We start from the raw sequence: 461,373 nt of genomic DNA, 5'->3' as shown, positions 1-461,373 counted from the left end.
TGAAATGCGCACGCTGAAAAAGCTGGCTATCACCACCTTCCAGGGCACGACGCTGATTTTCTCTGAAGATGAAATCGACATTGACGAGACGGTGAAACTGCTTAAGGTCTGAAGCCCATTCAGAGTGAATGAATGCCGAAACACTGCTCTTTTCAGAGCGGGTTTCGGTTTAGTATTGTGTGAATGGGTTGAAATAAGAATAGCTTTCTTTGACAACCCTAATCACACTTGCAGCAGCATAAGAATGCTTTTGATTATATTGAATTGTTTTGTAAGCATTCCAGATGATACAGTTATCCCGAAAGTGACTAAACCGAGGTCTGATGCTTACCTCATTATGAGGACATAAATGTCTGTCGGAATTGATCACTTCGTAATGAGTTTATATGAATTTTTCGGGCGAAAGATGAAAATATATAAAATAGTGATCATTATAGCGGGTTTGTTTGTTTTGCAGGGTTGTGATAGTCAGGAAACGAAAGTTAAAAAATTACTAAAGTGTGGTTTGGCAGTTAATGAGATAGGTAATTCCCTGGCACAAGAAAATTACGAAAAAAACGGTGTCACGGCCATATTTGGCCGCTCACCACCGCATATTAGCTCTTATGACATGATGAGAATAGGTCAGGATGCCAGAGATGAGTTATGGATGAATGGCCGAAACCGTAGAGGAGAGGCCCAAAGAATAATTGAAGAGTATGAAGAGAGCTACTGTGTTGACATACACCAGGTTCCGGATGATGAAAATATTAAAAAATTAAAATTGATGTTGCGATTATGAAAAGCAGAAGGAGAGACTATTGACGCCACTCTTTATTGATATGGCCCTGGCCTCTTTACAAGAGACCAGGTTCAGCATCTGGCTACTTAAGCTTGCCTCGTAATCCTTCATAGACATCCAGTGCTTTCTGCACATTTGCCTCGTCCATCGATATCTCTGAGAAGTCGATAAACCAGGTACCGGAGCTATGTTTATTAATGACAAAGAGCTTTTTGCTCTGAACAACACGATACTCAACATCGTATTCTTTGTTAAACGTTGAGCCTGTATCAGGAATGGTGAACGTTGTTGTTACACCTGAATCATTTGGATCCCATTTTAAGAAGCCAGAATAAAGTGTGATCCAGTTTTCAAGATTGCTTTTCGTGACATAGCCGAATTGGGTAACCACATTACCGCCGTTATAAATAACGATCATTGCATAATCGCCATCGTCGTCGAGGCGTAAAGTCCCATGGAAAGCATCATTATATTTAGGATCTTTTGGCAGCTGAATATCGATGCCCGTTTTGTACTGTGTCCAGGGGTAGTAAAAGGCTGGTTTGCCTGGTGTGGAGCATCCTGTTAAAAACATAATTAATAGTAAACCAAGTACTTTCTTCATTACCTATCCTATTTCTTAATTATGATGTGACCGTTGGATTTACCACGCCATCCATCAATATGTAACGTGCTTCCTGTCGTGTGTATTGATCAATTAACGGTACAAGTCGTCGGAAATGCTCACTGGCACAATGTTCATCGAGAGCCGCGTGGTTTGGCCATTCTTCGATAAAAATAAAATGACCCGGATCTTTTTCATCAATATAGAGGTCGTAAGCAATACAATGCGGTTCTTTCTTCGTTGCCGATATTAGCTCACGATACAACGGGAGAACGGTTTCAATAAACTCAGGTTTGATGAAATCTTCGGCAATGACCTTTAACACGCAGCCTCCTGGCAAATAAACAATGCACACTATGTAATGTAGATATCATTTGGGCAAGACACCACAATGTTATATCGGCAGGTGAGTGAGTCATCCCAGCTATCAATCAGATGATCCGCATAACTGTGATCCATCTCACCTCCCGGCCACCAAAATCTCCTGCGACTCGACGCCGTCCTCTATCTGTTTCGCCACCTTTTGTAAGGCCGGAAGATGCTTTTCCGCGGCCTGTTCGATGGTCATGGCGCTGGCCATATACACCAGATTCAGGCAGCCGATCACCCGCTGTTCGCTACGGATGGGGACAGCGATAGAAGCGATTTTCTCCTCCTGATCCCAGCCGCGAAAGTTCTGGCCAAAACCGTCTTTTCGCGCCCGGGTTAAAATGGCATTGAGCTTCAGCGGTTCGCGCGCAAGCTGGAACTCTTCTCCTGGTCGGGAGGCCAGCATTTCAATCAGTTCCTGACGTTCATTCTCAGGACAGAATGCCAGCCAGGTCAGGCCGGATGCGGTTTTCAGCAATGGCAAACGACGCCCGACCATCGCCCGGTGAAACGACAGGCGGCTGAAGCGGTGGGTTGTTTCACGTACCACCATCGCGTCCACATCCAGCGTGGAAACGTCGGTCGGCCAGATGACCTCGCGCAGCAAATCCCCCAGCAGCGGGGCGGCGAGTGCGGAAATCCACTGCTCGTCACGAAATCCCTCGCTGAGCTGGCGGACTTTAATGGTTAAGCGAAAGCTGTCATCGGACAGGCTGCGCCGAACATAACCCTCATCCTGCAGGGTTTCCAGCAGCCGTCTGACCGTGGTGCGATGCAGGCCGCTTAACTCAGCAAGTAAGCCAACACTGGCCCCACCATCGAGCCGGTTTAACATATTTAATAACATTAATCCGCGCGTTAATCCGCGTACGGTTTTGTACTCAGTGCTCTCGTCATTTTTCATATTCATTGACAAATCTACAGGTAAAACAACGTTGTGCACTTAGTGCACATCCAGGCATGTTTTGATTGTAGCGCAAAAACTCACTCCTATACTGACCGCACAACAAAAAATTATTCACATATTTTTAACAAAACAAATTGCGCCTCACCAGGGTCCGCAATTGCGTTTTGTCCGAGTCGTGAGGTTCTGAAATGACAACAAAAAACCCGGATATCCAACCCGCTGTGCAGCACACCGTTCAGGTCGCGATTGCTGGTGCCGGCCCGGTGGGGCTAATGATGGCCAACTATCTTGGCCAGATGGGCATTGACGTGCTGGTGGTGGAGAAGCTCGACACGCTGATCGACTATCCCCGAGCCATCGGCATTGACGATGAAGCGTTGCGCACCATGCAGTCTGTGGGGCTGGTCGAGCGCGTTTTGCCGCACACCACGCCGTGGCACGCGATGCGCTTTCTCACGCCGAAAGGCCGCTGCTTTGCTGATATCCAGCCGATGACCGACGAATTTGGCTGGTCGCGCCGCAATGCGTTTATTCAACCACAGGTGGATGCGGTGATGTTGGAAGGGCTGTCGCGTTTTCCCAACGTGCGCTGCCTGTTCTCCCGCGAACTGGAAGCCTTTAGCCAACAGAACGGTGAAGTAACGCTGAATCTGAAAGCTCCGGACGGCCAGCGCGAAACGGTGAAGGCCCAGTGGCTGGTGGCATGCGACGGCGGCGGCAGCAACGTCAGACGCTCGCTGAATGTGCCGTTTGAAGGCAAAACCGCGCCGAATCAGTGGATTGTGGTGGATATTGCCAACGATCCGCTCAGCACACCGCATGTGTATCTGTGCTGCGATCCGGTGCGCCCGTATGTCTCCGCTGCGCTGCCGCATGCAGTGCGCCGTTTCGAATTTATGGTGATGCCGGGGGAAACCGAAGCGCAGCTCAGTGAACCGCAGAATATGCGTCAGCTCTTGAGCAAAGTGCTGCCGAACCCGGACAACGTCGAGCTGATCCGCCAGCGCGTGTATACCCATAACGCCCGTCTGGCCGAACGTTTTCGCATTGACCGCGTGCTGCTGGCGGGCGATGCGGCGCACATTATGCCGGTCTGGCAGGGGCAGGGTTACAACAGCGGCATGCGCGATGCTTTCAATCTGGCGTGGAAACTGGCGCTGGTCATTAAGGGCAAAGCCGGTGATGAGCTGCTGGATACCTACCAGCAGGAACGCCGCGACCACGCCAAAGCGATGATCGATCTCTCCGTGACCGCTGGCAACGTGCTGGCGCCGCCAAAACGCTGGCACGGCGCGGTGCGCGACGGGGTTTCCTGGCTGCTGAATTATTTTCCGCCGGTCAAACGCTACTTCCTCGAAATGCGCTTTAAGCCGATGCCGCAATACCATGTTGGAGCACTGGTGCGTGAGGGTGACGCGAGAACGTCTCCGGTCGGCAAGATGTTTATCCAGCCGAAGGTGACGCTGGAATCGGGCGAAGTGACGCTGCTCGACAACGTTATTGGACCGAATTTCGCGGTGATTGGCTGGGGCTGTAACCCGCTATGGGGCATGAGCGAGTCGCAGATCCAACAGTGGCAGGCGCTGGGGACGCGTTTTATCCAGGTCGTGCCGGATACGCAGATACATACCGATCAGGATAACCACGACGGCGTTACCCGCATTGGTGATACGCAAAACCGCCTGCGCGCGTGGTTTGCCCAGCACAACGCCGCGCTGGTGGTAATGCGCCCGGACCGCTTCGTGGCCGCCATCGCCATTCCGCAAACCCTGGGCAGCACCCTGAATAAACTGGCGTCGGTGATGACACTTACCCGCGCTACTGCCGATATTCCTGTTGAAAAGGTTGCCTGATATGCACGCTTATCTTCACTGTCTTTCCCACTCGCCGCTGGTGGGCTATGTCGACCCGGCTCAGGCTGTGCTTGACGAGGTTAACGGCGTGATCGCCAGCGCCCGGGCGCGTATTGCGGCGTTCGACCCGGAACTTGTAGTGCTGTTTGCCCCCGATCACTACAACGGTTTTTTTTACGATGTGATGCCGCCGTTCTGTTTAGGCGTGGGAGCCACGGCGATCGGCGATTTCGGCAGCGCGGCGGGGGAACTGCCGGTGCCGACAGATCTCGCTGAAGCCTGCGCCCACGCGGTGATGAAAAGCGGCATCGATCTTGCCGTGTCCTACAACATGCAGGTCGATCACGGCTTCGCGCAGCCGCTGGAGTTTTTGCTCGGCGGTCTGGATAAGGTGCCGGTGTTGCCGGTGTTTATTAACGGCGTCGCCACGCCGCTGCCGGGCTTTCAGCGTACCCGCATGCTCGGTGAAGCGATTGGCCGTTTCGCCAGCTCGCTGAATAAGCGCGTGCTGTTTTTAGGCTCCGGTGGTCTATCGCATCAACCGCCGGTCCCGGAGCTGGCGAAGGCTGATGCCCATATGCGTGACCGCCTGCTCGGCAGCGGCAAACAGTTACCTGAAAACGAACGCGAGCTGCGCCAGCAGCGGGTGATCAGCGCCGCCGAGAAGTTCGTGGCCGATCAAAACACGCTGCATCCGCTGAACCCTGTCTGGGATAACCGCTTTATGAGCCTGCTTGAGCAGGGGCGTTTGCAGGAGTTGGACGCGGTCAGTAACGAAGAGCTGTCCGTGATGGCGGGCAAATCAACGCACGAAGTTAAAACCTGGGTTGCCGCCTTTGCCGCCATTTCTGCCTTTGGTAGCTGGCGTAGTGAAGGCCGTTATTACCGCCCGATCCCGGAGTGGATCGCCGGATTCGGCTCCCTGAGCGCTACCACACAGAACTGAAACAGAACTGAATATGCAGGAGAACATCATGACTTACCAACCGCAAACCGAAGCCGCTACCAGTCGTTTTCTGGAGGTGCAGGAAGCAGGCGAAACACTACGCGTGCATTTCAATGACTGTGGACAGGGCGAAGAGACCGTCGTGCTGCTGCACGGCTCCGGTCCTGGCGCGACGGGCTGGGCAAACTTCAGCCGCAATATTGATCCGCTGGTACAGGCCGGATACCGGGTGATCCTGCTGGATTGTCCTGGCTGGGGCAAAAGCGATGGGATCGTTAACCGCGGTTCGCGATCTGATCTCAACGCTCGCATCCTGAAAAGCGTGGTCGATCAATTGGATATTCAAACAGTCCACCTGCTGGGTAACTCGATGGGCGGTCACAGTGCTGTGGCGTTTACCCTGAGCTGGCCGGAGCGCGTGGGCAAACTGGTGCTAATGGGCGGCGGAACGGGCGGCATGAGTCTGTTTACCCCGATGCCGACCGAAGGTATCAAGCGCCTGAATCAGCTATACCGCGAGCCGACCATCGAGAACCTGAAGCTGATGATGGAGATCTTTGTCTTCGACACCAGCGACCTGACCGAGGCGTTGTTTGAGGCACGCCTGAATAACATGCTGTCGCGTCGCGATCACCTGGAAAACTTTGTCCAGAGTCTGGAGGCCAACCCGAAACAGTTCCCGGATTTCAGCCCGCGTCTGGGTGAAATCAAAGCCCAGACCCTGATTGTCTGGGGACGCAATGACCGCTTTGTGCCGATGGATGCCGGTCTGCGCCTGCTCTCCGGAATTGCCGGTTCTGAGCTGCATATCTACCGCGACTGCGGGCACTGGGCGCAGTGGGAGCATGCGGATGCCTTTAACCAGTTGGTGCTGAACTTCCTCGCACGCCCTTAAGGAACGGACATGACGAATCATAATCTTGAGCAGCTGGCCGCCGATTTACGTCAGGCTGAAGAAAAAGGGGAAGCTATCGCCCCACTGCGTGAATTGATTGGTGTGGACAACGGCGAAGCGGCCTACGCCATTCAACGCATCAACGTGCAGTATGAAGTGGCGCGCGGGCGTCGCGTGGTCGGGCGCAAAGTAGGGCTGACACACCCGAAAGTGCAGCAGCAGCTTGGCGTCGATCAGCCGGACTTCGGTACGCTGTTTGCCGACATGTGCTACGGCGATAACGACACCATTGCGTTTGAGCGCGTGCTGCAACCGCGTATTGAAGCGGAAATCGCGCTGGTGCTGAACCGCGATCTGCCCAATGCCGACACTACTTTTGACGAGCTGTATAACGCCATCGAGTGGGTGCTGCCCGCGCTGGAAGTGGTCGGCAGCCGTATCCGTGACTGGTCAATCAAGTTTGTTGATACCGTGGCGGATAACGCCTCCTGCGGTGTGTATGTGGTCGGCGGCCCGGCACAGCGTCCGGCAGGATTAGATCTGAAAAACTGCGCGATGAAAATGACGCGCAACAACGAAGAGGTTTCCAGCGGACGCGGCAGCGAATGCCTGGGACATCCGATCAACGCCGCCGTCTGGCTGGCGCGCAAAATGGCCAGCCTCGGCGAGCCGCTACGTGCCGGAGATATCATTCTCACCGGCGCGTTAGGCCCGATGGTGGCGGTGAATGCGGGCGATCGTTTCGAGGCCCATATCGACGGTATTGGTTCAGTTGCCGCCACCTTTTCTGCGGCGATTACAAAAGGAAGTCAGTCATGAGTAAGCGTAAAGTCGCCATTATCGGCTCCGGCAACATCGGTACCGATTTGATGATAAAAATTCTGCGTCACGGGAAGCATCTGGAAATGGCGGTGATGGTCGGTATCGATCCAGATTCTGATGGTCTGGCGCGTGCCCGACGCATGGGCGTTGCCACCACCCATGAAGGGGTGACAGGGCTTATCGCCATGCCGGAATTCGCCGACATCGACATTGTTTTTGATGCCACCAGCGCAGGCGCGCATGTGAAGAACGACGCCGCGCTGCGCGCCGTTAAACCAGCGATCCGCCTGATCGACCTGACGCCCGCGGCAATCGGCCCGTACTGCGTGCCTGTGGTGAATCTGGAGGCCAACGTTGATCAGCAGAACGTTAATATGGTGACCTGCGGCGGGCAGGCGACTATCCCGATGGTGGCGGCAGTTTCTCGCGTGGCAAAAGTCCATTACGCCGAAATTATCGCCTCGATCGCCAGTAAATCTGCGGGTCCTGGCACGCGCGCTAATATCGATGAGTTTACCGAAACCACCTCGAAGGCGATTGAAGTGGTTGGCGGCGCGGCAAAAGGTAAAGCGATTATCGTCCTTAACCCGGCCGAGCCGCCGCTGATGATGCGCGACACGGTGTATGTGCTGAGCGAAGCGGCCTCTGAGGTTGAAGTTGAAGCATCGATTAATGAGATGGCGGCGGCGGTGCAGGCTTACGTGCCGGGCTATCGTCTGAAACAGCGTGTCCAGTTTGAAGTCATCCCGCAGGATAAACCGGTCAATCTGCCGGGCATCGGTCAGTTCTCCGGGCTGAAAACCGCGGTGTATCTGGAAGTGGAAGGCGCGGCGCACTATTTACCTGCCTATGCGGGCAACCTCGACATTATGACCTCCAGCGCGCTGGCGACCGCTGAGAAAATGGCGCAGTCACTCACTCGTCAGGCAGGAGAAGCAGCATGAACGGTAAAAAACTCTATATCTCTGACGTGACCCTGCGCGACGGCATGCACGCCATTCGTCATCAATATTCGCTGGAAAACGTGCGCCAGATTGCCAAAGCGCTGGACGACGCGAGGGTGGATTCCATTGAAGTGGCGCACGGCGACGGTCTGCAGGGTTCCAGTTTTAACTATGGCTTTGGCGCGCACAGCGACCTGGAGTGGATTGAAGCGGCGGCGGACGTGGTCAAGCACGCCAAGATCGCCACGCTGCTGTTGCCGGGCATCGGCACGATTCATGACCTGAAAAATGCGTATCAGGCTGGGGCGCGCGTCGTACGCGTGGCGACCCACTGCACCGAAGCGGACGTGTCGGCCCAGCATATTCAGTATGCGCGTGAACTGGGCATGGACACCGTCGGCTTTCTGATGATGAGTCATATGACCACGCCGGAAAACCTCGCACAGCAGGCGAAACTGATGGAAAACTACGGTGCGACCTGTATCTATGTGGTCGATTCAGGCGGGGCGATGAACATGTCTGATATCCGTGACCGCTTCCGCGCCCTGAAAGCGGTGCTGAAGCCGGAAACAGAAACCGGGATGCACGCCCACCACAACCTGAGCCTTGGCGTGGCGAACTCGATTGCTGCGGTAGAAGAGGGTTGTGATCGTATCGATGCCAGCCTGGCCGGTATGGGCGCAGGCGCAGGCAACGCGCCGCTGGAGGTGTTTATCGCCGCGGCGGATAAGCTTGGCTGGCAGCACGGCACCGATCTGTATGCGCTGATGGACGCCGCCGACGATCTGGTGCGTCCGCTGCAGGACCGCCCGGTGCGGGTGGACCGCGAAACGCTGGCGCTGGGCTATGCCGGCGTGTACTCCAGCTTCCTGCGCCACTGCGAAGTGGCGGCGGCGCGTTATGGCCTGAGCGCGGTAGATATTCTGGTGGAACTGGGCAAACGCCGGATGGTGGGCGGCCAGGAAGATATGATCGTCGACGTGGCGCTGGATCTGCGTAACAGAAAATAAAAATGATTACGCGGCTGGCAACGTATCAGCCGCGATTCACCTGCATCGTGACCTCAGAGGTACATCTTATGACTACCCGTACCCCCGCATCCTCATCCCGCCTGACGTTGACCGTCGGGCTGTGTTTTTTAGTCGCCCTGATGGAAGGGCTGGATTTACAGGCCGCCGGGATCGCTGCCGTCGGTATCGCCCATGCGTTTGCATTGGATAAAATGCAGATGGGCTGGATCTTCAGCGCGGGCATTCTTGGGCTGCTGCCCGGCGCGCTGGTGGGCGGCATGCTGGCCGATCGCTATGGCCGCAAACGCATTCTTATTGCCTCCGTGGCGCTGTTCGGCCTGTTCTCACTGGCAACAGCGATATCCTGGGATTTCTCATCGCTGGTGTTTGCTCGCCTGATGACCGGTGTTGGGTTGGGTGCGGCGTTGCCGAATCTGATCGCGCTGACTTCTGAGGCGGCGGGCCCGCGTTTTCGTGGTACGGCGGTGAGCCTGATGTACTGCGGTGTGCCGATTGGCGCGGCGCTGGCGGCAGCGCTCGGGTTTAGCGGTCTGGCCTCTGCCTGGCAAACCGTGTTCTGGGTCGGCGGGGTGATCCCGCTGCTGCTGGTTCCGCTGTTAATGCGCTGGCTGCCGGAATCACAGGTTTATACCCAACAAACGCAGGTGGCTGCCGCGCCGCTGCGCGCTCTGTTTGCGCCAACCACCGCGACAGCCACGCTGCTGCTGTGGCTGTGCTATTTCTTCACCCTGCTGGTGGTGTATATGCTGATCAACTGGCTGCCGATGCTGCTGGTCGAGCAGGGCTTTCAGCCCTCGCAGGCAGCAGGCGTGATGTTTGCTCTGCAAATCGGCGCGGCCAGCGGGACGTTAATTCTCGGGGCGTTGATGGACAAACTGCGTCCGGTGGTGATGTCGCTGCTGATCTACACCGGGATGCTGGCATCACTGCTGGCGCTGGGCACGGTATCGTCATTGAGCGGCATGTTGATGGCTGGATTTGTGGCGGGGATGTTTGCCACCGGTGGGCAAAGCGTGTTGTATGCGCTGGCACCGTTGTTTTACAGCACGCAGATCCGCGCCACCGGCGTTGGTACCGCTGTCGCCGTCGGGCGTCTGGGCGCGATGAGTGGTCCGTTGCTGGCAGGAAAAATGTTAGCGCTCGGCACCGGAACGGTAGGGGTGATGGCGGCTTCTGCGCCGGGGATATTGCTGGCAGGGCTGGCGGTATTTATTCTGATGAGTCGCAAATCGCAGATGCCGATCCCTGCCAGCGGTGCTTAAACGCTCATTCGGTAGTATGAGCAGGGAGATACGGTTCCCACTTCCGGGTGAACGCCAGCCGGTGAGGACGTTGCCAGAGTTTACATAAAGCCTGGCAACGGAGGCGTTATGAGCTGGCGGCCCTTTTTGTATTTGATTATTAATCCCCATCCGATATTAAGCGCCCGGCGCGGGCATTTGCGCCTGGTGCAGGGTTGACTTTGCATTCTGTTAACAAACGCGGTATAACAAACCTTCTTTGGATGTTTAGATGTCCATACGTTTAGAAGGTTATATGCAAACAACACAACAAAATGCGCCACTGAAGCGCACAATGAAAACGCGTCACCTGATAATGCTCTCCTTAGGCGGCGTGATTGGCACAGGGTTATTCTTCAATACCGGGTACATCATCTCCACTACCGGGGCGGCGGGAACGCTGCTGGCTTATCTGATTGGCGCGCTGGTGGTCTGGCTGGTTATGCAGTGTCTGGGCGAGCTTTCGGTCGCGATGCCGGAGACTGGGGCGTTTCACGTCTATGCTGCGCGTTATCTCGGCCCCGCAACGGGATATACCGTAGCCTGGCTCTACTGGCTGACCTGGACTGTGGCGCTGGGGTCGAGCTTTACCGCCGCCGGATTCTGTATGCAGTACTGGTTTCCACAGGTGCCGGTTTGGGTCTGGTGTGTGGTGTTCTGCGCGATTATTTTTGGTCTGAACGTCATCTCCACGCGCTTTTTTGCCGAAGGGGAGTTCTGGTTCTCGCTGGTAAAAGTGGTCACTATCATCGCCTTTATCATCCTCGGCGGGGCGGCGATTTTTGGTTTTATCCCGATGCAGGATGGCTCACCCGCGCCTGGACTGAGTAATATCACGGCGGAAGGCTGGTTCCCACACGGTGGCTTACCGATCCTGATGACGATGGTGGCGGTGAATTTTGCTTTTTCGGGAACCGAGCTTATCGGCATTGCCGCCGGAGAAACAGAAAACCCGCGCAAGGTCATTCCGGTAGCGATTCGTACCACTATCGCGCGACTGATTATTTTCTTTATCGGCACCGTGTTTGTGCTGGCGGCGCTGATCCCGATGCAGCAGGCGGGCGTGGAGAAAAGCCCGTTTGTGCTGGTGTTTGAGAAGGTGGGTATTCCTTACGCCGCCGATATTTTTAACTTCGTGATCCTGACGGCTATTCTATCCGCGGCGAACTCCGGGCTGTATGCCTCCGGGCGCATGCTGTGGTCGCTGTCGAATGAACGTACGCTACCGGCCTGTTTTGCGCGAGTAACGAAAAACGGCGTGCCGCTGACGGCGCTGTCGGTCAGTATGCTCGGTGGTGTACTGGCGCTGTTTTCCAGCGTGGTGGCCCCGGATACGGTATTTGTCGCGCTGTCGGCAATCTCCGGGTTTGCGGTGGTGGCGGTGTGGCTGAGCATTTGCGCTTCACACTTCGTCTTTCGCCGCCGTCATCTGCAGCAGGGTAAGGCATTGAGTGAATTGCATTATCGCGCGCCGTGGTATCCGCTGGTGCCGGTACTGGGATTTGTGCTGTGCCTGGTGGCTTGTGTCGGGCTGGCATTCGATCCAGCGCAGAGAATTGCGCTGTGGTGCGGGTTACCGTTTGTGGCAGTGTGTTATGGTGCTTATTTCCTTACTCAACCGCGTAAAACCAAACAGGAGCCCGAACATGTCGCAGAATAATCCGTTAAGCGCCATCCTCGATAAACAGGATTTCCTGCTGCTCGATGGTGCGATGGCGACGGAGCTGGAAGCGCGTGGCTGTAACTTAGCCGATAGTCTGTGGTCAGCCAAAGTGCTGGTCGAAAATCCGGAGCTTATCCGCGAAGTCCATCTCGATTACTACCGGGCGGGGGCGCAATGTGCGATCACCGCCAGCTATCAGGCGACGCCGGCGGGCTTTGCCGCGCGAGATCTGGATGAAGCGCAGTCGAAAGTGCTGATTGGCAAAAGCGTGGAGCTGGCGCGTAAAGCCCGCGAAGCGTATCTGGCAGAGAACCCGCAGGCGGGCACGCTGCTGGTAGCAGGATCGGTCGGGCCTTACGGTGCGTATCTGGCGGATGGTTCTGAATACCGTGGTGATTACCAACGTAGCGCTGAAGAGTTTCAGGCGTTTCACCGCCCGCGCGTGGAAGCCTTGCTGGATGCCGGGGCCGATCTTCTGGCCTGTGAAACCCTGCCAAATTTTGCCGAAATTAGCGCGCTGGCTGAGTTATTGACTGCATATCCGCGTGCGCGGGCGTGGTTCTCATTTACCCTGCGCGACAGCGAGCACCTGAGCGACGGTACGCCGCTGCGTGACGTGGTTGCGTTGCTGGCGGATTATCCGCAGGTGGTGGCGCTAGGTATTAACTGCATTGCGCTGGAAAACACCACCGCTGCGTTGCAGCATTTACACGGTTTAACGGCGCTGCCGCTGGTGGTGTATCCGAACTCGGGCGAGCAGTATGATGCCGTGAGCAAAACCTGGCATCATCACGGTGAGCATTGTGCGCATCTGGCGGATTATCTGCCGCAGTGGCAGGCCGCTGGCGCACGGTTGATTGGCGGGTGCTGTCGCACCACGCCGAAAGATATTGCCGCGCTAAAAGCGCGAAGCTGAGAGTTTATCGGGCCTACATCGTTCACTGTAGGCCTGATAAGCGCAGCGCATCAGGCATTGCCGGATGGTGGCATAAGCGCCTTATCCGGCCTACAAAGCCACAAAACGTTATGCCGCATCCGCCAGAACAAACATGCCGTACGGATGGATTTCGAGATAATACTGCTCGCCGACGTCCGGCTGTAAACGCGTAGCGTTGACCTGCAATAAGATCTCCTGCCCGTGCCATTCCACCGTGACTTCATACTGGGGGCCCATATAGGCCACGTGGCGGATCACGCAGCGCTGACTCTCTTCGCCGCGATCGCTAAGCGTGATCGCTTCCGGGCGCACGCCGACCATGCCTTCGCCTTGCGTATCAAAGTGCAGCGGGCGCGGCAGGTGGTAGCCGTAGATATCAACGTATTGGTCACCGAAGGTGGCCGGGAACAGGTTGGCGTCACCCATAAAACTTGCCATAAAGCGCGAGGCGGGCTGGCGGTAAAGATCCTGCGGTGAACCGATCTGCATGATGTGTCCCTTGTTCATCACCAGCACGGTATCGGAAACCGCAAAGGCTTCGCTTTGATCGTGGGTGACGTACAGCGAGGTGATATCAAACTGCTTTTGCAGTTCGCGGATCTTGTCGCGCATGCTGCGACGCAGGTTGGCGTCGAGGTTACTCAACGGCTCATCAAACAGCAGCACTTTCGGCTTGAGGATCAACGCGCGGGCCAGCGCTACGCGCTGCTGCTGACCGCCGGAGATCTGATCAACATAGCGCTCTTCGAATCCTTCCAGATCGACCATCGCCAGTGCTTCTTTGACACGGGCTTTCACTTCAGCGCGGGACACGCCGAGCATCTTCAGGCCGTAACCAACGTTCTCTCCCAGCGACATATGCGGGAACAGGGCATAGGACTGAAACACCATACAGATATCACGCTGCTGAATTGAGCGATGGGTGACGTCTTCGCCATCAATGAAAATCTGCCCTTCGCTCGGTTTTTCCAGCCCGGCGACCAGGCGCAAAATGGTGGTTTTACCGCAACCGGACGGGCCGAGCAGCGTCACCATTTGCCCCTGCGGGATGGTGAGGTTGATATTGTCGATTACCGTATTACTGCCAAATCGTTTGGTGACGTTGCGCAGTTCAACGAAATTTTTCTGAGTCATAGTGCGCTCCATTACGCCTGGTTTTTGGCTTTTGAACGGGAGGTACGTGATTCACCGATCAGCCAGTCAAAGATGAAAATAATCGCCAGCATCACCACGATCAGAATGGAACCGTAGGCAATCGCCACACCGTATTCGCCGTCTTCCACGCGGTTAAGGATGTAGGCCGTGGCCACGCGGGTATCCGGCGTGACGAGGAACACAATGGCGCTGACGGTGGTAATGGCGCGCACAAAGCTGTAAATCAGCGCCGAAAGGATCGCCGGGCGTAGCAGCGGCAGCAGGATATGCGTAATGGTACGCAGCGAACCGGCGCGCAGGCTGAGCGAGGCTTCATCCAGTGATTTATCGATCTGGCCTAAGCCCGCGATACCCGCGCGAATGCCGACCGGGACGTTACGCATTACCATCGAGATAATGACAATCGCCGCCGTACCAGTGAGGTACACCGGGGCGCTGTTAAAGGCCAGAATGTACGATACGCCCGCGACGGTGCCTGGAACGGCAAAGCACAGCATGGTGGTGAACTCGATGGTCTTCTTGCCCTTAAACTGTTGGCGCACGACTACCCAGGCGATCAGCAGACCGAAGATGGCGGTGATCGGCGCGGCAATACCGGCGTAGAGCAGGGTGTCGAGCAGTGAAGGCCATGCGCCGTCGCTCATCCCCTGACCGAACAGTTTGGTAAAGTTCGCTAACGTCAGGGTGTAGTCCACGCCCCAGTTAACGGTGAAACTGCCGTAGAAAATGCTGCCGTACAACAGGGCGTTAAAGGCAATCCACACCGCCAGCAGCGCGACCACGCTCCATACCAACGTCACAGGTAACGGTTGCACGTCGCCCCGGTAGGATTTACCGGAAACGGTGACGTATGAGCGTTTACCAATCCACATATATTGCACGCAGAACACCAGCAGTGAGAACAGCAGCAGGAAGGCACCCAGCGTACTGGCGGCCTGGTAGTCGAGCTGCGAACCGGTGATGTAGAAGTAGATTTGCGTTGCCAGCACGTCGAAGTTACCGCCGAGCACCAGCGGGTTACTAAAGTCAGCCAGCGACTGCACAACCACAATCAAAAAGGCGTTCGCCAGCGCTGGTTTCAGCAGCGGGACAAACACGCCGTTAAAGGTCTGCCAGCGGCTGGCACGCAGGGTGTATGACGCTTCTTCCAGCGACGGATGAATGGTTTTAATTGCTCCGTCGAGGATCATAAACGCCATCGGAGTGAAGGCCAGCACCTGCGCCAGCCAGATGCCGGTAAAACCGTACAGCCAGTTGGTGTTGGTTAAGCCAAACCATTCGACCATAAATTCGGTGATGTAGCCGGAGCGTCCCATCATCAGCGTGACGCCTAAACCCACGACAAACGGCGGGGTGACGATCGGCAAAATCGAGAAGATACGTCCGATTATGGCGCTGCGTCTGGCGATACGGGTAGTATAGATAGCCAGTACCAGACCAAAGAAGGTACAGCCGACGCCGACGGCAATCGACAGCATAATCGAGTTGAGGATCACCTGAATGATATGTGCCTGCGACAGCACATTCATAAACGCCAGCGGGGCAAATTCCCCGGCGTCGTTGGTGAACATCGGAATAAAAATAGCGATACTCGGCCAGACGATAAAAATACCGATTAGCGCGACAATCGCGGTGAGCGAACCGATGACGAAACGGTCGCCGCCCAGCCATTCCAGACGGGTGAGCGCCAGGGTCATGATCGCGCCAAGTGCCACAAACAACACTATGGTGGCATAGCCTAAGCCGCGCCCCTCAAGAGTCGCGCTGGCGACGATAAACGCCATACAGAAAAAAGCCCAGCCCGCATCAAGATAATGGCGGCCGCGCTGTTCGCGCCTGGCCTCATGGAACGGACGCACCAGTAGCAGGCTCGGCAGCAGATACCATAACCAACTGATATTGAATTGTGACCAGCCGTAGGCAGCGAGTATTTCCTCTCCTGTCGACTCCAGCAGACCGTAGTCCAGGCTCCAGCTTGGCAACAGGGCAAACGCCAGCCAGCCAAGCAAAACCCAAAGAAATATCGCATCCCGTTTTTTCACGGGATGGAGTGCAAGTGTGTGTGACATAGCGGTTCCGGTATTCCAGGCCGGATGCGGTATTTACGCCGCACCCGGCAAATGATCGCCGATGTAGGCTTATTTACCCATCTTCACTTCGCTGACCCACTTATTGATCAACGCTTTACGCACGTCGGTCGAGCCGTACTTATCCATGTCGTAATTGATAAGTTTCAGGTCGTCGAGCTTCAGCGAGTTAGGAGACGTCTCGGCGGTGGTGTTGGTCAGGATCTGATAGGACTTACCTTTCTTCCACGCCAGTTCCTGGGCATCTTTTGACAGTACCCAGTCAACGAACAGTTTGGCGTTATCGAGGTTGCGCGCGCCTTTCAGAATGCTAACGCCGCCGATCTCATAGCCAGTACCTTCGCACGGTGAAATTAGCTCCAGCGGTGCGCCCTGTTCTTTTTCCAGCGAGTAGTCGTGCAGGAAGCCAATGCCAATCGCCGTTTCGCCACGGGCGGCGTTACGCGCTGGGGCAATGCCTGATTTAGTGTATTGAGAGACGTTGGCGTTGAGCTGTTTCAGGTAGTCAAAGGCCTGATCTTCACCCCACAACTGGGCAAAAGTCGCCAGCGCGGTATAGGCGGTACCGGAGCTTTGCGGGTCAGCAATCTGGATTTCACCTTTGTATTCCGGTTTGGTCAGATCCTTCCAGCATTTTGGCACCGGCAGGTTTTTCTCTTTCAGGCGCTGGGTATTGACGCCAAAGCCCAGAATACCGACGTAAACCGCCGAGGAGAGATTGCCTTTCACCTTCGCGGGATCGCGGAATTTCTCCATGATCTGTTCGAGATTGGGTGATTTATACGGCTGCAGCAGGCCCATTTCCCCGGCCTGGGACTGCGGATCCAGCGTACCGCCGTACCAGACATCCGCCTGCGGATTTTTCTTCTCGGCATCCACTTTCGCCAGCGTACTGCCCGAACCGTTGCGAATGAATGAGGTTTTCACATCATATTTTTCACCGAAGGCTTTGGTTTCGGTTTCGCACATCTCGTTAGTGGCGCTGCAATACACCACCAGACGGCCCTGCGCCTGAGCTGCGTTGCTGAAGGCTGCCAGCGTCAGAGCGGAGGCAATTAGTGTAGAGGTAAGCGTCAGTTTCATTGTTTTATCCTTTGACTGAGAGAAGGGGTAATGCCTGCAATGAGCAGTGGCATCAGCAATAAACCCATAAAGACAGCGGCGACCGAGAGCAAACTGAACATTCCCGACCAGCCGTAGTGTTCTATGACCAGCGACAGCGGCCAACCCGCCAGCGCGGCCCCCAGATAGGCAAACAGCCCGAGAAAACCGGTAATTGAACCTGCTGCCGCTTTGTGTCCGCACTCCACTGCCGCGAGGCCAATTAGCATCTGTGGGCCAAACACAAAAAAGCCCACCGTAAAGAAACACATTGCCAGTAGCGCGTAGTGGTGCACCGGCGCCAGCCACAGCGCGGCGACGGAGACCATCAGCCCCAGCGTGAACAGCAAAATCATCGGCGCACGCTGACCGCTGAACAGCAGATCCGAGCCCCATCCGGCAAACAGCGCCCCCAGCAAACCGCCAACTTCAAACAGCATCACCGTGGCATTGGCGCTGAGCAGATTCACGCCGTGGCTTTCCGTCAGCCAGATGTTGCCCCAGTCGTTGAGCGCAATGCGGATCAAATAGACCAATACATACGACACGCCGAGCAGCCAGATCATCGGGTTTTTCAGCATGGTGGTACGTAACATTTGCCACAGCCCCATCGGCGGACTTTGCTGTTCCTGACGCAGCTCCAGCGGGTCATGCCGCCATTCCCCAACCGTCGGTAATCCCTCTTCCCGGGGCGTGCCTTTCAGTTGCAGAGTGAGCCAAATGCCTAACGCCATGCTGATAATCCCCGGTGCCAGCATCGCTGCCTGCCAGCCCCACCAGTGGGCGGCAAAGGCGCTAATCAGCGGGATAACTGCCCCACCAATGTTGATCGACATATTCCAGCAGCCCCACCAGAATCCGCGTTCGTTGCGCGAGTACCAGTGGGTCAGTAGTCGGGCGCAGGGCGGCCAGCCCCAGCCCTGAAAAAATCCGTTCAGCGTCCAGACCACCAGCAGTAGCGTCAGCGATTCACCAAAGGCGAACAGCACATTCAAAACACCGGTGGCGAAAAGGCCAATGCCCATAAATGCGCGTTGTCCATGGCTGTCGTGCCACAGTCCGGCGGTAAATTTCGACAGGCCATAGGTCAGGTAAAACAGCGACCCCAGCAGGCCGATATCGCCTTTATCCAGACCCAGGTCCGTTTGTAGCGCCGGGAGGACGTAGTTGACACTTTTACGCGTCAGATAAAACGCGGCATAGCCAATGACCATACACATCAGCAGCCGAGGGCGTAGCGCCCGGTATTGTTGATCTGTTTCGCTGGCTGAGCGTGTATGCATGGCAGTCTCCGTTTGTGCTGACTATAGGAAAGTGAAAGCAAAAGGGGATGAGAGAAAGTCCAGAGTGGCTAAGACTTTTTCCTGGTTAGCGGCTGATTTGTTGCAAATTTGTGGGCAGGTTAACAATTACCCGTGTGCCGTTGTTTGATTCGATCGTCAGTTCACCGCCAAGGGCGCTCACCCGCTCACGCATTCCCTGGATACCGAAACCGGGAATTTTTTCCGGCAGAATACCCACGCCATTGTCAGCGACGTCCAGAAACAAGCTATGTTCCTGCTGGCGCAGCGTAATCGACACATCGCTGGCATCGGCATGTTTACAGACGTTATTGAGTAACTCCTGCAACAGGCGATACAGCGTGAAGCGCACCGTTTCGTTTTCTGGCGTATTCTCTAGCTGATAATCAAAGCGACAGCGAATACCCCGTTCAGCAAAAGCAAATTCATTCACCAGATGATGTAGTGCATCTTTAAAAGACAGTTCATCGAGCGCGGGTGGGCGCAGCTGGCGCAACAGCTGGCGGGTGGAGTGGTGAATACGCCGGGCCAGGTCGTTGATCTGATTTGCCGCCTCAAGCGTTTGCTCGCGACCCGGTGCGCGTTTGACCAGTTGTGATTGAATTTGAATGGCGGTGATGTTCTGACCAATCTCGTCGTGCAGTTCCCGCGCCAGGCTTTTGCGCGTGTTTTCTTCGGTGCGGATCAGCTGTTCGGTCAGCGCGCGACGCGCCGCCAGTTCAGTTTCCAGACGCTGGCGATAATGGTGCAGGTTTTGCGCCAGATGCTGCTGGCGGCTGATGGCGATCCCCAGCCCTATGCCGAGCAGCGCTTGGGTGGCGAGGAAAATCTCCAGCTCCAGTAAATTACTGAACCCGACGCCGATTTGCCGGGCGATGGTGATCATCATACTGCCGAGTAATCCGGACAACACGCCGCCCTGCCAGCCAAATTTCCACGCCATCACCACATTCGGTAAGAACACCACGATCAGCAACAGGCGCTCGATCTCCGGCGACAACACCATCTGGGTGCCGATGCCAATAATAAAAAACAGGCTGCACCAGATGATAAGCGAGGTGCGCAGCGGGGGATTGGTGGTATCCAATCCGAGCAAATGATAGCGGTGCTGCTGGCGCAAAAATTCATAGATCAGATAGACAAACGGCGTCAGCAGCACTCCGCCGGTAAACGACGCCAGGCCAATTAACGTTGCCGGACTTTGGATAAACGGTGAAAGCAGGGCGGTATTGAGCAATGAGGTGAGCGTCACCGCGGCCAGCAGCAGCGTTAAGCGCTGCCAGTAAAGGGGGAAGCGGTGCCAGTATGACTGGCCGATGCTCGCCGGAATCAGGCTAATTAACGGCGCAGCCAGCAGGATATAGCCATTCAATAATTGCTCACTGTGCAGCCAGAACAACATCAGCACCGGCGGCAATACCAGCGCGGGCCAGTAACGGCGAGAAAGCAGGATGAGCAGCGCGAGATAGACGCCGTGTGGCAGGAACAGCGCCGCCTGCTGGCCGTTGTGGGTCAGGTAAAACCCCAGCGTCCACAGCATCAACCAGCCCGATCCCCAGGCCAGCAGAATAAACAGAGAAATAACCCAATGCCGAAGGCTACGCGACATTAATGCCCCGTTAATAGCTGGTGGTCGAGGGCAAAATGCACCAGATCGATGGTGCTGTGGCATTGCAGTTTGCCCAGCACGTTCGCCCGATGAACGTGCACCGTCTTGTGGCTGAGGTCGAGCTTGAAGGCGATCTCTTTTACGCTGTCGCCTTTGACCAACAGCTCAAACACTTCGCGCTCGCGTGGGGTCAGTACTTCCAGTACCTGCGCGGGCTGTTCGCCGCCGCGTAGCGCCCGCAGCGCATCGGCGCACAGGTAATGCCCGCCCATACCGACCGATCGTACCGCCTGCACCAGCTCCTCTGGTCCGCAGCGTTTGGTCAGGTAGCCACTGGCGCCGGCATCCAGCGCACTTTGCACAAACGTGGGTGAGTCATAGATGCTGAGAATGATGGCGCGAAAACCGGGCTTCTGTGCCCGCAGTCGTTTTAACAGGCTCAGACCATTTTCATCCGGCATGGCGATATCCATCACCGCAACGTTGACGTCATCATGCAGAAGTGCAGGCCAGGCCTCCGCTGCGCTGCTGTACTGACCGGTAACGTTGAGATCGTCTTCGAGACTGAGTAATTGCGCAAAGCCGGAACGCACCACCACATGGTCATCCACCAGCACAACATGAATCATGATTTTATTCTCTTGCCTGATAATGGCGTCTATGATGCCGGTCAGCGCCGCGCTGGCAATCATCCAGGTGTAGTTATGTAACGAATGTAACAAAATCGCAATAATTTGCCGGGTGTTGTAGGCCTGATGGCGGCGCAAGCGCCTTATCAGGCCTACGAATTCCATCTGTAATGAGCAAAATCGCTAACTATTGCCGCTTTTTTTCTAAAAACGCTTTGTTCTTAGCCAGAATTTTTAATTCCTTTATCAAATTGTGCCGCAACGAAATACTGCCTCCATAACAAGACAGGGGAGCAGACAATCATGGCTATTTCATCGCGTAACGCACTTCTCGGTGCTCTGGCATTCATCGCATTTCAGGCGCAGGCGGTGAACGTCACCGTCGCTTATCAGACCTCCGCCGAACCCGCCAAAGTGGCGCAGGCGGATAATACTTTTGCCAAAGAGAGCGGCGCTACCGTTGACTGGCGCAAATTCGACAGCGGCGCGAGCATCGTCCGGGCGCTGGCCTCCGGCGACGTGCAGATCGGTAATCTTGGCTCCAGCCCGCTGGCGGTCGCCGCCAGTCAGCAAGTACCCATTGAAGTTTTTCTGCTGGCGTCAAAGCTTGGTAACTCCGAGGCACTAGTGGTGAAGAAAAACATCAGTAAACCGCAAGATTTGATTGGCAAACGCATTGCGGTGCCGTTTATCTCCACCACCCATTACAGCCTGCTGGCGGCGTTGAAACACTGGGGGATTAAACCCGGTCAGGTGGAGATTGTGAACCTGCAACCACCTGCGATTATTGCCGCATGGCAGCGCGGGGATATTGACGGCGCGTACGTCTGGGCTCCTGCGGTCAATGCGCTGGAAAAAGACGGCAAGGTGTTAACCGACTCATCGCAGGTTGGTGAGTGGGGCGCACCGACGCTGGACGTGTGGGTGGTACGCAAAGATTTTGCAGAGAAGCATCCTGAGGTGGTGAAAGCCTTTGCCAAAAGCGCTATCGATGCGCAGCAACCTTATATCGCTAATCCCGATGAGTGGCTGAAGCAGCCGGAGAATATCAGCAAATTGTCGCGTTTAAGCGGCGTGCCGGAAGCGGATGTGCCGGGACTGGTGAAAGGTAACACTTACCTGACGCCGCAACAGCAGACTGCCGAACTGACCGGACCGGTGAACAAAGCCATTATCGACACCGCGCAGTTCCTCAAAGAGCAGGGCAAAGTCCCCGCTGTTGCGACGGATTACAGCCAGTATGTGACCGATCGCTTCGTGCAATAAATAAGGAGGCGCTGATGCTGCAAATCTCTCATCTTGCCGCCAGCTACGGTGGAAAACCGGCGCTGGAGGATATCAACCTGACGCTCGATAGCGGTGAGCTGCTGGTGGTACTCGGACCTTCCGGTTGCGGGAAAACCACATTGTTAAATCTGATTGCCGGATTTGTGCCGTATCAGCATGGCAGCATCACGCTGGCGGGTAACAGGGTTGATGGTCCGGGGGCAGATCGCGGGGTCGTGTTCCAGAATGAAGGTCTGCTGCCCTGGCGTAACGTGCAGGACAACGTGGCTTTTGGTCTGCAGCTGGCGGGGGTGGATAAACCACAGCGTCAGCGTATTGCCCTGGAGATGTTGCAGAAAGTCGGGCTGGAGGACGCGGGCAAACGCTTTATCTGGCAGCTTTCCGGTGGACAGCGGCAGCGCGTCGGCATTGCGCGGGCGCTGGCGGCCAATCCACAGTTGTTGTTGCTGGATGAACCTTTTGGCGCGCTCGACGCCTTTACTCGTGAGCAGATGCAAACTCTGCTGCTGAAGCTGTGGCATGAGACTGGCAAACAGGTGCTGTTGATTACGCACGATATTGAAGAAGCGGTGTTTATGGCGACAGAGCTGGTATTGCTGTCGCCAGGCCCTGGCCGGGTACTGGAGCGTCTGCCGCTGAATTTCGCCCGTCGCTTTGTGGCTGGAGAGTCGAGTCGCAGCATTAAGTCCGATCCGCAGTTTATCGCCATGCGCGAGTACGTGTTAGGTCGAGTCTTTGAACAACGGGAGGCATTTTCATGAGCGTGGTGATTAATGATAAACCCCGTCGCCAGCGCGCGCTCAACTGGCGCTGGCCGTTCTCGCGGCAGATTACCTTAAGCCTTGGTACGTTGGCCGTCATTTTGGCGTTGTGGTGGACGGTGGCGGCGCTGCAGTTAGTCAGTCCGCTGTTTTTACCGCCACCGGGACAGGTTTTACAAAAGCTGATCGTTATTGCCGGTCCGCAGGGATTTATGGACGCCACGCTGTGGCAGCATCTGGCGGCGAGTCTGACACGTATTGTTATCGCGCTGCTGGCGGCGGTGCTGCTGGGCGTTCCGGTTGGAATCGTTATGGGGCTGAGTCCGACGATGCGCGGCATTCTCGATCCGATCATTGAGCTGTATCGTCCGGTTCCGCCCCTGGCCTATCTGCCGCTGATGGTCATTTGGTTTGGCATTGGCGAAACGTCCAAGATCTTGCTTATCTATCTGGCGATTTTCGCCCCTGTAGCAATGTCGGCGCTGGCGGGAGTGAAAAGTGCGCAGCAGGTGAGAGTGCGCGCCGCGCAATCGCTGGGAGCCAGCCGTGCGCAGGTGCTGTGGTTTGTTATTTTGCCGGGGGCATTACCTGAGATCCTCACCGGATTACGTATCGGACTTGGGGTGGGCTGGTCGACGCTGGTGGCGGCAGAGCTGATTGCCGCCACGCGAGGCTTAGGATTTATGGTCCAGTCTGCCGGTGAGTTTCTGGCAACGGATGTGGTGCTGGCGGGGATCGCGGTGATTGCCGTTATCGCGTTTATTTTAGAACTGGGTCTGCGCGCGCTTCAGCGCCGCCTGACGCCCTGGCATGGAGAAGTACAATGAGTGAACGTCTGAGCATAACCCCGCTGGGGCCGTATATTGGCGCACAAATTTCCGGTGCGGATTTGGCGCGTCCGCTGAGCGATAATCAGTTTGAACAGCTTTATCACGCGGTATTGCGCCACCAGGTGGTGTTTCTGCGCGAGCAGGTGATTACGCCGCAACAACAGCGGGCGCTGGCGCTGCGTTTTGGCGATCTGCATATTCACCCGGTCTATCCGCATGCCGAAGGAGTAGAAGAAATTATCGTGCTGGATACCCATAACGATAATCCGCCGGATAACGACAACTGGCACACCGATGTCACCTTTATCGACACGCCGCCTGCCGGGGCGATTTTAGCGGCGAAAGAGCTGCCATCAACTGGGGGCGACACCCTGTGGACCAGTGGGATTGCCGCTTATGAAGCATTGTCTGAGCCGTTCCGTCAGTTGCTGAGTGGCCTGCGGGCAGAGCATGATTTCCGTAAATCATTTCAGGAATATAAATATCGCAAGACCCCAGAGGAGCACCTGCGCTGGCTGGAGGCCGTCGCTAAACATCCACCGTTGCTGCATCCAGTGGTACGCACGCATCCGGTGAGCGGGAAGCAGGCGCTGTTCGTGAATGAAGGATTTACCACACGAATTGTCGATGTCACGGAAAAAGAGAGCGAGGCGTTACTGAGCTTTTTGTTCGCGCATATCACCAAACCGGAGTTTCAGGTGCGCTGGCGCTGGCAGCCCAACGATGTGGCGATTTGGGATAATCGCGTGACGCAGCATTATGCGAATGCGGATTATCTGCCGCAGCGGCGCATTATGCATCGGGCAACGATTCTGGGAGATAAGCCATTTTATCGGGCGTGATGATTACCGGAGACGCTTCACTTGCCGGGCCTACGACCTGTAGGCCCGGTTAGGCGTTATTAACGCAGAATTTTTTTCTCAGCCAGATCCAGTGCGAAGTAGCTGAAGATCAGATCCGCGCCAGCGCGTTTGATCGACCCTAAGCTTTCCAGCACCACTTTCTCTTCATCTATAGCCCCCGCCAGCGCCGCGAATTTGATCATCGCGTATTCACCGCTGACCTGATAAGCGCCAATCGGCAGCTCGGTGCGCTCGCGGATATCACGCAGAATATCGAGGTATGCGCCAGCCGGTTTGACCATCAGGCAGTCTGCGCCCTGGGCTTCATCCAGCAGCGATTCGCGAATCGCTTCCCGACGGTTCATCGGGTTCATCTGATAGGTTTTACGATCGCCTTTCAGCGCGGTGCCCGCGGCTTCACGGAATGGGCCGTAAAAAGATGAGGCAAACTTAGTGGAGTAGGACATGATAGCGGTATCGGTGAAGCCCGCGGCGTCCAGCGCCTGGCGAATCGCCTGTACCTGACCATCCATTGCGGCGGAAGGTGCGATGAAGTCCGCACCCGCTGCGGCGGCAACCACCGCCTGCTTGCCAAGGTTGGTAAGGGTTAAATCGTTATCCACGCCGTGATCGCATAACACGCCGCAGTGGCCGTGTGAGGTGTATTCGCAGAAGCAGGTGTCGGACATGACGATCATTTCCGGCACGGTCTGTTTGCAGATACGCGACATGCGCGCCACCAGGCCGTCTTCTTTCCAGGCATCGCTACCGGTGTCATCCGTATGGTGGGAAATGCCGAAAGTCATCACCGAGCGGATGCCAGCATTAGCAATGCGTTCAATTTCGCGCGCCAGGTGCTTCTCTGGAATACGCATCACGCCTGGCATGGCGTCGATAGCTTTGTAATCGTCGAGTTCTTCTTCAACAAAGATCGGCAACACCAGGTCATTTAAGCTGAGTGTTGTCTCTTCAAACATAGCGCGCAGCGCGGGAGATTTGCGCAGGCGGCGAGGGCGTTGGATTAGGTCTGTCATGGTATGCCTGATGTTTGTGGAATCGAAGGCCGTAGTATACCCGAACCTGAGGGCGTGTGGTTTACGAAAGTTGGCGTTATATCTGGATTTCCTGTAACGAAGGGATGAATCATTAGCGCAATTTATTCACAAGCATAGCAATTTATTCATATTCATTATTTTGTTTATTGTTTTTTTATTATTTTAAATATCTATGTGTTTGCTTTTATAGCGTGGTGTATAGATTTTGTTTGTTTATTATCTATATATTTGTTTGCGTTCTGATTCATTAGTGAATTGTATGATTTGAATGTTGGTTAGCTTTTAATTGATTGAAAGTGTTGGTTTTTATATTTCTTAAATGGCGTAACTTGGATTTATTACGTTGTCCGTTTTCGGACAACGGGCAAAGAATAATTGAACCTTTCCTTAATGAAACCGCATAATCGTCCCTGCGAAACATAAAATGTTTTCTTTGCATTGATAATTGATGGATCAACTATATTACGTCCCTGAGGAGGGATGACAAATGCACATTTGGAAAAAGAAACTTGTAGTATCACAATTAGCATTAGCCTGCACTTTGGCAATCACTTCTCAGGCGAATGCTTCTACTTACGATACCTGGACCTACTACGACAATCCCACTACGGCCCTGAACTGGGGCAATATGGATGACGCCGGAACTGTAGATGGTAACTACGTGAATTATAGTGGCTTTGTTTACTATAATAATGCAGCTGGTGATTTTGATCAGTCTTTTAACGGCGATACCGTTAACGGCACGATTTCTACCTACTATCTGAATCATGACTACACTGATGGCGCAGTGAATCAGCTGGATATCAGTAACTCTGTTATTCATGGTTCAATTACATCTATGTTGCCAAGCGGTTACTACGATCGTTTTGATGTTGATGGCAATGGCTTTGGTGGATATGAATTTAACAACACTACCGTTGTTGACGGAAACTGGTATGACGGTGATATTTTTACTCTGAATATTGCTAATTCCACCATTGATGATGATTATGAAGCGTTGTATTTCACCGATTCTTATTTATCTGTTGATGTGACTAAATATACCAATGAAACGTTTGATACCAGCGAAGGTGTTGCGGTTAATCTTGATGTAGAAAGCAATATCAATATTTCCAACAACTCACGTGTTGCTGGCATTGCTCTGTCTCAAGGGAATACTTACAACAACACCTATACGACGGAATCCCATACCTGGGATAACAACATCAACGTCTACAACTCTACTGTAACTTCTGGTTCAGATTCCATTCTGGAATCGAATACTGCCTTCTTTGGTAATTCCAGTGAGCCAAGTGATTACACTGGTCCGGGCGATGTTGCATTGTCTTTCACCGATAGCTCTTCTTCAGACTATGCAATGAAAAACAATGTGTACTTCAGCAATTCAACGCTGATTGGTGATGTTGCATTTACCAGTAACTGGAATGCCAATTTTGACACTATTGGTCATGATTCCAACGGTGACGGTGTGGCGGATACCAACCTTGGTTGGGCTGACGATAGCCTGAATGTCGATGAACTGAACCTGACTCTTGATAATGGTAGTAAGTGGGTTGGCCAGGCTACTTTCGATGCTGAGACTATCTACCCAGCAAATATGTTTGATGTTGCAACCAATAGCCTGACTCCGGGTGGAACCGCTGAAGCCAATGGTTGGGGACGTGTTGTTGATAATAAAGTCTTCCAGAGCGGTGTGTTCAACGTAGCGCTGAACAACGGTTCTGAGTGGGATACCGTTGGGGATTCATTAGTTGATACTCTGACTGTGAACAATGGTTCTCAGGTTAACGTCTCTGATTCAATGCTGACTTCAGATACTATTGATTTAACCAATAGCTCTTCATTGAATATTGGTGAAGGTGGTCAAGTTGATACAGATCATCTGACAATTAACAGCTATAGTACTGTGAATTTGACCGAGTCCACTGGATGGGCGACGGGTTCTAACTTGTATGCCAATACCATCACTGTAACTAATGGTGGTGTGTTGGATGTTAATGTTGATCAATTTGATACTGAAGTATTCAACACCGATAAACTGGAACTGACCAGCGGCAATTATGCTGATAACAGCAACCATGTTGTTTCTGGTGTATTCAACATCCACAGCAGCGACTATGTTCTGAATGCCGATCTGGTGAACGATCGTACCTGGGATACCACTCAGGCTAACTACGGTTACGGTACTATCGCAATGAACTCTGACGGTCACCTGACCGTTAACGGTAACGGCGATATCAACAATGGCGACGAACTGGATAACAGCTCTGTTGACAACGTTGTTGCGGCATCCGGTAACTACAAAGTGCGTGTCGACAATGCGACCGGCGCTGGCTCCGTTGCTGATTACAAAGGCAAAGAGCTGATCTACGTTAACGATGTGAATACCACTGCCACCTTCTCTGCAGCCAACAAAGCTGACCTCGGTGCTTACACCTATCAGGCACAGCAGCAGGGTAACACCGTTGTTCTGCAGCAGATGGAACTGACAGACTACGCGAACATGGCGCTGAGCATCCCGTCTGCTAACACCAATATCTGGAACCTGGAACAAGACACCGTTGGTACTCGTCTGACTAACGCACGTCATGGTCTGGTTGATAACGGTGGTGCATGGGTAAGCTACTTCGGTGGTAGCTTCGATGCAGATAACGGCACCATTAACTACGATCAGGATGTTAACGGCATCATGGTTGGTGTTGATTCCAAAATTGATGGTAACAACGCTAAGTGGATTGTCGGTGCTGCAGCAGGCTTCGCGAAAGGTGATATGAGCGACCGTACCGGTCAGGTGGATCAGGATAGCCAGACTGCCTACATCTACTCTTCTGCTCGCTTTGACAACAACATCTTTGTTGACGGTAACTTAAGCTACTCCCACTTCAACAACGATCTGTCTGCCAACATGAGCAACGGTCAGTATGTTGATGGCAGCACCTCTTCTGATGCCTGGGGCTTTGGCTTGAAACTGGGTTATGACCTGAAGCTGGGTGACGCAGGCTACGTAACGCCATACGGCAGCGTATCCGGTCTGTTCCAGTCTGGTGATGATTATAAGCTGAGCAACGACATGAAAGTTGACGGTCAGTCTTATGACAGCATGCGCTATGAACTCGGTGTAGATGCAGGTTATACCTTCGCCTACAGTGAAGATCAGGCGCTGACCCCGTACTTCAAACTGGCCTACGTTTACGACGATTCTAACAACGATTCTGACGTAAACGGCGATTCTATCGACAACGGTGTAGAAGGTTCTGCGGTACGTGTTGGACTGGGTACTCAGTTCAGCTTTACCAAAAACTTCAGCGCTTACACCGATGCTAACTACCTCGGTGGTGGTGATGTAGATCAAGACTGGGCTGCAAACGTTGGTGTTAAATATACCTGGTAAGAATTTTCTTTTATAGAAGTATAAGGTGATTTAATCCAGAAAAATGCCCGTCACGGATTTGACGGGCATTTATTGCAAGGAATGCAAAAATGTTATCTACGAATAAACCTCTTTTAGAATTTGGTAGGCTTGATAAATGTTTATCAAAATATGGTAAACATTTCAAATGTGATAACGAAAAGCAAATCATATATTCCAGTGATATAAATGCTGACGATACCTTTATTATTTTAAGCGGCGTAATTTCCCTGCATCGAGGAGAAAATGTGCTGGTCGGTATTGCACAGGCGCCATTTATTATGGGGCTTTCAGATGGTGTGATGAAAACAGATATACAATACAGATTAATCACGGAAAGCGATTGTACGGGATACCATCTACCTGCCTCACAAACAATTAATATAATTGAAGAGTGCCAGCTTTGGCGTGAAGCTTTTTGTTGGTTGGCATGGCAAAATTCCATGCTTGAATTGCGAGATCTGCAGTTGATCGGCAATAACTCCTACGATCAGATTCGCGCGACGCTGATATCCATGATGAAATGGGACGACGTACTGCGTTCGCGTATCGGCGTCATGAACTATATTCACCAACGCACGCGAATTTCCCGCTCGGTTGTCGCTGAGGTTCTCGCGGCTTTGCGTAAAGGTGGTTACATTGAAATGAATAAAGGCAAACTGGTGAGCATTAACCGTTTGCCTTTTGAGTATTAACTCAGGATGCGGGAATAACCTGCGGTTTGTTCCCGCTCAACTCTGCAACCAGATCGTTGATACCGTCACTCATATTGGTAAAACGGGTTAGCGGAGAACGGGTCACCACGATAAACGCCCCGACGTTTTGTTGTGGGATCATCGCCATATAGGTGATGAAACCACCGCCGCCGCCGGTTTTTTGAATAATTCCCGGTCGGCCATTCTTCGGCGCCATGTAGACCCAGCCCAGACCAAGCGCATCGGCTCTGCCTGGAACATCCATTCCCACCACTTTAGTTAACTGCGTACGCTGATAAATCAGCGTCTGCATCCGGTCGGCCTGCTGGCTACGATGATAAAAGTCAGAAGAGAGATACTGCTGCATCCAGCGCATGATATCGCCGGGCGTAGAATAGACACCGCCGCTGCCCATTGCCGCCAGCGTATTGTTACAGGGGCTGGCGCCTTTTTCCGCGACCATCAGGCGTCGGCATTGATCGGGGGACGGGGTAAAGGTGGTGTCTTTCATCCCCAGCGGACGGGTGATTTTTTCTTCAAACAGCTGCGGATAAGGCTTACCAGAGGCCGCTCCCAGCGCATCGGCCAGCAGGTCAAACGCCAGGTTGGAATAAGATGCCTGTGAACCCGGTGCGGCTTTCAACGTGGCAGTAGAGAGATAGCTCCAGCGCTGCTCGCGGGTTGGCCAGACAAACACCGGGCGCTTTGCTGCGCCGCCAGGCTGCTCGCGCGGCAGCGCGCTGGTATGCGTCGCCAGATTCACCAGCGTAATCGGCGTGCCCTGATAAGTCGGCACGCGTGCACCTGGAGGTGCATATTTACTCAATGGATCGTTGAGTTTGACCGTGCCCTGATCGAGCAATTTCACCAGCATTTCGCTGGTCATTAATTTAGTGATTGAGGCAATTCGAATCACGGAATCAAGCTGTGGATGGACGTTGTTACCGGGACGCGTTTCGCCAAAGCTGCGAAATACGCGCTGATTACCATCAATCACCACGAGCGCCATCCCCGTAGCACCACTGCCGTAAAATATATGGTCGGCATAACGATCGACGATATCGGAGGCGAAAACCGGATCGGTTATAGGCTGTGCCGCCTGGACTGATGTCAATGACGCCGCACACAGCGCGGCAGAAAAAAGCAGACTACGTTTCAACGGTGGTGTCCATGAGTTAGATAAAGTGAAAAAGGATGTCGTGCGTATGCGTATTTATACTACTCATCGGCGTATTGCAAAGCGCTTATCAACCAATGATAGTGGGAAAAACGTAACGATGAGTAAACGTAGGAATTTCCTGGATTGCGGATGTTCGCTTTTGTGATCTTACGCTGTGATAATCTGCACATACTGGAACGTTGTCGAGTGTGAAAACCACAGAAACAATTCTTCATAACCGAGGTGCGAACTAAGTGCCTCGGTTTTGGTCACAATTGTCGGTTTCAGCTTGTGTTTTTGGGCGTAAGCCGTCTGGCCTCCGCACTCCACGGTGGCAAATGCACAGCAGTCGTCATAACGATAAGAAGTTAGCAGGAGAGCACTATGTTTAAGTCTTTTTTCCCAAAGCCGGGGCCGTTCTTTATTTCGGCATTTATTTGGGCACTTGTCGCCGTTGTATTCTGGCAAGCAGGTGGGGGAGCCTGGGTTGCACATATTACTGGCGCGTCGGGAGACGTACCTATTAGCGCAGCGCGTTTCTGGTCGTTGGATTATCTGATTTTTTATGCGTACTACATTCTTTGTGTCGGGGTGTTCGCGCTGTTCTGGTTTCTCTACAGCCCACACCGCTGGCAGTACTGGTCTATTCTGGGCACATCGCTGATTATTTTTGTGACCTGGTTTCTGGTTGAAGTCGGCGTCGCTGTCAACGCCTGGTACGCGCCATTTTATGACCTAATTCAAACTGCGCTCAGCACACCACACAAGGTGAAGATTGAGCAGTTCTATCATGAAGTTGGCATTTTTCTCGGCATTGCGCTGATAGCCGTGGTCATTGGCGTGATGAACAACTTCTTCGTCAGCCACTACGTATTCCGCTGGCGTACCGCGATGAACGAACACTATATGGCGCACTGGCAGCATTTGCGTCACATCGAAGGCGCAGCGCAGCGTGTGCAGGAAGACACCATGCGTTTTGCTTCTACGCTGGAAGATATGGGCGTCAGCTTTATCAACGCGATTATGACGCTGATTGCCTTCCTGCCTGTACTGGTTACGCTCTCTGCCCATGTTCCTGACCTGCCGATTGTTGGACATGTGCCTTATGGCCTGGTGATTGCCGCGATTGTCTGGTCGCTGATGGGAACCGGTTTGCTGGCCGTGGTCGGGATAAAACTTCCTGGGCTGGAGTTTAAAAACCAGCGCGTGGAAGCGGCCTATCGTAAAGAACTGGTCTATGGCGAAGATGATGGCAACCGTGCGACGCCACCGACGGTGCGTGAACTGTTTCATGCGGTACGCCAAAATTACTTCCGTCTCTATTTTCACTATATGTACTTCAATATCGCCCGTATTCTTTACCTGCAGGTTGATAACGTTTTCGGTTTGTTCCTGCTGTTTCCATCGATTGTTGCCGGTACGATTACGCTCGGCCTGATGACGCAAATCACCAACGTGTTTGGCCAGGTGCGCGGCTCGTTCCAGTATCTGATTAACTCCTGGACAACGTTAGTGGAACTGATGTCTATTTATAAGCGTCTGCGCAGCTTTGAACGAGAGCTTGATGGTCAGGATATTCAGGAAGTTACCCATACACTGAGTTAATAATAAGGAGATGTTATGTCGACGGTTTCCCGTCTTTACCCCTTGTCTGGTCTGGCAGCACTAGTGCTGGTGGGATGTAGTAGCCAACCCGCGCAGCCGCTAAAAAAGGGGGAGAAAGCCGTCGATGTGGCGAGCGTGGTGCGTCAGAAAATGCCCGCCAGCGTGAAAGACCGGGACGCATGGGCGCAGGATTTGGCAAAGACTTTTGAAAGCCAGAAGCTGGCGCCGACGGTTGAAAACATCTGTTCGGTGCTGGCGGTCGCGCAACAGGAGTCAAATTACCAGGCGGATCCAGCCGTGCCGAACTTAAGTAAAATCGCCTGGAAAGAGATCGATCGTCGTGCCGAGCGTATGCACATCCCGCTATTTGTGGTGCATACCGCGCTGAAGATTAACTCGCCAACGGGGAAAAGCTACAGCGAGCGCCTGGATACGGTGAAAACCGAAAAACAGCTTAGCGCGATCTTTGATGATTTTATCAACATGGTACCGATGGGACAGACGTTATTTGGTTCGCTTAATCCGGTGCATACCGGTGGGCCGATGCAGGTTAGCATCGCCTTTGCTGAGCAGCATGCCAGCGGCTACCCGTGGAAAATGGCGGGAACCGTGCGCCAGGAAGTATTTAGCCGCCGCGGTGGGCTGTGGTTCGGTACGTATCATCTGCTTAACTACCCGGCGAATTACAGTGCGCCAATTTTCCGCTTCGCCGATTTCAATGCCGGGTGGTATGCCAGCCGCAATGCAGCTTTCCAGAATGCGGTCAGTAAAGCCAGCGGCGTGAAGCTGGCGATGGACGGTGATTTAATTCTCTATGGCAGCAGCGAGCCGGGCAAAACGGAGCTGGCGGTACGTAAACTGGCCGGGAAGCTGGACATGAGCGAGAGTGAGATCCGCCGTCAGCTGCAAAAAGGCGACAGCCTGGCCTTTGAAGAGACCGCGCTGTACGAGAAGGTTTATAAGCTGGCGGAAGCGAAGGCCGGGAAAACGCTTCCCCGTGAAATGCTGCCTGGCATTCAACTGGAAAGCCCGAAGATCACACGTAACCTGACTACCGCGTGGTTTGCTAAACGCGTGGACGATCGTCGGGCGAAATGTATGGGTCAGTCATCGTTATGATGACGGCGGCGCCAGCGCGCGAATGCTGCAATGGCGCCAAGAATCAGGCTTCCGGCGAGAAAAGGGACCAGTCCAAAAAGGGTTCCGACGCCCAGGCCGATTTCAACTCGCGGGCGCCCTGTCTCTTGCATTTGCAACTGCATCAACTGCTCATAGATGCCGGGAGCGTGGGCCAACAGATTTAAAATCTGCGCGCCTGCCCAGAAGCAAAACAGCACAAATACGGCATACGCAATGTTGCCGGGCAGGGAGGAGGGATCCCGATGCTTGCCCTTAAACAGGGATTTTGAGAGCGTAAAATCAGCCATAAAGACCTCCGGAAATAACCTGCTTTTTTTGACGTAATGCCTGTAACTGAAAGTGAGTCTGACAGGTGATCGGCAATGTCAATATCAGAATGATGGTAATTTCAGGTAGAGATTATTCCTGGATTTAGTTTTTTTGCTTATCGTCACAATTACGCAATCTTAAGTGAAATTAATTTACATTTCAGAAATTCCGCACAGGCCACAGACGTGTATGAGGAAATGTGCGAGGATGCGTTTTCATGTTGTATATCCACCGGAGCCGTTATGAACCTGCCTGTTAAAATCCGCCGAGACTGGCACTATTATGCCTTCGCTATTGGGCTTATCTTTATTCTCAACGGCGTGGTGGGCTTACTCGGTTTTGAAGCGCAGGGGTGGCAAACCTATGCGGTGGGGCTGGTGACCTGGGTGATTAGCTTTTGGCTGGCCGGATTAATCATCCGTCGCCGCGTTGAAGATGATGAAGTAAAGGATGCCCAATAGCTATATCAGGCATCCTGGCGGGTTTACATACTGGTTTTCAGCGCGCTATCCGCAGCATGGCGTTCCAGCGCCAGTTCGATCAGGCGAGTGATCAAATCGGTATAGCCTAAACCGCTCGCCTGCCACAGCTTCGGATACATACTGATGTTGGTAAAACCTGGCAGCGTGTTGATCTCATTGATCACAACGTCGTTTTCAGCAGTTAAGAAAACGTCCACGCGCGCCATGCCGGCACAGCCCAGTGTCTGGTAGGCCTGAATGGCGTTTTCGCGGATCTTGTCGTTAATCTCTGGTGCAATTGCTGCCGGAACGACAACTGTGGCACCGTTATCGTCAATGTATTTAGTGTCGTAAGCGTAAAAATCGCTGTTCAGCACAATCTCTCCACAAGTACTGGCCTGCGGATGATCGTTGCCCAGTACCGCACATTCGATCTCGCGGCCTTTGATCCCTTGCTCCACCACGACTTTATGATCGAATTCAAATGCCAGCGCGACGGCCTGATCGTATTGGGCTTCGCTGGTTACTTTGCTGACGCCAACGGACGATCCCTGGTTGGCCGGTTTTACAAACAACGGCAGACCCAGGCGGGATTCCACTTCGCTAAAGCTGATGCTGTTGCGATTGGCGCGAGTTAGCGTGATAAATGGCGCGATGTTTAATCCGGCATCACGCAGCAGACGTTTGGTCACGTCTTTATCCATACAGGCCGCAGAACCCAGCACATCAGAACCTACGAACGGTAGGTTTGCCACGCGCAGCATGCCCTGCAGAGAGCCATCTTCACCCAGAGTGCCATGTACGATCGGGAAAATAACATCGACCGTCGGCAGCGGTTGACCGTTTTGTGCATCGATCAACTGGTGCGCTTGTTTACCCGGTACCTGCGCCAGGTTGGTCTCAGAAGGTCGCAATGCAATATGCGCCGGGTCGTCTGAATTGAGCAGATAATTACTGGCATCGCTGACGTGCCATTGCCCTTGTTTATCAATACCTAACAGCACAACGTCAAAGCGAGTCTTGTCGATGGCATCGACAATATTTTTTGCCGATTGCAATGACACTTCATGTTCCGCTGATTTACCACCAAATACGATTCCTACCCGCAACTTTGCCATCTTAAAAACCCATTCCATGAATGCAAAGCACATACATTACCACGACAAAACGCAGGTTTCCTCGGCTTCTGGCAGATTGTTTTGGCTGACGACAGGGGAATAGAACAGAACAAACAAGAGGCCCGCACGCGAAGCATAATCCCCTGCTTATATTATGGGTTTGATGTGAGCTGTATCACAAATATGATGAGCGGGAAGATAAAATACTAAACTGTGATTTATCGCACCTGTGGACCCTTATTCAGCTAAGTAATTTGTTAAGCTGCTCGCAGTTTTCAGCTACTTATCGTTATGAGTCCTTATGGAATCCTGGAGAGTTAACCTTATTTCCGTTTGGTTCGGGTGCTTTTTTACCGGACTGGCGATTAGCCAAATCTTGCCTTTTTTACCACTCTATATCTCCCAACTGGGCGTGACCTCACATGAAGCGCTCTCAATGTGGTCCGGATTAACGTTCAGCGTCACCTTCCTGATTTCAGCTATTGTCTCTCCAATGTGGGGCAGTTTAGCCGACCGCAAAGGACGCAAGCTAATGCTGCTGCGGGCCTCACTGGGTATGGCCATTGCGATTTTGCTACAGGCATTTGCTACTAACGTCTGGCAGCTTTTTCTGCTGCGCGGGGTGATGGGGTTAACCTCCGGTTATATTCCTAATGCGATGGCGCTGGTCGCGTCACAGGTTCCGCGTGAACGCAGCGGCTGGGCGCTGAGTACGCTGTCGACGGCGCAAATTAGCGGTGTCATTGGTGGACCGTTAATGGGGGGCTTTATTGCCGATCACGTTGGCTTACGGGCGGTATTCTGTATTACCGCCGCTTTGCTGGTGGTGAGTTTTCTGGTCACGCTGTTTTTGATCAAAGAGGGCGTTCGTCCGACGATTAAAAAAAGCGAACGTCTGAGTGGGAAGGCCGTATTTGCCTCGCTTTCACATCCGGCGCTGGTGATCAGCCTGTTTTTTACCACCATGGTGATTCAACTGTGTAACGGTTCAATTGGGCCAATTCTGGCGCTGTTTATTAAATCAATGGTCCCAGATAGTTCGAATATTGCCTTTCTCAGCGGGCTGATAGCCTCAGTACCGGGCATTTCTGCTCTGATTTCCGCGCCTCGACTTGGTAAATTAGGCGACCGTATTGGTACTGAGCGGATTTTAATGGCGACGTTAATCTTCGCGGTGGTGCTGTTTTTCGCTATGTCGTGGGTCACCACGCCGTTGCAGTTGGGAGTTCTCCGTTTTCTGCTTGGCTTTGCCGACGGTGCGATGTTGCCGGCGGTGCAGACGCTGTTAGTGAAATACTCCAGCGATCAGATAACCGGGCGCATCTTTGGTTATAACCAGTCATTTATGTATCTCGGCAACGTCGCCGGGCCATTAATGGGGGCGACGGTTTCGGCAATGGCGGGGTTCCGTTGGGTGTTCATTGCTACAGCAAGCATTGTGCTTATCAATATCTGGCAATTGGCTATTGCGTTGCGACGTCGGCGCGGGGGGCGTTGAGCTCCTGATTAACAACGCTGCCTGTCAGCGTTGTTAATCCATAATTGTGTATTGTATATTTGTGTGATTATTAATTTTCTTACCTTTTTATATTGAATCATTCTGCGTCAAGACGCATTTACCCTTATTTTGTGTTGTGATTGTTTTCGCAAATCGTTTTATTACTTATAAAAATACAACTTTCATCCTCTAGGCAGTCGTGAGCCTTAATGATAACGTGACCCATATTTTGTTAAGGGAATAGGCAAATGAAAAACCTCGTCACTGAGTTGTTACTTAAACTCGCGCAAAAAGAAGAAGAGTCGCAAGATCTGGCGGTACAGGTCGAAACGTTAGAGCGGGTAATCATCGAAATGCTGCGCAATATGGCGTGGAACGATCGGCAAATATTTATTCGTCAAATTGAGGGGGCGCTGGCTGATGTAAACCGCATGCCCGCGTTTCTCACGAACATACATAACGCTTGCGAGATCGTACCAAAAGCGTTTTGAACCATCTGTGGCGGGGCACCCACAAATTATCATAAAAGTGTCACATCAAATACTTATAGTCGCTTTGTTTTAATTTTACCGTATTTATACATGGAGAATATAAAGTGAAACAAAGCGCACTCGCTATTGCCCTGTTACCTTTGCTGTTTACCCCGGTTATTAATGCAGAAACATCTACTGTAGCGGTTTTGGATAATCGTGCCGCTCAAGGTGATATCTCCACGCCGGGTGGCGCTCGCCGATTGTCTGCCGACCAAACCGCGGCTCTGCGCGAATCGCTGAACGACAAACCGGCCAAAAATATTATTTTACTGATTGGCGATGGGATGGGTGATTCCGAAATAACGGCAGCGCGAAATTATGCTGAAGGCGCGGGCGGCTTTTTTAAAGGTATTGATGCTTTACCGTTGACCGGACAATACACACATTATGCGTTGGATAAGAAAACCGGCAAGCCCGATTATGTGACAGATTCTGCAGCATCGGCGACGGCGTGGACGACCGGTGTTAAAACTTACAATGGTGCTCTGGGCGTTGATATTCATGAGAAAGATCACGCTACTATTCTGGAAATGGCCAAAGCGGCGGGTCTGGCGACAGGTAACGTTTCCACGGCTGAATTGCAGGATGCCACGCCTGCCGCACTGGTTGCCCATGTCACTTCGCGTAAATGCTATGGCCCGAGCGTGACGGCTGAAAAATGCCCGACGAACGCGCTGGAAAAAGGCGGTAAAGGGTCGATTACCGAACAATTATTAAAGGCCCGTGCGGATGTTACGTTAGGTGGCGGGGCAAAAACTTTTACTGAAACAGCTACGGCAGGTGAGTGGCAGGGTAAAACGCTGCGTGAACAAGCACAGGCCCGTGGTTACCAGATGGTGAGTGATACCGCGACGCTGGCGGCGATTACCGAAGCGAATCAGGATAAACCGCTGTTGGGTCTGTTCTCTGACGGTAATATGCCAGTGCGTTGGGAAGGCCCGAAAGCGTCTTATCACGGAAATCTGGATAAGCCGGTAGTGACCTGCACGCCAAATCCAAAACGTAACGACAGCGTGCCGACTCTGGCACGGATGACGGATAAAGCGATTGAGCTATTAAGCAAAAATGAGAAAGGCTTCTTCCTGCAAGTGGAAGGCGCGTCAATCGACAAACAAGATCACGCCGCTAACCCGTGTGGACAAATTGGTGAAACTGTCGATCTGGATGAAGCGGTGCAGCGTGCGCTTGCTTTTGCGAAGAAAGATGGCAACACCCTGGTCGTGGTAACCGCTGACCACGCGCATGCCAGCCAGATAGTCGCACCGGATACTAAAGCACCCGGTTTAACGCAAGCGCTGAACACCAAAGATGGTGCGGTGATGGTCATTAGCTATGGCAACTCTGAAGAAGAGTCCCAGGAGCACACCGGCAGCCAACTGCGTATTGCAGCCTATGGCCCTCATGCGGCGAATGTGGTTGGCCTGACCGATCAAACCGACCTGTTCTACACCATGAAAGCGGCGTTAGGACTGAAATAACCCGACGCCCGGCGGCAATACTTTTGCCGTCGGGTGGTATTTTTATCGTTAGCAGCCAAACTTACCTGTGTGTCGTCGTTCAGAAAAGGATGGTGCTATGAAAATTACATTATTAATGACGTTGCTTTTTGGTCTTATTTTTTTAACTACCGTCGGTGCTGCCGAGAAGACATTAACCCCGCAACAACAACGTATGACCACCTGCAATCAGCAGGCAACGGCGCAAACCTTAAAAGGGGATGCGCGTAAGACGTATATGAGTGATTGCCTGAAAAACAGTAAATCTGGGCCTGAGGAAAAGAGTCTGACGCCGCAGCAGCAGAAAATGCGTGAATGCAACGTCAAGGCGACGGAGCAGTCTCTGAAAGGCGATGATCGTAATAAGTTTATGAGTGCTTGCCTGAAAAAATCTGCTTAGCACTTCCGGGTGAGCAGATAAAATCGCTCACCCGAAATATCATACTTCCGCCGCCAGACCCCTTCCTATAATTTGGGAAATTTGTTTCAGAATATTCCCAAATACGATGAATGATGAAAATTTTTATCAAAAGAAGGTCGTCTCAAATGAAGCATTTATATTGCTTCATCAAAATGACCACCAACGTTCCGGTCTGCGATTTGCCCGACGAATCAGGCTGCCGCGAGCGGTGGGACTGGGGGGGATGTTTTTCCCTATCGCGTCGGTATTAGTTTCTCAGCCAATAACCGGAGGCTGGTGGCTTTTGCTGGTGGGATGGGCATTTGTCTGGCCACATCTGGCATGGCAATTGGCAAGTAAAGCTGTCGATCCACTGCATAGCGAATATACCAACTTAAAAGCCGATGCCATCCTCGCCGGGATGTGGATGGGGATTATGGGGATAAACTTGCTGCCATCCACGGCGCTGTTGATGATTATCTGTATCAACCTGATGGGCGCAGGAGGTATGCGAGTCTTCATCGCAGGCGCCGTGTTGATGGTGGTTTCCTGCCTGGTGACGTTACAGTTAACGGATATCCCCATGGCTTTTAGCAGTACGCAGCTGAGCGTGCTGCTGTCACTGCCAGTGTTAGTGGTTTACCCGTTGCTGTTTGCCTGGGTGAGTTATAAGACGCTCATCCGGCTGGCAGAACATAAACGTCGCTTACAGGTTATGAGTACGCGAGATGGGATGACCGGGGTGTATAACCGACGTCATTGGGAACTGTTGCTGCGTAATGAATTTGATAATTGCCGCCGCCATCAGCGTGATGCCACGCTTCTTATCATCGATATCGACCATTTTAAGAGTATCAATGATACCTGGGGCCATGACGTAGGGGATCAGGCCATTGTTGCACTGACCCGCCAGTTACAGATGACCTTACGCGGTAGCGATGTGATTGGGCGTTTTGGCGGTGATGAGTTTGCGGTAATCATGTGTGGCACGTCGGCGAGCAGCGCGATTGCAGCGATGTCTCGTGTTCACGAACGGCTTACCCAACTGCGTTTATCTTGCGCGCCGCAGGTTGACCTGCGCATTAGCGTGGGCGTTGCGCCGCTGACATCTGAAACTGAACACTATAGAGAATGGTTAAAATCAGCAGATATGGCGCTCTATAAAGCAAAGAATTCCGGACGTAACCGCACTGAAGCGGCGGCATGACGTCCGGCGGTGTTAACTCAGGAGCGGCTGAGTTTTTCCGATTGCTCCATGCACTTAATCATCGCTTCAATTACTGATGAACGGAAACCGCGTTCTTCCAGGACGCGTACCGCCTCAATGGTGGTTCCACCTGGCGAGCACACCATATCCTTTAATTCGCCAGGATGTTTACCCGTTTCCAGCACCATCTTCGCCGAACCCATTACCGCTTGTGCCGCAAATTTATAAGCCTGCGCGCGGGGCATTCCCCCCTGAACGGCGGCATCTGCCATTGCTTCGATAAACATAAATACATAGGCCGGTGCTGAACCGCTGACACCAACGACCGGATGAATCATTGCCTCCGCAATGACTTCAGCTTCGCCAAAGCAGCGGAAGATATTCAGCACGTCAGCCGTATCTTCCGGCGTGACTAAGGCGTTTGGCGTGACGGAGGTCATTCCGGCGTTCACCAGCGACGGCGTGTTTGGCATCGCGCGAATGATTTTACGGTCGTGACCCAGCGCGCGGGCAAGCTGATCGAGGGTGACGCCTGCGGCAATTGAGACGACCAGGGAGTCTTTGTTCAGGCTGGAGGTAATTTCGCTCAGCACCTTAATCATAATGCCTGGCTTTACAGCCCCAAAAACAATATCAGCGATCTGCGCGACTTCTTGTGCAGACTGCGCCGCATTAATGCCGTACTGGTCGTGTAGCGCGGCGACCTTATCGGGGGAAGGGGTATAGACCCAGATTTGTCCGGGGAGAACCTGACCGCTGGCGATCATGCCGCCAAGAATGGCTTTGCCCATATTACCGCAGCCGATAAAACCAATTTTCTTGTCCATCTTGTCACTCCCTATGGATGATATTCATTGTTTTATACCCTAATTACTTCAAGTAACTTGAATTATTTGGGGTAAATCTGGGAAAGCTAAGCTTAGCGCGGAATGAATATGTTCAGAAGGAGAAACAGCACTTTGCCTGAAAGTAAAAGCACGCGACAATGTGCGGCAGCACAACAGTGGGGAGAAGTTATGACAATATGGGTGGATGCCGATGCGTGTCCGAATGTGATTAAAGACATTTTGTACCGCGCTTCTGAGCGCATGCAAATGCCGCTTGTTTTGGTGGCCAACCAAAGCCTGCGCGTCCCGCCTTCGCGTTTCATCAGCACATTACGTGTGCCTGCGGGCTTTGACGTGGCTGATAACGAGATTGTGCGTCAGTGCAGTGCTGGTGATTTAGTGATAACGGCAGATATTCCGCTGGCGGCTGAAGTGATTGAAAAAGGTGCGGCGGCGCTTAACCCGCGTGGCGAACGTTATACCGAAGCCACGATCCGCGAGCGTCTGATGATGCGTGATTTTATGGATACGCTACGCGCTAGCGGTATTCAGACCGGGGGGCCGGACAGCCTTTCGTCCCGCGACAGACAGCATTTTGCAGCTGAACTGGATAAGTGGTGGCTGGAAGTTCAGCGTAGAAAATAGTGTGTGTAATTTATTATTTACACTTTATTCGTTGTGAATTCTTGTTATAGTAGGGGTTAACTCATCTCGCCATTCTTTATGTAATTTTTTCTTTACGGTTTTGGCTGTGTACTAGTTTGATGATATGATTATATTTTTAACCGCATCAGATCCCGCTTGTTGGCGGCTCTCTGGGGAAATTCTGTGATGACGCAACCTCTTTTTCTTGTTGGCCCCCGGGGGTGTGGTAAGACGACAACCGGTATGGCGCTGGCAAAGGCTATTGATTTCCAGTTCGTTGATACCGATCGCTGGTTGCAATCGCACGTGCAAATGACCGTGGCGGAAATCGTCGAAAGAGAAGGGTGGGAAGGGTTTCGTGCCCAGGAAACGACCGCTCTGCAGGCTGTCACAGCACCAGCAACGGTTGTTGCGACCGGCGGCGGTATTATTCTTACCGAATTTAACCGTCACTACATGCGCAGCCACGGCGTGGTTATCTATTTAAGCGCACCGGTATCGGTACTGGTTGATCGTCTGGAGGCGACGCCTGAAGAAGGATTACGACCGACCTTAACCGGCAAGCCGTTGACTGAAGAAGTGCAGGAAGTGCTCGCCCAGCGAGATGTTTTGTATCGCGAAGCCGCGCACTATATCGTTGATGCCACTAATGCGCCTGCGCAGGTGGTGGAAGACATTCTTGGGATACTGGCGCAGGCAGCGCCACGGTTGCAGGGCGGTGTCTATACTTAATGTTCATCCAGTGAAAAGGAAGAACTATGCCGACACAACCACCTTACCCACGTCAAGCGACCATTGTTACGGTTGAAAAAGGGACGCCAGGCCAGACGGTAACCTGGTATCAACTTCGTGCCGATCACCCTAAACCGAATTCGTTGATCAGTGAGCATCCTTCGGCTCAGGAAGCGATGGATGCTAAAAAACGCTACGAAGACCCCGATAAAACCTGATACGAAGACCGCCCTGGCACGAGTCTTAAAAGTGCCAGTCCGGGCGTGCATCACATTTTTTTAAATTTCGCTGTATACAGTAAAAATTGAAAATTAAACAATAACAATCCAGTACTGGAATGATCTGGAATCTTTACACAATACACCGCCGATCTACTGCTACGCTTTTGAGCATTTGTAGCACAGGTCAGCGCCCGGCACTTATCCGGGATTTCACAGCAAAGTAAGAAGACGGTGGAGCAACAAATGAGTACGTCGTTGGCTATCCTCACGATTGGCGTTGTGCCGATGTGTGAGATGTTACCGCTCCTGACGGAATATATTGATGAACAGCACATTACTCACCACAGTCTGCTGGGGCAGATGCAGCGAGAAGATGTGATGGCTGAGTATGGAGCTTCACCCGGTGATGAGCTGTTATTAACGCTGCTTAGCGATCATCAGCTTGCACATGTCTCGCGCCTGAAGGTAGAACGCTCGCTACAAAGTATCGTGGAGGTGCTGGATAATCAGGGCTTTGACGTGATCCTGCTGATGAGTACCGCTTCAATCACCCGTCTGACCGCCCGCAATAGCATCTTGTTGGAACCCATACGCATTATTCCCCCGTTAGTGGCTTCGATTGTCGAAGGGCATCAGGTTGGGGTCATAGTACCTGTTGCTGAATTGCTCAAAGCCCAGACACAAAAGTGGCAGGTGTTACAAACGCCGCCAGTGTATGCCGTAGCGAATCCAGTAGAAGGTTCTGAACAACAGCTGATTGATGCCGGAAAATATCTCCTTGAGCAAGGCGCTGATGTTCTCATGCTGGACTGCCTGGGTTTTCATCAACGCCATCGTGATTTACTGCAAAAGTCGCTGGATGTCCCGGTTTTGCTGTCCAATGTGTTGATTGCCCGACTAGCTTCGGAATTGCTGGCGTAATTTTGCGTGACAGGTGGAACGTCAGCCCCCTATATTGGTTCCTAACTTAATCACGAGATAGGGCCAGTTGTATGCTTCAAAGTAATGAATACTTTTCCGGCAAAGTAAAATCGATCGGTTTTACCAGCAGCAGTACTGGCCGCGCCAGTGTAGGCGTGATGGCTGAAGGTGAATATACCTTTGGTACTGCGGCGCCTGAAGAAATGACGGTGGTTAGTGGCGCACTGAACGTGCTGCTGCCAGGGGAAACCGAGTGGAAAGTATATGCCGCAGGAGACGTGTTTAACGTACCGGGCAACAGTGAGTTTCATCTGCAGGTAGCAGAGCCAACATCCTATCTTTGCCGCTATTTGTAAGCGTAAAAATGACGAATGGCGATATTGTGTCGCCATTCGCTAAACAGGGCTAACGTTGCGCTTCGCCGCCTAATCCTTCCACCAGACTTTTAATCAGCGCCGCCAGTTCACCTGTCATCAGGATGAAATCGGCATCAAAACGCTGAGCATAATCTTCACGGTCGATATCTTCGTTCTGATCGCGCAGCTCGTCGCTGAACTTCAGACGCTTAATGGAGCCGTCGTCACACATAACGAACTGAATACGCTGCTGCCAGTCGAGGGCCAACTTGGTGACCAGTTTGCCCGCCTCGATATGCACGGCGATTTCGTCGCAGACCAGATCCTGCTTTTTCGCGCGGATCACACCGCCGTCTTCAAGGATCGCTTTCAGTTCAGCTTCATCCAGTAACTGGAATCCTTGTGCTGTTGTGCCGGAGCGAACCCATTCGGTCAGCGTCAGCTCAATAGGATTTTCCATCGTCAGCGGAACGACCGGCAGCGAACCGAGGCTTTTACGCAGCAGCGCCAGCGTATCTTCCGCTTTTTTCGCGCTTGCACAGTCGACCATGATCAGATCGTTGACGGTGTCGATCCACATCATTGTCTGGCTGAAGCGGCTAAAGGCGCGCGGCAGCAATGAGTGCAGAACTTCATCTTTCAGTGAGTCTTTTTCGGTCTTCTTGAGTTTGCGACCTTGCTCAGCTTCCAGTTTGAATATTTTGGCTTCCAGCGCCTGTTTGATAACCGGCGACGGCAGAATTTTTTCTTCTTTGCGGGCGCAGATAATAATTTGGCCATTGGCGGTATGCGTTAATGCATCGCTGTGCGATCCCATCGGCGGAACCCAGCCCATTTTTGCCATATCCTGGCTACCGCAAGGGGTGAACGTCATTGATGCCAGCTGTTTTTCCATCTCTTCGGCACGCAAAGAAACATCGCGGCTAAGACGGTAAACCATTAAATTTTTGAACCACAGCATGATAATTTCCACGGCCTTGTCGTTAAATCCAGCGGGCATGATAGCGAATTGTCGCTATGCTTGCATTGTTAATCGGGAAGAGGAGCAAACAGTGCGTATAGGTATCGATTTGGGCGGTACGAAAACGGAAGTTATTGCACTTGGCGATGCGGGCGAACAGCTTTTTCGCCATCGCCTGCCCACGCCGCGTGATGATTATCGGCAAACGATAGAAACCATCGCCATGCTGGTGGAGATGGCGGAAAACGCCACCGGGCAGACGGGAACCGTTGGAATGGGCATTCCCGGTTCAATCTCGCCCTACACCGGGGTGGTAAAGAATGCCAACTCGACCTGGCTTAACGGGCAACCTTTTGACAAAGACCTGAGTGCGCGTCTGAATCGCGAAGTGCGGTTGGCAAATGATGCCAACTGTCTGGCGGTTTCTGAAGCGGTGGATGGTGCGGCGGCGGGGGCGCAAACCGTGTTTGCGGTGATTATCGGCACCGGATGTGGCGCAGGCGTGGCGCTGAATGGTCGGGCGCACACGGGCGGTAACGGTACCGCAGGGGAGTGGGGGCATAATCCGCTGCCGTGGATGGACGAAGATGAGCTGCGTTATCGGCAGGAAGTCCCCTGTTATTGCGGCAAACAAGGCTGCATTGAAACCTTCATTTCCGGGACCGGTTTTGCCACCGACTACCAGCGCCTGAGCGGTAAGCCGCTCAAAGGCAGTGAAATTATCAGCCTTGTTAATGCGCAGGATACTCTTGCGGAGCAAGCGTTGAGCCGCTATGAGCTTCGTCTGGCGAAATCACTGGCACATGTGGTGAATATTCTCGATCCGGACGTCATTGTGCTGGGTGGCGGAATGAGCAATGTCGACCGACTGTATCAAAACGTTCCGACGTTGATGAAGCAATTTGTTTTTGGCGGCGAGTGTGAAACGCCTCTACGCAAGGCGTTGCACGGTGACTCCAGCGGCGTGCGCGGCGCGGCCTGGCTGTGGCCGCACGTATAAACGGTTGTTATGTCGCGGGTGCAACCTGTTGTTGCACGCCGCGCTTCAGGCGACCATAGAGCAGCAGCGAGGACATCGCAGAAAACGACAGCAGCGCAGCCGGCAGCGTCACGTAGTTGTAGGCAAATCCCAGCGTCAGCATCATGCCACCGCAGTACGCGCCAATCGCGCTGCCGAGATTGAAGGCAATTTGCCCGCCAGCCGCGCCCAGTAGTTCTCCCCCTTTAGCATTTTGCAGCAGCAAAATTTGCAACGGCGCCGACAGAGCAAACAGACCCGCGCAGCAAATGAAAGCGAAGGTCAGCGACGCGGCTTTGATGCCGCCAAAGGCAAAGAGCAGCAGCAGAGCCAGCACAATCACGAAGTCGGTTATTACCGCAATTCGCAGCGGCGTATAACGGCCTGACAGCCTACCGCTTAGCAGATTTCCTAACACCATTCCCAATCCCACCAGCATCATGATGAAGGTCATTAGCGCCTCGGAGAAGCCGGAGATATACATCATGTACGGTTTGACGTAGCTGAACCAGGCGAAAACCCCGGCGTTCCCAAACATGGTGGCGGAAAAAATGAACCACGGGGCGGGGCTTTTCAAAAAGTGAAATTGTTCGCGCAGTTTCCCTTTTACCTCATCGCTAATGTTGGGGACCCAAAAAGCGACCGAGACTATTACGGCGATATTAAAGACGGCTATCAGCAGAAACGTGTAGCGCCAGCTAAATTCCTGGCTCAGCCAGGTGCCGACGGGAATGCCAACCAGATTGGCAACGGTCATCCCCGAAATCATGCCCGCGACGGCGGCGGTGACTTTTCCTGGACGGGCTAGCTTCGACAGGATAATCGCGCCCACGCCGAAAAATGCGCCATGAGGGAAGCCGGAAACCAGCCTGCCCACCGCCAGCATAAAATACGAGGAAGAGAGGGTGAAGATGGCGTTGCCAATCACGCACAGGGTGACCAGAAACAGCAAAATATGTTTGAGCGAAAAGCGATTGGAAAAGAGCGCAATAATGGGCGCGCCAAGCACTACGCCAAAGGCGTAAAACGAAATCATATGGCCGGCGGCAGGAATGGAAATTCCCACGTCCCGCGCCAGCTCAGTGAGGACACCCATGATGCCAAACTCGGCCATGCCCAGCCCAAATGTTCCGAGCGCTAAAGAGAAAATGACTTTTTTCATACCACCTGCCAACAAGAAAGACGCAGGATATGCGTCATAGCGACGAACGTTCGCCGCCAATAGCGATAGCTTGCGGATAAGCGAAGTGGAATGCCATTTCATATCCGTCCCTGAGTATGCAATATTGTGCTACATAGCGTGCCGGATAGCGTTAGCGCTTATCCGGCCTGTGACACCATATCCGCTGGCCGATTACTCCACCGCAAACATTTTGTCGAGTTTGCTGTAGCCCAGACCGTTGATTTTTTTCACCTTGATCTGCACCGGAATGCGTTCTTTCATTGCTTCGACGTGGCTGATCACGCCAATGGTTTTACCGGTAGCGTTGAGCGCATCAAGCGCGTCCAGGGCGGTATCCAACGTTTCACTGTCCAGCGTGCCGAAACCTTCGTCGAGGAACAGGGAGTCAATTCGGGTTTTGTGGCTGACCAGATCGGATAATGCCAGCGCCAGCGCCAGACTCACGAGGAAGCTCTCGCCGCCGGAAAGCGTACGCGTATCACGTACGGCATCGGCCTGCCAGGTATCAACCACTTCCAGCTCTAACGCTTCGCTGGCCTTTCGCTGCAACAAATAGCGACCGTGCAGACGGGTTAACTGGTTGTTGGCAAGCCAGACGAGGTTATCCAGCGTCAGCCCCTGGGCAAATTTGCGGAACTTATCTCCCTCTTTCGAGCCGATCAGTGCATTCAAATACCCCCAGTCTTCGACCTGCTGCGCGACTTTTTCAATCTCCTGCATCAGCGCCTGCTGCTGCTGACGGTTTTCAGCATCTTGTTTGAGCTGCTGGCGAATTTCGCCCTGACGAGTAGTGTTATCGCGTAGCAGTTGGGTGAGCTGCGCCAGCGCGTCGTGCAGATGCTGCGCCGTCAGCGTGAGATCCACTTCTGTTGGTTGCTGCTGTTGATGAGCCGCCAGTACCTGCTGGGCCTGATTAACCAGCGTTTGCGCCTGCTGTCGCTGGCCTTCCAGTGATTGCTTCAACTGCTCCAGGCGATTAAAGGTCTCTTCGTCCAGCAGGGCGGCAATAAAGGCGTCGCGATCGGCAAAGATGCTGGCCTGCAATGCGGCATCAAACTGCGCCTGGATTTCCGCGGCGCGCTGAACGTCCTGTGCCTCCTGCTGTTGCAAGGTTTGCCACTGTCCCTGTAAAGAGAGGCAATCGTCGTGCACCTGCCGCCAGTTTTCCAGCGACAAATCCTCAATGTTTTCAGAAAGCGCCTCGGTTTCAGGCAACGTTTCCAGCAGCGGCGCAAGCTGGGCAATCCGGGCCTGTAACTCGGTCAGTTCATTCTGACGCTGTTGCCACATTTGTGCTTCGTTCGCCCGTTCGCTTAGCCATGAGGCGACGTCATCCTCGGGTGGAAGGGCCAGACCATAGCGGGAAAGCTCGGCGGTTAGCGTCGCCTGGCGCTGGTCAATATGCAGCTGGAGCTGGGTAATCTGCTCGGTATGCGCGGTGATTTGCGCCTGCAGGGTATGACGCAGGCTCAACTGGTGAAGCTGTTGTTCGTGCTCTTCCTGAGCGGCCAGCCACGGGGCAATGTCATCCTGCGGTTGTAGCGTGACGTTGAGGCTGGCGGTGACGGTCAGCCACTCTTGAGTAAGTGCTTGCTCCTCCTGAGAAAGCGTCTGTGCTTCGCGTTCATCCCGCTGAAGTTGCTGGGTTATCGCCTCAAGCTGGCCGCGTAACGTTGAACCCTCATCGGCCAGTGTTTTGACCTCTTTTTCCAGTGCCTCACGCCGCGTCTGATTCACGCTCAGTTCGAGCGTTTGATAGCGTTCAATCGCCGGATGTGCGGTGGAGCCGCATAGCGGGCAAGGCATGCCGGATTGCAACAATGCCCGTTGGCTTTCCAGATCTTTGATGCGGGCTTCTTGCTCGCAAATGACTCTCACATCGGTAAGTTGCTGATTTTTATCTTTATAGCGCTGACGTTTTTCGGCAAGCACCGCGTTGCGCTGGGTCAACTCTTGTTGACGCTGTACAAGCGTGGCGCGTAACTGTGCCAGTTGTTTTTGCTTCGGGGTGATTTGTCCGTGTAAATTGCTCAGCCGCTGGCGTAATGGACGAAGCTGCACATGTTGCGCCAGCGCATCCGTTACCTCCTGCGGCGAAAGGGTCAGCGCGGGAAGCGTTAGTGCATTGAGCTTACGCGTGTCGTTCTCTCGCAGCTGCTGCCATTGGCGTAGCTGGGCGCTGGCGTCGGACTGTTGGGCCAGCAGCGCTTTCCATCCTGCCAGTTCGCTACTCCATAAGCGGAAGCGATCATGCTCATTAAGCCAGTCGGTTAACGTCTGTTGTTCGGCTAGTATCAAGGTCGACTGCATTTGCGCCTGCTGGCGAATACGCCCGCGCAGCGTTAAGCTGCTTTGTAAGCGAGCATTCACTTCCTGAATCTTCTGGCGTGTACGCTCGATAGTAGCCGTTTGTTCCTGAATTCGCTCCCAGTGCGGGCGTAACGCCCTGGCCGGCAGTGCCAGACTCAGTGCCGCCAACTGCGGCTGCGCGTCTTCTTGCGCCTGAAGCGCTGCCTGTAATGCCTGCTGGTGACGGTTTATATCCGTTTGTAGCTCATTTTGCCGAATGAGCCAGTTGAGGTGCTGTTGCTGGGTTTGTTGGCTGGTAAGGTATTGTTTTTCTTCGTCAGTAAGTACCTGCAAACTTTCCGTCAGGGATTGCACCTGCTCTGGTGCTAACAGCGCCACGCCGCTGGCCTGGGCCTGTAGTTTTTCCAGCTCCGTACGCGCTGATTTGTGCTTTTCAAACACCATAGCGGAGATTTGACCGTAAATCTCTGTGCCGGTCAGCTCTTCCAGCAGTTCGGCGCGCTCTTTTGGTTTGGCATTAAGAAATGCGGCAAACTGGCCCTGAGAGAGCAGCATGGAACGGGTAAAACGACCGTAATCCAGCCCGGTAAGCTCGGCGGTCATCTCCAGCTTGTCTTTGACTTTATCGGCGAGGATTTTACCGTCGGCGCAGCGGGCCAGCTCTACGCGCGGGACCTGCAGGTTTCCCTCAGGCTGGTTGCGTGCCCTGTTCTGGCTCCAGAATGCGCGGTAGGCTTCGCCCCGCACCTCAAACTCCACCTCGGCCAGACACTCCGCTGTGTCGCGGGTCATCAGGTCGTTTTGCGACTGTGACACAGTATTCAGGCGCGGCGTTTCGTGGTACAGCGCAAGGCAAATTGCGTCCAGCAGGGTGGTTTTCCCCGCGCCAGTGGGCCCGGTGATGGCGAACAGCCCGTTGCTGGCAAAAGGTTCTGCCGTGAAATCGACTTTCCATTCTCCCTTCAGGGAGTTGAGGTTTTTCAGGCGCAGGCTGAGAATTTTCATGCTTCAGCCTCCCCGGCAAGCGTCTGTACGGTTGCGCTAAACAGCTGATTAAGCCGCTCGCGCTGCGGTTCTTCGAGTTCTTCCAGCGCCAGGCGGCGGTCAAAAACCTCCGCCACGCTCAGCTCGCTTAATGTTTCACGACGTTCATTGGCCATAATACGTTCGCGCTGTTCCCGACTGCGGCGCACCAATAACACCTCAACCGGTAAATCTTCGGTCAAGGCCTGGATTTTACGCTGCATATCATGCAGATAGTCATCGGTGGTAATTTCAATATCCAGCCACACCGGCGGCTCTTGCTGTACGTTGCGCCACTGCTCAAGCTGGGCGGTAATGGCGGCGAGATCGCCTTTCAGTACCGCAAGCGGCTGGGTGACCGGTACGGCGAGATTCTCGACGGCGTTGAGTTTCCCTGCTTTAAAGCTCACCAGATGCACGCATTTGTTTTTGCCGCACTCGTCAAAACTGAGAGCGATCGGCGAGCCGCAGTAGCGAATATGCTCCGTGCCGCCGATAACCTGCGCCCGGTGAATATGGCCCAGCGCGATGTAGTCCGCCGGAGGGAAGTTTTGTGCAGGGAAGGCGTCCAGCGTACCGATATAAATGTCTCGGACGGCGTCACTTTTACTGGCGCCGACGGTGGTCAAATGCCCAGTCGCGATGATGGGCAGATTCTGATCACCACGCAGCGTGCAGGCATCCTGATACTGCTGCTGGTAATAGTCGGTGATGGCTGACAGCAAATGTTGCTGTTTTTCTTGCCCGGTTAGCCCGGCCTGGCTGGTAATGATGTCGCGTGGACGTAAAAAAGGAACCGGGCACAGAATCGCCCCCGGCGTGCCGTCGCGTTGCGGCAGTACCTGCGGCGCATGGCCGGCGCTGGCAACGACCGTGGTGTTGAGAAACGCCAGTATATCGCGGGATTCATTGAGTGTGGCGACGGAGTCGTGGTTGCCTGCCAGCACCACCAGATGACACCCGGTTTGCTGTAAATTAACGACAAAACGGTTATACAGCTCACGAGCGTAGCTTGGCGGTGAGCCGGTATCGAAAATATCACCCGCCACAATAATGGCATCCACCTGGTGGGATTGTGCCGTTTCCAGCAGCCAGTCGAGAAAGGCCTGATGTTCAGCGGCGCGGCTCTTGCTGTAGAAATTTTGGCCCAGATGCCAGTCAGACGTGTGAAGGATGCGCATAAGAGTTCCATGACGATAAAACAGTGGTGGGGATTATAACCTTTCAAGGACGGTAATATCTTGTCTCCGGGCTGTCATAATTCGCCGGGCTGCGTTAAACCTGGGCTATCTTTTCATAAATCTGTCATAAAACTGACGCATAATGGCACCGTATTGATGGCAAACGATTTAATTATAAACAGGGCAAATCATGGCGAGACGTATTCTGGTCGTAGAAGATGAAGCTCCAATTCGTGAAATGGTCTGCTTCGTGCTCGAGCAAAACGGTTTTCAACCCGTAGAAGCCGAAGACTATGACAGTGCTGTGAACCAACTCAATGAACCCTGGCCGGATCTCGTCCTGCTTGACTGGATGCTTCCCGGCGGCTCGGGTCTGCAGTTTATTAAACATCTCAAGCGCGAAGCCATGACGCGGGATATCCCCGTGATGATGCTGACGGCGAGAGGTGAAGAGGAAGACCGCGTCCGGGGTCTGGAAACCGGTGCGGATGATTATATTACCAAGCCGTTTTCTCCCAAGGAGCTGGTGGCGCGTATTAAAGCGGTTCTGCGTCGTATTTCACCGATGGCGGTGGAAGAGGTTATTGAGATGCAGGGGCTAAGCCTTGATCCGACCTCGCATCGCGTGATGACCGGCGAGGATCCGCTGGATATGGGGCCGACCGAATTCAAACTGTTGCACTTCTTTATGACCCACCCTGAGCGCGTCTACAGCCGTGAACAACTCCTCAATCATGTCTGGGGAACCAATGTCTACGTGGAAGACCGGACAGTGGATGTGCATATCCGCCGCTTACGTAAAGCGCTGGAGCACAGCGGACATGATCGAATGGTGCAGACAGTTCGCGGGACGGGATATCGTTTTTCGACCCGCTTCTGACTGACAAGAATCAGGGCCTGATGGATTAGGCCGTTTATGGAGTAAGACGTTTGCTAGAACGATTGTCATGGAAAAGGTTGGTACTGGAGCTGATCCTGTGCTGCATACCGGCATTTATCCTTAGCGCTTTTTTCGGTTACCTGCCCTGGTTTTTACTGGCGTCGGTAACGGGTCTGCTTATCTGGCATTTCTGGAATCTATTACGTTTGTCCTGGTGGCTATGGGTCGACAGAAGCATGACGCCGCCGCCGGGGCGAGGCAGTTGGGAGCCGTTGTTATATGGGCTGCATCAAATGCAGCTGCGCAACAAAAAGCGCCGTCGAGAACTGGGTAACCTGATCAAACGTTTTCGCAGCGGGGCGGAATCACTACCCGACGCGGTGGTGTTGACCACCGAAGAAGGCGGTATCTTCTGGTGTAACGGACTGGCTCAGCAGGTTCTGGGACTGCGCTGGCCGGACGATAGCGGGCAAAATATTCTTAACCTGCTGCGGTACCCGGAATTCACACAATATCTGAAAACGCGCGACTTTAGCCGGCCTATCAATCTGGTGCTCAATACCGGACGGCATCTGGAAATTCGCGTGATGCCCTACACGGATAAGCAACTGCTGATGGTGGCGCGCGACGTTACCCAGATGCACCAACTGGAAGGTTCACGGCGAAACTTTTTCGCCAACGCCAGCCATGAGCTGCGCACACCGCTGACGGTGCTGCAAGGTTATCTGGAAATGATGCAGGAGCATCCGCTGGAAGGGACAACGCGCGAAAAAGCGCTGCATACCATGCGCGAACAAACGTACCGTATGGAAGGCCTGGTGAAGCAGCTGCTGACGCTGTCAAAAATTGAAGCTGCTCCGACGTTGCAACTGAATGAGAAAGTCGATGTGCCCATGATGCTGCGCGTGATCGAGCACGAAGCGCAAACCCTGAGCCAGCATAAACATACGTTTACCTTTGATGTCGATAACAGCCTGAACGTGCGGGGCAACGAGGAGCAGTTGCGTAGCGCTATCTCGAATCTCGTGTACAACGCGGTGAACCACACACCAGCGGGAACGCACATTACCGTACGCTGGCAGCATGTGGTCTCGGGGGCGGAATTTTGTGTGGAAGACAACGGTCCAGGCATTGCCGCCGAGCATATTCCACGTTTGACCGAGCGTTTTTATCGGGTAGATAAGGCGCGATCGCGGCAAACGGGCGGTAGCGGGTTGGGCCTTGCCATCGTGAAACATGCGCTGCATCATCACGACAGCCGTTTGAATATCGAAAGCGAACCAGGCAAAGGGACGCGATTTAGTTTCGTGATCCCGGAACGTTTGATTGCCAAAAGTAACGGTTAAAGCACATTCGTAAGATTATCTTTCCAAAAGCCAGCACAAGCTGGCTTTTTCTATACGGTCAATATATGACTCCTGAATTTTACGACGTTTGATTGTTTTTTGTTCGAACTATTACCCATACCTTTTTCCATGAAATGGTGTTTTGTGCTAACCAAATTTTTCATATCGCTATATTGTTCTGGTTTTTGGATCCCACCTTGCTTTAAAACGTTATAAGCGTTTAAATTGCGCTCCAGGTGCTGTCATACCGACTGCATTTACGCGGTAAATCGAAAAACTATTCTTCGCCGCGCCAGGTCGGGAGTGTTTCCCGCTGGAATTGAGCAAAAATGCCGCTGTATTGTCCCCCAGGGAAAGGCAAAAATTTACTATTTTCAACACCACATCCACAGGCAGTAAGACTTTATGACCCATCAGTTAAAATCGCGCGATATTATCGCTTTGGGATTTATGACATTTGCACTGTTCGTTGGTGCAGGTAACATCATCTTCCCCCCAATGGTTGGTTTGCAGGCAGGTGAACACGTCTGGACTGCGGCTTTTGGCTTTTTGATTACCGCCGTTGGCCTGCCGGTACTTACCGTTGTCGCGCTGGCGAAAGTCGGTGGTGGTGTGGACCGACTGAGCACACCTATCGGTAAAGTTGCTGGTCTGCTACTGGCGACTGTTTGCTATCTGGCCGTTGGGCCGTTATTTGCTACCCCGCGTACCGCGACGGTCTCTTTCGAAGTCGGGATTGCACCGCTGACCGGTGACTCTGCGCTGCCGCTGTTTATCTATAGCGTTATCTATTTCGCGATTGTGATTCTGGTTTCGCTGTATCCGGGCAAACTGCTGGATACGGTGGGTAATTTCCTGGCGCCGCTGAAAATCCTGGCGCTGGTTGTTCTGTCTGTCGCCGCAATCGTCTGGCCAGCAGGCCCGATCAGTAATGCGATGGAAGCCTACCAAACTGCGGCATTTTCTAATGGCTTCGTGAACGGGTATCTGACCATGGATACGCTGGGCGCGATGGTGTTTGGTATTGTTATCGTTAACGCCGCTCGCTCGCGTGGTGTTACTGAAGCGCGTCTGCTGACCCGTTACACCGTTTGGGCGGGTTTAATGGCGGGTGTGGGCTTAACGCTGCTGTATCTCGCGCTGTTCCGTCTGGGTTCTGATAGCGCGATTCTGGTCGATCAGTCTGCTAACGGCGCGGCGATTCTGCATGCGTATGTTCAGCACACCTTTGGCGGTGCAGGAAGCTTCCTGCTGGCGGCGCTGATTTTCATCGCCTGTCTGGTCACCGCGGTTGGCTTGACCTGTGCGTGCGCAGAGTTCTTTGCCCAGTACGTTCCACTGTCTTATCGTACGCTGGTATTTATCCTCGGCGGCTTCTCGATGGTGGTTTCTAACCTGGGTCTGAGCCATCTGATTCAGATCTCTATTCCGGTGCTGACGGCTATCTATCCGCCATGTATCGCACTGGTTGTATTAAGCTTTACCCGCTCATGGTGGCATAATTCTTCCCGCGTCATTGCACCTGCGATGTTTATCAGCCTGATTTTTGGTATCCTTGATGGCATTAAAGCTTCTGCAATTGGCGACGTGTTACCGGCCTGGACCCAGCGTTTACCGCTGGCGGAGCAGGGGCTGGCGTGGTTGATGCCAACAGTCGTGATGGTGGTCCTGGCAGTTATCTGGGATCGCGCCGCGGGTCGACAAGTGACCTCCAGCGCACACTAATATCACTGACAATAAGTTTTAACCACGGGGCTATTAACATGGCCCCGTGGTTTTTTTATTGTGTTAACAGGTTAGGAATCGATGGAAAGTAATAACAAGCTAAAGCGTGGGCTGAGCACCCGGCACATCCGCTTTATGGCATTAGGTTCAGCAATTGGTACCGGGCTGTTCTATGGCTCGGCCGATGCCATCAAAATGGCGGGGCCAAGCGTGTTGCTGGCCTATATTATCGGCGGCGTAGCGGCGTATATTATTATGCGCGCGCTGGGCGAAATGTCTGTTCATAACCCTGCAGCCAGCTCCTTCTCGCGCTATGCGCAGGAAAACCTCGGACCGCTGGCAGGCTATATCACCGGCTGGACCTATTGTTTTGAAATCCTGATTGTCGCCATTGCCGATGTGACTGCCTTTGGTATTTACATGGGCGTCTGGTTCCCGGCCGTACCGCACTGGATTTGGGTACTCAGCGTAGTGCTGATTATCTGCGCCATCAACCTGATGAGCGTGAAGGTGTTTGGCGAGCTGGAGTTCTGGTTCTCGTTCTTCAAAGTCGCCACCATTATCATCATGATTGTCGCTGGTTTCGGTATCATCATTTGGGGGATTGGCAACGGCGGGCAACCGACCGGTATCCATAACTTATGGAGCAACGGTGGCTTCTTCAGCAACGGCTGGCTCGGCATGGTGATGTCGCTGCAAATGGTGATGTTCGCTTACGGCGGGATTGAGATTATCGGGATTACCGCAGGCGAAGCCAAAGACCCGGAAAAATCTATTCCGCGCGCTATCAATTCCGTACCAATGCGTATCCTGGTGTTTTATGTGGGGACGTTGTTCGTCATTATGTCTATCTACCCGTGGAACCAGGTGGGTACCGACGGTAGCCCGTTCGTTATGACGTTCCAGCATATGGGCATTACCTTTGCTGCCGGGATCCTCAACTTTGTGGTTCTGACTGCGTCGCTGTCGGCAATTAACTCTGACGTCTTCGGTGTGGGACGTATGCTACACGGCATGGCGGAGCAGGGCAGTGCCCCAAAAATGTTTGCCAAGACGTCGCGTCGTGGCGTGCCGTGGGTTACGGTGATGGTGATGACCATCGCGCTGCTGTTTGCGGTTTATCTTAACTACATCATGCCGGAAAACGTCTTCCTGGTGATCGCCTCTTTGGCAACGTTCGCCACGGTTTGGGTGTGGATTATGATCCTGCTGTCGCAGATTGCTTTCCGTCGTCGTCTGCCGCCAGAAGAGGTCAAAGCGCTGAAATTTAAAGTACCGGGTGGGGTAACGACGACCATTGTTGGCCTGATTTTCCTGGTCTTTATCATCGCGCTTATCGGCTATCATCCGGATACCCGCATTTCGCTGTACGTTGGCTTTGCGTGGATTGTCCTGCTGCTGGTCGGCTGGGGATTCAAGCGCCGTCGCGAGCGCCAACTGGCTGAAGCACAGTAATATTTTTGCCGGGTAGCTTTGCGTTACCCGGCAATTTTCTCCTCCCCCGAACTCCTCCCCCAATAAACGTTAAGATGATGAGTGATCCTGCACTTCGCTATGGCAAGGTGACGTCATTATCATCAAAGGGGATACGTGATGTTGAACGTCTGGCACCTTCCGGTTGCCCCATTTGTTAAGCAAAACAAAGATCAACTGACGATTACATTATGGCTGGCGGGGGAAAATCCACCCCAGCGGGTGACGCTACGCGCAGAAAACGATAACGAAGAGATTTCGCTGGCTATGCACAAGCAGCGCAGCCAGCCGCAGCCGGGTGTGACCGCGTGGCGAGCGGCGATCGATCTCTCCAGCGGGCAGCCTCGTCGACGCTATAGCTTTAAATTACTTTGGCTCGATCGTCAGTTGTGGTTCACCCCACAGGGATTCAGCCGTTTTCCGCCTGCGCGTCTGGAGCAGTTTGCCGTCGATGTGCCGGATAACGGTCCGCAGTGGGTCGCTGACCAGGTCTTTTACCAAATTTTCCCGGACCGTTTTGCCCGCAGCCAGTCGCGTGAAGCGGGCCAGGATAACGTCTATTATCACCACGCGGCCGGGCACGACATCGTGCGGCGCGAATGGGACGAACCGCTTACGGCTCAGGCCGGTGGCTCCACGTTCTATGGCGGTGATTTGGACGGCATCAGCGAAAAGCTACCGTACCTGAAAACGTTAGGGGTCACGGCGCTGTACCTGAATCCTGTGTTTACCGCGCCGAGCGTGCATAAATACGATACCGAAGATTACCGTCATGTTGATCCGCAATTTGGCGGCGACACGGCGCTGCTACGCCTGCGGCACAACACCCAACAGCAGGGCATGCGCTTGATTCTGGACGGTGTTTTTAACCATAGCGGCGATTCGCACGCCTGGTTTGACCGGCATAGTAGGGGAACGGATGGGGCGTGCCATAACCCAGAATCCCCCTGGCGCGACTGGTATCATTTCTCAGCCGACGGCGTTGCGCTCGACTGGCTGGGGTATTCTAGCCTGCCCAAGCTGGACTTTTCTTCGGAAAGCCTGGTAAATGAAATTTATCGCGGCGAAGACAGTATCGTCCGTCACTGGCTGAAAGCGCCGTGGAGTATGGACGGCTGGCGTCTTGATGTGGTGCACATGCTGGGAGAAGCAGGAGGCGCACGTAACAACCTACAACACGTGGCCGGCATTACGCAGGCGGCTAAAGAAACCCAGCCAGAGGCGTATGTGGTGGGTGAACATTTTGGCGATGCGCGCCAGTGGTTGCAGGCCGACGCGGAAGATGCCGCCATGAACTATCGCGGCTTTACTTTCCCTCTCTGGGGATTCCTCGCCAATACCGATATTTCATACGACCCACAATCCATTGACGCCCAGACCTGTATGGCGTGGATGGATAACTACCGCGCGGGGTTGTCGCATCAACAGCAATTGCGCATGTTTAACCAGCTCGACAGCCACGATACCGCTCGCTTTAAGTCTCTGCTCGGTAAAGACGTCGCACGTTTACCGCTGGCGGTGGTGTGGCTATTTACCTGGCCTGGCGTGCCCTGTATTTACTACGGCGACGAAGTGGGGCTGGATGGCAACAACGATCCGTTTTGCCGCAAACCTTTCCCATGGCAGCCTGAAAAACAGGACGCTAACCTGCTGGCGTTGTACCAGCGGCTGGCAAAATTACGCCACCAGAGCCAGGCGCTACGCCACGGTGGTTGTCAGGTGATTTACGCCGAGGATAACGTGGTGGTGTTTGTACGGGTGCTAAACCGCCAGCGCGTGTTAGTGGCGATTAACCGTGGCCAGGCTTGTGAAGTGGTCCTGCCAGCCTCGCCATTACTGAGCGTGAGTCATTGGCAGCACAAAGAAGGCAAAGGTGTGCTTGCCGACGATATCCTGACGTTGCCGGCGATTTCCGCCTCGGTATGGTCAGGTCATTGATATAAGTGCGCAATCGCCGGGCTTGCCAGCAGCGCGTCTCGCCACCAGCGCTGCGCCAGCCCATCACGGTTATTACGCCATGCCATATAGGCCACGTCTTTTTGGCGAAATGAGATAACCGTTTTTTCCACCAGCTCGCCCGTAGCAAGCCACGGGCTGGCAATATGGCGGGGGAGAAATCCGCAGCCCATGCCGGCTCGCAGTAGCATCACTTTACTGTGGAAGTCATCGACACGGATCTGCGCCTGCTCCTCCATCAGATTGGTTTGTAACGGATGGCAGAAGCGGGCGCTGTCGCTGATAACAATCGCCCGATGCAGGCACAACTGCTCGTTGGTCAGGCCATCAGGTGCTGCGGCCAGCGGATGCTCAGGTGCCACGACAAATACATTGTCCAATGTACCGAGCATTTTGTAGGACCAGGCCGCTGACGTTGGTGGTTCATTAATCGCCCCCAGAATAATATCTGCTCCATTATGGGTCAGCTCCTCCCAGGAACCCGCCAGCGTATGATGGGTAAAACTGAGGCGGGTTTGCTTATTCAGCGCGTGAAATTCATCGATAATGGGTAACAGCGAGGCGAAAGGAAAGGAGTCGTCCAGCGCAATCGCCAGCTCTTTTTCCCAGCCTGAACTCAGCTGTACCGCCTGTTTTTCGAGATCTTTTGCCGCACTTAGCAATAAACGTCCCTTTTCCAGCATCATCTGTCCGGTGTCGGTAAATTTAGCCCGGTGTCCGGAACGGTCAAGCAACTCGATATTCAGGTCGCTTTCCAGCTTTTGAATCATATAGCTGAGTGCCGCAGGCGTTTTAAACAGCGATTCGGCCGCCGCGGCAAATGAACCCTGTTTGTCGAGTGCGTCGAGAATAAGCAAAACATCCAGATTAATGCGCATAAGCAGAAAAGATCCTGAAAATTAAACCCTTCTGTTGTACCGAATGAAGAAAAACAATGCCAGTGAATAAATTAGATGAATCATGCGCATTTTTTTGATGTTGTTTAGGATATATCGCAACACAGAATTAATAGTTTCACAGGATGGTAAGTTTTCTTTAATAACTCGTTAGAAATTTCCCGCTATACTCAACAAGCTTTCTGATTCAGGATCCTGCTGCTGACGGCAGATACAGACCGTTGCCTTTTAACTTATTGATTAAGAAGGTGTGATATGTCTATTCGGGAACTGATTGACCCTCAAAACTCTACGCTTATTTTTATTGATCATCAGCCGCAAATGTCATTTGGTGTAGCGAATATCGATCGCCAGACTTTAAAAAATAATACCGTGGCATTAGCGAAAGCCGGGAAAATATTCAATGTTCCGGTGATTTATACTTCTGTAGAAACGAAAAGTTTTAGCGGATATATCTGGCCAGAACTGTTAGCGGTTCATCCTGATGTAAAACCCATTGAACGCACCTCAATGAACTCCTGGGAAGATGCGGCGTTTGTGAAGGCCGTGGAAGCGACTGGGCGCAAAAAACTGATTATCTCCGCGCTGTGGACCGAAGTCTGCCTGACTTTCCCGGCACTGATGGCGCTGGAAGCGGGTTATGAAGTATATGTGGTGACCGACACTTCCGGCGGCACGTCCGTGGATGCCCATGAGCGTTCTATCGACCGCATGGTACAGGCTGGTGCCGTACCCGTAACCTGGCAACAGGTTCTTCTTGAGTATCAGCGCGACTGGTCTCGCAAAGAAACCTACGACGCCGTCATGGATCTGGTACGCGAGCACAGCGGTGCCTACGGTATGGGCGTGGATTATGCCTATACCATGGTGCATGGCGCGCCAGAACGTAAAGCCTAAATACACGTCATCCTTCATGTTGCATCTTTGTTGGCTTCGCTTGCGTACCCCAGTCACTGACTTATGTAAGCTCCCGGGGATCCACAACCTTGCCGCCTCGATGCACCATGAATGATTTTGTGTATTGCTTTCCTGGCCTAAGCGGCCTGTTTCCTCTCAACAAGGAATCCTTCATGGCGCAGAACAAACATGTGACGTTGGTGATTACCCACACCCTGCTGCCTGAGCAGGCGCAGCGGTATGAGCAATGGCTGGGGAAAATTATGCCGGTGGCGGCCGAGTTTCCCGGTCATCTCGGGGCGAACGTGATTCGCCCTGCGGATGGCGACAACCTGTGGAATATCATTATTCGCTTCGACACGCTTGAGCATCTGTATAACTGGACCCAGTCCGATACGCGCCGTGTGCTGGTGGAAGAGATTGCCCCACTGCTGGCGGAAGGTGATAAAACCGAAATTCGTACCGAAGCGGCATTCTGGTTTACGCCACCAGCGCCCCATGTACGCCAGCCCAAACGCTGGAAACAGTTTCTGATAACCCTGCTGGTGATATTTCCTAGCACCAATCTGGTGCCGTGGTTGACCGGCATTGTGCTGCCTGCAATGAAGGGCTCGTTACTCCTGCATCTCATCAATGATGCCTGTGTGGTTGCGCTGGTGGTCTGGTTCTGGATGCCCATCGTAACCCGTCTGTTTGCCGGATGGCTGAAAAAAGCCTGACCGGTATCTCAGGAGATTGTTATGTCTCAAACTGCCACACTGATTCTGACTCACGGAAAAATTCATACTCTCGATAGGCAACGCCCGCAGGTCGAGGCGGTGGCGATTGCCAACGGAAAGATCCTGGCGACCGGTAGTCACGAGCGGGTAATGAGCTTTGCTGCCGAAGGGACGCAGGTTGTCGATCTGCAAGGACATACGGTGATCCCGGGTCTGAACGATTCGCACCTGCACCTTATTCGTGGTGGACTGAATTACAACCTGGAATTACGTTGGGAAGGCGTGCCGTCGCTGGCGGACGCCCTACGTATGCTCAAAGACCAGGCGGACAGAACGCCGTCGCCGCAATGGGTACGCGTGGTGGGCGGCTGGAGCGAATTCCAGTTTGCCGAACGTCGCATGCCAACCCTGGAAGAACTGAATGAAGCTGCTCCGGATACCCCGGTTTTTGTTCTGCATCTCTACGACCGGGCTTTGCTGAACCGCGCTGCGCTGAAAGCCGTCGGCTACACCAAAGCGACGCCGGATCCGGCGGGCGGTGAGATTGTGCGTGATAGCAACGGCAACCCGACCGGGATGTTGATCGCTAAACCAAACGCCATGATCCTTTATTCGACGCTGGCAAAAGGACCAAAACTGCCGCTGGAAATGCAGGTTAACTCGACCCGCCAGTTTATGCGTGAACTGAACCGTCTGGGGCTGACCAGTGCCATCGATGCGGGCGGCGGCTTCCAGAACTATCCGGAAGATTACGAGATCATTGAGCAGTTACATGCCAACAAGCAGATGACGGTGCGTATTGCCTACAACCTGTTTACCCAGCGTCCGAAACAGGAACTGGAAGACTTTGAACGTTGGACCGATATGCTCAAACCGGGGCAGGGGACCGACTTCTACCGCGCCAATGGGGCCGGGGAAATGTTGGTCTTTTCGGCAGCGGATTTTGAAGATTTTCTCCAGCCGCGCCCGGACCTGCCGGAGGGTATGGAAGATGAGCTGGAGCGCGTGGTGCGACACCTGGTGGAGCACCGCTGGCCGTTCCGCCTGCACGCCACCTACGATGAATCTATCAGCCGCATGTTGGACGTGTTTGAGAAGGTGAATCGTGATATCCCGTTCAATGGCCTGCACTGGTTCTTCGATCATGCCGAAACCATTACTGAACGGAATATCGAGCGCGTTAAAGCGCTGGGCGGCGGGATTGCTGTTCAGCACCGAATGGCGTTCCAGGGCGAATATTTTGTCGATCGTTATGGCAAAGATGCGGTCAAACACACGCCGCCGGTGGCGAAAATGCTGGCGGCTGAAGTTCCGGTAGGGCTGGGGACTGACGCCACCCGTGTGGCTAGCTACAACCCGTGGACCGCGCTCTATTGGCTGGTTTCGGGCCGCACCGTTGGCGGTATGGCGATGTACGATGATAACAACCGCTTGCCGCGCGACGTGGCGCTGGAACTGTGGACCGCTGGCAGCGCCTGGTTCTCCAGCGAGCAGGGTAAGAAAGGGCGAATCGAGAAAGATCAACTGGCCGACCTGGTGGTGCTGTCTAAAGATTACTTCAACGTGGCGGAAGAAGAGATCAAAGGCATTGAGTCAGTGATGACCATTGTCGATGGCAAAGTCGTGTATGCGGCAGGGCATTTCACCCCGCTGGCACCACCAGCCATCCCGGTTGTGCCGGACTGGTCGCCGGTGGTGAAGGTGCCGGGGCACTATCGCTCAGCGCCGCCTGCTGCGGCTAAAATTGGCGCAATGGTGCAGATGCATCAGTGCTGTGGTAGCTGTGGCGTACACGGTCATCAGCATGATATTGCGCGTCAATCAGGCATTTCGGTGTCAGATGACCGGGCTTTCTGGGGGGCGCTTGGCTGTTCCTGTTTCGCGTTTTAATTGTGGTTTGGATAAGCGTATTGTCGCGGGTGATACTTACAGAGAGTGACGCAATCGCCTACCTGACCTACGAACAATAAAAAAGGCCCGCACTAGCGGGCCTTTTGTCGATTCATGCCAATTACAGGCTGGAAACGTTCTCGGTCAGGTATTTTGCTACGCCGTCCGGAGACGCGTTCATACCTTCTTTACCTTTTTCCCACTGTGCCGGGCATACGTCGCCGTGCTCTTCGTGGAACTGCAGCGCGTCAACCATGCGCAGCATTTCGTCGATGTTACGGCCCAGCGGCAGATCGTTAACTACCTGGTGGCGAACAACGCCGTTAGCGTCGATCAGGAAAGAACCACGCAGAGCAACGCCGGCTTCCGGGTGCTCGATGCCGTAGGCTTTCTGGATTTCGCGTTTAATGTCAGCAACCATTGCGTATTTCACTGCACCGATGCCGCCTTTGTCGACAGGGGTGTTACGCCATGCGTTGTGGACAAATTCGGAGTCGAAGGAAACGCCAACAACTTCAACGCCGCGTTTCTGGAATTCTTCGTAACGTTTGTCGAATGCGATCAGTTCAGACGGGCAAACGAAGGTGAAGTCCATCGGCCAGAAGAACAGAACGGTAGTTTTACCGTTGGTATGCTGTTTGAAGTTGAAGTTTTCAACGATCTCACCGCTACCCAGTACCGCAGCTGCTGTGAAATCCGGAGCCTGACGAGTTACCAGTACCATATAATTCTCCTGCAATGTTAAGGGGTTTTTGGAACGCAACGCGGGCCAGTATAGAGAGTGTTCGTGAATAAGACAAAGAGGCGCTGGCAATCAATGAGACAGGTTTTGTCTATCAATCTTTTGCCGGATGACGGCTACGGCTTATCCGGCGGGGAATGCGGGTTGCAATCAAAGGGTTTTACGCCGCGCCTGGTCCATCATTTGCGGATAAAACTGCCAGAATCGTTCTTCTAACGCATCGTAATGCGTATTGAGGTCATACCATGAGTCGCGTAGGGCATCGAGCCGTGGACGGCGGCTGGCCATGCCGTTCAGGACGTTCTGGATAAAATCCATGTCCCGGTAGCGCTCAAGCCATTTCTCTGACCATATATAGTTATTCAGATTGATAAAGCGTGGCGGCGATTCTGGCAAAATAGTGGTTACCTGGGTACGGGCATAGCGCACAAAGTCCGTCAGCGGGAAGTCAGGGGAGATCTCCGACCAGTGGCGCGACAGAAAATGATCCCACATGACATCCAGCGTAATCGGCGCGACGCGGCGCGTTTCGCTACGAAACCATTCTTTGGCTTCACGCACCTGCGGCAGGTTATCTGTCATCACGTCGATACGACGATGCATGAAGATGCCTTCTACCACATCAGGCGAGTAGTGCGTTTCCGGATTACCCCGGACAAAATCGGCCAGCAGATTGCCGGAAAGCGAGCTGTCGGCAAGGTGAGCGAGATGCAAATGTGCAAGAAAATTCATAGTTAAATGTTTATCCAGAGGGGTAAAGGTTGCAGGGAGAACGCCCCGGCACTAGACTACCCGCCTCTTATTTTAGTCTGAGTCAGTGTCATGCGCGTTACCGATTTCACCTTTGAACTACCCGAATCCCTGATTGCCCACTATCCGCAAGCTGAGCGCAGTAGCTGTCGCTTGCTGTCTTTGGACGGGCCGACGGGCGCGCTGACGCACGGTACTTTCACCGATTTGCTCGATAAGCTCAACCCTGGCGATTTGCTGGTCTTTAACAACACCCGCGTCATTCCTGCGCGTCTGTTTGGTCGTAAAGCCAGCGGCGGTAAAATTGAAGTGCTGGTCGAGCGTATGCTGGATGACAAACGTATTCTGGCGCATATTCGTGCCTCGAAAGCGCCGAAACCGGGCGCCGAGCTGCTGCTGGGCGATGACGAAAGCATTAAAGCAACGATGGTGGCGCGTCATGACGCGCTGTTTGAAGTTGAGTTTAACGACGAACGCAGCGTGCTGGATATCCTCAACGCGATTGGCCATATGCCGTTGCCGCCGTATATCGACCGTCCGGATGAAGACGCCGACCGCGAGCTGTACCAGACCGTGTACAGCGAAAAACCGGGTGCCGTCGCTGCGCCGACCGCGGGTCTGCATTTTGACGATCCGCTGCTGGCTAAACTGCGCGATAAAGGCATTGAAATGGCGTTCGTCACCCTGCACGTTGGAGCGGGCACTTTCCAGCCGGTGCGCGTAGACACTATTGAAAACCACATTATGCACTCCGAATATGCGGAAGTGCCGCAGGATGTGGTGGACGCGGTGCTGGCGGCGAAAGCGCGCGGTAACCGCGTGATTGCGGTGGGCACCACCTCCGTACGTTCACTGGAAAGTGCGGCGCAGGCGGCCAAAAACGATCTAATCGAGCCGTTCTTCGGCGATACACAAATCTTTATTTATCCAGGCTATAAATATCAGGTGATTGATGCTCTGGTCACCAACTTCCACCTGCCGGAATCGACACTGATTATGCTGGTTTCCGCATTTGCTGGTTATAAAAACACCATGCACGCCTATCATGAAGCGGTAAAAGCGGAATATCGCTTTTTTAGTTACGGGGATGCGATGTTTATCACGTACAATCCGCAGGCTATTTCTGAGCGTGTCGGGGAATAAGTTTCCGGCATGAGTGTTTAAAACGTCGGACTGTTTTTCTGACGCAGGAGTGAAGATGAAATTTGAACTGGATACCACAGACGGTCGCGCTCGCCGCGGCCGCCTGGTTTTTGATCGTGGCGTAGTAGAAACGCCTGCTTTTATGCCGGTCGGTACTTACGGCACAGTAAAAGGCATGACGCCGGAAGAAGTTGAAGCGACCGGCGCACAGATCATCCTCGGCAACACTTTCCACCTGTGGCTACGCCCGGGGCAGGAAATCATGAAACTGCACGGCGATCTGCACGATTTTATGCAGTGGAAAGGGCCGATACTCACCGATTCCGGCGGCTTCCAGGTGTTCAGCCTGGGCGATATCCGGAAGATAACCGAACAAGGCGTGCATTTCCGTAACCCGATCAACGGCGATCCGATTTTCCTCGATCCCGAGAAGTCGATGGAGATTCAATACGATCTCGGTTCCGATATCGTGATGATCTTCGACGAATGTACACCGTATCCGGCCGACTGGGACTATGCTAAACGCTCGATGGAGATGTCTCTGCGTTGGGCGAAGCGCAGCCGTGACCGTTTTGATAGCCTCGGCAACAAAAATGCGCTTTTTGGCATCATTCAGGGCAGTGTTTACGAAGATTTACGTGATATCTCCGTCAAAGGTCTGGTAGATATCGGCTTTGATGGCTACGCTGTCGGCGGTTTGGCTGTCGGTGAACCGAAGGAAGATATGCACCGCATTCTGGAACATGTTTGCCCGCAGATTCCGGCAGATAAACCGCGTTACCTGATGGGCGTCGGTAAACCAGAAGATCTGGTTGAAGGCGTGCGTCGCGGTATCGATATGTTTGACTGTGTGATGCCAACGCGAAATGCCCGTAATGGTCATTTGTTTGTGACTGACGGCGTGGTAAAAATTCGTAACGCGAAACATAAAAGCGACACCAGTCCGCTCGATGCTGAGTGTGATTGCTACACCTGTCGCAATTATTCGCGCGCTTACTTGCATCATCTCGACCGTTGCAACGAAATATTGGGCGCGCGTCTCAACACGATTCATAACCTTCGCTACTACCAGCGTTTGATGGCGGGTTTACGCAAGGCTATTGAAGAGGGTAAATTAGAGAGCTTCGTGACTGATTTTTACCAACGTCAGGGTAGACCAGTTCCACCTGTGAACGTTGATTAATTTTAATAATGAGGGAATTTGAATGAGCTTTTTTATTTCTGATGCGGTAGCGGCAACAGGTGCTCCGGCGCAGGGCAGCCCGATGTCTCTGATTCTGATGCTGGTGGTGTTTGGTCTGATTTTCTACTTCATGATCCTGCGCCCGCAGCAAAAGCGTACCAAAGAACACAAAAATCTGATGAACTCCATTGCGAAAGGCGATGAAGTGCTGACTAACGGTGGTCTGGTGGGTCGCGTGACCAAAGTAGCAGAATCTGGCTACATCGCTATCGCGCTGAACGACACCACTGAAGTGGTTATTAAACGTGATTTCGTAGCTGCCGTTCTGCCGAAAGGCACCATGAAGGCGCTGTAATTTATTGTTTTCCCAAAGGGAACTGCCGTGTTAAACCGTTATCCTTTGTGGAAGTATGTCATGCTGATCGTCGTTATTGTCGTCGGTCTGCTCTATGCGCTTCCCAACCTGTATGGTGAGGATCCGGCTGTTCAAATCACTGGCGTGCGCGGTGCCGCCGCCAGTGAGCAAACGCTGATCCAGGTCCAGAAAACGTTACAAGAAGATAAAATCACACCTAAGTCTGTGGCTCTGGAAGAGGGTGCTATTCTCGCGCGCTTCGACTCCACTGATACCCAACTGCGCGCACGTGAAGTATTAATGGGCGTACTGGGCGATCAGTACGTCGTGGCGCTTAACCTTGCTCCGGCAACCCCGCGCTGGCTGGCTGCCATTCATGCAGAACCGATGAAACTCGGTCTTGACCTGCGTGGCGGCGTTCACTTCCTGATGGAAGTGGATATGGATACCGCGCTGAGTAAGTTGCAGGAACAAAATATCGATAGCCTGCGCAGCGATCTGCGTGAAAAAGGCATTCCTTATACTACCGTTCGCAAAGAAGATAACTACGGTCTGAGCATCACTTTCCGTGATAGCAGCGCCCGTGATGAAGCTATCTCTTACTTGAGCAAACGTCACCAGGATCTGGTTATTTCCAGCCAGGGCAGCAATGCGCTGCGCGCTGTAATGACCGATGCGCGCCTGAGTGAAGCCCGTGAGTACGCGGTACAGCAGAACATCAACATTCTGCGTAATCGTGTTAACCAACTGGGTGTTGCTGAGCCGGTGGTACAACGTCAAGGTGCTGACCGCATCGTGGTCGAACTGCCGGGTATTCAGGATACCGCGCGTGCGAAAGAAATTCTGGGCGCAACCGCGACGCTGGAGTTCCGTCTGGTAAACACCAACGTTGACCAGTCCGCTGCAGCATCGGGTCGTGTTCCGGGTGATTCGGAAGTGAAACAGTCTCGTGAAGGTCAGCCTGTTGTGCTGTACAAGCGCGTGATCCTGACCGGTGACCATATCACCGACTCCACTTCCAGCCAGGACGAATACAATCAGCCGCAGGTTAACATCTCGCTGGATAGCGCGGGTGGTAACATCATGTCCAACTTCACCAAGGACAACATCGGTAAGCCGATGGCGACCCTGTTCGTGGAGTACAAAGACAGCGGTAAGAAAGATGCTAACGGTCGTGCAGTACTGGTGAAACAGGAAGAGGTGATTAACATTGCCAATATCCAGTCTCGCCTGGGTAACAGCTTCCGTATCACCGGTATCAACAACCCGAACGAAGCGCGTCAGCTTTCTCTGCTGTTACGTGCCGGTGCGTTGATTGCGCCGATTCAGATTGTGGAAGAACGTACCATCGGCCCAACCCTGGGTATGCAGAACATTAAACAGGGTCTGGAAGCGTGTCTGGCCGGTCTGGTGGTGTCTATCCTGTTCATGATCTTCTTCTATAAGAAGTTCGGTCTGATTGCGACCAGTGCGCTGATTGCTAACCTGGTATTGATTGTCGGTATTATGTCGTTGCTGCCGGGCGCTACGCTAAGTATGCCGGGGATTGCGGGGATTGTCTTAACCCTTGCCGTCGCGGTCGATGCGAACGTACTGATCAACGAACGTATCAAAGAAGAGTTGAGTAACGGGCGTTCGGTGCAGCAAGCCATCAACGAAGGTTATGCGGGCGCATTTAGCTCCATCTTTGATGCGAACATTACGACGCTGATCAAGGTCATCATCCTGTACGCAGTTGGCACCGGGGCAATTAAAGGGTTCGCGATTACTACCGGTATTGGTGTGGCGACGTCGATGTTTACCGCGATTGTCGGTACACGTGCCATCGTAAACCTGTTGTATGGCGGCAAGCGCGTCAAAAAGCTGTCAATCTGAGGAGTGCGAAGTGGCACAGGAATATACTGTTGAACAATTAAACCACGGCCGTAAAGTCTGGGACTTTATGCGCTGGGACTACTGGGCTTTCGGCATTTCAGGTTTCCTGCTGATTGCGGCCATCGTGGTGATGGGCGTACGCGGGTTTAACTGGGGTCTCGATTTCACCGGTGGTACGGTTATTGAAATCACGCTGGAAAAACCGGCCGATATGGACGTGATGCGCGATGCGCTGGAGAAAGCGGGCTTCGTTGATCCGCTTCTGCAAAACTTCGGCAGCAGCCACGACATTATGGTACGTATGCCGCCAACTGAAGGTGCGGACGGCGGTCAGGTGCTGGGCAGCAAAGTGTTGAGTGTGATTAACGAATCCACCAACCAAAACGCCGCGGTGAAGCGAATTGAATTCGTGGGTCCGAGCGTGGGGGCTGATCTGGCGCAAACCGGTGCGATGGCGCTGATGGCGGCGCTGATCTCCATCCTGGTGTACGTCGGTTTCCGCTTTGAGTGGCGACTGGCGGCGGGGGTGGTTATCGCTCTGGCGCACGACGTGATTATCACACTTGGGATCCTGTCGTTGTTCCATATCGAGATTGACCTGACTATCGTCGCATCACTGATGTCGGTAATCGGTTACTCGCTGAACGATAGTATCGTTGTATCTGACCGTATTCGTGAAAACTTCCGCAAAATTCGTCGCGGTACGCCTTACGAAATCTTTAACGTGTCACTGACTCAAACGCTGCACCGTACGTTGATTACGTCCGGTACAACGTTGATGGTTATTCTGATGCTGTTCCTGTTCGGTGGTCCGGTACTGGAAGGCTTCTCGCTGACGATGCTGATCGGTGTTTCCATCGGTACCGCATCTTCTATCTACGTGGCATCAGCGCTGGCGCTGAAGCTGGGTATGAAGCGTGAGCACATGCTGCAGCAGAAGGTCGAGAAAGAAGGGGCGGATCAACCGTCGATTCTTCCTTAACCATTAAGAGTGAAGATACTGGAATCCCGATCGTAAGGTCGGGATTTTTTTTGCCTGTGAATTAGCGACAGGCAATTATCTTTTCCTGCCGCCACACTACTGACAGTATGCTGTCAGTAGCCCTGTCTTATAGTCCTTCTGAGATTACCCACACAGGCAGGAGGAAGTATGAGCAACGTAATTAATTGGTTTGAAATCCCTGTAGCACAAATGGATCGCGCCATCGCTTTTTATGAACCAGTGATGCAGGTTTCTTTGCGTCGGGAAAATATGGACTGCGCTGAGCTGGCCGTATTTCCGCATCAGGATCCCGCTTCCGGCGGGGCGCTGGCTAAATTTGACGGTATTACTCCTTCAGCGCAGGGCGCTATTATTTATCTGCATACGGACGATTTGGCTGCAACGCTTGAACGCGTCGCCACTGCTGGCGGTCAGTGTGTGTTTGGCCCACTCGAACTGGGGCAGGACATTGGTACGATTGCGCTATTTACTGACAGCGAAGGCAATCGTGTTGGTTTACATCAACCCGCGTAATATTTTCAGCACTGAGGATTAAAATGAGCAGACGCGCCGACCGCTTGTTTCAGATTGTACAAATCCTGCGTGGCAGGCGAGTGACAACGGCGGCGCTGCTGGCAGAACGTCTTGAAGTTTCTGAACGGACGATTTATCGCGATATCCGCGATCTCTCTTTATCCGGCGTGCCCATTGAAGGCGAAGTGGGCAGTGGATACCGCTTAATGGCGGGGTTTGATTTGCCGCCGTTGATGTTAACCCAGCACGAATCAGAAGCGTTGATGGTAGCGATTCGGTTGCTGAAAACATGGGGCGGGGATTCACTCTCACAGGCGCTGGAATCAGCACAGGAAAAAGTGTTGGCGATATTGCCGCCAGAGAGTCGGCGCAGAGCCGAGCAAACGCGGATTTTCGCGCCAGATTTTGGTAATCAGCCGCATTCACGCAGTGCGTTCGATCTCATACATCGCGCGGTTTCAGCTCAGCAGGTGCTGGCGCTGCATTATCGCGATGAGTCCGGGAACCTCTCGTGGCGCGACGTTCAGCCGCTGGGATTATTTTTCTGGGGCGAGCACTGGCTGCTGGTTGGCTGGTGCGAGAAGCGTGATGATTATCGTTGTTTTCGCGTTGATCGATGTCTGAAGATCACGCCACTCGACAGGCACTTTCGCGAATCTGCGGATCGTTCGCTAAGTGACTTTTTACGTAAAGTACGCTGTGAAGACCAGCCATAAAAAAGCCAGCGGTTAAGCTGGCTTGTTTGCGATAAATTGTCTGGATTAGAAGTTGTAACCTACGACCAGGTAACCACCCCAACCGGTAGATTTCGCGCTGAAGTCGCCTTCGCCCCAGTTCAGAGTATCCCCACCTTTCCACTGACCGCCGTTATGGAAGTAACGTGCTACGACAGAGTAGTGCCAGTGATCGTAGTTCAGCGCCAGGACGTGGCTGGAAGCGATAGAGTTGCTGGTGCGGTTCGGGTCATCACCCAAATCTGAGCCCCAGTCGAAGTTGGTGAAGCCGATGTAGGTCAGCTGGCCGCCCCAAACCTGGGTGATCGGCACAAAGTATTTCACTTTGAAACGGTAGCCATCCCACTCGTTTTCGTTGGATGCGCCATAGTTCTGCCACTGGTATTTAGCATAGACGTTCAGGGACAGACCCATCGGCAGACCGGTATCGATATCGGTACCCAGACCCATATACCAGGTGCTCTGGCGGCTGGCTTTGTTATCACCCATGTCGTAGATGTAGTTGTTGGCGAAATACCATTCTTTGAACGGACCAAAGCTCAGGTCAGCACCGGTCAGTTTATCGATGGAGAAACGCGGTTCGATTTCCATAAACAATGGGGAACCGTCAGACCAGATACCTTTATCGTTGCCGTTACCCCAGTCGAAGGTTTTCGGAATATCGATGTAGCCATAGAAATCAAACCAGTCTTTTTTGGCAAATGCTTCGTATTCCAGATACACGTCGTTGTTCAGTTTCGGAGAGAAACGGGTGTGATAGCTACCCACCACGTTAACGCTCTGGTGCCACCAGTCGGACAGATATTGCGGTTTGTCATTTTCTGCTGCGTTGGCAGTAAAAGACGAGGAGAGCGCCAGGACTGCACCGGCTGCAAGTAATGTTTTTTTCATATGTATGCCACTGTTTGAAATCCCTTTCGGGAGTGAAAAATGCGCAATTTGCGTTTCTAAATATTTCGTAATTCTTCGGAGCCTATTATAAAAATCATTGTTCACAAAAATATGTCTTGTTTCACAGTTCTATCATTTGCGTAATCGATTGCGTTCACGTTTGCGTACTTTAGGCGGCGAATTGTACTGGCTCTCATGAATGTTGCCAAGTTTTACCAGAAATATCGGTTATGTCAGGGGAGTAACAAAATGGAGCGGATTGATGTTGCGGAACGCACAAAACGTTCCGCAAAAAAGTTTATTGGCTAACAGGTTGGATGTCGTGGATGCGAACAAATCCTAACTGATCTGGAGTGAGGCCATTTATCTGCAACGGAATGTCTACGTCGCTGGGAGCAAGAATACTCGCCGGAGCGTTGACCAACTGGTTGTGAACGTTCACTTCCTGATAGTTGTCCGTGGTGCCCTGAATTTGCCCGTATTCGACGGTGGCGCTAAAGGCGGGTAAAGGCGTGTTGGATTCACCCTGAATCCGTAGCGTCAGGCGCGTACCATCCGCGTTCGGTGCAATGTTTACCAGCGACATGCGTAAAGTGCCAATCTGGCTGTCCAGCCGTGCCGGGGTTTTGGAACCCGGTAGCAGATAGACGCCGCTGGTTGATTTTGCATTCAACATATTTTGTTGCGTAATTTTTACTGTTTCCTGATTAAGCTGCGCCATCTCTTTATTCAATGTGCTAACGCTTTGATGCATCTGGCGTACTTCGCTTTGCTGTGCGCAGGCACTAAGACTAAAGAGACTTCCCACCAGGAGAATTCTTAGGTAACGTCTTGTCATTGTGATTACTTCCTTCATTGTCGCGATAGCATAATGGTAGTGTGGACTGAGCACGAAGGCATCGATCCTTTGTCTCAAAAGCGCAGTGCCTTTGTTGTCACGGCAGTTCAGGGTAAAATAGATTCTGTTAACCACTGAGGTACAGGACGCCGTATGCATTGCCCATTCTGTTTCGCCGTAGACACTAAGGTAATTGACTCTCGTCTTGTAGGCGAGGGCTCCTCGGTACGCCGCCGTCGGCAGTGTCTGGTCTGTAACGAACGTTTCACCACTTTTGAAGTGGCTGAACTTGTCATGCCGCGCGTTGTGAAAAGCAACGACGTGCGTGAACCCTTTAATGAAGAAAAGCTGCGTAGCGGCATGCTCAGAGCGCTTGAGAAACGGCCTGTGAGCGCGGATGACGTCGAAATGGCGTTAAACCATATCAAATCACAGCTGCGTGCGACTGGTGAGCGTGAGGTGCCGAGCAAGATGATTGGCAACCTGGTGATGGAGCAGTTGAAAAAGCTCGATAAAGTCGCCTACATCCGCTTTGCCTCTGTCTACCGGAGTTTCGAAGATATCAAAGAATTTGGCGAAGAGATTGCTCGCCTACAGGACTAAGCCATGCAGGATGAATTGTACATGGCGCGTGCGCTGAAGCTTGCTGCGCGCGGACGTTTTACCACTCACCCCAACCCCAACGTAGGCTGCGTGATTGTGAAGGATGGGGAGATCGTCGGTGAAGGATATCATCACCGTGCGGGCGAACCGCATGCCGAAGTTCATGCTCTGCGGATGGCTGGAGAAAAAGCGCAAGGGGCAACGGCCTATGTGACGCTTGAACCCTGTAGTCATCATGGTCGCACGCCGCCGTGTTGCGATGCGCTGATTGCGGCGGGTGTATCGCGAGTGGTTGCGGCGATGCAGGATCCCAATCCGCAGGTCGCAGGACGTGGGCTCTACCGTTTGCAGCAGGCGGGCATCGACGTCAGCCACGGGCTGATGATGAGCGAAGTTGAGCAACTGAATAAAGGCTTTCTCAAGCGCATGCGTACGGGATTCCCGTATCTGCAGCTTAAGCTTGGCGCGTCGCTTGATGGCCGTACGGCGATGGCCAGCGGTGAAAGCCAGTGGATTACCTCACCACAGGCGCGCCGCGATGTGCAACGCTTGCGCGCGCAAAGCCATGCCATTTTAACCAGCAGTGCTACGGTGCTGGCAGACGACCCTCAGCTTACCGTGCGTTGGTCGGAGCTTGGGGAGTCAACTCAGGCGAGTTACCCGCAGGAAGAGCTGCGCCAACCAATCCGCATTGTTCTGGATAGCCAGAATCAGGTCACGCCGGAGCACCGTATTGTGCAACAGCCTGGAGAAACCTGGATTGTCCGGACTGAAGACGACCCCGGTAGCTGGCCGGAGACGGTTCGTAGCCTGAAGGTGCCGGAACATAACGGGCATCTGGATCTGGTGGTGCTGATGATGCAACTGGGCAAACAGCAAATTAACAGTATTTGGGTTGAAGCAGGTCCAACGCTCGCGGGGGCATTATTACAGGCCGGTTTGGTCGATGAGCTAATCGTGTATGTTGCGCCTAAACTGTTAGGCAGCGATGCGCGAGGATTATGTGTGCTTCCAGGCCTTGAGAAACTGGCTGACGCACCCCATTTTAAATTCAATGAGATACGCCAGGTGGGCCCGGACGTTTGCCTGCATTTAACGACTGCGTGAGGCTTTCTGATTTAGAGGAAGCAGCGCACAGAATATTATGATAAAATCCGCCCCCCTTACGGGGCCATAAATCGAACCCGAAGGAAGAATATGAACATTATTGAAGCTAACGTTGCTACCCCGGACGCTCGCGTCGCCATCACCATTGCGCGTTTCAACAACTTTATCAATGACAGCCTGCTGGAAGGGGCTATCGACGCCCTGAAACGTATTGGCCAGGTTAAAGATGAAAACATTACCGTTGTTTGGGTTCCAGGTGCATATGAGCTGCCGCTGGCCGCTGACGCACTGGCAAAAACCGGTAAATACGACGCGGTAATTGCGCTTGGTACGGTGATCCGTGGCGGTACCGCGCACTTCGAATATGTGGCTGGCGGTGCAAGCAATGGCCTGGCGCATGTCGCTCAGGACAGTGGCATTCCGGTAGCCTTCGGTGTTCTGACCACCGAAAGTATTGAACAAGCCATCGAACGTGCTGGCACTAAAGCCGGCAACAAAGGCGCAGAAGCTGCACTGACTGCGCTTGAAATGATTAATGTATTGAAAGCCATTAAGGCCTGATTTTTGTAAGGGGAAATCCGTGAAACCTGCTGCTCGTCGCCGCGCCCGTGAGTGTGCCGTCCAGGCGCTCTACTCCTGGCAGTTGTCCCAGAACGACATCGCTGATGTTGAATACCAGTTCCTGGCGGAACAGGACGTTAAAGATGTCGACGTTCTGTATTTCCGTGAACTGCTGTCCGGGGTGGCGACTAACAGCGCGTACCTGGATGGATTAATGAAGCCTTACCTGTCTCGTCTGTTAGAAGAGCTGGGTCAGGTAGAAAAAGCCGTACTGCGTATTGCGCTGTTTGAACTGTCTAAACGTAGTGATGTGCCGTACAAAGTGGCCATCAACGAAGCGATTGAACTGGCGAAAACCTTCGGCGCTGAAGATAGCCATAAATTCGTGAACGGCGTACTGGATAAAGCAGCACCTGTGATTCGCCCCAACAAAAAGTAATCCCGAGGCCGGCTGGATGGTGGAACCTGTTTCCGCTGTCCCCGGCTTTTTCTTTTTTTTCTGCTGAGGCATAACGTATGGCATGCGGCGAGTTTTCCCTGATTGCCCGTTATTTTGACCGCGTAAGAACGTCTCGTCTTGATGTCGAAACCGGTATTGGTGACGACTGCGCACTCTTGAATATCCCTGAAAAACAGACGCTGGCGATCAGTACCGATACGCTGGTGGCAGGCAATCACTTCCTCCCCGACATTGATCCCACCGATCTCGCCTGGAAAGCACTGGCGGTGAATTTGAGCGATCTGGCGGCGATGGGGGCCGATCCTGCGTGGTTGACGCTGGCACTCACGTTACCTGACGTTGATGAAGCCTGGCTTGAAGCCTTCAGTGATGGCCTGTTTGAACTGCTTAATTACTATGATATGCAGCTGATTGGCGGTGACACCACGCGTGGGCCACTGTCGATGACGTTGGGTATCCATGGCTACGTTCCTGTAGGACGGGCCTTAAAACGCTCTGGTGCGAAGCCGGGGGACTGGATTTATGTTACCGGTACGCCGGGAGACAGCGCGGCGGGGCTGGCGATTTTACAGAATCGGTTGCAGGTTGGAGATGCAAAAGACGCAGACTATCTGCTTAAACGCCATCTGCGTCCCACGCCGCGTATTTTGCAGGGACAAGCCCTGCGCGATCTGGCCAGTGCGGCTATCGATATCTCCGATGGCCTGATTTCTGATCTGGGGCATATCGTTAATGCCAGCGGCTGTGGCGCGCGGGTTAACGTCGATGCGCTGCCTTACTCCACGGCATTCGCCCGGCACGTTGAGCCGGAACAGGCCCTACGCTGGGCGCTCTCGGGCGGTGAAGATTATGAGTTATGCTTTACCGTACCGGAAATTAACCGTGGTGCGCTGGATGTGGCGCTGGGAAATCTCGGCGCAGCGTTTACCTGCATTGGGCAGATGAGCGCAGACGTGGAAGGCATTCACTTTACGCGCGATGGAAAATCCGTCACGTTTGACTGGAAAGGATATGACCATTTTGCCGCGCCTTAAAAAAGATGTCGCCAAAAGCCGCCTGAGTATGCGCAATCCGTGGCACCTGCTAGCCACCGGTTTTGGCAGCGGGTTGAGCCCAATTGTTCCTGGCACGATGGGATCGCTGGCGGCGATCCCTTTTTGGTATTTAATGACCTTTCTACCGTGGCAGCTGTATTCACTGGTGGTGATGTTATCTATCTGTATCGGCGTTTATCTGTGCCATCAAACGGCGAAAGATATGGGTGTGCACGATCACGGTAGCATTGTCTGGGACGAGTTTGTCGGGATGTGGATTACCCTGATGGCGCTGCCGACCAATGACTGGCAGTGGGTTGCCGCCGGATTTGTGATTTTCCGTATTCTGGATATGTGGAAGCCGTGGCCGATTCGTTGGTTCGATCGCAACGTGCATGGCGGGACGGGGATCATGATCGACGATATTGTGGCCGGAATACTCTCTGCCGGAATTTTGTATTTTATCGGTCATCACTGGCCGGTAGGTATCATTTAACCCTTTTGGGGGGCTGTTTTAGGCCCGATAAGCGTCGCGCCATCGGGCAATCAGTGCCGGATGCGCTATGCTTATCCGGCCTACAATTAGCTATCGCCAATACTTATTTAAATCCCACCACCGGATGCTGTTTGTACGGCGTTTCCAGCTCGGCAATCTGCTCCGGCTTCAGCGTTAAATCCACCGCATTGAGCAACTCATCCAGCTGTTCCTCGCGCGATGTGCCGATAATCGGCGCTGCCACACCCGGTTTGCTCAGCAGCCAGGCCAGCGCAACCTGCGCCCGTGTAACACCCAACTCCTCACTGACCCCGGTCAGTCGTGCGGCAATTTGCGCGTCGTTTTCATCGCTCTCGTTGTACAAATTTTTACCGACTTCATCGGAAACCAGACGTGCTGTCGTTTCTCCCCATGGGCGCGTCAGGCGTCCACGTGCCAGTGGACTCCAGGGGATCACTGCCACGCCTTCCTGATAGCACAGTGGCAGCATTTCGCGTTCTTCTTCGCGGTAGATCAGATTGTAGTGATCCTGCATGCTAACGAACTGTGCCCAACCGTGTTGCTTCTGTAAGGCCAGCGCCTGAGCAAACTGCGAAGCGTGCATGGATGAGGCGCCGATATAGCGCGCTTTACCGGCTTTCACGACGTCGTTCAGCGCTTCCAGGGTTTCTTCAATAGGTGTGTTGTAATCCCAGCGGTGAATTTGCAGGATGTCGACATAGTCCATACCCAGACGTCGGAGGCTGTCGTCGATTGAGCGCAGGATTTGTGCGCGGGATAATCCTTCTGCTAAATCATCAACCTGGTGAAAAACCTTGGTAGCGACCACGACATCTTCGCGGCGGGCGAAATCACGCAGCGCGCGACCGACAATCTCTTCGCTACTGCCAGCGGAGTAGCTGTTGGCGGTATCGAAAAAGTTAATGCCGCCCTCAAGGGCGTGTTTGATTATCGGGCGGCTGCTTTCTTCAGGTAGCGTCCAGGCGTGATTGCCGCGATTAGGCTCGCCAAACGTCATGCAGCCCAGGCAAAGGCGGGAGACCCGTAGGTCGGTTTTTCCTAAGATGTTGTATTTCATCAATCCACTCCTGCTTAGCTCGTGATGAATTAAGCATAGCAGGAGCGGGGAGGGGTTTATGCCAGCCAGGCCTTGATTTTGGCCTCAATTCCGACGGCATTCAGACCCAGATCGGCGCGAGCTTCATCCTGAGTTCCCTGCGGGATGAAGAAGTCTGGCAGGCCAATGTTCAGCACCGGGACGGGCTTACGATGGGCCATCAGCACTTCGTTTACACCGCTACCAGCACCACCCATAATGGCGTTCTCTTCAATGGTAACCAGCACCTCGTGTTGGGCAGCCATTTCAAGGATCAACGTTTCATCCAGGGGTTTCACAAAACGCATATCGACCAGCGTGGCGTTCATCGACTCTGCGACCTGAGCGGCTTCCGGCATCAGGGTACCGAAGTTGAGAATTGCCACTTTCTCCCCGTGACGTTTCACTATACCTTTCCCGATAGGCAGTTGTTCCAGCGGGGTCAACTCTACGCCCACCGCGTTACCGCGCGGGTAGCGCACGACCGTTGGACCGTCGTTGTAGTGATAGCCGGTGAACAGCATCTGGCGGCATTCGTTTTCATCACTCGGGGTCATAATGACCATTTCCGGGATGCAGCGCAGGAAGGAAAGATCGAACGCCCCTTGATGGGTTTGTCCATCTGCGCCAACAATTCCTGCCCGGTCAACGGCGAACAGAACTGGCAGTTTCTGGATGGCGACATCATGCAGCACCTGATCGTAGGCGCGCTGCAGGAAGGTCGAGTAAATAGCCACGACCGGCTTATAGCCGCCAATCGCCAGACCGGCAGCAAACGTCACCGCGTGCTGTTCGGCGATCGCCACATCGAAGTAGCGGTCCGGAAACTTACGTGAAAATTCCACCATACCGGAGCCTTCGCGCATCGCCGGGGTGATTGCCATCAGCTTATTGTCTTTCGCCGCGGTTTCGCACAGCCAGTCACCGAAGATTTTTGAATAGCTCGGCAGGCCGCCGCTGCTTTTCGGCAGGCATCCGCTGGATGGATCGAATTTTGGTACCGCGTGGAAGGTGATTGGATCTTTTTCTGCCGGCTCGTAACCACGACCTTTTTTGGTCATGATGTGCAGGAACTGCGGGCCTTTCAGATCGCGCATGTTCTTCAGTGTGGTGATAAGCCCCAGCACGTCGTGACCGTCCACCGGACCGATATAGTTAAATCCCAGTTCTTCAAACAGCGTACCCGGCACAACCATGCCTTTGATGTGTTCTTCGGTACGTTTGAGCAGCTCTTTAATCGGCGGTACGCCGGAGAAGACTTTTTTCCCTCCTTCGCGTAGCGAGGAGTAGAGTTTGCCAGAGAGCAGTTGCGCCAGATGATTGTTCAGCGCGCCAACGTTCTCTGAAATCGACATTTCATTGTCGTTGAGGATAACCAGCATGTCGGGTTTAATATCGCCTGCGTGGTTCATCGCTTCAAACGCCATCCCGGCGGTGATAGCGCCGTCGCCAATCACACATACGGTACGACGTTCTTTGCCTTCTTTCTCAGCGGCAACCGCAATACCGATACCTGCGCTGATGGAGGTTGAAGAGTGCCCAACGCTCAGTACGTCATACTCGCTCTCACCGCGCCACGGGAACGGATGCAAACCGCCTTTCTGACGAATGGTGCCGATTTTATCACGGCGTCCGGTCAGTATTTTGTGCGGGTAAGCCTGATGTCCTACATCCCAGATTAACTGGTCAAACGGGGTATTGTAGACATAGTGCAGCGCGACGGTGAGTTCCACCGTGCCCAGACCAGAGGCGAAGTGCCCGCTGGAACGGCTTACGCTGTCGAGCAAATAGCGGCGCAGTTCGTCGCAAAGCTTTGGCAGGCTCTCTTTTGGCAGCAGACGTAACTCCTGGGTGGAGTCGACCAGCGCCAGGGTCGGGTATTTGGCTATATCAAAACTCATCGCAAGCTCATGGGATATGTTGGTTTATTTATCACGCTGGATTATGTAGTCCGCTAGCGCTTCCAGTGCCGAGGTATCGAGTGACTGTGCGGCCAGCAAACTTAGCGACTGGCGGGCATCCTCGATTAAATCCCGGGCTTTATTCTGGGCTTGCTCAAGACCCAGAAGTGCAGGATAGGTACTTTTGCCAAGCTGCTGGTCAGCACCCTGACGTTTACCCAATGTTGCAGTATCGCCTACCACATCCAGGATGTCATCCTGAACCTGGAAGGCCAGACCGATGCTTTCTGCGTATTTGTCGAGTATTGCCAGGCATTCTCGCCCTTTATCGCCTGCGCTTAATGCTCCCAGACGTACGGCGGCGCGAATCAATGCCCCGGTTTTATGGCGGTGAATACGCTCCAGCGCATCCAGCTCAACCTGATGACCTTCAGCTTCCAGATCCAGTGCCTGACCGCCGCACATACCGGCGATACCGCTGGCCTGAGCCAGTTCAGAGATCATCGCGATGCGGTCACGGTCAGATACTTCCGGCATTGGAGCGTCGCTGATAATGGAGAATGCCAGCGTTTGCAGCGCATCTCCGGCCAGGATCGCGTTTGCCTCACCAAATTTTACGTGGCAAGTCGGCAGACCGCGGCGCAGGTCATCGTCGTCCATCGCGGGTAAATCATCGTGCATCAGCGAATAGGCGTGAATGCATTCGACGGCGGCAGCGGGAGCATCAAGCGTACTCAGGCTGACACCAAACATCTGACCGGTCGCATACACCAGGAACGGGCGCAGGCGTTTACCGCCTAATAATGCGCCATATTGCATGGTTTCGACCACGGGAGTGTTCTGAAAGGGCAGTGGCGCGATAAAACGGCTCAGTGCCTGGTTGGCCTGCTCAACGCAAGCCTGTAGCTGCTGCGTAAAATCCATTTACTCATTATCCGGTGTAAAAGGCGTAAGGGCCGCGTCTTCAGTATCTGACAGCAGGATTTGTACGCGCTGTTCAGCCTGTTGCAATTTGACCTGTCCTTGACGCGCCAACTGTACGCCGCGTTCGAATTCGTTTAACGCTTCTTCTAACGGCAGGTCGCCGCCTTCCAGACGGGTAACAATTTGTTCCAGCTCGCTCAGCGCGGTTTCAAAACTGGCGGGCGCTTCATTTTTCTTCGGCATAATGAATGTCTGACTCTCTGTATTGGCAGCACAAGACTATGGTAACGGACTCGCACTGATAAGCAAATAACGCGCAATGTGCACAGTAGCCGCGTGATGGTGATATACTTGCGCGCCTGGATGCAGTCGCGGGTATGGGCTGCTGTATTTTTTTCCATTACAAGTCATTCAGACTTGCCTAAGAACCATTGCCGCCATGAAGTTTATCATTAAATTGTTCCCAGAAATCACCATCAAAAGCCAATCTGTGCGTTTGCGCTTTATAAAAATTCTGACAGGGAACATTCGTAACGTTTTAAAGCACTATGATGAAGACCTTGCCGTTGTCCGTCACTGGGATCACGTTGAGGTTCGCGCTAAAGATGAAAGCCAGCGCCTGGACATTCGCGACGCGCTGACCCGTATTCCGGGGATCCACCACATTCTCGAAGTAGAAGACGTGCCGTTTACCGATATGCACGATATTTTCGAGAAAGCACTGGTGCAGTATCGCGATCAACTGGAAGGTAAAACCTTCTGCGTACGCGTTAAGCGTCGTGGTAAGCATGAGTTTAGCTCCATTGAGGTGGAACGTTATGTTGGCGGTGGACTGAACCAGCATATTGAATCCGCGCGCGTGAAGCTGACGAAGCCGGACGTGACGGTTAATCTTGAAATCGAAAACGACCGTCTGTTGCTGGTTAAAGGCCGCTATGAAGGTATTGGCGGTTTCCCAATTGGTACGCAGGAAGACGTACTGTCGCTGATCTCCGGTGGTTTCGACTCCGGCGTGTCCAGCTACATGCTGATGCGTCGCGGCTGCCGCGTGCACTACTGCTTCTTCAACCTTGGCGGGGCAGCGCATGAAATCGGTGTTCGCCAGGTGGCGCATTACCTGTGGAATCGCTTCGGTAGTTCGCATCGCGTGCGTTTTGTTGCTATCAACTTTGAACCGGTGGTCGGTGAGATCCTGGAGAAAGTTGATGACGGCCAGATGGGCGTGGTTCTCAAGCGTATGATGGTTCGCGCGGCGTCGAAAGTCGCTGAGCGCTACGGCGTACAGGCGCTGGTAACCGGTGAAGCACTGGGCCAGGTGTCCAGTCAGACGCTGACCAACCTGCGTTTGATCGATAACGTATCAGACACCCTGATCCTGCGCCCGCTTATCTCCCATGATAAAGAGCACATTATCAACCTGGCGCGTGAAATTGGTACCGAGGACTTTGCGCGTACCATGCCGGAATACTGCGGTGTGATTTCAAAAAGCCCGACGGTGAAAGCGATTAAAGCGAAGATTGAGGCCGAAGAAGAAAACTTCGATTTCTCGATCCTCGATAAAGTGGTTGAAGAAGCGAATAATATTGATATTCGCGATATCGCCCAGCAGACGCAGCAGACCGTGGTGGAAGTGGAAACCGTGAGCGGTTTCGGCCCGAACGATGTGATCCTGGATATCCGTTCTGTGGATGAACAGGATGATAAACCTCTGAAGGTTGACGGTGTGGACGTCGTTTCTCTGCCGTTCTACAAGTTGAGCACCAAATTCGGCGATCTGGACCAGAGCAAAACCTGGCTGCTGTGGTGTGAACGCGGGGTGATGAGCCGTCTGCAGGCGCTGTATCTGCGCGAGCAGGGCTTTGAAAACGTGAAGGTGTATCGCCCGTAATTGAGTAAACACCGTGTTGTAGGCCGGATAAGGCGGTTACGCCGCCATCCGGCAATGCAACGATATTATTCAAAACGCACAGGAAGCGTCTTCCCGTTCGACTCCCAGACGCCTTGATAGACACCGTCTTTTAACTCCAGCGTTATCTTCTCTTGCGCTTGTTCAGCAGCAGATGTCTTCAGTTCATAATGTTGATTGTCGGCTGTATCGCATTTGCCGGTTAATTCAATCGGTGCGCCAAATTTCTGGTAAAAGTAAGCCCCTTCAAAAAAATCACCGTATTTGCAGTCCACCTTCAACACAATACGCATGCTTTTTCCCAGCGTGCCGTACATGACTTTGCCGTCAATGCCGGGCGCTGGGGAAACCTGTGTTGTACTCTTTGCTCCAGTCAGATACTGGCCGTACGGCGTGAGCCGATTTTGCAGTTCCGCGGTTGGGATTTTCGTGGTGAAATCACCCAACTCGTCGAGTGCGCGGCTGGCGTGGTTGCTACAGCGTCCGTTCAGGAAGGCCAGATGGTCTTTTTGCAGGGAGAATTTGTCGATGTAGTACAAACCGTCGGTGTAGGTTGCGCACGATGCGTAGAATTCGGCGTAGTTAAAAACTTCACCTTTCTCTTCTTTTATTTGTTCTGGTGTTTGCGATTTATGCGCATCAACAAATGTGTCGATTTGGCCACGGATATCTTTTCTGATGCGAGTATTTAATTCGGCCATCGTAGAACGGGAAAAGAGGTCGTTGAGGGTAATTGCCGCGCCGTTGGCTAAATCGAAGCTGAGCGGTACATTGTACGATTCGCAATACGCTCCGCAGCCTTCGACAAACATATTCATGGTCAGGATTTTTTGGTCGCGAAATTCAACCGTGTAGTTAAGGTTTGCGGTGGGATTCATGGCTGATTTCGCAAACTGGTTTACTGTGGCCTGCGGAGTATTACCCGGTAGCTGATTGATAAAGGTTGCGAAAATATAATCGTTAATACGTTTCGCAACCTTGGGGTTATCCGTCGAGGAAAACCATGGCACGCGATATTGCATTTCAGTGCTTCCGGGATAGCGATACTCAATACTCTTTATGTCGAGTTGCGTCGCTGTGGCATAACCGGAAAGGAGCAGTAAAGCCACTCCACTTAGATATCCTTTCATTATGATTCCTTATAAGGGAGTGGCCTGAAGATTTATTCGTAGTAGTTATAGATTCCCGCTGCCATCACCAGTTGTGATGCAACTTCGTAAGCCTTTTCACGACTGACCAGAAGATCAATGATTTTCAAACCGAAATCGATTGAGGTTCCCGGTCCCTGGCTGGTTAACAGGTTGACGCGCGGATCCCATACGACGCGCTTGTCCTGCCATTGATCAGCGGGGATTTGGTCTTTCAGCGCCGGAAAACCGGTCATGTTACCGATGGGGAAAATATCGTGCGGGACGAGGACGGTGGCAGCCGCGGCACAGATTGCCGCGACAATGCGTCCGGAGCGATGAAACTGCTTCACGGTTTCGACCAGCAGAGGGCTGTCGCGAAAACACTTGGCGCCTTTAATACCGCCCGGCAGTACGATAATGTCGAAATCGCCATCAGCAACTTCGACTAATGGCGCATCCGCCAGCAGTTTCACACCGCGCGAGCACACGATCGTCAGGTTGCCATCGCTGGCGACGCTGGCGGTTGTGACCTTAATTCCGCCGCGAACCAGTAGATCGATAGTAGTAACCGCTTCGGTTTCTTCACTACCAGGGGCGAGACATACCAGTGCTTGAGCGCTCATACTCACTTTCCTTTCTTTTAACCATTTCAAACAGGCGGGCATTTTCCGGAACGGCGATGCCGTGCGCGCGTGCACGTTTTAACAAATAACCGGTAATGTAGTCGATCTCGGTATGACGCATGGCGCGAATGTCCTGAAGCATAGATGAGATATTTTCCGCCGTACTGTCAATCACTTGCTCGACATAATAGCGTAAATCATCCGCTGATGTGTGGTGGCCTTCGCGTTCGATCACCGCTGCTACTTCCTCGCAGATGAGCGCTATTTTTTCCGGATGATGGCGTAACTCACCGTTTGGGCAATCCCATAATGCGGTCAGCGGGTTAATGACGCAGTTGACGGCCAGCTTGCGCCAAAGCTCGGCGCGAATAGTGTTATGCCAGGCGACGTCCGGCAGCACCTCTTGCAGGGTTTCAGCCAGATAGCTGAAATCGCCGTCTTGCTCACGCGCCGGCCCAATACGCGTTGTTCCCTGAGCGACATGAATGATGACGTTCCCGTCACGGCGTGCTGCGTGGGTGGTGGTTCCCATCAGCAAGGGTTGCTTAATGTTATGTAACTCTTCAATCGTCCCCATGCCGTTGTGAATAAGCAGAATGGGCGTGGTTTCAGGCAGAATTGCAGACAGGCCTTTTACCGCATCAGAAACCTGCCAGGCCTTCAGGGTGACTAGCAGCAGGTCACTTTTTGCCAAAAAGTCGGGGTCATTTGCCGTCAGGGATTCATTAAAAACTGAGCCATCCGTGTCGATCAGGTTTACGCTGCAGTAGGGTTGCGGTACGCGCAGCCACCCTTGCACCTCATGTCCATGTTTGCACAGCGCTGTAAGCCATAGCTGTCCTAACGCTCCACATCCCAGTACGGTAATTTTCATTCTTCCTCCTCACCTGCAACAGCACCAGGTGTTAATCCATATCGACCGCACCCTATTATTGTTCGCAGATGTCGCTACCACGTACAATGAAAGGATACAGCCTAGTATAGCGCTGTCTGTTGAGTAACTTTGCAGGTATTATGCTTCGCATCAAAAATGAAGGGAGAGGAAAAGATGCCATCTTTCGATATTGTCTCTGAAGTTGATCTTCAGGAAGCCCGTAACGCGGTGGATAACGCCAGCCGTGAAGTCGAGTCACGCTTTGATTTTCGTGGCGTTGAAGCCACTTTTGAGCTGAATGAGTCAAATAAGACGATTAAGGTGCTGAGCGAGTCTGATTTTCAGGTTAATCAGCTGCTGGATATTTTGCGTGCCAAGCTGCTGAAACGCGGTATTGAAGGCACCTCGCTGGACGTACCAGAGACCTTTGTGCACAGCGGTAAAACCTGGTTTGTTGAAGCTAAGCTGAAGCAGGGCATTGAAAGCGCGGTGCAAAAGAAAATCGTTAAGCTGATCAAAGACAGCAAGCTGAAGGTGCAGGCGCAGATTCAGGGTGAAGAAATTCGTGTGACCGGTAAGGCGCGTGACGATCTGCAATCCGTCATGGCGCTGGTTCGCGGTGGTGATCTCGGCCAGCCGTTCCAGTTTAAAAACTTCCGTGATTAAGTCGTAATGCCTGATCCGGCCTACAGGTCGCACACGCTATTTGTAGGCCGGACGAGACGTTAGTTACCATCCGGTAATCATCACGTCTGGCTGATGGTCTGCTCAACCTCAAATCGATTGGTGACTTTGCTGTCGATTTTCACGTAGGCCGAATGCTCTTTCGCCACAATTAACACTTCGCTTATTCCTTCTTTTGCCAGCAGGCGCTGCTTTAACGTGTCATCTGCGGCAATTTCTGGTGGAATTTCCACACGCAGGCTGCTGACGTACGGTGGCTCTTTCATTGTGTTTGCCACAATCAACCAAACTGCCGCCAGCAGCGCACCGGCCAGAAATACGGCCTGACCATCAAACATTTCAACCACCCAACCGCCGAGCGAACCGCCAATCGCCACGCCAAGAAACTGGCTGGTGGAGTAAACACCCATTGCCGTGCCTTTGTAACCCGCAGGCGATTCTTTGCTGATAAGCGAGGGGAGGAGGGCTTCCATCAGGTTGAAGGCGAGGAAGAAAATCTGCACCCCCGCAATCAGGCCCCAGAAACGCACGTTAGCGCTCCACAATACAATCTCTGCAATAAGGATTAGTAACACGCAGGCGAGGAACACGCGTTTCATCTTGCGCTTCACTTCGGCGTAAATGATGAACGGCACCACGGAAACAAAGGATAGCAGCATCGTCACCAGATAAATTTTCCAGTGTTCTGCGGCGGGGAAACCGGCTTTCGCCAGTTGTCCTGGTAACGCGACGAAAGTGGACATCAGCAAAATGTGCAGGCACATAATGCCGAAATTGAGCTTCAGCAGTTTGGGCTCCGCCAGCACTTTGCTGAAGCTATCTTTTACCATGCCCGATTCACGGTTTAGTACGTGGCTGGTGCTATTGGGAACGACCCAAATGGTCAGCACGATACCCGTGGTAGCAAGGGCGGCAATCATCCAGAACAGCGCGTGGAGCCCCAGCGCATGGGTAACGATTGGCCCCAGCACCATCGCAATGGCAAAGGTGATACCAAAGCTGACGCCGATAAACGCCATCGCTTTGGTGCGGTTTTGCTCGCGGGTTAAGTCGGAAAGCAGCGCCATCACGGCCGCGGCAATTGCTCCGGAACCTTGCAATGCGCGACCAAGAATAATGCCCCAGATTGAATCGGAGAGGGCAGCAATCACGCTGCCGAGAACGAATACCGCCAGTCCGCCGACAATAAGCGGCTTACGACCAATGCGGTCAGAGAGCAGACCAAAGGGGATCTGGAAGACGGCTTGCGCCAGGCCGTAAATGCCGATGGCAAGGCCAATCAACGCTTCGCTGGCGCCCTGTAGCGCCATACCGTACGTGGTCAGAACCGGTAGAACCATAAACATGCCAAGCATGCGCAACGAGAATACGGTCCCTAAACCCCAGGTGGCGCGCAACTCACCGGGCGTCATTTTGTAATCGTTCATTCCCACCTCTGTATTAATTTCGCGCCTAGTGTAAAGCGCTAAGCAGGCTGGGTAAATATGCGCTTTATTAACAAATGTTGGGGTTGTGAGGGGAGTCGGCTGGAAACGAAAATGCCGGATGACGATACTCACGTATCTTATCCGGCCTACAAGCAATGTGCTTTTTTGTAGGCCGGATAAGGCGTCAGCCGCCATCCGGCATAGAAGATGTGACGATTAACTTACCAGACGTAAGTCAGCAGGTTCTGCGAGTTTGGCACCATAAAGTCGACGGACATCATCACGGAAAGCGCGGTAATGGCGATGATGGAGAAACCGAACAGCTTGCGCGCCCAGACTTTGTCATCTTCCACTTTATAACCGCGCAGCGCCATGCCCAACCACCAGACGCTCACCGCCGCAGCAACAATCAGGTATTTATAACCTGCATAGCCGCCCAGGGTTAGCATCAGCGTGGCGATAGCAAATGCGATGATATACAGCGTGATATGGTTTTTCGCGACGGAAATACCTTTCACCACCGGCAGTACCGGGATGTTGGCGGCCTGATAATCCTTAAAGCGGAAAATCGCAATCGCGTAAGAGTGCGGCATCTGCCACAGGCTGAAAATAGCCAGCAGAATCAGCGCACCGCTATCGAACTCACCGGTTACGGCGCAGTAGCCAATCACCGGCGGCGCTGCGCCGGAGAGTGAGCCAATCAGCGTGCCATAAACGGAATGGCGCTTCATGTACAGGCTATAGACGCCCACATAGACCACGAAGCCCATTACCCCCAGCCAACAAGCCAGAGGGTTCGCGCCAAACCACAGCAGCATAAAACCAGCAATACCCAGCAGGGTGGCGTACATCAGTGAGACCGCAGGGGAAATCAGACCTTTAACCAGCACGCGGTTTTTGGTCCTCTCCATCTTCCTGTCGATATCCCTGTCGATGTAGTTGTTAAATACACAACCCGACGCCACAACCAGTGACACCCCAACCAGCGTGTAGATAAACAGGGGATAATCAATGCTGCCTTTCGAGGCCAGTAGGAATCCCCCAATCACCGAGATCAGGTTGCCAAAGATGATGCCTGGTTTCGTTACTTGCAGGTATTGCTTAAACATCATAATTGCCGCTCTTAGTGCATCATCATGTTGTAGTTAAGGTTCCACATAATCCAGATGGAGCCCACAACCAGGATGGCGATGATTAGCACAGTAAAGACAAAGGCCGTCATGTTCCAACCTTCATCAGATTTACTATTCATGTGCAGGAAGCACACCAGGTGCACCAGAATCTGTACCACTGCCATTGCCAGAATAGTTCCCAGAATGACGGCCGGAGAGGCAGAACCTGTCATCACCATCCAGAACGGAATAACCGTCAGGATGATCGACAGGATAAAACCTGTCATGTAGGTTTTTACGCTGCCATGGGATGCGCCGCCGCTCTCGTTAGCATGACTCATTACATCGCCCCCATCAGATAAACAACAGTGAACACACAGATCCATACCACATCCAGGAAGTGCCAGAACAGGCTCAGGCACATGATGCGGGTACGGTTAGTACTGGTCAGGCCGCGACGAGCGACTTGCACCATCAGAACCGCCATCCAGATAAGACCGGAGGTGACGTGCAGACCGTGCGTGCCGACCAGCGCGAAGAACGCAGACAGGAAACCGCTACGATCCGGGCCCATGCCGTTAACAATCAGGTGATGGAATTCATAGAGTTCCATCCCGATGAATCCGGCACCGAACAAGAAGGTCAACGCCAGCCAGGAGATAACCTGGCTCTTGTTGTTCTTGTACATGGCAATCGCTGCCATGCCGTAAGTAATGGAGCTGAATAACAGCAGGAATGTCTCAACCAGAACGAACGGCAGTTCAAAAATGTCCTTACCTGTCGGGCCACCTGCGGTGCCGTTCACCAGAACGGCATAGGTTGCAAACAGAATAGAGAACAGAATGCAGTCGCTCATCAGGTAGATCCAGAATCCGAAGATTTTGGTCTGGCCTGCATCGTGGTGCCCGTGTTCGTGCGCGTGGGCAGTCGCGTGCGTTAAAGTATCAGTTGCCATTTTTCAGCCCTGCCTTAGTAATCTCATCGAAATGCTGGTTTTCCAGTTTTTCGACTTCCGGGACCGGCACGTAGTAATCCACGTCTTCATCAAAGCTTTTCACAATCCAGCTGATGATCATGCCTGCGAAGCTTGCAATCGCCAGCCACCAGATATGCCAGATCATGGCGAAACCAAACAGTGTTGCGAAGGCGGTAATGACGATACCGGCACCGCTGTTCTTCGGCATATGAATTTCTTCATAGTGCGCAGGCTGCTTGTACGCTTCACCTTTTTCTTTCATTTCCCAGAAGGCATCACGCTCGTGAACGTGCGGCACAACGGCAAAGTTATAGAACGGAGGCGGGGAAGATGTTGCCCACTCCAGCGTACGACCACCCCATGGGTCACCGGTCAGGTCACGGTTCTGCTCGCGGTCGCGAATAGAAACGTAGATCTGAATCAGCTGGCACAGGATACCCAATGCAATCAGCGCGGCACCGCAGGCGGCAACGACCAGCATCGGATGGAACTGTGGGTCAATCTGCTGGCTGAGACGACGGGTCATACCCATGAAGCCCAGCACGTACAGCGGCATAAATGCCACGAAGAAGCCGATGATCCAGAACCAGAATGCGCGTTTACCCCAGGTTTCGTTCAGCGTGAAGCCAAACGCTTTTGGCCACCAGTAGGTCATACCTGCGAAGCAGCCAAATACGACGCCGCCGATAATAACGTTATGGAAGTGCGCAATCAGGAACAGACTGTTGTGCAGTACGAAGTCTGCGCCCGGAACCGCCAACAGTACGCCGGTCATGCCGCCGACTGAGAAGGTCACGATAAAGCCAATCGTCCACAGCATCGCTGAGTGGAATACGATACGGCCCTGATACATGGTGAACAGCCAGTTGAAGATCTTCACCCCAGTCGGGATGGCGATAATCATGGTGGTAATACCGAAGAAGGCGTTTACGTTAGCGCCTGCACCCATGGTGAAGAAGTGGTGCAGCCAAACAACGAACGACAGAACGGTGATACACACGGTTGCCCACACCAGCGAGGTGTAACCAAACAGACGTTTACGTGAGAAGGTTGCCGCGATTTCGGAGAACACCCCGAAGACCGGCAGAACCAGGATGTACACTTCCGGATGGCCCCAGGCCCAAATCAGGTTGATGTACATCATCATGTTGCCGCCCATATCGTTGGTAAAGAAATGGGTACCCAGATAGCGATCCAGGGTCAGCAACGCGACGGTAACCGTCAGGATTGGGAAAGAAGCGATAATCAGGATGTTCGCGCACAGAGACGCCCAGCTGAATACCGGCATCTTGAACATGGTCATTCCTGGCGCACGCATCTTAATGATGGTCACAAAGAAGTTGATACCGGTCAGGGTTGTACCAATACCGGACAACTGGACTGCCCATATCCAATAATCGACCCCGACGCTTGGACTGTACTCTATTCCCGAAAGTGGTGGATACGCCAGCCAACCGGTCTGTGCGAATTCACCTACGCCCAGAGACAGGTTAACCAGGATTACGCCGACAACGGTGAACCAGAAGCTCAGGTTGTTCAGGAACGGGAATGCAACGTCACGTGCACCGATCTGCAGTGGAACCACCAGGTTCATCAGACCGATAACAAATGGCATTGCCACGAAGAAGATCATAATCACGCCGTGAGCCGTGAAGATCTGATCATAGTGGTGAGGTGGCAAGAAGCCCGCTTCACCTGCAGAAGCCAGCGCTTGCTGACTACGCATCATGATGGCGTCGGCAAAGCCACGAATCAACATGACGATTGCAACAATGACATACATGATGCCAAGGCGTTTGTGGTCAACCGAAGTCAGCCACTCTTTCCACAGGTAGGTCCACTTACCGAAGTAAGTGATTAGGCCCAGTAAGGCCGCACCACCGATGATAATGGCAGCGATCGTAACCATGACAATGGGTTCATGGAACGGCACTGCATCCAGCGTCAATTTTCCGAACATCGTATTCTTCCTCGGCCCCTTAGTGAGCGGATTCCGCGTGGCTCATGTCCATGCCTTCCATGCCTTCGTGTGCGTTGTGCTCACCTTCGGGTTGGGTCATGTCCATGCTCTTACCGTGAGCCATAAATTTGTTAATAACATCTTTAAACAAATCGGGTTTCACGTTGGAGAAGTATTCCACCTGGTTGTATTCGCTTGGCACAGCCACTTTCTCGAACGCAGCCATGTCGCTCATGGTGTTCGTGGACTGTTTAGCTTTAGCAACCCATTGGTCGAATTCGGCGCGGTCCTTTGTTGCGATAGCCTTGAACTTCATACCGGAGAAGCCTGGTCCGCTATAGCTTGCGGAGATACCATCATAAGTACCGACTTCGTTGGCGATCAGATGCAGTCGAGTCTGCATACCGGCCATGGCATAAATCTGGCTACCCAGACGCGGGATAAAGAAGGAGTTCATCACGGAGTTGGATGTCACTTTGAACTCAACCGGAGTATTCGCCGGGAAGGCGATTTCATTCACGGTAGCGATACCCTGTTCCGGATAGATGAAGAACCATTTCCAGTCCATGGAAACCACTTCGATGGTAATGGGCTTCTCGTCATGCGCCAGCGGTTTGCTTGGCTCAAGAGCGTGAGTGGTTTTCCAGGTCAGAACGGCAAGGAAAATGATGATTAAGATCGGCACCGTCCAGACCACAGCTTCCACTTTATTGGAGTGTGACCAGTTCGGGCTGTACTTCGCATCTTTATTGCTTGCACGATACTTCCAGGCAAAACCAACAGCCATCAAGATGGCAGGAATAACGACAATCAACATCAGGCCAAATGCCGTCAGTATCAGTGAACGTTGTTCCAGTCCAATCTGTCCTTTAGGGTCAAGCAGCGCAGAATTACAGCCACTGAGTAACGCAGTGCCTGCAATTAATGACAACCATCCCAAACTTTTATTGTATTTCCTGAGTCTCATTTAACGACCTCAATTCCACGGGACCGGGTGGCGTTTAAAGTGTGAGGGCATTTTACGGGAAGGTTACATTACTGTAAACATCCTTGGATCTGTGTTACTGGGTTCTGCCGTGCATGTCACATATGTTGCAATATATGTCGCTTTGACTTTAAGAACCTGTTGCAACATCACGTTATAACGAAAGCAGGCAGGTGGGGGACAGGCTGAGGGCAATTGGTATAACCAATACGAAAATAAAACAATTGTTTAACAATTGATTATCAATAAAAAGACAATTTGGGAACAAAAAATAAATCTGTAGTGGCTGAATCGAGTAAGGAAAATAAAATATATAAAAGGCGTCAATAATTTCCAAATTCTTTGGCGCACAAAATAACAAATATTATTTTTATCAATTGTTGTTTATTTAGCCGTTATAATTACGCAAGGTGATTACAACGGCTTATTAATACGGTTTTTTACGCCAGACGGTTTTTGCGCAGAGCCAGATAATCCAACAATCCGCCAAAAATCACCCCGCAGACCGCGACCGCCACCGAGACTTCAAGCAGTTCCGGCAGGAAGGAGAAGTTGGTGTAATCCAGCGCATTCATGGTTAACAGCAGCAGCCAAGCCAGCAGCAGGCAGCAGCCCACTACCAACGTCATTAATGCCAGACTGTACGCTCCACGAAATTCCGTACGCGGAATAAAGCTTTCATTTTGCCAGCTATGTTCCAGGGTCTGGCGACATACCAGCAGCAGTATGAGGCCGGGGATCGCTGCAAACACGGAGAACAGATAAAATGTCGGCCAGCCGTGTGCTTCGACAAACCAACCTGCTACCGGGCCAACATAAACGCGACCAACGGCTGAAAGCGCGGAGAGCAGGGCGAACTGGGTCGCTGAGAAGGACTTATTGCACAGCGTCATTAATAAAGCGACAAACGCCGCCGTGCCCATTCCGCCACACAGGTTTTCAAAGAAGACGGCGGCCGCCATACTGAACATGTGTTTGTCAGTGATGGACAATAGCCAGTAGCCTGCATTTGACGCCCCTTGCAGAATGCCAAATATCAGCAATGCGCGGAACAGCGAAAGGCGCTGCATCAGGATCCCGCCGTACAATGCACCAACGATGGTTGCCAGAAGCCCGAGCGTTTTATTCACCACACCAACCTCACCCGCATCAAATCCAACGCCGCGGATCAAAAAGGTGGTGGTCAGGCTCATGGCGAAGGCATCCCCGAGCTTATACAGCACAATAAGCAGCAGGATAAGCCAGGCGTTGTTACGACCAAAGAAGTCGCGCAGCGGAGCCGCAACCGCCTGTTCCAGCGTTTTAGGTACCGGAATGGTATCAGTCGGTTCAGGTGCTAACAGGGTGGCGATGATACAAGGAATCAACAGCGCTGCCATCAGCCAGTACATCCCTTGCCAGCCCAGCCAGCGATCGGCCATCCACAGGGCCAGTCCGCCTGAAACCAGCATCCCTAATCGATAGCCCAGCACGCTGATAGCAGCGCCGGTGCCGCGCTCTTCTGCGGGCAACACGTCGGTTTTCCAGGCATCAAAGACGATATCCTGCGAGGCCGAGCAAAAAGCGATCACCACTGCGAGTGCGGCCATCCAGCGTAACTGTGTGCCAGGCTCCAGAAAGCCCATCGCGGCGATAGAAATTAACAACAGCACCTGGGTCGCCAGCAGCCAGCCGCGACGTCGACCTAAAAACGGTGGCGTGTAACGGTCCATCAACGGGGACCAGAGAAACTTAAATACGTAGGCCTGACCTACCAGGGAAAAGAAACCGATGGTTTTAAGATCGATATTCTCGACCGTCATCCACGCCTGAAGCGTACCGGAGGTGAGTGCGAGCGGTAAACCGGAGGCGAACCCCAGAATAAGCAGGATAGCTGAGCGTGGTTGCTGAAAAATACGTAAGTAATGACTGGACATGGGCTTCTATAGGCCCGACGAACGCCGGGCCATATGGGCAGAAATTAACGAGCGTTCTGCTTGATGAAATCGTGAACGCTGGTGTCCTGAGACATATCAGCGATGGTGTCGGTCAGCACGCTGTTAACGGCGTCAGCGATATTTTTGTTAGAGGCCTGCAGTGCGCCTTCAACAGAATAGCTTGCGCGGTAGTTTTTGGTCATCTTGTTGCCGTTAGCAGCGGTCGCAATGATGGCGATATCTGCTTTGGTGGCAATGTTATAGCGCACGCTACCCTGAGACACGTCAGCGTACAGCTGGCTAACAATGATTTGCAGGTTTACAGCGCCGTTTGGTCCAATCATATAACCGCGTGCGGTCATCTGTTTTTCCAGTACTTCTTGCAGCAGGAAGCGCAGATCGCGGGACGCAGTCAGCGTAACCAGTTGGTTGTCGCGGGTGACTTTTGCCAGCGCTTGATCCTGACGCTGGTCGGCACCGTTGATGCTAACGGTCACGCCCATCAGGCTTGGGTCCTGCTGTGGCAGGGTAATTTTCGGGGAGACTTCAATAGTGGTCGGCGGCGTTGCGCATCCAGCTAACATGAACATCGCGACTAACGGGAAGAGGATTTTTTTAAACATGCCAGGGCTCTCAGCGAATCTAAATTGTATGGTTGGAGAAAATTCCCGCCATCATAACATCGCCAACGATGAGGGGAAGTGGGTAACGCATGTAAATTCATTGTGTTGTCCGTTTTATGGCTTTGTGGAGACCATAAACGGACTTTTTGCAATAAATCGAAGTGAGGATTCAGTGAACTTCATCCGTTTGGCTGAGAAAATCAGACAAGCGCTAATTTTTTGTTGCTAAGGTGTAATGAAAACGGTAAAAGCGGCTAGTATTTAAAGGGATGGGTGACATCTCAGCGTTGTCGGAGGAAAATTTCATGATGATTCGTGAGCAAATAGAAGAAAAATTAAGGGCAGCGTTCGAACCCGTGTTCCTCGAAGTTGTGGATGAAAGCTATCGTCACAATGTCCCGGCTGGTTCTGAAAGCCACTTTAAGGTTGTGCTGGTTAGCGATCGCTTTACAGGTGAACGTTTTCTTAATCGTCATCGGATGATTTACAGCACGTTAACGGCGGAGCTTTCCACAACCGTTCATGCTCTTGCCCTGCATACCTACACCATTAAGGAGTGGGAAGCGTTGCAGGATACGATTTTTGCATCGCCTCCGTGTCGTGGGGCGGGAAGCATCGCGTAAAACGGATTTGCAACAACCGACGCTTTTCCAGTATGTTGCTACAGATTATGTGAAAACGGCCTGCGGGCCGTTTTGTTTTGTCTGAATTCTGGGGCAGTCGTACAGTATTCAGACAAAAATTAGCCGGGAATTGTGAAAAAAGCCGCAGCAACGCGCGATAACCGTTCTCGACTCATAAAAGTGATGCCGCTATAATGCGCGTCTTATTTTTCGGAATGTCTTCGGGATGATTCTGACGACAGGGAATGTGATTGCTTATGAGAACATCCCAGTTCCGCGAAGCCAACAACCTGTGCTTGCGGAGAAGAGTTGACCGAGCACTGTGATTTTTTGAGGTAACAAGATGCAAGTTTCAGTTGAAACCACTCAAGGCCTTGGCCGCCGTGTAACGATTACTATCGCTGCTGACAGCATCGAGACCGCTGTGAAAAGCGAGCTGGTCAACGTAGCGAAGAAAGTGCGTATTGACGGTTTCCGCAAAGGAAAAGTACCGATGAATGTTGTTGCTCAGCGTTATGGCGCATCTGTTCGCCAGGACGTTCTGGGCGACCTGATGAGCCGCAACTTCGTTGACGCGATCATCAAAGAAAAAATCAATCCGGCTGGCGCACCGAACTACGTTCCGGGCGAATACAAACTGGGTGAAGATTTTACTTACGCGGTAGAGTTCGAAGTTTACCCGGAAGTTGAGCTGACTGGTCTGGAAGCAATCGAAGTTGAAAAACCGGTTGTTGAAGTCACCGACGCTGACGTTGACGTGATGCTGGATACCCTGCGTAAGCAGCAGGCTACCTGGAAAGACAAAGACGGCGCTGCTGATGCAGAAGACCGTGTAACCATCGACTTCACCGGTTCTGTAGACGGCGAAGAGTTCGAAGGCGGCAAAGCGTCTGACTTCGTACTGGCGATGGGTCAGGGTCGTATGATCCCAGGCTTTGAAGAAGGCGTTAAAGGCCACAAAGCTGGCGAAGAGTTCACTATCGACGTGACTTTCCCGGAAGAGTACCACGCTGAAAACCTGAAAGGTAAAGCCGCTAAGTTCGTTATCAACCTGAAGAAAGTTGAAGAACGCGAACTGCCGGAACTGACTGAAGAATTCATCAAACGTTTCGGCGTTGAAGATGGTTCCGTAGCAGGTCTGCGCGCTGAAGTACGCAAAAACATGGAACGCGAGCTGAAAGGCGCTGTGCGTAACCGCGTTAAGTCTCAGGCGATCGAAGGTCTGGTAAAAGCTAACGACATCGACGTTCCGGCTGCGCTGATCGACAGCGAAATCGACGTTCTGCGTCGTCAGGCTGCACAGCGTTTCGGCGGCAACGAGAAACAAGCTCTGGAACTGCCGCGTGAACTGTTCGAAGAACAGGCTAAGCGTCGCGTAGTTGTTGGTCTGCTGCTGGGCGAAGTGATTCGCACCAACGAACTGAAAGCTGACGAAGATCGCGTTAAAGGCCTGATCGAAGAGATGGCTTCTGCTTACGAAGATCCGAAAGAAGTGGTTGAGTTCTACAGCAAAAATAAAGAGCTGATGGACAACATGCGTAACGTCGCTCTGGAAGAGCAGGCTGTTGAAGCCGTTCTGGCGAAAGCGAAAGTGACTGAAAAAGCCACTTCCTTCAACGAGCTGATGAACCAGCAGGCGTAATTCGTCGCTTTTTTAGCTCGAATTTCGTACGCAAGCCCGTCACCTTTTGGTGGCGGGTTTTTTTTTGTCACGCATTTTGCATGGGAAGAGTGCGAAAACAGCGTTTCAGTGTTAGCGTTACAACAAAAGATTGTTATGCTTGAATTATGGCGATGTCGTACCCATTACTGAGGGACTAGCTGATAATCCGTCCATAAGGTTACAATCAGCACAGCAGGTTTTTTCAAATTTTATCCAGGAGACGGAAATGTCATACAGCGGCGAACGAGATAACTTTGCACCCCATATGGCGCTGGTGCCGATGGTCATTGAACAGACCTCACGTGGTGAGCGCTCTTTTGATATCTATTCTCGTCTACTTAAGGAACGCGTCATTTTTCTGACCGGCCAGGTCGAAGACCATATGGCTAACCTGATCGTGGCGCAGATGCTGTTCCTGGAAGCAGAAAACCCAGAAAAAGATATCTACCTGTACATCAACTCCCCTGGTGGAGTGATCACTGCCGGGATGTCTATCTATGACACCATGCAGTTTATTAAGCCGGACGTCAGCACCATTTGTATGGGCCAGGCGGCCTCAATGGGGGCGTTCCTGCTGACCGCCGGGGCGAAAGGCAAACGTTTTTGCCTGCCTAACTCTCGCGTCATGATCCACCAGCCTCTGGGCGGTTACCAGGGCCAGGCAACGGATATTGAAATTCATGCCCGTGAAATCCTGAAGGTAAAAGGGCGCATGAACGAACTTATGGCGCATCATACGGGTCAATCTCTTGAGCAGATTGAACGTGATACCGAGCGCGATCGCTTCCTCTCCGCTTCTGAAGCGGTAGAGTACGGTCTGGTCGACTCGATTTTGACCCATCGTAATTAATGCCCAGTGCGCAGGTGTGCCGCTATAATTACCTGGAGCGGCACAACGCTGACTAGCGTCTTGCGCCTGAGAATGGCATTTGCGTCGTCGTGTGCGGCACAAAGAACAAAGAAGAGGTTTTGACCCATGACAGATAAACGCAAAGATGGCTCGGGCAAATTGTTGTACTGCTCTTTTTGCGGCAAAAGCCAGCATGAAGTGCGTAAGCTGATTGCCGGACCATCCGTGTATATCTGCGACGAATGTGTTGATTTATGTAACGACATCATTCGCGAAGAGATTAAGGAAGTAGCACCGCACCGTGAACGCAGTGCGCTGCCGACGCCACATGAAATTCGCAACCACCTGGACGATTACGTTATCGGTCAGGAGCAGGCGAAGAAAGTGCTGGCGGTCGCGGTATACAACCATTACAAACGTCTGCGCAACGGCGACACCAGCAATGGGGTTGAGTTGGGCAAAAGTAACATCCTGCTGATTGGTCCGACGGGTTCCGGTAAAACGCTGCTGGCTGAAACGCTGGCGCGCCTGCTGGACGTTCCGTTCACTATGGCCGACGCCACCACGCTGACCGAAGCCGGTTATGTGGGTGAAGATGTTGAAAATATTATTCAGAAACTGTTGCAGAAGTGCGATTACGACGTGCAGAAAGCACAGCGTGGGATCGTCTATATCGATGAAATCGACAAGATTTCTCGTAAGTCTGACAACCCGTCCATTACCCGTGACGTTTCCGGCGAAGGCGTACAGCAGGCGCTGTTGAAACTGATCGAAGGTACGGTTGCCGCCGTTCCGCCGCAGGGTGGTCGTAAACATCCTCAGCAGGAATTCCTGCAGGTTGATACCTCCAAGATCCTGTTTATCTGCGGTGGTGCATTTGCCGGTCTGGATAAAGTGATTGCTAACCGTGTTGAAACTGGCTCCGGCATTGGTTTTGGCGCAACGGTAAAAGCGCAGTCTGATAAAGCCAGCGAAGGTGAACTGCTGTCGCAGGTCGAACCGGAAGATCTGATCAAATTTGGTCTGATCCCTGAGTTCATCGGTCGTCTGCCGGTTGTGGCAACCCTGAGCGAACTGAGTGAAGAAGCGCTGATTCAGATCCTCAAAGAGCCGAAAAATGCCCTGACCAAGCAGTACCAGGCGTTGTTCAATCTTGAAGGTGTTGATCTGGAGTTCCGTGAGGAAGCGCTGGATGCGATCGCCAAGAAAGCGATGGCGCGTAAAACCGGTGCCCGTGGTCTGCGTTCTATCGTCGAAGCCGCGCTGCTCGACACCATGTACGATCTGCCTTCTATGGAAGACGTCGAAAAAGTGGTGATCGACGAGTCGGTGATTGGCGGCCAGAGCAAGCCATTGCTGATTTACGGTAAGCCGGAAGCACAACAGGCATCTGGCGAATAATTCATCAATTCATACAGACATTTAATTAAAAAGGGGGGATTTTATCTCCCCTTTTATTTTTCCGTAAACATGGCGTTGAATGTGTGGGAAACATCCCCATATACTGACATACATGTTAAAGGTGGTGTGAAGCACAGTCGTACCACCTGATTACCTGGCGGAAACTAAACTAAGAGAGAGCTCTATGAATCCTGAGCGTTCTGAACGCATTGAAATCCCCGTATTGCCGTTGCGCGATGTGGTGGTTTATCCGCACATGGTCATACCCTTATTTGTAGGGCGGGAAAAATCTATCCGTTGTCTGGAAGCGGCTATGGACCATGATAAAAAAATCATGCTGGTCGCACAGAAAGAAGCGTCAACGGATGAGCCGGGTGTAAACGATCTTTTCACCGTCGGGACCGTGGCCTCTATTCTGCAGATGCTGAAACTGCCTGACGGCACCGTAAAAGTGCTGGTCGAGGGGTTACAGCGCGCGCGTATTTCAGCGCTGTCTGACAACGGCGAGCATTTCTCTGCGAAAGCAGAGTACCTTGACTCGCCTGCTATTGATGAGCGCGAACAGGAAGTGCTGGTGCGTACTGCTATCAGCCAGTTCGAAGGCTACATCAAGCTGAACAAGAAAATCCCACCAGAAGTGCTGACGTCGCTGAACAGCATCGACGATCCTGCACGTCTGGCGGACACCATCGCAGCGCACATGCCGCTGAAGCTGGCTGACAAACAGTCCGTGCTGGAGATGTCCGACGTTAACGAACGTCTGGAATATCTGATGGCGATGATGGAGTCTGAAATCGATCTGCTGCAGGTTGAGAAACGCATTCGCAACCGCGTGAAAAAGCAGATGGAAAAATCCCAGCGTGAGTACTATCTGAACGAGCAGATGAAAGCTATTCAGAAAGAGCTCGGCGAGATGGACGATGCGCCGGACGAAAACGAAGCGCTGAAGCGTAAGATCGACGCGGCGAAAATGCCGAAAGAGGCAAAAGAGAAAGCGGAAGCGGAACTGCAGAAGCTGAAAATGATGTCTCCGATGTCGGCGGAAGCGACCGTAGTGCGTGGCTACATCGACTGGATGGTTCAGGTACCGTGGAATGCGCGTAGCAAGGTCAAAAAAGACCTGCGTCAGGCGCAGGAAATCCTCGATACCGACCATTACGGTCTGGAACGCGTCAAAGATCGTATCCTTGAGTATCTCGCGGTCCAAAGCCGTGTGAATAAAATCAAGGGGCCGATCCTGTGTCTGGTTGGGCCGCCTGGGGTAGGTAAAACTTCTCTGGGGCAGTCCATCGCCAAGGCGACCGGGCGTAAATACATCCGTATGGCGCTGGGCGGCGTGCGTGATGAGGCTGAAATTCGCGGTCACCGCCGGACCTATATCGGTTCTATGCCGGGTAAACTGATCCAGAAAATGGCTAAAGTGGGTGTTAAAAACCCGCTGTTCCTGCTTGATGAGATCGACAAAATGTCTTCCGACATGCGTGGCGATCCGGCTTCCGCACTGCTTGAGGTGCTGGATCCAGAGCAGAACGTGGCGTTCAGCGATCACTACCTGGAAGTGGACTACGATCTCAGCGACGTGATGTTCGTTGCGACCTCTAACTCCATGAATATTCCGGCGCCGTTGCTGGATCGTATGGAAGTGATCCGTCTGTCCGGTTATACCGAAGACGAGAAGCTGAATATTGCAAAACGTCACCTGTTGCCGAAACAGATTGAGCGTAACGCGCTGAAAAAAGGTGAGCTGACGGTCGACGATAGCGCCATTGTAGGCATTATTCGTTACTACACCCGTGAAGCGGGCGTGCGTAGTCTGGAGCGAGAAATCTCCAAACTGTGCCGTAAAGCGGTGAAACAGCTGTTGCTCGACAAGTCGCTGAAACATATCGAGATCAATGGCGATAATCTGCACGACTATCTGGGCGTACAGCGCTTTGATTATGGCCGCGCGGACAACGAAAACCGCGTTGGTCAGGTAACCGGCCTGGCGTGGACGGAAGTGGGCGGCGATCTGTTGACCATCGAAACCGCCTGCGTACCGGGTAAAGGTAAACTGACCTACACCGGTTCTCTGGGTGAAGTCATGCAGGAATCTATTCAGGCTGCACTGACCGTGGTACGTGCGCGTGCGGAAAAACTGGGTATTAATCCGGACTTTTACGAAAAACGCGACATTCACGTTCACGTACCTGAAGGAGCGACGCCGAAAGATGGCCCAAGTGCGGGTATTGCCATGTGTACCGCGCTGGTTTCTTGTCTTACCGGTAACCCGGTTCGCGCCGACGTGGCGATGACCGGCGAGATCACCCTGCGTGGTCAGGTTCTGCCAATCGGTGGTTTGAAAGAAAAACTGCTGGCGGCACACCGTGGCGGTATTAAAACGGTCTTAATTCCTGATGAGAACAAACGTGACCTGGAAGAGATTCCGGATAACGTAATTGCCGATCTGGACATCCATCCGGTGAAACGCATTGAGGAAGTTCTGGCTCTTGCGTTGCAAAATGAACCCTCTGGAATGCAGGTTGTGACGGCAAAATAGTGACCTCGCGCAAAGAGCATTAATAAAAACAGGGCTGGCAGGCCATTTCGGGCTTGCCAGCCTTTTTTTGTATAGCTAATTTAGATGACGGATTAGGCTTGCCATCATTAACGGGTGTTGTAAGGGCATGGCAGGCCTGATATAACTGCTGCGCGGTCGCACTTTGAAGGATTCAGGTGCGATATAAATTATAAAGAGGAAGAGAAGAGTGAATAAATCTCAACTGATCGACAAAATTGCTGCAGGGGCTGATATCTCTAAAGCTGCGGCTGGACGTGCGTTAGATGCAATTATTGCTTCTGTTACCGAATCTCTGAAAGAAGGTGATGACGTAGCGCTGGTAGGTTTTGGTACTTTTGCCGTTAAAGAGCGTGCTGCCCGTACTGGTCGCAACCCGCAAACAGGTAAAGAGATCACCATTGCCGCGGCTAAAGTACCGGGCTTCCGTGCAGGTAAAGCACTGAAAGACGCGGTAAACTAAGTGATTTCCCCTTTGGGGATGTGACGAAGTACAAGGGCGCATCGACTGATGTGCCTTTTTTATTTGTAATTCCGGTACTTTCTACGTGTTGTGGGCTGACAATTACCCCTGTTTCTTGTCACAATAGGCCTTTGTGCGCAGCGTTCAGGAAACGCTATGCTGCGTGAAGCATATATACTCAAAATCCTTGCCGCCGTTGTTGTGTCAACGCGCAGGCGGCTTTAGAGATAACGCGTATAGTCATCTACAGCGGAGTGTGGTTACACCATGATGGACAGCTTACGCACGGCTGCTAACAGTCTCGTGCTCAAGATTATTTTCGGTATCATTATCGTGTCGTTCATTTTGACCGGCGTGAGTGGTTACCTGATTGGCGGGGGCAATAACTTCGCCGCCAAAGTGAATGGCCAGGAGATCAGCCGCGGGCAGTTCGAGAATGCGTTCAACAGCGAACGTAACCGCATGCAGCAACAGCTGGGCGATCAATACTCCGAGCTGGCCGCGAACGAAGGTTACATGAAAACGCTGCGTCAGCAGGTGCTGAATCGTCTTGTTGACGAAGCGCTGCTGGATCAGTATTCCCGCGAGCTTAAGCTCAACATCAGCGACGATCAGATTAAACAGGCTATTTTTGCCACGCCTGCTTTCCAGGTCGACGGTAAATTTGATAACAACCGCTATAACGCAATTGTTAATCAGATGGGCATGACCGCAGACCAGTACGCTCAGGCATTACGTAATCAGCTTACTACCCAGCAGCTGATTAACGGCGTTGCCGGTACGGACTTTATGCTGAAAGGCGAAACGGACGAACTGGCGGCGCTGGTCGCACAGCAGCGGATCGTGCGCGAGGCGACGATTGACGTTAACGCACTGGCCGCGAAGCAGTCTGTTACCGAGCAGGAAGTTGCCAGCTACTACGAGCAGAATAAAAACAACTTTATGACGCCGGAACAGTTCCGCGTGAGCTACATCAAGCTGGATGCTGCTGCTATGCAGGAGACGGCCAGCGATGCTGATATTCAGTCTTACTATGACCAGCATCAGGATCAGTTCACTCAGCCGCAGCGTAACCGCTATAGCATCATTCAGACCAAAACTGAAGATGAAGCCAAAGCGGTACTGGACGAGCTGAATAAAGGCGGTGACTTTGCTGCGCTGGCGAAAGAAAAATCTGCCGATATCATCTCTGCCCGTAAAGGCGGCGATATGGGATGGCTGGAAGATTCAACCACCCCGGATGAGCTGAAAAATGCCGGTCTGAAAGAAAAAGGCCAACTGTCTGGCGTAATTAAGTCTTCCGTTGGTTTCCTCGTTGCGCGTCTTGACGACGTACAGCCTGCACAGGTTAAACCGCTGAGCGAAGCCCGTGACGACATTGCGGCAAAAGTGAAGCAGGAAAAAGCGCTGGATGCCTACTATGCGCTGCAACAGAAAGTCAGCGATGCGGCCAGCAACGATAACGAATCTCTGGCGGGTGCAGAGCAGGCAGCAGGTATGAAAGCGGTTGAAACGGGCTGGTTTAGCCGTGACAGCCTGCCGGAAGAACTGAATTTCAAACCAGTCGCTGACATCATTTTCAATGGTGGTCTGGTTGGCGAGAACGGTACACCTGGCAGTAACTCCGATATCATCACCGTGGATGGCGATCGCGCGTTCGTGCTGCGTATTGCAGAGCACAAAGCTGAAGCCGTGAAGCCACTGGCTGAAGTGAAAGAGCAGGTAACTGCGCTCGTTAAGCACAATAAAGCAGAGCAGCAGGCGAAGCTTGATGCCGATAAACTGCTGGCGGATTTGAAAGCCGGTAAAGGCGATGAAGCGATGAAAGCTGCGGGTCTGAGCTTTGGCGAGGCAAAAACGCTGAGCCGTACGGATCAGGATCCGTTGAGCCAGGCTGCCTTTGGTCTGAGCCTGCCGGCGAAAGACAAGCCGAGCTACGGCGTAGCGAACGACATGCAGGGTAACGTTGTTCTGTTGGCGCTGGACGAGGTGAAAGCCGGTTCTATGCCTGAAGCGCAGAAGAAAGCGATGGTTCAGGGGATCACTCAGAACAACGCGCAGATTGTCTTCGAAGCGCTGATGAGCAACCTGCGTAAAGCCGCAAAAATTAAAATCGGTGATGCACTGGAACAGCAGCAATAACCGAGGCAGTTCGCAAAAAATTGCAAAAAGTTGTATCTACCAAAGGCCGCTTTCGCGGCCTTTTCCATTTCTGATATTTGCCATTTGTCTGCCGTTCTGCACCTCGCTATCGTGATTCCACTGTTAACAAACAAGGAGAAAACAGTATGAAACATGGAATCAAAGCCCTGCTTATCACTCTTTCATTGACCTGCGCTGGTATGGCCCAAACTGCATTGGCGGCTGAGCCTGTCGCCAAAAGCCAGGCGACTCAAACCAAAGCGGAAAACTCAGGGACGGCACAAAGCAAAGCCACACTGCCCGCTAAAGCAAGCGACGATGAAGGCACCAGGGTAAGCATCAACAGCGCTTCTGCGGAGGATTTAGCGCGAGTCATGAATGGCGTAGGTCTGAAGAAAGCGCAGGCGATTGTGAGCTATCGTGAGGAGTACGGACCGTTTAAAACGGTGGAGGACTTAAAGCAGGTGCCGGGTATGGGCAGTTCGCTGGTGGAGCGTAATTTGGCATTTTTAACACTTTAATAACTTGCACAGCGCTGAAAATTTGCCAGACTAGAGAGGTCATACCAGTTATGACCTCTCTACCCTGAATATATTCTTATAAAAACGTAAGGTTCCTGCGCTATGCAAACACAAATCAAAGTCCGTGGTTTTCATCTTGATGTCTATCAGCACGTCAACAACGCCCGCTATCTCGAGTTTTTGGAAGAAGCCCGCTGGGATGGTCTGGAAAACAGCGACAGCTTTCAATGGATGACTGCACACAACATCGCTTTTGTGGTCGTGAATATAAATATTAACTACCGTCGTCCAGCGGTGCTAAGCGACCTGCTGACCATCACTAGTCAGGTGCAACAGCTAAATGGCAAAAGCGGGGTGTTAAACCAGACAATTACCCTGGAGCCGGAAGGGCAGGTAGTGGCCGACGCGTTGATTACCTTCGTCTGTATTGATTTGAAAACGCAAAAAGCGCTGCCGCTGGAAGGGGAGTTACGCGAAAAACTGGAGCAGATGGTGCAGTAGCTCAACGTTGCCTGATGGCGCTTCGCTTATCAGGCCTACGGGCGATATTGTGTACGATGAATGCTGTCGGTAGGCCGGATAAGGCGTTTACGCCGCCATCCGGCACTATTCGCTCAATTATTTCAGGCCGGTTTTCTGCTTCATTGCCGCCATCACTCCCGGTTTATCCGCCAGATAATGGTTCAGGCCGTTGGCACGCAGATTACACGCCGCACAGTGACCGCAACCGTCACCTTTGATGCCGTTATAGCAAGTTAGTGTTTCTTCGCGTACCAGGTCCAGCTTGCCCCAGTAATCAGCCAGCGCCCAGGTTTCGGCTTTATCGATCCACATCAGTGGGGTTTCAAAGCGAATATCTTTCGCCATCCCCAGGCTTACGGCATGGTTCAGGGCTTTGACGAACTCATCGCGACAGTCCGGGTATCCAGAGAAATCCGTTTCACAAACGCCGGTAATGACTGCCTCTGCCTGCACCTGGTACGCGTAAATCGCTGCCAGCGTTAAGAACAGAATATTGCGTCCTGGCACAAAGGTATTGGGAATGCCGTTCGCATCCGGTTCGTAATCGGGTACCGGAATATTATCGCGGGTCAGGCTGCTGACAGCCAGTTCACTGAGCAGCGTGACATCAAGCACTTTGTGCGCGCGTGCGCCAAGTTTTAAGGCCAGGTCACGTGCGACATCAATCTCAGCGCGATGGCGCTGACCATAATCAAAGGTCACGCAGTGCACTTCATCATACTGATGCAGCGCTTGCGCCAGACAAGTCGTGGAGTCCTGACCTCCACTGAATACAACAACGGCACGTTTCATGGCTTTTCCTGACAAAATAACGAAGCCCTTATGGTAGCGCCTGGGCGTGTCGCCGACCAGCTTCTTCACGCTGAAGGAGGTGGCAGCCAGGCTTCGGTAAACTCGAACCAGCCACGAGGATTCAGGCGTACGCCGTTCACCCCTGGTGGCGCGCTGATGCGATAGTGATAATTGAACAGTGGCGTCAGGGTAGCGTCATGCATTAGCGTGGCGAAAACTTGTTGTAAAGCCGCGTGGCGATCGTCCTCATCGGCCTGGATTTGTAGGGCATCCAGGGTCGTTTGCAGATGTGTGTATGCTGGTGCATTCAATACATGTGACCAGAGCTGATCGCAGCGTAACCACTGTTCGAGAGTATATTCAGGTGCTTCACCAATCAGCCTGTCGCCCATCATCAGGTCGGCCTGGGCTAAAGGATGATCGCCATCCCAGTTTTTAGCATTATGAAAAATAAGGGTTAATTCACATCCAAGCAGTGCCAGCGCCTGGCGAAGCTGTTCAGCCATGGCGTGAAGTTCTACTGGCAGATGATAAGCCAGCGTCAGCTTTTCCGGTAATGCTACCTCGTCGAGTTCATCCCAGTGCGGGATACTCCATCCGGGCAGCAGTGCATTGCTTGGCGTGATCAGATTTTCATCCACTTCAAGCGTTTGTAGCAGGGAAGAACGGTGGATAATATCGACCAGTCGACGAGCCTGCTGCGTATTCAGGCGCGCGCTTTTTCTGAGTGTGAGATAGCAAAAACCAAGGCTGATCCCGCTGCTTACCTGGCTTAGCATAGGTAACTCTTCGGGTTTACCAATCGCAATTTGCACCGGATGGCGGCAGCTGGTGCCCAAATCCTGGGAGAAGAGCTGCGGGGTTATCCAGTATTCAATGGCTTTTAGCAGCGGATGACTCAGATGGTAGTGATCGTGACTCTCGATACGCACCAGCTCAGGAGTAAACAGTGTCAACCGGAACGGGCCGGTACCCACAAACGGGTGCTCAGGATGCGCCAGGTGACTGCTGTAGCTCGCCAGACGGTGTGCCAGCCAGAAGTCGGGACGATGCAGAATAAAGGTCAGACACTGGGGATGCGTAACCTCAATGCGCTTTACGCTGATAAATAGCTTATTCAGCGCTGGTAACTCTAACAGCTTCAGCAACTGTTGATGTAGCTGCGTGCTGCTTACCGTATCGCCGTTATGCCAATGCAGGGTGGAACGAATATAGAAATCCCAGCGCAGGCCGTCAGCGGAGATATTCCAGTGGTGGGCTAAGTCTCCACAGGGACGTTGCGTAGTGCTGTCAAATCGGGTCAGGCCAGAGAAAACTTGTCCAGCAAGGTGTTGCTCCGCGCGACCGGGGAGAAATCCAGGGTGCAAAGGGTCAAGCTGGCGATAATAGGGGATACGCAGGGTTGGCGTGTCGTTTTGCCATTGGCCGCCCATAAACGGTTGTAGCAACGTTCTTAATTCTCCCGGTGCTAATTGAGCGAGTTCCAGCACGCTAAGCTGTTCTCCCTTTTGCAGCGCCTGTTCCATCATGGTGTTGCGTAGGGAATCCGGCGTCACCAAAAAGCGTAATTGCCCGCGTTTCCCACGCCCAGACTGGGCGTGCCACTCCAGCCAGCCAGCATCCTGCGCTTGCTTCAGCAGGGTACGCACGTGGCGCTCACTGCAAAAACAGCGTTCGGCCAGTTCCCCGACGGTCACCGACTGCGGTTCGCCGTTCGAAGGCTGCCACAGGCGTTGGTATTGGTTCAGGCGATTCAACAATCTCATATACACTTCATCCTTCAAGCTGCCTCTTTGTTGGCTGCGTTTATTCACCCCAGTCACATACTGAAATGTATGCTCCTGGGCGTTCATTCACTTGCCGCCTTGATGCAACTTGAATGATTTTCTGTAATAAACCCGGAACAATTCATTTTATCTATTCACTATTACTTCCGTATATCTCAGGTGATACTGAATCACAAGTTAACCGCGTCACAGTGTGGAGAAAGAAATGGCTCGTCTGGCTGCATTTGATATGGATGGCACCCTTTTGATGCCGAATCACCATTTAGGTGACGAAACGCTTTCAACGCTGGCGCGCTTGCGTGAACGCGATATCACTCTGACATTTGCCACTGGCCGCCATGTGCTGGAAATGCGCCACATTTTGGGTTCTATCTCACTGGACGCCTTTTTGATCACCGGTAACGGCACGCGCATTCACTCTCTTGAGGGCGATGTGTTGCACCGTCAGGATCTGGATCCGAATGTTGCGGATATCGTGTTACATCAGAAATGGGATACCACCGCCAGCATGCATGTCTTTAATGACAACGGTTGGTTTACCGGACAAGAGATCCCCTCGCTGCTACAGGCGCATGTGTATAGCGGATTTCGCTACCAGATCGTCGATGTGAAACGTATTCCGGCTCATCAGGTAACGAAGATCTGTTTCTGCGGCGATCATGAGTCTCTGATCCAGTTGCGCATTCAACTGAATGAAGCGCTGGGAGAACAGGCGAATCTCTGTTTCTCCGCGGTTGATTGCCTTGAGGTACTACCGCTGGGCTGTAACAAAGGATCCGCGCTGGCGGTATTGAGTGACCACTTAGGATATTCAATGTCCGAGTGTATGGCGTTTGGCGATGCTATGAACGATCGCGAAATGTTAGGCAGCGTTGGGCGCGGCCTGATTATGGGTAACGCAATGCCGCAACTGATGGCTGAACTGCCTCATTTATCGGTGATTGGACATTGCCGTAATCAGGCGGTGTCACACTTTTTGACGCATTGGCTGGATAATCCGCATCTACCTTATTCCCCCGAATGAGAGATCCCTTCCAGCAAGCCAGACTTCGCGTCTGGCTTTTTTTTGTCTGCTTAATGTGTATTCAGCAACTGGGCAAGTTCCACTTTCCACGGCGTTAAATCACCGATGTGCGCGTCAACCCATTGCGGGTTGTAGTAGGTTTCCAGATAGCGTTCACCGCTGTCGCAGAGCAGCGTCACCAGTGAACCGGTTTCTCCGGCGTTGCGCATGCGCGCGGCAAGTTGCAGCGTTCCCCACATGTTGGTGCCGGTTGAGGCACCGACTTTACGACCCAACTGCGTTTCCAGCCAGTGCGCGGTAGCCACGCTGGCGGCATCCGGCACGCGCAGCATTTCATCGACCACATCAGGAATGAAAGAGGGTTCTACGCGTGGACGCCCGATACCTTCAATTTTGCTTCCTACCGGGCTGCGCAATGTCGCATCGCGATCCTGCCAGAAGGGCAGAAATACCGAATTCTCCGGATCTACTACCATCAGGCGAGTATCGTAGCCCTGACAGCGGATATAGCGGCCAATGGTTGCTGAGGTGCCGCCGGTGCCGGCGCTCATCACGATATGGCGGGGAACGGGATTGGGCTCGCACTGCATCTGACGAAAAATGCTGTCGGCAATATTATTATTGCCACGCCAGTCGGTGGCGCGCTCAGCATAAGTGAACTGGTCCATGTAATGGCCGTTCAGTTCACGCGCCAATTGTTCAGAGGCCGCGTAGATTTCGCAGGCGCTTTGCACGAAATGACAGCGACCGCCGTAAAATTCAATCTGTTCAACTTTACGTTTCGCCGTACAGGAAGGCATGACGGCAATAAACGGCAGCCCTAACAGTCGAGCGAAATAAGCCTCAGATACCGCCGTTGAACCGGACGATGATTCAATGATGGTGGTGCCTTCTTTGATCCAGCCATTGCACAATCCGTACAGAAACAGTGAGCGCGCCAGACGATGCTTCAGGCTCCCGGTCGGATGCGTGCTCTCATCTTTTAAATAGATCTGAATGCCCGGAAACGCCGGTAGCGACAGACGAATGAGATGTGTATCTGCAGAACGCTGATAATCCGCGTTGATTTCATTGATGGCGTTTTTAACCCAGGAGCTATTCATCATTAATAAATATCCATTTGTCATTTTGTGCCCAGAATAGCGAAAAGCACGGAAAAAATTGTTGCCATTTAGCCTTTAAAATAGAATGTAAGTAGAAAATTCTTCTCTGTGGAGTGGATATGCTAGACAAAATTGACCGTAAGCTGCTTGGCTTACTGCAACAGGACTGCACCCTTTCTTTGCAGGCGTTAGCAGATGCCGTTAATCTGACTACCACTCCCTGTTGGAAACGCCTCAAACGGCTCGAGGATGACGGTGTTCTGCTGGGCAGAGTCGCCTTGCTGGATCCGGAAAAACTGGGGCTGGGCTTAACCGCGTTTGTGCTGATCAAAACTCAGCATCACAGCAGCGAATGGTATTGCCGCTTTGTCACTGAAGTGACCGGAATGCCCGAGGTTCTGGGGTTCTGGCGTATGGCAGGGGAGTATGATTACCTGATGCGAGTGCAGGTCGCTGATATGAAAAGCTACGATGAATTTTATAAGCGCCTGGTGAACAGCGTACCGGGCCTGTCTGACGTCACCTCCAGCTTTGCCATGGAACAGATTAAATACACAACTGCTCTCCCTATTGAATAATTCTCCCGGCGCTTATTGCCGGAAATTTTGTCAGGACATAACGCGTGCGATTATTTGCTCAATTAAGCTGGTACTTCCGCCGGGAGTGGCGTCGCTACCTCGGGGCGGTGGCCCTGCTTATCATCATCGCTATCCTTCAGCTTATTCCGCCGAAAGTGGTGGGGATCATTGTGGATGGCGTAACGACACAACGCTTCACCACCGAGCGGCTGCTGATGTGGGTGGGAACCATTGCTCTGATCGCCGTGGTAGTTTATTTACTGCGCTATGTCTGGCGCGTGCTGCTGTTTGGCGCATCCTACCAACTGGCAGTTGAGCTGCGGGAAGATTATTACCGTCAGTTGAGTCGTCAGCATCCAGAGTTTTATCTGCGTCACCGCACGGGCGATCTGATGGCGCGTGCAACTAACGATGTTGACCGCGTGGTATTCGCCGCTGGGGAAGGCGTACTGACGCTTGTAGATTCGCTGGTCATGGGATGTGCGGTGCTGATCGTGATGTCAACGCAGATAAGCTGGCAACTTACGTTGATTGCGCTGCTGCCGATGCCGGTGATGGCGATAATGATCAAACGTTACGGTGATCGACTCCATAACCGCTTTAAGCTGGCGCAGGCGGCGTTTTCCAGCCTCAACGATCGTACTCAGGAAAGCCTGACCAGTATTCGTATGATCAAGGCCTTTGGTCTGGAGGATCGGCAGTCGGCATTATTTGCCGCTGATGCTGAAGATACAGGTAAGAAAAACCTGCGCGTGGCGCGCATTGACGCCCGCTTTGATCCCACGATTTATATCGCCATTGGGATGGCTAACCTGCTGGCGATTGCCGGGGGAAGCTGGATGGTGGTTCACGGTTCGCTGACGCTCGGCCAGCTCACCAGCTTTATGATGTATCTCGGTCTGATGATTTGGCCGATGCTGGCGCTGGCATGGATGTTTAACATCGTCGAGCGCGGCAGCGCCGCGTATAGCCGAATTCGCGCCATGCTGGCAGAAGCGCCGGTAGTGGATGACGGTACTGAACTGGTGCCGGAAGGACGCGGCGAGCTGGCGGTAGCGATTCGCGAATTTTGTTACCCGCAAACCACCCACCCGGCGCTGGAAAATGTGAATTTTCAGCTTAAACCAGGGGAGATGCTGGGCATCTGTGGTCCGACCGGCGCGGGGAAAAGTACGGTGCTGTCGCTGATCCAACGTCATTTTGATATCACCCAAGGCGATGTACGCTTTCATGATATCCCACTAACGCGCTTACAGCTGGATAGCTGGCGCAGCCGGCTGGCGGTTGTCAGCCAGACGCCATTCCTGTTTTCCGATACCGTCGGCAATAACATCGCCTTAGGACGCCCGCAGGCCACCCAGGCAGAGATCGAGCATGTGGCGCGCCTTGCCAGCGTTCATGAAGATATTTTACGTCTTCCTCAGGGCTATGACACCGAAGTGGGCGAACGTGGGGTGATGCTGTCTGGTGGACAAAAACAGCGTATTTCTATCGCCCGAGCGCTACTGCTGAATGCTGAAATCCTGATTCTGGATGATGCGTTATCGGCGGTAGATGGTCGTACCGAGCATCAGATCCTGCATAACCTGCGTCAGTGGGGCGAAGGCAGAACCGTGATTATCAGCGCCCACCGTTTATCGGCTCTGACGGAAGCCAACGAGATTATCGTGATGCAGCATGGGCATATTGCCCAGCGCGGTGAGCATGAATCTTTAGTGCAACAGCCCGGCTGGTATCGCGATATGTACCGCTATCAGCAACTGGAAGCGGCGCTGTCTGATGCGCCAGAAATAAACGAGGAGGCGGCTAATGCGTAGTTTTGGGCAACTATGGCCGACCCTGAAAAGATTGCTGGCGTATGGTTCACCATGGCGAAAACAGTTGGCGATTGCGGTGGTCATGCTGTGGGTGGCGGCTGCGGCGGAAGTCAGCGGTCCGCTGTTGATTAGCTATTTTATTGATAACATGGTGGCGAAGAACAATCTGCCGTTGGCGATGGTTGTCGGGCTGGTTGCGGCCTATGTCGGTCTGCAACTGCTGGCGGCAGGTCTGCATTACGCGCAGTCGTTGTTGTTTAACCAGGCGGCGGTTGGCGTCGTACAACAGTTACGCACTGACGTAATGGACGCTGCGCTGCGCCAGCCGCTCAGCGCCTTTGATACTCAGCCCGTCGGGCAGCTTATCTCCCGCGTGACCAATGACACCGAAGTTATTCGCGACCTGTACGTGACGGTGGTCGCGACGGTCCTGCGCAGCGCGGCCTTAATCGGCGCGATGCTGGTGGCGATGTTCAGCCTCGAGTGGCGTATGGCGCTGGTGGCGATGGCCATTTTCCCGGCGGTGATGGTGGTGATGGTGATTTATCAACGCTACAGCACCCCGATTGTGCGTCGGGTGCGCGCTTATCTGGCGGATATTAACGATGGCTTTAACGAAGTCATCAACGGCATGAGCGTTATCCAGCAGTTCCGCCAGCAGGCGCGATTTGGCGAGAGAATGGGGGAGGCCAGCCGCTCGCACTATATGGCGCGTATGCAAACCCTGCGACTGGATGGCTTTTTGCTGCGCCCGCTGCTGAGCCTTTTCTCGGCGCTGATCCTCTGCGGTTTGCTGATGCTGTTCAGCTTTACCTCTGGCAGCTCCATTGAGGTTGGCGTGCTGTACGCGTTTATCAGCTACCTCGGCCGTTTGAACGAGCCGCTGATCGAGCTGACCACCCAGCAATCCATGCTGCAGCAGGCGGTTGTCGCCGGCGAGCGAGTGTTCGAACTGATGGACGGGCCTCGTCAGCGCTATGGTGACGATGATCGACCGCTGAAGAGCGGGGACATTGAGGTGGATAACGTTTCATTTGCCTATCGTGACGACAATCTGGTGCTGCAAAACATCAGTCTGTCCGTGCCTTCGCGCAGCTTTGTAGCCTTGGTCGGACACACCGGTAGCGGCAAAAGTACGCTGGCCAGTCTGCTGATGGGTTACTACCCGTTGACGCAGGGCGAAATCCGCCTTGACGGACGTCCGCTGTCTTCTCTGAGCCACAGTGCGTTACGTCAGGGCATCGCGATGGTGCAGCAGGATCCGGTGGTGATGGCGGATACCTTCCTGGCAAACGTCACGCTGGGTCGTGATATCTCAGAAGAGCGGGTATGGCAGGCTCTGGAGACTGTGCAACTGGCAGCACTGGCGCGGGGGCTGAGCGAGGGGATCCATACCCGGCTGGGCGAGCAGGGCAATAATCTCTCCGTTGGGCAGAAACAGCTGCTGGCGCTGGCGCGGGTATTGGTGGAAACGCCGCAGGTACTGATCCTCGATGAAGCCACGGCCAGTATTGATTCCGGTACTGAACAGGCCATTCAGCACGCGCTGGCGGCGGTACGTGAACACACCACGTTGGTAGTGATTGCACATCGGTTATCGACGATTGTCGATGCGGATACCATTCTGGTGCTGCATCGCGGGCAGGCGGTTGAGCGTGGTACGCACCAGCAACTACTGGCGGCGCAAGGCCGTTACTGGCAGATGTATCAGCTGCAACTGGCGGGTGAAGAGCTGGCGGCCAGCGCACATGAGGATTCGGTTATCGCCTGATGGCGCTGCGCTTATCACGCCTACGGTCAACGCGGTTTTGTAGGCCGGATAAGGCGTTTACGCCGCCATCCGGCAATCAACAATCTGGTGCAAAAATGTAACGCACTATGCACCGTCATAGTGCGTTTTTTCTTTTTCTCCCCCAGCAATACCCTGCAAGCCTGAATTATTCCGCGTTTTTCATTCCTGGCACACCCCTTGCAATATTCCTCTCGTGTATCTGCAGCCACTACTGAATTCTGACTGGAGGGGATCTATGAAGCTGGTTACCGTGGTAATCAAACCGTTCAAACTGGAAGACGTCCGTGAAGCACTGTCGTCTATTGGTATTCAGGGGCTGACCGTCACCGAAGTGAAGGGCTTTGGCCGACAGAAAGGTCATGCTGAGCTGTACCGTGGGGCTGAATATAGCGTCAATTTTCTGCCAAAGGTGAAGATTGATGTGGCGATTGCCGACGACCAACTGGATGGCGTGATTGATGTCATCAGTAAAGCGGCATACACCGGAAAAATTGGCGACGGCAAAATCTTCGTCGCCGAGCTGCAACGTGTGATTCGTATTCGTACCGGCGAAGCCGACGAAGCCGCACTGTAACTTCTGGCACACAGTGATAGGAAACCAAAAAATGAAGATAGCAACGATGAAAACAGGTATTGCTTCACTGGCGCTACTGCCGGGACTGGCAATGGCGGCACCGGCGGTTGCGGATAAAGCAGATAACGCTTTTATGATGATCTGTACCGCGCTGGTGCTGTTTATGACTATCCCTGGCATTGCGTTGTTCTACGGCGGTTTGATTCGCGGTAAGAACGTGCTGTCGATGCTGACTCAGGTGACGGTGACATTCGCTCTGGTTTGTATTCTATGGGTGGTTTATGGCTACTCACTGGCATTTGGCGAAGGGAATAATTTCTTCGGCAACTTCAACTGGGTATTGTTGAAGAACATCGCGCTGACGGCGGTCACGGGGAGCTTCTACCAGTACATTCACGTTGCTTTTCAGGGTTCTTTCGCCTGCATCACCGTTGGGCTGATTGTCGGGGCGCTGGCTGAACGTATTCGCTTCTCTGCGGTGCTGATTTTTGTAGTGGTATGGTTAACGTTGTCGTACATCCCCATTGCCCATATGGTCTGGGGCGGCGGCTTGCTGGCTTCCCACGGTGCGTTGGATTTTGCCGGCGGAACAGTCGTGCATATCAACGCGGCGATTGCCGGTCTGGTTGGTGCGTATCTGATTGGCAAACGCGTCGGTTTTGGCAAAGAAGCCTTTAAACCGCATAACCTGCCGATGGTCTTCACCGGTACCGCTATTCTCTATATTGGTTGGTTTGGCTTTAACGCCGGTTCAGCGGGAACGGCGAATGAGATTGCCGCACTGGCCTTCGTCAATACCGTGGTCGCCACCGCCGCAGCCATCCTCGGATGGATCTTCGGTGAATGGGCGCTGCGTGGCAAACCGTCCCTGCTGGGCGCGTGTTCTGGTGCTATTGCGGGTCTTGTGGGGGTAACACCGGCATGTGGCTATATTGGTGTCGGCGGCGCGCTGATTATTGGTGTCGTTGCGGGACTGGCTGGCCTGTGGGGTGTGACCATCCTGAAGCGTATTCTGCGCGTGGACGATCCGTGTGATGTGTTTGGCGTGCACGGCGTGTGCGGCATTGTCGGCTGCATCCTGACCGGGGTGTTCGCTGCCAGCTCTCTGGGCGGCGTGGGCTTTGCCGAGGGCGTGACCATGGGGCATCAGCTGCTGGTGCAACTGGAAAGCGTGGCGATTACCATCGTCTGGTCCGGTGTGGTGGCTTTCATTGGCTATAAGCTGGCGGATATGACGGTGGGTCTGCGTGTACCGGAAGAGCAGGAACGCGAAGGTCTGGATGTGAACAGCCACGGCGAGAACGCTTACAACGCTTGATGTTTCAATCTGCCGGATGGCAACGCTTTTGCGCCGCCATCCGGTAATTCTCAATTACGATTACGCATTACCCCTTCCTGCACGGTAGAGGCGACCAGCACGCCGTCCTGCGTATAAAACTCCCCGCGTACAAAACCCCGGGCACCGGAGGCCGAAGTACTCTCGACGTTATACAACAACCACTCATTGATATTGAACGGACGATGGAACCACATGGAGTGGTCAATGGTGGCGATCTGAATCCCTTTTTCCAGGAAACCAATTCCGTACGGCTGCAGCGCAACAGGCAGGAAGTTCAGGTCTGAAGCATAACCCAGCAGATATTGATGGACGCGCAGATCGTCCTGCAGCTCGCCGTTTGCGCGGATCCAAACCTGGCGCGCCGGAGGTGCGACGTGACCTTTTAAGGGGTTATGAAATTCAACCGGACGCACTTCCAATGGACGATCGTTGATAAATTTTTCTTTCAACAGCGGCGGCAGCAAATGCGCCACTGAGCGGGCAATTTCTGTTTCTGATTTAAGCTCATCGGGACTCGGCGCATCCGGCATGGTTTTCTGATGTTCAAATCCGTCTTCCGGCGCCTGGAAAGAGGCTGTCATGTAAAAAATAGGTTTACCATTCTGGATTGCGGCAACGCGGCGTGCGCTGAAGCTGTTACCATCACGCAGGACTTCTACATCATAGATGATGGGCTTTTGGCTATCGCCGGGGCGTAAAAAGTAGCTGTGAAAGGAATGGACCAGACGCTCTTCTGGTACGGTTTCCTTTGCGGCATACAGCGCCTGACCGACAACCTGTCCCCCAAAAACCTGACGTAACCCTAAGTCTTCACTTTGGCCCCGAAAGAGTCCTTCTTCAATTTTTTCCAGATTTAACAATGTCAGCAAATTTTTCAGCGCCAGACTCATACGTGCTCTCCAGGTTATATCGTTCTCGCAGCGAGGTAGGCAGAGTATAACGCAATTTTGAAAGTGGTCCGATGGGTGCAATTGTCTGAATTAAAGGCCTATTACAGGCAAAAACAGCTATCTTGTGCCACACTTAGTCACGTTATGTTTTTGTTAACCACTCTTCTGGCGAGGAAAGTTCTCGCTGGTGCATAGATGAAAAGGAGAATTTAATGAAACTCGTGCACATGGTAAGTGGTTTAGCGGTTGCGGTCGCTCTGGCAGCTTGCGCCGATAAAAGCGCGGATATTCAGACACCTGCGCCAAGCCCTAATACGTCAATTGCTGACACACAGTCTAAAATTCAGCAGCCTAATGTCTCCGGTACAGTATGGATCCGCCAGAAAGTGGCCTTGCCACCTGATGCGGTGCTGACCGTAACGCTGTCAGATGCTTCACTGGCCGATGCGCCGTCAAAAGTGCTGTCGCAAAAAGCGGTCCGTACTGAAGGTAAACAAGCGCCATTCAGCTTTGTATTACCGTTTAACCCGGCTGATATTCAACCTAACGCCCGTATTCTGCTAAGTGCGGCAATTACGGTTAATGACAAACTGGTCTTCATTACTGATACCGTGCAGACGGTCATCAATCAGGGGGGGACAAAAGCTGACCTGACGCTGGTCCCTGTACAGCAAACGGCAGTACCGGTTCAGGCGAGCGGTGGGGCTGCCACCACGGTGCCGTCAACGTCACCAACCCAGGTGAATCCGTCTTCTGCCGTCCCTGCTCCCACACAGTACTAAGGCAGTCGTAACCCTCTCCGCCCAGAGAGGGTTAGTACACCCAGCGATAGCGCTGTAAATCGATCTGTCCGCTTCCTGAAACCACTATTCCTTCAGCCAGCAACGCCTGACGCTGCCGTTGCAGATCGGGGCCTGTCAGCGAAATGGCACCATGACGATTAACCACCCGATGCCAGGGCAAAGTGCTGCCTTCGGGGAGACGCTTAAGCACGCCGCCTACCTGGCGCGCAGCACGCGGCGAACCGGCAAGCCTGGCAACATCGCCATAGGTGGTGACGAAACCTTCGGGGATTGACGCGACGATTTGCCAGACGCGTTGGGGGAAAGTGTCTTGTATATCCATCATTTATTCCTGCGCTAATCCTCCAGCATAATGCTGAACGGCGAAGGAGTGAAGCCGCATTGCACAAGAAAACAGCATCCGATGCTGGATGGGTTGCAATTACAGGGTGCAGCAGTGATAATGCGCCTGCGCGTTGGTTAACAACGCTCTCAATGGGGGCTCTGTTGGTTCTCCCGCAACACTACTCTGTTTACCAGGTCAGGTCCGGAAGGAAGCAGCCAAGGCAGATGACGTGTGTGCCGGGATGTAGCTGGCAGGGCCCCCACCCAATTCTGCCGTCCGGCAATTTTCCTTCTGTTTATCTTCTTTTCTTTGTCATCGTATTGTCATTTTAATGTCATCAAATGCTGTCAATGTGTTTCGGGGATGTTATTTGATGCTTTTGCCGCCGCCATCGCACTGTAACGACAGGGTCTTACATTCGGTGTGTTTTGGCTGACCACAAGGATTTTCTACGATGTCGACCGCTGTATTGAATGTCAAAATTGATGAGGCGCTAAAAGAAAAGCTTCGCCATTACGCTGAAGTGCATAGTGAAAATTTAAGTATCGCGACGGAAAAACTACTGCTGATCGCGTTTTCCGCCGTTGAAGAGGCGGGAGTCTCCGCTGAGGATATCGATAGCCAGCATACGGAAGAATCCGTGGTTGAAGCACTGACTCCTAAAGAAATCAAAGCATTGCGAAGACTACTGAAGAAGAAAAAATGAAACAACAACCGCTCTCAACCGCCTGTAATTATGGCGAAGCCTGTGAAATGCTGCGTTCCGGTTATGTGAAACATGTTCGTCTGAGCTGGAACGTCGGCAGCGATGAGTTCTTCCGTATTGCCTCCGACTGGTGTGATGCCGGGGCAAAAATTAAGAAAGACGGTGAGAATTTCGTGATTTCTCTGAAGGGGTTTCCGGTTCCTCCTCAGCGGTAATATTGCCGGGACATCCTCGTCCATCACGGCATTCAAGGACGAGTCCTTTGACTCGTCGTTTAGATTATTTTACGTATTTTCCCGCTGCTGGCCTGCAAACGCAGGTTATCCCAAATGGGTTGCAACACCCGGAAGGCGGCACGCGTTGTGTCATCCGGTAATGTGAAGGGCATACGCAAAAAGCGGTCAAATGCACCATCAAGACCGAAACGCGTACCGGTTCCCAACTGAATGCCTGCGATTTCGGCGCGCGTAGCGAATAGCGTTGCCAGCGTATCGGGCAGTTCAACCCAAAAAGAGAGTCCTCCCTGTGGCTGGGTAAACTGCCACTCCGGGAAATGTGCGTTCATCAGATCCGAGCACAGATCTCGCTGCGATGTGAGTAGCCGTCTTCTGTCAGGAAGAAAGTCGGCGGCATTATCCAGCAGCCAGCTGGTGGCGAGTTGTTCAAGCACCGGGGAGCCTAAATCGAAGGTGTCGCGAGTTTGTACCAGCGCCGCAATGGTTCGCGCCGACGCCCGAATCCAGCCCAGACGCAATCCTCCCCAAAAGCTTTTCCCGGCAGATCCCAGCAGGATGATCGGCGCATTGCGGTTGAATGCGGCAAGCGGCGGTGGTGGCGGGGTGTCATACCACAGGTTCACCATGGTCTCATCAATCACCAGCGTGGTGCGGGTCCTTTCAGCAATATCTGCCACGACCTGGCGAGTTGCAGCGTCCATGCAACGCCCGGTCGGATTGTGAAAGTCCGGCATCAGATAGGCCATTCTCGGTGCGGTTTGCGCGATGGTGGCGACCAGACCTGCCGTATCCCAACCGTGTTCGGGCAGCGACACACCGACGGGACGACATGATGCGCCTTGAATCGCGGCAATCGCCAGCGGATACGTGGGATGATCGACCACCACGCGATCGCCTGGGCCGGTGAGTAAACGCAGGATCAGCGCCAGGCCACTGACCGCGCCGTTCACGACCATAATCTCATCGGGCTGCGTCGGGAGTCCGCGTTCGCAATAATGCCGGGCGATGGATTCACGCAAAACCGCCAGTCCCTGTGGTAGATACCCGGAACTCAGCAAATGCTGCGGCATCGCAAACAGCGCTTGTTGGTAAGCATGGTGAATTTCGGGACCGGCACTCAGCGCCGCCGTGGACAAATCCAGCGCTGTACCGGTACTGGTTCGTGTAGGCACATGACGAATGTGTTCCGGCAGGATCACCCGTGAGCCGCTCCCATGACGGCTTTCCAGATATCCCTCTTCACGCAGTTGCGCCATGGCGCTGGCGACGGTGGTTCGGCTCACTTGCAGAACGGCAGCGAGCTCGCGTTCGCCGGGTAAGCGACTATCCAGCGCCAGTCGACCATCAAGGATCAGCAGACGTAACGCTTCTGCCAGCTGTCGCCAGATTGGCGTTCGTGAGGGGTTTTCCTGCCAGTGTCCGAGCAGGCGCTGCAAAGACTGGCTTCCGTAACGGCGTGATGACATAGCAGTCCACTTTTTGAAAACTGGACATTAATCATAGTGCCAATTGCGGTGATGATGAAAGTTATCTGAGAGTGAGAGGGGAAAAGCATGCTGCGTCGTTTACTTCAGCTGTTCATCGGGCTGACGCTGTACGGTGTGTCGACGGCGATGTTTGTCCGTGCCGATTTAGGGGCCGATCCGTGGAACGTGTTTCACCTGGGCGTGGCCAATTTATTGTCGATGAATATTGGCGTGGTGATCATTGCCGTGGGTGTGTTGGTACTGCTGGCGTGGATACCGCTGCGCCAGCGTCCAGGGTTTGGCACGTTGAGCAACGTGATTATGATCGGGCTGGCGGCAGATGCCGCGCTGCTGGTGATTCCGGGATTTGAATCCCTGCTGGCGCGCAGCGGGCTGTTGGTGTCAGCGGTGATCTTGAATGCGTTAGCAACCAGCCTGTACATTGGTGCCGGTTTTGGCGCCGGTCCGCGTGATGGTCTGATGACCGGTATCCACGCACGTACCGGCTGGCCAGTACGACGAATTCGAACCGCAATTGAAGTGTCGGTGCTGCTTATCGGTTGGTTGCTGGGAGGAACCGTGGGGGTTGGTACGGTGCTGTATGCCTTGGCTATCGGACCACTCATTCAGCTTTGCCTGCCGTGGTTTCGCCATCAGCCGCAGGCACGTATTCGCATCAAGAATACGCCTGGGGCTGATGGCGACTAAACTTAACCTCGACTGACGCGGCCGGAATCGGCTTGCCGCGCAGTACACTTCGGAGGTTTTTCTCATGAAGTATGTTGATGGCTTTGTGGTTGCCGTACCCGCTGAAAACAAGGAGGCGTACATTGCGATGGCGGCAAAAGCAGCTCCGCTTTTCAAGGAGTTCGGTGCATTGCGCGTGGTGGAGTGCTGGGCAGATGATGTCCCTGACGGCAAATTGACCGATTTTCGCATGGCTGTGAAAGCGCAGGATCATGAAGAAGTGGTATTCAGTTGGATTGAATACCCTTCCAAAGAGGTCCGCGACGCGGCGAATCAGAAGATGATGTCCGATCCCCGTATGAAGGAATTCGGTGAATCTATGCCATTTGATGGCAAGCGAATGATCTACGGTGGATTTGCGCCCATTATGGAAGAGTGATGTGACTGGCTGTGCGGCGTGCCGCCAGCCATCTCAACATCAACAGCCATGTTAAAGCCGTTTTTCTGCCCACAGTATAAATTCCGTTTTCGGCAGCGCTTTGCTGTAAAGCCAGCCTTGACCGTACTGCACTCCGTGCTTGCGTAGCCAGGTTTCCTGATTCTCGGTTTCGATACCTTCCGCCACCATCTCAAGTTTCAACGCTTTTGCTATCTCGATGATATGTGGTGTGACGTTGTTGTACTCCAGTGCATCGACGAACGATTTGTCTATCTTCAGAATGTCTACATCCAGATCCTGCAAATAACTCAGGCTGGAATAGCCGGTACCAAAGTCATCAATATAGATTGAATGACCCGCCTGACGGTATTTGGCAATAAACGGCGCGCTGTTTTTTGGGTCAGCAAATTCGCGTTCAGTTAGCTCCAGCGCGATTTGCGCAGGCTTAAGTTGCCAGTGATTCACCTTCTGGCTTAACAGGGCCGGAAGCGTTTCGGAGGACAGATCGGCTGACTCAAGGTTGATGGATATATGCTGCTCAGGATGCTGACGCAGCCATTTGCCTAAATCTTCAAATACGCTTTCAATAATCAACCGGGTGAGGGACTCTGTCAGCCCGGTTTCATGCGCCAGCGCGACGAAAATTTCAGGTGACAGATAACTCCCATCGGCCTGCTGCCAGCGAGCCAGCGCCTCTGCCCCAACCACTTTCCCCGTTTTGAGCGAGATAATTGGTTGATAGTGGACTTTGATGTCCCGATGCTGGATAGCGTCCTGCAACTGGTGATGGGGCGACTGTAAGCGGCGCAAAATACGCAAAATAAAGGCGGCGGTGAGCAAACCGATAAGAATACCTGCCGGGAGCCAGATCAGTGCCTGCCGGTGCCAGGTTTTTTGCAATGGTAGGGTAGACGCCCAGGTTACGATCGTGATGCCCAACTCAGGAAAGGGGCGGGCGTTATAAATGCTGCCATCTTTGTTAAAATGAGTAATCGATCGTTCTTGCTGTATATGCTGCAAAACGTCCGATGGCAGATCGGCGCTACTGGCAACCACGACGTTGCGCATGGTGCCAATGATAGTCACTTCAATCGGCCATGAGCCAAACGGGATGACGTCAATGAAAGAACCCGGATCGACCATCACAATATAATGTTCGCTCCCTAATGCTGCCATAAAGCGCTTGATGCCCAAATCATTTTGCGTGGTAAGCCATGCGCGATATCCATCAGGAGTGACTTTCATTGCGGGTGGAAATGCGTCTGCCTGGCTTCTTTTTTCCAGAGATGAGCATTGCGGAACGTTATCTTTGAGGTACAGCACTTCCTGAATATAGCGATAGCTATATGACAAACGACGCATTTCCAGCAGATGCTCATCACTACAAGGCACCCCCCTGAAATGCTTCAATATGGCGTAATGCTTTTTTCGCCTGCTCGCCTACGCGTTCCGTACGTAATGCGACTCGTGTTGAGAACATGTCGAGTTCATCGATAAATTTCGTTTCGACCTGACGATGTGCAAGCCACAGGCTTAAACCTACAGGCGCGAGGATGGAAAGGAACAGTACCCCAGTCACCAGGCTTATCAGATGTCGTGTTGTCACAGTGATATCCTTATTTACACAGCGTAGGGAAAGTATATCTGAAACCCCGAAAAGCTATTCGATTGACATCATATATTTACGGCCACTTATCATCCCGTTTAACTCCCTGTAGCGTAAATCAGGTTGTGGTTTGTACAAGAGTGGTGTATTTTGTTGGTTATGTTATAACGTAACAAATCGAGGTTGCCATGAAACCGGATATTCATCCTTTTTACCGTACCGTGGTGTTTCACGATACCAGTGCCAATGAATTCTTTAAGGTCGGTTCGACCATTAAGACTGAGCGTGAAATTGAGTTTGAGGGGGAAATGTACCCGTACGTGACCCTCGATATCTCTTCTAAATCGCATCCGTATTATACCGGGAAACAAAAAACCTTTGATAATGAAGGTAGTGCAGCACGTTTCCAAAAACGTTTTGGTCATTTTATTGGCGTTAAGCGGAGTTAAAATGCAGGTACTCAATTCACTTCGCAGCGCAAAACAGCGCCATCCTGACTGCCAGATAGTAAAACGCAAAGGGCGTTTGTACGTTATCTGCAAAACGAATCCGCGCTTTAAAGCAGTACAGGGGCGTAAAAAGAGACGTTAGTTTCTTTGCCAGCATTTCAGGGATTAAAGTGCGTTGCCTGGGCAGGAACGCACTTTTTTTATCTGCGCTGAGATGCCGTTACTGGGTGGTCTGGGCGCGGGTAAGCGTAAAGACATCGTAAAACGAGAGTTCGCCTTTGCGCGATATCATCTTTTGCAGCTGTGCTTTATGTTCGCTATCCACGGACGGTGAGTGCAGGATAGTATCGATGAGCGAGGAGGGGACAAAGCGCGTGTTGTACCATTCTCCGTTATAGCAAACTCTAAAATCCAGAACGTCGATATCTTCAAAGCGGTACCGTGGCGCAACGTCGAAAAAGAAAAAGCCGTTGAGTACAACGAACAGTACCACCAGCAGCCATACTGAATCGACTAACGTTTCTGACTGTAGCATCACCGCCAGCGTGGCAAACCAGGCAACATACATGCCGATAAACAGCCCAGGGTGTTTGCGAATAAAGCTGATGCTAAAGCGCGGTTTGTTGTCACGCTTCTCGCGAATATTTAAGTCGTCGATTGTTTCAGTAAGCAGGCGCTGTATTTCTGTCATCTCTTGCCTTCGTGATATCTGCAAAATTCAGGAGGGATCGCCCTATTTTAAAAGGGGATACCCTTTGAAGAAAGTAACAGATTAACCGTAATTTAGCATAACAGTTACATTTAAGATCACAGCGTTTTGATGATCCTTGCGGGATTGCCCCCAACCACGGTGTTTGCTGGAACGCTTTTAGTGACTACTGCGCCTGATGCCACAACCACGTTATCGCCCAGCGTGACGCCAGGATTGATCACTGCACGGCCACCTATCCAGACATTATTGCCGATAGTCACGGGCTTTCCGAACTCAAGGCCACTGTTGCGCTCGGTAGCATCCAGCGGATGGGTCGCGGTATAGATATGAACGCCAGGTGCCAGCATGCAGTTGTCGCCAATATGAATTGGACAGACGTCGAGCATAACGCAGTCGAAATTAGCGTAAAAGTCTTTACCAAGATAGATGTTATAACCGTAATCACACCGGAAAGAGGGTTCAATATAGGCACCCTCACTCTGACCTAACAGATCATGCAGGATTGCCTGACGCTCATTTTTTTCATCGGGAGCGGTGAGATTGTAGCGATGGATCAACTGACGAGCGCGTAGTCGGTCACTGCGCAGCGTTTCATCTGCCGGGCGATAGTATTCGCCGACGATCATTTTTTGCTTTTCATTACGCATTACGATTTCCCTGTGTACTGAAGGTTATTTCAGCACAGTAAAACGTAATGCAAGCAAGGGGAACGTTCCCGCTTCTTTGCTGTGATCATAGTCACGTGATTTGAATTAAATAACCATTGTATACCTTAAATAATTCGAGTTGCAGGAAGGCGGCGACGCAGCGAATCCCTGGGAGCGTACATTAGTACGTGACTAGGGTGAGCGAGGAAAGCCAACGCACATGCAACTTGAAGTATGACAGGTATAAATACGAAAACGGTCAGCCAGACAAATGTGCCGCTATACCTGACTTAACCTTGAGTGCAATTAGCGAATGAATTTCCAAACAGAAGTTGGAATCTTGTCGTAAAGCTTATTCATGGTCAATTCAGCAAGGCGATGATCTGCTGCTGAGTAAAATACAGCCAGTTCGTTGTCGGACAATTCATATTTATTTTTTTCAATAACGCGCTCTAGCGTATCAATTGTCTGGCAACGTCGCAGGCGCATCAAATAATCTGTTTTAGTTAATGGTTTATCGGACATAACTCTTACCTATGATTGTAATAATTTTTAACAAGACAAACTAACAGGATTAGCCCTGGTGGCATTGACAAAACAGCGAAACAGTCGATTACCTGACTTCCGCCATTTCTGCAGATCCTGCGTATTAATACCATAACTGCTGAACAACATAAAAGTGTCATCCAGGTATTCATCTATCTGCGCGATCAGCTTATTGTCCTCATTGTACTTAATTTTATAATTAAGTGCGAAGGTTGCAATATGCTCTATCAGTTCATTGAGCTGCAAGCTGGTTGCAGAGGTAGGGTCATTAACCCAGCCATGGTTACTTTGTTCAAGGTTTGCAAGACAGTCATGATACAGAGTTTCGCAGAGAAATTTAAGCTGCGCGATATCATGTCTTTTGGGTGAGTATTCATCCATAACGCATCCCCTTCTTAGTGGCTTAAACTAACCGAACACCTTTCGGGATGGATACAACAACTACCTGGAACTTGCCCGTGACTCCTGATGATTTAACTATAATCTACTCTAAAAAAGATTTCATCGTCATATCACGAAAAATTACAATTATGTAAAATTATGATGCTACGTCATTTTTACATTTTAACAGATAAATGCCGCAATTCGAAATGGGACAATTTCTTTATTCTTCGGGCAATCATCGGGTTATCTTGTTTAGGTTTAGCAACGAAAGGCAACAACCGACAATGAAAACCAGTGGATAGGATTAATCTTAATATTTATTAAAGTAAATAAGAACTCTCGCTGTGTTTTTAAGAATAGCCTTTAAGGCTGCAAGGATTATATCGCTTATTTACCCGATAGAAAATAAACGGAATGGCAATAAGTGATTTTTATGATTTTTCCAGAAAAAAGGCCGCTTGCGCGGCCTTATCTTTAGAGATGTATCAATGATGCTCTACTGAGTGGCTATGCTCAATATCTTCATTTTTGCGGCTAAAGCGGCGGCGTACCACCACAAAGAACACCGGAACAAAGAAGATCGCCAACACGGTTGCCGTCACCATCCCACCCATTACGCCAGTACCAACGGCGTTCTGCGCACCGGAGCCTGCGCCGGAGCTGATGACCAGCGGCATTATGCCCAGAATAAAGGCCAGTGACGTCATCAGGATTGGACGTAAACGCATGCGTACTGCGTCCAGCGTCGCCTCTATCAGACCTTTACCCTCTTTATCCATCAAGTCTTTGGCGAATTCGACGATAAGTATCGCGTTCTTCGCCGACAACCCAATGGTTGTAAGCAGGCCTACCTGGAAGTAAACGTCGTTGGTCAGGCCGCGGAACGTTGCTGCCAGCAATGCACCGATAACACCTAGTGGTACAACCAGCATTACGGAGAACGGAATTGACCAGCTCTCGTACAACGCTGCCAGACACAAGAATACGACGATCAGTGAAATGGCATACAGGGCAGGAGCCTGGTTGCCGGACAGTCGTTCCTGGTAGGACATACCGGTCCAGTCATAACCGATACCGGATGGCAGTTTGCTGGCCAGTTGCTCCATCATCGCCATGGCTTCACCGGTACTTTTACCCGGAGCGGCCTGGCCTAAGATTTCCATGGAAGGCAAACCGTTATAGCGTTCCAGACGCGGCGAACCGTATTCCCAACGTGAGGTTGAGAAGGCGGAGAACGGTACCATCTGTCCATCGCTACCGCGGACATACCAGTTGCCAATATCTTCTGGCAACATACGGTATTTCGCTTCAGACATGACGTAAACTTTCTTCACACGACCACGGTCGATGAAGTCATTCACGTAGCTTCCGCCCCATGCTGCACCCAGCGTTGTATTAATATCACTAATGGAAACGCCCAGAGCCTGCGCTTTTTCCTGATCGATATCGATCTTGAACTGCGGCGTATCTTCCAGACCGTTAGGACGAACACCGACCAACAGATCAGGATGCTTCGCGACTTCACCAAACAGTTGGTTACGCGCCTGAGTCAGCTTCTCATGGCCCAGACCCGCCTGGTCAATCAACTGGAAGTCAAAACCGGTTGCGGTCCCTAACTCCACAATCGCTGGCAGGTTAAAGGCAAAGACCATCGCGTCTTTAATCTGCGAGAATGCGCCCATTGCACGCTGAGTAATCGCTTCAACCTTGTTCTCTTCGCCAGGACGTTCACTCCAGTCTTTCAGAGAAACGAACGCGATGCCGGTGTTCTGACCACGACCAGCAAAACCGAAACCGTTAACGGCAAACACCGATTCAACGTTCGCTTTTTCCTTGGTCAGGTAGTAATCCGTCATTTCGTCCAGTACCTTCTGGGTACGCTCTTGCGTCGCACCCGCTGGCAGCTGAGCCATAGACAGGAATACCCCCTGGTCTTCATCTGGCAGGAACGAACTTGGCAGACGAACGAACAGATAGGCCATGCCCACAACGATAATCAGATACAGCGCCAGATAACGACCGGTGCTGCGCAGAATACCGCCCACGCTATCGGTATAATGATGCGTGCTCTTATCGAACATGCGGTTAAACCAGCCGAAGAAGCCTTTTTTGCCTTCTCCGTGATCGCCTTTAGCAATCGGTTTGAGCATGGTCGCACACAGGGCAGGGGTCAGAATCAATGCCACCAGTACAGACAGCGCCATCGCGGAAACAATGGTGATGGAGAACTGACGGTAAATTGCACCGGTCGACCCCCCGAAGAACGCCATTGGGATAAATACCGCTGACAGCACCATCGCGATACCCACCAATGCGCCCTGAATCTGGCCCATCGATTTTCGCGTTGCTTCCTTCGGCGGTAGTCCTTCCTCAGCCATTACACGTTCAACGTTCTCGACCACCACGATGGCGTCATCCACCAGCAGGCCGATGGCGAGCACCATCCCGAACATCGTCAGGGTATTTATTGAGAAGCCGAAAATCGCCAGGACGGCAAATGTACCCAAGAGTACCACCGGCACGGCGATAGTCGGAATCAGCGTCGCGCGGAAGTTCTGCAGGAACAGATACATTACCAGGAACACGAGGATGATTGCTTCTGCCAGCGTTTTCACAACTTCGTGAATAGAAATTTTCACGAACGGCGTGGTGTCATACGGGTAAACGATCTTCAGACCTGACGGGAAGAACGGCTCCATCTTCTTCAGTTCTTCGCGGATAGCGTTTGCGGTGTCCAGGGCGTTAGCACCTGTTGCCAGCTTGATACCCAGACCGGATGCCGGTTTACCGTTGAACTTCGCAATGATGTCGTAGTTCTCACCGCCCAGTTCCACTTTCGCTACGTCACGCAGACGAACCTGGGAACCATCCTGATTCACTTTCAGCAGGATTTTGCCGAACTCATCAGCGGAGGTCAGACGGGTTTGCGCAATGATCGATGCGTTAAGCTGCTGACCTTTCACCGGCGGCGTACCACCTAACTGACCGGCTGCAACCTGGGCGTTCTGCGCTTTGATGGCGCTGATTACATCAACCGGTGTCAGCTGGAAGTTGTTCAGTTTGTTCGGATCCATCCAGATACGCATCGCATACTGAGAACCAAACAGCTGAACGTCGCCCACGCCTGAAGTACGGCTAATGGCATCCTTCATGTTGGCGCCAACGTAGTCGGAAATATCCTCCTGCGTCATGGTGCCGTTGGTGTTGATAACACCGACAACCATCAGGAAGCTGCTGGATGACTTCTCAACGCTAACCCCTTGCTGCTGTACTTCCTGAGGCAGCAACGGCATGGCCAGCTGCAGTTTGTTCTGCACCTGTACCTGTGCGATATCCGCATCAGTACCAGACTGGAAGGTCAGGGTGATCTGCACGGTACCCGTGGAGTCACTGTTTGAGGACATGTACATCAGGTTATCGATACCGTTCATATTCTGTTCGATAACCTGCGTAACAGTATCCTGTACTGTTTTGGCATCAGCGCCAGGATAGGTCGCGGAGATCGTCACTGCTGGCGGTGCAATAGTCGGATATTGCGCTACCGGCAATTTGAGGATCGCGAGCCCCCCTGCCAACATGATGATAATGGCGATCACCCACGCAAATATTGGGCGATCGATAAAGAAATTAGGCATGTCTTAACGGCTCCTGTTTAAGTTAAGACTTGGACTGTTCAGGCTGGCTACCGCTTTGGCCTTGCTGGTTGTTATCAGCGGTGATTTCCTGCGCTTTTACCTGCGCGCCAGGACGTACTTTCTGCAGCCCAGTAACAATCACGCGGTCGCCCGGCTTAAGTCCATCAGTGACTAACCATTTGTCGCCAATCGCTTGTGCGGCGACAATTTGACGAGTTTCAACTTTGTTGTCTGCACCGATAACCAATGCACTGGCATCGCCACGCGGTGTGCGGGTAACGCCTTGCTGTGGAACCAATAATGCAGTTGGGTTAATCCCTTCTTCCAGACGTGCGCGGACGAACATACCCGGCAGTAAGGTATGATCCGGGTTCGGGAAAATTGCGCGTAACGTAATCGACCCAGTGGTTTGATCTACCGTCACATCAGAAAATTCCAGCGTACCGGACTGCGGGTATTTAATGCCGTCATTGGTCACCAGTTCGACTTTCGCTTTACCGTTTTCTTGCTTCAGCGTGCCGTTGGCCAGCTCTTGTTTCAGGCGCAGGAAGTCGTTGCTTGACTGCGTCACGTCTACATAGATGGGATCCAACTGCTGAACGGTCGCCAGTGCGGTCGCCTGACCGTTTTGCACCAGAGCGCCTTCCGTAACGGATGATTTACCAATGCGACCGCTGATCGGTGACGTCACTTTGGTGTAAGCCAGATTGATGCGTGCAGTTTCTACCGCGGCTTTCGCGGCAACAACGGCGGCGTTTGCCTGCTGTGCGTCAGCCAACGCGCTATCGTAGTCCTGTTGGCTGATGTACTTAGTACCCAACAGTTTCTGATAACGTTTCACCGTCAGTTGAGCAATGTTTGCTGCGGCTTGTGCTTTAGCCAGATCGCCTTTTGCACTTTCATAAGCGGCCTGGTAAGTAGCAGGATCAATCTGATAGAGAGATACACCCGCTTCGATGTCACCACCTTCCGTGAAATTACGTTTCAGGATAATCCCGCTAACCTGAGGACGAACTTCAGCAATACGAAACGCACTGGTGCGACCCGGAAGTTCGGTTGTGATCTGTAGAGGTTCAGTTTTGAGCGTAACAACTCCAACCTCTGGCATTTGCTGGCCCCCTTGTTGGGCCTGTTTGTCGTCACATCCTGTTAGCGCTAAGCTGCCTGAGAGCATCAGAACGACTGCCAGAGGCGTTAACCCTCTGTTTTTGTTCATATGTAAACCTCGAGTGTCCGATTTCAAATTGATCAATGGCTTAAAGCCCATAAACCCATTGCTGCGTTTATATTATCGTCGTGCTATGGTACATACATTCACAAATGTATGTAAATCTAACGCCTGTAAATTCACTGACCTATGGCACGAAAAACCAAACAACAAGCACAGGAAACACGACAACACATTCTTGATGTCGCTCTGCGTATGTTTTCGCAACAAGGGGTCTCATCCACCTCGCTGGCTGAGATCGCAAAAGCCGCTGGTGTGACGCGCGGTGCAATCTATTGGCATTTCAAAAACAAATCGGATTTATTCAGTGAAATCTGGGAGCTAGCAAAACCTAACATTGATGAGTTAGAGACTGAGTATCAGGCAAAATTCCCTGACGATCCACTATCAGTATTAAGAGAAATTTTAATTTACGTTCTTGAAACTACCGTGACAGAAGAACGCCGACGTTTATTGATGGAGATTATATTCCACAAATGCGAATTTGTCGGGGAAATAGCATCAGTTCAGTTAGTCGAACGTAGCCTGTGTCTGGAAAACTATGACCGTATAGAAAAAACGTTACGCCACTGTATGGATGTCAACATGTTGCCGGAAAACCTGAACACACGTCGTGTAGCGGTGTTAATGCGTAGCTATATTTCCGGGATCATGGAGAACTGGTTATTTGCTCCCGAATCGTTTGATCTGAAGAATGAGGCTCGTCAGTACGTGGCGGTGCTGCTGGAGATGTGTCTGCTTTGCCCAAGCTTGCGCCTGCAGGCAGGAGAGACAAGCTAGTTTGCCATTCTGCACCAGGAATTCTCCTGGTCGTTTTGCCTGCTGCTATTCTGCCGGTCACAGCCGTGATATTCTTGCCGCTTGACTATTTCCGGTCACTTTCCCGGTTCAGAAACATTCATTCTCATGACTATGTTGCAGCTCTATAAACGTTCACAGCATGTAATTGCTATTAGCATACTTTTCTTCATTCTATTGTTATCCTGCCAGTCATCTGCATTTGCGCGGGCGCAACAGAGTGGTGAACTGCCGACGAAAGCAGATATTCAGAGCCAACTGGACGCACTGAGTAAACAAAAAGATCTCTCCGCGCAGGATAAGCTGGTCCAACAGGATCTCATCGATACTATCGCCACGCTGGATAAAATCGATCGCGTGAAAGATGAGACCGTACAGCTTCGCCAGAAAGTGGCCCAGGCGCCGGAGAAAATGCGCCAGGCGACGGATGCGCTAAATTCGCTCAGCGATGTCGACAATGACGACGAAACGCGAAAAACGCTGAGCACGCTTTCCTTACGACAGCTTGAGTCACGCGTCGCGCAGGTGCTCGATGACCTGCAAAGCTCGCAAAACGATCTGGCCACGTATAACAGCCAGCTGGTGTCGCTCCAGACTCAGCCAGAGCGCGTACAAAATGCGATGTACACCGCGTCGCAGCAGATGCAGCAAATCCGCAACCGACTTGATGGCACTAATGTAGGCGAAGGTGCTTTACGCCCCAGCCAGCAGGTGCTGTTACAGGCGCAGCAGGCGCTGCTGAATGCGCAGATCGACCAACAGCGTAAGAGCCTTGAAGGTAATACGATTTTGCAAGATACCTTGCAAAAACAACGTGATTACGTGACGGCGAACAGTAACCGCCTTGAGCATCAGCTCCAGCTCCTGCAGGAAGCGGTGAACAGCAAGCGACTGACGTTAACCGAAAAAACGGCGCAGGAAGCAGTCACGCCGGATGAAGCCGAGCGTATTCAGTCCAATCCGTTAGTGAAGCAGGAGCTTGATGTTAACCATCAGCTCAGCCAGCGTCTGATTGCCGCGACCGAAAACGGCAACAGCCTGATGCAGCAAAATATCAAAGTCAAAAACTGGCTTGACCGCGCGCTGCAATCCGAACGCAACATTAAAGAACAGATCGCCGTTCTGAAAGGCAGTCTGCTGCTGTCGCGTATTCTGTATCAGCAACAACAAACGCTGCCGTCGGCGGATGAACTTGCCGATATGACCAACCGGATCGCCGACTTGCGTCTGGAGCAGTTCGAGGTCAACCAGCAGCGCGACGCGCTGTTCCAGAATGATGCGTTTGTCGCCAAACTGGAAGAAGGGCACAGCAACGAAGTTAACGGCGAAGTCCATGATGCCTTACTGCAGGTTGTGGATATGCGTCGTGAACTGTTGGATCAGCTCAATAAGCAACTGGGCAACCAGCTGATGATGGCGATTAATCTGCAAATTAACCAGCAGCAGTTAATGAGCGTGTCGAAAAACCTGAAAGGGATCCTCACGCAGCAGATTTTCTGGGTTAACAGTAACCGTCCGATGGACTGGGACTGGATCAAAGCTTTCCCGCAAACGCTTAAAGACCAGTTTAAGTCGATGAAAATCACGGTGAACTGGGAAAAAGCGTGGCCCGCAGTATTTATTGCGTTCCTGGCGGGATTGCCGCTGCTGCTCATTGCCGGGTTAATCCGCTGGCGTCTGAAATGGTTGAAAGAGTATCAGGCGAAATTAGCCGCTGCGGTGGGTAACCTGCGTAATGACAGTCAGCTCAACACGCCAAAAGCGATTCTGATCGATCTCATCAGAGCCTTGCCGGCGTGCCTGATTATCCTTGCGGTAGGTCTGATTCTGCTTACCATGCAGTTGAATATCAGCGACCTACTGTGGGCGTTCAGTAAGAAGATGACAGTCTTCTGGCTGGTGTTTGGTTTGTGCTGGAAGGTGCTGGAAAAAGATGGCGTGGCAATTCGTCATTTTGGTATGCCAGCAAAACAAACTAGCCATTGGCGCCGCCAAATCGTGCGTATTAGCCTGGCGCTGTTGCCGCTTAATTTTTGGTCGGTCATTGCTGAACTGTCACCGCTCAATCTGATGGACGATGTGCTGGGTCAGGTGGTGATTTTCCTCAACCTGCTGCTGATCGCCTTCCTGGTATGGCCAATGTGCCGCGAAAGCTGGCGTGATAAAGAGTCGCATGGTCTGCGTCTGGTGACGATTACCGTGCTGTCTATTATCCCGATAGCATTAATGGTGCTGACGGCGACCGGCTATTTCTACACCACGCTGCGTCTGGCGGGACGCTGGATTGAAACGGTTTATCTGGTCATTCTCTGGAACCTGCTGTACCAGACCGTGTTGCGTGGGTTGAGCGTCGCGGCACGACGTATCGCCTGGCGTCGTGCGCTGGCGCGTCGTCAGAACCTGGTGAAAGAAGGAGCGGAAGGTGCCGAACCGCAGGAAGAACCGACCATCGCGCTTGAGCAGGTTAACCAGCAAACGCTGCGTATAACTATGCTGGTGATGGTTGCCCTGTTTGGTGTCTTGTTCTGGGCCATTTGGTCTGATTTGATCACCGTGTTCAGCTATCTCGACAGCATTACGCTCTGGCATTACAACGGTACCGAAGCGGGTGCGGCAGTGGTGAAAGACGTCACCATGGGTAGCCTGCTGTTTGCGATTATTGCCTCAATGGTCGCGTGGGCGCTGATCCGTAACTTACCCGGCCTGTTGGAAGTGCTGGTGCTCTCGCGACTGAAGATGCGTCAGGGCGCTTCGTATGCGATCACCACGATCCTTAACTACGCGATCATCGCCATCGGCGCGATGACGGTCTTCGGATCGCTCGGTGTTTCGTGGGATAAGCTACAGTGGCTGGCAGCAGCCCTGTCGGTTGGTCTTGGTTTTGGTTTGCAGGAAATCTTCGGTAACTTTGTTTCGGGTCTGATTATTCTGTTTGAACGCCCGGTCCGCATCGGCGATACCGTGACTATCGGTACGTTCTCAGGAACGGTCAGCAAGATCCGTATCCGTGCCACCACCATTACCGACTTCGATCGCAAAGAGGTGATCATCCCGAACAAAGCCTTTGTGACGGAGCGTTTGATCAACTGGTCGCTTTCCGATACCACCACGCGTCTGGTAATCCGCATCGGCGTGGCCTACGGTTCGGATCTGGACAAAGTGAAGAAAGTGCTGCTGCAGGCGGCGATGGAACACCCGAAAGTGATGCACGATCCGGAGCCTGCTGTGTTCTTTACCGCCTTCGGCGCCAGCACGCTGGATCATGAACTGCGTTTATACGTGCGTGAACTGCGCGATCGTAGTCACACGGTTGATGAACTGAACCGTGCGGTCGATCGTTTGTGCCGTGAAAACGACATTGATATCGCCTTTAACCAGCTTGAAGTGCACCTGCACAACGCGAAGGGCGACACCGTGACCGAGGTTAAGCGTGACATCATTAAAGGTGATGATCCGACGCCTTCGGTAGGTTAATAGAAAAACTCATCAGGCCTGCGAGCTTCGATTCATTCGTAGGCCTGGTAAGTGCAACGCTATCAGGCATTTCAGCTATAGCGCGTTTTTTGAAGAAGAGAGCTGTTTCTTTTCGTAATCCCGTTTAACAATCTCCAGCGCCTTCAGTACGGTTTCAGGTGCAACCTGATTTTCCTCAAGTAAAACAATCAAATCGACGGCCAGTTTGACCTCGTCCGGGGCGTTCTCTAATGACATAAATTCTCCGGGGATTAACGGGTTAAACGCGCCAACACGTTTTCTATTCTTGCCAGAGCATGACGGCAGCGCGCCAGTCGCGCCTCGAATGCTTCTACTTCACGATGAAGTTTTTGCTGTTCTGCAAAGCCGGTAGCCTGAGCCAGACGCTCTTTGCGTTCACGCGTCATTTCAACCAGACGGCGTTCAAACTCCTGATGTTGGACCCGCTTGCGCTGCCAGCGCGCCAGACCTGGAGATGCGCTGTCCCACTCGCGTAGCGACCAACTGGCAGTTTCACGTGAAATCGCCTCTAACTGTGAGGCAAGGTGTTCCGCAAGCCAGGTGATTTGTGGTAGTTGTTGCTGCTCAACGGCGCGACGTAGGGCAGTAAGATTATCGTCAGCTTCATCCAGGCAGGCCTGCAGCAATGTGCTGCGCGTGTGAAACAGATGCCTGTCAAAGCGGGCGCTAAGCGTTGTGTGGTGCGCCAGCGGAGCACAACGCTGTCGCAGGCGGTTAAGCTGGTTTTCGAGCGTCTGTAACAGCATGGCGGTTTTCACAACAACACTCCGATGAAAATGAGAACTGTTATGCTAAAGTAGCGATTCTCTGTGCTAAGTACTGATATTATGCAACGCATTATTCTAATCATCATTGGCTGGATAGCGGTAGTGCTAGGTACGCTGGGCGTAGTATTGCCTCTGTTGCCGACGACGCCGTTTATACTGCTGGCCGCCTGGTGTTTTGCCCGCTCATCGCCGCGTTTTCACGACTGGTTGCTTTACCGTTCGTGGTTCGGCGGGTATCTGCGTCACTGGCAAAAACATCGCGCGATGCCGCCGGGAGCAAAACCGCGCGCTATTTTGTTGATTCTGGTGACGTTTGCTATTTCCCTCTGGCTGGTCAATATGATGTGGGTACGCGGCCTGCTGCTGGTTATTCTCGCCTGTTTACTGATTTTTATGTGGCGGATCCCGGTGATTGATGAAAAACAACAAAAGCAGTAAAGCGCAATAATCGCTGTTGCAATTGTCTCTCGCAGCCAGTAAATTCGACCGTTTTCGAGCACAGGCGCAGATGGTCAAAGGTTAACCAAGTGTAACCTTGGCCCTAATATAGACACAAAATCATTCAAGATACGTCGAGGATGAAGTGTATAGTGCGCCGTGAAGTAATACTGTATTAATCAGGCACAAACTTATGACCGCGACTGCACAGCAGCTTGAGTTTCTCAAAAATAGCATCAAAAGCATCCACGACTACCCAAAACCGGGCATTCTTTTCCGTGATGTCACCAGTTTACTGGAAGATCCGAAAGCCTACGCCCTCAGCATTGAATTGCTGGTTGAGCGCTACAAAAATGCGGGGATCACTAAAGTGGTTGGCACCGAAGCGCGTGGCTTCCTGTTTGGCGCGCCGGTAGCGTTGGGGCTGGGCGTCGGCTTTGTTCCGGTACGCAAACCGCGTAAGCTTCCGCGTGAAGTTATTGCTGAGACCTATGAGCTGGAGTACGGCACCGATCAGCTGGAAATCCACGTTGATGCCATCAAACCGGGTGATAAAGTCCTGGTTGTGGACGATCTTCTGGCAACTGGCGGCACGATTGAAGCGACCGTGAAGCTGATCCGCCGCCTGGGTGGCGAAGTGACCGATGCTGCCTTTATCATTAACCTGTTTGATCTGGGCGGCGAGCAGCGTCTGGAAAAGCAGGGGCTGACCTGTTATAGCCTGGTTCCATTCCCGGGCCACTAATTTAGGGCTATCTTTTTTGCCATTTTGGCCCCGGTCAGTGCTCGAAATCCTCACGTACTGCGTGTACGCTCCGGTTTCTGTGCGCTGCCCGAAACCAAACTGACTGCAACGATAACGCCCGAATATAACGTGTCAACCTCGCCGTTGCTGCGAGGTTGTGTTAGCATTACCCTCCTGTGAATCCACCCTCCAGCCTTTCAGAGCCTGCCAATGAGTTATCAGGTCTTAGCCCGAAAATGGCGCCCACAAACCTTTGCTGACGTCGTCGGCCAGGAACATGTGCTGACGGCACTGGCGAACGGCTTGTCGTTAGGGCGTATTCATCATGCTTATTTGTTTTCCGGTACCCGTGGCGTCGGAAAAACCTCTATCGCCCGCTTGCTGGCGAAGGGATTAAACTGTGAAACTGGCATCACCGCTACGCCGTGCGGCGTGTGCGATAACTGCCGGGAAATTGAGCAGGGGCGTTTTGTCGATTTGATTGAAATCGATGCCGCCTCACGCACTAAAGTCGAAGATACTCGCGATCTGCTGGATAACGTTCAGTATGCGCCCGCGCGCGGGCGCTTTAAGGTCTATTTGATCGACGAAGTGCACATGCTGTCGCGCCACAGTTTTAACGCCTTGCTGAAAACGCTCGAAGAGCCGCCCGCGCACGTCAAATTCCTGCTGGCGACCACCGATCCGCAGAAGCTGCCGGTGACCATCCTGTCGCGCTGTCTGCAATTCCATCTTAAAGCGCTGGATGTCGAACAGATTCGCTATCAGCTTGAGCATATTCTCAAAGAAGAGCATATCGCCCATGAACCGCGTGCGCTGCAACTGCTGGCTCGCGCCGCGGACGGCAGCCTGCGCGATGCGCTAAGCCTGACCGATCAGGCGATTGCCAGCGGCGATGGTCAGGTCTCGACCGACGCGGTCAGCACCATGCTCGGCACGCTGGACGACGACCAGGCGCTCTCGCTTGTTGAAGCGGTTGTGGCTGCGGACGGCGAACGCGTGATGACGCTGGTGAACGACGCTGCCGCGCGTGGTATCGAATGGGAAGCGCTGCTGGTTGAGATGTCGGCTTTGCTGCATCGTATTGCCATGGTTCAGCTTTCACCTGCTGCGCTCGGTAGCGATATGGCCGCCATTGAACAGCGTATGCGTGAACTGGCGCGAATTGTACCGCCTACCGATGTGCAGCTTTACTACCAGACCCTGTTAATCGGGCGCAAAGAACTGCCGTATGCGCCGGACAGGCGAATGGGCGTCGAAATGACGCTGCTGCGTGCGCTGGCTTTTCATCCGCGCATGCCACTCCCGGAACCTGAAGTCCCGCGCCAGTCGTTTGCCCCGGTCGCACCCACAGCGGTAATGACCCCGACGCAGGTGCCACAGCAGCAACCTGCGCCAGCGCAACAGCAACAGAATGTGCCGCTTTCCGATGCCACCAGTCAGGTGCTGGCGGCGCGCAGTCAACTGCAACGTGCTCAGGGAGCAACCAAAGCAAAAAAGAGTGAACCGGCAGCCGCTTCCCGCGCGCGGCCGGTGAATAATGCTGCGCTGGAAAGACTGGCTTCGGTGTCGGAACGTGTTCAGGCGCGTCCGGCAGTCTCTGCGCTGGAAAAAGCACCGGCGAAGAAAGAAGCGTATCGCTGGAAAGCGACCAATCCTGTTGCAGAAGTCAAAGAAGTCGTCGCCACGCCGAAAGCGCTGAAAAAAGCGCTTGAGCATGAAAAAACGCCGGAACTGGCGGCAAAGCTTGCGGCTGAAGCCATTGAACGCGACCCGTGGGCTGCCCAGGTGAGCCAGCTCTCGCTGCCTAAACTGGTGGAGCAGGTGGCGCTTAATGCCTGGAAAGAAGAGAATGGCAACGTGGTTTGCCTGCACCTGCGTTCCACGCAGCGACACCTTAATTCCAGCGGCGCGCAGCAAAAACTGGCCGAAGCACTGAGTTCCTTAACGGGGTCAACGGTTGAATTGACCATCGTTGAAGATGATAATCCTGCGGTGCGCACGCCGCTGGAGTGGCGTCAGGCCATTTATGAAGAGAAGCTCGCGCAGGCGCGTGAGTCGATTATTGCGGATAATAACATCCAGACGCTGCGTCGTTTTTTCGATGCGGAGCTGGACGAAGAGAGTATTCGCCCCATTTGATCGTCAGCCTAATGGTTTGACGGTCGTCATCCCTTAACGTGATTGAGAGAGAAGCCTATGTTTGGTAAAGGCGGTCTGGGTAACCTGATGAAACAGGCCCAGCAGATGCAAGAAAAAATGCAGCAGATGCAGGAAGAAGTCGCCAAGCTGGAAGTGACCGGCGAATCTGGCGCGGGTCTGGTAAAAGTGACCATCAACGGCGCGCATAACTGCCGTCGCGTGGAGATCGATCCAAGCCTGCTGGAAGACGACAAAGAGATGCTGGAAGACCTGGTTGCTGCGGCATTCAACGACGCGGCGCGTCGCATTGAAGAGACGCAGAAAGAGAAGATGGCCTCTGTTTCTTCCGGAATGCAGCTGCCGCCTGGCTTTAAGATGCCGTTCTGATGCAAACCAGCCCGCTGTTAACTCAGCTTATGGAAGCACTGCGCTGTCTGCCGGGCGTTGGCCCGAAGTCGGCGCAGCGCATGGCGTTCACGCTGCTTCAGCGCGATCGCAGCGGCGGGATGCGTCTGGCGCAGGCGTTAACGAAGGCGATGTCGGAAATCGGCCACTGTGCCGATTGCCGCACCTTCACAGAGCAGGACGTCTGCAACATCTGTTCGAACCCGCGTCGCCAGGAAAACGGTCAGATTTGCGTGGTGGAGAGTCCGGCGGACATCTACGCCATTGAGCAAACCGGGCAATTTTCCGGACGTTACTTCGTGCTGATGGGACACCTGTCGCCGCTGGACGGTATCGGGCCTGATGATATCGGGCTGGATCGTCTTGAACAGCGACTGGCGTCTGAGCAAATCAACGAACTGATTCTGGCGACCAATCCCACGGTCGAAGGAGAGGCGACCGCCAACTATATTGCTGAGCTTTGCATGCAATATGGCGTTGAAGCCAGCCGTATCGCCCATGGCGTTCCGGTAGGCGGCGAGCTGGAAATGGTCGATGGCACCACGCTGTCGCACTCTCTGGCAGGACGACACAAGATTAAATTCTGAACAAACGGAGGCCGCGACGGCGGCTTCCGCTTGAAATCCTTCCCGCTTGTCCCCATTTCACCCTCAACGTGTTTTTACCATTGAATATGGCATTGTTGAGGTAGATCTACATGAAAGGACAAGAAACTCGTGGTTTTCAGTCAGAAGTAAAACAGCTTCTGCACCTGATGATCCATTCTCTGTATTCCAATAAAGAAATCTTCCTGCGTGAGCTTATCTCTAACGCCTCGGATGCGGCAGACAAGCTGCGTTTCCGCGCACTGTCTAACCCGGACCTGTATGAAGGTGACGGTGAGCTGCGTGTGCGTGTTTCCTTCGATAAAGATAAGCGTACGTTGACCATTGCCGATAACGGCGTGGGGATGAATCGTGATGACGTTATCGATCATCTGGGGACCATTGCGAAATCCGGCACCAAATCTTTCCTCGAATCCATGGGCTCCGATCAGGCGAAAGACAGCCAGTTGATTGGTCAGTTCGGGGTTGGTTTCTACTCTGCCTTCATCGTGGCGGACAAAGTCACCGTGCGTACCCGTGCTGCGGGTGATAAGCCGGAAAACGGCGTTTTCTGGGAGTCCGCGGGCGAGGGTGAGTACACCGTTGCTGATATTACCAAAGAAGACCGTGGTACCGAAATTACTCTGCATCTGCGTGAAGGCGAAGACGAGTTCCTCGATGACTGGCGCGTACGTTCCATCATCAGCAAATATTCCGACCATATTGCGCTGCCGGTAGAGATCGAAAAATCCGAAGAGAAAGACGGCGAGACCGTGGTTTCCTGGGAAAAAATCAACAAGGCACAGGCGCTGTGGACGCGTAACAAGTCGGAAATCAAAGACGACGAGTACAACGAATTCTACAAGCACATCGCCCACGACTTCACTGACCCGCTGACCTGGAGCCACAACCGTGTGGAAGGTAAGCAGGAGTACACCAGCCTGCTGTATATCCCGTCGCAGGCGCCGTGGGATATGTGGAACCGCGATCACAAGCATGGTCTGAAACTGTACGTCCAGCGTGTCTTCATCATGGACGATGCCGAGCAGTTCATGCCGAACTACCTGCGCTTTGTCCGCGGTCTGATAGATTCTAACGATCTGCCGCTGAACGTTTCTCGCGAGATCCTGCAGGACAGCACCGTCACTCGTAACCTGCGCAGCGCGCTGACCAAACGCGTACTGCAGATGCTGGAAAAACTGGCGAAAGACGACGCGGAAAAATACCAGACCTTCTGGAAGCAGTTCGGCCTGGTGCTGAAAGAAGGCCCGGCGGAAGACCACGCCAACCAGGAAACGATCGCTAAACTGATGCGCTTCGCGTCTACGCACACTGACTCCTCCGCGCAAACCGTGTCGCTGGAAGATTACGTGTCGCGAATGAAAGAAGGGCAGGAGAAAATCTACTACATCACTGCAGACAGCTATGCGGCGGCGAAGAGCAGCCCGCACCTGGAACTGCTGCGTAAGAAAGGCATCGAAGTGCTGCTGCTTTCTGACCGCATCGATGAGTGGATGATGAACTACCTGACCGAGTTCGACGGTAAGGCATTCCAGTCCGTTGCTAAAGCTGACGAGTCCATCGACAAGCTGGCGGATGAAGTTGACGAATCGGCAAAAGAAGCGGAAAAAGCGCTGACGCCGTTCGTTGAGCGTGTGAAAACCCTGTTGGGTGACCGCGTGAAAGAAGTGCGTCTGACTCACCGTCTGACCGACACGCCAGCCATCGTTACCACCGATGCGGATGAAATGAGCACCCAGATGGCGAAACTGTTTGCCGCTGCGGGCCAGGCCGTACCGGAAGTGAAATATATCTTTGAACTGAACCCGGACCACGTGCTGGTAAAACGCACGGCGGATACTCAGGACGAAGCACAGTTCAAAGAGTGGGTTGAGCTGCTGCTGGATCAGGCGCTGTTTGCCGAGCGCGGCACGCTGGAAGACCCGAACCAGTTCATTCGTCGTATGAACCAGTTGCTGGTATCCTGATACCTGTAATGTAATGCCGGATGGCGCTAACGCTTATCCGGCCTACAACATCTTTTTGATCGTAGGCCGGATAAGGTGTTTACACCGCCATCCGGCAATTTCTTTCCTTATTTTCAATTTTCCCGCCATTAACCGTTTCAGCGCAGACTACCTTCCTTGAGCCAATTGCGTGATGGTGGTATCGTTTAGCGCTTTTTAAAAAATATCGACAACCTTTAAGGGGATTTTCGTAATGCGTATCATTCTGCTTGGCGCTCCGGGCGCGGGTAAAGGAACTCAGGCTCAGTTCATCATGGAGAAGTATGGTATTCCGCAAATCTCCACCGGTGATATGCTGCGTGCCGCCGTGAAATCTGGCTCCGAGCTGGGCAAACAAGCGAAAGACATCATGGACGCCGGTAAGCTGGTGACTGATGAGCTGGTGATCGCGCTGGTAAAAGAGCGTATTGCTCAGGAAGACTGCCGTAATGGTTTCCTGCTTGATGGCTTCCCGCGTACTATTCCGCAGGCAGACGCCATGAAAGAAGCGGGCATCAACGTGGACTACGTTCTGGAGTTTGACGTACCTGACGAACTGATCGTTGACCGTATCGTCGGTCGCCGCGTACACGCTGCTTCTGGCCGCGTTTACCACATCAAATTCAACCCGCCTAAGGTTGAAGGCAAAGACGACGTGACCGGCGAAGAGCTGACCACCCGTAAAGACGATCAGGAAGAGACCGTACGTAAGCGCCTGGTGGAATACCATCAGATGACCGCACCGCTGATTGGCTACTACTCTAAAGAAGCGCAGGCGGGTAACACCAAATACGCGAAAGTTGATGGCACTCAGGCAGTTGCTGACGTGCGCGCAGCGCTGGAAAAAATCCTCGGCTAATTTTTTCGCGTAATAAACCTCTTATCAGGTCTGCCATTATCTCGTAGGCCTGATAAGCGCATCGCCATCAGGCAAATTCTCGTCTTACCTTTCACAGCAATTAGTTCTTCTTTACCGCTTTTCCGCTACAATTATCAACAATTTGAATCGATAAGAGGCGGTAATGCGTCAGACGAAAACCGGTATCCTGCTGGCAAACCTCGGCACTCCCGATGCCCCAACTCCCGAAGCCGTTAAGCGCTACCTGCGCCAGTTTTTAAGCGATCCACGCGTAGTTGATACGTCCCCTGCACTGTGGTGGCCGCTGCTGCGCGGTGTGATTTTGCCGCTGCGAGCGCCGCGTGTGGCAAAGCTGTACCAGTCAATCTGGATGGAAGACGGTTCCCCGCTGATGGTCTACAGCAAGGCGCAACAGCAGGCGCTGGCACAACGTCTGCCTGATACCCCTGTCGCGCTGGGGATGAGCTACGGTTCGCCATCGCTCGAAAGCGCGGTCGATGAACTGTTGGCAAGCGGAGTGGAACACATGGTGGTGTTACCGCTGTACCCGCAATATTCCTGTTCGACGGTTGCAGCAGTCTGGGACGAGCTAGCGCGCATCTTAGCGCGTAAACGCGGTATTCCCGGCGTCTCTTTTATTCGTGATTACGCCGATGACAGCAGCTACATTGATGCGCTGGCCAAGAGTGCCCGGGATTCATTCGCTCAACATGGCGAACCTGATTTACTGCTGCTCTCCTACCACGGCATTCCGCAGCGCTACGCCGATGAAGGCGATGACTACCCGCAGCGCTGTCGCGATACGACGCGTGAGCTGGTTTCAGCACTTGGTCTGCCGCCGGAAAAAGTCATGATGACCTTCCAGTCTCGCTTTGGCCGCGAACCCTGGCTGACGCCGTATACCGACGAAACGTTAAAAATGCTGGCGGAGAAAGGAACCCGACATATCCAGGTTATGTGTCCGGGCTTCGCGGCTGATTGCCTCGAAACGCTGGAAGAGATAGCGGTGCAAAACCGGGAGATTTTCCTTGAGGCTGGCGGTAAGCAATATGAGTATATTCCGGCGTTGAATGCCACACCGGAACATATCGAAATGATGGTTAAACTGACCGCCGCCTACCGCTAAAGCTGTTGCTTAAAGAAACGCGCGCCGTCCTGCAGAGCTTCATCGGCGGTTTTCATCACCCGCGAATAGTGCAGGAAGGCGTGCAGCGTACCGGGATACATTTTGTACTGGCAGGGCTGCTGATGCGCCTGTAACGTGTGGAATAATAAGCGGCTATCGTCAATCAGTGGATCGAACTCCGCGCCGGCGATAAAACACGGCGGCACGTCACGCGTCAGGTCGTTATTAAACAGGCAATAGTACGGTGACTCGCGATCGTCAGCGCTACGTAGGTACGCGTTTTCATACATCTGCAAGTCCTCGCGGGTTAACCCATCCCACGCTCCGCCCATCAGCCGTCGGCTCAGTGAATCCTGTAGCCCGTAAAGCCCATACCACAACAGCACGCCAGCCACCTTGCCGCAGGCAATGCGTTTATCCCGCAGCCACAGCGCGCTGGCAAGCGCCAGCATGGCTCCGGCGGAATCGCCCGCAAAACCAATCGTATTGATATTGAGGGAATAGTCGCCAGCATGTTGATGATAGTACTGGCAGACGGCGACGATCTCTTCGATGGCTTGTGGGTAGCGGGCCTCCGGCGCCAGCGAATAGTCGATGCCGATCACCGTGCACTGGGTGTAATGCGCAAGTAAACGCATAATACGGTCATGGGTATCCAGATTACCGAGAATAAAACCGCCGCCGTGCAGGTAATACAGCGTGGCCTGGCTTTGGGGCTGCGGAGCGTAGATGCGTGTGGCAACGGGGCCGCACGCGGTAGAAATCACGCATTCTCGGGTATGCATCTGCGGGGCATCGGCATTCCACAGTCGCCGCTCATGAATGTAGTGTTGGCGCTGGGCCACGAAGTCATCGGCAGCGGGCCACGGCGGCAAATCGTCGCGATGAAAATTCACCACGCTTTTCATTTCATCCGAAATTTTGTCGAGTACGGGGATTTTGTTTTCCGGCTTCATAAAACGCTCCTTGTGAAGGTGAGTTATTGTAGAAATTAATCCCGGATAAACTGCGATCTCACCGTCCGATATTGAAACTCAGCGTCGCATCGCATGCGCAGCAGGGAATGTGCTACCATGCATCGCTCAGTTAACCACCCGTAAAATCGACCATGAAATTTCCCGGTAAACGTAAATCCAAACACTATTTTCCCGTCAGCGCGCGCGATCCGTTGTTGCAACAAATTCAGCCAGAAAATGAAACCAGCGCAGCCTGGGTGGTGGGTATCGACCAGACGTTGGTGGATATTGAAGCCAAAGTGGATGATGACTTTGTAAAACGTTATGGATTAAGCGCCGGGCATTCTCTGGTGATTGCCGATGATGTCGCAGAAGCGCTCTATCAGGAACTGGTGCGTGAAAATTTGATCACCCATCAGTTTGCGGGCGGTACGATCGGTAACACGATGCACAACTACTCCGTGCTGGCGGATGACCGCTCGGTGCTGCTGGGCGTGATGTGCAGCAATATCGAGATTGGCAGCTATGCGTACCGCTATTTATGCAATACCTCCAGCCGTACCGATCTGAACTACCTGCAAGGCGTTAATGGACCGATTGGTCGTTGCTTTACGCTGATTGGTGAATCCGGAGAGCGTACCTTCGCAATCAGCCCTGGGCATATGAATAAGCTACGGGCGGATAGCATCCCTGAATCGGTAATTGCCGGAGCGTCCGCGTTGGTGCTGACGTCCTATCTGGTGCGCTGCGAGCCGGGCGAGCCGATGCCGGAAGCGACCATGAAGGCGATTGAATACGCTAAAAAACACAATGTGCCGGTGGTACTGACGCTGGGCACCAAATTCGTCATTGCCGATAACCCGCAATGGTGGCAGGCATTCCTCAAAGAGCATGTCTCTATTCTGGCGATGAATGAAGAAGAGGCTGAAGCGCTGACCGGCGAGAACGATCCGCTGCTGGCGTCTGACAAGGCGCTGGACTGGGTGGATCTGGTGCTGTGCACTGCGGGTCCGGCGGGTCTGTATATGGCGGGCTTTACGGAAGAAGAAGTCAAACGTAAAACCCAGCATCCGCTGCTGCCTGGAGCGATTGCCGAATTCAATCAGTACGAATTCAGCCGCGCCATGCGCCATAAAGACTGTACCAATCCGCTGCGCGTGTATTCGCACATCGCGCCATATATGGGCGGGCCAGAAAAGATAATGAATACCAACGGTGCTGGCGACGGCGCGCTGGCGGCATTGCTGCATGATATTACCGCCAACAGCTATCACCGCAGTAACGTGCCTAACTCCAGCAAGCACAAGTTCACCTGGCTGACCTATTCGTCTCTAGCCCAGGTGTGTAAATATGCTAACCGCGTGAGTTACCAGGTGCTGAACCAGCATTCACCGCGCCTGACGCGCGGTTTGCCGGAACGTGAAGACAGTCTTGAAGAGTCGTACTGGGATCGCTGAGTTCTTGCCCGATGGCGCTACGCTTATCGGGCCTACGCGTAGCAATAGCAGGCCGGATAAGGCGTTTTACGCCGCCATCCGGCACGTAACATTAACTGGCGGTAGCAACTTCACCGGCAGGCGGCGTTTCAATTAGCTCCAGCATGGTACGGGCGATTTCACGCTCGCCCATGACGACCTGATTGGCTCCGCGCTCAGTAATATATTCCACCTCATCGTCATAATGTGCGCGGGCGATAATCTCAATCGACGGGCACTTCTCACGAGCGGAAGCGACAATTTCACCCGCTTCATAGCCATTCGGAATGGTTAGCAACAGCCAGCGTGCGCAATCCAGATGCGCCAGATTCATGATCTCTTCGTTAGCGGCATTTCCCAGCACCGCGCGGATCCCACGCTCGCGCAGTTCATCCACCCGGGTACGTGAGGTTTCGATAACCACCAGCGGGATCCCGGCAGCCATCAATTTCTCACCCAGCAGGCTGCCGACGCGACCAAAGCCAACCAGCAGGGCGTGATTGCAGATATCCACCGGAATTTGCTTCTCTTCTTCGATAGCCTCTTCCAGAGTCTGCTCTTCCAGCGTTTCTGTTTTGGCGAGATATTTTTCTAACACCGCGAACAGCACCGGGTTGAGCATTATGGACAGGATTGCCCCTGCCAGCACCAGATTCTGTCCGGCCTGCGGCAGCAGGTTTAACGCCATTCCCAGACCCGCCAGGATAAAGGCAAATTCACCAATCTGCGCCAGACTGGTGGCAATGGTGAGCGCCGTGCGTTGAGAGTGACCAAACATGCGCACCAGGAAATAGGCGGCAAGGGATTTACCAAAGATGATAATCGCCAGCGTGCCCAGTACTGCCAACGGCTGCTGGATCAGGACTAACGGATCGAACAGCATTCCGACGGAAACGAAGAACAGCACGGCGAACGCATCGCGCAGCGGCAGGGTGTCATGCGCCGCACGGTGGCTCAGCTCAGATTCATTCAGCACCATACCGGCGAAGAACGCGCCCAGTGCAAAGGAGACATCGAACAGCTCTACTGCGCCGAAGGCGATACCTAAGGCGAGGGCGAGGACTGAGAGGGTAAACAGTTCGCGTGAACCGGTTGCGGCGCTGCGGGCCATAATCCACGGTACCAGGCGACGACCCACCAGCATCATAATCGCGATAAACGCCACCACCTTACCGATGGTAATGCCCATATCGACAGCCAGAGAAGCGAAGCCGACATCTTCTTTTTCCAACATTCCGGCGACGGCTGGCAGGAGAACCAGCGTCAGTACCATCATCAGATCTTCGACAATCAGCCAGCCAATGGCAATTTGCCCGCGCTGGCTGTCAATGAGCTGTCGTTCTTCAAGCGCACGCAGTAGCACCACGGTGCTGGCGGTTGAAAGACACAGACCAAACACGATCCCCACCATCAGCGACCAGCCTAATACAGCTGAAAGCGCCATACCCAGCAGCGTTGCCACTGCTATCTGGGCAATCGCGCCGGGAATGGCGATTGACTTTACCGCCATCAAATCCTTCAGGGAAAAGTGCAGCCCGACGCCGAACATCAGCAGAATAACGCCAAGCTCGGCCAGTTCAGGCGCGAGCTTAGTATCAGCAACAAAACCAGGTGTAAATGGACCGGCCAGAACGCCCGCTAACAGATATCCCACCAGAGGAGAAATACGTAGTTTATTGGCAATCATGCCTAATATAAAAGCGAGTACAAGGCCGCCGACAATGGTGGTGATAAGCGGGGTGGCGTGATGCATTCCGTCTCCTTTGGTTGCTGTGATGATCCTAAAAACCCAAACTGCGAGTAATAGTTTATGACAATTTTAATGTTTATGTTTATGAATAATTATTGAATTTTGAAGAAAACAGGATTTTAAAGGAAAAAAAGCACGGATCGGAAAACTACGAGGGGATGTTTGAGGCAAACGCTGATGGTCACTGTAAGTGATGACGACCAAAGTTTACCTTTGGCCGTCAGAAAATCAGGCTTTATGTCGGTTATCAGGTAAGAATATGGTCAGTATCCCCAGAAGTGGCAGGAAAGCACATATTTTGTAGACCAAATCGATACTGGTATGGTCGGCAATCAGCCCTAACACCGCGGCTCCCAAGCCACCCATGCCGAAGGCAAAACCGAAAAATAACCCAGAAACCATGCCGATACGTCCAGGAAGCAACTCCTGTGCGTAAACCAGAATGGCAGAAAACGCCGATGCGAGGATAAAACCAATGATCACGGTTAAAATCCCGGTCCATTCCAGCGTTGCGTAGGGTAAAACGAGGGTAAATGGCGCAACGCCGAGGATAGACCCCCAAATAACATATTTTCTGCCAATTTTATCGCCTAATGGTCCGCCAATCACCGTCCCGGCCGCGACGGCAAACAGGAAGGCAAACAGGTGAAACTGGGCGTTTTGTACCGATAATCCGAATTTTTGCATCAGATAAAAGGTGTAATAGCTGCTGATGCTCGCCATATAGAAGTATTTGGAGAAAATCAGTACCAGCAGGATGCTTACCGCCAGCACCACTTTATTACGCGGCAACGGATTAACGATAGCGACCTTCGGCTTTCCTTTACTCATCCGATGCTGCGCGGCATACCAACGGCTGATTTGTGCCAGGACGACAATCGCTAATAGCGCAGCCAGAACAAACCAGGCCACATTACCCTTACCATATGGCGCGATGATGACAGCCGCCAGCAACGGTCCCAGTGAGCTGCCGAAGTTGCCGCCAACCTGGAAAATCGATTGGGCAAGGCCGTGGCGACCGCCGGAGGCCATACGCGCCACACGGGACGATTCCGGGTGAAATACCGAAGAGCCGGTGCCAACCAGCGCCGCGGCGAGCAGCACCATATGGAAGCTGCCGGCCATGGCCAGCAAAACAAGCCCGCTCAGCGTGAAGCACATTCCTATGGGCAGCGACCACGGCATCGGGTATTTGTCCGTCCAGTAACCCACCACCGGTTGCAGCAGCGAAGAAGCTAACTGGAAGGTTAGGGTGATCATCCCGATCTGCATAAACGTCAGCGAGAACTCTGACTGCAATAGCGGATAAATCGCCAGGATCAGCGACTGAATCATATCGTTTAGCAAATGGGAGAGGCTGATCGCTCCTAAAATGCCAAATGAGGTGCGTGCTTTAGCAACCGACGCTGACGCGCCAGCCACAGGCTGGGTTGGTTCACTTATTGCCATAGAAAGTCACTTCTGTTTGGGTTGCGATTATGAGGGTAATCTAATTTGTTATTATTACCTGACTAACATACCTGCGGAAGGTGTTTGAAGGAAGTCTCATTTCTGAAAACATTTTCGACTATTATTTCATATCATTGTAATTTCAGTCGTTGATTTTGGCTCAGGGAGAGAAATATGAAGTTTTTAAAACGGGGCGTGGCGCTGGCGTTATTAGCCGCATTTACGCTGGCAGGTCAGCCAGCGCAAGCGTACGAAAAAGATAAAACCTACAAAATTACCATTCTGCATACCAACGATCATCACGGTCACTTCTGGCGTAGCGAATATGGGGAATACGGACTGGCGGCGCAAAAAACGCTGGTGGACGGTATTCGTAAAGAGGTGGCTGAGGAAGGGGGCAGCGTACTGCTGCTTTCTGGTGGTGATATTAATACCGGCGTACCGGAGTCCGATCTGCAGGATGCGGAACCTGATTTTCGCGGGATGAACCTGATTGGCTATGATGCGATGGCGGTCGGAAACCACGAGTTTGATAATCCGCTTAGCGTATTGCGCCAGCAGGAAAAATGGTCCAAATTTCCGTTTCTCTCGGCCAACATTTATCAGAAAAGCACCGGCGAGCGTTTATTTAAGCCGTGGGCCATCTTTAAGCGCCAGGATTTAAAAATTGCCGTACTTGGTTTAACCACTGACGATACGGCGAAAATTGGCAACCCTGAGTTCTTTACCGATATCGAATTCCGTAAACCTGCTGATGAAGCCAAACTGGTTATTCAGGAACTGAATATGGGTGAAAAGCCAGACATCATTATCGCGACCACCCATATGGGACATTATGACAACGGCAACCACGGCTCGAACGCCCCTGGCGATGTCGAAATGGCGCGCAGCTTGCCAGCAGGTTCGCTGGCGATGATTGTCGGTGGCCACTCGCAGGATCCGGTGTGTATGGCTGCGGAAAATAAGAAGCAGGTTGATTACGTACCGGGTACGCCGTGTGCGCCAGATAAGCAAAATGGGATCTGGATTGTACAGGCACACGAGTGGGGAAAATACGTGGGCCGGGCGGACTTTGAGTTCCGTAACGGCGAAATGAAAATGGTTAACTACCAGCTCATTCCCGTTAATCTGAAGAAAAAAGTGACCTGGGACAACGGTAAAAGTGAGCGCGTACTCTACACCCCGGAGATTGTTGAAAATCAGCAAATGCTTTCGCTGCTGACGCCGTTCCAGAATAAAGGTAAAGCGCAGCTCGACGTGAAAATCGGTAGCGTCAATGCGCGCCTCGAAGGCGACCGTAGCAAAGTCCGTTTCGTGCAAACCAATATGGGGCACTTGCTGCTGGCTGCGCAAATGGCGCGAACCAGCGCTGATTTTGGCGTGATGAGCGGCGGCGGTATCCGTGACTCCATCGAAGGTGGCGATATCACCTATAAGAGCGTGCTGAAGGTACAGCCGTTTGGCAACATCGTGGTGTATGCCGATATGAGCGGGAAAGAAGTGATTGATTATCTGACCGCGGTGGCGCAAATGAAGCCGGACTCCGGAGCCTACCCGCAGTTTGCCAACGTCAGCTTTGTAGCGAAAGACGGCAAACTTAACGATTTGAAAATCAAAGGCGAACCTGTTGACCCAGCCAAAACCTATCGTATGGCAACGCTGAGCTTCAACGCCACCGGCGGTGATGGCTATCCGCGCATTGATAATAAACCAGGCTATGTGAATACCGGGTTTATTGATGCGGAAGTGCTGAAAGAGTACGTGCAGAAGAACTCACCGCTGGATGCCAGTGCGTATGAGCCGAAGGGTGAGGTGAGCTGGCAGTAACAGAGCGGAGTGCCGGATGGCGGTGCTGGCACCTTATCCGGCCTACAGGTCAGTGCGATTTGTAGGCCTTAAAGCTGCGCGCCATCAGGCATTCATTCTATAACCGCTTAATCCCGGCGGGCGATATCGGCGAATTTCGCATCCAGAATTTTCGCCAGATCGCTCGCTGCCAGTTCGATATCCAGCCCGCGTTTGCCGCCGGAAACATAAATGGTGTCAAACGTTTGAGCAGGCGCATCGATAAGCGTCGGCAATCTTTTTTTCTGCCCCAGCGGGCTAATACCGCCTACCAGATAGCCGGTAGTGCGTTGCGCGACCATGGGATCGGCCATATCGACCTTTTTGGCACCCAATGCTTTGGCAACCTTTTTGAGATCCAGTTGACCTGCTACCGGTGTGACGGCGACCGCCAGATGCTTCATGTCGCCATTCACGGCAACCAGCAGCGTTTTGTAAACCTGGTCCGCGTTCAGACCTAACTTTCGCACCACTTCATCACCAAAGTTCGTCTCGGACGGATCGTGATCGTAGGTGTGGATCTGGAAAGAAATTTTGTTTTTTTCGAGTAATTTAACGGCGGGTGTCATAGCAATTTTCCTGGCCCAGACAAAATACGACTCAAGCATACGCCTGATGTCTGTCTAAAAAATAGTACCATCTTGCGCAATAGTATTGGCAGGATGATGACTTTGAGCGACAATCGAACTACACCGACGCTTTAAGCGCCGGGATCATAATAATGATGAAATTCCTCTTTGACGGGCCAATAGAGATATTGGCCATTTTTTTTACCGTAACATCTCCGGCAAATTTCCTTCTCCGTATAAATGCAGTGCGCCAACGGCCACGACGTAGTGACCAGCAGGCATCGCTCTGAGCCGATCGCGCCAGGCTGTGTTGCGTTGATGCATCAATACGTCATACAACGACTGGCTAAAGGTATTGGGAAGCGTCAGTTCGCTATTGTGCGGTGGCGTTTCAAGCCACCAGCCCATCATCTGCTGGAGCAGTCTGGCATTGGTATGCCAATGCGTCAGAGTATCGTCCAACAGGGCCAGTCCGTTATCAGGCAACTGACATAACAGCTCGATTTGACTGGATGCGCCTTCCAGTTCGATTATCGGTTTATGCGCCTGTTTAGCCGCATTCAACAGTTGATAATCAATCCCGTATTCCGCTCGCAGCCCTAGCTGCTGTGCCTGCGTTGCCTGTAATACCATGGCAATTTGCCACAACGGCTGAGTAGATAACAGGGATGGGGAAATGCCCAGTTCGTTGGTGACTTTACGCAGGTTTTCTAACTGCTCCGGGCTGAGACGTTCTTCGAGTGCAGCATAGGTCGGAAGGTTGGCAAACGGCGCGTCGTCACCGGAAACATCCGCTTCGACAATCAGCGCATCGGCATGCTTGAGCTTTTTGAGTAATTTGGCAGGCAGAGGCGCCATATCGCGGCTGCCCATGTGAATGCTGCCAATCAGATGAAAATGGCGGTTGCCGGGCAAAGAGATGTCGATGGCAGGCCAGGTATAGTGGTTGCCGCGCAGTGCAGACCATAATGCTTTTACCCGGTATAACAAATCCATACGACCTCCCTAAGTGGAGAACCATGCTAGCGCGTGGCCGGAAAAGTCGCAATGTGTGAATTGCCGGATGGCGCAGTTGATAGCGCCATCCGGCAAAGGGTTACTCTTTAGGTTTGAAGCGCAGCAGTCGGTTCGCGTTGCTCACCACGGTAATGGAAGAAAGCGCCATCGCCGCCCCGGCGACTACCGGGTTGAGCAGCGTGCCGGTGAACGGCCACAGGATCCCAGCGGCAACCGGGATGCCGATGCTGTTGTAGATAAACGCGCCGAGCAGGTTCTGTTTCATATTGCGTAGCGTTGCCCGGGAGATAGACAGCGCATCCGCAACGCCCATCAGGCTATGACGCATCAGCGTAATCGCGGCTGTTTCAATCGCCACATCGCTGCCGCCACCCATGGCGATCCCTACATCGGCCTGAGCCAGCGCAGGTGCATCGTTGATACCGTCACCGACCATGGCGACCTGACGCCCCTGGCTCTGCAGACGCTTGATCGCCTCGGCCTTACCGTCCGGCAGAACGCCCGCAATCACCTCGTCAATACCCGCCTCTTTGGCGATGGCGTTGGCGGTCGTTGGGTTGTCGCCGGTCAGCATCACCAGACGATACCCGGCGCGGTGCAGGCGCTGGAGCGCTGCCACGCTGTCGCTACGCAGTGGATCACGAACCGCTAACAGCGCCGCCGCTTTACCATCAATCGCCAACAGGACCGGAGTTGAACCCTGGGAAGCCTGAGCGGTGATTTCAGCTTCCATTTCAGTGGTATCAACCTGCTGTTCATTGAGCAGAGCCTGATTTCCCAGCAGCAACGTATGACCTTCGGTCTCTCCGCTGACGCCTAACCCGCGCAGCGTACGGAAACCGTTGACCTGCGGCAGCGAGACATCGCCTGCTTTGTCCAGAATCGCCCTGGCCAGCGGGTGGCTGGAACCCTGTTCAAGGGCGGCAGCCAGACGAATTGCCCGCGCTTCATCGGTGTTGCCAAACGTTTTGATGGCGACAACCTGCGGTTTGCCTTCAGTCAGCGTCCCGGTCTTATCAAAGACGAGAGTATCGAGCGTGCTGGCGCGCTGCAGCGCATCGGCATCGCGTACCAGTACCCCAAACTCAGCGGCACGCCCCACGCCGGAAATAATCGACATCGGCGTTGCCAGACCCAGCGCACAAGGGCAGGCGATAATCAGAACGGTGGTGGCAATGACCAGCGTATAGACAATCTGCGGTGCTGGTCCAAAGAAATACCAGATAGCCGCACTGACCAGCGCAATGGCGACCACGACCGGAACGAACACCGAGGAGATACGGTCGGCCAGTTTGCCAATTTCCGGTTTGCTGCTTTGCGCTTGACGCACCATACGAATAATGCGTGACAGCGTGGTGTGGCTGCCAACGGCGCTGGCGCGGAACAGCACGCTGCCGTCCTGTACGACCGTACCGGCGTGGACGCTATCGCCTTCACCTTTTTGCTGCGGAATCGGCTCACCGGTCAGCATCGCTTCATCTAGCCAGGCTTCGCCCTGCGTAATTTCTCCATCGACTGGCACGCGGTCGCCGGTGGTCAGGCGCAACAACATTCCCGCCTGAACGTCTGCCAGCGGCACGTTCTTTTCACCTTCGTCAGTAACGACGCGTGCGGTCGGTGGCGTCAAATCAAGCAGTTTTTCCAGCGCTTTGGACGAGCGCTGGCGAGCCCGCGCTTCCAGCATGTGTCCTAGGTTAATCAGACCAATAATCATGGCGCTGGCTTCATAATAGAGGTGTCGCGCTTCCATCGGGAACCATTGCGGCCAGAGGTTGACGCTCATGGAATAGAGCCATGCCACCCCTGTACCCAGCGCGACCAACGTATCCATAGTCGCGGTGCCGTTCATCAGGCTTTTCCACGCATTGCGGTAAAAGTGACCGCCCGCGAAAACCATCACCGCAAGCGTTGCCAGACCAATCGCCAGCCACAGGCTGCGGTTGTCATCGCTCACCATCATGTTGTCGCCAATCATTCCCAATACCATGACAGGGATACCCAGCAGCAGCGCGACGGCTGCCTGCCAGCGAAAACGTTTCATGGTTGCCACGGCGGTTTCTTGCTGACGCTCGCGGCGCTTAGCATCATCTTCAATGGCTTCTGCGCCGTAGCCTGCTTTTTCTACCGCCTGCACTAAATCTGCGGCGGAGGCACTGCCCATTACCAGCGCAGTGCGTTCCGCCAGGTTTACCCGTGCCTGGGTGACACCCGGTACGCTTTGCAATGCATTTTGTACACGGGTCACACAACTGGCGCAGCTCATGCCGTTTAACAGCAACTGTTGGCTGTCATCATCAGCCGTAGCTGCCGGAAGCTCGGAAGGGACCGCTGCCAGTGCTTCCGACGGGATTGATGACTCCGTCAGCGGTTTAGCCTTTGGGTGGCTTAACTCCGCGCCGTAACCGGCTTGTTTGATGGTTTCAATCAGCGCTTCTGCGCTGGCGCTCCCGGTAACATGGGCCTCTGTCACGGTAACATCCGCTTGCTCAACATCCGGACGTTGTTCCAGACTTTCTTTAACGCGTTTTACGCAGTGACCACAGGACAAACCGTCCAGGGTTAGATCGATTGTTTGAGACATAACCAACTCCTTCATTGCAGGTTTAACTGACTGTGATAAAGGTTAAACCTTCCAGCAAGGGGAAGGTCAAGGGTGTTTTTAGAAAAGATGAAAAAAGGGGCGAAGGGGAAAAAACGGGAACGTCACCTCAGAGCGTTCCCGGTCTGTTATTGATTGAGGACGATAAGCGGCGTTCGATGCTCCGGTTCATTTATGACCGTGAGATCGGCACCGTACAGCGCGTTCAGCGCCCGTTGCTTCAGGACATCCTGCGGATACCCGTTATCAACAATCCTGCCGCGTTCCATCAATACCACGCGGTCGGCATAACGCGCTGCGAGGTTGAGATCGTGCAGGACGCAGCAGACGCTAAACTGCCGTTCACGCACCAGGCGACGCAGCAGACGAAAAAGGTGCTGCTGGTGGTGAATATCCAGGGCGGAGGTAGGTTCATCGAGAAATAACCATTTGGGCCGAGGCACGGGCTCCCAAAGCTGAACCAGCAGGCGCGCCAGTTGTACCCGCTGTTGTTCTCCTCCCGACAGATGCCGGTAATCGCGCGCGGCCAGCGCCTGGCAGTCGCACAACGTCATGATGTGTTCCGTTTCATCGCCCGTATTGCGCGTGCGATACGGATGCCTGCCCATGCGAATAACCTCCTGCACGCTAAACGGGAAGGCCATATGACTGTTCTGGCGCATCACCGCACGGGTTTTTGCCAGCTCGGTGATTGACCATTCGTTCAGCGGCTTGCCGAATAAGCTACAGCGCCCACTGTGAGGTTGCAGATAACCCGTGAGCTGGCGTAGCAGCGTTGATTTCCCGGCGCCATTCGGGCCAAGAATCGCGATAATCTCTCCTTCAGGTAGCGTCAGGGAAACATCGTCGGTCAATCGTCTGCCCTGAATGTGGTAAACCAGATTTTCAGCAACGATCATGACACCCTCCGGCTACGCAGGATTAACCACAGAAAATACGGTCCTCCGATCAGGCTGGTTAACAGACCAACGGGCATTTCGGCAGGCTGCACCAGAGTGCGGGCCAGCGTATCGGCAATCAGGAGTAGACAGGCGCCCGCCAGTGTCGAGCAGGGAATCAACCAGCGATGATCGGCGCCGGTAGTCATTCTGATCAGATGTGGGATCACCAGGCCAATAAAACCAATTACGCCGCTGACGGAAACGGCAGCACCAACCAGTAGCGAGCTGAGCAACAGTAACTGCTGGCGCTTACGTTTGACGTTCACGCCGAGGTAATGCGCCTCTTCATCACCCAATTGCAGCAAATTAAGCGTGCCCGCCATACAGACGGTGACAGCAATGGCTGGAAGAACAAAGGTACTGGCAACCAGCAGCGTTGGCCACTGGGCCTGGCCGAGATTGCCCATCATCCACAGCGTAAGTTGACGTAGCTGTTGCTCATCGCCCACATAGCTCAGTACGCCAATAGCCGAACCGCACAAAGCATTGATAGCGATACCGGCTAACAGCAGTTGCATCATTCCGCCGTGGCTATGACGCTGGCTTATCAGGAAAATAATCGTGCAGACCACCATGCTGCCTGCGACGGCAAAAATCATCTGCTCATACAGCACCAGCACCACGGGAAACGAAAAGGGGATAACTATCGCGATACCGACCATCAGCGCGGAGCCGCTACTGACACCAAGCAGGCCAGGATCGGCCATCGGATTGCGAAAAAGCCCCTGCATGATAACCCCTGCCGTTGCCAGCGCTGCGCCTACCAGAACGGCCAGCAACACACGGGGCAAACGGATGTTCAACCAGATGTCACGGTATTCGTCGTTGAGCAGCGCGCTGAAGCTAATGTTCAGCGCCCCCTGGCTGGCTCCGAAGAGCATCAGAGCGACCAACAACAGAGAAAGACCCGTCAGAATGCTGACGGAAGAAAGCGAGTCCTTAAGCACGCAACGCTCCATAACGTCTTTGCGGCGCGAATTTCCCGCGCCGCGAGGGGTTTACGCGGGTTTCAGTCCTGGCTCAACCAAACTGTAAATCTGGTTATTGAGTGACGGGGCTGTAGCCAGTTCGTGAATGTGCCTTGCAACATCTGCACGCATCACAAAACCATGGCACTCCTCGGCCTGTATCCGTTGCGCCTGACCTGTGGCTGCACCGTTCAGCAAACCGCCGGGGCGGAGAATGGCGTAGTCCAGTTGACTGGTTTGTAGCCAGCTTTCAGCCAACGATTTTTCCCGTACAGCCTGACCAAATGCGGCCCTGGCGCGTGGGGACAAAAAGGGCCAACTGTCGCCACAGCCAAGCGAAGTCACCAGAATCATGCGTTTGATCTCCGCTTTTTCTGCTTCATCAATGACGGTTCTGTGCGCCAGATAATCCTGGGCACCGCCCATGGAGGAGATCACCGTGGCATGTTGACCCGCTGCGCGACAGGCACAGGCGGTGACCTGGCTGTCGCAGGCGTCGCCAATGAAGACCTGCACACCTTTTTCCTGCAACCCGGCAGCGACCTGCGCGTTGCGAACGACGGCAATCACCGGACGTTGTTCCGCCAGTGCGAGTGCCAGTGTTTTCGCGCCGACGCCGCTACCACCTGCACCAAAAATGAGCCATGGAGCCATCAGGCATGTTCCTTTAAGGATGAAGACAGCGCGTGAAAGGCGCTGACCTGGTCGGCCAGTAGCTGACGATGCTCATCCCGACCGAGGAAAATTTTGAACATAGCGCTACCCGCCTGGTTAAAGAAGAGAATGGACGCGGTGTCCATGCCCATAAATTTGCGTTCAATCAGGGCGATATGTGTGCAGTTTTCTGCCTTGATATGACCGGTCATGCCTTTTTTGCCGCGCAGGTTGAAGTAACCGTGGCGGTGGAATCCTGAAGGTAATTCACCCGTGAATTCCAGTATGACATCAGCAGTATGGACCAGGGTGGTGACTTTGCCCCATTCGCTGACGGTTTCCCAGACGGTATCAAATTGATCGCCGGAAACCAGCGTCGGGGAGGGGAGGTTTTTCACCACCTCCAGCAGCGTGGTGTTGTACTGGGCTGCGATAGCTTCCAGCGTACCGTCCGGCTCAGTTTTCAAAAAATCCTGTAAAGAGACATGGCTCATACTTCACTCCTTTTATGGTTGCTCTACCGCAATGCGCGGCGCGTTAAGTGCCTGAATCAGTTCATCAAGAGACTGCAAAATATTGCTCGCCCAAAAACGCCCTTCATTGGTCAGGCGTAAACAGGTGCTGGCATCTCGCGTCAGTCCTGCGTGATGCCACTGGGTCAGTAGCGGGGTCAGTTTTTGTGCATGAGGTGTCAGTTCATCCAGCGGGACGCGGGCCGTTTCAATACCGGCCTGGAGGGTGTGTCGCCACTGGAAACCACGCTCGGCGGTGCGCATCATCATCATGAGCGGTTTTTTTCCGGCGGCGATGGATTCATGCCATGTGGTCAGATTGCGCTCGACCATCCAGGAATAGCCATTGACTGATCCTCCTGCGCCAGAGCCGAATGCCAGACAGTCTGCGCCCTGTTTAATCAGCAGGTTGTACAGATTGCGTTCCCGTGTGGTGCGCGCCCAGTGGCTGTTGCTGATGCAGCGCCAGCCCGCGCTGTCCATATAATCGCAGCCCTGAAGATAGAGGTCGCGACGTTCGGCAGGAGAGGGAACCGTTGTGCGCCCGGTTTCAACCGCTTTGCCAAGCGGTGTATTAGGGAGCAGGTTCAGCGCATAAAGATCTACGCCGTCGAGGCCGATGTCGCGGGCGATCGCCAGATCCTCGCTCCACACCTTTGCGTCCTGTCCTGGCAGACCAAACAGCAGATCGCAGACCACGGCGGCTCGATCCCGTTTTACCAACCCCTGCATAAAGGCCATCGCGGTCGGGCCGTCCGAAGTGCGCGCCATTTTCTTGCGGATCCGGCTGTTAAATGACTGAATGCCGATCGAAAATCGATTGGCGCCAGCGTCAAGGCAGGCATCTATTCGCGCATCGTCAAAATTGAGTACCCGCCCCTCAATGGTGATTTCGCAGTCCGGCGCCAGCGGTAGCTTGTCACGTAGTGCGGTGATGATTCTGGCCAGATCCCGTGCCGATAGCGCAGACGGTGTACCGCCGCCAAAATAGACGGCGTGAATTGGGGCCGACTGATGCAATGCGCTATCGGCTTCCATCTCTATTTCGCGTAATAGCGCGTTGGTGTAGCGGGCGCAGTGATCCTCTTCAAAGCGGTTTTGATAAAAACCGCAGAAAGTACAATGTGTTGCACAGAAAGGGATATGCAAGTACACCAACCGTTTCCGCGGTGGGGTTGGCTGGCTGATGACCTCCTGCCAGGTTTGTGACAATAGCTCTTTGGCAACCGGGATCGCCCCACGCCAGGGCATCGTGGCGCGGCGATCCTTAAATGGCTGACTTCCCTCGAGCGCAAAATGCGCAGTGAGATCCAGCGAGTGTTCAGTTTTCATTGTTCTTTATAAATCCAGTTAGTGAGGCCAGAATTGCTGGTGCATGGCTTCAACCGCATCGGCGACGCGCGGCCCCATACCCAGAATCAGCGCCTGGTCAATCGCCACAATGCGCTGGTTTTTCCAGGCCGCAGTGTGGGTAATCCCGGCAATCGCGCTCAGACGAGCCAGACCGCCATCCACCATTTGCGACGTCACCACGATCACCTCTGGGTTGGCGGCGATCAGCGATTCCGCGCTGTAGCTTTTATACTGCGCATGGGTGGCGACATTTTGTGCGCCTGCGAGGGTCATAATGGCATCGGCAACGCTGCCTTTTCCGGCGACCTGTGGCGCGCTTCCGCCAGCGGAGAGAATGAACATGGCTTTGACCGGCGCGTTTTTCGCTGCCACGTTGTGCTGAACGCGATCCAGACGTTGACGTATGCGATCGATCAACGTCTCACCTTGTTCGGGAATGCGCAGGGTTTGAGCCAGTTCCCGAATGTTGGCGTACATCTGTTCGACGGTGGCCGGTACGCGCGGCAACGTCACGACGTTAACTTTTTGCGCCCGCAACTGATCCAACACGATTTGAGGGCCAGCATCCTGCCAGGTGATAAAGCTGTCCGGATGCAGCGATAAAATGCCCTCGCTGCTTAACTGCTTCCAGTAGCCGATATGCGGGAGTGCGGCAGTTTCGGGTGGATACGAGGTGGTTTCATCAACGCCGACCACCCGGTTGCCGATGCCCATGGCGTATATCAGTTCGCTAAGAGAGCCGCCCGCCACCACCAGGCGGTCGGCGGACTGGGCACTGAAAACGCAGGCGAGGCTCAGTAAGCCAATCAAGAGTTTTTTCATCGTCAGAAATTCCACGCAAAGCCAACGGCGGCATTGAAACCAGCGTCTGGAATAGATTCATGCGCGGTTCTGTAACGCTTGTCGGTCAGGTTGTTGAGCGCGAGGTTGACCTGATACTGATCCTGCGGACCGAACTCGGTGTTGAATGCAAGGTTAAGCGTGGCCCAGCCTGGGTAGTTGATTTCCTTGGTGCCGGTATTATCTTTGGCGCTGGACGCCGCGCGGATAAAGACATCGGACGTCAGGTTAGCGGCGTTCATCAACCAGGTATGTTTCAGGCCGACGCGCCCGGTCAGAGTGGGTTCGCCGGTATCCCAGGTTTTAAGGGTATTGCCTTCGTACTGACGGCGAATGAGATTACCGCTCAGGTAAGGTGAAACTGCCCAGCCGTTGTATTCTGCGGTGAGTTCCATGCCCCAGGTTTTGGCCCGATCGATGTTGTCGTAGTAGTAATAGCCGCCCCGTGAAGAGGTGGTATTACCGCTGCATACGGGTTGACCTGAACAGGCCAGGCTGGCGATATAGTCTTTGGCTTCGGAGTAATAAATGGCGCCGTCAATCAGCCACATATTCCCTTTATACCGTGCACCCAGCTCATAGTTATTCGAGTGTTCCGCCTTCAGGTTTGGATTGCCGTAGGTTACGCTGCCGCCTGCGGACGTCTGCATAAACAGCTGAGTCAGCGTGGGGAAGACATAGCCCTGGGCATATGCAGCCCGGAGTTCAAGATCTTTAAAACCGGAATAGCGTAGGCTGGTTGAGGTCACCAGTTCATCATCGTGAACGGAATTTCCTCCGGTGGATTGCCAGGTGCTGCCGCTGCTTTGCAGGGTTTGCGTATCGTTGCGATTGAGCTTCGAAGACAGCCAGTACTGGCGTGCGCCCACGGTCCACGTCCAGTCATCGGCAAAGCGCCAGTCGTTTTGCGCGAACAATGAGGTGTTGCTTTGCTCCGCTTCGTTGTATGACAGGGTACGTGTTTGCGTATCGAAGAAGCCGGTAGCTGCGGTCTGGCGCGTACTGCCGTCCGTGTCCTGTTTTATTTTGTCATGCTGATATTGAGTGCCAATCACCAGCTCGTTGTTAGCAGGCAGGGAGAAGTTGCTCTGTAGCGTTACCCCCTGGGTATACTGTTTGTCGTTGGTATTGGTCTGATTGCTGACCGTCAGCGCTTTAATCATCGGGCTGGGAATAACCTGGGTCGTTTTGACCCGGTTTTCAAATTTGCGCTCTATTGTCTGGCTGTATGCGTCAACATGGATGTTCTTCAGGTAATCCCCATCGGCCGCGTAGTCGTAGAAAAGACCGATTTTCTCGCGTTCCAGCTTAGGTATTTTGACGCTAAAGTCGTCGAACTGGCCCTCTGGATCGTCAAACCAGGTTTGAGTAGACAGTTTGTAACGATCGAGGGAGAGCCCAATTTTGTGGCGATCGAAGTTGTAACCCAGCCATACGCCCTGGCCGTTATTACGGAAGTTGGTGTTGGGCAATCTTCCGTCAGGCGTATCGCGGTCCCCCTGGTCGGAATAGCTGCCATTGATGCGGTAGTCAAAGTTTCCGATGCTCCCCCAGGCCGCTGCCGACTCTTCCCATCCTGCCGTTGCGGAGTTATAAACAGCCTTAACGCTGCCGCCGAGAGGCTTATCACCGCCTTTTTTGGTAATAAAGTTTACGACACCGCCAATCGCCTGCGAACCGTAGAGGACAGAATAGGGGCCTTTGACCACTTCAATCCGTTCCAGCGCGGATTCGTCAATCAGCAAACCGGCTCCGTAGTTTTGTCCGGCACGTTGGTAACTGACGACCTGGCCGTCGATCAAAATCAGCACCCGCGAAGACGCTTCGCCACGGATACGAATTTGTTTCCGCCCTGCGAGGGCGTTATCGGTGACTTCGACGCCGGGAATATCTTGTAAATCATCAGCAATAGAAACGCTGGTGGAGTTTTGCAGCGTCTGGCGATCGATAACCTGGATGGTTGCTGGGCTATCCCAAAGGCTACTTTCTGTGCGGTTAGCCGTGACGATAACCGTGTCTTCGTCAGACGTAGAAGCGTGTGTTGGAGAGGTAGCTGCAAAAGCGGCGCCGGACATGCATAATGTCAGGGCTGAAAGAATAAATGGCCTTTGGTTATTCCGTGGCAACATAAGAGAACCTTTATTGAATGTAAATGATCATCATTATCATTCGCGTTTATATATAAAATTGTTTCCCTTTGTTCAAGATGAAAGATGTAGAACCAATATATCTTTTGATTTGAGTCAATTTCGTGCAGTCATTAAATGCATAAATGTGATCTGAATCGGATATAACAATGTGAATTAAAAGGATTTGTGCATCGCGGTAATGGTGGGAAATGTGCAGGGTTCTCGGGTAAATCATTAGGACAATCTGGGCTATAATGGGGCTCAGTACCAACAAGATCCGCGGGGGAAATGTGAATATTAGCGATGTTGCGAAAAGAACCGGTTTGACCAGCAAAGCGATACGTTTTTATGAAGAAAAAGGCTTAGTGACGCCGCCGCTGCGTAGCGAAAATGGCTATCGCACATACAACCAACAGCATCTGAATGAACTTACTCTGCTGCGCCAGGCACGCCAGGTGGGTTTTAATCTCGAAGAGTGCGGCGAACTGGTGAATCTGTTTAACGATCCGGCGCGTCATAGCGCAGATGTGAAAAAGCGTACCTTAGAAAAGGTCGCGGACATTGAGCGGCATATCAGCGAGCTGCAGGCCATGCGCTTGCATTTGCTGGCACTGGCGGAGAGTTGCCCTGGCGATGACAGCGCCGAATGCCCGATCATTGATAACCTCTCCGGCTGCTGCCACCATAAAGCGAAGGCTTAACGGCGAGGGGGATTAAGCATAAATACCACCGTGCCGCGGTACCACGGGGATTTCTCAAGCTGCGCTTCAGCCTGCGGGTCCCGGCTACCGTTTTGCACCAGCCCCAGCTTAAACGGAATGCGCAGACGACTGAGTGCGGGCAGATACGCCTGATAATTTGTTACCGTATGACGGCCCTGATAGCTCTGGACCACCAGTTCATCGACCGCCAGCGCATTCAGCGTGGCGACGTCGCCCGTTTTTGCCCAATCCAGCAGTCCAGTCACGCCAAGTGCAAACTCGGCCGGTAACTGTTGGCGTAATTGCTGCAGAAAGCGGGCGTAATCGGCAAGCTGATGGGTCGCCGCGTCAAAATCAACCTGCAGGCCGACTACATGATTCCCGGCGGCCTGCCAGCGTTGCATCAATCTTATGATGCGAGCCGGGATCGCCTCCGGTACGTCGAGCGTGGTAAAGCGCACGGTCAGCCAGATCGAGGGAAAAGACAGGCGGCTGACCGGCAGCCCGAGACGCTGGAAAACCACGTTACCCGAACGAACCAGCACCTCACCCTGATGCAGATAGACCGTTTGTGCGTCTTTCAGCTCATCACTGGCCTTCACGCCGGACCACAGCCAGAAGGCCGGATGCTCACGGGCGGCGACGATATCCGCCGCCTGTGCCTGGCCTGTCAGCAGCGCGGTTACCAGTAGTATTTGAGTTTTTGCGCCCACGGACTTCCCGGAAACTGCGTTTTCAGTTGGGTGAACCAGCCTTTACGCTGCAGTTTATCCACTTCCTCACCGCCGCACTCGTTAGAGCCTGACGGCGCATAGCACATGATGGCGCGATACAGCGCGAAGCTCTTGTCTTCAACCTCTGCTTTCGGCGAAGTGATCACCTGCTGATAGTAGCGTTGCCTGTCGAACTGGCCGAACGGCTCCTTGCGCGATATTGCTGATTCAAGTACGTCGTTGCCAGCACTGTTTTTCCACAAATCGACGTGTGTTTGCGTGGTGCGGAAGAATTCGCCTAAGCAGTTCAGCGCGTGGGCATCATCCGCTTTTTTGCTCAATACCGTTACCGTTTCATTGAGGCTGCGACAGGTGTAACCGCGCTCGGCAGCGTCGCCGTTCCAGTCGAAAATACTCAGATTAACGTCATCAAACGCGTCGCCAATAACCGGCGGAGTAATGGCGCTGGCCAGTTTTCTGTCATTCAACCAGTCGCCAAAGCGGTTTTCGGTAAGATCGCGTACCAGCAGCGTATGCAGGGCGATGGTACGCTCTTCATTGTTAGGTCCATGGACGGCCTGCTGGCGCAGCAGTTCAGGCGAGGCCTGAGTTTTCAGTATCTGCGAGCGAAAACGCAGGTTGGTTACTGCGCTTTCTGGGGCAAAAACCGCCGCCACGTCGCCGCTATAAACCAGCGTTGCGGCGAGCTTAGCCTGTACATACTGCTGCTGTTCGTTGTCCTGACTGAGTTTTAGCAACTGCAGCCAGAAATCACGCGCCGCGCTCCAGTTCTTCTGGCCCATCAGCGCTTCGCCGTACAGCACTTGTTCGCTGAAGGCGAGGGTATCGTGAACGGCAAGTTTCTGCGCTGGCGTAACTGCCTGAATAATCGCCGCGTAGTTCTCCGTCGCCAGCCACAGATTCAGTTGCAGATCGCGCCATAGCGGCAATTTTTGGCTCTGCTCAAACACCGGTTTGCTGGCATCGAGCTGCGCCTGGGTCAGCGTGGGTTTACTGTTGTTATCCAGACGCAGCGCGCGCAGTAGTTCGATATAGCTGACAAGCGGCGCATCGGGGAATGCTTCCACCACGGACTGTTCGTAGAACGCCATACCGTAGACATTATCGTATTCGATGACAATTTCACGCAGTTGCCGAGCGTCAGCCGACTGCTGGAGCGTCTGCTCATACAACCCGGCCAGCTGCGGCCACGCCTGTAAATACCAGTTTATGCGACGCAGCATACCGCGCGCGGAGTCGGCATACAGGCCTTGCGGGAAGCGTTGCAGGTAGGCTTGTGCCTGCGTCTGAGCCTGAGTCGCGTCCTCGCGGTTAATTTTTGCAATATCAAAATCGCCGTACTCGCCTACGCTGTTCTGGCTGCTCTTGTTCAACGCCGCACGCATCAGCATGTATTGCGCGGTCTCTGCCAGCCACGGGCGCTCACTTTTGGCAAGCTGAGTGAAATCCCGTTCGGCGCTGGCATAATCACCGGCATAGAAACTGGCAGCTGCGGCCAGATAATTTTTATAGGACTGAGCCGGTGAATCAGCCGGGAGGGTGGCAAGTGAAGACTCAATTTGCTCGCGGGTTGCCCCGGATAGCAGCCCCGTACGCGCCTGGGCTAAGGCCTGGCGCTGTTCCGCTGTTAACGTCGAGTCGGCCAGCAGTGCGGCAAAAAATGCGCTGACGCTCTCGGTGTTATTCGAAACATGACGGTTCTCAAGCTCAGCGTCGTTGACGTTTATTTCGTCTGCGCTAATGTTCAGTTCGGCCATCTGTCGGGAGAGTGGGTTGTCTGCGGCGGATGCCGGAGCAGCGGCTGGCTGTGAGGTTGCCTCATCCCATTGCGGGTGATAGGCAAAATAGAAATCCCGGGAGCGGGTGATATCCGCTGGCATTGATTGCACCGGCAGAGCAAATGATTTTTCCTGGCTCAGCAGCCGCAGCAGGTTGTCGCGGCTGTCGTTTTCAGGGTTAAAGGTTGGCGTGCCTTTCAGCAGGCAGCTGTCGTCGCTCCATTTGCAGTCTTCCATATCGAAAGAGGCGAATGCCTGCGGGGCGGCGGTCAGTAATGTGCAAAGGGCAAAGGCAAGGGGTGTCTTCCTGACCATAGTCTTATTTCCTGTCTTTTTAATGTGATACCGCTTTAATAATCAGGGTTATCCCTTCAACGGCAATGACTTCAACCTGCGTTCCGGCGCTCAAATCGTCGCTGGCGCTAACGGGCCATGAGCTATCGCCGACGCGCATGTGTCCGCGACCATTGACCAGGGCGGTTTCCAGAATAAATCGTCGGCCAACCAGCTGCTGTCCGCGCTGGTTAAGATGGCTGTCGGCGGGTTTCTGCTCCTGAACGCGCCTTGCCAGCCATTTCCACCACAGCCACGCCGCCAGCAGGGTGAGGACGGCGAACATTGCCCCCTGCCACGCCCAGTCTAGCGGAACGAGCCAGACGACCAGACCGGTAATCACCGCTGCCACGCCGCTCCACAGCAGATAGCCGTTGCCGCCCAGCATCTCGGCGGCGAGTAGCAAACCGCCGAGGCTGAGCCAGAAGATGTGCGGGTGCACCAGAATCATCGCTATCATGATTTTTTCCGCTCGCTGGCGCTGTCCTTAACCAGTTCGGCGATCCCGGCAATAGAGCCCATCAGGCTGCTGGCATCCAGCGGCATCATCACCACTTTGCTGTTATTCGACGAGCCGATATGCTGCAGCGCTTCGGTGTATTTCTGTGCCACGAAGTAGTTCACTGCCTGAATATCCCCAGCAGCAATGGCCTCAGACACCATCTGCGTTGCGCGAGCTTCGGCTTCTGCTGAACGTTCACGCGCTTCAGCCTGTAAAAACGCGGACTGGCGTTCACCTTCCGCTTTAAGGATCTTCGACTGTTTCTCACCTTCGGCCTTGACGATTTCTGCCTGACGGATCCCTTCGGCCTCAAGAATGTAGGCGCGCTTGGTACGTTCGGCTTTCATCTGCGCGTTCATCGCGTCGATAAGTTCTGCCGGAGGACGCACGTCGCGGATCTCGATACGGGTGATTTTGATGCCCCAGGGATTCGTGGCTTCATCAACAATATGCAGCAGGCGCGTGTTGATGTTGTCGCGTTGGGAGAGCATTTCATCGAGTTCCATCGAACCGAGAACGGTACGAATGTTGGTCATGGTCAGGTTGATAATCGCCAGTTCCAGGTTGCTGACTTCATAGGCGGCTTTCGGCGCGTCGATCACCTGAATAAAGCACACGGCATCAATTGCGACGTTGGCGTTATCTTTGGAGATGACTTCCTGAGAAGGGATATCAAGCACCTGTTCCATCATGTTGATCTTACGACCAATGCGGTCCATGAACGGCACAACAAGGCTTAAACCCGGTTGCAGGGTTTTGGTGTAACGGCCAAAACGCTCTACCGTCCACTGATATCCCTGCGGGACGATTTTGACGCCAGCGCCGACGATCACCAGCGCGACAAAAATAAGAATAGGAATAAAAATGAGCATTGATGAAACCTCCTGTTGTGCTGTCCTTTACTGCCTCATTAATCAAATTATACCCGATTTATCAAGGTGGGCTCCCTTATAATAAATTACAGGGATAGACTGTCTGCACGAAAGGTGTAAAAAAGGAATGGGTAATGGAAGAAAGCAGTATTTTGCTTCAGTTAAAAAATGTCGCATGGCAGGCAGGGGAGACGCAGGTTCTCAATAACATCAGTTTTGATCTCCGCGCCGGAGAATTTAAGCTGATTACCGGCCAGTCCGGCTGTGGGAAAAGTACGTTACTCAAGATTGTGGCGTCATTAATGAGTCCGACTGCCGGTGAAATTCTCTTTGAAGGCAAGGAGATCAATACCCTCAAGCCGGAAACGTATCGCCAGCAGGTCTCCTATTGTGCGCAAACGCCTGCTTTATTTGGTGACACCGTTTACGACAACCTCATTTTCCCCTGGCAAATCCGTAACAAACGTCCGGAGCCGGATGCGTTTCTGAGCGATCTGGCCCATTTTGATCTCCCCGAGACGATCCTCAAAAAAAGCATCAATGAGCTGTCCGGTGGCGAGAAGCAGCGCGTCTCGCTAATTCGTAATTTGCAGTTTCTGCCCAAAATTCTGCTGCTTGATGAAATCACCAGCGCGCTGGATGAGGCTAATAAACGTAATGTGAACGAATTAATTCACCACTATGTTCGCGATAAGAATATTGCGGTGCTGTGGGTGACGCACGACAAAGATGAAATTACGCATGCGGATAATGTCATAACCCTTCAACCGCACGCCGGAGAAATGCAGGAAGCACGCAATGAACGAGCATAATATTACCAATGAGTCCCTGGCATTAGCGATGATGCTGGTGGTGGTGGCGATCCTGATTAGCCACAAAGAAAAACTGGCGCTGGAGAAAGATATTCTCTGGAGCGTTTGCCGGGCAGTGGTTCAGCTGATTATCGTCGGCTATGTGCTGAAATATATTTTTGGCGTTAACCACAGTATTCTGACCTTACTGATGGTGCTGTTTATCTGCTTTAACGCGGCTTATAACGCACAAAAGCGCAGTAAATATATTGATAAAGCTTTCCTCTCGTCGTTTATCGCTATCACGGTGGGGGCGGGGCTAACGCTGGCGGTGCTGGTTTTGTCTGGCTCTATCGAGTTCACGCCGATGCAGGTCATCCCGATCTCCGGCATGATTGCAGGCAATGCGATGGTGGCAGTGGGGCTGTGTTACAACAATCTGGGACAGCGGTTTAACAGCGAACAGCAGCAAATTCAGGAAAAACTTAGCCTCGGCGCGACGCCGAAAGTGGCCTCTGCGCCGCTGATTCGCGACAGCATTCGCGCCTCGCTGATCCCAACGATCGACTCTGCAAAAACGGTAGGGCTGGTGAGTTTACCGGGGATGATGTCCGGGTTGATCTTCGCGGGTATTGATCCAGTAAAAGCGATTAAGTATCAGATTATGGTGACGTTTATGCTGCTTTCTACCGCCAGCCTGTCGACCATTATTGCCTGCTACCTGACTTATCGGAAGTTCTATAATTCGCGCCACCAATTAGTCGTAACGCATTTGAAGAAGACGTGATGTGATGCCGGAGGGATCGGTATTGGTAGAATTTGTATGCCCGATAAGCGCAAGCGCCATCGGGCAAAATCAAACGGATTAGTACAACAGTGCGTACAGTTGGCGGCGGTATTTTGAGGCCAGCGCATCGCCGGTTCCGAGTGCGGCAAGGATCTCCTGGAAGGTCTTACGTGCCTGACCGTCGGCAGCAGTGAGATCTTTCTTCAGGTGGCTGAACAGCAGTTCCAGTGATTCCTCGTTACGTCCGACCTGATGTAACTGGATGGCTAGTTGAGTTGCCAGCGCCGCATCCTGCGGATTGCTGGCGACTTGCTGCTGCAGCTGTTGGATTTCCGGCGTATCCGCCGCCTGCTTCAGCAGTTCTATCTGCGCCACCAGTCCCTGATAGCGGGTGTCCTGATCCTGCAACGGAATGGTTTTCAGCACCGCTTCGGCATCGTCAGAACGATTGAGGGCGATTTGCGTTTCCGCCAGCAGCAGGCCAATTTCGCTGCTCTGGTTGGAGAGCTGCCAGGCTTCTTTCAGCAGCGGCAGTGCATCCGCGTGATTACCGGCTTCGATGAACTCGATAGCCTGACGCGCTTTCAGCTCTTCTTCGCTCGGCAACACTTTTTCCAGCAGCGCGCGGATAACCTCTTCCGGCTGCGGGCCCTGGAATCCGTCTACTGGCTGACCGTTCTGGAACAGATAAACGGTAGGGATGGCGCGCAGGCCAAACTGAGAAGCGATCATCTGCTCGGCGTCGCAGTCGAGCTTGGCGAGAATAAATTGGCCGTTGTACTGGGCGGCAAGGCTCTCCAGTACCGGCGTCAATTGCAGGCAGTGCTGGCTGCGCTCAGACCAAAAATAGAACAGGACCGGCGTGGTCATCGACTGTTCAAGGGTCTGCTGCAGGTTCGATTCGTTAATGTTAACAATATTCTGTGTGGACATGGAGTTACTCTCTTTTGTCGATTTCTTGTTACATGGGGGCTGACGCGCGTGCTTCAACTCAACCCTGTAAAATTTTGTCCATTATGCGGCCTGGCAACAGGCGTTTAAGTAGCATCACTGCCCAGGTCACCAGCGTAACCGGATAACGTAGCTTCGGTTTATCGCTCTCAAATGCATGACGTACTTTGGCGACAACCGCTTCTGGTCCCAGCGTAAAACGCGCGGCAATGCCGGGGTTCTCGACGGGCTTATCGCTCTGGGTCTGGTTGACGTTTTCGGTAAAGCGGGTACGGATGGGGCCGGGCTCAATCAGGCTGACCTTAATCCCGCTGTGGCGCAGTTCCATACGCAGCGCGTCGGACCAGGCTTCCAGTGCATATTTGCTGGCGGCATAGGCGCCGCGTCCCGGCGTTGAGATCAATCCCATCACCGATGAAGTCATCACGATACGTCCTTCGCCGTGAGGGAGCATAGCGGGCAACAGGCGCATGGTAAGCTGATGTGCGCCAAAGAAGTTGGCGGAAAATTGCTGTTCCATCTGTTCACGGCTGATGGTGGGCAGGGGACCATAGACACCGTATCCGGCGTTGTTAAAGATCCCATATAAACGATTATCGGTCAGGGCGATCACTTCATCGGCGGCACGATCCACGCTTTCGGGTGAATCCAGATCCAGCAATACGCCAGTGAATCCCATACTGTTCATACGCGCGACATCGTCAGGTTTGCGACAGCCTGCCAGAATTTGAAAACCCTGGCGCTTTAGTTCAAGCGCGCTTTCCAGACCGATTCCGCTGGAACATCCTGTTATTAAGACCGATTTTTGCATAACTTTACCTGTCAGGATCTCCGTTGTTTTATGAGTCGTGATTTACTAGAGGAGTGAGATGTTGCGCCATCCAGTCGGCAATAAACGGCTGAGCGTCACGGTTAGGATGAATACCATCATCCTGCATCCACTGGGGTTTCAGATAAACCTCTTCCATAAAAAATGGCAGCAGAGGAATATCAAACTCTTTGGCGAGCTTTGGATAAATCGCGCTAAAGGTTTCATTATAACGGCGGCCATAGTTTGCCGGCAGACGAATTTGCATCAGCAGCGGTTCGGCATTTGCCGCTTTGACATCCTGCAGAATCGTGCGCAGGGTTTGTTCGGTTTGCGCAGGCGCAAAGCCGCGCAGGCCATCGTTACCGCCAAGTTCGACCAGCACCCAGCGCGGCTGGTGCTGCTTGAGTAATGCAGGTAGACGGGCCAGACCTTGCTGCGAGGTGTCGCCGCTAATGCTGGCATTCACCACTGGCGTTTTGGTTTGCCATTTATCATTAAGTAGCGCAGGCCACGCGGCGCTGGCGGACATACGGTATCCGGCGCTCAGGCTGTCACCCAGAATTAATAACGTGTCCGCAGCGGCGGCGCGGAAAGTTAACAGGACCAGGAACAGGAAAGGCCAATGCCAGCGGAAAACATTGTTGAAGTTCATCATCTTAAGAAATCCGTCGGTCAGGGTGATCAAGAGCTATCCATCCTTACCGGAGTTGAACTGGTTGTCAAACGCGCCGAGACCATTGCGTTGATTGGCGAGTCGGGATCGGGGAAATCCACGCTGCTGGCGATCCTCGCCGGGCTGGACGATGGCTCCAGCGGTGAAGTCAGCCTGGTGGGGCAGGCGCTGCACACTATGGACGAAGAAGCTCGGGCGCAGCTGCGGGCGCGGCACGTGGGTTTTGTCTTCCAGTCATTCATGTTAATTCCAACCCTCAACGCGCTGGAAAACGTCGAACTACCCGCGCTGCTACGCGGCGAAAATAGCGGAAAAAGTCGTGACGGGGCAAAAACGCTGCTGGAGCAACTGGGGTTGGGAAAACGTCTTGATCATCTTCCGGCCCAGCTTTCCGGCGGGGAGCAGCAACGCGTAGCGCTGGCACGGGCGTTTAACGGACGCCCTGACGTGCTGTTTGCCGATGAACCAACGGGCAATCTGGACCGCCAGACCGGAGACAAAATCGCCGACCTGCTGTTTTCTCTGAACCGGGAACACGGTACCACCCTGATTCTGGTGACCCATGACCCGCAGCTGGCGGCGTGTTGCGATAGGCGTTTACGCCTGGTGAACGGACAGTTGCAGGAGGAGGCATGATTGCACGCTGGTTCTGGCGCGAATGGCGCTCGCCTTCATTACTGATTGTCTGGCTGGCGTTAAGCCTGGCGGTGGCCTGTGTACTGGCGCTTGGCAATATCAGCGATCGCATGGAAAAAGGGTTGAGCCAGCAAAGTCGTGAGTTTATGGCGGGCGATCGGTCGCTGCAAAGTTCGCGCGCCGTACCGAAAGCGTGGATTGACGAGGCGCGACAGCGTGGTCTGAAGGTGGGTGAACAGCTCACCTTTGCCACCATGACCTTTGCCCGGGATACGCCGCAACTGGCGAACGTCAAAGCAGTGGATGATGTGTATCCGATGTACGGCACGCTGCAAACCAATCCGCCGGGGCTGAAACCGCAGCCGGGCTCAGTGCTGTTGGCCCCGCGTCTGATGGCGCTACTCAACTTAAAAATCGGTGATTCCATCGACGTTGGCGATGCCACCCTGCGCATCGCCGGAGAAGTGGTGCAGGAACCGGATTCCGGTTTTAATCCCTTCCAGATAGCGCCGCGCCTGATGATGAACATGGCGGATGTCGAAAAAACGGCGGCGGTCCAGCCGGGAAGCCGTGTGACCTGGCGCTATAAATTTGGTGGTACGCCACAGCAACTGGAAGCCTATGAAAAATGGCTGCTTCCGCAGTTAAAGCCAGAACAGCGTTGGTATGGGCTGGAGCAGGATGAAGGGGCGTTGGGGAAATCACTGGAGCGTTCGCAACAGTTCCTGCTGCTGTCGGCACTGTTAACGCTACTGCTGGCGGTTGCTGCCGTTGCCGTGGCGATGAATCATTACTGTCGCAGTCGTTACGATTTGGTGGCGATATTAAAAACGCTCGGCGCGGGCAGGGCGCAGCTGCGCAAGCTGATTATCGGCCAGTGGCTGATGGTGCTGACGCTTTCTGGCATGACCGGCGGGCTGTTCGGGCTGTTATTTGAGCGGGTGCTGGTGGTATTACTGAAGCCAGTTCTGCCCGGTGAGCTGCCGCCCGCCAGCCTGTGGCCGTGGCTGTGGGCACTCGGTACGATGACCGTCATTTCTCTGCTGGTGGGGCTACGCCCTTATCGCTTGCTGCTGGCGACGCAGCCGCTGCGGGTACTGCGTCGCGACGTGGTGGCAAACGTCTGGCCGCTTAAGGTCTATCTGCCCGTAGCAACGATAGTTGTGGTTGCGCTGCTGGCCGGATTGATGGGCGGAAGTATGCTGCTGTGGGCGGTACTGGCCGGGGCTGTGGTGCTGGCGCTGCTGTGCGGCGTGTTGGGCTGGATGTTGCTTAACCTGCTGCGTGGTCTGACGCTGACCTCGCTGCCGCTGCGTTTGGCGGTCAGCCGGCTGTTGCGCCAGCCGTGGTCAACGCTGAGTCAACTGTCGGCATTTTCGCTGTCCTTTATGCTGCTGGCGCTGCTGCTGGTGCTGCGCGGCGATCTCCTCGACCGCTGGCAGCAGCAAATGCCGCCGGAAAGTCCAAACTATTTTCTGATCAACATTGCCACTGAGCAGGTGGCTCCGCTGAAGGCTTTCCTTGCTGAGCATCAGGTGATCCCGGAGTCGTTCTACCCGATAGTGCGGGCCCGTCTGACGGCGATCAATGAGAAATCGACCGAAGGCAATCAGGATGAAGCGCTGAACCGCGAGCTTAATCTGACCTGGCAGGATACCCGCCCGGATCATAACCCGATCGTTGCCGGGAGCTGGCCGCCAAAAGCGGGCGAAGTGTCGATGGAAGAGGGGCTGGCGAAACGGCTGAACGTTAAGCTTGGCGATCGGGTGACCTTTATGGGGGATACCCAGGATTTCAGTGCCACGGTCAGCAGTCTGCGCAAAGTGGACTGGGAAAGCCTGCGACCAAACTTTTTCTTTATCTTCCCTTCCGGCGCGCTGGATGCTCAGCCACAAAGCTGGTTAACCAGCTTTCGCTGGGAGAACGGCAACGGCATGCTGACGCAGCTTAACCGCGAATTCCCGACTATCAGCCTGCTGGATATTGGTGCCATTCTCAAACAGGTGAGTCAGGTGCTGGAGCAGGTGAGCCGTGCGCTGGAGGTGATGGTAGTGCTGGTCACCGCTTGCGGTATGTTGCTGCTATTGGCGCAGGTGCAGGTCGGGATGCGTCAGCGTCATCAGGAACTGGTGGTCTGGCGCACGCTGGGCGCGGGCAAGAAGCTGCTGCGTACCACGCTGTGGTGCGAGTTCGCCATGCTCGGGATGGTCGCCGGACTGGTGGCGGCCATCGGGGCGGAAACTGCGCTGGCGGTGCTGCAAACCCGCGTGTTTGATTTCCCCTGGGAGCCAGACTGGCGGCTGTGGGTTGTGTTGCCGCTTTGTGGGGCATTGCTGCTCTCTCTCTGCGGCGGATGGCTCGGTTCACGTCTTCTTAAAGGCAAAGCGCTGTTCCGTCAGTTCAGCAGTTAATTCATATTCGTGATGATTACGCACCGGTTTTTTTAAATCGGTGCGTTTTTTTATCTATGTAGCACAAAATGATAACTCATTGATATTTAACAGCACAGAACAATAAAAACCCGACAACACGAGTGTATTAATAAACGTTAATATTTGTATGCTGAATAATTGGCAGGCTATCTATCAAGGTACAAATAATGACTATAAAAAAAACGGCGCTGGCGGTATCGATCGGCGCAGCAGTGGCATTAACGACTTTCGCCTCCCAGGCGGAAATCACGGTCCTGAAACAAGATCCGCAGGCGGGCAACCCGCTGAGCCGTCTTAATTTCACCGTCGGCGGGAGTATTCGTCCGCAGTTCCAGAATATGGCCGGTGACGATGGTAAGAATGGCTACAAACGTAATGGCTTCGACGGTGGAACGCGTTTCCGCTTCGCTGCTGACTACTATCTGTTTGATGACATCAGCTGGGTGAGCTATTACGAGCTGGGCGTAAACTTCCCGGCGATGTTCAACTGGGACAATCACTATGCTAACGGCGCCAACGATACTACGCGTCGTATGCTGTACACCGGTCTGAAGAGCGCGACCTGGGGTACGCTGACCTTCGGTCAACAGAACAGCATTTACTATGATGTGGTGGGTGCGAAAACGGATATCTGGGACTACGACATGATTGGCCAGGCGCCAGGTAACGGTATCAATGGCGACTACGACGGTTCCTATCGTACACGTAAGTCACTGAAGTATAAAAATACGGTAGGCGATGTTGATCTTTACGCGTCTTATCTGTTCAGCGATGACTACAACCCGAACAACGGTTTGCGCTACAAACGTAAAGGCGGCGGCTCCCTGGGTGTGGATTATCACATCACCGATGACCTGACCTGGGGTACGGCGTGGAACTACACCCGCGCGGAAATGCGTGGCAACACCAGCAAAACCTACGATCAAAACATCGTCGGTACTGCGCTGAGCTGGAAACCGGACAACTGGACCTTCTCGCTGGGCGGCGGTTGGTATCAAAACTTCATGACCACCAAAAAAGTCTCTGTTAATGACTATTTTGCCGGTGACGCCTGGGGTCTGGAATACTTTGCGGGATACACCTTCCCGGTTGGTCAGTATGCGCTGAAATCCGTGCAGCCATACTTTATGGGCGATCGTATTGAATACGTGAATGGCCGTAACTACCTGCGTACCGACAACGGTGTGGGTATCAGCTTCCAGCTGGATTACGGTTTCCGTGTGGATTACGAACACGTCTTCACCTCCAGCACTGACAATCTGGGCGACATGAACCTGGTGCGTCTGCGTTACGACTTCTAATCGAACGCCTGCCGCCCGATGCGTTTATCGGGCCTACGAGAGCAGGGGGATCGCGTTATTTGTAGGCCGGATAAGGCACTTGTGCCGACATCCGGCTTTTTCATGCCTTCTCACATTTAAAAACACACTCTGCAACATCATGAAATAATTTCAAGGACAGCAGGTTGTGATCTGTGTCATGTTAACAATCAGCCTGTTAACAGGCCAACAAGAACAACGCCGCAAGAACGGCGTGAGACATGACACCACAACGTTAAAATGGAGAGATTATGGGATTGCGTCAGAGTTTACGCGTCGCGACCGGGGCGCTGTTACTGGCCTGTGGATTACAATTTGCTCATGCGAACAGTGATCCGCACACCATCGTATTTGGCGTCGCACCTGGGCCGTACGGCGATATGGTAAAACAAGCCATTGCCCCTACGCTGAAAGAGAAAGGCTATAAGGTAGTAGTGCGCGAATTCAGCGACTACGTGCAGCCTAACATGGCGCTCTCCAATGGCAGCATCGATGCTAACCTGTTCCAGCATTCACTCTACTTTGACAAATTCACCGCCGATAAAAGCCTGAAGCTGAGCAAGCTGATTGTGGTCCCGACGGCCGGGATGGGTTTTTACTCACATAAAATCAAAAGCCTGGATGAGTTGAAAAAAGGGGATGTGATCACGCTTTCCAACGATCCCACCAACCTGGCTCGCGGTCTGCGTTTCCTGCAGTCTATTGGCCTTATCACCATCAAAGATAACATCGATCCAACTAAAGCCTCCGAGCGCGATATTGCCAGCAACCCGAAAGGGCTGGTGTTTAAACCGCTGGAAGCGGCACAGCTGCCGCGTACGCTGGACGGTGTGACCGGTGCGCTGGTCAACGGCAACTTTGCCGTAGCGGCGAAACTGGATCTTGCCAGCGCCATCAAGCAGGAACACCTGGACGAAAATCTGAAAAATATCATCGCGGTACGCAGTGAAGATGCGGATAAACCATTTGCGAAAGATATTGTCGAGGCGGTGAAATCTCCGGCGTATCGTGCTGTGATCGACGATCCGCAAAATATCTACAGCGCCTTCCAGAAACCGGAATGGATGTCGGCAGCCCAATAATCGCTGCGCACAAGGGTTAACAGGGGCAGCGACGACTGCCCTTTTCGCATTTCTGAGGTGGCTATGATTGAGATTGAGAAAGTTTGCGTGGATTTTAGCGCAGGCCGTGGAGCATCAACCCGGGCGGTTGATGACGTTAGCTTGCGCATTGGCGCAGGTGAGATATTTGGCATTGTCGGGACCAGCGGCGCGGGAAAAAGTACGCTGCTGCGCACCCTGAACGCCTTAACGCGTCCGAGCCAGGGAAGCGTTAAGGTGAACGGCGTAGAAATTTCCGCACTGGAAGGCGCGCATCTACGTAAAGCCCGTCAGCGTATCGGGATGATTTTTCAACATTTTAATCTGATGCATACCCGTACCGTGGCACAAAACGTCGCCTTTAGCCTGAAGGCTGCCGGATGGGAACGCAGTAAAATTGGCCCGCGCGTGAGCGAAATCCTGTCGCTGGTGGGGCTGTCAGACAAGGCGAACCGCTTTCCGGTTCAGCTCAGCGGTGGGCAAAAGCAGCGTGTGGGTATTGCCCGCGCAATTGCCAATCACCCGGATGTGCTGCTGTGTGATGAACCCACTTCCGCGTTAGATCTCGAAACCTCGGCCACGATTCTGGCGTTGCTTAAGCAGATCAACCAACAGTTGGGGATCACGATCGTGCTGATCACCCATGAGATGAACGTAATCAAATCGATTTGCGATCGCGTGGCGGTGATGTCCGGTGGCAAGGTGGTGGAGTCTGGTGAGGTGTTTGATGTTTTTGCTCACCCGCAGCACGCTTTCACTCAGCAACTGGTGTCGCATACCCTCAATCTGACGCTACCTGAGCGTCTGCGCCAGCATCTGCCCGGCCAGTTGCTAAAAATTCTGTTCATCGGTGATTCGGCAGAACAGCCGGTGTTGTCAGAAGTGGCGGTTAAATTTGGCGTGGCGGTGAACATTCTGCACGGCAAAATTGAATATATCGGCGAACGTGCGCTGGGGATTCTGGTGGTGCAACTGACCGCGCCGCATAACCCTTCTGCGGTGGATGTCGCCGTGGAACATATTCGTCAACGTACTGCACAGGTGGAGGTGATTCGTGGATGATTTATTGCCTGATTTGACGCTGGCGTTTAATGAAACCTTCCAGATGCTGAGCATCTCTACGCTGTTGGCGATTATTGGCGGTCTGCCGCTCGGTTTTCTTATTTTCGTTACCGACCGGCATTTATTCTGGCAGAACCGTTTTGTGTATCTGCTCAGCTCCGTGCTGGTGAATATTATCCGCTCGGTGCCGTTTGTGATCCTGCTGGTTCTGTTGTTGCCGCTAACCCAGTTTTTGCTCGGCAATACCATTGGACCCATCGCGGCATCGGTCCCACTTTCGGTAGCAGCAATTGCTTTCTATGCCCGTCTGGTTGATAGCGCGCTACGTGAAGTCGATAAAGGCATTATCGAGGCGGCGGAAGCGTTTGGCGCCAGCCCGATGCGCATCATCTGCACCGTTCTGTTACCGGAGGCGAGCGCGGGTCTGCTGCGTGGGCTGACGATAACGCTGGTGAGTCTGATCGGTTACTCCGCAATGGCCGGTATCGTTGGCGGCGGTGGAGTCGGCGACCTGGCGATTCGCTTTGGTTATTACCGCTACGAAACCCAGGTCATGATCGTCACCGTGGTGGCGCTGATTATTCTGGTGCAGGTCGTTCAGGTGCTGGGCGACTGGTTGGCGAAACGCGCAGACAAGCGCGACAGACATTGATTACTGTACGCTAAGCCAGTCAGCCACCTCCTGCCATGAGCCGCGAAAGACGATTTTCGCGGCTTTCTTTTCCAGCTGATAGCGATACATCGGGTCGTAATACTCGTTGAGCAACGGCACCAGCCAGCCCATATGCGCGTCGGTGCTGCCCGTTGCCTGCTGTTCGTGCAGAGCCACGTCGAGCAGGGTGGTCAGCTCGGCAAAACGTTGCAAACCCAGACGACGGCGGATAGCAAACAGACCGTGGTGCAGATACTCGCTGTACTCCTGCCAGCCCTGACTCTCGCCATAAGCGTGAGTGAAATCGTGGTGCATGCGCACAAAATACTCTTCGCGCAGTCGCTCCAGCCGTAGCTCAAAAGGATCGTCCACCACCGCAATAGCGGCCTGGCTCATGCGTTCGCGCAAACATTCGGGCAGATGATTAGCGCCGATCATGCGGCCTTCGTCTTCAAGTACCCACAGACGCAGATCCTGACGGCTGTCGGTTTTCAGCATTTCGACCGCCAGCAGGTTTTCAAAGCTTGCCTGGCTCAGCTGCGGTTCGACGGTGCGTCCAAATGAGGAACCGCGATGGTGCGCCAGACCTTCGAGATCCACACCGTTTGGCTGCTGTTGCACCAGCTGCGTTTTACCGTTCCCGGTACAGCCGCCAATTAAGACGATCGGTTTTTGCACCAACTCTTCAGTCAGTTGAATCACCGCCTGACGCAATGCTTTATAACCGCCTTGTATTAGCGGGTAGTCAGTACCGGACTCGTGCAACCATTGCTGCACAATGTGCGAACGCTGGCCGCCGCGCGCGCAGCATAAGTAGCCCGCAGGATTTTGACGACAGGCATTAAGCCAGGCCTTCATGCGTTGCTGGCGAGTCTCGCCACAGACCAGTTGATGGCCGAGCGCGAGGGCGGCCTCAGGCCCCTGACGTTTATAACAGGTACCCACGGCAGCACGTTCGTCATCGTTCATTAAGGGAAGGTTTATTGCGCCCGGCATGGCGCCCTGCTGAAATTCGACGGGGGCGCGTACATCGATTAAAGGCGTACCGGCGAGCAGAATTGCGCGATAGTCCTGTACTGTTTGTGTGTCTTGCATAGTAAAAAACGAAACCTCAAATCATCCTGCGTACCATTTTACGCGTCAAATGAGACGATGACTTGATTTTCAATCGCGTGAGTTGTTGAAAATTGCTAAAAACCCGGCAATTTCAGGCTTTCGCTGGGTAAACAGCGTCACGATATCTTCAACGGCCTTACCCGCGCCGAACTTATGCCAGGCAAGGCTTAAGGGGGAAGGAGGACGCATAGTGGGGATGATATTGCTGACCAGATGCCCGCTATCCAGTAAAGGTTGGCATATCGGTTGCGGAACGAATCCAATGCCCACTCCTGCAAGATGCGCTGCGAGCTTGGTTTCCATGTCCGGTACGATGATCTCTTTTTGACCGGGAAGGCGCCACGCGACACGTTTGCTCAGCGTCCGCGCGCTGTCCTCAATGTTAATCGCCGGAAAACGGCGCAGTTGGGCTTCTGTTAATGGACCGCTCGCGTCTGCCAGCGGATGATCTGCTGACATAACAAATCGCCACTGAACAGAACCCAAAGGATCGAGGGTAAAGGTGTTGGCCATCGGTTCCGTGCCGGTAACGCCGATAGCCAACGAGAATCCTTCATACAAGAGTGAATCCCACACGCCCATATAAATTTGCCGGGAAAAGTGAAACTGAGTAAAGGGATAGCGCGCGTTAAGCCAGGATAACAGACGAGCGACGGCTTCAGGGCTGTACAGTAGGTTGTTAACCACAATATTCACCTGGCGCTCTACGCCGTCGTTCACTTGCTGCAATTCGCTGGGCATGCTGTCCAGCCAGGCGAGCCAGTCTTTTGCCTGTGAAAGAAGGTGAGACCCTGCGGCGGTTAACGTCACGCTTCGGGTTGTACGAAAAAACAGCGCGACACCGGTGTTTTCTTCCAGAAGCTTAATACGATAGCTGATCGTGGCCGTGGTTTTACACAAGCGCTCCGCCGCCCTGGAGAAACTCCCCGTTTCGGCGACGCCGATAAAGGTACGCAGTGTTTCCGGGTCAAACATCGTCAGCTACTCCCTTAATGATCTTCTACAAGCATGATTTCTTTTTCTCTGATTTATAAGTATTTTTGCATAATGGCCTTGTTCAAATTGTGGTCTAAATCTAATTTTGGAAAATTTTTCCAATTTTTGTGTTGATGTTAAATCACGAAGGTTTTAGATTGCATGGTATTGAAGCCGCTATGTGTTCTGGTCGCGGTTCAACGGAATTCAGTTACAAGGAAATAATGATGAAACTTGAGGTCTTACCGTTAAATCAGCACACGTTCAGCGCCTATGGTGATGTCATTGAGACGCATAAACGTGATTTTTTTCATATCAATGATGGGCTTGTTGAGCGTTATCACGATCTGGCCAATGTGGAGATCCTTAATCAGGATCGCACCCTCATCAGTATCAATCGCGCGCAACCGGCAGCAATGCCAATTGTTGTGCATGAGCTGGAGCGCCACCCGTTAGGCACCCAGGCATTTATGCCAATGAATGGCGAAGCGTTTGTGGTGATTGTCGCACTCGGTGAGGACAAACCTGACCTTTCCACCTTAAAAGCCTTTATCACCAATGGCCAACAAGGCGTGAATTATCATCGAAATGTCTGGCATCACCCGCTGTTTGCCTGGCAAACCGTCACCGATTTTCTGACGGTCGATCGCGGTGGCAGCGATAATTGTGATGTTGAAAGTATCCCGACGCATGAGCTCTGTTTTGCGTGACGCTTTCGGCCTTCTTGCTTAATATGCGCATATTGTTCATTGTTTATGCTCATATTTTGGGCCGGAGTAAACGTAGTGGAGACGGAAGTAAGACGGCGCGGCAGGCCTGGACAGGCGGAGCCGGTTGCGCAGAAAGGCGCTCAGGCGCTTGAGAGAGGCATTGCGATTTTGCAGTACCTCGAAAGAAGTGGAGGCAGTTCGTCAGTGAGCGATATTTCCGCCAGTCTGGATTTGCCGCTCTCTACGACCTTTCGCTTGTTGAAGGTTTTACAGGGTGCTGATTTTGTCTATCAGGACAGCCAGTTAGGCTGGTGGCACATCGGTTTAGGCGTATTTAACGTGGGCTCCGCGTATATTCATAATCGCGACGTCCTGTCGGTAGCCGGACCGTTTATGCACCGATTAATGCTGCTGTCAGGCGAAACGGTTAATGTCGCGATTCGCAATGGCACCGAAGCGGTGTTGATTGGTCAGAAGGAGTGCAAATCGATGGTCAGAATGTGCGCACCTTTAGGCAGTCGTATGCCGTTACATGCTTCCGGTGCGGGAAAAGCGCTGCTTTATCCGTTGATGGAAGAAGAGTTAATGGACATCGTCGTGAAAACGGGGTTACAGCAGTTTACGCCGAACACGTTGGTGGATTTTCCTACTCTGCTGCGCAATCTGGAACTGGCGCGTGACAATGGTTATATCGTCGATCACGAAGAGCATGTTATTGGTTTGAATTGCATCGCATCAGCTATCTATGACGATGCAGGCAGTGTCGTTGCTGCCATCTCTATTTCGGGGCCCGCATCCAGACTGACAGAAGATCGTTTTATCAGTCAGGGGGAGCTGGTACGGGATACTGCACGAGATATCAGTACGGCGCTGGGTTTAAAAGCCCCCGTAGCTTAAGTCGCAACCCGCTCAGAGGAGCGGGACTTTTTTGGATTTTTTCAAAGTTGGAAAATTTTTCCAATAAATAGAGGTAGAAAGAAAATGGCAAAAATGAGAGCCGTTGACGCGGCAATGTATGTGCTGGAAAAAGAAGGTATCACCACCGCATTTGGGGTTCCGGGGGCGGCAATTAACCCGTTCTATTCCGCAATGCGTAAGCACGGAGGCATCCGTCACATTCTGGCTCGTCACGTTGAAGGCGCTTCCCATATGGCGGAAGGCTATACGCGTGCAACGGCAGGAAACATTGGCGTCTGCCTTGGCACCTCTGGACCGGCAGGCACTGACATGATCACTGCGCTGTATTCCGCTTCTGCCGATTCTATTCCTATTTTATGCATCACCGGCCAGGCGCCTCGCGCTCGCCTGCATAAGGAAGATTTTCAGGCTGTTGATATTGAATCTATTGCCAAACCGGTCAGTAAAATGGCGGTAACGGTGCGTGAAGCCGCGCTGCTTCCCCGGGTTTTGCAGCAGGCATTTCATGTCATGCGCTCTGGTCGTCCTGGTCCGGTATTGATCGATTTGCCTTTTGATATTCAGGTTGAAGAAATCGAATTCGATCCAGACATGTATGAACCGCTGCCAGTCTACAAGCCTGCGGCCAGCCGTAAACAGATTGAGAAAGCGCTTGAAATGCTGATTCAGGCTGAGCGCCCGGTCATCGTGGCTGGAGGCGGGGTGATTAATGCTGATGCCAGCGAACTGCTGCAACACTTTGCTGAATTAACCCACGTACCGGTAATTCCTACGCTGATGGGCTGGGGATGCATCCCGGACGATCATGAGTTAATGGCAGGAATGGTGGGTTTGCAAACGGCGCATCGTTACGGCAACGCCACGCTGTTGGCCTCCGATATGGTGTTCGGTATTGGTAACCGTTTTGCTAACCGACACACCGGTTCCGTCGCGAAATATACCGAAGGTCGCAAGATCATTCACATCGATATTGAGCCGACGCAAATTGGCCGAGTCCTGTGTCCGGATTTAGGTATCGTTTCGGATGCCAAAGCCGCGTTGACTTTGTTGATTGACGTTGCTCAGGAGATGCAGAAAGCTGGACGTTTACCTTGCCGGAATACCTGGGTTGATGAATGCCAGCAGCGTAAGCGGACGCTCCTGCGTAAAACACACTTCGACAATGTCCCGGTTAAACCGCAGCGTGTGTATGAAGAGATGAATAAAGCCTTTGGCCGTGATGTCTGCTACGTCACGACTATTGGCTTATCGCAAATTGCCGCCGCGCAAATGCTGCACGTATTTAAAGATCGTCATTGGATCAACTGCGGTCAGGCAGGCCCTCTGGGCTGGACGCTGCCGGCGGCATTAGGGGTTTGTGTGGCCGATCCGGCGCGTAATGTTGTTGGGATTTCCGGTGATTTTGACTTCCAGTTCCTGATCGAAGAGCTGGCGGTGGGTGCACAGTTCAACATTCCTTACATCCATGTACTGGTCAACAACGCCTATCTCGGCCTGATTCGCCAGTCTCAACGCGCTTTTGATATGGATTACTGCGTCCAACTGGCGTTCGAAAACATTAACTCCAGCGAAGTAAACGGCTATGGCGTCGATCACGTCAAAGTGGCAGAAGGACTCGGCTGTAAAGCCATCCGCGTATTTAAACCTGAAGATCTTGCTCCAGCCTTTGAACAAGCCAAAGTACTGATGGCGCAGTACCGCGTTCCGGTTGTGGTCGAAGTGATCCTTGAGCGCGTGACCAACATCTCTATGGGCAGCGAGCTGGATAATGTCACCGAGTTTGAAGAGATTGCAGACGGTGCGATGGATGCGCCAACCGAAACCTGTTTTATGAAATACGAATAGAAGGGGTGACAGATGTTACGTTTCTCAGCCAATCTTTCCATGCTGTTTCTGGAATACAGTTTTCTTGAACGCTTCGATAAAGCGGCACAATCGGGGTTTCGTGGCGTAGAGTTTATGTTTCCCTACGATTACGACATTGATGTATTAAAGGAAAAACTGCAGACCAATCAGCTGGAGCATACGCTGCACAATCTCCCGGCAGGAGACTGGGCAGCGGGTGAGCGGGGTATCGCCTGTATTCCGGGTCGCGAAGAAGAATTTCGCGATGGTGTCGCGGCAGCTGTTCGCTATGCTAAAGGGCTCGGTAATAAGAAGATCAATTGTCTGGTGGGTAAAACACCCGCGGGTTTTTCTGCCGAACAGATCCAGCTGACGCTGGTGGAAAACCTGCGCTATGCGGCAAATATGTTAGCGAAAGAAGATATTTTATTGCTGATTGAGCCGATCAACCATTTTGATATTCCTGGATTCCATCTCACCGGAACTCAGCAGGCGCTGGCTTTAATAGATTGCGTCGGTAGCAATAATATCAAGATACAGTACGACATTTACCATATGCAGCGTATGGAAGGGGAATTAACCCAGACCATGACCACATGGGCAAATAAAATAGGTCATTTGCAAATTGCCGATAACCCTCGTCGCGGAGAGCCGGGAACCGGTGAGATTAATTATGACTTTATTTTTAAGTTTATCGATAAATCAGGTTATGACGGATGGGTTGGTTGTGAATATAAACCACTAACCACCACCGAAGCGGGATTATCGTGGATTAATCAATATCGATAATTTGTAAGGAATTTCAGGCATCGCCATTTTTTCCACTTTGCTGGAAGGGGATCGTGTTGCCTGAATTCGGGAAAACCGACAGAGATATATGAGGTTAAAAATGAAACTGGGATTTATTGGCCTGGGTATTATGGGTTCGCCAATGGCTGTCAATCTGGCTCGCGCCGGACATCAATTGCATGTCACGACCATTGGTCCGGTTGCGGACGAATTGCTGTCATTGGGGGCAGTTAATGTTGAAACTGCGCGTCAGGTAACTGATTTCGCAGACATCATCTTCATAATGGTTCCCGACACGCCGCAGGTAGAAGAGGTACTTTTTGGCGAACAGGGTTGTGCCAAAACCGTATTGCAGGGAAAAACCATTGTCGATATGAGTTCTATCTCTCCTATCGAAACTAAACGTTTTGCGAAACAGGTTAATGAATTGGGCGGGGATTATCTCGATGCGCCCGTCTCTGGCGGGGAAATTGGCGCTCGCGAAGGTACTTTGTCCATTATGGTTGGCGGTGAGCCAGATGTATTTGCACGGGTCAAACCGCTATTTGATATTTTGGGTAAAAATATCACGCTGGTTGGCGGTAATGGTGATGGTCAAACCTGTAAGGTGGCAAACCAAATTATCGTTGCCTTAAATATTGAAGCGGTTTCAGAGGCGTTAGTCTTTGCTTCGAAAGCTGGCGCGGATCCTGTTCGTGTACGTCAGGCATTAATGGGCGGATTTGCCTCTTCCCGTATTCTGGAGGTTCATGGCGAGCGGATGATCAAGCGCACATTTGAGCCTGGTTTCAAAATTGCATTGCATCAAAAAGATCTCAATCTTGCATTACAAAGCGCCAAGGCACTGTCATTGAATTTGCCTAATACGGCAACCTGTCAGGAGTTATTTAATACCTGTGCCGCGAATGGAGGGAGCCAGTTGGATCACTCGGCTATGGTTCAGGCGTTGGAATTAATGGCAAATCATAAATTGTCATGATCATTGGTATCGCTGCAATTACTGCAGCGATACATTTTAATCAGACACACTTTAGAAAGGTGCATGTCATGAGTGAAAAGAAAACATCCGGTATTGAATACTGGAAGAAGATTGTCGTCGTAATGAGTCTGGGCTGGGTGGCAATATGGATATATCGCACCGTGCTCACGCCTATTTATCCTGAGATCCAGGCATCACTGGGCAATGTCAGCAATGCTGAAATAGGTGCTATCGCCAGTTTCTATTTCTTCGCCTATTGCAGTATGCAAATTCCCTGTGGAATTCTGGTTGATAAGTTTGGCCAGAAAATTATGCTGATGTGTGGGTTTACGCTGTTTATTATTGGTACGCTAAGTATTGCAAAAGCCACTGGGCTGGTGATGATTTATGCGGGTTCGCTAATGGCGGGCGCGGGCTGCGCTTCGTTCTTTAGTTCTGCGTATTCACTCTCTTCGGCAAATGTCCCACAGGCTCGTCGGGCACTGGCTAACGCCATTATTAATAGCGGCTCAGCAATTGGGATGGGAATCGGGTTAATCGGTTCCAGCGTGCTGGTAAAAAGCATGAGCATGGCCTGGCAAAATGTGTTGTTCCTGGTTGCTGCTATTCTGGTGGTGATGCTGTGCGTATTCACTCTGGTTATCCGTGGTAAGGTAAAAAATGAAGTACCTGCTGCAGACCAGAAAATTCAAACGGTAACGGCGTCAGAAGAAAAGAGTCCGCCGCTGTTTTCAGGTCTGTTATGTAGCGTGTACTTCCTCTACTTCTGTACCTGCTATGGCTATTACCTGATCGTGACCTGGCTTCCGTCTTATCTGCAGACCGAAAGAGGATTTGATGGCGGCGCAATTGGGGTGGCCTCGGCGCTAGTCGCCGTGGTGGGTGTCCCGGGCGCATTGTTCTTTAGTCATCTGTCCGATAAGTTTCGCAACAGCAAAGTCAAAGTCATTCTTGGTCTGGAAATTATGGCCGCCGCAATGCTGGTATTTACGGTGCTATCGCCGAATACCACTATGCTGATGGTCAGCCTGACTCTGTACGGTTTACTGGGCAAAATGGCGGTCGATCCGATTCTGATCTCCTTTGTTTCTGAGCAAGCGTCGTCAAAAACGTTGGGCAGAGCATTTAGCCTGTTTAACTTCTTTGGCATGAGCTCAGCGGTTATTGCGCCAACATTAACCGGATTTATTTCTGATTTGACTGGTTCTAAAGAAATAAGCTTTGTGATCTCCGCTTGTCTGGTTGTTACCGGAACGCTTATTTTTGCGGCCGTTACGTTATATAAAAAGAAAGCAACGACAGTCATTGCTTCAGCATAAAAACATAATTAAAACTATTTAACTTATTCCTTTATTGTTTTTGTTCCGCATAGCTAAACCCATTACAACGTTATCCGATACGTGACAAGAGGGATTTATGGAACATCAAAGAGATCTATACCAACAACGTGGTTATAGTGACGATTTATTACCAAAAACGGCCGAGCAACGAAACTGGAAAACATTCAACTATTTTACATTATGGATGGGTTCTGTGCATAACGTACCTAATTACGTTATGGTTGGCGGATTCTTTATTCTTGGGCTTTCTACATTCAGCATTATGCTGGCTATTATTATTAGTGCAGTGTTTATTGCGTTAGTTATGGTAATGAACGGTGCAGCCGGAAGTAAATACGGCGTACCTTTTGCCATGATTTTGCGGGGCTCGTATGGTGTCCGTGGAGCGCTATTCCCAGGATTATTAAGAGGGGGGATTGCCGCAATCATGTGGTTCGGTCTACAGTGTTACGCCGGATCGCTGGCCTTTCTTATTTTGATTGGCAAGATATGGCCAGGGTTTTTAACGTTGGGCGGTGACTTTACCTTATTGGGGCTTTCTCTGCCGGGGCTGATTACATTTCTTATTTTTTGGCTCATTAACGTCGGTATTGGTTTTGGTGGTGGTAAGGTATTAAACAAATTTACCGCAATCCTCAACCCCTGTATTTATATTGTATTCGGCGGGATGGCTATCTGGGCGATATCACTGGTAGGAATTGGACCGATTCTGGACTACATTCCCGGTGGTGTGCAAAAGGCGGGCAACAGCGGATTCCTGTTCCTGGTAGTGATTAATGCAGTCGTTGCAGTATGGGCCGCTCCGGCGGTAAGCGCATCCGACTTCACGCAAAATGCCCACTCATTTCGTGAACAAGCGTTGGGTCAGACGCTGGGGCTAATTGTCGCATACGTGCTATTTGCCATTGCCAGCGTGTGTATTATCGCCGGAGCCAGCATTCATTACGGCATGGATACGTGGAATGTTCTGGATATCGTCCAGCGTTGGGACAGCTTATTTGCTTCGTTTTTTGCGGTACTGGTTATTTTGATGACGACAATCTCTACGAATGCCACTGGTAATATTATTCCGGCTGGTTATCAGATTGCCGCTATTGCACCTACTAAATTAACGTATAAAAATGGTGTATTGATTGCCAGTATTATTAGTTTGCTGATTTGTCCGTGGAAGTTAATGGAAAATCAGAGCAGTATTTATCTGTTTCTGGATATTATTGGTGGAATGCTTGGTCCAGTTATTGGCGTTATGTTAGCGCATTATTTTGTCGTGATGCGCGGTAAGATTAATCTTGATGAATTATATACCGCCAGCGGTGATTACCAATATTATGAAAACGGATTTAATCTGACAGCTTTCTCCGTAACGTTAGTGGCAGTCATTCTTTCACTGGGGGGTAAATTTATTCCTCTCCTCGAACCGTTATCGCGAGTGTCGTGGTTTGTTGGCGTTATTGTCGCATTTATCGCCTATGCCTTGCTGAAGAAAAGAACGGTTGCTGAATCAGCCGGAGCGCAAAAAGCCACAGGGCAGATGTGATGAAATCAGTAAGCGCTTATTTAAGCGTGAGTTATTTATAAAAATTATCTGTATCCATACAAGGAGTTCGTTATGTCTTTTGATTTAATTATTAAGAACGGTACTGTTATTTTAGAAAATGAAGCTCGTATTGTTGATATTGCCGTCCACGCTGGAAAAATCGCCGCCATTGGCGAGAATCTGGGGGAGGCGAAGCAGGTTATGGATGCGACGGGTCTGGTAGTTTCACCTGGTATGGTTGATGCGCATACCCATATCTCTGAGCCAGGTCGTACCCATTGGGAAGGGTATGAGACAGGGACGCGTGCCGCGGCAAAAGGCGGTATCACCACGATGATCGAAATGCCCCTCAACCAGCTGCCAGCAACGGTGGATCGTGAAACCATCGAACTGAAATTTGATGCGGCCAAAGGCAAGTTGACCATTGATGCCGCGCAGCTTGGGGGGCTGGTTTCTTACAACCTCGATCGTTTGCACGAACTGGATGACGTCGGTGTCGTTGGCTTTAAATGCTTTGTTGCCACCTGCGGTGACCGCGGTATCGATAATGATTTCCGCGATGTGAACGACTGGCAGTTCTACAAAGGCGCGCAGAAGCTGGCGGAAATGAATCAGACGGTACTGGTGCATTGCGAAAACGCGCTCATCTGTGACGAGCTTGGTGAGGAAGCTAAACGCGAAGGTCGCGTCACGGCGCATGACTATGTGGCCTCACGCCCGGTGTTTACCGAAGTGGAAGCGATTCGTCGCGTACTGTATCTGGCGAAAGTTGCTGGTTGTCGCCTGCATGTCTGCCATATCAGCAGTCCGGAAGGCGTGGAAGAAGTAACCCGCGCCCGTCAGGAAGGTCAAGATGTGACCTGCGAATCTTGCCCGCATTATTTCGTGCTGGATACCGATCAGTTTGAAGAGATTGGCACCCTGGCGAAATGTTCTCCACCGATCCGCGATCTGCAAAATCAGCAAGGTATGTGGGAAAAGCTGTTTAACGGTGAAATTGACTGCTTGGTTTCCGACCACTCTCCATGCCCGCCGGAAATGAAAGCCGGCAATATCATGCAGGCGTGGGGCGGCATCGCCGGACTGCAGAACTGCATGGACGTTATGTTTGATGAAGCCGTGCAAAAACGCGGTATGTCGTTGCCGCTGTTCGCGAAATTGATGGCAACCAATGCCGCCGATATTTTTGGTCTGAAGCAGAAGGGACGTATCGCCCCGGGTAAAGACGCCGACTTCGTCTTTATTCAACCTGACAGCAAATACGTTCTGAAGAACGAAGACCTGGAATATCGCCATAAAGTCAGCCCGTATGTAGGCCGTACAATTGGCGCGCGCATTACGAAAACCATTCTGCGTGGTGATGTTATTTATGACATTGAGCAGGGTTTCCCGGTATCGCCTAAAGGTCAATTTATCCTTAAACATCAACAATAATGTGATGTGAATTAATGCCCGTCATGTTGGCGGGCATTCTCTATTTTAAGGTATGAATATGCTTCCTGTTATTAACCGCGAAAGTTTGTTGTCCGGCTTTCAGTGGTTTTTCTTTATTTTTTGTAACACGGTCGTGGTCCCGCCAACGCTGGTTTCTGCTTTTCATCTTCCTGTCAGCAATCTGCTAATGCTCACGCAGTACGCTTTTTTAACAACGTCGCTGGCCTGTCTGGCGCAGGTAATTTGTGGCCACCGCCGCGCCATTATGGAAGGGCCCACCGGTTTATGGTGGGGAACCATTCTGACGATTACCCTGGCTGAGGCATCACGTGGGACACCGCTCAATGATATTGCTACCAGCCTGTCCGTTGGCATTGTGATTTCCGCTGTACTGACGATGATTATCGGCTTTAGCGGCTTAGGGCATCGATTAGCCCGGTTTTTTACCCCAACGGTGATGGTTTTTTTTATGCTGCTGCTCGGTGCGCAGCTGACCACCATCTTTTTTAAGGGCATGTTGGGATTGCCCTTTGGTATTGCGGATACCAGCGTCAAAATTCAACTGGCTCCCTTTAGTCTGGCCGTTGCCGTGATGTGCTTCATCCTTGCGATGATCATCTTTTTACCACAGCGGATCTCGCGCTATGCCCTGTTGGTGGGGGCGATAGTGGGATGGGGTCTTTGGCGATTGTGTTTTCCATCAATGACCTTGCCGGCTGGTGATTCAAGTTGGCAATGGTTTCCACTAGGTAGCCACGGTAAACTGTTACCGGGCATTATTTTGACGGCCGTGATCACTGGTCTGGTGAATGTCAGTAATACCTATGGGGCAGTGCGCGGCACGGACGTCTTTTATGCGCAGCAAGGCTCCAGCAGTTCGCGTTATCGCCGCAGTTTTATTATTTCCGGTTTTATGACGTTGGTGACAGTCCCTTTTGCCGTTATTCCATTTTCACCTTTTGTCTCTTCTATTGGCTTGTTAACACAGACCGGCGACAGCTCGCGAAAATCATTTATTTGCGGCAGTGTATTATGTTTATTCGTGGCGATAGTGACGCCGTTAACCCGCTTATTTTGCGCTATTCCGCTGGCGATCAGCAGTGCCGTGATGCTGGTTTCTTATCTTCCGCTACTCTATTCCGGCCTGGTTTTTAGCCAACAAATCACATTTACCGCACGCAATATTTATCGACTGGCGCTCCCGCTATTTGTCGGCATTTTTTTGATGGGGTTGCCTCCAGTTTATTTACAAGATCTTCCGCTGACGATTCGGCCATTACTGAGCAATGGTTTGTTGGTGGGAATTTTACTGGCGGTGCTTATGGAAAATCTCATTCCATGGGAACGCATTAAATAACATGATGAAAAAGGATTGATGATGAAAATTGTAATTGCGCCAGATTCATTTAAAGAGAGCTTAAGCGCTGACCAATGCTGCAAGGCAATTAAAGCTGGATTTTCAGCCATATTCCCGGATGCAGAATATATTTGTTTGCCGGTTGCTGATGGCGGAGAGGGAACTGTAGATGCAATGGTGGCGGCGACAGGCGGAAAAGTTATCACTGTGGAAGTCTGCGGGCCGATGGGGGAACAGGTTATGGGATTTTATGGCCTGACCGGGGATGGTAAGACCGCAATTATTGAAATGGCGGCGGCGAGTGGGCTGATGCTGGTCGAACCGCAGGCGCGCAATCCACTGCTGGCCTCAAGTTACGGCACTGGTGAACTGATTCGCCATGCGCTGGATACCGGTATTCGTCATATTATTCTTGGTATTGGCGGGAGTGCGACGGTTGATGGCGGTATGGGGATGGCCCAGGCGCTTGGCGTTCGTTTTCTGGATGCGCAAGGTGCGCCATTAAGCGCTGGGGGCGGGAGTTTGTCTCGCCTTGCGCGCATCGACCTGCAACACTGCGATCCGCGGCTGAAAGCGTGTCGCATTGACGTCGCCTGTGACGTTGATAATCCGCTGGTTGGCCCGCGCGGCGCGGCAAGAGTATTCGGCCCGCAGAAAGGGGCGACGGCAGAAATGGTTGAGAGGCTGGAAGAAGGGTTGCTCAACTATGCCCATGTGCTGCAAACGCTGACCGGCGAGGATGTTGCTCAGGTGGCGGGCGGCGGAGCGGCTGGAGGAATGGGGATTGCTGCGTTTATCTTCCTGCAAGCCAGCATGAAACCCGGGATCGAGATTGTGCTGCAGGCTGTACAGCTGGAGCAGGCAATCCAGGACGCGGCGCTGGTTATTACCGGCGAAGGGCGTATTGATTCGCAAACGGTCGGTGGCAAAGCGCCAATCGGTGTCGCGTCGGTAGCCATGCGGCATCATGTTCCCGTGATCGGCATCGCCGGGGTGTTGGGCGAAGGCGTAGAGGTGGTTCACGATCATGGTATCGATGCGGTGTTCAGTATTCTGCCGCGACTCGCGCCGTTAGCAGAAGTGCTGACAAACGGCGAAACCAATCTCTATCACTGTGCGCGTAATATCGCTTGTGCGATGAAATTGGGTCAGGTGGTGGCTCAGCGTTAAGCATAAAAAAAGCCACGGTATACACCGTGGCAAAACCCAACATAGCTAAATAAAAAAAGTATCATGAGGGCTATACGCTGTTAGATCTCAACATCCCGGTTGCAATCTTTGGAATAGATGTAGCTGAATGCTTCGCCACGACCCACGCCGTATCCGGCCTGCAGGGAATAAGCTCCCATAAAGATGTAGTCGCCTTTTTTCACCGGGATCCACTGATTGTCGAGGTTATAAACGCCCTGGCCTGAAAGAATATACGCCCCGTGTTCCTGGACGTGCGTTTCGATATAACCGTGGCTAGCGCCCGGCTCGAACGACAGAATGTGCATATTCATATCGAAGCCCAATTCTTTAGGCAGGAAATCCAGCAGGATCACGTCATCCATGCCTTCATAATGAATACGTTCTAACTGGTTGGTGTTACCGGAAACCAGCCACGGCGAATGACCTGCTACTGGCGTATAACGACGTTTGTATAAAAACAGCTGGCTGTCTTCAGCCTGGGCATTACTAAAGGTGAGCAGCTCGCCGGGCGGGCAATAAAGGTATCCACCCTGAGTTAAAGCGAATGTTTTACCCTCTGCTTTTGCTTCAATTTTGCCGGAGATAACATAGACGAACGTTTCAACGCCTTCGCCGCCGAAACCGCTCTGGTTACCACCGCTTTGGTGAACCGTTACCAGATAATCAACAAACGACGCGCCTAGTTTCGGCGTTGAGAGGATGGTGACGTCACAGTTTTCAAAACCCGGAATGATGTTTTTAACCAGTCCGTCCGGGGTTAGCAGGGCGAAGTTACCGTGTTTTACAATTGCGCGATTAGCCAGTAAATCATCGCGATAACCCGTAACGTTATTCAGATATCCCATGGGTGACTCCTTATTTCTGCCAGGCAAGTTGATGAAGCATTAATGCCAGAGTTTTGACCCCTTCGGCAAGGTCGTTAATGTTTGTGCGTTCAGCGGGGTTGTGGCTGATACCGTTAATGCTGGGAATGAAAATCATGCAGGTCGGTACGCGAGGCGCGAAAATTTGCGCATCATGGCCCGCGCCGCTGTGCATCACACGGTAGTTCAGCTGTTCTTTTTCACACAGTTCGGTAAGGGTGGAGACCAGTTTACTGTCCATCGGGACCGGCGTTTCATCCATCCACAAATCGATATCAATACCGATATCCATTTCATCGCAGATGGCGCGCATGTCGTTTTCCAGTTGCTGAGTAAAATCACGTAATACATCGGCATCAGTATGACGGCAATCGATCGTGAAGGTCGTTTTTCCTGGCACCACGTTGACGGTGTTCGGCTGCGGCTCGACCTTACCAAAGGTCAGTACCAGAGGATCGCCATGCTTTTTGGCTTTCTCGATAGACTGGCTGCAGATGCGACTGAAAGCGTAAACGGTATCGCGACGGTAGCTCAGCGGCGTTGTACCCGCATGGTTGGATTCGCCGTTCAGCGTTACCGTGTAGCGACGTTGTCCTACAATCGTGCTGACGACGCCTATCGACTGGCCATTGCTTTCAAGCACGCAACCTTGTTCGATGTGTAATTCAACGAAGGCTTTGATGTCATTACGGGCATGAAGTGGTTCTGCGGGGAGGGTAAAGCCGCAGGCGTTCATTGCGTCAACAAAACGGGTGCCTTTGGCGTCCTGGATGTTACGGACGTCATCGGGATTGGCCAGCCCAAAAATGTTTTTGCTGCCCCAGAAGACATACGGGAAGCGGCTGCCTTCTTCTTCTGCCATCGAGACCACTTCGACCGTTTTCAGCGGTGCGCCGTAGGTGGTCTTAAGCCAGTCAATTGCTAACCACGCCGCCAGCGCGCCAAACTGGCCGTCAAGATTGCCGCCGTTGACGACGGTATCAATATGCGAGCCGCTTAAAATGACTTGTTCCGGGGATTCACTCCCGCGCAGGCGACCGTATAAATTACCTACTTCATCAAAGCGTGTTTCCAGGCCGCTGACATCCATACGCTTTTTAAATTGCTGTTGTGTTTCAAGCCATTCTGGCGAATACAGCAGGCGCGTCATCCCACCGGATGGATCTGCGCCAAAGGAAGAGAGCCAGGGAAGGGTTTCTTCTATTGCGTGACGAAAATGATTAATCATATGAAATTCCTGTTTCAATAATTATTGCGCAAAGGGGTTCTTTGTTTCGTATGACTTGATATAGAGAGCATCGGAAATCAGGTATTGATAAATATCATCAACAATGTCAATGCCATGAACGGCGGCATTACGTTGATTAATATCTTGATCCTGTCCGGGGTAATAAACCTGTTTAAAACCAGGCGCAGGAGTAACGGCATTCAACTCTTGCATGGTTTGACTGAGATGCTGACGAAATAATTGGCTGGAGGAGAAAAACTCGGGGTTAATCACCAAATGCAGTTGGCCTAAATTACGTCCAGCATGGAGATCTTCATACATAGAACTGACCTGACGACCAAACGGTAATCCCAGCAGAATCCCGGATAACACATCGATCATCATCATCAGACCATAGCCTTTCGGCCCGGCAGCGGGAAGCAACGCATTAACCGTAAAAGGATCGGTGGTCGGCGCGCCATTTTTATCGACAGCCCAGGTATCGGGGATTAGTTCATTGCGTGAGCGGGCATCCAGAACTTTGCCCCAGGCCTGCACCGTCGTCGCCATATCGAAGGTCATGATATCGTCACCAGCCCCCGGCGCTGCGAAGGCTAACGGATTGGTTCCGTAGTAAATTTCCGCGCCGCCGAACGGTACGACCATCGGATCGGACTGGCAGATAGAGAGTCCAATCAGGCCTGCGCGGGCGGCTTGCTGCACAAAGTAAGAAATGGCTCCGCTGTGCCCCATTCGGCTAATGCCGACAACGGCGACGCCATTTTTTTCAGCAATTTCAATTGCATGCTCCATACCCATCTTTGCTGCGACTTGACCGGCGGCATTATCGGCATGCAAAATCGCTGTGCAGGGACCGGTATCTTCGAAACGAAATGTGGGTTCGCGGTTGGTGCCGCCTTTTGAAATGCGCTCGGCATAGTATTCAACGCGTACAGCGCCATGAGAATGAATGCCTCTGGCATCGGCATAAACCAATACCTCGGCAACCGTTGCGGCGTGCTCACGTTTTAGTCCGGCCTTGCAAAGCTTATTCTCGATAAGCTGGTGGAGTGTTTCCCGACTGATTTTCATCTGTCTTCCTTTTTAACGACGGTGTGAAGCATGACTGCCGTTAACATACCGGGAAAATAAATCTAATATGTGATCCAGACAGGCAAAAAAATATAGTTAGAATTTATTTGATAATCAGCATTGGTTTGCCTTTTCTTTTTAAATAAATAATGTCGTTAGAAAATAACATGTAATCCTTAGGTGGTTATTAAAATTCTTTTGCTAATAAATTGTATGTGATATCAGTCACTCTATTTGCTATGCCAGATATATACCTTGAGTTCCACATTAACACTACTCGTGCAATTGCCATGGGTGCAATTATTAAGGGGTTGTTATGATCCACGCCTTTATTAAAAAAGGGTGTTTTCAGGACTCTGTCAGTTTAATGATTATTTCACGCAAGCTGAGTGAGTCCGAAAATGTAGACGATGTATCGGTGATGATGGGAACGCCAGCGAATAAATCATTGCTGGAAACAACCGGATTCTGGCATGACGATTTTAATCAGGCGACGCCGAATGATATTTGCGTGGCGATTCGTACTGAAGCGGCGGATGAAAGTATTACCCAGACTATTTTGCAGCAACTGGATGAGTCGTTGCAGCAGTTGGCGCAGGCAACCGGGGGGAGCCAAACGCTATTGCAGGTCAGGCGCTGGGAAAGCGCGTGTCAGAAATTGCCTGAAGCGAATATGACGTTAATTTCTGTAGCGGGCGAATACGCGGCTGAACTGGCGAACCAGGCGCTGGATCGCAACCTGAACGTCATGATGTTCTCCGACAACGTCACGCTGGAAGATGAAATCAATCTGAAGCGGCGTGCACAAGATAAAGGCCTGCTGGTGATGGGACCCGATTGCGGAACCGCCATGATCGCTGGTACGCCGCTGGCATTTGCCAACGTGATGCCGGAAGGCAACATTGGCGTCATAGGCGCCTCCGGCACAGGGATCCAGGAGCTCTGTTCACAGATAGCACTGGCCGGGGAAGGCATCACTCACGCTATTGGTCTGGGTGGACGCGACCTGAGCGCTGAGGTGGGCGGAATTAGCGCACTTACTGCGCTGGATATGCTCGGTGCGGATGATAAAAGTCAGGTGTTGGCTTTTGTGTCTAAACCACCTGCGGAAGCCGTTCGCCAGCGGATTGTCACGGCGATGAAAGCCACGGGTAAACCCGTTGTGGCCCTGTTTTTAGGTTACACCAGCGCAGCGACCCGCGATGAGAACGTCTGGTTTGCCTCGACGCTGGATGATGCGGCCCGTCTCGCCTGTTTGCTGGCGCGCGTCACGGCGCGACGTGGCGCGCTTTCTGCCACGGGGGACGGCCTTATTCGGGGGCTCTATACCGGAGGAACGCTGGCTGCCGAAGCGGCGGGTCTGCTGGCCGCAAACCTTAACGTTGCTGCGGATGCACATCATCATCACGGCATGATGCTGGATGCCGCCGGGCATCAGATTATCGACCTCGGGGATGATTTTTACACCGTCGGCCGACCGCATCCGATGATCGACCCTGCGTTACGCAATCAGCTTATTACGGACCTCGGCTCTCAGCCGCAGGTGCGGGTGTTATTGGTCGACGTCGTGATTGGTTACGGGGCGACGGCAGATCCAGCTGCATCACTGGTTGAGGCTTGGCAAAAGGCATGTGCTGTGCGAGACATCGACCAACCGCTGTTTGCGATTGCAACGGTGACCGGTACAGAACGCGATCCGCAGTGTCGTTCACTGCAAATCGCCACGCTGGAGGATGCCGGTATCGCCGTGGTGAGTTCATTGCCTGAGGCTACCTTGCTTGCCGCTGAACTGATTCGCCCATCTCAACCTTTATCTCATCAATCCTCACCTTCGCTACTGGAAAAAGTGGCGGTCATTAATGCCGGGTTACGCAGTTTTGCACTGGATTTACAGGCGGCAGAAAAGCCTGTGGTGCATTACCAGTGGGCGCCTGTCGCTGGCGGTAACAAAAAACTGGCTCGTTTATTAGAACGTTTGCAATAAGGGGTTCCAATGTTTACATCAGTGGCACAAGCCAATACTGCAGTAATCGAACAAATTCGTCGTGCGCGCCCGCACTGGCTGGATGTGCAACCCGCGTCCTCGTTAATCAGTGAACTTAATGAAGGAAAAACGCTGCTTCATGCGGGACCGCCAATGCGCTGGCAAGAGATGACCGGCCCGATGAAAGGGGCCTGCATTGGTGCGTGCCTGTTTGAAGAGTGGGCCAATGACGAAATGAGCGCGCTGGCATTATTGGAGCAGGGGAAAGTCAATTTTGTACCTTGCCATCACGTTAATGCCGTGGGGCCAATGGGCGGGATCACTTCTGCCAGCATGCCGATGTTGGTGGTGGAAAACATTACTGAAGGGAACCGCGCGTACTGCAATCTCAACGAAGGCATTGGCAAGGTGATGCGCTTCGGTGCGTACGGCGAGGATGTCCAGCAGCGCTTACGCTGGATGCGCGATGTTCTGATGCCGGTCTTAAGCGCCGCATTGGGGACGCTGGAACAGGGTATTGATCTGACCGCCATGATGGCACAGGGCATTACGATGGGCGACGAGTTCCATCAGCGCAACATTGCCTCTTCAGCCCTGCTGATGCGTACGCTGGCACCGCAAATTGCCCGTCTACAACATGATAAGCAGCAGATTGCTGAAGTGATGGATTTCCTCAGCGTAACCGACCAGTTCTTCCTCAACCTTGCGATGGCTTACTGTAAAGCGGCGATGGACGCCGGAGCGATGGTGCGTTCTGGCAGTATTGTGACGGCGATGACCCGTAATGGCGACATGTTCGGAATTAGGGTGAGTGGACTTGGCGATCGCTGGTTTACCGCACCGGTTAACACCCCGCAGGGACTGTTCTTTACTGGTTTTTCGCAGGAACAGGCTAACCCTGATATGGGTGATAGCGCCATCACCGAAACGTTTGGCATTGGCGGAGCAGCGATGATCGCCGCACCAGGCGTCACGCGTTTTGTCGGGGCTGGTGGAATGGAAGCGGCGAAATCTGTGTCCGAGGAGATGGCGGAAATCTATCTGGAGCGCAATATGCAGTTGCAGATCCCTGGCTGGGATTTCCAGGGGGCTTGTCTGGGACTCGATATTCGCCGCGTGGTCGAAACGGGGATTACGCCACTGATCAATACCGGTATTGCGCATAAAGAGGCCGGTATTGGTCAGATTGGCGCGGGAACCGTCCGTGCGCCGTTGGCCTGTTTTGAGCTGGCTCTCGAAGCGCTGGCTGAAAGCATGGGCATTAGCTAAAAGAGGCACGCATGATGATCATCCATCCTTTGCTGGCCAGCCAACAGTCCCCGGATTTCCGCCAGTCCTGGCAATTGTCTGGCGTCTGGCGACGCGCGATTAATCTCGTGGCCGAAGGGGGCGCACTGTTGACGTTGCACCGCCAGGGGAGCGGCTTTAGCCCGGCAGGATGGGTGATCCGTACGCATGATTTTGATGCGCTGCGTGCGGTGTTACGTGGAAACGAATCTCCTCAGGCTGTCCCTGGTGGGATCCAACTGGGGCCATTTTTGCTGTGCCAGCCGCATCGCCGCTGTTCGTTGAGAATCACTTCCCGGCCACATTCCCCGCGCCTTGCACCTGCCTGGATGGATCGCGGTGAGGAAACGGGATTGTTCGGGCCGTTAATGTTGGCGGCAAACCTGCCTTTGTGCCCCGAACTACGCCAGTTCCGTCACTGCTTTTTCTCGGCGCTTGCGGGGTTGTCGACAGACTGGCGACAGTGGTTAGGCAAGGGGCCCGGGCTAACGCCCAGCCATGATGACACGTTGACCGGCATGCTGCTGGCAGCCTGGTATTTCGGTGCGCTGAATAAGGTTTCCGGCCAACATTTCTTTGCTGCTTCCGGCAACCTTGAACAGGCGACGACTGTGGTTAGCGTGAGCTACTTGCGTTACGCGGCTGCAGGTTACTTCGCTTCACCTTTACTCCACTTTACCCATGCATTGCGTCGTCAGGAAAGACTGGATGCGGCGATTGATTCGCTGCTGGCGCTTGGGCATACCTCCGGCGCAGATACTCTGCTGGGGTTCTGGATTGGACAACAAATCATAGAAGGATAGGGAATGAAAACGCTGGTTGTTGCTCTCGGTGGCAACGCATTATTGCAACGCGGCGAGGCGCTGACTGCAGAAAATCAATACCGTAATATTGCCAGCGCCGTACCCGCCCTGGCGCGTCTGGCGCGCACATATCGCCTGGCTATTGTCCATGGCAATGGGCCGCAGGTTGGCCTGCTTTCGTTACAGAATCTCGCCTGGAAGGAGGTCGAGCCTTATCCATTAGATGTGCTGGTGGCCGAGACGCAGGGCATGATTGGTTATATGTTGGCCCAGAGCCTGACCGCTGAACCGGAAATGCCGCCAGTGACCACAGTGTTGACACGAATTGTTGTCTCAGAAGACGATCCTGCGTTTATGGCACCGGAAAAATTTATTGGTCCGGTCTATTCGCCAGAAGAACAAACGCAGCTGGAAGCGACCTACGGCTGGCATATGAAGCGTGACGGCAAATACCTGCGGCGCGTTGTCGCTTCGCCAGAACCTCGCCAGATCGTTGAAAGTGACGCCATTAAGCTCTTACTCAAGGAAGGGCATGTGGTGATTTGCAGCGGGGGTGGCGGTGTCCCGGTTACTGGCGAAGGATTAGGGTCTGAAGCGGTCATTGATAAGGACCTGGCGGCGGCGTTGCTGGCTGAACAGATTGATGCCGATGGTCTGGTTATTTTGACCGATGCTGATGCGGTCTATGAAAACTGGGGAACGCCGGAACAGCGCGCGATTCGTCAGGCCTCTCCGGATGAACTGGCGCCGTTTGCTAAAGCAGATGGTTCGATGGGACCAAAGGTCACCGCTGTCAGTGGATATGTGAAACGCCGTGGGAAACCAGCATGGATTGGCGCGCTGTCACGCATTGAAGATACGCTGGCGGGCAACGCTGGAACCTGTATCCGTCTGTAAAAAAACGGGGCGTGTGTATACCCGCCCCGCGTCTTCTTATTTCAGCTTTGACTGCGCCCAGATAATACCGCTGGCATATTCCGGCGGCAGCAGGGGGATAAGCGCTTCCAGTGTCGCGCTAAGGCGCGCGGTATCGCTGTCGCTCAGGTTCAGGTGCCCCACCTTACGCCCTTCACGCACTTCTTTGTCATACCAGTGCAGGTGTACCAGCGGCAGCTTCAGCCAGTCGTAGTTCAGGTCGCTACCAATCAGGTTTACCATCACCGAAGGATTATTCACCACCGGCGTCGGTAACGGCAGGTTGGTAATGGCGCGCAGGTGCAGCTCAAACTGGCTGATACTGGCGCCGTTTTGCGTCCAGTGCCCGCTGTTGTGCACGCGCGGAGCCAGTTCGTTGATCAGCAGACCTTCCGGGGTGATGAAACACTCCATCGCCATCACGCCGACATAGCCCAGCTCCTGCATGATGGCGGAGAGCATCGCTTCAGCCTGTGCCTGCTGTCTGGCGTTAGCCTGCGGGAACACCACGCTGGTGCGCAGAATACCGTCCTGATGCAGGTTATGGGTCAGGGGATAGAAAACGGTGCTGCCGTCATGCGCCCGAGCGCCAACCAGTGAGACTTCGCCAGAGAAGTTGATTCCCCGCTCGACGATGCACTCGCCATAGCAATCATCCGGCAGTTGTGCGGTTTCATTTGCGCGCAAACGCCACTGTCCACGACCGTCATAGCCGCCGACGCGACGCTTGACGATCGCCAGCTCGCCGAGTTTGTCGAATACCGCAGACCATTCGCTTTTATCTGCCAGCAGTTGCCACGGCGCAGTCGCCAGACCGAGCTTGTCAAAAAGCTGCTTTTGCGTCAGACGGTCGGCAATAATCGGGAAGACGTCGCGGTTAACAAATGCCGGGTGGCGCGCCAGTTCGCGGGTGAGTGCCGTTTCCGGCCAGCGCTCAATCTCTGCGGTGATCACGCTTTGCTGAAAAGGGACAGCAGCCGGTTCAGCGTCCAGCCCGACGGGCCAGACCGCAATGCCCAGCGGCTCGCCGGCCTGACGCAGCATGCGTCCTAGCTGACCGTTACCGAGTACGCAGACCTGCTTCATGCCGCACCTCGCGGGTCCGGGTTTTCCAGCACTTCATCGGTTTGTGCTTTGCGCCAGTCGTCCAGACGCTGGTGTAATGCGTTGTCGTGTGTAGCCAGAATTTGCGCTGCCAGTAGGGCCGCATTGGCCGCACCCGCTTTGCCGATCGCCAGTGTTCCAACGGGAATACCGCGAGGCATTTGAACAATGGAGTAGAGGCTATCTACGCCGCTCAACGCTGCGCTTTGCACCGGAACGCCGAGAACTGGCACCAGCGTTTTCGCCGCAATCATGCCAGGCAAATGCGCTGCGCCACCGGCTCCGGCAATAATCACCTGATAACCGTTCTCTTCAGCGCCTTCGGCGAAGCTGAACAATTTGTCTGGGGTGCGGTGGGCGGAGACGACTTCAACATGATGCGGAACGTCCAGGATTTCGAAGATTTCGGCGGCGAACTGCATGGTAGCCCAGTCGCTTTTGGACCCCATCACGATGGCGACACGCGCCGGATTATTGCGGGAAGACATGCGTCTGAAAACTCCTGTGGTGCACTACACTCGACTTTTGAGGCCACAGAGAATAGCATAATTAACCTTCAAGGAAAACGATTGCGCGCTTTACACTTCACTCTTCAAGCTGCCTCTTTGTTGGCTGCATCTGCTCACCCCAGTCACTTACTTTTGTAAGCTCCCGGGGACTCACAGATTTGCCGCCTCGATGCAACTCGAATTGTTTTGTGTAAAGAGGAACTGGATATCTGCAGAATTAAAACGGAAACGCGATTAGCTCAACGTCGCTGGGCGTGACTTTCACCATTGAGCCTTCGGTATGCCATGCGCCTAATACCACGCGGAAAGCGGGTTGCTCATTGGCCGTGAGTTCGTGGACAGCCGGACGGTGTGTATGTCCGTGAATTAACCACTGGACCTGATGTTTTTCCATCTCGTTAATCACGGCCTGCGGATTCACATCCATGATTTCCAGCGATTTACTGCTGTTGGCGGCTTTACTGTTGGCGCGCATTTTTGCGGCAATGCGCTGGCGAACAAACAGGGGCAGGGCGAGAAACAGCTTCTGTAGCCAGGGTTGATGCACTTTGGCGCGAAACGCCTGATAGCCTGCGTCGTCGGTGCATAAGGTGTCGCCATGCATGATCAGAACCTTGCGGCCATACAGATCGAGCACTTTTTCTTCGGGAAGCAAGGTCATGCCGCTCGCACGGGCAAAACGTTTACCGAGCAGAAAATCACGGTTGCCGTGAATAAAAAAGCAGGGAACGCCGGAATCAGCCAGTGATTTTATCGCTGCGGCCATTTCATGATGCAGTGGATTCGGGTCGTCGTCGCCAATCCAGGCCTCAAACAGGTCGCCGAGAATGTATAGCGCATCGGCATTGCGTGCATCGCCGGCTAAAAAACGCAGAAAACCGGCGGTGATCGCCGGTTCTTCTGTGCAGAGGTGAAGATCTGCAATAAACAGTGTCGCCACGATTACTCGCTGACGGTCACGTTTTCAATGATGACGTCTTCTTTTGGCACATCCTGGTGCATACCGCTGCGACCGGTGGAAACGCCTTTGATTTTATCAACCACGTCCATGCCTTCAACAACTTCAGCGAACACGCAGTAACCCCAACCCTGCATGCTTTCACCGGAGAAGTTCAGGAAGTCGTTGTCAGCAACGTTGATGAAGAACTGTGCGGTTGCGGAGTGCGGAGCCTGAGTACGCGCCATTGCCAGCGTACCACGGGTGTTTTTCAGACCGTTGTTCGCTTCGTTTTTGATCGCTTCTTTCGTGGCTTTTTGCTTCATGCCTGGCTCGAAACCGCCGCCCTGGATCATGAAACCGTTAATAACACGGTGGAAAATGGTGTTGTTGTAAAAACCTTCGCGGCAGTAGTCCAGGAAGTTTTTAACTGTTTCAGGCGCTTTATCATCAAACGTTTTGATTACGATATCGCCGTGATTAGTGTGGAAAGTAACCATTTTTGCATCCTGTTCCGATAGATTGGTGCTTCGACCCCGTCAAGGGTCAGAGTTAGGGGTGTGTTATAGCATAACCGCAAGCTGTGATCACCTCGCAAAGTGTGCTGCTTCCGGTCTAAATTATGGGTATTATACAGACTTTACTATCCACACACGTCTACACGGAATCTTCGATGTTAAAAATCTTTAATACACTGACGCGCCAAAAAGAGGAATTCAAACCTATTCATGCCGGGGAAGTCGGCATGTACGTGTGTGGTATTACCGTTTACGATCTCTGTCATATTGGCCACGGACGTACCTTTGTTTCTTTCGACGTCGTCGCGCGCTACCTGCGCTTCCTCGGCTATAAGCTGAAGTATGTACGCAACATTACCGATATTGATGACAAAATCATCAAGCGCGCGAATGAAAACGGTGAAAGCTTTGTCGCATTGGTCGACAGAATGATCGCGGAAATGCATAGCGATTTCGATGCGCTGAATATTCTGCGCCCGGATCTGGAGCCGCGCGCTACGCACCATATCGCTGAAATTATCGAAATCACTGAGCAGCTGATTGCCAAAGGTCACGCTTACGTTGCTGATAACGGCGACGTGATGTTCGATGTGCCGACTGACCCGAACTACGGTCAGCTGTCACGCCAGGATCTGGATCAGCTGCAGGCGGGTGCTCGCGTTGACGTGGTTGATGTGAAGCGTAACCCGATGGACTTCGTGCTGTGGAAAATGTCCAAAGAAGGCGAGCCGAGCTGGCCGTCTCCATGGGGCGCAGGTCGTCCGGGCTGGCACATCGAATGTTCGGCGATGAACTGCAAACAACTGGGTAACCATTTCGATATTCACGGCGGCGGTTCGGACCTGATGTTCCCGCACCATGAAAACGAAATCGCGCAGTCCACCTGTGCGCATGATGGTGAGTACGTTAATTACTGGATGCACTCCGGGATGGTGATGGTTGACCGCGAGAAAATGTCTAAATCGCTGGGCAACTTCTTTACCGTGCGCGATGTGCTGAAATACTACGACGCCGAAACCATTCGCTACTTCCTGATGTCGGGTCACTATCGTAGCCAGCTCAACTACAGCGAAGAGAACCTGAAACAGGCGCGTTCTGCGCTGGAGCGTCTGTACACTGCACTGCGCGGTACCGACAAATCCGTTGCCCCTGCGGGTGGCGAGGCCTTTGAAGCACGTTTCATTGAAGCGATGGACGATGACTTCAACACGCCGGAAGCTTACTCCGTGCTGTTTGATATGGCGCGTGAAGTTAACCGCCTGAAGGGTGAAGATATGGCGGCGGCTAACGGTATGGCTGCGCATCTGCGCAAGCTCTCCAGCGTGCTGGGACTGCTGGAACAGGATCCGGAAGCGTTCCTGCAAAGCGGGGCGCAGGCGGATGACGGTGAAGTTGCTGAAATTGAAGCGTTAATCCAACAGCGCTTAGATGCGCGTAAAGCGAAAGACTGGGCGGCAGCTGATGCCGCGCGTGACCGTCTCAATGAGATGGGCATCGTGCTGGAAGACGGCCCGCAGGGCACCACCTGGCGTCGTAAGTAACGCTCTATATTGCCGGATGGCGGCTTACGCCTTATCCGGCCTACGATGGAATGATCGGTAGGCCTGATAAGCGTAGCGCCATCAGGCACTATTAATGACGTTTGTACCACCACAGCACACCCATCATCATAACGGCCGGCAGCCATACCCACATCAACTCCGAAGTTATTACCTGATGCCCATACGGTGTGGCGTAGCGTGATAGCGCAAACGGGGCGACTTTAATCACCTGCCACGGTGCAAAGAAGCGTTCATCCGACCACGGCCACAGCCAGCCGACGCCTTTGCCGCCTGTCGTAACGGAATCCAGCAGACTGTGTGACAGCAGTGAAACCGTCAGGAATAGCCAGCAGCGAATCAATCCCGCCTTAAACCATCGTCGGCCAATCAATACGCAGAGCAGCGGTACCACGAAGGCGAACAGCAGTGAGTGGGTAAATCCCCGGTGGCCAAACACATTGCCATAGGCGACACCGAACTTAAATGACAACACATCGGCATCTGGCAGCATAGCCAGAACGACGCCAGCAAACAGTAATCGTGGGGGGATGACTTTAAGTCCGAGACCTAACCCTAAACAGAGCGGAACGGCTGCGTGGGTAACAATAGTGGGCATGATGATCGCTTCGTGTGGAAAAACAACATGCTAACAGCCTGAATTGCGATCACACAGGGAACACATTCTGAAAACTGGCAGCGAGTGCTGCCAGATTCAGTACTCGTATCACTTAAAAGTCAGAAAGCTTGCTTCTCGCATACTGAATACAGCGAATGATTTCTGGCAGCAGATCGATCAGATATTCATCGTAGTCATCAGATTCCACAAGGGGATACTGTATTTTATAGGTATAGGTAAAAGCGTTGTTTTCTACGGACAGGCCGATGATCCCGCCTTCTGTGGCATCCCACAGATGATTCATTTTCAGCAGGGCGATAAGCGCCTCCGTGGTCTCCGTGGCGGTGTATTCCGCTATATCAGCCTGGATATAAAGCTCTGATTGCTCCGGCTCGTCAAAGAAATAAAACAAGATATTATCAGTTTCCAGAATATACTGGTTCTCTGCGGATTCGGTAAATCCAAGGGAGCCGTAGGCGCTGAACAGGCGTTCAAGTAAAACCATAGAGCGTGTTATCGGATTCATGACATTTTCTCGGTAAATTGAATCAAGATTTCATTCATTCCCGTCAATCTATTTTTCCATTCAAGTGAAATTTGATATGCGCAGGCTATTTTTGCAAGAAAACTGTCTTCTGATTCCGTTAGAAGGTCAAGCCTCAGGCTTAGGCAGAGGCATTCTGTTTGCTCATCGAAGCCAAAAATACCACCTGCAGTATTTCTCCAGGAATGATTGTCTTTTAGTATATGAAGATACAGTGAACGCGAATTGTCAATATTCTCATTTGATAATGGGGCAATATGGATGATACAAATTAACTCCTGATGATTTTTGTCATCAGGATCGCTAAGGATGAATGAAAATAACATGTCTGATAACCAAAAGAAACTTACGCCATTGTCATTAACAGTCGGCGTTGTCCCTCCAGTGTGTCTGCCTAATGCAGACACAAGGTTAGTGAATTTTTCTTTATATTCTACTGGGTTAATCATTTAATTGCCTCGTTTCCTGGAACTAGCCGAAGTTTATATTTCCATTGACATGTATATCTTCAGGGATTGTCAATGTAATCTCGCTGTTGTCGGAATCCAGAGCCATAGTTACTCGAACTGTAACTTGACCTCTCATGTGTTCATCATCATTAGTTATGGCATGATACATCTTTGTCTCTGCTTCATTCTTTACATTTTCAAATAAAGCATTGCCCCAATAGGAAGTAGACGCAGTCACGTCAACAATTACTTGGTTATTACCACCAGTGTATTGGCGTTTAATCTCCAAAGATTGAGGAAGGGCCCTTGGTGAGAGATCATTGGTGAATCCTATTACTCTATTTTCATCTGCTGCCAGTAATTTACCCATAGCATTTCCTAATTGTATTAAAATGCTTTGTTCACAACATGCAGCAACAGCAGATGTTATTTTTTTTAGTTGTACATCAGTTAAATTTTTTTCAGGTGGTGATGTGGTGGGGCGAATGAGACCAGATATCCAGTCAAGGGCATTTTGTTTGATTTGTTTGATTTGTTTGATTTGTTCGATTTGTTTGCTTTCGTCTTCTGTTTCAGTCTCTTCAAGGCCAGTAAATGGCACACCGTCTGACTGGAGTTTGAAGCCTCTTTTAATATCTGACCCAAGTGAGGTTCTGTTGGTAATATAGCCCACAGGATCTTCTATCCATGTGCCCGACTTCTCCGAGTGACCTGCTAATGATAGAATTTCTATGAATGTTTTTTTTGTTTTTTCTTGTAAGTCAGGATTGCTGATATCAACATTGGCAGATGAGACTGGAATTCTGTAAGGACCTGTGATAATAATTTCATTACCAATTCTAATATCACTGTGATCGCGTGATCTTAAATCATCATAAAGAGTGGTTGTTTTCTCCAGGTATTTGTTTGCTTCTATTTTTTGTGAATCGATGCTTATGGCTGTCTTGATGTAATCTCGCATTAATGCCAAGTCTTCAATCATAGTTTTTATTCCGCCGGTAGTACTCAATGCGTTACTGGTATTAATGTTCATACCTGTCCATGAGTTAAAGCCAGAAGCAAGTTCTGAATAACTTTTTTTGATATCGGCGGGGATTCGTTCCCTGTTATCTACACCGTCATCACGTTTATTCACCCCAAATTTCTGTTCTAAGAGAGTAGGGATGTAATTAACACCATGAGATACCTTATCTTTTAATCTATGGCATCCATGTTCTTCCATTTTAATGAATAACATATTTTTACCTGGGATTCCGGTAGGAGTATTCTCACTTTTTTGTGGCATCCTGGCAAAGAGAATGGTTTTACGATTGTTAGGTAAGAATATATTTTTGCTATCAATATCTAAACCTCGTGAATGATAGTCTGCTCCGGCATTTTTAAATTCTTTGAGGTGGCTTGATTTCCTTGAATAACTACCTGCGTTATTCAAAAAGTTCTCTATATTATGGTCTTTATCTTCAATGCTGAAAGCGCCCATTTTGAAATTTTGTGGGCCACTTTCTGCTAATCCCGCAGAAACAGAAACTTTGTTTGATGCCTGTGCCTGTAAGTACCACATCAATTTAGCGGCGTTTTCTTTGGTATTCTCCACAGATCTACCGGCCATCAGTTCTCTATATATGTCATCACCTTGTTTACATATTGAAATAATATCGTCATTACTGATTTTAGGGTGTTCAGGTAATTTAACATTTTTGCCATGCAGGTTGAAATCAACGGTTTTGGGGGCATTTTTCCTGTTAGCTATCTGATGAGTATCCAGGGCCTCTGGCTGAACCGCGTTGGGTAAGATGTTTGGATCAGCGATGACAGGCCCCTGTTGTTCGGCTGGCGGCATGCGATTATAACCAGCAAAAGGGGCACGATGTTCAGCATGAATGGGATGCTGTATACGCTGAAGGGCGTTGTGGGCAAGACGGGAAACAGTCATATAATGTCCTTATCAAGGTTTTTGTTGAAAAACGGGACTGATAAGGAAATCCTAAAACGGATGCTGAATAAAAACTTTCAAAAAGTGCTCTACTTTAGTGAAAATAATGGGCATGGGCAGGTTGTGGGCTGAGAGAGCGGCAAGGGGATAAAATGATCCCGGCAGCTTGCGCTGCCGGTGAAGTTATCAAGCGATGACGGTAATGCTGTGACCTTCAAAGCTCACGGTCTGTCCGGCAACAATTTTGCAGCGCTTGCGCGTTTCAATAACGCCGTCGACCTTCACCAACCCTTCGCCAATAGCAATTTTTGCCTGGGCGCCGCTTTCGCTCCAGCCTTCCAGCTTCAGCAGATCGCAGAGTTCAACATGCGGGTGTTTACCCAGTGAAAATGTGGCCATCTTAAACGTCCTTTACATCATGATATTCAACACACGCCTGCAGCGTGTTTTCGATAAGTGTGGCTACGGTCATGGGGCCAACGCCGCCCGGCACTGGCGTGATATATGACGCGCGTGCGGCAGCATCTTCAAAGACCACATCGCCAACAACCTTACCATTCTCCAGACGGTTGATGCCGACATCAATCACAATCGCACCTTCTTTGATCCACTCACCGGGAATAAAGCCCGGTTTACCGACGGCAACAATTAGCAGGTCAGCATGCTCAACGTGGCGACGCAGATCTTTGGTGAAGCGATGGGTGACGGTGGTGGTGCAGCCAGCCAGCAGCAGTTCCATGCTCATTGGGCGACCGACGATGTTTGAAGCGCCAATGACGACCGCATTAAGGCCGTAGGTGTCGATGTTGTAACGCTCAAGCAGAGTCACAATACCGCGTGGGGTACAAGGACGCAGGCGCGGCGCACGCTGGCACAGGCGACCGACGTTATACGGATGAAAACCGTCAACGTCTTTATCTGGTGCAATACGCTCCAGCACTTTAACGTTGTCGATACCGGCAGGTAACGGCAGTTGTACCAGAATACCGTCGATGGTGGTATCTGCATTGAGCGTATCGATCAGCTCAAGAAGCTCCGCCTCGCTGGTGGTTTCGGGCAGGTCATAGGAGCGGGAGACGAACCCCACTTCGTCGCAGGCTTTGCGTTTACTCGCGACGTAAATTTGCGAAGCCGGATTGCTGCCTACCAGCACAACAGCCAGGCCTGGGGCGCGTAATCCAGCCGCTAAACGCGCCTGAACTTTTTGAGCAACCTCAGAGCGCACCTGCTGCGCAATCGTTTTACCGTCAATAATCTTTGCTGCCATCAGAGAGAGGATTCCGTCTGTTACGTTAAATCGAAGGGGATGCCACTATTTTGTCAGAAGCGGGACGTGCTGTCAGTTTTCGTTTGCGTTTTTATGTGCGCCAGGGCCATCACGGGCTGTAAATGGTGTCAGCACAAAGGCTGAAGCCTTACGAATAAATAGTAAGCATGCTAATTAAAATTAACGTGAATGAAACATCTCATCACCCTGGGTTCTTTATGGGTAATGCTTCATAAACCAGACTGTTACGTACTATTACGGCGGCATTTAGGTAATATTAACCAAGACTTTTCTTAGATCCCATTAAGAATTAGCCAGGGCTATTAAAAGGATTTGCAGGTATTTTTCATTAATTGAAATGTTTAATTTATCGCTGTGACGAATAGTCATATTCGCGAAGGATAATTAGTAAATCAAATACTCAGGAGAGTCGGGGTAAAAGGTTAGCTAATTCTCTTGCGATATATATCTTTACAGGATGCAGAGATAATTAGCCTGACATTTAATGTCGATAATGAAAACGGATCCCGCAGGATGCTGGAGCCGGATGTGTGTAATTCAAGGGAAATCCATGAAACGTAAATTAATGACCTCTTCTGTTATTGCCAGCCTGATGTTAGTCGCAGGTGCTGCGGTTGCAGCCGATCCGGTAAGCGTGAGCGGGGGTACTGTGCATTTTGAAGGTGAACTGGTCAATGCAGCCTGTGCAGTCAGTACTCAGTCATCCGATCAGGTTGTTACCTTAGGCCAGTATCGTACTGCCAGTTTTGCCGCTGTAGGTGATACAACGGCACAAATTCCGTTCTCCATCGTGCTGAACGACTGTGACCCGAAAGTTGCCGCAACCGCAGCTGTGGCTTTCTCTGGTCAATCCGATATTACCAACAACAACCTGCTGGCTGTCACTTCTGCAGATAACGGTACCACTGCCAGCGGTGTCGGGATTGAAATTCTGGACAATACGTCCACCGCGCTGAAGCCAGATGGTGCCACCTTCTCTACCGCTCAGGCTCTGGTAGAAGGGACCAACACCCTGCGTTTCTCTGCGCGTTACAAAGCCACTGCCACCAGCGCTACGCCGGGTCAGGCAAATGCCGACGCGACGTTCATCATGAAGTACGAATAAGCCGTTTTGATTTGCGCAAGGATGACGTTCGCCTCACTGGATGAGGCAATTTCCGGGGATGATGAAGGATGCGGCAGATGATATGGAAAGGCGTGGCGCTGGCGGGAATGCTGTGCGTACTGCCTGTGTTTGCACATACGGTAATACTGGAAAGTGGCCGCCTTCACTTACGGGGGCAGCTCGTCAATGGTGCCTGCACGGTCGCTACTGACAGCCAAAATTTGCGGGTGCAAATGGGGCAGTATCGCACCAATGCTTTCTCCGGGACGGGGAGCTTTGCCTCTACCAGCGTGCCGTTTTCACTGCGCTTAACGTCATGCAGCTCCGATGTTTATGACCACGTTGGGATTGCGTTTGCAGGCGTGACGCCAGCGGAAGATCCGCAGGTTTTCCTTGCCAGTGGAGATGCGTCTGCGACTTCGGGGATCGGCCTGGCGTTATTTGACCAGCGCCAACGGCAAATTATTCCGAACGCGCTGCCGCTTCATTATGCGCCGATTATAACGCAAGAGATGACGTTTCATTTCACTGCTCGTTATCGGGCTGTCTCGGAAAATATAACGCCGGGAACGCTTCGTTCAGACGTGTGGTTTACGTTGGTTTATCCCTGATTTATTTCCCAACGATAATCACACCAAAGGTATTTGTAGCTATGTTTAATTATCTAAAATCAGGTTTTATCCTTTTACTGTTCTTATTTCCTGTTGCCAGTGTTCAGGCTGCCGGAGGCATTGCATTAGGCGCTACCCGTGTTATTTATCCAGCCGATGCCAAACAAACGTCACTGTCTATTAGCAATAGTGATACCAAAGAACGTTACCTGGTCAATTCATGGATTGAGAATAGCGCAGGTGTTAAAGAAAAATCGTTTGTGGTTACACCTCCGTTGTTTGTCAGCGAGCCCAAAAGCGAAAACACGTTGCGTATTATCTATGCAGGTGTTCCGTTGCCCAAAGATCGTGAGTCGCTGTTCTGGATGAACGTAAAAGCCATTCCGTCAGTCAATAAAAACAGCCTTGAGGGCAAAAACGTTCTGCAACTGGCGATTCTGTCCCGCATCAAGCTTTTCGTCCGTCCGAATAATTTGCCGCAAATCCCGGAAGATGCCCCGGGGATGCTGACGTTTTCCCGTTCAGGCAACCACCTGAAAATTAACAATCCGTCAGCGTATTACGTCACGTTGGTCAATCTCAACGTGGGGAAAACGAAGGTCGATAACGTGATGGTTGCACCGAAAAGCGATGCGCAGGTTCTGTTGCCAACAGGCGTGCAGGGCAACGTTACGTTCCAGACGGTCAATGATTATGGCGCTGTGACCCCGGCCCAAACGGTTAGCGTGCGTTGAGATAACGATGAATAAGACAACGTATTTTCCTGGCCTGTTTCCGGGGGTTACGCCACCGCTGGCGGGGGTGGCGTTGTCCACGCTGGCGGCGCTCTTTCCCTCTTTAAGCCATGGTGAAAGCTATTTTAATCCGGCCTTTTTATCTGCGGATACGGCAACCGTGGCGGATTTATCACGTTTTGAAAAAGGTAATCACCAGCCTGAAGGTGTTTATCGCGTGGATATCTGGCGCAATGATGAGTTTGTGGCTACTCAGGATATTCGTTTTACGACCAGCGCGGGAAAAGCCGGGGAGAAGTCCGGTGGGCTGATGCCGTGTTTTGGGCTCGACTGGGTGAAGCGCCTTGGCGTCAATATCGCCGCGTTTCCGGCACTCAGTAAGGATGCGAACGATACCTGCATCAATCTACCAGAGGCGATTCCAGGCAGCGAGATTGCGTTTGATTTTTCTACCCTGCGACTAAACGTCAGCCTGCCGCAGGCGTCGATGTTAAACAGCGCGCGTGGCTATATTCCACCGGAAGAGTGGGATGAAGGCATCCCGGCTGCGCTGGTTAACTACAGTTTCACCGGCAGCCGCGGGAGTGATACGGACAGCTATTTCTTAAGTATGCTCAGTGGCCTGAACTATGGTCCCTGGCGCTTGAGAAATAACGGCGCATGGAGCTATTCCAAAGGTGACGGGTATCACTCACAAAGCTGGAAAAACATCGGCACATGGCTTCAGCGCGCGATTATCCCGCTGAAGGGCGAGCTGGTGATGGGTGACAGCAACACCGGCAACGACGTTTTTGACAGCGTCGGATTTCGCGGGGCGCGGCTCTATTCCTCAGACAGTATGTATCCCGACAGCTTACAGGGCTACGCGCCTACCGTTCGCGGTATTGCGCGAACAGCGGCAAAGCTAACCATTCGTCAGAATGGCTATGTGATTTATCAAAGCTATGTTTCACCGGGCGCTTTCTCGATAACCGATCTCAACCCGACGTCATCCAGCGGTGACCTTGAGGTGACGGTGGACGAAAAGGACGGCAGCCAACAGCGCTATACGGTGCCGTACTCCACGGTTCCCTTGTTACAACGAGAAGGGCGTTTCAAATATGACGTGGTCGCAGGGGATTTTCGCAGCGGCAATAGCCAACAATCTTCTCCATTCTTTTTCCAGGGAACATTAATTGCTGGGTTACCAGAAGGCTACACCGCTTACGGCGGTACGCAGTTGGCCTCACGCTACACGGCGGTGGTTTTAGGCACCGGCCGAAACCTGGGGGACTGGGGGGCGGTTTCTGTCGATCTGACCCATGCCCGCAGCCAACTGGCGGATGACAGTACACACCAGGGGCAGTCATTGCGTTTTCTATATGCGAAATCGCTGAACAATTTTGGCACCAACTTTCAGTTGTTGGGATATCGCTACTCTACGCGTGGTTTCTATACCCTCGACGATGTGGCGTATCGCAGTATGGAAGGCTATGAGTACGAATACGACAGCGAGGGCAATCGCCACGATGTGCCCGATGTGAAGAGTTACCACAACCTGAGCTACAGCAAAAAGGGCCGTTTCCAGATAAACATTTCGCAGAATCTGGGGGATTACGGATCGCTGTATGTCTCGGGTAGTCAGCAAACGTACTGGAATACCTCAGACACCAATACCTGGTATCAACTGGGCTATGCCAGCGGCTGGCAAGGTATTAGCTATTCACTCTCCTGGTCGTGGAATGAATCGGTTGGCATCTCCGACACCGACCGTATTGTCGCGTTCAATATGTCAATACCGTTCAGCCTGCTGAGCGGACGGCGCTACTCGCGAGATAGCGCCTTCGATCGCACCTACGCCACCTTTAATGCTAACCGTAATAGCAATGGACAAAATAGCTGGCAGAGCGGGATCGGCGGTACGTTGCTGGATGGACGCAACCTGAGCTACAGCGTGAATCAGGGGCACAGCAGCACCAATGGCTACAGCGGAAACGCCAGTGCCAACTGGCAGGCGGCCTATGGCACGCTGGGCGTGGGATACAACTACGATCGCGATCAGCATGACTACAACTGGCAACTCTCTGGCGGCGTGGTGGGGCATGCGGATGGCATTACGCTCAGTCAGCCTCTGGGTGATACCAATGTGCTGATTAAAGCGCCTGGCGCACAGGGTGTGCGGATAGAAAACCAGACCGGCGTTCAAACCGACTGGCGTGGATACGCGGTGATGCCGTATGCCACCGTCTATCGCTATAACCGTGTCGCGTTAGACACCAACTCCATGAACAACAATACCGATGTGGAAAATAACGTCAGCAGCGTAGTACCAACGCAAGGGGCGCTGGTGCGAGCTGCGTTTGATACACGAATCGGTGTGCGGGCGCTGATTACCGCCAAACATGCCGGTAAACCCGTGCCGTTTGGCTCTATTGTGCGGGAAAACACCAGTGGCGTGACCAGTATGGTGGGCGAAGACGGGCAAATTTATCTCAGTGGTCTGCCGCTAAAAGGCGAGTTGCTGATCCAATGGGGGGAAGGCGCAAACGCTCGCTGCGTGGCGCGCTATGCCTTGCCTGAGGAGAGTCTGAAACAGGCGGTGACGCTCACGAACGTGACGTGCGAATCTCCAACGGCACGACAGGAATAATACGATGAAAAGACAAACGGGTTTGTTACTGGGAAGCGCTTTACTGCTGATGGCACATTCGTCATGGGCGACGGTCTGCCATAACTCGAATGGCACGCCAACGGATGTTTTTTACGATTTGTCGAATGTCTTTAACAGCAGCAACAACCAGCCGGGACAGGTGGTAACGTTACCGGAAAAATCGGGCTGGATTGGCGTGAATGCCACCTGTCCGGCCGGAACGTCGGTGAATTACACCTACCGAAGCTATGTCACTGAACTTCCGGTGCAAAGTACCGAGGGCGGTTTTCAGTATCTGAAGCTCAATGACTACCTGCTGGGAGCCATGAGCATCACCGACAGCTATGCCGGGTTGTTTTATCCTCCGCGTAATTATATCCGCATGGGGACTCACCCCAACGTATCGAAACAGCAGCCTTTTGGCGTAATGGATTCAAAGCTGGTGTTTAAACTCAAAGTGATCCGCTCGTTTATTAACATGGTTCCGATTCCGCGTCAGACGATGTTCAGCGTCTATGTCACGACCAGTACCGGAGATGCGCTAAGCACGCCGGTGTACACCATCAGCTACAGCGGTAAGGTGGAGGTTCCACAAAACTGTGAGGTGAACGCCGGGCAGATTGTTGAGTTTGATTTTGGCGATATTGGCGCATCGTTGTTTAGCAAGGCGGGGGCAGGAAACCGGCCCGAAGGCATTAATCCGCAGACCAAAACCGTGGCGATAAAATGCACCAACGTCGCCGCACAGGCCTACTTGACCATGCGTGTAGAGGCTGAGAAAGCCACCGGACAAATGATGGTTTCTGACAACCCGGATTTAGGTTTTATCGTCGCCGATAGCAGTGGTAACCCGCTGACGCCTAACAATTTGTCCAGCAATATCCCATTTCAATTGGATGATAACGCCGCAGCCAGGGTCGGTATTCGGGCATGGCCGGTCAGCGTGACGGGGAATAAACCTACCGAAGGGCCTTTTACGGCTCGTGGTTATCTGCGAGTGGATTATGACTAACAAGCAAACGCCATTCGCAGGGGCGCTTCTGGCGATGGTGTCCCTGCTAACATTCAGTTCGTTGGGCCATGCCTCCTCGTCGCTGGGGGAAATCAATATTGAGCTGCGTGGCAACGTGGTGGACTTTACCTGTGCGGTGATTGCCAGCGACAGCAATAAGTCGGTGGAGTTGGGGACCTGGCCGACAAAGCAGCTTCAGACCAGCGGAGATACCACTCAACCGGTCGCGTTTACGCTGAAGCTTGAAGGTTGCCCGCCGGGATCCGCATCGATAACGTTTTCCGGTACTCCGGCTCCGGGCACGACGCTGTTGGCGCTTGATGATGCGGTCATGGCACAAAAGGTGGCGATTGAACTGCACGACAGCGATCGTACGCGATTACCGCTCGAACAGGCGAGCCAGGCCGTGGGGATTGATGAGAACGGCAATGCCACGCTGACCTTTTTCGCCAACTATATCGCGTTAGCCGATGGAGTTCAGCCTGGCGTCGCCAGGGCTGATGCCACGTTTATGATTAACTATAATTAATCAATAAGCTGACAAAACGCTCCCGAACGACATCTCGCCGGGAGTGTTATTACATTAACTCATGCATTTTTGCATAATCGATCAGCTCAACGATGGTGTGCAACCCGAGCTTGGAGTAGATATTCGCCTTGTGAGCGCTAATCGTTTTATTGCTGAGTAACAACTGTTCAGCAATTTCCTTATTGGACAGACCGTTTGCCAGATAACGCAAAACCGTAACCTCGCGGTTAGAGAGCGGCATGTCATTCAGCACACCTTTTTGTGCGTTTATATTGTTAATGAAATTAAGGGTGTCCGACGGGAAAAAAGAATATCCCGATAAAATCATTTTTACTGCATTGTAGATATCATTGAGATCCTTTCGTTTACTGACAAAACCATTTGCACCGGCCCGGATAGCACGCCCGGCATAAAAAGACTCCGATTTGGAAGAGAGAAACAGCACCCGAGTTTTCTCCTGCAGAGACTTTATTCTCTTGAGTAATGTAAATCCATCCGAACCAGGTAGTTCAATATCCAGGATGACAAGATCGACCGGGTATGTGCGCAGGTGTTCTATTGCCGTACGGCTGTCGTCGGTTTTCAATACTACCTGAATATTACTGTTTTTCTCGAGTAGCACTTCTATCGACATTCTGACAATAGGGTGTTCGTCCATAATGATAACGGATGCTGGTTTCATTGTTGTATGCCTCAAACTGTTTGCGTATCTTGCGAATTTGATAAAACATCAGGCGTTATAATATTGTCAAATAGCCAAGAATTGTTCTGCGGGAAAACCGAATAAATATTATTTCATCCTTGTTTATTCGGTTGTTCTTCTGCAGAACAATGAATTTGTGGAAAATCCATTTCACACCGGGAAAACTAACAATTAATCAGGAAACTGTGGGGATTATACCTGCTCTGTTCTTTCGGAAAAGACTTACAACATCCCGGTTGTTAATGTCAGTTAGGATATTCTGAAAGATCCAGATGTGTTAATGACTATTGGTAGTATTTATCTGCAGTTCGAATTATGGCAGATTGAAAATTTTTTTTAAATAGTAAAAACGATACAATAAACCAATTGTTTAGGTTTTGTTAAGACTGCAATTAGGCTTTTTTATATTGAAATGCACAGAATCAGTAAGGTTAAGTGTGACAGTGGCACCAGGCATAATACCAGGAATAGTTGTAAATATTAAATATTTGTAAAAATTAGATCTTTTTTCTTATTCAAGAATAAGTAGTTTCCTAAAAAATCTTATCGCACATAGGGTTATGGTGTTAAATTAAATGAAGAGAGGTAACGTTGAGGCGGTGTATCAGATGCAAAAAGCGTTGTCTGCTGGGTAACCCCAGGCGCGTAATCAATTGGTTCAGTCGATAGATGATACGGTGGTAGGGTTGTGTTTGTAACAATGCAATCTTTTTTAAGGAGTTACCTTGTAAAAGTAAGGCAATCATCTCCCAATCGAGCTGATTTATGCGTCTGGAATGAATATAGTCAGGAACCGGCGATAATAAGGCGTGACGCACCTCCGGAAGGCGTAAATTGCGTGATAGGATATAAAATGGACCGGATAGTGAAATAAAGGTAGTCAGGTCTTCATCACGACTGGAAAGCATTATGAAGATCTGGATTTCATTACGCTGCCTAATTAGCTGGCGCAAACGTTCAAGTATATCGAAATAGGGGAGTGTTAAGCTTTCTATGTCAATCACTAACTGGCTAATTACTGGTTCTTGCATGCTGGGTAAGGCCGACTCAACGCTCTGGAAGACCGCCGTACGTGTGCCTGAGAATAAATGTCGACTTAACGCGTAGGCCAGGTAGTAGTCTGTTGTAATTATCGCCTGAGATATAGTGTCGTCCGGTAATGTGTATTCGAGTTTTTGCGCCAGATACTCGAGCCGGTCAAATACTTGTGAGGTACAGTGGGGATATTGCCAGGTACAGTTAGTGTTTCGTATGCGGCGATAGCGGTCCCGGCGTTTTGCGCTGTGCATCCTTTTCCATTCCATTTCTGTTGCGGCAGGTCTGGATAAATTGCTGACTATAAACATCCCTGACCCAAATTTTTGCCAGCGTAAAGGTCAATGTCCTTGTGCCGTTGGGTTTCAGTACTTCAACAATCATCAGACTGGCAATTGCGTATCCCATCAGAATAATCTGCCGGAAGTTTTCTGATGTCTTACTCAATGCCCAAAAGATCGTTTTATCCAGTTCAACCTCTCTCTGATATTAGATAAAATATTACCGGGTGTGTCTTTCTGTTACCCCGGAAATAGTATGGCTGGATTATTCTGGCAGGCAGAGGATAGGTACAGTAGGAGTCGATACTTAATCGAGGATGAGATATTTCTCAATAAAAATTAGGCAGAGATACCCCGTCTAATTTTGTAGAAAATTCAGATGGGCGCGGATGTATCTTAAGAATTGCTGATCGTTTTTCACATGCAGCTTTTTCATTATGCCGCGGCGGGTCGCTTTGGCCTGAAGATCGCTTATTGAGAGTAAGTGAGCCGTTTCGGCTAAGGTATATCCGCTGGCGAGAAACATTAAGAACTTGCGTTCGTCGACAGAAAAGTTGCGGGTAGTGCAGTAATGGCAGATAGTTGCAGGCACGTTGCTGCGCAGCGCACGTTTTTGCAGGATGGGGACTAATTTTTTAGTCATTTCCTCAACGTCATCTTCCCGATAGATCAGCGGCAACATGTACAGGCAGGGCCGGAACATCAGCTTATCTTTATCATTTCTGTTGCAGATGACAACCCGGTGTTGGCGGCGGGTATGGATCGGAATCTGATAGCAATCGGCGCTGAGCCAATCTTCATCCAGGGAGATAAATGCGATGTCAGCGCGATCGATATTCTCGACAGGTAAAAAGCAGATCTCCTGATGCCACTGATTTGACAGATGGGAGATGATGATTTTCAGTCCATGTTCGAAGTGACTGTTTTCTTCCTTGATGGCGATACTTAACATTAAAGAGTTCCTGAACCACTGGAGGGGTAAGGGAATGTTAAGCAAAATCATAAATATTCTAAATACATGTATCCTTAAATCTGGCGTTTCGTGGGCTGAGTTGTTACCAGGTGATTTCCTGGATACCCTTGAACAAGCAGAAAAAATCAACATTCGTACACTTCGCCAGCAACTGAAATAAAAGGCATTGACTCAGCAGGCGCTGACCGTATAATTCACGCGTTTCATCTGCATGAAGTAATCACTTCGCAATGCGCCCTTAGCTCAGTTGGATAGAGCAACGGCCTTCTAAGCCGTAGGTCGTAGGTTCGAATCCTACAGGGCGTACCATTCAAAGTTAGTCCCTATGCTCAGCTTCAACGCACCGTTACGCGCGGGACGGTTTTTCTGCTTCCAGCCAACGTTCTACCTCATAAAGACTTTGTTGGATCTCCTCTCTGAGTGAAAAATCACCCAACGGCTGCTGTTCAAGTGCTGCACACATCGTGCTGGCTGAGCGCATTCCCATGCTGGCGCAGCTGCTTTTGAGCTGATGTGCCAGACGTTTTATCTGCTCGCGCTCATTTAAATCTCGCGCCGTGTCAATTTCATCTAATAAAGGAAGGGTGTGTTGCTTAAAGAGCGCTAACCATTCGTGCACCTTTTGCCATCCCATGACCTGGATATCCCCAGCCAATTGCTGAAAATCTAAACGTTTGTTGTCATTGTCTGATGCAAGCGGGAGAGACTCGTTGGCGTGCAGATAATGCGTAATAAGTCGACTGAGTTCATCCCGGGGAACCGGTTTTTGAATAATGCCGAGAAACAGGGTACTGGTTCTTTGGTTAAGCGTTTCGTCGATGACGTGTGCGCTAAAGCCGATCAGGTTAAGTGCCGGATAGTCGTGGGCTAACTGCTGCGCCAGCGTGATCCCGTCGATATCAGGAAGATCGAAATCAACCAGAGCAGCATTAAAGCTGGCATCTTCCCGCAACAGGCTTAACGCCTCCTCGGCACAGTCGACAGCGGTGACCTGTGCGCCATTGAGAGTGAGCATTTCTGTGCTGATGCGCTGCGTAAGAGGATTATCCTCGATAAGCAATAAGCGTAAGCCCTGTAACGATATGGAGCGTTGTGCGGGTTTAATGACGGGCATCGTGGTTGCCCGCAATGGCAGACGTAGCTGGAAACAACTCCCGACGCCGGGTGTGCTGGTAACGCTTAGCTCTCCCTGCATTGCCTTGGCGAGACTGGCGCTGATGGTGAGTCCGAGCCCGGTTCCTCCGCGTTTACCGCTTACCTGAACGAACGGCTGAAAAATATCGTGCTGACGGGCAGGGTCAATTCCGCATCCCGTATCCTCAACCTCAACATACCAGTCCTGATCTTCACGCCGACTACGCAGGATAATGTGTCCTCGATCGGTAAAGCGTAGTGCGTTGTTTAATAAGTTAGTAATGATTTGCCGGATACGGCGCGGATCGCCACGCAGGGAAGCGGGAACGTCATCGGCAAAATCCGCAACCAGCACGACCGGGCGACCGCTAACGCGGCTGTTCATGAGTTGAAGCGTACTTTCCAGCAAGGGTTTGGGTTCAAAAGGCTCATCGCCTATCGCCACATTCTTTCCACCGGCTTCGATGGCGGAATAGTCGAGGATATCGTTGAGGATGGTCAGCAGAGACTCGCCCGAGTCGGTGATTGCGCGTAGATTTTCCCGATGCTGTGCCAGGGCTGGATTGTCTGAGAGCAACTGCGCAGTGCCGAGGATACCATACAACGGAGTGCGTATTTCATGACTCATGGCGGCAAGAAACGCCGATTTTGCCTGGTTAGCTTTTTCAGCTTCTGCACGGGCCTGCCGGTGTTCAGATACCATAGAATGCAGCTCGGCGGTGCGAGCTTTAACCTGTGCGGCCAGATGTTTGCGATGGTTATTGAGGGCGTGAACGCTACTGCGAAAGGCATCCATCAACCGCCCGATGGTATCCAGCTCGCGAACGCCTGCGGTTTCCGGAAAGGGGGAGTCAATATCCCCCTCAAGTAGACGCTGCAACGCCTGGGTTTGCTGTGCCAGTGGGCGTGTGACTGAGCGATAAACCACACGCCAAAGTATAAGAATCAGCAAACATAATGACACGCCACCTAACAGCAGCAGCAAGTGTTGCCCGCGCTGGCTGGCCTGTTTGAGATGCGCGAGTCCGCTTTGATTGCGTTGGCCGATGATTTCCACCAACTGGCTGACTTCGCTACTGAAACGGGTAAATTGTTCGATATTATTCTGCGATAAGATCTGCAATTGGGTCGTGAAGTCATTATCCTGGCGATACAGGGACAGCAGCTCAATATAACGGCTAATCGTATTGACGGTGTCGGCCACCTGAGTGCGCACCACTGGATCTTCAATACGTATTTGTCGGCGGTGAAGCACTCTGACGGCGGCATTCAACTGGCTTTCCAGCGCAGCCAGGTTATTCTGCGCCTGGTTATTCCCCAGATTCATCACCATTTGCTGCACGCGTAGCGCGCTCAGGCGCAGCTCATTCATCTGGTTATAATATTCCAGATCGATATCGATGAGCCTGTCCAACGCGTGTTCAGCCGCTTGCCCCTGATGACTCTCAATTAAATCATAAATGCTTGCCTGCGTGGCGCCCGCCGAGGTAGCTGCATTGCTGGCCTGGCTGCGCGCCATTTCGGCAACGTCAGCGGTGGCCTCAATAATTTGCTGGCTAAGTTGTTGCTGTTGAGCGCGTAATTTCAGGCGTTCGCCAACCATCTCCCCCTGATGGCTTAACGACTGGGCGATCTCTTTTTCCTGTTGTTCTATGGCCGAAGTATCAAAGCCCTGTTCACGAAGAGTTTTGAGTAATGTGGTTATTTTCAGACTCTGGGCGGTTAGCATTCTCCCCTGAGCCAGCCACATATTTTCATTGTCTGCGGTGGTCAGATTTTGTGCGGAAAACAGTTCCCAGGCACTGGCCTCGCTGAGCTGGCGCGCCATATCCATGGTTGGAATTAGCGCCTGGGTATTGGCCTGCTCAACTTGGCTGACAAAACGCAGGTTATACCAGCCTGTCAGCGTACTGATAAGAGTCAGTGCCGCCATCAGCGCAAAGCCTATCCACAGTCGTTTGGTCAGAGATAAATTCACTGTCTGGTCGCCACAGATTAAAAAGGTTGAGTCCAAAAGAGGAAAGCAACTAGGATAAAGCCTTATCAATGTTGAGGCTATCATGCGCGTATTGGTTTTCCTGCTTATCACACTTTTTCCCGGCTTAAGTCACGCGGCCGGGTCTGCACTGCTGCGCTGGCAGGATACCCGGCAGTCAGTCTCGGTGCCGCAGACGGACGTTACTGCAAGCAAAGTCTGGAAACTGTGCGCGTTGTATCCCAGCCTGAAGGATTCCTACTGGCTTTCAGTGAATTACGGCATGCTTGAGGCGGCAAAAAAATATGGAGTAAGCCTGAAGGTGTTTGAGGCGGGAGGGTATCGTCAGTTCACCACGCAAAAAACACAAATCGCCCAGTGCCAGCAGTGGGGCGCGGATGCCATTTTATTGGGCAGCAGCACAACGACTTTTCCGGATTTGCAGGCGCAGGTTGGTACGTTGCCGGTCATTGAGGTAGTGAATGCGATACACGATCCGACGGTGAAAGCCCGGGTCGGAGTTCCATGGTTCCAGATGGGTTACCAGCCAGGCCACTATCTGGTTAAGTGGAGCGCGGGAAAACCGTTAAAGGTCTTATTATTGCCCGGACCTGATGACGCCGGAGGCAGCCGCGAAATGGTGGCAGGATTCCGTCAGGCGATTGCCGGTAGTCAGGTGCACATCGTGGATGTGGCGTTGGGGGATAATGATATTGAAGTTCAGCGCAACCTGTTACAAGAGATGCTTGAACGTCACCCGGATGTCGATGTGGTTGCCGGTACAGCAATTGCTGCGGAGGCAGCGATGGGAGAGAAGCGGAATCAGGGGACGCCGCTAACCGTTGTCTCTTTTTACCTGTCGCATCAGGTTTATCGCGGACTTAAACGCGAAAGAATCATTATGGCTGCCAGCGATCAAATGGTCTGGCAAGGTGAACTGGCGATTCAACAGGCTATCAGAGTATTACAAGGGCAACCGGTGCGGGAAAATATCAGTCCGCCGATCCTGGTGCTCACCCCGAAAAATGCCGACAGCCAGCATGTTCAGCGCTCACTTTCTCCTGGCGGGTTCCGTCCGGTTTATCTGTATCAGTACACGTCGGCCGCTAAAAAATAACCTTCGCCGTGCTGCGTCACCAGTAAATCAGCCCGTAGCTTATGGCGCAAACGGCGGATCAATACATCCACGGTGCGTAAGTCTGGATTGTCTACCCGTCGTGCCGAAAGCATACGCAGTAAACGTTCGCGGCTGAGAATTTCCCCCGGATTGGTGACAAAGGCGACCAGCATTTCATACTCGGCGCGGGTGAGTTTGATCGTCTCATCGCCCAGCTCCAGGGTATGCCGGGAGACATTCAGACAGTATCCGGCAAACTGATAGCAGTTATCTTTGGTCTCCGGCTGTGCCTGGCGGGCAAGATCGATACGCCAGAGCAAATTTTTAACCCGAACCACCAGTTCACGTAGCTCCAGCGGCTTGGTGACATAATCATCAGCACCCATTTCCAGGCCAACGATCCGGTCAATTTGATCGCTACGACCCGTCACCAGAATGATCCCTACCGTTGAGCGTTCGCGCAGGGCACGGGTCAGCATTAAGCCATTTTCGTCCGGGAGATTGATATCCAACAGAATAAGATCGACAGGATGTTGTGACATGATTTCACGTAGGCCTGTAGCGCTGGCGGTGACCGAGACGTGGTAACCCTCCTGTTCAAAGTATGCCTGTAACCTCGCCTGGGTGACGGGTTCATCTTCAACAATTACAATGTGATGCGACATCCTGATGGCGTGCTCTTTCTGTTCATATCTGTTCACATTGTGCCGTAAGTCATTCATCCTGACCAGTGTTGCTGTTCACATTTGAGAAATAAGATCCTCTGTAACTAAACCATAAAATTACAGGGGCTATTATGCGGAAACTATGGAGGGCGCTGCTCAGACCGAGCGCACGTTGGTCAGTGTTGGCGCTGGTCGTTATCGGGATTGTGGTCGGTATTGCGCTGATCGTCTTGCCGCACGTTGGTATTAAATTAACCAGTTCTACCGAGTTTTGCGTGAGCTGCCACAGTATGCAGCCGGTTTACGAAGAATATAAACAGTCTGCGCATTTTCAGAATGCCTCCGGGGTACGCGCAGAATGTCATGACTGCCACATTCCATCCGATATTCCAGGCATGGTGAAACGTAAGCTGGAGGCCAGCAACGATATTTACCAAACCTTTGTTGCCCACTCTATTGATACTCCAGAAAAATTCGAAGCCAAACGCGCTGAGCTGGCGGAGCGCGAATGGACGCGAATGAAGGAGAACAACTCCGCGACCTGTCGTTCTTGTCATGACTATGATGCGATGGACCACGCTAAACAGCATCCTGAAGCTGCGCGCCAGATGAAGATTGCGGCCAAGGACAACCAATCCTGTATCGACTGCCATAAAGGAATCGCGCACCAGCTTCCCGATATGAGCAGCGGTTTCCGTAAGCAGTTTGACCAGTTACGCGCCAATGCAAACGATGATGGCGAGACGCTCTACTCTCTGGACATCAAACCTATTTATGCCGCCAAAGGTGATAAAGAACCTGCAGGCTCACTGCTGCCCGCTTCTGAAGTGAAAGTGTTAAAGCGTGACGGTGACTGGCTGCAAATTGAAATTGTGGGCTGGACCGAGAGTAATGGGCGTCAGCGCGTGTTGGCGCAACTGCCGGGCAAGCGCATTTTTGTGGCTTCCATTCGTGGCGACATCCAGCAGCACGTGAAGACGCTGGAGCAAACCACCGTTGCGGAAACGAATACACCATGGAGTAAATTGCAGGCCACCGCCTGGATGCAGAAGGGCGATATGGTCAACGACATCAAACCTATCTGGGCTTATGCCGACTCGCTCTATAACGGAACCTGTAACCAATGCCACGGCGCGCCAGAGAAAGAGCACTTTGATGCTAACGGTTGGATTGGCACGTTGAACGGCATGATTGGCTTTACCAGTCTGGATAAACGTGAAGAACGTACCTTACTGAAATATTTGCAGATGAATGCCTCTGACACTACGGATAAGCCGCATGGCGATAAGGGAGAAAGCAATGAAAAATAACGATCTCTTTCAGGCATCTCGCCGACGTTTTCTAATGCAGTTGGGGGGCTTGACCGTAGCTGGTATGTTAGGGCCTTCGCTGCTCACGCCGCGTAGCGCTAACGCCGCAGAAGTCCAGGGCACTGGTGTCAAAGAGGGGATTCTGACCGGTTCTCACTGGGGGGCTATCCGTGCCACCGTGGTTGATGGTCGTTTTATTGAGGCCAAACCGTTTGAGCATGATAAATACCCGTCAAAAATGATCGCCGGACTCCCGGATCACGTACACGGTGGGGCGCGTATTCGCTACCCGATGGTCCGCGTGGACTGGTTGCGTAAGCGCCATCAGAGCGATACCACTCAGCGCGGAGATAACCGTTTTGTACGCGTTTCGTGGGATGAAGCGCTGGACTTCTTCTACCAGGAGCTGGAACGCATTCAGAAGACCTATGGTCCGAGCGCGCTGCTGACTGCCAGCGGCTGGCAATCGACCGGGATGTTCCACAATGCTTCCGGGATGCTGGCACGTGCCATTGCGCTGCATGGCAACAGCGTGAGTACCGGGGGAGACTATTCCACCGGCGCCGCTCAGGTCATTCTGCCGCGCGTGGTAGGGTCAATGGAGGTATATGAGCAGCAGACCTCCTGGCCGCTGGTACTAGAAAACAGCAAAACCATTGTGCTGTGGGGTTCTGATCTCATCAAAAACCAGCAGGCGAACTGGTGGTGTCCGGATCATGATGTCTACGAATACTACGAGCAACTGAAGGATAAAGTGGCGCGGGGTGAGATTTCGGTCATCAGCGTTGACCCGGTCGTCACCTCAACGCATGACTATCTGGGCCGCGACAAGGTTAAGCACATCGCCGTGAACCCGCAGGCTGATGTGCCGCTACAGCTGGCGTTGGCACACACGCTGTATACCGAGAAGCTCTACGATAAGCATTTCCTCGATAACTACTGCGTTGGGTTTGAGCAATTTCTGCCTTATCTGCTGGGCGAAAGTGACGGACAGCCTAAAGATGCCCAGTGGGCGGAAAAAATCTGCGGAATTGATGCAGATACGATTCGTGAACTGGCGCGGCAGATGGCGGGCGGCAGAACGCAAATTATTGCCGGCTGGTGCGTGCAGCGTATGCAGCATGGGGAACAGTGGGCGTGGATGATCGTGGTGCTAGCCTCGATGCTCGGACAAATCGGTTTACCCGGCGGCGGCTTTGGCTTTGGCTGGCATTACAACGGTGCGGGCACCCCGGGGCGTAAAGGGATTATCCTGAGCGGTTTTTCTGGCTCCACCACCGTGCCTCCTGTGCATGACAGCACCGATTATAAGGGCTACAGCAGTACTATTCCGATCGCGCGTTTTATCGATGCGATTCTGGAGCCGGGCAAAAACATTAACTGGAACGGCAAAACCGTTAAGTTACCGCCGCTGAAGATGTGCGTTTTTGCCGGGACCAACCCTTTCCATCGTCACCAGCAGATTAATCGCATTATTGAGGGATGGCGTAAGCTGGAAACCGTCATCGCCATCGATAATCAGTGGACGTCGACCTGTCGATTCGCCGACATCGTATTGCCGGCGACGACCCAGTTTGAACGTAACGATCTTGACCAATATGGCAACCACTCCAACCGCGGAATTATCGCCATGAAGCAGTTGGTGCAGCCGCAGTTTGAAGCGCGTAATGATTTCGATATTTTCCGCGATCTTTGCCGCCGCTTTAACCGTGAAGAAGCGTTCACTGAAGGGCTGGATGAGATGGGCTGGTTGAAGCGCATCTGGCAGGAAGGAAGCCAGCAAGGGAAAGGACGCGGTGTTCATCTTCCGGCCTTCGACGTTTTCTGGAATCAGCAAGAGTACGTTGAATTCGAACATCCGCAGATGTTTGTTCGTCATCAGGCCTTCCGCGAAGATCCCGACCTTGAACCGTTGGGGACGCCAAGCGGTTTGATCGAGATATATTCGAAAACCATTGCCGATATGCAATATGACGATTGCCAGGGGCATCCGATGTGGTTCGAGAAAATCGAACGTTCACACGGTGGGCCAGGGTCGCAACGTTGGCCGCTGCATCTGCAATCCGTCCACCCGGATTTCCGTCTGCATTCACAGCTCTGCGAGTCCGAAGCGTTGCGTAAGCATTACGCGGTAGGTGGCAAAGAGCCGGTGTTTATTAACCCACAGGATGCCAACGCCAGGGGCATTCGCAACGGCGATATAGTTCGTGTATTTAACGCTCGTGGACAAGTGCTGGCCGGGGCGGTTGTCTCCGATCTCTACTCGCCGGGCGTGGCGCGCATCCATGAAGGTGCCTGGTACGACCCTGATAACGGTGGAGAAACCGGAGCGCTGTGTAAATACGGCAATCCGAACGTGTTAACGATAGATATCGGCACGTCTCAGCTGGCGCAGGCAACCAGCGCCCATACTACGCTGGTGGAAATTGAGAAGTATACCGGCAAGGTGGATAACGTGACGGCGTTCAGTGGCCCGATAAAAATGGTGGCGCAGTGTGAATATGTCCCGGCTGAGCAGGTGAAGTCATGATGAAAGACACCTCCCTGACAAAAGAACAAATGGCCTGCGTGTACGCCTGGCTGGCGCAGTTGTTTTCCCGGGAGCGTGACGATGAAAGCCTGGGGCTTTTGCAGTCCAGCGAAATGGCTGAGTGGTTCGCGGTGCTCAAAGGCGAGCCGCTGCTTGAGGCGCAGGTCCTTCTGCTGGAGGCGAAAATTGCCGCGCTCAAGGTGCGGGAAGACGCCACCCTGGAACTGGCGGCTGATTTTTGCAGCCTGTTCCTGATGTCGGATAAACACGCGGCGTTACCCTATGCATCGGCTCATCTTGAAGGAGGGCCAAACTATGGGGTCATTAAACAACTATTATCTGATGCGGACATGCAGGTAAGCGATACGTTTAGCGAGTCAGCCGATCATCTGGCAATTTTTATCGAACTGCTGAGCCATCTGCATTTTTCCCTGGCAGAGGCAGGACCGCGTCATCAGCAGGTTGATGCGTTGCGCAGAGAAACGCTGGCAGGGCTGTTACGCTGGTTGCCGGAGTTCACCACTAAATGCTGTCGGTATGATGACTTTGGTTTTTACGGCGCGCTAAGTCAGCTGTTGCTGGCTTTGGTCAGACTGGATAATCAGCGCTGAGAGCAGCACATCCGGCGGTAATGAATCTGTTGCCTCCGTCGTATTGCTACGTTCACCTTATGTTTTTCACTTCTCTGAAACGATACTGTCTGTGAACGTGTTAAGGGTACTATCGCCGTACCCTTAACAATCCCGGCTCCCGGCGGGAAAATTGTTGCTGCGCAATACCCTCCGCTTATTCCTTCAGGCTACCGGGCCGGGCGCGAGGCAACGTCCCTGTAAAACGCGCCCTGAACCCGCATCCCTGCGGGTTCTCCCGGCCTTACGGAAACACGTCGGCAATTTTCAGCCGGACCAGTCCACACTTGACCTCCTGCGCTTTTATTTGAAAATCGCTGAACAGCAAAACAGATTTAACTGGAAATTAGGGCGTTGAAGCGATGACCTCGCTATGGTCGTTCCACTCCCAGTTATTTCCATGGTCTTTCATCTTCGTGAACTGAATGGCATTAGCACATTCGCTCCCGTTTTAACCCTATCACCGTACAACCAGCACCGGACATTTCGCGTGGCGTACCACGGCTGCTGCCGTTGAACCCAGCAGATAAGTGCTAAAACCGGGTTTATGTGAGGCGATGACAATAAGCTCGGCGTCTACTGATTCTGCCAGTTTGAGGATCTGATCCTTTGGCGGGCCGTAAACGACATGAGTTTGACTCCTGCCTGCAGGAATATTGAACTGCTTAATAATCTCTTCGAGTTTTTCGCTGGCCTTGGCCTGCAGGCCACTTCTGTCCGGGAATTCGGTAGAGTAGGCTAGCCCCAGCGAGGCATAGAACGGAACGGTAGGAATAACGGCTAAAAAGTGAACCTTCGCGGTTTTGGCATGCGCCTGAACCTGTGGAACAACATGGCGAGTTAAATCGGTTTCAGAGATATCAATGGGCACCAGAATTGAGCGATACATATTCACTACCTCCTGTTTGTTTACCTCTACTCTGAGTGTAGCGAAAGTTGTCTTTGTATAATAAGTGACCAGATCAAGGTTACGTGCATAAATGTGCGTCAATGAAATGTGTGTGTCGCATGTCTGGCCGTATATGTATATGTGAGCAAAACTGTAAGACAGGTATCTTCATTAATACGTGTAATCAAAAAACAGAAAAGGGTTCTTTTTTATGTGTTTTCATTATATATTTAATTATATAACGATTGTCACCAAAGGATTAATTTCAGCAGCTTTTAATCTTTATCAAACTTTTATTCTGATGTTTGTGTAATTAATAGTTAATCAAACTTTATGTTTGGTTTAAAATTCTAATTTTAAACGAAATTTGATATTTACATTTCGTTCTCATTAATTATGCGAGCCCCTTCAAACTTACCCGTTGGCTGATTCTTATTTCTCTCTTCGCTTGATGAATATCAATAAGTAGCTGCTTTAGTATATTTATTGTCTACCTCTAAAATAAAACTATCATATGGACGATGCTGCTGTGCATTGTTCTTGGTGCAGTTATTGTTTTGGCAGGGCAATGGACATTGCACAAAACCTCGAGCACGGAATTTTGTTTGTCGTGCCATACGATGCAGGCACCTTACGAGGAATATACCGGCTCGGTTCACTTCCAGAATCAGAAAGGCATTCGCGCAGAGTGCGCGGACTGTCATATCCCGGAGGGCGGGCTGGATTATCTGGTGGCTAAGCTGCGGGCCTCAAAAGATGTTTATCACCAGTTCATAACCAAAAAAATCGATACCCCGGAAAAATTTGAAGAACATCGTCTGGAGATGGCGCAAACCGTCTGGGCACAGCTCAAGGCGAGTGATTCTGCGACCTGCCGTAGCTGCCACAGTATGGACGCCATGGATCTTGCTGCACAAAGCGCGGATGCCCAGAAGATGCACAAAATGGGCATCGCGGAAAAGCAAACCTGTATTGATTGCCATAAAGGCGTCGCCCATTTCCCACCTGAAATAAAAATGGATGACAGTGCGCTTAAAGGGCTTGAAGCGCAGTCAGCCTCTACTCCAGCCTCGGCAACTGAGCTTTATGCCGTAAGCAATACCGCGCTTGGCGATCTGGGAACCGTTTACCCGGCAACAAAAATGCAGGTTCTGAAAACAACGGACAACGCACGACTGGTCGAGATTCGCGGTAGCCAGATGCAAGGAAGTGAACAGGTTATTTACTACGCAGCAGGGCAGCGTTTGATTCTTGCCAGCCTGAGTGAAAAAGGTCAGCAGTCGCTGAAGATCCTCTCCGACTGGAAAAAAGATGACTACGGCAATGCGTGGCGAGATGTCGTGCTGCAGGGCGAATGGAGCGGTTCCGCTCTCGCCAGCCGCGAACCCATGTGGGATTACGCACGCAAACTCGACAATGTGTACTGCGCGGGTTGTCATGCGCCAATTCCGGCGAATCATTTCACGCTCAACGCCTGGCCTTCTGTGGCAAAAGGGATGGGTGCTCGTACCAATATCAGTGAAAACGAACTGGATATCCTGAGCCGTTACTTCCAGTACAACGCGAAAGACATGAACAAATAAGCGATAAATCAGGAGAAATCATGAAACTCACAAGACGTGACTTTATCAAGACGGCTGGCGCGGCAACCGGGACAATGGCGATTTCTTCGGTGATCCCAATGCCGGCCTGGGCCGAAGGCCAGAATGGCGGGGCAATCCTGACGGCAGCACGTTGGGGTGCGGTATACGTGGAAGTAAAAGACGGCAAAGTGGTTTCCTCAAAAGGTGCGTTGCCGAAAACGGTGCCGAACTCATTACAGCAAACCGCGCCGGATCAGGTTCATACCAATATCCGCGTTAAGTATCCGATGGTGCGCAAAAGCTATCTGGAAAACCCGGGTAAAGCGGATGGTAAACGTGGTAACGATCCTTTCGTGCGTGTGAGTTGGGAACAAGCGCTGAAGCTCATTCACGAGCAGCATAGCCGGATCCGTAGCAGCTATGGCCCGTCCTCAATATTTGCCGGTTCCTATGGCTGGCGCTCCAGCGGCGTTCTGCATAAGGCGCAAACCCTACTGCAACGCTATATGAGCATGGCCGGTGGCTACGCCGGTCATACCGGAGATTATTCAACCGGGGCCGCGCAGGTGATCATGCCTTACGTTGTGGGATCGGTTGAAGTCTATGAGCAGCAAACCACCTGGCCGATGGTGCTAGAGCACAGTCAGGTCGTGGTGCTGTGGGGGATGAACCCGCTCAATACCCTCAAAATTGCCTGGAGCAGCACGGATGAACAGGGGATTGAATACTTTAATCTGCTGAAAAAATCAGGGAAAAGCGTCATCGCCATTGATCCGATGCGTTCTGAAACCATCGAGTTCTTTGGTGATAATGCGACCTGGATTGCGCCACATATGGGGACCGATGTGGCGATGATGTTAGGGATCGCCCACACGCTGGTGAAGAAAAATCTTCACGACAAAGCCTTCCTGGAAAAATACACCACTGGATATCCGCAGTTTGAAGAGTACCTGCTCGGCAAGAGCGACAAAATTGAGAAAACCGCCGAGTGGGCATCTGGCGTGTGTGGCGTGCCTGCTGAGCAACTGGAAAAACTGGCGGAAATTTTCTCCAGCAACAAAACCATGCTCATGGCAGGCTGGGGGATTCAGCGTCAGCAATACGGTGAGCAAAAACACTGGATGCTGGTGACTCTGGCGGCGATGCTGGGGCAAATTGGTACCGAAGGCGGTGGTTTCGGGTTCTCTTATCACTATTCTAACGGCGGTAACCCAACACGCACCGGTGGGGTATTGCCAGCAATTTCCGCCAAAATTGAGGGGGGATCATCTGCGGGCAACGACTGGGCGGTTTCCGATGCGGTGACCAGCCTGCCGGTAGCGCGAATTGTCGAGGCGCTGGAAAACCCAGGCGGCAAATATCAGCATAACGGTAAAGAGCAAACCTTCCCGGATATCAAAATGATCTGGTGGGCGGGTGGCGCTAACTTTACCCATCATCAGGATACCAACCGCTTAATCAAAGCCTGGCAGAAGCCTGAACTGGTTGTCATCTCTGAGTGTTACTGGACCGCAGCGGCCAAACACGCCGATATCGTTCTGCCAATCACCACCTCGTTTGAGCGTAATGATCTGACCATGACCGGTGATTACAGTAACCAGCATCTGGTGCCTATGAAGCAGGTCATCGCGCCGCAGTTTGAGGCGCGTAGTGATTTTGACGTATTTGCCGATCTGGCTGAGATGCTCAAGCCGGGTGGTAAGGCGGTCTACACCGAAGGCAAAGACGAAATGGCGTGGCTGAAGCAGTTCTATGACGTCGCGCAAAAAGCCGCCCGCGCCCAGCGTGTCGCCATGCCTCAGTTCAACGCGTTCTGGCAGCAGAATAAACTGATCGAAATGCGTGAGAATGAAAAGAATAACAAATATGTGCGCTACGCGGATTTCCGCAGCGATCCGGTGATGAATGCGCTGGGAACGCCGAGCGGCAAGATAGAAATCTACTCGAAAACGATTGAAGGCTATCAGTATAAAGACTGTCCGCCGCATGCGTCCTGGATTGAACCGGATGAATGGAAAGGAACTGCGGATAAAGATCAGCTGCAGCTACTGACGGCGCACCCGGCACATCGTCTGCATAGTCAGCTGAACTACGCGTCGCTGCGTAAAGAATACGCGATTGCCAATCGTGAACCGGTGACGATTCATCCAGATGACGCGAAAGCCAGAGGGATTGTCGAGGGCGATCTGGTTCGTGTATGGAATGCTCGCGGACAGGTTCTGGTGGGGGCGCACGTCAGCGACGGTATCAAACCGGGAATCATCTGTATCCATGAAGGCGCATGGCCGGATATTGAAAACGGTATCTGTAAAAATGGCGGCGCGAACGTGCTGACGGCGGATATCCCAACCTCACGGCTGGCGAATGGCTGTGCGGGGAATACCAGCCTGGTATATGCAGAAAAATTCACCGGTGAAGCGCCAAAACTCACAGTCTTTGATGAGCCAGCAATTGTCACCATGTAATGATGATGGCTGATAAACGGGGGCCGTAAGGCTCCCGTTTTTTATTACTGTTTGGGCAACGTTTTACTGTTGTTACTCAGCCAGTTCAATCACATCTCCCGTTGCCGGTGCATCAGTTCCCGGTAGCCACAATCGACCCCATGAACCAGTGCAATGACAGCCGAGCAGTTTTTCGGGTTGTTGTTGCTTAATAAATTGTCGGGTCCGCCATAGCTTAGCGGGGGAGGCTGCACGTAAATGAAACCCACCGACCAGGGCATAAATTTGGTTAACCCCTGTGATTATCTGGCAATGGCGTACGATGTTCTCTATTCCCCGATGCCCGCAACCAGTAATGATGACTAACCCGCGTTCAGATTTATAGATCAACACGCCTTCGTCACTGATGTAATCTGGTTGGAGTGTTTTTTCGCTAATCACACCATAGGACTGTGGCGTGGGGACGCTAATTTCCCCGGACCACAAAAAGCGATCGCTGATAGCCAGCGGCTCGCGAGTGTATTCCATGATGAATCGAGAGTAGTTGTTATCACGCGAGAGTTTTTTAATTTTTCGTGGTGTTCCCGCAACCGTAACTGAGGCGTATCGTTCACAGGCTATTTGGGGATGGCAAATGATACGGCTGTTATCCGCAAGCCACGGCACGCCGCCGCAGTGATCGTAATGGCCGTGCGACAGCACCACGGCGGTTAAGTGCGTCAGGTCCACGCCCATTTGTGCAGCGTTATGCATGAAGCTGCCATCCGGCCCGGTATCAAACAATATTGTGGTCGTTTCATCCTGAACTAACAGACTTAATCCAGGCTTTGCCAGTAATGTTTTTCCAGCGCCAGCAGCACGTCGGTTTTCAAGCAGCACCGTGAGGGTCAAAGCCATGTCTGACTCCAGTATTAAAACGGCATACTGTAATGCATGGCTTTTGAGAGTGTTGTGATCGCAGCGCTCTTTAGCGGTATCTGTTATTCACGCACAATTTTGCCAGCGTTTCCTGCATCGCTGTCATTCCAGCTACCGCGACCATTTGTTTTAATGGTGTAAGTGGCATAACCGACGCGGAAGGTCATCGTATCCTTATAGGTATTTACGTCACGTACTTCCTTACCATTGACGTAAACGCCGGAACCTTCGACGTGAATATCAACGCTGCGTTGACCATTGGCAAATTTGGCCACGTAATTTCCGCTGAATTTGCCATCAATACCCGCATTATCGTAGTTATCCCGGCCTGTGGTATTTTGCTGCTCTTCACCATGGCGATGATGACGATTTTGCTGGCTGTTATCGTTCTCGATAAAGCCATGATCGTGGTTCCATTGATAGGATTTGTTCACATCACAACCATTGAGTTCGCTCATTTGCGTACAACCTGAACGTTCATACTTTTTCTGCATTGCCGGGGTAATTGCACATGCCGTTGTGGCCGTTGTCAGGCCAAGGACCAGGAGGGTCAGCAGACGTTTATTCATTTTTCACTCACTATCATCATTAAGTTTATTTATAGGAACACGAACTTTTTGGCTGTCATTTTTACGACGATGGCAGTCTCCCATTAAATATTAACGACGCATACCAGGGGTAATCCTAATTTATAATTAGGGTGAGGTGATAAATGTTGTGATACGCAACATAATAAGTAGTTGATTTACGATTTTTATACAATCTGAATAAAGAGTTAAAAGGTTTTTACTTTTTAATGGAAGATTTAATGAATTATTAATGTTGACATTAACGATGAACAAGGATGCAGGCTTGTATATAAACAGGCCTGCACGGGGAGAGTAGTCCACAATATTCAAACTTAGCGTATTTATGGATATTGTCGTCAATACAGCTCGTCTTTACCCTTGAGTGGAGATCTGTGCGCGGTGCTGCTCGGCCTGTATCTCATGAGCAAATGAATGGCCGTTATTTACTGATTGGTGAACAACCATTGCTTTTTCATGTTCATTCATTTGTGAAAATGATTGCGCATTGGTTGGTGTTGACGATGAATTATTTGCCTGCGAGGCATGTGCCTGCGCCATTTGTTGATGTGCAGAGGCATCACTGTTATTCATCATTTCATGAGCCATTGCGGCCTGTTGATGCATTTTAGGTGTTTCTGCCGCATTAACGCCAACTGAAATAAAAAACGCGATAGCTAAAAAAGAGGACATCTTATTCATCATATTTCTCCTGTTTGGGTTTACGGAAGAAAGTATAATTAATGGGGACTGTCAGTGGCGTGACAGGATTATGACGGTTGTGTCAGAGAATAGGTGATGACAGGTATAAGCGTCATCACCATAAATTACATCGCGTGCTTGGGAAGCGTCAGAATAAAGCGAGTGACATAAGGATCGGAAGTTACTGAGACTTTTCCGTGATGGGCAATCACAATCGATTTCACAATCGCCAGACCAATACCGCTGCCTTCGCCTTTACGCTGCCGTGAAGGGTCCACGCGATAAAAGCGGTCAAAGAGTCGCGGAAGATGTTGCGGGGGAATGGGGGGGCCGGGCTTCTCAACGACTATCTGGACCAGACCATCCGCCTCTTTCACCCGCACGGTTACCGACTCACCTTTTGGCGTATAGCGCATGGCATTTGACAGCAGGTTACTCATTGCCCGGCGTAACATTAATGGGTCGCCTGAAACCCAGCATGCGCGTCCTTCAAACCGTAAACCAACCTCACGCTCCTCTGCCCAGGCTTCGAAAAAGTCGAACACTTTACCGACCTCATCAGCCAGATTGAGCGCTTTTTTTTCTGGGATCAGCTGATTGTTATCTGCCTGCGCCAGAAACAGCATATCACTCACCATTTTCGACATACGGCCAAACTCTTCGAGATTGGAATACAGCACATCTTCCAGTTCTTTTTGGCTGCGGGTCTGGCTGAGCGCAATTTCCGTTTGGGTGACGAGGTTAGTTATTGGCGTGCGGATCTCATGGGCAATATCCGCCGAGAAGTTCGACTGACGTTTAAATACGTCCTCGATGCGTTCGAGCATGTGATTAAACGAACTAACCAGTTGTTCCAGTTCAATAGGCACAGCCTGCGGATCGAGACGGACATCGAGATCTTTCGAGGTGATATTTTGGATGCGACGACTAACATTACGGATCGGTTCATGGCCTTTGTATACGGCGAACAGCACGATAAAAACAATCATGATGCTAATCAGCGAAGCCGTCATAATTAACTTGTTTTTCAGATCGTTAATATAGTGCAGGTGAAAATCGATCGATAACGCCAGATACAGCGTATATGCTGGTTTTCCATCGGCAAGCTTTCCTACTGGCAGACGAATCATTCGCCAGTTAGACGATGTTTTCTGTCCGTGGATATGTCTGGAGGTTTGCAGTGTAGGACCTGAGATAATAAAAACGTCGCTGGCATGAGCATTTTTATCCGGCCTTGCGCTGGCGATAAATTGCCGAAGATCCGGCGCATTGGGCGAATGAAAAATGGCCTTCTGGTTGCTATCTACCAGAGAAATAATGACGTTCGAGTAACCCGCCACCACATTTTTTAGCGTTTCCAGTCGGCGTGATTCTGGCTCGTTAGGTTGGTTAATAATCCGCTCCAGCGTGGTGCTAATCTCTTGTAAATCATTGATGTCCTGCTCGGCGAAGTGGACTTTCACGGAGTGGATCATTATCCATGCAAAGGCGAAAAATGACGCAATTGTCGCCAGACTGATAAAAAAGGTTAGTCGTGTCGCCAGTGAAAAAGGGCGCCGCCATCGTTTACTGGCCATCAGGAACCTCAAGCATATATCCCACGCCGCGCACGGTCTGAATCAGTTTCGGCTCATAATCGTTATCAATTTTGGCGCGCAGACGCTTAACGGCGACATCGATGGCATTAGTATCGCTGTCAAAATTCATATCCCAGACCTGGGAGGCGATCAGCGAGCGGGGTAAAACTTCCCCCTGATGGCGCAGGAAAAACTCAAGCAGCGTAAACTCTTTGCTGGTCAGAGTGATGCGCGTACCGCTGCGGGTAACTTTTCTGCTGACCAGATCGACCATTAAATCCGCGACCTGAAACTGGCTTTCGACAATCACCGCCGCGCCTCGACGCAACAGCGTTCTGACCCGTGCCAGCAGTTCGGCGAAGGCAAACGGTTTAACCAGGTAATCATCAGCACCCAATTCCAGACCTTTAACCCGATGTTCAATGGTACCCAGTGCGGTGAGGAGAAGAATGGGCATTCCTTTGTTGGCGGAACGCAGCATCCGCACGATATCCCAGCCGTTTACATCCGGCAGCATGATGTCGAGTATGAGCAGGTCGTAATCGCCGGTCATCGCCAGGTGATACCCGTTCAGGCCGTTATCCGCTAAATCCACGACAAAACCCGCTTCCGTCAGGCCTTTCGTCAGGTATTCACCGGTTTTTTTCTCATCTTCGACTATCAAAACCTTCATCGCATTCTCCTTCACGCACGGGTTGTGCGGACTTTCAATTCTAGGGAAGCGGGATCGGATAGCAATCGGTTATTGGGAAAATGACAGTTTTGTCATTTTCCTGTCACCGGTTAAACAGAGTCACTTGGTTAAAGTACTGCACTATAAATTCCTACACATTTTAGGGACATCAGTCCGGTCAGGACGAGAAGAACTATGAGCAAATTTAAGCTTCTTACCCTCAGCGCTATATTCGTGCTCGCCGGTTGTTCATTGGCGCCGGACTATCAGCGCCCGGCTTTGCCGGTGCCGCAGCAATTTTCTTTAAAACAGAATGCCCTGGTAGCGGCTCCTGGTGAATATCAGGACACGGGCTGGCGGAGCTTCTTCGTTGACTCCCAGGTAAAGGCGCTGATTGGCGAGGCATTGGTTAATAACCGCGATTTACGTATGGCTGTGCTAAAAGTTCAGGAAGCGAGAGCGCAATATGGCGTCACGGACGCCGACCGCTACCCGCAACTCACGGCAGGCTCCAGTGGTACTTACAGCGGTAAATTAAAAGGTGATAGCAGCACCGATCGTGAATTCGAAGCTGGACTCAATCTTAGTTTCGACCTGGATTTCTTTGGGCGGCTAAAAAATATGAGTGAAGCTGAGCGACAGAATTTCTTTGCCAGCGAAGAAGCGCGTCGGGCGGTACACATCTCATTAATCTCCAACGTGTCGCAAAGTTATTTTAATCAGCGTCTGGCTTACGCGCAGTTGCAAGTTGCTGAAGAAACGCTGCAAAACTACCAGCGCTCTTACGCTTTTGTAGAGAAGCAACTGGTAACCGGTAGCACCAACGTACTGGCGTTGGAACAAGCGCGCGGTGTGATCGAAAGTACGCGTAGCGAAATTGCCAAGCGTAAAGGTGATCTGGCGCAGGCCAATAACGCGCTGCAGCTGTTGCTGGGTACATACGGGAAATTACCTGATGACCACGCGCGCAGCCGTGGGGATATTAAACCGGTAACGCTGCCGCCATCGCTCTCGTCGCAAATACTGTTGCAGCGCCCGGATATTATGGAAGCTGAGCATGGATTATTGGCGGCAAATGCCAATATCGGTGCTGCGCGGGCGGCATTTTTTCCGTCTATAACGTTGACCAGTTCCGTGTCCAGTAGCAGCAGCGATCTTTCCAGTTTATTTAATGCCGCCAGCGGCATGTGGAATTTTGTCCCCAAAATAGATATTCCAATATTCAACGCTGGACGTAATCAGTCCAATCTCGACCTGGCAGAAATTCGCCAGCAACAGTCGGTAGTGAATTACGAACAAAAAATTCAGAACGCGTTTAAAGAAGTGGCGGATGCACTGGTGTTGCGCCAAAGCATTGCCGATCAAATTAGCGGGCAGCAGCGTTATCTGGATTCATTGCAAATCACACTACAACGCGCCAGAGCGCTTTATCAGAATGGTGCAGTTAGCTATATCGAAGTATTAGACGCAGAACGTTCTTTATTCGCTACGCGGCAATCGCTGCTCGATCTTAATTACGCCCAACAGGTTAATGAAATTAAGCTGTTTGCTGCCTTAGGCGGCGGTTGGGTGGAGTAATCCTTAATATTAACCTTTCAGGAGCATCAATTATGAATACTACCGCCAAAGCTGTGCTGTTTAGTCTTTTCTCTATGATCATGTTTAACGCTCAGGCCAATGAGCATCAGCATGGTGAGATGATGAATATGCAGCCAGCGGCTCAACAGGAACAACTCATTAGCGCCACCGGGGTGATTGAAGCTGTTGATATGGAAAGTAAAAAGATTACGATCAAGCATGATCCTATTCCTGCGGTGAACTGGCCAGCCATGACTATGCGTTTTACACTGGTTGCCGATACGAAGGCTGATGATATTAAGCCAGGCGATAAGGTCGCGTTTACGTTTGTTCAGCAGGGAAATCTCTCTGTGTTACGCGATATTCACATTAGTAAATAACGTTCTCGTTGGTCTCTTTTATTCTTGCCCGGGTTTTTGCGAACGCGGGTGAGACTATCGCGCAATGGAAATCACTATGGCGTCTTTAAATATTAAAAATACCGCGCTTATTCTCGCTGGCATGATTGCCGGTGGGGTTATTTCTGTCGGTATTTATACTTATTATTCATCCGCAAAAGCAACGGCTGAAACCGGTCAGGCTTCGCCAAAAGAAGCCAGAAAAGTGTTGTTCTGGTACGACCCCATGTACCCAAACACGCGTTTTGATAAACCGGGTAAATCGCCATTTATGGATATGGATCTGATCCCGAAATATGCCGATGAAGAGACCGCGAACGCGTCATCACCAGGCGTGCGCATCGATCCTACACAAACCCAGAACCTGGGGCTGAAAACAGAGCCAGTGCGTCGTGGACCACTGCACTACGCGCAAACTTTCCCGGCCAACGTTAGTTATAACGAATACCAGTTTGTTATTGTCCAGGCACGCTCAGCGGGCTTTATCGAGAAGGTTTACCCACTGACCGTGGGGGACAAAATTAAGCAAGGCGCGCCGCTGATCGACCTGACTATCCCCGATTGGGTTGAGGCGCAGAGCGAATATTTATTGCTGCGAGAAACTGGCGGCAGCGCGACGCAGGTGGAAGGAATTCTGGAGAGATTACGTCTGGCTGGAATGCCTGAAGCGGATATTCAGCGTTTAAAATCGACGCGTAAAATTCAGACCCGCTTTACCCTGAAAGCGCCTATTGATGGGGTGATCACCGCATTCGATTTACGTACTGGTATGAACATTTCCAAAGACAATGTGGTCGCGAAAATTCAGGGTATGGACCCGGTATGGGTCAGCGCGTCGGTCCCGGAATCTATCGCCTGGCTGATTAAAGACGCCTCGCAATTTACCATCACCGTGCCCGCCTGGCCGGATAAGCCTTTCACCATCAGCAAGTGGAGTATCTTACCCAGCGTTGATGCTACCACGCGTACGCTCCAGCTCCGTTTACAGGTCGATAATCCTGACGAGGCGCTCAAGCCCGGGATGAATGCTTACCTGCAACTGAAAACACAAAGCGAGCCAATGCTGCTGATCCCGTCTAAAGCGCTAATTGATACGGGTACCGAGCAGCAGGTAATCACCGTTGATAACGAAGGTCGATTTGTGCCGAAACAGGTTGCGGTATTCCATGAATCTCAAGGACTGACGGCTATCCGCTCCGGCCTGACCGAAGGTGAAAAAGTGGTTTCCAGCGGTCTGTTCCTGATTGATTCCGAAGCGAATATCTCTGGCGCACTGGACCGTATGCGCGCCCAGAACAGTAAGACGCAAGACGCAGCCTCCATGCCAGCCCAGGCGACCCATTCACACTGAGGATATGATAAATGATTGAATGGATTATCCGCCGCTCGGTGGCAAACCGTTTTCTGGTGATGATGGGGGCGCTGTTTCTCAGTATTTGGGGAACCTGGACCATCATCAATACCCCGGTTGATGCGCTGCCCGATCTCTCTGATGTTCAGGTGATCGTCAAAACCAGCTATCCGGGTCAGGCGCCGCAAATTGTTGAAAATCAGGTGACCTACCCGCTGACCACCACCATGCTGTCGGTACCGGGCGCGAAAACTGTGCGTGGTTTCTCGCAGTTTGGCGATTCCTACGTGTACGTCATTTTCGAAGATGGTACCGATCCTTACTGGGCGCGCTCGCGCGTACTGGAGTACCTCAACCAGGTTCAGGGAAAATTACCGGCTGGCGTTAGCGCGGAAATGGGACCGGACGCTACGGGTGTCGGCTGGATATTTGAGTACGCGCTGGTGGATCGCAGCGGGAAACACGATCTGGCGGAATTACGTTCTCTTCAGGACTGGTTTTTAAAGTATGAGTTAAAAACGATTCCCAATGTGGCGGAAGTCGCCTCGGTAGGCGGCGTGGTTAAACAGTATCAGGTCGTTATCGATCCGATGAAGCTGACGCAATATGGCATCAGTCTGGCGGACGTGAAATCGGCGCTGGATACGTCGAATCAGGAAGCGGGCGGCTCATCTGTTGAGATGGCTGAAGCGGAATATATGGTCCGCGCCAGTGGATATCTGCAAACGCTCGATGATTTCAATAACATCGTCCTGAAAACAGGGGCCGACGGTGTACCTGTTTACCTGCGCGATGTGGCGCGCGTACAGATTGGGCCGGAAATGCGCCGTGGGATCGCCGAACTGAATGGCGAAGGCGAAGTGGCGGGCGGGGTGGTTATTCTGCGGTCCGGTAAAAATGCGCGTGAGGTGATCTCCGCGGTTAAAGCCAAGCTCGATACGCTGAAAAGTAGCCTGCCGGAAGGCGTAGAAATAGTTACAACATACGATCGCAGTCAGCTCATTGACCGCGCCATTGATAACCTGAGCTACAAGCTGCTGGAAGAGTTTATCGTTGTTGCGCTGGTGTGTGCATTGTTCCTGTGGCATCTGCGTTCTGCGCTGGTGGCGATTATTTCCCTGCCGCTGGGGCTGTGTATCGCGTTCATCGTGATGCATTTCCAGGGGCTGAACGCCAATATCATGTCGCTGGGGGGCATTGCCATTGCCGTCGGGGCGATGGTCGACGCCGCCATCGTGATGATTGAAAACGCCCATAAGCGGCTGGAAGAGTGGGGGCATCAGCATCCGCATGAAAAGCCGGATAACGCAACGCGCTGGAAGGTCATTACTGACGCCTCGGTAGAAGTCGGCCCGGCATTGTTCATCAGCCTGCTGATTATCACATTGTCGTTTATCCCTATTTTCACGCTTGAGGGGCAAGAGGGGCGACTGTTCGGGCCGCTGGCGTTCACCAAAACGTATGCCATGGCAGGTGCGGCGTTTCTGGCCATCGTGGTTATTCCGATCCTGATGGGATTCTGGATCCGCGGAAAAATACCTGCAGAAAGCAGCAACCCGCTTAACCGTTTCCTGATCCGTATTTACCATCCGCTATTGCTGAAGGTATTGCACTGGCCCAAGACCACCATTCTGGTGGCGGTGCTTTCAATACTGACGGTTATCTACCCGCTGAATAAAGTCGGTGGCGAATTCCTGCCGCAGATTAACGAAGGTGACCTGCTGTATATGCCTTCGACATTGCCGGGGATCTCAGCGGCGCAGGCAGCGGACATGCTGCAAAAAACCGACAAGCTGATCATGACCGTTCCGGAAGTGGCGCGCGTGTTTGGTAAAACCGGTAAGGCAGAAACCGCAACAGACTCCGCACCGCTGGAAATGGTTGAAACGACGATCCAACTGAAGCCGCAGGACCAGTGGCGTCCGGGGATGACGATGGACAAAATCATTGCCGAGCTGGATAAAACCGTACGCTTGCCGGGACTGGCGAATCTGTGGGTTCCGCCGATTCGTAACCGTATCGACATGCTCTCTACGGGGATCAAAAGCCCAATTGGCATTAAGGTGTCAGGTAACGTTCTGGCAGATATCGACGCCACGGCGGAGCAAATTGAAGAGGTGGCCAGAACCGTGCCGGGCGTCTCTTCGGCACTGGCTGAGCGCCTGGTCGGGGGGCGCTATATCAATGTGGATATTAATCGGGAGAAAGCGGCCCGGTACGGAATGACCGTCGGCGCGGTGCAACTGTTTGTCACCTCAGCGGTCGGAGGCGCAATGGTCGGCGAAACTGTGGAAGGGATTGCACGTTATCCGATTAACCTTCGCTATGCGCAGAGCTATCGTGATAGCCCGGAAGCGCTGCGTAATCTGCCCATTCTGACGCCCATGAAACAGCAAATCACGCTGGCGGATGTTGCAGATGTGACGGTGGTTTCGGGCCCTTCGATGCTGAAAACCGAAGATGCGCGACCAACCAGCTGGATTTACATCGACGCCCGCGATCGTGACATGGTCTCAGTGGTGAACGATCTGAAAAAAGCGATCGCTGAAAACGTACAGTTAAAACCGGGGACCAGCGTGGCGTTTTCCGGGCAGTTCGAGCTGCTTGAGCGCGCCAGTCATAAGCTCAAACTGATGGTGCCGATGACGCTGATGATAATCTTCGTTCTGCTTTATCTGGCCTTCCGTCGCTTTGGTGAAGCGCTGCTGATTATCACCAGTGTGCCTTTTGCGCTGGTGGGCGGCATCTGGTTCCTTTACTGGATGGGGTTCCATATGTCGGTTGCAACCGGAACCGGATTTATCGCCCTGGCAGGTGTTGCTGCGGAGTTTGGCGTGGTGATGCTGATGTACTTGCGCCACGCTATTGAAGCCGACCCCGCGCTGGAAAATCCGCAAACCTTTGCGGTGGATAAGCTGGATGAAGCGTTATATCACGGTGCTGTGCTGCGCGTGCGCCCGAAAGCGATGACCGTGGCGGTGATTATTGCGGGTCTGTTACCTATCTTGTGGGGGACGGGAGCTGGCTCAGAAGTCATGAGCCGCATAGCCGCGCCGATGATTGGCGGCATGATCACCGCACCATTGCTCTCACTGTTCATTATTCCGGCCGCTTATAAGCTGATGTGGCTGCATAGGCATCGCCACCAAAAGTAATGCCCTGAAGCGCTCGTCTGCCTCGGTTTTACTGCCGAAGCAGGCGTTGCGTTATGCCGCCAACGCTTTCACGCGTTTGCGGTACTCGCCTGGCGTGCAGCCAAATTCCCGTAAAAAGACTTTATGAAACGACGATTCGCTGGCGTAACCCACCGACTCGGCAATAACGATTAACGGCTGTGTACCGCGCGATAGCATCTGGGCGGCGAACTGCAGGCGCAGCGCGGTTAACACCGCCAGCGGCGTGGAGTTTGATACTTCACGGAATAGCTGTGCGAAGCTGGCCCGCGACATATGTGCACGTTTTGCCAGTTCTTCGACGGTCCAGGCAAAAGCCGGTGACTCCAGCATCATGAATACAACGGCTCCAAGCCTGGGGTGCAGCAGTAAATTCAGCACATTTTTAGCGGGTGTCGACTGGGCGAGCCACTCGCGAACGGTTAACGCGAACAGCGTAGCGCATTGCTGGCTGCAAACGATGCTGGAGCCAGGCAGGTCGTTGATGTATTCCTCCTGCATTAGCGTAATCATGGCCTTCAGCCAATGGCTGACGGGGCTGTTCTCCTCAGGCGCCAGTAATAATACTTCCGGAAGCGCGGTTAAAAAATAGCGTGAAGATGCCTGTAATCGCAGGCTCCCGCAGACAATATGCGTTTGTTCTTCCCCTGTCTGGCACAGACGATGCGCGGAGTTTTGCGGCAGAATGACTATTGTTCCAGGGCGTAATGTGGAAGATGTTCCGTCAGGCATATCCAGTTGAGCGAATCCCTGGGTTACCGTATGCCAGCGAATAACGGACAGTTCACCCGCCGCATGCGGTAGTTGCCAGTCCCTGCTCAACAGGCAGTTTTGATCAATCGAGCCCTGCGGGTCGTTAAGCATAAGTAATCGGCTAAGTGCGTCCATGAAGACTCCTGGGCAGTTTTTGCTAATGCTAATTGAGATGAAAACAATGCTATTACACATAATTTTATTAATAATTTTATGGTATTAGTTTAATTTCTCAATAAGTTGAGTGGAAGGGAAAGAGCGGTTTTTTAGACGATTTGACAGTAATTGGCGCGTTATGGATACATTGTTCGTGCATCGCTAAACCTATAATTCAGTTCAACAAACGAACAGTGACATGGCGGAGAGACAGCATGAATCAGTATCAGGCGATTGTTATCGGATTTGGTAAAGCGGGTAAAACGCTGGCGGCAACACTGGCCAAAACGGGTTGGCGGGTAGCGATTATTGAACAGTCAAACACCATGTATGGTGGGACATGCATCAATATCGGCTGCATTCCCACCAAAACCCTGGTACACGATGCTGAACTTCAGCATGACTTTGCCGCAGCGATGCAGCGCAAGACCTCCGTTATCAGTTTTCTGCGCGATAAAAACTTCCACAATCTTGCCGATCTGGAAAACGTGGATGTGATTGAAGGTCGTGCTGAATTCATTGATAACCATACAGTGCGGGTCGTACAGCCAACAGGTGAGGTTGAACTGAGCGGCGAGAAAATCTTTATTAATACTGGTGCCCAGTCAACGATTCCGAACGTTGAGGGATTAACCACGACGCCTGGCGTATTTGACAGCACCGGGTTGTTGAATTTGACGCAACGTCCCGAGCGTCTGGGCATTTTGGGCGGTGGGTATATCGGCGTTGAATTCGCATCGATGTTTGCCAACTTTGGTAGCAAAGTCACTATTTATGAAGCAGCTCCGCAGTTTTTGCCTCGTGAAGACCGGGATATTGCTGACACTATCGCCAACATTTTACGCGACCAAGGCGTTGAGCTGATCCTCAATGCCAACGTGCAGTCTGTCTCCTCTCACGATGGTGCAGTACAGCTGCACATGCCGGAAGGTACCCAGACGGTGGATGTGCTGCTGGTGGCATCGGGTCGCAAACCGGCGACTGAAAATCTGCAGCTGCAGAATGCGGGTGTAGATGTAAACGACCGTGGTGCCATTATTGTAAATAAATATCTACGTACCTCGGCAGATAACATATGGGCAATGGGCGATGTCACTGGTGGATTACAATTTACCTATATCTCGCTGGATGACTTCCGTATTGTGCGCGACAACCTGCTAGGCGAGGGGGTACGTAACACGGGTGATCGTCAAAATGTACCATATTCCGTCTTTATGACGCCGCCGCTTTCCCGCGTCGGAATGACTGAAGAACAGGCTCGTGCCAGTGGTGCGGCGGTGCAGGTCGTGACGTTGCCGGTAGCGGCTATCCCGCGTGCGCGGGTGATGAATGATACCCGTGGCGTACTTAAAGCGGTGGTGGATAGCGAAACGAAACAAATATTAGGTGTGTCGCTGCTGTGCGTGGATTCTCATGAAATGATTAATATCATCAAGACGGTTATGGATGCGGGGTTACCTTATACCACATTGCGTGACCAAATATTTACCCATCCAAGCATGAGCGAATCACTAAACGATCTCTTTTCTCTCATTAAATAATAATAGCGTAGTCTACATATTTGCCCCACCCGTGTGGGGCTTTTTTATTTGTTTTTATACTTCCTGATACTAATTGACAGTTATTTTGGCGTTACGGATGAAATAAAATAAAGTGACATGTTTTATTATATTTCCACTGAAATAACTTGTTAATGGGAATAGAAATGAACATGTTTAAAACTACGTTACTAATGACTGCATTACTGACTGCTCCGGTGACATTTTCCGTGTTAGCGCAAACCGAGGTTGCCCACGTTAGCGTATCAGCTGTGTCTGGCACTCCTTCCGTGGTGGAAGATGCCATTGCGAAACTGGCACAGGAAAAGAAAGCGACTTCCTGGAAAATTACCTCAATGCGTATTGATAGCAGCACTCACGCAACGGCAATTTTGTACAAGTGAGGAGAGCTGGAATGGAAAAATATCTTCGTATATTGGGCAAAGGTGATAGGGTTGGATTAACCTTGATTCGCCTGAGTATCGCGATTGTTTTTATCTGGATTGGGTTATTAAAATTTGTACCTTACGAAGCCGACAGCATTACGCCGTTTGTCGCCAATAGTCCGGTAATGTCATTTTTTTATGAGCATCCAGAAGAATACAAACAACATTTAACCCACGAAGGTGAATTCAAACCGCAGGAGCGTGAATGGCAGACGGCGAATAACACGTATACGTTCTCAAATGGCCTGGGCGTAGTCGAAGTTCTTATCGCTTTGCTGGTGCTGGCTAATCCTGTTAGCCGTTGGCTGGGATTAATTGGCGGCGTTCTGGCATTTGCCACACCAATTGTAACTTTATCATTTTTAATAACCACACCAGAAGCATGGGTGATGCCGCTGGGTGATTTACACCACGGATTTCCGTACTTGTCAGGCGCTGGACGGTTGGTGTTAAAAGATACGTTAATGTTGGCGGGAGCGGTGATGATCATCGCGGATTCTTCCCGATCAATTATTAAGCAAAAGTATTGAATTTTTAACGTTGTACCCTCTGCAAGACAGTAAGCCACTATAGTTCGATTCGGTAATTACCGGGCCAGCAGGACGCTGGCCTTTTTTTCTGCCCTAAGGGAAATTTATGTTATACATGAAATACAATGATTCGCTTTGCCACAATAACCAGTCGGACTTATATTACTGATTAATAATATAGTGACGTAAGCATCTTCTTTCTTCTTTCGATAGCGCACCAGTTCGCATATTGCGTAGTTCCTCCATCAAAATCCATTCATTTTTCTCTGTTTTTTTCTGTGCAATTCTTGCTATTTGTTATCTCAAAATGACACTTTAAAAAAAATTGTTATGCACTTTTGTTATAATTAATCAACACGTTCGCATGGTTTTAGGCATGACTTCAGCTAGAATTAACTTTGATTAAATGTTTTTACGTATCAATAAATGGCTAAAGATAGTTAAAAACTTAATTTTTAACCAACTGTTCGACATGGAATCCACTATGGTAATTAAGCACCAGGGGTGGATGCTGATCTCGCGTTTTGTGAGTAACCAAACGCGAGACATATCTTAAATATGGAAATAAGGGTTTTAGAATGAGCTTTGGATTAGCAAAGGAAGATAAGTTTGAAATCATAGCTACCCTTCGTGAAGAGCTGCACAAGAAAACGAAACTGGAAGTGTTATGTGAAAACAGTAGCGTTATCACGCAGTTAGAGAAGGTTGATTTCGAGCGGTTTGTTATTTCCTGGCACGAAGACATTGTTCCTGAAAAGGTCCAATACTTTATCCTGCACAGCGAAAGCGGGATTGTGAAATTTAGTGCCAGATTCGAGCAAACCCCATCAGCAGGTGCAGAAGTAGGATTATCCTACCTCATACCGGATTTGATTTTCTTTGCCCAGCAGAGACAAAATCAGCGTTTTTCCTTCATGAAGGGGTATGACTTTTTCTGTTTTGGTCGTTACAAAAATGGAGAAAACTACTCTTTCAAGATTAAAAATATCTCGCAGGGTGGTTGTGCGTTAATCGTTAAAGATGTAAACGCCCGTTTTCTTTATAAAGATGCGGTGATTAAAAATGCATCTCTGGATTTCGATACATTTGGCAGTTTACAACTGGACTTAAAAGTGATCGATGTCGTCCTGATCAATGAGTTTGATGAGGATAACCAGTTGTATTCCTGTCATCAGATCTCGTGTGAGTTTGATTTTAAAAATCGTCGTGAAGAAACTGAAGTCGAGAAAATTATTATTAAATTTTTAATGAGTAACAAGATTAGAAGCTTATAAGGAACGGTGAACAGGATGTTGATGTGTGGCAGTGATAATTTTGTGGGCAATGGTATGTTTGCCTACCTCACCAGCAAACATGTACCGATACAAACATTCCAGTTTGAGGATATGTTGCATCAGTCATCATTATGCCAGCATCAAACCATGGTTTTTAATATCATCGATAATGAACATGCGTGTTCGGACATTGTTCAGTTTTTGAATAAAAACCGATTCAAATTTTATAATAACGTCGTGGTGATTGTTGCTGATAGTTTGGTGGCGAAATTATGCGTAGAGTTATTATATGTCGAAAAAATAATAGTTTTGACTGAAAAATCTTCATTGCGTGATTTTGGTCAATTGGCGACATTATCAGTCGGGAAATGGAACCCCCGACTGTATCGTTCGCAGAAAAGATTAACCGAAAGAGAGCAGCAGATCCTGAACTTACTGGTAAGTGGTTATACAGCCAAAGAAATTTCTGAGTTAGTTAGCCTGAACTATAAAACGATTCAGGCACATAAGATGAGAGTCGTCGCCAAGCTTGGCCTGACCAATACCTCTGATTTAAATAAGTTAATTGTCAGATTTACCCATCGTATGTCTTTTTTACCCTAACCTGACCATTCTTTTCTGATGTAATACACCTAATAGTAGATACAATTCGGGAGTGATTTTGACTGGTTTTTAATGTTATGATTTGTAGAGGGAGAGGGGAATGTTTAATTCCAATGAGGTGCTAACTGCGCTTGAAAAGGCTTTGAATACCAGTCAACTTTATATGGTTTATCAGCCTATTTTCAATTTACATGCCCAGTGTATAAGCGGATTTGAAGCATTAATGCGTTGGAATAGTCCTCAGATGGGTATGATCTCTCCCGATGTTTTTATTACGTTACTGGAAGATAGCGGCAATATTATTTCAATTGAAGATATGGTTACTCACTCTCCGTGGGATGTTGCAACTTCCTGGCCTGACCCCATTGTATTATCCGTCAATATTTCCGCGCTTGAATTCTGCGATCCTCTGTTACCCCAACGCGTCAGACAAAATCTTGCCACCTCCGGATTGCCGGTCCATCGATGCCAAATAGAGGTCACCGAAACGTCACCGCTGTACGACAGTCAGATTGCGGCTAAAAATATGACGGAATTAAAGGCGATAGGGGTCAAGCTTGCGCTTGATGATTTTGGAACCGGTCATGCTAATCTTAATTACCTGTTGAAATATCCTTTTGATACCTTAAAAATTGATAAGGAATTTGTCACCGCTATTGAGCCCGACACCCGATCGACAAAGATTGTTGAGGGTATTATTTCACTGGCGCATAATTTTGGTATCGAAGTTCTTGCCGAAGGGGTGGAAACCCAGTCCCAACTGGACCGGTTGATGCAGATTGGTTGTGACAAAATTCAAGGCTTTTTCATTTCTCCCCCGGTGCAGGCACAAGAGATCCCTTCACTCTTAGCGCAATATAATCGTTAATCCTTCCGTATTTACGTTTCCCAATCCCTTGATTGTTCCACGTTGCTGGTAAGTCTGTAGGCCTGATACGCGTCGCGCATCAGCCACCCCTGTAATACTATAAGCAAAAAAAAGCCCCCTGCTGAACAGGAGGCTGGCGAGTTTATGTCAGCTTAGAACGATTTCTTAAAGCCGATAGAGGCATTGACCGGCGCTTCGACCTGCGACTTACTGCCGCCGTTGCTGAATTGCGTACCCAGCTCACCGTAGACCTGCAGGTTTCTGTCGATAGACCATGACAGGCCGGCTGCAACTTCAGTGCTGGAGTACTGCTGTGAAGATTCCAGCGTAGTGGTGGCTACCGCATTGCTAAAGTGCGTTTTGTCTTTTGAACCCAGACCCTGCCAGACGTTAACCCTGCCGTACGGCTGGAATTTGCCATGGTTGGTGTCATAGTCAGCGACCAGACGCACGCCCAGACGCGCGGTAAAGGAGTCTGCGGTATCCATTTTCACTTTCGTTGGGGTCACACCATCCAGCGTGCTGTTATCAAAGTCGCTGTACTGGTAGATCAACTGAGCCTGAGGCTCCAGACTCCATGCGCTGGCGCCTAAACGGAACGATTTACCCACCTCTGTCGACGCCGTCAGCGTGTTGCCTCTGACGGTATACGAGCCGTTGTTACCGGTCGCCGCCAGGCGGGATTTATGGTTACCGTACTGCAGGACGTTATCAACATACATACCGTCACCCGAGAACCAGGTCGCATAGCCACCGACGTAAAATGCGTTGTCGTCGATGTTACCGCCTTTGCCATCGCTGCCTGTCTTCGTGCCTTTCACATTGCTGTCGATATCAAGGATGCTGGTATACATCCCGGCTTTCCAGCTTTCGTTAGCATACATATCAACGCCGACCTGGATACCCATGGTATGGGAGCTGGTTTGCGTACCGGCTGCATCATCCAGTTTGGTTTTACCGGAGTAGCCAATCATTCTTGCCCAGGCGCGATTGTCTTCATCAATGCCCGGTTTAACCTCGTCCCCCATACGTTGGTGCATGTTACCTAACAGGCTAATATCACCCTGACGTACTACGCTGGCGAGGCCAGAATACAGCATGGTTTCTGGACGGTATTCACTTCTCAGATACCAGTTTTCACCCTGGCCCTGAGCATTACCCGCATGTAGTTGGTACTCAAACGCACCTGCAGCCATACGATCGGCGGCAAGATGGAAGGCATCCCGCGACGTTTGCGCGGTTGTGGTTGCGCCATTGAGCGCAGTCACCACTTCGATACCATCCCCAATGGTCGGCGCGCCAAGACCAGAGCCATCGACATCCAGCAGTGTGCTACCGCTGGCTTTACCGCCATCGATAATCAGACGGTCGGCAATGCCTGCTCCGCTACCATTCTGGATAGCTGCCATGTTGATAGTCCCTTTTTCGCCGGTGTAATCCCCTTTGACGGTTAAGGTTGTGCCAGTCTGCTGACCGATGAGCGAGACATCGCCACCGTTGCTCAGGCCCGCTACCGTCTGGTTATAGCCCTGCGTGTTCAACGTGGTGTCTGCGACTACATAGTGGTGTGATGCGCTACTCAGGGTGTTGGTATTACCCGCTTGCAGCACGCCGTTGGCGATCAACGTAGCGCCGCTGTAGCTGTTTTCACCTTGCAGCTCGGTAATGCCGCTACCGGTCTGATGCAGCTGGCCTTTACCACTGATATTGCCGGTCAGCGCCAGGGTATCGCCACGATTGACGTTGAGTACGCCGTTATCAACGACATCCCCCTGAATGCTGCCAATATCACCGCCGTTACCCAGTTGTAAAACACCTTGTTCGATGGTGGTGCCGCCAGTGTAGGTGTTATCCAGCGTCAGGGTGAGGGAGCCTTTACCGGTTTTGGTCAGTTGACCGTTACCTTCGACTTCCGTCAGCAGAGAAACGTCATGCCCGTTGGTGTCGAATGTCCCGCCGCCGGATTCCAGCGTCACCTGACGGGCAGTATCAAACGCTTCGCCATACTTCAGCGTACCGCCATTAAAGGTAATTCCCGTATCTGCCGCACCCAGGTTGGTATCACCCGCCACCTGCAGCGTCCCTGAGGTGATGGTGGTGCCACCGCTGTAAGTATTGTCGCCGGTGAGAATCAGCGTACCGAGATCGCCTTTATTCAGGCCGCCGGTACCACGGATAACGCTGTCGATAGTGGCGGTGTAACTGGCGCCGTCTACTGTGCCATCGCCGACACGAATCAGGGTGTTTGCCGTGTCGGTGGTAATGGCTTCTCCGCCCACACGATAACCATCGGTGGCGAACTGCGCGCCGCTGATGATGACATCGCCTTTGCTGTTATCGACGGTTACGTTGCCCGCTTCACCCTGGAAGACGGCGAATGCGGCATCGGTAAACGGTGCGTTCAACGCGCCTTCTGGCGTCGATTCATCGGTGGTCCAGTTGTCGTTACCCTGGCTGGATTGCCAGATACCGTCGCCGCCGTTGATGACGCCGTTATTTTTCAGCTCGCCATTCTCACCGCCGGTGCCGTCCCAGAAGCGCAGCGTCAGTCCGGCGTGGTTGACCAGGTTGACCTGATTTTTCACCGATGTCTGCACGTACAGGCTGTCAGCTGCTTCCGGTGCGTTAGCAATATCCATCACATTGTTGGTCAATGTGCCGGTGTAGTTGATGACGCGGTAAACGCCCACATCAAAGCTTCCACCTGGTGAGGTTTCAATGTTGAGCTTACCGTCGAGCGTCAGATCGCCATTTACGTCAATCAAGTCGTTGAAGGCACCGCCCGGGGTATAAGCCTGACCAAACTGATAATCCAGTTGGGCGTTATCACTGAGCGTCAGAGAACCGGTAGTGAGTTTACCCACACTGTTGATAGCTGCACCCGCGGTAATATGCGCGTCGTCCAGCACATCAACCGCGCCGCCGATAATACCGTTACCGCCGAGCGTTGCCCCGGATTTCACCGTCACCTGGCCGGTAGCCGCAGACTGATTACCGTTGACCAGCAGCACGCCTTCATTGACGTCCGTGGTGCCGGTGTAAGTGTTATCGCCGGTCAGCGTCAACGTACCGTCACCGATTTTCACCAGGCTGCCGTCGTTGCCGCTGATAATACCGCTGATGGTGTCATCAAGATGCAGATTACCCAGCGACAGTTCTTTATTGCCCAGTTCGACATTACCCGCGCCGGACAACGAGCCGATAGACGTTGCGCTGTCGACTGCGCTGATATCGACCTTACCGCCCACCAGGTTTTTAACGACGGTGTTCTCTGCCATCGCATAGTCAGCAAAGGTCATCAGTCCGCTGTTATTCACGGTGGCATTGCCCCCGCTGGCATTTTCTTCCAGCGCCAGGGTACTGTCTTTTGACACGTTAACCGTCGCGTTGCCCGCGCTGGCGTTGTTGGTTAACACCGCTTTTGCTGTGCCCGTCAGGTTCAGCATTGCGCTTGCGGCGGTGACGTTATCCGCCAGCGTTAACAGGCTGTCGGCGATGTTCATAGTCAGGGATTTCAGGCTGGTATCTGTCCCGCTGACATTGAGCGTCGCACCCTTATTGACGTTCACGGTGCTGCTTTCATTACTGCCAAAGGCTCCGGTTTTGCTGACGTTGACCGTCACATTGTTGGCGTTTCCGGTACCGGCAATTTCGGTGTCGCCTTTGTAGCTGTTTGCGCGGTCGAGCGACAAGGTGCTGCCCGCATCGCTAGAGCTGCTGGTGACTTTCAGTTTACCCTCGCCGGTAATCTCACCGGTTGGCGTGAAGTGGTGCGAATTAAGGTCAAACACCGCAGCATTCTCATTCGCTCCCAGCTCAATGGTGCGATTGCTGGTCAGGTCCGCGCCCAGTTGCAGCGTTGAACCGTTATTGATGGCCAGGTCAGTTCCGCTCTGGCCGAGATTGCTGTCGGAGGAGATCTGCAACGTGCCGCCATCAATGCGCGTGCCGCCGCGATATTCGTTGTCACCGCTGAGGATCAGACGGCCAAGGTCGGTTTTCACCAGCGTCAGCTTGTCAGCAGTACTGGCCTCGCGGATAACGGACTCAATGGTCGCGGTATAGTTTTGCCCCGCGCCACCAGCGCCAACGCGCACCAGCAGTTCGCCAGTCCCCGGCGTCTGGCCTGCGTGGGTCGCGTTTTCCGTGGTGGCATACGCGTTAAGCGCATCGCCTTTAACGACATAGCCATCGGCATCAAACTGTGCTCCGGAGAAGTTAATTTCTCCCGCGGCGTTATCCACGGTAACGGTACCGCCTTTGGTGGTGAAGACGGCGAAGGACTTCTGTGCCCAAGGGGCGTTACCCTCACCGGTTGCGGTGGTCCAGTTGTTATCACCCTGACTGCCGATTGCCATCCATTTGCCATCGCCACCGTCAATTTTGCTGTTGCCTTCAATGCCCGACGCGCCGTGGCTCTGATTAACGGTTGCGCCGTCCCAGAACTGCAGGGTAACGCCGTTGGCATTCACCAGGTTGACCTGTTTGTCGATGGAGGTTTGAACAAAAATATTGCTCTTATCCTGGCTATTCGGTATCGCGCCTAATTCCAGCGTCTGGTTATCCAGCGTGCCACCGTAGTTATAGATACGGTACACGCCCGGTCCGAAGTTACCACCCTGTGAAGTGGTGACGTCCAGAGTCCCGTCCAGTTGCAGATCGCCTGCGACGTTAATCAGATCGTTTAGCGCGCCGCCTGGCGTATAGGCTTGACCCAGTTCGAAAGCGGAGGTCGTTTTGCTGCCAAGCTGCAGATTACCGTTAATGGATAACGTACCCGCACCGCCGTCACCGGCGCTGAGGGTAGAGGCATCGTTCATCAGCACGTCGCCGCCGATCACCCCGTTACCCCCCAGCGTCGCCGTACCGCTTACTTTGGTCACACCCGTCGCGGCACTCTGATTCCCTTTCACCAGTAGCGTACCGCTGGTGACGGTCGTGTCGCCGGTATAGGTGTTATTGCCCGTCAGGCGAGTAATACCGTTACCAATCTGCTGTAACGCACCGATCCCGGAGATTACGCCGCCAAGCAGCACATCATTGGCCCGATTAATCGCCAGTACGCCATTGTCGATGATGTCAGACACGGCGTTGACTCCGCCTGTATTTCCGCCGTCACCCAACTGCAGCGTACCGGTTTGATCAATAGTGGTAGAGCCGGTATAGGTGTTGTTGGCGGTAAAGACAGTGGTGCCGCCCGCCGCGCGTTCAAACTTCCCATCACCGCTGATGACGCCGTTATAGATCTGCGCAGCCGCCGTATCGCCCTGCGTGTCAAAGATGACCCGGCTGCCTGCACCCTGAGTCGTCACATTGTAGTCAGCGATGGTCGCGGCAGTGCTGGTGGACTCGCCGTGATCGCCGGTACGCAGCGTTGCGCCATTGGTAACCGCAATGGTTTTACTTGCCAGTTGCAGACGATCGACGATGCGCATATCTGCACTTGAACCGCTAATGGTCAGTGAGTCCCAACCCGTGCCGATGTTGGTACCGGTGGTCAGGTTATCGCTGCTCAGGCTGCCAATTTTCGCACTGTTACCGTGTGTATTGGTGAAGGTGAGGGCGTTGCCACTGCCGGCTTCGGTAGTGATATGGCGCGTTTTATCCAGCGTCACATTGCCGATGTTGGCTTTATTGTTGCCGCCGGTTCCGGCGAAATTCACCTCGCCCGCAAAGGTTCCGCTTTGCCAGTTAAAGGTGTCCTTGCCTTCTCCGGTGTTGATGACGCCACTGGTGATACCCTGGCTGATATCAATGGTGTCATTGCCCTTGCCAGATTGAATCGCCACTGCTGTATCGTTGATAGCCTGAAGGGTACCGGTATTGGTGATTTTTTTATTGCTGTCACCGCTGGCATCAATAACGGGTGCGGTGGTGCTGGCAGAGATAATTTTTCCGCTATTGGCTATTGCGCTAACATTTTTAGCGATGATTGCAGAACCACCTGCGCTGTCGTAGACGTTGATATTGGCATTGGTGGTGACCTTACCGTCCGTATTGGCGCGAATACCGCTGCCTTCGCTGTTATGCACCTCAACGGTATAGCCTTTGCCGATGGTCAGATTGCCTGTCACTGCGTCACCATTGCGCTGCTCAAAGGCGAAGCCGGTACCTTTACCGTTAACGTTCAGAATGTTATTCAGGCCATCTTTCATGTTTAACGCGACGCTGGTACGGATCCCCGGACCGTCGTTGGCATTGATGGTGACATCATTGAGTGTGATATCGGTATTGTTGGCATCGTTTTGAATGCCCGCGCCAGTACCTTCGGCGCTAATAATCACCCCTTTGGCAGCCAGCTTACCGGCTCCGGTGTCCAGGCGAATACCGTCAGCAGTGCCATTGGTGGTGATGGCATCGCCAGTATTACCAGTAATATTCAGGCTGGCACCGTTGGTCAGCAGAACCCCTGCGGTTCCATCATCAACTTGAATCTGACCCAATTTTTTAATCTGTGCGTTCGAACCAGAAGCTTGTACGCCAATGCCGTTACTCACATGTAAGGCAGCGGTCGCGTTATTGGTTAAACTCCCGCCTTGTTGCACGTTAACACCAATGCTGTCGGTGCTGGCAAGATCGATAATTGCCTGGGTATCGAGGATCAGGCTGCCCTGGTTCCTTGCCACATAGGCAATAACCTTGTTGCCGCTGGCTTCTGAAGTGATTTTTGCGTTTGAAGTGAGGATGGTCGGAGTGGCGCTACCTTCTGCGTTGCCATTCAACTGATGAGCCTGACCGTCCACTACCCCGGCAATGGTTCTTTCACCGGTTAAATTGATGGTGGTTTTATCGCTGATGTTACCTGTGGCACCGCCTTCAATCAGCAGCGCTGCGGAGTCGGTGCCCTGCACGGTGAACGTGGCTTCGCCGGTATCCACACTACTGCCTGTGCCCGTCGCTAATACGCCAACGGACTGTTCGCCGCTTAAGGTCAGGTCAAGGTTTGAGCTGGGCTGACCGTCAGGAGTGGTGGTGTTACCGGCCAGCATTGCGCCGTTGGCAATACGGAAAATGGTTGTGCGATCTTGCCCGTTGTCATTCATTACCGCCTGACCAATATTCGCAGTTGCGCCTTTACCATACAGGTAATAGCCAATCTGATCGGTGCTGTTGAATGCCGGGCTACTCAGACTGTCGACGTTAGCGACGGCGTTATCACGCACGTGTACGCCGATGTTCCCGGCTTTGTTTAGCGTGATGTTGGAATAGACGTTGACCACTGCCTTTCCATCTTTGCCACCTTCAGCCCAGACGGCATAGTTACGGTTACCGACACTACCTTCACCATCAACTACGATAGAGCCTGAAGCGCTAGTCGTGGCTTCGGCATTTTTGTTAGTTGCGCTGACGTGGATGCCGACGTTGTTGGTGCCGTTGACGTTAATCTTGCCGTCGTTGCGAATTTCCTGATTATTTTCCGCGCCGCTGTCACGCACGGTGATACCGTAGTTCCTGCTACTCCCCGCGCTGGAATCGCCATTGATCACGATATTACCGGTATTGATGACGTTGCCGGTCGCGTTACCAATCAGCATACCCGCGGCGTTACGTACGCCGGTTCCCAGCGTGATAAGGCCGTTGTTAATCACCTCTTTGGCGCTCTTGGTCATGATCCCGGCGCTCAGACTTGAACCGCCTGCCATGGTGACATCTTTAGACGGATCACTTGCGTTACGGCCAAGATAAATAGAGGCACCTGCGCTGTTGGTAAAGGTGGCGTTGTCGGCGACTTCTACGCCATAGGCGATGCCGCTGCCGTAGGATGCACCGTTTTTGCGCCCGTCCACGACGTTGATATCGCCGTTGTTGACCCCTTGAGCATTGTCAGACAGTTGCATACCAATGGCCAGCGTCAGCTCGCCAGCGGGTTTGTCCTTACTCCAGGGATCGGCGGCAGAAGCGGTACCGAAGTTATCGGTGGTGATCGCCTGGTTGATGGTGCCTTCGTTGGTGATTTGACTGGCGCCTTGCCCCTGCATACCAAATGCGCCATAGCTGTTGACGTTTTGGTTGCCGTCTTTATCAATAAACAGCCCGGAGTTGATGATCCCGTTGTTGGTTGCCGTCGCGTCTTTTGCCAGCATGCCAATCGCCAGGCTTTGCCCGGTAGATGTGCGTAATGCGTTCAGCTCACCAAGGTTAGTGATAACCCCACCATTAATGGCTTTCATCACGCCATTAATACTGCCGTCAACGGCAATAATCGCGTCTTTGTTCAAGGTGCCTGAGGTGCCTGCGCCGTTGGCGTAGATGGCATGTAACTCACCACGGCCAGCGGTCGCGTTGTTGGTATGTGACAAACCGTCGGTCCAGACGTCGTAATCCCAGCTGAGTATGTCAGCTGGCTTACCGGAGGTGAGCAGATTTTCAATCAGCCCGGCGTACTTTGTTTGTGCTGCGGTGACGGTTGTGACTTCCTCCGCATCTATCCACAGCTGGATTTGGCTGACTTTTTCACCATCAGGGTTGAGTGCCGCGTCGTCGCTTTTGCCCAACAGCCAGTCATTGAATTCGGCCAGTTCTTGTGTGTTGGTAATGGTAAATGTGCGCTCCCCGGTTTTGACGACCTGACCATCCTCGTCATAGCCATAGGTCATCAGCGTCACATCATCGCCAAACACGGAGGTTTGCGCTGAACCGGTGAACGTTTTTTCAGGGATCACCGGGGCTGCGTTAAATTTTATATAGTTATCTGACTGCCAGTTCACCTGGCTTGCAGTACCTTGTGCTTCCAGCAGCGAGGAATCTTTTGCCAGCATTTCAATGGTATTGGCTTTGTCACGCACATTGAGGGTGTCGTTGCCAATATTCAGATTGGCAATGGAGCCATTTGTCGCCAGTGCGATACCAAATTGCTTATAGATTTCTGATTTCTGAGCATCAAAGGTGTTTAATACCGCATCGCCGACTTGCGCTTCGGTAAGAAAACCATTTAACTCATTGGTATCAAAGACTTTGATGGTCGTTTTTTCACCGGGAAACGCCGGATCGTTGATATCAAATTCTGTGCTCTGCGAAGGCGTTGACGACTGGTTGTAAGTCAGGTATTCCGCCAGTTCTTCAGAGTTGGTAATGGTTTTTACGCTCTGGTCAGGGCTGGTCGCCAGCAGGGTGATTTTGCCGCTTTCCAGCAGTTCCCGGATAGTGGTTGATTCAACAACGCCGCTTTGACCCGGGCTAAATGTTGGGATTGCACCACTGATATTCAGTGCCTGACCAGTTGTGTTATCTTCATATAAGAAGCCGTAGTCGTGGATACCCTCATAAACCCCAGCGGAAATACCTGTCTTGAAGTCTTCATGAATATCGTGTTCACCCGTTGCGGTAATCTGGGCTGCAGAAGCCAGCAATGAAGCACCGCTTAATGCGCCAGCTGCCAGTACGGCGACAGTTTTACGCGAACTGCTTTTTTTCTTTCCTTTCGTTAATTCAGAAACGACCACCCAGATACCGAGCGCCGCGTTCCAAATAATGCTGTAAACTTTGTTCATATATAACCCTTGTCTACATTCCTGTTATGTATGTGTTAATACGTTGAGTTGTTGGCTATGGTTGGCACGCGGATGTGCTACCCGGTAATGGATTTTGGAAATAGGGTTCCCTTCCGTGCGATGCGGAATTAAAAAAGCGAGTCGAAAGAAAACCTCTTTAAATAATAACCGTGATAATTGTCCTTAAATAAGTCAGTTACGGCTGGCTATAGTGGGAAATGGTGTACTTGAGCCGGGTGTTATTTTTGCCGAGTTTTCTGGCAATATTGCTTTTGTACGCCCCGATGGTTTTTTCACTTTTTTGTGATGCCCCGGCGATTTGTGTCAGTGACCATCCTCGTGCAAGCATCATCATTACGTTAAATTCGTTAGCTGTAATTTTTGTGTGTAGTTCTTTGATACTTTGTTGTTTTTTGTTTTGCGTGATACGTGTGACGGTCTGTAATAGCTGATCAAGGCTGGTGTCTTGATCGAGAAATTGCATGTTCTTCCCGCAAACGGTTTGAAAAATGGCAAAGGTAGCTTCATCTGCCAAAACAATAATTTTGGTGACAGGTCGTAAAGCCATGTTGCGGATAATTCTGGCATATTTTAAAAAATCTGATTTGTCAGGATTAATGATGATGCAATCCGTTTCATAAGGGAGCATTTTGACAGCAGAAAGTGTCTGGGAGGAGTAGTACGTGATATCAATAAATAATGATGAGCCACGTAGGATTTCTCGCATGCCTAGCCAAGGGTAAATTGAGTCACCCAAAAAAATAGCTTTTGACATAACGATCTCCTTGAAATTTTGGTGCAAGCAGTCGCCTCTTTTTTAGGTTAAAAAAGAGTTTCTTGCGACGCGTGAAATGTTAATTAAATCTCGTATAACGTTCTGTGCTGTGAACGTATCCTTATTAATTCCAGATCAAACAGAAATTCTCTGTATTAATTAGAATCATTAACTATCCTTAAAGTGGATATTACACTTTGTTAAAATTTAAGATAAATCGTTTATTTCAGCTCTGAGTAAATGATTGATAGATTTCGCTTATGGATCGGGATAATAATAAGAAGGAGGTTTGTATAAAGGCAGGGTATTCCTAGGGTTAAAGAAAGGTATTTATATGTAATGGCTTTAATTTCAATAAGATACTCATTTTTCTTCATGGGATTAATTGAGGGTAGGAGAATTCTTAATCCTGGCCAGGACGTAGGAGGTGGAAGGTCAGGAGAAGAGGGAAATATTGCCGAATTTACACCTATCGGCTAAAAACAGGATTATTCCAGATTATATTTCTACGTTAAAGCAATTTATTAGTGCTTTATCCTTTTTTGGTCTTTTTGTGCCTAATGTTGAAATCTGGCTTGCAGGTGTCATTTTGTCTTAATGCGCTAGCGATAGCGCTTAGCCCGCCAACAGCTCCTGCTCAACCTGTTGCACCTGTTGTTCCAGCGTATTGCGGATTTCCGTAAGCGCCCGTTGTTGATCGGAGAAGTAGGCCTCTTTATCTGTCACGGAGGTGGCAAGCCGCCAGGCGTTCTCCGCTTCCAGTTCGGTAATCTCTTTCAGCAGCGCGTTAATGTGTTCTCTGAGCTGTTGTATTTTGCTGCGTAAATGCTGCAAATCGTTCAATCGGTCACTCGCCATCATCGGTTCGAGGCCGCTTTGCAATTGAGTCAGTAGCGCCCGGACGGCGGCAAGATCGGCATTTTGGCGTGCCTGGTTAAGCTGCACCATCATCTGATGCGCTTTCTCTTTCAGATCATCGGCTACCACGTCCGGGTGGCAAAGACGGCTGGCCTGACGCCACAGGCGTTTTAGCTCATTACGTTCATCAGAGGAAAGCCGCTGGTCACGACTAAAACGATGCTGCGCATCCTGCTGCTGCTCCTGATATTCATCATATTCATGGCTGGCCTCTTCCTGTGCCTGACGGGTTGCGCTGTCGTCCTGGCGAGAAAAGTCGTTTTCCAACTCACGAATTTCCGCCAGAAGGGCGGTAATCAGTTCCGTTTGTTGCTGAATACGTTGGCGTGTTTCCACCGATTCGCGCGAATCTGAATTCTGGTTCATCCAGTGCTGCTTGAGCCTTGCCAGTTGATCAACAGCCTGGGAAATATAGTGCTGGCAGGATTGATAGTCTTTTTCCCGGCGTTTTCGCTCCGCTTCCTGTTTGCGCTGGGCGCTGGCGGCGAGCTGTTTACGCAGTTCGAGAATGCGGCTCATCAGCGGTCCAAGACGAAGGTGATACAGATCGTTGAAATCATCGAGGATTTGAATGCGCGTGTTGCGCTTATCGATCAGGTCACGCAGCTGTGTTTCGAGCGCTTTGAGTTCCAGCTTACTGGCGGCAATGGCTGGATCCTGCCACGTAGAGACTGCCCGTTGAGATTGCAGCCAGGCCGAGATTTCACGCAGGGCATCACTAAAGCGTCGTTCTTCGATCGCCTGCACAATGGTGCCTGGCACGACGGATAACGGCTCATTTTTAAGATGCGCCACCTGCTGGAAAATAATCTCCTCATCTTCCAGTTCAATAGCGCTTTTGACGATTTCCAGTCGTTTGATGATCTTATTCATGACAGTCGTTGCCTGGCCTGACTCAAAAACGAGTGGCTGAAGTACAACAGGTTCACCCGTTTGAAAATGTTAGAAAAACAGTAAAGCGCATTCTGTGGCCTGTCATGCCTTTTCGTCCAGAATAATTCACCGTAATTATGAACAAACGCAATGCTACAGGCACGGCAGGTCCTTATTGCGCCTTGCGACAACCAGGTTGAAATGTTAAAAGAAGCCCCTTCAATAAAAACGACACAGGGGAAGGGCGTGAAAAACGCGTCAACTGCATCTGACACCAGCGTGTCTGATGCCGCGTCAACAAATGAGCCGACGCTTCAACGAGGGTTGCAAAACCGCCATATTCAGTTAATTGCACTGGGCGGTGCAATTGGTACGGGCCTGTTTTTGGGCATTGGCCCGGCTATTCAGATGGCGGGACCTGCGGTGTTACTGGGTTACGGTGTGGCCGGGATCATCGCTTTTTTGATCATGCGTCAACTGGGCGAAATGGTAGTGGAAGAACCCGTTTCCGGATCCTTTGCCCACTTTGCCTATAAATACTGGGGACCGTTCGCGGGTTTTCTGTCCGGTTGGAACTACTGGGTGATGTTTGTGCTGGTCGGTATGGCGGAACTGACAGCGGCCGGGATCTATATGCAGTATTGGCTGCCCGATGTCCCGACCTGGATTTGGGCCGCGGCATTCTTCGTGATCATCAACGCCGTCAATCTGGTCAACGTACGTCTGTATGGCGAAACGGAATTCTGGTTCGCACTGATTAAAGTGCTGGCCATTATCGGCATGATAGGTTTTGGCGTGTGGATGCTGTTTTCCGGTAACGGCGGGGAACATGCAAGCATCGATAACCTGTGGCGTTACAACGGCTTTTTTGCTACCGGCTGGAACGGATTAATTCTGTCGCTGGCAGTGATTATGTTCTCCTTTGGCGGGCTGGAGCTTATCGGGATTACCGCCGCGGAAGCGCAGGATCCGCAGAAAAGCATTCCAAAGGCGGTAAACCAGGTGGTGTACCGTATTCTGCTGTTTTACATCGGTTCTCTGGTGGTGCTGTTGGCGCTATACCCGTGGGTGGAAGTGAAATCCAACAGCAGCCCGTTTGTGATGATATTCCATAATCTTGATAGCAACGTGGTGGCTTCTGCGCTGAACTTTGTCATCCTGGTGGCTTCGCTGTCGGTGTATAACAGTGGCGTCTACTCTAACAGTCGTATGCTATTTGGTCTCTCGGTTCAGGGGAACGCGCCGAAGTTCTTAACCCGCGTCAGCCGTCGCGGCGTACCGGTGAATTCACTGATCCTTTCCGGTGCTATTACGTCGCTGGTGGTACTGATCAACTATGTGCTGCCGCAAAAGGCCTTTAGCCTGCTGATGGCGCTGGTGGTGGCGACGCTGCTGCTGAACTGGATTATGATCTGCCTGGCACATCTGCGATTCCGGGCGGCGATGCGTCGCAAGGGCCGTGACACGCAGTTTAAAGCGCTGCTGTATCCAGCAGGGAACTACCTGTGTATTGCTTTCCTTGGCATGATCCTGGTGCTGATGTGTACGATGGATGAGATGCGCCTGTCAGCTATCCTGCTGCCAGTGTGGATCATTTTCTTGTTTGTGGCCTTCAAACTGCTGCGTCGTAAGTCCCGCTAAGTTTCTACCTATCTTGTTGCTACCGATCCCATCGTCAGGATGGGATCGGATCCTCCCTCAACGTTTATCGTGACCGTTCTCGCAATTTTGCTTTTGCTGACAGGATCTTTATTTTGTAATCGATTACTTTTCTATTGAATCTATTTTGTAATCGATTACTTTTTAAGGGTGGGGCAAAAATGGTGTCAACAACCGAAAGTAGTGGAAAACAGAGCGTACAGTACCGGCTGCTGGTGCCCCGGCTGTCGCTAATGATGTTCTTACAGTTCTTTATCTGGGGAAGTTGGTCCGTCACGCTGGGGCTGGTGATGAGCCAGCACAACATGTCACTGTTGATTGGGGATGCGTTTTCAGCCGGGCCCATTGCTTCTATTCTGTCGCCGTTCGTCTTAGGGATGCTGGTAGATCGCTTCTTTGCCTCGCAAAAGGTGATGGCAGTGATGCACCTTGCTGGTGCGGCAATCCTGTGGTTTGTTCCGCAGGCATTGGTGGCGCAAAACGGCGCGCTGTTGATTGGTCTGCTGTTTGGCTACACGTTGTGCTATATGCCAACTCTGGCGCTTACTAACAACATTGCTTTTCATAGCCTGTCGGATAAGGACAAAACCTTCCCGGTGGTGCGGGTGTTTGGCACCATTGGCTGGATTGTTGCGGGGATCTTTATCGGTGTAACCGGAATTTCAGACACCACCGGCATCTTTACGCTGGCGGCGATTATCTCTGTGATTCTGGCACTCTACAGCCTGACGCTGCCCAACACACCAGCACCGGCGAAAGGACTGCCGGTAAAAGTTCGCGATCTGTTTTGTGCGGATGCTTTCGCCTTACTCAAGGTTCGTCACTTTTTTGTTTTCTCACTCTGCGCGACGCTCATCTCTGTGCCGTTGGGAACCTATTACGCATATACCGCGTCGTTTCTTGCTGATGCGGGCGTTGGCGACGTCAGTACGGCGATGTCATTTGGTCAGATGTCTGAAATTTTCTTCATGCTGGTAATCCCTTTCCTGTTCAGACGCCTGGGCGTGAAATACATGCTGTTAATCGGGATGTGCGCCTGGTTCGTGCGTTATGCCTTCTTTGCCCTCGGCATCAGCGAAGAGGGCAGATTCCTGCTGTATCTCGGCATTCTGCTGCACGGCGTGTGTTACGACTTCTTCTTCGTGGTCGGCTTTATTTACACCGATCGTATCGCCGGGGAAAAAGTAAAAGGTCAGGCGCAAAGCATGATCGTCATGTTTACCTATGGGATCGGGATGCTGCTGGGCTCGCAAATTTCAGGCGCACTTTACAACCGGCTGGTGGCGGGGCAAACCGTGCCTCAGGCATGGACCACATTCTGGTGGATCCCGGCAGTAGCTGCCGCAGTCATTGCCGTGATTTTCCTTTTCTCTTTCAAGTATGACGATAAAGAGCAGGCGTAATTTTTAGGAGGGGTTATGAAAACCATCAAAGGGCCTGGCATTTTTCTGGCGCAATTTATCGGGGAACGCCCGCCATTTAACACCCTGGAAGGCGTGGCAAAATGGGCAGCGGAGCTGGGCTATAAGGCATTACAAGTCCCGTGTAATCACAAGTCGCTGTTTGATGTCGAACAAGCTGCTGTAAGTCAGGCCTATTGTGATGATATTCGCGGGATGCTGGCCGGGCATGGGTTAGTGATTAGCGAATTATCGACCCATCTTGAAGGTCAACTGGTTGCAGTCCATCCGGCTTATGATGACGCTTTTGACGGATTTGCTCCGCCATCTGTACGCGCTAATCCGCAGGCCAGACAGGCGTGGGCCATCGAAACCTTACACCAGGCCGCTGCGGCTTCGCAAAGACTGGGGCTGACTGCGCATGCCACGTTTTCAGGTTCGCTCGCCTGGCCTTTCTTTTATCCATGGCCACCGCATAATCGTCAGCGTTTTGAAGAGGCCTTTCTGGAGCTGGCGCGGCGCTGGAGACCGATTCTCGATCGCTTTGATCATCATGGGGTGGATGTTTGCTTTGAGATCCATCCCGGCGAAGATCTGCACGATGGCGTGACGTTTGAGCGTTTTCTGGCGCTGGTTGATAATCATCCTCGCTGCAACATTCTCTATGATCCTAGCCATCTGTTATTGCAGCAGATGAATTATCTTGGATTTATCGATGTTTACCATTCCCGCATTAAAGCGTTTCACGTCAAGGACGCTGAGTACCACGCCAGTAGCCGTAGCGGTGCCTATGGCGGTTACCAGCCGTGGCTCGATCGTGCCGGGCGTTTCCGTTCCCTGGGGGACGGGCAGGTCGATTTCAAAACGATCTTCAGCAAGCTCACACAATATGATTTCCCTGGCTGGGCGGTGCTGGAATGGGAGTGTTGCCTGAAAGACGCGCAAACCGGGGCGCGTGAGGGGAGTGATTTTATACGCCGCCATATTATTCCGGTTTCTGCACGCGCATTTGATGATTTCGCCGCTGGCGATGAGGTACGCAAATGATACAGGTTGGCATTATTGGTAGCGGATTTATTGGACCTGCACATATTGAGGCATTGCGTCGACTCGGCGGTCTGAACGTGGTGGCGCTCTGTGATAGCTCGCTGGCGGTTGCCCAGGAACGTGCAGATGCTCTTCATATTCCTCATGCGTATGGCAGCGTTGAGGCGCTGCTGGCGCATCCCGGACTGCAGGTAGTGCATAACTGTACGCCGAATTATCTGCATGCCGACATCAATCGGCAGATTTTACGCGCGGGCCTGCATGTGTTTTCAGAAAAGCCGCTGTGTATGACGCCGGATGAGGCTCGTGAACTGGAAAGGCTGGCACAGCAGGTGGGAGTGGTGCACGGCGTGAGCTTTGTCTATCGTCAGTTTGCAATGGTTCAGCAGGCGGCCAGTATGGTAAGAAGCGGCAGCGTAGGCCGTCTGTTTGCCGTTCAGGGGAGCTATTTGCAGGACTGGATGCTGCTGGAGACTGACTACAACTGGCGGGTCGATGCTGTACAGGGCGGCAATTCGCGGGCGATAGCGGATATCGGTTCACACTGGTGTGACACGGTGCAATTCGTGACTGGAAAACGTATTGTCGAGGTGATGGCAGATTTGGCTATCGTCTGGCCGGTACGTAAAGCCAGCATTGCCAGTAACGCTACGTTTGGTCAGCAAATGGCTGATGTGCAATTTGAGGATAAAGCGGTTACGACGGAAGATCGTGGATCGGTGCTGGTACGTTTTGATGATGGCAGCAAAGGCTGCTTTAGCGTTTCGCAGGTGAGTGCAGGGCGCAAGAATCACCTGAGCTTTGAAATTAACGGTAGCCAGTGTTCACTGCACTGGGATCAGGAAACGCCGCAACAGCTTTGGGTTGGACACCGTCAGCAGGCGAACCAGATCCTGACGGATGACCCTGGATTGATGAATGCGGATGTTGCTGCCAGTGCGCACTTTCCTGGCGGGCATATTGAGGGCTGGCCGGATGCGTTCAAGAATATGATGCAGCAGTTTTATCAGGCGGTGTCGGCAGGCAAAATGCCCGCGACGGCGGAGCGTCGATTTGCGTCATTTTCTGATGGCGCGGATGTGATGTATATCATTGATGCAATTATAAAAAGCCATCAGCAGCAGCGTTGGATATCAGTACAGCGCTAAACACGCATCCGGTTCGCCAGGCGGCGATTTTATGGTAGCCTCAACGCAAAGCGTAAACCGCAGGATGTGTCGTCGTTATGTCTATTCAAAAAATCGCTCAGCTTGCCGGTGTGTCAGTGGCGACGGTATCGCGTGTGCTGAATCACAGCGATACCGTCAAAGCCAAAAATCGCGAGCGCGTGCTACAGGCTATTAAAGAAAGCAATTATCAGCCCAACCTGCTGGCGCGTCAGTTGCGTACGGCACGTAGTTCGATGATTCTGGTAATGGTTTCCAACATTGCCAACCCTTTTTGTGCAGAGGTTGTTAAAGGTATTGAAGAGGAGGCGGAGAAGAATGGCTATCGCATTTTGCTGTGTAATTCCGGCTCGGATACAGCCCGCTCAAAATCGGCGTTGAAGTTGCTGTCGGGGAAAATCGTCGATGGCATTATCACCATGGATGCATTCTCAAAATTACCGGAACTGACTACGCTGATTGGCGACGCGCCCTGGGTTCAGTGTGCGGAATACGCTGATAAAGGTGCGGTTTCCTGCGTCGGGATTAACGATGTTGACGCTGCACAGTCGGTAATATCTCACCTGGTGGAAAAGGGCTACCAACGCATTGCCTTAATCAACCATGATCTAAGTTATAAATACGCCCGGTTACGCGAACGCGGCTATAAAGCGGCGCTACATGCGCTGTCGCTTGAATATCAGGCCGTGGAATACGCCAGTGAATTAAGTTCCAGCGCAGGAATTGCGGCGATGAAAACATTCCTTGCCGCAGAGGTGAAACCCGACGCGGTGTTTGCCGTATCGGACACGTTAGCCGCTGGTGCGATGCGAGCTATTTTCGATGCCGGATTACAGATCCCGCAGGATATCGCCGTCGTTGGATTCGACGGTACGGAACTGGCAGAAATGGTTTCCCCTCAGCTTTCGACCATTGAGCAGCCCTCGCGGGATATAGGCCGCAAAGCGGTAGGATTGCTGCTGAATAAAATAGAAAATCCTGACGCGCAGACGGAAAGGGTGATGATGGACTGGCGCTATATTTCACGCGCCAGTACCTGAGCGTTATCGCTGAAACGCGCCAGACAGTGCGCGAATATCGTTTCCGGTAGGCGACTGATGAATGCGCAGGCCAAACTCTTCGACCACGGCAAAGATATGGTCGAAGATATCAGCCTGAATACTTTCATATTCCAGCCAGACCACCGTATTGGTAAAAGCATAAATTTCGATTGGTAATCCGTGATCGTCTGGCGCAAGCTGGCGCACCATTAACGTCATATCTTTGCGAATACGCGGGTGATGACGCAAATATTCGTTCAGATAAGCGCGGAAGGTGCCAATATTGGTCATTTGGCGGTGATTCAATACCGATTCAGGCGCATCTAATTGCTGATTCCACGCGTCGATTTCCTGGTGACGCGTGGTCAAATACGGTTTCAGCAGGTGAGCTTTATGTAGTCGCTGACGCTCATCCTCATCAAGAAAATGGATGCTGGTGGCATCAATGCTGATGCTGCGTTTAATTCTCCGACCGCCTGAAGCCGACATTCCGCTCCAGTTTTTAAAAGAGTCTGATACCAGTGACCAGGTGGGGATCGTGGTGATGGTGTTATCCCAGTTGCGCACTTTGACGGTGGTTAAACCAATATCGATAACAGCACCGTCTGCACCGTATTTCGGCATTTCCAGCCAGTCGCCAAGCTTAAGCATGTCGTTGGCCGAGAGCTGTATTCCGGCCACCAGACCGAGTATCGGGTCTTTAAATACCAGCATTAGCACGGCTGCCATGGCACCCAGGCCGCTTATCAGTATTGCCGGCGATTGACCTATCAGCAGGGAAATCATCAGGATCCCGACCAGGATGGCGGCGATCAGTTTGATACCCTGAAATATACCTTTTAAGGGTAATTGGGATGCGGCTGGGAGCTTTTGTGACAGGTTAAGAATAACGTCCAGCAGAGAAAACAGGGACAGCAGGGCGTACATCATGATCCACAGCTGTGCGCAAGTCACTAATATATCGGCCGCTTCACTGCCTTTTTGTAGCCAGAGTGTGGCCTGTATATTGACGATGATACCTTGCAGCGTAAACGCCAGGCGGTGGAATAATTTGTTCTGCGTGATAATTTGCAACCACAGACGGGAACTGGTGCTGGCGCGTTTTTCAAATGCGCGTAATACCACCCAGTGCAAAATAACGTGAACAATAATGGCGGTGATAAAAATAATGCCAAAAATCATCACCAGCGAAGTGGTGTGATTTATTTCAATGCCGAGTTCTTCTACCTGAGATATCAATTCCTGCATAACGTCTCCTTAATAAACAGCGGTCTATGATGACCGCTGTGTGGAGCTTATGCAAATGTGGGGACTAGACTTCTGTCAGCGTTGTTTCCAGCGGCAGACGGGATTTCGGCAGCGCGGCGTTGAAATCTTCTACGCTGTGATGACCCACCGGGACCACCACTACGCTAGTGAAACCTTTTTCTTTCAGACCAAACTCTGCATCCATCACCGCTGCATCAAAGCCTTCGATCGGCACTGCATCCAGACCCATTGCTGCAACGCCCAGCAGGAAGTTACCAACGTTCAGGTACACCTGTTTTGCCATCCAGTGGTTGTCATCTTTCAGTTCTTTGCGATGCATATCAGCAAAGAAGGTACGACCTTTGTGGTTTGCAGCTTTAGCTTCAGGGGTGGCGAAGCGGCCATCGCTCTCTTCCTGATCCACCACGCGCTCCAGCCACGCGTCGTCCATCGCCGTTTTGGCGCAGAACACTACTACGTGGGAAGCATCCAGCATTTTACGTTCGTTGAACACAAAGCCGCCGGCTGCGGATTTGGCCACACGCGCTTTACCTTCATCAGTACTGGCAACGATAAAATGCCATGGCTGAGAGTTGGTGCTGGATGGGCTAAACTGCAGCAGCGTTTTTAATTTTTCGGCCTGCTCAGCGGTCAGTTTTTTAGTCGGATCGAATGCCTTAGTGGAGTAACGTTTTAAGGCGACAGAAACAATATCCATAACTACTCCTGGTGGTTTTTTATACCCTGCGGGTACGTTTTGTTTCAGCAGGGTACAGGGTTAGCAGGAAAAAGATAAGACAGGAAAATGCAAAAACACTTATCGGGGTTAACGATAAATCAGTCTGGACGCAGGCGTTTTTGATCCCGCTTCGGCAAGCCGTCAACGACGCGGTGCCAGGAATCATTCACCAGCTCTGCCAGTAATGACTCGGTAATGTCGTCGCCCGGATAGACCGAGATCCAGTGCTTTTTATTCATGTGATAGCCGGGTTTAATGCTGGGGTAGATCTGCTGGTTTAACAGTGATTTTTGCGGATCGGATTTCAGGTTAATAAGCGGACGTCCGCGAAGCTCCGTGACCAGCATAAAAATTTTACCGCCAACCTTGAATACATCGTATTCCGGGCCGAATGGCCAGCAGTGTTCGGTAAAAGGCAGTTCGAGCGCAAGGCGTTTCGCACAGGTAGGCAGGGTCAGGCCGTCCATTATTGTTCCTCGCGGGTTAGCGCGCGCCACATCGCTTCAAATCCCATCGATATGTATTCCTTGGCCCGGGCAGAGTCTCGGGCAGCGAACTCCATGGTGGTTTCCGCCAAAGAGAGAAAAAGGCCATCGCCGAAGGCGCGATATTCGTCAGACATAAACTCAGGTCGCACGGAGCGATGACAAAGATCGCGCAGTTCCGGGAACATATCGTCGGCCTGCTGTTCTGTTTCTTTGCTGATTTTCTCGCTAACGGCTAACTGGCGAATCGTGCGATGCCCACAGGTATGGTTCAGGCCCCAGCTAATGTAGCTGTTCCAGATATAGTGAGTCATGGTTTTGGCATCGGTCACTGAGCGATCCAGATTTGCCATCATCGACTGACAGAGATCGTGCTTTAAAAAGAGGTAAAGCTCGTTGATTAAATCATCTTTGGTCGCGAAATAGCGAAACAACGTTCCCTCCGCAACACCTGCATTGCGGGCAATTACGGCGGTAGACGCCGCAATACCTGATTGTGCAAATGCTGTGGTTGCAGCTTCCAGTAATGCCAATTTTTTGTCTTCACTCTTCGGACGAGCCACTACACTTTACCCTTAAGTTGTAAAAAGCATGATTGAATCACGGCCTTTGCAGCACCGCAACGGTGAATGTCAAAGATTGAAAATCATCTTGACGGCGAACTTTCGATTTCTATAATGAGTGCTTACTCACTCATAATCAAGAGTCAGTCACGCAAACCAGCGGAAAGGGGGCGTGTTTAAGGTCAGGATATGAAGCGTCTCACAGTTTGTGTGGTTGTTATTATGCTCATTGGCGCAGCTGCAAGTTTACCGTTTTTACTCAATGCCGGGTTTGGTCAGGCACCGAAAGGGGCACAGCTGAGTCAGGTTGAACAGTCACCGCACTATCGTGATGGACAGTTTCATAACCAGGTACCAACACCGGGCTATACCGGCAACAAAAGTATGCTGGCTGCCTGGTGGGAGTTTTTGGTCGCTAAGCGCGAAAATGCGCGGCCAGCACATCCGTTGCCATTGGTGGCGACCGATCTCGTCGGGTTATCTCCAGAGCAGGACACGCTTGTCTGGCTGGGTCACTCTTCGTGGTATTTGCAGCTGGCGGGTCAACGTATCCTGATCGATCCCGTGTTTAGCAACTATGCCGCACCGCTTTCATTCCTGAACAAAGCCTTTGCCGGTGATTATCCGTGGTCCGCACAGACGATGCCGGAGATCGATCTGCTCATTATCTCGCACGATCACTATGACCATCTGGATCTCGCTACGATCAAGGCGTTAATGCCGAAAATTAAGCGGGTGATTACGCCGCTTGGCGTAGGGTCACATCTACGTTATTGGGGAATGCGCGGCGAGATAATCGACGAGATGGACTGGAATCAATCCATCAGAGTAACGGATTCGCTGATCGTTCATGCGTTGCCAGCCCGTCATTTTTCGGGGAGAGGCATCAAGCGCAATCAGACGCTATGGGCGAGTTTCATGTTTGAAACGCCGGAGCAGAACGTTTATTACAGCGGCGATTCCGGCTATGGACCGCATTTTAAAGCCATCGGCGAGCAGTTTGGCTCGGTTGATTTGGCGATTATGGAGAACGGCCAGTATGACCATGACTGGAAGTTTATTCACATGATGCCGGAAGAGACGGCACAGGCTGCGGTCGATCTGCATGCGAAAGCCGTTCTACCAGGGCATGCAGGTCGTTTCGTTCTGGCGAAACATACCTGGGATGATCCTTACAAACGACTGGCGCTTGCCAGCCGTCGTTACGATTACCGATTGCTGACGCCAATGCTGGGTGAACCGGTAATACTGTCCGCACCGGACCAACTGTTTACGGCCTGGTGGCAACAGGTGACTCAATGAATACAGGGGAGAGCATGATGACGATTTCTGCTCAGGTAATTGATACGATTGTTGAATGGATTGATGATAATTTGAATCAACCATTGCGCATTGATGATATTGCACGCCATGCGGGATATTCAAAATGGCACCTGCAGCGTCTTTTTATGCAGTATAAAGGCGAAAGCCTCGGGCGTTACATTCGGGAACGCAAGCTGCTACTGGCCGCGCGCGATCTACGCGATACCGACCAGAAAGTGTACGACATCTGTTTGAAATACGGATTCGATTCGCAGCAGACCTTTACGCGTATTTTCACCCGTACGTTCAGCCAGCCGCCGGGCGCTTATCGCAAAGAAAATCATAGCCGAACGCATTAACAGCTAAGGGTTCTCGCGGGCCTAATCCGCCAGCGAGAACCAGCGCCGCCATATGAAGCGCAAAACGAAATACTCAATCACCCCCAGCAGTAAAAACCACAGACAAAACAGCAAAGTATAAAACTGGTTGAGATCCATCAAATGAAAGGTGGCCACGAATTTTTGCGCCAGTACCAGGCCAACTGAGGGGGCGGGCAGCAGCAGACAGGACAAAAATGCCAGCAACAGGATCCCGGCGGCGGTCATCAGTGATTCAAGCGGGTGTTTCATGGTATTGTTAAACTTGAGTTAAAAAGCCATTGTCCGGGATCTCTGCGGGCAACGCAAATTCCCACGCTCAAAGCCCGGCCCAAATCTCACAATGTTTTTTCACCAGACCACTCAGTGACCCGCCTTCGGCGACGAAGTCACGCATGTTTTGTGCTTCATCATGATCATTTTTAACCTGCAGGTGTATAGCTTCAATCGCGCTGGCCGCGCCCACTTTATCCGCAGAGACAGTAACATTCTCCAGTAGTCGCAATGTGTCATCTGACAAGCGACAACCGTCGCCGGTATTGACGTCGGTGATGATTCCCGCCATACCAAAGCGACAGGCCTGAAAACGATTGAATTTATACAACAGGTAATCACGCTCCTGGTGCTTGAACGGACGTTTGGTGAGTAACCAGTGGGCGGTAGCCTGAATAAGCCCTGCCATATTGACCGCATGATCAAGGGTCAGTGGCGTATCCATTACCCGAACCTCTACCGTGCCAAAGTGTGGGCTGGGACGGATATCCCAGTGTAAATCTTTAATACTATCAATCATGCTGGTGTAAGCCAGTCGACGGAATAGCCCCTCGAATTCCTGCCAGTTATTCACCCATGGCATCGGGCCATTATCGGGAAATCCGGAGAATATATTCAGTCGCGCGCAGGCAAACCGCGTGTCGGACGTCTGCATATAAGGTGAAGCGGCAGAGAGCGCAATAAAATGCGGAACAAATCGCGACAGGCCATGCAGAAGGTATATGGCATCGTCGCCGTTTGCGCAGCCGATATGCACATGCTGGCCAAATACCGTCGCCTGCTGAATGAGATAACCGAAGTTTTCCAGGTTACGCCGATAGCGTTCGTCATCGCAGACTTCCTGACGTTGCCATTTTTGAAATGGATGCGTACCCCCGCCACAAATGGCGAGGTGCTGCTCTGCAGCAACCCGCGTGATTATCTGCTGCATGGCGGATAATTCAGCACTCGCCTGGTCGATATTGCGACAAACTCCAGTCGCCATCTCCAGCATACTTTCCGTGATATCGTGCTTGACTTCTCCAGCGGTAAGCAGCGGCTTTACGGCGTCAATCAGCCGGGAAGAATCCTGGCTCAGGTCGTAGCCCGGAGGATTGACCACCTGCATTTCCAGTTCAATGCCTAACGTGAAAGGGTCAGAAACATGAAAATCGGGAAGTGGCATAAGACTCTCTTCAGCGTTGATTTTTAATCAGTATAGAAGGGCGGCTGATTTTCTGTTCGTTGTCAGATATTCCCTGGTGACGCTTTGAAGGTGAAATAGCTGGTGTTATAACTATTTTTTACTTCGCAACTGGGGTTGAATCGTGCCGGAAATAAATCTTTATGGGCAGACCGTCGGCGATGTTGTGCCGGACTGGAATGGCGCTACCGTACTGCCACGGGAAACGCTTGTCGGTCAATATTGTCGACTGGTTCCTCTGGATGCCGACAGCCATGCCGCCGATCTGTTTGATGCCTACGCGCAGGCACCGGACGATCGCGACTGGACCTGGCTTGCAAGCTCTCGCCCCACAAGCGTTGAGGCTACAGCTTGTTGGGTTGAGGGGAAATCCACTGATGCCTCTCTGGTTCCCTATGCCGTCATTGATCAGCGTTTCGGACGAGCCGTCGGACTGGTGTGTTTTATGGCGATCGAACGCGAGCACGGTTCGGTCGAAATTGGTCATGTGACCTGGTCACCGCGCATGAAAAATACGGTACTTGGCACCGAAAGCATCTGGCTGCTGCTGCGCCAGGCGTTTGCGTTGGGTTATCGTCGCGTGGAGTGGAAATGCGATTCTCTGAACACCGCTTCTCGACGAGCGGCGGAGCGCCTTGGGTTTATCTTCGAAGGACGCTTTCGCCAGAAGATTGTGCGCAAGGGCCGCAATCGCGACAGCGACTGGTTATCGATGATTGACGGCGAATGGCCCCAGTGTGACGCCGTGTTACAACGCTGGCTGGCTGCGGAGAACTTTGATGAACACGGGCGGCAACGCCGGTCAATGGCGGACTTTGTTACAAAGTCGCTTCACACAGAGTAATGATGTTTTCATCATGCTGAAACCAGCGAACATTAAATTCCTGTCCGCCGAGGTTTTGCGAAAATGACGGGGTGATTTGCACCGTTAAGTGTGTCGCTGTGAGTGCAACTATTTTGGCGCTGGCAAATCCCGGCAGCTCCGATGCCTGCGCGGAAAATGTTTTATACACGCTCTCTTTGGCGGAAAACGCCAAGGTTAAGGCGAGCGGAAAGGGAACCAAACTGAACTGTAAAAGCCGTTGTTCACAGTTATCGATAATGCCGCCAGTCAGATCAACTGCGGTTTGTGGTGTAAAAATAGCTTCTATATCCAGTCCGACGGGATGCGTCGATACCACCGCCAGCGCAGTTGACGTACTGTGGCTGATGCTGCCAAACAACTTTTGTGGCCACAGCGGTTGTCGCTGCCCGCCGATGCCAGGCACAGTTTTGATACCGTATTCACGTAATGCATGTACTGCGGCAATACGCCCCGCTAAGTGCTCAGCTTTACGCTTACGCCCACAGGATTGAAGCTGAGTATGGTGAGGGAGCCAGAGCAGGTCGTGCTCATGGAAGCTGTCGGGATCGAACTCGACAATGTGCAGCGTGTGCTCTGCGAAAGTGAGTGGTGTGTGCGTTGTGTGCATCATAGTTATGATTTCCCTCTCCCCGCAGCGAGGAGAGGGAAAGCGTTATCAGAAGTGTGTGTTAACGCTCATGAACCACGTCCGGCCCGGTTCGTTATAGGTGTACGCGCCAGCGCCCGCCATATAGTCGCCAGTTTTGATATCACTGGTTGTTTGGGCATTACCTTCACGCCACAGACGTTTGTCGAAGACGTTATCCACGCCGCCGGTCAGGCTGACGTTTTTCGTCACATCCCAGGTCGCGCTCAGGCCGACGATGCTGTACGGGCTCACTTCCTGGGCTGAACTGCCGGTCACCGGTTTACCCTGGTAATCATATTTCTTCGGCTGTTGTTTGCCGTACCAGGTAAAGGTGGATTGCAGTGACAAATCTTCACGCGCCTGCCAGCTTAGCGTTGAGTTCAGCGTGTATTCAGGAATAATCGACAAGCGTTCGCCGGTCTCTTTATTCTTACTTTGCAGCATGTAAGTGATGTTGTTGGTCCAGGTAACGGTTTCGCTAACCGGTACGTTCAACGTCCCTTCCAGGCCTTCCACCACCGCTTTAGGTACGTTTTCCCACTGATAGATATCGGTGTAGGTTGTTGTTTCTTTACCCGTAGTCGGGTTTTTCTGGGTAATTGACGTTCTGCTTAGCGGTACAGTCCCCGCTTCGATCTTGTTACGGTAATCGTTGCGGAACCAGGTTACGCCGGCCAGCCAACCGTCACGTTTGAACTCCAGACCAATCTCTTTGTTGATACTGGTTTCGGCCTTCAGGTCATCATTGCCCATCATGTAGCAACCAATGCCCGTCGCAGAACCGGTGGCATAGCAGCCCTGGCCTTTGCTGTACAGAATATAGTTCGGGTTAGTCTGGTACAGGCTAGGTGCTTTATAGGCCCGTGCGATACCCATTTTCAGCGTAAAGTCGTCGCCCAGACCTTGGGACAGGTTCAGGGACGGGCTCCAGTTGTCACCAACGACGCTGTGGTGGTCGAAGCGCAGACCCGGCGTCAACATGGTGCTGTCGGTCAGCTCCATGTTATTTTCTGCAAACAGGGAGAAAATTTCAGCCTGTGAATACGGGCTACGATCGGTGCTGCTGGCACCAGGTATGTTCCCGCCCATAAAGGTCTGGGTATTGGAACTCATGTCTTTCATACGCTGCTGGTTCCATTCGGTACCGAGCGTCAGGTTCTGGTTAACCAACAGGTCGAATGGAATGCTAATTTCGCTGTGCAGGGTGACATCAGCCAGGTCAGTGTCGGTAAATTGATTACTGTTAAATAACCCTTCAAGGCCACCTGCCAGACCTTCACCCAAACGGGAGTTACGGGTGTGTTCGTATTGCGCCCAGTTGCTGGTGGTAATGCCGTTGTCCCAGCCGCCGTTCCACGTCAGCGCATAGTTCTGGCGGTACATACGGTTAGTTTCTTTACCGTAGTATTTTTTTACCAGCCCGTTAGTTTTGTTATCGTTGTTGGTGTTTTGAGTGTCACCCGCATACAGGTTGCCCTGACGGCTGTAGCCGGCTTCAAACTCCAGCGATTGCATTGGGGCAAAATCCCAACGCAGCAGACCGTTGATATCTTTGTTTTTTACCCCTTCACGACCCGCAGGCATCGTATCGGCATATGACCCTGTACGTGCTGACTGGTGACCGTCGTTGATGTCCCAGGCATCGGCCTGGGTTTTGTCGAGGTTACCGTTCAGGCGGAAGCTGAAATCTCCGCCCAGCGGGCCATTCAGACTAAAGTTGGTACGCTTGGTTGAACCTTCTTCTTTGTGTTCCGGGGCGTTGAAATAGGTATTCCAGGAACCATGCCACTCATCGCCGCCTTTCTTGGTGATGATATTCACCACACCGCCAGCTGCGCCATTGCCATAGCGTGCTGCGGCAGGACCGCGCAGCACTTCAATACGTTCAATCATTTCCGGAGCAACCCATGCGGTATCGCCGCGGGTATCGCGTTCGCCGCGCCAGCCCTGGCGCACGGAGTTACGGCTGGTAACCGGTTTACCGTCGATCAAAATCAGGGTGTTTTCTGGCCCCATGCCGCGAATATCGATCTGGCGGTTGTTGCCGCGCTGACCGCTGGTTGAGTTACCGGTCAGGTTAACGCCAGGCATGGTACGGATGATTTCCGACACATCGCGAGCGGGAGGGTTCTTACGAATTTCATCAGCGGTAATGGTTGACACGCCCGGCGCCTGTAGGTTCTGCTGGGCGGCGGTAACGACGATGGTGTCTTCATGAGAGACAGCGACGCTATCGGTTTGATCTTCTGCCATTGCTGGCAGGGCTACCCCGTAAATCCCTAAATTGACCAATAAGGCCAGTGAATGAATCTTGTTGTTCATTGTATGTCCTGCTGTTCTTTTAGCCACGAGTACCAATGTGCCTCGGTGCGGCATTTGGTCTGATGTCGCCCGCATCTGCGTAAACTATCCATTCCAGAAAAAGTACGCAGCGCCAGGTCGGTTTATAAGTGGTGAAAAACTGTGCGCGCTTCCCACAGCGCGACAATACGCTATTGCAAATGCAAATAGTTATCAATAATATTATCAATATATTTCACGCTAGATCATAAAATTTCACAATAAACATGGGGTTATGGCGGTGACGACGTTAAAGATGGGAAGCGAGGCGTGGTGGCAGTCAAAAAAAGGCCCGGAGTGGGAGCGTGAAGACAACGGAAATTATCGGGTAACCTTCTGGTGGCGTGACCCGCAGGGAACGGAGAAAGAGTCAGCCATTCATCGCGTGTGGGTCTATATCACTGGCGTCACCGATCATCATCAAAACGCTACCCCTCAGTCGATGCAACGCATTGATGGAACAAATGTTTGGTGCTGGCGTGTTTCTCTCAGCGCCAACTGGCGCGGCAGCTACTGTTTTATCCCGACAACACGAAACGATATCTTTTCCTCGCTGGCGGTGGGCGCAGCGCCTGACCGAAGCGTACTGCGTGAAGGCTGGCGGCAATTGCTGCCGCAGGCCATTGCCGATCCCCTTAATCCGCAGAGCTGGCAGGGCGGTCGCGGTCATGCGGTGTCTGCGCTGGAAATGCCGGAGGCGCCCGTACAGCCCGGATGGGATCGACCTGAAAACCCCGATTCACCCGCAGTTTGCCTGCAATGGCGTAGCGCCAGGCTCGGTAATACGCGTCGCGTATGGGTATTTACCACCGGAGAGGCCCAAGCGGAATCTCGTCCGCTGGCTATCCTGCTGGATGGGCAGTTTTGGGCACAGAGTATGCCGGTCTGGCCTGCGCTAACTTCACTTACGCATCGTGGACACCTTCCTCCTGCCGTTTATCTCCTGATTGATGCCATCGACACGGCTCACCGTAGCCGCGAACTGCCGTGTAACGCGGATTTTTGGTTGGCGGTACAAGAGGAGCTGTTGCCGCTGGTGAAGACGACGACCGCATTCAGTGACGATCCGCAGCGTACTGTGGTCGCCGGACAAAGTTTTGGCGGGTTGTCATCGCTGTATGCCGGGCTGAACTGGCCCGCGCGCTTTGGCTGTGTTCTTAGCCAGTCGGGCTCTTACTGGTGGCCGCATCGTGGTGGTGGTCAGGACGGAGCGATCGTCGAGCAACTGAAGACCGGGACCATCAGCGCTCAGGGACTGCGTATTGTACTGGAAGCGGGGATCCGCGAGCCCATTATTTATCGCGCTAATCAGGCGTTATATGCCCAGTTACCTTCTGCACTACAGTCTATTTTCTGGCGTCAGGTTGATGGTGGACACGATGCGCTTTGTTGGCGCGGCGGTCTGATGCAAGGGCTAATGACGCTCTGGCAACCGCTTACCGACACGATTTAACCGGACGACGTTCCACGACAGGAGTTGAGTATGGAATTCAGTAACCCCTTCGATAATCCGCAGGGCCAGTTTTACATTCTGCAAAATCCCCAACGTCAGTTTAGCCTTTGGCCGCAGCAGTGTTCACTTCCTGCTGGTTGGCAAATTGCTTGCGAACCCCAATCCCAGGAAGCCTGCCAGCAATGGCTGGATGCAAACTGGACCACGCTGACGCCCGCGAACTATGTCGATGTGCAGGAGGCTCCATGACTCAGCGTTTACCGTTAGTGGCGGCTCAGCCGGGGATCTGGATGGCGGAAAAACTCTCCACATTGCCATCGGCGTGGAGCGTGGCGCACTACGTAGAATTAACCGGCGAACTGGACGCGTTGTTGCTGGCGAAAGCGGTTGTGGCGGGCCTGGAGCAGGCCGATACCTTGCGAATGCAGTTTAGCGAAGATAACGGCGAGGTCTGGCAATGGGTGGATCCTGCGCTCACTTTTGCGCAACCCGAAATCATCGATCTGCGCGAAAAATCCAACCCACATGAGGCGGCGCGTGCGTTGATGCAGGCAGACCTGCAGCAGGACATACGTGCTGACGGCAATAAGCCGCTGGTTTTTCACCAGCTTATACAGGTGGGAGATAAACGTTGGTATTGGTATCAGCGTTACCATCATTTGCTGGTCGATGGCTTCAGCTTCCCGGCCATTACCCGCCAGATAGCCGAAATCTATCGCGCATGGCTAGATGGCGAGTCTACGCCAGACTCGCCTTTTACGCCGTTCGCCGAGGTGGTGGAAGAGTATCAACAGTACCGTCAAAGTGATGCCTGGCAACGCGACGGCGCCTTCTGGCGCGATCAGCGAAAGCAACTCCCACCTCCTGCTTCGCTGTCGAACAATCCGTTGCCGGGACGCTCGGCCAGCGCGGATATTATTCGCATGAAGTTAACCGCGCCTGAAGGAGCGTTTCGCCGGCTTGCGGCACGCATGCCTGACGTTCAGCGTGCGGATCTGGCCCTTGCGCTGGTGGCATTGTGGCTGGGACGCTTATGCAGCCGAATGGATTATGCCGCCGGATTTATCTTTATGCGGCGCATGGGCTCGGCGGCGTTGACGTCCACTGGACCGGTTTTAAACGTTCTGCCATTTGGTGTGAGGCTGGATGCGGCAGAAAGCTTGCCTGAGCTTGCACAACGACTGGCCGGGCAGTTGAAGAAAATGCGTCGGCATCAACGTTATGATGCCGAACAAATCGTTCGCGACAGCGGGCGTGCAGCCGGTGCAGAGCCGCTGTTTGGCCCGGTGCTGAATGTGAAAATATTCGACTATCATCTGAATATTCCCGGCGTTCAGGCGCAAACTCATACGCTGGCGACAGGACCGGTGAACGATCTTGAACTGGCGTTGTTCCCGGATGAAAACGGCGGGCTGAGTATTGAAATCCTGGCCAATAAACAGCGCTACGATGCAGAAACGCTGGCGCAGCATGCCTCGCGTTTAATCGGGCTTATCGAGCAGTTTGCTGACAATCCGTCGCTATGCTGCGGCGACGCCGGGATGCTGTTGCCTACAGAACATGAGCGGCTGGCGAAGATTAACGACACGACCGTGGAGATCCCGTTCACTACGCTTAGCGCACTGGTGACACAGCAGGCCGATAAAACGCCGGATGCCCCGGCGCTGGCCGATGCCCGTTATCAGTTTAGCTATCGCGAAATGCGCCAGCAGGTCGTGGCGTTGGCGAGCCTTCTGCGCGAACGCGGCGTCCGTCCTGGCGACAGCGTAGCTGTGGCATTACCGCGTTCTGTGTTCCTGACGCTGGCGCTGCACGGTATTGTGGAAGCCGGAGCTGCCTGGCTGCCGTTGGATACCGGATACCCGGACGATCGCCTGCGGATGATGCTCGAAGACGCGAAGCCAAAATTGTTGATAGCGACTGAAGAGCAACTGGCGCGTTTTAGCGATATCCCAGGGCTGGAAAGTCTGTGCTATGACTCGCCGCTGCCAGCAGAAGATGCTGCTCCGTTGGCGCTATCTCAACCCAATCATACGGCCTATATCATTTTTACTTCCGGTTCTACCGGTAGACCAAAAGGGGTGATGGTTGGGCAAACCGCCATCGTTAACCGTCTGCTGTGGATGCAAAATCACTATCCGCTGACCGCAGATGATGTGGTGGCGCAAAAAACGCCATGCAGTTTTGACGTCTCGGTATGGGAGTTTTTCTGGCCGTTTATTGCCGGGGCAAAACTGGTCATGGCAGAACCTGAAGCGCACCGCGATCCGCTGGTGATGCAGCAGTTCTTTGCCCGTTATGGGGTGACGACCACGCACTTTGTCCCCTCTATGTTGGCCGCTTTTGTCGCTTCACTGACGCCGGAAACCGCGCGGGAGAGTTGTGCCTCTCTGAAATGGGTATTTTGCAGCGGCGAAGCCTTGCCAGCCGATTTATGCCGTGAGTGGGAGCAGTTGACTCATGCGCCACTGCACAATTTGTACGGACCAACGGAAGCTGCGGTCGATGTGAGCTGGTATCCGGCCTGGGGAGAAGATCTCGCTGCCGTAACCGGCAACAGCGTGCCGATTGGCTATCCGGTTTGGAATACCGGTTTACGCATTCTGGATGCCATGATGCGCCCGGTGCCTTTCGGCGTAGCGGGGGACCTGTATCTGACGGGGATCCAACTGGCGCAAGGCTATCTGGGGCGTCCGGATCTGACGGCGAGCCGCTTTATCGCCGATCCGTTTAACGTCGGTGAACGTATGTACCGTACCGGAGATGTGGCGCGCTGGCTGGAAAATGGCGCGGTGGAATACCTCGGGCGCAGCGATGACCAGCTTAAAATTCGTGGACAGCGCATTGAGCTCGGCGAGATTGACCGGGTGATGCAGCAGTTGCCTGATGTCGAGCATGCCGTTGCCCATGCCTGCGTATTCAACCAGGCTGCGGCGACAGGCGGCGATGCGCGCCAACTGGTGGGGTATCTGGTGTCGCAATCGGGTTTGCCGCTGGATACGACTGTGTTGCGGGAACGTCTGCGCGAAAAACTGCCTGCGCACATGGTACCGACGGTATTGTTACAACTGGCGGAGCTGCCGCTTAGCGCGAACGGCAAACTGGATCGTAAAGCGCTACCGATGCCGCAGTTGATGTCGCGTGTTTCCGGGCGCGCACCGCGAACAGGGACTGAGACCACCATCGCGCAGTCTTTTGCGGCCTTGCTGGATTGTGAGGTGAATGATGTAGAGGCTGATTTCTTTGCGCTTGGTGGGCATTCGCTGCTGGCGATGAAGCTGGCAGCGCAGTTGAGCCGCATTTTTGAGCGTCAGGTGACGCCCGGGCAGATTATGGTGGCTTCCACCGTGGAACAACTGAGCGCATTGCTGGAGAGCAATGATGATGAACAGTCGCAGCGTCTGGGATTTGAGACGCTATTGCCACTGCGTGAAAGTTACGGCCCAACGTTGTTCTGCTTCCATCCGGCGTCGGGTTTTGCCTGGCAGTTTAGCGTGCTGTCGCGCTATCTCAGCCCTCAGTGGTCGATTATGGGTATTCAGTCGCCACGACCGGATGGCCCGATGCAGACGGCGGAAAATCTCGACTCGGTATGCGAACATCACCTGGCAACGCTGCTCAGTCAACAACCTCACGGACCTTACTATTTATTAGGTTATTCGCTGGGCGGCACGCTGGCTCAGGGGATCGCCGCGCGCTTACATGCCAGAGGAGAGTCGGTTGCATTCCTCGGTCTGTTGGATACCTGGCCGCCAGAGACGCAAAACTGGCAAGAAAAAGAGGCCAATGGGTTGGATCCAGCGGTGCTGGCGGAGATCGAGCGTGAACGCGAAGCCTTTCTGGCGACGCAGCAGGGGAATGCGTCAGAGGCCTTATTTAACGCTATCGAAGGCAACTATGCCGATGCGGTTCGCCTGCTCACGACGGCACACAGCGTGCCGTTTGCAGGCCACGCCACGCTGTTCGTTGCTGAGCGTACCTTAGTGCCGGGTGTCAGCCCTGAACGTAGCTGGGCCCCGTGGATATCCAGTCTGGATGTTTACCGCCACGACTGCGCGCATGTTGATATTATTTCCCCCGCCTCGTTTGAGGTGATAGGGCCAATCATAAACACCCTGATCAATAAATCGGTATAACCAGACTTATTTCGTTATCGGAACGATCGAATAACTCCATAATGTAAATGATATGTTATGGAGTTGATCTTCTTGGGGACAGAGGGCGATTAAAGGGGTGAATAAATTCCTAATATAATTTTTGGTAGGGCTTCCAGCACAAAGAGTGTTTCGGATTATTCTGACTAACTGGTAGACTCTCCCTACAGAAATGTTTTTCTTTTGGGAAAGTTTTCAGGTCACGCAACATGTCATCATTAAATATTAAGCAAGATAACGTTTCGGAATTTACTGGCTATCCTCAGCCAGCGGCAAACGCAAATGAAATCGATTTAGTGAACCTAATCGAAATCTTATGGCGAGCAAGAACGAAAATTATCGCGACCGTTTTCGCCTTTGCTTGTGTGGGTATTCTGGTATCTTTCCTGCTTCCGCAAAAATGGACCAGTCAGGCAATCGTGACCCCCGCAGAACCGGTTCAGTGGCAGAGTCTCGAGAATATGTTGACCAAATTGCGCGTGCTGGATATGGATATTAGCGTTAGCCGTGGTGATGTGTTTAACCTGTTTATCAAAAAATTCCAGTCGCCTTCATTGTTAGAAGAGTATCTGCGCTCTTCACCTTACGTGATGGATCAATTGAAAGGCGCTGATATCGACGAAATGGAGTTGCATCAGGCAATTGTCAGGCTTAGTGAGAAAATGAAAGCGGTTGATACTAACCTGGGTAAGAAGAACGAAACTTCGCTGTATACCTCATGGACGCTGAGTTTTACCGCACCTCAGGCCGAAGAAGCTCAGTCTGTGCTGAAGGGATATATCCAGTATATTTCTGATATTGTAGTGAAAGAAACGCTGGAAGATATTCGCAATAAACTGTCCATCAAAACCAGCTTCGAAAAAGAAAGGCTGGAGATGGATCGCGTCAGGCTCAAGAACCAACTGGAAGCAAATATCCAGCGACTGAACTACTCGCTGGAGATTGCCAATGCCGCCGGGATTAAAAAGCCGGTCTACAGTAATGGCCAGGCGGTGAAGGATGATCCCGATTTCTCTATTTCACTGGGTGCTGACGGCATCGAACGTAAATTAGAAATAGAAAAATCAGTAACGGATGTTGCTGAAATTAACGGTGAATTACGTAATCGGCAGTATCACGTTGAGCAACTGTTAGCGATGAATGTGAGCGACGTAAAATTCACACCGTTTAAATATCAACTTACGCCTTCGCTGCCGGTGAAAAAAGATGGCCCGGCTAAATCAATGATCGTTATTCTGGCCGCATTACTGGGTGGAATGGTGGCGTGTGGTGGCGTTCTGCTGAACTATGCCATGGTGTCGCGTAAGCAAAAAATGACGTTTATTGATCAGCAACTGGTGTGATGAATTGTCGTATGGCGGCAAGCCAGCCGCCTTACGATAACGCGTGTTATTTGCTGCGTCCAAGCGGCACTACTAACGGCGTTCCGGCAACTGGATCGTCGATAATCATACAGCGCAGTCCATAGATTTTTTCAATAAGCTGCGCGGTGACGATCTCCTTCGGTGCACCCTCGGCAATAATTTTTCCATCTCGCAGCGCAATCAGATGCGTCGCATAGCGACAGGCCTGATTCAGGTCGTGCAAAACGGCGGCCAGCGTGTAGCCTTTTTCCCGGTTTAACTCACTCAACAGTTCCAGCAGATCGATCTGATGACTGATATCCAGCCAGGTGGTGGGTTCATCAAGCAGCATAATCGACGTTTCCTGCGCCAGCACCATCGCAATCCATGCACGTTGACGTTGTCCGCCGGAAAGGGTATCCACACTTTGTGATGCCAGGTGGGTGATACCCGTCGCCTGCATGGCGTTTGAGACCGCAATTTCATCCTCTTGCCGCCAGCGGGTAAACAGCGGCTGGTGCGGATAGCGCCCGCGGGCAACCAGCTCCTGTACCGTAATATCTCCCGGCGTGGTGGCGTTTTGCGCCAGCAAACCTATTCGTCGGGCGACTTCCTTGCTGGCATAGTGTTGAATATGTTCGCCGTCGAGCCAGACCTTGCCGTTCGCGGGCGTCATCAGGCGACTAAGCGTGCGCAGCAATGTCGATTTCCCGCAGCCATTTGGCCCGATAATCGCGGTGAAGTGACCGTCGGGAATCGACACATTGAGGTTTTCCGCCACGGTAAACTTGCCATAACCCAGCGTTAACTGGTCGCCACGCAAACGGGCTACTGATTCGGTCATTTTTTGCGGGACTCCTGAATTAACAAGACGATAAGATAAATACCGCCGAGGCTTACGGTGACAACGCCCACCGGAAGCTGATAAGGCATAAACAGCTGTTGGGCGCATAAATCCGCCATCAGCAGCAGCAACGCGCCGCACAGCGCTGACAGGGTTAATCCCCAGCGCGATGTGCCGCTTATACGTCGCGCGATATGCGGCGCGACAAGGGCAATAAACGAGATAGGACCCGCCAGCGCGGTGGCGGCAGCGGTTAGTACAACCGCAACCAGCATCATCATCAGACGCGAGCGCTCAACGCTGACACCAAGCGCACAGGCACTGTCATCACCCATTTCCAGTAAGCGCATCCGGCGTACCAGCAATGTGGCGCATACCAGCATGATGATAATCAGCGGGGCAGACGGCCAGGTTTTGGCCCAGGTCAGGCCATTGAGCGATCCAGCGTTCCACAGTCCAGCCGTTAGCGCGGTTTCTAATGATGCTTTCAACAGTAGCCAGGTGTTGAACGCCACCAGCATGGCGCGTATGCCGATACCAATAATAATTAGCCGGAAGGTGTCGATCCCATTGCGCCAGGCTAGCGCCCAGACCACCAGAGAAGTCAGGATCCCACCGAGCATGGCCGCCAGCGCGATCGCGGTAAGATGCTGTCCGAACAGCACCATTGCCACCAGCACACCGCTCCAGGCACCGGTATTAAAGCCCATCACATCCGGGCTACCCAGCGGGTTACGCATCAGCGACTGGAATATTGCGCCGCTCACGCCGAGCGCTGCGCCAATCAATAGCGCCATGAGCACGCGTGGCAAACGCCATTCGGTCACCACCAGGGTAATACTGCGCGGCGCATCGCCGAGCAGGGCGGCAATAATTTGCTGGGTTTCCAGCGTAACAACGCCGCTACGCAGGCTCCATAAACCAATGACGAGACAACCTGCAACCAGCAGCAGGCTGCTGATTATCAGGCGGCGGGAGAGGTGCATCATGCGCCACCCCCGCGCGATTTACGGCGTACCAGAAAGATAAGCACCGGCGCGCCGATGAAAGCGCTGACCACCGACACGCGCAGCTCGCCGGGAACAATCAGGCGACCGATGATATCGGCAATCAGTAACAGAGAAGGGGTTGCCAACAGGGTGACGGGCAGTGACCAGCGGTGATCCGCCCCCACCAGCCAGCGCGCCATGTGAGGTATCATCAGGCCGATAAAGGCGATAGGACCGACAATCGCGGTCGCGCTGCCGCACAGTACGGTAATCACCAGCAGGCCAATAAACTGTGTGCGAGCGACTTTACTACCAAGCGCGGTAGCTGTGTCGCTCCCGAGGCTCAGGCTATTCAGGGCGCGACTGAGGAACAGTGCGACAGCCGCGGCAATCAGTACTGGTACCAATACAACCTTCAGCGTTTGCAGGCTGCGGATATCCAGTGAGCCAGCTTGCCAGAAACGCAACTGATCGTAAACGTCCGGGTTGAGCAGGGCGATGCCGGTGGATAATCCTTCCAGCACCGCGCCCAGGGCAACGCCCGCCAGCGTCAAACGTACCGGGCTTAACTGCCCACCGCCCTGACTACCGGTAAAAGCTACGATCAGCGACGCAGCCAGCGCACCGCAAAAGGCCATCAGCAGTTGCTCTTGCGCAGAGGAAAAGCCGAACAGCGCGGCGCCCAGCACAATAGCGAAGCTGGCACCGGAGTTGACACCCAGAATGCCGGGATCGGCGAGAGGATTACGCGTGAGCGTTTGCATTAATGCGCCAGCCAGGCCCAGCGCACCACCGGCGAGCAGCCCCGCCAGCGTGCGTGGGAGTCGCGCGTCAAGCACGATGGTGCAATCAGCGCTTTGACAACTGCCGGTGAGCGCATCCAGCACCACGGAGGCAGGTAGCGACTTGGCGCCAATAACCAGACTTAATACCGTGGTCAGAACAAGTAATAACAATAGTCCGGGCACGGCGAAGGCGCGTGTCGCGGAAACAGAGCATGACATATCAACTTCCCTGATAATGATAGTAATTATCGTTATCGATCTTATTTGGATATGTTAGCATGTGCAGCCATCGAATGGATATTGAAAAAGTACCTGGTAAGGCTCTGTAATGAATCGACAATCATGGCTGCTCAATCTCAGCCTGTTAAAGACCCACCCTGCATTTCGTGCAGTCTTCCTCGCCCGTTTTATTTCCATTGTCTCTCTGGGGCTACTCGGCGTCGCGGTTCCGGTTCAAATCCAGATGATGACCCAGTCGACCTGGCAGGTCGGTTTGTCGGTGACGCTGACCGGCAGTGCAATGTTTATTGGCCTGATGGTGGGCGGTGTGCTGGCCGACCGCTATGAGCGTAAAAAAGTGATCCTGCTGGCGCGTGGTACCTGTGGCATTGGCTTTATTGGCCTGTGTTTGAATGCGTTACTTCCCGAACCGTCGTTACTGGCAATTTATCTGCTTGGCTTATGGGACGGTTTCTTTGCTTCGCTGGGCGTGACTGCTTTACTGGCAGCGACGCCAGCGCTGGTCGGGCGGGAGAATCTGATGCAGGCCGGGGCGATTACCATGCTGACGGTACGTCTGGGATCGGTAATTTCGCCGATGCTTGGCGGGGTGTTGCTCGCGACCGGCGGCGTGGCCTGGAACTACGGACTGGCGGCGGCGGGGACCTTCATTACCTTACTACCGTTGCTGAGTCTTCCCGCGTTGCCGCCTCCGCCGCAGCCGCGTGAGCATCCGCTGAAATCGCTGCTGGCAGCATTCCGCTTTCTGCTTGCCAGCCCACTGATTGGCGGCATTGCACTGCTCGGTGGTCTGTTAACCATGGCGAGCGCCGTGCGCGTGCTGTATCCGGCGTTGGCGATTAACTGGCACATGTCGAGTGCGCAAATTGGCCTGCTGTATGCGGCTATTCCGCTGGGGGCAGCCGTGGGTGCATTGACCAGCGGACAACTGGCGCACAGTCTTCGTCCGGGACTGATCATGCTGGCATCGACCGTGGCTTCATTTCTGGCTATCGGTCTGTTTGGCTTGATGCCCATTTGGCAGCTTGGTGTGGTTTGTCTGGCGCTGTTCGGTTGGTTGAGTGCGGTCAGCTCTTTGTTGCAGTACACCCTGTTACAGACGCAGACGCCGGAAGCGATGCTCGGGCGAATTAATGGTTTGTGGACCGCACAGAACGTCACCGGCGATGCGATTGGCGCGGCGTTGTTAGGTGGTCTGGGCGCGATGATGACGCCGGTTGCTTCGGCAAGCGTGAGTGGGTTTGGGCTGGTGATTGTCGGTCTTTTACTGCTGCTGTTGTTGGGAGAAGTGCGCCGATTCCGGCAAGTCCCCGTGAATGTCTGATCGCGTTGTGCTCTACGGATTGTAGGCCGGATAAGGCGTTAGCCGCATCCGGCGCTGGCAATTAAAACAGAGCCGACAGACGTTGCAGCAGCAGCATTGCGCTGTAGTAGTCGAGACGGAAGGTTTCCGTACCCAGGGCATAAACACGTTTATTTTGCACGGCTGGCAGATGCGCCAGAAGCGGATTAGCGTAAATAGCATCGGCATCTTTGCTGTCGCCAGCAAACAGGAACAGCGCTTCGCCGTTCAGGCCTGCCGCCAGGTTCTCACCGCCAAGCTGGATGATATCGTGGCGTTTGCCCTGACTCTGGCTGGTATGCAAGTTGGCAGGCAGCGTTGCCAGCGTGAACCCTAACTGCTCCATCAGCTTGCCTTGCGCTGACTCAGGCGTCCACAGGTTGGCGCTGTGCGCTGCGGCGGTATATACCAGCGCGCTGACCGGCTGTGGTGGCAGGGTAATACGTTGCTTAACTGCCTGTAGTTGCTTATCAAACTCGGCAATACGCGCAGCAGCCTGTTGCTCCTGACCGGTAATTTCACCTAACTGGGTCAGCAGCGACTGCCAGCTTTTATCGTCGTAATTAATGATGAGCGTTGGCGCAATGGTGGACAGCTGATCGTACAGCGCGAGGGCAGAATCGCCCCCGGTGGCGCTTACCAGAATCAAATCCGGCATTTGAGCTGCGACGGCCTCGGCGCTCGGTTCGCCGATATACAGGCGGCTCAGTTTGCGTTCTTTTGCCACTTCGCTCCACTGGCGTAAAAAGCCCTGCGCATCGCCGATGCGATTGTTCGGCGTAGTGGCACCGCTGGCGATGACCGGGGCATCAATCGCCAGCAGCGAACCGGTGAGGGTCACGCTGGTGGAGACAATTCGCTGCGGTTTATGCTCCAGCGTATGCGTGCCGCGGCTGTCAGTAACCTGACGCGGCCAGTCGGCGGCGTGACCTGAAGAAATTCCTGAAAGAGATAAACCTGCCAGTAAGAGCACGGTGCGGCAAAAAGAGGGGAGACTCACGAATCAGCTTCCTGTTATCAGTATAAGTAATGCTTCTCATTTTCATTGTTAGCGAGCAAGGATGCAAGCCAAAGTCGCACATTGTGCTACCACAAGAGTTGACATACCGCCGCTTTACTTTTAGGTTAGCGACCGAAAATATAAATGATAATCATTATTAGAGCCTTTATCATTTTTGGAGGATGATATGGATACGTCACTGGCCGAGGAAAAAACGCAGACTATGCCGACGCTCGCTCCCGACAGTTTTTTCTTTATGTCGCCGTACCGTAGTTTTACGACGTCAGGATGCTTCGCCCGCTATGCGGAACCGGCAATTGATGGCGATTCGCCAGACAGCCCTTTCCAACAAAAAATGAACACACTGTTTGCTGATGCCAAATCACAGGGTATCGCGAATCCTGTCATGGTCGGGGCGATTCCCTTTGATACCCGCCAGCCATCATCGCTGTTTATTCCCCAATCGTGGCAGAGCTTTTCTCGTACGGCGAAGCAGCGATCATCACGTTACTTTACCGCGCATCAGTCGCTGAACGTCGTGGAACGTAAATCGATCCCGGAACAGGACTTTTTTGAAGATATGGTCGCCCGGGCGGCTGCGCTGACGTCTACTCCGGAAGTCGACAAAGTGGTGTTGTCACGCCTGATCGATATCACCACCGATGCCAACATTGACAGTGGTGCGCTGCTGGAGCGTCTGGTGGCGCAAAATCCAGCGAGCTACAACTTCCATGTGCCGATTGAAGACGGCGGCGTATTGATTGGTGCCAGCCCGGAATTGCTTCTGCGCAAAGAAGGCGAGCGTTTCAGTTCTCTGCCGCTGGCGGGCTCTGCACGTCGTCAGCCTGATGATGTGCTGGATCGCGAAGCAGGGATCCGCCTGCTGGCATCTGAGAAGGACCGCCATGAGCACGAACTGGTGACGCAAGCGATGAAAACGATATTGCGCGATCGCAGCCGTGAACTGCAACTGCCTTCTTCTCCGCAGCTGGTTACTACGCCGACGCTCTGGCACCTCGGCACGCCGTTTGAAGGTAAAGCCAACGCGCAGGAAAACGCCCTGACGCTGGCGTGCCTGCTGCACCCGACGCCTGCGCTGAGCGGCTTCCCACATCAGGTTGCGCGCAAACTTATCGCCGAGCTGGAGCCGTTCGATCGCGAACTGTTCGGCGGTATTGTCGGCTGGTGTGATGCCGAAGGTAACGGTGAGTGGGTAGTGACGATCCGCTGTGCGAAGCTGCTGCGCAATCAGGTGCGTTTTTTTGCCGGAGCAGGAATTGTTCCAGCCTCTTCCCCGGTTGCGGAATGGCGTGAAACGGGGGCCAAGCTCTCCACGATGTTGAATGTTTTTGGACTGCATTAAGAGCCTTGTGGACTGGTTTTAAGGAGCAATAATGAGTATTCCATTCACCCGCTGGCCGGAAGAGTTTGCCCGCAGGTATCGTGAAAAAGGTTACTGGCAGGATTTGCCGCTGACCGACATTCTGACCCGTCATGCCGACAGCGACCATACGGCGGTTATTGATGGTGAACGCTATCTGAGCTATCGCCAGCTGAATCAGGCCGCTGACAATCTTGCCTGCAGTTTGCGTCGCCAAGGGATTAAACCCGGTGAAACCGCGCTGGTACAACTGGGCAATGTGGCTGAGCTGTATATCACCTTCTTTGCGTTACTCAAGCTGGGCGTAGCTCCGGTGTTGGCCCTGTTCAGCCATCAGCGTAACGAACTCAACGCCTATGCCAAACAGATTGAACCGGCGCTGCTGATTGCCGATCGCCAGCATACGCTGTTTAGCGGGGACGATTTTCTAAACGCTTTTGTGGCCGAACACAATTCAGTGCGCGTGGTGCAACTGCACAACGACGAAGGTGAACACAATCTGCAAACGGCGATAAGCCAACCTGCGACTGATTTTACGGCTACACCGTCGCCCGCTGATGAGGTGGCGTACTTCCAGCTTTCCGGCGGGACGACCGGGACGCCAAAGCTGATTCCTCGCACTCATAACGATTACTACTACAGCGTGCGTCGCAGCAATGAGATTTGCCGCTTCACCGGGGAAACGCGTTATTTATGTGCAATCCCGGCGGCGCATAACTACGCCATGAGTTCGCCAGGCGCGCTGGGCGTGTTCCTGGCCGGCGGCACCGTCGTGCTGGCGGCCGACCCTAGCGCTACCCTGTGTTTCCCGCTGATTGAACAGCATCAGGTTAACGTCACGGCGCTGGTGCCACCTGCGGTGAGCCTGTGGTTGCAGGCGATTGCGGAGTGGGGCAGCAATGCGCAATTGGCTTCGCTGAAACTGCTACAGGTCGGTGGAGCGAGACTTTCCGCCACGCTTGCGGCGCGTATTCCGGCTGAGATTGGCTGCCAGTTGCAGCAGGTCTTCGGCATGGCGGAAGGGCTGGTGAACTACACCCGTCTGGACGACAGTCCTGAGCGCATCATCAATACCCAGGGTCGCCCGATGTGTCCTGATGATGAAGTCTGGGTAGCAGACGCTGACGGCAACCCCTTAGCCCAGGGAGAGACCGGACGCCTGATGACACGTGGTCCGTACACCTTCCGTGGTTATTTCAAAAGCCCTGAGCATAATGCCAGCGCCTTTGACGCCAACGGCTTTTACTGTTCCGGCGATCTGATCGCTATCGACCCGGATGGCTACATCACCGTTCAGGGACGCGAAAAGGATCAGATCAACCGCGGCGGGGAGAAGATCGCTGCTGAAGAGATTGAAAACCTGCTGCTGCGCCATCCAATGGTTATCCATGCCGCGTTGGTCAGTATGGATGACGAACTGATGGGCGAGAAAAGCTGTGCCTGGCTAGTGGTAAAAGAACCGCTGCGCGCGGTTCAGGTGCGCCGTTTTCTGCGCGAACAGGGTGTGGCGGAATTCAAATTACCCGATCGTGTTGAGTGCGTTGAGTCATTACCGCTGACTCCAGTGGGGAAGGTAGATAAAAAACAATTACGTCAGTGGCTGGCATCACGTTCACTGGCCTGAAGGAGAAATAGAAATGGCAATTCCTAAACTGCAGGCTTATGCGCTACCAACGGCGCTTGATGTTCCGGTGAACAAAGTCGACTGGGCATTTGACCCTGAACGCGCCGCGCTGCTGATCCACGACATGCAGGATTATTTTATCGGCTTTTGGGGCGATAACTGTCCGATGATGGAGCAGGTCGTCGCGAACATCGCCGCGCTGCGCCAGTACTGCAAAGAGCATAATATTCCGGTGTATTACACCGCTCAACCGAAAGAGCAGAGTGATGAAGACCGCGCTCTGCTCAATGATATGTGGGGACCGGGCCTGACGCGTTCGCCGGAACAACAAAAGATCGTTGAGGCGCTGGCGCCGGATGAAGCGGATACCATTCTGGTGAAATGGCGTTATAGCGCATTTCATCGCTCCCCGCTGGAACAGATGCTCAAGGAAACCGGGCGTAATCAACTGATCATTACCGGGGTGTATGCGCATATTGGCTGTATGACCACCGCAACTGACGCTTTCATGCGTGACATCAAGCCGTTTATGGTTGCCGATGCGCTGGCGGACTTTAGCCGTGATGAACACTTGATGTCGCTGAAATACGTGGCGGGACGTTCCGGGCGTGTGGTTATGACCCAGGAATTATTACCGACGCCGGTTCCGGCCAGTAAAGATGCGTTGCGCAGCGTTATTCTGCCGCTGCTGGATGAGTCCGAAGAGCCGATGGATGACGAAAACCTGATCGACTATGGGCTGGATTCCGTGCGCATGATGGCGCTGGCGGCGCGCTGGCGTAAGGTTCATGGTGACATTGATTTCGTGATGCTGGCGAAAAAACCGACCATTGACGCATGGTGGGCTCTGCTCTCCCGCGAGGTGAAGTAATGGCCGGATTTGATTTTGCCGGGAAAACCGTCTGGGTAACCGGGGCGGGAAAAGGGATTGGCTACACCACGGCGCTGGCGTTTGCGAATGCAGGTGCTGAGGTGACTGGATTCGATCGCGAATTTCCTCAGGATAACTACCCGTTTACGACCGAAGTGCTGGATGTGGCGAATGCCGGACAGGTAGCTGAGGTGTGCCAGCGCGTCCTCAAAGCGCGCGAGCGTTTGGATGTGTTGGTCAATGCCGCAGGTATTTTGCGTATGGGTGCCACCGATGCGCTAAGCGCTGAGGAGTGGCAGCAGACGTTTGCGGTTAACGTTGGCGGAGCGTTCAATCTGTTTCAGCAGACGATGGCGCAGTTTCGTCGCCAGCAGGGCGGGGCGATCGTGACCGTCGCGTCGGATGCGGCGCACACGCCGCGTATCGGCATGAGTGCTTACGGTGCGTCAAAGGCCGCGTTGAAAAGCCTGGCGCTGACCGTCGGACTTGAACTGGCAGGCAGCGGTGTGCGTTGTAACGTGGTTTCTCCGGGTTCGACCGATACCGACATGCAGCGTACGCTGTGGGTCAGCGATGACGCGGAGCAACAGCGCATTCGTGGATTTGGCGAGCAGTTTAAGCTTGGGATTCCGCTGGGGAAAATCGCCCGGCCGCAAGAGATCACCAACACTATTTTATTCCTCGCTTCCGATCTGGCCAGCCACATTACATTACAGGATATCGTGGTGGACGGCGGTTCCACGCTGGGGGCATGACGATGATCTGGAAACGTCATTTGACGCTGGATGAACTCAATGCCACCAGTCAGAACACGATGGTGGCGCATCTGGGAATGGTCTATACCCGACTGGGTGATGATGTGCTGGAAGCCGAAATGCCGGTGGATAGCCGAACGCATCAGCCGTTTGGCCTGCTGCATGGCGGCGCGTCGGCGGCCCTGGCGGAAACGTTGGGTTCGATGGCGGGTTATCTGATGACGCGCGACGGGCAGTGTGTGGTGGGGACGGAACTAAACGCCACGCATCATCGGGCGGTATCGCAGGGGAAAGTACGCGGCGTTTGTCAGCCGTTGCATCTTGGGCGTCAAAATCAAAGCTGGGAAATCGTCATCTTTGATGAGCAGGGACGACGCTGTTGCACCTGCCGTTTAGGCACGGCGGTGATGGGGTGAGGTTACCCGGCAAAGTAAAATGAAATTGCAGAGTTAACAGGTAAATGAAGTGATCCAGTTAACAATGCAATGTAAATAGTCAGTTATGTCTCAGGTTTATGTGGTTGTCAGGTTGTTAAAATCAGGAAAGATGTTATAGAAACAAAATGTAACATCTTTCTGGATCACGCAAACGGACAACAACTATGAATAAATCAGGGAAATACCTCCTCTGGACATTGCTCTCCGTTATCGGAGCATTTGCCCTGGGATATATTGCGTTAAATCGTGGTGAACAGATCAACGCGTTGTGGATAGTCGTGGCGTCAGTCTGTGTCTACCTTATCGCTTACCGTTTCTACGGCCTGTACATCGCGAAAAATGTACTGGCGCTGGACCCGACGCGTATGACGCCAGCCGTGCGTCATAACGATGGTCTGGATTATGTACCCACCGATAAAAAAGTACTGTTTGGTCACCATTTTGCGGCGATTGCCGGAGCGGGTCCGTTAGTTGGACCGGTGCTGGCGGCGCAAATGGGCTATCTGCCGGGGATGATCTGGCTGCTCGCCGGGGTGGTACTGGCAGGGGCGGTGCAGGACTTCATGGTGCTGTTTGTTTCTACCCGTCGCGATGGTCGTTCCCTTGGCGAACTGGTGAAAGAAGAGATGGGCCCAACGGCGGGTGTTATTGCGCTGGTAGCCTGTTTTATGATCATGGTGATTATCCTCGCGGTACTGGCGATGATTGTCGTGAAAGCGCTGACCCACAGCCCGTGGGGAACTTACACCGTAGCGTTCACTATCCCGCTGGCGATTTTTATGGGGATTTACCTGCGCTATCTGCGCCCGGGCCGCATTGGTGAAGTGTCGGTTATTGGTCTGGTATTCCTGGTGTTTGCCATTATTTCCGGCGGCTGGGTAGCGGAAAGCCCGACCTGGGCACCGTACTTTGACTTTACCGGCGTACAGCTGACCTGGATGCTGGTGGGCTACGGTTTTGTCGCCGCCGTGCTGCCGGTGTGGCTGCTGTTGGCCCCGCGTGATTACCTCTCTACCTTCCTGAAAATCGGCACCATTGTTGGTCTGGCGGTAGGGATTCTGATCATGCGTCCGACGCTGACCATGCCAGCTCTGACCAAGTTTGTTGACGGTACCGGCCCGGTCTGGAGCGGTAACCTGTTCCCGTTCCTGTTTATTACCATCGCCTGCGGCGCAGTCTCTGGTTTCCACGCGCTGATTGCCTCCGGCACCACGCCGAAGATGCTGGCGAATGAAGGTCAGGCCTGTTTTATCGGCTATGGCGGGATGCTGATGGAATCCTTTGTCGCCATTATGGCGCTGGTGGCGGCCTGCGTTATTGACCCGGGCGTTTACTTTGCGATGAACAGCCCAATGGCGGTACTGGCACCTGCCGGAACCACCGATGTGGTTGCGTCAGCGGCACAGGTAGTCAGCAGTTGGGGTTTTGTTATCACGCCTGATACGCTGCATCAGATCGCTAACGATGTCGGCGAACAATCCATTATCTCCCGCGCAGGTGGTGCGCCGACGCTGGCCGTCGGGATGGCGTACATTCTGCATGGCGCGCTGGGTGGCATGATGGATGTGGCGTTCTGGTATCACTTCGCCATTCTGTTTGAAGCTTTGTTTATTTTGACGGCGGTTGATGCCGGTACACGCGCTGCGCGCTTTATGCTGCAGGACTTGCTGGGCGTGGTGTCACCGGGCCTGAAACGTACCGATTCGTTGCCTGCGAACCTGCTGGCGACGGCGCTGTGCGTGCTGGCCTGGGGTTACTTCTTACACCAGGGCGTGGTGGATCCTCTGGGTGGTATTAATACCCTGTGGCCGCTGTTTGGTATTGCTAACCAGATGCTGGCCGGTATGGCGTTGATGCTCTGTGCTGTGGTGCTGTTCAAGATGAAACGCCAGCGTTACGCGTGGGTGGCACTGGTCCCAACCGCCTGGCTGCTGATTTGTACCCTGACCGCTGGCTGGCAGAAAGCGTTTAGCCCGGATGCAAAAATCGGCTTCCTGGCTATCGCCAACAAATTCCAGGCGATGATCGACAGTGGTAACATTCCGGCGCAGTACACCCAGTCGCAGCTGACGCAGCTGGTGTTTAACAACCGCCTGGATGCGGGTCTCACCATCTTCTTCATGGTAGTCGTTGTGGTGCTGGGTCTGTTCTCCATCAAAACTGCGCTGGCAGCATTGAAAGAGGACAAACCAACGTCGAAAGAGACGCCGTACGAGCCGATGCCTGAGAATGTCGAAGAGATCGTGGCGCAGGCGAAAGGCGCGCACTAATATTCTCTTAACCAATGAGCCCTCTCCTGAACGGGGAGGGCGTTTGTACGACAGGGAATCACTATGTTTGAAACACTCGCCAAAGCCGGGAAGTATTTAGGTCAAACCGCCCGATTAATGATAGGTGTGCCGGATTACGACAACTATGTTGAACATATGCGCGTCACGCATCCGGACCAAACGCCAATGACCTACGAAGAATTTTTCCGCGAGCGCCAGGATGCGCGATATGGGGGGAAAGGCGGCGCGAAGTGCTGTTGATTTTTTGCCGGATGGCGCTGACGCTTATCCGGCCTACAACATCGCATTTGCCGTTATAATTAGTCGTCGTAGGCCTGATAAGACGAAGCCGCTATCAGGCATCCCATACCCTAATCATACCGTAAACGACTCTACCTTTTCGAATGCTGCGCGCAGTGTCTCCGGCGTTAACGTTACCGGCAGGGCGTGAATGGACTCCACCGGGCGCAGGGTGTGCGTAATCACTTTGTCGATTTCTGCGCGATTATTGATATCCACGTCCAGTTGAGCTAATCGGGTTGGCAGGTTGAAGCGCTGATAGGCGGTAATTAACTGCACCAGCACGGCATCTTGTCCCAACAACGCACTCTGCACCAGGATGCCGTACGCCACTTTAGTGCCATGTAAAAACTTCTCTGTTTGTGGGAGGACGGTCAGGCCATTGTGAACAGAATGCGCCGCCGCCACGCGGGTGTAGCGCTCGCCCAGACCACCAACCATGCCGCCTCCGGCAATAATCGCATCCACTACATCGCAAAACGTGCGGCTTAACGAGCCTTGTTGTTTGTCTGTCAGCGCCTGCTCGCTGCTTTCCAGCAGGACGTCGCGGATCGTCTGCGCGGCATCGATACCCAGACGAACAGTTAATGGCAGGTTTTCTGGCTGAGGCGCAAGCACGACGGCCTCGTACCACTTCGCCAGCGTGTCGCCGATCCCCGCCAGTAGATATTCCTCTGGCGCATTGAGAACGATCTCGGGTTCGACCAGAACGAGGAAATTGGCATCAGGGAAAATTTCAAAATGCAGCGCCTGGCCTGCATCGTTATACCAGACGGAGAGCGGCGTCCAGGCAGCGCAGGTCGCCGCAATCGTAGGAATACCGACAAACGGCAGATCCAGACGACGGGCCAACGCTTTAGCGGTGTCGAGCAATGTTCCTCCGCCCACGCCAATCACCACGCTGCGATTCTCTCCCGACTCTTTTGCCAGTTGAGCAACATCGGTTTCGCTGCAATGTCCCGTAAACAGCAGGCGCTTAGCCTCGGCGAGATGAAATGTCTCTGGCAGATAAGGGCGGGCCGCATCGATAGCGCGCTCACCATAAACCCACACGGCGCGTGAAAGTTGGTCGGTAGTGAAAAAATCGTTGAGTCTCGACAGGCTGCCGGGATGGGAAAAATAGTTGGCCGGGCCGGTGACGACGCGAATCTCTGTATTACTCATGTTGTGTTGTCCTTTGGCTGTCCTGTCCAGGCAGGTTATTTTTATATAGACGTCTGAACGTCTTGATTGCCAAATACTAGCATCGTGTTATAGTGGCTTCAACCACAACATCACACGCTGGGATAACAATAATGAGTAATAACCCGCTGATTCCGCAAAGCAAACTGCCTAACCTAGGCACTACTATCTTCACGCAAATGAGTGCGCTGGCGCAGCAGCATCAGGCCATTAATCTCTCGCAGGGATTTCCTGATTTTGACGGTCCGCTCTTTTTGCAGGAGCGTTTGGCGTATCACGTCGCGCACGGTGCAAACCAGTATGCACCGATGACGGGCGTGCAGCCGCTGCGCGAAGCCATCGCGGATAAAACGGCAGACCTGTACGGCTACAAACCCGACGCGAATAGTGAAGTGACCATCACGGCGGGGGCCACAGAAGCGCTGTATGCCGCGATCACTGCGCTGGTGCGCCCAGGTGATGAGGTGATTTGTTTTGACCCGAGCTACGACAGCTATGCGCCTGCGGTTGAATTATCCGGCGGGGTGGTTAAACGTATCGCGCTGCAACCACCGTCTTTTCGCGTCGACTGGCAGGCTTTTAGTGCCTTACTCAGCGACCGTACCCGATTGGTTATCCTGAACACGCCACATAATCCTTCTGCCACCGTGTGGCATCACGCCGATTTTGACGCGCTGTGGCAAGCAATTAAAGAACGCGAGATCTTTGTCATCAGCGACGAAGTTTATGAGCATATCTGTTTCGCCAGGCAAGGGCATGCCAGTGTGCTGGCACATTCAGAGCTGCGGGAACGCGCTGTTGCTGTTTCATCGTTTGGTAAGACCTACCATATGACCGGCTGGAAGATTGGCTACTGCGTTGCGCCAGCAGCCATTAGCGCTGAGTTACGCAAGGTACACCAGTATCTGACGTTTTCCGTCAACACGCCGGCTCAGTTGGCACTGGCGGATATGCTACGAGAAGATCCTGCACACTATCGCGAGCTGCCTGCGTTTTATCAGAAAAAACGCGACGTGTTGGTGAACGCGCTGCGTGACAGCCGACTGGAAATTCTGCCGTGTGAAGGCACGTACTTTCTGCTGGTCGATTACAGCGCCGTTTCCACGCTTAACGACGTGGAATTTTGCCAGTGGCTGACCACTGAAGTGGGCGTTGCGGCGATACCGCTGTCTGTGTTCTGCGCCGATCCTTTCCCGCATAAACTGATTCGTCTCTGTTTTGCCAAGCAAGAATCGACGCTGTTAACAGCAGCTGAACGTCTGGTGTCGCTGTAGCTATTTCACCGTCCAGGCTTTGGAGAATCGACGGTCGGCGAACAACTCTTGCAGACCGTTGATTTGCTTCAGGCGTAACACCTCGTCGTTGTCCATGCCGAGATCCTTGCTAATTCTTTCTTCACTCCATCCCAGTTGCGATAGCTCGCGGACAATCTCGGACATGGCGTGGATTTGATGACGCCCACGGGCGCGGTTGTGGCGAATGGTCGCCGCCATACGCTCATGGCGTTCTCGTTCTAAACAGGCAACCGGCAGGTATCCTTTAAGCTTGGGCCTCAGTGAGGCTTTGGCTTTACCTAACTCGTGGCGGTGGAAACCGTCGACAATTTCGTATTCATCTGCCGTTGAGTGAACCACCACAATGGGCTGTGTAAACCCGTCTGCTTCAAGGGACTTCAGCAGCAGCTTTTTCTCCGGTGGCGCAACGTTATTGGGGTTGTAGTCATTGGGTGAAATGTGATCATTTTTAACCCAAAGTACGCAATCTACGGGTTCCTCGCGAAAGGGACTGACGCTGTGTATCGCCCGCCTGAATTCATTGATGGCTTCAATTCGTTCTTCTTCTGACAGGCCAGAAAGAAAGCCGAGGAGTTCGTGAGTTAGTCGGTGTTGCATAAGATTCCCCATTCCTGGCGTTTTGTTTTCATACGTTCGTTATAGCGTTGGTAGTTTTTGGGTTTCGTTGGACTGAATGAAAGTGCCCGACACCAGTAATCATTATTCAACAGGACTTTGCAGATACGTCGCCATGAAGGAATATCTTTCGAACCAATATCGCCTTCCTGAGTTTGCGGGATATTATCCATGCCTTTTTTCTTATACCACTGCAAATAGACGGCGATTTTATTGCGGTAATGCTCTGCGGTAGTCTCCGGCATGCTGTTCAATAGCAGCATGGCATATTCCTGCCAGCTTAAATGCTCTGGTTTAAGTATTTTCCGATGACCGTAAAAATGGTTGTCATGACCGGCATAAATCCCCCCGCTTTTAACACCGCTGACACGGGCGCACATAGCCGCCCAGCGCTCGGGTTCAATGACATGATATAACCATAATCCCTGACGCTGTTCCGGGCCAAAGGGTTCGCAAATGCGCATATATCGTGTCGGGACCCCGGCCTGGTACATCAGATTATACAGGGGGTTACACGGCAATTTTGACTTCGCAAACCACGTCCAGATGTCGGCTGTTTTCCAGTCATACAGCGGGTAAATATACCAGGTGTGTCCACCAGGTGCTGCAGTCGTCCACGGCTTGTCATCGGCAAAACGCTGCTTTTGCGAGTTGGCAATGGCAACAAAGCGGTTATATGACTCATCGGCGCGGATGCCCACCATCATGGCAGCCGGTCGTTTCTGCGAAAACCAGTCAGCGAACTCACGAACAAATTGTTCAAAGGTCATGCCGGGTTGATAGAAGGAGAAATATTCAGGATCGGTTATGGCATCTGCGGGCGGCTGGCGAACCCATTGCGTACCCGGCTCCCAACACTGCCATTCGGGTTGAAATTGTGACAGTGAATTCTGCGTCGTCAGCGGTAATGCCACCCAATAGAAATTTTCGATGACATCGGAATAACTCTCGCGCAGCGCCTGGATATAATCGATAGTGCAGGAAAACTGCGCCTCCCAGTCGATAAACAAGACGTTTATTTTTTTCTGTAACTGGCGGGCAATGGCGGCGGTTAGATGTAACATCAGCCCCGAATCTTTACCTCCAGAGAAAGAAACGCAAATGCGTGGCAGAGCCTCAAGCGTCCAGGCGATACGATCCTGTGCGGCTTCGAGAACGTTTTGATTCAATGGTATTTTATAAACAGACATATCAAGACCATATCAGAGATTTTTATTGTTTGTATTAATAAGAGATGCACATTATTACGATATGCCAATTTATATAGTATGCAATATTTAAATATATATTTAATTTATATGTGTTGCCTTGTTACATTCTGAAAATGAATTAAATGTACTGATGAGAAGTTGCAATACGATTTACAGACCTTCTGAGGAGATTTGATTTATATATGCAGCGAATGCTTTGTTGTTAAGCGACGCCCTGTTATACATTAAAAATAGCTGGACGCTGGGTAGATTAAAGTCAACACTAATCTCTTTGAGATTAAGTGCAGTCGCATAGTGATCGTACATTAATTTAGGAATCAGGCCAATAATATCCGTGCTGGAAATAATATTAACGATTGATGTCAGAGAATCGCTACTAAATCCAATCTTACGATTAACAAAAAAAGTATTGGCTTGTGATTGACATTCTTTAATACCTTTCTCTTCGGTGAGTAAGAAGGTGAATTGCTCTTGCATAATTTGTTGCAGGGTGCTTGAGTCATTCATTCTGGGATGGTCTTTTCTGCAAATCAAAACACTCTCGATAGTCTTAAAAGGGATGCAAACGACGGAACGGTTATGGACCGGCATCATCGTAACCACCATGTCGGCCTTGCGGTAAGCCAGTATGTTTTCAGCAGTTTCTGCCGACATTAAGATATCGTGATGTTCGACTTCAATATCTGAATCTTGTACCAGAGCATGAATTAATGTCGTCACATTTACGGTGGTTGTAAGTTGTGGGCTGTAAATAATGAATTTATTTTTCAGCTGGGCACCATGCATGATGCTTATTGTTTGCTCCAGTTGATTCAGGTTTTGCTCAAGATGATGATGAAGATTAATACCCGTCACCGTGGGCGTAATACCTTTGCCGGAGCGAATAAATAAAGGGTCGTTAAACTGCGTACGCAGTCGTTGCAATGACTGACTTACAGCTGATGGCGTGATGTACAGCGTTTCTGCAGCCTTGCTGATGCTCAAATGTTGATATATGCATTCAAATATAATCAACAGGTTGAGATCGAACTTTTTGAGGTCATAGAGGTTAGCCATGCGTACTTTCCTGTGATGGTAATGTAGTGAGAAATTCAATTGTGGAATAGTTTAAATGGTAATTATTCTTGAAATTTATGTTTGTGTGCTTAATGAATAATTAACTTTAGCTAAAATAGCACAAGTTGCGTAATTTTCAGCAGGAAAGTTAATTTAAATGAGTGATTGATATGAGAACGATAACAATCACTCATCTTGTTACTTTTATTTATTTCCCATAATAATGTTTAATTTTTCTTTATCCGGTAAGCCTACTTCCTGTTGTAACGTATCGTCTTTACTCATGTAATAGATAGCCGGCGTTACGTTGGCCCCCAAATCATCCATCAACTTTTGGTTGATATTCAGTAACTTCATTTGCTCCGCAGGGACCGAAGCCGGGATTTCCAGCTTCATTTTCCCACCGGATGCCTCATAGTCATGCCAGGTTTTGGCCGGATCTTTGGTTGCCAGAATTGCAGCGGCGGTGGCCGGACTTTCAGGTTTAATTACGCCAACCAATAATGTACGCAACTGAACTTTACCGGATTCTACCCACGGACGCGCCTGCTGCCAGAACTGTTTACAATAGGGACAGAAGGGATCGGCAAACACGTACACAATAACCGGTGCCTCTTTTTTCCCGTCCAGAATCCACGATGCTTTTTCCATTCGCTGCCACATTTCACGTCCGGCAGGGGCATAGATCTCTTTTTCTATGAGCGAATTACTGAGGTTTTCGCCTTTTTCATTATACATGTAGCCGGAGATGGCATGTTTACCGTCAGGCGTGACATAGATAGTGACCCCCATGTCCTGGTATTTTCCCAGATAGCCTTTCATTCCACCCGGTGCATCGAAAGGCTTCAGGATGGTAATACCCTGTTTCTCAATAGCTTTAACGGGAGCAGGCAGTTCTTCGGCATGCACCACGGCAGGGAGCAGGGTTAAAAGTAAGGTACGTTTAAACATTGATTTTCCTTATAAAATCAGCAGGAAAGGGGGCTTAATTGCAAAACCTATCGCAGCCATAGGTAAGATCGACGGTCCATCGATTGCCCTTTCTTGAGTTGGGTGATGTAATCCCAATCGCTGTTACGACCTTTGTTAAGGTAGTGTAGAGCGCAACACATAGCCAGCCCTGCTGGCACTGACGTTACCTGCGGGTAGCTCGGGTAATGAGGCTCCCTGCATAGGGGGCCTTTTTTACTTTTGTCTTTTAGGTTCGATTGAGTAAGTTGTTAGTTAACGCTTATTGATTTGATAAAGGAAACGCATTAGCCCTGCTAAGAGATTTTCGTTAACTTATCTCTCAACGAAAACACGGAGGAAGTACAGATGTCTTTGATTAATACCAAAATTAAACCTTTCAAAAACCAGGCGTTCAAAAACGGTGAGTTCATCGAAGTAACCGAGAAAGATACCGAAGGTCGCTGGAGCGTCTTCTTCTTCTACCCGGCTGACTTTACTTTCGTATGCCCGACCGAACTGGGTGACGTTGCAGACCATTACGAAGAACTGCAGAAACTGGGCGTAGATGTGTATTCCGTATCTACTGATACCCACTTCACCCACAAAGCATGGCACAGCAGCTCTGAGACCATCGCTAAAATCAAATACGCGATGATCGGCGACCCGACTGGCGCCCTGACCCGTAACTTCGACAACATGCGTGAAGATGAAGGTCTGGCTGACCGCGCAACCTTCGTTGTTGACCCGCAGGGTATCATCCAGGCAATCGAAGTTACTGCTGAAGGTATCGGCCGTGATGCATCTGACCTGCTGCGTAAAATTAAAGCTGCACAGTATGTCGCTTCTCACCCAGGTGAAGTTTGCCCGGCGAAATGGAAAGAAGGTGAAGCAACCTTAGCTCCATCTCTGGACCTGGTTGGTAAGATTTAAGTCGCATAATTTGTAGGCCGGATAAACGTAGTGCATCCGGCATTCCACAGGCGCAAATCTGCGCCTGTTTTATTCCAGCACCATGACGCAAGTTGCATTAATGCAGTCCCGCAAAATCGGCTTGCATGATGATGTTTTCAGAGAGGGAAGAATAATGCTCGACACAAATATGAAAACCCAGCTCAGGGCTTATCTTGAGAAACTGACCAAACCTGTTGAGCTGATTGCTACGCTGGATGACAGCGCTAAATCGGCAGAAATCAAGGAACTGCTGACTGAAATTGCTGAACTGTCAGAAAAAGTCACCTTTAAAGAAGACAATACTCTGGCGGTGCGTAAGCCATCGTTCCTGATTACCAATCCCGGTTCTCACCAGGGACCGCGTTTTGCCGGTTCTCCGCTGGGTCATGAGTTTACCTCTCTGGTGCTGGCTCTGCTGTGGACCGGCGGTCACCCGTCAAAAGAGGCACAGGCGTTGCTGGAGCAGATCCGCGATCTCGACGGTGATTTTGAATTTGAAACCTATTATTCGCTCTCCTGCCACAACTGCCCGGACGTAGTGCAGGCGTTGAACCTTATGTCGGTACTGAACCCACGTATCAAACATACGGCGATTGACGGCGGTACATTCCAGAACGAAATCACCGATCGTAACGTGATGGGCGTTCCGGCGGTATTTATGAACGGCAAAGAGTTCGGCCAGGGTCGTATGACGCTGACTGAGATCGTGGCGAAAGTGGATACCGGCGCAGAAAAACGTGCAGCTGAAGAACTGAATAAGCGCGATGCTTATGACGTGTTGATTGTCGGTTCTGGTCCTGCGGGGGCGGCGGCAGCGGTGTACTCTGCACGTAAAGGCATTCGCACCGGTCTGATGGGCGAACGTTTTGGCGGTCAGGTTCTTGATACCGTTGATATTGAAAACTACATCTCAGTACCGAAAACTGAAGGTCAGAAACTGGCAGGTGCGCTGAAAGCACACGTTGATGATTATGATGTCGATGTGATCGACAGCCAGAGCGCAAGCAAACTGATCCCGGCAGCGCAGGAAGGCGGTTTGCATCAGATTGAAACAGCCTCCGGCGCGGTGCTGAAAGCACGTAGCATTATCATCGCCACCGGCGCGAAATGGCGCAACATGAACGTTCCGGGTGAAGATCAGTATCGCACCAAAGGTGTAACCTATTGCCCGCACTGTGATGGTCCGCTGTTTAAAGGTAAGCGTGTTGCGGTAATTGGCGGCGGTAACTCCGGCGTTGAAGCGGCTATCGACCTGGCAGGTATTGTTGAACATGTGACGCTGCTGGAGTTTGCTCCTGAAATGAAGGCAGACCAGGTGTTGCAGAATAAGCTTCGCAGCCTGAAAAATGTCGACATCATTCTGAACGCGCAAACGACAGAAGTGAAAGGCGATGGCAGCAAGGTCACTGGCCTGGAGTATCGTGACCGCGTGAGCGGGGATGTTCACAATGTGGAACTGGCCGGTATCTTTGTACAGATTGGTCTGCTGCCGAACACCAACTGGCTGGAAGGCGCCGTTGAACGTAATCGCATGGGTGAAATCATCATCGATGCCAAGTGCGAAACCAGCGTGAAAGGTGTTTTCGCTGCCGGTGACTGCACCACCGTACCGTATAAGCAGATTATCATCGCGACCGGTGAAGGCGCGAAGGCCTCGTTGAGTTCGTTTGATTATCTGATTCGCACGACAGTAGCATAAAAAGAGTAAGACTCACCTGCAATGCCAAAACCGCCAGTCATACGCTGGCGGTTTTTTATTTCCATATACTCACATTGTCAATTCTTGAAACAATAAACCGTATAAAACATTCACTTAATTAGCCTGATCATTATTTTCATCAAAGAAAGAGAGGGCGTTATCTTTATTATATTAACCTGCATTATTTTTTCATTTGTTGTGTGAATAAATGGTTGGTTAATTCATGGGTGAAATATATGAAACCCTGACGATCTTTGAATCGACAGGGTTATTGTTACGTGATTTTTTTATCTCTCACGATAATTGCACGCTGAAAGCGGCTTATTCAGCTTTAGATACAAATGCCTCGGTGCTAACAGAGCAGGAGTGGCTGGAAGCGGAGTACGACTTCAATGCGCTGTTTGTCGGACCGCAGAAGCTAAAGGCCGCGCCGTTTGCCTCGGTTTATCTTGAAGAAGATGCCCTTGTAATGGGTAAATCAACCCTTAGCATTCGGGAATTCATGGCAAATATAGGGTTATCTATAAGTGTCGTGAATAATATTCCGGATGATCATATTTCCTGTGTATTGGAATTGGCGGTTTTATTATCAGCTAATGCCAGAGCATCGTCAGAATACCAGGTGACCCTTACTCGATATGCCTCTGAGTATGTCGCGGTGTGGGTGCCCGAGTATATAGAAAAAATAAATATAAATGCACAAACCGCCACGTTGAAAAACGTTGCTGGAAGATTGTCTTCTTGGCTTGATGAATTAAAAACGAGAGTATCAATATGAGTAATGAACCGGGAGTTCTGAACAGACGTTCATTTTTGAAAGGGTTGATTGCCCTTGGCACGGTCGCAGCCCTGCCAGGGGGATTGCTGACTTCACGCTGTGCATTGGCGCAACCGCCCATTCCATTTAACCCCAAAACCTACAAAATCTATCGTAACGCCTGTCCGCGTAACTGCTATGACACTTGTAGCCTGAAAACCTGGGTGAAGGATGACGTCATCACCTTTGTGGAGGGTGCGCCTGAGTCAACGTTTACGCATGGAACTCCGTGTGTGAAGGGACTGAGCTACCCGCGTCGGGTATACAGCCCGGACCGCATTAAATATCCGATGGTTCAGGATGTTCGCGGTAGCGGGAACTGGCGTCGTATTTCCTGGGACGAAGCAATGCAACGCATTGCGACCAAGATGCTGGAGATTAAAAAGAAAGACGGTTCAATGCTGGGTCTGGCGATGACCAAATATTCCGGCAAATTTGGGGTATTGAACTATGCGGTTGAAGGGATGATGTCTTCGCTGGGTTACACCACGCGTTTTGCCGGAACACCTTGCTGGCCAGCCGGTATCGATGCCCAGAACTACGATATGGGTGATATGTGGTGTAACGACCCGGAAGATTTTGTGAAAGCAAAATACATCATTATCTGGGGCGCTAACCCGGCCTGGTGCTCTATGCACACCATGAAGTATATCTACCAGGCGCGGGAGAAAGGGGCGAAAGTGGTCGTTATCGATCCGCTGTTAACCCAGACCGCTGCGAAAGCCGATCTCTATTTACGCGTTCGTCCTGGTTCTGATGGTGCGCTGGCGCTGGGTATGGCACGTCATTTGGTGGATAAAGGTCTGGTGGACCAGGATTTCGTCAACAACTATTCCCATGGTTACCCGGAATTCGAAGCCTATCTGCGCAACAGCGTTACCGTAGAGTGGGCGTCTGAGATTTGCGGGCTGTCGGCGGATGTTATTCGCCAGTTGGCGGAAGAATTTACCGCGGTTAACCCTGCTACCGTGTGGATTGGCTACGGCATGCAGCGTCATGTTAACGGCGGCGCTAACGTACGGGCGATCGATGCCTTTGTGGCAATGACCGGCAATATTGGCATTGAAGGCGGCGGCGCTCGCTACGGTCATCTGCATACCTGGGGCTTTAACTACAACGCCATGCTGCAGAAGCCACCGGTAGGCTCCATCGGTATGCCAGGTGCGGCGGGAACTACCAGCGAGTTTGGTTCTGCGGGGGAAGTCGCACAGTATTCCGATCGCTCATTGAATATCAACCAGACCGCCAAGGGAATTCTGGAAGCCAACGAGCCGCCTGTCCGAATGCTTTGGGTTGCCTGTAAGAACCCGTTTGCTCAGGATTTTGATCGCAGCAAGATGGAAAAAGCATTCGAAAAACTGGAAATGGTGGTCTGTGCCGATCAGTTCTTTAACGAGACCGTCCAGCATGCCGATATCGTTTTGCCTGTCACCACGGCCTTTGAAGAGTGGAACGTAGACGCCTCATATTGGCACTACTGGCTCTCAATCAACCAGCCTGCAATTAAGCCAATGTACGAGGCAAAATGCGATCTGGAAATCGCCGTTTTACTTTCCCGCACAATCAACAAGCTGGAGCCGGGTTCTTGCACATTCCCGCAGGAGTTCAATCATAAGCGTTGGCTGGACCAGGAATTCAATGACGGAATGGCCAAAATGTTTGGCATCTCCTCCTGGGATGACTTACTGGATGGCCCGAAAAAAGCCATTTTGCCGAGTTCTGCGGCCTGGTATGACCGCAAATTTAAAACCCCCTCAGGAAAGTTTGAGTTCAGATCTGAGCTGTGTGAGAAAAATGGTCATACGGCGCTGCCGGAATACAAACCGGAGGCGAAAAGCACGCTGCCATTCCACTTGTTTACACCGCATGTGCAGTTCGGTATCCATTCCCAATTTATCAACCTTGACTGGATGCAGGTCTTCTATCCGGAGCCGTTTGTCTATATGCATCCGATTTCCGCAGAAAAAAGAGGCATTGCCGAAAACGACCTGGTGAAAGTGTTTAACACCGTAGGTGAAGTAGAACTGCGTGCGAAGGTAACCGCTAACGTTCCGGAAGATTTCCTGGTGATGTACGAGGCGTGGTTCCCGAAACGGAAATACAACGTTCAAAACGTGGTGGCGGATACCCCAGCCGATATGGGGTTGATGAAAACCGGTGCGCCAGGTGCGGCTATCCACAGTCAGTTTGCGGACATCATTTTGATCAGTAAAGGAGCAGCGGCATGAGACGCGCGTTTTTAGTTAATAGCGATAAATGCATCGGCTGCCGTGGCTGTGCAATGGCGTGTAAGAGTTTTAACCAGTTGGAACCTGAACGTTTCTGGCGCTATGTCTACCCGCTGGATAAAGAAATTTATCCGCATGAAGAGCGGGCGTTCTATTCGCTGGCCTGTAACCACTGCGAAAACCCGGCCTGTCTGGCGGCGTGTCCGGTAGAGGCGTACACCAAGCGTGAAGATGGTGTCGTGGTGCATAACCCGGAGCGCTGTATTGGATGCAAAAACTGTATCCGCAACTGCCCATACGGTGCGCCGCGTTTTAATGAGGAGACGAAGAAAGCGGAAAAATGCAGCATGTGCTACGAGCGCCTTGATGTTGGTATGCAACCGGCTTGCGTGAATGCCTGTCCGGTAGGTGCGCTGACGCTTATCGATCTGGATGCCGATCCTATACCTGACAATGCCGTACAGTATCCGCCGGGATTCCCGCGTATGCCGCAGCTTAATCCTGGCACGCGTTTTATCCTTGCGCGTCAGCCGAAGCAGCCGGAGGGCAAGTAATGGAAAAGTATGAACTTCCGCTGGTTATTTTTACCGTATTGAGCCAGATGTCGGTTGGGATCACGCTCATTCTGACGCTACGCACGCTGCAAGGAAAACTGGAAAGCAAACGCCTGTACTGGCTGGTAAGTGGGCTGGTTCTGGCGGTGGCGTCCGTTGCAGCGATCCTGCACCTTGCGCATCCGGATCGCGCCTACGATGCCCTGATTAACCTGCAGCACGCCTGGCTGAGCCGTGAAATTCTTGGCGCAACCTTATACGGTGCGGCGGTCGGGGTGACGTTTTTGGTAAAAGGGCACAAAGCGCCAGCTGTTCTGGCCTCTGTTCTCGGTATCGCGCTGGTGGCGGTGCAGGGGATGACCTATGCTGCCCCGGCAATGGTGGCGATAGCCAACGGTCTGACAATGCTGTTGTTCTTTATCACGGTGTGGGTGATGGGGTGTGCGGCGATTCCACTGCTTAACCTTGCACCTGCCGTTGCCGCATTGCGCCAGGGGATTGTTGTGTGTATGGCGGTCATGATCGCCGCGCCCATTATCTGGCTAAGCGGCGGCACTATCATGCAGATGACGGCGCATGCCTGGCTGACGTCGCCGCTTTATCTGGCGAGTCTGGTCTGTCTGGCGGTGGCCTTTGTGCTAAGCCGTCAGGGAGAGCGTCGCGCAAAAGCGATTTTTGTCCTGCTGTTTGTTGGCATATTCCTGAGTCGTCTGACGTTCTTTGGCGATACGATCAGCACCATCGTGAATATCGGTCATTTGTATTGATCGTGAGGTAATAAAAACCCCTGTCAGGCGTTAACCTGGCAGGGGTTTTCTTTAGCGAATCAGTGGCAGTTAACGAACAACCAGCACTGGCAAAGTCGCGTGACGGACAACGCTGGAAGCGTTTGAGCCGAGCAGATGGGTGCTGATTGATGGGTTACGCGACCCAATGACAACGACATCTGCATTCAACTCTTCACCCAACTCGTTGACCACGTCACGGACGCTGCCAAAGCGGACGTGTTGCTTAATACGGGAAGGATCTATGCTGAAGTGACCGACCATCGTTTGCAGACGGGTTTCCGCTTCGTGTTGCAGATGCTCTTCAAAACGACGAACGTCAGCGGCAAAGCGATGCAGACTTAGGCTCGCTGAGCCTGGCAGCACATGCAGCAGATGGATAACCCCTTTATCCTGGGCCAGAAATTCTGCATGGCGAATAGCCTTGTCGCTCAGTTCCATTTCGAATACATCAACAGGCATTATGATTGTGTTGTACATAAACATTCTCCTTGTCATTACATGAACACATAACAGCATAGTATTAAAAATGATTCTGTCAGTCACGACACAGATTTATGTTTTGCGAACATGAAAGAAAGCGAGGAGCAGGGAGATCTAACCGGAAAGAGGATGCGGATGCATCCCCTGTAAGATAAAGCGAGTGGCTTTGATAAGACAGAGTTAGCGCAGGTAGTCGCCTGCAGCTTCAGGCTGGTACTCAAGCTCAATAACTTCGAGGTGCGTTGAGGTCCCGCCTGGCAGTTCCCAGTGAATGGTATCACCAACGCGCAGCCCCAAAAGTGCAGCGCCGACAGGTGCCATTACCGAAAGCTGTGTGCTGCTGTCAGTCATAGTGGCCGGATACACCAGGGTACGCACACGGACTTCGCCATCACTCAGATTGCGGAATTTCACGCGGCTGTTCATGGTCACGACATCGTGCGGCATGGTTTCTGGAGAACACATTTGGGCACGATCCAGCTCGGCGTTAAGGGCGTCGGCAATCGGTAAACCAGCAAACGCAGGTTGCTCCAACAGGCGGTCAATGCGTTCCGCATCGAGGTCGTTAATGATGATAGTTGGTCTGGACATTTATTACTCCATGTCGTCGATACTGCGGGTGCGCAGGTAAATAATCCCAAAAGAAAACCCTCACCGTCAGGCGGCAAGGGTTTAGCTTTTATGATGATACTGAGACTTACCCCATGTTTGAAGTGATTTAGTTCACATTCAGGCAAATCATCAATATTGTCGCGTATGGTGTGATTTTAGCCGAAAAACGTGATCGTTCTCCAATTTGCATTATGCTTTTTAAGCGCTCGCTGCGGGCGCGTCAAACAACTCAGTGTTCCGCGACAGGAGATCTCATGAGCCAGTACGACAAACTTACCTTGAAAGACGGCAGCTATTTGCATTTTAAAGACTGGGGAAGTGGACAGCCCATTGTCTTCAGTCATGGTTGGCCGCTGACGGCAGATGCGTTTGAGGATCAGATGTTGTTCCTCGGGTCGAAAGGATTTCGTGTGATCGCCCATGACAGGCGTGGACATGGGCGTTCGGCCCAACCCTGGGATGGTCACAATATGGATCAGTATGCTGACGATCTGGCTGAACTTACCGCGCATCTCAATCTTAAAGATGCCGTCCATGTCGGACACTCTACCGGCGGTGGGGAAGTGGCTCGTTATATTGGCCGGCATGGGACGCAGCGGGTGGCAAAAGCGGTGTTAATTGGCGCGGTGACGCCCATCATGATCAAGACTGACTTTAATCCAAATGGCGTGCCGAAAGAGGTATTCGATGGCATCCGTGAGGGGGTTGTGAACGATCGCGCCGCCTTTTTCTATGAATTAACCGCTGCATTCTATGGCTACAACCGTCCTGGCGCAAAAGAGTCGAAAGCCGTCAGGGAAAGTTTTGTTGAACAGGGTTTACAAGGTTCCATCAAAGCGTTGTACGACTGTATCCACGCGTTTTCGGAAACAGATCTGCGTGAGGACCTCAAAAAGATGACCATCCCGACGCTGGTGATCCACGGTGATGACGATCAGATTGTCCCGTTTGAAACCTGCGGAAAGATCGCGGCGGAAATACTGCCTGATTCGCAGTTGAAGGTATATGTCGGCGGCTCGCATGGCATTTGCACCACCCATAAACAACAGATCAACGGTGACCTGCTCAACTTTATTCAGTCGTAATCGTTGGCAGATTGTTCTACGCTGATCTTCTTTTTCCAGGGGGATGAGCGAAGCATAATTTGTGCTGCGCTGACGTTAACTTCAACAGGGAACGCTATGTATTTCTATCAACCGTCACAGGGACACGGCTTACCGCATGACCCGCTAAATGCCATCATTGGACCGCGCCCGATTGGCTGGATTGCGTCGCGTGACGGCAATGGTCGGCACAATCTGGCACCATACAGTTTCTTTAACTGTTTTAACTATCATCCGCCGATTATCGGTTTCGCTAGCAGCGGCTGGAAAGACAGCGTGCAGAATATTATCGAAACCGGTGAATTTGTCTGGAACCTGACGACTCTTGAGCTGGCCACTGCGATGAACGAAACGTCAGCCAGCTTGCCGCACGGTGAAGACGAGTTTTTTGCCGCCGGGCTTAGTAAAGCAGATAGCCGGATAGTCAACGTGCCGCGCGTGGCGCAAAGCCCGGTCAATTTTGAGTGTCGCTTATCGCAAAGCCTGCAACTGACTACCGCTGATGGCTCACCGGTTGATACCTGGCTGGTATTGGGGGAAGTGGTGGGCATCCACATTGATGAAACGCTCCTGGAAGACGGCATCTATCAGACGGCGAAAGCGAAGCCGGTACTGCGTGCAGGTGGGCCAACGGCGTATTATTCGATCAGTGAAACACACCGTTTTGATTTAGTTCGCCCGGATGCACGAGCAAAACGCTGAGCTTACGGACCGACGCCAGCTTGCAGCGTCGGTTGCAAGTTTCAATATCCCACTTTGTCGATAATAAACCGTTTACCGCAGCTACCCGGATGCGGTTGCGGTAAGAATGACTGTGCAGATAACGTCTGGTTGATGTTGTCGGCTTTCAGGGATAACTGGATCTCAGTGAGATACGCCGGATTGCCGTGGCAGCTTAGCTTCACAGCTTTGACGTTCTCTTTGCCCCAGCTTTTGGCAACTGCGGCGTCAAATGCGTTACGGCTGACAGTTTTGCCGTAGTTTTCCGCCAGGAATTTGCCCACCTCGCTGTTCTTAACCTCATTATTCAGCCGTACCATCGTGCCAAAGTACGCGTCGGGATCAAAACCGAAACATGCGCCATGTTTGGCATACTCGTAACGTTCCAGACAGGATCTCCCTCCAGCGCCGGGCATTACGGCGCTGAGTTTTGCTGCGCTTTCCAGCGACAGCCCGGTTTCGGGGGCCGCGCATTTACGGCTGGCACGTGCTTCAGGCAGGTTGGGAATAGGGCGAGTCGCGCAGCCAAAACGCATCCAGCGGCGGTTGTCGACTCCACGGGCGGCAATGGATTTAGGCAGGCTGGGCCATAAACCGTGAACGGTCAGGAAATCCGCTTTGTCTGCGCTCTCTTTTTGTAAACGACATTCGTCAGGCTCCTGACGATTACGCTCGTGTTGGCTCTGACAAAATCCGGTTTGCCAGGAGAGGGCCAGCACGTAGCTGTCAAAATCAGCGTACTGTTTTGCCTGAAGTTCATCGGCCTGAGCTGCAGAAACCGGCAGCAGGAGTGCTGCCAACAACGAAGAATAACGCCATGTTGATGTCATGATGATTTCGGATACTTATATAAATTCTGAATATCATCTATTTAATCATAAAAAATGCCAGTCAGGTTTAGCTGACTGGCATCATTTTCATCAGGTGTGAACCGAAATGATTAGCTCCACATTGCCAGAATCGGCCAGCCGACCAGCAGAAGCATAGAGATGTAGATAACGCCGAAGATAGCACCCAGACGCCAGTAGTCTTTGGACTTCACATAACCACATCCGTAGATGATAACGCCAGGGCCTGTTGCATATGGAGTCAGACAGCCCATGATACCGATGGACAGTACCAGCAGGATACACAGATGTTCCATCGGCACGCCCGGGATACCTTTACCGACAGCCAGAATAACCGGCAGCATGGTGGCAGTGTGTGCAGAAAGGCTGGCAAACAGGTAGTGAGCAAAGTAGAACACCAGCACCAGCACGATTACGGTCGCGTTAGGCGAGAAGCCTTCCAGGTGCGTGCTCATGGTGTTGGCGAACCAGTCGATGAAGCCTGAACGGGTTAAACCATTCGCCATAACGACCAGCGTGGCGAGGTTAACCAGGGTGTTCCATGCGCTGTTATAGCGGGTAATGTCTTTCCACGGTACCACATGCAGCGCCAGCATCAGGGAGACAGCAAGCAAACCCACTGCGGTTGCATCAATCAGTTTACCACCGAAGACCCACAGGCCCAGGCTGAGCAGAACCAGACCGATCAGCGTTATCTCTTTACGGGTCAGTTTACCCATGCCTTTCAGTTCATCACCGGCCCATGCGGCAACTTCAGCACTGTGAGTGACTTCTGGTTTGTACAGAACGTATGACAACCACGGAGCAACGATCAGCAAAATAATACCAACCGGCAGGAAGCTGAGGAACCATTGCAGCCAGCTGATTTGAATACCGGCAATTTTGTTGACGAATTCCAGACCCAGTACGTTTGGCGCAGCGCCGGTCACGAACATAGAGGAGCTCAGGCTGGTACTGATTACCATCATCCACATCAGATATCCGCCGATACGGCGCGCGGAAGGATCGTTCGGGAATGATTTAAACAGCGGTGGCAGGTTTTTGATAACCGGGAATACGGTACCACCGGTACGCGCGGTGTTAGACGGTGTAAACGGTGCCAGCAGAATGTCGATGATAACAATCGCATAGCCCAGCGTCAGGGTGCGTTTACCCATAAATTTCACCAGGAACAGCGCGATACGACGACCCAGACCGGTGACTTCATAACCCAGTGCGAAGATAAACGCACCAAACACCAACCACACGGTGGTGCTGGAGAAGCCCGCCAGACCCCATTTCAGCGCTTGCTTACCCGCTTTAAATGCCGGGTCGGCCAGTTCTGAAGCATCAAACAGCAGATAGTTGCTGCCGATAACGCAGATCGTTACGGCGATAAAGCTGATCGCTGTTGCCGGAATTGGCTCGAGGATCATACCGACGATCATCGCCACAAACACGGCAAAGTAGTGCCAGGCCTGTGGAGGCATTCCATCAGGGACGGGGATAAGAAACATGACGCCCATTACGACCAATGGGGCCAGTAACTTCCATATTTTATCTTTTGCTAAAGACATGTGTGTGATTCTCCGGAAAGGATCTTTAATTGTGATAATGATGAACTTGTGAAATCTGAGCTAAGAACCAGGTGACGATCAGCAGATCGGCGCAGCCTCCGGGACTGAGGTTGCGTTCAATGCACTGTTGGTCGAACTGGTGTAGGTATTCGAGATCGGCAGGGGTACGAATCCCCCCTTGCTGCATCAGGGCGGTGGCCTGCTGCTGTAGCCAACGCAGACCTTCTGCGCCGCCACGTGAAGCCACGTTGGTGTCGCCGTTGATAGACATCAGCAGCAATAAAGTGTCGAGTAACGCCAGTTCAGGGTCGCGGCCCTGAGTCAGCAGTGCGCGGTAGTGCGGCAGGGCATGCTGGATGACTAGCGGGTATCCCGCTTCGGCTTCGCCCCGTGCGCCGGTTAATCCCAGTTGCTGATAAAGACGTTGGCCTGCCGTGAGTTGTTGATTGTTTTGGCGCAGTTCGCGCTCGGTCAGACCACGGCAAAATGTTGCTGCCGTAGAGCAAATGGTTTCAGCGGTAACAGTTAGTTGGAGCTGGTGCAGACGGCCAATGGCGGCGCACAGCAGGCCCAGAGAAAAGATGCTGCCTTTGTGGGTATTCACCCCAGCGGTGGCGCGAAACATATCAGCTTCGCAGGCCATGCCCAGCGGGCGCAGTCCTTTCAATACATCCTCAGGCGACAGCTGTGCGCTAAACGCCCCATATTCAATAAAACGTGGCAGCCAGGCCTGAATAGCCTCGGCGCTGCGATGAAAATCTTCCAGCGCCATATCTTTATGCGCGCCGTTGTTAATACGATCTACCAGACCGGGTTTGGGTGACAGGTTGACTTCAGTCAGCATGGCGCGCCACGCGAGCGTTGCGTAAGCATCAGGCAGATCCAGAGGAAGGACTGCATTATTGGTTGATGTTGCGGGAATCGGCATCATGCAGCAGTGCCTCCATCTGAGTGAGTAAGTCGGAAAGTGCGTGGGTTTTACCCCGCGCACAGTCGGCAGCACTTTGCTCGCACAGCAGACAGCGGCGGGCGGGGAGTGCGAAATGACGCCGGGACAGAATTTCCCCTTCAGGGGTCAGGACATCGATGTCCCATAGCCGTCCCAGCGGGTGTGAATGCTCAAGTTCAATCGTGGCGAGCTTGAGGTCGTGGGCCGGAGCCTCAATAGACAAAAGACCTTCTGGACCACTGGCAGAAACCAGCGCTGTTTGCTCCCTGACAATCCAGGCAGATTGTTCCGCCAGTGCGAGCAAGGCGGTTACGCCGTGATTAAAGATGCGACGGGTTAATGCGCTGTCTTTAATCGGACCCGGTGCAACCACGGTGAACGAGACCAGCGGCGCAGAGTGGCGTGTCAGCCAGTCCTGTTGCCTTGCTTGTCTCTTATCGCGGCTGGCGAGCAGCTCGGGAATCGAAACCGCGTGTTGGGTGGCGAGTTCAGGGAGCAGGTGCATGGCTTATTCCTTCACCTGATGCACAACGTCAATCACTGAACCGTCGCGATAACGCACAACGGCAATCACGCGGTCAGTGAATTCGATAGCGCGTGGCTGACCGGTGAGTTGCTGTGCACGTTCGCGCAGCCATCCAATGGACACCACTTTCATACCGGCTTCTTTCAGTCGTTCTGCCAGTTCCGGACGTGCAGGGTTGACGGCGATACCGTGGTCAGTGACCAGAATGTCAACGCTGGAGCCAGGGGTTACGCAGGTCAGCACGTTATCAACCAGCGTCGGGATGCGTCCGCGAACCAGCGGTGCGACGATGATGGAAAGCGCTGCGGCCACAGCCGTATCGCAGTGTCCGCCGGATGCGCCTCGCAGTACGCCGTCAGAACCGGTCAGTACGTTCACATTGAAGTTGGTGTCTACTTCTAATGCGCTCAGTACCACCACATCCAGACGGTCAACGGATGCGCCTTTTGAACCCCAGTTGGCATACTGGTTTGCACTGATTTCGATATGGTTTGGATTGCGGGCCAGAGATTCCGCGGCGTTACGGTCGAAGCTCTGCACGTCCAGCAGTTTGCGAATCAGGCCTTTTTCATGCAGATCCACGATGGTGGCGGTGATGCCGCCCAGCGCGAAGTCAGCACGGATATCACGGCTGCGCATTTTGTCTTCCAGGAAACGCGTCACGGCCAGAGAAGCGCCGCCGGTGCCTGTCTGCAGTGAGAAGCCTTCATTGAAGTAGCCGGAGTTAGCAATGACCTCTGCCGCGCTACGGGCGATTAACAGTTCTCGCGGGTTAGTGGTCATGCGGGTCGCATCAGCACCGATTTTGTCCGCATCGCCGACCTGATCGATCTGCACGATCAGATCTACCTGATCCTGTGTAATGCTGGCAGGGTTATGTGGATAGGTCAGCAGTTGTTCAGTCAGCAGGACAACCTGTTTCGCGTTTTCGGCGTCTACGCGGGCATAGCCCAGTGAGCCGCAGCATGCTTTACCGGTATAACCGTTGGCGTTACCAAACTGGTCGCAGGACGGTACGCCGAGGAACGCCACATCAATGCTGAGTTCGCCGCTTTGTACCAAGTGTACACGTCCACCGTGGGAGTGAATCTGTACCGGTTCGGCCAGCAGGCCACGGGAGATCTCTTCCGCCAGCGGGCCACGCAACCCGGAGGTATAAATACGGCTGACCACGCCCTGACGGATGTGCTCAACCAGCGGAGCATGGCAATCGCTCAGAGAGCTGGAGGCCAGCGTCAGGTTTTTGAAACCCATACTGGCGATGGCGTCCATCACCAGGTTAATGGTCAGATCGCCACCGCGAAAAGCGTGGTGGAAAGAGATGGTCATGCCATCCTGTAAACCCGAACGACGAATGGCGTCTTCCAGGTTAGCGCACAGCTTTTTGTCGCGCGGTTTTTGCGCCTGTAGTTCTACTTTTGCGGTGCTCTGATAAGCGGAAAGCTCACTTTCTGCATGACGGCTCCAGGTCGCCACGCGATCCTGGCGTTGAGACTGTTCGATTTTCTGCGTCATTTTTTTGCCTTATTCTTCGCGAATGCCGGAAAGTTCTGCACGGGAGATAACCAGAAGGGCGCGCTCGATAACCGGGCTGTCGACCATTTTGCCGTTCAGGGAAACCACTCCACGACCTTCGCGGGCAGCGGCTTCAGCGGCTTCTACGACCAAACGGGCGTGAGCCAGCTCTTTGCGCGTCGGGGCGTACAGGTTATGCAGGAGTTCGATCTGGCGCGGGTTGATGAGCGACTTGCCGTCAAAACCCAACTGCTTGATGTGTGCGGCTTCGTGCAGGAAACCTGCTTCGTTGTTGGCATCGGAATACACGGTGTCGAACGCCTGAATACCGGCAGAACGTGCAGCCTGCAAAATAGAGCAGCGGGCAAACAGCAGTTCAGTACCCTCTGGCGAGCGTTCAGTGCGCAGGTTACGCACATAATCTTCCGCACCCAGAGCAATACCGATCAGGCGCTCGGAAGCGTGGGCAATTTCTACCGCACGGGTAATGCCTAACGGCGACTCAATGGCGGCTAACAGGCCGGTGCTGCCGGGTTCACGGCCACAGGCGTTCTCGATGCGCAGAATTTCACTTTCGATGTCGATGACATCCTGCGCGGTATCGGTCTTCGGTAAACGTACGATGTCAGCACCGCCGCGTACCACTGCTTCAAGGTCGTTGATGCCCCATTCGGAGTCGAGGGCGTTTACACGCACGATGGTTTCAACGTCGTGATACAGCGGATGCTGCAGCGCGTGGTACACCATGCGGCGAGCGGTATCTTTTTCACGCAACGCGACGGAGTCTTCCAGGTCGAACATCAGTGCATCTGCCGGGTAGATGAACGAGTTGCTGACCATGGCGGCATTGGCACCCGGTACGAACAACATGCTGCGGCGAGTACGGGTTTTACGTTGTTGCAAAGATGCGGAAATCACTGGCAATCCTCCCATGGCAGTGCCGGAATACCGCCAGCGCGGGCCAGTAGTGCTTCCAGTCGCGCACGTAAAATGCAGTCCAGTGCGCCTTTATCATCAACATTTAATTGCACGCCGCGTACGTTGTAGCGGGACAGAACGTCCAGGATGGTGGTCCGGATGGCATCACCGAACTGTTTTTCGACGCTACTGTTAACCTGCAGGTCAATATCCTGCGAATCGAGTGGGGCGATGCGAATCATCACATCACCGGACTCGAGTGTGCCTGCGACGGCTGCCTGGTTTATTTTCATTTTTCACCTGTTGCTAATGCGGGGGTATTTTGGCGGACTGCCGCACCTGATGAGGCTCGTTCAACCATGCTTTGCAGATAGTGCAGCGTGGCGTCAGGGACCAGGGATGCGATAGCCGTGAGATCTTTTTTAACCAGCAACTTGCGCACCCAAGAGGCGGAAATCGGCATCTCCTGGAAGCACAGCCGCTCAATTTCCACCAGTTCAATCGGTGGGGCGGGAAGCGTTGGGGTCTCCAGCCAGTAGCGCATATCGTTGTTGTACTGGGAGGTGACGGTGCAATACGGCTCGGTACCGACGAAACGATGTGTAACGCCGAGAGCCGGTGCCAGGTACTGGCGGAAGATTTTCAGGTCTATTTCGGTGTAGCAGTGGTTAATAACGCTCTGCTCTTTGATGAAGTAGCACGGGAACGTGGCGCGGGAAATGATGTATTCCGAACCGCGATGCACGGTTAAACGTGGAATATCTTTTGTCCCTTTAAGCACCAGATCCAACCGGTCTTCATACGGAAACCGTGAGGTATCCTCTTTGACCAAAAACAGATGCAGCCAGTCACATTGTGCGGCCGCCTGTTGGATCAGAAAACGATGTCCGTTGGTGAAGGGGTTGGCGTTCATGACGATGCAACCAATTTTTTTCCCTTCACGACGCTGTTTTGCCAGAGATTCAGCGTAACGTTTCAGACGCGTGGTGCTGTTTTCCATCAGCACCATAATGCCGGGAACGCTGGTCAGCGTAGAAAAGCCACACTGTTTAAACAGCGATTCGTACTCGGTTTTGGTATAGATGAAGAGGTGCGTACAGTGGCGCTCATAGGCGAGGTTGATTAACTCGGTCGCCAGCGTCAGCGCTAAGCCTTCGCCCCGTACGGATTCGCAGATGGCGACACATTTAATAATATTCCCAGCGATACCGCCGCAGGCAATCAGGCGGTCGTCACGGGTGACGGTGATAAATACTTCGACGGTGGTGTCAACGCTCAAATCATTCTCTTTCAGAAATTGCGTGATAGCCGCCATCTTTTTATTTTCTGAGCGTTTAACTTGCGTGAATATATTATTACCGAACATAGTGAATAGAGCCCCGATGCTATATTTGTTACTGGGTTTCTGTTTTTGTTGCTCTGCTTAGCAACCTGATAACGTTTTGTTTGCAATTGAAGGGAATGGTTTTTTATTACGGAGTATTTCTTTTTTTCCCTGCTGCATACATCGTAAGGGGTATTTTGGAGGTAATTTTTGATTTATTTCACAATAAGTTAGAAGGTTTTAATGTGTTTTATGGTTTTAAGTTTTTTAATTAATTTAACCTCGAAATAGCGTGTGGTTTTAATTTGTTTAATTGATTTAAAGTGGGGAATCTGCAACGATCTTGTTTTATACCGTAACGTGTAAATAAAACATTTCTATTACAACTACAATGAGAAATAAGTTTCGGGTAACGTGGATGAGGAAGATATATGGCTGAGCAGAAAAATAAAACACGGTTTCCTTTTTTCCGCAGCCTGGCGTTTCCTTTACGCATCTTTCTGCTTATTTTGGTCGTTTCTGTTTTTATCATCGCCGCCCTGGCACAATACTTTACCGCCAGCTTCGAAGATTATCTGGCCGCGCATGTCCGCGATATGGCAATGAACCAGGCCAAAATCATCGCCTCTAACGAGAGTATCATTACGGCGGTTAAACATCGTGATTACAAGCGTTTGGCGACGATTGCCGACAAACTGCAGAGCGGAACTGACTTCGACTATGTGGTTATCGGGGATACCAACTCCATTCGTCTATATCATCCGAACCCGGAAAAAATTGGCTACCCGATGCAGTTCACCAAACCCGGTGCGCTGGAAAAAGGGGAGAGCTACTTTATTACCGGTAAAGGGTCCATCGGGATGGCAATGCGCGCTAAAACGCCCATCTTTGATGACGATGGCAAAATCATTGGCGTAGTCTCAATTGGTTATCTGATCAGCAAAATCGATAGCTGGCGATCGGATTTCTTACTCCCGATGGCCGGTGTGTTTATCTTGCTGTTGTTGGTACTTATGCTGCTCTCCTGGTTTTTCGCTGCCCATATTCGTCGGCAGATGTTGGGTATGGAACCGAAACAAATTGCGCGGGTGGTACGTCAGCAGGAAGCGTTGTTCAGCTCGGTATATGAAGGATTGATTGCCGTGGATCCTGATGGATATATCACCGCAATAAACCGCAGTGCGAGGAAAATGCTGGGGCTGTCTTCACCAGGGCGAAAGTGGCTTGGAAAACCGGTGAGTGAGGTGGTTCAGCCAGCGGACTTTTTCACCCAACAGATTGCGGAAAAACGACAGGATGCGATGGTAAACTTTAATGGCCTGAGCGTTATCGCCAACCGTGAAGCGATTCGCTCTGGTGACGAACTGCTTGGGGCAATCATCAGTTTTCGTAGTAAAGATGAAATTGCTACCCTTAATGCGCAATTAACGCAGATCAAACAGTATGTAGAGAGCCTGAGAACGCTGCGTCATGAGCACCTGAACTGGATGTCGACTATCAATGGCCTGCTGCAAATGAAAGAATATGACAAGGTTCTGGCCATGGTGCAGGGAGAATCCCAGGCGCAACAGCAACTGATTGACAGCCTGCGTGGCGCGTTTGCCGATCGTCAGGTCGCCGGTCTGTTGTTTGGCAAGGTGCAGCGCGCGCGGGAACTGGGCCTCACCATGACTATCGTTCCGGGGAGCCAACTGCATCAACTCCCCGAGGGGCTGGATAGCACAGAGTTTGCAGCAATTGTTGGCAATCTGCTTGATAATGCATTCGAAGCGAGCTTGCGCACCCAGCAAGGCAACAATGTCGTAGAGCTCTATTTGAGCGATGAAGGGGATGACGTGATCATCGAAGTTGCCGATCAGGGATGCGGTGTGCCGGAAGCATTGCGTGAGAAAATATTTGAACAGGGTGTGAGCACCCGTACCGATGAACCAGGTGAACATGGCATCGGTTTGTATCTAATTGCAAGTTATGTGAGGCGCTGTGACGGGGTGATTACGCTCGAAGATAACTCCCCTTGCGGTACCTTATTTTCTTTATTTCTTCCGAAAGTGAAAAAAAATAATGACGGAACCATTAACGCTGTTGATCGTTGAGGATGAAACGCTACTGGCGGAAATGCATGCTGAATATATCCGCCATATACCCGGTTTCAGCCAGATATGGCTGGCGGGTAATCTTGAGCAGGCGAGGATGATGATTGAGCGTTTTAAGCCCGGTCTGATACTGCTCGATAACTACTTGCCGGACGGCAAGGGAATTACGTTGCTGCATGAGCTGACCCAGGCGCGCTATCCGGGCGGCGTAGTGTTTACCACGGCGGCCAGCGATATGGAAACGGTCTCCGAGGCCGTGCGCAGCGGTGCGTTTGATTACCTGGTCAAACCCATTGCCTACGAGCGGCTGGGGCAGACCCTGACGCGTTATCAGCAACGTCGACGCATGTTGGCGGGGAATGACAGCGCCAGCCAAAAGCAGATTGATGAAATGTTTAATGCCTACGCGCGGGGCGAACCGAAAGGGGATTTACCGACCGGGATTGATGCGTTAACACTGAATGCAGTGTTGAAATTATTCGCCGACCCGACGGTACACCATACTGCGGAAACGATCGCCCAGGCGCTTACCATCAGCCGAACGACTTCCAGACGCTACCTGGAGTACTGTGCCAGCCGTCATTTGATTATTGCGGAGATTATTCACGGTAAGGTGGGTAGGCCGCAGCGTATTTATCATGGCGGCTAAATGCTGATTTCTGACGTAGGCCGGATAAGATGCTTTAGCATCGACATCCGGCAATGGTGCGGTTTAAATGCCGGATGCGGCGTAGATGCCTAATCCGGCCTAAATTTCACTGAGTATCAGCCGCCAACGACGGCTGAAGAAGAACCTGGTACCATCACTTCAGTTGCGATAATCACCACCAGCAGTCCAACCAGAACCGGAACCGAAGTACGTTTCACCACTTCGAACGGAGAAATCTTTGCCATACCTGCTACAGCGACAACCACGCCGGAGACCGGGGAGATGGTGCGCCCAAGGTTTGACGCCTGCAGCATCGGGATAACAAGGTAAGCCGGGTTAATGCCGGAAGAATGCGCCAGCTTAGGGATCATCTCAACGAAGGCGTAGAACGGGGCGTTACCGGAACCCGTAGTCATTGCCGCCAACATAGTCAGGATCACCAGCACCATCATCAAGATAATGCTCGCTGAACCAAACGAGGTGGCGATAGAAATCAGACTCTGAATAAAGCCGATTGTGCTCAGACCCTGGGCAAAAACACCCGCAGCGACTAACAACATCACCACGTTAGCAAAGGCATCCGCCATGCCACGGTAAGCGACTTCCAGACCAGAGAAAACCTTTTGGGTGTTGAACCCACGTACGAACTCCAGAATAGCCGCGATGAGCATGCACAGAACCAGAATCGTAATGATGTGCAGCTGCGGGCCCCATTTACCATCAAAAATCAGGACGCCAACGATCGGGGTAAACGGCAGAATGGCGTAAAATGACGGGGCAGTCGTGGTGATTTCAGCCACATCTAACATTTCATGAGAAATGTTCTCTTTTTTATCCAGATAACGCTGCCAGAAAAAGTGGGCAATCGCCATAGCAATGATGGCGGCAATGGAAATTGGCAGCGTGGTTTTAAAGGCGAAATCGATCAGCGGCATTTCCGCAGCTTTTGCCGCCAGCACCACATCACCGGATGTTGGTGAAAGAATAATTGCAGCAGGGGAGGCACAAATAGCCGCTGCAGCGCCACGGCTGATTCCAACGTTAACCATGACCGGGAACAGTGTTGCCATCAGCAAAACGCCCAGACCGGTTGCTGAAGAAACCGCCAGTGACATCAGGCAGGCGACAAAATAGGCGGCAATCATTAGCAGGTAAGGAGAGTTGATGTATTGCAGGGGCTTGGAGGCCAGCTTAACGACCATATCGTTCGCGCCAATATGGGTCATATAGGCGGCAAAACCACACAGCATCATGATCATCATGCCGAGATCGCCACCACGGCTCATCAGCAAAATTTTAATATATTCAACAATGTCTGTTGCCGTATAGCCCGTCGATGCCGCGCTGGATGGCAACACTTTATGCCCCATCAGCGCACTGATAATCAGCAAAACCAGACCGCCAACAAACAGTACGCCTGTCGCGGAATAACCTTTAATGATGTAGCGCGCTACACCCACAATAACCACAACTCCAATAAGGAGTTCAATAAATGTCAACATCGTTTCCCCTGTCGCATTGCTGCCCAGAAAGTAAAAAAACTAAAAAAAGTAAAAAGTGGTGACAGAATGTGCCTAATAAACCGATAACTCTTGCTGATTAAAATCAATAAAAATACGGATTCAAGCGATGGCTTAGCCGTTTTTTCAGCATCGTGGTTAAAAAAAGAATCTCACAATAAAAAACTGTGAAGTGCAGCGCCGGTGTGTGTGTTTTGTGGTGGCATTGATTCTTAATTGTTAATTTATTGTAAAGTTATTTAACTTTTTCCGGAGTAAGGAACAATTTATTGGCAATAAAGAGAAAATAGTTCCTATGAAATGGCTCAATAAATTAAGGGCTAAGTATCTTAAAAATTTCATGCTGAGGAATATTCTGATTTTTTAGCTGCGCATTTTTGTTAAGCTAACATTAAGGTTGGGTTTGCTACAATTAATAATAAATCCCAGGATGGTAATTAAGTTGTGATTGTCGCTAAACGATATTTTCTCATTTTTTCATTTCTTTTTATTCAGTTAGCTTTCATTCCCCAGGGCGCTGCTGAAGATAAAGGCTGGTTCGCTACTTTTAAAGACAACGTCAGTGAAACCTGGCAGCAGCCGGAACATTATGATTTGTATATACCGGCTATTACCTGGCATGCACGCTTTGCCTACGATAAAGAAAAAACGGATCGCTACAATGAACGCCCGTGGGGGGCAGGATTTGGTCAATCCCGTTGGGATGATAAAGGTAACTGGCACGGACTTTATATAATGGCCTTTAAGGATTCCTACAATAAATGGGAACCCATTGGTGGTTATGGCTGGGAAAAAACCTGGCGACCGCTGGCCGATGAAAATTTCCATACAGGTCTCGGTTTTACCGCCGGTTTTACCGCGCGTGATAACTGGAACTACATTCCGGTACCCGTGCTGTTACCGCTGGCATCGATAGGGTATGGTCCGGCAACGTTCCAGATGACCTACATTCCGGGAACGTACAACAACGGTAACGTCTACTTTGCGTGGATGCGTTTCCAGTTTTGATGGACTACCTGTATTGTCAGATGGATTATTAAAAAGTCTTTTTAAAACAGTGTGATATCAGCGTTAACTGAAAAATAACGCGACATTTATCACTTTTTGATAAAGTTCGACTGGACAAAGTGCACCACAATTGTTGTACTGATACCCGACACAGCATTTGTGTCTATTTTTCATGTAAAGGTAATTTTGATGTCTAAGATTAAAGGTAACGTTAAGTGGTTTAATGAGTCCAAAGGATTCGGTTTCATTACTCCGGAAGATGGCAGCAAAGACGTGTTCGTACACTTCTCTGCAATCCAGACCAATGGTTTTAAAACTCTGGCTGAAGGTCAGCGTGTAGAGTTCGAAATCACTAACGGTGCCAAAGGCCCTTCTGCTGCAAACGTAATCGCTCTGTAAGCATACGACAGCAAGCATTCAAAACCCGCTTAATTGCGGGTTTTTTTTCGCCTCAGTGTGCGGGAGAGGCCGAAACCAGCCAGAATGCCAGGGCGGTCATCGCAAATGATCCCAGCAGATTCGCCAGCACATTCAACATAGCCCAACCAAAGCGTCCTTCCTGTAGCAAAAACACCACCTCAGCCGAGAAAGTGGAAAATGTTGTTAGTCCCCCGCAAAAGCCAGTTGTAATCAGTACCTTCCACATTGGATCAATGTTTGTCATGCGATTAAACCATGCCAGACCCATACCAATGATAAATGCGCCAAGTAAGTTTGCAGTCAGCGTACCGAATGGAATGGCCTGATGTAGCGGGTTAAACCTCATGCTCAACATCCATCTTGCTACACTACCTGTACCACCACCGATAAAAACCGCTAAAAGGAGTTGTAACACTGCGTAATCCTGCTATTTGATTGTATATAGGATGAGTGTAACGCTGAATAATCGTGGTTGGCGAGCCTAACAACGTTTTCTGGAGGGAATATGTTCGTTGCAGCAGGGCAATTTGCCGTGGGACCTTCATGGGAAAAAAATGCAGAAACCTGCGTTTTACTGATGTCTCAGGCTGCGGGAGAGGGGGCATCGTTACTGGTATTACCGGAAGCGCTTCTGGCCCGTGACGATCTGGACCCTGATCTGTCAGTGAAATCAGCTCAATTGCTGGAAGGCGGGTTTTTGACGCGCTTGCTGCGAGAAAGCGCGCAAAACGAGATGACGACAATCCTGACGATTCATGTTCCCTCTGTGCCTGGACGGGCGTTTAACATGCTGGTGGCGCTACGGGCAGGTCAGGTAGTTGCCCATTACGCTAAATTACATCTCTACGACGCCTTTTCGATTCAGGAGTCACGAAATGTGGATGCAGGGGACGCCATAGCGCCGCTGCTGGACGTAGGCGGGTTAAAAGTAGGGTTAATGACCTGTTATGATCTGCGCTTCCCTGAGCTGGCGCTGGCGCACGCATTGCAGGGAGCGGAAATTCTCGTATTACCCGCAGCCTGGGTACGGGGATCGCTTAAAGAGCATCACTGGTCTACGCTTTTGGCTGCAAGAGCGTTAGATGCAACGTGTTACCTGATTGCGGCGGGAGAGTGCGGTAATAAGAATATCGGCCAAAGCCGGGTCATCGACCCTTTTGGTGTGACCATTGCTGCTGCGGCGGAAACGCCTGCACTAATTATGGCCGAGGTTTCTGCAGAGCGGGTAAGGCAGGTCAGGGCACAACTTCCGGTGTTAAGTAACCGACGTTTTGCGCCACCGCAATTATTATGACGTTTTTTTAAACAAGGCTTGATTCACCTTGTTACAGATTGCTATTGTGTGCGCGCGTCGAAAGGCCGTTAATATTCTCAGGTTAATATGGCGCTTTATGCAGCCTGGTTTAAGTGAAGAAGGTATCTATGGGTGAGATTAGTATTACCAAACTGCTGGTGGTTGCCGCACTGGTTGTTCTGCTGTTTGGTACCAAGAAGTTACGTACACTGGGTGGAGACCTGGGAACGGCAATCAAGGGCTTCAAGAAAGCAATGAACGACGATAATGCCGATGCTAAGAAAGATGCTGATGGTAGCGTTCAGGCTGAGAAGCTTTCTCATAAAGAGTAATGTCAGGAGCATGATGCTCATACTGCATACTCTGCATGAAAAAAAACCGGCAATTTGCCGGTTTTTTTATTACTGATATGTAAGTGAGTATTACACGATTACTTCACTTCCAGCCCTTTGGCCTGCATGTCTGCATGGTATGAAGAGCGAACGAATGGACCGCAGGCTGCATGGGTAAAGCCCATGGCCATAGCTTCGGCTTTCATCTCATCGAACTCATCCGGGCTTACATAGCGTTGAACCGGCAGGTGGTGACGGCTTGGCTGTAAATACTGCCCCAGCGTCAGCATGGTCACGCCATGACTGCGCAGGTCACGCATGACCTCAATGATTTCTGCATTGGTTTCGCCCAAACCAACCATCAGACCTGATTTAGTCGGAATCTCCGGGTGCGCTTCCTTGAAACGTTCCAGAAGCTTCAGTGACCAGTTGTAGTCTGCCCCCGGACGTACATTGCGATAAATACGCGGTACGTTTTCGAGGTTGTGGTTAAACACGTCTGGCGGCGTGGCGGTGAGGATATCCAACGCGCGATCCATACGACCACGGAAGTCAGGCACCAGCGTTTCGATTTTAATCGACGGGCTTTTCTCACGAATAGCGGTGATACAGTCAGCAAAGTGCTGAGCGCCGCCGTCACGCAGATCGTCGCGGTCAACGGAGGTAATGACGACATAGCGCAGCGCCATGTCAGCAATCGTCTGAGCAAGTTTTAACGGCTCGTTAGCATCCGGAGCAACCGGACGGCCATGGGCAACGTCACAGAATGGGCAACGGCGGGTACAGATTGCGCCGAGGATCATAAAGGTTGCGGTTCCGTGATTGAAACATTCAGCCAGGTTAGGGCAGGAAGCTTCTTCGCAGACAGAGTGCAGGCCATTCTTGCGCATTGCCGCTTTGATGCCCTGGATGCGAGTGGAGTCCGCTGGCAGTTTTATTTTCATCCATTCCGGTTTACGCAGCAGGGCTTCACGCTCTGTTGCCACATTTTTTACCGGGATAAGAGCCATCTTATCGGCATCGCGGTATTTAACACCGCGTTCCATCACAATGGGTTTACTCATAGCTTGCGTGTTCCAGTTGCGAATTACGAAGGAAAGCGTTTCAATTCAAGGGAATGTTGCATTTATCAACTATTTTTGAATTAGTGATACGCAGTATATCATTGAAACGGGCCAGAAAGCAGCCTGACAGGCTGGCAAAATGTAAAATAGTTGTTGTTTTGTGCCATTTGCCACAACATTTGCCGTGGCAAAGTATGACCGTATTTTCAGTCTGCAACGTACTCGTGCGGTGGGTTACCCAACAGCGCTAATATGTTGGCCAGCAGGCGTGGGCGAACGCTCTCGGTCGTGGCTGCGCTATCCCACTGCGATACTTTCGCCATCTCCATTCCGGCGTAACCACAAGGATTGATACGCAGGAAAGGCGACAAATCCATATCCACGTTGAGCGCTAAGCCGTGAAACGAACATCCTCTACGAATACGTAATCCCAAAGAGCAGATTTTCTTCTCCCCGACGTATACGCCAGGCGCATCGGCTCGCGGGTGGGCATCAATGCCGATTTCCGCAAGTGTATTGACGACGGTTTGTTCCAGCAGCGTAACCAGTTCACGAACGCCAAGTTTGCGACGCTTCAGGTTCAACAGCACATACATGACCTGCTGGCCCGGCCCGTGGTAGGTCACCTGGCCGCCACGATCGCTCTGGATCACCGGAATATCGCCCGGCATCAGTACGTGCTCTGCTTTACCTGCCTGACCCTGGGTAAAAACAGGATAATGCTCTACCAGCCAGATTTCGTCATAACTGTTTTCATCGCGGGTATCGGTGAATTCGTGCATGGCCAGAGAAACTGGCTCGTAAGGTTGAAGACCGAGCTGGCGGACCAGAATTTTATCCTGATACAAAACGGCATCTCCGTAGATACTCACATAGAGTAGAGAATATAAAAGAGGGGAAAAAGTATATCACAGGAGGGAGGGGTTACCCGAGCGGGGATGCAGCGGGTAACCAACAGGTTTTTACAGTACCATGCGTACGATATCGATATTGCCTAATTCTTCGTACAGCGTTTCAACCTGCTCAATGTGTGTAGCAGTAATAGTGATTGAGACCGAGTGGTAGTTGCCTTTGCTGCTCGGTTTTACCGTCGGAGAGTAATCACCTGGCGCATGGCGCTGTACCACTTCAACCACCTGATCAACCAGCTCAGGCAACGCCTGCCCCATTACTTTGTAAGTAAATGGAGTAGGGAATTCAAGCAGTTCGTTAAGTTTGGTTTTCATGTCAGCTCCGGCGTTACATCAATAAATAATAACTCCCACAGCGTGTGGGAGTTATCTGGATACCTAGTATATGGGGACGTAAATCACACTTTCAAGTGTTCGATTTTTAGCCAAACCAGTGATGGAACATTAATTTAATGTAATCAATGATTTTCCCAAAGAAGTTGCCTTCAGGGATTTCCTGCAGGACTACCAGCGGGCGCTGTTCGATGGTTTTGCCATCCAACTGGAAGTTGATGGTGCCGACAACCTGGTTTTTCTGCAGCGGTGCATGCAGTTCTGTGGTGTTCAGCACATAGCTTGCTTTCAGATCTTTCATGCGGCCGCGCGGAATAGTCAGGTAGACATCTTTATCTACGCCTAACGATGCACGATCGGTGTTACCAAACCAGGCCGGTTCTGAAGCAAACTCTTTACCGACTTTCAGTGGATTCACGGTTTCAAAGAAACGGAAGCCCCAGGTCAGCAGTTTTTTACTTTCGGTTTCGCGACCTTTATAGGTGCGGCCACCCATGACGGCAGAGATCAGACGCATCTGACCTTCGGTTGCGGATGCAACGAGGTTATAGCCAGCTTTGTCGGTATGACCGGTTTTGATACCGTCGACATTCAGGCTGTTATCCCACAGCAAGCCGTTGCGGTTTAACTGACGAATGCCGTTAAAGGTGAACTCTTTTTCTTTATAGATAGAGTATTCGTTAGGCACGTCACGAATCAGCGCCTGGCCAATCATCGCCATGTCGCGAGCCGAGCTGTACTGACCGTCAGCATCGAGACCATGAACGGTCTGGAAGTGGGTATTTTTCAGGCCCAGCGCGTTCACATAGCTGTTCATCAGACCGACGAAAGCATCCTGGCTACCGGCTGCGAAGTCCGCCATTGCCACACACGCGTCATTCCCGGATTGTAGGTTGATACCACGGATTAGCTGGGAAACAGGAACCTGCATTCCAGGTTTCAGGAACATCAACGATGAACCTTTAAACACCGGGTTACCTGTAGCCCAGGCGTCATTGCCGACAGTGACCAGATCGGTTTCTTTGAACTTGCCGGCTTTCATCGCCTGGCCGATGACGTAGCTGGTCATCATTTTGGTCAGACTGGCGGGGTCGCGGCGAGTGTCCGCATTCTGTTCTGCCAGAACTTTGCCTGAATTGTAATCAATCAGGATATATGACTCCGCATCGATCTGCGGAACACCCGGGATCATGGTTTTAATATTCAGGTCATCGGCATGGGCAGCAGAGAGAGAAGCTGCGCAGAGAGCCGCGGTGAGCGCCATACGCTGCACGAAACGAGCGGAAAAAGTGGTCTTCATGGTCTGAACTACGACGTCCGTGATGAAATTTAAAAAAGTGCCCTACTATAGCAAATGCAAAACGGGCAGGCATCTGACTTTCCGCGTGACTTTGTTAATGTCATTTACAGAAACTGACAGTTCAGATACCTGATTTACGTTATTACACGCCGGTGATGAAGGACTGTAATTGCGCCTCGGATTGAAGACGCTGCTGCAATGTGGAGGCTTCAGCTTTGCTGGCGAACGGCCCCATCTGGATACGCCAGACTGCGCCATTTTGTACCACCCGACCCGGGACGCCAAACTGCTGGCTTAAACGTTTTTGATACTGCTGCGCACGCGACTGCTCGCTGACTGCGCCAACCTGAACCACGTAACGTCCGTTGGCTACTGCCGCTGGAGCTGGTGCCGCGACGGCGGTTGATGTTGCTGCTGGTGCGGTTGGTGTTGCCGGTGCGGAGATGGTCGGTTGCGGAGCCGGAGTCGGCTCGCTACCTTCCAGCACGCCTGCGGCGAGGGTGGTTGGCGCACCGAGGAATCCACCGCTGTTCACTGGCGCACCGGTTGGATCATCGCTTTTCAGCGTGGAATTGCTGATCGGACGAATATCGCCTTGCGGCTGACCCGCATCCGATGGCGAAGGCATACTTCCCATATTACCGCCACCGCTTAAATCAGGACGCGCGGGCAGGGCATAGGTTTGCTTTGCGACTGTCGTACACGCCATACCCGGACCGGACAATGAACCATCCTGGGCGACGATGATCGGGTCGATACGCACTTTGGTGTTGTTGGAGGTATTCAGACGGTCTGCTGCTGCACGTGAAAGTGAAATCACGCGATCGTTGCCATAAGGGCCGCGATCGTTTATGCGCACGACAATCATCCTGCCGTTTGCCAGGTTAGTTACTCTGGCATAGCTTGGGACTGGCAGCGTGGGATGCGCTGCGGTCAGTTGCATCGGGTCGAACGCTTCACCAGACGCGGTTAAGTTGCTTCCGGGTTCCGCATCATAGATAGCGGCAAGTCCTGCCTGGCTAAAGCGGGAAGGATCCTGGACGATTTTGTAGCTCTTACCATCACGCTGATAGTCCTGATTCGCCGTTGGGTTCAGGGGTTCAAAGCGCGGATCGGCCCCGCTGATTTCAACAATCGGACCATTGCACACCGCAGGCTGCGGCGCGACAGCACCCTGTTGCTGACCATCATCACTCGAACACGCCGCGAGCATTCCTGCTGCGATGCAGATACCAAGCCACTGCTTACGCATTGCGTACCCCTTACACGCTTTTCGACAACATTTTTCTATGGGTGTGGATCGACATAACAATCCCGAACCCGGCCATCAGCACGATAAGTGCCGAGCCTCCGTAACTGACCAGTGGGAGAGGAACGCCAACCACGGGCAGAATACCGCTCACCATACCAATATTTACGAAGACATAAACGAATAATATCAACATTAAACCACCTGCCATGACGCGACCAAAGGTGGTTTGCGCGTGGGCAGCGATCCATAATCCGCGCATAATCAGCAAAATGTACAGCGCAAGCAGAATTAAGATCCCTACCAGACCCAGCTCTTCTGCTAGTACCGCGAAGATAAAGTCCGTGTGACGTTCGGGTAAAAACTCAAGCTGCGACTGTGTACCGTGCAGCCAGCCCTTGCCGCGTAGACCGCCGGAGCCAATAGCAATTTTAGACTGAATAATATGATAACCCGCACCCAGTGGATCGGTTTCCGGATCGAGCAACATCATGACGCGCTGACGCTGGTAATCATGCATCAGGAAGAACCACAGTATCGGGATAAACGCCGCAACCAGAACCACCGCAACACCGATTAAACGCCAGCTTAAACCAGAAAGGAACAGAACAAACAGACCGGAAAGGGCGACCAGTATTGAGGTACCGAGGTCAGGCTGAGCGGCCACCAGCAGGGTGGGCATAAATATCAGCACCAGTGCAATGGCGGTATTTTTTAGCGATGGCGGGCAAACATCACGGTTGATGAAGCGTGCGACCATCAGCGGCACGGCAATCTTGGCAATTTCGGAAGGCTGAAAACGCACAATACCCAAATCCAGCCAGCGCTGCGCCCCTTTGGATATCGCGCCGAAGGCATCTACCGCCACCAACAGGATGATGCAGAAAATATAGAGATAGGGTGCCCAGCCTTCATAAACCCGGGGCGGGATTTGCGCCATCACCACCATGATGACCAGGCCCATTGCGATCTGGCCGACCTTGCGCTCCATCATGCCGATATCCTGGCCGCTGGCACTCCAGATGACCAGCGAGCTGTAAACCAGCAGCGCCAGCAAAATAAGCAACATCGTGGGATCGATGTGGATTTTGTCCCAGAATGTTTTTTTGTTCGGATTATCCGTCACGATTATTGGTCCTCCGCTGCTGCAACCGCGGGGTTTTCTGCAGGCAGATTGGTGTTGTTGTCGCCCAACATAATGTGGTCAAGGATCTGGCGCATAATGGTACCCACAGCCGGGCCCGCGCCACCGTTTTCAAGGATTATGGCGACAGCAACCTGGGGCTTATCATAGGGTGCGAAGGCCGTCATCAGCTTGTGGTCACGTAAGCGCTCGGCGATCTTGTGCGCGTTATAGGTTTCATTGGCTTTCAGGCCAAAGACCTGGGCAGTACCGGATTTCGCCGCAATTTTGTAAGGCGCGCTAGCGAAATACTTGTGCGCAGTACCGTTAGGGCGGTTTGCTACACCGTACATGCCGTCTTTCGCGATTTCCCAGTATCCAGAATGAATATCACCAACGGGCGGTTCGTGCGGCTGTACCCACGGAACCTGCTTGCCATTTTCTGCCGTGCTCATCAACAGATGCGGAACTTTTATCAAACCGTCGTTGATAAGGATCATCAGCGCTTTACTCATCTGGATTGGGGTTGCAGTCCAGTAACCCTGACCGATGCCGACCGGAATGGTATCACCCTGGTACCATGGCTTTTTAAACCGTTTTTGCTTCCACTCGCGGGTAGGCATATTGCCGGAGCGTTCTTCAGCGAGATCGATACCCGTATATTTGCCGTAGCCGAATTTGCTCATCCACTCTGAAAGTCGGTCTATCCCCATATCATAGGCGATTTGATAGAAAAACGTATCCGCCGACTCTTCCAGAGAACGGGTGATGTTCAGATGGCCGTGCCCCCATTTTTTCCAGTCACGGTAACGTTTTTCAGAGCCCGGTAATTGCCACCAACCTGGATCGAACAGACCAGTATTGCGGGTGATGACACCTGCACTTAATGCAGAAACCGCGACGTAAGGTTTAACTGTCGAAGCAGGAGGGTAAACACCCTGCGTGGCGCGGTTAACCAATGGGGTGTTCGGGTCATTGAGCAACCCGGAGTAATCTTTACTGGAGATACCATCGACAAACAGGTTCGGGTCGTAGCTCGGCATGGACACCAGCGCGAGAACGCCGCCGGTACGCGGGTCGGTAACCACCACGGCGGCTCGACTGCCCGCCAGCAGCGTTTCAATGTACTGCTGGAGTTTCAAATCGAGGGTGAGATAGATATCGTGCCCGGCCTGCGGCGCCACTTCTTTCAGCTGGCGAATGACGCGGCCGCGGTTGTTCACTTCAACCTCTTCATAACCGGTCTGGCCGTGAAGTACATCTTCGTAATAACGTTCAATACCCAGCTTGCCGATGTCGTGCGTCGCCGCGTAGTTAGCCAGTTTGCCGTCTTTGTCCAGGCGGTCTACGTCTTTATCGTTGATTTTTGATACGTAGCCAATGACATGGGTCAGCGCAGAGCCGTAGGGGTAGTAGCGGCGTTTATAACCTTTAACTTCGACGCCAGGAAAGCGATATTGATTAACGGCAAAGCGTGCGACCTGAACTTCACTCAGGTTAGTTTTTACCGGAATGGATGTGAAACGGTGTGAACGGGCGCGCTCTTTTTTAAAGGCGGCAATGTCATCGTCCGTCAGGTCTACGACGTTACGCAGCGCGTCGAGGGTATCCTGAACGTTGTCGACCTTTTCTGGCATCATTTCTATCTGATAAATGGTGCGGTTAAGGGCGAGCGGAATTCCGTTACGGTCATAAATGATGCCGCGACTGGGGGCGATAGGCACCAGTTTGATGCGGTTTTCGTTCGAGCGAGTCTGATAATCAGTAAAGCGAACGATTTGCAGATTATAAAGGTTGGCGATCAGCACGCCGGTGAGCAGCAAAATCCCCAAAAAAGCGACCAGCGCCCGGCGCACAAACAGCGCAGACTCAGCCGAATAGTCGCGAAAAGAATTCTGTAGTTTCATCCGCTGCTTAATCTACTCAAGAATCAATGATCACTCACGGTGATAAGGATGGTTGGTGGTAATGCTCCACGCCCTGTACAGACTCTCCGCAACCAGAACCCGAACAAGAGGGTGAGGAAGGGTTAACGCTGAGAGTGACCAGCTTTGTTCCGCTGCTGCTTTACAGGCAGGAGAAAGACCTTCCGGCCCACCAATCAACAAACTGACGTCACGACCGTCCAGTTTCCAGCGTTCCAGTTCGGTCGCCAGCTGCGGCGTGTCCCAGGGTTTGCCAGGGATATCAAGGGTGACGATGCGGTTTTTGCCTGCTGCAGCCAGCATCTGTTCACCCTCTTTGTCGAGAATGCGTTTAATATCCGCGTTCTTGCCGCGTTTTCCTGCCGGGATTTCGATCAGCTCAAAGGGCATATCTTTCGGAAACCGACGGAGATACTCCGTAAAACCGGTTTGCACCCAGTCAGGCATTTTCGTACCCACAGCGACAAGTTGCAGCTTCACGCATTAACTCCAGAGTTTTTCCAGTTCATACAGGCGACGGCTTTCTTCCTGCATCACGTGGACAATAACATCGCCGAGGTCAACGACGATCCAGTCTGCGACGTTCTCGCCTTCTACGCCGAGCGGCAGCAGACCAGCAGTGCGGGACTCCTGAACAACGTGGTCTGCGATAGACATTACATGACGGCTGGACGTGCCAGTACAGATAATCATGCAATCAGTGATGCTGGATTTGCCCTGAACGTCTAAGGCGATGATGTCTTGACCTTTCAGGTCATCAATTTTGTCGATTACAAAATCCTGAAGTGCTTTACCCTGCAAGTGTTCCCCCTGGGTGAAAATAGTTAAAAACGTCTGTTAGTATACCTGAACCAGAGGCGATATCGGGACAAATGTCTCCGAAAGCGCTTGTGAAGTGCGCTATCATCCCACCCCACGCCGCAGAATGCATCGCCATTTTTGTAAAACAATTTCTGCAAAGCTCTGAAGGGCGGGAAAAGTCAGGTTGCGGAGAATAACAGCCTGTCATGGGGTGTCAATGGGAGAGAAGCCCTTCGGCAGAAAAAACAGTGCTTTCACTCTCCGTCGTGCCATACAGCCCGGCTGTTAAGTACTTTCAGAACCGCAAAATCGTCGCAAAAATCAATCGCGCTCCAGCAACCTTGTTCGACGCGAAAATGCCACATTGCTGCTGCCGGCATGGACAACAAACGGGCGATCAACACGCTCAGTACACCCTGATGGCTCACCACCAGCAGGTTTTGGCACATTTTGTAATCATCGAGTTGAGCAATGAAGCGTTCCACTCGCATGGAAAATGCCTGAAAACCTTCGCCATTAGTGGGCGTCGCGTTCTGCCAGTCGTTACACCACACGGCGTAGTTTTCGGCGTCTTCGCGCGCCAGATCTCGATGGTGGCGCATTTCCCAGTCGCCAAAAAACATCTCATTGAGCTCAGGCATCTTACGCACAGGAATCTCGCGATCGCCTAAGATCAACTGCGTTGTATGGCGAGCGCGCTCCAGCTCGCTGCACAGAACGTTGTCGACAGGCACATTGCGTAACAGCGTACTCAGCGTTTGCGCCTGAGCTATTCCCCGTTCTGTTAGTGGTGTGGGAGCGTGTCCGCTATATAAACCCGCGACGTTGGCTTCGGTTTCGCCATGACGTACCAACCAGAGTCTCATTTTTTCCTCTTGGGGTTATTCGCACAAAACATGATGTTTGCCCTGATTGCGCAGAGATTTTTCACTAAAATACCTTTTTTTACGTGGAGCGGCACGATGTCTTTATTGAAGAGCGCGCATGGTGGTAATACCCGAGAAGCCGCCGAACTGTTGGGCGTCTCGCCTGAGCAATTGCTGGATTTTAGCGCGAATATTAATCCGCTGGGTATGCCAGCAGCTTTAAAACGCGCAATTATCGACAATATGGACTGCGCGGAGCGTTACCCGGATGTCGATTACGCGCAACTGCATGCAGCGCTGGCGGAGCATCATCAGATTCCGGCCTCGTGGATCCTGGCCGGAAACGGTGAGACCGAGTCTATTTTTACCCTGGTAGATGGCCTGAAGCCACGTCACGCGATGATCGTGACGCCTGGGTTTGCTGAATATCGTCGGGCGCTGCAATGGGGAGACTGTACGATCCATGAGTTTGCGCTGCGCGAAGACGATGGCTGGCAGCTTACCGATGCGATCCTCGATGCGTTAACCTCAGAGCTGGACTGCCTGTTTCTCTGCACGCCCAACAACCCCACCGGGTTACTACCGGATAACCGCCTGCTACGTGAGATTGCCTCACGTTGTGAGCGGCTTGGGATCAATCTGATCCTTGATGAAGCGTTTATCGATTTTATTGCCGGGGAGCCGGGGTTTATTCCGCTACTTCGGGATAACCCGCATATTTGGGTGCTGCGCTCGCTCACCAAGTTCTATGCGATACCGGGGCTGCGTCTGGGGTATCTGGTTAACAGTAACGAGCAGGCCGTTGTACAAATGCGCAGCCGACAAATGCCGTGGTCAATTAATGCGTTTGCTGCTCTGGCTGGCGAGATTATTTTACGCGACAGCGCTTATCAGCAGGCGACGTGGAAATGGCTGGAACAAGAGGGTGCGCGGTTTGAGCAACAGCTACAAAACCTGCCTGGCCTGAAGGTGTATCCCGGCCAGGCAAATTATCGTTTATTACGCTGCGATCGCGCGGATATTGATTTGCAACGGATGTTGCTGGAACAGCATGTCTTGATTCGCAGTTGTGCCAATTACCCTGGGTTGGACGCGCGTTATTACCGAGTTGCTGTTCGCAGTCAGGAAGAAAATGACCGCCTGCTGGCGGCATTAAACAACACGCTTAGCGATACAACCCCTGCTGATTGATATAGTCAAGCACTGCGCCTGGCATCAGGTCGTCGCACGGCTCGCCTTTTTCCAGGCGCTCGCGAATGAGCGTGGCGGAGATGTTGAACCACGGCGTTTCGGCCAGGTAGATTTTCCCGCAAGGCAGGTTGTGCAGGTCATCCGGCGAATGAGTCAGGTGATCTTCCAGCCATTGCTGGTGCTTTTCCTGCGTCATTTCGAGAGGATAACCTGGACGTCGGCATACGATGAGATGGGTATTATCCAGAATCGTGTGGTAGTCGTGCCAGGAAGGGAAGGTCAGCAGCGAATCCTGACCAATGATAAACGCTAACGGCACATTCGGGCCTTGTTCCTCGCGCCACTCTTTTAGCGTTTGCGCGGTGTAGGAGGCCGTGTCGCGTTTCAGTTCGCGTTCATCCAGGGAAAACAGCGGTTTATCAGCAATGGCCAGTTCAACCATGCGCTTACGTTGCTCACCGGACGCTTCAGGCTGCGCACGATGCGGCGGCACGTTATTGGGCATGATGATGACCCGGGAAAGACCAATCAGATTCGCCAGAATTTCAACCGGTTTAAGATGACCATAATGCACCGGATCAAAGGTGCCGCCGAACAGAGCTTGCAATGATTTCATATCAACCATCAATAAAAACATCGGCCAGTGATTTATGGCAGAGCAAAAGGGACAGTCCCTCAAGTTCCGCCCACACTGACTGACCATAGTCTTGTTTAAGCGTAATTTCCGTACGCGTTAACAGCGTTACCGCCTGACGCAGCTGTGCCGGGTTCAGCCGGTTTAGCGCATCACCCATCATGCCTCGGCGATTTTGCCACACCCGGTGTTTATCAAACAACGTGCGCAAGGGGGTATTCGCCGACTGCCGTTTTAGGTTGACCAGCAACAGCAATTCACGCTGTATAGTACGCAGCAAAATAACCGGCTCACTGCCTTCCAGACGTAGCTGTTGCAGAATGTGCAGCGCGCGTTTGCTTTTGCCCATCAGCAGCGCATCCACCCAGTGGAACGGGGTAAAGTGCGCCGCATCGTTAACGGCTTTTTCTACGCGAGGCAGCGTTAGTTTGCCATCAGGCCAAAGCAATGCTAACCGTTCCAGTGCTTGCGCCAGTGCTAACAGGTTACCTTCATAGCAATAGCACAACAGCTGATTGGCTGCGTCATCCAGTTGCAGGTTATTGAGTTTAGCCCTCGCGGCGACCCAACGTGGGAGCTGTGCTTGCTCCGGCGTCTGGCAGCTGACCTGCACCGCATTATTGGCAAGTCCGGTATACCATGCGGCGTTTTCCTGCGCTTTAGTCAGCTTGTTACCACGAACAATCAGCAGCAGGTCGTTATGTAGCAGTGTGACGAGTGAAGCGAGCTGTTCGTTAATGGCGGCATTGGGGGCATTTTCAGGCAGTTGCAGGAGCAGGGTTTGACGGTTGGCAAACAGGCTCATCGCCTGGCAGAGTGAAAAAATCTCTCCCCAGTCGGTGCTGTTGTCTAGAGTGAAGGCGTGGTGTTCTTCGAACCCTTGTGTGGCAGCAGCCTGACGGATGGCATCCTGGCTTTCCTGCAATAAGAGGGGATCGTTACCTAAGAGCAAATACGCCGCGCGCAGCCCTTCATTGAGCTGTGCGCGGAGTTGTTCAGGGTACAACTTGAGCATCAGTTACCCAGCGTGGTGGAGACACGCGCCGGAGATGACGCAGGCTCTGCGGCTTTTGTCGCAGCTGGCTTAGCATCATCATCAGCATTGGATGACAGAGTATCAGCCAGATGTATGCTTGGCAGCTTACGAATTAACTGTTCAGCCGCTTTGTCATACATCTCTTTTACGATCATCTCCTGCTCGTTATCCTTCGCCAGTGCAGCCTGTGGGTTGTCAAAGAACGAACGATAAACTTTTGCGCTGATAGGGTAAATATCATGTCCTGGAATCAGCACGGTAGCGCTTACGGACATCACCATCTGGTATTCAGCCGTTTGACCGTTCTGGAATACCGACGCCGTATCCTGCGAAATGCTGACCGCGCCAAGACGTAAAGACGTCACATCTTTACGCATTGTACCGTCTTCAAGCAGAGTCACACCGTTCAGACGCAGCTGGTTACGGACCGCACGGCTTAACGGGCCGTTCGGATCGCCAGAGTTCAGGATCATGGTTTTCATTGAGGGTGGAACCTGCGTAGTACTACGCAGATGCCAGCCACACCCGGCGGTGACAAGCACCGCCAGAGATAACAACAATGTTGTCAGAAGTCGCACGCTTCCTCCCGCGCTTAGCCAACGACCAGATTGAGGAGTTTACCCGGTACATAAATCACTTTACGTACGGTAACGCCATCAAGATATTTTGCCACCAGATGCTCCTGGCCAGCACGTTCACGAACCTGCTCTTCAGTGGCATTTACCGGAACGGTAATTTTGCCACGGACTTTACCGTTCACCTGAACAACAACCAACGTCGAGTCTTCAACCATTGCGGCTTCGTCAGCTACCGGCCACGGCGCATTGTCGATATCGCCTTCGCCTTTCAGCGCCTGCCACATCGTGAAGCAAACGTGTGGGGTGAACGGGTTGAGCATGCGTACAACGGCCAGCAGCGCTTCCTGCATCAGGGCGCGGTCCTGCTCGTCTTCCTGCGGTGCTTTCGCCAGCTTGTTCATCAGCTCCATAATCGCCGCAATTGCGGTGTTAAAGGTCTGACGACGACCAATATCATCGGTCACTTTAGCAATGGTTTTATGCACGTCGCGACGCAACGCTTTTTGGTCTTCGCTCAACACATCAACGTTCAGTTCAGCTACATCACCTTTGGAGGTATGTTCGTAAACCAGCTTCCAGACACGTTTCAGGAAGCGGTTCGCCCCTTCAACGCCGGATTCTTGCCATTCCAGCGTCATATCAGCCGGAGAAGCGAACATCATGAACAGACGTACGGTGTCGGCGCCGTAACGTTCAACCATAACCTGCGGGTCGATACCGTTATTTTTCGACTTGGACATTTTGCTCATGCCGGTATACACCAGTTCATGGCCTTCTGCGTCCTGAGCTTTGACGATACGACCTTTCTCGTCGCGCTCAACGATGGCATCAACCGGAGAAACCCAGTTACGCTCACCGTTTGCACCAACGTAATAGAACGCATCGGCCAGCACCATACCCTGGCACAGCAGCTGTTTAGCCGGTTCGTCAGAGTTGACCATACCCGCATCGCGCATCAGCTTGTGGAAGAAGCGGAAGTAGAGCAGGTGCATGATGGCGTGTTCAATACCACCAATGTAGATATCAACCGGAAGCCAGTAGTTTGCAGCTTCTGGATCCAGCATCCCTTCGTTGTACTGCGGGCAGGTGTAGCGCGCGTAGTACCAGGAGGATTCCATAAAAGTATCGAAAGTGTCGGTTTCGCGCAGTGCAGGCATGCCGTTAACGGTGGTTTTTGCCCACTCCGGATCGGCTTTGATTGGGCTGGTAATACCATCCATAACCACGTCTTCCGGCAGAATAACCGGCAACTGGTCTTCTGGCGTCGGCAGTACGGTACCGTCTTCCAATGTCACCATCGGAATCGGCGCGCCCCAGTAACGCTGACGGGAAACACCCCAGTCACGCAGACGGTAGTTCACTTTACGCTCACCCACGCCAAGAGACACCAGCTTGTCAGCAATGGCATTGAAGGCTGCTTCGAAGTCGAGGCCGTCAAACTCACCGGAGTTAAACAGCACCCCTTTTTCGGTCAGAGCTTGTTCGGACAGATCCGGCTCTGCGCCTTCAGCGGTCAGAATTACTGGCTTGATGGTCAGGCCATATTTAGTCGCAAACTCGTAATCGCGCTGATCGTGGCCCGGAACGGCCATGACTGCGCCCGTACCGTATTCCATCAGGACGAAGTTTGCTGCCCAAACCGGGATCTCTTCGCCAGTCAGCGGGTGAACGGCTTTAAAGCCCGTGTCGACGCCTTTCTTCTCCATGGTTGCCATTTCGGCTTCAGCAACCTTGGTGTTGCGGCATTCGTCAATGAAGGCGGCTAGTTCCGGGTTATTTGCAGCGGCTTTCTGCGCCAGCGGGTGACCTGCGGCAACGGCCAGATAGGTCGCACCCATAAAGGTGTCCGGACGGGTTGTGTAAACGGTCAGCGTGTTGTCGTAATCGTTCACATCGAAGGTGATTTCTACGCCTTCAGAACGGCCAATCCAGTTGCGCTGCATCGTTTTCACGGTGTCAGGCCAGTGATCCAGGTTATCCAGGTCACGCAGCAGTTCGTCAGCGTAAGCGGTAATTTTGATGAACCACTGCGGGATCTCTTTACGCTCGACTTTGGTATCACAACGCCAGCAGCATCCGTCGATAACCTGTTCGTTCGCCAGTACGGTCTGGTCATTCGGGCACCAGTTGACCGCAGACGTTTTCTTGTACACCAGGCCTTTTTTGTACAGTTCGGTGAAGAATTTCTGTTCCCAACGGTAATATTCCGGGGTGCAGGTCGCCAGCTCACGGCTCCAGTCGTAACCGAAACCCAGCATTTTGAGCTGGTTTTTCATGTATGCGATGTTGTCGTACGTCCACGGTGCCGGCGCGGTGTTGTTTTTAACCGCAGCACCTTCTGCTGGCAGACCGAACGCATCCCAGCCAATTGGCTGCAGTACGTTTTTGCCCAGCATGCGCTGGTAGCGGGCGATCACGTCACCGATGGTGTAGTTACGTACGTGGCCCATGTGTAGTCGACCAGAAGGATAGGGAAGCATAGACAGGCAGTAATACTTCTCTTTGCTCTCGTCTTCGGTAACTTCAAATGTGCGCTTCTCATCCCAGTGAAGCTGTACTTTGGATTCTATCTCTTCCGGGCGGTATTGCTCTTGCATGGCAGCCAGTGGTCCTGTTTTCAATACAGCTACAAACGTAGCTCTAGATGTGGTGTTTCAGATCCGCATAGCATAGCCCAAACGCCCGCGCCAAAACAGCCTTTCGCGCATTCAGCGTTGAATTCCCGCAAGGATAATTCTTGCACGAATTTACACACTCTGTGGACAGTCTTGCAAAGCGTAGTGTAAATAACGTCTATTATTATAGACAGTTAACGACCCAGGAGGCGAAGCGATGAACAAGGTTGCTCAATATTACCGTGAACTGGTAGCTTCACTGAGCGAACGTCTGCGTAATGGCGAACGCGATATCGATGCGTTGGTGGAGCAGGCGCGTCAACGAGTTATGCAGACCGGGGAGTTAACGCGAACCGAGGTGGAAGAGCTCACTCGGGCCGTCAGACGTGACCTGGAAGAGTTTGCTCTGAGCTATGAAGAAAGTCTCGATGAGGAGACAGACAGCGTCTTTATGCGGGTTATCAAGGAGAGTATCTGGCAGGAACTGGCCGATATTACCGATAAAACGCAGCTCGAATGGCGCGAAGTGTTCCAGGACCTCAGTCATCACGGTGTTTATCACAGCGGCGAGGTGGTCGGATTAGGTAATCTGGTCTGCGAGAAGTGCCACTTCCATTTAGCGGTTTACACCCCGGATGTGCTGCCGCTGTGTCCGAAATGCGGACACGATCAGTTTCAGCGCCGACCGTTTGAACCGTAATTGCTTATTGCCGGATGGCGACGCAAAGCGTCTTCTCCGGCCTACAAATTGCACGATTTTGTAGGCCGGATAAGCGTTAGCGCCATCCGGCGTGTATTATGCGTAAAACTTCAGCCGTTCTGCCAGCAAATCGACAAACCCCTGGCGATCAACATCTACCATCACGGTGGCGTTTGGCTTATTGCCGCTCAGGAAGTAGTAGTCCACCACGGTCATTCCCTGGGTATATTTCCCCTGAGTTTCCACGCCAACCCAGCGTTCAACGGTGGTAAACAGTTCAGGTTTCAGCAGCCAGGCAATGGTACATGGGTCATGCAGCGGTGCGCCGATGAATCCCCATTTTTCGTCTTTGTGATATTCAAAGAAGAAATCGAGTAGTTCAGCAACGATCGTTGAAACAGGATTGCCAATAGCGCGGAACCGTTCGGTATCTTCACGATGTATTTGCGCTTTATGCGTCACGTCCAGACCAGCCATCACCACCCGAATACCCGACTGGAATACGATCTCCGCGGCTTCGGGATCCACAAAGATGTTGAACTCGGCGGCGGGTGTCCAGTTTCCGAGGCCCATTGCACCACCCATAATCACGATACGGTCGATTTTGGCGTGCAGCTCAGGATGGCTATTCAGTAGCAATGCCACGTTAGTTTGCGGGCCGGTGGAGACAATCGTCATCGGTTCTGGGCTTTCACGCAGGGTTTTCGCCATCAGTTCCACAGCGGTACAGTCTTGTGGAGCAAAAGTGGGTTCCGGCAGCGCCGGACCATCCAGCCCACTCTCGCCATGGACGTTATCGGCGATAATCAGATCGCGCATCAGTGGTTTCACAGCGCCACCGGCGACGGGAATATCCGTACGCTTGAGCAACGTCAGCATGCGCAATACGTTACGCAGCGTTTTGTCGGGAGTCTGATTCCCGGCTGACGAGGTTATCGCTTTCACATCCAGTTCAGGTGAGGCGAGGGCGAGTACAATTGCGATAGCGTCGTCATGACCTGGATCGCAATCAAACAGGATCGGAAGTGCCATTGTTGCTCCTTGTAAGTGGGACTTTGTGACAAGGTTAACGCTGGGCTGTATGTGTTTCGAGAGGCGAAGGGATAAAGCGTGAGGTGGCGCGCACATGGAGATGCGCGCCAGCAAGATTAGTGCAGGATTTTCGCGAGGAAGTCTTTGGCGCGGTCCGATTTCGGATTAGCGAAGAACTCTTCTTTCGGTGAGTCTTCAACAATTTTCCCTTCATCCATGAAGATCACCCGGTTCGCTACTTTACGCGCAAAGCCCATTTCATGGGTCACCACCATCATGGTCATCCCTTCATTGGCCAGTTCAACCATAACGTCCAGTACTTCGTTGATCATTTCAGGATCAAGCGCCGATGTCGGTTCGTCAAACAGCATGGCGATAGGATCCATACATAGTGCCCGGGCGATAGCGACACGCTGTTGCTGGCCCCCGGAGAGTTGGGCCGGGAACTTCTCGGCATGTGCCGACAGGCCAACGCGTTCCAGTAACTTTTGCGCTTTGTCGCGGGCCGGCTTTTTATCGCGCTTAAGCACTTTTACCTGCGCCAGAGTCAGGTTCTCAATGATCGACAGATGTGGGAACAGTTCAAAGTGCTGGAACACCATACCAACACGAGAGCGCAGTTTGGCCAGATCGGTTTTTTTATCATTCACCACGGTACCATCAACGGTAATGACGCCCTGTTGTACCGGCTCCAACCCGTTCACCGTTTTGATAAGCGTTGATTTACCTGAACCTGACGGGCCGCAGACCACCACCACTTCACCTTTTTTCACTTCCGTGGAGCAGTCGGTCAGCACCTGAAAGTGACCATACCATTTAGAAACATTTTTCAGGGTAATCATTAAACTGTCCTTTTCTTCAAATAGCTGACCAACAACGATGCGCTCAGACTGAATACAAAATAAACGGCGCCAGCAAACAGGATCATTTCAACCTGTGTGCCGTCACGCTCGCCAATGGTGGAGGCGGTACGGAAGAAGTCTGCCAGACTCAATACATAGACCAGCGAGGTATCCTGGAACAGTACGATGCCCTGGGTCAGCAGCAGTGGTACCATCGCGCGGAATGCCTGTGGCAGAATGATCAGCTTCATCGACTGCCAGTGTGTCATCCCCAGCGCCAGCGCGGCGCTGGATTGCCCACGAGAAATACTCTGGATACCGGCACGGATAATCTCGGAATAGTACGCAGCTTCAAACATCGAAAATGCGACCATCGCTGAGATCAGGCGAATATCGGTTTTAGGCGACAGACCCAGTACGTTTTGCAAAAAGCCGGGCACAATCAGGTAGAACCACAGCAGCACCATGACCAGCGGAATAGAACGAAATACGTTGACGTAGCCTTTCGCAAACCAGGCAATCGGTGCGAAGCTGGACAGACGCATTACTGCAAGGATGGTTCCCCAGACAATACCAATGACGACCGCCGTAACGGTGATTTTCAGGGTGATGATCAGCCCGTCCAGCAGATACGGCAGGGAAGGGACGATAGAACTCCAGTCAAATTCGTACATTATTTGCCTCCCAAATTGCCAGGCAGGCGGATTTTGCGTTCGACGAGATTCATCACCAGCATGATGACGGCGTTAATCAGGACGTAGGCCAGCGTGATGGCGGTAAACGACTCCCATGCGTGGGCGGAGTAATCCAATAGTTTTCCCGCCTGCGCCGCCATATCGACCAGGCCGATGGTAGAGGCGATCGCGGAGTTCTTCACCAGGTTCATCATCTCTGAGGTCATTGGCGGAACAATCACGCGGTATGCGTTTGGCAGCAGCACATAGCGGTAGGCCTGCGGCAAAGTCAGCCCCATCGCCAGCGCGGCGTTTTTCTGCCCGCGAGGCAGGGACTGAATCGCTGCGCGAACCTGCTCACAGACGCGCGCGGCGGTAAACAGCCCCAGACAAAGCATGGATGAGAGGAAGAACTGAATGTTGGGATCCAGTTCCGACTTGAACCACATGCCAATGTTTTCCGGCAGCAGTTCAGGAATGACCAGATACCAGGTAAAGAACTGAACGATGAGCGGAACGTTACGAAACAGCTCAACGTATAGCGTGCCGATCCCGGAAAGGAAACGATTTGGGACGGTACGTAAGATGCCGAATAAAGAGCCTATGAGGAAAGCGATAATCCAGGCGGTGATAGATAACGCGACCGTGACCTGGAAACCACTCCAGAGCCAGCCGAGATAGGTGGTGTTGCCGAACGGGGCCTGTTGTAAAAAAATACCCCAGTTCCAGTCTATAGACATAAATCTACTCCAGAAAAAAAAGGGTAGCAGCGCTACCCTCGAAGATTGTTATTCGGCGTTTTGCGGTTTTCAGGCCTGATGGGGAACGACCATCAGGCTTATAGTCTGTCCGTGCCGAGTAGCAATCGAGAGGGAGGGGAAGCCTCCCATTTATTTTAGTTAGTTAAGCGCTTTATCATTCGGTTCTTTGAACAGGGCTTTCATCTCATCTGACAGTTCGAAATTCATGTTCAGGTTCTTCGGTGGAATTGGATTTTTAAACCACTTATCAAACCATTTCTCAGCTTCGCCTGAGGTCTGCGCCTTGGCGATAGTGTCATCCATCAGCTTTTTGAACTCAGGGTCATCTTTGCGCAGCATGCAGCCGTAAGCTTCCTGAGACTGTGGCTTGCCAACGATCTCCCAGTTGTCTGGTTTCTTCGCTTTCGCGCGTTCGCCAGCCAGCAGGGCGTCATCCATCATAAAGGCAACGGCGCGACCGCTTTCCAGAGTACGGAAAGAGTCACCGTGGTCTTTCGCGCTGATAATGCGCATGTCCATTTTTTGTTCTTCGTTCAGCTTGTGCAGCAGCACTTCTGAGGTGGTACCTGAAGTCACGACCACGGCTTTGCCTTTCAGGTCAGCGAAATCTTTGACGTCGCCGCCTTTTTTCGCCAGCAGACGGGTACCGACAACGAAAATGGTGTCAGAGAAGGCTGCTTGTTTCTGACGCTCGACGTTGTTGGTGGTGGATCCACATTCAAAGTCGAAGGTGCCGTTTTGCAGCAGCGGGATACGGTTTTGTGAAGTAATCGGGATCAGTTTTACCTGCAGATCGGGCTTGTTCAGCTTTTTCTTCACCGCTTCAACGATCGCGTTGGAGTAATCCTGTGAATAACCGACCACTTTTTGCTGATTATCGTAGTAAGAAAACGGTACCGATGATTCACGGTGACCGACCACGATCACGCCATTTTTGGCGATCTTATCCAGCGTGCTGCCTGCCGCGGGTGCTGCGTCTTCTGCGTGCGCCAGACCGGCGGACATTCCCATGACCAGCATGGCAGTGGCGAGCTTACGTAATTGCATATCCAACTCCTTTATCGTCTGCGCCAGGGACGCATTGATACCCATTGTGATGTTGTTATTGTTTGCTACTAAAACGTGCAGTCTTGTATGTGTTTGTTAACATTTAGTTTGGATGAATGTAAAGAATTTGCTGTGTTATTGTTTATTTTTGCGAAGTGCGCCGCACCATTTGGGGGCAAAAATATCTTGTTGCACTTTTCAGGTGCTACCGGCGCTCAACTTTGGTGCGACCAGGTTGCACATTCAGCCAAAACAGCGTTTGCCTTGTAGAACAAAGCAATAGACGTGCCAGAATGGTCTTTTGGAGGGGAGTTGGCCTGATAAGCGTAGCGCCATCAGGCAAGATGCTGCACAACTGCCGGATGGCGGCGTACCGCCTTATCCGGCATGAAGTTGATGGGGCACTGTTTTATTTGCGACGTTGGCGCAGGCTCATTACCACCGCACCAAAGCCAAACAGTGCGGTCAGCAGCCAGAGCGGCCAGTTACCGGTACGGGCATAAGGGGTCAGGCCAGTGGTTGGCGTCACGCTGGTGGTCAGAACCTGACGGGTAAACTGCGGGATCATCGCCTGAATCTCACCCTGGGGACCAATCACCGCCGTAATACCATTGTTGGTGCTACGCAACAGGGGGCGCGCCAGCTCAAGGGAACGCATCCGCGCCATCTGGAAGTGCTGCCACGGTCCAATGGACTTACCAAACCAGGCATCGTTGGAGATAGTCAGCAGGTAGTCCGTATCCGGACGGAAGTTATCCCGAACCTGTTCGCCAAGAATGATTTCGTAGCAAATGGCAGCCGTCAGCTTAAAGCCGTGCGCATGCAGCTGCGGCTGCACATAAGGCCCACGGCTGAACGATGACATTGGCAGGTCAAAGAACGGCGCCAGCGGGCGCAGGATTGATTCCAGCGGGACAAACTCGCCAAACGGTACCAGATGGTTTTTGTTGTAGCGGTTGCTGGAGTCGTAGCTGTATGGACTATCTTTACCCAGTGTGATGATGGTGTTGTAGGTGTCGTAACGATTCTGCTTGTTCAGACGCGCGTCCACGATACCGGTAATCAGTGTGCTGTTTTTCGATTTCAGCAGGTCATCCATCATGCTCAGAAAACGCTGCTGGTTAATTTCCAGATCCGGAATAGCGGATTCTGGCCAGATGATTAGCTGTGATTTGCCCATCTCGGGTTGGGTGGCGTCGAGATAAATCTTCAGGGTGTTGAGTAACTGACCTTCATCCCATTTAAGCGACTGCGGAATGTCGCCCTGCACCATCGAGACCTGGGTGGTTTTTTCCGGCTCAAGCGTGTACCACTGGATATAGCGCAGTGGAAAAGGCAGAGCAAAGAGCACGAGTGCGGCAACCAGCGGCTTCCAGTTACGTGTCACCAGCGCTAGCGCCAACAGGCCGCTAACCATCATCAGCAGGAAGTTAATCGCCTCAACGCCCATTACCGGCGCCAGCCCCTTTAACGGACCGTCGATCTGGCTATAACCGAACTGCAACCACGGGAAGCCGGTCAGTACCCAACCGCGCAGGAATTCCGTGATTTGCCAGACTACCGGCGCGGCAATTGCCACCCGTAGCCAGGTGGTTTTCGGCCACAAGCGCGCCAACACGCCGGCAAACAGACCGGTGTAGAGGGAAAGGTATGCGGCAAGCAGAACCACGAGGAAAATGTTAACCGGGCCGGGCATACCGCCAAACTGCGCGATACTGACGTAAACCCAGTTGATGCCTGAGCCAAACAGTCCCAGTCCCCAGAAGTAGCCGATAGCGGCAGACTGGAGCGGACGGCGGTTGAAGGTGAGAGCCTGCAGGCCCATCAGCGAAACAATCGCAGCGGGCCAGATGTCATACGGTGAGAAAGCCAGTGTCCCGCAGGCACCGAATAACAACGCCAGCAGCAGGCGAATGCGCTGGCGTTCAATTAATGGGGCAAATGCCATGTAGTCTTAGATCCAGTTTCGGGTTTATTCGTCCAGTTTTGGCTGGGGTGAGTCGTCCGGAATTCTGACATGAACCTGAATAATACGGCGGCTGTCGGCCATTGCCACTTTAAACTGGTAACCATCAATGTCGATAGTTTCCCCACGCGCGGGCAGATGACCAAAGGCCTGCATGACCAGCCCGCCAATGGTATCGACTTCTTCGTCGCTAAAGTGGGTCCCGAAAGCTTCGTTGAAGTCTTCAATCGATGCCAGCGCGCGAATAGTCCAGGTGTGGCGACTGAGCTGACGGAAATCAATATCGTCTTCTTCGTCGTACTCATCTTCAATTTCACCGACAATCAGTTCAAGGATGTCCTCAATGGTCACCAGACCTGAGACACCGCCAAACTCGTCGATGACGATAGCCATATGATAACGCTGGGAGCGGAACTCTTTCAGCATGCGGTCAACCCGCTTGCTTTCAGGTACGACAACCGCCTGGCGTAACACTTTCTCCATGCTGAAGGCTTCGGCATCGCTGCGCATAAACGGCAGCAAATCTTTGGCCATCAGAATCCCTTCAATGTGATCCTTGTCTTCGCTAATCACCGGGAAACGCGAGTGAGCAGACTCGATAATGACATCGAGACATTCATCCAGGGTCTGGTTGCGTTTCAGGGTAATCATCTGAGAGCGAGGGATCATGATGTCGCGCACGCGTTGGTCCGCAATATCCATTACCCCTTCGAGCATATCGCGCGTATCTTCATCGATAAGGTCGTTTTGCCCGGAATCACGGATCAGCTCCAACAGTTCGTCGCGGTTTTTCGGTTCACCGTGGAAAAGTTGGCTCAGTAACAGGGAAAAAAATCCCTTTTTGCTGTTTAAGGTGTCACTACTGTGTGAATTGTCGTCGCTCATGGCGTCGTATGGGTTCTCATGTTAGTTAATACAAAGCGCGTCATGCGTATACTCAGCTGTTGACGGCATGTTTTGCCTGATGCGCAACGCTTATCAGGCCTACGAAAGGCATGAATGTAGGCCGGATAAGGCTCAAGCGGCGCCATCCGGCAAGCTACTATTCTGCAATCTTCTCGGCAATGTACGGATCCTCATAGCCCAGAGCAAGCATAATCTCTGTTTCGAGGGATTCCATTTCTTCCGCTTCATCGTCTTCAATATGGTCGTAGCCGAGTAAATGCAAGCTTCCGTGCACCACCATGTGCGCCCAGTGGGCCTCAAGCGGCTTACCTTGTTCCTGCGCTTCTTTCTCGACGACCTGACGGCAGATGATCAAATCACCCAGCAGCGGCATCTCAATGCCCGGCGGGGCTTCAAACGGGAAAGAGAGCACGTTGGTGGATTTATCTTTCCCGCGATAGGTCAGGTTGAGCTCATGGCTTTCCGCGTCATCGACCAGACGAATGGTTACTTCAGACTCTTCCTGAAACTGCGGGAGCACCGCATCCAGCCACCCCTGAAACTGACTTTCTGTGGGTAAACCGGATTCGTCTTCACATGCCAGCTGTAAATCGAGAATAACCTGACTCATTTTTGTTCCTGCTCCTGAGCTTCGCGCTTGCGTTCTGCAGCCTGCTCGGCTTTACGTTTCTGTTCTGCTTCTTCCCAGGCTTCATACGCCGTGACGATACGAGCCACCACCGGATGGCGAACCACGTCTTCGCTATGGAAGAAATTAAAACTAATCTCGTCGACCTCAGCCAGCACTTCAATGGCATGACGCAGACCGGACTTGGTGCTACGCGGCAGGTCAATCTGGGTGATATCGCCGGTGATAACCGCTTTGGAGTTAAAGCCGATACGGGTCAGGAACATTTTCATCTGTTCGATGGTGGTGTTCTGGCTCTCATCAAGAATGATGAACGCATCGTTGAGTGTACGTCCGCGCATATAGGCCAGCGGTGCAACTTCAATGACGTTACGTTCAATCAGCTTTTCAACCTTCTCAAAACCGAGCATTTCGAACAGCGCGTCATACAGCGGTCGTAAATAGGGATCGACTTTCTGGCTGAGATCCCCCGGCAGGAATCCCAGTTTTTCGCCCGCTTCCACTGCCGGACGGGTCAGCAGAATACGACGGATCTCCTGACGCTCAAGCGCATCAACCGCAGCGGCAACAGCGAGATACGTTTTACCCGTACCCGCAGGGCCAACGCCGAAGGTGATGTCGTGATCGAGGATATTCGCAATGTACTGTGCCTGGTTCGGCGTACGCGGCTTAATTACCCCGCGCTTGGTTTTGATGTTCACCGCTTTGCCAAATTCAGGCACGCTGTCTGCGCTTTGCTCAAGCACACGCGCTTCTTTGATCGCCAGATGAATTTGTTCAGGCTCGATGTCCTGCGTCTGACCGCGCATTGGGGCGGTATCGACGTACAGACTACGTAAAATATCTGCCGCAGCGGTGACGCAAATTGGGCGGCCGGTCAGTTTAAAGTGGTTATCACGGCGGTTAATTTCGATGCCGAGGCGACGTTCCAGCTGTTTGATGTTGTCATCAAATGGGCCGCAAAGGCTCAACAGGCGGGCGTTGTCTGCGGGTTCAAGGGTGATTTCGCGAGTGTCTATGTTCAAACTGTTCCTCTTATGCATGTCTCGCCGGACGCTGAACATTTACCGGCATCTAAGGAAATTATTCACGCCATGGGGGAAAGGCGCAAGCATTGCAATAAATATGGGGATGCCAGGGCTGATTACAAGGCCCGCCGGGACAGCGAGCCCAGAAGTGTAGGCCCGATAAGTGTAGCGGTATCGGGCCTTTTTTACGTCTTTCTGCAGGATTAAGGCTGATAAATACCAACACCCAGATCGTTTTCTTTGCGGGTACGCGCAATGACCGATTCAGGGGATTCTGCGATGCGCAGGCCCATTTCGTCTTCGGTACGCACCACTTTGCCGCGCAGGGAGTTCGTCCAGACATCGGTAATTTCAACATCCACAAACTTACCGACCATATCCGGGGTACCTTCAAAGTTCACCACGCGGTTATTTTCGGTACGCCCTGACAGTTCCATAATGCTCTTACGCGATGTGCCTTCAACCAGGATGCGCTGGGTCGTACCAACCATACGACGGCTCCAGGCCATAGCTTGCTGGTTAATACGCTCCTGTAGAATGTACAGACGCTGTTTCTTCTCTTCTTCTGGTACGTCATCAACCATATCGGCGGCAGGGGTGCCAGGACGCGCAGAGAAGATAAAGCTGTAGCTCATGTCAAAATTGACGTCAGCGATCAGCTTCATGGTCTGCTCGAAATCCTGCGTGGTTTCACCTGGGAAGCCAACGATGAAGTCGGAGCTAATCTGGATATCCGGACGCGCATCGCGCAGTTTGCGGATGATCGCTTTGTATTCCAGCGCCGTGTGGGTACGTCCCATCAGGTTCAGTACGCGGTCTGAGCCGCTCTGTACCGGCAGGTGCAGGAAGCTCACCAGCTCTGGCGTATCGCGATAAACTTCAACGATATCATCGGTGAATTCGATCGGATGGCTGGTGGTGAAGCGGATACGATCAATGCCGTCGATTGCTGCTACCAGACGCAGCAGATCGGCAAAGGATCCGATCGTGCCGTCGTAGTTTTCACCACGCCAGGCGTTCACGTTTTGCCCCAGCAGGTTCACTTCACGCACGCCTTGGGCTGCCAGCTGGGCGATTTCAAACAGAATATCATCCGCCGGACGGCTGACTTCCTCACCGCGGGTGTAGGGAACCACGCAGTAAGTACAATATTTATTACAACCTTCCATGATGGACACAAACGCGCTTGGACCTTCAGCACGCGGTTCCGGCAGGCGGTCGAACTTTTCGATCTCCGGGAAACTGATATCAACCACCGGGCTACGGGTCGTGCTTCCACGCACTTTGTTGATCATTTCCGGCAGGCGATGCAGCGTTTGCGGCCCAAAAATAATATCGACGTAATGCGCGCGCTGGCGAATATGATCGCCTTCCTGAGATGCAACACAGCCACCGACCCCAATGATGAGCTTGGGATTTTTCTCTTTTAACAGTTTCCAGCGGCCCAGTTGATGGAACACTTTTTCCTGAGCCTTCTCACGGATTGAGCAGGTATTCAGCAGCAGCACATCCGCTTCTTCCGCCACGTCAGTCAGTTGATACCCATGAGTGGCATCCAGCAGATCGGCCATCTTCGATGAATCGTATTCGTTCATCTGACAGCCCCAGGTTTTAATATGGAGTTTTTTGGTCATCGACTTGCTCTTGCGAAATTGTGGCTGAAATGCAGGGCGCATAGTGTACTGCTTTGGCGCGGTTGTGACCAGTATGACGGATGTCAGCCTCAAGGGGTAAAAAATCCTGTAAACTTACACAATACATGTAACTGGAAAATTGACCATGACAAATCAACCAACGGAAATTGCCATTGTCGGCGGGGGGATGGTCGGCGGCGCGCTGGCGCTGGGACTGGCGCAGCATGGATTTTCGGTAACGGTGATTGAACATGCCGCTCCTGCGCCGTTTGTTGCTGGCGGACAGCCTGATGTCAGAATTTCGGCCATTAGCTCCGCCTCCGTGTCGTTGCTGAAAGGGCTGGGCGTCTGGGATACGGTTCAGGGAATGCGTAGCCATCCTTACCGTCGTCTGGAAACGTGGGAATGGGAAAATGCCCATGTGATGTTTGATGCCGCCGAGCTCAAGCTGCCTCTGTTGGGCTATATGGTGGAGAACACGGTCCTGCAACAGGCGCTCTGGCAGGCGCTGGAAGATCACCCTAAAGTTACGCTGCGTGTGCCGGCGTCGCTTCTCTCTTTGCATCAACATCACGATCGGCATGAACTTGAACTGGCAGACGGTGAAAAAATCAGCGCGAAGCTGGTTATCGGTGCGGATGGTGCAAATTCTCAGGTGCGGAAAATGGCTGGGATTGGCATTCATGCCTGGCAGTATGCGCAGTCCTGTATGTTGATTACCGTGCAATGCGAGCATTCGCCGGGAGACAGCACCTGGCAGCAATTTACCCCTGACGGTCCGCGCGCGTTTTTACCGTTGTTCGATAACTGGGCCTCGCTGGTGTGGTACGACTCACCAGCTCGCATCCGCCAATTGCAAGCGCTAAATATGCCGCAACTGCAGGCGGAGATCGCTAAACATTTCCCTTCACGACTCGGTAACGTTACGCCTGTGGCGGCGGGGGCATTCCCACTTACGCGTCGTCATGCGCTGCAGTATGTGCAACCGGGGCTGGCGCTGGTAGGTGATGCCGCGCATACCATTCACCCACTGGCGGGGCAGGGCGTTAATCTGGGTTTTCGTGATGTCGATGCGTTGATTGATGTGCTGGTGAATGCGCGCAGCTACGGTGAATCCTGGGCCAGTCAGCCGGTGCTCAAGCGTTATCAGAATCGCCGTATGACTGACAATTTCATCATGCAAAGCGGTATGGATCTGTTCTACGCCGGATTCAGCAATAACCTGCAGCCGCTGCGTATCATGCGTAATCTCGGGCTCATGGCCGCAGAGCGCGCTGGCGTACTGAAACGTCAGGCACTGAAGTATGCGTTAGGGTTGTAGTGCCGTTAAACCAGGCGCGAAAACAGAGTTTCTCTACCTTCCTTACCTGGAAAGAACCCCTGATACCAAACACTTCCGGTGTTGGTTGTCAGGGGTTCACATTGCCATTGATGAGTGGCAACGCAATACAAAGCTCTGGTGCTAATACCTGCGAAGATGAGCAGGCAAGCCAGCACAAACAGCGCCGCAACCGTATTTCCCCCATTGGCATAATCATGCGCCAGTATGGCAATACAGGCAATTTGCAGGCAGAGCTTGCCGCTAAACCCATAGATAAAAAACTGGCGAAGCCGTGCTTGTGAAAAGAAGCAGGGATTTTTCAGTACAGATCGCTGTTCCTGAGCGGGAAAGCCGTGGATATAGACCATCCACTGAGTATTCTCCGTCAGCGTTAAGGCCGTACCGGCTTCATTAAGTCGGTGAAGATGCATTGACACAATAACCGGGAATACGATGCCAATCAGAACGAAGTAGGTTATCAGTGACGAAATGCCGATAAAGCTGAGACCAACCGCGAGAAGAAAAAACAACAGGGCAGTTATTCGCATGAAAAACAGAGGGAAAATCTGATAATTCATCACAAGCTCCTTTTGTGCAAAAAAGGCATTCTAGCATTAAGCTTTTGGGCGCTTGTGCAGGAGAGGGTGTTTTTAGGATTTTATAAAAGCAAAAAGCTCGCCGAAGCGAGCTTTTTTAATATGGCTGGGGTACGAGGATTCGAACCTCGGAATGCTGGTATCAGAAACCAGAGCCTTACCGCTTGGCGATACCCCAACGGGTGCACCCACAAAGTGGACGACTTTTTGAAATTGGCTGGGGTACGAGGATTCGAACCTCGGAATGCTGGTATCAGAAACCAGAGCCTTACCGCTTGGCGATACCCCAACAATTTTTTGGATTTACCGAACGAGTCGATACGTCCTTAATATGGTGGCTACGACGGGATTCGAACCTGTGACCCCATCATTATGAGTGATGTGCTCTAACCAGCTGAGCTACGTAGCCAGATACTATCATATTCTTCGATGGCTGGGGTACCTGGATTCGAACCAGGGAATGCCGGTATCAAAAACCGGTGCCTTACCGCTTGGCGATACCCCAATGACCGTTGCGGTGAACCGCTATATCGAAGAAAAAATGGCTGGGGTACCTGGATTCGAACCAGGGAATGCCGGTATCAAAAACCGGTGCCTTACCGCTTGGCGATACCCCATCCGTGCAACGCTTACGGGTGAATGGTGCGGGAGGCGAGACTTGAACTCGCACACCTTGCGGCGCCAGAACCTAAATCTGGTGCGTCTACCAATTTCGCCACTCCCGCAAAAAAAGATGGTGGCTACGACGGGATTCGAACCTGTGACCCCATCATTATGAGTGATGTGCTCTAACCAGCTGAGCTACGTAGCCATCTTTTTTTTCGCGTAACCTTATCGGCGTTGCGGGGCGCATTATGCGTATTGAGCCTTGAAGCGTCAACCCCTTTTTCATTGAAAATAGCTGGAATGTGACTGTTTGGTTAGGTTGCGAACAGCATGACGCAATATTCGGCAATTATTAGTTATTAATTGTTTTTTTGCACAGAAAACAGACATAAAAAAAGAGCCCCGCAGGGCCCTTTTCTAAGGATTAACTTATTTATAAGCGGACTGGTGTACGCCAACCGCACGACCAGACGGATCGTTCATGGTTTTAAACGCTTCATCCCATTCGATCGCTTTAGCGGAAGAACAGGCTACAGATGGCCCGCCAGGCACACATTCCGCAGCGCTCGCAACCGGGAACAACTCTTCGAAAATCTCACGGTACAAATACGCTTCTTTAGATGATGGCGTGTTGTATGGGAAACGGAAGCTGGCGGTTTCCAGTTGTTGGTCAGAAACTTGTTCAGCAGCGACTTCTTTCAGTGTATCAATCCAGCTGTAACCGACACCGTCAGAGAACTGCTCTTTCTGACGCCATGCGACGCTTGCCGGCAGGTAGGACTCAAAACATTCGCGCAGAACGTGTTTTTCCATTTTGCCGTTGCCGCACATTTTGTCCTGCGGGTTGATGCGCATCGCCACATCAAGGAATTTCTTATCCAGAAACGGCACGCGTGCCTCCACGCCCCAGGCTGACATCGCTTTGTTGGCACGGGCGCAGTCGAACATATGCAGTGCCTGCAGCTTGCGCACGGTTTCTTCGTGCAGTTCTTTTGCATCTGGCGCTTTGTGGAAATAGAGATAACCGCCAAATACTTCGTCCGAACCTTCGCCCGACAGCACCATTTTAATGCCCATCGCTTTAATTTTACGCGACATTAAGTACATTGGCGTCGAGGCGCGAATCGTCGTGACATCGTAAGTTTCGATGTGATAAATCACGTCGCGGATAGCATCCAGACCTTCCTGCACGGTGAAGTGGATCTCGTGGTGCACGGTACCCAAATGGTTTGCCACCTCTTGCGCAGCTTTCAGATCCGGAGCGCCTTCCAGGCCGACGGCGAAGGAGTGCAGCTGTGGCCACCAGGCTTCGCTACGTTCCTGATCTTCAACACGGCGTGCCGCGTATTTTTTAGTGATCGCGGAAATGACGGATGAATCCAGACCGCCGGACAGCAGTACTCCATAAGGAACATCTGACATCAGGTGGCTTTTCACCGCATCTTCCAGCGCCTGGCGCAGCTCGTTTTTATCGGTAACGTTGTCTTTGACTGCATCGTATTCAAACCAGTCGCGCTGGTAGTACTGACGAATTTCGCCGTCTTTACTCCATAAATAACTACCGGCCGGGAATTCTTTGATTGTGCGGCAGACAGGAACCAGCGCTTTCATTTCAGACGCAACATAGAAGTTACCGTGTTCGTCGTAACCCATATACAGCGGGATGATCCCAATATGATCGCGACCGATCAGATAAGCGTCCTGCTCGCTGTCATACAGGGCAAAAGCAAACATGCCTTGCAGATCATCCAGAAACTCTGGGCCTTTTTCCTGATACAGCGCGAGGATAACTTCGCAATCGGAACCGGTCTGGAACTGATAGCGATCGCCGTACTCAGCGCGCAGCGCCTGGTGGTTATAAATTTCACCGTTAACCGCCAGGATATGCGTTTTCTTCACGTTGTACAGCGGCTGAGCACCGGCGTTGACGTCGACGATGGACAGACGTTCGTGTGCCAGAATGGCGTTATCACTGGCATAAATACCCGACCAGTCCGGGCCGCGATGGCGCATCAGACGAGACAATTCCAGGGCTTTTTTACGCAGTTCAACTGCGTCAGTTTTAATATCGAATACGCCAAAAATAGAACACATAACCTTCTCCGTTAACCTGTTGCGTGATGCTTTTTATGTTTGCTTGATAAAGAAAATGCCGCAAAGCGGGAGAGGGCGCAAGCGAATTGCGGGTCAGAAAATAAAAACTGCAATGGTCATTGTAGATTGGTGAAAAAAGATTACAGAATAGACGTGTTTATTGATGAATCGACAGTTTTATGGCGGTTTTATTGAATGGAGGGGCTTCGTGGGGCGGATAAGACGATGACGCCGCCATCCGGCAATAACGCTGCATAATTGCCGAATAAGACGAACTTATGTCTTATCCGGCCTGCGAATCAAATCACATCAATTTCAGCAACAGACGGGTAAATCCAGCTTGGTCTGAACGGCATGTTGTCAATATCATCGAGCTTGGATACGCCAGACAGTACCAGGATAGTTTCCAGACCCGCCTGAAAACCTGCCAAAATATCGGTGCGCAGGTTGTCGCCAACAATGACGGTTTCTTCTGAGTGCGCCTGCATTTTGTTGAGCGCCGCGCGAATAATCCACGGGCTTGGTTTGCCGACATAAAATGGTTTACGACCTGAGATCTTCTCAATACCGGCACAGAGTGCTCCACAGGCGGGATAAAAGCCGCGACCGTGGGTATCCGGGTTAGTGGCGATAAAACGAGCGCCGTTGGCGACAAAATACGCCGCTTTATGCATCATGTCCCAGTTATAGGAACGCGTCTCGCCAACAATCACAAAATCGGGGTTCACGTCGGTAATGGTAAATCCAGCTTTATACAGTTCGTGAATTAACGCGCCTTCACCAACCACATAGGCCTTTTTTCCTTCCTGGCGACGAAGAAAATCAGCGGTAGCCATCGCGGAAGTATAAAAGACGCTATCAGGGACATTCACACCTGCGGTGGCGAAGCGGTTTGCCAGATCTTGCCCGGTCTGCGAAGGGTAGTTAGTCAGCAGGACTAACGGCAGACCTTTTTCCAGGATCCCAGTCAGAAATTCTGCCGCACCCGGTACAGCAACATTGTCGTGCATCAGCACGCCGTCGATATCACAAATTACATTCTTAATGGCCATGGACAATCCGACATTAAAAAAAGAAGGCATTACTATACACAAAATACACTACATCATTCGAGTCGCATCAAGGCGGCAAGTCTGCGAACCTCCGGAGCTTACTGAAGTAAGTGACTGGGGTGAGCAGATGCAGCTAACGCAGAGGCAGCTTGAAGGATGACGTGTATTAGCTTTCCAGCAAACGTTGCAGCAAAGTCCCGTTAAGCATTGCGCGTTTCACCAGCGCAAAGGCGCCAATGGCGGAGCGGTGATCCAGCGTGGACCGAACCACCGGTAAATTATGGCGAAACGCCTTCAAAGCCTGCGTGTTGATACAACTTTCTATTGCAGGCAGCAGTACTTTATCAGCCTCGGTAATTTCGCCCGCAATGACGATTTTCTGCGGATTAAAGAGGTTGATGGCGATAGCGATGGTTTTACCCAGATGGCGGCCAACATGCTCGATGACTTCTGCTGCCAGATTATCGCCTTTATTCGCTGCCTTACAGATGGCTTTGATACTGCAATCATCCAGCGTGAGCCGGCTTGGATAGCCTTGCTTTAGCAAGTTTTGTACGCGGTGTTCGATAGAGGCGTTGGCCGCAATGGTTTCCAGACAGCCGAAATTACCGCAGTGACAGCGCTCACCCAGCGGCTCAACCTGAATATGACCAATCTCACCGACGTTGCCATTGCGACCGATGAAAATGCGGCCATTGGAAATAATTCCCGCGCCGGTTCCGCGGTGCACTCGCACCAAAATGGAGTCTTCGCAATCCTGGCTTGCCCCGAAATAGTGCTCAGCCAGCGCCAGGCTGCGAATATCGTGACCAACAAAGCAGGTAACTTTGAAGCGTTTTTCGAGCGCTTCGACCAGCCCCCAGTTTTCGACCTGAATGTGTGGCATATAGCGGATGACGCCGCTTTCAGGATCGACAAGGCCTGGCAGGATGACAGAAATTGCGATCAGCTCGCGGATTTTCCGCTGACAGCTCTCTATAAAGATGGCAATGGTGTTGAGCAGCGCATATTCCAGCGTTTCCTGGGTGCGCTCCGGGAGAGGGTAATGCTCTTCGGCGACCACTTTACTGCTCATATCATAGAGAGTGAGCGTCGTATCGTGGCGACCCAGGCGTACGCCAATTGCGTGGAAATTGCGGGTTTCTGTGACGATAGAGATAGCGCGGCGGCCCCCGGTGGAGGCCTGCTGATCGACTTCTTTGATCAGCCCGCGTTCGATCAACTGACGCGTAATTTTGGTTACGCTGGCGGGGGCAAGCTGGCTTTGCTCGGCAATTTGAATTCGCGAGATTGGCCCATGCTGGTCAATCAGGCGATAAACCGCCGCGCTGTTAAGCTGTTTTACGAGATCAACATTACCTATTTGAGCTTGTCCGCCTGGTGTCATTCTTTCTCTTACTCAGTAACGACCTCGTTGCCATTAACGATGGTCTTGATAATTTTAAAGTCGTGCGTGAACGCAGTCAGGTTGGCTACTTTGCCTGGCGCGATACTGCCGAGTTGTTTGTCGACGCCAATGGCGCGAGCAGGGTAGAGCGTTGCCATGCGCAGGACTTCGTCGAGAGCGATATTCGCATGTTCGACCAGATTGCGTACACCCTCAATCATGGTTAATGATGAACCGCTCAACGTACCGTTCTCATCAACACACAGTCCATTGCGGTAGTATATTGTTTTACCAGCGAAAATGAACTGTTCAATGTTTGCACCTGCTGGCGCGGTCGCGTCAGTGACCAGGCACAGCTTGTCGCCTTTCAGGCGCTTAGCATTACGAATGTTAACGTAATCAACGTGCAGGCCATCGGCGATGATACCGCAGTAGATATCGGCTTCATCAAGAATTGCGCCCGCCAGACCTGGTTCACGACCGGTAATGTACGGCATCGCGTTGAACAAATGGGTCGCAAAGCTGATGCCTGCGCGGAAACCGATTTTGGCTTCTTTGACCGTTGCATTGGAGTGACCCGCAGAAACCACGATACCGGCATTAACCAGTTTGGTGATGACCTCTACCGGGACCATTTCTGGTGCCAGTGTGACTTTGGTGATCACATCCGCATTATCGCACAGGAAATCAACCAACGCAGCGTCCGGCTGACGGACAAATCCAGGATTATGGGTACCTTTTTTCACAAGGTTCAGCCACGGGCCTTCAAGATGAAGTCCTAATGCCTGATTCGGGTGTTTCGCCAGGTATTCACGCATCACGCGAACACCCTGTTTCATCAGGTCATCGCTGGTGGTGATAAGCGTTGGTAAATAGTTGGTGCAGCCAGATTTTTCATTGGCTTTCTGCATGATTTCCAGCGTTTCAACGGTCACGGCTTCTGCCGTATCGTTAAACTGTACACCGCCGCAGCCGTTTAGCTGTACATCAATAAAACCGGGGGAAACAATGGCCCCATTCAGTGAGCGCTGTTCAATTCCTGACGGTAACTCAGCCAGTGGGCAAACGCTGTCAATCAGGCCATTGGCGACAACAATCGCATGGTCATCAAGAATTTCGTGACCGGTAAAGATCCGGCCCTGGGTTAAAGCATACATTCCGACCCCCGATTTCAAAAAATGCCGCCCTGCAACTCATCGACAGGGCGGAGACATCAATTACAGACCTTTAATATTTTCCGCTTCTAACTCGTTGAAGTATTTCAGCGTCTTCACTTTCAGTTCCATGGTGGAAGGCTCATCGCAGACCACAACGGCTTTTGGATGCAACTGCAGGCAACTGATGGTCCACATGTGGTTAACGTTGCCTTCAACGGCGGCTTGCAGCGCCTGTGCTTTCTGGTGGCCCAGAACCAGGATCATCACCTCTTCGGCATCCAGCAGGGTACCCACGCCAACGGTCAGCGCATATTTAGGCACCTGGCTTACGTCGCCGTCAAAGAAGCGTGAGTTAGCAACACGTGTGTCGTGAGTCAACGTTTTGATACGGGTACGGGAAGCCAAAGAGGAAGCCGGTTCGTTGAACGCGATGTGACCATCGTTGCCTACACCGCCCATAAACAGGTGGATTTTACCGTAAGAACGGATTTTTTCTTCATACTGACGGCATTCTGCATCAATATCCGGCGCATTACCATTGAGGAGGTTGATGTTTTCTGCTGGAATATCAACGTGATCAAAGAAATTGCGGTGCATAAAGCTGTGGTAGCTTTCCGGATGCTCTTTCGGCAGGCCAACATATTCGTCCATATTGAAAGTAACAACATGCTTGAAGCTCACCTGGCCCGCTTTGTGCATTTCAACCAATGCTTTATAAGCTGTCAGCGGAGTACCGCCAGTCGGCAGGCCCAGAACGAACGGACGATCTGCCGTTGGTTTGAACGCGTTAATACGGTTAACGATATGGCGAGCAGCCCATTTGCCGACTTGTTCAGCGGTATTCAGGGGGATCAGTCTCATTCTTCACCTCAAAAGTAAATGTAAGCAATTGGCGGATTGAGTCTCTGTGCAGTATTAAGCGTAACCTGGTTTTGCATCGGTAAGGATCAATCCATTTCGATTTTTTGAATGATAAAATAAGTTTTCGTAGTTAGCCAGTGGAAGGGAGGGTTAATAACGATATTTGGTGACTGAAATCACAAAAAACACGCGTTTAATTTGCGATACGAATTAATTTTTCACACACTCTGAATGTAGATGAATGGTTAATATCGTTGTTCCAGAATCTTGCTGTCAGGAATGGTCACACAATAAAAATATGGCTTCAAAGAAGCCTAATCGGGGTCTCGTAGGGGGAATAAAATGAATATTTTAGGTTTTTTCCAGCGGCTGGGTAGGGCGTTACAGCTCCCCATCGCTGTGCTGCCAGTCGCGGCACTGCTGCTGCGATTCGGCCAACCAGATTTACTTAACGTACCCTTCATCGCGCAAGCGGGTGGGGCCATCTTTGATAACCTCGCGTTAATATTTGCGATCGGTGTTGCTTCCAGCTGGTCAAAAGACAGCGCAGGTGCAGCAGCGCTGGCAGGTGCGGTCGGTTATTTCATATTGACCAAAGCAATGGTTACCATTAACCCTGCAATCAATATGGGCGTGCTGGCTGGTATCATCACCGGTCTGGTCGGCGGTGCCGTGTATAACCGCTGGTCTGGTATCAAACTGCCTGACTTCCTGAGCTTCTTTGGCGGCAAACGCTTCGTGCCGATCGCCACTGGCTTCTTCTGTCTGGTGTTGGCTGCTATCTTCGGTTACGTATGGCCACCGGTACAGAATGCCATCCATGCGGGTGGTGAGTGGATCGTGGGCGCTGGCGCGCTGGGTTCCGGTATCTTTGGTTTCATCAACCGTCTGCTGATCCCAACCGGTCTGCATCAGGTGCTGAATACTATCGCCTGGTTCCAGATTGGCGAATTTACTAACGCTGCAGGTACCGTATTCCACGGTGACATCAACCGCTTCTACGCGGGTGACGGCACTGCGGGTATGTTCATGTCTGGCTTCTTCCCGATCATGATGTTTGGTCTGCCGGGTGCGGCGCTGGCGATGTACTTCGCGGCTCCGAAAGCACGTCGTCCGATGGTTGGCGGTATGCTGCTGTCCGTTGCGATCACCGCGTTCCTGACCGGTGTTACCGAGCCGCTGGAATTCCTGTTCATGTTCCTGGCTCCGCTGCTGTACCTCCTGCACGCACTGTTAACGGGTATCAGCCTGTTCGTTGCAACACTGCTGGGGATCCACGCAGGCTTCTCCTTCTCCGCAGGTGCTATCGACTACGTGTTGATGTACAACCTGCCGGCAGCAAGCCAGAACGTCTGGATGCTGGTGGTGATGGGTCTGGTGTTCTTCGTTATCTACTTTGTGTTGTTCAGCGCGGTTATTCGTATGTTTAACCTGAAAACGCCGGGCCGCGAAGATAAAGAAGACGATATCGTTACTGAAGAAGCCAACAGCAACACTGAAGAAGGTTTGGCTCAACTGGCAACCAGCTACATTGCAGCGGTTGGCGGCACTGATAACCTGAAAGCGATTGATGCCTGTATCACTCGTCTGCGTCTGACCGTTGCCGACTCCGGTCGCGTAAACGATGCGATGTGTAAACGTTTAGGAGCATCGGGTGTCGTTAAGCTGAATAAGCAAACAATTCAGGTCATCGTGGGTGCGAAAGCTGAATCCATCGGCGACGAAATGAAGAAAGTTGTCGCGCGTGGCCCGGTGGCAGCAGCGTCTGGTGAAAGTGCGCCAGCAGCAGCGGCTCCGGCAGCAAAACCGCAGGCTGTAGCGAATGCAGTCACCGTTGAAGCGCTGGTTTCTCCGATTACCGGTGACGTAGTTGCGCTGGAGCAGGTTCCTGATGAAGCCTTCGCCAGCAAAGCTGTAGGTGACGGCGTGGCGGTGAAACCAACGGATAAAATCGTGGTTGCTCCGGCTGCGGGCACCATCGTGAAAATCTTCAACACTAACCATGCGTTCTGCCTGGAAACTGTTAAAGGCGCGGAAATCGTGGTCCATATGGGCATCGACACCGTCGCGCTGGAAGGTAAAGGCTTTAAGCGTCTGGTTGAAGAAGGTGCGGAAGTTACTGCAGGTCAACCGATTCTGGAAATGGATCTGGAGTTCCTGAACGCTAATGCACGTTCTATGATAAGCCCGGTTGTGTGCAGCAACAGCGATGATTTCGGCGCTCTGGTCATTAAAGCCGAAGGTCATGTGGTTGCTGGTCAAACACCACTGTATGAGATTAAAGGTAAGTAACTGCTCCTGAGTAAAGTGAGTTAAGTGCCTTAAGCGGCGGGGGATAGTCCTCCGCCGCTTTTTTTTGCAGCAAATGCCCTCATATCTCCTGCTGAACAGCTTTTTTGTGCAACTAATAGTTGTCTCCTGACGTCGCTTATAAGATCATACTCCGTTATACGTTGTTTACGCTTTGAGGAATCCACGATGAGTGAGGCTGAAGCCCGCCCGAGTAACTTTATTCGTCAGATCATCGATGAAGATCTGGCCAGTGGTAAGCACACCACTATCCATACCCGTTTTCCGCCGGAGCCAAATGGCTATCTGCACATTGGCCACGCGAAATCCATTTGTCTGAACTTTGGCATTGCGCAAGATTACCAGGGCCAGTGCAACCTGCGTTTTGATGATACGAACCCGGTTAAAGAAGATATCGAGTACGTTGAGTCGATTAAAAACGACGTTGAATGGTTAGGTTTCCACTGGACTGGCGACATTCGCTACTCTTCGGATTACTTCGATCAGCTTCACGCCTATGCGGTAGAGCTTATTAATAAAGGGCTGGCGTACGTTGACGAACTGTCAGCGGACGAAATCCGCGAATACCGTGGCACGCTGACTCAGCCAGGTAAAAACAGCCCGTACCGCGATCGTAGCGTTGAAGAGAACCTGGCGCTGTTCGAAAAAATGCGTACCGGTGGCTTTGAAGAAGGTAAGGCCTGCCTGCGTGCGAAAATCGATATGGCTTCGCCGTTTATCGTGATGCGCGATCCGGTGCTGTACCGCATTAAGTTCGCCGAACACCATCAGACCGGCAACAAGTGGTGCATCTACCCGATGTACGACTTTACCCACTGCATCAGCGATGCGCTGGAAGGCATTACGCATTCACTGTGTACGCTGGAGTTCCAGGATAACCGTCGTCTGTATGACTGGGTGCTGGACAACATCACCATTCCGGTTCATCCGCGCCAGTACGAATTCTCGCGCCTGAATCTGGAATACACCGTGATGTCCAAGCGCAAGCTGAACCTGCTGGTGACCGACAAGCACGTTGAAGGCTGGGACGATCCGCGTATGCCGACGATCTCTGGCCTGCGTCGTCGCGGTTACACCGCTGCCGCGATCCGTGAGTTCTGCAAACGCATTGGCGTGACCAAACAGGACAACACCATTGAGATCGCTTCTCTGGAATCCTGCATCCGCGAAGATCTGAACGAAAATGCTCCGCGCGCGATGGCGGTTATCGATCCGGTGAAACTGGTTATCGAAAACTACCCGCAGGGCGAAAGCGAGCTGGTCACTATGTCTAACCATCCGAATAAACCGGAAATGGGTAGCCGTGAAGTACCGTTTAGCGGTGAAATTTGGATCGATCGCGCAGACTTCCGCGAAGAAGCGAACAAGCAGTACAAGCGTCTGGTGATGGGTAAAGAAGTACGTCTGCGTAATGCATACGTGATCAAGGCCGAACGTGTTGAGAAAGATGCAGAAGGGAAGATCACCACCATTTTCTGCACCTACGATGCTGACACCCTGAGCAAAGATCCGGCCGATGGTCGTAAAGTTAAAGGCGTTATTCACTGGGTGAGCGCGTCCCATGCGCTACCGATTGAAATCCGTCTGTACGACCGTCTGTTTAGCGTGCCAAACCCAGGTGCGGCGGAAGACTTCCTGTCCGTTATTAACCCGGAATCGCTAGTCATTAAGCAGGGTTACGGTGAGCCGTCGCTGCAGGCTGCGGTTGCAGGTAAAGCGTTCCAGTTTGAGCGTGAAGGTTACTTCTGCCTGGACAGCCGTTATGCAACGGCTGACAAGCTGGTGTTTAACCGTACCGTTGGTCTGCGTGATACGTGGGCTAAAGCGGGCGAATAAGTCGCAACACATCCTCTCTAAACGCCGCTTCATGCGGCGTTTTTTTTCGCAAAAAAACCGTTTGACAGGCTCCGTTTGCGCAGCGAATTAATTACATGTCTGTAATAATAAATCGGCTGAATGTTTTTACGTTTAAATAACTTACCTCAATGTGAAATGGGCTGAAACCGATTTCATCTCTATGGAAAACAAGCGATTTTTTCATTTTTTCGACGCTTTTTTATCTCCCAATGAAAATGTAACAGAAAGCAATGAAATATGTGCGGTTGCTCATACTATTACATACTCGTTACAGAAAGAGATTGATAATTCGCGTCGCGAAAAATAGTCTATTCATTGTAGTCACTGAGGTTTTCTTGGCGCTACTTTTTTAATTTTTGTTTTTTCGCTGTCCGCTTATATCGGCAGCATTTTTATGTCAAAGAGGATTAACATATGCGTACGTTTAGTGGCAAACGTAGTACGCTGGCGCTGTCTATCGCCGGTATCACAGCAATGTCGGGTTTTGTTGTCGCTCCGCAGGTACACGCCGAAGGATTTATTGATGACTCAACCTTAACCGGCGGCATCTATTACTGGCAGCGTGAGCGTGACCGTAAAGATGTGACCGATCATGACAAATACAAAACCAACCTTTCTCACTCCACCTGGAACGCTAACCTCGACTTCCAGTCCGGTTATGCGGCCGATATGTTTGGTATTGATATCGCAGCATTTACCGCTATTGAAATGAACGAAAGTAGCGAAAGCGGCCATCCAAACGAAATCGCATTCTCTTCCAAAAATAAAGGCTATGACGAGGATTACTCCGGCGATAAGAGCGGGATTAGCCTTTATAAAGCAGCAGCTAAATTTAAATACGGCCCAACCTGGGCGCGTGCCGGTTACATTCAACCAACCGGGCAGACTTTGCTGGCACCGCACTGGAGCTTTATGCCAGGTACCTATCAGGGGGCTGAAGCCGGTGCCAACTTCGACTATGGTGATGCTGGAGCACTAAGCTTCTCCTATATGTGGGCTAACGAATATAAAGCGCCGTGGCACACCGAAGTCGATAAATTCTATCAGGCTGATAAAAAGACCAGCGTTGATTACCTGCATTCAATCGGCGCGAAATATGACTTCAAAAATAACCTGTTACTGGAAGCGGCATTTGGTCAGTCTGAAGGCTACGTCGATCAGTACTTCGCCAAAGCCAGCTACAAATTCGATTTAGGCGGTAACCCGTTTACTACCAGCTATCAATTCTACGGCGCACGTGACAAAGTTGACGATCGCACCGTGAACGATATTTATGACGGCACGGCCTGGCTGCAGGCGCTGACCTTCGGTTATAAAGTAGCGGAAGTGGTCGACCTGCGTCTGGAAGGCACATGGGTTAAAGCAGATGGGCAGCAAGGCTACTTCCTGCAGCGTATGACCCCGACCTACGCCTCATCAAACGGTCGCCTGGACGTGTGGTGGGATAACCGTTCTGACTTCAACGCCAACGGCGAAAAGGCAGTCTTCTTCGGCGCAATGTATGACCTGAAGAACTGGAACCTGCCGGGCTGGGCAGTGGGCGCGTCCTACGTTTATGCATGGGATGCCAAACCCGCTACCTGGCAGCTCAACCCGGATGCGTACTACGACAAAAACCGCACTATCGAAGAATCTTCTTACAGCCTGGATGCGGTCTACACCCTGCAGGATGGTCGTGCGAAGGGCACTATGTTTAAACTGCACTTCACCCAGTACGACAACCATTCAGATATTCCGAGCTGGGGTGGTGGTTACGGCAACATCTTCCAGGATGAGCGTGACGTGAAATTCATCGTTATTGCTCCGTTCACTATCTTCTAATGCCAATAGCGGCAGGCCGGGCGCCTGCCGCCTCGTTGAGGAACGTGCTATGAAAAAACTGATACTCATCGCCGTTATGGCATCAGGGCTGGTGGCTTGTACGCAATCCCCTGCACCGAAAGAAGACAGCCGTCTGAAAGAAGCCTACAGCGCGTGTATTAATACCGCTCAAGGATCGCCGGAAAAAATAGAAGCCTGCCAAAGCGTGTTGAATGTACTGAAGAAAGAAAAACAGCACCAGCAGTTTGCCAATGAAGAAAGCGTACGCGTGCTGGATTATCAGCAGTGTATCCAGGCTACGCGCACGGGTAACGATCAGGCCGTTAATGCTGATTGCGATAAAGTCTGGCAGGAAATTCGCAGCAAGAATGCCGCACAGTAATTCAAAAAATGAAAAAGACAACGGGCGGAGAATTTTCCGCCCGTTTGCATTTCAGAGCTTATTTTCCACTGGTTGATAACCCCGACTTAGCCGGACAAACAGCATTGCCGTGGCGGCGAGTCCGCAAAGTGCCGCGCACATCAGCCACCATCCCGGTGAGCTTTTGTCCCCGGTTAGCTGAACCAGTGCCGTGGATATGACCGGCGTTAGGCCGCCAAAAATCGCCGTGGCAAGACTGAATGCCAGTGAAAAGCCCACCGTACGCACATAGACCGGCATCACCTCGGTGAGTGCGGCTACCATTGCCCCGTTATACATACCAAAAAAGAATGAGAACCAAAGCAGGACCAAGGTCATGCGTGTAAAATCTGGTGCGGCGGTGAGCCAGTGCATTACCGGCCAGGTGGTGATCAGAGCGAGTACGGTAATCCCCATTAACACCGGACGACGACCAATTCGGTCAGAAATTGCCCCGCCAATGGGCAGCCAGATAAAGTTAGAAATACCGACCAGCATGGTGACCACCAGGCTGTCGCGAGCGCTCAGGTGGAGTACAGCCCTGCCGTAGGTCGGGGTGTAGACGGTGATGAAGTAAAATGTCGTTGTGGTCATCGCCACCAGCAGCGTACCTGCAGCGATAAGACGCCAGTTTTTGACGATAGTGGTGAAAATATCCCGAGTGTCGGGGCGGTGCGTGCGTTGTAAAAATGCGTCTGTTTCCTGCAGCGAGCGGCGGAGCACGAAGATCAAAGGAATAATCATGCAACCAATAAAGAAGGGAATGCGCCAGCCCCATTCCGAGATCTGATCGTGTCCCAAAGTGGCGTTCAGACCGTAACCAATCAGCGCCGCTACCACAATGGCGACCTGTTGACTGGCCGACTGCCAACTGGTGTAGAAGCCTTTATTGCCAGGCGTGGCGATTTCCGAAAGATAAACCGAGACACCGCCTAACTCTACGCCTGCAGAAAATCCCTGTAATAATCGTCCAAGTAATACCAGCACGGGAGCCAGCAGGCCAATACTGTGATAGCCAGGTACAAGGGCTATCAGCAGGGTACCGCAGCCCATAATCGCCAGCGTCACCATCAGGCCTTTACGACGACCAATTCTGTCGATGTAAGCACCCAGCACAATGGCGCCAACGGGTCGCATTAAGAAACCCGAGCCAAAAACGGCGAAAGTTAACATTAGCCCGGCAAATTCACTCTCCGCGGGAAAGAAGGTCTTTGCAATATAGGTGGCGTAAAACCCGAACAGAAAAAAGTCGAACTGTTCGAGAAAATTACCGCTGGTTACCCGCAGTATTGCGCCGAAAGTTCCGGCGCGCGATGGTTGTTGTGTCATTGGGTTTGCTCCACTGTCTTATCATAATATTTATAGAGGTAAGAGTGTGCGGGTTAGTTGTCTGTGACCCCCGCCTGTTTGCCGCGCCGTTTCTCAATCGCCCACTTGAGTAAGGCTGCGCAGCGGTAAAATCCATGGGCAAATTTTCCGTAAGGAATGGTCAGAAAGAGCGCCATGACCACGCCGAGGTGAATGGCGAGCAAAATAGCCATCCAGGACGAGTCTCTTCCTGCCAGCAGGGCTAAACCGGTCAGACTGGTCAGCAGCAGCAGCAAAATAAAACCGCGATCCATCGGTTTTTGCCGTGCGTCGCCATGTAGCGGTGAACGCTTGAGATTGAGCCATAGCAAGCCAGCCGGGCCGACAACCAGGCCAATGCCGCCTAACGTGCCCAGCATGACCGGAACGCTGAAGAACGGATAGGGTGCTTCTATACCTGCGAAATAGTGATAGCCCGTCGCCACCACGGTGGCGGCAAAGCAGAGCAGAAAACCGTAGAAAGTGAAGTGATGAAAACGGCGGCGCATCAGAGTGAAGGCATCATCTGCTTCATTACAACCTTTACCGTGCCCACCATCGAGATACTTTAGTGTCAGCGCATCGTGTGAAGCTTCAGCAATTTCGACGGAACGTGGCATACCGGGAGAAATCTCGCGCCAGAAGCGGATAACGCCCGCCATCAGCAGACCTATCGCCAGAATAAATACCGAACCAAACATCCAGGCCAGCAGGTTATGCGGGAAAATTTGGTAGAAATCTCCGGCCAACGGAGGATGGAGTAACGAGCCTTTTAACCCCATGGCGAGCAGTAAAAACAGGATCAGACCGAAAACCAGCGCCAGCGTCACGGTGACGCCTGCGCGACGATAAAGCGCGCCAAAGGCCGCGGGTTGTGCGTAGTGCTGATAGGTTTCAAGCCGGACTTCTGCCATCGCCTTCGGCACGTTGATGGCAAACTCATGAGGCGGGGCATACTGACAGGCGTGCAGGCAGGCACCGCAGTTATGGCACAAGTTTGCCAGATAATTGATATCCGCTTTACCGAATTCCAGGCGCTGCGTCATTGCCGGGAACACGGCGCAAAATCCTTCACAATAGCGACAGGCGTTGCAGACCTGCATCACGCGTTCAACTTCCGCTTCCGGTTCGGTGATAATTTGCGCGTCGATAATCAGTTTCTCAAGCTGCCTCATGACGAGTCTCCTTACGTGCGGCCAGCGCGGCTTCTTTTCCGGCAATACGGCCAAAAGTGGTACCGATTGACATGCCCACGCCTGCGGTGTAGCCCTTGCCCAGCACGTTGCCCGCCATCATCTCTCCGGCGACGAACAGGTTGCGGCTTGGCTGCCCGGCAAAGTGTACGGCAGCGCGTTCATTTACTTTTAACCCGAGATAGGTGAAAGTGATCCCTGGCCGCAGGGCATAGCCGTAGTAAGGCGGCTGGTCCAGTGGTCGCGCCCAGTGTGTCTTCGCGGGGGTTAACGCTTTTGTCGTGCAGTTATCCAGAATGGTATGGTTGAACTGGCCGGGCTGGCAGGCGTTGTTGTACTCCGTCACGGTGTGGGTAAAGTGTTCGCCATTCAGCCCCAACTGATGAGCCAGTTCCGCCAGCGTATTGGCCTGTGCGCCAGGAAAGACCGGAGGCATGAAGTGGCCGATGGCTTTACTGTCGATAATGGAGTAGCCAATCTGCCCGGGCTGTTGGGCGACCAGTCGTCCCCAGATGGCGTAGCGTTTGGGCCAGAAATCTTCGCCTTCATCATAAAAACGCTCAGCGTCACGGTTGACGACTATGCCGAGCGAAACACAGTCCACGCGGGTACAAATCCCGCCGTCATATAATGGCGCTCTGGCGTCAATGGCTACGCAGTGTGACTGGGAGGGTTCGCCGATGATGTCGGCTCCGGCATCGATCATAAATTTGAGCAGTACGCCCTGGTTAAAGCGCGTGCCGCGAATCAGAAAGTTATCTGCAGGCCATTCGCCGCGCTCGTTCTCTCCCCACGCTTCTCGCAGCCATTCGCGGTTTGACTCAAACCCGCCCGCGGCAAGCACGCAGGATTTAGCTGTGATGCGCTCTTCACCTGCCAGCGCCGCCACGAACTCGCCATTACGCAGTTCAAGCGCCTGAACGGGGGTGTTATAGCGGATCTGCACTCCCAGTTTTTCTGCGCTGCGATAATAGGCATTCACCAGGGCCTTGCCACCGCCCATAAAAAAGGCGTTGGTTCGCGCCACGTGTAAAGCGCCAGAGAGAGGAGGTTGAAAATTGACGCCGTGTCGGCGCATCCAGTCGCGACACTGTGAAGAGGTGCGGATCACCAGACGAGCCAGGGCTTCGTTGGTATTTCCTTCCGTGACGCGCTGCAGATCTTGCCAGAACTCCTCTTCCGGATAGCTTTCCACCAGCACATCCTGCGGTGCATCATGCATACAGCGCAGGTTACGCGTGTGTTGGGAATTTCCCCCACGCCATTCCCGGGGAGCCGCTTCGAGTAGTAAAACGGAAGCGCCTTGCTCCCGGGCGGTAAGGGCAGCGCATAAGGCAGCATTGCCACCGCCAATCACCAGAACATCAACCATCGTATACTCCATTACCATTTAACTAATTGTTAAATTTGTAATTAAAATGTATGCGAACGGCTTGTGCGGGCGCTATGACGTAGTGCTAAAGAGGGCTTTAGTTATTGTAAAGGATGGCGCCTGGCCAGCGTCCTGCTTCCACCAGTTGATGCATCACTTTCGTCAGCACCACGCGGGCTGCGAGGCCCGCCGGGGTGAGCTCATCGTCAGAGAGGCTCACCAGAAAGTTGGGGCGGCTAAGTATCGGATTATGGACGCCGATCACTCTTAGCGTCTCTTTATCGAGATGGGAAATCGCCGCTCCGGGTTGAAGAGTGGCGCCAATGCCACTGCGCACGGCGCGCATCAGCAGCGCCAGACCATCAATTTCTGTAGCGATCTCAATGTTCAGCGAGTGTTCCTGACAAATTGCTTCCAGCCTGCCGCGCAGACCGTGGCCTGGGCTGGGCATTATCAATGGAATACTCGCCAACTGGGCTGGGGCAATATTGTCATCGGTAATATCAGCCAGTAGGGCATGGGTCCCAATCAAAAACAGCCGTTCTTCGAGAATCGGTCTGGCACTCCAGCGCAGGATCTTTTCTTTTTGAAACACCACAGCCAGATCAATCTGTCGGGTATTAATCATCCGTTCCAGATTACCAGAGAGACTTTCCACTACATGCAGGCGAACATCGCTATAGCTTTCCCGCATGGCGTGAATAAAAGGCATACCGAGAACTGAAGCGGTACTGGGAGCCATGCCGACGCTGACGTGCCCGGAAAGCCGGGATTCACGCGCGGCGAGGATTGCATCGTCTGCGTGACGGAGCGCCAGCTGCGCCTGGGAGTAAAAAGCCAGTCCGGCGCTGGTGGGGGTCACGCCTCGCGAAGTGCGCTGCAGCAGGCGAATAGCGAGTTCGTTTTCCAGACGCGACATTTGCTGGCTGAGTGCCGAAACCCCGATATTGAGATCGAGCGCCGCGCTACCCATGCTGCCGGTTTCTACAATGCGCACAAAATAGCGTAGCTGGCGAAGTTCCATTTCGACTCTCCGGAAGGGGGCAATTGATTTTTACATTAAAGCAACACAGGAGCGGAGGGAAGGGGAAAAGGGCAGGTAACGCCCATAAAAAAAGCCAACCGGATGGTTGGCTTTTCAGAAAGCATTACATTATTTGCCGTCGTGGGCGTGCTCATCTTCGCGGCAATCGCCTTCGGCACAGTGACCGTAAAGATAGAGGCTATGGTTAGTTAAGCGAATGCCATGTTTAGCCGCAATCTCACGTTGGCGGGCTTCGATGGAATCATCGCTGAACTCGACCACTTTGCCGCAGTCAAGGCAGATGAGGTGATCGTGATGATGCTGTTGAGTCAATTCGAAGACGGATTTACCACCTTCAAAATTATGGCGGGTCACGATACCGGCATCATCAAACTGGTTCAGCACGCGATACACGGTCGCCAGACCAATTTCTTCACCCATATCGATCAGGCGTTTGTATAAGTCTTCCGCACTGACGTGATGGTTATCCGGTTCCTGAAGAACTTCCAGAATTTTTAAACGAGGAAGCGTTACTTTCAGGCCAGCCTTCTTTAATGCGGTATTGTTGTCAGTCATGCGGAATCTGTCCTGTAGCTAAACGATTCACTTCATTAACAGAAGTGACAGAAATTGCACTTGAGATAATGCGATTCATTATAGAACTGCCATGGCTAAATGAAAACTGCAAGTCTCTGGCATATATTGTTAATCAAAACGTGGTATCGCCGACAAACACACTGTGCAACACCCGATTGGCATCCAGCCATTGTACAGGGTCAGACGAAAAAGTTACAAATTTGTAGCAATTATTTTGATTGGTTTTATCTATTGATGCGGCGCAGATGGAAATCTGCGCCACACGAAATCAGGCATTAATGATTTCGTCGAGGTGCAGTTCTTCAGAGATCTGCTTAACCCATTTTTCTACGCGTTCTGCGGTCAGTTCAGGTTGGCGATCTTCATCGATAGCCAGACCGACAAAATGGTCGTCGTCAGCCAGACCTTTGGACGCTTCAAAGTGATAACCTGCCGTTGGCCAGTGACCAACGATGGTTGCGCCGCGCGGTTCGATGATATCGCGAATGGTCCCTAACGCATCGCAGAAATATTCTGCGTAATCTTCCTGGTCGCCACAGCCGAACAATGCAACCAGTTTGCCGTTAAAATCAATGTCTTCGAGGGTAGGGAAGAAGTCGTCCCAGTCGCACTGCGCTTCACCGTAGTACCAGGTTGGGATGCCGAGCAGCAGAATGTCATACCCTTCGAGGTCTTCTTTGCTGCTTTTTGCAATGTCATGAACATCGGCAACGTCTTTACCAAGCTGTTTTTGAATCATTTTTGCGATGTTTTCGGTATTACCGGTGTCGCTGCCGAAAAAGATGCCAGTGATTGCCATGAGTAAAATAACCTCTTGAAACTTATTGAAATGATGGTGGCGCATTGCCCACGGATAAGGGCAATCATAGCAGAACAGTCTGGCATGCGGAAACAGCAAACACGCAGGACTGCACTCTGTGCTACACGATTTATGATTTAGAGCAGAAATTCAGACTATGCCTGACCGCGCAATGCGCTGAGTTGGTTCATCAGCATCTCTTCGATGAGTTCACTGCGACTCATGTTGCGTGCCTCAGCCAGCTCGTTCAGAGCGTCAACGGCATCAGCGTTCAGTTTCAGTTCGACACGCTTAAGCCCGCGAACTTTGTCACGCTTAAGCTGATTACGTTTATTAATACGTAACTGTTCATCACGCGAGAGCGGATTAGTTTTGGGTCGTCCCGGGCGACGCTCCTGCGCGAACAGATCTAATGTCGTACGGTCCGTTTGTTCTTTGGCCATGATCTTGGTGACTTCGGGGAAACAATCAGCCAGGCGTCTGCCCGGATGGATAGCGCGCCATAATACATCAGCAGGGGAGACACGCCAACGCCCGCGCGCGTAATCGCGCGCAGACGCTGAGTTTTTAATCAGTTAGCCTGCTCGCTCAGATAACGACGGATGGCGCGCAGCACCGCCTCCGGTTTTTCGGCATGCACCCAATGCCCGGCGCCTGCTATAACGTGCGCACGAGCTTGTGGGAATTGCGCCAGCAGTTGTTCGCGATACGCTTCGGTAACATACGGTGAGTTGCCGCCTGGGATAAACAGCGCCGGATGCTCCCACGCAGGAATGGTTTCCCAACCGACGATATGCGGATATTGATCCCACAATACGGGAACGTTAAAGCGCCACTCGCCGTCAACAAAGGATTTCAGCAGAAACTGGATAACACCTTCCTCTTGCAGGTGCTGGCGCATGACGCTTGCCGCCTGCTGGCGTGAGGACGCTTGTGCATCGGTTACGGCATTGATTGCCGCAAAAATCTCATCGTGGCGGCGAACATGGTAGTCAACGGGAGCAATGTCGATGGCGACCAGCCGTTCGACACGTTCCGGAGCCAGAGCAGTCAGCGCCATGACGGCTTTTCCGCCCATCGAGTGGCCAATAAAGATCGCTTTTTCGATCTGCCGATCGTCCAGCGTATCCAGCAAATCTTGCGCCATAGCCGGATAATTCATCTCAGGTGAACGAGGGGAGAGGCCATGGTTTCGCATATCGACCTGGATGATGTGGTGGTCGGCTACTAGATCGCGTGCCAGGATCCCCAGGTTATCCAGGCTGCCAAACAAGCCGTGAACCAGGACGATGGGAGAATTATTGTGCAGGTTTTGCGCAGATTGCGCTCGGATATTCAATTTCATGGCAAAGTTCTTTTTTTCACACTCACGGGTTAGGGTATCATGTTGACCATTCTGCCACATGGCTGCAACAACTACGGTTACTCTGAGTTTTGCTGGCCACCAGGCTTGACGCTATCCGCTGTTGGGATTTGCCTTTACACTACGTGTGTTTACCCCGACAACTTGTATTCAGCTAAACACTGCACTGGATTAAGATGAAAACGATTGAAGTTGATGATGAACTCTATAGCTATATTGCCAGCCACACCAAGCATATTGGCGAGAGCGCATCCGACATTTTACGGCGTATGTTGAAATTTTCCGCCGCATCACAGCCTGTCACTCCGATAGTCAAAGAAGTCCGCGCTGTGCAACCTGTCGTGGAAGCCAAGCCGGTTAACCCCGTAAAAGATAAAGTGCGCGCGATGCGTGAGCTGCTGCTGTCCGACGAATACGCGGAACAGAAGAAAGCAGTAAATCGCTTTATGCTGGTGCTGTCTACACTCTATTCACTGGATCAAAACGCGTTCGCCGAAGCAACGGAATCGTTGCATGGTCGTACGCGTGTTTATTTTGCAGCTGATGAACAGACGCTGCTGAAAAATGGTAATCAAACCAAACCGAAGCACGTGCCAGGCACGCCGTACTGGGTGATCACCAATACCAATACCGGCCGTAAATGCAGCATGGTTGAACACATCATGCAGTCAATGCAATTCCCTGCGGAATTGATTGAAAAGGTTTGCGGAACAATTTAATCCTTGCATTAGAAGGACCAGGCAATGGCAATCCACAATCGTGCAGGTCAACCTGCGCAACAGAGTGATTTGATTAACGTCGCCCAACTGACGGCACAGTACTATGTACTGAAACCAACGGCAGGGAACGCTGAGCACGCTGTTAAGTTCGGTACGTCCGGACATCGCGGCAGTGCAGGTCGTCATAGTTTTAACGAGCCGCATATTCTGGCTATCGCCCAGGCGATTGCTGAAGAACGTGCGAAAAACGGGATTACTGGTCCGTGCTATGTGGGCAAGGATACCCACGCGCTGTCTGAACCGGCTTTTATCTCTGTACTGGAAGTGCTGGCGGCGAACGGCGTTGACGTCATCGTGCAGGAAAATAACGGCTTTACGCCAACCCCTGCTGTATCGAACGCTATCCTGGTCCACAACAAAAAAGGCGGCCCGCTGGCTGACGGCATTGTGATCACGCCGTCCCACAACCCGCCGGAAGATGGCGGCATTAAATACAACCCGCCAAACGGTGGTCCGGCAGACACCAATGTCACCAAAGTGGTGGAAGACAGAGCCAACGCGCTGCTGGCGGCCGGTCTGCAAGGCGTGAAGCGTATGTCGCTGGACGCTGCGCTGGCATCTGGTCATGTGAAAGAGCAGGATCTGGTTCAGCCGTTTGTTGAAGGACTGGCTGACATCGTAGACATGGCGGCGATCCAGAAAGCGGGTCTGACGCTGGGTGTCGATCCGCTGGGCGGTTCCGGTATCGAATACTGGAAGCGTATTGCTAAGCACTACAACCTGAACCTGACTATCGTTAACGATCACGTTGATCAGACTTTCCGCTTTATGCATCTCGACAAAGATGGTGCAATCCGCATGGACTGCTCCTCCGAGTGTGCGATGGCGGGGCTGCTGGCGCTGCGCGACAAGTTCGATCTGGCCTTTGCCAATGACCCAGACTACGACCGTCACGGTATCGTCACCCCGGCAGGGCTGATGAATCCGAACCACTATCTGGCGGTGGCGATCAACTACCTGTTCCAGCATCGTCCGCAGTGGGGCAAAGATGTTGCCGTCGGTAAGACGCTGGTGTCATCGGCGATGATTGACCGAGTGGTCAACGATCTGGGCCGCAAGCTGGTGGAAGTGCCGGTGGGCTTTAAATGGTTTGTTGACGGTCTGTTTGACGGCAGTTTTGGCTTTGGTGGGGAAGAGAGCGCGGGGGCATCTTTCCTGCGTTTCGACGGTACACCGTGGTCAACCGACAAAGACGGCATCATCATGTGCCTGCTGGCGGCAGAAATTACCGCAGTGACCGGTAAGAACCCGCAGGAACACTACAACGAACTGGCTGCTCGCTTTGGCGCACCGAGCTACAACCGCCTGCAGGCAAGCGCGACCTCCGCGCAGAAAGCGGCGCTGTCTAAGCTGTCTCCGGAAATGGTGAGCGCCAGTACGCTGGCGGGCGACCCGATCACCGCGCGTCTGACGGCTGCACCGGGCAACGGCGCTTCTATCGGCGGTCTGAAAGTGATGACTGACAACGGCTGGTTTGCCGCGCGTCCTTCTGGTACGGAAGACGCTTACAAGATCTACTGCGAAAGCTTCCTCGGTGAAGAACATCGCAAGCAGATCGAAAAAGAAGCGGTTGAGATCGTCAGCGAAGTGCTGAAGAACGCGTAAACCGTAGGCCGGATAAGACGCTAGCGTCGCTATTCGGCATGAATAATGAAAAAGCCGGACAGCAAATACGCTGATCCGGCTTTTTATATTCAACTTAACGTCATGGCATGAACCGATAACCAATCCCGGTTTCGGTCAGAAAATGACGCGGACGTGCCGGGTCCAGTTCCAGTTTCTGGCGCAGGTGTCCCATGTAAATTCGCAGATAGTGGCTGTGTTCGACGGCGTTTGGTCCCCAAACCTGATTGAGCAACTGGCGCTGCGTCAGTACCTTTCCGGCATTATTCAGCAGTACCGCTAACAGGCGAAACTCAATCGGCGTCAAATGAATCTCTTCATCACCACGATGTACGAGTCGGGCGGCGATATCTACTTTTACGTTGGAAAAATGCACCACCGGCTCGGGAGACGTGCCGCTGGCGTGGCGACGCAATGCCACGCGCAATCGCGCCTGTAGCTCGCCAATACCAAAGGGTTTACTGAGATAGTCATCGGCACCGGCATCCAGGGCGGCAATTTTATCGCTTTCTTCGCTGCGGGCTGAGAGCACAATTACCGGTATCGCGCTCCATTGTCGCAGGTCACGAATAAAATCAATGCCGTCACCGTCCGGCAGACCGAGATCGAGAATGATGAGATCGGGTTTTCGCGTGGCGGCTTCCAGCAGACCACGTTGCAGCGTTTCCGCTTCATATACACGCAGACCATCGGCTTCCAGCGCAGTGCGCAGAAAGCGACGGATAGCCTGTTCATCTTCAACAATCAGTACGTTCGTCACATATCCTCATGAAAATCTTCAAGTTCAGGGGGGATTTCCTGGGGCAGTGTAACACGGAAACATGCTCCTCCCTGTGCGCGATTGTGGACGGAAATTGTACCGCCGTGCACGTCCACAATGGCCTGGCAGATTGCCAGCCCCAGCCCAACGCCCGGTACAGATGACTCTTTGTTTCCCCGGGAGAACTTGTCAAAAACTCGTTGCTCCATTCCCGATGGAATGCCAGGGCCATTATCCCAGACGTCCAGTTGCAGATGCTCGCCATCGACGCTGGCATCAATACCGATTTGCGCCGCTGGACCTGCGTATTTAACAGCGTTTTCCAGCAGGTTAATCAGCACCCGTTCAAATAGCGGGCCATCGACGTGGATCAGCGTCAACGGCGCGGGTAGCGACAAATTAATAGGAGCAGAGAGTCCTGGCTCCAGCATCTGCAGGGCACTGCCGACCACCTCTTCCAGCGTTAACCACTCTTTCTTAAGATTAAAGCCGCCAGACTGAATTCGCGCCATATCCAGCAGGTTATTAACCAGTCGGGTCGTATTCAGGACGTGCTGGCGAATTTCGCTGGCCTGGCGCGCGTGCGGCGATCCTTCACTTGCCAGATCCAGCGTTAAGATCTCTGCCTGACCAAACAACACCGTCAGCGGCGTGCGCAAATCGTGGGAAAGGGCGGCGAGCAGGGCATTGCGAATGCTTTCACGCTCGCTGGCAAACCGGGCCTGCTCTTCGCTGGCGGTGAGCGTCAGGCGTTCCAGCGCACTGGCGACCAGTAAAGTGAAAGTTTCCAGCAGGCGCTGCTGTTCGGGGATCATCAGCTGGCGTAAATTTCCTGGTTCCACAACCAGCAACCCATGCGTTTTGTCGGCGCTTTTTAACGGTAAAATTTGATACGGCACACCCGGTAACGTGTCAGTGCCTGCGCCGGCCGGTTGCCCTTTATCAAAGCTCCATTGGGCAATGGCGTCATCCCACGGTGTCATGCCCTGTTGATGAGTGAGAGGGGCCAGCTTACCGTTCTCACCGGGCAGTAAAACCTGGCTGCGGGCCTGGAACGTTGAGGCAATAAACTGTTCGCTGGTGGCGGCGATATCCTGCTGGCTCCGTCCGACGGCCAGCGCTTTCGACATCTCATATAAATGACGCGTACGCTGTTCACGATAACGCGCTACCCGTGCTTGATAACGCACTCCAGCGGTGAGATTACCGATAACCAACCCTACCGTTAGCATCACGGCAAAGGTAAGCAGGTACTGGACGTCGGAAACGGCCAGCGTACCGCGTGGGGCAATAAAGAAGAGATCGAAGCTGGCAACGTTAATAAAGGTTGCCAGCACTGACGGCCAGCGTCCGTAAAAGAGGGCGATAACCACCACACCCAATAAATAGATCATCACCAGGTTGGCGGCGTCAAAGGCCATCAACCACTGCATGGCAATCAACGTAATGATGGCGCACAGCGCGACGGCAACCACGCAACCCTGAATTTGAACCCGCCACTTATCCTTAAAGGTGCGGCTATCTGCAGTTTGCAGCACAGGGCGCGAAGGTGGTTCGTCGAGCGCAACAATCATCAGGTCGAGATCCGGTGCGCGATGGGCCAGTTTGTCAGCAAAGGAATCACTGCGCCACCAGCGTCGCGTAGTCGGACGTCCGAGGACAATTTTTCCCAGATTATGCTCACGGGCGTAGCGGATTACTGCTTTGTCTTCAGCGGGATCGGAAAGGGTGGCGGTTTCTGCACCCAGCTCCTGGGCTAATCGCAGGGCGCTTAAAATTGCGCGGCGTTGTTTTTCGGGCAGTCGGTGCAGCGCTGGCGTTTCGACATACACTGCATGCCATACGCTGCCGAGGCGCGCTGCCAGACGCGCGGCGGCACGCACGAGCTTTTCGCTGCCGGTGTTGTGTCCAATACACAGCAATATGGCGTCGCGGGTATGCCAGACTTTCTCCTCTCCCGGACGTCCACGCCAGGCACGCATCTGATCGTCAACCCGATCGGCCGTGCGGCGCAGGGCCAGCTCACGTAGCGCGATCAAGTTACCTTTGCGAAAGAAATGCTCGATGGCTCTTTCCGCCTGACCGGCGATATAGACCTTGCCTTCGTTCAGGCGCTGGCGCAAATCGTCGGGGGGAAGATCGACCAGCACCACATCGTCAGCGGCATCGAAAAAAGGATCGGGGACGGTTTCGCGAACCTGAATGCCGGTGACGCCGCTGACCACATCATTGAGGCTTTCCAGATGCTGCACGTTGACGGTAGTAAAAACGTCAATACCGGCTTCCAGCAGCTCTTCAATATCTTGCCAGCGTTTAGGGTGGCGTGAGCCTGGCGCATTACTGTGCGCCAGTTCATCCATCAAAATGAGTGCCGGGCGGCGGGCCAGCGCCGCGTCGAGATCGAATTCGCTGATATGACGACCATGGCGCGCCTTTCGCTTTAGCGGCAGGATGCTGAGACCGTCCAGCAGCGCGGCGGTCTCTTTGCGTCCGTGGGTTTCCACCACGCCAATCAGCACATCTAATCCCTGCGCCCGCAGCCGCTGGGCCTCTGCCAGCATGGCCCAGGTTTTACCGACGCCTGCACACGCGCCGAAGAAAATTTTTAGTTTTCCCCGGTGCGGAGCGGTGGTCTGCTCCAGCAGGCGATCGGGGTCGGGGCGTAAGGGTTCGTTATGCATGTCCTTTTTCTCAGTGCTTATCCAGCGCTAAATTAAGTTCCACTAGGTTCACCACCGGTTGGCCGATAAAACTGACCAACGGCTTTTGCGTGTATTGTGCAACCAGGCGTGTGACCTCTTCAACGCTGAGGTTGCGAGCCTGCGCCACGCGGGGGATTTGCCAGGCCACCGCAGCTGGCGTCAGGTTGTTATCCAGCCCGCTGGCGGAAGCTGTTACCAGCTCTACCGGAACGGCAGGATTTGCCTGCGGGTTAGCGGCACGCAGCGCGGCAATCCGGCTTTGCAGCTGTTTATCCAGTTCCGGGTTGCTGGCTGCCAGATTACTGCCGCCTGAAGCCATTGGATTATAGGGCATTTCCGCTGTGGCTGAGGGGCGTCCCTGAAAATAACCGGCAGCGGTAAACTGTTGCCCAATGAGCTCGGAGCCGCGAACAATCTGACCTTCGCGGAGAAGCGAACCGTTAGCCTGGTGGGGAAACCACCATTGCCCCAGCGCAGTGGTCAGCAGCGGGTATGCCCCGCCGGTGATAAGCATCAGGAAAATCAATGTTGATAATGCAGGACGTAATCCACTCATCTGAAACCTCACACCAGACCCAGCAGGGTCAGCAGTAAATCAATTGCTTTGATACCGATAAACGGCACAACCAGACCACCCAGGCCATAGATCCACAAATTGCGGCGCAGCATCGCGGAAGCGGATAACGGTTTGTAACTCACGCCTTTCAGCGCTAGTGGGATCAGAAAGACGATAACCAGTGCGTTAAAGATAACCGCGCTGAGGATCGCCGAGTCCGGCGAATGCAGCCCCATCACGTTCAGCGCATTGAGCTGCGGGTAGGTGGCGGCGAACGCGGCCGGAATAATGGCAAAATACTTCGCTACGTCGTTGGCGATACTGAAGGTGGTCAGCGAACCGCGCGTCATCAGCATCTGTTTACCAATGTGCACCACTTCAATCAGTTTGGTGGGGTTGGAGTCGAGGTCCACCATGTTGCCCGCTTCTTTCGCTGCCTGGGTTCCGGAGTTCATGGCAACGGCCACATCGGCCTGAGCAAGGGCTGGTGCGTCGTTAGTTCCGTCGCCGGTCATCGCCACCAGACGACCTTCCGCCTGATACTGACGAATCAACGCCAGCTTGGCTTCCGGTGTGGCTTCGGCTAAGAAGTCATCCACTCCGGCTTCCGCGGCGATTGCGGCGGCGGTCAAACGGTTGTCGCCAGTGATCATCACCGTTTTGATCCCCATTTTACGCAGCTGGGCAAAACGCTCTTTAATCCCGCCTTTTACGATATCTTTCAGGGCAATCACGCCAAGTACGTGGGAGCCTTCAGCAACCACCAGCGGCGTAGCGCCAAGGCGTGCGACGTTTTCGACCTTCTGCTCAACGTCGGCGGGGAAGTGGCCGCCGTTGGCTTCGACGTGACGACGAATAGCATCGACCGACCCTTTGCGGATCATACGGTTGTCGATGTTGATCCCGCTCATCCGACTTTGGGCGGTAAACGGTACAAAGGTGGCGTGTAGCGATTGCACGTCGCGTATACGCAGATTAAAGCGCTGTTTAGCCAGAATCACGATGCTGCGGCCTTCCGGCGTTTCATCGGCCAGGGATGAAAGCTGCGCGGCATCGGCCAGCGTTTTTTCGTCCACGCCGTGGGCGGGCAGAAAATCTGAAGCCTGGCGGTTACCCAGCGTAATGGTGCCGGTTTTATCCAGCAGCAGTACATCCACGTCACCCGCCGCTTCTACTGCACGTCCGCTGGTGGCAATGACGTTCGCACCCAACATGCGGCTCATCCCGGCGACGCCAATCGCGGAGAGCAGCCCGCCTATCGTCGTAGGGATTAAACACACCAGCAGCGCAACCAATACAGTGACGCTGACCGCGCTACCGCCCCAGGCGGAAAACGGCCACAGCGTGGCCGTAGCCAGTAGAAAGACGATGGTCAGGGCTATCAACAGGATCGTCAGGGCAATTTCATTGGGCGTTTTACGCCGCTGTGCACCTTCAACCATGGCGATCATCCGGTCGAGGAACGTTTCACCAGGGTTTACGCTGCATTCGATAACCAACCAGTCGGAGAGGATGCGAGTCCCGCCGGTGACGGAGGCGAAATCACCACCGGATTCACGAATCACCGGCGCGGATTCACCGGTAATGGCGCTTTCATCTACCGACGCGCCTCCTTCGATCACCTCGCCGTCACACGGGATAATATCGCCAGCTTCCACCAGCACGATATCGCCTTTACGTAAATCATCGGCAGGGACGTGATCCATTGCCGCGCCGTATTTCGGTTCGCGAAGCTTGCGGGCAAAGGCGGTTTTTTTGACGCCTTTCAGGCTGTTGGCCTGAGCTTTACTGCGTCCTTCCGCCAGCGCTTCAGCAAAGTTGGCGAACAGAACGGTAATCCACAGCCACAGACTTATCGCACCGGTAAACCAAGGATTACCCGGCATATGGCCTGTTGCCATCGCCACGGTTAACAGGGTCGTTAACAGACTGCCCAACCAGACGATAAACATCACCGGATTACGCCATTGGGTATGTGGGCTTAATTTTTTCACGGCGTCCATCAGCGCCTGTGCGACCAGAGAGGGTTCGAACAGCGACAGTTGCTTGCGACTCATAGTAATGTGCTCCGCATCACTCAGTGTAATGACAGGTATTCTGCGACCGGGCCAAGCGCCAGGGCAGGAACAAAGGTGAGAGCGCCAACCAGTAACACCGTACCGATCAACAACCCGACAAACAGCGCGCCGTGGGTAGGTAGCGTGCCGGAGCTGGCTGGCTGGATCTTTTTACTGACCAGCGATCCGGCAATCGCCATCACGGGAATGATCACGCCGAAGCGACCGAAGAACATGCATAAGGCCAGCAGGCAGTTCCAGAACGGGCTGTTGGCGCTTAACCCGGCGAAGGCGCTACCGTTGTTGTTCGAGGCGGACGACACGGCATACAGCACTTCGCTAAACCCGTGTGGACCCGGGTTAAGCATGGCGCTGCGGCCAGCTTCGGTCATCATGGCGATCGCTGTGCCGAGCAGGACCAGCGCAGGGGTGACCAGAATCGCCAACGCGGTCATTTTCATTTCGCGCACGTCGATTTTCTTACCCAGATACTCTGGTGTGCGGCCAATCATTAACCCGGCGATAAATACCGCCAGCAGCACGAACAGCAGCATGCCGTACAGACCTGAACCCACGCCGCCGAAGACCACTTCACCAATCTGCATTAACCACATTGGCACCATGCCGCCCAGCGCAGTAAAGGAGTCATGCATCGCATCAACAGCACCGCAAGATGCCGCTGTCGTGACGACGGCAAACAGACTCGTGGCCAGCACGCCAAAGCGGCTCTCTTTGCCTTCCATGTTGATATTACTGTCTGCGCCGAATGCCATCAGGTGTGGGTTGCCCTGAACTTCAGCCCACATCACGACGGCCACGCAGACCACAAAAATCAGTGACATGGCCCACAGCAGGGTCCGTCCCTGGCGACGATCGCCCACCACATCACCAAAGGCAAAACACAGCGCGGTAGGAATTAAGAAAATAGCCAGCATCTGTACCAGATTGGTCAATGCGGTAGGGTTTTCAAACGGATGTGATGAGTTAGCGTTAAAGAAACCGCCCCCGTTAGTGCCAAGCATCTTAATCGCTTCCTGTGAGGCGACGGGCCCCATCGGCAGCAGTTGTTTAACTCCTTCAAGTGTGGTGATGGGCTGATAGGGCAACACGTTTTGCAGCACACCTTGCTGAATGAAGAACAGCGCAATGAGCAATGCAATGGGGAGCAAGATCCACAGCGTAATGCGAATCAGATCGACCCAGGCGTTGCCCAAGGTGTTCATACTCTGGCGCGTGAAGGCGCGGGTCAGGGCAAAAATCACCGCAATCCCGGTTGCCGCTGACAGGAAGTTTTGTACGGTCAGCCCGACCATCTGGCTGAAGTAGCTTAAGGTGGTTTCACCAGCATAGGATTGCCAGTTGGTATTAGTGACAAAACTCACCGCGGTGTTAAGCGCCAGATCCCATGAAAGCCCTGGCAGTTGCTGGGGATTTAACGGCAGCAGGTTTTGCGCCATCAGCATCGAAAACAGGACCAGCAGGCCCAGTACATTGAGCGCGAGGATCGCCAACAGATACTGCCGCCAGTTCATCTCCTGCTGTGAGATGCCCAGACCACGCCAGAGCAAATTCTCCACGCCAGTCAGGCCCGGCAGGGACGTATTATTGATCAGTCGAGCCAGCCCAAAGCCCAGCGGTCTGGCGACGACAAACAGCACCAGCAAGAAACTGGCAATGAGTAAAAATCCTTGGGCCGCCATCAGAACGCCTCCGCATTAATCAGGGCATACACCAAATAACCTAATAATAAAAAGACCAGCACAATGCCGGTTATCACGCCTGCACTCACAGTGCACCTCCAGTGGCATAAATGTGATAACCAGAGCGTAGATTTTTGCTTGCAAAGATTTCGCAAAAATCAGTGGGTGGGGTGTAAAAAAAGTATAAAAATGGCAAAGACCATTATTTAACTAATGATTAGTATTAATTTAACTTTTATGTAACTTAATTACAGTTTTTAGCTAAACGGAGCATCAATAGATAAAAATAAGTGGTCGGATGAGTAGCAAAATTACACACAAGGCGGTATTATTTTCATCAGTTAACCAAGTTTATTTTTCCGGTGCGATTCACCGAACAGATATATGGGAGAGGATTATGGACTTTTATAAAGAATATCCAGCACACATTGTTTTCTTGCGCCGTACCTTTGCCGTTGTGGCGGGCGTGCTGGCGCTGCCGGTCATGTTGTTCTGGAAAGACCGCGCCCGTTTTTACAGCTACCTGCACCGCGTCTGGTCTAAAACCAGTGATAAACCGGTGTGGATGGAGCAGGCTGAAAAAGCCACCTGCGATTTCTACTGATAGCTAATAAATCCCCAAAAGCCGCTGATATCAGCGGCTTTTTTGTTCATGATAGCTACACTTATCTCAGGAATGAGAAAGGAGCGATCATGAGCGAGAAAATCCCTGTTGGTATCAGTGCCTGTCTGTTGGGGGAGGCGGTTCGCTATGATGGTGGGCATAAGCGGCTGGCCTTTGCTGTAGAAGAACTGTCGCCGTGGGTCGCGTTCGAACCCGTATGCCCTGAAATGGGTATCGGGTTACCGGTCCCGAGACCTGCGCTGCATCTGGTCAAAGAGGGCGAGGCTGTCTCCCTGCGTTTTAGTGATAAGCGCGAGGGTGATTTGACAGACGTAATGACGGCTTTTAGTCAGCGACAAAGCAATCGTCTGGAGCATTTGTGTGGCTATATTGTCTGTGCAAAATCCCCCAGTTGCGGTATGGAACGGGTGCGGGTCTACGACGTGGAAGGCAAAAACAACCGTAAAGCGGGACGAGGGATCTTTACGTCCGTGCTGATGTCGACGTTACCCTGGCTTCCCGTGGAAGAGGACGGGCGTTTGCACGACCCGCAGATTCGGGAAAATTTTGTTGAGCGCATTTATGCCTTGCACGAGCTCAACGGTATCCGTCAGCAAGGGTTAACGCGCGGCGCACTAATCGATTATCACAGCCGTTACAAGCTATTACTGTTGGCCCATTCCCAGCCGGACTATCGCGAACTCGGGCGTTTTGTCGCGGCGATCGGCGAATGGCAAGATTTGCAGGCTTATTTTGTCGAGTATCGCTTAAGGCTGATGAGTTTGCTGGCGCATCTTCCCTCGCGGCGCAACCATACCAACGTGCTGATGCATGTCCAGGGCTATTTCCGTACGCAATTAAATTCTCGTCAGCGGCAGGAGCTGGCCTCTCTCATTGACGGGTATCGACGTTCGACTCAACCGCTGCTTGCGCCAATAACATTACTCAAACACTATATGGCGGAATATCCGGATGCTTATCTCTCCGGGCAGCGCTATTTCAATCCCTGGCCAGAGGCTCTGCGTTTGCGCTACGGGCGTTAAGTTTTTTCTTCAGGAGTGTTATGACCACCCATTTGGTCTGGTTTCGGCGTGATTTACGCCTGCACGACAACCTCGCGCTGGCGGCGGCTTGTCGGGATCGTTCTGCGCAGGTGCTGGCGTTATATATCGCTACCCCCGAGCAGTGGAAGGCCCACGATATGGCCCCGCGCCAGGCGGCATTTACCTGCGCGCAGTTGAATGCGTTACAAACAGCGCTGGCAGAAAAAGGCATCCCTTTACTGTTTTACGAAGTGGCTGATTTTGCGGCCAGCGTGGACCCCATCAAAAGTGTCTGCCTGCAGCATGACGTCAGTCGATTATTTTATAACTATCAATATGAAATAAACGAACGCCAGCGTGATGCTGCCGTCGAAAAGTCCTTACCTCAGGTGGTGTGCGAAGGGTTTGACGACAGCGTGATCCTGCCCCCGGGGGCGGTGATGACCGGGAATCATGAGATGTATAAAGTGTTCACGCCGTTTAAAAATGCCTGGCTGAAGCGGATTAAAGACGGTATTCCAGAATGCGTTAGCGCGCCGAAAATGAGGGACAGCGGCGCACTCAGCACGTCGTTAAGCGCAATAACGCTGAGCTATCCGCAGCAATATTTTGATGCGCAGAGGTTTGTGGCAGATGAAAAATTGGCCATCGCGCAATTACGCCATTTTTGCCAGCAGGCTGTGGGAGAATACGAGCAGCAGCGTGATTTTCCCGCGATTGACGGGACCAGTCGATTATCCGCGAGCCTGGCGACAGGAGGACTATCACCGCGCCAGTGCCTGAATCGACTGCTCGCGGAGCAGCCGCAAGCGCTTGAGGGCGGCAGGGGTAGCGTCTGGCTGAACGAGCTTATCTGGCGTGAATTTTATCGTCATCTGATGACTTACCATCCGGCGCTGTGTCGGTATCAACCCTTTATCCGCTGGACCGATCGCGTGCAATGGCAGAATAATCCGACGCATTTGCAGGCCTGGAAAACGGGTAGTACGGGTTACCCTATTGTGGATGCGGCGATGCGTCAGCTCAACGCCACGGGCTGGATGCATAATCGATTACGCATGATTACCGCCAGTTTTTTGGTCAAGGACCTGCTGATTGACTGGCGTAAAGGCGAACAATATTTCATGTCGCAACTGATTGATGGTGACCTCGCGGCCAATAACGGCGGCTGGCAGTGGGCAGCCTCAACCGGAACCGACGCCGCACCGTATTTCCGTATCTTTAACCCCACGACGCAGGGCGAAAAATTCGACTGTGACGGTGAGTTTATCCGCCAGTGGGTGCCGGAACTGCGCGACGTGCCGGGTAAAGCCATTCATGACCCGTGGTCGTGGGCAGAAAAAGCGCAGGTAACACTAAGTTATCCTCGCCCGATTGTGGATCATAAACAGGCAAGGCTGGCGACGCTGGCGGCATATGAGGCGGCGCGCAAGGGGTAAAGGCATGGTGGATTTTGCGTAATACCTTCCAACAGAATGAACATGTTGCAGTCGGGTGATTTTAGCGCTGAAGCGTGCGCTCAGTACCGTAAATACCCTGCTGCACAAGTTTTCTCTCAGCAGTAAATTTCCGTCATCTGAATGAAAATGACGGAAATTAATGACAACGCCAACGACCTCCACCCCGCATGATGCGGTGTTTAAAACGTTTTTACATCATCCCGAAACTGCACGAGATTTTCTCGACATTCACCTGCCAGCTGAACTGCGGATGCTTTGCGATTTGAATTCGCTGCAACTGGAGTCAGAAAGCTTTATTGAAGCGGATTTACGTTCGCGCTACTCCGACGTGCTCTGGTCTTTGCACACACGCAACGGTGACGGTTATGTCTATGTGGTGATAGAGCATCAAAGTTCAGCCGAGCCACATATGGCTTTTCGTCTGTTGCGTTATGCGCTGGCGGCGATGCAGCGCCATCTGGACGCAGGGCACAAGGAACTGCCGCTGGTGATACCGATGCTGTTTTATCATGGCTGCCGAAGCCCCTATCCGTACTCATTGTGCTGGCTGGATACCTTTGCCGACCCCGTGGCGGCAAGACAGCTTTATTCCAGCGCATTTCCGTTGGTAGACATAACGGTGGTACCCGATGATGAGATCATGGCTCACAGGCGAATGGCGCTGCTGGAATTAATGCAAAAACATATCCGTCAGCGGGATTTGATGGGGCTGATAGAACAACTGACCACGCTACTACTTACTGGATGCACTAATGACACGCAACTGCAGGCGATGTTTAATTACATCCTACGATCCGGCGATGAATCTCGCTTTAATGAGTTTATGCAAGAGATGGCACAACGGATCCCCCAACATAAGGAGAGGCTGATGACTATTGCGGAGCGGTTACGGTTAGATGGATTACAGGAAGGTTTACAACAAGGGCTACAACAAGGCAAAGAAGTAGGAAAGCGAGAAGCCGCATTACGTATAGCGCAAACTATGCTGGAGCAGGGAATAGATCGCGCAATGGTACTACTAGTGACGGGGCTTACTGAAGAGGAACTCGCTGCAAGTTATGCGTAATTACCCGAAAAAACAGGCCCGAATAGTATTACATCATCGGGCCCTTACACTCAGGATTCTACCGCCAGCGGACGGTTTCTGAACTTAAGCGACTGGTACAGCCAAATCAGCAGCACCAACACCACGCAGGCCAGCGCGCCCCAGGTAATTTCGCTAAAGACATCAATATACGCATTGATGGAGTAGTTGATAGCGCCAGCAGCATCAAACGAGCCTTGCGACGTCTGATCGGCGATAACGCCTGCCAGATAGTTGGCGATGGCGCCGGACAGCAGCATATAAATGCCTGTTAATACGCCAGTCACCCCAGGGATCTCAATACGCGTAATTTGCGACATCGCCACCGGGTCGATAAACAGTTCGGCAAAGCCCATGACCGCCAGCCCCAATACCATCAGCGGCATGGAAGAGTGGCCGTAAGCTGCGGACCAGCGGGCGCTTAAGGTCAGAATGCAGAACCCTGCGCTCATTAAACCGAGGCCAAGGGCGAATTTACCCCAAATACGTACGGTACGATTGCCGCCAACGCTTTCTTTGATTACCCAGGCCAGCACGATACCGCACAGCATAACGGCAAAGGCGTTAACCGACTGGAACATCGCGGTCGGGACGGAATACCCCAAAATATCGCGATTTACGAAGCGGTCAATATACAGGCTAATCGAGCTGCCGCCCTGTTGAGCAAAGGCCCAGAACAGCAAGCTGAAGAAGGTCAGCGTGACGATAAGCCCCAATTCTTTGCGCTGCTTTTGGGTTTGCGCCTGACGGTAAATCTTCGCCAGAACCGCCAGACCAATAACCGTGGCAACAATCAGTGCGTAAACGGACCACTCTTTCCAGAACAGGACGGTAATCAGTAACGGTGCTGCAACCAGCAGAACTAACAGCCAGGCCCAGTTTGGCAGCATATACTTTTTCGCACACAGCACAGCCTTGTTGACGCCAGTGGTATGAGCGAAATGGCGATTACCGCATAAGAAAATCACCAACCCTGCCAGCATGCCAATCGCAGCCAGCGCAAAGCCCATCGCCCAGCTGTACTCTTCCTGCACGTATCCGCAGGCAATCGGTGCGATGATCGAACCGATGTTACCGGCTGCGTAGAGCAGAGAGAATCCACCGTCGCGACGCGGATCTTCAGGTTGATATAACTCGCCCAGCAGGCAACTAATGTTGGATTTAAACAGACCGTAGCCGCAGACAATGATCGCCAGCGACAAATAAAGGAACGCCGGAGCCATTTCGCTTGCGCCCAATACCAGATGTCCCACCGCCATTAAAAATGCGCCGATCATCACCGCCATTCGATTCCCGAGCACTTTATCTGCCAGGTATCCCCCGAGAATGGGGGTGACGTAGACCAGTGAACAGTAGGCGCTGAACAGTTCATATGCGTGATTATCGTCGTACTTGAGCTGGTTAGTGAGATACAGGATCAGCAGCGCACGCATGCCGTAAAAACTGAAATATTCCCAGATTTGTAGCGCGACGACGTAATAAATCGCCCGTGGTTGAGATGCTTGTTTATTCATTATTTTCTCGAAGTAAATGCCTCGCGACAGGCTGAGCGTACTGCGCGAGCGTGTTTCCTTAAAGTTGTAACTTTGATACAGATCTGATTATTTTTGCAATATGCTGTCTGATTGCATAAATATACATGAATTGGATCGCGTAGTGGTAAGCAAATCATGTTCAAAGCGGGTGTGATTGTTTCTTGATGTGTCAGTGAAATGGCTATCGACGAACGCAGGCGAGGACGCTATTTTAACCTAAGCTGTGTTGCTGATTAGGCAGGCAGAATTAATGACTACGAGGACGATGATGAAAAACACCGAACTGGAACAACTGATCAACGACAAACTGAACAGCGCCGCCATTAGCGACTATGCGCCGAATGGTTTGCAGGTTGAGGGCAAAGAGACGGTGCATAAAATCGTGACCGGCGTGACCGCAAGTCAGGCGCTGCTGGATGAGGCGGTGCGCCTGCAGGCCGATGCGGTTATCGTTCATCACGGTTATTTCTGGAAAGGCGAATCTCCGGTAATTCGCGGAATGAAGCGCCATCGTCTGAAAACGCTGTTGGAAAACGATATCAACCTGTATGGCTGGCACCTGCCGCTGGATGCTCACCCGGAACTGGGGAATAACGCGCAGTTGGCCGCGCTGTTGGGGATTACCGTGATGGGTGAGATCGAACCGCTGGTGCCATGGGGAGAACTCTCCATGCCGGTTCCGGGACTGGAGTTGGCATCGTGGATTGAAGCGCGTTTAGGCCGTAAACCGTTATGGTGTGGTGATACCGGTCCGGAAAAAGTTCAGCGCGTCGCCTGGTGTACGGGGGGCGGTCAAAGTTTTATTGATAGCGCAGCCCGGTTTGGCGTCGACGCTTTTATCACTGGTGAAGTTTCAGAGCAAACCATTCACTCAGCCCGCGAGCAGGGGCTGCATTTTTATGCTGCCGGTCACCATGCGACCGAACGCGGCGGCATTCGCGCATTAAGCGATTGGCTTAATGAAAATACCGATCTGGACGTGACTTTTATCGATATTCCTAATCCAGCGTAATAAAGAGGGACGAAAGTGCAGCGAGCGCGTTGTTATCTGTTAGGTGAAACGGCAGTGGTTCTTGAACTGGAACCGCCCATTACGCTGGCGACTCAGAAACGCATCTGGCGTCTGGCCCAGCGTCTGGTTGATGCCCCGAATGTACTGGAAGCTATTCCAGGCATGAACAATATCACGGTGACCTTGCGCGACCCGCAAACGCTGGCGCTGGATGCGATTGAGCGCCTGCAACGCTGGTGGGAAGAGAGTGAAGCACTGGAGCCGGATTCGCGCTTTATTGAAATTCCCGTCACCTATGGCGGTGAGGCCGGTCCCGATCTGGCAGAGGTCGCCCGGCACAGCGGATTAAGTGACAAGCAGGTTGTGGAACTTCATGCGTCGGTTGATTACGTGGTGTGGTTTATCGGTTTTCAGCCGGGATTCCCCTATCTCGGGAGCTTACCTGAACAACTGCATACCCCAAGACGTGCGGAACCGCGTTTGCTTGTTCCGGCAGGTTCTGTCGGTATCGGTGGATCTCAAACGGGGATCTACCCGCTTTCCACGCCTGGCGGGTGGCAATTGATTGGGCGTACTTCCGTTTCGTTATTTGATCCAAAACGGGAGGAGCCGATTCTGTTGCGGGCTGGCGATACCGTGCGTTTTGTCCCGCAGAAGGAGGGGATATGTTAAACATCATCCGCGCTGGCATGTATACCTCAGTACAGGACGGGGGACGTCATAGTTTTCGTCAATCCGGAATCAGTCACTGTGGGGCGCTGGATAAACCGGCGCTGAACGTGGCTAACCTGCTGGTGGGTAATGATGCGAATGCCGCAGCGCTGGAAATCACGCTGGGGCAACTGGTGGTGGAGTTTGAAGCCGATGGCTGGTTTGCCCTGACCGGTGCCGGATGCGAAGCGCATCTGGATCGTACGCCCGTGTGGAGCGGATGGCGGTTACCGGTAAAAGCCGGGCAGCGCCTGACGCTAAAACGTCCGCTTCATGGCATGCGCAGTTATCTGGCGGTAGCGGGCGGTATTGATGTTCCTGAAGTGATGGGCTCGCGTAGTACCGATCTGAAAGTGGGCATTGGTGGGTTTGAAGGGCGTCTACTGCGTGATGGCGATCGACTGGCGATTGGCGTATCTACCCGGAAATTCAGCGAGCCGCAAGGTGTTAAGCAACTGATGTGGGGTAATCTCATTCGTGCGCTGCCCGGACCTGAATATCAGGAGTTTGATGAGGTATCGCAGGCTTCGTTCTGGCGCTCACCGTGGCAACTTAGCCCACAAAGTAACCGTATGGGGTATCGTCTTCAGGGGCAGCCGCTGACGCGCACGACCGATCGCGAGCTGCTGTCGCATGGCTTGCTCCCCGGCGTGGTGCAGGTTCCACATAATGGCCAACCCATTGTGCTGATGAACGATGCTCAGACGACGGGCGGTTATCCGCGCATCGCCTGTATCATCGAGGCAGATATGTATCATCTGGCGCAGATCCCGCTCGGTCAACCGATTCATTTTGTGCAGTGTTCGCTGGAGGAAGCGCTGAAGGCGCGGTACGACCAGCAGCGTTACCTGGAACAGTTAGCATGGCGACTTAACAATGAAAATTGATCTCAATGCAGACCTCGGTGAGGGATGTGCGAACGATGCAGCGTTGCTGCAATTGGTGTCATCGGCCAACATCGCCTGTGGGTTTCACGCAGGCGATGCGCAAACCATGCTCTCAAGCGTGCGCGAAGCGCTAAAAAATGGCGTAGCGATAGGTGCGCATCCCAGCTTTCCGGATCGGGAAAATTTTGGCCGTAGCGCCATGACCCTGCCTGCACAAACGGTGTATGCGCAGACGCTGTATCAAATTGGCGCGCTGGCTGCCATCACGCGGGCGGAGGGCGGTGTGATGCATCATGTCAAACCGCATGGCATGCTCTATAACCAGGCAGCGAAAGATCCTCAACTGGCTGATGCGATTGCGAAAGCGGTTCATGCCTGCGATCCGTCGCTGATTTTAGTGGGACTGGCGGGAAGCGAACTGATTCGTGCTGGAGAACACTATGGCCTGGTAACGCGTCAGGAGGTGTTTGCCGATCGGGGTTATCAGGCCGATGGCAGCCTGGTGCCGCGTAGTCAGCCGGGCGCACTGATTGAGGATGAAGAGCAGGCGTTGGCGCAAACGTTAGAAATGGTGCAATCCGGCAGAGTAAAAAGCCAAAGTGGGACATGGGCGAGCGTGACTGCCCAGACGGTATGCATTCATGGGGATGGCGAGCACGCACTCGCTTTTGCCCGCCGCTTGCGTAGCGCCTTTGAAGCATGCAATATTCAAATTAGCGCATAAATTTATTCATACAAAACAATAATATATTACACAACAACATAAGGGATTTAATTATGGGAGAGGCTATTTCTCTCTGGCCATTGACGGGGATCGCCGTCATCGTGGTCGGATTTCTTTTACGTTTTAACCCGGTATTGGTGGTTATTATTGCCGGGATTGTCACGGGGCTGGCGGCGCATATGCCTATCGCCACTATTCTCGAGAAACTGGGTGAAGGTTTTCTTAACACCCGCAACCTACCGTTTATCCTGCTGATCCCACTGGCGGTAATCGGTCTGCTGGAACGTCACGGTCTGAAAGAGCGTGCGCAGGCGTGGATTGCAAAAATCCGCAGCGCTACCAGCGGCCGCCTGCTGATTGTCTATCTGTTCATTCGCGAAGCGACCGCTGCATTAGGACTCACCAGTCTGGGGGGGCATCCGCAAATGGTGCGTCCGCTGCTGGCGCCGATGGCGGAAGGGGCCGCTGAGAAAAATCACGGCGAGATACCTGGGGCGGTACGCTATCGACTGCGCGCAATGTCAGCGGCGACCGATAACGTCGGGCTGTTTTTCGGTGAAGATATCTTTGTTGCTTTCGGCGCCATCATCTTCATGCATAACTTTATGCTGGAGTCTGGTGGGATCCAGACCGAACCGCTGCATATCGCCCTATGGGGGATCCCAACGGCAATTTGTGCTTTCCTGATCCACGGCACACGTTTGTGGCGTCTGGATAGCTATTTGCAACGTGAGGTGGCGAAAGCGAACGCCGCAGCGAAAGGGGAAGCGCAATGAATTTTCAACAAAGCTATCTCTACTGGCTGGCGGGCGCGGTATTACTGATTGTGGCCGTCATGTCCTGGCAGGATAAAGCGAACCCGCGTCGCTTCACCACTGGTCTGTTTTGGGGCATATACGGCGTACTGTTTCTGCTTGGCGACTGGACATTCTCGCTGTTTGGCGACAAGCGCGCGGTGCATATTGCCGTCGGTATTGCGGTGGTCGTCCTGGCGCTGATCGCCGGTTTCGGCGGCGTAAAGCTGGGAAGCTATCATCAACGGACGCAGCAACAGCGCGAAGAAAGTGCCAGTCGCTTGGGCAACCGCCTTTTTTTCCCGGCGCTGGCGATCCCGGTAGTAACGGTTATTGGCGTGCTGATGTTCAACCATATTCCGGGCTTACAGGATGCGCTGTTTGGGCCGGGTAATCACGCCACGCTGGTGACGCTTTTTTCCATGACCGCAGGTTCGTTGATTGGTCTGGCGATGGCAATAAAAATGACCCATGAGCGGGTGCATCAACCGATCCAGGAGGCGCGCCGTCTGCTGGACTCCATCGGCTGGGCGTTCATCCTGCCACAGATTCTGGCTACGCTCGGGCTGTTGTTTACGGCAGCGGGCGTAGGCAGCGGCATTTCATATCTGACGCAGGAATATCTGGCGGTAGACAGTCGCTTTATCGCAGTGGCGGTGTACACCATCGGCATGGCATTGCTGACTATGGTCATGGGCAATGCGTTTGCTGCTTTCCCGATCGTGACCGCTGGGATTGGTATTCCAATTCTTGTACTGCAACACGGTGGTAATCCGGCGGTAATGGCGGCGATTGGTATGTTCTCCGGTTATTGCGGGACACTGATGACGCCGATGGCGGCGAACTTTAACATTGTCCCTGCTGCGCTGCTGGAACTACCGGACAAAAACGCGGTGATTAAAGCGCAGGTGCCAACCGGCATACTGCTGCTATTGGTCAACGTGTTCCTGATGTATTTCCTGATGTTCTTGTAAGGTGACAGGATGAAAACAGTACTCATCACGGGATTTGAACCCTTTGGCGGCGAATCAGTTAACCCTTCCTGGGAAGTGGTCTCGGGACTCGATAATGCTATCATCGGTGGATGCCGCGTCGTTGCCCGCCAACTGCCGTGCGTCTTTGGCGAGTCTCTTACCGTACTCAATGGCGCAATTGACGCGCTGTCGCCATCGCTGGTCCTGGCGGTGGGGCAGGCAGGTGGCCGCACGGATATCACCGTGGAACGCGTGGCGATTAACGTTGACGATGCGCGTATTGCGGATAATCAGGGGCAACAGCCGGTAGATGTGCCGATTGTAGCCGATGGTCCAGCGGCATGGTTTAGCACGTTGCCGATCAAAGCGATGGTTATGGCGATGCGCAACGCGGGAATTCCGGCCTCGGTTTCCCAGACCGCTGGTACTTTCGTGTGTAACCACGTGATGTATGGCCTGCTGCATAAACTACGCGACGCACCGGCGGTGAAGGGCGGCTTTATTCACATCCCTTATTTGCCGCAACAGGCCGCACAGCATCCCGGGGCGCCAAGTATGGCGGCTGAAACAGTACGCCGGGCGCTGGAAGTCGCAATTGCCACCTCCTTGCAGGTGGAAAGCGATATCGCAGTGACGGGCGGTGCAACACATTAACAAAGGACAGTATTATGCCTGAAGGCCCGGAGATCCGCCGCGCGGCGGATAACCTGGAGGCGGCAGTCAAAGGCAAACCCCTGACGGAAGTCTGGTTTGCCTTTGAGCAGTTAAAACCGTATCAATCTCAACTAATTGGGCAGAGTGTTACCCAGCTTGAAACGCGAGGGAAAGCATTACTGACCCATTTTTCTAATGGCCTGACGCTGTACAGTCACAATCAGCTCTATGGTGTGTGGCGAGTGGTGGATACCGGCGAAATTCCGCAAACTTCGCGGGTACTGCGCGTCAGTCTGCAAACACATGACAAGACAATTCTGCTGTATAGCGCGTCTGATATCGAAATGCTGACGCCAGAACAGCTAACCACCCACCCGTTCCTGCAACGGGTTGGGCCGGATGTACTGGATTTACGTTTAACGCCCGATGAGGTTAAAGCGCGTCTGTTATCTCCGCGTTTTTGCAATCGCCAGTTTTCTGGTCTGCTACTGGACCAGGCGTTTCTGGCGGGATTAGGTAACTACCTGCGGGTAGAGATCCTCTGGCAGGTAGGGTTGACCGGGCAGCATAAAGCGTCGCAGCTTAGTGATGAGCAACTGGATCAACTGGCACATGCGCTGCTTGATATTCCGCGCCTGTCTTATAATACCCGCGGGCTGGTCGATGAGAATAAACATCACGGTGCGTTGTTTCGCTTCAAGGTCTTTCATCGGGACGGCGAAGCCTGTGAGCGTTGTGGTGGGACTATCGAGAAAACGATGCTCTCCTCGCGACCTTTTTACTGGTGTCCGGGATGTCAGCACTAAGCGGGCCGTTTTGGCGCGTGCACCGAAATAAACCGCGCGACTGCGGGGCCAGTTAACAAAATGCTGAACAGTCGCAGGGTTTGCATCGCCATGATGAGCGCCATATCAGCGTGGCTTCCTGCGGCAATCACCGCGACAGAATCCACGCCACCTGGACTGGTCGCCAGATAGGCAGTGAGAAAATCAATCTGCATGTAATGCGCCAGTCCCCAGGCCATAGCGGCGCAGATCGCCATCAGTGAAAAAATGGACAACAGGATCTGCGGCAAAGGGCGCAGCGCCATTAAAAATATCTGCTTGTCAAAGCCCAGGCCGATTTGCCAGCCGATGGCCATATAGGCTATCGCCAGTAGCCATTCCGGCAGTTCAATCACCATCACTCCGCTTGCATTCAGCAAGGCACCCACCAGCATCGGCAATAGCATGACGCCAGAGGGAATACGCAGTAAGCGTCCAGCCGTGCCGGCAACGGCGGCCAGCATCAGAGTGCTGAAAAGATTGCCGCTTAGAGGCGGAAACCAGATGATTTGTTCACTGACCGCCTGCGCCTGGTCGCCCATCACCAGACGGGTGACCATCGCCGCCGCGCCGACCACCAACAGTACACGCAGATACTGCATAAACGCCACCAGTCGGATGTCGGCACCATAATCCTGCGCCATCGCCACCATTGCCGCTGCGCCGCCTGGTGACGAGCCCCATGCGCCGGTGTTACCCGGTAGATTACTGTAGCGAACCAGCAGCCAGCCGATTATCGCGCTGCTGATAAGGGTTGCCAGCAGGATAACAATCACCATCGGCCAGTGGGCTGCAAGGGTTGTGAAGATTGAACCGGTCAGATTTTGGGCAATCATGCAGCCGAGAATCGCCTGCGCGCCAAGAAATGTGCAGCGGGGAGGATGCAGAGAGATGCCGCGCAGACTGAAGATGATGCCGACGATCATCGAACCGAGCAGCAAGGGTCCTGGAAGATGAATAAGCAGAAAGAGCAGGGAAAGCAGGAGCGATAGCACAAACAACAGGCTCCACTGCAAAACAGGCATCCCATGCTCCTGAGTTATATGCTGCGTTTAACGTGTTGATACAGCATAGAGAAAAAGTCCGCTGAAAAAAATATCAAGTATCAATAAAAACGGACTAACCGGTGATCGGGTATTGATGCCTGTTATCTGAATAAATCATCGACAGCATCATTCCATGCATGCCCAAAGACAGACCATTCCTGACTGATTGTAGGTGGAAAACCGCTCCGGCAGTATCCATTTTTAGATTCAAAATTAAAGACGCCGTGTGGGTAACCATTTATCAGCAACACACATTTCTTACTGTCTTCTGACCAACCGATCTTCACATCTGATGGGATATGCCCATCTGAAACATCTTCTGCATTGTAAATATGCAGTGCATCTTTGATAGGATTTCCGTCAGCAGATTCATCAAGTGCATAGAAGTACCCGGTTTGACCATCATCTTCAAATACAGCCGTGTAAGAACCTTCTGGGGCCAAACTTTCTATTACCTGTGCTTCACCGACAATGAGTTGAGCTTGAACCGTAACCGTGATCGTCATTTTAAATTCCCACATGTATAAATATTCGTTGTTATATAATTTACACTGATAATTCGAGTGTTTGATTTGAAAATTTTTAGGTTGATTGTTTAAATGATGAGCGTCCCTGGGACTTACGCCATCTTTTGATTTCATCAATGACGCCTTGTGGGCTGTCTTCCCTGTCATCCGTGGGATAAAAAATCAATCCATTACTTTCCGGATGGTCCACGATTTTATCGAAATGATCGACTAATGAGTCGATGTAAGATTCACGATCCATTTCTCCCTGGTAGCGCGGGTTTGCAGAGAATTCATTTAGGAAGTCTAAGAATTCGGATTCAGTGTAGTCTTCGAGTTTTTGCTTAAGATGATTCATATATTCACCTTTATAATAAGATGCTTTGCAGAGTGTTATTATTTGTTTTTTGAATGCTTATTCAACTTTTAAGACAAAAAGGTAACTGTTCTAAAACTATGTTTAACTTTTCAATTAACTCATTTTTATCCCATCCAGAGGATATTTTTATCATAGGGTGATCCCAGTCACTATTTTGTATCACTTGAATGATAAATTTACCACCTTCTTCAAATGAAGGATACCAACCAATGTCTACAACAACTCCATCATTTAAGGCTAGCTGAAATAAATCTTCATCTAATCGTGTTACCTCTTCCAACTCAGTTTTGTTGAAATCTAAAGCTGATATTTCGTCGTAAATATTCTCTACATTTTCGATATGATAGTTATTTCCTAAAATGCAGTAATTTGTTTTCATTTTGTTAATTTCCTGGCCTCATTTGAACCTATTGGATGAGAGTGAATAGTTCCTTGAGATTCTTTGGTAACCACCCATTTCGTTTCCTTTCCTTTATAAGCGCCTTGGACATTATTGAATTCTTTAACTTTCCAGTTTTGTCCATTAGTTGTTGGAGTACCATTCTCCCATACATCCTGGTCTACAGATTCGATATGGACTTCTGGTTTGAATTTTGCTGGACCAGACTTCGTATTTTTTATCACTTCCTCCCAGGGTCTATTTTTGGAAGGATAGTGCTTATGTCTATGAGTATAAGATGTTTTTCTCTCGCTGAGGTAAACATATATCGGCTGAATGCCTGAATCGGCCGGAAAGACCAGAATATAATCGTTAAAATCGGCGACATCGGGCACAAGGAACGGCGGCGTGGTGTATTCGTTTTTGCCATCCGGGATTGGTGTCACCAGAATGGTTGGCTGATCCAGCGGTGGAACATTGCTACCCGTATGTGTGGGTAAATCGCCGGTCGCAGGATTTTCCGGCGTCCATGTGATTAACGGCCCGTCTGCGTCGTGGGCAGGCGTAAATTCATAGCGATGATGTTCATCGTTCCACAGCATATTCGCGACGCGCACGTTTTCATAAGGAGTACCTTCGCCGGTATGCACGCCGTAGACTTGCGATTTACCGTGAATGTCGGTTCCCCAGAAAAAACGAACCCGGGTGGTGGCAGTGCCACCTACCAGCGCCTTTTTCCGCAGTTCTTCCTCATACCAGAACTCATCACGTCCGGGAACGCGTGCGCTGCCCGTACCCGCGGACGGAATATACAGCGCGGAAGCTAGCGCTCCGATATAAGGAACGCCGCGTGCGGCGCTGAGCATGCCACTGAGTGACCACTCGCCCCACACCTGCGTCAGCCCACCTAAGATCGGCAGCGCGGCCGAGGCTTCTGCGGGCTGTGCATATCCGCAACAATCATCGACGGAAGATTGTGCGAAAACCGCCATCTGTCCGAAGTTTTCAGCCGATTCTTCACGGCTCCCCGCGTCTGTACAGCCTTTTTCTTTCAGACAGGATTTAGCATAGACCGGCGTAACTGCTGGAATGTGTGGTGCAGGGGGAGAAGGGCGTTTCACTATGGGTTTTATCGTACTGACCGGCTGAGGGCGGGGTGGTATAAACAAACGGTTGTACTCAGCAGGCAATGCCAGGTAGTCAAACTCAGTGTTGGCAATCAGGTGTTTGCAAAGAATATAGTCATACGATACTGCAATTTCTTCGGTATCCAGCTCGTTTAGGGCCACATAGGTTTGTATGCTTTTTACCGATGCATTTCTTAATTGAATATAATAGAAGCGTTCCCATCTACCAAATCTGTTTATTCTCCATAAATCAATTTCAATAAACAGACGTTCATTATTATTGATGGCGTTAATCAATAATGGTGTGCTTTTATCAATTAGTTTTGTGAAGTTCAGTGGCTGGGTATTAATACCAGAATCAGTATTAGCTAATCCATTCGAAAGTGAAAAAACAAAAATCTCATCAGGATGGTTTTCCTGCCAGCGATTCCCTACTGACGCGGAAGTGCCGCAGCCGGAAGAAATATTTCCTTGTTGTTCACCTGTTATCTTCAGGTAAATAAGATCGCCCATGCCATTTAATCCAGAGATGTATTTTATAAGGCCGAATTAAATAGCTAATAAATTTAAAAATCAAATTATGCGTTGGCGATTGATGCTATATAAAAGGGGGTGCATGTCTGAAATGTATTATGGGACGAATTGGCTGATGAGAATAATATTAATGAGATGAATGCGGTAATTTGAGCAGGGTCTGAGAAAAGCCACCGGAATTACCCGGTGGCCTGAACAATTAACGCTTAATATCAGATTTAAAATCGCGCTTGTCGTAGCCGGTGTACAGCTGACGCGGACGGGCGATTTTCATGCCGTCGGTGTGCATTTCGTTCCAGTGTGCAATCCAGCCAACGGTACGCGCCATGGCGAAGATAACGGTGAACATGGAGGACGGAATACCCATCGCTTTCAGGATTATGCCGGAGTAGAAGTCTACGTTCGGGTAGAGTTTCTTCTCGATGAAGTATGGGTCGTTGAGCGCAATGTGCTCAAGTTCCATCGCCACTTCCAGCAGATCATCTTTGGTGCCCAGTTCTTTCAGCACTTCGTGGCAGGTTTCACGCATGACGGTAGCGCGCGGGTCATAGTTTTTATAAACACGGTGACCAAAGCCCATCAGGCGGAAGGAATCATTCTTGTCTTTCGCGCGGCGAACAAATTCCGGAATGTGTTTAACAGAGCTGATTTCTTCCAGCATTTTCAGCGCAGCTTCGTTTGCGCCGCCGTGTGCCGGTCCCCACAGGGAAGCGATACCAGCCGCGATGCAGGCAAACGGGTTAGCGCCAGAAGAGCCCGCGGTACGTACAGTAGAGGTTGAGGCGTTCTGTTCGTGGTCAGCGTGCAGGATTAAGATACGGTCCATGGCGCGTTCCAGAATCGGATTCACTTCGTATTTTTCGCACGGCGTAGAGAACATCATGTTCAGGAAGTTACCGGCGTAGGAGAGATCGTTACGCGGGTACACGAACGGCTGCCCGATGGAATACTTGTAGCACATCGCTGCCATGGTTGGCATTTTGGACAGCAGGCGGAAGGCGGCGATTTCACGGTGACGCGCGTTGTTTACATCCAGCGAGTCATGATAAAACGCTGCCAGCGCTCCGGTGACACCGCACATAACGGCCATCGGGTGAGAGTCGCGGCGGAAACCGTGGAACAGACGCGTGATCTGCTCGTGGATCATGGTATGGCGAGTGACTGTGGTTTTGAACTCGTCGTACTCTTCCTGCGTCGGTTTTTCGCCGTACAGCAGGATATAACACACTTCCAGATAGTTGGACTCGGTCGCCAACTGGTCAATCGGGAAGCCGCGATGCAGCAAAACACCTTCGTCACCGTCGATGAAAGTAATTTTGGATTCGCAGGATGCGGTAGAGGTAAAACCTGGGTCAAAAGTAAACATCCCTTTTGAGCCAAGACTACGAATATCAATAACGTCCTGACCGAGCGTACCTTTCAGCACATCCAGTTCAATAGCAGCGTCACCATTTAGAGTGAGTTTTGCTTTAGTATCAGCCATTTACGGTCTCCTTAGCGCCTTATTGCTTAAGACTGCCGGAACTCAAATTTGCCTTCGTGCATCAATAAACCGTTACCAGTTTGTTATTTGGCTCGCCGCTCTGCGAAAGAGGGGATGACCTGGGTACAGAGCTATGGGCGCTTGCAGGTAAAACGGTCTTTTTATGGCGAATAAACTGCAAATCAAGAACTTAGCAATCCGAATTATTTAACCTGTCTATCACTAATAACTGTCCTGAAGGTATTGGTCAATACTTCCACACTGTTACATAACTAAATCTCCGGTGAAAGAGTGACCCCATAACTTTTACGCATTATATGCTTTTTCTGGTGTCGTTTGTAACAACTTTGTTTAATGATTGTCAAATCAGATGATTAAAAATTAAAATAATGTTGTTATCGTGACCTATGTCACTGTTCGGGATAAAACCCGACAAACTATATGTAGGTTAATTGTAATGATTTTGTGAACGTCCTATACTGCCGCCAGGTCTCCGGAATACCCTGCAATCCCGAGCCAACCAGCGTTGTAACGTGTCGTTTTAGCATCTGGAAGCAGTGTTTTATATGACGCGTAGTTATAGTAAGGACGCTGTCTGACCCGCACGCAGACCGGAGGAAGGAAATCCCGTCGTCTTTCAGGCTACAGGTGTCTTCATCTTCTGTACCCGAAGTCTAAAGGGAATAATAAGAACAGCATGTGGGCGTTATTCATGATAAGAAATGTGAAAAAACAAAGACCTGTCAATCTGGATCTGCAAACGATCCGGTTCCCAATCACGGCGATAGCGTCCATTCTCCATCGCGTATCCGGAGTGATCACCTTCGTGGCGGTCGGGATTCTGTTGTGGTTATTGGGTACCAGCCTTTCCTCCCCTGAAGGTTTCCTCACCGCGTCATCCATTATGAATAACTTCTTTGTGGAGTTAATTCTGTGGGGGATCCTGATTGCGCTGGCATATCACGCCGTAATGGGCATTCGCCATCTGTTGATGGATTTTGGCTATATCGAAGAAACCCTCGAAGCAGGGACACGCTCCGCCAAAATTTGTTTCGTTATTATTGTCGTGCTTTCACTTCTCGCAGGAGTCCTCGTATGGTAAGCAACGCCTCCGCATTAGGACGCAACGGCGTACATGACTTCATTCTGGTCCGTGCTACCGCTATCGTTCTGACGTTATACATCATCTTTATGGTCGGTTTCTTCGCCACCAGCGGCGAGCTGACGTATGAAGTCTGGACCGGTTTCTTCTCATCGGCATTCACCAAAGTCTTCACCCTGCTGGCACTTTTCTCCATCTTGATTCATGCCTGGATCGGCATGTGGCAGGTGTTGACCGACTACGTTAAACCTCTGGCTGTGCGCCTGATTCTGCAACTGGCTATCGTTGTTGCGCTGGTGGTTTACGTCATTTATGGATTTGTTGTGGTGTGGGGTGTGTAATGAAACTGCCAGTCAGAGAATTTGATGCTGTTGTGATTGGTGCCGGCGGCGCAGGTATGCGCGCGGCGCTGCAAATTTCCCAGAGCGGGCAGACTTGTGCGCTGCTCTCTAAAGTGTTCCCAACCCGTTCCCATACCGTATCCGCGCAGGGTGGCATCACCGTTGCGCTCGGTAATACCCATGAAGATAACTGGGAATGGCACATGTACGACACCGTTAAAGGGTCGGACTACATTGGTGACCAGGACGCTATTGAATATATGTGTAAAACCGGTCCGGAAGCGATTCTGGAACTGGACCACATGGGGCTGCCGTTCTCTCGCCTCGACAATGGCACAATTTATCAACGTCCGTTTGGCGGCCAGTCGAAGAACTTCGGCGGTGAGCAAGCGGCACGTACTGCGGCAGCGGCAGACCGTACCGGTCATGCGCTGTTGCACACGCTGTATCAGCAGAACCTGAAAAACCATACCACCATCTTCTCAGAATGGTATGCGCTGGATCTGGTAAAAAATGCCGATGGCGCGATTGTCGGTTGTACCGCGTTGTGTATTGAAACCGGTGAGGTAGTTTACTTCAAAGCCCGTGCGACCGTGCTGGCGACCGGCGGTGCTGGCCGTATTTATCAGTCCACCACCAATGCCCACATCAATACTGGTGACGGTGTTGGTATGGCTATCCGCGCTGGCGTGCCGGTGCAGGATATGGAAATGTGGCAGTTCCACCCAACCGGTATCGCCGGTGCGGGCGTTCTGGTCACAGAAGGCTGCCGTGGTGAAGGTGGCTACCTGCTGAACAAACACGGTGAGCGCTTCATGGAGCGTTATGCCCCGAATGCAAAAGACCTGGCGGGTCGTGACGTGGTGGCGCGTTCCATCATGATCGAAATCCGTGAAGGTCGCGGCTGCGACGGCCCGTGGGGTCCGCACGCTAAGCTGAAACTCGACCACTTGGGTAAAGAAGTGCTGGAATCCCGTCTGCCGGGCATTCTCGAACTGTCCCGTACCTTTGCTCACGTTGACCCGGTTAAAGAGCCGATTCCGGTTATCCCAACCTGCCACTATATGATGGGCGGTATTCCGACCAAAGTTACTGGCCAGGCGCTGACTGTGAATGAGCAGGGCGAAGATGTGGTGATCCCGGGGCTGTTTGCCGTCGGCGAAATCGCCTGTGTGTCGGTTCACGGCGCCAACCGTCTCGGCGGCAACTCGCTGCTGGACCTGGTGGTGTTTGGTCGTGCGGTGGGTCTGCATCTGCAGGAATCTATCGCTGAGCAGGGTGACCTGCTGGATGCGACCGAAGATGAAATCGATGCTTCTCTGGCACGACTGAACCGCTGGAACGGTAACCGTAACGGTGAAGACCCGGTGGCGATTCGCAAAGCGCTGCAAGAATGTATGCAGCATAACTTCTCGGTTTTCCGCGAAGGCGATGCGATGGCGAAAGGTCTGGAAGAGCTGAAAGCGATTCGCGAACGCCTGAAAAATGCCCGTCTGGACGATACCTCCAGCGAGTTCAACACCCAGCGCGTTGAGTGTCTGGAGTTGGATAACCTGATGGAGACCGCGTACGCCACTGCAGTATCTGCAAACTTCCGTACCGAAAGCCGTGGCGCGCATAGCCGCTTCGACTTCCCGGAACGTGATGATGAAAACTGGCTGTGCCATTCCCTGTACCTGCCAGAGTCGGAATCCATGACGCGACGTCAAGTCAATATGGAACCGAAGCTGCGCCCGGCATTCCCGCCGAAGATTCGTACTTATTAATGCGGAGACAGGACAATGAAACTCGAGTTTTCAGTTTATCGCTATAACCCGGATGTTGACGACGCTCCGCGTATGCAGGATTACACCCTGGAGGCGGAAGAAGGGCGCGACATGATGCTGCTGGATGCATTGATGCAGCTGAAAGAAAAAGATCCTTCTCTGTCGTTCCGCCGCTCCTGCCGTGAAGGGGTCTGCGGCTCCGACGGTCTGAATATGAACGGCAAAAATGGACTGGCCTGTATCACACCTATTTCTGCGCTGAATCAGCCGGGCAAGAAAATTGTCATTCGCCCGCTGCCGGGTTTACCGGTTGTGCGCGATTTGGTGGTAGACATGGGGCAATTCTACGCACAGTATGAGAAGATTAAGCCTTACTTGTTGAATAATGGGAAAAATCCGCCGGCTCGTGAGCATTTACAAATGCCTGAGCAGCGTGAGAAGCTCGATGGGCTGTATGAATGTATTTTGTGTGCATGCTGCTCAACGTCCTGCCCATCATTCTGGTGGAATCCGGACAAGTTTATTGGCCCGGCAGGCCTGCTGGCCGCGTATCGCTTCTTAATTGATAGCCGCGATACCGAGACCGACAGCCGCCTGGAAGGTTTAAGTGACGCTTTCAGCGTATTCCGCTGTCATAGCATCATGAACTGCGTCAGCGTATGTCCTAAAGGACTGAACCCGACGCGCGCCATCGGCCATATTAAGTCGATGCTGCTCAAACGTAGTGCGTAAGTTTTTGTAGTCGTTGCCGGGGAAGTGATTCCCCGGTAGTACAGGAAACCTCTAAAAACTGCCATATGAGTAGTAATAATCGAGATGTTCAGAGCGAGACAAGGCCGCAACGCAGTCGTAGCCTGAACAGCGAAGATTATTAGACAGTTTTTAAAGGTTCCTTAGCGGACGCAGATGACACGACAGTCCGCAACAAGTGAACCCCGGCACGCACATCGGTGTGCGTGGTAGTATCCACGGCGAAATACTCGTCATAGTTCACGTTGCATGTGCGTTGGCTGCACTTGCTCACCCTGGTCACTTACTGGATGTAAGCTCCCTGGGATTCGCAAGCTTGCCACCTTCCTGAAACGCGATCTATTTAGAGTATTAAATAAGCAGAAAAGATGCTTAAGGGATCACGATGCAGAACAGCGCTTTGAAAGCCTGGTTGGACTCTTCTTACCTCTCTGGTTCTAACCAGAGCTGGATAGAACAGCTCTATGAAGACTTCTTAACCGACCCTGACTCGGTAGATGCTAACTGGCGTTCGACGTTCCAGCAGTTACCTGGTACCGGAGTCAAACCGGATCAACTCCACTCAAAAACACGTGATTATTTCCGTCGACAGGCGTTGATTACCCCACGTTACTCTTCTTCTATTTCCGACCCTGATGCCAATGTGAAGCAGGTTAAAGTCCTGCAGCTCATTAACGCCTACCGTTTCCGCGGTCATCAGCATGCGAATCTTGATCCGCTGGGACTGTGGCAGCAAGAAAATGTGGCCGATCTGGACCCGTCTTTCCACGATCTGACCGATGCGGATTTCCAGGAAAGCTTTAACGTAGGTTCTTTTGCCGGCGGCAAAGACACCATGAAGCTGAGCGACCTGGTTGTTGCGCTGAAACAAACCTACTGCGGCCCAATTGGCGCCGAGTATATGCACATCACCAGCACCGAAGAAAAACGCTGGCTTCAACAGCGTATCGAGTCTGGCCGTGCCGCATTCAGTACCGAAGAGAAGAAACGCTTCCTGAGCGAACTGACCGCAGCAGAAGGACTGGAACGCTACCTGGGCGCTAAGTTCCCGGGCGCGAAACGCTTCTCGCTGGAAGGCGGTGATGCGTTAATCCCAATGCTCAAAGAGATGATCCGCCACGCTGGTAACAGCGGTACCCGTGAAGTGGTGCTGGGTATGGCGCACCGTGGTCGTCTGAACGTTCTGGTTAACGTACTGGGCAAACGCCCGCAGGAACTGTTCGACGAATTTGCGGGCAAACATAAAGAACACCTCGGCACCGGTGACGTGAAGTACCACATGGGCTTCTCGTCTGATATCGAAACCGAAGGCGGTCTGGTACACCTGGCGCTGGCGTTTAACCCGTCGCACCTGGAAATCGTTAGCCCGGTGGTTATCGGCTCCGTACGTGCACGCCTGGATCGTCTGGACGAGCCGAGCAGCAATAAAGTACTGCCAATCACCATCCACGGCGATGCGGCGGTAACCGGGCAGGGCGTGGTTCAGGAAACCCTGAACATGTCGAAAGCGCGTGGTTACGAAGTGGGCGGTACCGTGCGTATCGTCATTAACAACCAGGTTGGCTTTACTACCTCTAACCCGTTGGATGCGCGTTCTACGCCGTACTGCACCGACATCGGTAAGATGGTTCAGGCGCCAATCTTCCACGTTAACGCGGATGACCCGGAAGCGGTCGCTTTCGTGACGCGTCTGGCGCTGGACTTCCGTAATACCTTCAAACGTGATGTGTTCATCGATCTGGTGTGCTACCGCCGTCACGGCCACAACGAAGCCGACGAGCCGAGCGCAACCCAGCCGCTGATGTATCAGAAAATCAAAAAGCATCCGACCCCGCGTAAAATCTACGCTGACAAGCTGGAAGCGGACAAAGTCGCCACGCTGGAAGATGCGACCGAAATGGTCAATCTGTACCGTGATGCGCTGGATGCTGGCGAATGCGTGGTGAAAGAGTGGCGTCCAATGAACATGCACTCCTTCACCTGGTCGCCGTACCTCAACCACGAGTGGGACGAAAGCTACCCGAACAAGGTTGAGATGAAGCGTCTGCAGGAGCTGGCAAAACGCATCAGCACCGTGCCTGAAGCCGTTGAAATGCAGTCGCGTGTTGCCAAAATTTACGGCGACCGTCAGGCCATGGCCGCAGGCGAGAAGCTATTCGACTGGGGTGGTGCAGAGAATCTGGCTTACGCCACGCTGGTTGACGAAGGCATTCCGGTTCGTCTGTCGGGTGAAGACTCCGGTCGCGGAACCTTCTTCCACCGTCACGCGGTCATTCATAATCAGGCGAACGGTTCAACCTACACGCCGCTGCAGCATGTGCATAACGGCCAGGGCACGTTCCGCGTATGGGACTCCGTACTGTCTGAAGAAGCGGTGCTGGCGTTTGAATACGGTTATGCCACGGCAGAACCGCGCACGCTGACCATCTGGGAAGCGCAATTCGGCGACTTCGCCAACGGTGCGCAGGTGGTTATCGACCAGTTCATCTCTTCCGGCGAGCAGAAATGGGGCCGTATGTGCGGTCTGGTGATGCTGCTGCCGCACGGCTACGAAGGTCAGGGTCCGGAGCACTCCTCCGCGCGTCTGGAACGTTATCTGCAACTTTGCGCTGAGCAAAACATGCAGGTTTGCGTCCCGTCTACCCCGGCACAGGTCTACCACATGCTGCGTCGTCAGGCGCTGCGCGGTATGCGCCGTCCGCTGGTGGTGATGTCACCGAAGTCGCTGCTGCGTCATCCGTTGGCGGTGTCTACGCTGGACGAACTGGCAAATGGCACCTTCCTGCCAGCCATTGGCGAAGTCGATGAACTTGATCCGAAAGGCGTGAAGCGTGTCGTGATGTGTTCTGGTAAGGTTTATTACGACCTGCTGGAGCAACGCCGCAAGAACGACCAAAAAGATGTTGCCATTGTGCGCATCGAACAGCTCTATCCGTTCCCGCATAAAGCGGTGCAGGAAGCGCTGAAACCGTTTGCTCATGTACATGATTTTGTCTGGTGCCAGGAAGAGCCGCTCAACCAGGGCGCATGGTACTGCAGCCAGCATCATTTCCGTGAAGTAATTCCATTTGGGTCAGCTCTGCGTTATGCAGGTCGCCCGGCCTCTGCCTCTCCGGCAGTAGGGTATATGTCCGTTCACCAGAAGCAGCAACAAGATCTGGTAAATGACGCGCTGAACGTCGATTAAATAAAGGATAAATAATGAGTAGCGTAGATATTCTTGTTCCCGACCTGCCTGAATCCGTAGCGGATGCAACGGTTGCAACCTGGCACAAAAAACCGGGCGATGCAGTACGTCGTGATGAAGTACTGGTAGAAATCGAAACTGACAAAGTGGTACTGGAAGTACCGGCATCAGCGGACGGTATTCTTGATGCGGTTCTGGAAGATGAAGGGACAACCGTCACTTCTCGCCAGATCCTTGGTCGCCTGCGTGAAGGCAACAGCACCGGTAAAGAAACCAGCGCTAAGTCTGAAGAGAAAGATTCTACTCCGGCACAGCGCCAGCAGGCGTCTCTTGCTGAGCAGAACAACGATGCCCTGAGCCCGGCGATCCGTCGCCTGCTGGGTGAGCATAACCTCGAAGCCAGCGCTATCAACGGCACCGGTGTCGGCGGTCGTATCACGCGTGAAGATGTTGAAAAACATCTGGCGAAAGCCCCGGCTGCGAAAGCCGAAGCAAAAGCGCCGGCAGCAGCACCTGCACCACAGGCTCAACTGGGCGCGCGTGGCGAAAAACGTGTTCCGATGACCCGTCTGCGCAAACGCGTAGCCGAGCGTCTGCTGGAAGCGAAAAATTCCACCGCCATGCTGACCACTTTCAACGAAGTCAACATGAAGCCAATCATGGACCTGCGTAAGCAATACGGTGATGCGTTCGAGAAACGCCACGGTATCCGTCTGGGCTTTATGTCTTTCTACGTGAAAGCGGTAGTTGAAGCGCTGAAACGCTATCCGGAAGTGAACGCGTCCATCGACGGCGATGACGTGGTTTATCACAACTACTTTGATGTCAGCATGGCGGTCTCCACGCCGCGTGGTCTGGTCACGCCGGTCCTGCGTGATGTGGATCTGCTGGGTATGGCTGACATCGAGAAGAACATTAAAGAACTGGCAGTTAAAGGTCGCGACGGCAAGTTGACGGTTGAAGATCTGACGGGCGGTAACTTCACCATCACTAACGGTGGTGTGTTCGGTTCCCTGATGTCCACGCCGATCATCAACCCACCGCAGAGCGCCATCCTGGGTATGCATGCCATCAAAGATCGTCCGATGGCGGTAGACGGCAAGGTTGAAATCCTGCCGATGATGTATCTGGCGCTGTCTTATGACCACCGTCTGATCGATGGTCGTGAGTCAGTAGGCTTCCTGGTAACCATTAAAGAGTTGCTGGAAGATCCAACGCGTCTGCTGCTGGACGTGTAGTTAATAAGAGTATCACCTGCCCCGTAGGTCTGGATGCTTATCAGACCTACGGGTAAAAGATAACGATTACCTGAAGGATGGACAGAACACATGAACTTACATGAATATCAGGCAAAACAACTTTTTGCCCGCTATGGCTTACCGGCACCGGTGGGTTATGCCTGTACTACTCCGCGTGAAGCAGAAGAAGCCGCTTCAAAAATTGGCGCTGGCCCGTGGGTAGTGAAATGTCAGGTTCACGCTGGTGGCCGCGGTAAAGCGGGCGGTGTGAAGGTTGTGAACAGCAAAGAAGACATTCGCGCTTTTGCTGAACACTGGCTGGGTAAACGTCTGGTTACTTACCAGACAGACGCTCATGGCCAACCGGTAAATCAGATTCTGGTTGAAGCCGCGACCGACATTGGTAAAGAACTTTACCTCGGCGCAGTTGTTGACCGTAGCTCCCGTCGCGTGGTCTTCATGGCCTCTACCGAAGGCGGCGTGGAAATCGAAAAAGTAGCGGAAGAAACCCCGCACCTGATCCACAAAGTGGCGCTCGATCCGCTGGCAGGCCCGATGCCTTACCAGGGTCGCGAGCTGGCGTTCAAACTGGGTCTGGAAGGTAAACAGGTTCAGCAGTTCACCAAGATCTTCATGGGTCTGGCGACTATCTTCATGGAGCGCGACCTGGCGCTGATCGAAATCAACCCGCTGGTTGTCACCAAGCAGGGTGACCTGATCTGCCTCGACGGCAAACTGGGTGCTGACGGCAACGCGCTGTTCCGCCAGGCTGACCTGCGCGAAATGCGCGACCAGTCTCAGGAAGATCCGCGTGAAGCGCAGGCTGCGCAGTGGGAACTGAACTACGTTGCGCTCGACGGCAACATCGGTTGCATGGTTAACGGTGCGGGCCTGGCAATGGGCACCATGGACATCGTTAAGCTGCACGGCGGCGAACCGGCTAACTTCCTCGACGTTGGTGGCGGTGCGACCAAAGAGCGTGTAACCGAAGCGTTCAAAATTATCCTCTCTGATGACAATGTTAAAGCCGTACTGGTTAACATCTTCGGCGGTATCGTACGTTGCGACCTGATCGCCGACGGTATCATCGGCGCGGTAGCAGAAGTAGGTGTAAACGTTCCGGTCGTGGTACGTCTGGAAGGTAATAACGCTGAACTCGGCGCGAAAAAACTGGCTGATAGTGGCCTGAATATTATTGCAGCGAAAAGTCTGACGGATGCAGCTCAGCAGGTTGTTGCCGCAGTGGAGGGGAAATAATGTCAGTTTTAATTAATAAAGATACCAAGGTTATCTGCCAGGGCTTCACCGGTAGCCAGGGGACATTCCACTCCGAACAAGCGATTGCTTACGGTACGCAGATGGTTGGCGGCGTAACGCCAGGTAAAGGCGGCACCACGCACCTGGGCCTGCCGGTGTTCAACACCGTACGTGAAGCCGTAGAAGCGACGGGCGCGACCGCCACCGTTATCTACGTTCCGGCACCGTTCTGCAAAGACTCCATACTGGAAGCGATTGATGCTGGTATCAAACTGATTATCACCATCACCGAAGGTATCCCGACGCTGGATATGCTGACCGTGAAAGTGAAGCTGGATGAAGCTGGCGTGCGCATGATTGGCCCGAACTGCCCAGGTGTTATCACCCCGGGCGAGTGCAAAATCGGCATCATGCCGGGCCACATTCACAAGCCGGGTAAAGTGGGTATCGTTTCCCGTTCAGGTACCCTGACCTATGAAGCGGTTAAGCAGACTACCGACTACGGTTTCGGCCAGTCCACCTGTGTGGGCATTGGTGGCGACCCGATCCCAGGCTCTAACTTCATCGACATTCTGAAGCTGTTCCAGGAAGATCCGCAGACTGAAGCGATCGTCATGATCGGTGAGATCGGCGGTAGTGCAGAAGAAGAAGCCGCTGCATACATTAAGGATCATGTAACCAAGCCGGTTGTGGGTTACATCGCGGGTGTGACTGCGCCGAAAGGTAAGCGTATGGGTCACGCGGGTGCGATCATCGCAGGTGGGAAAGGTACGGCGGATGAGAAATTCGCTGCGCTGGAAGCTGCAGGCGTGAAAACTGTTCGTAGCCTGGCCGATATCGGCGAAGCGCTGAAAACCGTTATTAAGTAATAAATAAAAAACAGCCCTGACTCTCTGCGTAGTCAAGGGCTGGTCCCGTTTCGACATGGTTGGCCATCTGATGATGGCCTTTTTTTATTTTTAGTTATCTGAATCTTGCAAATTACTCATAATCATCTGCATAAATAAGATTATTTTTTGCGGTGAACATCATTCTTTCTCTTGATTAAATTCTGCATATTACCGGCTTTAATTTCATTAATGCCGGAGGATACCGTGTCGTTGAAAATTCAGGATGATTACCTACAACGTTTTTTCTCAATAGCAAAGGTATTTTCCAGTGCGACTGGATTAGCCACCGTCGTGGTTGATGTTACCGGAAAAATTCTCTCGGATTGTCATAATTTTAATTCGTTCTGCACATTAATGCGGGCGGATGAACGCTATTGTGTGAGTTGTCAAAAGTGTGACAAGTATTGTGCTTTTGAAGGATTAAAACACCTTAAACCCAGAATACTCAGCTGTCATGCAGGGCTAAGTCTGTTTTCTATGCCATTAATTCGCGAGGGGCATCTGTACGGTTTTATGCTTTGTGGGCAGGTGCGGGCAAAATATCAGGAATATAAAACTATCATTATTGATAATGAATACTCATGGATGGATGAACCAAAAATAAAAACTGAATGGAGTAAGGTGGCGGTAGTCGATAATAATACGCTGGTGGCATCAGCAAATTTATTGAATTTTATTATTGATAATTTTGAAACAGAACAACTACAATCTGATGAGATTGTTATCCCAGCGACCAGTTACATGCGTCATTATTTTACAGAACCTTCCCGACACGAGAAAAAGCTACTGGCAGCGTTGCGTTATATCGATGAGAATTTGTATGGTGAATTATCCCTGGAATCCGTAGCAGCTCACGTCTGCTTAAGCGCAAACTATTTCAGCCGTTTTTTTAAGAAACGGCAGGGCGTTAACTTTAAAACCTGGGTGAATCAGAAAAAAATGCAAAAAGCGGGGGAGTTATTGCACGATCCCGTTCATTCCATAGACAGCATTGCCCGGAAACTCCAATACGCACAAACCAGCTACTTTTGCCGCGTTTTCCGGGCGGCGCATCAAACGTCGCCCCAGTCTTTTCGTCATGCCAGACTGTCACAGTAAAGGTTTTCTGGCAGCTTGAAGGCTTCAGGGATAAAAGAGAGCCGATCGCTCAGGGTTACCACATCACCAATCACTATCAGTGCAGGGGGAAGGATGTTAGCTTCCTGCGCCTTGCTCAGTAGTGAACCGAGCGTACAGGTCAGTCGGCGTTGATTATCGCGGGTGGCAGACATAATTAGCGCTGCAGGCGTATCTGCTGATTTTCCACCCATCAATAACTCCTCACAGATAAACGCCAGATTGGCGATACCCATGACGATAACCAGCGTACCATTCAGTTTTGCCAGTTGACGCCAGTCCTGCTGTTGGTTGCCCTCCCGTGTATGGCCGGTCACTACGTGAAATCCCGAGGCGAAATCGCGGTGTGTTACCGGAATCCCGGCATAGGTCAGGCCACCAATGGTTGAGCTGATACCCGGCACCACTTCAAACGGGATGCCCGTCTCGACGAGATCCTCAACTTCTTCAGCCCCACGGCCAAAAACATACGGATCGCCACCTTTCAGACGTACAATATTATTGTGAGTTTGGGCATACTGGACAAGCAGCGCATTGATTTCATCCTGGGGTACACAATGGAAGCCTGGGTTTTTGCCGACATTGATAAGCAGGCAATCTGGTAATGCCCATTCCAAAATTTTAGGATTGACCAGCCGATCGTAAATAATGACGTCAGCCTGTTTAATGCACATCATTGCTTTGAGGGTGAGCAATGAAATATCACCGGGACCTGCCCCAACGAGCCAGACCTTTCCGAAAGTTTTCACATTGTGTCCTTTATCACGTCTAACAAAAAAAGGCAGAAACTACATCAAGGAATGATAAAAAGCAGTCGTTTGCCCGTAAGTTATAACGTGAAATTATCCAAAATTATCGCATTGATAATATTGATTAATCTCGCAAAGTTTTTTCTGCAATAAACAAGATGACTTGAAAAATTATTAAGAACTTATTGGCACTATTTGCTTAAGTTTAACCTTATTTAAATTGTGTTTATTGTTTCCCTTAAGTATTATTGGTTAATATTTACCCGTCATCAGTGTGAGTAAATCATGGATTGGATCAATGACATCAATGGATAAAATAAAATATAACTCTCGATGCTTATCTGGGTGTCTTGAATTATTTTTTATAAATTAAACTATTTTTGTACGCTGCAAATGGAAGAGGTTATGAGAGGAAAAATACCCAAGACGGAGTTGCTGGTAACTTTTGAAGTGGTTGCGCGTCACGAAAGTTATACCCGGGCAGCTGAAGAGCTGGCTTTAACACAAAGTGCTGTTTTCCGCCAGGTAAATGCACTGGAGGATTTTCTCAATACCGCGCTATTTAATCACGCCAAAAAACGCATTTTTTTAAATGCGGCGGGCAAACACTATTTAAGCATCGTTAAAGAAACGTTAAATAAGCTTGAACGAGATACGACGACGATAATGACCTGGCAGCCGACGGTACAGGTTATTGAGCTGGCGGTGAATCCGACGTTCAGCACGCACTGGCTGATCCCAAACCTGCGGGAATTTAACAAACTTAATCCTGATATTATCGTGAACATTCATTCCCTGGCGAATATTGGTGATTTTCTCAATCGAGAGTATGACGCGGCAATCATGCGCGAAGACTTTTATTCGCCATGGTCAGGGGTTGAGTACCTGTTTGAAGAGGAGATTCTGCCGGTATGCAGTCGCTGTTTGCTGGCCGAACCGGAACGAAAACTGGCGGTAAACGAATTACTAAACGAATTCCCGCTATTGCACCAAAGCACGCGCATCAAAGGGTGGCAGGAATGGTTTGCGCTGTCAGATGTCAGCAGTCCGTTGGTGAATAAAGGTCCGAGATTTGATTTGTTATCGATGCTGATCGCGGCGGTCCGCTCTAATCTGGGCGTTGCGCTGCTCCCGCGTTTTGCCATTCAGCACGATCTGGACAGTGGCGATATGGTCATTCCTTGCGATGTTCCGATGCGTACCGGGAATCGATTTATTATGACGTGGCGTGAAGAAAAATCGGAATCCGAGCATTTACAGATTTTCCGCAACTGGTTGCTCAGTAAGTCCGTAGTATCGGCTGCCTGAGGGTGGCTTATGCCTTATCAGGCCTACAACGATGGGTAGGCCGGATAAGACGCGTTAGCATCGTTATCCGGCAAAAGAACGGCTACCAGTCGATCCCAATCTGTGCCTGAATACCGCGGTCAAACGCGTGTTTGACCGGGCGTATTTCACTGACCGTATCGGCCAGTTCCAGTAACAGCGTATGGCATCCGCGTCCTGTGACGATAACGCTCTGACCGGCAGGACGATTTTCGATGGCGCTGATAACCTCTTGCGTATCCAGATAGTGGTAAGCCAGCATGTAGGTGAGTTCATCCAGCACCACTAGATCGTAATGCGCATCAGCCAGCATGCGCTTACTTTCCTGCCAGACAACCGTTGCCGCCTCGATATCTGCTTGCCGATTTTGGGTTTCCCAGGTAAATCCGGTACCCATAATATGGAATTCGACGCCGAGCGGTTGCAGTGTGTTGTACTCACCATTATCCCACTGACCTTTAATAAACTGCGCGATGCCAACGGTTTTTCCGTGACCCACTGCGCGCGTTGCCGTGCCAAAGGCTGCGGTGGATTTTCCTTTTCCGTTGCCGGTGAAGACAATCAGGATCCCTTTCTTCTCCGTTGCCGCCGCTACGCGGGTATCAACCTGCTCTTTCAGCTTCTGCTGACGCTGACGGTGTCTGTCGTTATTGGCGCGCGCTTCCATGGAAACTCCTTAATGCCCTGCCGGACAGGTTGCGCAGCGATGCTGCTGCTCGAACTGGCTGAAGAAGTTATTACCTTTGTCATCCACTAATACGAAGGCGGGCATATTTTTAACTTCCATCATCCACACCGCTTCCATTCCCAGTTCTGGATATTCAAGACACTGCAGACTCTTCACGTACTGTTGCGCCAGTAGGGCTGCGGCACCGCCAATGCTGCCGAGGCTAAATCCACCGTGTTTGTGACAGGCATCAGTGACCTGCTGGCTGCGGTTACCCTTGGTGAGCATAATGAGGCTGCCGCCTTGTGCCTGGAAAGCATCGACATACCCATCCATGCGCCCGCCGGTGGTGGGTCCCATTGAGCCACAGGCCTGATTTTCCGGGGTTTTGGCTGGACCAGCATAGTAAACGATATGCTTTTTCATGTATTCCGGCATCGGTTCACCGTTATCCAGTCGCGCTTTGATGTTCGCGTGAGCGATATCGCGAGCCACAACAATCGGGCCGCTTAACGACAGACGTGTACCAATGGGCAAGGCGGAGAGATCATGCAGAATCTCGCGCAGCGGACGGTTCAGATCCAGTTGTACGGTCTGGGCGCCGTTTTCTACCCGGTGAGAATCGGGGATAAATTTGCCCGGATTATGCTCGAGTTTTTCCAGCCAGATACCGTGTTTATTAATTTTGGCTTTAATATTGCGGTCGGCAGAGCAGGAGAGGGCCATCGCGATTGGGCAGGAGCCGCCGTGGCGCGGTAAGCGAATTACGCGAATATCGTGGGCAAAGTATTTACCGCCAAACTGCGCCCCGATGCCAAACTCACGGCTGGCATTGAGCAACTCGGCTTCCAGCGCCGTATCACGGAACGCCTGGCCCAGCTCGTTCCCGCTGGTGGGCAGATTATCGTAATATTTGGTTGAAGCCAGTTTGGCGACTTTCAGCGTCTGGTCGGCGGATAAGCCCCCAACCACAAAAGCGATGTGATACGGCGGGCAAGCGGCTGTACCCAGTGATTTCATTTTTTCGATCAGGAACGCAGTGAGCTTTTCCGGCTGCAGAATGGATTTGGTTTCCTGGAATAACGCCGCCTTATTGGCAGAACCGCCGCCTTTGTTGACGAACAGGAATTTATATTCATTGCCCGGCGTGGCGCTGATGTCGATTTGTGCCGGCAGGTTTGTCTGAGTATTGACCTCGGTATACATGTCCAGCGGGGCATTTTGCGAGTAACGCAGATTGTTTTCGGTGAAGGTGGTATACACGCCTTTGCTTAAGGCTTCGGCGTCATCGCCGCCGGTCCAGACATGTTGCCCTTTGCTGGCCACAATGGTTGCCGTCCCGGTGTCCTGGCAGTTAGGCAGTACACCTTTAGCTGAAACCTCTGCATTGCGCAGCAGCTGCAATGCGACGTACTTATCGTTACCGCTGGCCTGTGGGTCGTGCAAAATGCTGGCAATCTGTTTTAAATGTCCGGCGCGCAGGAAAAATGAAGCCTCATAAAACGCCTGCTGTGCTAACAAGGTTAACGCTTCCGGTGCAACCTTGATAACTTCCTCTCCGTCTAACTCCGTTACCGTAACGTGCTGGTTACTGAGTAATTCATATTCGGTACTATCTTTACTCTGAACAAAGAGTTCCTGCCAGACAAATGGTTTAGACATGTTTACTTCTCACCTCTTCGTATTGTTTGCCGGATAAGCAATGTGCCATCCGGCGTAAAGTTATTTGGCTAAAAAGACGTTGGCTTTTGTCGCTTCGGCGACATATTCGATAGTTTTCTGGGCACGAACGCTGTTTCCGGCTTCATCAAGCGGCGGAGAATAGACCGCAATCGCATATTCGCCTGGGACGACGGCAACCATGCCGCCGCCGACGCCGCTTTTCGCCGGAATGCCAACGGTGTACAGCCATTTACCGCTGCCGTCGTACAGTCCGGCAATTGCCATTTCTGTCAGTACCTGTGGAACATATTTCTCATTCAGCAACTGTTTGCCGTTGAACGGAGATTTGCCTTTGTTCGCCAGTACGGCACCCATTTTGGCCAGTTGCTCAACGGTGATATCCACCGAGCACTGGCGGGTATAAATTTCAACGGCTTCGTCAGTGTTGCCATAGAAGCTGTTATAGGATTCCATCAGTTTGGCCAGCGCCTGATTGTGCTGGTTGGTTTCCATTTCAGATTTGAAAACCGGTTCGTTTACGGTGAGAGTGGCATCGGCCCAGACGTTCAGGTTGTCGAGGATTTTGTTCCAACGATCGGTTTTGTCTTTGGCTTCAATCAGGCTAACGGTGCTCATGGCCCCGGCGTTTACCAGTGGGTTTTCAGGCGCGCCTTTGGTCAGTTCAACGGCCAAACCTGAGTTGAACGGCATGCCGGTGGCATTGGCGCCAAGTTTATCCAGCACTACCTGTGGACCGTGCTGCTCCATGGCGAGCGCCATGGTGAACACTTTACTCAGGGATTCCATTGGGAAAGGTTTGTTAACATCGCCAACCTGGTAGATCTTGCCGTCCACCGTCGCAATGGTGATGGCAAAATTTTTCGGGCTATAGGTCGCCAGAGCAGGGATGTAGTCGGCGACTTTTCCATCGTTATTACTTTTGTACTTCTGATGAGCCTGTTCTATCAGCTTGGCGTAGTCGGGCGTGGTTTGCGCGAATGTAGTTGCGCTAAACAAGACGCTGAAAGAAAAGAGACTCACGCCGATAATTGTTTTATTCATTGTGCGTTCCTGTTGGTGTGCTCATCTTGATGCCGGATGGCGGCGTACCGCCTAATCCGGCCGACGGATAGTTAAACGTTATGTAGGCCGGATAAGCGCAAGCGCCATCCGGCAATAACGTAGTATCAGGACAAAGCGACTTCCGTTTCGGTAACCGGGCGTTCCTGTTCCGGTGACTTCACTGGCGCAGTTCCACGGCAACCCTGGCCGAAGTGTTCGCCTTCCCAACGGCCCACAATGGCAGCGCCCATGGCGTTACTCATGACGTTGGTAGCGGAACGACCCATATCGAGGAACGGATCGACGCCCATCAGCAGGATCAAACCCGCTTCCGGAATGTTGAACTGGTTCAGGGTAGCGGCGATAACGACCATCGAGGCACGCGGTACACCCGCCATCCCTTTAGAAGTCAGCATCAGAATTAACAGCATGGTAATTTGCTCGCCCATGCTCAGTTCGATGTTGCACGCCTGAGCAATAAAGACAGTGGCAAAGGAGCAATAAGCCATGGAGCCGACCAGGTTAAAGGAGTAACCGATAGGCAGAACGAAGCTGGCGATTTTTGAAGAAACACCGAATTTTTCCAGCTTGTCCAGCGTACCCGGGAAGGCGGCTTCAGAGCTTGAAGTGGTAAAGGCCAGCAGAGCGGGTTCGAGGATTGATTTAGTTAACCGTGCGATGCAAGGCCCGACGATCATAGTAGACAGGCCAATCAGGATCGCCCACAGCATACCCAGCGTCAGGTAGAACTCACCCATGAAGATCCCGGCGCTAACCATCACACCCAGACCACGTTCGGCAATCAGACCTGAAATAGCGGCAAAAACGGTCAGTGGCGCAAACAGCATGACGTAACCCGTCAGCTTCAGCATCACGTGCACCAGTGAATCCAGCACTTTCACAATAGGGTCGGCTTTTTCACCAATCGCAGCGAGGCTGCAACCAAGGAAGATGGAGAACACGACGATCTGCAGAATTTCGTTACGCGCCATCGCATCGACAATACTGGTCGGTACCGCGTGTGAGATGAACACTTTCAGCGTGAATGGCTCTGACTTAACGGCGGCAACAGCGCCGACATCATGTGGCACAAAGTTGATACCTGCGCCTGGCTGGAAGATATTTACGATAACCAGACCCAGCGCGATTGACAGCAATGACGCGCAAATAAACAGGAAGAAGGTTTTCGAAAATATACGTCCCAGCGTTTTGGCATCGCCCATTTTGGCAATACCCACAACCAGAGTTGAAATAACCAATGGTGCGATAATCATTTTCACCATACGTAAGAATATAGTGGTAAAAATGGAAATGTCTGCTGCATAAGATTTTGCTGTTTCAGCCGCGGCCATATTATTTATGGCCACCCCGGCAATCATGCCGAGTATCAGGCCTAATATGATCATCTTCGTTAAACTTATTTTCTTCATGTGTACTCCATCGGATAAAGGTTGGTAATTGGAATTGTGTAGGGTGGCGTGCGCCTGAGCCTGGACAGCAGCTTAGACGCACGCCTGTTGTGACCAACCGCATGAATAATTCGAAGCACTGTGATACAGCTGAATTCTGTGCCCCAATGGTTGTTATTGTGTTTTTTGTTACAAGTCGAACTCAATACTTAATAATGGTGCGTGTTGCTGTGCACCATAAACATCATTGTCACCGACGTTACCGGAAATAATATCGCGCGGCATGACGATTTTTACGGCATTCGCCGGATCGAACCATACAATATTGTGAATAAAGTCAGGTTTAACGTTATATAAACCGGCAATAAGCTGCGGTGTTAATTGCTCTGAGCGTTTTACGCGCTGATAATCTTCCCGGGTTTTAAATAAAATATCTAAAACCAGTTCGTACGGTCCGGCGTTTTTCGAGCGAATAACTTGTGCCAGTGAACAAATTGAGTGTTTCATGCCTGAACTCCTTCTGGCGTCACCTGTTCAATGTGGAAATCAAAACGCAGCGCATCGCTCGCTTCAATCAGGTGATAGATCGAGAACTCATACACCGGTCCACTCTGAATATCAGATGGCGAGAACGGGAAGGCGAGGTTGCCCGCAGTCGCAATGCGATTTTCATAGCCGTAGTGCAGCAGGGTAGAGCGCACCAGCGAGCAAACGCTGTTGGCGATGTCCTGCGTCGGCGCAACGACATCCAGTAAAATTCCCAGTTCATGGCCCGCAGTTTTCATCGGTTCATGGTTGCCCATCACACCGTTCTTACCGTACAAGTGGAACGTCATGCGGATACTGTCGTCGTTCAGGGAGAGGTTACGTGCAACGCTTGCCTGTACCTCTTCAAGAATCGTGTCAATCCCGGCAATCATAATCGGGTCGCGTGTTCCGGCGATGGTCAGGCAACGGAAGCCAACCTGGCGTGCACCTTCCAGTTTCAACGCATACGGTGTTTCTTCATGGCGTGAACCGCTGACATACACTTCACCCTCGTTAACCTGGGTAAAGGTGCACGCTTTCAGGTTCAGCACACCGCCTGGCCCTGGCAGGAAGTAAGGATCTGACTTCTCGTACAGGGTGTGCGCCGCAGCAGAAGTTTCAGTAAACTTACGCTTGGGATTGAACGCCTTCAGCGTAAAGCCGTTGTCGTCGATAATCCCCATCGCACAATCGGAGCCGGAGCCAGGGGTGGCGGCAATGGCAGCACACTCAAGGATCTTACCGCAATGAAGCGCCAGACCTTCATCAAAGCCCTGCATAATCGGCAGCGCGGCGAAGCAGGCCGGATCGTAGGCACGTCCGCCCAGGACCACCTGTGCACCGGCTTTCAGCGCACGCTGGAAAGGCTCGACGCCCATCTGCGCGACAATGTAGGTGCTCTCTTCAATGGCCTCGTGAGTCAGTTCAGGCACAAAATCGAGCGCGGTGATTTTGCCGTTATCCAGTGCCTGATGAACGATTTCTTTGTCGACATCAGACGGAATTAGCGCCATTGAGAAAGACAGTTTTTCTTCCTGTGCGATCTCATGGATTATTTGGCGACACCACTCCAGATGCGGAGCTGCGCCAGAACCACCGGCTGTGCCGATCACTACCGGGATGTTGTTCTTAACGCCTGCCACAATCATATAGCGCAGATCGCGTTTCACACCGGCCCTGTCAGTAAAGGGTTTACCTGCCCCCAGGTAGTGAGGGCCAGGATCGGAGGAACCTGCGTCAACAGCAATAAGATCCGGTGACTCTTCCATGGCTTTACGAAAACTTTCTTCCGGGAAGCCATAACCCAGGATAGCCGTAGGCGATAAGATCTTAAATATGCGTGCCATCTCTTAATCCTTAGTTTGCAACAGCGCGATGGTGCGGTTCATTTCGTTAAACACGATGTTGAGACCTTCATCGAAACCCATACCCGGTTTGATCAGCATGCGCATTGGACGCGCGGCCAGCGCGACGTGTACGCAGGTACGAGCACTGATTTCCGTTTCGTTACAGGTACCGCCCTGATAGGCTTCCATTCCGTGTTTGTTGCAATACAGCACTGCATCAACGATGTTGTGAATACCGCCCAGATCCGGGGTTTTAATCTGCACCATGTGGCAGCTGCCCGCGTCGGTGAAGTCCACGATGTCCTGATAGGTGTTACACCATTCATCCGCAACGATTTTCACGCCGGAACCCAGACGAGTCAGCTCCTGAGTGATCTCGGTTAACATGCGGATCTGATCCGGCTTGTTACCGGCATCAACCGGGCCTTCAATGTACAGCGGTAGACCTTGAGCTTCGGCTTCCAGGCTGGCGATGTATTCGGCGCAACGCACTGGATCCATATCGAAGATCAGACCAATGGTGCCGTAGACATCAATATGCAGCGTCGGGTGATAGCTTTCGTTGGTGCGCAGGCTCAGGATGCGGTTAGACAACCAGCGGACGTACTCACGCAGTTTTTCACCTTTAAAGCCCAGTTTCTCTTCAACGTTATTGATCAGGGCATGCGGCAGGACATCCACACCTTTGAGGATCATCTTGTCGACGGCGATATAACGGTCGTCGCCGCTCTGACCAAATAACGGAATGGCTTCCGGAACGCATGGCAGTTGCCATTCATCACAAACCACTTCGGCTTTCAGACGACCGGTAGCCAGTGCCGCCGCGTCGAGCAGTGCCTGAGACAGACCATAACGTACGGCGGTATGCAGCAGATGGCCGTCAATACGCAATTCATCAAAGAAACGGGCGTTGGTCAGGAACGAATCAACGTCACGACCTTCCAGCAACGGCTTGATGTGGTCGTTGAGAAACGGAATGAAGTTTTCAGCCAGGAACAGCGGGTCACGACCGCCTGCACCTGAATATTGCACCGCTGCGCAATCGCCCACAGCTACCGCACCGTTTTCCAGAATCAGTTGTACGGAAACACATTCACCCGCCTGACGAACAGAGGTAAATCCAGGCGTGACCGGATCGCCGGTGTAGATAAACCCGTCATGACCGGCGCCATTTTTGATGGCCTGCTGATCGTCAAAATAAAATGAGGAGTAGCCAGCGGTGAAAAGGGCCTTTTTGATTTTCATTATGGTCTTCCTATTAATTTACTGTGGGATACGGCGTTGATGTCATCAATGACCATCTGGAAAGAAGGCTTGCGGCCTTCAAAATGTGCGCGCTCTGCGACATAGTCGTGGTGCAGGGCGAGAATATCTTTCGGCAGCGGCACGGCACCGGCTTCAAGAATACGGATTGCGCCTGTGTTATCGCGAACAGGCAGGATCTTACCGGCGTTACAGGCGGCAGGAGCGAAAGGTACATCCAGCACGCCAGCTTCAAAGGCCAGCACCGTACCGCGCGCAATGTCGCCATTGCCCAGTTCGAAGACTTTCTTCAACACCGCGCGGACTTCGCTCTTAATCAGGTCAACTTCCTGCTCCACGGCAGCGCACTGCGGGAATTTCTGGTCGCTGACCATGTTGAGCATCTGGCGTGACGCTTTCAGACCCTGGGCGTTAGCTGCCGCAGTTGGGATACCGAACGCTTCGTGCGGGCTTTTGGTGATCACTTTTGTGGCACCCGACATACCAGCAACCGCTGCACCCCAGGCGATAACGGAGAAGGCTTTCGCTTCATCTTCCGGGAATCCGCCCATCCACTGGTGGAAAACGGTGCTCAGTTCGTAATCGTCGAAGCCATGGTTATGGAAGTATTCGTGGGACAGTTCACGCAGCGCCTGAATAGCGGCGATATCCTGCGTCAGGCTACCGACCTGGCCGTAGCCGACGGTAATGGATTTCACGCCTTGTTCCAGCGCCAGCAGACCTTCAATAATCGCCACCGAGTGGGACATAAACGGCGGGATCAGGGTACCGGTCAGCGGGCCAAACGGCTCACGGTTGATGCGAATGCCGTTCTCTTCGTACAGACCCATCAGACGGTCGCAGTACTGCCAGTCGCGAATGGATTTTTCCAGGGTGACGCGTTTGGCGTAAGGGATGTTGTAGGAGATACCGCCGCCTTCGTAGCTGGTGAAGCCACTGGCCATGGCGATTTCTGCCAGCAGGCGCGCATCCGGCGTACCGTGGCGAACCTGGATCGGTTTTTCCAGCGATTCAGTCATCCGGCGGCAGGCAGCAACCCCGTGATTGACGACTGGTAAACCATTCAGCTTGGAAGTACCTGCTTCGATGGATTTCTGGATCCCGACAGCGGCTTCTTCATAGCGGTTCAGACGGGTATAGGCATCGATAGTACTCGGCAGGAGGTCGCACTCTTCCTGCAATGTTTTGAGCAGCGCAATATGCTCATCCATTAATGCTACGCCTGCACGCGGCTGGCTCAGGGTTTTACCTTCCTGATCGGCTTTCAGCAGGGCAAGGGAGAAGCGTTTTTTATCTGGAATAGATTGCTGGTACTTCACGCCATCTTCGAAGTTCTCAACGTCTTTGCCGGTTTCCCAGGTTTGTAATACCTGATGCCTTTCGGTCATGAATTCGTCATGGGTCAATTTTTTATTTCGAAGTTCCATTCGTAGCTGCCTTAAGTTTTATAGGGTTAAACACTGAATGCTGGTGCGAGCAGCGGCTTGCGGGTACAGCCTGGCGACGTTTGCCAGAAGCGGGAGCAGGCCATTTGAATCGCGGTAATACTCAAACTGATTCGGTAACAGAATTCTTTTCCCCTGGTCGTCCAGCTCCCGGTATTTGAGCCAGTTATGGATATCGAACTGGCTGGCGCGAGAGAGCCATCCCCCTGAACCGACGACTTTGCGTACGGTGGTGAGATCGCGACCCATCTGTAAATCCACGTTACCCACGCAGGTGCAAACCTGCTTTTTAGTGCCCGCGTGGCGCTCAGCGGCATAGCCCACGCATAAACCTGCCAGCAGGGTGTCGTAATATTTCTCTTCCTCACTGAGTGGCAGGTAATCCGGTTGCCCTACCAGATGGCGCAGGTAGCGATAAAACGCTTCCTCACGTTGCGGTTGTTGGGCGAAGATGACTTTCACCATATCCTGCGTGCTTTCTCCCACCACGACGGCGGAAACGCGCATGCCCAGGTCGCCTTCTACGGTACGTTTGACGAACGGTTCAGGAACACCATGCAGGACGGTATCGGGGGAGAGGGTATTCGCGCTTGCCGAATAGACATCCGTGGTGGCTCCGCCCATATCAATCAGCATGAATTCCTTCCATGCGCTGTCGTAATCGCTAATGGCTTTGACTAACTCATAGACCGTCCATGGCGTCGGCATTGGCTCTTCGCCTGTTTCGCCAACAATGACGTCCAGACCTTTGCCTTTGACAATACGTGACAAGAACACATCACAAATCGCCTGGCGTGCGGCAAACGGATTCGGGTGATCGAGGTCAGGCAGAATGTTGTCTACCGTGGTCAAATCCTTATGTCCCAGAATCGTTTGTATTTCGTCCTGAATGTCCCGGTTTCCGGCGTAGATAATGGCGCAATCAAGCTTTGAGCCTGCCAACGCATGCGCATTCGCCAGGCCGTAACTTTCTTCGCCACCGTCTGTACCGCCGGTAAACAGCAGAATATCTGGAGGGGATGACTCCAGCTCCTGGATGTCATGACGGTTCAGCTTGTACGAATAATATTGCGCGATTTTCGCTCCTGCCGAATGGGCGGTAACTTTTGCCGATTCCAGCGTAATGGAAGGCACCAGCCCCATTGCTGCAACGGCAAGCCCACCTTTCGCTGAGGAGGAGTATTTCAACTGCACTTCACCACTTTTCAGTAACGGGCGAGCATCGGCAACATTCAGCACCTGATTCAGGCTGGCAAAAAAACCGTCTGCCAGATGATGTGTGGTGGTTGGGGTCAGGACATGGTTTATCAGGGTTAAATCCTCGCCTTCATGGGCGAAGAGGGCTGCCTTGGTCCATGTCGAGCCGATATCGACAGAAACTGTTTGCATCAGATGGCCTCTTCCAGGCAACGCTGTTCGAGGCCATTGTGTTGGTGAATATCATTAGTGATAAGCGCGCAAACATCTTCCAGATCGTGACTGGGGGCGAAGACCCGGTTAAAGCCCATCTCTTTAAACTTTACTTCCACATCGGCGAAGTCATGTTTACCGACGACCAGGTTGCCGCCGACGTACAGCAGAATGTCGCCAAGGCCGCGTTCGATGCAGCGCTCACGTAATCCGAGGCAATCAATGTCGCCATGACCGTAGATAGAGGACACCACGATGGCATCGGCGCCTGTTTCAATCGCAGCATCAATATATTCATCCTGGCTCACCATCACCCCGAGGTTGATTACGTGAAAATCATGAGCGGTAAAAACGCGATCCAGAACTTTATTACCTACTGCATGGCAGTCAGCACCGATGACGCCAATAACAAGTGTAGATTTCTTCATGGGTAATCCTCTGTAGGGCTGATGGTCAATAAGTGAAATTATTTTCTAATATTTAGAACATGGATTGTGACAACCTCTTAATAGGGTTGGAGTTTCTGTGGAAGCGAAAAAGGAAGCAATTGATCTATTTTCAAAATATCCTGAGAAAAATGATTGTTATATTTGGTTGTTATAAAATCCCTTTATAATCAGTGGGATGTATCATATTTTCTTGGCCGGTTTTAATTTATTAGAAAAATGGGTAATAAATTACTTGCCATGTTTGTGATCGAAATCTTATTTTGTTATGCGCGCCATTTATGTCGTGTTTTTAATAATTTCAAAAATCACAATTACTAATTAACTTGTGAACGACGTAACGGTTTTTTATTTTTTAATCTTATATGTCACAATTCATTTTTGTTAATTTTAGGATAAAAATGATAATGAAATGTTTGTGGCATATTTAATCTTTGCCACATAAGTGCAGAGTGGGCGTTAAAGATAACTTTCAGTGATGATTTAAGCGAAACGCCAGCGTTTTCTCGCAGAACACCAAACGCAATGCATCGGTCAATGTGGAACGTTTTCTCTTCCAGCTGAGATAGTTACATCTCGGTGTTAATTATAAGTAAAATTTAAATGAATAATTTGTATGAAATAACAAGTCCATGACTTGCTAAACAAAAAACTGTGAGCTACCTAGCATTAGTGATTCTTTATCTGCTATCAATTTTGTCAGCCGGGCTGGTTAAAAGATCGTGTACATTTAAATAAATATCCTATCATTTGTAGTAACGGCAATTACTCATTGAAAAACATGTTGTTAACATCGCATTCACTAGTCATGCGAGTGTTAAACACTATTAACATTAAATTTGAAAATTGATTTAAATCAATGTTTAAAACTTGGAAAACAGCATCAAAAGAGGTTAAATTGCTGCAGATCAAATTGGTCTGAAAGTGGTAAATTAGCTATAAATTGATCGCTATCGAAAAATGCAAATTTGTCTCGATAAAAACCTGTTTATTGTAAGGATTTTACGGCGTAATATAATTGCGGGATCAATTTGAGTGTTTTATTAACATGTTTGTAACCTTTCTCCATTGTCCTTTCTTCACAAGAGAAGAAAGAGTAGCGGCGTAAGGAAGCAGATAAATTTGTATTGGGGCATGCGTGTGACCCTTTCTAACGGGGTTCACTCTCGGAGTCTTCATGCGATGAGCAAGGAGTCATGATGTTAGATATAGTCGAACTGTCGCGCTTACAGTTTGCCTTGACCGCGATGTACCACTTCCTGTTTGTGCCACTGACGCTCGGTATGGCGTTCTTGCTGGCCATTATGGAAACGGTCTACGTCCTTTCCGGCAAACAGATTTATAAAGATATGACCAAGTTCTGGGGCAAGTTGTTTGGTATCAACTTCGCTCTGGGTGTGGCTACCGGTCTGACCATGGAGTTCCAGTTCGGGACTAACTGGTCTTACTACTCCCACTATGTAGGGGATATTTTCGGTGCGCCGCTGGCGATCGAAGGTTTGATGGCCTTCTTCCTCGAATCCACCTTTGTAGGTCTGTTCTTCTTCGGCTGGGACCGTTTGGGTAAAGTCCAGCATATGTGTGTCACCTGGCTGGTGGCCCTGGGTTCTAACCTGTCCGCGCTGTGGATTCTGGTTGCGAACGGCTGGATGCAGAACCCAATCGCAGCGGATTTCAACTTCGAAACCATGCGTATGGAGATGCTGAGCTTCTCTGAACTGGTGCTCAACCCGGTAGCACAGGTGAAATTTGTTCACACTGTGGCATCTGGTTATGTATGCGGCGCGATGTTCGTTCTGGGTATCAGCTCCTACTATATGCTGCGCGGTCGTGACTTCGCGTTTGCTAAACGTTCTTTTGCCATCGCTGCCAGCTTTGGTATGGCTGCCATTCTGTCTGTTATCGTTCTGGGTGATGAATCCGGTTACGAAATGGGCGACGTGCAGAAAACCAAACTCGCAGCGATTGAAGCAGAATGGGAAACTCAGCCTGCACCGGCTTCCTTTACGCTGTTCGGTATTCCGGACCAGGATGCGCAGGAAAACCATTTTGCGATTCAAATTCCTTATGCGCTGGGCATCATCGCCACCCGTTCTGTTGATACACCGGTCATTGGTCTGAAAGACCTGATGGTGCAGCACGAAGAGCGTATCCGTAACGGGATGAAAGCGTATCAGTTGCTGGAAGAACTGCGTGCTGGTACTACCGACCAGGCCGTTCGCGACCAGTTCAACAGCATGAAGAAAGACCTGGGTTATGGTCTGCTGCTGAAACGCTATACGGATAACGTCACCGACGCGACCGAAGCGCAAATTCAGCAGGCAACGAAAGATTCTATCCCTCGCGTTGCGCCGCTGTACTTCGCTTTCCGTATCATGGTGGCATGCGGCATCCTGATGCTGGCAATTATCGCGGTATCCTTCTGGACTGTGCTTCGTAACCGTATCGGTGAGAAAAAATGGCTGCTGCGCACTGCGCTGTACGCGATTCCTCTGCCGTGGATTGCTATTGAATCCGGTTGGTTTGTCGCAGAGTACGGTCGTCAACCGTGGGCGATTGGTGAAGTGTTACCAACAGCCGTAGCGAACTCTTCGCTGACTGCTGGCGACCTCATCTTCTCGATGCTGTTGATTTGCGGCCTGTATACCCTGTTCCTGGTGGCTGAACTGTATCTGATGTTCAAGTTCGCACGCCTTGGGCCGAGTAGCCTGAAAACCGGTCGTTATCACTACGAGCAGTCCACTGTGACTTCTCAGCCGGCACGCTAAGACAGGAGTCGTCAAATGATCGATTATGAAGTATTGCGTTTTATCTGGTGGCTGCTGGTTGGCATTCTGCTGATTGGTTTCGCGGTCACTGATGGCTTCGACATGGGGGTGGGCATGCTCACCCGTTTCCTCGGTCGTAATGATACCGAGCGTCGAATTATGATTAACTCTATCGCCCCGCACTGGGACGGTAACCAGGTTTGGCTTATCACCGCGGGTGGCGCACTGTTCGCTGCCTGGCCGATGGTGTATGCCGCTGCTTTCTCCGGTTTCTATGTGGCGATGATCCTGGTACTGGCGTCTTTGTTCTTCCGTCCGGTCGGTTTTGATTACCGCTCCAAGATTGAAGACATGCGCTGGCGCAACATGTGGGACTGGGGCATCTTCATTGGTAGCTTCGTGCCACCGCTGGTGATTGGCGTGGCGTTCGGCAACCTGCTGCAAGGGGTTCCGTTCCACGTAGATGACTACATGCGTTTGTACTACACCGGTAACTTCTTCCAGTTGCTGAATCCGTTTGGTCTGCTGGCTGGTGTCGTGAGCGTTGGGATGATCATCACCCAGGGTGCGACCTATCTGCAGATGCGTACGGTAGGTGAACTGCATCTGCGTGCTCGTGCAACTTCACAGGTTGCGGCGCTGGTGACTCTGGTCTGCTTCGCGCTGGCCGGTGTATGGGTGATTTACGGTATTGACGGTTATGTTGTGACCTCAGCCCTGGATCATCATGCCGCCTCCAACCCGCTGACCAAAGAAGTGGCTCGCGTGGCTGGCGCATGGATGGTGAACTTTAACAATGCACCTATCCTGTGGCTGGTTCCTGCACTGGGCGTGGTTCTGCCGCTGTTGACCATTCTGACTTCTCGTATGGAGAAAGGGGCCTGGGCATTCGTCTTCTCTTCACTGACGTTAGCATGCATCATCCTGACTGCCGGTATCGCAATGTTCCCGTTTGTGATGCCATCCAGCACCATGATGAACGCAAGTTTGACCATGTGGGATGCAACGTCCAGCCAGCTGACGCTGAATCTGATGACGTATGTAGCTTGTGTGTTCGTACCGATCATTCTGCTGTACACCGGCTGGTGTTACTGGAAGATGTTTGGTCGCATCACTAAAGAAGATATTGAAAGCAACACCCACTCTCTGTACTAAGTAAGGAGCTTAAAATGTGGTATTTCGCATGGATTTTGGGAACGCTTCTTGCCTGTGCATTTGGGATAATCACAGCGCTGGCGCTTGAGCACGTTGAATCAGGCAAAGCCGGACAAGAAGATAGCTAATGACCAACATTATCGCGATGTTATACAACGCGATGGACAAGCGCCCCTTGCGGGCGCTTTCATTTGTGCTGGCAATCGTATTGGCCGGCTGCATATTCTGGGATCCGTCACGTTTCGCGGCCAAAACCAGTGAGCTTGAAATCTGGCATGGTTTTCTGCTGATGTGGGCGGTCTGCGCAGGCATCATTCACGGCGTTGGCTTTCGTCCTCGTGCCGTACACTGGCAGGGTATCTTCTGCCCGCTGATCGCGGATATCGTCCTCGTTGTTGGTCTGTTTTTCTTCTTCTTTTGAATAAGAAACATCCTTAAATATTTATGGGCTTGCATAAGCCCATAATTTTTTACTCTCCGTTTACTTTCCCCCATTCCAAAGCACCATTCCCGCGCGTATAGTAGCGAAGTTTGAAAGCACTAACCTTTTGTTGCATTACCGGGATGTAAAGTGAATACAACGCTGTTTCGATGGCCGGTTCGTGTCTACTATGAAGATACCGATGCCGGTGGGGTGGTTTACCACGCCAGCTACGTCGCTTTTTATGAAAGAGCGCGCACAGAGATGCTGCGTCATCATCACTTCAGTCAGCAGGTCCTGTTGGCTGAACGTGTAGCCTTTGTGGTGCGCAAGATGACCCTCGAGTATTTTGCGCCTGCCCGGCTCGACGATATGCTCGAAGTTCAAACCGAAATTACGTCAATGCGTGGCACCTCTTTGGTTTTCACGCAACGCATTGTCAACGCAGAGAACACCGTGCTGAATGAAGCCGAAGTTCTGATTGTTTGCGTTGATCCACTCAAAATGAAGCCTCGTGCGCTTCCCAAGTCTATTGTCGCGGAGTTTAAGCAGTGACTGACATGAATATCCTTGATTTGTTCCTGAAGGCAAGCCTTCTGGTTAAACTTATCATGTTGATTTTGATTGGTTTCTCAATCGCATCCTGGGCCATTATTATCCAGCGGACCCGTATTCTTAATGCTGCTTCACGTGAAGCCGAAGCATTTGAAGACAAGTTCTGGTCCGGCATTGAATTGTCGCGCCTGTACCAGGAAAGCCAGGGGCGTCGTGATAATTTGGCTGGCTCAGAACAAATTTTCTACAGCGGGTTCAAAGAGTTTGCTCGTTTGCATCGGGCAAATAGTCACGCGCCGGAAGCGGTCGTTGAGGGGGCTTCCCGTGCGATGCGTATCTCGATGAACCGTGAGCTGGAAACGCTGGAAACGCATATTCCATTCCTCGGAACCGTTGGCTCCATCAGCCCGTATATCGGTCTGTTCGGTACCGTTTGGGGGATCATGCACGCATTTATCGCGCTGGGCGCGGTAAAACAGGCGACGCTGCAAATGGTTGCACCGGGTATCGCGGAAGCGTTGATTGCAACGGCTATCGGTCTGTTTGCGGCAATCCCGGCGGTTATGGCCTACAACCGTCTGAACCAGCGCGTGAACAAACTGGAACTGAATTACGACAACTTTATGGAAGAGTTCACCGCGATTCTGCACCGCCAGGCGTTTACCGTTAGCGAGAGCAACAAGGGGTAAGCCATGGCCAGAACGCGTGGACGAGGTCGTCGCGAACTCAAGTCCGAAATCAATATTGTACCGCTGCTCGACGTACTGCTGGTGCTGTTGCTGATCTTTATGGCAACCGCACCGATCATTACGCAGAGTGTGGAAGTCGACCTGCCGGATGCGACCGAATCGCAAGCCGTCAGCAGTAACGACGAACCCCCGGTCATTATTGAAGTTTCCGGTATTGGGCAATACAGCGTGGTGGTTGAGAAAGATCGTATGGATCAACTGCCGCCGGAGCAGGTTATCGCGGAAGCGAAAAGTCGCCTGCAGACCAATCCGAAAACGGTCTTTTTAATCGGTGGTGCGAAAGACGTGCCTTATGATGAAATAATTAAAGCGCTGAACTTGTTACACAGTGCAGGCGTAAAATCGGTTGGCTTGATGACGCAGCCAATCTGATGACGGCGTTTTGCTGGCTTGAAAGATAGCACGTAACAGGCGAACAGTTTTTTGGGAACCGAGAGTGTCAAAGGCAACCGAACAAAACGACAAGCTCAAAAGGGCGATAATTATTTCAGCGGTGCTGCATGTCATTTTATTTGCAGCGCTGATCTGGAGTTCGTTCGATGAGCACATTGATGCTTCAGCCGGCGGCGGTGGTGGTTCGTCCATCGACGCCGTTATGGTCGATCCTGGAGCCGTTGTGCAACAGTACGACAGGCAGCAGCAACAGCAGGCAAGCGCGAAACGTGCTGAAGAGCAGCGTGAAAAGCAGGCGCAGCAGCAAGCTGAAGAACTTCGCGAGAAACAGGCAGCTGAGCAAGAGCGACTGAAGCAGCTGGAAAAAGAACGCTTAGCCGCGCAGGAAAAAGTGCGCGAACAGGCGGAACAGCAGAAGCAAGCTGAAGCCGCCGCCGCGAAAGCGCAAGAGCAACAGAAACAGGCTGAAGAAGCTGCGGCGAAGGCTGCTGCAGACGCGAAGGCTAAAGCTGATGCACAGGCGAAACAAGCGGCAGATGCCGCGAAGAAAGCCGCTGCGGACGCACAGAAAAAAGCTGAGGCGGAAGCTGCTAAAGCCGCTGCTGATGCGAAGAAAGTTGCCGAAGCACAAGCTGCTAAGGCTGCCGCGGACGCTGCGAAGAAAGCACAGGCTGAAGCCGCTAAGCAAGCAGCAGCCGAGAAAGCTGCCGCTGAGAAAGCAGAAAAAGCCGCCGCCGCGAAAGCGGCCGCTGCTGAAAAAGCGGCGGCTGATAAGAAAGCCGCAGCGGAAAAAGCAGCAGCAGACAAAAAAGCTGCAGCCGAGAAAGCCGCTGCCGATAAGAAAGCTGCGGCAGATAAAGCAGCAGCTGCTAAAAAGGCTGCGGCCGAAAAAGCCGCTGCAGCCTCTGGCGTTGACGACTTGTTGGGTGACCTGAGCTCCGGTAAGAATGCACCGAAATCGGGCGGTGGAGCGAAAGGAAACGGCCAACCGGCGAAAGATAGTGGTACAAGTGGTGCCAATGGCGGTGCATCTGGTGCTGATATCAGTGCTTACGCATCTCAAATTCGTAATGCGATCCAGAGCCGTCTGTATGGTGCAGATTTGTATGCAGGTAAATCTTGCGTATTACATATCAAGTTAGCACCCGATGGTCTGTTACTGGATGTGACCGAAGAGGGTGGGGATCCAGCATTGTGTCAGGCTGCGCTGACGGCTGCGAAAACCGCCAGAATTCCTAAACCGCCTAGCCAGGCAGTTTATGAAAAAGTAAAAGATGCCAAACTGGACTTCAAACTGTAATAACGACCCCTGAGAAATCAGGGGAAACGGTCTAAGGTTGATACTGAGTTGTGGTAGTTTTGTGTATTTGAGTTTGTTAACATTCTGCTAAATTATCGTGGGCTTTCCGTCCAGATAAGGGAGATATGATGAAGCAGGCATTACGAGTAGCATTTGGTTTTCTGATGCTGTGGGCAGCGGTGCTGCACGCAGAAGTACGTATCGAGATCACCCAAGGGGTGGACTCGGCGCGCCCGATTGGTGTTGTCCCCTTCCAGTGGGCAGGACCGGGTGCTGCACCTGAAGATATCGGTGGTATCGTAGGTGCTGACCTGCGTAACAGCGGTAAATTTAACCCGTTAGACCGTTCTCGTCTGCCTCAGCAGCCTGGTACCGCGCAGGAAGTTCAACCTGCCGCTTGGTCTGCGCTGGGCATTGATGCCGTAGTCGTCGGCCAGGTTACGCCGAACCCGGATGGTTCTTACAGCGTTGCCTATCAGCTGGTTGACACCGGTGGCGCACCGGGTACCGTACTGGCACAGAACACTTATAAAGTGAACAAGCAGTGGCTGCGTTACGCGGGGCATACTGCAAGTGACGAAGTGTTTGAAAAACTGACCGGCATTAAAGGTGCATTCCGTACCCGTATCGCTTATGTTGTTCAGACCAACGGTGGTCAGTTCCCGTACGAATTACGTGTGTCCGACTACGATGGTTACAACCAGTTCGTGGTACACCGTTCTCCGCAGCCGCTGATGTCTCCGGCGTGGTCTCCGGACGGATCAAAACTGGCGTACGTAACCTTCGAGAGTGGTCGTTCTGCACTGGTTATTCAGACGTTGTCTAATGGCGCGGTTCGTCAGGTAGCGTCGTTCCCACGTCACAACGGTGCGCCTGCGTTTTCTCCGGATGGCAGCAAACTGGCGTTCGCCCTGTCTAAAACCGGTAGCCTGAACCTGTATGTCATGGACATTGGTTCCGGTCAGATCCGTCAGGTGACGGATGGTCGTAGCAACAATACGGAACCGACCTGGTTCCCGGACAGCCAAAACCTGGCCTTTACATCTGACCAGGCCGGTCGTCCGCAGGTATATAAAGTTAACGTCAACGGCGGTGCTCCGCAGCGCATTACCTGGGAAGGTTCGCAAAACCAGGATGCGGATGTGAGCAGCGACGGTAAATTTATGGTAATGGTAAGTTCGGCCAACGGTCAGCAGCACATTGCCAAACAAGATCTGGTAGCGGGTGGCGTACAAGTTCTGTCGTCAACGTTCCTGGACGAAACGCCAAGTCTGGCACCTAACGGCACTATGGTAATCTACAGCTCTTCTCAGGGGATGGGATCCGTGCTGAATTTGGTTTCTACAGATGGGCGTTTCAAAGCGCGTCTTCCGGCAACTGATGGACAGGTTAAATTCCCTGCCTGGTCGCCGTATCTGTGATAATAAATAATTGATTAATAAAGGAATCATTGAAATGCAACTGAACAAAGTGCTGAAAGGGCTGATGATTGCTCTGCCTGTTATGGCTATTGCAGCGTGTTCTTCTAACAAGAACGCCAGCAATGACGGCAGCGAAGGCATGCTGGGTGCCGGCACTGGTATGGATGCAAACGGCAGCGGCAACATGTCTTCTGAAGAGCAAGCGCGTCTTCAGATGCAACAGCTGCAGCAGAACAACATCGTTTACTTCGATCTGGACAAGTACGATATCCGTTCTGATTTCGCTGCAATGCTGGATGCTCACGCTAACTTCCTGCGTAGCAACCCGTCTTACAAAGTCACCGTAGAAGGTCATGCGGACGAACGTGGTACTCCTGAGTACAACATCTCCCTGGGTGAGCGTCGTGCGAACGCCGTTAAGATGTACCTGCAGGGTAAAGGCGTTTCTGCTGACCAGATCTCCATCGTTTCTTACGGTAAAGAAAAACCTGCAGTACTGGGTCATGACGAAGCGGCTTACGCCAAAAACCGTCGCGCCGTACTGGTTTACTAAGAGAATTGCATGAGCAGTAACTTCAGACATCATCTGTTGAGTCTGTCGTTACTGGTTGGCATAGCGGCCCCTTGGGCCGCTTTTGCTCAGGCGCCAATCAGTAGTGTCGGCTCAGGCTCGGTCGAAGACCGTGTCACTCAACTCGAGCGTATTTCTAACGCTCACAGTCAGCTTTTAACCCAACTCCAGCAACAACTCTCCGATAATCAGTCCGATATTGATTCCCTGCGTGGTCAAATTCAGGAAAATCAGTATCAGTTGAACCAGGTTGTTGAACGCCAGAAGCAAATATTGTTGCAGATTAATAATCTTGGCAGCGGTAGTGCGCCTGCGGCGCAGTCTGCAGGTAGTGATCAGAGTGGGGCAGCAGCACCCCCTACGCCTGACGCGGGCGCAGCGGCAGCGTCAGGAGCCCCGGCGCAGACTGGCGATGCGAACACTGATTACAATGCGGCCATTGCTCTGGTGCAGGATAAATCCCGCCAGGATGATGCGATTGAAGCATTTCAGAACTTCATCAAAAAGTACCCAGACTCGACTTACCTGCCAAATGCGAATTACTGGCTGGGTCAGTTGAATTACAACAAGGGGAAAAAAGATGATGCAGCGTTCTATTTTGCTTCAGTAGTTAAAAACTTCCCGAAATCACCAAAGGCTGCAGACGCGATGTATAAAGTCGGCGTCATCATGCAGGACAAAGGTGACACAGCAAAAGCTAAAGCCGTTTATCAGCAGGTTATCACTAAATACCCTGGCACTGATGGCGCGAAACAAGCGCAAAAACGCCTTGGCGCGATGTAATGAACACCATGCGACCAGAAATCGTGTTAATTCTGGTCGCGTCGTGTGATTCCTAAGCAGTTGAGTTATTTACATCGAAATTTTTGTTGCGCTAAAATCTGAAATCAGTAATATATGCCGCCGTTGCCAAGGGATATCAAACAGCCCGAAAGCGGCAAAAAAAGTGGGTCGTTAGCTCAGTTGGTAGAGCAGTTGACTTTTAATCAATTGGTCGCAGGTTCGAATCCTGCACGACCCACCAATCGCTAAGGTGGAACGCGATTGTAAAACGTGAAGGATAACGTTGCGTAAGCAACGGCCCGTAGGGCGAGGCAAAGCCGAGTCATCCTGCACGACCCACCATCCTGAAAGTATAAAGAAGTAAACCCCATAAGGGGGCGTTAGCTCAGTTGGTAGAGCAGTTGACTTTTAATCAATTGGTCGCAGGTTCGAATCCTGCACGCCCCACCAGTGTAAAAAAGCGCCCTAAAGGCGCTTTTTTGCTATGCGCAGGATTTCATGATTCGAACCTGCAGCAGGTTCGGGTCGAACGAAGTGAGACAACGGAGCCGTTTACGGCGATGACCCGAAGGGCGAGCGTAGCGAGTCATCCTGCACGCCCCACCAGTGTAAAAAAGCGCCCTAAAGGCGCTTTTTTGCTATGCGCAGAATCAACGATTCGAACCTGCTTGCCTGATGCGCTTCGCTTATCAGTCCTACAGACGACACTATTCACGTAGGCCGGATAAGACGTCAGTCTCCATCCGGCATTCATCACACGCAATTATTGTGACTTTCTTACGCCAATCCGCTATCTTGTTTAGCATATAAAACAAATCTAACCGAATACGGCGTGCGTCACGCTTTTAATCGGTTATTTCGTTAAGCTAGTAAAACGAGAAAGCAAGATGAGCGTGATGTTTGATCCAGAAGCAGCAATTTATCCGTTTCCGCCGAAGCCAGCCCCGCTGAGTGTGGATGAAAAGCAATTTTATCGTGAAAAAATCAAGCGCCTGTTGAAAGAGCGTGATGCCGTTATGGTCGCGCACTATTACACCGATCCTGAAATTCAGCAATTGGCCGAAGAGACCGGTGGCTGTATTTCTGATTCTCTGGAGATGGCGCGGTTCGGCTCAAAACATTCTGCCTCTACGCTGTTGGTTGCAGGAGTGAGGTTTATGGGGGAAACCGCCAAAATCCTCAGCCCGGAAAAGACCATCCTGATGCCGACCTTACAGGCGGAATGTTCATTAGATCTGGGTTGTCCGATTGATGCTTTCAGCGCGTTTTGCGATGCGCATCCTGATCGTACCGTGGTGGTTTACGCCAATACCTCCGCTGCCGTTAAAGCACGTGCGGACTGGGTCGTCACGTCCAGTATCGCGGTAGAACTTATTGAGCACCTTGATAGTTTAGGTGAAAAAATCATCTGGGCTCCGGACAGACATCTGGGCAACTACGTGCAAAAACAGACCGGTGCAGACGTTCTTTGTTGGCAGGGGGCCTGTATCGTCCACGACGAATTTAAAACTCAGGCTTTAACACGCATGAAGGGGCTTTACCCTGATGCTGCGGTGTTGGTGCACCCGGAGTCCCCTCAGTCTATCGTTGATATGGCCGATGCGGTTGGCTCAACCAGCCAGTTAATCAACGCAGCTAAATCGTTACCGCATCAACAGCTGATTGTGGCGACTGACCGGGGCATTTTTTACAAAATGCAGCAGGCCGTTCCGGATAAAGAATTGCTTGAAGCGCCGACGGCTGGCGAGGGGGCAACCTGTCGCAGCTGTGCGCATTGTCCGTGGATGGCGATGAACGGCCTCAAGGCGATTGCTGAGGGCCTGGAACAAGGCGGAGCGGCTCATGAGATACATGTTGATGCTGCGCTGCGAGAAGGGGCGTTGTTGCCGTTAAACCGCATGTTGGAATTTGCGGCTACACTTCGAGCTTAATTATTTTTTTTGCTCTGGGGGAAAAGATGGACTTTTTTAGCACGCAGAACATTCTGGTACATATTCCGATTGGCGCTGGCGGTTACGATCTGTCGTGGATCGAAGCTGTGGGGACGATCGCCGGGTTGCTGTGTATTGGTCTGGCGAGCCTTGAGAAAATAAGCAATTACTTCTTCGGCCTGATAAACGTCACGCTGTTTGCGATTATCTTCTTTCAGATCCAGCTCTATGCAAGCCTGTTGCTGCAAGTTTTCTTCTTTGCCGCCAACATCTACGGCTGGTATGCCTGGTCCAGGCAAACTAACCAGCATGAAGCGGAACTGAAAATTCGCTGGCTGCCGTTACCAAAAGCGATCGGCTGGCTGGCGGCTTGCGTGGTAGCGATCGGTCTGATGTCGGTCTATATCGATCCGGTCTTTGCATTCCTGACCCGCATTGCGGTGAACATTATGCAGGCATTAGGATTACAGGTTGTTGTGCCTGAGTTGCAACCCGATGCATTCCCGTTCTGGGACTCCTGCATGATGGTGTTGTCGATTGCGGCGATGATCCTGATGACGCGCAAATACGTCGAAAACTGGCTGCTGTGGGTGATCATTAACGTAATAAGCGTAGTGATTTTCGCCCTACAAGGCGTATATGCCATGTCGCTGGAGTATATGATCCTGACGGTTATCGCCCTGAATGGTAGCAGGATGTGGATTAACAGCGCGCGTGAGCGGGGTTCCCGCGCGCTGTCCCATTAATGGTGATGATGTGAATGGCCGGACACGCCTTGGTACAGGTGGCAGTCCGGCCCATTGCACGGCTGATACTCCATCTGGATCGTCGCGTGTTCAATCTGGTAGTGATGGATAAGGAAATGCTGAATACGTTCCAGCAGGGCATCATGATCGTGCGGCGGGATCACCTGCACATGCAGAGTCATTACCGGTTTTTCACCCACCATCCAGACATGGACATGGTGTACATTGCGGACTTCGGGGATATCCCGGCTGAGATGGCGCTGCAGTGCGGCAATATCCAGCGTCAGCGGGGCACCTTCCAGTAATTCGTTAACGCTATCCTTTAACAGTCGCCAGGCGCTGCGCAGTACCAGCACGGAAACCAGAATCGAGAGAATCGGGTCCGCAGGCGTCCAGCCCGTCCAGATAATAATAAGCGCAGCGATGATCGCCCCGACCGAGCCGAGTAAATCGCCCATCACATGTAGTGCCGCAGCGCGGACGTTCAGGTTTTTCTCCTCACTGCCGCGGTGTAGAACCCAAAAAGCCAGCACGTTGGCGAGTAAACCCGCGACAGCTATAACCATCATCATGCCGCCTGCCACGGGGCGGGGCGTATGGAAGCGCTCAATGGCTTCCCAGACGATTAAAATGGTGATCACGACCAATGCGATGGCATTAACAAACGCGGCCAGTGTCGTGAGCCTCAGCCAGCCGAAGGTGTGTCGTATTGTGGGCGGTCGATGGGAAAACCGGACGGCCAGCAGCGCGAAAAGGAGCGCTGCGGCATCAGTGAGCATATGCCCGGCATCAGCCAGCAAGGCCAGTGAACCTGAAAGTATTCCACCTACCACTTCAACCAACATAAATCCGGCTGTAATGCAGAATGCAAACATCAAGCGGCGGGCATTATTGTCCTTGGGTTGCTCAGAGGAATTATGAGTATGCGAGTGCGTCATTATGCCATCCCTTTGTTATTCTCATCTTTACTGTATGCCATCATACCGTTTTTGGGATGATAAAATTAAAAAGGAGAGCTATTGCTCTCCCGTTATTAGCTTTATTTTCAGCGTTACTGCGTAGTGCCATCAGTTTTTGTCTCGGCATCATTATTAATGCCGTTTCCGGTCTCAACCTTCTTATTCACATCAGGGCAGCGACCGTCCTTACACATGGTGTTCTTGTGCATCTCGTCTTTGGTCATCCCTTCATGGTTCATTGATGAACCGTTCGGGTGCAGCATTGTGCCACCCGAATTCACGTTACTGTTGTCGACGTTATTTGGTGCCACGTTTTCGCGTGCGTCTGGGGCGACCTGACCGGCATCCGCCGAGGAATTTGCCTGGCCGTTATTGGACTGCGTATTGGTTTCAGCAGCCAGCGCCGCGCCGCTGGCGAGGCTGAGTGTAGCGGTAAGAAAGAGTGAAGCCAGCTTTGTCATATGCATAATATGCTCCTGTTATGGTCGATATGTCGGATAACGTCTTCCAACAGTGCATGTGCCAGTTACATCATCAATATGTGGTTAATAGTTTTGCCTGAGAAATTAAACCCAGCATAGAATCTTGAAATTTATGAAAATTAAAGCTGTTACAGTTATAAATTGTAGGTTGGATCTCGTTTTTCGCTACTTTATTGTGTTTTTTTGGCCAATTCCAGGATTAATCCGTCCAAAGTGTAAAACCCCGTTTACACTTTATGACTGAAGATATAGATTGGAGGGATTGCATTCATTTATATAAGTATGGCAACGCTGGAATAATCATGAATTATCAGAACGACGATTTACGCATTAAAGAGATCAACGAGTTATTACCGCCAGTCGCATTGCTGGAAAAATTCCCCGCTACTGAAAATGCCGCAAACACGGTGGCTCATGCCCGTAAAGCGATTCATAAAATTCTGAAAGGAAGCGATGATCGCCTGTTAGTGGTGATTGGGCCGTGCTCTATTCATGATCCGGCAGCCGCTAAAGAGTACGCCGCCCGCCTGCTGGCGCTGCGCGAAGAGTTAAAAGGCGAGCTTGAAATTGTCATGCGCGTCTATTTTGAAAAACCGCGAACCACCGTCGGCTGGAAAGGGCTTATCAACGATCCGCACATGGACAACAGCTTCCAAATCAACGATGGGCTGCGCATTGCACGTAAATTGCTGCTGGATATCAACGATAGCGGATTGCCGGCTGCGGGTGAGTTCCTCGATATGATCACGCCGCAATACCTCGCCGACTTGATGAGTTGGGGCGCGATTGGGGCTCGTACCACTGAGTCTCAAGTACACCGCGAGCTGGCATCAGGTCTGTCTTGCCCGGTTGGTTTTAAAAACGGTACCGATGGCACGATCAAAGTTGCGATTGATGCAATCAACGCAGCAGGGGCGCCACACTGCTTCCTGTCTGTGACCAAATGGGGTCATTCGGCGATCGTAAATACCAGTGGTAATGGCGATTGCCATATTATTCTGCGCGGCGGCAAAGAACCTAACTACAGCGCTCAGCACGTTGCCGACGTGAAAGAAGGTCTGATCAAAGCAGGGCTTTCAGCGCAGGTGATGATCGACTTTAGCCATGCCAACTCCTGTAAGCAGTTCAAAAAGCAGATGGATGTTGCGAAAGACGTTTGCGGACAAGTCGCTGGTGGAGAAAAAGCGATTATTGGCGTGATGATCGAAAGCCATCTGGTCGAGGGTAATCAGAACCCGGATAGCGGCGAGCCGCTGACCTACGGTAAGAGCATCACTGACGCCTGCATTGGCTGGGAAGACACCGATGCGGTGCTGCGCCAGTTGGCGGATGCGGTAAAAGCGCGTCGCGGTTAAAACGTTAGCCTTCCAGAAAAATAAAAAAGCGCGGATAATCCGCGCTTTTTTATGTGTCGCGAAGAAATTACTTCGCTTTACCCTGGTTCGCAACGGCCGCAGCTTTTGCGGCGATCTCGTCAGCGTTACCCAGATAGTAGTGTTTGATCGGTTTGAAGTTTTCGTCGAACTCATATACCAGCGGTACGCCGGTCGGAATGTTCAGTTCAAGGATCTCATCTTCGCCCATGTTATCCAGGTATTTAACCAGCGCACGCAGAGAGTTACCGTGAGCGGCGATAATCACACGCTCACCGCTTTTCATGCGCGGCAGAATGGTTTCGTTCCAGTAGGGGATAACGCGATCGATGGTCAGCGCCAGGCTTTCGGTAACCGGTAACTCTTTGTCGGTCAGCTTCGCATAACGCGGATCATGACCCGGATAACGCTCGTCATCTTTGGTCAGTTCCGGTGGCGTTACCGCAAAGCCGCGACGCCATTGCTTAACCTGCTCGTCACCGTATTTTTCAGCGGTTTCAGCTTTGTTCAGACCCTGCAGCGCGCCGTAATGACGTTCGTTCAGTTTCCAGGATTTCTCAACCGGCAGCCAGGCCTGATCCAGTTCGTCCAGTACGTTCCACAGGGTGTGAATGGCACGTTTCAGCACAGAGGTATAAGCAAAATCGAAGCTGTAGCCTTCCTCTTTCAGCAGTTTACCTGCCGCTTTTGCTTCGCCCACACCTTTCTCGGACAGATCAACGTCATACCAACCGGTAAAACGGTTCTCGTTGTTCCACTGACTTTCACCGTGACGTACCAGAACCAGCTTAGTTACAGCCATACACTCACTCCTATAAATCATATTTAATGATAATAATTCTCATTATATTGCCGTAATGCGTCAGCGGCAATCCTTACGCATAACCATAGCGAAAATAGCGCCACAGTGTAAGGTTCTTGTGAACTCAAGGTTGCGATTTTGTCTTTGAACGGTGGGGATTTGAGCGGTTCTACTGTGATAAACAAGCAACAGGCCCGATACGTTACGTCATCGGGCCTGGGAGGGGGAACGATTAGGCTGGAATAAACCGGTATTCCGTCACGCTGGCATACTCTTCGCCAGGACGCAGGAAGCAGTCTGGCTGCGGCCATTCCGGATGGTTCGGGCTGTCCGGCAGGAACTCGCTTTCCAGTGCCAGACCTTGCCAGTCGGCGTAGGCATCAGGACCACGGGATGGCGTACCGCCGAGGAAATTCCCGGAATAAAACTGTAATGCCGGGGCGGAGGTGTAGACCTCCATCTGCAGTTTTTCATCCTGGGACCACAGTCGAGCGACCGGCGTATGCGTATTGCCCTGTGCCTGGAGCAGGAAGGCGTGATCGTAACCTTTTACCTTGCGCTGATCGTCATCGGCAAGAAATTCACTGCTGATGATCTTAGGCGTACGGAAATCGAAAGTGCTACCAGCGACGGATTTCAGTCCGTCGTGCGGGATGCCCATTTCATCAACCGGCAAGTACTCGTCGGCGAGGATTTGCAGCTTGTGTTGGCGCACATCCGTTTTGTCACCGTCGAGGTTGAAATAAACGTGATTCGTCAGATTCACCGGGCAGGGCTTATCGACCGTGGCGCGGTAGGTTATCGAAATACGATTATCGTCAGTCAGGCGATACTGCACGGTAGCGCAAAGATGGCCAGGGAAGCCCTGATCGCCATCGTCAGACGTTAAGGCGAACAGCACCTGGCGGTCATTTTGATTGACTATCTGCCAGCGACGTTTGTCAAAACCGTCCGGCCCGCCGTGCAGCTGGTTGTCGCCCTGACTTGGTATTAATTCAACGGTTTCGCCAGCAAATGTATAGCGGCTGTTGGCGATACGGTTAGCGTAGCGACCAATCGAGGCCCCCAGAAATGCAGCCTGTCCCGGGTATTGTTCCGGGCTGGCACAACCGAGTAATGCTTCGCGCACGCTACCATCGCTGAGCGGAATACGCGCAGAGAGTAGGGTCGCGCCCCAGTCCATCAGCGTGACCACCATCCCTGCGTCATTGCGCAGGGTGAGCAGGCGAAACGGCTGACCGTCCGGAGCCTGCACGGGGATTTCGTTTAACATTGTCCGGCTCCTTGAGAAGGTTTGCAGACGTAGAATGTTTCTTTAATTCCAGTTTTTGCTTCGTACTGCTCAGCTACAGCTTGCTGTACGGCTGGCACCAAATCTTGCGGGATCAGCGCCACTATACAGCCGCCGAAGCCGCCGCCGGTCATGCGTACACCGCCTTTATCGCCAATGGTCGCTTTGACAATCTCAACCAGCGTATCAATTTGCGGCACGGTAATTTCAAAGTCATCGCGCATTGAGGTGTGAGATTCCGCCATCAGTTGGCCCATACGCAGCAGGTCGCCTTTTTCCAGCGCCTGTGCTGCTTCAACAGTACGCGCATTTTCCGTGATCACGTGGCGAACGCGTTTGGCGACGATTGGATCCAATTCGTGGGCGACGGCGTTAAACGCTTCTAGGTTAACATCACGCAGCGCTGGCTGCTGGAAGAAACGAGCGCCGGTTTCACACTGTTCGCGACGGGTGTTGTATTCGCTACCGACCAGCGTACGTTTAAAGTTACTGTTGATGATCACCACCGCTACGCCCTCAGGCATAGAAACTGCTTTGGTGCCAAGCGTTCGGCAGTCGATCAGTAGCGCATGATCTTTCTTACCAAGTGCCGAGATCAACTGATCCATAATGCCGCAGTTACAGCCGACAAACTGGTTTTCAGCTTCCTGACCGTTCAGGGCAATCTGCGCGCCGTCGAGCGGCAGATGATAGAGCTGCTGGAATACCGTACCCACAGCGACTTCCAGCGAGGCAGAAGAACTTAACCCCGCGCCCTGTGGGACGTTACCGCTGATCACCAGATCAGCGCCGCCAAAGGTGTTATTGCGCTTTTGCAGATGTTTCACTACGCCACGCACGTAGTTTGACCACTGCTGGCTGTCGTGGGCGATAATCGGCGCATCAAGCGAGAACTCATCAATCTGATTGTCGTAATCAGCGGCGATCACGCGGACTTTTCGATCGTCGCGTGCCGCACAACTGATAACGGTTTGATAGTCGATGGCGCAAGGCAGAACGAAGCCGTCGTTATAATCGGTATGTTCGCCGATCAGGTTTACACGACCCGGTGCCTGAATAGTATGGGTGGCAGGGTAGCCAAATGTTTCTGCAAACAGAGATTGTGTTTTTTCTTTCAGACTCATTATTTAAACTCCGGATTCGCGAAAATGGATGTCGCTGACCGCACGCAGTCGTTCAGCCGCTTGTTCTGCCGTCAGGTCGCGCTGGGTTTCTGCCAGCATTTCATATCCGACCATAAATTTACGCACAGTCGCGGAACGCAGCAGCGGCGGATAAAAGTGTGCATGCAACTGCCAGTGTTGGTTTTCTTCACCGTTAAACGGTGCGCCGTGCCAGCCCATGGAGTAGGGGAATGAACACTGGAACAGATTGTCGTAACGACTGGTCAGTTTTTTCAACGCCAGCGCCAGGTCAGCACGCTGTTCGTCGCTCAAATCGGTAATACGCAGCACATGCGCTTTCGGCAGCAGCAGCGTTTCGAACGGCCACGCGGCCCAGTAAGGCACAACCGCCAGCCAGTGCTCGGTTTCTACGACCGTACGACTGCCGTCCGCCAGTTCTCTCTGGACGTAATCAACGAGCATTGGCGCGCCTTGTTCGGCGAAGTACGCTTTCTGCAGGCGATCTTCACGTTCGGCTTCGTTAGGCAAAAAGCTGTTGGCCCAAATTTGTCCGTGTGGGTGCGGGTTCGAGCACCCCATCGCTGCGCCTTTATTCTCAAATACCTGCACCCAGGGATAGGTTTTCCCTAAGTCTTCGGTCTGCTCCTGCCACGTTTTTACGATTTCTGTCAGTGCAGGGACGCTGAGTTCCGGCAACGTTTTGCTGTGATCGGGTGAGAAGCAAATCACGCGGCTGGTACCGCGCGCGCTCTGGCAGCGCATCAACGGATCGTGACTGTCCGGCGCGTCGGGGGTATCGGACATCAGCGCCGCAAAGTCATTGGTAAAGACATAGGTCCCGGTGTAATCCGGGTTTTTGTCGCCGGTAACGCGCGTATTGCCAGCGCACAGGAAGCAGTCCGGGTCATGTGCAGGTAGTACCTGCTTAGACGGAGTTTCCTGCGCCCCTTGCCACGGGCGTTTGGCGCGATGCGGTGATACGAGGATCCACTGCCCGGTGAGCGGGTTAAAACGGCGGTGTGGATGATCGACAGGATTGAATTGCGTCATGATTGGTCCTTAATCCGAATATCCCTGTGGGTGGCGTGACTGCCAGTGCCAGGTATCTTGTGCCATTTCATCCAATGTGCGGGTCACGCGCCAGTTGAGCTCGCGATCGGCTTTGCTGGCATCAGCCCAGTAGGCCGGAAGATCGCCTTCACGGCGCGGGGCGAAGTGGTAATTCACCGGTTTACCACAGGCTTTGCTGAAGGCGTGGACCACGTCCAGCACGCTGCTGCCGATGCCTGCACCGAGGTTATAAATATGCACACCCTGAATGCCTGCCAGTTTTTCCATGGCGGCAACGTGGCCGTCGGCGAGATCCATCACATGGATGTAGTCGCGTACGCCGGTGCCATCTTCAGTAGGGTAGTCATTGCCAAATATGGCAAGAGACTCGCGGCGGCCAACGGCAACCTGCGCGATGTAAGGCATCAGGTTGTTTGGAATACCTTGCGGATCTTCCCCCATATCTCCTGACGGATGAGCGCCAACAGGGTTAAAGTAGCGCAGCAGGGCAATGCTCCAGTCGGGCTGAGCTTTTTGCAGATCGGTCAGGATCTGTTCCACCATCAGCTTGCTTTTGCCGTACGGACTTTGTGGCGTGCCGGTGGGGAAGCTTTCAACGTAAGGAATTTGCGGCTGATCGCCATAGACGGTCGCGGAGGAGCTGAAAATGAAGTTTTTCACGTTGGCTGCGCGCATTGCATTCACCAGACGCAGAGTGCCGTTGACGTTGTTGTCATAGTACTCCAGCGGCTTGGCAACGGATTCTCCAACGGCTTTTAAACCGGCAAAATGGATGACCGTATCAATGGCATGATCGTGCAGAATTTCGGTTATCAGCGCTTCGTTACGGATGTCTCCTTCCACGAAGGTCGGATGCTTGCCGCCTAAACGCTCAATGACGGGCAGTACGCTGCGCTTGCTGTTGCAGAGATTATCCAGGATCACCACCTCGTGACCGTTTTTCAGCAACTGCACGCAAGTGTGGCTTCCAATGTAACCGCTACCACCTGTAACCAATACTCTCATAATTCGCTCCGTTAAGCCTATGGTATGCAATAACCATAGCATAACAAAGATGCGAAAAGTGTGACACGGAATAAATTAGTGGAATCGTTTACACGCCAAGATTTTCACTCGATGCTGCTAGTTACTTTATTATAAATCATTATGTTAGGTTGTTATTACAGCGATTGTCTGAAAAAAAAGCAGAAAAAAGGGCGTGATAAACGCCCTGGCATGAAAATTAACGCAGAGAGGTTTGTCGATAGCCGTAGATATCGCCCTCGGGTACAAACTCTAGCCGATGGGTAATGCAGGCCGGGGCATCTTCGGCGTGATGAGAGACGAACAAAAGCTGAGTTTCGCCTTCACCGATCAGAACATCCACAAACCGACGGATCAGTTGGCGGTTGAGCGGATCTAATCCTTGCAAGGGTTCATCGAGGATCAGCAATGTAGGATGTTTCACCAGAGCACGAACAATCAACGCCAGCCGCTGCTGTCCCCAGGAAAGACTATGAAATGGCGCATCCGCGGTACGTTTATCGATGCCAAGAATATCCAGCCACTGTTGTACCAGCTTGTGCTGCCTGTCGGAGACGGCCTGATAAATGCCGATTGAATCGAAATAACCGGAGAGAATAACGTTGCGAACTGTCGTACTTACCCGGTAATCCAAATGCAGGCTGCTGCTGACATAGCCAATGTGTTTTTTGATATCCCAGATAGTTTCACCGCTGCCCCGGCGTCGGCCAAACAGGGTCAGGTCGTTGCTATATCCCTGGGGATGATCGCCGGTGATTAAACTGAGCAGGGTTGATTTCCCCGCACCGTTGGGGCCGACGATTTGCCAGTGTTCCCCCGGATTTACCCGCCAGCTCAGATGATGCAGGATAGGGCGATCGTTATACGAGACAGTGCCATCTTTAAGCACAATGCGCGGCTCGTTATCTGACAATGTGTGGCGTACTGAAGGCTCATCCGGCTCGGGTAACTGGATGCCTTCCAGCCGCTCGCTATGGGCAAGTTGAGCGATTAATGCCTGTTGCAGAAGGTCGATTTTTGCGCCGGTTTCCGTCAGTGTGCAATCGGCAAGCACGCCGGCAAACTGCACGAATTCGGGAATTTCATCAAAGCGATTAAGCACCAGTACCAGCGTTAAACCGGACTGGTGTAGCTCATCGAGCAGTTCTGCTAACTGGCGGCGGGACGCGACGTCCAGCCCGTCAAAGGGTTCATCAAGGATCAGCAAATCTGGCGTGGACATTAATGCCTGGCAGAGCAGAGTTTTGCGTGTTTCACCGGTGGAAAGGTATTTGAAACGCCTGTTGAGTAGGGCTGAAATGCCAAACTGCTGCGCCAGCGCAGCGCAGCGGGCGGGATCGTTGACCTCATCCTGAATGATTTCTGCGGTGGTGCGCCCTGTGTCGTCTTCACCGGGACTAAGAAGGTCGGTGTTGTTCCGCTGCCACTCGTCGCTGACCAGCTTTTGGAGCTGCTCAAAGGAGAGTCGGGTAATACGTGTGAACTGGCAGCGGCGTTCGCCTTTCAGGAGCGGCAACTCGCCCGCCAGCGCGCGGGCCAGCGCAGATTTCCCGCTACCATTAGATCCAACAAACGCCCAGCTATCACCCGCGTTTAACGTCAACGCATTTAACTGGAGCGTTTTTGTGTCGCTAAGACGAAACATACCTTGCGAAATTTGCAACGATGACATTTTGTATCCCATTATTTGCAGCGATGAATAACAGGGATACGTGTTCTTAGGGCTGATGTCAATCAACTCAGCACAGCGTGGCGATAATCACTCTATCAGCATTAAAATATGCTGTGACGTTAGCGCCTTCAGTTAATGTGTGGGTCTGAGCTATCGGCAACGTCGCGCAGAGCGTCTGGCCATCTGGCAACGTCATCAGCACTTCACACTGTTCCGCACCGCGTTCAATATGGCTAATCGTGCCCTGCAACTGGTTATCGGCAGCCTGAGCGATAGCGTCGTCCTGAGTGATTCCCACCCACGGCGCTTTCAGCAAAATCAGTACTTCTTTGCCTTCCTCAAGACCCAGACGCTCGCCGCTTTGCGCAGTGATTGCCACTTTCAGGCGCGTTTCGCCATCGGCCAGCAGGACGTCAACATGCTGCTGGACCTGATCGTGGTCGCGAGCGGTAATAGTGCCAAACCACTGGTTACGGGCGCTGGTTTGCAGTGAAAAACGCGAGATAGCTGCCAGCAGGCTGTTGAGCGGTAGCGCATCGTCATCGCTCAAAACATCAAAAGCTTTTTGTTGGATTTGCGCCAGTAAATCATATAACTGGATTAAACGTTGGCCATAGCGCGTTAACACCGCGCCACCGCCGCCTTTACCGCCTGTGGCACGTTCAACCAGCGTCTGCTCGCTGAGCTGGTTCATTTCGTTAATCGCATCCCAGGCGCTTTTGTAGCTGATACCTGCATCCTTCGCGCCCTGACTGATGGAACCGGAAAGCGCAATGTGCTTAAGCAGAGAAATGCGACGGGGATCAGCAAACAGTTTTTGCTGAAGTTTCAGCGTAAGAAGGATTTCGGCCTGCATCACAAGCTCCTGGCAAAAAAGGGTATTGTGACGGAAAACCGTGCCTGAGCAAAGCCGACCGCACAAAAGGGGAGTGCTTTTCTGCGTTATGTGGTTAGAATACAACTAAGGACTATATCTGGAGTTGACCATGTTAGAGTTATTGAAAAGTCTGGTATTCGCCGTAATCATGGTACCTGTGGTAATGGCCATCATTCTGGGTCTGATTTACGGACTGGGTGAAGTGTTCAACATTTTCTCCGGTATCGGTCAGAAAGACCAGTCCAGACAGAATCATTGATTCCCCAAACGCCCGCTCAGTCGGGCGTTTATATTTTTAGCCTTCCTACTCGTTTTCTGTCGCTACAGTTTCTCAAGATCCTGCTTTCCCTGCCGATATTTTCTTTGTGTAACCTCTAATTGGTATCAATAACCACTGGGAAAATCCTGGTTTAATCGTTATATTTGCGCCTACATAACGAAACGCAAAGGAGTTACAGATGGCACGTACATGGTTACGCTTGTTTGCAGGGGCAACACTTTCTCTTACTGTTGCCGGACATGCGCTGGCGGATGAAGGAAAGATTACCGTTTTCGCAGCGGCTTCGCTGACCAACGCGATGCAGGACATTGCAACGCAATATAAAAAAGAGAAGAACGTTGATGTTGTCTCCTCTTTTGCTTCTTCTTCCACACTGGCGCGTCAGATTGAAGCAGGTGCACCGGCCGATCTGTTTATTTCTGCCGATCAGAAATGGATGGACTATGCGGTAGACAAGAAGTCGATTGATACCGCAACGCGTGAAACGCTGTTGGGTAACAGCCTGGTGGTGGTTGCGCCGAAAGCCAGCGCACAGAAAGACTTCACCATCGACAGCAAAACCAACTGGACCAGTCTGTTGAACGGTGGGCGCCTGGCTGTTGGCGATCCGGAACATGTTCCGGCAGGCATTTATGCCAAAGAAGCGCTGCAAAAACTGGGGGCATGGGATACCCTGGCCCCGAAACTGGCTCCTGCTGAAGATGTGCGCGGTGCGCTGGCGCTGGTAGAGCGTAACGAAGCGCCGCTGGGGATCGTCTATGGTTCTGATGCCGTCGCCAGCAAGGGCGTAAAAGTTGTTGCGACTTTCCCGGAAGATTCGCACAAAAAAGTGGAATACCCTATCGCGATTGTTGATGGGCACAAAAACGCAACGGTTAGCGCGTTCTATGATTACCTGAAAGGACCGCAGGCTGCTGAAATCTTTAAACGTTATGGATTTACGACCAAGTAATGATACTGACCGATCCTGAATGGCAGGCCGTTATACTGAGCCTGAAAGTTTCTTCCCTGGCCGTGTTGTTTAGTCTGCCATTTGGGATCTTCTTTGCCTGGCTACTGGTGCGATGCAAGTTCCCGGGCAAAGCGCTGCTCGACAGCGTACTGCATTTGCCGCTGGTTCTGCCGCCTGTGGTGGTGGGGTATCTGCTGTTGGTCTCTATGGGACGGCGCGGATTCATTGGCGAATGGCTGTACGACTGGTTTGGCATCACTTTTGCCTTTAGCTGGCGTGGGGCGGTGCTGGCCGCTGCGGTGATGTCCTTCCCGCTCATGGTGCGGGCTATTCGTCTGGCGCTGGAAGGTGTCGACGTCAAGCTGGAGCAGGCGGCCCGCACGCTGGGAGCCGGACGCTGGCGCGTCTTTATGACCATTACGTTACCGCTGATGCTGCCCGGCATTATTGTTGGTACGGTGC

The 461,373-nt window shown here is 52.2% G+C and carries 423 protein-coding genes, 10 tRNA genes, 2 other RNA genes, 2 pseudogenes and 1 other annotated feature (2 of these 438 only partly in view); of the genes and pseudogenes, 223 read left to right on the top strand and 214 right to left on the bottom strand.

The window, feature by feature from the left end; translation table 11 throughout:
• Window positions 1-112 carry the 3' end of a cold-shock protein gene (locus SK39_RS06205; protein ID WP_003838649.1) on the top strand. 365 nt of this gene lie to the left of the window's left edge, so the window shows 112 of its 477 coding nt (coding positions 366-477); the start codon falls outside the window, past its left edge; it ends in the stop codon at window positions 110-112.
• Between the two features lie 237 nt (window positions 113-349).
• A complete protein-coding gene (locus SK39_RS06200) occupies window positions 350-781 on the top strand; it encodes a hypothetical protein (protein WP_003838647.1) in 432 nt (143 codons plus the stop codon).
• Between the two features lie 82 nt (window positions 782-863).
• Here the strand turns inward: SK39_RS06200 and SK39_RS06195 are convergent, their stop codons facing one another.
• The 3 genes from SK39_RS06195 to SK39_RS06185 all read right to left on the bottom strand — a co-directional run bounded on the left by SK39_RS06195 (window position 864) and on the right by SK39_RS06185 (window position 2,658).
• On the bottom strand, window positions 864-1,385 hold the full coding sequence (locus SK39_RS06195) for a hypothetical protein (protein ID WP_003838645.1): 522 nt from the start codon (window positions 1,383-1,385) through the stop codon (window positions 864-866).
• Window positions 1,386-1,404: 19 nt separating this feature from the next.
• Window positions 1,405-1,710: a putative quinol monooxygenase gene (locus tag SK39_RS06190; protein WP_003838643.1), complete on the bottom strand. Its 306-nt coding sequence runs from the start codon at window positions 1,708-1,710 to the stop codon at window positions 1,405-1,407.
• Window positions 1,711-1,845: 135 nt separating this feature from the next.
• Window positions 1,846-2,658, bottom strand: coding sequence for a DNA-binding transcriptional regulator (locus SK39_RS06185; protein WP_003838640.1), 813 nt, complete (start codon window positions 2,656-2,658; stop codon window positions 1,846-1,848).
• Between the two features lie 191 nt (window positions 2,659-2,849).
• Here SK39_RS06185 and SK39_RS06180 point away from each other — a divergent pair, with 191 nt between their 5' ends.
• The 9 genes from SK39_RS06180 to mmuM all read left to right on the top strand — a co-directional run bounded on the left by SK39_RS06180 (window position 2,850) and on the right by mmuM (window position 13,011).
• Complete coding sequence (locus tag SK39_RS06180; RefSeq protein ID WP_048216776.1) at window positions 2,850-4,514, top strand: bifunctional 3-(3-hydroxy-phenyl)propionate/3-hydroxycinnamic acid hydroxylase; 1,665 nt, start codon at window positions 2,850-2,852, stop codon at window positions 4,512-4,514.
• Between the two features lies 1 nt (window position 4,515).
• A complete protein-coding gene (gene mhpB / locus SK39_RS06175) occupies window positions 4,516-5,460 on the top strand; it encodes a 2,3-dihydroxyphenylpropionate/2,3-dihydroxicinnamic acid 1,2-dioxygenase (RefSeq protein WP_048216775.1) in 945 nt (314 codons plus the stop codon).
• 28 nt (window positions 5,461-5,488) lie between these two features.
• Complete coding sequence (mhpC, locus tag SK39_RS06170; protein ID WP_016149676.1) at window positions 5,489-6,355, top strand: 2-hydroxy-6-oxonona-2,4-dienedioate hydrolase; 867 nt, start codon at window positions 5,489-5,491, stop codon at window positions 6,353-6,355.
• 9 nt (window positions 6,356-6,364) lie between these two features.
• The gene (gene mhpD / locus SK39_RS06165; protein ID WP_048216774.1) at window positions 6,365-7,174 is read left to right on the top strand and encodes a 2-keto-4-pentenoate hydratase; all 810 of its coding nucleotides are present in this window, start codon (window positions 6,365-6,367) and stop codon (window positions 7,172-7,174) included.
• Window positions 7,171-8,121, top strand: coding sequence for an acetaldehyde dehydrogenase (gene mhpF, locus SK39_RS06160; protein WP_003838629.1), 951 nt, complete (start codon window positions 7,171-7,173; stop codon window positions 8,119-8,121). Before mhpD ends, mhpF begins: the two co-directional genes overlap by 4 nt.
• Window positions 8,118-9,131 (top strand): 4-hydroxy-2-oxovalerate aldolase, encoded by a 1,014-nt coding sequence (mhpE, locus tag SK39_RS06155; protein ID WP_003021379.1) that lies wholly within the window; start codon window positions 8,118-8,120, stop codon window positions 9,129-9,131. Before mhpF ends, mhpE begins: the two co-directional genes overlap by 4 nt.
• 68 nt (window positions 9,132-9,199) lie before the next feature.
• On the top strand, window positions 9,200-10,414 hold the full coding sequence (gene mhpT / locus SK39_RS06150; protein ID WP_008320943.1) for a 3-(3-hydroxy-phenyl)propionate transporter MhpT: 1,215 nt from the start codon (window positions 9,200-9,202) through the stop codon (window positions 10,412-10,414).
• 274 nt (window positions 10,415-10,688) lie between these two features.
• Entirely contained in the window at window positions 10,689-12,092 is a 1,404-nt protein-coding gene (mmuP, locus tag SK39_RS06145) for an S-methylmethionine permease (RefSeq protein WP_046669946.1), read from the top strand.
• Window positions 12,079-13,011 carry a homocysteine S-methyltransferase gene (mmuM, locus tag SK39_RS06140; RefSeq protein ID WP_048216773.1) on the top strand — a complete coding sequence of 311 codons (933 nt, stop codon included), beginning with the start codon at window positions 12,079-12,081 and terminating at the stop codon, window positions 13,009-13,011. The genes mmuP and mmuM overlap by 14 nt, the downstream gene beginning before the upstream one ends.
• A 108-nt stretch (window positions 13,012-13,119) precedes the next feature.
• Here the strand turns inward: mmuM and fbpC are convergent, their stop codons facing one another.
• The 6 genes from fbpC to SK39_RS06110 form a co-directional block, all read right to left on the bottom strand.
• Window positions 13,120-14,166 (bottom strand): ferric ABC transporter ATP-binding protein, encoded by a 1,047-nt coding sequence (fbpC, locus tag SK39_RS06135; RefSeq protein ID WP_003847645.1) that lies wholly within the window; start codon window positions 14,164-14,166, stop codon window positions 13,120-13,122.
• Between the two features lie 11 nt (window positions 14,167-14,177).
• Entirely contained in the window at window positions 14,178-16,256 is a 2,079-nt protein-coding gene (locus SK39_RS06130; RefSeq protein ID WP_048216772.1) for an ABC transporter permease, read from the bottom strand.
• Window positions 16,257-16,325: 69 nt separating this feature from the next.
• Window positions 16,326-17,357, bottom strand: a complete 1,032-nt coding sequence (locus SK39_RS06125; protein WP_003021397.1) for an ABC transporter substrate-binding protein — start codon at window positions 17,355-17,357, stop codon at window positions 16,326-16,328.
• On the bottom strand, window positions 17,354-18,658 hold the full coding sequence (gene uhpC / locus SK39_RS06120; RefSeq protein WP_003021400.1) for an MFS transporter family glucose-6-phosphate receptor UhpC: 1,305 nt from the start codon (window positions 18,656-18,658) through the stop codon (window positions 17,354-17,356). The genes SK39_RS06125 and uhpC overlap by 4 nt, the downstream gene beginning before the upstream one ends.
• An 85-nt stretch (window positions 18,659-18,743) precedes the next feature.
• A complete protein-coding gene (locus tag SK39_RS06115; RefSeq protein WP_016149684.1) occupies window positions 18,744-20,285 on the bottom strand; it encodes an MASE1 domain-containing sensor histidine kinase in 1,542 nt (513 codons plus the stop codon).
• Complete coding sequence (locus SK39_RS06110) at window positions 20,285-20,914, bottom strand: response regulator transcription factor (RefSeq protein WP_003021406.1); 630 nt, start codon at window positions 20,912-20,914, stop codon at window positions 20,285-20,287. Before SK39_RS06110 ends, SK39_RS06115 begins: the two co-directional genes overlap by 1 nt.
• 303 nt (window positions 20,915-21,217) lie before the next feature.
• Here SK39_RS06110 and tauA point away from each other — a divergent pair, with 303 nt between their 5' ends.
• The 4 genes from tauA to tauD are packed head-to-tail and all read left to right on the top strand — an operon-like array spanning window position 21,218 to window position 24,634.
• Window positions 21,218-22,180: a taurine ABC transporter substrate-binding protein gene (gene tauA, locus SK39_RS06105; protein ID WP_003838610.1), complete on the top strand. Its 963-nt coding sequence runs from the start codon at window positions 21,218-21,220 to the stop codon at window positions 22,178-22,180.
• Between the two features lie 14 nt (window positions 22,181-22,194).
• Window positions 22,195-22,962 (top strand): taurine ABC transporter ATP-binding subunit, encoded by a 768-nt coding sequence (gene tauB, locus SK39_RS06100; RefSeq protein WP_003838608.1) that lies wholly within the window; start codon window positions 22,195-22,197, stop codon window positions 22,960-22,962.
• Window positions 22,959-23,789, top strand: a complete 831-nt coding sequence (gene tauC / locus SK39_RS06095) for a taurine ABC transporter permease TauC (protein WP_032936994.1) — start codon at window positions 22,959-22,961, stop codon at window positions 23,787-23,789. Before tauB ends, tauC begins: the two co-directional genes overlap by 4 nt.
• Window positions 23,786-24,634: a taurine dioxygenase gene (gene tauD / locus SK39_RS06090; RefSeq protein WP_003021417.1), complete on the top strand. Its 849-nt coding sequence runs from the start codon at window positions 23,786-23,788 to the stop codon at window positions 24,632-24,634. Before tauC ends, tauD begins: the two co-directional genes overlap by 4 nt.
• A 59-nt stretch (window positions 24,635-24,693) precedes the next feature.
• On the opposite strand, the gene hemB is transcribed toward tauD, so the two are convergent.
• Window positions 24,694-25,668 (bottom strand): porphobilinogen synthase, encoded by a 975-nt coding sequence (gene hemB, locus SK39_RS06085; protein ID WP_003021420.1) that lies wholly within the window; start codon window positions 25,666-25,668, stop codon window positions 24,694-24,696.
• A gap of 508 nt (window positions 25,669-26,176) precedes the next feature.
• Between hemB and SK39_RS06080 the strand changes: the two genes are divergently transcribed.
• Entirely contained in the window at window positions 26,177-29,080 is a 2,904-nt protein-coding gene (locus tag SK39_RS06080; RefSeq protein WP_048216771.1) for an autotransporter outer membrane beta-barrel domain-containing protein, read from the top strand.
• A gap of 89 nt (window positions 29,081-29,169) precedes the next feature.
• The gene (iprA, locus tag SK39_RS06075; protein ID WP_032936991.1) at window positions 29,170-29,793 is read left to right on the top strand and encodes a hydrogen peroxide resistance inhibitor IprA; all 624 of its coding nucleotides are present in this window, start codon (window positions 29,170-29,172) and stop codon (window positions 29,791-29,793) included.
• A 1-nt stretch (window position 29,794) separates the two neighbouring features.
• On the opposite strand, the gene ampH is transcribed toward iprA, so the two are convergent.
• Window positions 29,795-30,952 carry a D-alanyl-D-alanine-carboxypeptidase/endopeptidase AmpH gene (ampH, locus tag SK39_RS06070; protein WP_048216770.1) on the bottom strand — a complete coding sequence of 386 codons (1,158 nt, stop codon included), beginning with the start codon at window positions 30,950-30,952 and terminating at the stop codon, window positions 29,795-29,797.
• A 384-nt stretch (window positions 30,953-31,336) separates the two neighbouring features.
• On the opposite strand from ampH, the gene sbmA reads away from it, so the two are divergent.
• Together sbmA and SK39_RS06060 are read left to right on the top strand one after the other, a co-directional pair.
• Window positions 31,337-32,557 (top strand): peptide antibiotic transporter SbmA, encoded by a 1,221-nt coding sequence (gene sbmA / locus SK39_RS06065; RefSeq protein WP_003836023.1) that lies wholly within the window; start codon window positions 31,337-31,339, stop codon window positions 32,555-32,557.
• Between the two features lie 15 nt (window positions 32,558-32,572).
• Window positions 32,573-33,676 (top strand): DUF1615 domain-containing protein, encoded by a 1,104-nt coding sequence (locus SK39_RS06060; protein ID WP_003847631.1) that lies wholly within the window; start codon window positions 32,573-32,575, stop codon window positions 33,674-33,676.
• Here the strand turns inward: SK39_RS06060 and SK39_RS06055 are convergent.
• Window positions 33,661-33,984 (bottom strand): DUF2755 family protein, encoded by a 324-nt coding sequence (locus tag SK39_RS06055; protein WP_003021437.1) that lies wholly within the window; start codon window positions 33,982-33,984, stop codon window positions 33,661-33,663. The genes SK39_RS06060 and SK39_RS06055 overlap by 16 nt on opposite strands.
• A 264-nt stretch (window positions 33,985-34,248) precedes the next feature.
• Between SK39_RS06055 and SK39_RS06050 the strand changes: the two genes are divergently transcribed.
• Window positions 34,249-34,467: a DUF2754 domain-containing protein gene (locus tag SK39_RS06050; protein ID WP_003021440.1), complete on the top strand. Its 219-nt coding sequence runs from the start codon at window positions 34,249-34,251 to the stop codon at window positions 34,465-34,467.
• A gap of 23 nt (window positions 34,468-34,490) precedes the next feature.
• Here SK39_RS06050 and ddlA read toward each other — a convergent pair whose 3' ends face one another.
• Window positions 34,491-35,585, bottom strand: coding sequence for a D-alanine--D-alanine ligase (gene ddlA, locus SK39_RS06045; protein WP_048217396.1), 1,095 nt, complete (start codon window positions 35,583-35,585; stop codon window positions 34,491-34,493).
• Window positions 35,586-35,886: 301 nt separating this feature from the next.
• Between ddlA and SK39_RS06040 the strand changes: the two genes are divergently transcribed.
• The 5 genes from SK39_RS06040 to adrA all read left to right on the top strand — a co-directional run bounded on the left by SK39_RS06040 (window position 35,887) and on the right by adrA (window position 40,719).
• Window positions 35,887-37,083 carry a multidrug efflux MFS transporter gene (locus SK39_RS06040; RefSeq protein ID WP_003021445.1) on the top strand — a complete coding sequence of 399 codons (1,197 nt, stop codon included), beginning with the start codon at window positions 35,887-35,889 and terminating at the stop codon, window positions 37,081-37,083.
• A 248-nt stretch (window positions 37,084-37,331) separates the two neighbouring features.
• Entirely contained in the window at window positions 37,332-37,574 is a 243-nt protein-coding gene (locus tag SK39_RS06035) for a sigma-S stabilization anti-adapter protein IraP (protein ID WP_003021448.1), read from the top strand.
• 104 nt (window positions 37,575-37,678) lie between these two features.
• Window positions 37,679-39,094 carry an alkaline phosphatase gene (gene phoA, locus SK39_RS06030; RefSeq protein WP_048216769.1) on the top strand — a complete coding sequence of 472 codons (1,416 nt, stop codon included), beginning with the start codon at window positions 37,679-37,681 and terminating at the stop codon, window positions 39,092-39,094.
• Between the two features lie 97 nt (window positions 39,095-39,191).
• A complete protein-coding gene (psiF, locus tag SK39_RS06025) occupies window positions 39,192-39,512 on the top strand; it encodes a phosphate starvation-inducible protein PsiF (RefSeq protein WP_003021454.1) in 321 nt (106 codons plus the stop codon).
• Between the two features lie 91 nt (window positions 39,513-39,603).
• Entirely contained in the window at window positions 39,604-40,719 is a 1,116-nt protein-coding gene (gene adrA / locus SK39_RS06020; RefSeq protein ID WP_085954043.1) for a diguanylate cyclase AdrA, read from the top strand.
• Between the two features lie 17 nt (window positions 40,720-40,736).
• Here adrA and proC read toward each other — a convergent pair whose 3' ends face one another.
• Window positions 40,737-41,546 carry a pyrroline-5-carboxylate reductase gene (proC, locus tag SK39_RS06015; protein ID WP_003021462.1) on the bottom strand — a complete coding sequence of 270 codons (810 nt, stop codon included), beginning with the start codon at window positions 41,544-41,546 and terminating at the stop codon, window positions 40,737-40,739.
• A gap of 189 nt (window positions 41,547-41,735) precedes the next feature.
• Here proC and SK39_RS06010 point away from each other — a divergent pair, with 189 nt between their 5' ends.
• The 5 genes from SK39_RS06010 (at window position 41,736) to ppnP (ending at window position 44,421) form a co-directional block, all read left to right on the top strand.
• A complete protein-coding gene (locus SK39_RS06010; protein ID WP_003021467.1) occupies window positions 41,736-42,191 on the top strand; it encodes a YaiI/YqxD family protein in 456 nt (151 codons plus the stop codon).
• A gap of 186 nt (window positions 42,192-42,377) precedes the next feature.
• Window positions 42,378-42,923 (top strand): shikimate kinase AroL, encoded by a 546-nt coding sequence (aroL, locus tag SK39_RS06005; RefSeq protein ID WP_003836009.1) that lies wholly within the window; start codon window positions 42,378-42,380, stop codon window positions 42,921-42,923.
• 26 nt (window positions 42,924-42,949) lie between these two features.
• A complete protein-coding gene (gene yaiA / locus SK39_RS06000; protein ID WP_003021472.1) occupies window positions 42,950-43,141 on the top strand; it encodes a protein YaiA in 192 nt (63 codons plus the stop codon).
• A 246-nt stretch (window positions 43,142-43,387) separates the two neighbouring features.
• On the top strand, window positions 43,388-44,065 hold the full coding sequence (locus SK39_RS05995) for an AroM family protein (RefSeq protein ID WP_048216768.1): 678 nt from the start codon (window positions 43,388-43,390) through the stop codon (window positions 44,063-44,065).
• Window positions 44,066-44,136: 71 nt separating this feature from the next.
• The gene (gene ppnP, locus SK39_RS05990) at window positions 44,137-44,421 is read left to right on the top strand and encodes a pyrimidine/purine nucleoside phosphorylase (RefSeq protein WP_003021477.1); all 285 of its coding nucleotides are present in this window, start codon (window positions 44,137-44,139) and stop codon (window positions 44,419-44,421) included.
• Window positions 44,422-44,470: 49 nt separating this feature from the next.
• On the opposite strand, the gene rdgC is transcribed toward ppnP, so the two are convergent.
• Window positions 44,471-45,382 carry a recombination-associated protein RdgC gene (rdgC, locus tag SK39_RS05985; RefSeq protein WP_003021479.1) on the bottom strand — a complete coding sequence of 304 codons (912 nt, stop codon included), beginning with the start codon at window positions 45,380-45,382 and terminating at the stop codon, window positions 44,471-44,473.
• 91 nt (window positions 45,383-45,473) lie between these two features.
• On the opposite strand from rdgC, the gene mak reads away from it, so the two are divergent.
• Complete coding sequence (gene mak / locus SK39_RS05980; RefSeq protein WP_032936987.1) at window positions 45,474-46,382, top strand: fructokinase; 909 nt, start codon at window positions 45,474-45,476, stop codon at window positions 46,380-46,382.
• A 7-nt stretch (window positions 46,383-46,389) separates the two neighbouring features.
• Here the strand turns inward: mak and araJ are convergent, their stop codons facing one another.
• From araJ to sbcD, 3 genes are all read right to left on the bottom strand, one after another.
• On the bottom strand, window positions 46,390-47,562 hold the full coding sequence (gene araJ / locus SK39_RS05975) for an MFS transporter AraJ (protein ID WP_032937081.1): 1,173 nt from the start codon (window positions 47,560-47,562) through the stop codon (window positions 46,390-46,392).
• Window positions 47,563-47,754: 192 nt separating this feature from the next.
• A complete protein-coding gene (gene sbcC / locus SK39_RS05970) occupies window positions 47,755-50,898 on the bottom strand; it encodes an exonuclease subunit SbcC (RefSeq protein ID WP_048216767.1) in 3,144 nt (1,047 codons plus the stop codon).
• Window positions 50,895-52,097 carry an exonuclease subunit SbcD gene (sbcD, locus tag SK39_RS05965; RefSeq protein ID WP_048216766.1) on the bottom strand — a complete coding sequence of 401 codons (1,203 nt, stop codon included), beginning with the start codon at window positions 52,095-52,097 and terminating at the stop codon, window positions 50,895-50,897. Before sbcD ends, sbcC begins: the two co-directional genes overlap by 4 nt.
• A 190-nt stretch (window positions 52,098-52,287) precedes the next feature.
• Here sbcD and phoB point away from each other — a divergent pair, with 190 nt between their 5' ends.
• The 5 genes from phoB (at window position 52,288) to malZ (ending at window position 59,459) form a co-directional block, all read left to right on the top strand.
• Window positions 52,288-52,977, top strand: coding sequence for a phosphate response regulator transcription factor PhoB (gene phoB, locus SK39_RS05960; protein ID WP_003021496.1), 690 nt, complete (start codon window positions 52,288-52,290; stop codon window positions 52,975-52,977).
• Window positions 52,978-53,027: 50 nt separating this feature from the next.
• Entirely contained in the window at window positions 53,028-54,323 is a 1,296-nt protein-coding gene (gene phoR, locus SK39_RS05955; RefSeq protein WP_003021498.1) for a phosphate regulon sensor histidine kinase PhoR, read from the top strand.
• Window positions 54,324-54,728: 405 nt separating this feature from the next.
• Window positions 54,729-56,048: a branched-chain amino acid transporter carrier protein BrnQ gene (brnQ, locus tag SK39_RS05950; RefSeq protein WP_003021501.1), complete on the top strand. Its 1,320-nt coding sequence runs from the start codon at window positions 54,729-54,731 to the stop codon at window positions 56,046-56,048.
• Window positions 56,049-56,129: 81 nt separating this feature from the next.
• Window positions 56,130-57,503: a proline-specific permease ProY gene (gene proY / locus SK39_RS05945; protein WP_032948680.1), complete on the top strand. Its 1,374-nt coding sequence runs from the start codon at window positions 56,130-56,132 to the stop codon at window positions 57,501-57,503.
• A gap of 138 nt (window positions 57,504-57,641) precedes the next feature.
• Window positions 57,642-59,459 carry a maltodextrin glucosidase gene (malZ, locus tag SK39_RS05940; RefSeq protein WP_048216765.1) on the top strand — a complete coding sequence of 606 codons (1,818 nt, stop codon included), beginning with the start codon at window positions 57,642-57,644 and terminating at the stop codon, window positions 59,457-59,459.
• Here the strand turns inward: malZ and SK39_RS05935 are convergent.
• Window positions 59,453-60,355, bottom strand: a complete 903-nt coding sequence (locus tag SK39_RS05935) for a LysR family transcriptional regulator (RefSeq protein WP_003835993.1) — start codon at window positions 60,353-60,355, stop codon at window positions 59,453-59,455. The two genes, malZ and SK39_RS05935, sit on opposite strands and share 7 nt — an antisense overlap.
• Before the next feature lie 273 nt (window positions 60,356-60,628).
• On the opposite strand from SK39_RS05935, the gene SK39_RS05930 reads away from it, so the two are divergent.
• The 3 genes from SK39_RS05930 (at window position 60,629) to SK39_RS05920 (ending at window position 63,879) form a co-directional block, all read left to right on the top strand.
• A complete protein-coding gene (locus tag SK39_RS05930) occupies window positions 60,629-61,270 on the top strand; it encodes a hydrolase (protein WP_003021513.1) in 642 nt (213 codons plus the stop codon).
• A gap of 173 nt (window positions 61,271-61,443) precedes the next feature.
• On the top strand, window positions 61,444-61,989 hold the full coding sequence (locus SK39_RS05925) for an antibiotic biosynthesis monooxygenase (protein WP_003835991.1): 546 nt from the start codon (window positions 61,444-61,446) through the stop codon (window positions 61,987-61,989).
• Window positions 61,990-62,010: 21 nt separating this feature from the next.
• Window positions 62,011-63,879 (top strand): amidohydrolase, encoded by a 1,869-nt coding sequence (locus SK39_RS05920; protein ID WP_048216764.1) that lies wholly within the window; start codon window positions 62,011-62,013, stop codon window positions 63,877-63,879.
• A 121-nt stretch (window positions 63,880-64,000) separates the two neighbouring features.
• On the opposite strand, the gene SK39_RS05915 is transcribed toward SK39_RS05920, so the two are convergent.
• Both SK39_RS05915 and acpH read right to left on the bottom strand, forming a co-directional pair.
• Entirely contained in the window at window positions 64,001-64,603 is a 603-nt protein-coding gene (locus tag SK39_RS05915; protein WP_003021524.1) for a peroxiredoxin, read from the bottom strand.
• Between the two features lie 168 nt (window positions 64,604-64,771).
• Complete coding sequence (acpH, locus tag SK39_RS05910) at window positions 64,772-65,353, bottom strand: ACP phosphodiesterase (RefSeq protein ID WP_016149694.1); 582 nt, start codon at window positions 65,351-65,353, stop codon at window positions 64,772-64,774.
• 90 nt (window positions 65,354-65,443) lie between these two features.
• Here acpH and queA point away from each other — a divergent pair, with 90 nt between their 5' ends.
• The 7 genes from queA (at window position 65,444) to SK39_RS05875 (ending at window position 72,159) form a co-directional block, all read left to right on the top strand.
• Window positions 65,444-66,514 (top strand): tRNA preQ1(34) S-adenosylmethionine ribosyltransferase-isomerase QueA, encoded by a 1,071-nt coding sequence (gene queA, locus SK39_RS05905; protein ID WP_044699350.1) that lies wholly within the window; start codon window positions 65,444-65,446, stop codon window positions 66,512-66,514.
• A gap of 55 nt (window positions 66,515-66,569) precedes the next feature.
• Window positions 66,570-67,697, top strand: coding sequence for a tRNA guanosine(34) transglycosylase Tgt (tgt, locus tag SK39_RS05900; protein WP_003021535.1), 1,128 nt, complete (start codon window positions 66,570-66,572; stop codon window positions 67,695-67,697).
• A 22-nt stretch (window positions 67,698-67,719) separates the two neighbouring features.
• On the top strand, window positions 67,720-68,052 hold the full coding sequence (gene yajC, locus SK39_RS05895) for a preprotein translocase subunit YajC (protein WP_003021544.1): 333 nt from the start codon (window positions 67,720-67,722) through the stop codon (window positions 68,050-68,052).
• A 27-nt stretch (window positions 68,053-68,079) separates the two neighbouring features.
• Window positions 68,080-69,927, top strand: a complete 1,848-nt coding sequence (gene secD, locus SK39_RS05890) for a protein translocase subunit SecD (RefSeq protein WP_003021547.1) — start codon at window positions 68,080-68,082, stop codon at window positions 69,925-69,927.
• A gap of 10 nt (window positions 69,928-69,937) precedes the next feature.
• On the top strand, window positions 69,938-70,909 hold the full coding sequence (secF, locus tag SK39_RS05885) for a protein translocase subunit SecF (protein ID WP_003021550.1): 972 nt from the start codon (window positions 69,938-69,940) through the stop codon (window positions 70,907-70,909).
• 168 nt (window positions 70,910-71,077) lie between these two features.
• The gene (locus SK39_RS05880) at window positions 71,078-71,443 is read left to right on the top strand and encodes a VOC family protein (RefSeq protein ID WP_048216763.1); all 366 of its coding nucleotides are present in this window, start codon (window positions 71,078-71,080) and stop codon (window positions 71,441-71,443) included.
• Between the two features lie 23 nt (window positions 71,444-71,466).
• On the top strand, window positions 71,467-72,159 hold the full coding sequence (locus SK39_RS05875) for a helix-turn-helix transcriptional regulator (protein WP_003021558.1): 693 nt from the start codon (window positions 71,467-71,469) through the stop codon (window positions 72,157-72,159).
• A gap of 45 nt (window positions 72,160-72,204) precedes the next feature.
• Here SK39_RS05875 and SK39_RS05870 read toward each other — a convergent pair whose 3' ends face one another.
• Together SK39_RS05870 and SK39_RS05865 are read right to left on the bottom strand one after the other, a co-directional pair.
• Complete coding sequence (locus tag SK39_RS05870; RefSeq protein WP_003021561.1) at window positions 72,205-73,068, bottom strand: nucleoside-specific channel-forming protein Tsx; 864 nt, start codon at window positions 73,066-73,068, stop codon at window positions 72,205-72,207.
• A 298-nt stretch (window positions 73,069-73,366) separates the two neighbouring features.
• Window positions 73,367-73,906, bottom strand: coding sequence for a SadB/YajI family lipoprotein (locus SK39_RS05865; protein ID WP_003021567.1), 540 nt, complete (start codon window positions 73,904-73,906; stop codon window positions 73,367-73,369).
• A 153-nt stretch (window positions 73,907-74,059) separates the two neighbouring features.
• Between SK39_RS05865 and nrdR the strand changes: the two genes are divergently transcribed.
• The 6 genes from nrdR to pgpA all read left to right on the top strand — a co-directional run bounded on the left by nrdR (window position 74,060) and on the right by pgpA (window position 78,167).
• Entirely contained in the window at window positions 74,060-74,509 is a 450-nt protein-coding gene (nrdR, locus tag SK39_RS05860) for a transcriptional regulator NrdR (RefSeq protein WP_003021571.1), read from the top strand.
• A gap of 3 nt (window positions 74,510-74,512) precedes the next feature.
• The gene (ribD, locus tag SK39_RS05855) at window positions 74,513-75,616 is read left to right on the top strand and encodes a bifunctional diaminohydroxyphosphoribosylaminopyrimidine deaminase/5-amino-6-(5-phosphoribosylamino)uracil reductase RibD (protein WP_048216762.1); all 1,104 of its coding nucleotides are present in this window, start codon (window positions 74,513-74,515) and stop codon (window positions 75,614-75,616) included.
• Window positions 75,617-75,706: 90 nt separating this feature from the next.
• Window positions 75,707-76,177, top strand: a complete 471-nt coding sequence (ribH, locus tag SK39_RS05850; RefSeq protein WP_003021575.1) for a 6,7-dimethyl-8-ribityllumazine synthase — start codon at window positions 75,707-75,709, stop codon at window positions 76,175-76,177.
• A 19-nt stretch (window positions 76,178-76,196) separates the two neighbouring features.
• Complete coding sequence (gene nusB, locus SK39_RS05845) at window positions 76,197-76,616, top strand: transcription antitermination factor NusB (RefSeq protein ID WP_000801129.1); 420 nt, start codon at window positions 76,197-76,199, stop codon at window positions 76,614-76,616.
• Window positions 76,617-76,693: 77 nt separating this feature from the next.
• A complete protein-coding gene (gene thiL / locus SK39_RS05840; RefSeq protein ID WP_003835968.1) occupies window positions 76,694-77,671 on the top strand; it encodes a thiamine-phosphate kinase in 978 nt (325 codons plus the stop codon).
• The gene (gene pgpA, locus SK39_RS05835) at window positions 77,649-78,167 is read left to right on the top strand and encodes a phosphatidylglycerophosphatase A (protein WP_003021578.1); all 519 of its coding nucleotides are present in this window, start codon (window positions 77,649-77,651) and stop codon (window positions 78,165-78,167) included. The genes thiL and pgpA overlap by 23 nt, the downstream gene beginning before the upstream one ends.
• A gap of 103 nt (window positions 78,168-78,270) precedes the next feature.
• On the opposite strand, the gene yajO is transcribed toward pgpA, so the two are convergent.
• The 4 genes from yajO to xseB are packed head-to-tail and all read right to left on the bottom strand — an operon-like array spanning window position 78,271 to window position 82,331.
• Entirely contained in the window at window positions 78,271-79,245 is a 975-nt protein-coding gene (yajO, locus tag SK39_RS05830; RefSeq protein ID WP_003847594.1) for a 1-deoxyxylulose-5-phosphate synthase YajO, read from the bottom strand.
• 56 nt (window positions 79,246-79,301) lie between these two features.
• Window positions 79,302-81,164 carry a 1-deoxy-D-xylulose-5-phosphate synthase gene (gene dxs / locus SK39_RS05825; RefSeq protein ID WP_032936978.1) on the bottom strand — a complete coding sequence of 621 codons (1,863 nt, stop codon included), beginning with the start codon at window positions 81,162-81,164 and terminating at the stop codon, window positions 79,302-79,304.
• 24 nt (window positions 81,165-81,188) lie between these two features.
• Window positions 81,189-82,088, bottom strand: a complete 900-nt coding sequence (gene ispA / locus SK39_RS05820; RefSeq protein ID WP_003021584.1) for a (2E,6E)-farnesyl diphosphate synthase — start codon at window positions 82,086-82,088, stop codon at window positions 81,189-81,191.
• On the bottom strand, window positions 82,089-82,331 hold the full coding sequence (gene xseB / locus SK39_RS05815; protein ID WP_003021586.1) for an exodeoxyribonuclease VII small subunit: 243 nt from the start codon (window positions 82,329-82,331) through the stop codon (window positions 82,089-82,091).
• 196 nt (window positions 82,332-82,527) lie between these two features.
• On the opposite strand from xseB, the gene thiI reads away from it, so the two are divergent.
• Window positions 82,528-83,976 carry a tRNA uracil 4-sulfurtransferase ThiI gene (thiI, locus tag SK39_RS05810; protein ID WP_005125147.1) on the top strand — a complete coding sequence of 483 codons (1,449 nt, stop codon included), beginning with the start codon at window positions 82,528-82,530 and terminating at the stop codon, window positions 83,974-83,976.
• Window positions 83,977-84,041: 65 nt separating this feature from the next.
• Here thiI and SK39_RS05805 read toward each other — a convergent pair whose 3' ends face one another.
• Genes SK39_RS05805 through panE form a run of 3 tightly spaced genes read right to left on the bottom strand, consistent with a single transcriptional unit; the run spans window position 84,042 to window position 86,621 of the window.
• On the bottom strand, window positions 84,042-85,124 hold the full coding sequence (locus SK39_RS05805; RefSeq protein WP_048216761.1) for a hypothetical protein: 1,083 nt from the start codon (window positions 85,122-85,124) through the stop codon (window positions 84,042-84,044).
• 32 nt (window positions 85,125-85,156) lie between these two features.
• On the bottom strand, window positions 85,157-85,747 hold the full coding sequence (gene yajL, locus SK39_RS05800) for a protein deglycase YajL (RefSeq protein WP_048216760.1): 591 nt from the start codon (window positions 85,745-85,747) through the stop codon (window positions 85,157-85,159).
• Complete coding sequence (panE, locus tag SK39_RS05795) at window positions 85,710-86,621, bottom strand: 2-dehydropantoate 2-reductase (RefSeq protein WP_003021593.1); 912 nt, start codon at window positions 86,619-86,621, stop codon at window positions 85,710-85,712. The genes yajL and panE overlap by 38 nt, the downstream gene beginning before the upstream one ends.
• Before the next feature lie 174 nt (window positions 86,622-86,795).
• On the opposite strand from panE, the gene SK39_RS05790 reads away from it, so the two are divergent.
• Entirely contained in the window at window positions 86,796-87,287 is a 492-nt protein-coding gene (locus SK39_RS05790) for a YajQ family cyclic di-GMP-binding protein (protein ID WP_003831002.1), read from the top strand.
• An 80-nt stretch (window positions 87,288-87,367) separates the two neighbouring features.
• Here SK39_RS05790 and SK39_RS05785 read toward each other — a convergent pair whose 3' ends face one another.
• The 8 genes from SK39_RS05785 to SK39_RS05750 form a co-directional block, all read right to left on the bottom strand.
• Window positions 87,368-88,732 (bottom strand): MFS transporter, encoded by a 1,365-nt coding sequence (locus SK39_RS05785; protein ID WP_048216759.1) that lies wholly within the window; start codon window positions 88,730-88,732, stop codon window positions 87,368-87,370.
• A 221-nt stretch (window positions 88,733-88,953) separates the two neighbouring features.
• On the bottom strand, window positions 88,954-89,844 hold the full coding sequence (cyoE, locus tag SK39_RS05780) for a heme o synthase (protein WP_129622446.1): 891 nt from the start codon (window positions 89,842-89,844) through the stop codon (window positions 88,954-88,956).
• 11 nt (window positions 89,845-89,855) lie between these two features.
• Window positions 89,856-90,185, bottom strand: a complete 330-nt coding sequence (locus SK39_RS05775) for a cytochrome o ubiquinol oxidase subunit IV (protein ID WP_003021607.1) — start codon at window positions 90,183-90,185, stop codon at window positions 89,856-89,858.
• Window positions 90,185-90,799, bottom strand: coding sequence for a cytochrome o ubiquinol oxidase subunit III (locus SK39_RS05770; protein WP_003021608.1), 615 nt, complete (start codon window positions 90,797-90,799; stop codon window positions 90,185-90,187). The genes SK39_RS05775 and SK39_RS05770 overlap by 1 nt, the downstream gene beginning before the upstream one ends.
• Window positions 90,789-92,780, bottom strand: a complete 1,992-nt coding sequence (gene cyoB / locus SK39_RS05765; RefSeq protein ID WP_003021610.1) for a cytochrome o ubiquinol oxidase subunit I — start codon at window positions 92,778-92,780, stop codon at window positions 90,789-90,791. The genes SK39_RS05770 and cyoB overlap by 11 nt, the downstream gene beginning before the upstream one ends.
• Before the next feature lie 19 nt (window positions 92,781-92,799).
• On the bottom strand, window positions 92,800-93,747 hold the full coding sequence (gene cyoA, locus SK39_RS05760) for a cytochrome o ubiquinol oxidase subunit II (protein ID WP_003021613.1): 948 nt from the start codon (window positions 93,745-93,747) through the stop codon (window positions 92,800-92,802).
• A 458-nt stretch (window positions 93,748-94,205) separates the two neighbouring features.
• Window positions 94,206-95,681 carry a muropeptide MFS transporter AmpG gene (gene ampG, locus SK39_RS05755; RefSeq protein ID WP_016149701.1) on the bottom strand — a complete coding sequence of 492 codons (1,476 nt, stop codon included), beginning with the start codon at window positions 95,679-95,681 and terminating at the stop codon, window positions 94,206-94,208.
• Window positions 95,682-95,725: 44 nt separating this feature from the next.
• Window positions 95,726-96,304, bottom strand: a complete 579-nt coding sequence (locus SK39_RS05750) for a lipoprotein (RefSeq protein ID WP_003021617.1) — start codon at window positions 96,302-96,304, stop codon at window positions 95,726-95,728.
• A 305-nt stretch (window positions 96,305-96,609) separates the two neighbouring features.
• On the opposite strand from SK39_RS05750, the gene bolA reads away from it, so the two are divergent.
• The 9 genes from bolA to fadM all read left to right on the top strand — a co-directional run bounded on the left by bolA (window position 96,610) and on the right by fadM (window position 107,025).
• Window positions 96,610-96,927, top strand: a complete 318-nt coding sequence (gene bolA, locus SK39_RS05745) for a transcriptional regulator BolA (protein WP_003021619.1) — start codon at window positions 96,610-96,612, stop codon at window positions 96,925-96,927.
• 343 nt (window positions 96,928-97,270) lie between these two features.
• Complete coding sequence (gene tig, locus SK39_RS05740) at window positions 97,271-98,569, top strand: trigger factor (protein WP_003021622.1); 1,299 nt, start codon at window positions 97,271-97,273, stop codon at window positions 98,567-98,569.
• A 247-nt stretch (window positions 98,570-98,816) separates the two neighbouring features.
• Window positions 98,817-99,440 (top strand): ATP-dependent Clp endopeptidase proteolytic subunit ClpP, encoded by a 624-nt coding sequence (clpP, locus tag SK39_RS05735; protein ID WP_003021624.1) that lies wholly within the window; start codon window positions 98,817-98,819, stop codon window positions 99,438-99,440.
• Window positions 99,441-99,566: 126 nt separating this feature from the next.
• A complete protein-coding gene (gene clpX / locus SK39_RS05730; RefSeq protein WP_003831013.1) occupies window positions 99,567-100,841 on the top strand; it encodes an ATP-dependent protease ATP-binding subunit ClpX in 1,275 nt (424 codons plus the stop codon).
• A 184-nt stretch (window positions 100,842-101,025) separates the two neighbouring features.
• Window positions 101,026-103,380 (top strand): endopeptidase La, encoded by a 2,355-nt coding sequence (lon, locus tag SK39_RS05725; protein ID WP_003021627.1) that lies wholly within the window; start codon window positions 101,026-101,028, stop codon window positions 103,378-103,380.
• A gap of 190 nt (window positions 103,381-103,570) precedes the next feature.
• Complete coding sequence (hupB, locus tag SK39_RS05720; RefSeq protein WP_219352570.1) at window positions 103,571-103,861, top strand: nucleoid-associated protein HU-beta; 291 nt, start codon at window positions 103,571-103,573, stop codon at window positions 103,859-103,861.
• 267 nt (window positions 103,862-104,128) lie between these two features.
• The gene (gene ppiD, locus SK39_RS05715; protein WP_003835953.1) at window positions 104,129-106,003 is read left to right on the top strand and encodes a peptidylprolyl isomerase; all 1,875 of its coding nucleotides are present in this window, start codon (window positions 104,129-104,131) and stop codon (window positions 106,001-106,003) included.
• Between the two features lie 146 nt (window positions 106,004-106,149).
• Window positions 106,150-106,524, top strand: coding sequence for a helix-hairpin-helix domain-containing protein (locus SK39_RS05710; RefSeq protein WP_048216757.1), 375 nt, complete (start codon window positions 106,150-106,152; stop codon window positions 106,522-106,524).
• A gap of 102 nt (window positions 106,525-106,626) precedes the next feature.
• A complete protein-coding gene (gene fadM, locus SK39_RS05705; protein WP_003021636.1) occupies window positions 106,627-107,025 on the top strand; it encodes a long-chain acyl-CoA thioesterase FadM in 399 nt (132 codons plus the stop codon).
• Between the two features lie 117 nt (window positions 107,026-107,142).
• On the opposite strand, the gene queC is transcribed toward fadM, so the two are convergent.
• Window positions 107,143-107,838: a 7-cyano-7-deazaguanine synthase QueC gene (queC, locus tag SK39_RS05700; protein ID WP_003835948.1), complete on the bottom strand. Its 696-nt coding sequence runs from the start codon at window positions 107,836-107,838 to the stop codon at window positions 107,143-107,145.
• A gap of 65 nt (window positions 107,839-107,903) precedes the next feature.
• Complete coding sequence (locus SK39_RS05695) at window positions 107,904-109,604, bottom strand: SgrR family transcriptional regulator (protein WP_048217395.1); 1,701 nt, start codon at window positions 109,602-109,604, stop codon at window positions 107,904-107,906.
• 226 nt (window positions 109,605-109,830) lie between these two features.
• Here SK39_RS05695 and cof point away from each other — a divergent pair, with 226 nt between their 5' ends.
• Window positions 109,831-110,649, top strand: coding sequence for an HMP-PP phosphatase (cof, locus tag SK39_RS05690; protein WP_003021643.1), 819 nt, complete (start codon window positions 109,831-109,833; stop codon window positions 110,647-110,649).
• A gap of 50 nt (window positions 110,650-110,699) precedes the next feature.
• On the opposite strand, the gene SK39_RS05685 is transcribed toward cof, so the two are convergent.
• On the bottom strand, window positions 110,700-111,755 hold the full coding sequence (locus SK39_RS05685; protein ID WP_220128868.1) for a PLP-dependent cysteine synthase family protein: 1,056 nt from the start codon (window positions 111,753-111,755) through the stop codon (window positions 110,700-110,702).
• A gap of 116 nt (window positions 111,756-111,871) precedes the next feature.
• Here SK39_RS05685 and SK39_RS05680 point away from each other — a divergent pair, with 116 nt between their 5' ends.
• The 5 genes from SK39_RS05680 to amtB all read left to right on the top strand — a co-directional run bounded on the left by SK39_RS05680 (window position 111,872) and on the right by amtB (window position 117,831).
• On the top strand, window positions 111,872-112,330 hold the full coding sequence (locus SK39_RS05680; RefSeq protein WP_003021649.1) for an Lrp/AsnC family transcriptional regulator: 459 nt from the start codon (window positions 111,872-111,874) through the stop codon (window positions 112,328-112,330).
• A 44-nt stretch (window positions 112,331-112,374) separates the two neighbouring features.
• A complete protein-coding gene (locus SK39_RS05675; protein ID WP_003021651.1) occupies window positions 112,375-114,147 on the top strand; it encodes a SmdA family multidrug ABC transporter permease/ATP-binding protein in 1,773 nt (590 codons plus the stop codon).
• Window positions 114,140-115,918 (top strand): SmdB family multidrug efflux ABC transporter permease/ATP-binding protein, encoded by a 1,779-nt coding sequence (locus tag SK39_RS05670; RefSeq protein WP_003021654.1) that lies wholly within the window; start codon window positions 114,140-114,142, stop codon window positions 115,916-115,918. The genes SK39_RS05675 and SK39_RS05670 overlap by 8 nt, the downstream gene beginning before the upstream one ends.
• Window positions 115,919-116,174: 256 nt before the next feature.
• Window positions 116,175-116,513 (top strand): P-II family nitrogen regulator, encoded by a 339-nt coding sequence (gene glnK, locus SK39_RS05665; protein ID WP_003021657.1) that lies wholly within the window; start codon window positions 116,175-116,177, stop codon window positions 116,511-116,513.
• Window positions 116,514-116,544: 31 nt separating this feature from the next.
• A complete protein-coding gene (gene amtB / locus SK39_RS05660) occupies window positions 116,545-117,831 on the top strand; it encodes an ammonium transporter AmtB (RefSeq protein ID WP_003835936.1) in 1,287 nt (428 codons plus the stop codon).
• A gap of 50 nt (window positions 117,832-117,881) precedes the next feature.
• On the opposite strand, the gene tesB is transcribed toward amtB, so the two are convergent.
• Window positions 117,882-118,742 carry an acyl-CoA thioesterase II gene (tesB, locus tag SK39_RS05655; protein ID WP_003835934.1) on the bottom strand — a complete coding sequence of 287 codons (861 nt, stop codon included), beginning with the start codon at window positions 118,740-118,742 and terminating at the stop codon, window positions 117,882-117,884.
• A gap of 212 nt (window positions 118,743-118,954) precedes the next feature.
• Here tesB and SK39_RS05650 point away from each other — a divergent pair, with 212 nt between their 5' ends.
• Window positions 118,955-119,524 carry a YbaY family lipoprotein gene (locus SK39_RS05650; protein ID WP_003021666.1) on the top strand — a complete coding sequence of 190 codons (570 nt, stop codon included), beginning with the start codon at window positions 118,955-118,957 and terminating at the stop codon, window positions 119,522-119,524.
• A 31-nt stretch (window positions 119,525-119,555) separates the two neighbouring features.
• Here the strand turns inward: SK39_RS05650 and SK39_RS05645 are convergent.
• Window positions 119,556-119,945 (bottom strand): annotated as a pseudogene (locus SK39_RS05645) (MGMT family protein).
• A gap of 84 nt (window positions 119,946-120,029) precedes the next feature.
• Here SK39_RS05645 and ffs point away from each other — a divergent pair.
• From ffs to SK39_RS05635, 3 genes are all read left to right on the top strand, one after another.
• Window positions 120,030-120,126: signal recognition particle sRNA small type (gene ffs / locus SK39_RS25445), an RNA gene on the top strand.
• A 198-nt stretch (window positions 120,127-120,324) separates the two neighbouring features.
• Entirely contained in the window at window positions 120,325-120,576 is a 252-nt protein-coding gene (locus tag SK39_RS05640) for a hypothetical protein (protein WP_003021699.1), read from the top strand.
• The gene (locus SK39_RS05635) at window positions 120,573-120,791 is read left to right on the top strand and encodes a hypothetical protein (protein WP_003021701.1); all 219 of its coding nucleotides are present in this window, start codon (window positions 120,573-120,575) and stop codon (window positions 120,789-120,791) included. The genes SK39_RS05640 and SK39_RS05635 overlap by 4 nt, the downstream gene beginning before the upstream one ends.
• Window positions 120,792-120,850: 59 nt before the next feature.
• Here the strand turns inward: SK39_RS05635 and yczR are convergent, their stop codons facing one another.
• Complete coding sequence (yczR, locus tag SK39_RS05630; RefSeq protein ID WP_003835931.1) at window positions 120,851-122,278, bottom strand: MocR-like transcription factor YczR; 1,428 nt, start codon at window positions 122,276-122,278, stop codon at window positions 120,851-120,853.
• Between the two features lie 87 nt (window positions 122,279-122,365).
• Between yczR and yczE the strand changes: the two genes are divergently transcribed.
• Both yczE and SK39_RS05620 read left to right on the top strand, forming a co-directional pair.
• A complete protein-coding gene (gene yczE / locus SK39_RS05625) occupies window positions 122,366-122,986 on the top strand; it encodes a membrane protein YczE (RefSeq protein ID WP_048216756.1) in 621 nt (206 codons plus the stop codon).
• Between the two features lie 64 nt (window positions 122,987-123,050).
• The gene (locus SK39_RS05620; RefSeq protein ID WP_003831033.1) at window positions 123,051-123,404 is read left to right on the top strand and encodes a DUF1428 domain-containing protein; all 354 of its coding nucleotides are present in this window, start codon (window positions 123,051-123,053) and stop codon (window positions 123,402-123,404) included.
• A 51-nt stretch (window positions 123,405-123,455) separates the two neighbouring features.
• Here the strand turns inward: SK39_RS05620 and SK39_RS05615 are convergent, their stop codons facing one another.
• Window positions 123,456-124,766 carry an EAL domain-containing protein gene (locus SK39_RS05615; RefSeq protein WP_410734095.1) on the bottom strand — a complete coding sequence of 437 codons (1,311 nt, stop codon included), beginning with the start codon at window positions 124,764-124,766 and terminating at the stop codon, window positions 123,456-123,458.
• 19 nt (window positions 124,767-124,785) lie between these two features.
• Entirely contained in the window at window positions 124,786-125,010 is a 225-nt protein-coding gene (locus tag SK39_RS27795; protein WP_410734094.1) for a hypothetical protein, read from the bottom strand.
• A 188-nt stretch (window positions 125,011-125,198) separates the two neighbouring features.
• Between SK39_RS27795 and SK39_RS05610 the strand changes: the two genes are divergently transcribed.
• Both SK39_RS05610 and ykgO read left to right on the top strand, forming a co-directional pair.
• Complete coding sequence (locus SK39_RS05610) at window positions 125,199-125,459, top strand: type B 50S ribosomal protein L31 (RefSeq protein ID WP_003835926.1); 261 nt, start codon at window positions 125,199-125,201, stop codon at window positions 125,457-125,459.
• A 1-nt stretch (window position 125,460) separates the two neighbouring features.
• On the top strand, window positions 125,461-125,601 hold the full coding sequence (ykgO, locus tag SK39_RS25440; protein WP_005125190.1) for a type B 50S ribosomal protein L36: 141 nt from the start codon (window positions 125,461-125,463) through the stop codon (window positions 125,599-125,601).
• 78 nt (window positions 125,602-125,679) lie between these two features.
• Here the strand turns inward: ykgO and SK39_RS05605 are convergent, their stop codons facing one another.
• From SK39_RS05605 to acrA, 6 genes are all read right to left on the bottom strand, one after another.
• Window positions 125,680-126,150, bottom strand: a complete 471-nt coding sequence (locus SK39_RS05605) for a YlaC family protein (protein WP_003021724.1) — start codon at window positions 126,148-126,150, stop codon at window positions 125,680-125,682.
• A 116-nt stretch (window positions 126,151-126,266) separates the two neighbouring features.
• Window positions 126,267-126,818 carry a maltose O-acetyltransferase gene (gene maa, locus SK39_RS05600; RefSeq protein ID WP_032936967.1) on the bottom strand — a complete coding sequence of 184 codons (552 nt, stop codon included), beginning with the start codon at window positions 126,816-126,818 and terminating at the stop codon, window positions 126,267-126,269.
• A gap of 306 nt (window positions 126,819-127,124) precedes the next feature.
• Window positions 127,125-127,343: an HHA domain-containing protein gene (locus SK39_RS05595; RefSeq protein WP_002892050.1), complete on the bottom strand. Its 219-nt coding sequence runs from the start codon at window positions 127,341-127,343 to the stop codon at window positions 127,125-127,127.
• Between the two features lie 27 nt (window positions 127,344-127,370).
• Window positions 127,371-127,745 carry an Hha toxicity modulator TomB gene (gene tomB / locus SK39_RS05590; RefSeq protein ID WP_003021733.1) on the bottom strand — a complete coding sequence of 125 codons (375 nt, stop codon included), beginning with the start codon at window positions 127,743-127,745 and terminating at the stop codon, window positions 127,371-127,373.
• A 488-nt stretch (window positions 127,746-128,233) separates the two neighbouring features.
• Window positions 128,234-131,383 carry an efflux RND transporter permease AcrB gene (gene acrB / locus SK39_RS05585; RefSeq protein WP_048216755.1) on the bottom strand — a complete coding sequence of 1,050 codons (3,150 nt, stop codon included), beginning with the start codon at window positions 131,381-131,383 and terminating at the stop codon, window positions 128,234-128,236.
• A 22-nt stretch (window positions 131,384-131,405) separates the two neighbouring features.
• Window positions 131,406-132,599: a multidrug efflux RND transporter periplasmic adaptor subunit AcrA gene (gene acrA, locus SK39_RS05580; protein WP_003835922.1), complete on the bottom strand. Its 1,194-nt coding sequence runs from the start codon at window positions 132,597-132,599 to the stop codon at window positions 131,406-131,408.
• Between the two features lie 141 nt (window positions 132,600-132,740).
• Here acrA and acrR point away from each other — a divergent pair, with 141 nt between their 5' ends.
• Both acrR and mscK read left to right on the top strand, forming a co-directional pair.
• Window positions 132,741-133,391, top strand: a complete 651-nt coding sequence (acrR, locus tag SK39_RS05575) for a multidrug efflux transporter transcriptional repressor AcrR (RefSeq protein WP_003021744.1) — start codon at window positions 132,741-132,743, stop codon at window positions 133,389-133,391.
• A gap of 126 nt (window positions 133,392-133,517) precedes the next feature.
• Window positions 133,518-136,883: a mechanosensitive channel MscK gene (gene mscK / locus SK39_RS05570; RefSeq protein ID WP_003835917.1), complete on the top strand. Its 3,366-nt coding sequence runs from the start codon at window positions 133,518-133,520 to the stop codon at window positions 136,881-136,883.
• Between the two features lie 75 nt (window positions 136,884-136,958).
• Here the strand turns inward: mscK and rsmS are convergent, their stop codons facing one another.
• Both rsmS and priC read right to left on the bottom strand, forming a co-directional pair.
• A complete protein-coding gene (gene rsmS, locus SK39_RS25435) occupies window positions 136,959-137,120 on the bottom strand; it encodes a pleiotropic regulatory protein RsmS (RefSeq protein ID WP_003021750.1) in 162 nt (53 codons plus the stop codon).
• Window positions 137,121-137,134: 14 nt separating this feature from the next.
• On the bottom strand, window positions 137,135-137,662 hold the full coding sequence (gene priC / locus SK39_RS05565) for a primosomal replication protein N'' (RefSeq protein ID WP_003021753.1): 528 nt from the start codon (window positions 137,660-137,662) through the stop codon (window positions 137,135-137,137).
• A 69-nt stretch (window positions 137,663-137,731) separates the two neighbouring features.
• Between priC and SK39_RS05560 the strand changes: the two genes are divergently transcribed.
• The 8 genes from SK39_RS05560 to hemH all read left to right on the top strand — a co-directional run bounded on the left by SK39_RS05560 (window position 137,732) and on the right by hemH (window position 145,976).
• A complete protein-coding gene (locus SK39_RS05560; RefSeq protein WP_003847534.1) occupies window positions 137,732-138,109 on the top strand; it encodes a DUF454 family protein in 378 nt (125 codons plus the stop codon).
• Between the two features lie 193 nt (window positions 138,110-138,302).
• Window positions 138,303-138,854, top strand: a complete 552-nt coding sequence (apt, locus tag SK39_RS05555; protein ID WP_003021759.1) for an adenine phosphoribosyltransferase — start codon at window positions 138,303-138,305, stop codon at window positions 138,852-138,854.
• A gap of 210 nt (window positions 138,855-139,064) precedes the next feature.
• Window positions 139,065-140,996: a DNA polymerase III subunit gamma/tau gene (gene dnaX, locus SK39_RS05550; RefSeq protein ID WP_048216754.1), complete on the top strand. Its 1,932-nt coding sequence runs from the start codon at window positions 139,065-139,067 to the stop codon at window positions 140,994-140,996.
• Window positions 140,329-140,393 (top strand) — a sequence feature (DnaX frameshifting element). Its footprint overlaps the gene before it by 65 nt.
• A 57-nt stretch (window positions 140,997-141,053) precedes the next feature.
• Window positions 141,054-141,383 (top strand): YbaB/EbfC family nucleoid-associated protein, encoded by a 330-nt coding sequence (locus SK39_RS05545; RefSeq protein ID WP_003021764.1) that lies wholly within the window; start codon window positions 141,054-141,056, stop codon window positions 141,381-141,383.
• Window positions 141,383-141,988: a recombination mediator RecR gene (recR, locus tag SK39_RS05540; RefSeq protein WP_003021767.1), complete on the top strand. Its 606-nt coding sequence runs from the start codon at window positions 141,383-141,385 to the stop codon at window positions 141,986-141,988. The genes SK39_RS05545 and recR overlap by 1 nt, the downstream gene beginning before the upstream one ends.
• Before the next feature lie 110 nt (window positions 141,989-142,098).
• On the top strand, window positions 142,099-143,973 hold the full coding sequence (gene htpG / locus SK39_RS05535) for a molecular chaperone HtpG (protein ID WP_003021770.1): 1,875 nt from the start codon (window positions 142,099-142,101) through the stop codon (window positions 143,971-143,973).
• Window positions 143,974-144,205: 232 nt separating this feature from the next.
• A complete protein-coding gene (gene adk / locus SK39_RS05530) occupies window positions 144,206-144,850 on the top strand; it encodes an adenylate kinase (protein WP_003021773.1) in 645 nt (214 codons plus the stop codon).
• A 163-nt stretch (window positions 144,851-145,013) separates the two neighbouring features.
• Entirely contained in the window at window positions 145,014-145,976 is a 963-nt protein-coding gene (gene hemH, locus SK39_RS05525; protein WP_003021775.1) for a ferrochelatase, read from the top strand.
• Here hemH and aes read toward each other — a convergent pair.
• Window positions 145,973-146,932: an acetyl esterase gene (gene aes, locus SK39_RS05520; protein WP_048216753.1), complete on the bottom strand. Its 960-nt coding sequence runs from the start codon at window positions 146,930-146,932 to the stop codon at window positions 145,973-145,975. The two genes, hemH and aes, sit on opposite strands and share 4 nt — an antisense overlap.
• Before the next feature lie 152 nt (window positions 146,933-147,084).
• On the opposite strand from aes, the gene gsk reads away from it, so the two are divergent.
• Window positions 147,085-148,389 carry an inosine/guanosine kinase gene (gsk, locus tag SK39_RS05515; protein WP_003021781.1) on the top strand — a complete coding sequence of 435 codons (1,305 nt, stop codon included), beginning with the start codon at window positions 147,085-147,087 and terminating at the stop codon, window positions 148,387-148,389.
• 91 nt (window positions 148,390-148,480) lie between these two features.
• Here the strand turns inward: gsk and ybaL are convergent, their stop codons facing one another.
• The gene (gene ybaL / locus SK39_RS05510; protein ID WP_003835904.1) at window positions 148,481-150,160 is read right to left on the bottom strand and encodes a YbaL family putative K(+) efflux transporter; all 1,680 of its coding nucleotides are present in this window, start codon (window positions 150,158-150,160) and stop codon (window positions 148,481-148,483) included.
• 225 nt (window positions 150,161-150,385) lie between these two features.
• Complete coding sequence (gene fsr / locus SK39_RS05505) at window positions 150,386-151,606, bottom strand: fosmidomycin MFS transporter (RefSeq protein WP_003021788.1); 1,221 nt, start codon at window positions 151,604-151,606, stop codon at window positions 150,386-150,388.
• Between the two features lie 174 nt (window positions 151,607-151,780).
• On the opposite strand from fsr, the gene ushA reads away from it, so the two are divergent.
• Window positions 151,781-153,433 (top strand): bifunctional UDP-sugar hydrolase/5'-nucleotidase UshA, encoded by a 1,653-nt coding sequence (ushA, locus tag SK39_RS05500; protein ID WP_044699384.1) that lies wholly within the window; start codon window positions 151,781-151,783, stop codon window positions 153,431-153,433.
• Window positions 153,434-153,540: 107 nt separating this feature from the next.
• Here ushA and ybaK read toward each other — a convergent pair whose 3' ends face one another.
• The 10 genes from ybaK to SK39_RS05450 form a co-directional block, all read right to left on the bottom strand.
• Window positions 153,541-154,020: a Cys-tRNA(Pro)/Cys-tRNA(Cys) deacylase YbaK gene (gene ybaK, locus SK39_RS05495; RefSeq protein ID WP_003021794.1), complete on the bottom strand. Its 480-nt coding sequence runs from the start codon at window positions 154,018-154,020 to the stop codon at window positions 153,541-153,543.
• A 201-nt stretch (window positions 154,021-154,221) separates the two neighbouring features.
• Window positions 154,222-155,016 carry a TraB/GumN family protein gene (locus SK39_RS05490; protein WP_046669821.1) on the bottom strand — a complete coding sequence of 265 codons (795 nt, stop codon included), beginning with the start codon at window positions 155,014-155,016 and terminating at the stop codon, window positions 154,222-154,224.
• A 100-nt stretch (window positions 155,017-155,116) separates the two neighbouring features.
• Window positions 155,117-157,618, bottom strand: coding sequence for a copper-exporting P-type ATPase CopA (gene copA / locus SK39_RS05485; protein WP_048216752.1), 2,502 nt, complete (start codon window positions 157,616-157,618; stop codon window positions 155,117-155,119).
• Window positions 157,619-157,764: 146 nt separating this feature from the next.
• Complete coding sequence (locus SK39_RS05480; protein ID WP_003021801.1) at window positions 157,765-158,535, bottom strand: heme ABC transporter ATP-binding protein; 771 nt, start codon at window positions 158,533-158,535, stop codon at window positions 157,765-157,767.
• Window positions 158,532-159,524, bottom strand: a complete 993-nt coding sequence (locus SK39_RS05475) for a FecCD family ABC transporter permease (protein ID WP_048216751.1) — start codon at window positions 159,522-159,524, stop codon at window positions 158,532-158,534. Before SK39_RS05475 ends, SK39_RS05480 begins: the two co-directional genes overlap by 4 nt.
• A 51-nt stretch (window positions 159,525-159,575) precedes the next feature.
• Window positions 159,576-160,199, bottom strand: a complete 624-nt coding sequence (gene chuY / locus SK39_RS05470; protein ID WP_003021809.1) for an anaerobilin reductase — start codon at window positions 160,197-160,199, stop codon at window positions 159,576-159,578.
• Window positions 160,199-160,693 (bottom strand): heme utilization cystosolic carrier protein HutX, encoded by a 495-nt coding sequence (gene hutX, locus SK39_RS05465; RefSeq protein ID WP_003021812.1) that lies wholly within the window; start codon window positions 160,691-160,693, stop codon window positions 160,199-160,201. The genes chuY and hutX overlap by 1 nt, the downstream gene beginning before the upstream one ends.
• Window positions 160,694-160,705: 12 nt before the next feature.
• Complete coding sequence (gene hutW, locus SK39_RS05460; protein ID WP_048216750.1) at window positions 160,706-162,043, bottom strand: heme anaerobic degradation radical SAM methyltransferase ChuW/HutW; 1,338 nt, start codon at window positions 162,041-162,043, stop codon at window positions 160,706-160,708.
• Between the two features lie 18 nt (window positions 162,044-162,061).
• The gene (locus SK39_RS05455) at window positions 162,062-162,886 is read right to left on the bottom strand and encodes a heme/hemin ABC transporter substrate-binding protein (protein ID WP_044699395.1); all 825 of its coding nucleotides are present in this window, start codon (window positions 162,884-162,886) and stop codon (window positions 162,062-162,064) included.
• 2 nt (window positions 162,887-162,888) lie between these two features.
• Window positions 162,889-165,033 (bottom strand): TonB-dependent receptor plug domain-containing protein, encoded by a 2,145-nt coding sequence (locus SK39_RS05450; protein ID WP_048216749.1) that lies wholly within the window; start codon window positions 165,031-165,033, stop codon window positions 162,889-162,891.
• Window positions 165,034-165,323: 290 nt separating this feature from the next.
• On the opposite strand from SK39_RS05450, the gene cueR reads away from it, so the two are divergent.
• Window positions 165,324-165,734, top strand: coding sequence for a Cu(I)-responsive transcriptional regulator (gene cueR, locus SK39_RS05445; RefSeq protein ID WP_003021822.1), 411 nt, complete (start codon window positions 165,324-165,326; stop codon window positions 165,732-165,734).
• Here cueR and SK39_RS05440 read toward each other — a convergent pair.
• The 4 genes from SK39_RS05440 to SK39_RS05425 are packed head-to-tail and all read right to left on the bottom strand — an operon-like array spanning window position 165,731 to window position 169,953.
• A complete protein-coding gene (locus SK39_RS05440; protein ID WP_048216748.1) occupies window positions 165,731-166,447 on the bottom strand; it encodes a DUF3142 domain-containing protein in 717 nt (238 codons plus the stop codon). The genes cueR and SK39_RS05440 overlap by 4 nt on opposite strands.
• On the bottom strand, window positions 166,417-168,561 hold the full coding sequence (locus tag SK39_RS05435) for a PA5441 family protein (RefSeq protein WP_048216747.1): 2,145 nt from the start codon (window positions 168,559-168,561) through the stop codon (window positions 166,417-166,419). Before SK39_RS05435 ends, SK39_RS05440 begins: the two co-directional genes overlap by 31 nt.
• A 19-nt stretch (window positions 168,562-168,580) precedes the next feature.
• A complete protein-coding gene (locus SK39_RS05430; protein ID WP_003021832.1) occupies window positions 168,581-169,039 on the bottom strand; it encodes an NfeD family protein in 459 nt (152 codons plus the stop codon).
• Complete coding sequence (locus SK39_RS05425; protein WP_003021835.1) at window positions 169,036-169,953, bottom strand: SPFH domain-containing protein; 918 nt, start codon at window positions 169,951-169,953, stop codon at window positions 169,036-169,038. The genes SK39_RS05430 and SK39_RS05425 overlap by 4 nt, the downstream gene beginning before the upstream one ends.
• A 134-nt stretch (window positions 169,954-170,087) precedes the next feature.
• On the opposite strand from SK39_RS05425, the gene fetA reads away from it, so the two are divergent.
• Window positions 170,088-170,765, top strand: a complete 678-nt coding sequence (gene fetA / locus SK39_RS05420; protein WP_003021838.1) for an iron efflux ABC transporter ATP-binding subunit FetA — start codon at window positions 170,088-170,090, stop codon at window positions 170,763-170,765.
• Window positions 170,752-171,531, top strand: coding sequence for an iron efflux ABC transporter permease subunit FetB (gene fetB, locus SK39_RS05415; RefSeq protein WP_003835795.1), 780 nt, complete (start codon window positions 170,752-170,754; stop codon window positions 171,529-171,531). Before fetA ends, fetB begins: the two co-directional genes overlap by 14 nt.
• A gap of 78 nt (window positions 171,532-171,609) precedes the next feature.
• Here fetB and SK39_RS05410 read toward each other — a convergent pair whose 3' ends face one another.
• Genes SK39_RS05410 through tesA form a run of 3 tightly spaced genes read right to left on the bottom strand, consistent with a single transcriptional unit; the run spans window position 171,610 to window position 173,948 of the window.
• Complete coding sequence (locus SK39_RS05410; protein WP_042310010.1) at window positions 171,610-172,464, bottom strand: co-chaperone YbbN; 855 nt, start codon at window positions 172,462-172,464, stop codon at window positions 171,610-171,612.
• 58 nt (window positions 172,465-172,522) lie between these two features.
• Window positions 172,523-173,293 (bottom strand): SDR family oxidoreductase, encoded by a 771-nt coding sequence (locus tag SK39_RS05405; protein ID WP_003021847.1) that lies wholly within the window; start codon window positions 173,291-173,293, stop codon window positions 172,523-172,525.
• 28 nt (window positions 173,294-173,321) lie between these two features.
• Complete coding sequence (tesA, locus tag SK39_RS05400; RefSeq protein WP_003021850.1) at window positions 173,322-173,948, bottom strand: multifunctional acyl-CoA thioesterase I/protease I/lysophospholipase L1; 627 nt, start codon at window positions 173,946-173,948, stop codon at window positions 173,322-173,324.
• Between tesA and ybbA the strand changes: the two genes are divergently transcribed.
• From ybbA to SK39_RS05370, 6 genes are all read left to right on the top strand, one after another.
• Window positions 173,916-174,602: a putative ABC transporter ATP-binding protein YbbA gene (ybbA, locus tag SK39_RS05395; protein WP_048216746.1), complete on the top strand. Its 687-nt coding sequence runs from the start codon at window positions 173,916-173,918 to the stop codon at window positions 174,600-174,602. The genes tesA and ybbA overlap by 33 nt on opposite strands.
• The gene (gene ybbP, locus SK39_RS05390; RefSeq protein ID WP_048216745.1) at window positions 174,599-177,013 is read left to right on the top strand and encodes a putative ABC transporter permease subunit YbbP; all 2,415 of its coding nucleotides are present in this window, start codon (window positions 174,599-174,601) and stop codon (window positions 177,011-177,013) included. The genes ybbA and ybbP overlap by 4 nt, the downstream gene beginning before the upstream one ends.
• A gap of 188 nt (window positions 177,014-177,201) precedes the next feature.
• Window positions 177,202-178,335: a porin gene (locus SK39_RS05385; protein ID WP_003021860.1), complete on the top strand. Its 1,134-nt coding sequence runs from the start codon at window positions 177,202-177,204 to the stop codon at window positions 178,333-178,335.
• 269 nt (window positions 178,336-178,604) lie between these two features.
• On the top strand, window positions 178,605-179,435 hold the full coding sequence (locus SK39_RS05380; protein ID WP_048216744.1) for a MetQ/NlpA family ABC transporter substrate-binding protein: 831 nt from the start codon (window positions 178,605-178,607) through the stop codon (window positions 179,433-179,435).
• Window positions 179,436-179,498: 63 nt separating this feature from the next.
• Window positions 179,499-180,515, top strand: coding sequence for a virulence-associated ABC transporter ATP-binding protein SfbB (sfbB, locus tag SK39_RS05375; RefSeq protein WP_003835783.1), 1,017 nt, complete (start codon window positions 179,499-179,501; stop codon window positions 180,513-180,515).
• A complete protein-coding gene (locus tag SK39_RS05370; protein ID WP_003021866.1) occupies window positions 180,508-181,167 on the top strand; it encodes a methionine ABC transporter permease in 660 nt (219 codons plus the stop codon). Before sfbB ends, SK39_RS05370 begins: the two co-directional genes overlap by 8 nt.
• Here the strand turns inward: SK39_RS05370 and mnmH are convergent, their stop codons facing one another.
• Both mnmH and allS read right to left on the bottom strand, forming a co-directional pair.
• Entirely contained in the window at window positions 181,168-182,262 is a 1,095-nt protein-coding gene (mnmH, locus tag SK39_RS05365) for a tRNA 2-selenouridine(34) synthase MnmH (protein ID WP_048216743.1), read from the bottom strand.
• A 69-nt stretch (window positions 182,263-182,331) separates the two neighbouring features.
• Window positions 182,332-183,258, bottom strand: a complete 927-nt coding sequence (gene allS, locus SK39_RS05360) for an HTH-type transcriptional activator AllS (RefSeq protein WP_003835779.1) — start codon at window positions 183,256-183,258, stop codon at window positions 182,332-182,334.
• Window positions 183,259-183,485: 227 nt separating this feature from the next.
• Between allS and allA the strand changes: the two genes are divergently transcribed.
• The 10 genes from allA (at window position 183,486) to glxK (ending at window position 195,337) form a co-directional block, all read left to right on the top strand.
• Window positions 183,486-183,968 (top strand): ureidoglycolate lyase, encoded by a 483-nt coding sequence (gene allA / locus SK39_RS05355; protein ID WP_003835778.1) that lies wholly within the window; start codon window positions 183,486-183,488, stop codon window positions 183,966-183,968.
• Between the two features lie 75 nt (window positions 183,969-184,043).
• Window positions 184,044-184,865, top strand: coding sequence for an HTH-type transcriptional repressor AllR (allR, locus tag SK39_RS05350; protein WP_032936948.1), 822 nt, complete (start codon window positions 184,044-184,046; stop codon window positions 184,863-184,865).
• Window positions 184,866-184,949: 84 nt separating this feature from the next.
• The gene (gcl, locus tag SK39_RS05345) at window positions 184,950-186,731 is read left to right on the top strand and encodes a glyoxylate carboligase (protein ID WP_044712805.1); all 1,782 of its coding nucleotides are present in this window, start codon (window positions 184,950-184,952) and stop codon (window positions 186,729-186,731) included.
• 12 nt (window positions 186,732-186,743) lie between these two features.
• Entirely contained in the window at window positions 186,744-187,520 is a 777-nt protein-coding gene (gene hyi, locus SK39_RS05340; RefSeq protein ID WP_032936946.1) for a hydroxypyruvate isomerase, read from the top strand.
• Window positions 187,521-187,620: 100 nt separating this feature from the next.
• Window positions 187,621-188,499, top strand: coding sequence for a 2-hydroxy-3-oxopropionate reductase (glxR, locus tag SK39_RS05335; protein WP_003835774.1), 879 nt, complete (start codon window positions 187,621-187,623; stop codon window positions 188,497-188,499).
• A 68-nt stretch (window positions 188,500-188,567) separates the two neighbouring features.
• The gene (locus SK39_RS05330; RefSeq protein WP_003835773.1) at window positions 188,568-189,818 is read left to right on the top strand and encodes an MFS transporter; all 1,251 of its coding nucleotides are present in this window, start codon (window positions 188,568-188,570) and stop codon (window positions 189,816-189,818) included.
• Between the two features lie 97 nt (window positions 189,819-189,915).
• On the top strand, window positions 189,916-191,376 hold the full coding sequence (locus tag SK39_RS05325; RefSeq protein ID WP_048216742.1) for an allantoin transporter: 1,461 nt from the start codon (window positions 189,916-189,918) through the stop codon (window positions 191,374-191,376).
• 72 nt (window positions 191,377-191,448) lie between these two features.
• Window positions 191,449-192,810 (top strand): allantoinase AllB, encoded by a 1,362-nt coding sequence (gene allB, locus SK39_RS05320; protein WP_044699426.1) that lies wholly within the window; start codon window positions 191,449-191,451, stop codon window positions 192,808-192,810.
• Window positions 192,811-192,868: 58 nt separating this feature from the next.
• Window positions 192,869-194,167 carry a uracil/xanthine transporter gene (locus tag SK39_RS05315; RefSeq protein WP_032936943.1) on the top strand — a complete coding sequence of 433 codons (1,299 nt, stop codon included), beginning with the start codon at window positions 192,869-192,871 and terminating at the stop codon, window positions 194,165-194,167.
• A gap of 21 nt (window positions 194,168-194,188) precedes the next feature.
• A complete protein-coding gene (glxK, locus tag SK39_RS05310; RefSeq protein ID WP_048216741.1) occupies window positions 194,189-195,337 on the top strand; it encodes a glycerate 3-kinase in 1,149 nt (382 codons plus the stop codon).
• 80 nt (window positions 195,338-195,417) lie between these two features.
• On the opposite strand, the gene allE is transcribed toward glxK, so the two are convergent.
• The 3 genes from allE to allD are packed head-to-tail and all read right to left on the bottom strand — an operon-like array spanning window position 195,418 to window position 198,520.
• A complete protein-coding gene (gene allE / locus SK39_RS05305; RefSeq protein ID WP_003835769.1) occupies window positions 195,418-196,203 on the bottom strand; it encodes a (S)-ureidoglycine aminohydrolase in 786 nt (261 codons plus the stop codon).
• A 10-nt stretch (window positions 196,204-196,213) separates the two neighbouring features.
• Window positions 196,214-197,449: an allantoate deiminase gene (gene allC, locus SK39_RS05300; RefSeq protein WP_048216740.1), complete on the bottom strand. Its 1,236-nt coding sequence runs from the start codon at window positions 197,447-197,449 to the stop codon at window positions 196,214-196,216.
• 21 nt (window positions 197,450-197,470) lie between these two features.
• Window positions 197,471-198,520 (bottom strand): ureidoglycolate dehydrogenase, encoded by a 1,050-nt coding sequence (gene allD, locus SK39_RS05295; RefSeq protein ID WP_048216739.1) that lies wholly within the window; start codon window positions 198,518-198,520, stop codon window positions 197,471-197,473.
• Window positions 198,521-198,836: 316 nt separating this feature from the next.
• On the opposite strand from allD, the gene SK39_RS05290 reads away from it, so the two are divergent.
• The 4 genes from SK39_RS05290 to SK39_RS05275 are packed head-to-tail and all read left to right on the top strand — an operon-like array spanning window position 198,837 to window position 203,491.
• Window positions 198,837-200,504: an acyl-CoA synthetase FdrA gene (locus SK39_RS05290; protein ID WP_048216738.1), complete on the top strand. Its 1,668-nt coding sequence runs from the start codon at window positions 198,837-198,839 to the stop codon at window positions 200,502-200,504.
• Window positions 200,505-200,513: 9 nt separating this feature from the next.
• A complete protein-coding gene (locus SK39_RS05285; protein WP_048216737.1) occupies window positions 200,514-201,773 on the top strand; it encodes a YlbE family protein in 1,260 nt (419 codons plus the stop codon).
• An 11-nt stretch (window positions 201,774-201,784) separates the two neighbouring features.
• Window positions 201,785-202,594, top strand: coding sequence for an oxamate carbamoyltransferase subunit AllH family protein (locus SK39_RS05280; RefSeq protein ID WP_032936938.1), 810 nt, complete (start codon window positions 201,785-201,787; stop codon window positions 202,592-202,594).
• Window positions 202,595-202,597: 3 nt separating this feature from the next.
• Window positions 202,598-203,491, top strand: coding sequence for a carbamate kinase (locus tag SK39_RS05275; RefSeq protein ID WP_003835758.1), 894 nt, complete (start codon window positions 202,598-202,600; stop codon window positions 203,489-203,491).
• A 36-nt stretch (window positions 203,492-203,527) separates the two neighbouring features.
• Here SK39_RS05275 and purK read toward each other — a convergent pair whose 3' ends face one another.
• The 4 genes from purK to ppiB form a co-directional block, all read right to left on the bottom strand.
• Complete coding sequence (gene purK, locus SK39_RS05270; protein WP_003835757.1) at window positions 203,528-204,595, bottom strand: 5-(carboxyamino)imidazole ribonucleotide synthase; 1,068 nt, start codon at window positions 204,593-204,595, stop codon at window positions 203,528-203,530.
• Window positions 204,592-205,101, bottom strand: coding sequence for a 5-(carboxyamino)imidazole ribonucleotide mutase (purE, locus tag SK39_RS05265; protein WP_048216736.1), 510 nt, complete (start codon window positions 205,099-205,101; stop codon window positions 204,592-204,594). Before purE ends, purK begins: the two co-directional genes overlap by 4 nt.
• 238 nt (window positions 205,102-205,339) lie before the next feature.
• Window positions 205,340-206,062 (bottom strand): UDP-2,3-diacylglucosamine diphosphatase, encoded by a 723-nt coding sequence (gene lpxH / locus SK39_RS05260; protein WP_048216735.1) that lies wholly within the window; start codon window positions 206,060-206,062, stop codon window positions 205,340-205,342.
• 2 nt (window positions 206,063-206,064) lie between these two features.
• Window positions 206,065-206,559, bottom strand: coding sequence for a peptidylprolyl isomerase B (gene ppiB, locus SK39_RS05255; protein ID WP_003021875.1), 495 nt, complete (start codon window positions 206,557-206,559; stop codon window positions 206,065-206,067).
• A gap of 173 nt (window positions 206,560-206,732) precedes the next feature.
• On the opposite strand from ppiB, the gene cysS reads away from it, so the two are divergent.
• The gene (cysS, locus tag SK39_RS05250) at window positions 206,733-208,118 is read left to right on the top strand and encodes a cysteine--tRNA ligase (protein ID WP_003831109.1); all 1,386 of its coding nucleotides are present in this window, start codon (window positions 206,733-206,735) and stop codon (window positions 208,116-208,118) included.
• 91 nt (window positions 208,119-208,209) lie between these two features.
• Here cysS and SK39_RS05245 read toward each other — a convergent pair whose 3' ends face one another.
• The 6 genes from SK39_RS05245 to folD all read right to left on the bottom strand — a co-directional run bounded on the left by SK39_RS05245 (window position 208,210) and on the right by folD (window position 212,927).
• The gene (locus SK39_RS05245; protein ID WP_003835753.1) at window positions 208,210-208,734 is read right to left on the bottom strand and encodes a metal-dependent hydrolase; all 525 of its coding nucleotides are present in this window, start codon (window positions 208,732-208,734) and stop codon (window positions 208,210-208,212) included.
• A 112-nt stretch (window positions 208,735-208,846) separates the two neighbouring features.
• The gene (locus SK39_RS05240; RefSeq protein WP_048216734.1) at window positions 208,847-209,260 is read right to left on the bottom strand and encodes a type III secretion system chaperone; all 414 of its coding nucleotides are present in this window, start codon (window positions 209,258-209,260) and stop codon (window positions 208,847-208,849) included.
• Window positions 209,257-209,727: a type III secretion system chaperone gene (locus SK39_RS05235; protein WP_048216733.1), complete on the bottom strand. Its 471-nt coding sequence runs from the start codon at window positions 209,725-209,727 to the stop codon at window positions 209,257-209,259. Before SK39_RS05235 ends, SK39_RS05240 begins: the two co-directional genes overlap by 4 nt.
• A 22-nt stretch (window positions 209,728-209,749) precedes the next feature.
• Window positions 209,750-211,660, bottom strand: coding sequence for a hypothetical protein (locus SK39_RS27370; RefSeq protein ID WP_181595253.1), 1,911 nt, complete (start codon window positions 211,658-211,660; stop codon window positions 209,750-209,752).
• Window positions 211,661-211,846: 186 nt separating this feature from the next.
• Window positions 211,847-212,059 (bottom strand): ribosome-associated protein YbcJ, encoded by a 213-nt coding sequence (gene ybcJ / locus SK39_RS05220; protein WP_048216732.1) that lies wholly within the window; start codon window positions 212,057-212,059, stop codon window positions 211,847-211,849.
• A 1-nt stretch (window position 212,060) separates the two neighbouring features.
• On the bottom strand, window positions 212,061-212,927 hold the full coding sequence (folD, locus tag SK39_RS05215; protein ID WP_003021887.1) for a bifunctional methylenetetrahydrofolate dehydrogenase/methenyltetrahydrofolate cyclohydrolase FolD: 867 nt from the start codon (window positions 212,925-212,927) through the stop codon (window positions 212,061-212,063).
• Between the two features lie 571 nt (window positions 212,928-213,498).
• Between folD and fimA the strand changes: the two genes are divergently transcribed.
• The 6 genes from fimA (at window position 213,499) to sfmF (ending at window position 219,568) form a co-directional block, all read left to right on the top strand.
• A complete protein-coding gene (fimA, locus tag SK39_RS05210; protein WP_003835752.1) occupies window positions 213,499-214,053 on the top strand; it encodes a type 1 fimbrial major subunit FimA in 555 nt (184 codons plus the stop codon).
• 77 nt (window positions 214,054-214,130) lie between these two features.
• Window positions 214,131-214,664: a type 1 fimbrial protein subunit FimI gene (gene fimI, locus SK39_RS05205; RefSeq protein ID WP_048216731.1), complete on the top strand. Its 534-nt coding sequence runs from the start codon at window positions 214,131-214,133 to the stop codon at window positions 214,662-214,664.
• A gap of 41 nt (window positions 214,665-214,705) precedes the next feature.
• On the top strand, window positions 214,706-215,398 hold the full coding sequence (gene fimC / locus SK39_RS05200; protein WP_003835750.1) for a type 1 fimbria chaperone FimC: 693 nt from the start codon (window positions 214,706-214,708) through the stop codon (window positions 215,396-215,398).
• A 7-nt stretch (window positions 215,399-215,405) separates the two neighbouring features.
• Window positions 215,406-218,027, top strand: coding sequence for a fimbrial biogenesis usher protein (locus SK39_RS05195; protein WP_048216730.1), 2,622 nt, complete (start codon window positions 215,406-215,408; stop codon window positions 218,025-218,027).
• A gap of 4 nt (window positions 218,028-218,031) precedes the next feature.
• Entirely contained in the window at window positions 218,032-219,039 is a 1,008-nt protein-coding gene (fimH, locus tag SK39_RS05190; RefSeq protein ID WP_044712796.1) for a type 1 fimbria D-mannose specific adhesin FimH, read from the top strand.
• Window positions 219,040-219,073: 34 nt separating this feature from the next.
• On the top strand, window positions 219,074-219,568 hold the full coding sequence (gene sfmF / locus SK39_RS05185) for a fimbria assembly protein (protein WP_085951539.1): 495 nt from the start codon (window positions 219,074-219,076) through the stop codon (window positions 219,566-219,568).
• A gap of 49 nt (window positions 219,569-219,617) precedes the next feature.
• Here sfmF and fimZ read toward each other — a convergent pair whose 3' ends face one another.
• The 4 genes from fimZ to fimW form a co-directional block, all read right to left on the bottom strand.
• Window positions 219,618-220,250 (bottom strand): fimbria biosynthesis transcriptional regulator FimZ, encoded by a 633-nt coding sequence (gene fimZ, locus SK39_RS05180; protein ID WP_003021902.1) that lies wholly within the window; start codon window positions 220,248-220,250, stop codon window positions 219,618-219,620.
• A 587-nt stretch (window positions 220,251-220,837) separates the two neighbouring features.
• Window positions 220,838-221,560: a fimbria biosynthesis regulator FimY gene (gene fimY, locus SK39_RS05175; protein WP_048216729.1), complete on the bottom strand. Its 723-nt coding sequence runs from the start codon at window positions 221,558-221,560 to the stop codon at window positions 220,838-220,840.
• Window positions 221,511-221,753: a hypothetical protein gene (locus tag SK39_RS27365; protein WP_127674341.1), complete on the bottom strand. Its 243-nt coding sequence runs from the start codon at window positions 221,751-221,753 to the stop codon at window positions 221,511-221,513. The genes fimY and SK39_RS27365 overlap by 50 nt, the downstream gene beginning before the upstream one ends.
• A gap of 192 nt (window positions 221,754-221,945) precedes the next feature.
• Window positions 221,946-222,539, bottom strand: coding sequence for a fimbria biosynthesis transcriptional regulator FimW (gene fimW, locus SK39_RS05170; protein WP_048216728.1), 594 nt, complete (start codon window positions 222,537-222,539; stop codon window positions 221,946-221,948).
• A gap of 253 nt (window positions 222,540-222,792) precedes the next feature.
• Between fimW and SK39_RS05165 the strand changes: the two genes are divergently transcribed.
• Window positions 222,793-222,869: transfer RNA gene (locus tag SK39_RS05165), tRNA-Arg, on the top strand.
• A 37-nt stretch (window positions 222,870-222,906) separates the two neighbouring features.
• On the opposite strand, the gene torS is transcribed toward SK39_RS05165, so the two are convergent.
• Window positions 222,907-225,672: a TMAO reductase system sensor histidine kinase/response regulator TorS gene (torS, locus tag SK39_RS05160; protein ID WP_075261948.1), complete on the bottom strand. Its 2,766-nt coding sequence runs from the start codon at window positions 225,670-225,672 to the stop codon at window positions 222,907-222,909.
• Between the two features lie 82 nt (window positions 225,673-225,754).
• Here torS and torT point away from each other — a divergent pair, with 82 nt between their 5' ends.
• Window positions 225,755-226,786, top strand: coding sequence for a TMAO reductase system periplasmic protein TorT (torT, locus tag SK39_RS05155; RefSeq protein WP_044699462.1), 1,032 nt, complete (start codon window positions 225,755-225,757; stop codon window positions 226,784-226,786).
• Here the strand turns inward: torT and torR are convergent.
• Window positions 226,759-227,451 (bottom strand): two-component system response regulator TorR, encoded by a 693-nt coding sequence (gene torR, locus SK39_RS05150; RefSeq protein WP_003021912.1) that lies wholly within the window; start codon window positions 227,449-227,451, stop codon window positions 226,759-226,761. The two genes, torT and torR, sit on opposite strands and share 28 nt — an antisense overlap.
• Before the next feature lie 131 nt (window positions 227,452-227,582).
• Here torR and torC point away from each other — a divergent pair, with 131 nt between their 5' ends.
• From torC to torD, 3 genes are read left to right on the top strand one after another with little or no spacing between them, the layout of a single operon-like run.
• On the top strand, window positions 227,583-228,761 hold the full coding sequence (gene torC / locus SK39_RS05145) for a pentaheme c-type cytochrome TorC (RefSeq protein ID WP_003835737.1): 1,179 nt from the start codon (window positions 227,583-227,585) through the stop codon (window positions 228,759-228,761).
• A complete protein-coding gene (torA, locus tag SK39_RS05140) occupies window positions 228,751-231,291 on the top strand; it encodes a trimethylamine-N-oxide reductase TorA (RefSeq protein ID WP_048216727.1) in 2,541 nt (846 codons plus the stop codon). The genes torC and torA overlap by 11 nt, the downstream gene beginning before the upstream one ends.
• A complete protein-coding gene (gene torD, locus SK39_RS05135; protein ID WP_048216726.1) occupies window positions 231,288-231,902 on the top strand; it encodes a molecular chaperone TorD in 615 nt (204 codons plus the stop codon). Before torA ends, torD begins: the two co-directional genes overlap by 4 nt.
• A 478-nt stretch (window positions 231,903-232,380) precedes the next feature.
• Here torD and uspF read toward each other — a convergent pair whose 3' ends face one another.
• On the bottom strand, window positions 232,381-232,809 hold the full coding sequence (gene uspF / locus SK39_RS05130; protein WP_003835732.1) for a universal stress protein UspF: 429 nt from the start codon (window positions 232,807-232,809) through the stop codon (window positions 232,381-232,383).
• A 509-nt stretch (window positions 232,810-233,318) separates the two neighbouring features.
• Here uspF and SK39_RS05125 point away from each other — a divergent pair.
• Together SK39_RS05125 and SK39_RS05120 are read left to right on the top strand one after the other, a co-directional pair.
• Entirely contained in the window at window positions 233,319-234,392 is a 1,074-nt protein-coding gene (locus SK39_RS05125) for a NapC/NirT family cytochrome c (protein WP_200080450.1), read from the top strand.
• Window positions 234,393-234,412: 20 nt separating this feature from the next.
• On the top strand, window positions 234,413-236,857 hold the full coding sequence (locus SK39_RS05120; RefSeq protein WP_003021928.1) for a trimethylamine-N-oxide reductase 2: 2,445 nt from the start codon (window positions 234,413-234,415) through the stop codon (window positions 236,855-236,857).
• A 72-nt stretch (window positions 236,858-236,929) separates the two neighbouring features.
• Here the strand turns inward: SK39_RS05120 and SK39_RS05115 are convergent, their stop codons facing one another.
• From SK39_RS05115 to cusR, 5 genes are all read right to left on the bottom strand, one after another.
• Window positions 236,930-237,733, bottom strand: coding sequence for an MBL fold metallo-hydrolase (locus SK39_RS05115; RefSeq protein ID WP_048216724.1), 804 nt, complete (start codon window positions 237,731-237,733; stop codon window positions 236,930-236,932).
• Between the two features lie 83 nt (window positions 237,734-237,816).
• Window positions 237,817-238,323: a hypothetical protein gene (locus SK39_RS05110; protein ID WP_048216723.1), complete on the bottom strand. Its 507-nt coding sequence runs from the start codon at window positions 238,321-238,323 to the stop codon at window positions 237,817-237,819.
• Window positions 238,324-238,695: 372 nt separating this feature from the next.
• Window positions 238,696-239,022, bottom strand: coding sequence for a hypothetical protein (locus tag SK39_RS05105; RefSeq protein ID WP_048216722.1), 327 nt, complete (start codon window positions 239,020-239,022; stop codon window positions 238,696-238,698).
• A 125-nt stretch (window positions 239,023-239,147) separates the two neighbouring features.
• Window positions 239,148-240,599: a Cu(+)/Ag(+) sensor histidine kinase gene (locus SK39_RS05100; RefSeq protein WP_048216721.1), complete on the bottom strand. Its 1,452-nt coding sequence runs from the start codon at window positions 240,597-240,599 to the stop codon at window positions 239,148-239,150.
• Window positions 240,589-241,272: a copper response regulator transcription factor CusR gene (gene cusR / locus SK39_RS05095; RefSeq protein ID WP_003021940.1), complete on the bottom strand. Its 684-nt coding sequence runs from the start codon at window positions 241,270-241,272 to the stop codon at window positions 240,589-240,591. The genes SK39_RS05100 and cusR overlap by 11 nt, the downstream gene beginning before the upstream one ends.
• A 195-nt stretch (window positions 241,273-241,467) precedes the next feature.
• Here cusR and SK39_RS05090 point away from each other — a divergent pair, with 195 nt between their 5' ends.
• The 4 genes from SK39_RS05090 to SK39_RS05075 all read left to right on the top strand — a co-directional run bounded on the left by SK39_RS05090 (window position 241,468) and on the right by SK39_RS05075 (window position 247,754).
• Window positions 241,468-242,850, top strand: a complete 1,383-nt coding sequence (locus tag SK39_RS05090; RefSeq protein WP_048216720.1) for an efflux transporter outer membrane subunit — start codon at window positions 241,468-241,470, stop codon at window positions 242,848-242,850.
• Window positions 242,851-242,882: 32 nt separating this feature from the next.
• A complete protein-coding gene (gene cusF / locus SK39_RS05085) occupies window positions 242,883-243,230 on the top strand; it encodes a cation efflux system protein CusF (protein ID WP_016149747.1) in 348 nt (115 codons plus the stop codon).
• Window positions 243,231-243,306: 76 nt separating this feature from the next.
• Complete coding sequence (locus SK39_RS05080; RefSeq protein WP_048216719.1) at window positions 243,307-244,599, top strand: efflux RND transporter periplasmic adaptor subunit; 1,293 nt, start codon at window positions 243,307-243,309, stop codon at window positions 244,597-244,599.
• Window positions 244,600-244,610: 11 nt separating this feature from the next.
• The gene (locus SK39_RS05075) at window positions 244,611-247,754 is read left to right on the top strand and encodes a CusA/CzcA family heavy metal efflux RND transporter (RefSeq protein WP_048216718.1); all 3,144 of its coding nucleotides are present in this window, start codon (window positions 244,611-244,613) and stop codon (window positions 247,752-247,754) included.
• Window positions 247,755-247,805: 51 nt separating this feature from the next.
• On the opposite strand, the gene rclR is transcribed toward SK39_RS05075, so the two are convergent.
• A complete protein-coding gene (gene rclR / locus SK39_RS05070) occupies window positions 247,806-248,660 on the bottom strand; it encodes a reactive chlorine-specific transcriptional regulator RclR (RefSeq protein ID WP_044699470.1) in 855 nt (284 codons plus the stop codon).
• 236 nt (window positions 248,661-248,896) lie between these two features.
• Between rclR and rclA the strand changes: the two genes are divergently transcribed.
• The 6 genes from rclA (at window position 248,897) to SK39_RS05040 (ending at window position 253,940) form a co-directional block, all read left to right on the top strand.
• Window positions 248,897-250,222 carry a reactive chlorine resistance oxidoreductase RclA gene (gene rclA / locus SK39_RS05065; protein WP_032936916.1) on the top strand — a complete coding sequence of 442 codons (1,326 nt, stop codon included), beginning with the start codon at window positions 248,897-248,899 and terminating at the stop codon, window positions 250,220-250,222.
• Between the two features lie 170 nt (window positions 250,223-250,392).
• Window positions 250,393-250,623 (top strand): reactive chlorine resistance periplasmic protein RclB, encoded by a 231-nt coding sequence (gene rclB, locus SK39_RS05060; RefSeq protein ID WP_003021959.1) that lies wholly within the window; start codon window positions 250,393-250,395, stop codon window positions 250,621-250,623.
• 11 nt (window positions 250,624-250,634) lie between these two features.
• Entirely contained in the window at window positions 250,635-251,195 is a 561-nt protein-coding gene (gene rclC, locus SK39_RS05055; protein WP_016149749.1) for a reactive chlorine resistance membrane protein RclC, read from the top strand.
• 578 nt (window positions 251,196-251,773) lie between these two features.
• Window positions 251,774-252,469, top strand: coding sequence for a flagellar brake protein (locus SK39_RS05050; protein ID WP_003021965.1), 696 nt, complete (start codon window positions 251,774-251,776; stop codon window positions 252,467-252,469).
• Between the two features lie 21 nt (window positions 252,470-252,490).
• Window positions 252,491-253,072 carry a helix-turn-helix domain-containing protein gene (locus SK39_RS05045; protein WP_008319941.1) on the top strand — a complete coding sequence of 194 codons (582 nt, stop codon included), beginning with the start codon at window positions 252,491-252,493 and terminating at the stop codon, window positions 253,070-253,072.
• A 100-nt stretch (window positions 253,073-253,172) separates the two neighbouring features.
• Entirely contained in the window at window positions 253,173-253,940 is a 768-nt protein-coding gene (locus tag SK39_RS05040) for a putative bifunctional diguanylate cyclase/phosphodiesterase (RefSeq protein ID WP_032936914.1), read from the top strand.
• 152 nt (window positions 253,941-254,092) lie between these two features.
• Here SK39_RS05040 and SK39_RS05035 read toward each other — a convergent pair whose 3' ends face one another.
• Window positions 254,093-263,431 carry an autotransporter outer membrane beta-barrel domain-containing protein gene (locus SK39_RS05035; RefSeq protein ID WP_048216717.1) on the bottom strand — a complete coding sequence of 3,113 codons (9,339 nt, stop codon included), beginning with the start codon at window positions 263,429-263,431 and terminating at the stop codon, window positions 254,093-254,095.
• A 196-nt stretch (window positions 263,432-263,627) separates the two neighbouring features.
• A complete protein-coding gene (locus tag SK39_RS05030) occupies window positions 263,628-264,206 on the bottom strand; it encodes a LuxR C-terminal-related transcriptional regulator (protein ID WP_003835695.1) in 579 nt (192 codons plus the stop codon).
• 427 nt (window positions 264,207-264,633) lie between these two features.
• Here SK39_RS05030 and SK39_RS27060 point away from each other — a divergent pair, with 427 nt between their 5' ends.
• Window positions 264,634-264,804 (top strand): hypothetical protein, encoded by a 171-nt coding sequence (locus SK39_RS27060; RefSeq protein WP_156182975.1) that lies wholly within the window; start codon window positions 264,634-264,636, stop codon window positions 264,802-264,804.
• A gap of 17 nt (window positions 264,805-264,821) precedes the next feature.
• Here SK39_RS27060 and SK39_RS05025 read toward each other — a convergent pair whose 3' ends face one another.
• Window positions 264,822-265,997, bottom strand: a complete 1,176-nt coding sequence (locus SK39_RS05025) for a coiled-coil domain-containing protein (protein ID WP_003021972.1) — start codon at window positions 265,995-265,997, stop codon at window positions 264,822-264,824.
• Between the two features lie 246 nt (window positions 265,998-266,243).
• On the opposite strand from SK39_RS05025, the gene pheP reads away from it, so the two are divergent.
• The 5 genes from pheP to SK39_RS05000 all read left to right on the top strand — a co-directional run bounded on the left by pheP (window position 266,244) and on the right by SK39_RS05000 (window position 272,309).
• Window positions 266,244-267,638, top strand: a complete 1,395-nt coding sequence (gene pheP, locus SK39_RS05020; protein WP_003021979.1) for a phenylalanine transporter — start codon at window positions 266,244-266,246, stop codon at window positions 267,636-267,638.
• A 179-nt stretch (window positions 267,639-267,817) separates the two neighbouring features.
• A complete protein-coding gene (locus tag SK39_RS05015; protein WP_003835691.1) occupies window positions 267,818-269,059 on the top strand; it encodes an MFS transporter in 1,242 nt (413 codons plus the stop codon).
• 15 nt (window positions 269,060-269,074) lie between these two features.
• Complete coding sequence (locus SK39_RS05010; protein ID WP_003835689.1) at window positions 269,075-270,103, top strand: sugar phosphate isomerase/epimerase family protein; 1,029 nt, start codon at window positions 269,075-269,077, stop codon at window positions 270,101-270,103.
• On the top strand, window positions 270,100-271,251 hold the full coding sequence (locus tag SK39_RS05005) for a Gfo/Idh/MocA family protein (protein ID WP_032936912.1): 1,152 nt from the start codon (window positions 270,100-270,102) through the stop codon (window positions 271,249-271,251). Before SK39_RS05010 ends, SK39_RS05005 begins: the two co-directional genes overlap by 4 nt.
• Window positions 271,252-271,328: 77 nt before the next feature.
• Window positions 271,329-272,309 (top strand): LacI family DNA-binding transcriptional regulator, encoded by a 981-nt coding sequence (locus SK39_RS05000; protein WP_003835685.1) that lies wholly within the window; start codon window positions 271,329-271,331, stop codon window positions 272,307-272,309.
• A gap of 3 nt (window positions 272,310-272,312) precedes the next feature.
• Here SK39_RS05000 and SK39_RS04995 read toward each other — a convergent pair whose 3' ends face one another.
• The 4 genes from SK39_RS04995 to SK39_RS04980 all read right to left on the bottom strand — a co-directional run bounded on the left by SK39_RS04995 (window position 272,313) and on the right by SK39_RS04980 (window position 275,344).
• The gene (locus SK39_RS04995; RefSeq protein WP_003835682.1) at window positions 272,313-273,557 is read right to left on the bottom strand and encodes a mechanosensitive ion channel family protein; all 1,245 of its coding nucleotides are present in this window, start codon (window positions 273,555-273,557) and stop codon (window positions 272,313-272,315) included.
• A 64-nt stretch (window positions 273,558-273,621) separates the two neighbouring features.
• The gene (gene nfsB, locus SK39_RS04990) at window positions 273,622-274,275 is read right to left on the bottom strand and encodes an oxygen-insensitive NAD(P)H nitroreductase (RefSeq protein WP_003021982.1); all 654 of its coding nucleotides are present in this window, start codon (window positions 274,273-274,275) and stop codon (window positions 273,622-273,624) included.
• A 119-nt stretch (window positions 274,276-274,394) separates the two neighbouring features.
• Window positions 274,395-274,763 carry an MmcQ/YjbR family DNA-binding protein gene (locus tag SK39_RS04985; protein ID WP_016149755.1) on the bottom strand — a complete coding sequence of 123 codons (369 nt, stop codon included), beginning with the start codon at window positions 274,761-274,763 and terminating at the stop codon, window positions 274,395-274,397.
• Window positions 274,763-275,344, bottom strand: coding sequence for a TetR/AcrR family transcriptional regulator (locus SK39_RS04980; RefSeq protein ID WP_003835677.1), 582 nt, complete (start codon window positions 275,342-275,344; stop codon window positions 274,763-274,765). The genes SK39_RS04985 and SK39_RS04980 overlap by 1 nt, the downstream gene beginning before the upstream one ends.
• A 189-nt stretch (window positions 275,345-275,533) precedes the next feature.
• On the opposite strand from SK39_RS04980, the gene SK39_RS04975 reads away from it, so the two are divergent.
• Both SK39_RS04975 and SK39_RS04970 read left to right on the top strand, forming a co-directional pair.
• Window positions 275,534-276,646 (top strand): MBL fold metallo-hydrolase, encoded by a 1,113-nt coding sequence (locus tag SK39_RS04975; protein ID WP_032936911.1) that lies wholly within the window; start codon window positions 275,534-275,536, stop codon window positions 276,644-276,646.
• Between the two features lie 17 nt (window positions 276,647-276,663).
• Entirely contained in the window at window positions 276,664-277,005 is a 342-nt protein-coding gene (locus SK39_RS04970; protein ID WP_003021996.1) for a RamA family antibiotic efflux transcriptional regulator, read from the top strand.
• 21 nt (window positions 277,006-277,026) lie between these two features.
• On the opposite strand, the gene SK39_RS04965 is transcribed toward SK39_RS04970, so the two are convergent.
• A complete protein-coding gene (locus SK39_RS04965) occupies window positions 277,027-277,275 on the bottom strand; it encodes a DUF1158 domain-containing protein (RefSeq protein WP_003835669.1) in 249 nt (82 codons plus the stop codon).
• A gap of 67 nt (window positions 277,276-277,342) precedes the next feature.
• On the bottom strand, window positions 277,343-278,461 hold the full coding sequence (locus SK39_RS04960; RefSeq protein WP_048216716.1) for a YbdK family carboxylate-amine ligase: 1,119 nt from the start codon (window positions 278,459-278,461) through the stop codon (window positions 277,343-277,345).
• Between the two features lie 142 nt (window positions 278,462-278,603).
• Here SK39_RS04960 and SK39_RS04955 point away from each other — a divergent pair, with 142 nt between their 5' ends.
• Window positions 278,604-279,323 carry a GNAT family N-acetyltransferase gene (locus SK39_RS04955; protein WP_032936908.1) on the top strand — a complete coding sequence of 240 codons (720 nt, stop codon included), beginning with the start codon at window positions 278,604-278,606 and terminating at the stop codon, window positions 279,321-279,323.
• Here SK39_RS04955 and entD read toward each other — a convergent pair.
• Both entD and SK39_RS04945 read right to left on the bottom strand, forming a co-directional pair.
• Window positions 279,298-279,951, bottom strand: a complete 654-nt coding sequence (gene entD, locus SK39_RS04950) for an enterobactin synthase subunit EntD (RefSeq protein ID WP_032937075.1) — start codon at window positions 279,949-279,951, stop codon at window positions 279,298-279,300. The two genes, SK39_RS04955 and entD, sit on opposite strands and share 26 nt — an antisense overlap.
• Window positions 279,952-279,999: 48 nt before the next feature.
• A complete protein-coding gene (locus tag SK39_RS04945) occupies window positions 280,000-282,294 on the bottom strand; it encodes a TonB-dependent siderophore receptor (RefSeq protein WP_003022009.1) in 2,295 nt (764 codons plus the stop codon).
• A gap of 253 nt (window positions 282,295-282,547) precedes the next feature.
• Here SK39_RS04945 and fes point away from each other — a divergent pair, with 253 nt between their 5' ends.
• From fes to wzz(fepE), 4 genes are all read left to right on the top strand, one after another.
• Window positions 282,548-283,765: an enterochelin esterase gene (gene fes, locus SK39_RS04940; protein ID WP_048216715.1), complete on the top strand. Its 1,218-nt coding sequence runs from the start codon at window positions 282,548-282,550 to the stop codon at window positions 283,763-283,765.
• Window positions 283,766-283,795: 30 nt separating this feature from the next.
• On the top strand, window positions 283,796-284,014 hold the full coding sequence (locus SK39_RS04935; protein WP_003835654.1) for an MbtH family protein: 219 nt from the start codon (window positions 283,796-283,798) through the stop codon (window positions 284,012-284,014).
• A complete protein-coding gene (gene entF, locus SK39_RS04930; protein WP_048216714.1) occupies window positions 284,011-287,901 on the top strand; it encodes an enterobactin non-ribosomal peptide synthetase EntF in 3,891 nt (1,296 codons plus the stop codon). Before SK39_RS04935 ends, entF begins: the two co-directional genes overlap by 4 nt.
• 227 nt (window positions 287,902-288,128) lie before the next feature.
• The gene (wzz(fepE), locus tag SK39_RS04925) at window positions 288,129-289,262 is read left to right on the top strand and encodes an LPS O-antigen length regulator Wzz(fepE) (RefSeq protein ID WP_048216713.1); all 1,134 of its coding nucleotides are present in this window, start codon (window positions 288,129-288,131) and stop codon (window positions 289,260-289,262) included.
• A gap of 46 nt (window positions 289,263-289,308) precedes the next feature.
• On the opposite strand, the gene fepC is transcribed toward wzz(fepE), so the two are convergent.
• The 3 genes from fepC to fepD are packed head-to-tail and all read right to left on the bottom strand — an operon-like array spanning window position 289,309 to window position 292,099.
• Window positions 289,309-290,106, bottom strand: coding sequence for an iron-enterobactin ABC transporter ATP-binding protein (fepC, locus tag SK39_RS04920; RefSeq protein WP_003022023.1), 798 nt, complete (start codon window positions 290,104-290,106; stop codon window positions 289,309-289,311).
• Window positions 290,103-291,095, bottom strand: a complete 993-nt coding sequence (gene fepG / locus SK39_RS04915; RefSeq protein ID WP_003022026.1) for an iron-enterobactin ABC transporter permease — start codon at window positions 291,093-291,095, stop codon at window positions 290,103-290,105. The genes fepC and fepG overlap by 4 nt, the downstream gene beginning before the upstream one ends.
• On the bottom strand, window positions 291,092-292,099 hold the full coding sequence (gene fepD / locus SK39_RS04910) for a Fe(3+)-siderophore ABC transporter permease (protein WP_003835646.1): 1,008 nt from the start codon (window positions 292,097-292,099) through the stop codon (window positions 291,092-291,094). Before fepD ends, fepG begins: the two co-directional genes overlap by 4 nt.
• Before the next feature lie 109 nt (window positions 292,100-292,208).
• Here fepD and entS point away from each other — a divergent pair, with 109 nt between their 5' ends.
• Window positions 292,209-293,444, top strand: coding sequence for an enterobactin transporter EntS (entS, locus tag SK39_RS04905; RefSeq protein ID WP_003847435.1), 1,236 nt, complete (start codon window positions 292,209-292,211; stop codon window positions 293,442-293,444).
• A 61-nt stretch (window positions 293,445-293,505) separates the two neighbouring features.
• Here the strand turns inward: entS and fepB are convergent, their stop codons facing one another.
• Window positions 293,506-294,462, bottom strand: a complete 957-nt coding sequence (gene fepB / locus SK39_RS04900; protein WP_003835643.1) for a Fe2+-enterobactin ABC transporter substrate-binding protein — start codon at window positions 294,460-294,462, stop codon at window positions 293,506-293,508.
• A 187-nt stretch (window positions 294,463-294,649) separates the two neighbouring features.
• On the opposite strand from fepB, the gene entC reads away from it, so the two are divergent.
• The 7 genes from entC (at window position 294,650) to SK39_RS04865 (ending at window position 302,061) form a co-directional block, all read left to right on the top strand.
• Window positions 294,650-295,825 carry an isochorismate synthase EntC gene (gene entC, locus SK39_RS04895; protein WP_032936903.1) on the top strand — a complete coding sequence of 392 codons (1,176 nt, stop codon included), beginning with the start codon at window positions 294,650-294,652 and terminating at the stop codon, window positions 295,823-295,825.
• A gap of 31 nt (window positions 295,826-295,856) precedes the next feature.
• Window positions 295,857-297,467, top strand: coding sequence for a (2,3-dihydroxybenzoyl)adenylate synthase EntE (gene entE / locus SK39_RS04890; protein WP_032936901.1), 1,611 nt, complete (start codon window positions 295,857-295,859; stop codon window positions 297,465-297,467).
• A gap of 13 nt (window positions 297,468-297,480) precedes the next feature.
• Window positions 297,481-298,338, top strand: a complete 858-nt coding sequence (locus SK39_RS04885) for an isochorismatase (protein ID WP_003022045.1) — start codon at window positions 297,481-297,483, stop codon at window positions 298,336-298,338.
• Window positions 298,338-299,093 carry a 2,3-dihydro-2,3-dihydroxybenzoate dehydrogenase EntA gene (entA, locus tag SK39_RS04880; RefSeq protein WP_003022049.1) on the top strand — a complete coding sequence of 252 codons (756 nt, stop codon included), beginning with the start codon at window positions 298,338-298,340 and terminating at the stop codon, window positions 299,091-299,093. Before SK39_RS04885 ends, entA begins: the two co-directional genes overlap by 1 nt.
• 2 nt (window positions 299,094-299,095) lie before the next feature.
• Window positions 299,096-299,509: a proofreading thioesterase EntH gene (entH, locus tag SK39_RS04875; RefSeq protein WP_003022055.1), complete on the top strand. Its 414-nt coding sequence runs from the start codon at window positions 299,096-299,098 to the stop codon at window positions 299,507-299,509.
• Window positions 299,510-299,694: 185 nt separating this feature from the next.
• Window positions 299,695-301,800 carry a pyruvate/proton symporter CstA gene (gene cstA, locus SK39_RS04870; protein WP_032936900.1) on the top strand — a complete coding sequence of 702 codons (2,106 nt, stop codon included), beginning with the start codon at window positions 299,695-299,697 and terminating at the stop codon, window positions 301,798-301,800.
• A 63-nt stretch (window positions 301,801-301,863) separates the two neighbouring features.
• Window positions 301,864-302,061 carry a YbdD/YjiX family protein gene (locus tag SK39_RS04865; protein WP_003022064.1) on the top strand — a complete coding sequence of 66 codons (198 nt, stop codon included), beginning with the start codon at window positions 301,864-301,866 and terminating at the stop codon, window positions 302,059-302,061.
• Window positions 302,062-302,175: 114 nt separating this feature from the next.
• Here SK39_RS04865 and SK39_RS04860 read toward each other — a convergent pair whose 3' ends face one another.
• Complete coding sequence (locus tag SK39_RS04860; protein ID WP_032936899.1) at window positions 302,176-303,264, bottom strand: oxidoreductase; 1,089 nt, start codon at window positions 303,262-303,264, stop codon at window positions 302,176-302,178.
• A 131-nt stretch (window positions 303,265-303,395) separates the two neighbouring features.
• Here SK39_RS04860 and SK39_RS04855 point away from each other — a divergent pair, with 131 nt between their 5' ends.
• A complete protein-coding gene (locus SK39_RS04855; protein ID WP_048216712.1) occupies window positions 303,396-304,556 on the top strand; it encodes a pyridoxal phosphate-dependent aminotransferase in 1,161 nt (386 codons plus the stop codon).
• On the opposite strand, the gene SK39_RS04850 is transcribed toward SK39_RS04855, so the two are convergent.
• The 4 genes from SK39_RS04850 to dsbG form a co-directional block, all read right to left on the bottom strand.
• The gene (locus tag SK39_RS04850; RefSeq protein ID WP_048216711.1) at window positions 304,557-305,174 is read right to left on the bottom strand and encodes an IbrB-like domain-containing protein; all 618 of its coding nucleotides are present in this window, start codon (window positions 305,172-305,174) and stop codon (window positions 304,557-304,559) included.
• The gene (locus SK39_RS04845) at window positions 305,159-306,382 is read right to left on the bottom strand and encodes a phosphoadenosine phosphosulfate reductase (protein WP_003835626.1); all 1,224 of its coding nucleotides are present in this window, start codon (window positions 306,380-306,382) and stop codon (window positions 305,159-305,161) included. The genes SK39_RS04850 and SK39_RS04845 overlap by 16 nt, the downstream gene beginning before the upstream one ends.
• A gap of 171 nt (window positions 306,383-306,553) precedes the next feature.
• Window positions 306,554-307,459: a DNA-binding transcriptional repressor CitR gene (citR, locus tag SK39_RS04840; RefSeq protein WP_032936897.1), complete on the bottom strand. Its 906-nt coding sequence runs from the start codon at window positions 307,457-307,459 to the stop codon at window positions 306,554-306,556.
• A 204-nt stretch (window positions 307,460-307,663) separates the two neighbouring features.
• On the bottom strand, window positions 307,664-308,410 hold the full coding sequence (dsbG, locus tag SK39_RS04835; protein ID WP_016149767.1) for a thiol:disulfide interchange protein DsbG: 747 nt from the start codon (window positions 308,408-308,410) through the stop codon (window positions 307,664-307,666).
• A gap of 366 nt (window positions 308,411-308,776) precedes the next feature.
• Between dsbG and ahpC the strand changes: the two genes are divergently transcribed.
• The 6 genes from ahpC (at window position 308,777) to SK39_RS04805 (ending at window position 315,426) form a co-directional block, all read left to right on the top strand.
• Window positions 308,777-309,340: an alkyl hydroperoxide reductase subunit C gene (ahpC, locus tag SK39_RS04830; RefSeq protein WP_002894394.1), complete on the top strand. Its 564-nt coding sequence runs from the start codon at window positions 308,777-308,779 to the stop codon at window positions 309,338-309,340.
• Window positions 309,341-309,494: 154 nt separating this feature from the next.
• A complete protein-coding gene (gene ahpF, locus SK39_RS04825; protein WP_003835619.1) occupies window positions 309,495-311,060 on the top strand; it encodes an alkyl hydroperoxide reductase subunit F in 1,566 nt (521 codons plus the stop codon).
• Between the two features lie 223 nt (window positions 311,061-311,283).
• A complete protein-coding gene (locus SK39_RS04820) occupies window positions 311,284-311,838 on the top strand; it encodes a TorD/DmsD family molecular chaperone (protein WP_032936895.1) in 555 nt (184 codons plus the stop codon).
• A complete protein-coding gene (locus SK39_RS04815; protein ID WP_003835615.1) occupies window positions 311,835-314,105 on the top strand; it encodes a molybdopterin-dependent oxidoreductase in 2,271 nt (756 codons plus the stop codon). Before SK39_RS04820 ends, SK39_RS04815 begins: the two co-directional genes overlap by 4 nt.
• Complete coding sequence (locus tag SK39_RS04810) at window positions 314,102-314,659, top strand: 4Fe-4S dicluster domain-containing protein (protein WP_003022094.1); 558 nt, start codon at window positions 314,102-314,104, stop codon at window positions 314,657-314,659. The genes SK39_RS04815 and SK39_RS04810 overlap by 4 nt, the downstream gene beginning before the upstream one ends.
• On the top strand, window positions 314,659-315,426 hold the full coding sequence (locus SK39_RS04805) for a dimethyl sulfoxide reductase anchor subunit family protein (RefSeq protein ID WP_048216710.1): 768 nt from the start codon (window positions 314,659-314,661) through the stop codon (window positions 315,424-315,426). Before SK39_RS04810 ends, SK39_RS04805 begins: the two co-directional genes overlap by 1 nt.
• 69 nt (window positions 315,427-315,495) lie before the next feature.
• Here the strand turns inward: SK39_RS04805 and uspG are convergent, their stop codons facing one another.
• Together uspG and rnk are read right to left on the bottom strand one after the other, a co-directional pair.
• A complete protein-coding gene (gene uspG, locus SK39_RS04800) occupies window positions 315,496-315,924 on the bottom strand; it encodes a universal stress protein UspG (RefSeq protein ID WP_003022101.1) in 429 nt (142 codons plus the stop codon).
• Between the two features lie 183 nt (window positions 315,925-316,107).
• Complete coding sequence (rnk, locus tag SK39_RS04795; RefSeq protein WP_003022104.1) at window positions 316,108-316,518, bottom strand: nucleoside diphosphate kinase regulator; 411 nt, start codon at window positions 316,516-316,518, stop codon at window positions 316,108-316,110.
• 275 nt (window positions 316,519-316,793) lie between these two features.
• Here rnk and SK39_RS04790 point away from each other — a divergent pair, with 275 nt between their 5' ends.
• Together SK39_RS04790 and SK39_RS04785 are read left to right on the top strand one after the other, a co-directional pair.
• Window positions 316,794-317,624 (top strand): alpha/beta fold hydrolase, encoded by an 831-nt coding sequence (locus tag SK39_RS04790; protein WP_044712726.1) that lies wholly within the window; start codon window positions 316,794-316,796, stop codon window positions 317,622-317,624.
• Window positions 317,625-317,720: 96 nt separating this feature from the next.
• Window positions 317,721-318,344: a flavin reductase family protein gene (locus SK39_RS04785; RefSeq protein WP_003022109.1), complete on the top strand. Its 624-nt coding sequence runs from the start codon at window positions 317,721-317,723 to the stop codon at window positions 318,342-318,344.
• Window positions 318,345-318,385: 41 nt separating this feature from the next.
• On the opposite strand, the gene rna is transcribed toward SK39_RS04785, so the two are convergent.
• From rna to citC, 8 genes are all read right to left on the bottom strand, one after another.
• The gene (gene rna / locus SK39_RS04780) at window positions 318,386-319,192 is read right to left on the bottom strand and encodes a ribonuclease I (RefSeq protein ID WP_048216709.1); all 807 of its coding nucleotides are present in this window, start codon (window positions 319,190-319,192) and stop codon (window positions 318,386-318,388) included.
• A gap of 110 nt (window positions 319,193-319,302) precedes the next feature.
• Window positions 319,303-320,766, bottom strand: a complete 1,464-nt coding sequence (gene citT, locus SK39_RS04775) for a citrate/succinate antiporter CitT (protein WP_003022114.1) — start codon at window positions 320,764-320,766, stop codon at window positions 319,303-319,305.
• Between the two features lie 25 nt (window positions 320,767-320,791).
• Complete coding sequence (gene citG / locus SK39_RS04770; protein WP_003835603.1) at window positions 320,792-321,697, bottom strand: triphosphoribosyl-dephospho-CoA synthase CitG; 906 nt, start codon at window positions 321,695-321,697, stop codon at window positions 320,792-320,794.
• A complete protein-coding gene (gene citX, locus SK39_RS04765) occupies window positions 321,666-322,220 on the bottom strand; it encodes a citrate lyase holo-[acyl-carrier protein] synthase (RefSeq protein ID WP_003022118.1) in 555 nt (184 codons plus the stop codon). Before citX ends, citG begins: the two co-directional genes overlap by 32 nt.
• A 3-nt stretch (window positions 322,221-322,223) precedes the next feature.
• On the bottom strand, window positions 322,224-323,756 hold the full coding sequence (gene citF, locus SK39_RS04760) for a citrate lyase subunit alpha (RefSeq protein WP_003835599.1): 1,533 nt from the start codon (window positions 323,754-323,756) through the stop codon (window positions 322,224-322,226).
• A gap of 9 nt (window positions 323,757-323,765) precedes the next feature.
• Window positions 323,766-324,674 (bottom strand): aldolase/citrate lyase family protein, encoded by a 909-nt coding sequence (locus SK39_RS04755; RefSeq protein WP_003022123.1) that lies wholly within the window; start codon window positions 324,672-324,674, stop codon window positions 323,766-323,768.
• A complete protein-coding gene (gene citD / locus SK39_RS04750) occupies window positions 324,671-324,967 on the bottom strand; it encodes a citrate lyase acyl carrier protein (protein WP_003022125.1) in 297 nt (98 codons plus the stop codon). The genes SK39_RS04755 and citD overlap by 4 nt, the downstream gene beginning before the upstream one ends.
• Entirely contained in the window at window positions 324,964-326,040 is a 1,077-nt protein-coding gene (citC, locus tag SK39_RS04745; protein WP_003022129.1) for a [citrate (pro-3S)-lyase] ligase, read from the bottom strand. The genes citD and citC overlap by 4 nt, the downstream gene beginning before the upstream one ends.
• Before the next feature lie 389 nt (window positions 326,041-326,429).
• Between citC and dpiB the strand changes: the two genes are divergently transcribed.
• Complete coding sequence (gene dpiB / locus SK39_RS04740; protein ID WP_003847410.1) at window positions 326,430-328,091, top strand: sensor histidine kinase DpiB; 1,662 nt, start codon at window positions 326,430-326,432, stop codon at window positions 328,089-328,091.
• The gene (gene dpiA / locus SK39_RS04735; RefSeq protein ID WP_003022133.1) at window positions 328,060-328,740 is read left to right on the top strand and encodes a two-component response regulator DpiA; all 681 of its coding nucleotides are present in this window, start codon (window positions 328,060-328,062) and stop codon (window positions 328,738-328,740) included. The genes dpiB and dpiA overlap by 32 nt, the downstream gene beginning before the upstream one ends.
• A 116-nt stretch (window positions 328,741-328,856) precedes the next feature.
• Here dpiA and dcuC read toward each other — a convergent pair whose 3' ends face one another.
• Window positions 328,857-330,242 carry an anaerobic C4-dicarboxylate transporter DcuC gene (gene dcuC / locus SK39_RS04730; protein WP_003835592.1) on the bottom strand — a complete coding sequence of 462 codons (1,386 nt, stop codon included), beginning with the start codon at window positions 330,240-330,242 and terminating at the stop codon, window positions 328,857-328,859.
• Window positions 330,243-330,704: 462 nt separating this feature from the next.
• Between dcuC and pagP the strand changes: the two genes are divergently transcribed.
• The gene (pagP, locus tag SK39_RS04725; RefSeq protein ID WP_003835590.1) at window positions 330,705-331,268 is read left to right on the top strand and encodes a lipid IV(A) palmitoyltransferase PagP; all 564 of its coding nucleotides are present in this window, start codon (window positions 330,705-330,707) and stop codon (window positions 331,266-331,268) included.
• 189 nt (window positions 331,269-331,457) lie between these two features.
• A complete protein-coding gene (gene cspE, locus SK39_RS04720) occupies window positions 331,458-331,667 on the top strand; it encodes a transcription antiterminator/RNA stability regulator CspE (protein WP_000034825.1) in 210 nt (69 codons plus the stop codon).
• Between the two features lie 52 nt (window positions 331,668-331,719).
• Here the strand turns inward: cspE and crcB are convergent, their stop codons facing one another.
• The gene (crcB, locus tag SK39_RS04715; RefSeq protein WP_048216708.1) at window positions 331,720-332,103 is read right to left on the bottom strand and encodes a fluoride efflux transporter CrcB; all 384 of its coding nucleotides are present in this window, start codon (window positions 332,101-332,103) and stop codon (window positions 331,720-331,722) included.
• Window positions 332,104-332,193: 90 nt separating this feature from the next.
• Here crcB and SK39_RS04710 point away from each other — a divergent pair, with 90 nt between their 5' ends.
• The gene (locus tag SK39_RS04710) at window positions 332,194-332,982 is read left to right on the top strand and encodes a deaminated glutathione amidase (RefSeq protein WP_016149776.1); all 789 of its coding nucleotides are present in this window, start codon (window positions 332,194-332,196) and stop codon (window positions 332,980-332,982) included.
• Between the two features lie 128 nt (window positions 332,983-333,110).
• Window positions 333,111-333,314 (top strand): twin-arginine translocase subunit TatE, encoded by a 204-nt coding sequence (gene tatE, locus SK39_RS04705; protein WP_003022699.1) that lies wholly within the window; start codon window positions 333,111-333,113, stop codon window positions 333,312-333,314.
• Window positions 333,315-333,412: 98 nt separating this feature from the next.
• Here the strand turns inward: tatE and lipA are convergent, their stop codons facing one another.
• The 10 genes from lipA to SK39_RS04655 form a co-directional block, all read right to left on the bottom strand.
• Window positions 333,413-334,378, bottom strand: coding sequence for a lipoyl synthase (gene lipA / locus SK39_RS04700; protein WP_003022702.1), 966 nt, complete (start codon window positions 334,376-334,378; stop codon window positions 333,413-333,415).
• A gap of 206 nt (window positions 334,379-334,584) precedes the next feature.
• Window positions 334,585-335,226, bottom strand: coding sequence for a lipoyl(octanoyl) transferase LipB (gene lipB / locus SK39_RS04695; RefSeq protein WP_003022703.1), 642 nt, complete (start codon window positions 335,224-335,226; stop codon window positions 334,585-334,587).
• 114 nt (window positions 335,227-335,340) lie between these two features.
• Window positions 335,341-335,604, bottom strand: coding sequence for a DUF493 family protein YbeD (gene ybeD / locus SK39_RS04690; protein ID WP_003022706.1), 264 nt, complete (start codon window positions 335,602-335,604; stop codon window positions 335,341-335,343).
• A 106-nt stretch (window positions 335,605-335,710) separates the two neighbouring features.
• Window positions 335,711-336,922, bottom strand: a complete 1,212-nt coding sequence (gene dacA / locus SK39_RS04685) for a D-alanyl-D-alanine carboxypeptidase DacA (protein WP_003022711.1) — start codon at window positions 336,920-336,922, stop codon at window positions 335,711-335,713.
• Window positions 336,923-337,064: 142 nt separating this feature from the next.
• Window positions 337,065-338,174 (bottom strand): endolytic peptidoglycan transglycosylase RlpA, encoded by a 1,110-nt coding sequence (gene rlpA, locus SK39_RS04680; RefSeq protein WP_048216707.1) that lies wholly within the window; start codon window positions 338,172-338,174, stop codon window positions 337,065-337,067.
• A 10-nt stretch (window positions 338,175-338,184) separates the two neighbouring features.
• On the bottom strand, window positions 338,185-339,297 hold the full coding sequence (mrdB, locus tag SK39_RS04675; RefSeq protein ID WP_003022718.1) for a peptidoglycan glycosyltransferase MrdB: 1,113 nt from the start codon (window positions 339,295-339,297) through the stop codon (window positions 338,185-338,187).
• Window positions 339,298-339,299: 2 nt separating this feature from the next.
• A complete protein-coding gene (gene mrdA / locus SK39_RS04670; RefSeq protein ID WP_003022722.1) occupies window positions 339,300-341,201 on the bottom strand; it encodes a peptidoglycan DD-transpeptidase MrdA in 1,902 nt (633 codons plus the stop codon).
• Window positions 341,202-341,231: 30 nt separating this feature from the next.
• On the bottom strand, window positions 341,232-341,699 hold the full coding sequence (rlmH, locus tag SK39_RS04665) for a 23S rRNA (pseudouridine(1915)-N(3))-methyltransferase RlmH (protein ID WP_003022725.1): 468 nt from the start codon (window positions 341,697-341,699) through the stop codon (window positions 341,232-341,234).
• Between the two features lie 3 nt (window positions 341,700-341,702).
• Window positions 341,703-342,020 (bottom strand): ribosome silencing factor, encoded by a 318-nt coding sequence (gene rsfS, locus SK39_RS04660; RefSeq protein ID WP_003022728.1) that lies wholly within the window; start codon window positions 342,018-342,020, stop codon window positions 341,703-341,705.
• Between the two features lie 254 nt (window positions 342,021-342,274).
• On the bottom strand, window positions 342,275-342,886 hold the full coding sequence (locus SK39_RS04655; RefSeq protein ID WP_046669861.1) for an adenosylcobalamin/alpha-ribazole phosphatase: 612 nt from the start codon (window positions 342,884-342,886) through the stop codon (window positions 342,275-342,277).
• A 96-nt stretch (window positions 342,887-342,982) separates the two neighbouring features.
• Here SK39_RS04655 and cobD point away from each other — a divergent pair, with 96 nt between their 5' ends.
• The gene (cobD, locus tag SK39_RS04650; RefSeq protein WP_048216706.1) at window positions 342,983-344,077 is read left to right on the top strand and encodes a threonine-phosphate decarboxylase CobD; all 1,095 of its coding nucleotides are present in this window, start codon (window positions 342,983-342,985) and stop codon (window positions 344,075-344,077) included.
• Here cobD and nadD read toward each other — a convergent pair.
• Genes nadD through leuS form a run of 4 tightly spaced genes read right to left on the bottom strand, consistent with a single transcriptional unit; the run spans window position 344,052 to window position 348,922 of the window.
• Entirely contained in the window at window positions 344,052-344,693 is a 642-nt protein-coding gene (gene nadD, locus SK39_RS04645) for a nicotinate-nucleotide adenylyltransferase (RefSeq protein WP_003022738.1), read from the bottom strand. The genes cobD and nadD overlap by 26 nt on opposite strands.
• 1 nt (window position 344,694) lies before the next feature.
• A complete protein-coding gene (holA, locus tag SK39_RS04640) occupies window positions 344,695-345,726 on the bottom strand; it encodes a DNA polymerase III subunit delta (RefSeq protein ID WP_048216705.1) in 1,032 nt (343 codons plus the stop codon).
• Entirely contained in the window at window positions 345,726-346,325 is a 600-nt protein-coding gene (gene lptE / locus SK39_RS04635; protein ID WP_016149780.1) for an LPS assembly lipoprotein LptE, read from the bottom strand. The genes holA and lptE overlap by 1 nt, the downstream gene beginning before the upstream one ends.
• A 14-nt stretch (window positions 346,326-346,339) precedes the next feature.
• Window positions 346,340-348,922, bottom strand: a complete 2,583-nt coding sequence (leuS, locus tag SK39_RS04630; protein WP_016149781.1) for a leucine--tRNA ligase — start codon at window positions 348,920-348,922, stop codon at window positions 346,340-346,342.
• A gap of 235 nt (window positions 348,923-349,157) precedes the next feature.
• Between leuS and SK39_RS04625 the strand changes: the two genes are divergently transcribed.
• Window positions 349,158-349,640: a zinc ribbon-containing protein gene (locus tag SK39_RS04625; protein WP_003022748.1), complete on the top strand. Its 483-nt coding sequence runs from the start codon at window positions 349,158-349,160 to the stop codon at window positions 349,638-349,640.
• Between the two features lie 96 nt (window positions 349,641-349,736).
• On the opposite strand, the gene rihA is transcribed toward SK39_RS04625, so the two are convergent.
• From rihA to miaB, 10 genes are all read right to left on the bottom strand, one after another.
• The gene (gene rihA, locus SK39_RS04620) at window positions 349,737-350,672 is read right to left on the bottom strand and encodes a pyrimidine-specific ribonucleoside hydrolase RihA (RefSeq protein WP_016149782.1); all 936 of its coding nucleotides are present in this window, start codon (window positions 350,670-350,672) and stop codon (window positions 349,737-349,739) included.
• A gap of 116 nt (window positions 350,673-350,788) precedes the next feature.
• Window positions 350,789-351,514 carry a glutamate/aspartate ABC transporter ATP-binding protein GltL gene (gene gltL, locus SK39_RS04615; RefSeq protein ID WP_003022754.1) on the bottom strand — a complete coding sequence of 242 codons (726 nt, stop codon included), beginning with the start codon at window positions 351,512-351,514 and terminating at the stop codon, window positions 350,789-350,791.
• Window positions 351,514-352,188, bottom strand: coding sequence for a glutamate/aspartate ABC transporter permease GltK (gltK, locus tag SK39_RS04610; RefSeq protein ID WP_003022757.1), 675 nt, complete (start codon window positions 352,186-352,188; stop codon window positions 351,514-351,516). The genes gltL and gltK overlap by 1 nt, the downstream gene beginning before the upstream one ends.
• A complete protein-coding gene (gene gltJ / locus SK39_RS04605; RefSeq protein ID WP_003022759.1) occupies window positions 352,188-352,928 on the bottom strand; it encodes a glutamate/aspartate ABC transporter permease GltJ in 741 nt (246 codons plus the stop codon). Before gltJ ends, gltK begins: the two co-directional genes overlap by 1 nt.
• 159 nt (window positions 352,929-353,087) lie before the next feature.
• Window positions 353,088-353,996, bottom strand: a complete 909-nt coding sequence (gene gltI / locus SK39_RS04600; protein WP_003022762.1) for a glutamate/aspartate ABC transporter substrate-binding protein GltI — start codon at window positions 353,994-353,996, stop codon at window positions 353,088-353,090.
• 409 nt (window positions 353,997-354,405) lie between these two features.
• On the bottom strand, window positions 354,406-355,944 hold the full coding sequence (gene lnt, locus SK39_RS04595; RefSeq protein WP_003847385.1) for an apolipoprotein N-acyltransferase: 1,539 nt from the start codon (window positions 355,942-355,944) through the stop codon (window positions 354,406-354,408).
• 24 nt (window positions 355,945-355,968) lie between these two features.
• Entirely contained in the window at window positions 355,969-356,847 is an 879-nt protein-coding gene (gene corC / locus SK39_RS04590) for a CNNM family magnesium/cobalt transport protein CorC (RefSeq protein WP_003847383.1), read from the bottom strand.
• A 157-nt stretch (window positions 356,848-357,004) separates the two neighbouring features.
• The gene (gene ybeY, locus SK39_RS04585) at window positions 357,005-357,478 is read right to left on the bottom strand and encodes an rRNA maturation RNase YbeY (protein ID WP_048216704.1); all 474 of its coding nucleotides are present in this window, start codon (window positions 357,476-357,478) and stop codon (window positions 357,005-357,007) included.
• Window positions 357,475-358,521: a PhoH family protein gene (locus SK39_RS04580; protein ID WP_003022776.1), complete on the bottom strand. Its 1,047-nt coding sequence runs from the start codon at window positions 358,519-358,521 to the stop codon at window positions 357,475-357,477. Before SK39_RS04580 ends, ybeY begins: the two co-directional genes overlap by 4 nt.
• 206 nt (window positions 358,522-358,727) lie before the next feature.
• Window positions 358,728-360,158 carry a tRNA (N6-isopentenyl adenosine(37)-C2)-methylthiotransferase MiaB gene (gene miaB / locus SK39_RS04575; RefSeq protein WP_003847380.1) on the bottom strand — a complete coding sequence of 477 codons (1,431 nt, stop codon included), beginning with the start codon at window positions 360,156-360,158 and terminating at the stop codon, window positions 358,728-358,730.
• A gap of 145 nt (window positions 360,159-360,303) precedes the next feature.
• Between miaB and ubiF the strand changes: the two genes are divergently transcribed.
• Entirely contained in the window at window positions 360,304-361,479 is a 1,176-nt protein-coding gene (gene ubiF, locus SK39_RS04570) for a 3-demethoxyubiquinol 3-hydroxylase (protein WP_048216703.1), read from the top strand.
• A gap of 5 nt (window positions 361,480-361,484) precedes the next feature.
• Here ubiF and SK39_RS04565 read toward each other — a convergent pair whose 3' ends face one another.
• The 13 genes from SK39_RS04565 to nagB all read right to left on the bottom strand — a co-directional run bounded on the left by SK39_RS04565 (window position 361,485) and on the right by nagB (window position 369,232).
• Window positions 361,485-362,057 carry a hypothetical protein gene (locus SK39_RS04565; RefSeq protein WP_048216702.1) on the bottom strand — a complete coding sequence of 191 codons (573 nt, stop codon included), beginning with the start codon at window positions 362,055-362,057 and terminating at the stop codon, window positions 361,485-361,487.
• A gap of 121 nt (window positions 362,058-362,178) precedes the next feature.
• Window positions 362,179-362,253, bottom strand: a tRNA-Gln gene (locus SK39_RS04560).
• A 36-nt stretch (window positions 362,254-362,289) separates the two neighbouring features.
• Window positions 362,290-362,364 (bottom strand) — tRNA-Gln (locus SK39_RS04555).
• Between the two features lie 43 nt (window positions 362,365-362,407).
• Window positions 362,408-362,484: transfer RNA gene (locus tag SK39_RS04550), tRNA-Met, on the bottom strand.
• A gap of 21 nt (window positions 362,485-362,505) precedes the next feature.
• Window positions 362,506-362,580, bottom strand: a tRNA-Gln gene (locus SK39_RS04545).
• A gap of 37 nt (window positions 362,581-362,617) precedes the next feature.
• Window positions 362,618-362,692 (bottom strand) — tRNA-Gln (locus SK39_RS04540).
• 23 nt (window positions 362,693-362,715) lie between these two features.
• Window positions 362,716-362,800 (bottom strand) — tRNA-Leu (locus SK39_RS04535).
• Between the two features lie 9 nt (window positions 362,801-362,809).
• Window positions 362,810-362,886: transfer RNA gene (locus SK39_RS04530), tRNA-Met, on the bottom strand.
• 224 nt (window positions 362,887-363,110) lie between these two features.
• Entirely contained in the window at window positions 363,111-364,775 is a 1,665-nt protein-coding gene (asnB, locus tag SK39_RS04525; protein ID WP_003835552.1) for an asparagine synthase B, read from the bottom strand.
• 299 nt (window positions 364,776-365,074) lie between these two features.
• Window positions 365,075-365,827 carry a ribonucleotide monophosphatase NagD gene (gene nagD, locus SK39_RS04520; protein WP_003022792.1) on the bottom strand — a complete coding sequence of 251 codons (753 nt, stop codon included), beginning with the start codon at window positions 365,825-365,827 and terminating at the stop codon, window positions 365,075-365,077.
• A gap of 166 nt (window positions 365,828-365,993) precedes the next feature.
• Window positions 365,994-367,214 (bottom strand): DNA-binding transcriptional regulator NagC, encoded by a 1,221-nt coding sequence (gene nagC, locus SK39_RS04515; protein ID WP_003022796.1) that lies wholly within the window; start codon window positions 367,212-367,214, stop codon window positions 365,994-365,996.
• 8 nt (window positions 367,215-367,222) lie between these two features.
• Window positions 367,223-368,371 (bottom strand): N-acetylglucosamine-6-phosphate deacetylase, encoded by a 1,149-nt coding sequence (nagA, locus tag SK39_RS04510; RefSeq protein ID WP_003022800.1) that lies wholly within the window; start codon window positions 368,369-368,371, stop codon window positions 367,223-367,225.
• A gap of 60 nt (window positions 368,372-368,431) precedes the next feature.
• On the bottom strand, window positions 368,432-369,232 hold the full coding sequence (gene nagB, locus SK39_RS04505; protein ID WP_003022803.1) for a glucosamine-6-phosphate deaminase: 801 nt from the start codon (window positions 369,230-369,232) through the stop codon (window positions 368,432-368,434).
• A gap of 342 nt (window positions 369,233-369,574) precedes the next feature.
• Between nagB and nagE the strand changes: the two genes are divergently transcribed.
• From nagE to SK39_RS04485, 4 genes are all read left to right on the top strand, one after another.
• The gene (gene nagE, locus SK39_RS04500; protein ID WP_003835548.1) at window positions 369,575-371,524 is read left to right on the top strand and encodes a PTS N-acetyl glucosamine transporter subunit IIABC; all 1,950 of its coding nucleotides are present in this window, start codon (window positions 369,575-369,577) and stop codon (window positions 371,522-371,524) included.
• 186 nt (window positions 371,525-371,710) lie between these two features.
• Window positions 371,711-373,378, top strand: coding sequence for a glutamine--tRNA ligase (gene glnS / locus SK39_RS04495; protein WP_048216701.1), 1,668 nt, complete (start codon window positions 371,711-371,713; stop codon window positions 373,376-373,378).
• A gap of 435 nt (window positions 373,379-373,813) precedes the next feature.
• Window positions 373,814-375,220 carry a chitoporin ChiP gene (gene chiP, locus SK39_RS04490; RefSeq protein ID WP_048216700.1) on the top strand — a complete coding sequence of 469 codons (1,407 nt, stop codon included), beginning with the start codon at window positions 373,814-373,816 and terminating at the stop codon, window positions 375,218-375,220.
• Window positions 375,221-375,269: 49 nt separating this feature from the next.
• A complete protein-coding gene (locus SK39_RS04485; protein ID WP_003022817.1) occupies window positions 375,270-375,602 on the top strand; it encodes a ChiQ/YbfN family lipoprotein in 333 nt (110 codons plus the stop codon).
• 51 nt (window positions 375,603-375,653) lie between these two features.
• On the opposite strand, the gene tcuC is transcribed toward SK39_RS04485, so the two are convergent.
• The 9 genes from tcuC to ybfF all read right to left on the bottom strand — a co-directional run bounded on the left by tcuC (window position 375,654) and on the right by ybfF (window position 383,297).
• Complete coding sequence (gene tcuC, locus SK39_RS04480) at window positions 375,654-376,949, bottom strand: MFS transporter (RefSeq protein ID WP_048216699.1); 1,296 nt, start codon at window positions 376,947-376,949, stop codon at window positions 375,654-375,656.
• A gap of 53 nt (window positions 376,950-377,002) precedes the next feature.
• Window positions 377,003-378,142: a tricarballylate utilization 4Fe-4S protein TcuB gene (gene tcuB / locus SK39_RS04475; RefSeq protein ID WP_003835540.1), complete on the bottom strand. Its 1,140-nt coding sequence runs from the start codon at window positions 378,140-378,142 to the stop codon at window positions 377,003-377,005.
• Window positions 378,129-379,532 carry an FAD-dependent tricarballylate dehydrogenase TcuA gene (tcuA, locus tag SK39_RS04470; protein WP_016149788.1) on the bottom strand — a complete coding sequence of 468 codons (1,404 nt, stop codon included), beginning with the start codon at window positions 379,530-379,532 and terminating at the stop codon, window positions 378,129-378,131. Before tcuA ends, tcuB begins: the two co-directional genes overlap by 14 nt.
• A gap of 97 nt (window positions 379,533-379,629) precedes the next feature.
• Complete coding sequence (gene tcuR / locus SK39_RS04465; RefSeq protein ID WP_003835537.1) at window positions 379,630-380,556, bottom strand: tricarballylate utilization LysR family transcriptional regulator TcuR; 927 nt, start codon at window positions 380,554-380,556, stop codon at window positions 379,630-379,632.
• Window positions 380,557-380,685: 129 nt separating this feature from the next.
• Window positions 380,686-381,132 (bottom strand): ferric iron uptake transcriptional regulator, encoded by a 447-nt coding sequence (gene fur / locus SK39_RS04460; protein ID WP_003022836.1) that lies wholly within the window; start codon window positions 381,130-381,132, stop codon window positions 380,686-380,688.
• Window positions 381,125-381,211 (bottom strand): ryhB-regulated fur leader peptide, encoded by an 87-nt coding sequence (locus SK39_RS27055; protein ID WP_049259739.1) that lies wholly within the window; start codon window positions 381,209-381,211, stop codon window positions 381,125-381,127. The genes fur and SK39_RS27055 overlap by 8 nt, the downstream gene beginning before the upstream one ends.
• Before the next feature lie 210 nt (window positions 381,212-381,421).
• The gene (fldA, locus tag SK39_RS04455; RefSeq protein WP_003022839.1) at window positions 381,422-381,952 is read right to left on the bottom strand and encodes a flavodoxin FldA; all 531 of its coding nucleotides are present in this window, start codon (window positions 381,950-381,952) and stop codon (window positions 381,422-381,424) included.
• Window positions 381,953-382,107: 155 nt separating this feature from the next.
• On the bottom strand, window positions 382,108-382,395 hold the full coding sequence (ybfE, locus tag SK39_RS04450) for a LexA regulated protein (protein WP_003022842.1): 288 nt from the start codon (window positions 382,393-382,395) through the stop codon (window positions 382,108-382,110).
• 128 nt (window positions 382,396-382,523) lie between these two features.
• Window positions 382,524-383,297 carry an esterase gene (gene ybfF, locus SK39_RS04445; RefSeq protein ID WP_099530268.1) on the bottom strand — a complete coding sequence of 258 codons (774 nt, stop codon included), beginning with the start codon at window positions 383,295-383,297 and terminating at the stop codon, window positions 382,524-382,526.
• A gap of 194 nt (window positions 383,298-383,491) precedes the next feature.
• Between ybfF and seqA the strand changes: the two genes are divergently transcribed.
• A complete protein-coding gene (seqA, locus tag SK39_RS27050) occupies window positions 383,492-384,034 on the top strand; it encodes a replication initiation negative regulator SeqA (RefSeq protein ID WP_003022848.1) in 543 nt (180 codons plus the stop codon).
• A gap of 24 nt (window positions 384,035-384,058) precedes the next feature.
• Window positions 384,059-385,699, top strand: coding sequence for a phosphoglucomutase (alpha-D-glucose-1,6-bisphosphate-dependent) (pgm, locus tag SK39_RS04435; protein WP_003022854.1), 1,641 nt, complete (start codon window positions 384,059-384,061; stop codon window positions 385,697-385,699).
• A gap of 100 nt (window positions 385,700-385,799) precedes the next feature.
• Here pgm and kdpE read toward each other — a convergent pair whose 3' ends face one another.
• The 6 genes from kdpE to kdpF are packed head-to-tail and all read right to left on the bottom strand — an operon-like array spanning window position 385,800 to window position 393,581.
• Window positions 385,800-386,477 (bottom strand): two-component system response regulator KdpE, encoded by a 678-nt coding sequence (gene kdpE / locus SK39_RS04430; RefSeq protein WP_003022856.1) that lies wholly within the window; start codon window positions 386,475-386,477, stop codon window positions 385,800-385,802.
• Entirely contained in the window at window positions 386,474-389,158 is a 2,685-nt protein-coding gene (kdpD, locus tag SK39_RS04425) for a two-component system sensor histidine kinase KdpD (protein ID WP_032938524.1), read from the bottom strand. Before kdpD ends, kdpE begins: the two co-directional genes overlap by 4 nt.
• Before the next feature lie 10 nt (window positions 389,159-389,168).
• The gene (gene kdpC / locus SK39_RS04420; protein WP_003835531.1) at window positions 389,169-389,735 is read right to left on the bottom strand and encodes a potassium-transporting ATPase subunit KdpC; all 567 of its coding nucleotides are present in this window, start codon (window positions 389,733-389,735) and stop codon (window positions 389,169-389,171) included.
• Between the two features lie 8 nt (window positions 389,736-389,743).
• Window positions 389,744-391,792, bottom strand: a complete 2,049-nt coding sequence (kdpB, locus tag SK39_RS04415; RefSeq protein WP_032938523.1) for a potassium-transporting ATPase subunit KdpB — start codon at window positions 391,790-391,792, stop codon at window positions 389,744-389,746.
• 20 nt (window positions 391,793-391,812) lie between these two features.
• Window positions 391,813-393,492 (bottom strand): potassium-transporting ATPase subunit KdpA, encoded by a 1,680-nt coding sequence (kdpA, locus tag SK39_RS04410; RefSeq protein ID WP_032938522.1) that lies wholly within the window; start codon window positions 393,490-393,492, stop codon window positions 391,813-391,815.
• A complete protein-coding gene (gene kdpF / locus SK39_RS26790) occupies window positions 393,492-393,581 on the bottom strand; it encodes a K(+)-transporting ATPase subunit F (protein WP_001670793.1) in 90 nt (29 codons plus the stop codon). Before kdpF ends, kdpA begins: the two co-directional genes overlap by 1 nt.
• A gap of 308 nt (window positions 393,582-393,889) precedes the next feature.
• Here kdpF and SK39_RS04400 point away from each other — a divergent pair, with 308 nt between their 5' ends.
• The 4 genes from SK39_RS04400 to SK39_RS04385 all read left to right on the top strand — a co-directional run bounded on the left by SK39_RS04400 (window position 393,890) and on the right by SK39_RS04385 (window position 397,665).
• Window positions 393,890-394,096: a YbfA family protein gene (locus SK39_RS04400; RefSeq protein WP_003022870.1), complete on the top strand. Its 207-nt coding sequence runs from the start codon at window positions 393,890-393,892 to the stop codon at window positions 394,094-394,096.
• 89 nt (window positions 394,097-394,185) lie between these two features.
• Entirely contained in the window at window positions 394,186-395,139 is a 954-nt protein-coding gene (locus tag SK39_RS04395; protein WP_003835465.1) for a YbgA family protein, read from the top strand.
• Between the two features lie 20 nt (window positions 395,140-395,159).
• On the top strand, window positions 395,160-396,578 hold the full coding sequence (phrB, locus tag SK39_RS04390) for a deoxyribodipyrimidine photo-lyase (protein WP_048216698.1): 1,419 nt from the start codon (window positions 395,160-395,162) through the stop codon (window positions 396,576-396,578).
• 160 nt (window positions 396,579-396,738) lie between these two features.
• A complete protein-coding gene (locus SK39_RS04385) occupies window positions 396,739-397,665 on the top strand; it encodes an Rpn family recombination-promoting nuclease/putative transposase (protein ID WP_032938519.1) in 927 nt (308 codons plus the stop codon).
• A 50-nt stretch (window positions 397,666-397,715) separates the two neighbouring features.
• Here the strand turns inward: SK39_RS04385 and dtpD are convergent, their stop codons facing one another.
• A complete protein-coding gene (dtpD, locus tag SK39_RS04380) occupies window positions 397,716-399,197 on the bottom strand; it encodes a dipeptide permease DtpD (protein WP_003847348.1) in 1,482 nt (493 codons plus the stop codon).
• Between the two features lie 289 nt (window positions 399,198-399,486).
• On the opposite strand from dtpD, the gene ybgI reads away from it, so the two are divergent.
• From ybgI to nei, 8 genes are read left to right on the top strand one after another with little or no spacing between them, the layout of a single operon-like run.
• Window positions 399,487-400,230: a radiation resistance protein YbgI gene (gene ybgI / locus SK39_RS04375; RefSeq protein ID WP_003022887.1), complete on the top strand. Its 744-nt coding sequence runs from the start codon at window positions 399,487-399,489 to the stop codon at window positions 400,228-400,230.
• A 15-nt stretch (window positions 400,231-400,245) separates the two neighbouring features.
• The gene (pxpB, locus tag SK39_RS04370; RefSeq protein WP_003835457.1) at window positions 400,246-400,902 is read left to right on the top strand and encodes a 5-oxoprolinase subunit PxpB; all 657 of its coding nucleotides are present in this window, start codon (window positions 400,246-400,248) and stop codon (window positions 400,900-400,902) included.
• Window positions 400,896-401,828, top strand: a complete 933-nt coding sequence (gene pxpC / locus SK39_RS04365) for a 5-oxoprolinase subunit PxpC (RefSeq protein ID WP_032938517.1) — start codon at window positions 400,896-400,898, stop codon at window positions 401,826-401,828. The genes pxpB and pxpC overlap by 7 nt, the downstream gene beginning before the upstream one ends.
• Window positions 401,818-402,552: a 5-oxoprolinase subunit PxpA gene (pxpA, locus tag SK39_RS04360; protein ID WP_003835451.1), complete on the top strand. Its 735-nt coding sequence runs from the start codon at window positions 401,818-401,820 to the stop codon at window positions 402,550-402,552. Before pxpC ends, pxpA begins: the two co-directional genes overlap by 11 nt.
• A gap of 53 nt (window positions 402,553-402,605) precedes the next feature.
• Window positions 402,606-403,328, top strand: coding sequence for a DUF969 domain-containing protein (locus tag SK39_RS04355; protein ID WP_003835449.1), 723 nt, complete (start codon window positions 402,606-402,608; stop codon window positions 403,326-403,328).
• Window positions 403,325-404,320 carry a DUF979 domain-containing protein gene (locus SK39_RS04350; RefSeq protein WP_003847337.1) on the top strand — a complete coding sequence of 332 codons (996 nt, stop codon included), beginning with the start codon at window positions 403,325-403,327 and terminating at the stop codon, window positions 404,318-404,320. The genes SK39_RS04355 and SK39_RS04350 overlap by 4 nt, the downstream gene beginning before the upstream one ends.
• Before the next feature lie 9 nt (window positions 404,321-404,329).
• Window positions 404,330-404,974, top strand: coding sequence for a pyroglutamyl-peptidase I (gene pcp, locus SK39_RS04345; protein ID WP_048216697.1), 645 nt, complete (start codon window positions 404,330-404,332; stop codon window positions 404,972-404,974).
• Window positions 404,975-404,988: 14 nt separating this feature from the next.
• Window positions 404,989-405,780: an endonuclease VIII gene (gene nei, locus SK39_RS04340; RefSeq protein WP_003847331.1), complete on the top strand. Its 792-nt coding sequence runs from the start codon at window positions 404,989-404,991 to the stop codon at window positions 405,778-405,780.
• Here nei and SK39_RS04335 read toward each other — a convergent pair.
• The 7 genes and pseudogenes from SK39_RS04335 to SK39_RS27360 form a co-directional block, all read right to left on the bottom strand.
• Window positions 405,777-406,823 carry an AbrB family transcriptional regulator gene (locus SK39_RS04335; protein ID WP_048216696.1) on the bottom strand — a complete coding sequence of 349 codons (1,047 nt, stop codon included), beginning with the start codon at window positions 406,821-406,823 and terminating at the stop codon, window positions 405,777-405,779. The two genes, nei and SK39_RS04335, sit on opposite strands and share 4 nt — an antisense overlap.
• A gap of 122 nt (window positions 406,824-406,945) precedes the next feature.
• The gene (locus SK39_RS04330) at window positions 406,946-407,350 is read right to left on the bottom strand and encodes a DUF2251 domain-containing protein (protein ID WP_032938540.1); all 405 of its coding nucleotides are present in this window, start codon (window positions 407,348-407,350) and stop codon (window positions 406,946-406,948) included.
• 76 nt (window positions 407,351-407,426) lie between these two features.
• On the bottom strand, window positions 407,427-407,708 hold the full coding sequence (locus tag SK39_RS04325) for a bacteriocin immunity protein (RefSeq protein WP_032938511.1): 282 nt from the start codon (window positions 407,706-407,708) through the stop codon (window positions 407,427-407,429).
• 61 nt (window positions 407,709-407,769) lie between these two features.
• Window positions 407,770-408,108, bottom strand: coding sequence for a hypothetical protein (locus SK39_RS04320; RefSeq protein WP_048216695.1), 339 nt, complete (start codon window positions 408,106-408,108; stop codon window positions 407,770-407,772).
• Window positions 408,105-409,748, bottom strand: a complete 1,644-nt coding sequence (gene tssD, locus SK39_RS04315; RefSeq protein ID WP_048216694.1) for a type VI secretion system tube protein TssD — start codon at window positions 409,746-409,748, stop codon at window positions 408,105-408,107. The genes SK39_RS04320 and tssD overlap by 4 nt, the downstream gene beginning before the upstream one ends.
• A gap of 220 nt (window positions 409,749-409,968) precedes the next feature.
• Window positions 409,969-411,252 (bottom strand): citrate synthase, encoded by a 1,284-nt coding sequence (locus SK39_RS04310; RefSeq protein ID WP_003831404.1) that lies wholly within the window; start codon window positions 411,250-411,252, stop codon window positions 409,969-409,971.
• A gap of 203 nt (window positions 411,253-411,455) precedes the next feature.
• Window positions 411,456-411,566, bottom strand: a pseudogene (locus SK39_RS27360) (hypothetical protein).
• Between the two features lie 383 nt (window positions 411,567-411,949).
• Here SK39_RS27360 and sdhC point away from each other — a divergent pair.
• The 9 genes from sdhC (at window position 411,950) to SK39_RS04265 (ending at window position 422,881) form a co-directional block, all read left to right on the top strand.
• A complete protein-coding gene (sdhC, locus tag SK39_RS04305; protein ID WP_003831406.1) occupies window positions 411,950-412,354 on the top strand; it encodes a succinate dehydrogenase cytochrome b556 subunit in 405 nt (134 codons plus the stop codon).
• Window positions 412,348-412,695: a succinate dehydrogenase membrane anchor subunit gene (gene sdhD, locus SK39_RS04300; protein ID WP_003022916.1), complete on the top strand. Its 348-nt coding sequence runs from the start codon at window positions 412,348-412,350 to the stop codon at window positions 412,693-412,695. The genes sdhC and sdhD overlap by 7 nt, the downstream gene beginning before the upstream one ends.
• Window positions 412,695-414,461, top strand: coding sequence for a succinate dehydrogenase flavoprotein subunit (gene sdhA, locus SK39_RS04295; RefSeq protein ID WP_003022919.1), 1,767 nt, complete (start codon window positions 412,695-412,697; stop codon window positions 414,459-414,461). The genes sdhD and sdhA overlap by 1 nt, the downstream gene beginning before the upstream one ends.
• Window positions 414,462-414,476: 15 nt before the next feature.
• Entirely contained in the window at window positions 414,477-415,193 is a 717-nt protein-coding gene (gene sdhB, locus SK39_RS04290; RefSeq protein ID WP_003022921.1) for a succinate dehydrogenase iron-sulfur subunit SdhB, read from the top strand.
• A gap of 403 nt (window positions 415,194-415,596) precedes the next feature.
• The gene (sucA, locus tag SK39_RS04285; RefSeq protein ID WP_044701036.1) at window positions 415,597-418,398 is read left to right on the top strand and encodes a 2-oxoglutarate dehydrogenase E1 component; all 2,802 of its coding nucleotides are present in this window, start codon (window positions 415,597-415,599) and stop codon (window positions 418,396-418,398) included.
• Window positions 418,399-418,412: 14 nt separating this feature from the next.
• Entirely contained in the window at window positions 418,413-419,636 is a 1,224-nt protein-coding gene (gene odhB / locus SK39_RS04280) for a 2-oxoglutarate dehydrogenase complex dihydrolipoyllysine-residue succinyltransferase (protein WP_003022925.1), read from the top strand.
• A 90-nt stretch (window positions 419,637-419,726) separates the two neighbouring features.
• Window positions 419,727-420,893, top strand: a complete 1,167-nt coding sequence (sucC, locus tag SK39_RS04275; RefSeq protein ID WP_032938507.1) for an ADP-forming succinate--CoA ligase subunit beta — start codon at window positions 419,727-419,729, stop codon at window positions 420,891-420,893.
• Window positions 420,893-421,762: a succinate--CoA ligase subunit alpha gene (gene sucD, locus SK39_RS04270; RefSeq protein WP_003022929.1), complete on the top strand. Its 870-nt coding sequence runs from the start codon at window positions 420,893-420,895 to the stop codon at window positions 421,760-421,762. The genes sucC and sucD overlap by 1 nt, the downstream gene beginning before the upstream one ends.
• A gap of 225 nt (window positions 421,763-421,987) precedes the next feature.
• Window positions 421,988-422,881 (top strand): PocR ligand-binding domain-containing protein, encoded by an 894-nt coding sequence (locus SK39_RS04265; protein WP_032938506.1) that lies wholly within the window; start codon window positions 421,988-421,990, stop codon window positions 422,879-422,881.
• Here SK39_RS04265 and cobA read toward each other — a convergent pair.
• A complete protein-coding gene (gene cobA, locus SK39_RS04260) occupies window positions 422,860-423,648 on the bottom strand; it encodes a uroporphyrinogen-III C-methyltransferase (RefSeq protein ID WP_003835432.1) in 789 nt (262 codons plus the stop codon). The genes SK39_RS04265 and cobA overlap by 22 nt on opposite strands.
• 405 nt (window positions 423,649-424,053) lie before the next feature.
• Between cobA and SK39_RS04255 the strand changes: the two genes are divergently transcribed.
• A complete protein-coding gene (locus tag SK39_RS04255; protein ID WP_003022936.1) occupies window positions 424,054-424,956 on the top strand; it encodes a LysR substrate-binding domain-containing protein in 903 nt (300 codons plus the stop codon).
• Between the two features lie 82 nt (window positions 424,957-425,038).
• Here SK39_RS04255 and cobO read toward each other — a convergent pair whose 3' ends face one another.
• From cobO to glmS, 10 genes are all read right to left on the bottom strand, one after another.
• Entirely contained in the window at window positions 425,039-425,641 is a 603-nt protein-coding gene (gene cobO / locus SK39_RS04250; RefSeq protein WP_003022939.1) for a cob(I)yrinic acid a,c-diamide adenosyltransferase, read from the bottom strand.
• Window positions 425,642-425,650: 9 nt separating this feature from the next.
• On the bottom strand, window positions 425,651-427,303 hold the full coding sequence (locus SK39_RS04245) for a class I fumarate hydratase (protein ID WP_003835428.1): 1,653 nt from the start codon (window positions 427,301-427,303) through the stop codon (window positions 425,651-425,653).
• A gap of 60 nt (window positions 427,304-427,363) precedes the next feature.
• Window positions 427,364-428,365, bottom strand: coding sequence for a glutaminase A (glsA, locus tag SK39_RS04240; protein WP_048216693.1), 1,002 nt, complete (start codon window positions 428,363-428,365; stop codon window positions 427,364-427,366).
• A gap of 125 nt (window positions 428,366-428,490) precedes the next feature.
• The gene (locus SK39_RS04235; RefSeq protein WP_003022946.1) at window positions 428,491-429,795 is read right to left on the bottom strand and encodes a dicarboxylate/amino acid:cation symporter; all 1,305 of its coding nucleotides are present in this window, start codon (window positions 429,793-429,795) and stop codon (window positions 428,491-428,493) included.
• A 168-nt stretch (window positions 429,796-429,963) separates the two neighbouring features.
• Entirely contained in the window at window positions 429,964-430,281 is a 318-nt protein-coding gene (locus SK39_RS04230; protein ID WP_008320068.1) for a DUF4387 domain-containing protein, read from the bottom strand.
• A complete protein-coding gene (locus SK39_RS04225; RefSeq protein ID WP_048216692.1) occupies window positions 430,278-431,648 on the bottom strand; it encodes an acyclic terpene utilization AtuA family protein in 1,371 nt (456 codons plus the stop codon). The genes SK39_RS04230 and SK39_RS04225 overlap by 4 nt, the downstream gene beginning before the upstream one ends.
• 3 nt (window positions 431,649-431,651) lie before the next feature.
• Entirely contained in the window at window positions 431,652-432,893 is a 1,242-nt protein-coding gene (locus SK39_RS04220; protein ID WP_003022953.1) for a methylaspartate ammonia-lyase, read from the bottom strand.
• Window positions 432,893-434,338 (bottom strand): methylaspartate mutase subunit E, encoded by a 1,446-nt coding sequence (locus SK39_RS04215; RefSeq protein WP_003022957.1) that lies wholly within the window; start codon window positions 434,336-434,338, stop codon window positions 432,893-432,895. The genes SK39_RS04220 and SK39_RS04215 overlap by 1 nt, the downstream gene beginning before the upstream one ends.
• An 18-nt stretch (window positions 434,339-434,356) precedes the next feature.
• A complete protein-coding gene (glmL, locus tag SK39_RS04210; protein WP_003835417.1) occupies window positions 434,357-435,745 on the bottom strand; it encodes a methylaspartate mutase accessory protein GlmL in 1,389 nt (462 codons plus the stop codon).
• Window positions 435,745-436,194, bottom strand: coding sequence for a methylaspartate mutase subunit S (gene glmS / locus SK39_RS04205; RefSeq protein WP_003022963.1), 450 nt, complete (start codon window positions 436,192-436,194; stop codon window positions 435,745-435,747). Before glmS ends, glmL begins: the two co-directional genes overlap by 1 nt.
• Before the next feature lie 1,217 nt (window positions 436,195-437,411).
• Here glmS and cydA point away from each other — a divergent pair.
• From cydA to pnuC, 16 genes are all read left to right on the top strand, one after another.
• A complete protein-coding gene (gene cydA, locus SK39_RS04200; protein ID WP_003022965.1) occupies window positions 437,412-438,980 on the top strand; it encodes a cytochrome ubiquinol oxidase subunit I in 1,569 nt (522 codons plus the stop codon).
• Window positions 438,981-438,995: 15 nt separating this feature from the next.
• Complete coding sequence (gene cydB, locus SK39_RS04195) at window positions 438,996-440,135, top strand: cytochrome d ubiquinol oxidase subunit II (protein ID WP_003022968.1); 1,140 nt, start codon at window positions 438,996-438,998, stop codon at window positions 440,133-440,135.
• A 14-nt stretch (window positions 440,136-440,149) separates the two neighbouring features.
• Window positions 440,150-440,263 carry a cytochrome bd-I oxidase subunit CydX gene (cydX, locus tag SK39_RS25375; protein ID WP_003022970.1) on the top strand — a complete coding sequence of 38 codons (114 nt, stop codon included), beginning with the start codon at window positions 440,150-440,152 and terminating at the stop codon, window positions 440,261-440,263.
• Window positions 440,263-440,556: a cyd operon protein YbgE gene (ybgE, locus tag SK39_RS04190; protein ID WP_003022971.1), complete on the top strand. Its 294-nt coding sequence runs from the start codon at window positions 440,263-440,265 to the stop codon at window positions 440,554-440,556. Before cydX ends, ybgE begins: the two co-directional genes overlap by 1 nt.
• Window positions 440,557-440,706: 150 nt before the next feature.
• Window positions 440,707-441,111 (top strand): tol-pal system-associated acyl-CoA thioesterase, encoded by a 405-nt coding sequence (gene ybgC / locus SK39_RS04185; protein ID WP_003835413.1) that lies wholly within the window; start codon window positions 440,707-440,709, stop codon window positions 441,109-441,111.
• Window positions 441,108-441,800 carry a Tol-Pal system protein TolQ gene (gene tolQ, locus SK39_RS04180; RefSeq protein WP_003022976.1) on the top strand — a complete coding sequence of 231 codons (693 nt, stop codon included), beginning with the start codon at window positions 441,108-441,110 and terminating at the stop codon, window positions 441,798-441,800. The genes ybgC and tolQ overlap by 4 nt, the downstream gene beginning before the upstream one ends.
• A gap of 3 nt (window positions 441,801-441,803) precedes the next feature.
• Window positions 441,804-442,232 carry a colicin uptake protein TolR gene (gene tolR / locus SK39_RS04175; RefSeq protein ID WP_003022978.1) on the top strand — a complete coding sequence of 143 codons (429 nt, stop codon included), beginning with the start codon at window positions 441,804-441,806 and terminating at the stop codon, window positions 442,230-442,232.
• A 64-nt stretch (window positions 442,233-442,296) separates the two neighbouring features.
• Window positions 442,297-443,553, top strand: a complete 1,257-nt coding sequence (tolA, locus tag SK39_RS04170; protein WP_003022980.1) for a cell envelope integrity protein TolA — start codon at window positions 442,297-442,299, stop codon at window positions 443,551-443,553.
• A gap of 128 nt (window positions 443,554-443,681) precedes the next feature.
• Window positions 443,682-444,974 carry a Tol-Pal system beta propeller repeat protein TolB gene (gene tolB / locus SK39_RS04165; RefSeq protein ID WP_003022981.1) on the top strand — a complete coding sequence of 431 codons (1,293 nt, stop codon included), beginning with the start codon at window positions 443,682-443,684 and terminating at the stop codon, window positions 444,972-444,974.
• Between the two features lie 34 nt (window positions 444,975-445,008).
• On the top strand, window positions 445,009-445,527 hold the full coding sequence (pal, locus tag SK39_RS04160; protein WP_003022983.1) for a peptidoglycan-associated lipoprotein Pal: 519 nt from the start codon (window positions 445,009-445,011) through the stop codon (window positions 445,525-445,527).
• 9 nt (window positions 445,528-445,536) lie between these two features.
• Entirely contained in the window at window positions 445,537-446,328 is a 792-nt protein-coding gene (gene cpoB / locus SK39_RS04155) for a cell division protein CpoB (RefSeq protein WP_048216691.1), read from the top strand.
• A gap of 165 nt (window positions 446,329-446,493) precedes the next feature.
• A tRNA-Lys gene (locus SK39_RS04150) sits at window positions 446,494-446,569 on the top strand.
• Between the two features lie 133 nt (window positions 446,570-446,702).
• Window positions 446,703-446,778, top strand: a tRNA-Lys gene (locus SK39_RS04145).
• A 22-nt stretch (window positions 446,779-446,800) separates the two neighbouring features.
• Window positions 446,801-446,934: non-coding RNA, RtT sRNA (locus SK39_RS25370), on the top strand.
• A 281-nt stretch (window positions 446,935-447,215) separates the two neighbouring features.
• Complete coding sequence (gene nadA, locus SK39_RS04140; RefSeq protein WP_003837113.1) at window positions 447,216-448,259, top strand: quinolinate synthase NadA; 1,044 nt, start codon at window positions 447,216-447,218, stop codon at window positions 448,257-448,259.
• A 26-nt stretch (window positions 448,260-448,285) separates the two neighbouring features.
• Window positions 448,286-449,005, top strand: coding sequence for a nicotinamide riboside transporter PnuC (pnuC, locus tag SK39_RS04135; protein WP_003022990.1), 720 nt, complete (start codon window positions 448,286-448,288; stop codon window positions 449,003-449,005).
• Here the strand turns inward: pnuC and zitB are convergent.
• The gene (zitB, locus tag SK39_RS04130) at window positions 449,002-449,943 is read right to left on the bottom strand and encodes a CDF family zinc transporter ZitB (RefSeq protein WP_048216690.1); all 942 of its coding nucleotides are present in this window, start codon (window positions 449,941-449,943) and stop codon (window positions 449,002-449,004) included. The two genes, pnuC and zitB, sit on opposite strands and share 4 nt — an antisense overlap.
• 113 nt (window positions 449,944-450,056) lie before the next feature.
• Entirely contained in the window at window positions 450,057-450,431 is a 375-nt protein-coding gene (locus SK39_RS04125; RefSeq protein WP_003022994.1) for a YbgS-like family protein, read from the bottom strand.
• A 317-nt stretch (window positions 450,432-450,748) separates the two neighbouring features.
• Here SK39_RS04125 and aroG point away from each other — a divergent pair, with 317 nt between their 5' ends.
• Window positions 450,749-451,801 carry a 3-deoxy-7-phosphoheptulonate synthase AroG gene (aroG, locus tag SK39_RS04120; RefSeq protein WP_003837108.1) on the top strand — a complete coding sequence of 351 codons (1,053 nt, stop codon included), beginning with the start codon at window positions 450,749-450,751 and terminating at the stop codon, window positions 451,799-451,801.
• Between the two features lie 67 nt (window positions 451,802-451,868).
• Here aroG and gpmA read toward each other — a convergent pair whose 3' ends face one another.
• From gpmA to modE, 7 genes are all read right to left on the bottom strand, one after another.
• Window positions 451,869-452,621 carry a 2,3-diphosphoglycerate-dependent phosphoglycerate mutase gene (gpmA, locus tag SK39_RS04115; protein ID WP_003022999.1) on the bottom strand — a complete coding sequence of 251 codons (753 nt, stop codon included), beginning with the start codon at window positions 452,619-452,621 and terminating at the stop codon, window positions 451,869-451,871.
• A 232-nt stretch (window positions 452,622-452,853) separates the two neighbouring features.
• Entirely contained in the window at window positions 452,854-453,894 is a 1,041-nt protein-coding gene (gene galM / locus SK39_RS04110; RefSeq protein ID WP_032948869.1) for a galactose-1-epimerase, read from the bottom strand.
• Entirely contained in the window at window positions 453,888-455,036 is a 1,149-nt protein-coding gene (gene galK / locus SK39_RS04105; RefSeq protein WP_048216689.1) for a galactokinase, read from the bottom strand. The genes galM and galK overlap by 7 nt, the downstream gene beginning before the upstream one ends.
• A gap of 3 nt (window positions 455,037-455,039) precedes the next feature.
• A complete protein-coding gene (gene galT, locus SK39_RS04100) occupies window positions 455,040-456,086 on the bottom strand; it encodes a galactose-1-phosphate uridylyltransferase (RefSeq protein WP_003837102.1) in 1,047 nt (348 codons plus the stop codon).
• A 9-nt stretch (window positions 456,087-456,095) separates the two neighbouring features.
• The gene (gene galE, locus SK39_RS04095; protein ID WP_003837100.1) at window positions 456,096-457,112 is read right to left on the bottom strand and encodes a UDP-glucose 4-epimerase GalE; all 1,017 of its coding nucleotides are present in this window, start codon (window positions 457,110-457,112) and stop codon (window positions 456,096-456,098) included.
• A gap of 217 nt (window positions 457,113-457,329) precedes the next feature.
• On the bottom strand, window positions 457,330-458,802 hold the full coding sequence (modF, locus tag SK39_RS04090; RefSeq protein ID WP_048216688.1) for a molybdate ABC transporter ATP-binding protein ModF: 1,473 nt from the start codon (window positions 458,800-458,802) through the stop codon (window positions 457,330-457,332).
• 67 nt (window positions 458,803-458,869) lie between these two features.
• A complete protein-coding gene (gene modE, locus SK39_RS04085) occupies window positions 458,870-459,658 on the bottom strand; it encodes a molybdenum-dependent transcriptional regulator (RefSeq protein ID WP_048216687.1) in 789 nt (262 codons plus the stop codon).
• Window positions 459,659-459,788: 130 nt separating this feature from the next.
• Between modE and SK39_RS25365 the strand changes: the two genes are divergently transcribed.
• The 3 genes from SK39_RS25365 to modB all read left to right on the top strand — a co-directional run.
• Window positions 459,789-459,938: an AcrZ family multidrug efflux pump-associated protein gene (locus tag SK39_RS25365; RefSeq protein ID WP_003023026.1), complete on the top strand. Its 150-nt coding sequence runs from the start codon at window positions 459,789-459,791 to the stop codon at window positions 459,936-459,938.
• A gap of 199 nt (window positions 459,939-460,137) precedes the next feature.
• A complete protein-coding gene (modA, locus tag SK39_RS04075; RefSeq protein ID WP_003023029.1) occupies window positions 460,138-460,911 on the top strand; it encodes a molybdate ABC transporter substrate-binding protein in 774 nt (257 codons plus the stop codon).
• Window positions 460,911-461,373, top strand: the 5' portion of a protein-coding gene (gene modB / locus SK39_RS04070; RefSeq protein ID WP_003023032.1) for a molybdate ABC transporter permease subunit. 227 nt of this gene lie beyond the right edge of the window; the window shows 463 of its 690 coding nt (coding positions 1-463); its start codon is at window positions 460,911-460,913; its stop codon lies beyond the right edge, outside the window. The genes modA and modB overlap by 1 nt, the downstream gene beginning before the upstream one ends.

The organism is Citrobacter sp. BIDMC107 (assembly GCF_001037575.1).
Lineage (GTDB): Bacteria > Pseudomonadota > Gammaproteobacteria > Enterobacterales > Enterobacteriaceae > Citrobacter > Citrobacter freundii.
This window is presented reverse-complemented; position numbering and strand designations above follow the sequence as displayed.

Excerpts from the sequence above, each read along its gene's own strand:
- citR (WP_032936897.1), bottom strand. The coding sequence starts at position 307,459 with ATGGCTAACCTCTATGACCTCAAAAAGTTCGATCTCAACCTGTTGATT.
- clpP (WP_003021624.1), top strand. The coding sequence starts at position 98,817 with ATGTCATACAGCGGCGAACGAGATAACTTTGCACCCCATATGGCGCTG.
- psiF (WP_003021454.1), top strand. The coding sequence starts at position 39,192 with ATGAAAATTACATTATTAATGACGTTGCTTTTTGGTCTTATTTTTTTA.
- SK39_RS04325 (WP_032938511.1), bottom strand. The coding sequence starts at position 407,708 with ATGAATCATCTTAAGCAAAAACTCGAAGACTACACTGAATCCGAATTC.
- SK39_RS06110 (WP_003021406.1), bottom strand. The coding sequence starts at position 20,914 with ATGATTCATGTTGTGCTGGTGGATGACCATGTGGTGGTGCGTTCCGGC.
- SK39_RS06060 (WP_003847631.1), top strand. The coding sequence starts at position 32,573 with ATGTCGACGGTTTCCCGTCTTTACCCCTTGTCTGGTCTGGCAGCACTA.
- SK39_RS05385 (WP_003021860.1), top strand. The coding sequence starts at position 177,202 with ATGACTATAAAAAAAACGGCGCTGGCGGTATCGATCGGCGCAGCAGTG.
- pgpA (WP_003021578.1), top strand. The coding sequence starts at position 77,649 with ATGACCATTTTGCCGCGCCTTAAAAAAGATGTCGCCAAAAGCCGCCTG.
- tcuB (WP_003835540.1), bottom strand. The coding sequence starts at position 378,142 with ATGAGGCAGCTTGAGAAACTGATTATCGACGCGCAAATTATCACCGAA.
- SK39_RS05405 (WP_003021847.1), bottom strand. The coding sequence starts at position 173,293 with ATGCAAAAATCGGTCTTAATAACAGGATGTTCCAGCGGAATCGGTCTG.
- sbmA (WP_003836023.1), top strand. The coding sequence starts at position 31,337 with ATGTTTAAGTCTTTTTTCCCAAAGCCGGGGCCGTTCTTTATTTCGGCA.
- modA (WP_003023029.1), top strand. The coding sequence starts at position 460,138 with ATGGCACGTACATGGTTACGCTTGTTTGCAGGGGCAACACTTTCTCTT.
- ybaK (WP_003021794.1), bottom strand. The coding sequence starts at position 154,020 with ATGACACCCGCCGTTAAATTACTCGAAAAAAACAAAATTTCTTTCCAG.
- fimC (WP_003835750.1), top strand. The coding sequence starts at position 214,706 with ATGTTTAATTATCTAAAATCAGGTTTTATCCTTTTACTGTTCTTATTT.
- SK39_RS05560 (WP_003847534.1), top strand. The coding sequence starts at position 137,732 with ATGCAACGCATTATTCTAATCATCATTGGCTGGATAGCGGTAGTGCTA.
- SK39_RS04395 (WP_003835465.1), top strand. The coding sequence starts at position 394,186 with ATGAGCGAGAAAATCCCTGTTGGTATCAGTGCCTGTCTGTTGGGGGAG.
- ribH (WP_003021575.1), top strand. The coding sequence starts at position 75,707 with ATGAACATTATTGAAGCTAACGTTGCTACCCCGGACGCTCGCGTCGCC.
- fepC (WP_003022023.1), bottom strand. The coding sequence starts at position 290,106 with ATGACCGAATCAGTAGCCCGTTTGCGTGGCGACCAGTTAACGCTGGGT.
- fimW (WP_048216728.1), bottom strand. The coding sequence starts at position 222,539 with ATGTTAAGTATCGCCATCAAGGAAGAAAACAGTCACTTCGAACATGGA.
- SK39_RS05915 (WP_003021524.1), bottom strand. The coding sequence starts at position 64,603 with ATGGTACTGGTAACTCGTCAGGCTCCGGATTTCACAGCAGCTGCGGTA.
- SK39_RS05710 (WP_048216757.1), top strand. The coding sequence starts at position 106,150 with ATGAAACATGGAATCAAAGCCCTGCTTATCACTCTTTCATTGACCTGC.
- kdpB (WP_032938523.1), bottom strand. The coding sequence starts at position 391,792 with ATGAGTCGCAAGCAACTGTCGCTGTTCGAACCCTCTCTGGTCGCACAG.
- SK39_RS05315 (WP_032936943.1), top strand. The coding sequence starts at position 192,869 with ATGCTTCCTGTTATTAACCGCGAAAGTTTGTTGTCCGGCTTTCAGTGG.
- SK39_RS05100 (WP_048216721.1), bottom strand. The coding sequence starts at position 240,599 with ATGGCCAGTAAACGATGGCGGCGCCCTTTTTCACTGGCGACACGACTA.
- mrdA (WP_003022722.1), bottom strand. The coding sequence starts at position 341,201 with ATGAAACTACAGAATTCTTTTCGCGACTATTCGGCTGAGTCTGCGCTG.
- dtpD (WP_003847348.1), bottom strand. The coding sequence starts at position 399,197 with ATGAATAAACAAGCATCTCAACCACGGGCGATTTATTACGTCGTCGCG.
- araJ (WP_032937081.1), bottom strand. The coding sequence starts at position 47,562 with ATGAAAAAAGTCATTTTCTCTTTAGCGCTCGGAACATTTGGGCTGGGC.
- xseB (WP_003021586.1), bottom strand. The coding sequence starts at position 82,331 with ATGCCGAAGAAAAATGAAGCGCCCGCCAGTTTTGAAACCGCGCTGAGC.
- SK39_RS04655 (WP_046669861.1), bottom strand. The coding sequence starts at position 342,886 with ATGAGACTCTGGTTGGTACGTCATGGCGAAACCGAAGCCAACGTCGCG.
- SK39_RS04225 (WP_048216692.1), bottom strand. The coding sequence starts at position 431,648 with ATGGCACGCATATTTAAGATCTTATCGCCTACGGCTATCCTGGGTTAT.
- fepG (WP_003022026.1), bottom strand. The coding sequence starts at position 291,095 with ATGATGCACCTCTCCCGCCGCCTGATAATCAGCAGCCTGCTGCTGGTT.
- nagA (WP_003022800.1), bottom strand. The coding sequence starts at position 368,371 with ATGTATGCTTTAACCCAGGGCCGGATCTTTACCGGTCACGAAATTCTT.
- SK39_RS05870 (WP_003021561.1), bottom strand. The coding sequence starts at position 73,068 with ATGAAAAAAACATTACTTGCAGCCGGTGCAGTCCTGGCGCTCTCCTCG.
- SK39_RS05425 (WP_003021835.1), bottom strand. The coding sequence starts at position 169,953 with ATGCTCATTTTTATTCCTATTCTTATTTTTGTCGCGCTGGTGATCGTC.
- citF (WP_003835599.1), bottom strand. The coding sequence starts at position 323,756 with ATGACGCAGAAAATCGAACAGTCTCAACGCCAGGATCGCGTGGCGACC.
- allS (WP_003835779.1), bottom strand. The coding sequence starts at position 183,258 with ATGTTTGACCCGGAAACACTGCGTACCTTTATCGGCGTCGCCGAAACG.
- asnB (WP_003835552.1), bottom strand. The coding sequence starts at position 364,775 with ATGTGTTCTATTTTTGGCGTATTCGATATTAAAACTGACGCAGTTGAA.
- rdgC (WP_003021479.1), bottom strand. The coding sequence starts at position 45,382 with ATGCTGTGGTTCAAAAATTTAATGGTTTACCGTCTTAGCCGCGATGTT.
- tesB (WP_003835934.1), bottom strand. The coding sequence starts at position 118,742 with ATGAGTCTGGCGCTGAAAAATTTGCTGACATTGTTAAATCTGGAAAAA.
- cydX (WP_003022970.1), top strand. The coding sequence starts at position 440,150 with ATGTGGTATTTCGCATGGATTTTGGGAACGCTTCTTGCCTGTGCATTT.
- entE (WP_032936901.1), top strand. The coding sequence starts at position 295,857 with ATGAGTATTCCATTCACCCGCTGGCCGGAAGAGTTTGCCCGCAGGTAT.
- ushA (WP_044699384.1), top strand. The coding sequence starts at position 151,781 with ATGAAGTTTTTAAAACGGGGCGTGGCGCTGGCGTTATTAGCCGCATTT.
- SK39_RS04565 (WP_048216702.1), bottom strand. The coding sequence starts at position 362,057 with ATGAATTATCAGATTTTCCCTCTGTTTTTCATGCGAATAACTGCCCTG.
- SK39_RS05280 (WP_032936938.1), top strand. The coding sequence starts at position 201,785 with ATGATGATCATCCATCCTTTGCTGGCCAGCCAACAGTCCCCGGATTTC.
- rclR (WP_044699470.1), bottom strand. The coding sequence starts at position 248,660 with ATGGACGCACTTAGCCGATTACTTATGCTTAACGACCCGCAGGGCTCG.
- yczE (WP_048216756.1), top strand. The coding sequence starts at position 122,366 with ATGCTGCGTCGTTTACTTCAGCTGTTCATCGGGCTGACGCTGTACGGT.
- fldA (WP_003022839.1), bottom strand. The coding sequence starts at position 381,952 with ATGGCAATCACTGGCATCTTTTTCGGCAGCGACACCGGTAATACCGAA.
- fetA (WP_003021838.1), top strand. The coding sequence starts at position 170,088 with ATGGAAGAAAGCAGTATTTTGCTTCAGTTAAAAAATGTCGCATGGCAG.
- SK39_RS04400 (WP_003022870.1), top strand. The coding sequence starts at position 393,890 with ATGGACTTTTATAAAGAATATCCAGCACACATTGTTTTCTTGCGCCGT.
- modE (WP_048216687.1), bottom strand. The coding sequence starts at position 459,658 with ATGCAGGCCGAAATCCTTCTTACGCTGAAACTTCAGCAAAAACTGTTT.
- rsmS (WP_003021750.1), bottom strand. The coding sequence starts at position 137,120 with ATGTCATTAGAGAACGCCCCGGACGAGGTCAAACTGGCCGTCGATTTG.
- SK39_RS04320 (WP_048216695.1), bottom strand. The coding sequence starts at position 408,108 with ATGAAAACAAATTACTGCATTTTAGGAAATAACTATCATATCGAAAAT.
- mhpE (WP_003021379.1), top strand. The coding sequence starts at position 8,118 with ATGAACGGTAAAAAACTCTATATCTCTGACGTGACCCTGCGCGACGGC.
- nagD (WP_003022792.1), bottom strand. The coding sequence starts at position 365,827 with ATGGCCATTAAGAATGTAATTTGTGATATCGACGGCGTGCTGATGCAC.
- cydB (WP_003022968.1), top strand. The coding sequence starts at position 438,996 with ATGATCGATTATGAAGTATTGCGTTTTATCTGGTGGCTGCTGGTTGGC.
- glmL (WP_003835417.1), bottom strand. The coding sequence starts at position 435,745 with ATGCAAACAGTTTCTGTCGATATCGGCTCGACATGGACCAAGGCAGCC.
- rihA (WP_016149782.1), bottom strand. The coding sequence starts at position 350,672 with ATGGCACTTCCGATCCTGTTTGATTGCGATCCAGGTCATGACGACGCT.
- SK39_RS05090 (WP_048216720.1), top strand. The coding sequence starts at position 241,468 with ATGAGCAAATTTAAGCTTCTTACCCTCAGCGCTATATTCGTGCTCGCC.
- pal (WP_003022983.1), top strand. The coding sequence starts at position 445,009 with ATGCAACTGAACAAAGTGCTGAAAGGGCTGATGATTGCTCTGCCTGTT.
- bolA (WP_003021619.1), top strand. The coding sequence starts at position 96,610 with ATGATGATTCGTGAGCAAATAGAAGAAAAATTAAGGGCAGCGTTCGAA.
- SK39_RS06040 (WP_003021445.1), top strand. The coding sequence starts at position 35,887 with ATGGAATCCTGGAGAGTTAACCTTATTTCCGTTTGGTTCGGGTGCTTT.
- SK39_RS04805 (WP_048216710.1), top strand. The coding sequence starts at position 314,659 with ATGGAAAAGTATGAACTTCCGCTGGTTATTTTTACCGTATTGAGCCAG.
- entC (WP_032936903.1), top strand. The coding sequence starts at position 294,650 with ATGGATACGTCACTGGCCGAGGAAAAAACGCAGACTATGCCGACGCTC.
- citC (WP_003022129.1), bottom strand. The coding sequence starts at position 326,040 with ATGTTCGGTAATAATATATTCACGCAAGTTAAACGCTCAGAAAATAAA.
- SK39_RS05235 (WP_048216733.1), bottom strand. The coding sequence starts at position 209,727 with ATGATTAACCCAGTAGAATATAAAGAAAAATTCACTAACCTTGTGTCT.
- ybgI (WP_003022887.1), top strand. The coding sequence starts at position 399,487 with ATGAAAAACACCGAACTGGAACAACTGATCAACGACAAACTGAACAGC.
- SK39_RS04220 (WP_003022953.1), bottom strand. The coding sequence starts at position 432,893 with ATGAAAATCAAAAAGGCCCTTTTCACCGCTGGCTACTCCTCATTTTAT.
- SK39_RS04330 (WP_032938540.1), bottom strand. The coding sequence starts at position 407,350 with ATGACGATCACGGTTACGGTTCAAGCTCAACTCATTGTCGGTGAAGCA.
- yajL (WP_048216760.1), bottom strand. The coding sequence starts at position 85,747 with ATGAGCGCTCAAGCACTGGTATGTCTCGCCCCTGGTAGTGAAGAAACC.
- malZ (WP_048216765.1), top strand. The coding sequence starts at position 57,642 with ATGTTGAACGTCTGGCACCTTCCGGTTGCCCCATTTGTTAAGCAAAAC.
- SK39_RS05750 (WP_003021617.1), bottom strand. The coding sequence starts at position 96,304 with ATGTTTAAAAAAATCCTCTTCCCGTTAGTCGCGATGTTCATGTTAGCT.
- SK39_RS05245 (WP_003835753.1), bottom strand. The coding sequence starts at position 208,734 with ATGCCCACTATTGTTACCCACGCAGCCGTTCCGCTCTGTTTAGGGTTA.
- tig (WP_003021622.1), top strand. The coding sequence starts at position 97,271 with ATGCAAGTTTCAGTTGAAACCACTCAAGGCCTTGGCCGCCGTGTAACG.
- mnmH (WP_048216743.1), bottom strand. The coding sequence starts at position 182,262 with ATGCAAGACACACAAACAGTACAGGACTATCGCGCAATTCTGCTCGCC.
- SK39_RS27370 (WP_181595253.1), bottom strand. The coding sequence starts at position 211,660 with ATGACTGTTTCCCGTCTTGCCCACAACGCCCTTCAGCGTATACAGCAT.
- hemH (WP_003021775.1), top strand. The coding sequence starts at position 145,014 with ATGCGTCAGACGAAAACCGGTATCCTGCTGGCAAACCTCGGCACTCCC.
- SK39_RS06035 (WP_003021448.1), top strand. The coding sequence starts at position 37,332 with ATGAAAAACCTCGTCACTGAGTTGTTACTTAAACTCGCGCAAAAAGAA.
- glxR (WP_003835774.1), top strand. The coding sequence starts at position 187,621 with ATGAAACTGGGATTTATTGGCCTGGGTATTATGGGTTCGCCAATGGCT.
- fimH (WP_044712796.1), top strand. The coding sequence starts at position 218,032 with ATGAAAAGACAAACGGGTTTGTTACTGGGAAGCGCTTTACTGCTGATG.
- SK39_RS04965 (WP_003835669.1), bottom strand. The coding sequence starts at position 277,275 with ATGAAACACCCGCTTGAATCACTGATGACCGCCGCCGGGATCCTGTTG.
- sfbB (WP_003835783.1), top strand. The coding sequence starts at position 179,499 with ATGATTGAGATTGAGAAAGTTTGCGTGGATTTTAGCGCAGGCCGTGGA.
- SK39_RS05995 (WP_048216768.1), top strand. The coding sequence starts at position 43,388 with ATGAGTACGTCGTTGGCTATCCTCACGATTGGCGTTGTGCCGATGTGT.
- torT (WP_044699462.1), top strand. The coding sequence starts at position 225,755 with ATGCGCGTATTGGTTTTCCTGCTTATCACACTTTTTCCCGGCTTAAGT.
- SK39_RS05325 (WP_048216742.1), top strand. The coding sequence starts at position 189,916 with ATGGAACATCAAAGAGATCTATACCAACAACGTGGTTATAGTGACGAT.
- nei (WP_003847331.1), top strand. The coding sequence starts at position 404,989 with ATGCCTGAAGGCCCGGAGATCCGCCGCGCGGCGGATAACCTGGAGGCG.
- ybeD (WP_003022706.1), bottom strand. The coding sequence starts at position 335,604 with ATGAAAACCAAACTTAACGAACTGCTTGAATTCCCTACTCCATTTACT.
- queC (WP_003835948.1), bottom strand. The coding sequence starts at position 107,838 with ATGAAACGTGCCGTTGTTGTATTCAGTGGAGGTCAGGACTCCACGACT.
- yajO (WP_003847594.1), bottom strand. The coding sequence starts at position 79,245 with ATGAAATACAACATCTTAGGAAAAACCGACCTACGGGTCTCCCGCCTT.
- ppiD (WP_003835953.1), top strand. The coding sequence starts at position 104,129 with ATGATGGACAGCTTACGCACGGCTGCTAACAGTCTCGTGCTCAAGATT.
- allE (WP_003835769.1), bottom strand. The coding sequence starts at position 196,203 with ATGGGATATCTGAATAACGTTACGGGTTATCGCGATGATTTACTGGCT.
- SK39_RS04790 (WP_044712726.1), top strand. The coding sequence starts at position 316,794 with ATGAGCCAGTACGACAAACTTACCTTGAAAGACGGCAGCTATTTGCAT.
- SK39_RS04960 (WP_048216716.1), bottom strand. The coding sequence starts at position 278,461 with ATGCCACTTCCCGATTTTCATGTTTCTGACCCTTTCACGTTAGGCATT.
- purK (WP_003835757.1), bottom strand. The coding sequence starts at position 204,595 with ATGAAGCAGGTCTGCGTACTCGGTAACGGTCAGCTAGGACGCATGCTG.
- cobO (WP_003022939.1), bottom strand. The coding sequence starts at position 425,641 with ATGGAAGCGCGCGCCAATAACGACAGACACCGTCAGCGTCAGCAGAAG.
- yaiA (WP_003021472.1), top strand. The coding sequence starts at position 42,950 with ATGCCGACACAACCACCTTACCCACGTCAAGCGACCATTGTTACGGTT.
- sfmF (WP_085951539.1), top strand. The coding sequence starts at position 219,074 with ATGGTGTCCCTGCTAACATTCAGTTCGTTGGGCCATGCCTCCTCGTCG.
- ribD (WP_048216762.1), top strand. The coding sequence starts at position 74,513 with ATGCAGGATGAATTGTACATGGCGCGTGCGCTGAAGCTTGCTGCGCGC.
- tesA (WP_003021850.1), bottom strand. The coding sequence starts at position 173,948 with ATGATGAACTTCAACAATGTTTTCCGCTGGCATTGGCCTTTCCTGTTC.
- gcl (WP_044712805.1), top strand. The coding sequence starts at position 184,950 with ATGGCAAAAATGAGAGCCGTTGACGCGGCAATGTATGTGCTGGAAAAA.
- rlpA (WP_048216707.1), bottom strand. The coding sequence starts at position 338,174 with ATGCGTAAGCAGTGGCTTGGTATCTGCATCGCAGCAGGAATGCTCGCG.
- citG (WP_003835603.1), bottom strand. The coding sequence starts at position 321,697 with ATGATGCCGATTCCCGCAACATCAACCAATAATGCAGTCCTTCCTCTG.
- galE (WP_003837100.1), bottom strand. The coding sequence starts at position 457,112 with ATGAGAGTATTGGTTACAGGTGGTAGCGGTTACATTGGAAGCCACACT.
- SK39_RS05615 (WP_410734095.1), bottom strand. The coding sequence starts at position 124,766 with ATGCGTCGTTTGTCATATAGCTATCGCTATATTCAGGAAGTGCTGTAC.
- rnk (WP_003022104.1), bottom strand. The coding sequence starts at position 316,518 with ATGTCCAGACCAACTATCATCATTAACGACCTCGATGCGGAACGCATT.
- queA (WP_044699350.1), top strand. The coding sequence starts at position 65,444 with ATGCGCGTTACCGATTTCACCTTTGAACTACCCGAATCCCTGATTGCC.
- SK39_RS05770 (WP_003021608.1), bottom strand. The coding sequence starts at position 90,799 with ATGGCAACTGATACTTTAACGCACGCGACTGCCCACGCGCACGAACAC.
- dxs (WP_032936978.1), bottom strand. The coding sequence starts at position 81,164 with ATGAGTTTTGATATAGCCAAATACCCGACCCTGGCGCTGGTCGACTCC.
- pgm (WP_003022854.1), top strand. The coding sequence starts at position 384,059 with ATGGCAATCCACAATCGTGCAGGTCAACCTGCGCAACAGAGTGATTTG.
- fetB (WP_003835795.1), top strand. The coding sequence starts at position 170,752 with ATGAACGAGCATAATATTACCAATGAGTCCCTGGCATTAGCGATGATG.
- SK39_RS05875 (WP_003021558.1), top strand. The coding sequence starts at position 71,467 with ATGAGCAGACGCGCCGACCGCTTGTTTCAGATTGTACAAATCCTGCGT.
- acrB (WP_048216755.1), bottom strand. The coding sequence starts at position 131,383 with ATGCCTAATTTCTTTATCGATCGCCCAATATTTGCGTGGGTGATCGCC.
- cydA (WP_003022965.1), top strand. The coding sequence starts at position 437,412 with ATGTTAGATATAGTCGAACTGTCGCGCTTACAGTTTGCCTTGACCGCG.
- SK39_RS06200 (WP_003838647.1), top strand. The coding sequence starts at position 350 with ATGTCTGTCGGAATTGATCACTTCGTAATGAGTTTATATGAATTTTTC.
- thiI (WP_005125147.1), top strand. The coding sequence starts at position 82,528 with ATGAAGTTTATCATTAAATTGTTCCCAGAAATCACCATCAAAAGCCAA.
- SK39_RS04970 (WP_003021996.1), top strand. The coding sequence starts at position 276,664 with ATGACGATTTCTGCTCAGGTAATTGATACGATTGTTGAATGGATTGAT.
- acpH (WP_016149694.1), bottom strand. The coding sequence starts at position 65,353 with ATGAATTTTCTTGCACATTTGCATCTCGCTCACCTTGCCGACAGCTCG.
- yczR (WP_003835931.1), bottom strand. The coding sequence starts at position 122,278 with ATGTCATCACGCCGTTACGGAAGCCAGTCTTTGCAGCGCCTGCTCGGA.
- SK39_RS05640 (WP_003021699.1), top strand. The coding sequence starts at position 120,325 with ATGTCGACCGCTGTATTGAATGTCAAAATTGATGAGGCGCTAAAAGAA.
- SK39_RS05805 (WP_048216761.1), bottom strand. The coding sequence starts at position 85,124 with ATGAAAGGATATCTAAGTGGAGTGGCTTTACTGCTCCTTTCCGGTTAT.
- folD (WP_003021887.1), bottom strand. The coding sequence starts at position 212,927 with ATGGCAGCAAAGATTATTGACGGTAAAACGATTGCGCAGCAGGTGCGC.
- kdpC (WP_003835531.1), bottom strand. The coding sequence starts at position 389,735 with ATGAGTGGATTACGTCCTGCATTATCAACATTGATTTTCCTGATGCTT.
- ybbP (WP_048216745.1), top strand. The coding sequence starts at position 174,599 with ATGATTGCACGCTGGTTCTGGCGCGAATGGCGCTCGCCTTCATTACTG.
- SK39_RS05240 (WP_048216734.1), bottom strand. The coding sequence starts at position 209,260 with ATGAATCCGATAACACGCTCTATGGTTTTACTTGAACGCCTGTTCAGC.
- clpX (WP_003831013.1), top strand. The coding sequence starts at position 99,567 with ATGACAGATAAACGCAAAGATGGCTCGGGCAAATTGTTGTACTGCTCT.
- hyi (WP_032936946.1), top strand. The coding sequence starts at position 186,744 with ATGTTACGTTTCTCAGCCAATCTTTCCATGCTGTTTCTGGAATACAGT.
- aroG (WP_003837108.1), top strand. The coding sequence starts at position 450,749 with ATGAATTATCAGAACGACGATTTACGCATTAAAGAGATCAACGAGTTA.
- mhpB (WP_048216775.1), top strand. The coding sequence starts at position 4,516 with ATGCACGCTTATCTTCACTGTCTTTCCCACTCGCCGCTGGTGGGCTAT.
- cobD (WP_048216706.1), top strand. The coding sequence starts at position 342,983 with ATGTCTTTATTGAAGAGCGCGCATGGTGGTAATACCCGAGAAGCCGCC.
- gltI (WP_003022762.1), bottom strand. The coding sequence starts at position 353,996 with ATGCAATTACGTAAGCTCGCCACTGCCATGCTGGTCATGGGAATGTCC.
- chuY (WP_003021809.1), bottom strand. The coding sequence starts at position 160,199 with ATGGCTCCATGGCTCATTTTTGGTGCAGGTGGTAGCGGCGTCGGCGCG.
- SK39_RS06125 (WP_003021397.1), bottom strand. The coding sequence starts at position 17,357 with ATGAAACTGACGCTTACCTCTACACTAATTGCCTCCGCTCTGACGCTG.
- nrdR (WP_003021571.1), top strand. The coding sequence starts at position 74,060 with ATGCATTGCCCATTCTGTTTCGCCGTAGACACTAAGGTAATTGACTCT.
- SK39_RS05450 (WP_048216749.1), bottom strand. The coding sequence starts at position 165,033 with ATGTTGCCACGGAATAACCAAAGGCCATTTATTCTTTCAGCCCTGACA.
- maa (WP_032936967.1), bottom strand. The coding sequence starts at position 126,818 with ATGCGTAATGAAAAGCAAAAAATGATCGTCGGCGAATACTATCGCCCG.
- acrA (WP_003835922.1), bottom strand. The coding sequence starts at position 132,599 with ATGAACAAAAACAGAGGGTTAACGCCTCTGGCAGTCGTTCTGATGCTC.
- SK39_RS05935 (WP_003835993.1), bottom strand. The coding sequence starts at position 60,355 with ATGCGCATTAATCTGGATGTTTTGCTTATTCTCGACGCACTCGACAAA.
- miaB (WP_003847380.1), bottom strand. The coding sequence starts at position 360,158 with ATGACCAAAAAACTCCATATTAAAACCTGGGGCTGTCAGATGAACGAA.
- dpiB (WP_003847410.1), top strand. The coding sequence starts at position 326,430 with ATGGCTGAGCAGAAAAATAAAACACGGTTTCCTTTTTTCCGCAGCCTG.
- SK39_RS04625 (WP_003022748.1), top strand. The coding sequence starts at position 349,158 with ATGAACAAGGTTGCTCAATATTACCGTGAACTGGTAGCTTCACTGAGC.
- citD (WP_003022125.1), bottom strand. The coding sequence starts at position 324,967 with ATGAAAATAAACCAGGCAGCCGTCGCAGGCACACTCGAGTCCGGTGAT.
- SK39_RS05635 (WP_003021701.1), top strand. The coding sequence starts at position 120,573 with ATGAAACAACAACCGCTCTCAACCGCCTGTAATTATGGCGAAGCCTGT.
- allA (WP_003835778.1), top strand. The coding sequence starts at position 183,486 with ATGAAACTTGAGGTCTTACCGTTAAATCAGCACACGTTCAGCGCCTAT.
- entA (WP_003022049.1), top strand. The coding sequence starts at position 298,338 with ATGGCCGGATTTGATTTTGCCGGGAAAACCGTCTGGGTAACCGGGGCG.
- gpmA (WP_003022999.1), bottom strand. The coding sequence starts at position 452,621 with ATGGCTGTAACTAAGCTGGTTCTGGTACGTCACGGTGAAAGTCAGTGG.
- cspE (WP_000034825.1), top strand. The coding sequence starts at position 331,458 with ATGTCTAAGATTAAAGGTAACGTTAAGTGGTTTAATGAGTCCAAAGGA.
- dacA (WP_003022711.1), bottom strand. The coding sequence starts at position 336,922 with ATGAAGACCACTTTTTCCGCTCGTTTCGTGCAGCGTATGGCGCTCACC.
- SK39_RS05045 (WP_008319941.1), top strand. The coding sequence starts at position 252,491 with ATGTGTGGCAGTGATAATTTTGTGGGCAATGGTATGTTTGCCTACCTC.
- ykgO (WP_005125190.1), top strand. The coding sequence starts at position 125,461 with ATGCAGGTACTCAATTCACTTCGCAGCGCAAAACAGCGCCATCCTGAC.
- SK39_RS06180 (WP_048216776.1), top strand. The coding sequence starts at position 2,850 with ATGACAACAAAAAACCCGGATATCCAACCCGCTGTGCAGCACACCGTT.
- recR (WP_003021767.1), top strand. The coding sequence starts at position 141,383 with ATGCAAACCAGCCCGCTGTTAACTCAGCTTATGGAAGCACTGCGCTGT.
- entD (WP_032937075.1), bottom strand. The coding sequence starts at position 279,951 with ATGCACACAACGCACACACCACTCACTTTCGCAGAGCACACGCTGCAC.
- rclA (WP_032936916.1), top strand. The coding sequence starts at position 248,897 with ATGAATCAGTATCAGGCGATTGTTATCGGATTTGGTAAAGCGGGTAAA.
- ddlA (WP_048217396.1), bottom strand. The coding sequence starts at position 35,585 with ATGGCAAAGTTGCGGGTAGGAATCGTATTTGGTGGTAAATCAGCGGAA.
- pcp (WP_048216697.1), top strand. The coding sequence starts at position 404,330 with ATGAAAACAGTACTCATCACGGGATTTGAACCCTTTGGCGGCGAATCA.
- SK39_RS04935 (WP_003835654.1), top strand. The coding sequence starts at position 283,796 with ATGGAATTCAGTAACCCCTTCGATAATCCGCAGGGCCAGTTTTACATT.
- SK39_RS04865 (WP_003022064.1), top strand. The coding sequence starts at position 301,864 with ATGTTTGAAACACTCGCCAAAGCCGGGAAGTATTTAGGTCAAACCGCC.
- SK39_RS05695 (WP_048217395.1), bottom strand. The coding sequence starts at position 109,604 with ATGAGATTGTTGAATCGCCTGAACCAATACCAACGCCTGTGGCAGCCT.
- gltJ (WP_003022759.1), bottom strand. The coding sequence starts at position 352,928 with ATGTCTATAGACTGGAACTGGGGTATTTTTTTACAACAGGCCCCGTTC.
- glmS (WP_003022963.1), bottom strand. The coding sequence starts at position 436,194 with ATGAAGAAATCTACACTTGTTATTGGCGTCATCGGTGCTGACTGCCAT.
- SK39_RS05610 (WP_003835926.1), top strand. The coding sequence starts at position 125,199 with ATGAAACCGGATATTCATCCTTTTTACCGTACCGTGGTGTTTCACGAT.
- SK39_RS04355 (WP_003835449.1), top strand. The coding sequence starts at position 402,606 with ATGGGAGAGGCTATTTCTCTCTGGCCATTGACGGGGATCGCCGTCATC.
- SK39_RS05930 (WP_003021513.1), top strand. The coding sequence starts at position 60,629 with ATGTCTATTCGGGAACTGATTGACCCTCAAAACTCTACGCTTATTTTT.
- aroL (WP_003836009.1), top strand. The coding sequence starts at position 42,378 with ATGACGCAACCTCTTTTTCTTGTTGGCCCCCGGGGGTGTGGTAAGACG.
- cstA (WP_032936900.1), top strand. The coding sequence starts at position 299,695 with ATGAATAAATCAGGGAAATACCTCCTCTGGACATTGCTCTCCGTTATC.
- SK39_RS04125 (WP_003022994.1), bottom strand. The coding sequence starts at position 450,431 with ATGCATATGACAAAGCTGGCTTCACTCTTTCTTACCGCTACACTCAGC.
- SK39_RS05785 (WP_048216759.1), bottom strand. The coding sequence starts at position 88,732 with ATGAACGATTACAAAATGACGCCCGGTGAGTTGCGCGCCACCTGGGGT.
- ybfE (WP_003022842.1), bottom strand. The coding sequence starts at position 382,395 with ATGGCCAAAGAACAAACGGACCGTACGACATTAGATCTGTTCGCGCAG.
- galM (WP_032948869.1), bottom strand. The coding sequence starts at position 453,894 with ATGTTAAACGAAATCCCCGTGCAGGCTCCGGACGGTCAGCCGTTTCGC.
- sdhD (WP_003022916.1), top strand. The coding sequence starts at position 412,348 with ATGGTAAGCAACGCCTCCGCATTAGGACGCAACGGCGTACATGACTTC.
- SK39_RS04350 (WP_003847337.1), top strand. The coding sequence starts at position 403,325 with ATGAATTTTCAACAAAGCTATCTCTACTGGCTGGCGGGCGCGGTATTA.
- tauB (WP_003838608.1), top strand. The coding sequence starts at position 22,195 with ATGCTGCAAATCTCTCATCTTGCCGCCAGCTACGGTGGAAAACCGGCG.
- SK39_RS05290 (WP_048216738.1), top strand. The coding sequence starts at position 198,837 with ATGATCCACGCCTTTATTAAAAAAGGGTGTTTTCAGGACTCTGTCAGT.
- sucC (WP_032938507.1), top strand. The coding sequence starts at position 419,727 with ATGAACTTACATGAATATCAGGCAAAACAACTTTTTGCCCGCTATGGC.
- glxK (WP_048216741.1), top strand. The coding sequence starts at position 194,189 with ATGAAAATTGTAATTGCGCCAGATTCATTTAAAGAGAGCTTAAGCGCT.
- cyoB (WP_003021610.1), bottom strand. The coding sequence starts at position 92,780 with ATGTTCGGAAAATTGACGCTGGATGCAGTGCCGTTCCATGAACCCATT.
- SK39_RS05035 (WP_048216717.1), bottom strand. The coding sequence starts at position 263,431 with ATGAACAAAGTTTACAGCATTATTTGGAACGCGGCGCTCGGTATCTGG.
- SK39_RS04335 (WP_048216696.1), bottom strand. The coding sequence starts at position 406,823 with ATGCCTGTTTTGCAGTGGAGCCTGTTGTTTGTGCTATCGCTCCTGCTT.
- SK39_RS04820 (WP_032936895.1), top strand. The coding sequence starts at position 311,284 with ATGGGTGAAATATATGAAACCCTGACGATCTTTGAATCGACAGGGTTA.
- SK39_RS06050 (WP_003021440.1), top strand. The coding sequence starts at position 34,249 with ATGAACCTGCCTGTTAAAATCCGCCGAGACTGGCACTATTATGCCTTC.
- dpiA (WP_003022133.1), top strand. The coding sequence starts at position 328,060 with ATGACGGAACCATTAACGCTGTTGATCGTTGAGGATGAAACGCTACTG.
- SK39_RS05595 (WP_002892050.1), bottom strand. The coding sequence starts at position 127,343 with ATGTCCGATAAACCATTAACTAAAACAGATTATTTGATGCGCCTGCGA.
- nfsB (WP_003021982.1), bottom strand. The coding sequence starts at position 274,275 with ATGGATATTGTTTCTGTCGCCTTAAAACGTTACTCCACTAAGGCATTC.
- SK39_RS05380 (WP_048216744.1), top strand. The coding sequence starts at position 178,605 with ATGGGATTGCGTCAGAGTTTACGCGTCGCGACCGGGGCGCTGTTACTG.
- chiP (WP_048216700.1), top strand. The coding sequence starts at position 373,814 with ATGCGTACGTTTAGTGGCAAACGTAGTACGCTGGCGCTGTCTATCGCC.
- SK39_RS05605 (WP_003021724.1), bottom strand. The coding sequence starts at position 126,150 with ATGACAGAAATACAGCGCCTGCTTACTGAAACAATCGACGACTTAAAT.
- sbcC (WP_048216767.1), bottom strand. The coding sequence starts at position 50,898 with ATGAAAATTCTCAGCCTGCGCCTGAAAAACCTCAACTCCCTGAAGGGA.
- nagB (WP_003022803.1), bottom strand. The coding sequence starts at position 369,232 with ATGAGACTGATCCCCCTGAATACCGCTGAACAAGTCGGCAAATGGGCT.
- SK39_RS04710 (WP_016149776.1), top strand. The coding sequence starts at position 332,194 with ATGTTCGTTGCAGCAGGGCAATTTGCCGTGGGACCTTCATGGGAAAAA.
- sdhC (WP_003831406.1), top strand. The coding sequence starts at position 411,950 with ATGTGGGCGTTATTCATGATAAGAAATGTGAAAAAACAAAGACCTGTC.
- dnaX (WP_048216754.1), top strand. The coding sequence starts at position 139,065 with ATGAGTTATCAGGTCTTAGCCCGAAAATGGCGCCCACAAACCTTTGCT.
- ybfF (WP_099530268.1), bottom strand. The coding sequence starts at position 383,297 with ATGAAATTGAATATCCGAGCGCAATCTGCGCAAAACCTGCACAATAAT.
- tcuR (WP_003835537.1), bottom strand. The coding sequence starts at position 380,556 with ATGGAACTTCGCCAGCTACGCTATTTTGTGCGCATTGTAGAAACCGGC.
- SK39_RS05275 (WP_003835758.1), top strand. The coding sequence starts at position 202,598 with ATGAAAACGCTGGTTGTTGCTCTCGGTGGCAACGCATTATTGCAACGC.
- fsr (WP_003021788.1), bottom strand. The coding sequence starts at position 151,606 with ATGGCAATAAGTGAACCAACCCAGCCTGTGGCTGGCGCGTCAGCGTCG.
- holA (WP_048216705.1), bottom strand. The coding sequence starts at position 345,726 with ATGCTCAAGTTGTACCCTGAACAACTCCGCGCACAGCTCAATGAAGGG.
- SK39_RS05650 (WP_003021666.1), top strand. The coding sequence starts at position 118,955 with ATGAAACTCGTGCACATGGTAAGTGGTTTAGCGGTTGCGGTCGCTCTG.
- ppiB (WP_003021875.1), bottom strand. The coding sequence starts at position 206,559 with ATGGTTACTTTCCACACTAATCACGGCGATATCGTAATCAAAACGTTT.
- adk (WP_003021773.1), top strand. The coding sequence starts at position 144,206 with ATGCGTATCATTCTGCTTGGCGCTCCGGGCGCGGGTAAAGGAACTCAG.
- tatE (WP_003022699.1), top strand. The coding sequence starts at position 333,111 with ATGGGTGAGATTAGTATTACCAAACTGCTGGTGGTTGCCGCACTGGTT.
- SK39_RS06080 (WP_048216771.1), top strand. The coding sequence starts at position 26,177 with ATGCACATTTGGAAAAAGAAACTTGTAGTATCACAATTAGCATTAGCC.
- odhB (WP_003022925.1), top strand. The coding sequence starts at position 418,413 with ATGAGTAGCGTAGATATTCTTGTTCCCGACCTGCCTGAATCCGTAGCG.
- SK39_RS06010 (WP_003021467.1), top strand. The coding sequence starts at position 41,736 with ATGACAATATGGGTGGATGCCGATGCGTGTCCGAATGTGATTAAAGAC.
- tauA (WP_003838610.1), top strand. The coding sequence starts at position 21,218 with ATGGCTATTTCATCGCGTAACGCACTTCTCGGTGCTCTGGCATTCATC.
- leuS (WP_016149781.1), bottom strand. The coding sequence starts at position 348,922 with ATGCAAGAGCAATACCGCCCGGAAGAGATAGAATCCAAAGTACAGCTT.
- SK39_RS04230 (WP_008320068.1), bottom strand. The coding sequence starts at position 430,281 with ATGAAACACTCAATTTGTTCACTGGCACAAGTTATTCGCTCGAAAAAC.
- tauD (WP_003021417.1), top strand. The coding sequence starts at position 23,786 with ATGAGTGAACGTCTGAGCATAACCCCGCTGGGGCCGTATATTGGCGCA.
- fimA (WP_003835752.1), top strand. The coding sequence starts at position 213,499 with ATGAAACGTAAATTAATGACCTCTTCTGTTATTGCCAGCCTGATGTTA.
- SK39_RS06055 (WP_003021437.1), bottom strand. The coding sequence starts at position 33,984 with ATGGCTGATTTTACGCTCTCAAAATCCCTGTTTAAGGGCAAGCATCGG.
- sucA (WP_044701036.1), top strand. The coding sequence starts at position 415,597 with ATGCAGAACAGCGCTTTGAAAGCCTGGTTGGACTCTTCTTACCTCTCT.
- gltL (WP_003022754.1), bottom strand. The coding sequence starts at position 351,514 with ATGATTACCCTGAAAAATGTTTCTAAATGGTATGGTCACTTTCAGGTG.
- SK39_RS04235 (WP_003022946.1), bottom strand. The coding sequence starts at position 429,795 with ATGAAGAAAATAAGTTTAACGAAGATGATCATATTAGGCCTGATACTC.
- SK39_RS05010 (WP_003835689.1), top strand. The coding sequence starts at position 269,075 with ATGAAAACCATCAAAGGGCCTGGCATTTTTCTGGCGCAATTTATCGGG.
- corC (WP_003847383.1), bottom strand. The coding sequence starts at position 356,847 with ATGAGCGACGACAATTCACACAGTAGTGACACCTTAAACAGCAAAAAG.
- amtB (WP_003835936.1), top strand. The coding sequence starts at position 116,545 with ATGAAGATAGCAACGATGAAAACAGGTATTGCTTCACTGGCGCTACTG.
- allB (WP_044699426.1), top strand. The coding sequence starts at position 191,449 with ATGTCTTTTGATTTAATTATTAAGAACGGTACTGTTATTTTAGAAAAT.
- SK39_RS05925 (WP_003835991.1), top strand. The coding sequence starts at position 61,444 with ATGGCGCAGAACAAACATGTGACGTTGGTGATTACCCACACCCTGCTG.
- ybeY (WP_048216704.1), bottom strand. The coding sequence starts at position 357,478 with ATGAGTCAGGTTATTCTCGATTTACAGCTGGCATGTGAAGACGAATCC.
- rclC (WP_016149749.1), top strand. The coding sequence starts at position 250,635 with ATGGAAAAATATCTTCGTATATTGGGCAAAGGTGATAGGGTTGGATTA.
- SK39_RS05080 (WP_048216719.1), top strand. The coding sequence starts at position 243,307 with ATGGCGTCTTTAAATATTAAAAATACCGCGCTTATTCTCGCTGGCATG.
- tomB (WP_003021733.1), bottom strand. The coding sequence starts at position 127,745 with ATGGATGAATACTCACCCAAAAGACATGATATCGCGCAGCTTAAATTT.
- SK39_RS04995 (WP_003835682.1), bottom strand. The coding sequence starts at position 273,557 with ATGCAGGAATTGATATCTCAGGTAGAAGAACTCGGCATTGAAATAAAT.
- ybgE (WP_003022971.1), top strand. The coding sequence starts at position 440,263 with ATGACCAACATTATCGCGATGTTATACAACGCGATGGACAAGCGCCCC.
- thiL (WP_003835968.1), top strand. The coding sequence starts at position 76,694 with ATGGCATGCGGCGAGTTTTCCCTGATTGCCCGTTATTTTGACCGCGTA.
- uspF (WP_003835732.1), bottom strand. The coding sequence starts at position 232,809 with ATGTATCGCTCAATTCTGGTGCCCATTGATATCTCTGAAACCGATTTA.
- fes (WP_048216715.1), top strand. The coding sequence starts at position 282,548 with ATGGCGGTGACGACGTTAAAGATGGGAAGCGAGGCGTGGTGGCAGTCA.
- glnK (WP_003021657.1), top strand. The coding sequence starts at position 116,175 with ATGAAGCTGGTTACCGTGGTAATCAAACCGTTCAAACTGGAAGACGTC.
- glnS (WP_048216701.1), top strand. The coding sequence starts at position 371,711 with ATGAGTGAGGCTGAAGCCCGCCCGAGTAACTTTATTCGTCAGATCATC.
- hutX (WP_003021812.1), bottom strand. The coding sequence starts at position 160,693 with ATGAGCCATGTCTCTTTACAGGATTTTTTGAAAACTGAGCCGGACGGT.
- cyoA (WP_003021613.1), bottom strand. The coding sequence starts at position 93,747 with ATGAGACTCAGGAAATACAATAAAAGTTTGGGATGGTTGTCATTAATT.
- SK39_RS05545 (WP_003021764.1), top strand. The coding sequence starts at position 141,054 with ATGTTTGGTAAAGGCGGTCTGGGTAACCTGATGAAACAGGCCCAGCAG.
- uhpC (WP_003021400.1), bottom strand. The coding sequence starts at position 18,658 with ATGCATACACGCTCAGCCAGCGAAACAGATCAACAATACCGGGCGCTA.
- iprA (WP_032936991.1), top strand. The coding sequence starts at position 29,170 with ATGTTATCTACGAATAAACCTCTTTTAGAATTTGGTAGGCTTGATAAA.
- SK39_RS05685 (WP_220128868.1), bottom strand. The coding sequence starts at position 111,755 with ATGATGAATAGCTCCTGGGTTAAAAACGCCATCAATGAAATCAACGCG.
- fimI (WP_048216731.1), top strand. The coding sequence starts at position 214,131 with ATGATATGGAAAGGCGTGGCGCTGGCGGGAATGCTGTGCGTACTGCCT.
- SK39_RS05040 (WP_032936914.1), top strand. The coding sequence starts at position 253,173 with ATGTTTAATTCCAATGAGGTGCTAACTGCGCTTGAAAAGGCTTTGAAT.
- rna (WP_048216709.1), bottom strand. The coding sequence starts at position 319,192 with ATGACATCAACATGGCGTTATTCTTCGTTGTTGGCAGCACTCCTGCTG.
- lnt (WP_003847385.1), bottom strand. The coding sequence starts at position 355,944 with ATGGCATTTGCCCCATTAATTGAACGCCAGCGCATTCGCCTGCTGCTG.
- SK39_RS05105 (WP_048216722.1), bottom strand. The coding sequence starts at position 239,022 with ATGAATAAGATGTCCTCTTTTTTAGCTATCGCGTTTTTTATTTCAGTT.
- mmuP (WP_046669946.1), top strand. The coding sequence starts at position 10,689 with ATGCAAACAACACAACAAAATGCGCCACTGAAGCGCACAATGAAAACG.
- tolB (WP_003022981.1), top strand. The coding sequence starts at position 443,682 with ATGAAGCAGGCATTACGAGTAGCATTTGGTTTTCTGATGCTGTGGGCA.
- sucD (WP_003022929.1), top strand. The coding sequence starts at position 420,893 with ATGTCAGTTTTAATTAATAAAGATACCAAGGTTATCTGCCAGGGCTTC.
- SK39_RS06130 (WP_048216772.1), bottom strand. The coding sequence starts at position 16,256 with ATGTCACACACACTTGCACTCCATCCCGTGAAAAAACGGGATGCGATA.
- fimY (WP_048216729.1), bottom strand. The coding sequence starts at position 221,560 with ATGCACAGCGCAAAACGCCGGGACCGCTATCGCCGCATACGAAACACT.
- SK39_RS04855 (WP_048216712.1), top strand. The coding sequence starts at position 303,396 with ATGAGTAATAACCCGCTGATTCCGCAAAGCAAACTGCCTAACCTAGGC.
- ubiF (WP_048216703.1), top strand. The coding sequence starts at position 360,304 with ATGACAAATCAACCAACGGAAATTGCCATTGTCGGCGGGGGGATGGTC.
- sbcD (WP_048216766.1), bottom strand. The coding sequence starts at position 52,097 with ATGCGCATCCTTCACACGTCTGACTGGCATCTGGGCCAAAATTTCTAC.
- SK39_RS05120 (WP_003021928.1), top strand. The coding sequence starts at position 234,413 with ATGAAACTCACAAGACGTGACTTTATCAAGACGGCTGGCGCGGCAACC.
- glsA (WP_048216693.1), bottom strand. The coding sequence starts at position 428,365 with ATGAATAAAACAATTATCGGCGTGAGTCTCTTTTCTTTCAGCGTCTTG.
- SK39_RS05110 (WP_048216723.1), bottom strand. The coding sequence starts at position 238,323 with ATGAATAAACGTCTGCTGACCCTCCTGGTCCTTGGCCTGACAACGGCC.
- SK39_RS05015 (WP_003835691.1), top strand. The coding sequence starts at position 267,818 with ATGGTGTCAACAACCGAAAGTAGTGGAAAACAGAGCGTACAGTACCGG.
- pnuC (WP_003022990.1), top strand. The coding sequence starts at position 448,286 with ATGGACTTTTTTAGCACGCAGAACATTCTGGTACATATTCCGATTGGC.
- pxpC (WP_032938517.1), top strand. The coding sequence starts at position 400,896 with ATGTTAAACATCATCCGCGCTGGCATGTATACCTCAGTACAGGACGGG.
- SK39_RS27055 (WP_049259739.1), bottom strand. The coding sequence starts at position 381,211 with ATGAATCGCATTATCTCAAGTGCAATTTCTGTCACTTCTGTTAATGAA.
- SK39_RS05005 (WP_032936912.1), top strand. The coding sequence starts at position 270,100 with ATGATACAGGTTGGCATTATTGGTAGCGGATTTATTGGACCTGCACAT.
- fadM (WP_003021636.1), top strand. The coding sequence starts at position 106,627 with ATGCAAACACAAATCAAAGTCCGTGGTTTTCATCTTGATGTCTATCAG.
- SK39_RS05920 (WP_048216764.1), top strand. The coding sequence starts at position 62,011 with ATGTCTCAAACTGCCACACTGATTCTGACTCACGGAAAAATTCATACT.
- SK39_RS05775 (WP_003021607.1), bottom strand. The coding sequence starts at position 90,185 with ATGAGTCATGCTAACGAGAGCGGCGGCGCATCCCATGGCAGCGTAAAA.
- cpoB (WP_048216691.1), top strand. The coding sequence starts at position 445,537 with ATGAGCAGTAACTTCAGACATCATCTGTTGAGTCTGTCGTTACTGGTT.
- ahpC (WP_002894394.1), top strand. The coding sequence starts at position 308,777 with ATGTCTTTGATTAATACCAAAATTAAACCTTTCAAAAACCAGGCGTTC.
- apt (WP_003021759.1), top strand. The coding sequence starts at position 138,303 with ATGACCGCGACTGCACAGCAGCTTGAGTTTCTCAAAAATAGCATCAAA.
- SK39_RS05050 (WP_003021965.1), top strand. The coding sequence starts at position 251,774 with ATGAGCTTTGGATTAGCAAAGGAAGATAAGTTTGAAATCATAGCTACC.
- cusR (WP_003021940.1), bottom strand. The coding sequence starts at position 241,272 with ATGAAGGTTTTGATAGTCGAAGATGAGAAAAAAACCGGTGAATACCTG.
- SK39_RS05480 (WP_003021801.1), bottom strand. The coding sequence starts at position 158,535 with ATGATCGTTGCTGAAAATCTGGTTTACCACATTCAGGGCAGACGATTG.
- uspG (WP_003022101.1), bottom strand. The coding sequence starts at position 315,924 with ATGTACAACACAATCATAATGCCTGTTGATGTATTCGAAATGGAACTG.
- torA (WP_048216727.1), top strand. The coding sequence starts at position 228,751 with ATGAAAAATAACGATCTCTTTCAGGCATCTCGCCGACGTTTTCTAATG.
- cusF (WP_016149747.1), top strand. The coding sequence starts at position 242,883 with ATGAATACTACCGCCAAAGCTGTGCTGTTTAGTCTTTTCTCTATGATC.
- aes (WP_048216753.1), bottom strand. The coding sequence starts at position 146,932 with ATGAAGCCGGAAAACAAAATCCCCGTACTCGACAAAATTTCGGATGAA.
- torR (WP_003021912.1), bottom strand. The coding sequence starts at position 227,451 with ATGTCGCATCACATTGTAATTGTTGAAGATGAACCCGTCACCCAGGCG.
- SK39_RS05000 (WP_003835685.1), top strand. The coding sequence starts at position 271,329 with ATGTCTATTCAAAAAATCGCTCAGCTTGCCGGTGTGTCAGTGGCGACG.
- SK39_RS04975 (WP_032936911.1), top strand. The coding sequence starts at position 275,534 with ATGAAGCGTCTCACAGTTTGTGTGGTTGTTATTATGCTCATTGGCGCA.
- galT (WP_003837102.1), bottom strand. The coding sequence starts at position 456,086 with ATGACGCAATTCAATCCTGTCGATCATCCACACCGCCGTTTTAACCCG.
- rclB (WP_003021959.1), top strand. The coding sequence starts at position 250,393 with ATGTTTAAAACTACGTTACTAATGACTGCATTACTGACTGCTCCGGTG.
- SK39_RS04245 (WP_003835428.1), bottom strand. The coding sequence starts at position 427,303 with ATGTCTAAACCATTTGTCTGGCAGGAACTCTTTGTTCAGAGTAAAGAT.
- cysS (WP_003831109.1), top strand. The coding sequence starts at position 206,733 with ATGTTAAAAATCTTTAATACACTGACGCGCCAAAAAGAGGAATTCAAA.
- seqA (WP_003022848.1), top strand. The coding sequence starts at position 383,492 with ATGAAAACGATTGAAGTTGATGATGAACTCTATAGCTATATTGCCAGC.
- copA (WP_048216752.1), bottom strand. The coding sequence starts at position 157,618 with ATGTCTCAAACAATCGATCTAACCCTGGACGGTTTGTCCTGTGGTCAC.
- entF (WP_048216714.1), top strand. The coding sequence starts at position 284,011 with ATGACTCAGCGTTTACCGTTAGTGGCGGCTCAGCCGGGGATCTGGATG.
- gsk (WP_003021781.1), top strand. The coding sequence starts at position 147,085 with ATGAAATTTCCCGGTAAACGTAAATCCAAACACTATTTTCCCGTCAGC.
- SK39_RS04860 (WP_032936899.1), bottom strand. The coding sequence starts at position 303,264 with ATGAGTAATACAGAGATTCGCGTCGTCACCGGCCCGGCCAACTATTTT.
- modF (WP_048216688.1), bottom strand. The coding sequence starts at position 458,802 with ATGTCATCGTTGCAAATTTCGCAAGGTATGTTTCGTCTTAGCGACACA.
- SK39_RS06195 (WP_003838645.1), bottom strand. The coding sequence starts at position 1,385 with ATGAAGAAAGTACTTGGTTTACTATTAATTATGTTTTTAACAGGATGC.
- fepD (WP_003835646.1), bottom strand. The coding sequence starts at position 292,099 with ATGTCATGCTCTGTTTCCGCGACACGCGCCTTCGCCGTGCCCGGACTA.
- SK39_RS05075 (WP_048216718.1), top strand. The coding sequence starts at position 244,611 with ATGATTGAATGGATTATCCGCCGCTCGGTGGCAAACCGTTTTCTGGTG.
- panE (WP_003021593.1), bottom strand. The coding sequence starts at position 86,621 with ATGAAAATTACCGTACTGGGATGTGGAGCGTTAGGACAGCTATGGCTT.
- hutW (WP_048216750.1), bottom strand. The coding sequence starts at position 162,043 with ATGAAAACTGAACACTCGCTGGATCTCACTGCGCATTTTGCGCTCGAG.
- tcuA (WP_016149788.1), bottom strand. The coding sequence starts at position 379,532 with ATGGTTGATGTTCTGGTGATTGGCGGTGGCAATGCTGCCTTATGCGCT.
- yajC (WP_003021544.1), top strand. The coding sequence starts at position 67,720 with ATGAGCTTTTTTATTTCTGATGCGGTAGCGGCAACAGGTGCTCCGGCG.
- SK39_RS04885 (WP_003022045.1), top strand. The coding sequence starts at position 297,481 with ATGGCAATTCCTAAACTGCAGGCTTATGCGCTACCAACGGCGCTTGAT.
- mmuM (WP_048216773.1), top strand. The coding sequence starts at position 12,079 with ATGTCGCAGAATAATCCGTTAAGCGCCATCCTCGATAAACAGGATTTC.
- nagE (WP_003835548.1), top strand. The coding sequence starts at position 369,575 with ATGAATATTTTAGGTTTTTTCCAGCGGCTGGGTAGGGCGTTACAGCTC.
- ybcJ (WP_048216732.1), bottom strand. The coding sequence starts at position 212,059 with ATGGCCACATTTTCACTGGGTAAACACCCGCATGTTGAACTCTGCGAT.
- tolR (WP_003022978.1), top strand. The coding sequence starts at position 441,804 with ATGGCCAGAACGCGTGGACGAGGTCGTCGCGAACTCAAGTCCGAAATC.
- entS (WP_003847435.1), top strand. The coding sequence starts at position 292,209 with ATGAATCGACAATCATGGCTGCTCAATCTCAGCCTGTTAAAGACCCAC.
- SK39_RS06185 (WP_003838640.1), bottom strand. The coding sequence starts at position 2,658 with ATGAAAAATGACGAGAGCACTGAGTACAAAACCGTACGCGGATTAACG.
- lipA (WP_003022702.1), bottom strand. The coding sequence starts at position 334,378 with ATGAGTAAACCCATTGTGATGGAACGCGGTGTTAAATACCGCGATGCC.
- brnQ (WP_003021501.1), top strand. The coding sequence starts at position 54,729 with ATGACCCATCAGTTAAAATCGCGCGATATTATCGCTTTGGGATTTATG.
- SK39_RS05670 (WP_003021654.1), top strand. The coding sequence starts at position 114,140 with ATGCGTAGTTTTGGGCAACTATGGCCGACCCTGAAAAGATTGCTGGCG.
- SK39_RS05680 (WP_003021649.1), top strand. The coding sequence starts at position 111,872 with ATGCTAGACAAAATTGACCGTAAGCTGCTTGGCTTACTGCAACAGGAC.
- nagC (WP_003022796.1), bottom strand. The coding sequence starts at position 367,214 with ATGACACCAGGCGGACAAGCTCAAATAGGTAATGTTGATCTCGTAAAA.
- tauC (WP_032936994.1), top strand. The coding sequence starts at position 22,959 with ATGAGCGTGGTGATTAATGATAAACCCCGTCGCCAGCGCGCGCTCAAC.
- tgt (WP_003021535.1), top strand. The coding sequence starts at position 66,570 with ATGAAATTTGAACTGGATACCACAGACGGTCGCGCTCGCCGCGGCCGC.
- lon (WP_003021627.1), top strand. The coding sequence starts at position 101,026 with ATGAATCCTGAGCGTTCTGAACGCATTGAAATCCCCGTATTGCCGTTG.
- fbpC (WP_003847645.1), bottom strand. The coding sequence starts at position 14,166 with ATGACTCAGAAAAATTTCGTTGAACTGCGCAACGTCACCAAACGATTT.
- SK39_RS05455 (WP_044699395.1), bottom strand. The coding sequence starts at position 162,886 with ATGAAAAAACTCTTGATTGGCTTACTGAGCCTCGCCTGCGTTTTCAGT.
- zitB (WP_048216690.1), bottom strand. The coding sequence starts at position 449,943 with ATGACGCACTCGCATACTCATAATTCCTCTGAGCAACCCAAGGACAAT.
- dsbG (WP_016149767.1), bottom strand. The coding sequence starts at position 308,410 with ATGTTTAAACGTACCTTACTTTTAACCCTGCTCCCTGCCGTGGTGCAT.
- citX (WP_003022118.1), bottom strand. The coding sequence starts at position 322,220 with ATGCACCTGCTCCCTGAACTCGCCACCCAACACGCGGTTTCGATTCCC.
- galK (WP_048216689.1), bottom strand. The coding sequence starts at position 455,036 with ATGAGTCTGAAAGAAAAAACACAATCTCTGTTTGCAGAAACATTTGGC.
- SK39_RS05435 (WP_048216747.1), bottom strand. The coding sequence starts at position 168,561 with ATGGTCAGGAAGACACCCCTTGCCTTTGCCCTTTGCACATTACTGACC.
- torC (WP_003835737.1), top strand. The coding sequence starts at position 227,583 with ATGCGGAAACTATGGAGGGCGCTGCTCAGACCGAGCGCACGTTGGTCA.
- fur (WP_003022836.1), bottom strand. The coding sequence starts at position 381,132 with ATGACTGACAACAATACCGCATTAAAGAAGGCTGGCCTGAAAGTAACG.
- mhpC (WP_016149676.1), top strand. The coding sequence starts at position 5,489 with ATGACTTACCAACCGCAAACCGAAGCCGCTACCAGTCGTTTTCTGGAG.
- SK39_RS05490 (WP_046669821.1), bottom strand. The coding sequence starts at position 155,016 with ATGGATTTGTTATACCGGGTAAAAGCATTATGGTCTGCACTGCGCGGC.
- tssD (WP_048216694.1), bottom strand. The coding sequence starts at position 409,748 with ATGGGCGATCTTATTTACCTGAAGATAACAGGTGAACAACAAGGAAAT.
- pxpA (WP_003835451.1), top strand. The coding sequence starts at position 401,818 with ATGAAAATTGATCTCAATGCAGACCTCGGTGAGGGATGTGCGAACGAT.
- mhpT (WP_008320943.1), top strand. The coding sequence starts at position 9,200 with ATGACTACCCGTACCCCCGCATCCTCATCCCGCCTGACGTTGACCGTC.
- SK39_RS25365 (WP_003023026.1), top strand. The coding sequence starts at position 459,789 with ATGTTAGAGTTATTGAAAAGTCTGGTATTCGCCGTAATCATGGTACCT.
- SK39_RS05115 (WP_048216724.1), bottom strand. The coding sequence starts at position 237,733 with ATGGCTTTGACCCTCACGGTGCTGCTTGAAAACCGACGTGCTGCTGGC.
- ybbA (WP_048216746.1), top strand. The coding sequence starts at position 173,916 with ATGCCAGCGGAAAACATTGTTGAAGTTCATCATCTTAAGAAATCCGTC.
- citT (WP_003022114.1), bottom strand. The coding sequence starts at position 320,766 with ATGTCTTTAGCAAAAGATAAAATATGGAAGTTACTGGCCCCATTGGTC.
- nadD (WP_003022738.1), bottom strand. The coding sequence starts at position 344,693 with ATGAAATCATTGCAAGCTCTGTTCGGCGGCACCTTTGATCCGGTGCAT.
- fimZ (WP_003021902.1), bottom strand. The coding sequence starts at position 220,250 with ATGAAACCAGCATCCGTTATCATTATGGACGAACACCCTATTGTCAGA.
- SK39_RS04945 (WP_003022009.1), bottom strand. The coding sequence starts at position 282,294 with ATGAACAACAAGATTCATTCACTGGCCTTATTGGTCAATTTAGGGATT.
- SK39_RS05430 (WP_003021832.1), bottom strand. The coding sequence starts at position 169,039 with ATGATAGCGATGATTCTGGTGCACCCGCACATCTTCTGGCTCAGCCTC.
- cyoE (WP_129622446.1), bottom strand. The coding sequence starts at position 89,844 with ATGATGTTTAAGCAATACCTGCAAGTAACGAAACCAGGCATCATCTTT.
- SK39_RS05330 (WP_003835773.1), top strand. The coding sequence starts at position 188,568 with ATGAGTGAAAAGAAAACATCCGGTATTGAATACTGGAAGAAGATTGTC.
- tcuC (WP_048216699.1), bottom strand. The coding sequence starts at position 376,949 with ATGACACAACAACCATCGCGCGCCGGAACTTTCGGCGCAATACTGCGG.
- SK39_RS04215 (WP_003022957.1), bottom strand. The coding sequence starts at position 434,338 with ATGGAACTTCGAAATAAAAAATTGACCCATGACGAATTCATGACCGAA.
- phoB (WP_003021496.1), top strand. The coding sequence starts at position 52,288 with ATGGCGAGACGTATTCTGGTCGTAGAAGATGAAGCTCCAATTCGTGAA.
- kdpA (WP_032938522.1), bottom strand. The coding sequence starts at position 393,492 with ATGGCGGCCCAAGGATTTTTACTCATTGCCAGTTTCTTGCTGGTGCTG.
- acrR (WP_003021744.1), top strand. The coding sequence starts at position 132,741 with ATGGCACGAAAAACCAAACAACAAGCACAGGAAACACGACAACACATT.
- SK39_RS05620 (WP_003831033.1), top strand. The coding sequence starts at position 123,051 with ATGAAGTATGTTGATGGCTTTGTGGTTGCCGTACCCGCTGAAAACAAG.
- SK39_RS05285 (WP_048216737.1), top strand. The coding sequence starts at position 200,514 with ATGTTTACATCAGTGGCACAAGCCAATACTGCAGTAATCGAACAAATT.
- sdhA (WP_003022919.1), top strand. The coding sequence starts at position 412,695 with ATGAAACTGCCAGTCAGAGAATTTGATGCTGTTGTGATTGGTGCCGGC.
- SK39_RS04255 (WP_003022936.1), top strand. The coding sequence starts at position 424,054 with ATGAGAGGAAAAATACCCAAGACGGAGTTGCTGGTAACTTTTGAAGTG.
- torD (WP_048216726.1), top strand. The coding sequence starts at position 231,288 with ATGATGAAAGACACCTCCCTGACAAAAGAACAAATGGCCTGCGTGTAC.
- hemB (WP_003021420.1), bottom strand. The coding sequence starts at position 25,668 with ATGACAGACCTAATCCAACGCCCTCGCCGCCTGCGCAAATCTCCCGCG.
- allC (WP_048216740.1), bottom strand. The coding sequence starts at position 197,449 with ATGATTAATCATTTTCGTCACGCAATAGAAGAAACCCTTCCCTGGCTC.
- allD (WP_048216739.1), bottom strand. The coding sequence starts at position 198,520 with ATGAAAATCAGTCGGGAAACACTCCACCAGCTTATCGAGAATAAGCTT.
- purE (WP_048216736.1), bottom strand. The coding sequence starts at position 205,101 with ATGTCTTCCCGCAATAATCCGGCGCGTGTCGCCATCGTGATGGGGTCC.
- phrB (WP_048216698.1), top strand. The coding sequence starts at position 395,160 with ATGACCACCCATTTGGTCTGGTTTCGGCGTGATTTACGCCTGCACGAC.
- SK39_RS04815 (WP_003835615.1), top strand. The coding sequence starts at position 311,835 with ATGAGTAATGAACCGGGAGTTCTGAACAGACGTTCATTTTTGAAAGGG.
- ispA (WP_003021584.1), bottom strand. The coding sequence starts at position 82,088 with ATGGATTTTACGCAGCAGCTACAGGCTTGCGTTGAGCAGGCCAACCAG.
- dcuC (WP_003835592.1), bottom strand. The coding sequence starts at position 330,242 with ATGTTGACATTTATTGAACTCCTTATTGGAGTTGTGGTTATTGTGGGT.
- SK39_RS06115 (WP_016149684.1), bottom strand. The coding sequence starts at position 20,285 with ATGTCGCGTAGCCTTCGGCATTGGGTTATTTCTCTGTTTATTCTGCTG.
- ybaL (WP_003835904.1), bottom strand. The coding sequence starts at position 150,160 with ATGCATCACGCCACCCCGCTTATCACCACCATTGTCGGCGGCCTTGTA.
- SK39_RS04385 (WP_032938519.1), top strand. The coding sequence starts at position 396,739 with ATGACAACGCCAACGACCTCCACCCCGCATGATGCGGTGTTTAAAACG.
- cof (WP_003021643.1), top strand. The coding sequence starts at position 109,831 with ATGGCTCGTCTGGCTGCATTTGATATGGATGGCACCCTTTTGATGCCG.
- proY (WP_032948680.1), top strand. The coding sequence starts at position 56,130 with ATGGAAAGTAATAACAAGCTAAAGCGTGGGCTGAGCACCCGGCACATC.
- SK39_RS04785 (WP_003022109.1), top strand. The coding sequence starts at position 317,721 with ATGTATTTCTATCAACCGTCACAGGGACACGGCTTACCGCATGACCCG.
- nadA (WP_003837113.1), top strand. The coding sequence starts at position 447,216 with ATGAGCGTGATGTTTGATCCAGAAGCAGCAATTTATCCGTTTCCGCCG.
- SK39_RS04810 (WP_003022094.1), top strand. The coding sequence starts at position 314,102 with ATGAGACGCGCGTTTTTAGTTAATAGCGATAAATGCATCGGCTGCCGT.
- htpG (WP_003021770.1), top strand. The coding sequence starts at position 142,099 with ATGAAAGGACAAGAAACTCGTGGTTTTCAGTCAGAAGTAAAACAGCTT.
- SK39_RS05025 (WP_003021972.1), bottom strand. The coding sequence starts at position 265,997 with ATGAATAAGATCATCAAACGACTGGAAATCGTCAAAAGCGCTATTGAA.
- proC (WP_003021462.1), bottom strand. The coding sequence starts at position 41,546 with ATGGACAAGAAAATTGGTTTTATCGGCTGCGGTAATATGGGCAAAGCC.
- sdhB (WP_003022921.1), top strand. The coding sequence starts at position 414,477 with ATGAAACTCGAGTTTTCAGTTTATCGCTATAACCCGGATGTTGACGAC.
- SK39_RS05195 (WP_048216730.1), top strand. The coding sequence starts at position 215,406 with ATGAATAAGACAACGTATTTTCCTGGCCTGTTTCCGGGGGTTACGCCA.
- mhpF (WP_003838629.1), top strand. The coding sequence starts at position 7,171 with ATGAGTAAGCGTAAAGTCGCCATTATCGGCTCCGGCAACATCGGTACC.
- ahpF (WP_003835619.1), top strand. The coding sequence starts at position 309,495 with ATGCTCGACACAAATATGAAAACCCAGCTCAGGGCTTATCTTGAGAAA.
- SK39_RS05030 (WP_003835695.1), bottom strand. The coding sequence starts at position 264,206 with ATGTCAAAAGCTATTTTTTTGGGTGACTCAATTTACCCTTGGCTAGGC.
- gltK (WP_003022757.1), bottom strand. The coding sequence starts at position 352,188 with ATGTACGAATTTGACTGGAGTTCTATCGTCCCTTCCCTGCCGTATCTG.
- SK39_RS05410 (WP_042310010.1), bottom strand. The coding sequence starts at position 172,464 with ATGTCCACACAGAATATTGTTAACATTAACGAATCGAACCTGCAGCAG.
- entH (WP_003022055.1), top strand. The coding sequence starts at position 299,096 with ATGATCTGGAAACGTCATTTGACGCTGGATGAACTCAATGCCACCAGT.
- SK39_RS05790 (WP_003831002.1), top strand. The coding sequence starts at position 86,796 with ATGCCATCTTTCGATATTGTCTCTGAAGTTGATCTTCAGGAAGCCCGT.
- SK39_RS05865 (WP_003021567.1), bottom strand. The coding sequence starts at position 73,906 with ATGACAAGACGTTACCTAAGAATTCTCCTGGTGGGAAGTCTCTTTAGT.
- SK39_RS04985 (WP_016149755.1), bottom strand. The coding sequence starts at position 274,763 with ATGGACGGCCTGACCCTGCCTACCTGTGCGAAACGCCTTGCGCTCGAA.
- SK39_RS05880 (WP_048216763.1), top strand. The coding sequence starts at position 71,078 with ATGAGCAACGTAATTAATTGGTTTGAAATCCCTGTAGCACAAATGGAT.
- mscK (WP_003835917.1), top strand. The coding sequence starts at position 133,518 with ATGACTATGTTGCAGCTCTATAAACGTTCACAGCATGTAATTGCTATT.
- SK39_RS04310 (WP_003831404.1), bottom strand. The coding sequence starts at position 411,252 with ATGGCTGATACTAAAGCAAAACTCACTCTAAATGGTGACGCTGCTATT.
- mhpD (WP_048216774.1), top strand. The coding sequence starts at position 6,365 with ATGACGAATCATAATCTTGAGCAGCTGGCCGCCGATTTACGTCAGGCT.
- kdpD (WP_032938524.1), bottom strand. The coding sequence starts at position 389,158 with ATGCATAACGAACCCTTACGCCCCGACCCCGATCGCCTGCTGGAGCAG.
- ampG (WP_016149701.1), bottom strand. The coding sequence starts at position 95,681 with ATGTCCAGTCATTACTTACGTATTTTTCAGCAACCACGCTCAGCTATC.
- SK39_RS04485 (WP_003022817.1), top strand. The coding sequence starts at position 375,270 with ATGAAAAAACTGATACTCATCGCCGTTATGGCATCAGGGCTGGTGGCT.
- ppnP (WP_003021477.1), top strand. The coding sequence starts at position 44,137 with ATGCTTCAAAGTAATGAATACTTTTCCGGCAAAGTAAAATCGATCGGT.
- SK39_RS04850 (WP_048216711.1), bottom strand. The coding sequence starts at position 305,174 with ATGCAACACCGACTAACTCACGAACTCCTCGGCTTTCTTTCTGGCCTG.
- SK39_RS04845 (WP_003835626.1), bottom strand. The coding sequence starts at position 306,382 with ATGTCTGTTTATAAAATACCATTGAATCAAAACGTTCTCGAAGCCGCA.